The organism is Actinomycetospora sp. NBC_00405, assembly GCF_036044095.1.
GTDB classification, from domain to species: domain Bacteria; phylum Actinomycetota; class Actinomycetes; order Mycobacteriales; family Pseudonocardiaceae; genus Actinomycetospora; species Actinomycetospora callitridis.
In genome coordinates this window covers 4,540,147-4,986,459 of the sequence record NZ_CP107938.1, presented here as the reverse complement: position 1 = coordinate 4,986,459, position 446,313 = coordinate 4,540,147, and the positions used below count along the sequence as shown (strand labels likewise).

Annotated in this window: 465 protein-coding genes, 8 tRNA genes, 10 pseudogenes and 1 riboswitch (1 of these 484 only partly in view); of the genes and pseudogenes, 180 read left to right on the top strand and 303 right to left on the bottom strand. The window is 72.1% G+C overall.

Annotated elements, in window-relative coordinates; translation table 11 throughout:
- The 6 genes in view from eccD to OG774_RS24720 are tightly spaced (at most 45 nt apart) and all read left to right on the top strand, a layout consistent with a single transcriptional unit that may run on beyond the window.
- Positions 1-60, top strand: the final stretch of a protein-coding gene (eccD, locus tag OG774_RS24745) for a type VII secretion integral membrane protein EccD (RefSeq protein ID WP_328304979.1). Its footprint begins 879 nt before the window's first position; the window shows 60 of its 939 coding nt (coding positions 880-939); the start codon falls outside the window, past its left edge; the stop codon is at positions 58-60.
- Positions 57-1,394: a type VII secretion-associated serine protease mycosin gene (mycP, locus tag OG774_RS24740; protein WP_328304978.1), complete on the top strand. Its 1,338-nt coding sequence runs from the start codon at positions 57-59 to the stop codon at positions 1,392-1,394. The genes eccD and mycP (OG774_RS24740) overlap by 4 nt, the downstream gene beginning before the upstream one ends.
- Entirely contained in the window at positions 1,391-2,617 is a 1,227-nt protein-coding gene (gene eccE / locus OG774_RS24735) for a type VII secretion protein EccE (protein WP_328304977.1), read from the top strand. Before mycP (OG774_RS24740) ends, eccE begins: the two co-directional genes overlap by 4 nt.
- Positions 2,614-3,354 carry a hypothetical protein gene (locus OG774_RS24730; RefSeq protein WP_442873909.1) on the top strand — a complete coding sequence of 247 codons (741 nt, stop codon included), beginning with the start codon at positions 2,614-2,616 and terminating at the stop codon, positions 3,352-3,354. The genes eccE and OG774_RS24730 overlap by 4 nt, the downstream gene beginning before the upstream one ends.
- Positions 3,355-3,371: 17 nt before the next feature.
- A complete protein-coding gene (locus OG774_RS24725; RefSeq protein WP_328304976.1) occupies positions 3,372-3,686 on the top strand; it encodes a Rieske (2Fe-2S) protein in 315 nt (104 codons plus the stop codon).
- A gap of 45 nt (positions 3,687-3,731) precedes the next feature.
- Positions 3,732-4,109, top strand: a complete 378-nt coding sequence (locus OG774_RS24720) for a VOC family protein (RefSeq protein WP_328304975.1) — start codon at positions 3,732-3,734, stop codon at positions 4,107-4,109.
- A 63-nt stretch (positions 4,110-4,172) separates the two neighbouring features.
- Here the strand turns inward: OG774_RS24720 and truA are convergent, their stop codons facing one another.
- From truA to OG774_RS24430, 58 genes and pseudogenes are all read right to left on the bottom strand, one after another.
- Entirely contained in the window at positions 4,173-4,985 is an 813-nt protein-coding gene (gene truA, locus OG774_RS24715; protein ID WP_328304974.1) for a tRNA pseudouridine(38-40) synthase TruA, read from the bottom strand.
- Between the two features lie 397 nt (positions 4,986-5,382).
- Positions 5,383-5,767: pseudogene (gene rplQ / locus OG774_RS29905) on the bottom strand (50S ribosomal protein L17); the annotation flags it as partial.
- Between the two features lie 89 nt (positions 5,768-5,856).
- Positions 5,857-6,930, bottom strand: a complete 1,074-nt coding sequence (locus tag OG774_RS24705) for a DNA-directed RNA polymerase subunit alpha (RefSeq protein ID WP_274194343.1) — start codon at positions 6,928-6,930, stop codon at positions 5,857-5,859.
- Between the two features lie 102 nt (positions 6,931-7,032).
- Positions 7,033-7,638, bottom strand: coding sequence for a 30S ribosomal protein S4 (rpsD, locus tag OG774_RS24700; RefSeq protein WP_274190744.1), 606 nt, complete (start codon positions 7,636-7,638; stop codon positions 7,033-7,035).
- Positions 7,639-7,657: 19 nt separating this feature from the next.
- The gene (gene rpsK, locus OG774_RS24695; protein WP_116708483.1) at positions 7,658-8,068 is read right to left on the bottom strand and encodes a 30S ribosomal protein S11; all 411 of its coding nucleotides are present in this window, start codon (positions 8,066-8,068) and stop codon (positions 7,658-7,660) included.
- A 32-nt stretch (positions 8,069-8,100) separates the two neighbouring features.
- Positions 8,101-8,481: a 30S ribosomal protein S13 gene (gene rpsM / locus OG774_RS24690; RefSeq protein WP_274190745.1), complete on the bottom strand. Its 381-nt coding sequence runs from the start codon at positions 8,479-8,481 to the stop codon at positions 8,101-8,103.
- Between the two features lie 183 nt (positions 8,482-8,664).
- Entirely contained in the window at positions 8,665-8,778 is a 114-nt protein-coding gene (gene rpmJ / locus OG774_RS24685; protein WP_018330934.1) for a 50S ribosomal protein L36, read from the bottom strand.
- Positions 8,779-8,800: 22 nt separating this feature from the next.
- Positions 8,801-9,022 carry a translation initiation factor IF-1 gene (infA, locus tag OG774_RS24680; protein ID WP_030532868.1) on the bottom strand — a complete coding sequence of 74 codons (222 nt, stop codon included), beginning with the start codon at positions 9,020-9,022 and terminating at the stop codon, positions 8,801-8,803.
- Positions 9,023-9,237: 215 nt separating this feature from the next.
- Complete coding sequence (locus OG774_RS24675) at positions 9,238-9,681, bottom strand: DUF1707 SHOCT-like domain-containing protein (protein WP_328304971.1); 444 nt, start codon at positions 9,679-9,681, stop codon at positions 9,238-9,240.
- A gap of 64 nt (positions 9,682-9,745) precedes the next feature.
- The gene (map, locus tag OG774_RS24670) at positions 9,746-10,507 is read right to left on the bottom strand and encodes a type I methionyl aminopeptidase (protein ID WP_328311140.1); all 762 of its coding nucleotides are present in this window, start codon (positions 10,505-10,507) and stop codon (positions 9,746-9,748) included.
- A gap of 88 nt (positions 10,508-10,595) precedes the next feature.
- Positions 10,596-11,153, bottom strand: coding sequence for an adenylate kinase (locus tag OG774_RS24665; protein ID WP_328304970.1), 558 nt, complete (start codon positions 11,151-11,153; stop codon positions 10,596-10,598).
- A gap of 60 nt (positions 11,154-11,213) precedes the next feature.
- Positions 11,214-12,533, bottom strand: a complete 1,320-nt coding sequence (gene secY / locus OG774_RS24660) for a preprotein translocase subunit SecY (RefSeq protein WP_328304969.1) — start codon at positions 12,531-12,533, stop codon at positions 11,214-11,216.
- A 212-nt stretch (positions 12,534-12,745) separates the two neighbouring features.
- Complete coding sequence (rplO, locus tag OG774_RS24655) at positions 12,746-13,204, bottom strand: 50S ribosomal protein L15 (protein WP_274190758.1); 459 nt, start codon at positions 13,202-13,204, stop codon at positions 12,746-12,748.
- Positions 13,197-13,388 carry a 50S ribosomal protein L30 gene (gene rpmD / locus OG774_RS24650; protein ID WP_274190759.1) on the bottom strand — a complete coding sequence of 64 codons (192 nt, stop codon included), beginning with the start codon at positions 13,386-13,388 and terminating at the stop codon, positions 13,197-13,199. The genes rplO and rpmD overlap by 8 nt, the downstream gene beginning before the upstream one ends.
- Positions 13,388-14,023 (bottom strand): 30S ribosomal protein S5, encoded by a 636-nt coding sequence (gene rpsE / locus OG774_RS24645; protein WP_274190760.1) that lies wholly within the window; start codon positions 14,021-14,023, stop codon positions 13,388-13,390. The genes rpmD and rpsE overlap by 1 nt, the downstream gene beginning before the upstream one ends.
- A 40-nt stretch (positions 14,024-14,063) precedes the next feature.
- Entirely contained in the window at positions 14,064-14,492 is a 429-nt protein-coding gene (gene rplR / locus OG774_RS24640; RefSeq protein WP_328304968.1) for a 50S ribosomal protein L18, read from the bottom strand.
- Complete coding sequence (gene rplF, locus OG774_RS24635; RefSeq protein WP_274190762.1) at positions 14,492-15,028, bottom strand: 50S ribosomal protein L6; 537 nt, start codon at positions 15,026-15,028, stop codon at positions 14,492-14,494. The genes rplR and rplF overlap by 1 nt, the downstream gene beginning before the upstream one ends.
- A 25-nt stretch (positions 15,029-15,053) precedes the next feature.
- Positions 15,054-15,452, bottom strand: a complete 399-nt coding sequence (gene rpsH / locus OG774_RS24630) for a 30S ribosomal protein S8 (protein WP_274194350.1) — start codon at positions 15,450-15,452, stop codon at positions 15,054-15,056.
- Positions 15,449-15,712 (bottom strand): hypothetical protein, encoded by a 264-nt coding sequence (locus OG774_RS24625; protein ID WP_328304967.1) that lies wholly within the window; start codon positions 15,710-15,712, stop codon positions 15,449-15,451. The genes rpsH and OG774_RS24625 overlap by 4 nt, the downstream gene beginning before the upstream one ends.
- A complete protein-coding gene (locus OG774_RS24620) occupies positions 15,709-15,894 on the bottom strand; it encodes a type Z 30S ribosomal protein S14 (protein ID WP_133829609.1) in 186 nt (61 codons plus the stop codon). Before OG774_RS24620 ends, OG774_RS24625 begins: the two co-directional genes overlap by 4 nt.
- A 2-nt stretch (positions 15,895-15,896) precedes the next feature.
- Entirely contained in the window at positions 15,897-16,469 is a 573-nt protein-coding gene (gene rplE, locus OG774_RS24615; protein ID WP_274194352.1) for a 50S ribosomal protein L5, read from the bottom strand.
- A complete protein-coding gene (rplX, locus tag OG774_RS24610; protein ID WP_274190766.1) occupies positions 16,466-16,789 on the bottom strand; it encodes a 50S ribosomal protein L24 in 324 nt (107 codons plus the stop codon). The genes rplE and rplX overlap by 4 nt, the downstream gene beginning before the upstream one ends.
- A 3-nt stretch (positions 16,790-16,792) precedes the next feature.
- On the bottom strand, positions 16,793-17,161 hold the full coding sequence (gene rplN / locus OG774_RS24605; protein WP_133829612.1) for a 50S ribosomal protein L14: 369 nt from the start codon (positions 17,159-17,161) through the stop codon (positions 16,793-16,795).
- A 43-nt stretch (positions 17,162-17,204) separates the two neighbouring features.
- Positions 17,205-17,507: a 30S ribosomal protein S17 gene (gene rpsQ, locus OG774_RS24600; RefSeq protein ID WP_433039087.1), complete on the bottom strand. Its 303-nt coding sequence runs from the start codon at positions 17,505-17,507 to the stop codon at positions 17,205-17,207.
- A gap of 86 nt (positions 17,508-17,593) precedes the next feature.
- Positions 17,594-17,830, bottom strand: coding sequence for a 50S ribosomal protein L29 (rpmC, locus tag OG774_RS24595; RefSeq protein ID WP_274190767.1), 237 nt, complete (start codon positions 17,828-17,830; stop codon positions 17,594-17,596).
- Positions 17,830-18,246 (bottom strand): 50S ribosomal protein L16, encoded by a 417-nt coding sequence (gene rplP, locus OG774_RS24590; protein ID WP_274190768.1) that lies wholly within the window; start codon positions 18,244-18,246, stop codon positions 17,830-17,832. Before rplP ends, rpmC begins: the two co-directional genes overlap by 1 nt.
- A 3-nt stretch (positions 18,247-18,249) precedes the next feature.
- Positions 18,250-19,122 carry a 30S ribosomal protein S3 gene (gene rpsC / locus OG774_RS24585; protein WP_274190769.1) on the bottom strand — a complete coding sequence of 291 codons (873 nt, stop codon included), beginning with the start codon at positions 19,120-19,122 and terminating at the stop codon, positions 18,250-18,252.
- On the bottom strand, positions 19,122-19,532 hold the full coding sequence (gene rplV, locus OG774_RS24580) for a 50S ribosomal protein L22 (RefSeq protein WP_328304966.1): 411 nt from the start codon (positions 19,530-19,532) through the stop codon (positions 19,122-19,124). Before rplV ends, rpsC begins: the two co-directional genes overlap by 1 nt.
- 61 nt (positions 19,533-19,593) lie before the next feature.
- Positions 19,594-19,875, bottom strand: a complete 282-nt coding sequence (rpsS, locus tag OG774_RS24575) for a 30S ribosomal protein S19 (RefSeq protein ID WP_116708465.1) — start codon at positions 19,873-19,875, stop codon at positions 19,594-19,596.
- A gap of 23 nt (positions 19,876-19,898) precedes the next feature.
- The gene (rplB, locus tag OG774_RS24570) at positions 19,899-20,741 is read right to left on the bottom strand and encodes a 50S ribosomal protein L2 (RefSeq protein WP_274190771.1); all 843 of its coding nucleotides are present in this window, start codon (positions 20,739-20,741) and stop codon (positions 19,899-19,901) included.
- A 2-nt stretch (positions 20,742-20,743) separates the two neighbouring features.
- Positions 20,744-21,049: a 50S ribosomal protein L23 gene (rplW, locus tag OG774_RS24565; RefSeq protein ID WP_274194354.1), complete on the bottom strand. Its 306-nt coding sequence runs from the start codon at positions 21,047-21,049 to the stop codon at positions 20,744-20,746.
- Entirely contained in the window at positions 21,046-21,711 is a 666-nt protein-coding gene (gene rplD / locus OG774_RS24560; RefSeq protein ID WP_328311138.1) for a 50S ribosomal protein L4, read from the bottom strand. The genes rplW and rplD overlap by 4 nt, the downstream gene beginning before the upstream one ends.
- A 218-nt stretch (positions 21,712-21,929) precedes the next feature.
- Entirely contained in the window at positions 21,930-22,634 is a 705-nt protein-coding gene (rplC, locus tag OG774_RS24555) for a 50S ribosomal protein L3 (protein ID WP_328304965.1), read from the bottom strand.
- Positions 22,635-22,642: 8 nt separating this feature from the next.
- Positions 22,643-22,948, bottom strand: coding sequence for a 30S ribosomal protein S10 (gene rpsJ, locus OG774_RS24550; protein ID WP_116708461.1), 306 nt, complete (start codon positions 22,946-22,948; stop codon positions 22,643-22,645).
- A gap of 442 nt (positions 22,949-23,390) precedes the next feature.
- Positions 23,391-24,584 carry an elongation factor Tu gene (gene tuf / locus OG774_RS24545; protein WP_274194356.1) on the bottom strand — a complete coding sequence of 398 codons (1,194 nt, stop codon included), beginning with the start codon at positions 24,582-24,584 and terminating at the stop codon, positions 23,391-23,393.
- 188 nt (positions 24,585-24,772) lie between these two features.
- Positions 24,773-26,875, bottom strand: a complete 2,103-nt coding sequence (fusA, locus tag OG774_RS24540; RefSeq protein ID WP_328304964.1) for an elongation factor G — start codon at positions 26,873-26,875, stop codon at positions 24,773-24,775.
- A gap of 99 nt (positions 26,876-26,974) precedes the next feature.
- Positions 26,975-27,445 carry a 30S ribosomal protein S7 gene (gene rpsG, locus OG774_RS24535; RefSeq protein WP_274190775.1) on the bottom strand — a complete coding sequence of 157 codons (471 nt, stop codon included), beginning with the start codon at positions 27,443-27,445 and terminating at the stop codon, positions 26,975-26,977.
- Position 27,446: 1 nt separating this feature from the next.
- Complete coding sequence (rpsL, locus tag OG774_RS24530) at positions 27,447-27,821, bottom strand: 30S ribosomal protein S12 (RefSeq protein WP_116708457.1); 375 nt, start codon at positions 27,819-27,821, stop codon at positions 27,447-27,449.
- A gap of 502 nt (positions 27,822-28,323) precedes the next feature.
- Positions 28,324-32,235 (bottom strand): DNA-directed RNA polymerase subunit beta', encoded by a 3,912-nt coding sequence (locus OG774_RS24525; protein WP_328304963.1) that lies wholly within the window; start codon positions 32,233-32,235, stop codon positions 28,324-28,326.
- A gap of 84 nt (positions 32,236-32,319) precedes the next feature.
- On the bottom strand, positions 32,320-35,799 hold the full coding sequence (gene rpoB, locus OG774_RS24520) for a DNA-directed RNA polymerase subunit beta (protein WP_328304962.1): 3,480 nt from the start codon (positions 35,797-35,799) through the stop codon (positions 32,320-32,322).
- A 425-nt stretch (positions 35,800-36,224) separates the two neighbouring features.
- Positions 36,225-37,457, bottom strand: coding sequence for a hypothetical protein (locus OG774_RS24515; protein ID WP_328304961.1), 1,233 nt, complete (start codon positions 37,455-37,457; stop codon positions 36,225-36,227).
- A 31-nt stretch (positions 37,458-37,488) separates the two neighbouring features.
- Positions 37,489-37,962, bottom strand: a complete 474-nt coding sequence (locus OG774_RS24510) for a hypothetical protein (protein WP_328304960.1) — start codon at positions 37,960-37,962, stop codon at positions 37,489-37,491.
- A 165-nt stretch (positions 37,963-38,127) separates the two neighbouring features.
- A complete protein-coding gene (locus tag OG774_RS24505) occupies positions 38,128-39,417 on the bottom strand; it encodes an MCE family protein (RefSeq protein WP_328304959.1) in 1,290 nt (429 codons plus the stop codon).
- Positions 39,414-40,553, bottom strand: coding sequence for an MCE family protein (locus tag OG774_RS24500; protein WP_328304958.1), 1,140 nt, complete (start codon positions 40,551-40,553; stop codon positions 39,414-39,416). The genes OG774_RS24505 and OG774_RS24500 overlap by 4 nt, the downstream gene beginning before the upstream one ends.
- A gap of 53 nt (positions 40,554-40,606) precedes the next feature.
- A complete protein-coding gene (locus OG774_RS24495) occupies positions 40,607-42,016 on the bottom strand; it encodes an MCE family protein (RefSeq protein ID WP_328304957.1) in 1,410 nt (469 codons plus the stop codon).
- Between the two features lie 383 nt (positions 42,017-42,399).
- A pseudogene (locus tag OG774_RS24490) lies at positions 42,400-43,335 on the bottom strand (MCE family protein); the annotation flags it as partial.
- Positions 43,336-43,337: 2 nt separating this feature from the next.
- Positions 43,338-44,426, bottom strand: a complete 1,089-nt coding sequence (locus OG774_RS24485) for an MCE family protein (protein ID WP_328304955.1) — start codon at positions 44,424-44,426, stop codon at positions 43,338-43,340.
- Complete coding sequence (locus OG774_RS24480) at positions 44,423-45,880, bottom strand: MCE family protein (RefSeq protein ID WP_328304954.1); 1,458 nt, start codon at positions 45,878-45,880, stop codon at positions 44,423-44,425. Before OG774_RS24480 ends, OG774_RS24485 begins: the two co-directional genes overlap by 4 nt.
- Positions 45,877-46,713, bottom strand: a complete 837-nt coding sequence (locus tag OG774_RS24475; protein WP_274194366.1) for an MlaE family ABC transporter permease — start codon at positions 46,711-46,713, stop codon at positions 45,877-45,879. Before OG774_RS24475 ends, OG774_RS24480 begins: the two co-directional genes overlap by 4 nt.
- A 42-nt stretch (positions 46,714-46,755) precedes the next feature.
- Complete coding sequence (locus tag OG774_RS24470; protein ID WP_328304953.1) at positions 46,756-47,550, bottom strand: MlaE family ABC transporter permease; 795 nt, start codon at positions 47,548-47,550, stop codon at positions 46,756-46,758.
- Between the two features lie 950 nt (positions 47,551-48,500).
- A pseudogene (locus OG774_RS24465) lies at positions 48,501-49,499 on the bottom strand (ABC transporter ATP-binding protein); the annotation flags it as partial.
- A 381-nt stretch (positions 49,500-49,880) separates the two neighbouring features.
- The gene (rplL, locus tag OG774_RS24460) at positions 49,881-50,270 is read right to left on the bottom strand and encodes a 50S ribosomal protein L7/L12 (RefSeq protein ID WP_328304952.1); all 390 of its coding nucleotides are present in this window, start codon (positions 50,268-50,270) and stop codon (positions 49,881-49,883) included.
- Between the two features lie 47 nt (positions 50,271-50,317).
- Entirely contained in the window at positions 50,318-50,956 is a 639-nt protein-coding gene (gene rplJ, locus OG774_RS24455; RefSeq protein ID WP_328304951.1) for a 50S ribosomal protein L10, read from the bottom strand.
- A 290-nt stretch (positions 50,957-51,246) separates the two neighbouring features.
- Positions 51,247-51,957, bottom strand: a complete 711-nt coding sequence (rplA, locus tag OG774_RS24450; RefSeq protein WP_274190788.1) for a 50S ribosomal protein L1 — start codon at positions 51,955-51,957, stop codon at positions 51,247-51,249.
- A gap of 88 nt (positions 51,958-52,045) precedes the next feature.
- A complete protein-coding gene (gene rplK / locus OG774_RS24445; protein WP_274194369.1) occupies positions 52,046-52,480 on the bottom strand; it encodes a 50S ribosomal protein L11 in 435 nt (144 codons plus the stop codon).
- Positions 52,481-52,514: 34 nt separating this feature from the next.
- Positions 52,515-53,555 (bottom strand): transcription termination/antitermination protein NusG, encoded by a 1,041-nt coding sequence (gene nusG, locus OG774_RS24440; protein WP_328304950.1) that lies wholly within the window; start codon positions 53,553-53,555, stop codon positions 52,515-52,517.
- Between the two features lie 66 nt (positions 53,556-53,621).
- Positions 53,622-54,005, bottom strand: coding sequence for a preprotein translocase subunit SecE (secE, locus tag OG774_RS24435; protein ID WP_274194371.1), 384 nt, complete (start codon positions 54,003-54,005; stop codon positions 53,622-53,624).
- Positions 54,006-54,068: 63 nt separating this feature from the next.
- Positions 54,069-54,141, bottom strand: a tRNA-Trp gene (locus tag OG774_RS24430).
- Positions 54,142-54,332: 191 nt separating this feature from the next.
- Between OG774_RS24430 and OG774_RS24425 the strand changes: the two genes are divergently transcribed.
- A complete protein-coding gene (locus OG774_RS24425; protein ID WP_274194372.1) occupies positions 54,333-55,568 on the top strand; it encodes a pyridoxal phosphate-dependent aminotransferase in 1,236 nt (411 codons plus the stop codon).
- A gap of 58 nt (positions 55,569-55,626) precedes the next feature.
- On the top strand, positions 55,627-56,508 hold the full coding sequence (locus OG774_RS24420) for an SGNH/GDSL hydrolase family protein (RefSeq protein WP_328304949.1): 882 nt from the start codon (positions 55,627-55,629) through the stop codon (positions 56,506-56,508).
- A gap of 160 nt (positions 56,509-56,668) precedes the next feature.
- Here OG774_RS24420 and OG774_RS24415 read toward each other — a convergent pair whose 3' ends face one another.
- The 6 genes from OG774_RS24415 to OG774_RS24390 all read right to left on the bottom strand — a co-directional run bounded on the left by OG774_RS24415 (position 56,669) and on the right by OG774_RS24390 (position 59,540).
- Positions 56,669-57,088, bottom strand: coding sequence for a MaoC/PaaZ C-terminal domain-containing protein (locus OG774_RS24415; protein WP_328304948.1), 420 nt, complete (start codon positions 57,086-57,088; stop codon positions 56,669-56,671).
- Positions 57,085-57,543, bottom strand: coding sequence for an FAS1-like dehydratase domain-containing protein (locus tag OG774_RS24410; protein ID WP_328304947.1), 459 nt, complete (start codon positions 57,541-57,543; stop codon positions 57,085-57,087). Before OG774_RS24410 ends, OG774_RS24415 begins: the two co-directional genes overlap by 4 nt.
- 12 nt (positions 57,544-57,555) lie before the next feature.
- A complete protein-coding gene (gene rpmG, locus OG774_RS24405) occupies positions 57,556-57,720 on the bottom strand; it encodes a 50S ribosomal protein L33 (protein WP_274190796.1) in 165 nt (54 codons plus the stop codon).
- A 57-nt stretch (positions 57,721-57,777) separates the two neighbouring features.
- A tRNA-Met gene (locus OG774_RS24400) sits at positions 57,778-57,850 on the bottom strand.
- A 62-nt stretch (positions 57,851-57,912) separates the two neighbouring features.
- A tRNA-Thr gene (locus OG774_RS24395) sits at positions 57,913-57,985 on the bottom strand.
- Between the two features lie 37 nt (positions 57,986-58,022).
- Entirely contained in the window at positions 58,023-59,540 is a 1,518-nt protein-coding gene (locus OG774_RS24390) for a putative bifunctional diguanylate cyclase/phosphodiesterase (RefSeq protein WP_328304946.1), read from the bottom strand.
- A gap of 344 nt (positions 59,541-59,884) precedes the next feature.
- Between OG774_RS24390 and OG774_RS24385 the strand changes: the two genes are divergently transcribed.
- A complete protein-coding gene (locus OG774_RS24385; protein WP_328304945.1) occupies positions 59,885-61,213 on the top strand; it encodes a competence/damage-inducible protein A in 1,329 nt (442 codons plus the stop codon).
- A 66-nt stretch (positions 61,214-61,279) separates the two neighbouring features.
- Here OG774_RS24385 and OG774_RS24380 read toward each other — a convergent pair whose 3' ends face one another.
- From OG774_RS24380 to OG774_RS24345, 8 genes are read right to left on the bottom strand one after another with little or no spacing between them, the layout of a single operon-like run.
- Positions 61,280-62,089 (bottom strand): alpha/beta hydrolase, encoded by an 810-nt coding sequence (locus tag OG774_RS24380; protein ID WP_328304944.1) that lies wholly within the window; start codon positions 62,087-62,089, stop codon positions 61,280-61,282.
- Entirely contained in the window at positions 62,086-62,907 is an 822-nt protein-coding gene (locus tag OG774_RS24375; protein ID WP_328304943.1) for an alpha/beta fold hydrolase, read from the bottom strand. Before OG774_RS24375 ends, OG774_RS24380 begins: the two co-directional genes overlap by 4 nt.
- Positions 62,904-64,349: a wax ester/triacylglycerol synthase domain-containing protein gene (locus OG774_RS24370; protein ID WP_328304942.1), complete on the bottom strand. Its 1,446-nt coding sequence runs from the start codon at positions 64,347-64,349 to the stop codon at positions 62,904-62,906. Before OG774_RS24370 ends, OG774_RS24375 begins: the two co-directional genes overlap by 4 nt.
- Positions 64,346-65,752: a 1-acylglycerol-3-phosphate O-acyltransferase gene (locus OG774_RS24365; protein ID WP_328304941.1), complete on the bottom strand. Its 1,407-nt coding sequence runs from the start codon at positions 65,750-65,752 to the stop codon at positions 64,346-64,348. Before OG774_RS24365 ends, OG774_RS24370 begins: the two co-directional genes overlap by 4 nt.
- Complete coding sequence (locus tag OG774_RS24360; RefSeq protein ID WP_328304940.1) at positions 65,733-67,997, bottom strand: glycerol-3-phosphate 1-O-acyltransferase; 2,265 nt, start codon at positions 67,995-67,997, stop codon at positions 65,733-65,735. The genes OG774_RS24365 and OG774_RS24360 overlap by 20 nt, the downstream gene beginning before the upstream one ends.
- A 45-nt stretch (positions 67,998-68,042) precedes the next feature.
- Positions 68,043-69,326, bottom strand: a complete 1,284-nt coding sequence (locus OG774_RS24355) for a cytochrome P450 (protein ID WP_328304939.1) — start codon at positions 69,324-69,326, stop codon at positions 68,043-68,045.
- Positions 69,323-70,591: an NAD(P)/FAD-dependent oxidoreductase gene (locus OG774_RS24350; RefSeq protein WP_328304938.1), complete on the bottom strand. Its 1,269-nt coding sequence runs from the start codon at positions 70,589-70,591 to the stop codon at positions 69,323-69,325. The genes OG774_RS24355 and OG774_RS24350 overlap by 4 nt, the downstream gene beginning before the upstream one ends.
- A 3-nt stretch (positions 70,592-70,594) precedes the next feature.
- Positions 70,595-70,786 (bottom strand): ferredoxin, encoded by a 192-nt coding sequence (locus OG774_RS24345; RefSeq protein ID WP_328304937.1) that lies wholly within the window; start codon positions 70,784-70,786, stop codon positions 70,595-70,597.
- Positions 70,787-71,024: 238 nt separating this feature from the next.
- On the opposite strand from OG774_RS24345, the gene OG774_RS24340 reads away from it, so the two are divergent.
- Positions 71,025-71,873, top strand: coding sequence for a crotonase/enoyl-CoA hydratase family protein (locus tag OG774_RS24340; protein WP_328304936.1), 849 nt, complete (start codon positions 71,025-71,027; stop codon positions 71,871-71,873).
- 61 nt (positions 71,874-71,934) lie between these two features.
- Here the strand turns inward: OG774_RS24340 and OG774_RS24335 are convergent, their stop codons facing one another.
- Positions 71,935-72,546 (bottom strand): TetR/AcrR family transcriptional regulator, encoded by a 612-nt coding sequence (locus OG774_RS24335; protein WP_328304935.1) that lies wholly within the window; start codon positions 72,544-72,546, stop codon positions 71,935-71,937.
- Positions 72,547-72,655: 109 nt separating this feature from the next.
- On the opposite strand from OG774_RS24335, the gene OG774_RS24330 reads away from it, so the two are divergent.
- Complete coding sequence (locus OG774_RS24330) at positions 72,656-74,215, top strand: acyl-CoA synthetase (protein WP_328311136.1); 1,560 nt, start codon at positions 72,656-72,658, stop codon at positions 74,213-74,215.
- Here OG774_RS24330 and OG774_RS24325 read toward each other — a convergent pair.
- A complete protein-coding gene (locus tag OG774_RS24325; protein WP_328304934.1) occupies positions 74,212-74,376 on the bottom strand; it encodes a hypothetical protein in 165 nt (54 codons plus the stop codon). The two genes, OG774_RS24330 and OG774_RS24325, sit on opposite strands and share 4 nt — an antisense overlap.
- Before the next feature lie 173 nt (positions 74,377-74,549).
- Here OG774_RS24325 and OG774_RS24320 point away from each other — a divergent pair, with 173 nt between their 5' ends.
- A complete protein-coding gene (locus OG774_RS24320; RefSeq protein ID WP_328304933.1) occupies positions 74,550-75,395 on the top strand; it encodes an alpha/beta hydrolase in 846 nt (281 codons plus the stop codon).
- A 106-nt stretch (positions 75,396-75,501) separates the two neighbouring features.
- On the opposite strand, the gene OG774_RS24315 is transcribed toward OG774_RS24320, so the two are convergent.
- Positions 75,502-75,894: a hypothetical protein gene (locus OG774_RS24315; RefSeq protein ID WP_328304932.1), complete on the bottom strand. Its 393-nt coding sequence runs from the start codon at positions 75,892-75,894 to the stop codon at positions 75,502-75,504.
- Between the two features lie 156 nt (positions 75,895-76,050).
- Between OG774_RS24315 and OG774_RS24310 the strand changes: the two genes are divergently transcribed.
- Positions 76,051-76,629, top strand: a complete 579-nt coding sequence (locus OG774_RS24310) for a CGNR zinc finger domain-containing protein (RefSeq protein ID WP_328304931.1) — start codon at positions 76,051-76,053, stop codon at positions 76,627-76,629.
- Positions 76,630-76,940: 311 nt separating this feature from the next.
- Here OG774_RS24310 and OG774_RS24305 read toward each other — a convergent pair whose 3' ends face one another.
- Entirely contained in the window at positions 76,941-77,546 is a 606-nt protein-coding gene (locus OG774_RS24305; RefSeq protein WP_328304930.1) for a hypothetical protein, read from the bottom strand.
- Positions 77,547-77,790: 244 nt separating this feature from the next.
- On the opposite strand from OG774_RS24305, the gene OG774_RS24300 reads away from it, so the two are divergent.
- Positions 77,791-78,231 (top strand): hypothetical protein, encoded by a 441-nt coding sequence (locus OG774_RS24300; protein WP_274194394.1) that lies wholly within the window; start codon positions 77,791-77,793, stop codon positions 78,229-78,231.
- Between the two features lie 209 nt (positions 78,232-78,440).
- On the opposite strand, the gene OG774_RS24295 is transcribed toward OG774_RS24300, so the two are convergent.
- Both OG774_RS24295 and OG774_RS24290 read right to left on the bottom strand, forming a co-directional pair.
- Positions 78,441-79,085, bottom strand: coding sequence for a class I SAM-dependent methyltransferase (locus OG774_RS24295; protein WP_328304929.1), 645 nt, complete (start codon positions 79,083-79,085; stop codon positions 78,441-78,443).
- 216 nt (positions 79,086-79,301) lie between these two features.
- On the bottom strand, positions 79,302-80,840 hold the full coding sequence (locus tag OG774_RS24290; RefSeq protein ID WP_328304928.1) for a long-chain-fatty-acid--CoA ligase: 1,539 nt from the start codon (positions 80,838-80,840) through the stop codon (positions 79,302-79,304).
- 219 nt (positions 80,841-81,059) lie between these two features.
- Between OG774_RS24290 and OG774_RS24285 the strand changes: the two genes are divergently transcribed.
- Both OG774_RS24285 and OG774_RS24280 read left to right on the top strand, forming a co-directional pair.
- Positions 81,060-82,202 carry an acyl-CoA dehydrogenase family protein gene (locus OG774_RS24285; protein WP_328304927.1) on the top strand — a complete coding sequence of 381 codons (1,143 nt, stop codon included), beginning with the start codon at positions 81,060-81,062 and terminating at the stop codon, positions 82,200-82,202.
- A 5-nt stretch (positions 82,203-82,207) separates the two neighbouring features.
- Entirely contained in the window at positions 82,208-83,248 is a 1,041-nt protein-coding gene (locus OG774_RS24280) for an LLM class F420-dependent oxidoreductase (protein WP_328311134.1), read from the top strand.
- A 6-nt stretch (positions 83,249-83,254) separates the two neighbouring features.
- Here OG774_RS24280 and OG774_RS24275 read toward each other — a convergent pair whose 3' ends face one another.
- The 4 genes from OG774_RS24275 to OG774_RS24260 all read right to left on the bottom strand — a co-directional run bounded on the left by OG774_RS24275 (position 83,255) and on the right by OG774_RS24260 (position 87,040).
- On the bottom strand, positions 83,255-83,902 hold the full coding sequence (locus tag OG774_RS24275; RefSeq protein ID WP_274194415.1) for a TetR/AcrR family transcriptional regulator: 648 nt from the start codon (positions 83,900-83,902) through the stop codon (positions 83,255-83,257).
- Between the two features lie 68 nt (positions 83,903-83,970).
- Complete coding sequence (locus OG774_RS24270; RefSeq protein WP_328304926.1) at positions 83,971-84,579, bottom strand: TetR/AcrR family transcriptional regulator; 609 nt, start codon at positions 84,577-84,579, stop codon at positions 83,971-83,973.
- Complete coding sequence (locus OG774_RS24265; protein ID WP_328304925.1) at positions 84,576-85,283, bottom strand: acetoacetate decarboxylase family protein; 708 nt, start codon at positions 85,281-85,283, stop codon at positions 84,576-84,578. Before OG774_RS24265 ends, OG774_RS24270 begins: the two co-directional genes overlap by 4 nt.
- Positions 85,280-87,040, bottom strand: a complete 1,761-nt coding sequence (locus tag OG774_RS24260; protein WP_328304924.1) for a GMC family oxidoreductase — start codon at positions 87,038-87,040, stop codon at positions 85,280-85,282. The genes OG774_RS24265 and OG774_RS24260 overlap by 4 nt, the downstream gene beginning before the upstream one ends.
- A gap of 161 nt (positions 87,041-87,201) precedes the next feature.
- On the opposite strand from OG774_RS24260, the gene OG774_RS24255 reads away from it, so the two are divergent.
- The 5 genes from OG774_RS24255 to OG774_RS24235 all read left to right on the top strand — a co-directional run bounded on the left by OG774_RS24255 (position 87,202) and on the right by OG774_RS24235 (position 93,864).
- Entirely contained in the window at positions 87,202-88,410 is a 1,209-nt protein-coding gene (locus tag OG774_RS24255; RefSeq protein ID WP_328304923.1) for an acetyl-CoA C-acetyltransferase, read from the top strand.
- 60 nt (positions 88,411-88,470) lie between these two features.
- Positions 88,471-90,627 (top strand): 3-hydroxyacyl-CoA dehydrogenase NAD-binding domain-containing protein, encoded by a 2,157-nt coding sequence (locus OG774_RS24250; protein ID WP_328311132.1) that lies wholly within the window; start codon positions 88,471-88,473, stop codon positions 90,625-90,627.
- Positions 90,628-90,872: 245 nt separating this feature from the next.
- Positions 90,873-92,024, top strand: a complete 1,152-nt coding sequence (locus OG774_RS24245; RefSeq protein WP_328304922.1) for a CaiB/BaiF CoA transferase family protein — start codon at positions 90,873-90,875, stop codon at positions 92,022-92,024.
- Positions 92,025-92,108: 84 nt separating this feature from the next.
- On the top strand, positions 92,109-93,482 hold the full coding sequence (locus OG774_RS24240) for an alpha/beta fold hydrolase (protein WP_328304921.1): 1,374 nt from the start codon (positions 92,109-92,111) through the stop codon (positions 93,480-93,482).
- Positions 93,483-93,522: 40 nt separating this feature from the next.
- The gene (locus tag OG774_RS24235) at positions 93,523-93,864 is read left to right on the top strand and encodes a hypothetical protein (protein ID WP_328304920.1); all 342 of its coding nucleotides are present in this window, start codon (positions 93,523-93,525) and stop codon (positions 93,862-93,864) included.
- Positions 93,865-93,871: 7 nt separating this feature from the next.
- Here the strand turns inward: OG774_RS24235 and OG774_RS24230 are convergent, their stop codons facing one another.
- A complete protein-coding gene (locus tag OG774_RS24230; RefSeq protein ID WP_328304919.1) occupies positions 93,872-94,048 on the bottom strand; it encodes a hypothetical protein in 177 nt (58 codons plus the stop codon).
- A 283-nt stretch (positions 94,049-94,331) separates the two neighbouring features.
- Here OG774_RS24230 and OG774_RS24225 point away from each other — a divergent pair, with 283 nt between their 5' ends.
- Positions 94,332-95,327 carry an aldo/keto reductase family protein gene (locus OG774_RS24225; protein ID WP_328304918.1) on the top strand — a complete coding sequence of 332 codons (996 nt, stop codon included), beginning with the start codon at positions 94,332-94,334 and terminating at the stop codon, positions 95,325-95,327.
- A gap of 63 nt (positions 95,328-95,390) precedes the next feature.
- Here the strand turns inward: OG774_RS24225 and OG774_RS24220 are convergent, their stop codons facing one another.
- Positions 95,391-96,164 carry an SDR family NAD(P)-dependent oxidoreductase gene (locus OG774_RS24220; protein WP_328304917.1) on the bottom strand — a complete coding sequence of 258 codons (774 nt, stop codon included), beginning with the start codon at positions 96,162-96,164 and terminating at the stop codon, positions 95,391-95,393.
- Between the two features lie 98 nt (positions 96,165-96,262).
- Between OG774_RS24220 and OG774_RS24215 the strand changes: the two genes are divergently transcribed.
- The 4 genes from OG774_RS24215 to OG774_RS24200 all read left to right on the top strand — a co-directional run bounded on the left by OG774_RS24215 (position 96,263) and on the right by OG774_RS24200 (position 98,845).
- Positions 96,263-96,568 carry a P-II family nitrogen regulator gene (locus OG774_RS24215; RefSeq protein WP_328304916.1) on the top strand — a complete coding sequence of 102 codons (306 nt, stop codon included), beginning with the start codon at positions 96,263-96,265 and terminating at the stop codon, positions 96,566-96,568.
- A 150-nt stretch (positions 96,569-96,718) separates the two neighbouring features.
- Complete coding sequence (locus tag OG774_RS24210) at positions 96,719-97,693, top strand: sensor histidine kinase (protein ID WP_328304915.1); 975 nt, start codon at positions 96,719-96,721, stop codon at positions 97,691-97,693.
- A gap of 30 nt (positions 97,694-97,723) precedes the next feature.
- Positions 97,724-98,359, top strand: a complete 636-nt coding sequence (locus OG774_RS24205; RefSeq protein ID WP_328304914.1) for a maleylpyruvate isomerase family mycothiol-dependent enzyme — start codon at positions 97,724-97,726, stop codon at positions 98,357-98,359.
- Between the two features lie 81 nt (positions 98,360-98,440).
- Positions 98,441-98,845, top strand: coding sequence for a VOC family protein (locus OG774_RS24200; RefSeq protein ID WP_328304913.1), 405 nt, complete (start codon positions 98,441-98,443; stop codon positions 98,843-98,845).
- A 22-nt stretch (positions 98,846-98,867) separates the two neighbouring features.
- Here OG774_RS24200 and OG774_RS24195 read toward each other — a convergent pair whose 3' ends face one another.
- The 4 genes from OG774_RS24195 to OG774_RS24180 form a co-directional block, all read right to left on the bottom strand.
- Positions 98,868-100,394, bottom strand: coding sequence for a transposase (locus tag OG774_RS24195; RefSeq protein WP_328303196.1), 1,527 nt, complete (start codon positions 100,392-100,394; stop codon positions 98,868-98,870).
- A gap of 183 nt (positions 100,395-100,577) precedes the next feature.
- Positions 100,578-101,435: an IS3 family transposase gene (locus tag OG774_RS24190; RefSeq protein ID WP_328311130.1), complete on the bottom strand. Its 858-nt coding sequence runs from the start codon at positions 101,433-101,435 to the stop codon at positions 100,578-100,580.
- A 41-nt stretch (positions 101,436-101,476) separates the two neighbouring features.
- Entirely contained in the window at positions 101,477-101,788 is a 312-nt protein-coding gene (locus tag OG774_RS24185) for a transposase (RefSeq protein WP_328304912.1), read from the bottom strand.
- 450 nt (positions 101,789-102,238) lie between these two features.
- Positions 102,239-102,319 (bottom strand) — tRNA-Tyr (locus OG774_RS24180).
- 112 nt (positions 102,320-102,431) lie between these two features.
- Here OG774_RS24180 and OG774_RS24175 point away from each other — a divergent pair.
- Positions 102,432-102,923 carry a YajQ family cyclic di-GMP-binding protein gene (locus OG774_RS24175; RefSeq protein ID WP_274194432.1) on the top strand — a complete coding sequence of 164 codons (492 nt, stop codon included), beginning with the start codon at positions 102,432-102,434 and terminating at the stop codon, positions 102,921-102,923.
- 16 nt (positions 102,924-102,939) lie between these two features.
- On the opposite strand, the gene OG774_RS24170 is transcribed toward OG774_RS24175, so the two are convergent.
- The gene (locus tag OG774_RS24170; protein ID WP_328304911.1) at positions 102,940-103,671 is read right to left on the bottom strand and encodes an excalibur calcium-binding domain-containing protein; all 732 of its coding nucleotides are present in this window, start codon (positions 103,669-103,671) and stop codon (positions 102,940-102,942) included.
- Positions 103,672-103,867: 196 nt separating this feature from the next.
- Between OG774_RS24170 and OG774_RS24165 the strand changes: the two genes are divergently transcribed.
- Complete coding sequence (locus OG774_RS24165) at positions 103,868-105,211, top strand: NAD(P)/FAD-dependent oxidoreductase (protein WP_328304910.1); 1,344 nt, start codon at positions 103,868-103,870, stop codon at positions 105,209-105,211.
- Here the strand turns inward: OG774_RS24165 and OG774_RS24160 are convergent.
- From OG774_RS24160 to OG774_RS24140, 5 genes are all read right to left on the bottom strand, one after another.
- Positions 105,160-105,633: a Clp protease N-terminal domain-containing protein gene (locus OG774_RS24160; protein ID WP_328304909.1), complete on the bottom strand. Its 474-nt coding sequence runs from the start codon at positions 105,631-105,633 to the stop codon at positions 105,160-105,162. The genes OG774_RS24165 and OG774_RS24160 overlap by 52 nt on opposite strands.
- A 67-nt stretch (positions 105,634-105,700) precedes the next feature.
- The gene (locus OG774_RS24155) at positions 105,701-106,156 is read right to left on the bottom strand and encodes a GNAT family N-acetyltransferase (RefSeq protein WP_328304908.1); all 456 of its coding nucleotides are present in this window, start codon (positions 106,154-106,156) and stop codon (positions 105,701-105,703) included.
- The gene (locus tag OG774_RS24150; protein WP_328304907.1) at positions 106,149-106,532 is read right to left on the bottom strand and encodes a VOC family protein; all 384 of its coding nucleotides are present in this window, start codon (positions 106,530-106,532) and stop codon (positions 106,149-106,151) included. The genes OG774_RS24155 and OG774_RS24150 overlap by 8 nt, the downstream gene beginning before the upstream one ends.
- Before the next feature lie 239 nt (positions 106,533-106,771).
- Complete coding sequence (gene htpX / locus OG774_RS24145; protein ID WP_328304906.1) at positions 106,772-107,599, bottom strand: zinc metalloprotease HtpX; 828 nt, start codon at positions 107,597-107,599, stop codon at positions 106,772-106,774.
- Between the two features lie 68 nt (positions 107,600-107,667).
- A complete protein-coding gene (locus OG774_RS24140; protein WP_328304905.1) occupies positions 107,668-108,234 on the bottom strand; it encodes a PaaI family thioesterase in 567 nt (188 codons plus the stop codon).
- Between the two features lie 70 nt (positions 108,235-108,304).
- Between OG774_RS24140 and OG774_RS24135 the strand changes: the two genes are divergently transcribed.
- The 4 genes from OG774_RS24135 to rarD all read left to right on the top strand — a co-directional run bounded on the left by OG774_RS24135 (position 108,305) and on the right by rarD (position 113,255).
- Positions 108,305-109,111 (top strand): enoyl-CoA hydratase-related protein, encoded by an 807-nt coding sequence (locus OG774_RS24135; protein WP_328304904.1) that lies wholly within the window; start codon positions 108,305-108,307, stop codon positions 109,109-109,111.
- 167 nt (positions 109,112-109,278) lie between these two features.
- Positions 109,279-111,165: a 2-oxoacid:acceptor oxidoreductase subunit alpha gene (locus OG774_RS24130; protein WP_328304903.1), complete on the top strand. Its 1,887-nt coding sequence runs from the start codon at positions 109,279-109,281 to the stop codon at positions 111,163-111,165.
- 35 nt (positions 111,166-111,200) lie between these two features.
- Positions 111,201-112,280: a 2-oxoacid:ferredoxin oxidoreductase subunit beta gene (locus OG774_RS24125; protein WP_328304902.1), complete on the top strand. Its 1,080-nt coding sequence runs from the start codon at positions 111,201-111,203 to the stop codon at positions 112,278-112,280.
- A 57-nt stretch (positions 112,281-112,337) separates the two neighbouring features.
- Entirely contained in the window at positions 112,338-113,255 is a 918-nt protein-coding gene (rarD, locus tag OG774_RS24120; protein ID WP_328304901.1) for an EamA family transporter RarD, read from the top strand.
- Positions 113,256-113,303: 48 nt separating this feature from the next.
- Here the strand turns inward: rarD and OG774_RS24115 are convergent, their stop codons facing one another.
- The 27 genes from OG774_RS24115 to OG774_RS23985 all read right to left on the bottom strand — a co-directional run bounded on the left by OG774_RS24115 (position 113,304) and on the right by OG774_RS23985 (position 144,367).
- Complete coding sequence (locus OG774_RS24115) at positions 113,304-114,314, bottom strand: polyprenyl synthetase family protein (protein WP_378014982.1); 1,011 nt, start codon at positions 114,312-114,314, stop codon at positions 113,304-113,306.
- 3 nt (positions 114,315-114,317) lie between these two features.
- Positions 114,318-115,952, bottom strand: a complete 1,635-nt coding sequence (gene nuoN / locus OG774_RS24110; RefSeq protein WP_328304900.1) for an NADH-quinone oxidoreductase subunit NuoN — start codon at positions 115,950-115,952, stop codon at positions 114,318-114,320.
- The gene (locus OG774_RS24105; protein ID WP_328304899.1) at positions 115,949-117,580 is read right to left on the bottom strand and encodes an NADH-quinone oxidoreductase subunit M; all 1,632 of its coding nucleotides are present in this window, start codon (positions 117,578-117,580) and stop codon (positions 115,949-115,951) included. Before OG774_RS24105 ends, nuoN begins: the two co-directional genes overlap by 4 nt.
- A complete protein-coding gene (nuoL, locus tag OG774_RS24100) occupies positions 117,577-119,583 on the bottom strand; it encodes an NADH-quinone oxidoreductase subunit L (RefSeq protein WP_442873908.1) in 2,007 nt (668 codons plus the stop codon). Before nuoL ends, OG774_RS24105 begins: the two co-directional genes overlap by 4 nt.
- Positions 119,584-119,597: 14 nt before the next feature.
- Positions 119,598-119,897 (bottom strand): NADH-quinone oxidoreductase subunit NuoK, encoded by a 300-nt coding sequence (gene nuoK, locus OG774_RS24095; RefSeq protein WP_328304898.1) that lies wholly within the window; start codon positions 119,895-119,897, stop codon positions 119,598-119,600.
- Positions 119,894-120,766: an NADH-quinone oxidoreductase subunit J gene (locus OG774_RS24090; RefSeq protein ID WP_328311124.1), complete on the bottom strand. Its 873-nt coding sequence runs from the start codon at positions 120,764-120,766 to the stop codon at positions 119,894-119,896. The genes nuoK and OG774_RS24090 overlap by 4 nt, the downstream gene beginning before the upstream one ends.
- Positions 120,767-120,810: 44 nt before the next feature.
- The gene (gene nuoI, locus OG774_RS24085) at positions 120,811-121,380 is read right to left on the bottom strand and encodes an NADH-quinone oxidoreductase subunit NuoI (RefSeq protein WP_274194447.1); all 570 of its coding nucleotides are present in this window, start codon (positions 121,378-121,380) and stop codon (positions 120,811-120,813) included.
- Positions 121,380-122,693: an NADH-quinone oxidoreductase subunit NuoH gene (nuoH, locus tag OG774_RS24080; RefSeq protein ID WP_328304897.1), complete on the bottom strand. Its 1,314-nt coding sequence runs from the start codon at positions 122,691-122,693 to the stop codon at positions 121,380-121,382. The genes nuoI and nuoH overlap by 1 nt, the downstream gene beginning before the upstream one ends.
- Positions 122,690-125,260, bottom strand: a complete 2,571-nt coding sequence (locus tag OG774_RS24075; protein WP_328304896.1) for an NADH-quinone oxidoreductase subunit G — start codon at positions 125,258-125,260, stop codon at positions 122,690-122,692. Before OG774_RS24075 ends, nuoH begins: the two co-directional genes overlap by 4 nt.
- Positions 125,257-126,612 (bottom strand): NADH-quinone oxidoreductase subunit NuoF, encoded by a 1,356-nt coding sequence (gene nuoF / locus OG774_RS24070; RefSeq protein ID WP_328304895.1) that lies wholly within the window; start codon positions 126,610-126,612, stop codon positions 125,257-125,259. The genes OG774_RS24075 and nuoF overlap by 4 nt, the downstream gene beginning before the upstream one ends.
- On the bottom strand, positions 126,609-127,418 hold the full coding sequence (gene nuoE / locus OG774_RS24065; RefSeq protein ID WP_328304894.1) for an NADH-quinone oxidoreductase subunit NuoE: 810 nt from the start codon (positions 127,416-127,418) through the stop codon (positions 126,609-126,611). Before nuoE ends, nuoF begins: the two co-directional genes overlap by 4 nt.
- A complete protein-coding gene (locus tag OG774_RS24060; RefSeq protein WP_328304892.1) occupies positions 127,415-128,734 on the bottom strand; it encodes an NADH-quinone oxidoreductase subunit D in 1,320 nt (439 codons plus the stop codon). The genes nuoE and OG774_RS24060 overlap by 4 nt, the downstream gene beginning before the upstream one ends.
- Entirely contained in the window at positions 128,731-129,366 is a 636-nt protein-coding gene (locus OG774_RS24055; protein ID WP_442874012.1) for an NADH-quinone oxidoreductase subunit C, read from the bottom strand. The genes OG774_RS24060 and OG774_RS24055 overlap by 4 nt, the downstream gene beginning before the upstream one ends.
- A gap of 160 nt (positions 129,367-129,526) precedes the next feature.
- Positions 129,527-130,120: a NuoB/complex I 20 kDa subunit family protein gene (locus OG774_RS24050; RefSeq protein ID WP_274190876.1), complete on the bottom strand. Its 594-nt coding sequence runs from the start codon at positions 130,118-130,120 to the stop codon at positions 129,527-129,529.
- A gap of 4 nt (positions 130,121-130,124) precedes the next feature.
- A complete protein-coding gene (locus tag OG774_RS24045; RefSeq protein ID WP_328304890.1) occupies positions 130,125-130,490 on the bottom strand; it encodes an NADH-quinone oxidoreductase subunit A in 366 nt (121 codons plus the stop codon).
- Positions 130,491-130,654: 164 nt separating this feature from the next.
- The gene (locus OG774_RS24040) at positions 130,655-132,007 is read right to left on the bottom strand and encodes a geranylgeranyl reductase family protein (RefSeq protein WP_328304888.1); all 1,353 of its coding nucleotides are present in this window, start codon (positions 132,005-132,007) and stop codon (positions 130,655-130,657) included.
- Between the two features lie 205 nt (positions 132,008-132,212).
- The gene (locus OG774_RS24035; protein WP_328304887.1) at positions 132,213-132,944 is read right to left on the bottom strand and encodes a demethylmenaquinone methyltransferase; all 732 of its coding nucleotides are present in this window, start codon (positions 132,942-132,944) and stop codon (positions 132,213-132,215) included.
- Positions 132,941-133,537 (bottom strand): DUF3592 domain-containing protein, encoded by a 597-nt coding sequence (locus OG774_RS24030; protein WP_328304885.1) that lies wholly within the window; start codon positions 133,535-133,537, stop codon positions 132,941-132,943. Before OG774_RS24030 ends, OG774_RS24035 begins: the two co-directional genes overlap by 4 nt.
- A complete protein-coding gene (mnhG, locus tag OG774_RS24025) occupies positions 133,534-134,004 on the bottom strand; it encodes a monovalent cation/H(+) antiporter subunit G (RefSeq protein WP_328304884.1) in 471 nt (156 codons plus the stop codon). The genes OG774_RS24030 and mnhG overlap by 4 nt, the downstream gene beginning before the upstream one ends.
- On the bottom strand, positions 134,001-134,285 hold the full coding sequence (locus OG774_RS24020; RefSeq protein WP_328304883.1) for a monovalent cation/H+ antiporter complex subunit F: 285 nt from the start codon (positions 134,283-134,285) through the stop codon (positions 134,001-134,003). The genes mnhG and OG774_RS24020 overlap by 4 nt, the downstream gene beginning before the upstream one ends.
- Positions 134,282-134,884 carry a Na+/H+ antiporter subunit E gene (locus OG774_RS24015; RefSeq protein WP_328304882.1) on the bottom strand — a complete coding sequence of 201 codons (603 nt, stop codon included), beginning with the start codon at positions 134,882-134,884 and terminating at the stop codon, positions 134,282-134,284. Before OG774_RS24015 ends, OG774_RS24020 begins: the two co-directional genes overlap by 4 nt.
- Positions 134,881-136,692, bottom strand: coding sequence for a Na+/H+ antiporter subunit D (locus OG774_RS24010; RefSeq protein ID WP_328304881.1), 1,812 nt, complete (start codon positions 136,690-136,692; stop codon positions 134,881-134,883). The genes OG774_RS24015 and OG774_RS24010 overlap by 4 nt, the downstream gene beginning before the upstream one ends.
- Positions 136,689-137,183: a Na(+)/H(+) antiporter subunit C gene (locus tag OG774_RS24005; protein ID WP_328304880.1), complete on the bottom strand. Its 495-nt coding sequence runs from the start codon at positions 137,181-137,183 to the stop codon at positions 136,689-136,691. The genes OG774_RS24010 and OG774_RS24005 overlap by 4 nt, the downstream gene beginning before the upstream one ends.
- A complete protein-coding gene (locus OG774_RS24000) occupies positions 137,180-140,044 on the bottom strand; it encodes a Na+/H+ antiporter subunit A (protein WP_328304879.1) in 2,865 nt (954 codons plus the stop codon). The genes OG774_RS24005 and OG774_RS24000 overlap by 4 nt, the downstream gene beginning before the upstream one ends.
- A gap of 118 nt (positions 140,045-140,162) precedes the next feature.
- The gene (gene menD, locus OG774_RS23995; protein WP_328304878.1) at positions 140,163-141,905 is read right to left on the bottom strand and encodes a 2-succinyl-5-enolpyruvyl-6-hydroxy-3-cyclohexene-1-carboxylic-acid synthase; all 1,743 of its coding nucleotides are present in this window, start codon (positions 141,903-141,905) and stop codon (positions 140,163-140,165) included.
- A 186-nt stretch (positions 141,906-142,091) separates the two neighbouring features.
- Entirely contained in the window at positions 142,092-144,047 is a 1,956-nt protein-coding gene (locus OG774_RS23990; RefSeq protein ID WP_328304877.1) for a DUF6596 domain-containing protein, read from the bottom strand.
- Positions 144,044-144,367, bottom strand: coding sequence for a YciI family protein (locus OG774_RS23985; protein WP_328304876.1), 324 nt, complete (start codon positions 144,365-144,367; stop codon positions 144,044-144,046). The genes OG774_RS23990 and OG774_RS23985 overlap by 4 nt, the downstream gene beginning before the upstream one ends.
- Before the next feature lie 162 nt (positions 144,368-144,529).
- Here OG774_RS23985 and OG774_RS23980 point away from each other — a divergent pair, with 162 nt between their 5' ends.
- The 3 genes from OG774_RS23980 to OG774_RS23970 all read left to right on the top strand — a co-directional run bounded on the left by OG774_RS23980 (position 144,530) and on the right by OG774_RS23970 (position 147,648).
- Positions 144,530-145,198: a DUF998 domain-containing protein gene (locus OG774_RS23980; protein WP_328304875.1), complete on the top strand. Its 669-nt coding sequence runs from the start codon at positions 144,530-144,532 to the stop codon at positions 145,196-145,198.
- A gap of 305 nt (positions 145,199-145,503) precedes the next feature.
- Entirely contained in the window at positions 145,504-146,751 is a 1,248-nt protein-coding gene (locus OG774_RS23975; protein WP_328304874.1) for a hypothetical protein, read from the top strand.
- Positions 146,752-146,775: 24 nt separating this feature from the next.
- On the top strand, positions 146,776-147,648 hold the full coding sequence (locus OG774_RS23970; protein WP_328304873.1) for a 1,4-dihydroxy-2-naphthoate polyprenyltransferase: 873 nt from the start codon (positions 146,776-146,778) through the stop codon (positions 147,646-147,648).
- Positions 147,649-147,680: 32 nt separating this feature from the next.
- Here the strand turns inward: OG774_RS23970 and OG774_RS23965 are convergent, their stop codons facing one another.
- Complete coding sequence (locus tag OG774_RS23965; RefSeq protein WP_328304872.1) at positions 147,681-148,037, bottom strand: DUF4229 domain-containing protein; 357 nt, start codon at positions 148,035-148,037, stop codon at positions 147,681-147,683.
- A 205-nt stretch (positions 148,038-148,242) separates the two neighbouring features.
- Between OG774_RS23965 and OG774_RS23960 the strand changes: the two genes are divergently transcribed.
- Both OG774_RS23960 and OG774_RS23955 read left to right on the top strand, forming a co-directional pair.
- The gene (locus OG774_RS23960) at positions 148,243-148,446 is read left to right on the top strand and encodes a BldC family transcriptional regulator (RefSeq protein WP_274190891.1); all 204 of its coding nucleotides are present in this window, start codon (positions 148,243-148,245) and stop codon (positions 148,444-148,446) included.
- 251 nt (positions 148,447-148,697) lie between these two features.
- Positions 148,698-148,958 (top strand): hypothetical protein, encoded by a 261-nt coding sequence (locus tag OG774_RS23955; protein ID WP_328304871.1) that lies wholly within the window; start codon positions 148,698-148,700, stop codon positions 148,956-148,958.
- A gap of 67 nt (positions 148,959-149,025) precedes the next feature.
- On the opposite strand, the gene OG774_RS23950 is transcribed toward OG774_RS23955, so the two are convergent.
- The 4 genes from OG774_RS23950 to OG774_RS23935 form a co-directional block, all read right to left on the bottom strand.
- Positions 149,026-150,357 (bottom strand): MinD/ParA family ATP-binding protein, encoded by a 1,332-nt coding sequence (locus tag OG774_RS23950; RefSeq protein ID WP_328304870.1) that lies wholly within the window; start codon positions 150,355-150,357, stop codon positions 149,026-149,028.
- A 107-nt stretch (positions 150,358-150,464) separates the two neighbouring features.
- On the bottom strand, positions 150,465-151,457 hold the full coding sequence (gene ccsB, locus OG774_RS23945) for a c-type cytochrome biogenesis protein CcsB (RefSeq protein ID WP_328304869.1): 993 nt from the start codon (positions 151,455-151,457) through the stop codon (positions 150,465-150,467).
- The gene (resB, locus tag OG774_RS23940; RefSeq protein WP_328304868.1) at positions 151,447-153,186 is read right to left on the bottom strand and encodes a cytochrome c biogenesis protein ResB; all 1,740 of its coding nucleotides are present in this window, start codon (positions 153,184-153,186) and stop codon (positions 151,447-151,449) included. The genes ccsB and resB overlap by 11 nt, the downstream gene beginning before the upstream one ends.
- Before the next feature lie 23 nt (positions 153,187-153,209).
- Entirely contained in the window at positions 153,210-154,049 is an 840-nt protein-coding gene (locus OG774_RS23935) for a cytochrome c biogenesis CcdA family protein (protein ID WP_328304867.1), read from the bottom strand.
- A 349-nt stretch (positions 154,050-154,398) separates the two neighbouring features.
- Here OG774_RS23935 and OG774_RS23930 point away from each other — a divergent pair, with 349 nt between their 5' ends.
- On the top strand, positions 154,399-154,587 hold the full coding sequence (locus OG774_RS23930) for a hypothetical protein (RefSeq protein ID WP_274194474.1): 189 nt from the start codon (positions 154,399-154,401) through the stop codon (positions 154,585-154,587).
- Between the two features lie 38 nt (positions 154,588-154,625).
- On the opposite strand, the gene OG774_RS23925 is transcribed toward OG774_RS23930, so the two are convergent.
- The 16 genes from OG774_RS23925 to OG774_RS23850 form a co-directional block, all read right to left on the bottom strand.
- Positions 154,626-154,928 carry a zinc-ribbon domain-containing protein gene (locus tag OG774_RS23925; RefSeq protein WP_328304866.1) on the bottom strand — a complete coding sequence of 101 codons (303 nt, stop codon included), beginning with the start codon at positions 154,926-154,928 and terminating at the stop codon, positions 154,626-154,628.
- A gap of 26 nt (positions 154,929-154,954) precedes the next feature.
- Entirely contained in the window at positions 154,955-155,530 is a 576-nt protein-coding gene (locus OG774_RS23920) for a TlpA family protein disulfide reductase (protein ID WP_328304865.1), read from the bottom strand.
- Positions 155,531-156,157 carry a histidine phosphatase family protein gene (locus OG774_RS23915; RefSeq protein WP_328311122.1) on the bottom strand — a complete coding sequence of 209 codons (627 nt, stop codon included), beginning with the start codon at positions 156,155-156,157 and terminating at the stop codon, positions 155,531-155,533.
- A gap of 5 nt (positions 156,158-156,162) precedes the next feature.
- Positions 156,163-157,479 (bottom strand): glutamate-1-semialdehyde 2,1-aminomutase, encoded by a 1,317-nt coding sequence (gene hemL, locus OG774_RS23910; RefSeq protein ID WP_328311119.1) that lies wholly within the window; start codon positions 157,477-157,479, stop codon positions 156,163-156,165.
- Between the two features lie 61 nt (positions 157,480-157,540).
- The gene (locus OG774_RS23905; protein WP_328304864.1) at positions 157,541-157,888 is read right to left on the bottom strand and encodes a hypothetical protein; all 348 of its coding nucleotides are present in this window, start codon (positions 157,886-157,888) and stop codon (positions 157,541-157,543) included.
- On the bottom strand, positions 157,885-158,265 hold the full coding sequence (locus OG774_RS23900) for a hypothetical protein (RefSeq protein WP_328304863.1): 381 nt from the start codon (positions 158,263-158,265) through the stop codon (positions 157,885-157,887). Before OG774_RS23900 ends, OG774_RS23905 begins: the two co-directional genes overlap by 4 nt.
- Positions 158,262-158,735, bottom strand: a complete 474-nt coding sequence (locus OG774_RS23895) for a hypothetical protein (protein ID WP_328304862.1) — start codon at positions 158,733-158,735, stop codon at positions 158,262-158,264. The genes OG774_RS23900 and OG774_RS23895 overlap by 4 nt, the downstream gene beginning before the upstream one ends.
- Positions 158,732-159,169 (bottom strand): hypothetical protein, encoded by a 438-nt coding sequence (locus OG774_RS23890; protein WP_328304860.1) that lies wholly within the window; start codon positions 159,167-159,169, stop codon positions 158,732-158,734. The genes OG774_RS23895 and OG774_RS23890 overlap by 4 nt, the downstream gene beginning before the upstream one ends.
- A 2-nt stretch (positions 159,170-159,171) precedes the next feature.
- A complete protein-coding gene (hemB, locus tag OG774_RS23885) occupies positions 159,172-160,146 on the bottom strand; it encodes a porphobilinogen synthase (protein WP_328304859.1) in 975 nt (324 codons plus the stop codon).
- A 77-nt stretch (positions 160,147-160,223) separates the two neighbouring features.
- Positions 160,224-161,864, bottom strand: a complete 1,641-nt coding sequence (locus OG774_RS23880) for a uroporphyrinogen-III synthase (RefSeq protein ID WP_328304858.1) — start codon at positions 161,862-161,864, stop codon at positions 160,224-160,226.
- Between the two features lie 23 nt (positions 161,865-161,887).
- The gene (gene hemC / locus OG774_RS23875; protein WP_328304857.1) at positions 161,888-162,898 is read right to left on the bottom strand and encodes a hydroxymethylbilane synthase; all 1,011 of its coding nucleotides are present in this window, start codon (positions 162,896-162,898) and stop codon (positions 161,888-161,890) included.
- Positions 162,895-164,292: a glutamyl-tRNA reductase gene (locus tag OG774_RS23870; RefSeq protein ID WP_328304856.1), complete on the bottom strand. Its 1,398-nt coding sequence runs from the start codon at positions 164,290-164,292 to the stop codon at positions 162,895-162,897. Before OG774_RS23870 ends, hemC begins: the two co-directional genes overlap by 4 nt.
- Entirely contained in the window at positions 164,289-165,083 is a 795-nt protein-coding gene (locus OG774_RS23865) for a redox-sensing transcriptional repressor Rex (protein WP_442873907.1), read from the bottom strand. The genes OG774_RS23870 and OG774_RS23865 overlap by 4 nt, the downstream gene beginning before the upstream one ends.
- A gap of 318 nt (positions 165,084-165,401) precedes the next feature.
- The gene (locus OG774_RS23860) at positions 165,402-166,067 is read right to left on the bottom strand and encodes a hypothetical protein (RefSeq protein WP_328304855.1); all 666 of its coding nucleotides are present in this window, start codon (positions 166,065-166,067) and stop codon (positions 165,402-165,404) included.
- Entirely contained in the window at positions 166,064-166,651 is a 588-nt protein-coding gene (locus OG774_RS23855; protein WP_328304854.1) for a hypothetical protein, read from the bottom strand. The genes OG774_RS23860 and OG774_RS23855 overlap by 4 nt, the downstream gene beginning before the upstream one ends.
- Entirely contained in the window at positions 166,648-166,896 is a 249-nt protein-coding gene (locus OG774_RS23850) for a glutaredoxin family protein (RefSeq protein WP_328311115.1), read from the bottom strand. Before OG774_RS23850 ends, OG774_RS23855 begins: the two co-directional genes overlap by 4 nt.
- Positions 166,897-167,909: 1,013 nt before the next feature.
- On the opposite strand from OG774_RS23850, the gene OG774_RS23845 reads away from it, so the two are divergent.
- The 3 genes from OG774_RS23845 (at position 167,910) to OG774_RS23835 (ending at position 171,161) form a co-directional block, all read left to right on the top strand.
- Complete coding sequence (locus OG774_RS23845) at positions 167,910-168,506, top strand: sigma-70 family RNA polymerase sigma factor (protein WP_442874011.1); 597 nt, start codon at positions 167,910-167,912, stop codon at positions 168,504-168,506.
- 124 nt (positions 168,507-168,630) lie between these two features.
- Positions 168,631-169,959 (top strand): DUF5667 domain-containing protein, encoded by a 1,329-nt coding sequence (locus tag OG774_RS23840; protein ID WP_328304853.1) that lies wholly within the window; start codon positions 168,631-168,633, stop codon positions 169,957-169,959.
- Positions 169,960-170,105: 146 nt separating this feature from the next.
- Positions 170,106-171,161 (top strand): HAD family hydrolase, encoded by a 1,056-nt coding sequence (locus OG774_RS23835; protein ID WP_328304852.1) that lies wholly within the window; start codon positions 170,106-170,108, stop codon positions 171,159-171,161.
- Between the two features lie 25 nt (positions 171,162-171,186).
- Here the strand turns inward: OG774_RS23835 and OG774_RS23830 are convergent, their stop codons facing one another.
- The 11 genes from OG774_RS23830 to OG774_RS23780 form a co-directional block, all read right to left on the bottom strand.
- Positions 171,187-172,251 (bottom strand): lysophospholipid acyltransferase family protein, encoded by a 1,065-nt coding sequence (locus tag OG774_RS23830; protein ID WP_328304851.1) that lies wholly within the window; start codon positions 172,249-172,251, stop codon positions 171,187-171,189.
- Between the two features lie 47 nt (positions 172,252-172,298).
- Positions 172,299-173,351, bottom strand: a complete 1,053-nt coding sequence (locus OG774_RS23825) for an NAD-dependent epimerase/dehydratase family protein (RefSeq protein ID WP_274190914.1) — start codon at positions 173,349-173,351, stop codon at positions 172,299-172,301.
- Positions 173,352-173,411: 60 nt separating this feature from the next.
- On the bottom strand, positions 173,412-173,513 hold the full coding sequence (locus OG774_RS23820; protein WP_010241351.1) for a 30S ribosomal protein bS22: 102 nt from the start codon (positions 173,511-173,513) through the stop codon (positions 173,412-173,414).
- Positions 173,514-173,622: 109 nt separating this feature from the next.
- On the bottom strand, positions 173,623-173,856 hold the full coding sequence (locus OG774_RS23815) for a helix-turn-helix domain-containing protein (protein WP_274190915.1): 234 nt from the start codon (positions 173,854-173,856) through the stop codon (positions 173,623-173,625).
- 225 nt (positions 173,857-174,081) lie between these two features.
- On the bottom strand, positions 174,082-174,924 hold the full coding sequence (gene proC / locus OG774_RS23810; protein ID WP_328304850.1) for a pyrroline-5-carboxylate reductase: 843 nt from the start codon (positions 174,922-174,924) through the stop codon (positions 174,082-174,084).
- A gap of 20 nt (positions 174,925-174,944) precedes the next feature.
- Positions 174,945-175,697, bottom strand: a complete 753-nt coding sequence (locus tag OG774_RS23805) for a sugar phosphate isomerase/epimerase family protein (protein WP_328311113.1) — start codon at positions 175,695-175,697, stop codon at positions 174,945-174,947.
- Between the two features lie 75 nt (positions 175,698-175,772).
- A complete protein-coding gene (locus OG774_RS23800) occupies positions 175,773-177,344 on the bottom strand; it encodes a hypothetical protein (protein WP_328304849.1) in 1,572 nt (523 codons plus the stop codon).
- 5 nt (positions 177,345-177,349) lie between these two features.
- Positions 177,350-178,342 carry a Ppx/GppA phosphatase family protein gene (locus OG774_RS23795; protein WP_328304848.1) on the bottom strand — a complete coding sequence of 331 codons (993 nt, stop codon included), beginning with the start codon at positions 178,340-178,342 and terminating at the stop codon, positions 177,350-177,352.
- A gap of 38 nt (positions 178,343-178,380) precedes the next feature.
- Positions 178,381-179,094, bottom strand: a complete 714-nt coding sequence (locus OG774_RS23790) for a response regulator transcription factor (protein ID WP_328304847.1) — start codon at positions 179,092-179,094, stop codon at positions 178,381-178,383.
- Positions 179,091-180,347, bottom strand: a complete 1,257-nt coding sequence (locus tag OG774_RS23785) for a sensor histidine kinase (RefSeq protein ID WP_328304846.1) — start codon at positions 180,345-180,347, stop codon at positions 179,091-179,093. The genes OG774_RS23790 and OG774_RS23785 overlap by 4 nt, the downstream gene beginning before the upstream one ends.
- A 203-nt stretch (positions 180,348-180,550) precedes the next feature.
- Positions 180,551-181,321 carry a phosphoglyceromutase gene (locus OG774_RS23780; protein ID WP_328304845.1) on the bottom strand — a complete coding sequence of 257 codons (771 nt, stop codon included), beginning with the start codon at positions 181,319-181,321 and terminating at the stop codon, positions 180,551-180,553.
- Between the two features lie 194 nt (positions 181,322-181,515).
- On the opposite strand from OG774_RS23780, the gene OG774_RS23775 reads away from it, so the two are divergent.
- The 7 genes from OG774_RS23775 (at position 181,516) to OG774_RS23745 (ending at position 186,945) form a co-directional block, all read left to right on the top strand.
- The gene (locus OG774_RS23775) at positions 181,516-181,917 is read left to right on the top strand and encodes a hypothetical protein (RefSeq protein WP_328304844.1); all 402 of its coding nucleotides are present in this window, start codon (positions 181,516-181,518) and stop codon (positions 181,915-181,917) included.
- Positions 181,918-181,924: 7 nt separating this feature from the next.
- Positions 181,925-183,229, top strand: coding sequence for a cupin domain-containing protein (locus tag OG774_RS23770; protein WP_328304843.1), 1,305 nt, complete (start codon positions 181,925-181,927; stop codon positions 183,227-183,229).
- A 57-nt stretch (positions 183,230-183,286) separates the two neighbouring features.
- Positions 183,287-184,258 carry a sucrase ferredoxin gene (locus OG774_RS23765; protein WP_328304842.1) on the top strand — a complete coding sequence of 324 codons (972 nt, stop codon included), beginning with the start codon at positions 183,287-183,289 and terminating at the stop codon, positions 184,256-184,258.
- A 94-nt stretch (positions 184,259-184,352) separates the two neighbouring features.
- Complete coding sequence (locus tag OG774_RS23760; RefSeq protein ID WP_274194498.1) at positions 184,353-184,622, top strand: GlsB/YeaQ/YmgE family stress response membrane protein; 270 nt, start codon at positions 184,353-184,355, stop codon at positions 184,620-184,622.
- Positions 184,623-184,696: 74 nt separating this feature from the next.
- A complete protein-coding gene (locus tag OG774_RS23755) occupies positions 184,697-185,134 on the top strand; it encodes an OsmC family protein (RefSeq protein WP_328304841.1) in 438 nt (145 codons plus the stop codon).
- A 107-nt stretch (positions 185,135-185,241) separates the two neighbouring features.
- Positions 185,242-185,430, top strand: coding sequence for a hypothetical protein (locus tag OG774_RS23750; protein ID WP_274194500.1), 189 nt, complete (start codon positions 185,242-185,244; stop codon positions 185,428-185,430).
- A 12-nt stretch (positions 185,431-185,442) separates the two neighbouring features.
- Complete coding sequence (locus OG774_RS23745; RefSeq protein WP_328304840.1) at positions 185,443-186,945, top strand: hypothetical protein; 1,503 nt, start codon at positions 185,443-185,445, stop codon at positions 186,943-186,945.
- Here OG774_RS23745 and OG774_RS23740 read toward each other — a convergent pair.
- The gene (locus tag OG774_RS23740; protein ID WP_328304839.1) at positions 186,915-187,358 is read right to left on the bottom strand and encodes a trypco2 family protein; all 444 of its coding nucleotides are present in this window, start codon (positions 187,356-187,358) and stop codon (positions 186,915-186,917) included. The two genes, OG774_RS23745 and OG774_RS23740, sit on opposite strands and share 31 nt — an antisense overlap.
- Before the next feature lie 82 nt (positions 187,359-187,440).
- Between OG774_RS23740 and OG774_RS23735 the strand changes: the two genes are divergently transcribed.
- Entirely contained in the window at positions 187,441-188,115 is a 675-nt protein-coding gene (locus OG774_RS23735; protein ID WP_328304838.1) for a DUF899 domain-containing protein, read from the top strand.
- 98 nt (positions 188,116-188,213) lie between these two features.
- Here OG774_RS23735 and OG774_RS23730 read toward each other — a convergent pair whose 3' ends face one another.
- Positions 188,214-188,582 (bottom strand): hypothetical protein, encoded by a 369-nt coding sequence (locus tag OG774_RS23730; RefSeq protein WP_328304837.1) that lies wholly within the window; start codon positions 188,580-188,582, stop codon positions 188,214-188,216.
- A 110-nt stretch (positions 188,583-188,692) separates the two neighbouring features.
- Here OG774_RS23730 and OG774_RS23725 point away from each other — a divergent pair, with 110 nt between their 5' ends.
- Positions 188,693-189,532: a methyltransferase domain-containing protein gene (locus tag OG774_RS23725; protein ID WP_328304836.1), complete on the top strand. Its 840-nt coding sequence runs from the start codon at positions 188,693-188,695 to the stop codon at positions 189,530-189,532.
- On the opposite strand, the gene OG774_RS23720 is transcribed toward OG774_RS23725, so the two are convergent.
- From OG774_RS23720 to OG774_RS23705, 4 genes are all read right to left on the bottom strand, one after another.
- A complete protein-coding gene (locus OG774_RS23720) occupies positions 189,510-190,085 on the bottom strand; it encodes a 2'-5' RNA ligase family protein (protein WP_328304835.1) in 576 nt (191 codons plus the stop codon). The two genes, OG774_RS23725 and OG774_RS23720, sit on opposite strands and share 23 nt — an antisense overlap.
- A 45-nt stretch (positions 190,086-190,130) precedes the next feature.
- Positions 190,131-190,622: a hypothetical protein gene (locus OG774_RS23715; RefSeq protein WP_328304834.1), complete on the bottom strand. Its 492-nt coding sequence runs from the start codon at positions 190,620-190,622 to the stop codon at positions 190,131-190,133.
- A 134-nt stretch (positions 190,623-190,756) separates the two neighbouring features.
- Positions 190,757-191,500, bottom strand: a complete 744-nt coding sequence (locus OG774_RS23710; protein ID WP_328304833.1) for a GAF and ANTAR domain-containing protein — start codon at positions 191,498-191,500, stop codon at positions 190,757-190,759.
- Between the two features lie 796 nt (positions 191,501-192,296).
- Complete coding sequence (locus tag OG774_RS23705; RefSeq protein WP_328304832.1) at positions 192,297-192,590, bottom strand: hypothetical protein; 294 nt, start codon at positions 192,588-192,590, stop codon at positions 192,297-192,299.
- Between the two features lie 600 nt (positions 192,591-193,190).
- Between OG774_RS23705 and OG774_RS23700 the strand changes: the two genes are divergently transcribed.
- Positions 193,191-193,439, top strand: a complete 249-nt coding sequence (locus OG774_RS23700) for a hypothetical protein (protein ID WP_328304831.1) — start codon at positions 193,191-193,193, stop codon at positions 193,437-193,439.
- Between the two features lie 386 nt (positions 193,440-193,825).
- Here the strand turns inward: OG774_RS23700 and OG774_RS23695 are convergent, their stop codons facing one another.
- The gene (locus OG774_RS23695; RefSeq protein ID WP_328304830.1) at positions 193,826-194,548 is read right to left on the bottom strand and encodes an ANTAR domain-containing protein; all 723 of its coding nucleotides are present in this window, start codon (positions 194,546-194,548) and stop codon (positions 193,826-193,828) included.
- A 252-nt stretch (positions 194,549-194,800) separates the two neighbouring features.
- Entirely contained in the window at positions 194,801-195,283 is a 483-nt protein-coding gene (locus OG774_RS23690; protein WP_328304829.1) for an ANTAR domain-containing protein, read from the bottom strand.
- A gap of 616 nt (positions 195,284-195,899) precedes the next feature.
- Between OG774_RS23690 and OG774_RS23685 the strand changes: the two genes are divergently transcribed.
- The 4 genes and pseudogenes from OG774_RS23685 (at position 195,900) to OG774_RS23680 (ending at position 196,999) form a co-directional block, all read left to right on the top strand.
- Entirely contained in the window at positions 195,900-196,103 is a 204-nt protein-coding gene (locus tag OG774_RS23685; RefSeq protein ID WP_328304828.1) for a transposase, read from the top strand.
- A pseudogene (locus OG774_RS29900) lies at positions 196,100-196,387 on the top strand (IS3 family transposase); the annotation flags it as partial. The gene OG774_RS23685 and the pseudogene OG774_RS29900, both read left to right, overlap by 4 nt.
- Positions 196,380-196,757: pseudogene (locus OG774_RS29895) on the top strand (DDE-type integrase/transposase/recombinase); the annotation flags it as partial. The pseudogenes OG774_RS29900 and OG774_RS29895, both read left to right, overlap by 8 nt.
- On the top strand, positions 196,706-196,999 hold the full coding sequence (locus tag OG774_RS23680) for an IS3 family transposase (protein ID WP_328311111.1): 294 nt from the start codon (positions 196,706-196,708) through the stop codon (positions 196,997-196,999). The pseudogene OG774_RS29895 and the gene OG774_RS23680, both read left to right, overlap by 52 nt.
- A gap of 72 nt (positions 197,000-197,071) precedes the next feature.
- Here OG774_RS23680 and OG774_RS23675 read toward each other — a convergent pair whose 3' ends face one another.
- Positions 197,072-197,806, bottom strand: a complete 735-nt coding sequence (locus OG774_RS23675) for a hypothetical protein (RefSeq protein ID WP_328304827.1) — start codon at positions 197,804-197,806, stop codon at positions 197,072-197,074.
- A 476-nt stretch (positions 197,807-198,282) separates the two neighbouring features.
- Here OG774_RS23675 and OG774_RS23670 point away from each other — a divergent pair, with 476 nt between their 5' ends.
- On the top strand, positions 198,283-198,729 hold the full coding sequence (locus OG774_RS23670) for a hypothetical protein (RefSeq protein WP_328304826.1): 447 nt from the start codon (positions 198,283-198,285) through the stop codon (positions 198,727-198,729).
- A gap of 62 nt (positions 198,730-198,791) precedes the next feature.
- Complete coding sequence (locus OG774_RS23665) at positions 198,792-199,040, top strand: hypothetical protein (protein ID WP_328304825.1); 249 nt, start codon at positions 198,792-198,794, stop codon at positions 199,038-199,040.
- A gap of 115 nt (positions 199,041-199,155) precedes the next feature.
- Here OG774_RS23665 and OG774_RS23660 read toward each other — a convergent pair whose 3' ends face one another.
- From OG774_RS23660 to mshA, 3 genes are all read right to left on the bottom strand, one after another.
- The gene (locus OG774_RS23660) at positions 199,156-200,745 is read right to left on the bottom strand and encodes an AMP-binding protein (protein WP_328304824.1); all 1,590 of its coding nucleotides are present in this window, start codon (positions 200,743-200,745) and stop codon (positions 199,156-199,158) included.
- Positions 200,746-201,082: 337 nt separating this feature from the next.
- A complete protein-coding gene (locus OG774_RS23655; protein WP_328304823.1) occupies positions 201,083-201,586 on the bottom strand; it encodes a YbjN domain-containing protein in 504 nt (167 codons plus the stop codon).
- Positions 201,583-202,875, bottom strand: a complete 1,293-nt coding sequence (gene mshA / locus OG774_RS23650) for a D-inositol-3-phosphate glycosyltransferase (RefSeq protein WP_328304822.1) — start codon at positions 202,873-202,875, stop codon at positions 201,583-201,585. The genes OG774_RS23655 and mshA overlap by 4 nt, the downstream gene beginning before the upstream one ends.
- A 138-nt stretch (positions 202,876-203,013) precedes the next feature.
- Here mshA and OG774_RS23645 point away from each other — a divergent pair, with 138 nt between their 5' ends.
- Positions 203,014-203,790 carry an SDR family NAD(P)-dependent oxidoreductase gene (locus tag OG774_RS23645; RefSeq protein WP_328304821.1) on the top strand — a complete coding sequence of 259 codons (777 nt, stop codon included), beginning with the start codon at positions 203,014-203,016 and terminating at the stop codon, positions 203,788-203,790.
- Here the strand turns inward: OG774_RS23645 and OG774_RS23640 are convergent.
- The 3 genes from OG774_RS23640 to OG774_RS23630 all read right to left on the bottom strand — a co-directional run bounded on the left by OG774_RS23640 (position 203,787) and on the right by OG774_RS23630 (position 207,449).
- Entirely contained in the window at positions 203,787-204,947 is a 1,161-nt protein-coding gene (locus OG774_RS23640) for a L,D-transpeptidase (RefSeq protein WP_328304820.1), read from the bottom strand. The genes OG774_RS23645 and OG774_RS23640 overlap by 4 nt on opposite strands.
- A gap of 74 nt (positions 204,948-205,021) precedes the next feature.
- On the bottom strand, positions 205,022-206,209 hold the full coding sequence (locus tag OG774_RS23635; RefSeq protein ID WP_328304819.1) for a L,D-transpeptidase: 1,188 nt from the start codon (positions 206,207-206,209) through the stop codon (positions 205,022-205,024).
- 115 nt (positions 206,210-206,324) lie between these two features.
- Positions 206,325-207,449: a UDP-N-acetylmuramate dehydrogenase gene (locus OG774_RS23630; RefSeq protein WP_328304818.1), complete on the bottom strand. Its 1,125-nt coding sequence runs from the start codon at positions 207,447-207,449 to the stop codon at positions 206,325-206,327.
- A 25-nt stretch (positions 207,450-207,474) separates the two neighbouring features.
- Here OG774_RS23630 and OG774_RS23625 point away from each other — a divergent pair, with 25 nt between their 5' ends.
- Together OG774_RS23625 and purU are read left to right on the top strand one after the other, a co-directional pair.
- Complete coding sequence (locus tag OG774_RS23625) at positions 207,475-207,975, top strand: DUF2505 domain-containing protein (RefSeq protein ID WP_328304817.1); 501 nt, start codon at positions 207,475-207,477, stop codon at positions 207,973-207,975.
- A 2-nt stretch (positions 207,976-207,977) separates the two neighbouring features.
- Positions 207,978-208,877, top strand: coding sequence for a formyltetrahydrofolate deformylase (gene purU, locus OG774_RS23620; RefSeq protein WP_328304816.1), 900 nt, complete (start codon positions 207,978-207,980; stop codon positions 208,875-208,877).
- Here the strand turns inward: purU and OG774_RS23615 are convergent.
- The 6 genes from OG774_RS23615 to OG774_RS23590 all read right to left on the bottom strand — a co-directional run bounded on the left by OG774_RS23615 (position 208,874) and on the right by OG774_RS23590 (position 213,371).
- A complete protein-coding gene (locus OG774_RS23615) occupies positions 208,874-209,743 on the bottom strand; it encodes a pirin family protein (protein ID WP_328304815.1) in 870 nt (289 codons plus the stop codon). The two genes, purU and OG774_RS23615, sit on opposite strands and share 4 nt — an antisense overlap.
- A 78-nt stretch (positions 209,744-209,821) precedes the next feature.
- Entirely contained in the window at positions 209,822-210,382 is a 561-nt protein-coding gene (locus OG774_RS23610) for a YbaK/EbsC family protein (protein WP_328304814.1), read from the bottom strand.
- Positions 210,379-210,678, bottom strand: a complete 300-nt coding sequence (locus OG774_RS23605; protein WP_274190949.1) for a DUF2516 family protein — start codon at positions 210,676-210,678, stop codon at positions 210,379-210,381. Before OG774_RS23605 ends, OG774_RS23610 begins: the two co-directional genes overlap by 4 nt.
- A gap of 130 nt (positions 210,679-210,808) precedes the next feature.
- Entirely contained in the window at positions 210,809-211,531 is a 723-nt protein-coding gene (locus OG774_RS23600; RefSeq protein ID WP_328304813.1) for a hypothetical protein, read from the bottom strand.
- Between the two features lie 51 nt (positions 211,532-211,582).
- Positions 211,583-212,047, bottom strand: a complete 465-nt coding sequence (locus OG774_RS23595; protein WP_328304812.1) for a helix-turn-helix domain-containing protein — start codon at positions 212,045-212,047, stop codon at positions 211,583-211,585.
- Between the two features lie 115 nt (positions 212,048-212,162).
- A complete protein-coding gene (locus OG774_RS23590; RefSeq protein WP_328311109.1) occupies positions 212,163-213,371 on the bottom strand; it encodes a DUF445 domain-containing protein in 1,209 nt (402 codons plus the stop codon).
- 748 nt (positions 213,372-214,119) lie between these two features.
- On the opposite strand from OG774_RS23590, the gene OG774_RS23585 reads away from it, so the two are divergent.
- Together OG774_RS23585 and OG774_RS23580 are read left to right on the top strand one after the other, a co-directional pair.
- Positions 214,120-214,704: a TetR/AcrR family transcriptional regulator gene (locus OG774_RS23585; protein ID WP_328304811.1), complete on the top strand. Its 585-nt coding sequence runs from the start codon at positions 214,120-214,122 to the stop codon at positions 214,702-214,704.
- Positions 214,701-215,879: an FAD-dependent monooxygenase gene (locus OG774_RS23580; RefSeq protein WP_328304810.1), complete on the top strand. Its 1,179-nt coding sequence runs from the start codon at positions 214,701-214,703 to the stop codon at positions 215,877-215,879. The genes OG774_RS23585 and OG774_RS23580 overlap by 4 nt, the downstream gene beginning before the upstream one ends.
- A gap of 8 nt (positions 215,880-215,887) precedes the next feature.
- Here OG774_RS23580 and OG774_RS23575 read toward each other — a convergent pair whose 3' ends face one another.
- Genes OG774_RS23575 through OG774_RS23560 form a run of 4 tightly spaced genes read right to left on the bottom strand, consistent with a single transcriptional unit; the run spans position 215,888 to position 220,653 of the window.
- Positions 215,888-217,411, bottom strand: coding sequence for an ATP-binding protein (locus tag OG774_RS23575; protein WP_328304809.1), 1,524 nt, complete (start codon positions 217,409-217,411; stop codon positions 215,888-215,890).
- Positions 217,408-219,075 (bottom strand): FAD-dependent oxidoreductase, encoded by a 1,668-nt coding sequence (locus OG774_RS23570; RefSeq protein ID WP_328304808.1) that lies wholly within the window; start codon positions 219,073-219,075, stop codon positions 217,408-217,410. Before OG774_RS23570 ends, OG774_RS23575 begins: the two co-directional genes overlap by 4 nt.
- Before the next feature lie 58 nt (positions 219,076-219,133).
- On the bottom strand, positions 219,134-220,054 hold the full coding sequence (locus tag OG774_RS23565; RefSeq protein WP_328304807.1) for a hypothetical protein: 921 nt from the start codon (positions 220,052-220,054) through the stop codon (positions 219,134-219,136).
- Positions 220,051-220,653 (bottom strand): hypothetical protein, encoded by a 603-nt coding sequence (locus OG774_RS23560; RefSeq protein WP_328304806.1) that lies wholly within the window; start codon positions 220,651-220,653, stop codon positions 220,051-220,053. The genes OG774_RS23565 and OG774_RS23560 overlap by 4 nt, the downstream gene beginning before the upstream one ends.
- Before the next feature lie 169 nt (positions 220,654-220,822).
- Between OG774_RS23560 and mycP (OG774_RS23555) the strand changes: the two genes are divergently transcribed.
- Both mycP (OG774_RS23555) and OG774_RS23550 read left to right on the top strand, forming a co-directional pair.
- A complete protein-coding gene (mycP, locus tag OG774_RS23555; protein WP_328304805.1) occupies positions 220,823-222,259 on the top strand; it encodes a type VII secretion-associated serine protease mycosin in 1,437 nt (478 codons plus the stop codon).
- A gap of 69 nt (positions 222,260-222,328) precedes the next feature.
- Positions 222,329-223,186, top strand: coding sequence for a nitrilase-related carbon-nitrogen hydrolase (locus OG774_RS23550; RefSeq protein WP_274194539.1), 858 nt, complete (start codon positions 222,329-222,331; stop codon positions 223,184-223,186).
- A gap of 7 nt (positions 223,187-223,193) precedes the next feature.
- Here the strand turns inward: OG774_RS23550 and OG774_RS23545 are convergent, their stop codons facing one another.
- Entirely contained in the window at positions 223,194-223,952 is a 759-nt protein-coding gene (locus tag OG774_RS23545) for a GIDE domain-containing protein (RefSeq protein WP_328304804.1), read from the bottom strand.
- Between the two features lie 125 nt (positions 223,953-224,077).
- Entirely contained in the window at positions 224,078-224,917 is an 840-nt protein-coding gene (locus tag OG774_RS23540; protein ID WP_328304803.1) for a PhzF family phenazine biosynthesis protein, read from the bottom strand.
- Between the two features lie 371 nt (positions 224,918-225,288).
- Between OG774_RS23540 and OG774_RS23535 the strand changes: the two genes are divergently transcribed.
- Together OG774_RS23535 and OG774_RS23530 are read left to right on the top strand one after the other, a co-directional pair.
- Entirely contained in the window at positions 225,289-226,062 is a 774-nt protein-coding gene (locus OG774_RS23535) for a coniferyl-alcohol dehydrogenase (protein ID WP_328304802.1), read from the top strand.
- Positions 226,063-226,155: 93 nt separating this feature from the next.
- A complete protein-coding gene (locus tag OG774_RS23530; protein WP_328304801.1) occupies positions 226,156-226,971 on the top strand; it encodes a serine protease in 816 nt (271 codons plus the stop codon).
- Positions 226,972-226,974: 3 nt separating this feature from the next.
- Here OG774_RS23530 and OG774_RS23525 read toward each other — a convergent pair whose 3' ends face one another.
- Positions 226,975-227,181 carry a hypothetical protein gene (locus OG774_RS23525; protein ID WP_328304800.1) on the bottom strand — a complete coding sequence of 69 codons (207 nt, stop codon included), beginning with the start codon at positions 227,179-227,181 and terminating at the stop codon, positions 226,975-226,977.
- A 194-nt stretch (positions 227,182-227,375) separates the two neighbouring features.
- Here OG774_RS23525 and OG774_RS23520 point away from each other — a divergent pair, with 194 nt between their 5' ends.
- The gene (locus OG774_RS23520; protein WP_328304799.1) at positions 227,376-227,774 is read left to right on the top strand and encodes a nuclear transport factor 2 family protein; all 399 of its coding nucleotides are present in this window, start codon (positions 227,376-227,378) and stop codon (positions 227,772-227,774) included.
- Between the two features lie 138 nt (positions 227,775-227,912).
- Here OG774_RS23520 and OG774_RS23515 read toward each other — a convergent pair whose 3' ends face one another.
- The gene (locus OG774_RS23515; RefSeq protein ID WP_328304798.1) at positions 227,913-228,233 is read right to left on the bottom strand and encodes a hypothetical protein; all 321 of its coding nucleotides are present in this window, start codon (positions 228,231-228,233) and stop codon (positions 227,913-227,915) included.
- A gap of 1,076 nt (positions 228,234-229,309) precedes the next feature.
- Between OG774_RS23515 and OG774_RS23510 the strand changes: the two genes are divergently transcribed.
- The 4 genes from OG774_RS23510 to OG774_RS23495 all read left to right on the top strand — a co-directional run bounded on the left by OG774_RS23510 (position 229,310) and on the right by OG774_RS23495 (position 236,615).
- Positions 229,310-230,443: a rolling circle replication-associated protein gene (locus OG774_RS23510; protein ID WP_328304797.1), complete on the top strand. Its 1,134-nt coding sequence runs from the start codon at positions 229,310-229,312 to the stop codon at positions 230,441-230,443.
- Positions 230,444-230,470: 27 nt separating this feature from the next.
- On the top strand, positions 230,471-232,720 hold the full coding sequence (locus tag OG774_RS23505; protein ID WP_328304796.1) for an Lsr2 family DNA-binding protein: 2,250 nt from the start codon (positions 230,471-230,473) through the stop codon (positions 232,718-232,720).
- Between the two features lie 257 nt (positions 232,721-232,977).
- Complete coding sequence (locus OG774_RS23500) at positions 232,978-233,391, top strand: hypothetical protein (RefSeq protein ID WP_328304795.1); 414 nt, start codon at positions 232,978-232,980, stop codon at positions 233,389-233,391.
- Positions 233,392-233,525: 134 nt separating this feature from the next.
- On the top strand, positions 233,526-236,615 hold the full coding sequence (locus OG774_RS23495; RefSeq protein WP_328304794.1) for a hypothetical protein: 3,090 nt from the start codon (positions 233,526-233,528) through the stop codon (positions 236,613-236,615).
- Here OG774_RS23495 and OG774_RS23490 read toward each other — a convergent pair.
- On the bottom strand, positions 236,564-237,022 hold the full coding sequence (locus OG774_RS23490; RefSeq protein WP_328304793.1) for an NUDIX hydrolase: 459 nt from the start codon (positions 237,020-237,022) through the stop codon (positions 236,564-236,566). The two genes, OG774_RS23495 and OG774_RS23490, sit on opposite strands and share 52 nt — an antisense overlap.
- A gap of 75 nt (positions 237,023-237,097) precedes the next feature.
- Here OG774_RS23490 and OG774_RS23485 point away from each other — a divergent pair, with 75 nt between their 5' ends.
- The 8 genes from OG774_RS23485 to OG774_RS23450 all read left to right on the top strand — a co-directional run bounded on the left by OG774_RS23485 (position 237,098) and on the right by OG774_RS23450 (position 242,001).
- Positions 237,098-237,874, top strand: coding sequence for a GntR family transcriptional regulator (locus OG774_RS23485; RefSeq protein ID WP_328304792.1), 777 nt, complete (start codon positions 237,098-237,100; stop codon positions 237,872-237,874).
- 106 nt (positions 237,875-237,980) lie between these two features.
- Entirely contained in the window at positions 237,981-238,397 is a 417-nt protein-coding gene (locus OG774_RS23480; RefSeq protein ID WP_328304791.1) for a hypothetical protein, read from the top strand.
- Positions 238,394-238,753: a WhiB family transcriptional regulator gene (locus OG774_RS23475; RefSeq protein WP_328304790.1), complete on the top strand. Its 360-nt coding sequence runs from the start codon at positions 238,394-238,396 to the stop codon at positions 238,751-238,753. Before OG774_RS23480 ends, OG774_RS23475 begins: the two co-directional genes overlap by 4 nt.
- Positions 238,750-240,015 (top strand): hypothetical protein, encoded by a 1,266-nt coding sequence (locus OG774_RS23470; protein ID WP_328304789.1) that lies wholly within the window; start codon positions 238,750-238,752, stop codon positions 240,013-240,015. Before OG774_RS23475 ends, OG774_RS23470 begins: the two co-directional genes overlap by 4 nt.
- Positions 240,012-240,242 carry a hypothetical protein gene (locus OG774_RS23465; protein WP_328304788.1) on the top strand — a complete coding sequence of 77 codons (231 nt, stop codon included), beginning with the start codon at positions 240,012-240,014 and terminating at the stop codon, positions 240,240-240,242. The genes OG774_RS23470 and OG774_RS23465 overlap by 4 nt, the downstream gene beginning before the upstream one ends.
- Entirely contained in the window at positions 240,239-240,583 is a 345-nt protein-coding gene (locus OG774_RS23460; RefSeq protein ID WP_328304786.1) for a hypothetical protein, read from the top strand. Before OG774_RS23465 ends, OG774_RS23460 begins: the two co-directional genes overlap by 4 nt.
- 3 nt (positions 240,584-240,586) lie before the next feature.
- Complete coding sequence (locus OG774_RS23455; RefSeq protein ID WP_116708278.1) at positions 240,587-240,772, top strand: helix-turn-helix domain-containing protein; 186 nt, start codon at positions 240,587-240,589, stop codon at positions 240,770-240,772.
- Positions 240,772-242,001, top strand: a complete 1,230-nt coding sequence (locus OG774_RS23450) for a tyrosine-type recombinase/integrase (RefSeq protein WP_328304785.1) — start codon at positions 240,772-240,774, stop codon at positions 241,999-242,001. The genes OG774_RS23455 and OG774_RS23450 overlap by 1 nt, the downstream gene beginning before the upstream one ends.
- Positions 242,002-242,080: 79 nt before the next feature.
- Here OG774_RS23450 and OG774_RS23445 read toward each other — a convergent pair.
- The 9 genes from OG774_RS23445 to OG774_RS23405 form a co-directional block, all read right to left on the bottom strand.
- Positions 242,081-242,154: transfer RNA gene (locus OG774_RS23445), tRNA-Phe, on the bottom strand.
- A gap of 31 nt (positions 242,155-242,185) precedes the next feature.
- A tRNA-Asp gene (locus OG774_RS23440) sits at positions 242,186-242,259 on the bottom strand.
- A 20-nt stretch (positions 242,260-242,279) separates the two neighbouring features.
- Positions 242,280-242,352: transfer RNA gene (locus OG774_RS23435), tRNA-Glu, on the bottom strand.
- A gap of 74 nt (positions 242,353-242,426) precedes the next feature.
- Complete coding sequence (locus OG774_RS23430) at positions 242,427-243,167, bottom strand: TetR/AcrR family transcriptional regulator (protein ID WP_328304784.1); 741 nt, start codon at positions 243,165-243,167, stop codon at positions 242,427-242,429.
- Positions 243,168-243,246: 79 nt separating this feature from the next.
- Complete coding sequence (locus OG774_RS23425; protein WP_274190983.1) at positions 243,247-243,417, bottom strand: hypothetical protein; 171 nt, start codon at positions 243,415-243,417, stop codon at positions 243,247-243,249.
- Between the two features lie 355 nt (positions 243,418-243,772).
- On the bottom strand, positions 243,773-245,017 hold the full coding sequence (locus OG774_RS23420) for a serine hydrolase domain-containing protein (RefSeq protein WP_328304783.1): 1,245 nt from the start codon (positions 245,015-245,017) through the stop codon (positions 243,773-243,775).
- A 4-nt stretch (positions 245,018-245,021) separates the two neighbouring features.
- Positions 245,022-245,912, bottom strand: coding sequence for an alpha/beta fold hydrolase (locus OG774_RS23415; protein WP_328304782.1), 891 nt, complete (start codon positions 245,910-245,912; stop codon positions 245,022-245,024).
- Between the two features lie 26 nt (positions 245,913-245,938).
- Positions 245,939-247,204, bottom strand: a complete 1,266-nt coding sequence (locus OG774_RS23410) for an FAD-dependent monooxygenase (RefSeq protein WP_328304781.1) — start codon at positions 247,202-247,204, stop codon at positions 245,939-245,941.
- A 112-nt stretch (positions 247,205-247,316) separates the two neighbouring features.
- Entirely contained in the window at positions 247,317-248,123 is an 807-nt protein-coding gene (locus OG774_RS23405) for a phosphatase PAP2 family protein (protein WP_328304780.1), read from the bottom strand.
- A 102-nt stretch (positions 248,124-248,225) separates the two neighbouring features.
- On the opposite strand from OG774_RS23405, the gene OG774_RS23400 reads away from it, so the two are divergent.
- Positions 248,226-249,086 carry a hypothetical protein gene (locus tag OG774_RS23400; protein ID WP_328304779.1) on the top strand — a complete coding sequence of 287 codons (861 nt, stop codon included), beginning with the start codon at positions 248,226-248,228 and terminating at the stop codon, positions 249,084-249,086.
- A gap of 54 nt (positions 249,087-249,140) precedes the next feature.
- Here the strand turns inward: OG774_RS23400 and OG774_RS23395 are convergent, their stop codons facing one another.
- Positions 249,141-249,314: a CsbD family protein gene (locus OG774_RS23395; protein ID WP_328304778.1), complete on the bottom strand. Its 174-nt coding sequence runs from the start codon at positions 249,312-249,314 to the stop codon at positions 249,141-249,143.
- A 69-nt stretch (positions 249,315-249,383) separates the two neighbouring features.
- A complete protein-coding gene (locus OG774_RS23390) occupies positions 249,384-251,147 on the bottom strand; it encodes an MFS transporter (protein WP_328304777.1) in 1,764 nt (587 codons plus the stop codon).
- Between the two features lie 59 nt (positions 251,148-251,206).
- On the opposite strand from OG774_RS23390, the gene OG774_RS23385 reads away from it, so the two are divergent.
- Entirely contained in the window at positions 251,207-251,581 is a 375-nt protein-coding gene (locus OG774_RS23385; protein ID WP_328304776.1) for a VOC family protein, read from the top strand.
- A 32-nt stretch (positions 251,582-251,613) separates the two neighbouring features.
- Here OG774_RS23385 and OG774_RS23380 read toward each other — a convergent pair whose 3' ends face one another.
- The 3 genes from OG774_RS23380 to OG774_RS23370 form a co-directional block, all read right to left on the bottom strand.
- The gene (locus tag OG774_RS23380; RefSeq protein WP_328304775.1) at positions 251,614-252,519 is read right to left on the bottom strand and encodes an LLM class F420-dependent oxidoreductase; all 906 of its coding nucleotides are present in this window, start codon (positions 252,517-252,519) and stop codon (positions 251,614-251,616) included.
- Between the two features lie 14 nt (positions 252,520-252,533).
- Entirely contained in the window at positions 252,534-253,589 is a 1,056-nt protein-coding gene (locus OG774_RS23375) for an IS110 family transposase (protein ID WP_328303693.1), read from the bottom strand.
- 238 nt (positions 253,590-253,827) lie between these two features.
- The gene (locus OG774_RS23370; protein WP_328304774.1) at positions 253,828-254,466 is read right to left on the bottom strand and encodes a MerR family transcriptional regulator; all 639 of its coding nucleotides are present in this window, start codon (positions 254,464-254,466) and stop codon (positions 253,828-253,830) included.
- A 47-nt stretch (positions 254,467-254,513) separates the two neighbouring features.
- On the opposite strand from OG774_RS23370, the gene OG774_RS23365 reads away from it, so the two are divergent.
- The gene (locus OG774_RS23365) at positions 254,514-255,488 is read left to right on the top strand and encodes a hypothetical protein (protein ID WP_328304773.1); all 975 of its coding nucleotides are present in this window, start codon (positions 254,514-254,516) and stop codon (positions 255,486-255,488) included.
- Positions 255,485-255,844 carry a DUF2834 domain-containing protein gene (locus OG774_RS23360; RefSeq protein ID WP_328304772.1) on the top strand — a complete coding sequence of 120 codons (360 nt, stop codon included), beginning with the start codon at positions 255,485-255,487 and terminating at the stop codon, positions 255,842-255,844. The genes OG774_RS23365 and OG774_RS23360 overlap by 4 nt, the downstream gene beginning before the upstream one ends.
- Before the next feature lie 52 nt (positions 255,845-255,896).
- Here OG774_RS23360 and OG774_RS23355 read toward each other — a convergent pair whose 3' ends face one another.
- From OG774_RS23355 to OG774_RS23345, 3 genes are all read right to left on the bottom strand, one after another.
- Complete coding sequence (locus OG774_RS23355; protein WP_328304771.1) at positions 255,897-257,045, bottom strand: acyl-CoA dehydrogenase family protein; 1,149 nt, start codon at positions 257,043-257,045, stop codon at positions 255,897-255,899.
- A complete protein-coding gene (locus OG774_RS23350; RefSeq protein WP_328304770.1) occupies positions 257,042-259,015 on the bottom strand; it encodes an acetyl/propionyl/methylcrotonyl-CoA carboxylase subunit alpha in 1,974 nt (657 codons plus the stop codon). Before OG774_RS23350 ends, OG774_RS23355 begins: the two co-directional genes overlap by 4 nt.
- Before the next feature lie 77 nt (positions 259,016-259,092).
- On the bottom strand, positions 259,093-260,637 hold the full coding sequence (locus OG774_RS23345; RefSeq protein WP_328311107.1) for a carboxyl transferase domain-containing protein: 1,545 nt from the start codon (positions 260,635-260,637) through the stop codon (positions 259,093-259,095).
- Positions 260,638-260,762: 125 nt separating this feature from the next.
- Between OG774_RS23345 and OG774_RS23340 the strand changes: the two genes are divergently transcribed.
- The gene (locus tag OG774_RS23340; protein WP_328304769.1) at positions 260,763-261,329 is read left to right on the top strand and encodes an SACE_7040 family transcriptional regulator; all 567 of its coding nucleotides are present in this window, start codon (positions 260,763-260,765) and stop codon (positions 261,327-261,329) included.
- Between the two features lie 60 nt (positions 261,330-261,389).
- The gene (locus tag OG774_RS23335; RefSeq protein ID WP_328304768.1) at positions 261,390-261,779 is read left to right on the top strand and encodes a YbjQ family protein; all 390 of its coding nucleotides are present in this window, start codon (positions 261,390-261,392) and stop codon (positions 261,777-261,779) included.
- 16 nt (positions 261,780-261,795) lie between these two features.
- Here OG774_RS23335 and OG774_RS23330 read toward each other — a convergent pair whose 3' ends face one another.
- The 5 genes from OG774_RS23330 to OG774_RS23310 form a co-directional block, all read right to left on the bottom strand.
- Positions 261,796-262,269 carry a hypothetical protein gene (locus OG774_RS23330; protein WP_328304767.1) on the bottom strand — a complete coding sequence of 158 codons (474 nt, stop codon included), beginning with the start codon at positions 262,267-262,269 and terminating at the stop codon, positions 261,796-261,798.
- Positions 262,270-262,366: 97 nt separating this feature from the next.
- On the bottom strand, positions 262,367-264,367 hold the full coding sequence (locus OG774_RS23325) for a S9 family peptidase (protein ID WP_328304766.1): 2,001 nt from the start codon (positions 264,365-264,367) through the stop codon (positions 262,367-262,369).
- An 84-nt stretch (positions 264,368-264,451) separates the two neighbouring features.
- The gene (locus tag OG774_RS23320; RefSeq protein ID WP_328304765.1) at positions 264,452-265,996 is read right to left on the bottom strand and encodes an acyl--CoA ligase family protein; all 1,545 of its coding nucleotides are present in this window, start codon (positions 265,994-265,996) and stop codon (positions 264,452-264,454) included.
- A gap of 9 nt (positions 265,997-266,005) precedes the next feature.
- On the bottom strand, positions 266,006-267,361 hold the full coding sequence (gene gdhA, locus OG774_RS23315) for an NADP-specific glutamate dehydrogenase (RefSeq protein WP_328304764.1): 1,356 nt from the start codon (positions 267,359-267,361) through the stop codon (positions 266,006-266,008).
- Positions 267,362-267,418: 57 nt separating this feature from the next.
- A complete protein-coding gene (locus OG774_RS23310) occupies positions 267,419-268,258 on the bottom strand; it encodes an Fpg/Nei family DNA glycosylase (RefSeq protein ID WP_328304763.1) in 840 nt (279 codons plus the stop codon).
- A gap of 80 nt (positions 268,259-268,338) precedes the next feature.
- Here OG774_RS23310 and OG774_RS23305 point away from each other — a divergent pair, with 80 nt between their 5' ends.
- Positions 268,339-268,770: a nucleoside deaminase gene (locus OG774_RS23305; protein WP_328311105.1), complete on the top strand. Its 432-nt coding sequence runs from the start codon at positions 268,339-268,341 to the stop codon at positions 268,768-268,770.
- A gap of 24 nt (positions 268,771-268,794) precedes the next feature.
- Here the strand turns inward: OG774_RS23305 and OG774_RS23300 are convergent, their stop codons facing one another.
- Complete coding sequence (locus OG774_RS23300; protein ID WP_328304762.1) at positions 268,795-269,475, bottom strand: TetR/AcrR family transcriptional regulator; 681 nt, start codon at positions 269,473-269,475, stop codon at positions 268,795-268,797.
- Between the two features lie 81 nt (positions 269,476-269,556).
- Here OG774_RS23300 and OG774_RS23295 point away from each other — a divergent pair, with 81 nt between their 5' ends.
- From OG774_RS23295 to OG774_RS23245, 11 genes are all read left to right on the top strand, one after another.
- Positions 269,557-271,077: an acyl-CoA synthetase gene (locus tag OG774_RS23295; protein ID WP_328304761.1), complete on the top strand. Its 1,521-nt coding sequence runs from the start codon at positions 269,557-269,559 to the stop codon at positions 271,075-271,077.
- Positions 271,074-272,300: an acyl-CoA dehydrogenase family protein gene (locus tag OG774_RS23290; RefSeq protein ID WP_328304760.1), complete on the top strand. Its 1,227-nt coding sequence runs from the start codon at positions 271,074-271,076 to the stop codon at positions 272,298-272,300. Before OG774_RS23295 ends, OG774_RS23290 begins: the two co-directional genes overlap by 4 nt.
- The gene (locus tag OG774_RS23285; RefSeq protein ID WP_328304759.1) at positions 272,297-273,118 is read left to right on the top strand and encodes a TIGR03084 family metal-binding protein; all 822 of its coding nucleotides are present in this window, start codon (positions 272,297-272,299) and stop codon (positions 273,116-273,118) included. Before OG774_RS23290 ends, OG774_RS23285 begins: the two co-directional genes overlap by 4 nt.
- Positions 273,115-274,740, top strand: coding sequence for an acyl-CoA carboxylase subunit beta (locus OG774_RS23280; protein WP_328304758.1), 1,626 nt, complete (start codon positions 273,115-273,117; stop codon positions 274,738-274,740). The genes OG774_RS23285 and OG774_RS23280 overlap by 4 nt, the downstream gene beginning before the upstream one ends.
- An 82-nt stretch (positions 274,741-274,822) precedes the next feature.
- A complete protein-coding gene (locus tag OG774_RS23275) occupies positions 274,823-276,844 on the top strand; it encodes an ATP-binding protein (protein WP_328304757.1) in 2,022 nt (673 codons plus the stop codon).
- Positions 276,841-278,577, top strand: a complete 1,737-nt coding sequence (locus OG774_RS23270; protein ID WP_328304756.1) for an acyclic terpene utilization AtuA family protein — start codon at positions 276,841-276,843, stop codon at positions 278,575-278,577. The genes OG774_RS23275 and OG774_RS23270 overlap by 4 nt, the downstream gene beginning before the upstream one ends.
- Entirely contained in the window at positions 278,574-279,605 is a 1,032-nt protein-coding gene (locus tag OG774_RS23265; protein WP_328304755.1) for a TIGR03617 family F420-dependent LLM class oxidoreductase, read from the top strand. Before OG774_RS23270 ends, OG774_RS23265 begins: the two co-directional genes overlap by 4 nt.
- Positions 279,602-281,170, top strand: a complete 1,569-nt coding sequence (locus OG774_RS23260) for a class I adenylate-forming enzyme family protein (protein WP_328304754.1) — start codon at positions 279,602-279,604, stop codon at positions 281,168-281,170. The genes OG774_RS23265 and OG774_RS23260 overlap by 4 nt, the downstream gene beginning before the upstream one ends.
- 1 nt (position 281,171) lies before the next feature.
- Positions 281,172-282,329, top strand: coding sequence for an acyl-CoA dehydrogenase family protein (locus OG774_RS23255; protein ID WP_328304753.1), 1,158 nt, complete (start codon positions 281,172-281,174; stop codon positions 282,327-282,329).
- 49 nt (positions 282,330-282,378) lie between these two features.
- On the top strand, positions 282,379-282,861 hold the full coding sequence (locus tag OG774_RS23250; protein WP_328304752.1) for a GNAT family N-acetyltransferase: 483 nt from the start codon (positions 282,379-282,381) through the stop codon (positions 282,859-282,861).
- Positions 282,862-282,882: 21 nt separating this feature from the next.
- Positions 282,883-283,284, top strand: a complete 402-nt coding sequence (locus tag OG774_RS23245) for a hypothetical protein (protein ID WP_328304751.1) — start codon at positions 282,883-282,885, stop codon at positions 283,282-283,284.
- Between the two features lie 6 nt (positions 283,285-283,290).
- On the opposite strand, the gene OG774_RS23240 is transcribed toward OG774_RS23245, so the two are convergent.
- Positions 283,291-283,524 carry a hypothetical protein gene (locus OG774_RS23240; protein ID WP_328304750.1) on the bottom strand — a complete coding sequence of 78 codons (234 nt, stop codon included), beginning with the start codon at positions 283,522-283,524 and terminating at the stop codon, positions 283,291-283,293.
- 173 nt (positions 283,525-283,697) lie between these two features.
- Between OG774_RS23240 and OG774_RS23235 the strand changes: the two genes are divergently transcribed.
- Genes OG774_RS23235 through OG774_RS23225 form a run of 3 tightly spaced genes read left to right on the top strand, consistent with a single transcriptional unit; the run spans position 283,698 to position 286,188 of the window.
- Positions 283,698-284,336, top strand: coding sequence for a hypothetical protein (locus tag OG774_RS23235; protein WP_328304749.1), 639 nt, complete (start codon positions 283,698-283,700; stop codon positions 284,334-284,336).
- A 38-nt stretch (positions 284,337-284,374) separates the two neighbouring features.
- A complete protein-coding gene (locus OG774_RS23230; protein ID WP_328304748.1) occupies positions 284,375-285,688 on the top strand; it encodes an O-acetylhomoserine aminocarboxypropyltransferase/cysteine synthase family protein in 1,314 nt (437 codons plus the stop codon).
- Entirely contained in the window at positions 285,685-286,188 is a 504-nt protein-coding gene (locus OG774_RS23225; RefSeq protein WP_328304747.1) for a CoA-binding protein, read from the top strand. The genes OG774_RS23230 and OG774_RS23225 overlap by 4 nt, the downstream gene beginning before the upstream one ends.
- On the opposite strand, the gene OG774_RS23220 is transcribed toward OG774_RS23225, so the two are convergent.
- The 9 genes from OG774_RS23220 to OG774_RS23180 form a co-directional block, all read right to left on the bottom strand.
- Positions 286,189-286,590, bottom strand: a complete 402-nt coding sequence (locus tag OG774_RS23220) for a hypothetical protein (RefSeq protein WP_328304746.1) — start codon at positions 286,588-286,590, stop codon at positions 286,189-286,191.
- Between the two features lie 57 nt (positions 286,591-286,647).
- On the bottom strand, positions 286,648-288,249 hold the full coding sequence (locus OG774_RS23215) for an Hsp70 family protein (RefSeq protein ID WP_328304745.1): 1,602 nt from the start codon (positions 288,247-288,249) through the stop codon (positions 286,648-286,650).
- Positions 288,246-288,632: a hypothetical protein gene (locus OG774_RS23210; protein WP_328304744.1), complete on the bottom strand. Its 387-nt coding sequence runs from the start codon at positions 288,630-288,632 to the stop codon at positions 288,246-288,248. The genes OG774_RS23215 and OG774_RS23210 overlap by 4 nt, the downstream gene beginning before the upstream one ends.
- Entirely contained in the window at positions 288,629-290,479 is a 1,851-nt protein-coding gene (locus OG774_RS23205) for a dynamin family protein (RefSeq protein WP_328304743.1), read from the bottom strand. Before OG774_RS23205 ends, OG774_RS23210 begins: the two co-directional genes overlap by 4 nt.
- On the bottom strand, positions 290,476-290,802 hold the full coding sequence (grpE, locus tag OG774_RS23200; RefSeq protein ID WP_274194587.1) for a nucleotide exchange factor GrpE: 327 nt from the start codon (positions 290,800-290,802) through the stop codon (positions 290,476-290,478). The genes OG774_RS23205 and grpE overlap by 4 nt, the downstream gene beginning before the upstream one ends.
- A gap of 29 nt (positions 290,803-290,831) precedes the next feature.
- Complete coding sequence (locus OG774_RS23195; RefSeq protein ID WP_328304742.1) at positions 290,832-291,173, bottom strand: hypothetical protein; 342 nt, start codon at positions 291,171-291,173, stop codon at positions 290,832-290,834.
- Between the two features lie 106 nt (positions 291,174-291,279).
- The gene (locus OG774_RS23190) at positions 291,280-292,086 is read right to left on the bottom strand and encodes a serine/threonine-protein kinase (RefSeq protein WP_328304741.1); all 807 of its coding nucleotides are present in this window, start codon (positions 292,084-292,086) and stop codon (positions 291,280-291,282) included.
- Between the two features lie 26 nt (positions 292,087-292,112).
- Complete coding sequence (locus tag OG774_RS23185; protein ID WP_328304740.1) at positions 292,113-293,618, bottom strand: dynamin family protein; 1,506 nt, start codon at positions 293,616-293,618, stop codon at positions 292,113-292,115.
- Between the two features lie 10 nt (positions 293,619-293,628).
- A complete protein-coding gene (locus OG774_RS23180; protein WP_328304739.1) occupies positions 293,629-294,189 on the bottom strand; it encodes an RNA polymerase sigma factor in 561 nt (186 codons plus the stop codon).
- A 226-nt stretch (positions 294,190-294,415) separates the two neighbouring features.
- On the opposite strand from OG774_RS23180, the gene hrpA reads away from it, so the two are divergent.
- Positions 294,416-298,432, top strand: a complete 4,017-nt coding sequence (gene hrpA, locus OG774_RS23175) for an ATP-dependent RNA helicase HrpA (RefSeq protein WP_328304738.1) — start codon at positions 294,416-294,418, stop codon at positions 298,430-298,432.
- A gap of 32 nt (positions 298,433-298,464) precedes the next feature.
- Here hrpA and OG774_RS23170 read toward each other — a convergent pair whose 3' ends face one another.
- A complete protein-coding gene (locus OG774_RS23170; protein WP_328304737.1) occupies positions 298,465-298,770 on the bottom strand; it encodes a DUF3040 domain-containing protein in 306 nt (101 codons plus the stop codon).
- A gap of 92 nt (positions 298,771-298,862) precedes the next feature.
- Here OG774_RS23170 and glsA (OG774_RS23165) point away from each other — a divergent pair, with 92 nt between their 5' ends.
- The 3 genes from glsA (OG774_RS23165) to OG774_RS23155 are packed head-to-tail and all read left to right on the top strand — an operon-like array spanning position 298,863 to position 301,106.
- Positions 298,863-299,873, top strand: a complete 1,011-nt coding sequence (glsA, locus tag OG774_RS23165) for a glutaminase A (protein WP_328304736.1) — start codon at positions 298,863-298,865, stop codon at positions 299,871-299,873.
- Between the two features lie 35 nt (positions 299,874-299,908).
- Positions 299,909-300,913: a glutaminase A gene (gene glsA, locus OG774_RS23160; protein WP_328304734.1), complete on the top strand. Its 1,005-nt coding sequence runs from the start codon at positions 299,909-299,911 to the stop codon at positions 300,911-300,913.
- A 7-nt stretch (positions 300,914-300,920) separates the two neighbouring features.
- Complete coding sequence (locus OG774_RS23155; protein WP_328304732.1) at positions 300,921-301,106, top strand: DUF1707 SHOCT-like domain-containing protein; 186 nt, start codon at positions 300,921-300,923, stop codon at positions 301,104-301,106.
- Here OG774_RS23155 and OG774_RS23150 read toward each other — a convergent pair.
- On the bottom strand, positions 301,075-301,980 hold the full coding sequence (locus OG774_RS23150; RefSeq protein WP_328304730.1) for a slipin family protein: 906 nt from the start codon (positions 301,978-301,980) through the stop codon (positions 301,075-301,077). The two genes, OG774_RS23155 and OG774_RS23150, sit on opposite strands and share 32 nt — an antisense overlap.
- A 108-nt stretch (positions 301,981-302,088) precedes the next feature.
- Entirely contained in the window at positions 302,089-302,268 is a 180-nt protein-coding gene (locus OG774_RS23145) for a PspC domain-containing protein (RefSeq protein WP_328304729.1), read from the bottom strand.
- A gap of 209 nt (positions 302,269-302,477) precedes the next feature.
- Between OG774_RS23145 and OG774_RS23140 the strand changes: the two genes are divergently transcribed.
- A complete protein-coding gene (locus tag OG774_RS23140; RefSeq protein WP_328304727.1) occupies positions 302,478-303,377 on the top strand; it encodes an IclR family transcriptional regulator in 900 nt (299 codons plus the stop codon).
- On the opposite strand, the gene OG774_RS23135 is transcribed toward OG774_RS23140, so the two are convergent.
- The 14 genes from OG774_RS23135 to OG774_RS23070 form a co-directional block, all read right to left on the bottom strand.
- A complete protein-coding gene (locus tag OG774_RS23135; protein WP_328304725.1) occupies positions 303,358-305,208 on the bottom strand; it encodes a sigma-54-dependent Fis family transcriptional regulator in 1,851 nt (616 codons plus the stop codon). The genes OG774_RS23140 and OG774_RS23135 overlap by 20 nt on opposite strands.
- A 158-nt stretch (positions 305,209-305,366) precedes the next feature.
- Positions 305,367-305,897, bottom strand: coding sequence for a bifunctional nuclease family protein (locus tag OG774_RS23130; protein WP_328311104.1), 531 nt, complete (start codon positions 305,895-305,897; stop codon positions 305,367-305,369).
- Positions 305,898-305,908: 11 nt separating this feature from the next.
- The gene (locus OG774_RS23125) at positions 305,909-306,166 is read right to left on the bottom strand and encodes a hypothetical protein (RefSeq protein ID WP_274194601.1); all 258 of its coding nucleotides are present in this window, start codon (positions 306,164-306,166) and stop codon (positions 305,909-305,911) included.
- A complete protein-coding gene (locus tag OG774_RS23120; RefSeq protein WP_328304723.1) occupies positions 306,163-306,768 on the bottom strand; it encodes a hypothetical protein in 606 nt (201 codons plus the stop codon). Before OG774_RS23120 ends, OG774_RS23125 begins: the two co-directional genes overlap by 4 nt.
- Positions 306,765-307,358 (bottom strand): hypothetical protein, encoded by a 594-nt coding sequence (locus OG774_RS23115; RefSeq protein WP_328304721.1) that lies wholly within the window; start codon positions 307,356-307,358, stop codon positions 306,765-306,767. Before OG774_RS23115 ends, OG774_RS23120 begins: the two co-directional genes overlap by 4 nt.
- Before the next feature lie 34 nt (positions 307,359-307,392).
- Complete coding sequence (locus OG774_RS23110) at positions 307,393-308,106, bottom strand: metal-sulfur cluster assembly factor (RefSeq protein WP_328304719.1); 714 nt, start codon at positions 308,104-308,106, stop codon at positions 307,393-307,395.
- Positions 308,103-309,170 (bottom strand): amidohydrolase family protein, encoded by a 1,068-nt coding sequence (locus OG774_RS23105; protein WP_328304717.1) that lies wholly within the window; start codon positions 309,168-309,170, stop codon positions 308,103-308,105. Before OG774_RS23105 ends, OG774_RS23110 begins: the two co-directional genes overlap by 4 nt.
- Before the next feature lie 19 nt (positions 309,171-309,189).
- Positions 309,190-310,218: an NAD(P)-dependent alcohol dehydrogenase gene (locus tag OG774_RS23100; protein ID WP_274194606.1), complete on the bottom strand. Its 1,029-nt coding sequence runs from the start codon at positions 310,216-310,218 to the stop codon at positions 309,190-309,192.
- Between the two features lie 29 nt (positions 310,219-310,247).
- Positions 310,248-311,936 carry a chaperonin GroEL gene (gene groL, locus OG774_RS23095; RefSeq protein ID WP_328304715.1) on the bottom strand — a complete coding sequence of 563 codons (1,689 nt, stop codon included), beginning with the start codon at positions 311,934-311,936 and terminating at the stop codon, positions 310,248-310,250.
- Positions 311,937-312,055: 119 nt separating this feature from the next.
- Positions 312,056-312,379, bottom strand: coding sequence for an MmoB/DmpM family protein (locus tag OG774_RS23090; RefSeq protein WP_328311103.1), 324 nt, complete (start codon positions 312,377-312,379; stop codon positions 312,056-312,058).
- Positions 312,380-312,435: 56 nt separating this feature from the next.
- Entirely contained in the window at positions 312,436-313,626 is a 1,191-nt protein-coding gene (locus OG774_RS23085; protein WP_328304713.1) for a toluene hydroxylase, read from the bottom strand.
- Positions 313,623-314,681 carry an NADH:ubiquinone reductase (Na(+)-transporting) subunit F gene (locus OG774_RS23080; protein WP_328304711.1) on the bottom strand — a complete coding sequence of 353 codons (1,059 nt, stop codon included), beginning with the start codon at positions 314,679-314,681 and terminating at the stop codon, positions 313,623-313,625. Before OG774_RS23080 ends, OG774_RS23085 begins: the two co-directional genes overlap by 4 nt.
- A 164-nt stretch (positions 314,682-314,845) precedes the next feature.
- A complete protein-coding gene (locus tag OG774_RS23075; protein WP_274194610.1) occupies positions 314,846-316,498 on the bottom strand; it encodes a methane monooxygenase in 1,653 nt (550 codons plus the stop codon).
- A gap of 131 nt (positions 316,499-316,629) precedes the next feature.
- Positions 316,630-317,505: an IclR family transcriptional regulator gene (locus OG774_RS23070; RefSeq protein WP_328304706.1), complete on the bottom strand. Its 876-nt coding sequence runs from the start codon at positions 317,503-317,505 to the stop codon at positions 316,630-316,632.
- A gap of 360 nt (positions 317,506-317,865) precedes the next feature.
- Here OG774_RS23070 and OG774_RS23065 point away from each other — a divergent pair, with 360 nt between their 5' ends.
- Genes OG774_RS23065 through OG774_RS23050 form a run of 4 tightly spaced genes read left to right on the top strand, consistent with a single transcriptional unit; the run spans position 317,866 to position 321,036 of the window.
- Positions 317,866-318,405 (top strand): DUF2505 domain-containing protein, encoded by a 540-nt coding sequence (locus OG774_RS23065; protein ID WP_328304704.1) that lies wholly within the window; start codon positions 317,866-317,868, stop codon positions 318,403-318,405.
- The gene (locus tag OG774_RS23060; protein ID WP_328304702.1) at positions 318,405-319,322 is read left to right on the top strand and encodes a nuclease-related domain-containing protein; all 918 of its coding nucleotides are present in this window, start codon (positions 318,405-318,407) and stop codon (positions 319,320-319,322) included. The genes OG774_RS23065 and OG774_RS23060 overlap by 1 nt, the downstream gene beginning before the upstream one ends.
- Positions 319,319-320,506, top strand: coding sequence for an MFS transporter (locus OG774_RS23055; protein WP_328304700.1), 1,188 nt, complete (start codon positions 319,319-319,321; stop codon positions 320,504-320,506). The genes OG774_RS23060 and OG774_RS23055 overlap by 4 nt, the downstream gene beginning before the upstream one ends.
- Positions 320,503-321,036 (top strand): GIY-YIG nuclease family protein, encoded by a 534-nt coding sequence (locus tag OG774_RS23050; protein ID WP_328304698.1) that lies wholly within the window; start codon positions 320,503-320,505, stop codon positions 321,034-321,036. The genes OG774_RS23055 and OG774_RS23050 overlap by 4 nt, the downstream gene beginning before the upstream one ends.
- A 39-nt stretch (positions 321,037-321,075) precedes the next feature.
- Here OG774_RS23050 and OG774_RS23045 read toward each other — a convergent pair whose 3' ends face one another.
- Both OG774_RS23045 and OG774_RS23040 read right to left on the bottom strand, forming a co-directional pair.
- Positions 321,076-321,399, bottom strand: a complete 324-nt coding sequence (locus OG774_RS23045) for a TraR/DksA family transcriptional regulator (RefSeq protein WP_328304696.1) — start codon at positions 321,397-321,399, stop codon at positions 321,076-321,078.
- Positions 321,396-322,304 carry a diacylglycerol/lipid kinase family protein gene (locus OG774_RS23040; RefSeq protein WP_328304694.1) on the bottom strand — a complete coding sequence of 303 codons (909 nt, stop codon included), beginning with the start codon at positions 322,302-322,304 and terminating at the stop codon, positions 321,396-321,398. Before OG774_RS23040 ends, OG774_RS23045 begins: the two co-directional genes overlap by 4 nt.
- A gap of 77 nt (positions 322,305-322,381) precedes the next feature.
- Between OG774_RS23040 and OG774_RS23035 the strand changes: the two genes are divergently transcribed.
- Positions 322,382-323,092, top strand: coding sequence for a DsbA family protein (locus OG774_RS23035; protein WP_328304692.1), 711 nt, complete (start codon positions 322,382-322,384; stop codon positions 323,090-323,092).
- A 1-nt stretch (position 323,093) separates the two neighbouring features.
- Positions 323,094-323,909 (top strand): cytochrome c biogenesis CcdA family protein, encoded by an 816-nt coding sequence (locus OG774_RS23030; RefSeq protein ID WP_328304690.1) that lies wholly within the window; start codon positions 323,094-323,096, stop codon positions 323,907-323,909.
- A gap of 21 nt (positions 323,910-323,930) precedes the next feature.
- Here the strand turns inward: OG774_RS23030 and OG774_RS23025 are convergent, their stop codons facing one another.
- From OG774_RS23025 to OG774_RS23015, 3 genes are read right to left on the bottom strand one after another with little or no spacing between them, the layout of a single operon-like run.
- A complete protein-coding gene (locus OG774_RS23025) occupies positions 323,931-324,590 on the bottom strand; it encodes an HAD family hydrolase (protein WP_328304688.1) in 660 nt (219 codons plus the stop codon).
- Positions 324,591-324,596: 6 nt separating this feature from the next.
- Positions 324,597-325,064 (bottom strand): CinA family protein, encoded by a 468-nt coding sequence (locus tag OG774_RS23020; RefSeq protein ID WP_328304686.1) that lies wholly within the window; start codon positions 325,062-325,064, stop codon positions 324,597-324,599.
- A 39-nt stretch (positions 325,065-325,103) separates the two neighbouring features.
- Entirely contained in the window at positions 325,104-327,470 is a 2,367-nt protein-coding gene (locus tag OG774_RS23015; protein ID WP_328304684.1) for a heavy metal translocating P-type ATPase, read from the bottom strand.
- 264 nt (positions 327,471-327,734) lie between these two features.
- Here OG774_RS23015 and OG774_RS23010 point away from each other — a divergent pair, with 264 nt between their 5' ends.
- Positions 327,735-327,944 carry a CsbD family protein gene (locus OG774_RS23010; protein WP_328304682.1) on the top strand — a complete coding sequence of 70 codons (210 nt, stop codon included), beginning with the start codon at positions 327,735-327,737 and terminating at the stop codon, positions 327,942-327,944.
- A gap of 152 nt (positions 327,945-328,096) precedes the next feature.
- Entirely contained in the window at positions 328,097-328,360 is a 264-nt protein-coding gene (locus tag OG774_RS23005) for a hypothetical protein (protein WP_328304680.1), read from the top strand.
- Between the two features lie 21 nt (positions 328,361-328,381).
- Here the strand turns inward: OG774_RS23005 and OG774_RS23000 are convergent, their stop codons facing one another.
- Both OG774_RS23000 and OG774_RS22995 read right to left on the bottom strand, forming a co-directional pair.
- Entirely contained in the window at positions 328,382-328,696 is a 315-nt protein-coding gene (locus OG774_RS23000; protein ID WP_328304678.1) for a DMT family transporter, read from the bottom strand.
- A 14-nt stretch (positions 328,697-328,710) separates the two neighbouring features.
- Positions 328,711-328,783, bottom strand: a riboswitch (guanidine-III (ykkC-III) riboswitch).
- A 69-nt stretch (positions 328,784-328,852) separates the two neighbouring features.
- Positions 328,853-329,245, bottom strand: coding sequence for a VOC family protein (locus OG774_RS22995; RefSeq protein WP_328304676.1), 393 nt, complete (start codon positions 329,243-329,245; stop codon positions 328,853-328,855).
- Between the two features lie 180 nt (positions 329,246-329,425).
- On the opposite strand from OG774_RS22995, the gene OG774_RS22990 reads away from it, so the two are divergent.
- On the top strand, positions 329,426-330,070 hold the full coding sequence (locus OG774_RS22990; RefSeq protein WP_328304674.1) for a thermonuclease family protein: 645 nt from the start codon (positions 329,426-329,428) through the stop codon (positions 330,068-330,070).
- A 133-nt stretch (positions 330,071-330,203) separates the two neighbouring features.
- On the opposite strand, the gene OG774_RS22985 is transcribed toward OG774_RS22990, so the two are convergent.
- The 4 genes from OG774_RS22985 to OG774_RS22970 form a co-directional block, all read right to left on the bottom strand.
- Entirely contained in the window at positions 330,204-331,130 is a 927-nt protein-coding gene (locus OG774_RS22985) for a DUF5996 family protein (protein WP_328304672.1), read from the bottom strand.
- 37 nt (positions 331,131-331,167) lie between these two features.
- Entirely contained in the window at positions 331,168-332,388 is a 1,221-nt protein-coding gene (locus OG774_RS22980) for an NAD(P)/FAD-dependent oxidoreductase (protein ID WP_328304670.1), read from the bottom strand.
- Positions 332,389-332,405: 17 nt separating this feature from the next.
- The gene (locus tag OG774_RS22975) at positions 332,406-333,338 is read right to left on the bottom strand and encodes an acyl-ACP desaturase (RefSeq protein WP_328304668.1); all 933 of its coding nucleotides are present in this window, start codon (positions 333,336-333,338) and stop codon (positions 332,406-332,408) included.
- A gap of 91 nt (positions 333,339-333,429) precedes the next feature.
- Positions 333,430-334,107, bottom strand: a complete 678-nt coding sequence (locus OG774_RS22970; RefSeq protein ID WP_442873906.1) for a TioE family transcriptional regulator — start codon at positions 334,105-334,107, stop codon at positions 333,430-333,432.
- Positions 334,108-334,204: 97 nt separating this feature from the next.
- Here OG774_RS22970 and OG774_RS22965 point away from each other — a divergent pair, with 97 nt between their 5' ends.
- Complete coding sequence (locus tag OG774_RS22965) at positions 334,205-335,386, top strand: erythromycin esterase family protein (protein WP_328304664.1); 1,182 nt, start codon at positions 334,205-334,207, stop codon at positions 335,384-335,386.
- 21 nt (positions 335,387-335,407) lie between these two features.
- Here OG774_RS22965 and OG774_RS22960 read toward each other — a convergent pair whose 3' ends face one another.
- The 3 genes from OG774_RS22960 to OG774_RS22950 all read right to left on the bottom strand — a co-directional run bounded on the left by OG774_RS22960 (position 335,408) and on the right by OG774_RS22950 (position 338,360).
- Positions 335,408-336,664 carry a serine hydrolase domain-containing protein gene (locus tag OG774_RS22960; RefSeq protein WP_328304662.1) on the bottom strand — a complete coding sequence of 419 codons (1,257 nt, stop codon included), beginning with the start codon at positions 336,662-336,664 and terminating at the stop codon, positions 335,408-335,410.
- A gap of 166 nt (positions 336,665-336,830) precedes the next feature.
- Positions 336,831-337,565 carry a spermidine synthase gene (locus tag OG774_RS22955; protein ID WP_328304660.1) on the bottom strand — a complete coding sequence of 245 codons (735 nt, stop codon included), beginning with the start codon at positions 337,563-337,565 and terminating at the stop codon, positions 336,831-336,833.
- Positions 337,566-337,646: 81 nt separating this feature from the next.
- The gene (locus OG774_RS22950) at positions 337,647-338,360 is read right to left on the bottom strand and encodes a GAF and ANTAR domain-containing protein (RefSeq protein WP_328304658.1); all 714 of its coding nucleotides are present in this window, start codon (positions 338,358-338,360) and stop codon (positions 337,647-337,649) included.
- A gap of 148 nt (positions 338,361-338,508) precedes the next feature.
- Between OG774_RS22950 and OG774_RS22945 the strand changes: the two genes are divergently transcribed.
- The 3 genes from OG774_RS22945 (at position 338,509) to OG774_RS22935 (ending at position 340,455) form a co-directional block, all read left to right on the top strand.
- Positions 338,509-339,093 carry an NADPH-dependent FMN reductase gene (locus OG774_RS22945; RefSeq protein WP_328304656.1) on the top strand — a complete coding sequence of 195 codons (585 nt, stop codon included), beginning with the start codon at positions 338,509-338,511 and terminating at the stop codon, positions 339,091-339,093.
- Positions 339,094-339,225: 132 nt separating this feature from the next.
- On the top strand, positions 339,226-339,636 hold the full coding sequence (locus tag OG774_RS22940; protein ID WP_328304654.1) for an SRPBCC family protein: 411 nt from the start codon (positions 339,226-339,228) through the stop codon (positions 339,634-339,636).
- 54 nt (positions 339,637-339,690) lie between these two features.
- Positions 339,691-340,455: an alpha/beta fold hydrolase gene (locus OG774_RS22935; protein ID WP_328304652.1), complete on the top strand. Its 765-nt coding sequence runs from the start codon at positions 339,691-339,693 to the stop codon at positions 340,453-340,455.
- Positions 340,456-340,559: 104 nt separating this feature from the next.
- Here the strand turns inward: OG774_RS22935 and OG774_RS22930 are convergent, their stop codons facing one another.
- Positions 340,560-340,724 carry a DUF1059 domain-containing protein gene (locus OG774_RS22930; RefSeq protein ID WP_328304650.1) on the bottom strand — a complete coding sequence of 55 codons (165 nt, stop codon included), beginning with the start codon at positions 340,722-340,724 and terminating at the stop codon, positions 340,560-340,562.
- A gap of 62 nt (positions 340,725-340,786) precedes the next feature.
- On the opposite strand from OG774_RS22930, the gene OG774_RS22925 reads away from it, so the two are divergent.
- The 4 genes from OG774_RS22925 to OG774_RS22910 all read left to right on the top strand — a co-directional run bounded on the left by OG774_RS22925 (position 340,787) and on the right by OG774_RS22910 (position 344,498).
- Positions 340,787-341,539 (top strand): AfsR/SARP family transcriptional regulator, encoded by a 753-nt coding sequence (locus tag OG774_RS22925; protein ID WP_328304648.1) that lies wholly within the window; start codon positions 340,787-340,789, stop codon positions 341,537-341,539.
- Between the two features lie 101 nt (positions 341,540-341,640).
- Complete coding sequence (locus OG774_RS22920; RefSeq protein ID WP_328304647.1) at positions 341,641-342,705, top strand: class I SAM-dependent methyltransferase; 1,065 nt, start codon at positions 341,641-341,643, stop codon at positions 342,703-342,705.
- Complete coding sequence (locus tag OG774_RS22915) at positions 342,702-343,475, top strand: SDR family NAD(P)-dependent oxidoreductase (protein ID WP_328304645.1); 774 nt, start codon at positions 342,702-342,704, stop codon at positions 343,473-343,475. Before OG774_RS22920 ends, OG774_RS22915 begins: the two co-directional genes overlap by 4 nt.
- A gap of 174 nt (positions 343,476-343,649) precedes the next feature.
- Positions 343,650-344,498, top strand: a complete 849-nt coding sequence (locus OG774_RS22910) for a DUF427 domain-containing protein (protein ID WP_328304643.1) — start codon at positions 343,650-343,652, stop codon at positions 344,496-344,498.
- A 218-nt stretch (positions 344,499-344,716) separates the two neighbouring features.
- Here the strand turns inward: OG774_RS22910 and OG774_RS22905 are convergent, their stop codons facing one another.
- Positions 344,717-345,238 carry an alpha/beta fold hydrolase gene (locus OG774_RS22905; protein ID WP_328311102.1) on the bottom strand — a complete coding sequence of 174 codons (522 nt, stop codon included), beginning with the start codon at positions 345,236-345,238 and terminating at the stop codon, positions 344,717-344,719.
- A gap of 241 nt (positions 345,239-345,479) precedes the next feature.
- Here OG774_RS22905 and OG774_RS22900 point away from each other — a divergent pair, with 241 nt between their 5' ends.
- The 4 genes from OG774_RS22900 to OG774_RS22885 all read left to right on the top strand — a co-directional run bounded on the left by OG774_RS22900 (position 345,480) and on the right by OG774_RS22885 (position 348,526).
- Positions 345,480-345,962, top strand: coding sequence for a hypothetical protein (locus tag OG774_RS22900; RefSeq protein ID WP_328304641.1), 483 nt, complete (start codon positions 345,480-345,482; stop codon positions 345,960-345,962).
- Positions 345,963-345,982: 20 nt separating this feature from the next.
- Positions 345,983-346,297, top strand: a complete 315-nt coding sequence (locus OG774_RS22895; RefSeq protein ID WP_328304639.1) for an ArsR/SmtB family transcription factor — start codon at positions 345,983-345,985, stop codon at positions 346,295-346,297.
- Positions 346,298-346,413: 116 nt separating this feature from the next.
- Positions 346,414-347,883, top strand: a complete 1,470-nt coding sequence (locus tag OG774_RS22890; protein ID WP_328304637.1) for an MFS transporter — start codon at positions 346,414-346,416, stop codon at positions 347,881-347,883.
- 46 nt (positions 347,884-347,929) lie between these two features.
- Positions 347,930-348,526, top strand: coding sequence for a DUF899 family protein (locus OG774_RS22885; protein ID WP_328304635.1), 597 nt, complete (start codon positions 347,930-347,932; stop codon positions 348,524-348,526).
- Here the strand turns inward: OG774_RS22885 and OG774_RS22880 are convergent.
- Positions 348,427-349,332 carry a LysR family transcriptional regulator gene (locus OG774_RS22880; RefSeq protein WP_328304633.1) on the bottom strand — a complete coding sequence of 302 codons (906 nt, stop codon included), beginning with the start codon at positions 349,330-349,332 and terminating at the stop codon, positions 348,427-348,429. The two genes, OG774_RS22885 and OG774_RS22880, sit on opposite strands and share 100 nt — an antisense overlap.
- A 64-nt stretch (positions 349,333-349,396) precedes the next feature.
- Between OG774_RS22880 and OG774_RS22875 the strand changes: the two genes are divergently transcribed.
- Together OG774_RS22875 and OG774_RS22870 are read left to right on the top strand one after the other, a co-directional pair.
- Positions 349,397-350,209, top strand: coding sequence for an anthrone oxygenase family protein (locus tag OG774_RS22875; RefSeq protein WP_328304631.1), 813 nt, complete (start codon positions 349,397-349,399; stop codon positions 350,207-350,209).
- A gap of 397 nt (positions 350,210-350,606) precedes the next feature.
- The gene (locus tag OG774_RS22870; protein ID WP_328304629.1) at positions 350,607-351,422 is read left to right on the top strand and encodes a hypothetical protein; all 816 of its coding nucleotides are present in this window, start codon (positions 350,607-350,609) and stop codon (positions 351,420-351,422) included.
- 278 nt (positions 351,423-351,700) lie between these two features.
- On the opposite strand, the gene OG774_RS22865 is transcribed toward OG774_RS22870, so the two are convergent.
- A complete protein-coding gene (locus OG774_RS22865) occupies positions 351,701-352,558 on the bottom strand; it encodes a helix-turn-helix domain-containing protein (protein WP_328304627.1) in 858 nt (285 codons plus the stop codon).
- On the bottom strand, positions 352,555-354,003 hold the full coding sequence (locus OG774_RS22860) for an FAD-dependent oxidoreductase (RefSeq protein WP_328304625.1): 1,449 nt from the start codon (positions 354,001-354,003) through the stop codon (positions 352,555-352,557). The genes OG774_RS22865 and OG774_RS22860 overlap by 4 nt, the downstream gene beginning before the upstream one ends.
- Before the next feature lie 225 nt (positions 354,004-354,228).
- Here OG774_RS22860 and OG774_RS22855 point away from each other — a divergent pair, with 225 nt between their 5' ends.
- The 4 genes from OG774_RS22855 (at position 354,229) to OG774_RS22840 (ending at position 356,605) form a co-directional block, all read left to right on the top strand.
- A complete protein-coding gene (locus OG774_RS22855) occupies positions 354,229-354,612 on the top strand; it encodes a hypothetical protein (RefSeq protein ID WP_328304623.1) in 384 nt (127 codons plus the stop codon).
- Between the two features lie 2 nt (positions 354,613-354,614).
- Entirely contained in the window at positions 354,615-355,322 is a 708-nt protein-coding gene (locus tag OG774_RS22850) for a class I SAM-dependent methyltransferase (protein ID WP_328304621.1), read from the top strand.
- Positions 355,323-355,427: 105 nt separating this feature from the next.
- Positions 355,428-355,982, top strand: a complete 555-nt coding sequence (locus OG774_RS22845; RefSeq protein WP_328304619.1) for a hypothetical protein — start codon at positions 355,428-355,430, stop codon at positions 355,980-355,982.
- Positions 355,983-356,026: 44 nt separating this feature from the next.
- Entirely contained in the window at positions 356,027-356,605 is a 579-nt protein-coding gene (locus tag OG774_RS22840; protein WP_328304617.1) for a hypothetical protein, read from the top strand.
- Between the two features lie 304 nt (positions 356,606-356,909).
- Here the strand turns inward: OG774_RS22840 and OG774_RS22835 are convergent, their stop codons facing one another.
- Positions 356,910-357,833, bottom strand: a complete 924-nt coding sequence (locus OG774_RS22835; protein ID WP_328304615.1) for a MarR family transcriptional regulator — start codon at positions 357,831-357,833, stop codon at positions 356,910-356,912.
- A gap of 271 nt (positions 357,834-358,104) precedes the next feature.
- On the opposite strand from OG774_RS22835, the gene OG774_RS22830 reads away from it, so the two are divergent.
- From OG774_RS22830 to OG774_RS22805, 6 genes are read left to right on the top strand one after another with little or no spacing between them, the layout of a single operon-like run.
- Positions 358,105-359,037, top strand: coding sequence for an NADP-dependent oxidoreductase (locus OG774_RS22830; protein WP_328304613.1), 933 nt, complete (start codon positions 358,105-358,107; stop codon positions 359,035-359,037).
- Positions 359,030-359,503, top strand: coding sequence for a pyridoxamine 5'-phosphate oxidase family protein (locus tag OG774_RS22825; RefSeq protein ID WP_328304611.1), 474 nt, complete (start codon positions 359,030-359,032; stop codon positions 359,501-359,503). Before OG774_RS22830 ends, OG774_RS22825 begins: the two co-directional genes overlap by 8 nt.
- Positions 359,500-360,354 carry a DMT family transporter gene (locus OG774_RS22820; protein ID WP_328304609.1) on the top strand — a complete coding sequence of 285 codons (855 nt, stop codon included), beginning with the start codon at positions 359,500-359,502 and terminating at the stop codon, positions 360,352-360,354. The genes OG774_RS22825 and OG774_RS22820 overlap by 4 nt, the downstream gene beginning before the upstream one ends.
- Before the next feature lie 5 nt (positions 360,355-360,359).
- Positions 360,360-360,914, top strand: a complete 555-nt coding sequence (locus tag OG774_RS22815; protein ID WP_328304607.1) for a DUF3995 domain-containing protein — start codon at positions 360,360-360,362, stop codon at positions 360,912-360,914.
- Positions 360,905-362,371, top strand: coding sequence for a serine hydrolase domain-containing protein (locus OG774_RS22810; RefSeq protein WP_328304605.1), 1,467 nt, complete (start codon positions 360,905-360,907; stop codon positions 362,369-362,371). The genes OG774_RS22815 and OG774_RS22810 overlap by 10 nt, the downstream gene beginning before the upstream one ends.
- Entirely contained in the window at positions 362,362-362,604 is a 243-nt protein-coding gene (locus OG774_RS22805) for a hypothetical protein (protein ID WP_328304603.1), read from the top strand. Before OG774_RS22810 ends, OG774_RS22805 begins: the two co-directional genes overlap by 10 nt.
- A 135-nt stretch (positions 362,605-362,739) precedes the next feature.
- Here OG774_RS22805 and OG774_RS22800 read toward each other — a convergent pair whose 3' ends face one another.
- Positions 362,740-363,183 (bottom strand): DUF6069 family protein, encoded by a 444-nt coding sequence (locus tag OG774_RS22800; RefSeq protein WP_328304601.1) that lies wholly within the window; start codon positions 363,181-363,183, stop codon positions 362,740-362,742.
- Positions 363,184-363,913: 730 nt separating this feature from the next.
- Here OG774_RS22800 and OG774_RS22795 point away from each other — a divergent pair.
- From OG774_RS22795 to OG774_RS22775, 5 genes are all read left to right on the top strand, one after another.
- On the top strand, positions 363,914-364,549 hold the full coding sequence (locus tag OG774_RS22795; protein ID WP_328304599.1) for a TetR/AcrR family transcriptional regulator: 636 nt from the start codon (positions 363,914-363,916) through the stop codon (positions 364,547-364,549).
- On the top strand, positions 364,546-365,061 hold the full coding sequence (locus tag OG774_RS22790; RefSeq protein WP_328304597.1) for a DUF6463 family protein: 516 nt from the start codon (positions 364,546-364,548) through the stop codon (positions 365,059-365,061). Before OG774_RS22795 ends, OG774_RS22790 begins: the two co-directional genes overlap by 4 nt.
- Positions 365,062-365,180: 119 nt before the next feature.
- The gene (locus OG774_RS22785; protein ID WP_328304595.1) at positions 365,181-365,420 is read left to right on the top strand and encodes a hypothetical protein; all 240 of its coding nucleotides are present in this window, start codon (positions 365,181-365,183) and stop codon (positions 365,418-365,420) included.
- Positions 365,366-365,857 (top strand): VOC family protein, encoded by a 492-nt coding sequence (locus OG774_RS22780; protein WP_328304593.1) that lies wholly within the window; start codon positions 365,366-365,368, stop codon positions 365,855-365,857. The genes OG774_RS22785 and OG774_RS22780 overlap by 55 nt, the downstream gene beginning before the upstream one ends.
- A gap of 426 nt (positions 365,858-366,283) precedes the next feature.
- Positions 366,284-367,159 carry an alpha/beta fold hydrolase gene (locus OG774_RS22775; RefSeq protein WP_328304591.1) on the top strand — a complete coding sequence of 292 codons (876 nt, stop codon included), beginning with the start codon at positions 366,284-366,286 and terminating at the stop codon, positions 367,157-367,159.
- 966 nt (positions 367,160-368,125) lie between these two features.
- Here OG774_RS22775 and OG774_RS22770 read toward each other — a convergent pair.
- Positions 368,126-368,347 carry a hypothetical protein gene (locus tag OG774_RS22770; RefSeq protein WP_328304589.1) on the bottom strand — a complete coding sequence of 74 codons (222 nt, stop codon included), beginning with the start codon at positions 368,345-368,347 and terminating at the stop codon, positions 368,126-368,128.
- A 306-nt stretch (positions 368,348-368,653) separates the two neighbouring features.
- Between OG774_RS22770 and OG774_RS22765 the strand changes: the two genes are divergently transcribed.
- The gene (locus OG774_RS22765) at positions 368,654-369,343 is read left to right on the top strand and encodes a haloacid dehalogenase type II (RefSeq protein ID WP_328304587.1); all 690 of its coding nucleotides are present in this window, start codon (positions 368,654-368,656) and stop codon (positions 369,341-369,343) included.
- Between the two features lie 547 nt (positions 369,344-369,890).
- Here OG774_RS22765 and OG774_RS22760 read toward each other — a convergent pair.
- The 3 genes from OG774_RS22760 to OG774_RS22750 all read right to left on the bottom strand — a co-directional run bounded on the left by OG774_RS22760 (position 369,891) and on the right by OG774_RS22750 (position 371,977).
- Complete coding sequence (locus OG774_RS22760; RefSeq protein WP_328304585.1) at positions 369,891-370,301, bottom strand: VOC family protein; 411 nt, start codon at positions 370,299-370,301, stop codon at positions 369,891-369,893.
- A 244-nt stretch (positions 370,302-370,545) separates the two neighbouring features.
- Positions 370,546-371,178 (bottom strand): dihydrofolate reductase family protein, encoded by a 633-nt coding sequence (locus tag OG774_RS22755; RefSeq protein ID WP_328304583.1) that lies wholly within the window; start codon positions 371,176-371,178, stop codon positions 370,546-370,548.
- Between the two features lie 256 nt (positions 371,179-371,434).
- Positions 371,435-371,977 carry a hypothetical protein gene (locus OG774_RS22750; RefSeq protein WP_328304581.1) on the bottom strand — a complete coding sequence of 181 codons (543 nt, stop codon included), beginning with the start codon at positions 371,975-371,977 and terminating at the stop codon, positions 371,435-371,437.
- Here OG774_RS22750 and OG774_RS22745 point away from each other — a divergent pair.
- The 3 genes from OG774_RS22745 (at position 371,951) to OG774_RS22735 (ending at position 375,582) form a co-directional block, all read left to right on the top strand.
- Positions 371,951-372,280 carry a hypothetical protein gene (locus tag OG774_RS22745; protein WP_328304579.1) on the top strand — a complete coding sequence of 110 codons (330 nt, stop codon included), beginning with the start codon at positions 371,951-371,953 and terminating at the stop codon, positions 372,278-372,280. The two genes, OG774_RS22750 and OG774_RS22745, sit on opposite strands and share 27 nt — an antisense overlap.
- A gap of 1,227 nt (positions 372,281-373,507) precedes the next feature.
- Positions 373,508-374,134 carry a TetR/AcrR family transcriptional regulator gene (locus OG774_RS22740; RefSeq protein ID WP_328304577.1) on the top strand — a complete coding sequence of 209 codons (627 nt, stop codon included), beginning with the start codon at positions 373,508-373,510 and terminating at the stop codon, positions 374,132-374,134.
- On the top strand, positions 374,131-375,582 hold the full coding sequence (locus tag OG774_RS22735) for a hypothetical protein (RefSeq protein WP_328304575.1): 1,452 nt from the start codon (positions 374,131-374,133) through the stop codon (positions 375,580-375,582). Before OG774_RS22740 ends, OG774_RS22735 begins: the two co-directional genes overlap by 4 nt.
- A 205-nt stretch (positions 375,583-375,787) precedes the next feature.
- Here the strand turns inward: OG774_RS22735 and OG774_RS22730 are convergent, their stop codons facing one another.
- Entirely contained in the window at positions 375,788-376,639 is an 852-nt protein-coding gene (locus tag OG774_RS22730; protein WP_328304573.1) for a class I SAM-dependent methyltransferase, read from the bottom strand.
- Between the two features lie 480 nt (positions 376,640-377,119).
- On the opposite strand from OG774_RS22730, the gene OG774_RS22725 reads away from it, so the two are divergent.
- Positions 377,120-377,941, top strand: coding sequence for an AraC family transcriptional regulator (locus OG774_RS22725; protein ID WP_328311100.1), 822 nt, complete (start codon positions 377,120-377,122; stop codon positions 377,939-377,941).
- Positions 377,942-378,006: 65 nt separating this feature from the next.
- Positions 378,007-378,588: a dihydrofolate reductase family protein gene (locus OG774_RS22720; protein WP_328304571.1), complete on the top strand. Its 582-nt coding sequence runs from the start codon at positions 378,007-378,009 to the stop codon at positions 378,586-378,588.
- Positions 378,589-379,032: 444 nt separating this feature from the next.
- Here OG774_RS22720 and OG774_RS22715 read toward each other — a convergent pair whose 3' ends face one another.
- From OG774_RS22715 to OG774_RS22705, 3 genes are all read right to left on the bottom strand, one after another.
- Positions 379,033-379,428, bottom strand: a complete 396-nt coding sequence (locus OG774_RS22715; RefSeq protein WP_328304569.1) for a hypothetical protein — start codon at positions 379,426-379,428, stop codon at positions 379,033-379,035.
- A gap of 8 nt (positions 379,429-379,436) precedes the next feature.
- Positions 379,437-380,024, bottom strand: coding sequence for a dihydrofolate reductase family protein (locus OG774_RS22710; RefSeq protein WP_328304567.1), 588 nt, complete (start codon positions 380,022-380,024; stop codon positions 379,437-379,439).
- Between the two features lie 62 nt (positions 380,025-380,086).
- Positions 380,087-380,611 (bottom strand): pyridoxamine 5'-phosphate oxidase family protein, encoded by a 525-nt coding sequence (locus tag OG774_RS22705; protein WP_328304565.1) that lies wholly within the window; start codon positions 380,609-380,611, stop codon positions 380,087-380,089.
- Between the two features lie 78 nt (positions 380,612-380,689).
- Between OG774_RS22705 and OG774_RS22700 the strand changes: the two genes are divergently transcribed.
- The 6 genes from OG774_RS22700 to OG774_RS22675 all read left to right on the top strand — a co-directional run bounded on the left by OG774_RS22700 (position 380,690) and on the right by OG774_RS22675 (position 386,365).
- The gene (locus tag OG774_RS22700) at positions 380,690-381,376 is read left to right on the top strand and encodes a winged helix-turn-helix transcriptional regulator (protein WP_328304563.1); all 687 of its coding nucleotides are present in this window, start codon (positions 380,690-380,692) and stop codon (positions 381,374-381,376) included.
- A 283-nt stretch (positions 381,377-381,659) separates the two neighbouring features.
- Positions 381,660-382,457: a DUF3152 domain-containing protein gene (locus tag OG774_RS22695; RefSeq protein ID WP_328304561.1), complete on the top strand. Its 798-nt coding sequence runs from the start codon at positions 381,660-381,662 to the stop codon at positions 382,455-382,457.
- Positions 382,458-382,885: 428 nt separating this feature from the next.
- Entirely contained in the window at positions 382,886-383,428 is a 543-nt protein-coding gene (locus OG774_RS22690) for a GIY-YIG nuclease family protein (protein ID WP_328304559.1), read from the top strand.
- A gap of 804 nt (positions 383,429-384,232) precedes the next feature.
- Positions 384,233-384,670, top strand: a complete 438-nt coding sequence (locus OG774_RS22685; RefSeq protein ID WP_328304557.1) for a YybH family protein — start codon at positions 384,233-384,235, stop codon at positions 384,668-384,670.
- A 1,039-nt stretch (positions 384,671-385,709) separates the two neighbouring features.
- Positions 385,710-386,132 (top strand): hypothetical protein, encoded by a 423-nt coding sequence (locus OG774_RS22680; protein WP_328304555.1) that lies wholly within the window; start codon positions 385,710-385,712, stop codon positions 386,130-386,132.
- Positions 386,129-386,365, top strand: coding sequence for a hypothetical protein (locus OG774_RS22675; protein WP_328304553.1), 237 nt, complete (start codon positions 386,129-386,131; stop codon positions 386,363-386,365). The genes OG774_RS22680 and OG774_RS22675 overlap by 4 nt, the downstream gene beginning before the upstream one ends.
- Positions 386,366-386,411: 46 nt before the next feature.
- Here OG774_RS22675 and OG774_RS22670 read toward each other — a convergent pair whose 3' ends face one another.
- The 3 genes from OG774_RS22670 to OG774_RS22660 all read right to left on the bottom strand — a co-directional run bounded on the left by OG774_RS22670 (position 386,412) and on the right by OG774_RS22660 (position 388,181).
- The gene (locus OG774_RS22670; RefSeq protein WP_442873905.1) at positions 386,412-386,861 is read right to left on the bottom strand and encodes a phage terminase small subunit; all 450 of its coding nucleotides are present in this window, start codon (positions 386,859-386,861) and stop codon (positions 386,412-386,414) included.
- A 551-nt stretch (positions 386,862-387,412) separates the two neighbouring features.
- Positions 387,413-387,889: a hypothetical protein gene (locus tag OG774_RS22665; RefSeq protein WP_328304549.1), complete on the bottom strand. Its 477-nt coding sequence runs from the start codon at positions 387,887-387,889 to the stop codon at positions 387,413-387,415.
- Positions 387,890-387,959: 70 nt separating this feature from the next.
- Positions 387,960-388,181 (bottom strand): hypothetical protein, encoded by a 222-nt coding sequence (locus OG774_RS22660; protein WP_328304547.1) that lies wholly within the window; start codon positions 388,179-388,181, stop codon positions 387,960-387,962.
- A 185-nt stretch (positions 388,182-388,366) separates the two neighbouring features.
- On the opposite strand from OG774_RS22660, the pseudogene OG774_RS22655 reads away from it, so the two are divergent.
- Positions 388,367-388,720, top strand: a pseudogene (locus OG774_RS22655) (histone-like nucleoid-structuring protein Lsr2); the annotation flags it as partial.
- A 105-nt stretch (positions 388,721-388,825) separates the two neighbouring features.
- Positions 388,826-388,987 carry an Lsr2 family DNA-binding protein gene (locus OG774_RS29890; RefSeq protein ID WP_442874010.1) on the top strand — a complete coding sequence of 54 codons (162 nt, stop codon included), beginning with the start codon at positions 388,826-388,828 and terminating at the stop codon, positions 388,985-388,987.
- A gap of 378 nt (positions 388,988-389,365) precedes the next feature.
- On the opposite strand, the gene OG774_RS22650 is transcribed toward OG774_RS29890, so the two are convergent.
- The 6 genes from OG774_RS22650 to OG774_RS22625 form a co-directional block, all read right to left on the bottom strand.
- Positions 389,366-389,554 (bottom strand): hypothetical protein, encoded by a 189-nt coding sequence (locus OG774_RS22650; protein ID WP_328304545.1) that lies wholly within the window; start codon positions 389,552-389,554, stop codon positions 389,366-389,368.
- Between the two features lie 380 nt (positions 389,555-389,934).
- Entirely contained in the window at positions 389,935-390,714 is a 780-nt protein-coding gene (locus OG774_RS22645; RefSeq protein ID WP_328304543.1) for a hypothetical protein, read from the bottom strand.
- A gap of 494 nt (positions 390,715-391,208) precedes the next feature.
- Positions 391,209-391,544, bottom strand: coding sequence for a hypothetical protein (locus OG774_RS22640; protein ID WP_328304541.1), 336 nt, complete (start codon positions 391,542-391,544; stop codon positions 391,209-391,211).
- A gap of 956 nt (positions 391,545-392,500) precedes the next feature.
- Entirely contained in the window at positions 392,501-392,716 is a 216-nt protein-coding gene (locus tag OG774_RS22635) for a YncE family protein (RefSeq protein ID WP_328304539.1), read from the bottom strand.
- A 150-nt stretch (positions 392,717-392,866) separates the two neighbouring features.
- On the bottom strand, positions 392,867-393,151 hold the full coding sequence (locus OG774_RS22630) for a hypothetical protein (protein WP_328304537.1): 285 nt from the start codon (positions 393,149-393,151) through the stop codon (positions 392,867-392,869).
- Between the two features lie 70 nt (positions 393,152-393,221).
- Entirely contained in the window at positions 393,222-393,839 is a 618-nt protein-coding gene (locus OG774_RS22625) for an RNA polymerase sigma factor (RefSeq protein WP_328304535.1), read from the bottom strand.
- Positions 393,840-394,292: 453 nt separating this feature from the next.
- On the opposite strand from OG774_RS22625, the gene OG774_RS22620 reads away from it, so the two are divergent.
- On the top strand, positions 394,293-394,622 hold the full coding sequence (locus OG774_RS22620; RefSeq protein ID WP_328304533.1) for a hypothetical protein: 330 nt from the start codon (positions 394,293-394,295) through the stop codon (positions 394,620-394,622).
- Positions 394,623-394,778: 156 nt separating this feature from the next.
- Here OG774_RS22620 and OG774_RS22615 read toward each other — a convergent pair whose 3' ends face one another.
- On the bottom strand, positions 394,779-394,913 hold the full coding sequence (locus OG774_RS22615) for a hypothetical protein (RefSeq protein ID WP_328304530.1): 135 nt from the start codon (positions 394,911-394,913) through the stop codon (positions 394,779-394,781).
- Between the two features lie 1,383 nt (positions 394,914-396,296).
- Entirely contained in the window at positions 396,297-396,638 is a 342-nt protein-coding gene (locus OG774_RS22610; RefSeq protein ID WP_328304528.1) for a hypothetical protein, read from the bottom strand.
- Positions 396,639-396,853: 215 nt separating this feature from the next.
- Here OG774_RS22610 and OG774_RS22605 point away from each other — a divergent pair, with 215 nt between their 5' ends.
- On the top strand, positions 396,854-397,651 hold the full coding sequence (locus OG774_RS22605) for a hypothetical protein (protein WP_328304526.1): 798 nt from the start codon (positions 396,854-396,856) through the stop codon (positions 397,649-397,651).
- Between the two features lie 1,075 nt (positions 397,652-398,726).
- Here the strand turns inward: OG774_RS22605 and OG774_RS22600 are convergent.
- Positions 398,727-399,188, bottom strand: coding sequence for a LysM peptidoglycan-binding domain-containing protein (locus tag OG774_RS22600; RefSeq protein WP_328304523.1), 462 nt, complete (start codon positions 399,186-399,188; stop codon positions 398,727-398,729).
- A 496-nt stretch (positions 399,189-399,684) separates the two neighbouring features.
- On the opposite strand from OG774_RS22600, the gene OG774_RS22595 reads away from it, so the two are divergent.
- The 9 genes and pseudogenes from OG774_RS22595 (at position 399,685) to OG774_RS22565 (ending at position 405,301) form a co-directional block, all read left to right on the top strand.
- The gene (locus OG774_RS22595) at positions 399,685-400,668 is read left to right on the top strand and encodes a heme-binding protein (RefSeq protein WP_328304521.1); all 984 of its coding nucleotides are present in this window, start codon (positions 399,685-399,687) and stop codon (positions 400,666-400,668) included.
- A gap of 34 nt (positions 400,669-400,702) precedes the next feature.
- Positions 400,703-401,677, top strand: coding sequence for a ferritin-like domain-containing protein (locus OG774_RS22590; RefSeq protein ID WP_328304519.1), 975 nt, complete (start codon positions 400,703-400,705; stop codon positions 401,675-401,677).
- 3 nt (positions 401,678-401,680) lie between these two features.
- Positions 401,681-402,352: a DUF1353 domain-containing protein gene (locus OG774_RS29885; protein WP_442873904.1), complete on the top strand. Its 672-nt coding sequence runs from the start codon at positions 401,681-401,683 to the stop codon at positions 402,350-402,352.
- Between the two features lie 246 nt (positions 402,353-402,598).
- Complete coding sequence (locus OG774_RS22585) at positions 402,599-403,399, top strand: leishmanolysin-related zinc metalloendopeptidase (RefSeq protein WP_328304517.1); 801 nt, start codon at positions 402,599-402,601, stop codon at positions 403,397-403,399.
- Between the two features lie 37 nt (positions 403,400-403,436).
- A complete protein-coding gene (locus OG774_RS22580) occupies positions 403,437-404,294 on the top strand; it encodes a pYEATS domain-containing protein (protein ID WP_328304515.1) in 858 nt (285 codons plus the stop codon).
- A gap of 133 nt (positions 404,295-404,427) precedes the next feature.
- A pseudogene (locus OG774_RS22575) lies at positions 404,428-404,685 on the top strand (DUF7379 domain-containing protein); the annotation flags it as partial.
- Positions 404,667-404,906, top strand: a pseudogene (locus tag OG774_RS29880) (DUF7379 domain-containing protein); the annotation flags it as partial. The pseudogenes OG774_RS22575 and OG774_RS29880, both read left to right, overlap by 19 nt.
- Before the next feature lie 38 nt (positions 404,907-404,944).
- Positions 404,945-405,103 carry a hypothetical protein gene (locus OG774_RS22570; RefSeq protein WP_328304511.1) on the top strand — a complete coding sequence of 53 codons (159 nt, stop codon included), beginning with the start codon at positions 404,945-404,947 and terminating at the stop codon, positions 405,101-405,103.
- Between the two features lie 15 nt (positions 405,104-405,118).
- The gene (locus OG774_RS22565) at positions 405,119-405,301 is read left to right on the top strand and encodes a hypothetical protein (protein ID WP_328304509.1); all 183 of its coding nucleotides are present in this window, start codon (positions 405,119-405,121) and stop codon (positions 405,299-405,301) included.
- A 116-nt stretch (positions 405,302-405,417) separates the two neighbouring features.
- On the opposite strand, the gene OG774_RS22560 is transcribed toward OG774_RS22565, so the two are convergent.
- From OG774_RS22560 to OG774_RS22550, 3 genes are all read right to left on the bottom strand, one after another.
- The gene (locus OG774_RS22560) at positions 405,418-406,179 is read right to left on the bottom strand and encodes a hypothetical protein (RefSeq protein ID WP_328304507.1); all 762 of its coding nucleotides are present in this window, start codon (positions 406,177-406,179) and stop codon (positions 405,418-405,420) included.
- Positions 406,180-406,436: 257 nt separating this feature from the next.
- Positions 406,437-407,309 carry an IS3 family transposase gene (locus OG774_RS22555; RefSeq protein WP_328311098.1) on the bottom strand — a complete coding sequence of 291 codons (873 nt, stop codon included), beginning with the start codon at positions 407,307-407,309 and terminating at the stop codon, positions 406,437-406,439.
- 8 nt (positions 407,310-407,317) lie between these two features.
- Positions 407,318-407,608 (bottom strand): transposase, encoded by a 291-nt coding sequence (locus tag OG774_RS22550; protein ID WP_328304505.1) that lies wholly within the window; start codon positions 407,606-407,608, stop codon positions 407,318-407,320.
- A gap of 977 nt (positions 407,609-408,585) precedes the next feature.
- Here OG774_RS22550 and OG774_RS22545 point away from each other — a divergent pair.
- A complete protein-coding gene (locus tag OG774_RS22545) occupies positions 408,586-409,269 on the top strand; it encodes a hypothetical protein (RefSeq protein WP_328304501.1) in 684 nt (227 codons plus the stop codon).
- 2,302 nt (positions 409,270-411,571) lie between these two features.
- On the opposite strand, the gene istB is transcribed toward OG774_RS22545, so the two are convergent.
- From istB to OG774_RS22520, 6 genes and pseudogenes are all read right to left on the bottom strand, one after another.
- Complete coding sequence (gene istB / locus OG774_RS22540; protein ID WP_328304499.1) at positions 411,572-412,375, bottom strand: IS21-like element helper ATPase IstB; 804 nt, start codon at positions 412,373-412,375, stop codon at positions 411,572-411,574.
- Positions 412,375-413,650 (bottom strand): annotated as a pseudogene (gene istA / locus OG774_RS22535) (IS21 family transposase). The gene istB and the pseudogene istA overlap by 1 nt, the downstream one beginning before the upstream one ends.
- Before the next feature lie 330 nt (positions 413,651-413,980).
- The gene (locus OG774_RS29875; protein WP_442873903.1) at positions 413,981-414,280 is read right to left on the bottom strand and encodes an ATP dependent DNA ligase; all 300 of its coding nucleotides are present in this window, start codon (positions 414,278-414,280) and stop codon (positions 413,981-413,983) included.
- Complete coding sequence (locus OG774_RS22530; RefSeq protein ID WP_328304497.1) at positions 414,171-414,947, bottom strand: ATP-dependent DNA ligase; 777 nt, start codon at positions 414,945-414,947, stop codon at positions 414,171-414,173. Before OG774_RS22530 ends, OG774_RS29875 begins: the two co-directional genes overlap by 110 nt.
- A gap of 164 nt (positions 414,948-415,111) precedes the next feature.
- Positions 415,112-415,536 (bottom strand): annotated as a pseudogene (locus tag OG774_RS22525) (transposase); the annotation flags it as partial.
- 317 nt (positions 415,537-415,853) lie between these two features.
- Positions 415,854-417,044, bottom strand: a complete 1,191-nt coding sequence (locus OG774_RS22520) for a hypothetical protein (protein ID WP_328304495.1) — start codon at positions 417,042-417,044, stop codon at positions 415,854-415,856.
- 1,706 nt (positions 417,045-418,750) lie between these two features.
- On the opposite strand from OG774_RS22520, the gene OG774_RS22515 reads away from it, so the two are divergent.
- Positions 418,751-419,644, top strand: coding sequence for a hypothetical protein (locus OG774_RS22515; RefSeq protein WP_328304493.1), 894 nt, complete (start codon positions 418,751-418,753; stop codon positions 419,642-419,644).
- A 169-nt stretch (positions 419,645-419,813) separates the two neighbouring features.
- Here OG774_RS22515 and OG774_RS22510 read toward each other — a convergent pair whose 3' ends face one another.
- Positions 419,814-420,461 carry a hypothetical protein gene (locus OG774_RS22510; RefSeq protein WP_328304491.1) on the bottom strand — a complete coding sequence of 216 codons (648 nt, stop codon included), beginning with the start codon at positions 420,459-420,461 and terminating at the stop codon, positions 419,814-419,816.
- Between the two features lie 433 nt (positions 420,462-420,894).
- On the opposite strand from OG774_RS22510, the gene OG774_RS22505 reads away from it, so the two are divergent.
- The 3 genes from OG774_RS22505 (at position 420,895) to OG774_RS22495 (ending at position 424,082) form a co-directional block, all read left to right on the top strand.
- Positions 420,895-421,287, top strand: a complete 393-nt coding sequence (locus OG774_RS22505; protein ID WP_328304489.1) for a hypothetical protein — start codon at positions 420,895-420,897, stop codon at positions 421,285-421,287.
- A 242-nt stretch (positions 421,288-421,529) separates the two neighbouring features.
- On the top strand, positions 421,530-422,525 hold the full coding sequence (locus OG774_RS22500) for a PIN domain-containing protein (protein WP_328304487.1): 996 nt from the start codon (positions 421,530-421,532) through the stop codon (positions 422,523-422,525).
- Positions 422,526-423,623: 1,098 nt separating this feature from the next.
- On the top strand, positions 423,624-424,082 hold the full coding sequence (locus OG774_RS22495; protein WP_328304485.1) for a GAF domain-containing protein: 459 nt from the start codon (positions 423,624-423,626) through the stop codon (positions 424,080-424,082).
- A 612-nt stretch (positions 424,083-424,694) separates the two neighbouring features.
- Here OG774_RS22495 and OG774_RS22490 read toward each other — a convergent pair.
- Entirely contained in the window at positions 424,695-425,168 is a 474-nt protein-coding gene (locus OG774_RS22490; RefSeq protein ID WP_328311096.1) for an RNA polymerase sigma factor, read from the bottom strand.
- Positions 425,169-425,182: 14 nt separating this feature from the next.
- Positions 425,183-425,605 carry an acyl-CoA dehydrogenase family protein gene (locus OG774_RS22485; protein WP_328304483.1) on the bottom strand — a complete coding sequence of 141 codons (423 nt, stop codon included), beginning with the start codon at positions 425,603-425,605 and terminating at the stop codon, positions 425,183-425,185.
- Between the two features lie 261 nt (positions 425,606-425,866).
- Here OG774_RS22485 and OG774_RS22480 point away from each other — a divergent pair, with 261 nt between their 5' ends.
- From OG774_RS22480 to OG774_RS22465, 4 genes are all read left to right on the top strand, one after another.
- Positions 425,867-426,220, top strand: a complete 354-nt coding sequence (locus OG774_RS22480) for a zinc-binding dehydrogenase (RefSeq protein ID WP_328304481.1) — start codon at positions 425,867-425,869, stop codon at positions 426,218-426,220.
- Between the two features lie 33 nt (positions 426,221-426,253).
- The gene (locus OG774_RS22475; protein WP_328304479.1) at positions 426,254-426,382 is read left to right on the top strand and encodes a hypothetical protein; all 129 of its coding nucleotides are present in this window, start codon (positions 426,254-426,256) and stop codon (positions 426,380-426,382) included.
- A 33-nt stretch (positions 426,383-426,415) separates the two neighbouring features.
- Positions 426,416-426,592 (top strand): dodecin family protein, encoded by a 177-nt coding sequence (locus OG774_RS22470; RefSeq protein WP_328304477.1) that lies wholly within the window; start codon positions 426,416-426,418, stop codon positions 426,590-426,592.
- Between the two features lie 389 nt (positions 426,593-426,981).
- Positions 426,982-427,167: a hypothetical protein gene (locus OG774_RS22465; RefSeq protein WP_328304475.1), complete on the top strand. Its 186-nt coding sequence runs from the start codon at positions 426,982-426,984 to the stop codon at positions 427,165-427,167.
- A 9-nt stretch (positions 427,168-427,176) separates the two neighbouring features.
- Here OG774_RS22465 and mobF read toward each other — a convergent pair whose 3' ends face one another.
- The 12 genes from mobF to OG774_RS22405 form a co-directional block, all read right to left on the bottom strand.
- Positions 427,177-431,604 (bottom strand): MobF family relaxase, encoded by a 4,428-nt coding sequence (mobF, locus tag OG774_RS22460; protein WP_328304473.1) that lies wholly within the window; start codon positions 431,602-431,604, stop codon positions 427,177-427,179.
- Between the two features lie 277 nt (positions 431,605-431,881).
- Positions 431,882-432,721 (bottom strand): hypothetical protein, encoded by an 840-nt coding sequence (locus tag OG774_RS22455; RefSeq protein ID WP_328304471.1) that lies wholly within the window; start codon positions 432,719-432,721, stop codon positions 431,882-431,884.
- Entirely contained in the window at positions 432,714-433,130 is a 417-nt protein-coding gene (locus OG774_RS22450) for a hypothetical protein (protein ID WP_328304469.1), read from the bottom strand. Before OG774_RS22450 ends, OG774_RS22455 begins: the two co-directional genes overlap by 8 nt.
- Complete coding sequence (locus tag OG774_RS22445; RefSeq protein ID WP_328304467.1) at positions 433,127-433,846, bottom strand: hypothetical protein; 720 nt, start codon at positions 433,844-433,846, stop codon at positions 433,127-433,129. Before OG774_RS22445 ends, OG774_RS22450 begins: the two co-directional genes overlap by 4 nt.
- Entirely contained in the window at positions 433,843-434,877 is a 1,035-nt protein-coding gene (locus OG774_RS22440; RefSeq protein WP_328304465.1) for a hypothetical protein, read from the bottom strand. Before OG774_RS22440 ends, OG774_RS22445 begins: the two co-directional genes overlap by 4 nt.
- 73 nt (positions 434,878-434,950) lie before the next feature.
- Positions 434,951-436,465: a type IV secretory system conjugative DNA transfer family protein gene (locus tag OG774_RS22435; RefSeq protein WP_328304463.1), complete on the bottom strand. Its 1,515-nt coding sequence runs from the start codon at positions 436,463-436,465 to the stop codon at positions 434,951-434,953.
- 359 nt (positions 436,466-436,824) lie between these two features.
- On the bottom strand, positions 436,825-437,205 hold the full coding sequence (locus OG774_RS22430; RefSeq protein WP_328304461.1) for a hypothetical protein: 381 nt from the start codon (positions 437,203-437,205) through the stop codon (positions 436,825-436,827).
- Positions 437,198-437,719, bottom strand: coding sequence for a hypothetical protein (locus OG774_RS22425; RefSeq protein WP_328304459.1), 522 nt, complete (start codon positions 437,717-437,719; stop codon positions 437,198-437,200). Before OG774_RS22425 ends, OG774_RS22430 begins: the two co-directional genes overlap by 8 nt.
- Before the next feature lie 11 nt (positions 437,720-437,730).
- Positions 437,731-438,129 carry a WhiB family transcriptional regulator gene (locus OG774_RS22420; protein WP_328304457.1) on the bottom strand — a complete coding sequence of 133 codons (399 nt, stop codon included), beginning with the start codon at positions 438,127-438,129 and terminating at the stop codon, positions 437,731-437,733.
- Positions 438,122-438,556: a single-stranded DNA-binding protein gene (ssb, locus tag OG774_RS22415; protein ID WP_328304455.1), complete on the bottom strand. Its 435-nt coding sequence runs from the start codon at positions 438,554-438,556 to the stop codon at positions 438,122-438,124. The genes OG774_RS22420 and ssb overlap by 8 nt, the downstream gene beginning before the upstream one ends.
- A gap of 301 nt (positions 438,557-438,857) precedes the next feature.
- On the bottom strand, positions 438,858-439,085 hold the full coding sequence (locus tag OG774_RS22410) for a hypothetical protein (protein WP_328304453.1): 228 nt from the start codon (positions 439,083-439,085) through the stop codon (positions 438,858-438,860).
- Positions 439,082-439,285, bottom strand: a complete 204-nt coding sequence (locus OG774_RS22405; RefSeq protein ID WP_328304451.1) for a helix-turn-helix domain-containing protein — start codon at positions 439,283-439,285, stop codon at positions 439,082-439,084. Before OG774_RS22405 ends, OG774_RS22410 begins: the two co-directional genes overlap by 4 nt.
- A gap of 197 nt (positions 439,286-439,482) precedes the next feature.
- On the opposite strand from OG774_RS22405, the gene OG774_RS22400 reads away from it, so the two are divergent.
- A complete protein-coding gene (locus OG774_RS22400) occupies positions 439,483-440,226 on the top strand; it encodes an XRE family transcriptional regulator (protein ID WP_328304449.1) in 744 nt (247 codons plus the stop codon).
- 4 nt (positions 440,227-440,230) lie between these two features.
- On the top strand, positions 440,231-440,701 hold the full coding sequence (locus OG774_RS22395; protein WP_328304447.1) for an NUDIX hydrolase: 471 nt from the start codon (positions 440,231-440,233) through the stop codon (positions 440,699-440,701).
- Here the strand turns inward: OG774_RS22395 and OG774_RS22390 are convergent.
- Positions 440,692-441,255 carry an HD domain-containing protein gene (locus OG774_RS22390; protein ID WP_328304445.1) on the bottom strand — a complete coding sequence of 188 codons (564 nt, stop codon included), beginning with the start codon at positions 441,253-441,255 and terminating at the stop codon, positions 440,692-440,694. The two genes, OG774_RS22395 and OG774_RS22390, sit on opposite strands and share 10 nt — an antisense overlap.
- Before the next feature lie 194 nt (positions 441,256-441,449).
- A complete protein-coding gene (locus tag OG774_RS22385) occupies positions 441,450-441,752 on the bottom strand; it encodes a hypothetical protein (protein ID WP_328304443.1) in 303 nt (100 codons plus the stop codon).
- Between the two features lie 118 nt (positions 441,753-441,870).
- Between OG774_RS22385 and OG774_RS22380 the strand changes: the two genes are divergently transcribed.
- Positions 441,871-442,719 carry a protein rep gene (locus OG774_RS22380; RefSeq protein ID WP_442873902.1) on the top strand — a complete coding sequence of 283 codons (849 nt, stop codon included), beginning with the start codon at positions 441,871-441,873 and terminating at the stop codon, positions 442,717-442,719.
- Between the two features lie 1,280 nt (positions 442,720-443,999).
- Here the strand turns inward: OG774_RS22380 and OG774_RS22375 are convergent.
- The 3 genes from OG774_RS22375 to OG774_RS22365 form a co-directional block, all read right to left on the bottom strand.
- Entirely contained in the window at positions 444,000-444,254 is a 255-nt protein-coding gene (locus tag OG774_RS22375; protein WP_328304439.1) for a hypothetical protein, read from the bottom strand.
- 231 nt (positions 444,255-444,485) lie between these two features.
- Positions 444,486-445,736 (bottom strand): tyrosine-type recombinase/integrase, encoded by a 1,251-nt coding sequence (locus OG774_RS22370; RefSeq protein WP_328304437.1) that lies wholly within the window; start codon positions 445,734-445,736, stop codon positions 444,486-444,488.
- 341 nt (positions 445,737-446,077) lie between these two features.
- A tRNA-Lys gene (locus OG774_RS22365) sits at positions 446,078-446,153 on the bottom strand.
- Positions 446,154-446,313 lie beyond the last annotated feature (160 nt).

Genomic DNA, 446,313 nt, shown 5'->3' with positions numbered 1-446,313 from the left:
GCCGTGCTGCCCGTGGCGCTGGCCGTCATGGACCTCTACACCGCGATGCGGCTCCTGTGACGCGCACGCTCGCCGGCGCCGTCGTGCTCACCGCGCTCACGGTGCTGTTGAGCGCCGCGCCCGCCGGGGCGACCGATCCCGTCGGCGCGACCTCGAGCGCCCCGGCGCCCCCCGCGCCGGACCGCGCAGCGCTCGACGCCCTCGACGCCGCTCCGGACGGCGTGCCCGGCGCACGCCGCGACGCCCCCTGCCCCCCGCCGACCCCGCCGTCGGGCACCGGGTTCGGCGACCTCCCGCCGGGCCCCGACCCCGCGGACGCCTGGGTGGACGGTCGGGGCGAGGGCCAGCTGGTCGCCGTCGTCGACACCGGCGTCGCCGCCCACCCCCGGCTCGCGGGCCGCGTCGTCGACGGCGGCGACTTCGTGGTCGGCGCCTCCGGTCTCGACGACTGCGACGGGCACGGCACCGCGGTGGCGGGGGTGATCGCCGCGAGCCCCGCTCCCGACGACCTGGTGGTGGGCCGTGCGCCCGCCGCCCGCGTGCTCGCCGTCCGGCAGACCAGCGCGTTCTTCGGTGTCGACGGCCGCGCCGGGGTCGGCGACGTCACCAGCCTCGCCCGGGCCGTCCGGCACGCCGCGGACACCCCGGGCGTCGGGGTGCTCACCCTCGCCCTGACGGCCTGCCGCACGCCCGCCCAGGTCGCCGACCCGTCCGATGCGCCCGCCCTCGGGGCCCTGCGCGCGGCCGTCCGCGACGCGGTCGACCGCGGTGTCGTCGTGGTCGCGGCCGCGGGCAACACCGGCCCGGCCTGCGCCCCGAACACCGGCGGCCCGGTGCGCAGCGTCCCCGTGCCCGCGTGGTTCGGCGACGACGTGCTCGCCGTGGGCGCGGTCGACGACGCCGGCGCCCCCGACCCGTCGTCGCTGGCCGGCCCCTGGGTCGACCTCGCCGCTCCCGGGCGCGAGCCGTCCTCGCTCGCGGCGCGCGGCCCCGGCCTCACCACCACCCTCGGCGCGCCCGACGGCTCCTCGGGGCCCCTGGTCGGCACGAGCTTCGCCGCCGCGCGGGTCGCCGCGGCCGCCGCGCTGCTGCGTCAACGCGCCCCCGAGACCCCCGCCCGCGAGATCGCCGCCGCGCTCGTGCGCTCGGCGACCCCGCCGCCCGGACTGACCCCCGGTGTCCGCGACGACGCGGTCGGCTACGGGGTGCTCGACGCCGCGGCCGCGGTCCGCGGCGGCCCGCCCCGCACGGGGCCCGAGGTGCGGCCCGAGCCGCCGGCGCCCCCGACGGAGGGGCCCGCGACCGGGTGGGTCACCGCCGCTGTCGGTGCCGTCGCCGCCGTCCTCGCGGTGGGCGCCGTCGCGGTCCGCCGCCGGCGGGGTGGTGCGCGGTGAGCCTCGTCGTCACCCCGTCCCGCCCCGCGCCGCCGGTCTCGCGCCGACCGTCGGGGCCCTCGCTCGGGCCCGTCCCGCTCGCCGGCGTGGTCGTCGTCGAGGTCGGGCTCGCCCTCGCGGTGGCGCTCGTCGCCCTCGACCGCGGGCTGCTGCCGCTCGCCGGGGTCGTCCTGTCCGCCGCGCTCCTCGTCGGGCTGCTGCGGGTTCGCGGGCGCTGGCTCGTCGTGTGGATCGGGCTGGCGCTGCGCTACCGCCTCCGGGCGCGCGAGCGCGAGTCCGAGCCGCTCGATCCCGACGCCGACCCGCGGCTGCGGACGCTGCGCCTGCTCACCGGCGACCTCACCGTCGCGCGCACCCGCGACCACGACGGCCGCGAGGTGGGGATGCTCGGGCACGGCGGCGGCTGGAGTGCCGTGCTCGCGCTCGACCCGACCTCCCCGGACGGTGCGCCCGGCCTCGTCGCGGGCGACGCCTCGTCGGGCACCGCGACGTTCCCGCTGGCGGCGCTCGCCGGGTGCCTGGCCGACCGGGGCGTCGTGCTCGACGCCGTGAGCGCGCTCTGGCACTGCCGCCCGGTCGCCGAGGACACCCCCGCGGCCGCCGCGTACCGCGAGGTCCTCGGCGCCCTGCCGCCGCTCGCGCGCCGCGACGCGTGGCTCGTCGTGCGCCTCGACCCGGCGCGTTGCCCCGACGCGGTCGCCGAGCGCGGCGGCGGGGTCGCGGGGGCGCACCGGGCCGTGGTCGGGGCGCTCGCGCGGATCGGGCGGGTGCTCGCCGAGCACGGCACCGCGGTCCGCCCGCTCGGGGTCGACGAGGTCCTGGAGGCCGGCCTCGAGGTCTCCGACACCGCGGGCGAGCCGGAGCGTCTCCGGGAGCACTGGCGCGCGGTGGTCGTCGGCGAGGTCGGGCACGCGGCGCACGCCGTGACGCGCTGGCCGGACGTCCCGGAGCGCCTCTCCGCCCTCACGGCCACGGCCGCGCGCACCTGCACGCTCGCCCTGACCCTCGAGCCCGATCCGCGGGCCGACCGGGACGGGGACGCGCCTGCGACCGTCGGGCTGCGCGGCACCGTGCGCCTCACCGCCGACACCCCGGACGCGCTCGAGGAGGCCGGCCGCGAGCTGGTCGCCCGCGGGCACGCCCTCGGGATGACCCTCGACCCGCTCGACGGCCAGCACGCCGCCGGGCTCGCCGCGACGCTCCCGCTCGGGGTGGCGCCGTGACGACGCCGGGCGCCGCGGGCCGCGTCGCCCCCACCCGCGCCGACCCGGAGCTCGCGCCGACGTTCTCGGTCCCGCCGGAGATGCTCGACGCCCTCGGGCCGCCCGTACGCCCGGCGGGAGTCGTCCTCGGCGCCGACCCGGACGGCGAGCCGGTCGCGGTCACCCTCGTGCGCCCCGCTCCCACCCGCGTCGTCCTCCTCGGCGGGCTCTACCTCGCCCGCCAGGTGACGCTGCGCGCGGTCGGCACCGGCACGCGCGGCGTGGTCGTCACCGGGCGGCCGCCGGTGTGGGACGCGGTTCGGCGCGCAGGGGACGTGTCCGACGCCCTCGACGCCGACGACCCCGCCGCGCCCGTCCGCGTCGTGCGCGAGCCCCCGGCCGACCTCGCCGCGGGAGGCGAGCCCCTGCTCGTCGTCTACGACCGGGGCGCCACGGCACGCGGCCCCGCTCCCGCGCGACGTCCGCGGCAGACGACGCTCGTCGTCCTGCCCTCGCTCGTGCCCGCCGTGTCCGACCTGGCCGACGACGCCGACCTCGTCCTCATCCAGCGCCTACCCCCGCACGAGGCCGAGCTCGCCGGGCGGCTGTGGCGACTCACGCCCGCGATGACCGAGACCCTGCGGACCCTCCCCGACCACGGCATCGTGGTGCTCGGGCGCAACCTCTGGCGTCGGGTCGACCTCGTCACCGGCGCCCGCGAGACCGCGATCCTGGGCCCGGTGCGCCGGGGTGACTAGCCCGGCGAGGAGACACGATGGACGACACGTTCACCCCGGTCCTGGCCGTCGCGGACCTGCCCGAGGGCACGATGACCGCGGTCATGGTCGGCGGCCGGCGGGTACTGCTGGTCCGCGTCGGCGGCGGGGTCCGCGCATACGACAACCGCTGCCCGCACCGGGCCTGGCCGCTCGAGCGCGGGACGCTCGCCGACGGCGTCCTCACCTGCGCGAACCACCGCTACACCTTCGACGTGGCCACCGGCCGCGGGATCGATCCCGGCGACTGCCACCTGGTCGCGCTGCCCTGCCGTGTCGACGGCGGGACCGTCGAGGTGGCGACCGGGGGCTGACCGGGGCTTGACCTCGACCACCGTCGAGGTCGGACGCTTGAGGGCATGCCCATCGAGCTGAACCACACCATCGTCGAGACCCGGGACCAGGACGCCGGTGCGGCCTGGCTCGCCGAGGTCCTCGGCGTGCCCGCACCCACCCGTTTCGGGCCGTTCACGGTCGTCGAGGTCGCCCACGGCACGAGCCTGGACTTCATGGACGTCGACGACCCGCACCCCCAGCACTACGCCTTCCTCGTCCCCGACGACGAGTTCGCGGTCATCGCCGCCCGCCTGCGGGACCGGGGCGTGCCCACCTACGCCGATCCCGGCCACCGGCGGTCGGGGTACAACACCAACGACGGCGGCCAGGGCGCCTACTTCGACTCCCCCGAGGGTCACAACCTCGAGATCCTCACCCGGCCCTACGGCAGCGGAGGCTGATCCGCCGGATCGAGTGCGTGGCGTGACGGACGCTCAACGTCAGCGACGTGCCGCCGCTGACGTTCAGATCTCGTCACGACGCCGCCGCGTCCGTGCGGCGCGTTCCGCGAGGTCCGCGGCGTCCGGGTAGTCGACCCGGGTCAGCCGCAGCCCCCGCGCGGCGACGACGGTGACCTCGCTCGACCGCGCCCGCGCCGCGAGCAGCGCCGCGGGCCACTCGACGGGCCGCCGGCCCTCGCCCACGGCCAGCAGCGCGCCGACGACGGACCGGACCATCGAGTGGCAGAACGCGTCGGCGCTGAGCCGGGCGACGAGGACGTCGGGCTCGCCGGGCTCCGCGTCCCAGCGCAGGTGCTGCAGCTCGCGCACGGTGGTCGCGCCGGCGCGGGGACGGCAGTAGGCCGCGAAGTCGTGCTCGCCGAGCATGGCGGCGCCGGCCGCGTTCATCGCGTCGACGTCGAGGGGCCGCGGCCAGCGCAGCGTGTCGCGCGCGCGCAGTGGCTCGGGGCCCCACGGCGCGGTGCTGACGCGGTAGGCGTAGTGGCGGCGCATCGCGGAGAACCGCGCGTCGAACCCCTCCGGAGCGGGCGTCACCGCGTGCACCCGGACGTCCGGCGGCAGCATCCGCGCCAGCCGGCCGATCAGCCCGGGGTGCGGCTCGATCTCCGCGGGCAGGTCGACGTGGCAGACCTGCGCGTCGGCGTGCACGCCGGCGTCGGTGCGCCCGGCGACGGTCAGCGCCACCGGCACCCGCCAGACCGTGGCGAGGGTGTCCTCGAGGACGCCCTGCACCGTGCGCAGCCCGGGCTGCCGGGCCCAGCCCGAGAAGTCGGTGCCGTCGTAGGCCAGGTCCAGGCGGTGACGACGTACAGACACCGCGAGCCCGCCCCCGGGATCGGGAGCGGGCTCGCGGGTGGTGCTGTCGGTCAGGACTTGTCGTCCGTCGCGCCGTCCGTGGTCGCCGACGAGTCGGCGTCCTCGGACGTGTCGAGGCCGGCGCCGGCCGCGGAGTTGTCGGTCATGCCCTCCGGGACCTCGTCGTCGGTGACATCGTCGTCGGTGACATCGCCGTCGGTGGTGGCCGACGAGTCGGCGTCCTCCGTGACGGTGTCCTCCGTGACGGTGTCGGCCGCGTCGGTCGGCTCGGTCGGCTCCGGCGAGGCGTCGCTCTCGGCCGCCGCGATGGTGGCCGCCGTGGCGGCGGCACCGGTCGCGGTGTCACCGACCTCGGCGCCCGGGCCCGACGGGGACGTCGGCGGAGCCGCCACGCGGGTGGCCTGGGAGGCCTCCGCGCTGGCCGTGCGCTCGTTCACCAGCTCAATGACCGCCATCTGCGCGTTGTCACCCTTGCGCGGCAGCGTCTTCACGATGCGCGTGTAGCCACCGGGCCGGTCCGCGAAGAACGGGCCGATCTCGGCGAGCAGGCGGTGCACGACGTCCTTGTCCCGGATCTGCTCCTGGATGAGACGCCGGTTGTGCAGGTCGCCCTTCTTGGCCTTGGTGATCAGCCGCTCCGCGTACGGGCGCAGCCGGTCGGCCTTGGCACGCGTGGTGTGGATGCGGCCGTGGGTGAAGAGCGACGTGGCCAGGTTGGCCAGCATCAGCTTCTGGTGGTCGGGGGAACCCCCGAGCCGCGGGCCCTTGCTGGGCTGGGGCATGTCGAATGCTCCTGTCTCGTGACGCCTTTCCTCCCCGGCCCGCGTACGGACCGGGGAGGGGGCAGCACGTCAGAGGTTACTGGGGGGTGCTAGAGCTGCTCGGTCTCGGCGTAGTCCTGGCCGTCGTCCTCCGAGGCCCCGTAGCCGCCGAAGCCGCCGTCGGAGCCGTAGGACTCGAAGCCCTCCGAGGGGTAGTCCGCCGCGGCGGCGGACGGGTCGAACCCGGGCGGGCTGTCCTTGAGCGCGAGGCCCAGCCCGGCCAGCTTCATCTTGACCTCGTCGATGGACTTCGCACCGAAGTTGCGGATGTCCAGCAGGTCGGCCTCCGAGCGGCCGACGAGCTCGCCGACCGTGTGGATGCCCTCCCGCTTGAGGCAGTTGTAGGACCGGACCGTGAGGTCGAGGTCCTCGATGGGCATCGCGAACGCGGCGATCGAGTCGGCCTCGGCCGGCGAGGGCCCGATCTCGATGCCCTCGGCGTCGACGTTGAGCTCACGGGCCAGCCCGAAGAGCTCGACGAGGGTGCGCCCGGCGGACGCGATCGCGTCGCGAGGCGTCATCGACGGCTTGGTCTCGACGTCGAGGATCAGCTTGTCGAAGTCGGTGCGCTGCTCGACGCGGGTCGCCTCGACCTTGTAGCTGACCTTGAGCACCGGCGAGTAGATCGAGTCGACCGGGATACGGCCGATCTCGGCGCCGGACGCCTTGTTCTGCGCGGCCGGGACGTACCCGCGACCACGCTCGACGACGAGCTCGACCTCGAGGCGGCCCTGGTCGTTCAGGGTCGCGATGTGGAGGTCGGGGTTGTGCACGGTCACGCCGGCCGGCGGGACGATGTCGCCCGCCGTCACGGTGCCGGGGCCCTGCTTGCGCAGGTACATCGTGGCCGGCTCGTCCTCCTCGGAGCTCACGACCAGCTCCTTGAGGTTCAGGATGATGTCGGTGACGTCCTCCTTCACCCCCGGGACGGTGGTGAACTCGTGGAGGACACCGTCGACACGGATGCTGGTCACGGCCGCGCCCGGGATGGACGACAGCAGGGTGCGACGCAGCGAGTTGCCGAGGGTGTAGCCGAAGCCCGGCTCCAGCGGCTCGATGACGAACCGGGAACGGGTGTCGTCGATGGCGTCCTCGGACAGTGCGGGACGCTGAGAGATCAGCACGTGCGAAACCTTTCCGATGCGGCGTCCGCTATTTGACGCCGAACGTGAGACCCGGCCCGGGCACGATCGCCCGGGCCGGGGGTCTTGCGTACTTCCGTGGGCTTACTTCGAGTAGAACTCGACGATCAGCTGCTCCGAGACCGGCGTGTCGATCTGCGTCCGCTCCGGGAGGGAGTGGACGAAGATGCGCAGCGAGTCCGGAACGACCTGGAGCCAGCCCGGGACGGGCCGCTCGCCGAAGTTCTCCTTCGCCACCACGAGGGGCAGCATGTTCCGGGACTTGTCCCGGATGTCGATGATGTCGTACTGCGTCACCCGGTAGCTGGGGACGTCGACCTTCTGGCCGTTGACCAGGAAGTGGCCGTGGCCCACGAGCTGACGGGCCTGACGACGGGTCTGCGCGATCCCGGCGCGGTAGACCACCGAGTCGAGACGCGACTCGAGGAGCTTGAGGAACTCGTCGCCGGTCTTGCCCTCGCGGCGGTTCGCCTCCTCGTAGTACTTGCGCATCTGCTTCTCGAGCAGGCCGTAGGTGAAGCGGGCCTTCTGCTTCTCCTGCAGCTGCAGCAGGTACTCGGACTCCTTGATGCGGATCCGGCCGTGCTGACCCGGGGGGTACGGGCGGCGCTCGAAGGACTTGTCGCCGCCGATCAGGTCGACCTTCAGGCGGCGGGACTTGCGGGTGGCTGGTCCTGTGTAGCGAGCCATCGTGTGTCTCCTCTCCGCCCTAGACCCGGCGACGCTTCGGCGGGCGGCAACCGTTGTGCGGCTGCGGGGTGACGTCGGAAATCGTGCCGACCTCGAGGCCGGCCGCCTGCAGCGACCGGATCGCGGTCTCGCGGCCCGAGCCCGGGCCCTTCACGAAGACGTCGACCTTCTTCATCCCGTGCTCCGCGGCCTTGCGGGCGCAGTTCTCGGCGGCCATCTGCGCGGCGAACGGCGTCGACTTGCGCGAGCCCTTGAAGCCCACGTGGCCGGCCGAGGCCCAGCTGATGACGTTGCCGGTCGGGTCGGTGATGGAGACGATCGTGTTGTTGAACGTGCTCTTGATGTGCGCGTGCCCGTGGGAGACGTTCTTCTTCTCCCGACGACGGACCTTCTTGGCCCCGGCCGCGCCCTGGCGAGTCCTGGGTGGCATCTAGCTCTTCTCCTGATCGAGGGGGGCCTGCATCACTTGCGTGCGGCCTTCTTCTTGCCGGCAACCGTCTTCTTGGGGCCCTTGCGCGAGCGGGCGTTGGTCTTGGTCCGCTGCCCGTGCACCGGCAGGTTGCGGCGGTGCCGCAGCCCCTGGTAGCTGCCGATCTCGACCTTGCGCCGGATGTCCGCCTGGACCTCGCGGCGCAGGTCACCCTCGACCCGGAAGTGGTTCTCGATGTACGCACGCAGTGTCGCGGCATCGGAGTCCGACAGGTCCTTCGACCGCAGGTCGGGGTCGATGCCGGTCTCGGTGAGGATCTCCTTGGAACGGCTACGGCCGATCCCGAAGATGTAGGTCAGCGCGATCTCCATCCGCTTCTCGCGGGGGAGATCGACGCCGGCGAGTCGTGCCATGTGGCGACGTGCTCCTCGTGTCGTCCGGGAGGTCTGGCTCCCCGCCCGTCCCGGACCTCACGGGTCCGGGCCCCGGCCTCCCGAGCCGGGGGTGTTCCGCCGGGGCATCGATCTCTCGAGCCGACGTAGGTGCGGGGAGGAATGGGATGCGGCCGCGTGTGGCCGCGAGTGCCCGGTACTGCGTCAGCCCTGGCGCTGCTTGTGGCGCAGGTTGTCGCAGATGACCATGACCCGCCCGTGACGGCGGACCACCTGGCACTTCGCGCAGATGCGCTTGACGCTCGGCTGGACCTTCACGTCCTCTTCCTCGCTGTGTGGATCACTTGTAGCGGTAGACGATCCGGCCGCGCGACAGGTCGTAGGGCGACAGCTCCACCACGACCTTGTCCTCGGGGAGGATCCGGATGTAGTGCTGACGCATCTTGCCGCTGATGTGCGCCAGGACCTTGTGCCCGTTCTCGAGCTCCACCCGGAACATCGCGTTGGGCAGGGGTTCGATGACCCGGCCCTCGACCTCGATGGCGCCGTCCTTCTTCGCCATGTCCTCCGCATTCTTCTCGACGTACGCTGCCGTCCCCGGCTCGGTGCCACCGCGTCGCGACGACACGTCCACAAGGGACGGGGAGCGCGCTCGACACCGGTACCGACACACGAGCGCGCGTGGACCGGCACGACACGCGCACCAGCTGTCAAGTGTACGCGTGGCGTGTCGAGAGCCTCGCCACCGGGGCCCTCGACCAGCAGGTGCGGGCCACGTCAGCGGCGGATCGGCATCCCGGCGCACCCACCGGGGAACGGGAGGCCCGCCCGGCCGGCGACGGCACCGATCGCGAGGGCGACCCCCCACGGTCCGGCGACCCAGATCCACCACGGTGCCACGACCCCGCCGGTGCCGACCGAGACGGCGACCCAGATCACGAGGTTGATCACCGAGACCACCGCCCAGACCGCCACCGCGGCCCGGATCGGGGACGGCGCCCCCGGACGGACCGCGCCTCCCGACCGCACCGGCGCCTCGGCCGGCAGATCCGCGGTCAGCGGCAGGAGATCGGACCCCACCACCGCGCCGTGCGCCGCGCGCACCCGCTCGTCGTACTCGGCGAGCGTCAGCCGCCCCTCGGCGTGCGCCTCCCCCAGCCGCGCCGCCACGCGCTCGCGGTCCGCGTCCGCCACCCGCAGTTCCCCGGCCACCACGACCACCCCGTCTCCTCGACCCTGCGACCGAGGATAACAGCGAGCGGATAGTTCCGCTATCCGCAGTGAGTCACGCGGGCGCGGTCAGGATGCGGGGCCCGTCGTCGGTGACGGCCACCGAGTGCTCCCAGTGCACGGCCCGGCTGCCGTCCGAGGTGACGACGGTCCAGCCGTCGGCGAGCTCGTCGGTCTCGTCGGTGCCGCCGGTGAGCATCGGCTCGATGGCCAGCACCATCCCGCTGCGCAGGCGCATGCCCGTGCCGGCCCGTCCGAGGTTCGGCACGAACGGGTCCATGTGCATGGAGGTCCCGATGCCGTGCCCGCCGTAGTCGGCGACGATCCCGTACTCGCGCCCGTCCGCGGCCGCGCGACGGCGGGCCTCGTCCTCGACGGCGTGCGAGACGTCGCCGAGCCGGCCGCCCGGCACGAGGCGCTCGATGCCCGCGTACATGGCCGCCCGGCAGGCCGCCGACAGCGACTCGTCCGCGGGGCGCGCAGTGCCCACGGCGACCGTCACCGCGGCGTCCCCGTGCCAGCCCTCGAGGATCGCGCCGCAGTCGATCGAGATCAGGTCACCGTCGGCGAGCACCGTCGTGGGCGACGGGATGCCGTGCACGACCTGCTCGTTGACCGAGGCGCAGATCGACGCCGGGAACCCCTGGTACCCGAGGAACGAGGGCTCCGCGCCGGCCTCCCGGATCGTGGCGTGCGCGATCGCGTCGAGGTCCGCGGTGCTGGTCCCGGGCCGGACCTCGTCGGTGACGGCGGCGAGGGCGGCCGCGACCACGAGGCCGGCCGCGCGCATCGCTTCGATCTGGCCCGGGGTCTTCATCTCCACGAAGCGTCCCCGCACGCGGTCGGCGATCCCGCCGACCCCCGAGGAGACGACCTCCGTGATCGGCCGACGCGTGTTGCCCAAGTCAGTCGTCGGGCTCGTCGGCGAGCGCGTCCATGGCCCGGTCGGTGATCTCCTCGACCGACCCGACGGCGTCGACCCGGACGGCGATGTCGTTGTAGTGCGCGATGAGGGGCTCGGTCTCCGAGCGGTAGACCTCCTGGCGGTGCCGGATGGTCTCCTCGGTGTCGTCCGAGCGGCCGCGGGCCGTGAGGCGCTTGACCAGCTCCTCGTCCTCGACCTCGAACACGAGCACGGCGTCCAGGCGCTGACCGAGGTCGTCGAGCACGGTCTCGAGCTCCTGCGCCTGGGCGGTGTTGCGCGGGAACCCGTCGAGCAGGAAGCCCTCGGCCGCGTCGGGCTGGGCGAGACGGTCCTTGACCATCCTGACCGTGACCTCGTCCGGCACCAGGTCGCCCGCGTCGACGTAGCGCTGGGCCTCCTTGCCGAGCTCGGTCTCGTTCTTCATGTTCTCGCGGAAGATGTCACCGGTGGAGATGTGCGGCGCGTCGAGACGCTCGGCCAGCCGCGCGGCCTGCGTTCCCTTGCCCGCTCCCGGCGGCCCCACCAGAACGATCCTCACGACAACACTCCCTCGCCCGACATCCGTGTGGTCCGTGTACCGCGCCGACCGGCTACCCGGTCAGCGCAGGAAGCCCTCGTAGTTGCGCTGCATCAGCTGGCTCTCGATCTGCTTCACCGTGTCCAGCCCGACGCCCACCATGATCAGAACAGCCGTGCCCCCGAAGGGGAAGTTCTGGTTCTGTCCCTCACCGGTCAGGCCCAGGAAGAAGTTCGGCAGGACGGCGATGATGCCCAGGTAGAGCGCCCCCGGCAAGGTGATCCGGGACAGCACGTAGCTGAGGTACTCGGCCGTGGGACGGCCGGGCCTGATGCCGGGGATGAAGCCCCCGAACTTCTTCATCTCATCGGCGCGTTCCTCGGTGTTGAACGTGATCGCGACGTAGAAGTACGTGAAGAAGATGATCAACGCGAAGTACAGCAGGATGTGCAGCCAGTTGGACTGGTTGGCCAGGTAGGTCTGGACGAAGCGCGAGAAGCCGGAGTCCTGGTTGCCCGTGATCCGTGACAGCAGGTCGGGCAGGTAGAGCAGGGACGACCCGAAGATCACGGGGATGACGCCGGCCTGGTTGACCTTCAGCGGCAGGTAGGTCGAGGTGCCGCCGTACATGCGGCGTCCGACCATCCGCTTGGCGTACTGCACGGGGATGCGCCGCTGGCCCTGCTCGACGAACACGACGCTCGCGATGATGACCAGTCCGAACGCGCACACGACGGCGAAGGCGACGCCACCGGAGGTCGCGAGGATGTTGCCGCCCTCGGCGGGGATGCGGGCCGCGATCGAGCAGAAGATCAGCAGCGACATGCCGTTGCCGACGCCGCGCTCGGTGACCAGCTCGCCGAACCACATGATGACCGCGGTGCCGGCCGTCATGACGATGACGATGACCGCGAGGTCGAAGACGTCGGCGCCCGGCAGGATCGGGAACTGGCTCGGGTCGCAGTCCTGGAAGAGCTGACCGCGGTCGGCCAGGGCGACGATGCCCGTCGACTGCAGGACGGCCAGGGCGATCGTCAGGTAGCGCGTGTACTGCGTGAGCTTGCCCTGACCGCTCTGCCCCTCCTTCTTCAGCTGCTCGAAGCGGGGGATCACGACGGTCAGCAGCTGCACGATGATGCTGGCCGTGATGTAGGGCATGATGCCCAGGGCGAAGATCGACAGCTGCAGGAGCGCGCCGCCGGAGAACAGGTTGATCAGCGAGTACACGCTCGCCGCGTCGCTGCCCTGGACCTGCCGCAGACACTCCTGCACGTTCGAGTACGAGACGCCGGGTGCCGGGAGCGTGGCTCCCAGTCGGTAGACCGCGACGATCCCGAGCGTGAACAGGATCTTCTTGCGCAGGTCCGGTGTGGTCAGAGCTGACCGCACGGCGCCGAGCACTCGGACCTCCAGATGTCGTTCGGCCGCACCGCGGAACTCCACACCCGCGCGGGCCGGGGGTCACCACACGCACCGCGTCATGGGCGGTGCGCAGGGCCGCGCCGGGTCGGAAGGCGACCCGGCGCGAGACTACACGGCGACGCAGGACCGGCCCCGGCCCGCTCCTGCACAGGAGCGGACCGGGGCCGGTGCGTGCGTCACGAGGGGTACTGCTACTCGACGACGGTGGCGCTGCCGCCGGCGGCGGTCAGCTTCTCGCTCGCCGAGCCCGAGAACGAGTGCGCGGTGACGCGCAGCGTCACCGACCCGACCTCGCCGGTGCCGAGCACCTTGATCGGACGGCCGGCGCGCACGGCGCCCGCCTCGACGAGCTCGGCCGGGCCGACCTCGCCGCCGTCCGGGAACAGCCGGGCGAGGTCGCCGACGTTGACGACCTGCGCGACGACCTTGTTGCGGTTGCGGAAGCCCTTGAGCTTCGGCAGACGCATCTGCAGCGGCATCTGGCCGCCCTCGAAGCCCGCGGGGACGTTCTTCCGCGCGCCGGTGCCCTTGGTACCGCGACCGGCGGTCTTGCCCTTCGAGGCCTCGCCGCGACCCACACGGGTCTTCGCGGTCTTCGCACCCGGGGCCGGGCGCAGGTGGTGCAGCTTGATCGGGGACGACTCAGCCATCGCTCCCCACCTCCTCGACCGTCACCAGGTGACGAACGGTGTTGATCAGGCCACGGTTCTGGGGCGTGTCCGGGCGCACGACGGTGGCACCGATGCGCCGGAGTCCCAGGGTCCGCAGCGTCTCGCGCTGGTTGCGCTTGCCCCCGATCTGCGACCGGGTCTGGGTGACCTTGAGGTCGGCCATCACGACGCTCCCTGCGCGGCGCGGGCACGCAGCATGCGCGCCGGCGCCACGTCCTCGATCGGCAGGCCACGACGGGCGGCGACGGCCTCGGGGACCTGCAGGCCCTTCAGCGCCGCCACGGTGGCGTGCACGATGTTGATCGCGTTCTGGCTGCCGAGCGACTTCGACAGGATGTCGGCGATGCCCGCGCACTCCAGCACGGCGCGCACCGGGCCACCGGCGATGACGCCGGTGCCGGGGCTCGCCGGGCGCAGGAGGACGACGCCCGCGGCGTCCTCGCCCTGGATCGGGTGCGTGATGGTGCCGCCGACGCGCGGGACGCGGAAGAAGTTCTTCTTCGCCTCCTCGACGCCCTTCGCGATCGCGGCGGGCACCTCCTTGGCCTTGCCGTAGCCGACGCCGACCATGCCGTCGCCGTCACCGACGACCACCAGGGCGGTGAAGCTGAAGCGACGACCACCCTTGACGACCTTGGCCACGCGGTTGATGGCGACGACGCGCTCGAGGTGCGGCGTGCGGTCCTGCTGGCGGTCGCGGCCGCCCTGCTGGCGGTCGCGACCGGCGCTGCCGCCCTGACGCTCGCCGCCCTGTGCGCCCGAGCCCGCGGGCCCGTCGCGCCGTGTGCGTCCCGGCATCAGGCGTTCCTTCCAATCGTGTTCGTCCTGGGAGTCCGCATCAGAACTGCAGACCCCCCTCGCGGGCCGCATCCGCGAGCTGCGCGATGCGACCGTGGTAGCGGCGACCGCCGCGGTCGAAGACGACCGCGTCGATGCCCTGGGCCTGGGCCCGCGAGGCGACGAGCTCCCCGACCTTCGCGGCCTGGGCCTTCTTGTCGCCCTCCAGCCCGCGCACGTCCGCCTCCAGCGTGGAGGCGTGGGCGAGGGTGTGGCCGGCGATGTCGTCGACCACCTGCGCCGTGATGTGCCGGGTCGAGCGGGTGACGACCAGGCGGGGACGCGTCGGCGTGCCGGCGATCTTCTTGCGCAGCCGGACGTGGCGACGGGCACGACCCGTGCGGCGCGTCTCCGAGACGTTCTTGCCCAGGTGACCCGAGGCCTTGTTCTTGGGCGCTGTCGTCGTGGTGCTCTCGGTGTTGGTAGCCATCACTTGCCCGTCTTCCCGACCTTGCGGCGAATCTGCTCGCCGGCGTACCGGACGCCCTTGCCCTTGTACGGGTCGGGACGGCGCAGCCAGCGGATGTTGGCGGCCACCTGGCCGACCAGCTGCTTGTCGATGCCCTGCACGGAGAACCGCGTGGGGCTCTCGACCGCGAACGTGATGCCCTCGGGCGGGTCGATCCGCACCGGGTGGCTGAACCCGAGCGCGAACACCAGGGTCGAGCCCTGGAGCTGCACGCGGTAGCCGACGCCGTGGATCTCGAGCTTGCGCTCGTAGCCCTGGCTCACGCCCTGCACGAGGTTGTTGAGCAGCGAGCGCGACAGGCCGTGCAGTGCACGGTTGTCCCGCTCGTCGTCGGGGCGGGCCACCGAGATGACACCGTCGTCGACCGAGACCCGGATGGGCTCGTCGACGGTGTGGCTCAGCGTGCCCTTCGGTCCCTTGACGGTGACCTGCTGGCCCTCCACCGCGACGTCCACGCCGGACGGCACGGTGATCGGGGCCTTGCCGATACGTGACATGGTTGGTCCCTCTCCTTCCGAGCCGTTACCAGACGAAGGCGAGGACTTCCCCGCCCATCCGTCGCTGGTAGGCCTGCCGGTCGGTCAGCAGACCGGAGGACGTCGAGATGATGGCGACGCCGAGACCGCCGAGCACCCGGGGGAGTTCGTTGGACTTGGCGTAGATGCGCAGACCCGGCTTCGAGATGCGCTTGATGCCGGCGATGCTGCGCTCGCGGTTCGGGCCGTACTTGAGGTCGACCACGAGGGACTTGCCCACGGTGGCGTCCTCGGTGCGGTACCCGGCGATGTAGCCCTGGTCCAGGAGGACCTGCGCGACATGGGTCTTGAGCTTGCTGTGCGGCATGGTCGCGCTCTCGTGGAACGCCGAGTTGGCGTTCCGGATGCGCGTCAGCATGTCCGCGATCGGGTCGGTCATCGTCATGACCAGGTCACCTTCCTCGCCGTGGTTCCCCGGGTCGGGCGCACGGAGGCCGTGCGCGCGCTCCCGATGACGGGCCTGCGGCGTGTGGAGCTCTTCTGAGCGGTGGTTCGGGGATGCGCCGTCGGCGAGGCGACGCCGACGAGCATGTGCTCGCGGTGCGCCACGCGCTGGATCAGACGCAGGAGCGCGGGGTCGATCGCGCCCTCGCTCGGGGCCTCGGGGACCTCGGCGGCGTTCGCGGAGGTGTTCGCCGGGCTCACCAGGACGCCTTGCTGACGCCCGGGAGCTCGCCCCGGTGCGCCATCTCGCGCAGGCACACGCGGCAGAGCCCGAACTTCCGCAGCACGGCACGGGCGCGCCCGCAGCGGTTGCACCGGGTGTAGCCGCGGACCTTGAACTTCGGGGTCTTGGCGGCCTTGTTGACCAGAGCCTTCTTCGCCATTCTCAGTTCTCCCTGAACGGGAAGCCGAGCTGACGGAGCAGCGCCCGGCCCTCCTCGTCGGTGGTCGCGGAGGTGACCACGGTGATGTCCATCCCCCGCGGCCGGTCGATCGAGTCCTGGTCGATCTCGTGGAACATCGTCTGGTCCGACAGACCGAACGTGTAGTTGCCGGAGCCGTCGAACTGCTTCGGCGAGAGACCGCGGAAGTCACGGATGCGCGGCAGGCCGATGGTCAGCAGCCGGTCCAGGAACTCCCACATCCGCGCGCCGCGCAGGGTCGCGCGGGCGCCGATCGGCATGCCCTCGCGCAGCTTGAACTGCGCGATCGACTTGCGGGCCTTGCGGATCTCCGGCTTCTGGCCGGCGATGAGGGTGAGGTCGCGGACCGCGCCCTCCATCAGCTTGGAGTCCCGTGCGGCCTCGCCGACGCCCATGTTCACGACGACCTTGACGACGCCCGGGATCAGCATCGGGTTCGCGTACCCGAACTGCTCCGAGAGCGCGTTCTTGATCTCGTCGTGGTAGCGCTGCTGCAGCCGCGGACGGGTCGTCTCGGGAGCTTCGGTGGTGGTCACGAGAGGTCCTTCCCGCTACGGCGCGCGATGCGCACGCGCTTCTGCTCGCCCTCGCCACCCTCGCGGCTGCCGACGCGGGTCGGCTTGCCGTCGGGGTCGACGACCATCACGTTGGAGACGTGGATGGGCGCCTCCTGGGTGACGATCCCGCCGCTCTGGGCGCCGCGCTGGTTGGCGGACTGGGCCGTGTGCTTCTTGACGCGGCCGACACCCTCGACGAGGACCTTGTCGCGGTCGGGGAAGGCCTTGATGACCTTGCCCTTGGCGCCCTTGTCCTTGCCGGCGATGACGACGACCGTGTCGCCCTTCTTGACCTTCATCTGCTACAGCACCTCCGGCGCGAGCGAGATGATCCGCATGAACCTCTTGTCGCGCAGCTCGCGGCCCACGGGGCCGAAGATGCGGGTCCCGCGGGGCTCACGGTCGTTCTTGATGAGCACGGCTGCGTTCTCGTCGAACTTGATGTACGAGCCGTCCGGGCGGCGCTTCTCCTTGCGGGTGCGCACGATGACGGCCTTGACGACCTCGCCGCGCTTGACACCGGCGGCCGGGATGGCTTCCTTCACGGTCGCCACGATGACGTCGCCGATGCCCGCGTAGCGGCGGGACGAGCCCCCGAGAACGCGGATGCACAGAATCTCCCGTGCACCCGTGTTGTCGGCGACACGCAGCCGCGACTCCTGCTGGATCACTTCTTCTCCTGACCTGCCCGCACGAGCGGACGGTTTCCAAGGATCACTTGGCCTTTTCGAGAATCTCGACGAGACGCCAGCGCTTGGTGGCCGACAGCGGCCGGGTCTCCATGAGGAGTACGCGGTCGCCGGGGCCGGCGGTGTTGTTCTCGTCGTGCGCCTTGACCTTCTTCGTGCGCCGGATGACCTTCGAGTAGCGCGGGTGCTTCACCCGGTCCTCGAGGCTGACGACGATGGTCTTGGCCATCTTGTCCGAGACGACGAGACCCTCACGCACCTTGCGCAGGCCACGGTCGTCGTTGCGGGCCTCGGCCGGGGTCTGCTGGGCCTTGTCGGCCTGCTTCACCTCGGCGCGGACCTGCTCCTGCTCGTCACGCTCGGGGGCGGTGGCGCCCGAGCTTGCCGGAGTGGTGGTCTCAGCGGTGCTCTCGCTCATGCCGCTCCCTCCTCGTCGGGGGCGACCGACAGGCCGAGCTCGCGCTCGCGCATCACCGTGTAGATGCGCGCGATGTCGTGGCGCACGGTCCGCAGTCGACGGTTGTTGTCCAGCTGCCCGGTCGCCATCTGGAAGCGCAGGTTGAACAGCTCGGCCTTCGCCTCACGGGCGCGGGCGACGAGCTCCTCGGCGTTGAGCTCCCGGAGCTCGCTCGCGGGGGTTCCGGCGGCCATCAGAAACTCTCCTCACGGCTCACGATGCGGCAGCGCATCGGCAGCTTGTGCTGCGCGCGACGCAGCGCCTCGCGGGCCGTGGCCTCGTTCGGGTAGCTCATCTCGAACATGACCCGGCCCGGCTTCACGTTCGCCACCCACTTCTCGGGCGAGCCCTTACCGGAACCCATGCGGGTCTCGGCCGGCTTCTTGGTCAGCGGCCGGTCCGGGAAGATGTTGATCCACACCTTGCCGCCACGGCGGATGTGCCGCGTGATGGCGATACGGGCGGACTCGATCTGCCGGTTGGTGACGTAGGCGTGCTCCAAGGCCTGGATGCCGTAGTCGCCGAAGGACATCTGGGTGCCGCCCTTGGCGGCGCCCGTCCGGTCCGGCCGGTGCTGCTTGCGGTACTTGACCTTGCGGGGGATCAGCATGACTCAGGACTCCGTCTGCGTGGTCGCCTCGGGGGCGGCGCCGGCGGGGGCCCCGCCCGTGGTCGCACCCGCGCCTGCCTGCTCGGCAGCCGCGGCGCGCCCGGCCTCGGTGCTCGTCCCGGTCGTGCCCGACGAGCCGGAACGACGCCCGCGAGGACGGTCGTTCGAGCCGCCGCCACGGCCACGGCCGCCACGCGGGTCACGCGTCGCGGCATCGAGCGCGGCCTGGCGCTCGGACTCGCGCTTGCCGCCGACCACGTCGCCCTTGTAGATCCAGACCTTCACGCCGATGCGGCCGAAGTTGGTCCGGGCCTCGAACAGGCCGTAGTCGATCTCCGCGCGCAGCGTGTGCAGCGGCACGCGCCCCTCGCGGTAGAACTCGGAGCGCGACATCTCGGCGCCACCGAGCCGGCCGGAGCACTGCACCCGGATGCCCTTCACGCCGGGGCTGCGCATGGCCGACTGCATGGCCTTGCGCATCGCGCGGCGGAACGACACACGGTTGGACAGCTGCTCGGCGACGCCCTGCGCGACGAGCTGCGCGTCGGCCTCGGCGCCCTTGACCTCGAGGATGTTCAGCTGGACCTGCTTGCCGGTCAGCTTCTCGAGGTTGCCGCGCAGGCGGTCCGCCTCGGCGCCGCGGCGCCCGATGACGATGCCCGGACGCGCGGTGTGGATGTCGACGCGGACGCGGTCACGCGTGCGCTCGATCTCGACCTTGGAGATGCCGGCCCGCTCCATGCCCTTGGAGAGCATGCGGCGGATCTTGACGTCCTCGGCCACGTAGTCGGCGTACTGCTTGTCGGCGTACCAGCGCGACTTCCAGTCGGTGGTGATACCGAGACGGAAGCCGTGCGGGTTGATCTTCTGGCCCATCAGCGGCCACTCCTCTTCGCGCGCGAACGGCCGCCCTTCGCCGCGGCCACCTCGGTGACCTCGACGTAGATGTGGCTGGTCCGCTTCCGGATGCGGTACGCCCGGCCCTGCGCGCGGGGCTGGAACCGCTTCATGGTCGGACCCTCGTCGACGGTGATCGTGGAGATCACCAGGTTCGCGCGGTCCAGATCGACGTTGTTCTCGGCGTTGGCCACCGCGCTCGCGACGACCTTGGCCACCGGCTGGGCGGCCTTGAGCTCGGCGAACTGCAGCACCGAGGCGGCCTCGCCCACGGGCATGCCGCGCACCAGGTCCACCACGCGACGGACCTTCATCGGCGACATGCGCACGTAGCGCGCCCGCGCCACGGCCCCGCGCGGGGCCGTGTCGGTGTCGGCTGGTGCAGACATCTCTGACGTTCCTTCCTGATTCCGGGCCATGAGGGTCCCGCGCGCTGTATCCCGGCGTCGACTAGCGACGGCGGGAGCGGCGGTCCTCCTTGACGTGCCCGCGGAACGTGCGGGTCGGGGCGAACTCGCCGAGCTTGTGCCCGACCATGGACTCCGAGACGAACACGGGGACGTGCTTGCGCCCGTCGTGCACGGCCAGCGTGTGGCCGATCATGTCCGGGATGATCGTCGATCGGCGCGACCAGGTCCGGATGACCGTCTTGCGGTTGGCCTCGTTGAGCGCGTCCACCTTCTTGAGCAGGTGGTCGTCGACGAACGGGCCCTTCTTGAGACTGCGTGGCATCGCTTCGCTCCCTCCTGCTCTCGTCAGCGCTTCTTCTTGCCCTTGCCGGTGCGGCGGCGACGCACGATCATGCGGTCGCTCTCCTTCCGGCCTCGGGTACGGCCCTCGGGCGTGCCGGCGGGGTTGACCGGGTGGCGACCACCGGAGGTCTTGCCCTCACCACCGCCGTGCGGGTGGTCGACCGGGTTCATGGCCACACCGCGCACCGACGGGCGCTTGCCGCGCCAGCGGTTGCGGCCCGCCTTGCCCCAGTTGATGTTCGAGTGCTCGGCGTTGCCGACCTCGCCGATGCTGGCGCGGCACCGCACGTCCACGTTGCGGATCTCGCCCGAGGGCATCCGCAGCTGGGCGTGGGGGCCGTCCTTGGCCACCAGCTGCACCTTCGAGCCGGCCGAGCGCGCGATCTTGGCGCCGCCACCGGGGCGGAGCTCGATCGCGTGGATCGTCGTACCGGTCGGGATGTTGCGCAGCGGGAGGTTGTTGCCCGGCTTGATGTCGGCCTTGGGGCCGGCCTCCACCGTGTCGCCCTGGTGCAGCCGCTCCGGGGCGATGATGTAGCGCTTCTCGCCGTCCGCGTAGTGCAGCAGCGCGATGCGCGAGGTGCGGTTCGGGTCGTACTCGATGTGAGCGACCTTGGCCGGCACGCCGTCCTTGTCGTGGCGACGGAAGTCGATGAGCCGGTAGGCCCGCTTGTGGCCACCGCCCTGGTGCCGGGTGGTGATGCGCCCGGTGACGTTGCGGCCGCCCTTGTTGTGCAGCGGGCGGATCAGCGACTTCTCGGGGTGGTCGCGCGTGATCTCGGCGAAGTCCGAGACGCTCGCGCCGCGCCGCCCCGCGGTCGTCGGCTTGTACCTGCGGATTCCCATGGTCAGCTCCCTGCCCCGGGCGCGCCGAACACGTCGATCGTCCGGCTGTCGGGCGTCACCGTCACGACCGCGCGCTTGGTGTCCTTGCGCTTGCCGAAGCCGCGGCGGGAGCGCTTGCGCTTCCCCTCACGGTTCAGCGTGTTCACGCTGGCCACCTGCACGTCGAAGATCTGCTGAACGGCGACCTTGATCTGCGTCTTGTTCGCGTCCGGGCGCACCAGGAACGTGTACTGGCGCTCCTCGAGCAGGCCGTAGCTCTTCTCGGAGATGACCGGCGCGATGATCACGTCTCGCGGGTCGGCGATCACTTGTCGGCCTCCTTGTCGGCGGGCGGGTCGGTGACCGTGCGCGAGGCGATGAAGGCCTCGAGCGCCGCGGACGTGAAGACCACGTCGTCGGCGCGCAGGACGTCGTAGGTGTTGAGCTGGTCCGGCGTGATCATGTGGACCGCCGGGAGGTTGGCCACGCTGCGGCGGCCGGCCTCGTCCTCGCGGGCGACGACGGCGAGCACGTTGCGGAGCTCCGCGCCCGACGTCACCACGCCCGAGAGCGCCGTGCGGGCGCCCTTGGTGGACGGGGCGGTGCCCTCGATCAGCGCCGAGAAGACGTGGATGCGCTCGTGACGGGCGCGGTCCGACAGTGCACCGCGCAGCGCGGCCGCCTTCATCTTCTTGGGGGTCCGCTGGTCGTAGTCGCGCGGCGTCGGCCCGTGGACCACGCCGCCGCCGGTGAACTGCGGTGCGCGCACCGAGCCCTGACGGGCGCGGCCGGTGCCCTTCTGGCGGTACGGCTTCTTGCCGCCGCCGCGGACCTCGCCGCGCGTCTTGGTGTCGTGCGTGCCCTGGCGGGCCGCCGCGAGCTGCGCGGTGACGACCTGGTGCATCAGCGCGGTGCTGGCCGGGGCGTCGAACAGCACGCCCGGGAGCTCCACGGAGCCGTCGGTGCCGCCGGCCGGGGTGTTCACCGGCACGGAGCGCGTCTCGCCGGAGGCCGTGGCGTGCTGGTCCCGCCGGGCGAGACGACGCGCCTCGCCCGCGGTGTAGCCGCGGCGACGGGTCGAGTGACCGTGCGTCGACCGGAGCGTGGCGGTGGCCGCAGCCGTCGCCGAGCCGGTGCCGGCGGTGGTCTGCTCACCGCTGTCGGGGCCCTCGGTGTCGGCGACGCCGGGGGTCTGTCCGTCCGGGGTGCTCACTGCTCACCGCCCTTCGCGGGGTCGACCTTGGCGGCCGACGTGACGAGGACCAGGCCGCCGCGCGGGCCGGGGACGGCGCCGCGGATCAGCAGCAGGCCCGCGTCGGCGTCCACGCCGTGCACGGTCAGGTTCTGCGTGGTGGTCTTCTCGTTGCCCATCCGGCCGGCCATGCGCGTGCCCTTGAAGACACGTGCCGGGGTGGCGCAGCCACCGATGGAGCCGGGCGAACGGTGCTTGCGCTGCGTGCCGTGGCTGGCCCCGAGGCCGCCGAAGCCGTGGCGCTTCATGACACCCGCCGTGCCCTTGCCCTTGCTGGTGCCCGAGACGTCGACGACGGCACCGGCGGCGAACGTCTCCGCGGTGACCTCCTGGCCGACCTCGTACTCGCTCGCGTCGCTGGTGCGCAGCTCGGCGAGGTGGCGCCGCGGGGTCACACCGGCCTTGGAGAAGTGGCCGGTCTCCGGCTTGTTCACCTTGCGCGGGTCGATGGCGCCGAAGGCGATCTGCACGGCGTTGTAGCCGTCCACCGAGGGGGTGCGCACCTGCGTCACGACGCAGGGGCCGGCTTTCACCACGGTCACCGGGACGATGCGGTTCGAGTCGTCGAACACCTGGGTCATACCGACCTTGGTGCCGAGGACGCCGCTCATCTTCCGCTCGGGGCGCGCCGGCGCTGCATTGACTGCATTCGCTGTCGTCATTGCCGACCTCACTGGATGTTCACGTCGACGCTCGCCGGCAGGTCGATGCGCATGAGCGCGTCCACCGTCTTCGGCGTGGGGTCCACGATGTCGATCAGTCGCTTGTGGGTGCGCATCTCGAAGTGCTCGCGCGAGTCCTTGTACTTGTGCGGCGAGCGGATGACGCAGTAGATGTTCTTCTCGGTGGGCAGCGGCACGGGCCCGACCACGGAGGCGCCGGTGCGCGTCACGGTCTCGACGATCTTGCGAGCCGACGCGTCGATCGCTTCGTGGTCGTAGGCCTTGAGCCGGATGCGGATCTTCTGTCCCGCCATGGTGGCTTTGCCGTTCCTCTTCTCGTCCCGCCAGGGTGTGACCCCTGGTGGCTGGCCAGGTTCTCGAGACGCCCCGGTGCTCATGCCTCCGGCCCGGACACCCCCCGAGCGAGACCGTCTCCGGTCCACGCGGTCGGGTGTGTCGAGTCGGTCGACAGGCTCCGCCGTGTGCACTCCGCACACCGCGGCCCCGTGGACCCCGCGCTGTTCAACGTGTGTCCGTCCCGCTCCTCGACACGAGGGGCGGCACGGTGGACCCCCGGCACGATGGCCGGGCGATCCGGGCCCACGATGTGGCTCTCGGACCCCCGCTCACAGCGGGGCGGTCGGCTCGATACCGACTGAGCCGACCGCCCCGTGCGAGCTAGGTGTCCAGTGTCGCACGGCCGTTCGGGCCGAGCCCCACCGGGGTCGGAGAAGGGGTCGAGCCCCTTCCCCTGTCCTACTTGCTGATCTTCGTGACCTGACCGGCGCCGACCGTCCGGCCACCCTCACGGATGGCGAACTGGAGGCCCTCCTCCATGGCGATCGGCTGGATCAGCTGGACGGACATCTCGGTGTTGTCACCGGGCATGACCATCTCCGTGCCCTCCGGCAGCGTCACCACGCCGGTGACGTCGGTGGTCCGGAAGTAGAACTGGGGGCGGTAGTTGTTGAAGAACGGCGTGTGCCGCCCGCCCTCGTCCTTGCCCAGGATGTAGACCTGGCCCTCGAACTCCGTGTGCGGCGTGATCGAACCGGGCTTGCCGATGACCATGCCGCGCTCGACGTCCTCGCGCTTGATGCCGCGCAGGAGCAGACCGACGTTGTCGCCGGCGCGCCCCTCGTCGAGGAGCTTGCGGAACATCTCGATGCCCGTGGTGGTGGTCTTCGTCGACTTCGCACGGATGCCGATGATCTCCACCTCCTCGTTCACCTTGACGATGCCGCGCTCGACGCGGCCGGTGACGACGGTGCCGCGACCCGTGATCGTGAAGACGTCCTCGACGGGCATGAGGAACGGCTTGTCGGTGTCACGCTCCGGCGACGGGATGGCGTCGTCGACGGCGTCCATGAGCGACATGATCGCGTCGCCCCACTCGGCGTCGCCCTCGAGCGCCTTGAGCGCCGAGACGCGGACCACGGGCAGGTCGTCGCCGGGGAAGTCCTGCGACGAGAGGAGCTCGCGGACCTCCATCTCGACGAGCTCCATGATCTCCTCGTCGTCGACCATGTCCGCCTTGTTCAGCGCCACCACGATGTAGGGGACGCCGACCTGGCGCGCGAGCAGCACGTGCTCGCGGGTCTGCGGCATGGGGCCGTCGGTGGCGGCCACCACGAGGATGGCGCCGTCCATCTGGGCGGCCCCGGTGATCATGTTCTTGACGTAGTCGGCGTGCCCGGGGCAGTCGACGTGCGCGTAGTGGCGCTTCTCGGTCTGGTACTCGACGTGCGCAATCGAGATCGTGATGCCGCGCTGCCGCTCCTCGGGCGCCTTGTCGATCATGTCGAAGGCCGACGCCTGGTTGAGCTGCGGGAACTTGTCGTGCAGCACCTTGGTGATCGCCGCGGTGAGCGTCGTCTTCCCGTGGTCGATGTGACCGATCGTGCCGATGTTGACGTGCGGCTTGGTCCGCTCGAACTTGGCTTTCGCCACTGCTCTCGTCCTCCTGGACTGTGTTCTCCTGGCTCGTCCCTCGTTACGGGACGGGCCGGGTGGTGCTCGTCGGTGGGTCCTGCCGTGTCTCGGAGGACCGAGAGGGCCGACACGAGGCTAGCGAAAGCCCTGTGACGTCCCGCGACGTGGTCCGTGACCCGGGCTCTCACCCGGGTCGCGGACCCGCGTCACTCGCCGGTCGCCTTCGCGATGATCTCCTTGGCCACGTTGGCCGGGACCTCCGCGTAGGAGTCGAACTGCATGGAGTAGTTCGCCCGGCCCTGGGTCCGCGACCGCAGGTCGCCGACGTAGCCGAACATCTCCGACAGCGGGACGATCGCGCGTACGACGCGGCCGCCGGCCCGCTCCTCCATGGCCTGGATGTGGCCACGGCGGGAGTTGAGGTCGCCGATGACGTCACCCATGTAGTCCTCGGGGGTGTTCACCTCGACGGCCATCACCGGCTCGAGCAGCGCGGGGTCGGCCTTGCGGGCCGCCTCCTTGAGCGCCATCGATCCGGCGACCTTGAACGCCATCTCCGACGAGTCGACCTCGTGGTACTGACCGTCGAGCAGCGTCAGCTTGAGCCCGACCATCGGGTAGCCGGCCACGATGCCGTACTGCATCGCGTCCTGGGCGCCCTCGTCCACCGACGGGATGTACTCCCGCGGGACGCGACCACCGGTCACCTTGTTGTCGAACTCGTAGAGCGGACCGTCGGCCGTCTTCTCGAGCGGCTCGAGCTTGATGATGACGCGGGCGAACTGCCCCGAACCACCGGTCTGCTTCTTGTGCGTGTACTCGTACTTGTCGACCGTCTTGCGGATGGTCTCGCGGTAGGCCACCTGCGGCTTACCGATGTTCGCCTCGACCTTGTAGTCGGACTTCATCCGGTTGACCAGGACCTCGAGGTGGAGCTCGCCCATCCCCGAGATGATCGTCTGGCCGGTCTCCTCGTCGAGGTTGACCCGGAAGGTCGGGTCCTCGTCGGCGAGACGCTGGATGGCCGTCGACAGCTTCTCCTGGTCGGCCTTGGACTTCGGCTCGACCGCGACGGAGATGACCGGCTCCGGGAAGGTCATCGACTCGAGGATCACCGGGTTCTGCGGGTCGCAGAGGGTGTCGCCCGTGGTCGTGTCCTTCAGTCCCACCACCGCGTAGATGTGACCCGCGGTGGCGTTGTCGACCGGGTTCTCCTTGTTGGAGTGCATCTGCAGGAACTTGCCGATGCGCTCCTTCCGGTCCTTGGTCGAGTTGATGACCTGCGTGCCCTGGGAGGCCTTGCCCGAGTAGACCCGGACGTAGGTCAGCTTCCCGTAGAACGGGTGCGCGGCGATCTTGAAGGCCAGAGCCGCGAACGGCTCGTCGGTGTTGGGGCTGCGCTGGATCGGCGTCTCGCCGTCGAGCAGCGTGCCCTCGACCGGCGGGACGTCGGTCGGCGCCGGCAGGTAGGCGATGACGGCGTCGAGCATGGGCTGCACGCCCTTGTTCTTGAACGCCGAGCCACAGATGACCGGGTAGGCCTCGCCGGTGACCGTCACGGCGCGGATGCCGTGCTCGATCTCCTCGACGGTGAGCTCCTCGCCGGCGAAGTAGCGCTCCATGAGCGCGTCGTCCTTCTCGGCGACGGCCTCGAGCAGCGCCTCGCGGTAGGAGGCGACCTGCTCGGCCATCTCGGCCGGGATCTCCTCGACCGCGTAGTCCTCGCCCTTGGACACGTCACCGCGCCAGGTCAGCGCGCGCATGCGCACCAGGTCGACGACGCCGTAGAACTCCGACTCCGACCCCATCGGCAGCTGCAGGACCAGCGGCTTGGCGCCGAGGCGGTCCTTGATCGTCTGCACGGTGAAGTAGAAGTCCGCGCCGAGCTTGTCCATCTTGTTGACGAAGCAGATGCGCGGGACGTTGTAGGTGTCGGCCTGGCGCCATACCGTCTCCGACTGCGGCTCCACGCCCTCCTTGCCGTCGAAGACGGCGACGGCGCCGTCCAGGACGCGCAGGGAGCGCTCGACCTCGACCGTGAAGTCGACGTGACCCGGCGTGTCGATGATGTTGATCTGGTGGTCTTTCCAGAAGCAGGTCGTCGCGGCGGACGTGATCGTGATGCCGCGCTTCTGCTCCTCCTCCATCCAGTCCATCGTGGCCGCGCCGTCGTGGACCTCACCGATCTTGTAGTTGATGCCGGTGTAGAACAGGACGCGCTCGGTCGTGGTGGTCTTGCCCGCGTCGATGTGGGCCATGATCCCGATGTTGCGGACCTTGCCCAGGTCGGTCAGCACGTCGCGTGCCACGAGATTCCTCTTCCGTCGGGTCGTCGCCGCGGGTCCCGCGGCGGGTGTTCTCGGACCGGTCGGGGACCGGGGTGGTTCGCACCCCGGCGCCCCGCGCGATCACCAGCGGTAGTGCGCGAACGCCTTGTTCGACTCCGCCATCTTGTGGGTGTCCTCGCGGCGCTTCACGGCCGCGCCGAGGCCGTTCGAGGCGTCGAGCAGCTCGTTGCAGAGCCGGTCGATCATCGTCTTCTCGCGACGGGCGCGGGAGTACGTGATCAGCCAGCGCAGGCCGAGCGTGGTCGAGCGGCCGGCCCGGACCTCGATCGGCACCTGGTAGGTCGCGCCACCGACACGGCGGCTGCGGACCTCGAGGGCCGGCTTCACGTTGTCCAGCGCGCGCTTGAGCGTGACCACCGGGTCGGCGCCGTTGCGCTCCCGGCAGCCCTCCATGGCGCCGTAGACGATGCGCTCGGCGAGCGAGCGCTTCCCGTCGACGAGCACCTTGTTGACGAGCTGCGTCACGAGGGGCGACCCGTAGACGGGGTCGGCGACCAGCGGACGCTTCGGTGCGGGTCCCTTACGCGGCATGTCAGCTCTTGTCCTTCTTCGTCCCGTAGCGGCTGCGGGCCTGCTTGCGGTTCTTGACCGCCTGCGTGTCCAGGGCGCCGCGAATGATCTTGTACCGGACGCCGGGGAGATCCTTCACCCGGCCACCACGCACGAGCACGATCGAGTGCTCCTGCAGGTTGTGGCCCTCACCCGGGATGTAGGCGGTGACCTCGATGCCGTTCGAGAGCCGGACGCGCGCGACCTTGCGCAGCGCGGAGTTCGGCTTCTTCGGCGTGGTGGTGTAGACGCGGGTGCAGACGCCGCGGCGCTGCGGGCTCCCCTTCAGGGCCGCGGTCTTGGTCTTCTCGACCTTGTCCTCGCGGCCCCGGCGGACCAACTGCTGGATGGTGGGCATCGAGTGCGCTGACTTCCGTTCCTCTGGACTGTCTGATCGGGCTCGTACGTCCGCACCCGGGGTACCGGCTCTGACGGCCGGCCGGGGAGAGGGGCGCCGTGGCTCCCCGCTCGGGAACCGGCGCACCGCACACCCTCGGCACGCGGAACGACCCGACCACGTCGGGCTCTGTGTTCCAGGGTACGCGCCTCCCGCACGGCAGCACGCAGCGGGTCGGATCAGGGCCCGGACCGCCTGCCGGCGGTCTCCGGGAATGCCACCGGCGTCCTGAGCTCCGGGGCCCCTCGAGTGTCCTCGGTGGGCGCCTCACGGCCCACCATGCCGCCGCAGGACGACGACCGGACTCCCACAGCATCCCCCACCGCCGGAGCGGCGTGCAACCCGACCCCCTGTGACGCGCTGCGTGGCACGCCCCGACGGACGAACGGAGGGCGCCCCCGCTGGTGCGGGGACGCCCTCCGGTGTCGTGCGGTACTACGCCTGCGGGATCAGCGGAGCTCGATCACCTGAACTGGCCGAAGTCGTAGTCGTCGAGCGGCACGGCGGCGCCGCTGCCCGAGCCGAACACGTCGGGGGCGTAGTACCCGTCGTCGTAGCTCGGCAGGGCGTAGGCGGCCGCTCGGGCCTCCTCGGTCGGCTGGACCTGGATGTTCCGGTACCGGTTGATGCCGGTGCCGGCCGGGATCAGCTTTCCGATGATCACGTTCTCCTTCAGCCCGACCAGGCTGTCGGACTTCCCCTCGATGGCCGCGTTCGTGAGGATGCGCGTCGTCTCCTGGAAGGAGGCGGCGGACAGCCACGACTCGGTGGCCAGCGAGGCCTTCGTGATGCCCATGAGCACCGGGCGGGCCGCCGCCGGGTCGCCGCCCTCGGAGACCACCTTGCGGTTGGCCGCCTCGAACTCGGCGCGGTCGACGACACCACCGGGCAGGAACTCGGTGGCGCCCGAGTCGATGATCGTCACCCGGCGCAGCATCTGCCGGACGATGACCTCGATGTGCTTGTCGTGGATCGACACACCCTGCGACCGGTACACCTTCTGCACCTGGTCGACGAGGTGCAGCTGCACCTCGCGGGGGCCCATCACGCGCAGCACCTCGTGCGGGTCGGCCGTGCCCTCGAGCAGCTGCTGACCGACGCCCACGTGGTCGCCGTCCTGCAGCGGACGCTCGGAGCCGTCGACCGGCACCGTGGCGAGCCGCATGCGCTTGGACAGCTTGTCGTAGACGACCTCCTCGCTCCCGTCGTCCGGGATGAGGGTGATCTTCCAGAACTTGTCGCCGTCCTCGAGCTGGATGCGGCCGTCGACGTCGGCGATCGGCGCCTTGCCCTTCGGGACGCGGGCCTCGAAGAGCTCCTGCACACGCGGCAGACCCGTGGTGATGTCCTCACCCGCGACGCCACCGGTGTGGAAGGTGCGCATCGTCAGCTGCGTGCCGGGCTCACCGATGGACTGGGCGGCGACGATGCCGACCGCCTCGCCCACGTCGACGAGCTTGCCGGTGGCCAGCGAGCGGCCGTAGCAGCGGGCGCAGACACCCTGGGCCGAGTCGCAGGTCAGGACGCTGCGGACACGGACCTTGCCGACGCCCGAGCCCAGGAGGGCGTCGATCGCCTGCTGGCCGATGTCGGCACCGCGGTCGAGCAGCACGTTGCCGTCGGCGTCGGTGACGGCCGAGGCCGCGGTCCGGGTGTAGACGCTGGTGTCGACGTGGATGTCGCGCACCAGGGTCCCGTCCGGGCCCTCCTCGCCGATCGGCATCGGGATGCCGCGCTCGGTGCCGCAGTCGACCTCGCGGACGATGACGTCCTGCGAGACGTCGACCAGGCGCCGGGTCAGGTAGCCCGAGTCGGCGGTCCGCAGGGCGGTGTCGGCCAGACCCTTGCGGGTGCCGTGCGTCGAGATGAAGTACTCGACGACCGAGAAGCCCTCACGGAAGTTCGACTTGATCGGGCGCGGGATGAACTCGCCCTTGGGGTTCGCGACCAGACCCTTCATGCCCGCCAGCTGGCGGACCTGGGTCATGTTGCCGGCCGCGCCCGAGGCGACGATCCGGGAGATGGAGTTGTCGGCGGGGAAGTTGTCCTCCATCGCCTTCGCCACCTCCTCGGTGGCCTGACCCCAGATGCGCACCATCTCGTCGTTGCGCTCCTGGTAGGAGAGCGCACCGCGCTGGTAGCGCTTGTTGACCTGCTCCGCACGGAGCTCGTACTCGTCGAGGATCTCCTGCTTGCGAGGGGGCACGACGACGTCGTCGATGGCGATGGTGACGCCCGAGCGCGTGGCCCAGTGGAAGCCGGCGTCCTTGAGCCGGTCCAGGGTCATCGCGACCTCGGTCATCGAGTACCGCTCGGCGAGGTCGTTGATGATCGCCGCCTGCTTCTTCTTCGGCAGCTGCTCGTTGACGAAGGGGTAGTCCTCCGGCAGCAGCTCGTTGAAGAGCACCCGGCCGAGCGTCGTGTCGGCCAGCCACGGGCGACCGGGCTCGTAGGAGCCGTTCGTCATCCCCGGACCGGGCACGACCGAGCCCACGAGGCGAATCTTGATCGGCGCCTGGAGGTCGAGCGACCCCAGGTCGAACGCCATGATCGCCTCGGCCACCGACGAGTACGCCCGGCCCTCGCCGGCCGTGCCCTCGCGGCGCTGGGTGAGGTAGTACAGGCCGGTCACCATGTCGAGGCGCGGCATGGCCAGCGGCTTGCCGGACGCCGGCGACAGGATGTTGTTCGCCGACAGCATGAGGATGCGGGCCTCGGCCTGCGCCTCGGCGGACAGCGGCAGGTGGACCGCCATCTGGTCACCGTCGAAGTCGGCGTTGAACGCCTCGCAGACCAGCGGGTGCAGCTGGATCGCCTTGCCCTCGACCAGCTGCGGCTCGAAGGCCTGGATGCCGAGGCGGTGCAGCGTGGGCGCCCGGTTCAGCATCACCGGGTGCTCGTTGATGACCTCCTCGAGCACGTCCCAGACCTGGCCGCGCTGACGCTCGACCATGCGCTTCGCGGACTTGATGTTCTGCGCGTGGTTGAGGTCGACCAGCCGCTTCATGACGAACGGCTTGAACAGCTCGAGCGCCATCTGCTTGGGCAGGCCGCACTGGTGCAGCTTGAGCTGCGGGCCGACGACGATGACCGAACGGCCCGAGTAGTCGACGCGCTTGCCGAGCAGGTTCTGACGGAACCGGCCCTGCTTGCCCTTGAGCAGGTCGGACAGCGACTTGAGCGGGCGGTTGCCCGGCCCGGTCACCGGCCGGCCACGGCGGCCGTTGTCGAACAGCGCGTCGACGGCCTCCTGCAGCATCCGCTTCTCGTTGTTGACGATGATCTCGGGCGCGCCGAGGTCGATCAGTCGCTTGAGGCGGTTGTTGCGGTTGATGACCCGGCGGTACAGGTCGTTGAGGTCCGACGTCGCGAAGCGGCCACCGTCGAGCTGCACCATCGGGCGCAGGTCCGGCGGGATGACCGGGACGCAGTCAAGCACCATGCCGCCGGGACGGTTCCCGGTGGCCTGGAACGCCGCGACGACCTTGAGCCGCTTGAGCGCGCGCAGCTTGCGCTGGCCCTTGCCCGAGCGGATGGTCTCGCGGAGGTTGTCGGCCTCGGCGTCGATGTCGAAGGTCTCCAGGAGCTTCTGGATCGCCTCGGCACCCATGGCGCCGGTGAAGTAGTCCGCGTAGCGGTCGTAGAGCTCGCGGTAGAGCGTCTCGTCCGAGATCAGCTGGGCCCGGTCGAGCTTGACGAACGTGGTCCAGACCTCGTCGAGGCGGTCGATCTCGCGCTGCGCACGGTCGCGCAGCTGGCGCATCTCGCGCTCGCCGCCCTCCTTGACCTTGCGCCGCACGTCGGACTTCGCGCCCTCGGCCTCGAGCTCGGCGATGTCGCTCTCGAGCTTCTGCGCGCGGGCCTCGAGGTCGTTGTCGCGCTGGGTCTCGAGGCGCTTGCGCTCCCCGGAGATCTCGTTCTCCAGCGTCGACTGGTCCGCGTGACGCTGGTCCTTGTTGACGTCCGTGATCACGTACGCCGCGAAGTAGATGATCTTCTCGAGGTCCTTGGGCGCCAGGTCGAGCAGGTAGCCCAGGCGCGATGGGACGCCCTTGAAGTACCAGATGTGCGTGACCGGCGCGGCCAGCTCGATGTGGCCCATGCGCTCACGGCGCACCTTGGCCCGGGTCACCTCGACGCCGCAGCGCTCACAGATGATGCCCTTGAAGCGGACGCGCTTGTACTTGCCGCAGTAGCACTCCCAGTCCCGGGTCGGACCGAAGATCTTCTCGCAGAAGAGTCCGTCCTTCTCGGGCTTGAGCGTGCGGTAATTGATGGTCTCGGGCTTCTTGACCTCGCCGAAGGACCACTGGCGGATGTCGTCGGCGGTGGCCAGACCGATCCGCAGCTCGTCGAAGAAGTTGACGTCGAGCAAAGGTTCTCCCCTGGATGGGTGAGCGGTGTATCGAAGGTCCGCGGGCCGGCCCCGGTATGGGGGCCGGGGCCGGCCGGCGAGGAACTAGTTCACGACGTCGTCGACGGACGGCGACTCGTTGCGCGAGAGGTTGATGCCCAGGTTCGCCGCGGCACGCTCGAGGTCCTCGTCGTCGCCGTCGCGCATCTCGATGGCTGCGCCGTCCGAGGACAGCACCTCCACGTTGAGGCACAGCGACTGGAGCTCCTTGAGCAGCACCTTGAAGGACTCGGGGATGCCCGGCTCGGGGATGTTCTCGCCCTTGACGATGGCCTCGTAGACCTTCACGCGGCCGAGCACGTCGTCGGACTTGATGGTGAGCAGCTCCTGCAGCGTGTATGCCGCGCCGTAGGCCTGCATCGCCCAGCACTCCATCTCACCGAAGCGCTGGCCACCGAACTGGGCCTTACCGCCGAGCGGCTGCTGAGTGATCATCGAGTACGGGCCCGTGGAGCGGGCGTGGATCTTGTCGTCCACCAGGTGCAGCAGCTTGAGGATGTACATGTAGCCCACCGCGATCGCGTGCGGGTAGGGCTCACCGGTACGTCCGTCGAAGATCTGCGCCTTGCCGTCCGGGCCGACCAGCCGCACGCCGTCGCGATTCGGCAGCGTCGACTGGAGCAGCCCGGAGATCTCGTTCTGCCGCGCACCGTCGAACACCGGGGTGGCGGTGTTCGTGTCGGGCTCGACCCGACGCATGTCGTCGGGCATGTCGACGGCCCACTGCTCGGTGTTGTCCGGGTCGACCTCCCAGCCGCTCTTGGCGATCCACCCGAGGTGGGTCTCCAGGACCTGGCCGATGTTCATGCGTCGCGGCACACCGTGGGTGTTGAGGACGATGTCGACCGGCGTCCCGTCGGCGAGGAACGGCATGTCCTCGACCGGCAGGATCTTGCCGATGACGCCCTTGTTGCCGTGGCGGCCGGCGAGCTTGTCACCCTCGGAGATCTTGCGCTTCTGGGCCACGTAGACGCGGACCAGCTCGTTGACCCCGGGCGGCAGCTCGTCGTCGTCGTCGCGGGAGAACACCCGGATGCCGATGACCTTGCCGGTCTCGCCGTGCGGGACCTTGAGCGAGGTGTCGCGCACCTCGCGCGCCTTCTCGCCGAAGATCGCGCGGAGCAGGCGCTCCTCGGGGGTCAGCTCGGTCTCGCCCTTGGGCGTCACCTTGCCGACGAGGATGTCGCCGTCGGCCACCTCGGCACCGATCCGGATGATGCCGCGCTCGTCGAGGTCCGCGAGGACCTCCTCGGAGACGTTCGGGATGTCCCGCGTGATCTCCTCGGCGCCGAGCTTGGTGTCCCGGGCGTCGATCTCGTGCTCCTCGATGTGGATCGAGGTCAGGACGTCGTCCTGCACGAGACGCTGCGACAGGATGATCGCGTCCTCGTAGTTGTGGCCCTCCCACGGCATGATCGCCACGAGCAGGTTCTTCCCGAGGGCCATCTCGCCGTCCTCGGTGCACGGCCCGTCGGCGAGGACCTGGCGGGCCTCGACGCGGTCGCCCTCGGAGACGATCGGCTTCTGGTTGATGCAGGTGCCCTGGTTGGACCGCGTGAACTTGTGGAGACGGTGCGTCGTGCGCTGTCCCTCGTCGTCCATGATCGTGATGTAGTCGGCGCTGAGCTCCTCGACCACACCGCCCCGGTCCGTCGCGATGACGTCGCCGGCGTCGACCGCGGCGCGCAGCTCCATCCCGGTGCCGACCAGCGGCGACTCGGAACGCAGCAGCGGCACCGACTGACGCTGCATGTTCGCGCCCATGAGCGCGCGGTTGGCGTCGTCGTGCTCGAGGAACGGGATCATGGCCGTCGCGACCGACACCATCTGGCGCGGCGAGACGTCCATGTAGTCCACGCGCGTCGGCGCGATGAGGTCGACGTCGCCGCCCTTGCGGCGGACGAGGACGCGCTCCTCGGAGAAGTGGCCGTCCTCGTCGAGCGGCGCGTTGGCCTGCGCGACGACGAAGCGGTCCTCCTCGTCGGCGGTGAGGTAGTCGATCTGGCCGATGACCACGCCGTCGACGACCTTGCGGTAGGGCGTCTCGATGAAGCCGAACGGGTTGACCCGCGCGAAGCTCGACAGCGACCCGATCAGGCCGATGTTCGGGCCTTCCGGCGTCTCGATCGGGCACATGCGGCCGTAGTGCGACGGGTGGACGTCGCGGACCTCCATGCCGGCGCGCTCACGCGACAGACCACCCGGACCCAGCGCCGAGAGCCGGCGCTTGTGGGTCAGGCCCGCGAGCGGGTTGGTCTGGTCCATGAACTGCGAGAGCTGCGAGGTGCCGAAGAACTCCTTGATCGCGGCCACGACGGGCCGGATGTTGATCAGGGTCTGCGGCGTGATCGCCTCGACGTCCTGCGTCGTCATGCGCTCGCGCACGACGCGCTCCATGCGGGAGAGGCCCACCCGGATCTGGTTCTGGATGAGCTCGCCGACGGTGCGCAGGCGACGGTTGCCGAAGTGGTCGATGTCGTCGGTCTCGACCGGGATGGAGCCGGTCTCGGCCTCGACCTCGGTCTCCCCCGCGTGCAGGCGCACGAGGTAGGAGATCGTGTTGATGATGTCGTCCTCGGTGAGCGTGCCGACCGAGGGATCGACCGCCGAGCCCAGCTTCTTGTTGACCTTGTAGCGGCCGACCTTCGCGAGGTCGTAGCGCTTGTCCTTGAAGAAGAGGTTCTCCAGCAGCGTCTGGGCCGACTCGCGCGTGGGCGGCTCGCCCGGACGCAGCTTGCGGTAGATGTCGAGCAGGGCTTCGTCCTGCCCGGCCGTGGAGTCCTTCTCGAGGGTGGCCAGCAGCGTCTCGGAGAAGTGGAACTTCTCCTGGATCTGCTCGGTGGTCCAGCCCAGCGCCTTCAGCAGGACGGTGACGGGCTGGCGGCGCTTGCGGTCGATGCGGACACCGACGGTGTCGCGCTTGTCGACGTCGAACTCCAGCCAGGCACCGCGGCTGGGGATGATCTTGACGCTGAAGACGTCCTTGTCGGTGGCCTTGTCGACCGAGCGGTCGAAGTACACCCCGGGCGAGCGCACGAGCTGCGACACGACGACGCGCTCGGTGCCGTTGATGATGAAGGTGCCCTTGTCGGTCATCACGGGGAAGTCGCCCATGAAGACCGTCTGGCTCTTGATCTCACCGGTGGTGTTGTTCGTGAACTCGGCGGTGACGAAGAGCGGGGCCGAGTACGTCATGTCCTTGTCCTTGCACTCCTCGACGGAGGCCTTGACCTCGTCGAAGCGCGGGTCGGAGAAGGACAGCGACATGGAGCCGGAGAAGTCCTCGATGGGAGAGATCTCGGAGAGGACCTCCTCCAGGCCGCCTGCGGGGAGCTCCTCACCCGCCTCCACGCGACGCTCGAACCACTCCTCGCTGCCGACCAGCCACTCGAACGACTGGGTCTGCAGGGCGAGCAGGTCGGGAACCTCGAGAGGCTGGTCCAGCTTGGCGAAGGAGACCCGGGTGGGTGCCCCGGGGAACGACGCGTGGTGGTTCGAGACCTTGGTGGCGCGGGTAACTGCCAAGATGCGTCCTTCCGGAACAACGCTGTCTGAACGCTGTCAGTAGCTTCACCGGCCGGTACGCAGCGCAGCGATCCGGACGGCGTGGACGCGGCCCGGGCGTCGGCACACGAGGGGGCGGACAGACGTAGGGCAGCGCGATCCGACAGTCTAGCCATGCATGATGGCACCTGTCGAACGACCCCCCCTCGTGACGCGCCGGGAGGGATGTCCGCCTGGGGCGGGATCGACCTCCGGGGTCTGACGCGGGGGTGCCGCGCTGCGAACAGAGTGACCGCCCGTGCCGCCGGAGTCAAGTGGGGCGCGCCCGGTGTCGCCCGGGCGGATCGACGATCCCCGTGCAGGTCAGGCCCTACACGGACCCGATCGGGCCCGGACACGACGATGCCGGGTGGACCATCGGTCCACCCGGCAGGTCGCGGGGGTGATCAGCGGTTCGCGGTCAGGGGGGTCAACTCGGCGAGCTTCCAGCGACCGTCGACGCGCTCCATCTCGAGGCGCAGGAGCCCCGGCGCGTTGGTCGACTGACCGGTCGTCGTGCGCTGCGCCGAGAACTGCGTCAGCGCCATGACCGTCGCCCGGTCGTCCCGCATCGAGACGACGCCGATGTTCTGGACGGTCGCGGTCTGCCGCAGCTGTTGCTGCTGCGCAGGGGTCCGGATCGTCTGGTCGAACACCGACAGGTAGCGGTCGGTGAACTGACCCGTCGACATCGTGCGGGCGGCCTCCACGGAGTCGTCGAGGCGCGTGAAGTCGTACGAGAAGATCTTTTCGATCGACTCGCGGCTCTGCCCGACCAGCTCGGCGGTGCCCCCGACGTCGACGACGGCCTGGTTGCTCACCGGCCCGCTGGTCCAGGCCTGCCGGCCCTGCCAGAACGCGAGGCCCGCGAGCACCAGGCAGACGACGATGACGGCGACGAGGGTCATCGGGAGGGCCTTCGAGGCGCCGAAGCGGGTCAGCGTGGCGCGCTGCCGCTCGGAGCGACGCGGGGCCCCGTCCGTCTCCGGCTCGCGGCCCCGCTCCCGGGTGGGCCTCGCCGCCCGCGTCGGGGACGCGACGGTGTCCTCGTCCTGCCGGCCCGGGCGCGCCGTGGTGGGGGCGTCGGCGCGCGGCGTCATCCGCGTGGTCCGACGGCCCTTCGGGCGCGGCGTCGTCACCGTGGTCGCCGCGACGCCCTCCGCGACCGGCTCGGCCTCGGTGGTGGCGTCCTCGGTGATCTCCTCGGTGGTCTCCTCGGTGGCGGTCTCGGCGGACGTCGTGGCGGCGGGGAGGGCCGTCGTCTCCTCGGCCGCGGTGTCGTCGTCGGGGGTCTCGACGGGGGCGGGCTCGCTCGTCGCCACGTCGTCGTCCGTCACCGGCGTCCCGGTGGCGGTGGCGGTGGCGGTGGCGATGTCGTCGGTGCCCGCGGGCGCCGTCGGCTCGACCGGCGCGTCCTCGAGGCGGTCGGCGGGGACCGTCGTCGGGGTCGTCACCGGCGCGGTGGACGCCGCACGAGCGGTGTCCTCGTCGGCGACGGGAGACGCGTCGAGCGGCCCGTCGTCGAGCTGCGGGTCGGTGAGGTCGGGGCTCGCGGCCCCGGCGTGCGCGTGCTGGCGCAGGCCGGCGACCTTGGGTCGACGGGCGGTGGAGCCGGGCTTGGTGCGGGAGCGGGGTGGCACGGTCACTCCCCCTTTCTGGTGTCGGCCGCGGCTACTGCTGTCCGGTCGAGGGCGTCGCCTTGGCGGCCTTCCAGCCGTCCGGCGTACGGATCATCTCGACGAGGAACAGCTGCTGCTTGGACTGGGGCTGCGCCGTGGCGCTGCGGGCGTTGACGTCGATCGCCACGATCGCCGAGGCGGTGGCCCGCTCGGGGTCGAAGGCGGTCAGGGCCGCGGAGACCGGGGTCGCGACGACCTCGGCCTGCGACTGGCGCAGGTTCTCGGCGAACCGCTGCCGCACCTGCTGGTACTGGCCGAGCATCGGCTCGGCAAGCGACGACTGCGCGGCCTCGAGGTCCGCATCGAGGGTCGAGGGCCGCACAGTGTTGATGTTGACGACGATCTGCTCGGCGGCGTCGATCGCCTCGTCGCGCGTGGCGGCCGAGGTCGCCCCGTCGCTCTGGGTTCCGGACCACCAGTAGATGCCGCTCCCGACGGCGGCCGCCAGGGCCAGGACCGTCAGCACGGCGAGGATGGTGATGGTGCGCCGCCGGCGCCGGTCGGGGGACCCGGCGGTGTCGGTGGCCTCGTCGGTCTCGCTGGCCTTGTCGGCCGTCGTCGCGGACGTGGCGCTCAGCTCCTCAGGTTGTCCGTCGGGTCGGGGAGTCCCGGCGGGATGGTGCTCCGCGGGTCAGTCGCCCAGGCCCGGGATGATGATCGGCGGGGCGCCGCGCTGACTGCCTTCGAGGACACCGCCCGCCGGCAACGAGGCCAGCGTCGTCGTGTCCTGCGTCGCATTCTCCGACGCGCCGGATCCACCGGCGTCGGCGGGGCTACCGGGGTTCGACGAGTTGAAGGGCGCCGGCCCCACGTTCTGACTGCCGCGGACGTTCACCGGCGGGGCCTCGTTGCAGCGCACGCTGGTGTCCATCGGGATGAAGTCCTTTTCGTCCGCGCGCCGCCAGCCCGCGTCCGGCTGCAGATAGCCGTTGCGGCAGTAGGGCGGGTCGGCGATGTTGACGACGAGACCGAAATGCACCTGACCGTCGGGCGGTGACGTCCCGTTGGGGCGGAGCACCGACGGCGCCGCTGCCGAGAGCGCGGGGTAGGTCACCAAGACCTGCTCGACGCCCGCAAGTCGCGGTTCAATGATGCGCGTGATCGTCAGCAGGTTGGCGATCGTGCGGCTGAGGTCCGGCCCCACGTCGCGGATGAGGCCCTCGAGCTGCTGGGCGGCCGGCGGGGCCGCGGTGACGAGCCGGCGCAGGTTGGGGTCGTCGGCCTTGAGCTGCGCGGTGAACAGCTGCAGGTCGCGGCTGAACGACGTGATCTGCGGCCCGAGCTGGCTCTGGGTCGTCAGCACGATCCGCCCGTCGCGCAGAAGCTGGCGCGTCTGCGGCAGGTTGGCGATCGCGTCGGGGATCAGTGCGTTGCTCGAGTCGAGCAGGCGCTGCAGGTCCGGACCGGCCCGGTCGAACGCGTTGAAGAGCTCGTCGACGGTCGTCCGCAGCTCGGGCAGCGGGACCGACGTCGCGAGGGCGTTGACGTCGGCGAGCAGCTGATCGACCGGCACCGGGGTCCGCGTCTGCGAGACCGGGATGACCGAGTCCTCGTCGAGGTAGGGGCCGCGGTCGTTCGGCGGCTGGAGGTCGACGTACTGCTCGCCGACCGCGGACCGGTTGGCGATCACCGCCATCGACGACGTGGGGACGGGCGGGGCTTCCTGCTCGATCTCGAGATCGACCTCGAGGCCCTGCGGGGTCACCCGCATGTCCCCGACCTTGCCGATCTCGACGCCGCGGTAGCTGACCGAGGCGTCGGGGAAGATGCCGCCGGAGTCGGCCAGCTGGACCTTGGCCGTGTACGGGCCCAGGCCGATCAACGAGTCGGCGCCGACGTAGCGCAGGCCGACGTAGCCGATGCCGATGATCGAGATGACGGCGAACAGCGCCACCAGCCGCAGCGTCTTGGTGCCGATCATCCGCCGTTACCTCCGCTGAGACCGGGCAGTGCGGGCGTCAGCCCCGGGGTCCGGGAGCTGCCGCCACCGGAGGCGTCCGCGTCCGCTGTGGCGTCCGCTCCTCCAAGCGGCGTCGTCCCGGGGGACTGCAACATCTTGAAGATGGTGTCGACGCCCGGAACCGCGGGGCTGTTGAGAATGTTGGTGAGGATCGCCTGGAGGTCCAGTTCGAGTCGCACGTTGATGTTCGCGAAATCGCCCTTGATGACATCGAGCGATCTGTCGGCGAACGGAATGGTCAGCAGGATCTGAAGAGAGCCCGGCAGGGCGTCCCCCGCCTCGACGAGGTTGCGCAAGATCGGCTGCAGGGCCCGCAGATCCGCCACCGTGTTGGCCTGGCTCCGCCGGATCACGTCGGTCCCGACGTCGGAGAGCCGGTTCAAGGACTGCAGCGTCCCGACGAGCAGGCCCCGCTGCTGGTTGAGCACGTCGAGGCCCGGGCCCAGGTTGTCGATGACGTTGGCGATCCGCGCCCGCTGGTCGACCAGCGTGCGACTGAGTCGCTCCAGCGAGTCGATCGCCCGCACGATGTCGGCCTTCTGCCGGTCGAGCGTGCCCACGAACTGGTCGAGGTTCTGCAGCAGCGACCGCAGCTGGGCCTCGTTGCCCGTCGTCGCCGCGTTGAGCTCGCGGGCGATCGTCTGAACCTTCTCGACCCCGCCGCCGTTGAGCAGCAGCGACAGCGCGCCGAGCACCTCCTCGACCTGCGCACCGACGTCGGTGCGGTCGGCCGGGATCACCGTGCCGGCCGCGAGGCGGCCCTGCGGCGGGTCGGTGGGCGATGGCATCAGCTCGACGAACTTCTCGCCGAGGAGGCTGGTCTGGCGCAGCCGGGCCGTGGAGTTGGCCGGCAGGACGACCGCGCCGTTGACCTCGACGACGACCTGGGCGGTCCAACCGTCGGGGGCGAGCGAGATCTCCCGGACGACACCCACCGGGACGTCGTTGACGCGGACGCTGTTGTTCGGCACGAGGTCGACGACGTTGGTGAACTGTGCCGTGACCGCGTAGGGCTCGGGGCCGAGAGCAGCGCCGCCGGGTAGTGGCAGGTCCTGGAGGGACTGCAACCCGCAGCCCGTGAGCGCGAAGAGCGCCACCACCAGGAGAGTGGCGACCCGGGTGCGTCGCCTCGGGACCCTTCTCGGCGCACTCACTGGCCACCTCCGAGGTTCTCGAAGCCGAGGATGCCGCTGCCGGGCTCGCTCGGTGCGGCGCCCGCGCCGGTGCCGTCGGTGTTGGCACCATCGCTGGGACTGGCGCCCCCGCCTGCGCCGGCCTCGGTGCTGCCGCCCGCCGCGCCAGTTCCCGGAAGGATGCCCTCGGGCAGAGCGGTGACGGGTACGAGGGCGTTAAGGGTCGGCTGGCCGTTCAGCAGGTTGAGGAGGTTCTGGACCGGAGCGACCGAGAGCCCGAGCGGTGTGGTGCCACCGGTCCCATTGCCGAGGATCGCCCCGCAGACCACCGAAGCCCGAGCCAGTTGTGTCAGCTCCGCGCTCGGCAGCGACTGCTGAAGGACGAGAGGCAGCCCCGGCTGGTTCGCGAGCAGGTTGCAGATAAGCGCGCGCGGGTCGAGCCCGTCGCCGATGAGCTCCGGAGCCAGCACCGGGCGCACGTCGAGCGTGCCCGAGCTGGCGTTGTACGAGTTCGTCAGGTTGCCCAGCGCCGCCGGAGCGACGTTCGCGAACTCGGTGAGCGCGGCACGCTGGCGCACGAGGATGTCGGTGATGTTCGCGAGCTTCCGGACGTCGGTCCGCAGGATGTCGCGGTTGTCCCGGATGAAGCGGGCCACGTCGTCCAGGGCCGGCGGCAGCGTCGCGAGCACTGTAGAGAGGTTGCCGCGCTCCGAGGCGAGGAACGCCGAGATGTCCGCGAGCTGGTTGTTCAGGTCCCTGACCGCGCCGTCGTTACGGGCGAGCATGTTGGTGAACTGGCCGAGGTTGTCGACCGTCGCGAACAGGTTGTCGCGATTGTCGGCCAGGGTGCCGACGGCGCCGCCGAGCTCGGTGATCGTGCTCTTGAGCAGCTCGCCGTTGCCGCCGAGGGCCCCCGAGGACGATCGCAGGAGCTCGTTGAGCGCCCCAGTCCGGTTCGCGCCGTTCGGGCCGAGGGACCGGGCGATGGTGTCGAGGCTCTGGTAGACGCGGTCGAGCTCGACGGGCGTGCCCGTCTTCTCGAGCGGGATGACCGCGCCGTCGGCCAGCTGCGGGCCGCCCTCGTAGGTCGGGCCGAGCTGGATGTACCGGTCGCTGACCAGGGTCGGCGCGACGATGACGGCCTGCGGGTTCGCCATCACCGGGGCGTCGTTGTCGACCTTGAGAGTCACCCGCACGACGTCGCCCTGCGGAACGATGTCGTCGACCGAGCCGACCGGGATGCCCTGGATCGTCACCTCGTTCTGGGTGTACAGACCGACGGTGTTGGCGAAGTACGCGGTGACGGTGCGCTGGCTGCCGCGTTGCAGCGCGTACCAGAGCCCGGCCGTCGCCAGCAGCGCCAGCACCAGCGCCACGGCGAGCGTCCGGGCGGCGCTCTCGAGGAACGTCGCGACGCGGTTCGACATCAGTTGCCTCCACCTTCGCCGCCGGCATCCTCGCCGGTTGTCGCGCCCGCGCCGGGGAGCAGGCCGCCCCCGGCAGCGGCGGGCGCGAGCGCGGAGGTCAGCGCGTTCACGTCGGGCATCCCGTTCGGGAAGAGGATGGCGATCTGCTGTGGGGTCAGGGCGCCCGCTCCACCGCCGAGGAGGGTCTGGAGCTGGGTGAGCTGCGCCGGGCTCAGTGCTGCCAGGACGCCGGGGAGCGCATCCGCGCTCGGGATCATCGGTAGTCCGAGCTGGGCGAGCGCAGCCTCAAGGATCTGCCTGAGAACTGCCGGGTCAAGCCCGCCGAGCAGGCCCCCCGGGTCGAGACTCGAGCCCGGGTCGCAGACTTGGTCGCCCGGTGGGTCGAGGTTGCAGATGTAGGCGTCGAACCAGCGACCGTTACCGACGACGTTGCCGAAGACCCGGATGAACGGGGCCAGCAGGCGCACCCCGTTCTCGAGGTTCGCGGAGTTCTCCTCGAGCGTGGAGAGCACGCCGTCGAGCTGCTCGAGGGTCGGCCGCAGCGTCGCCTCGTTGTCGGCCACCAGGCCGCGCAGCTGGGCGGCTAGCGCGATCGTGCCGTTGAGCAGGTTGTCGATCGCGGCCTTGCGGGCCCGCAGCTCGGAGAGCAGCAGGTTGCCGTCGTTGATCAACCGCTCGACCTCGGCGTCACGGTCGGCGAGCACCTGCGTCGTGGTGCGGGTGTTGGCGAGCAGACGGGCCAGCTCCTGGTCCCGCGACGAAATTGTGCGCGAGAGCCGGCTCAGGCCGTCGAGCGCGCCGCGGACAGGCCCGGCCGCGCCGTCGAGCGTCTCGGAGAGGACCCCGAGGCTCTGCGCGAGCTGGTCGGTGTCGAGGTCCTCGACGGTAGTCGAGAGCTGCGAGAACGCCTGGATGACGTCGAACGGCGCCCGGGTGCGCTCCCGGGGAATGGATGCGTCCGGGTCGAGCGGCGCCTCACCTGCGGGCTCGAGGTTGATGTACTTCTGCCCGAGCACCGTCTTGATCTCAATCGACGCCGAGGTGCGGTCGCCGACCCAGGCGTCCGGAGCCTTGAACGAGATGACGACGTCCTTGCCGTCCAGCTCGAGGTCGGTGACCGTCCCGATCCGGATGCCCGCGATGCGGACGTCGTCGTCGGGCTGCACACCGGCCGACTCGCTGAAGCGCGCCGAGTACGTCGGGCCCTGCCCGATGAGGGGAAGGTCGCGGATGTTCAGGGATGCCGCCGTGAGCAGCAGCAGGATGGCGAGGCTGGCCGCGCCGATCGGCAGGGGGTTCCGCTTGCGGAACGGCTTCATCCTCAGCATCGCTCCGCCGTATCTGGAAGTTCGAGCGAGAACGCGCCCGGCTTGAGGGGGCCAGGCCCATCAGGGTCAGGAAGGATTGGTCCGAGGATCGGGAACACTTCAGGCAGCGTCCGACCGCCGAAAGTCACGTTCCCGCCGAGCCCGCAGAGGTAGAAGTTGAACCAGGAGCCATAGCTGCCGGCTCGCCCGAAGTTGTTGGCCTTCTGCGGTGTGTTGCGCAGGAAGGTCTCCACGAGACCTCGGTTGTCGTTGAGGTTCGCCGAGAGCCGGCCGAGCTGGACGATGTCGTCGGCCAGCGGTGGGCGTGCCTCCTCGAGGAGGCCGGCCGTCGCGGTGGTCAGGTCGGCGATCGGCTGCAGGGTCTCCCCGATCCGCACGCGGTCGGCGGCGAGGCCGCTGACCAGCTGCTGGAGCGAGACGATCAGCCCGGACAGCCGCTCGTCACGGGCGTTGACCGTGTCGAGGACGGTGTTCAGATTCGTGATCAGCGAGCCGATCACGGCGTCGCGGTCCGCGATCGTCGACGTCAGCGATGCCGTGCGCGCCAGGAGGGAGTTGACGGTCCCGCCCTCGCCCTGGAGCACCTGGATGATCTCGAACGACAGCTGGTTGATGTCGGCCGGGTTCAGCGCCTGGAACAGCGGCTTGAAGCCGTTGAACACCACCGTGAGGTTCAGCGGCGGTCGGGTCTGGTTCACCGGGATGGTCGCGCCGGGCCGCAGCATCGCGTTCATCGGCCCGTTGCCCCGGGCGACCTCGAGGTACCGCTGACCGACGAGGTTCTGGTACTTGATCGAGAAGATCGATCCGGCCGGCAACTTGCGGGTCTCGTCGACCTTGAACGAGACCTCGGCGGTATCGCGGTCGACCAGCTGCACGTCGGTCACCTGACCGACCCGGACCCCGGCGATGCGCACGTCGCTGCCCGCGATGAGGCCCGACGCGTCGGTGAAGCGCGCCTTGTAGTCCTCGGTGCTGCCGAAGTATGAGTTCTGGACCGCCGTGAGCAGCACGGCCACCGACAGCACCGTGACGACGGTGAAGATCGCCAGCTTGATCAGCGGCGCTGCGAGCCCCCTCACCGGAACTCCGCCTGGGCTCCGCGCAGCGTCGCCGCGCTGAGGTACGGGGCGAAGGAGGGCACCTGCGACGGGCTCACGCCCATCTGCATCGCCGTCACCTCGGTCACCAGCCGGCGCTCCTCGGGTGAGTTGGGGGTGTTGGGCAGTCCGATGTTGGCGCCGTCAACGCGCCCCGGGGCCGACTGCCCCTCGGTCCGGCCGCCACCACGAGCCGTCACCGGCGAGTCGTCACCGGTCTGCGACTCCTCGTCGATCTCGCCGCCCTCGCCGCCGGCGTAGGCGTCCTCCGTGCTGCGAGACGGGTCCGGCGGGATCGACCCGTCTCGGATGGGACCGCCCGGCGGGAACTGGGGCGCCTGACCCTCGATCTGGTAGCAGCGCGGGCCACGGGTGTCGAGGTAGCGCGGCTCCTCGCCGGGCACGTACTTGCCGTTGTCGATGACGATCTCGGCGGCGATCTGGATGCCCGTGTCGGGCTTCAAGACGTCGTTGATCATGGGTGTGAGGTCCGTGAGCTGCTGGAACAGGCACGGGAACTCCGAGCTGTACCGCGCCAGGAGCTCGAGGATCGGCCGCGACGTGGCGGCGAGCTCGATGATGTTCTCCCGGTTGGCCCGCAGGAACTCGGTGGTCACGTCCGAAGCCGACGTCACCGACCGGAACGTCGACTCGAACGCCGCGCGCTCCTCGACCAGCGTGCGGCTCGTGGTGACGAGGTTGTCGAGCGCGAGGATCAGGTCCGGCGCGGCCTGGTTGTAGATGTCCGCCGTCGGTGCCAGCGCCCGCAGGTTCGCCTGGAGGTCGGGCAGCGACGGGTTGAGGCCCTCGACGTACTGGTTGAGCAGCACCAGCGTGTCGCCGAGCTGCTCGCCGCGGCCCGACAGGGCCTGCGAGACCGCGCCCAGGGTGTCCGAGAGCTTCTCCGGCTGGACCGCGGTGAGCACCGGGAGCAGGTTGTTGAGCACCTGCTCGGTCTCCGTCGCGTTCGACGACCGGTCCTGCGCGATGGTGTCGCCCTCCTGCAGCGGGCGGGGGCTCGCATCCGGCGGGATCGACAGCGACACGTAGCGCTCACCGAACAGCGTCTTGGGGATGAGCATCGCCGTCGTGTTGCTCGGGATGGTCGGCAGGAAGTCGGGGCTCATCGCCATCTCGATGACCGCACCCGAACCGTCACTGTCGATCGAGGTGATCTCGCCGACGATGACGCCGCGGACCTTCACGTCGCCCTGTTTGGAGAGCTGGTTGCCCACCGTCGCCGTGCGCAGGTAGACGGTCTCGGTCGGCTTGAACACCTTGTTGAAGTTCGCCAGGCACACCCCGACGATCAGCAGCATCACCAGGATGAGCGCGACGCCCATCGACCGGCGTCGGAGCGGGCTGAGCGGGGGCCGCTTGTCCTTGAGCTGCGGACCCTGGTCGTCGCGCTCCGTGTCCTGCGTCGGCGCGCTCATCCGGCGATCCTGATCGAGGTCGTCGTGCCCCAGATGGCCAGGGTCAGCAGGTTGTCGAGGACCGAGAAGATGACGATCGAGTTCCGCACCGCGTTGCCCACCGCGACGCCCACGCCGGCCGGCCCGCCGCTGGCGTTGTAGCCGTAGAAGCAGTGCACGAGGATGATCACCAGGGCGAAGACCAGCACCTTGCCGAAGGAGTACATGACGTCCTGCGGCGGCAGGAACAGGTTGAAGTAGTGGTCGTACGTGCCCGGCGACTGCGTGTAGAAGTTCGTGACCAGCAGGCGCGCCGCGAGATATGAGGCCACCAGGCCGATGACGTAGAGCGGGATGACGGCGATGAAGCCGGCGACCACGCGGGTGGTGACGAGGAACGGCAACGACGGCACCGCCATGACCTCGAGGGCGTCGATCTCCTCCGAGACCCGCTGCGCGCCGAGCTGGGCGGTGAAGCCGGCGCCGACCGTGGCGGAGAGCGCCAGCGCGGAGACCAGCGGGGCGACCTCGCGGGTGTTGAAGTACGCGGTGACGAAGCCGGAGAACGCCGAGGTGCCGATCTGGTTCAGCGCCGAATAGCTCTGCAGACCGACCACCGAGCCGGTGAAGAAGGTCAGCGTGGCGACGATGACGACGGTGCCGCCGATGAGGGCGAGCGCGCCCGACCCGAAGGCCACCTCGGTCAGGAGCCGCAGGACCTCGCGTTGGTAGCGAGTCACCGACTTGGGGATCCAGCCGATGGTGCGCGCGTAGAAGGATGCCTGGTCGCCGAGGGTGTCGAGGACACCGAGCGGCGCGCTGGCGGCACGACGTGCGCGTGAAGTGATCGTCATCGATTCCTGGCCTGGGGAGCGGCGGTCAGAACGTCGAGCTGGTCAGAACTTGGTCGGGGGAACGAGGTTGAGATACACGGCCGTCACGATCACGTTGATCGCGAACAGGAGGATGAACGTGATGACGACGGCCTGGTTGACCGCGTCGCCCACGCCCTTCGGGCCGCCGGCGGGGTTGAGGCCGCGGAACGCGGCGACGATCCCGGCGGCCAGCCCGAACAGGGCCGCCTTGATGAAGCCGACCAGGAGGTCGCTCGGCTTCGACAGGGCGGAGAAGCCCTGCACGTAGGCGCCCGGGGTGACGCCCTGCAGGACCACGTTGAAGTAGTAGCCGCCGGCGACGCCGACGATCGACACCAGGCCGAACAGCAGCGCCGACACAAGGATCGAGGCGAGCACCCGGGGCACCACCAGGCGCTGGATGGGGTTGATGCCCAGCACCTCCATCGCGTCGATCTCCTCGCGGATGGTGCGGGCGCCGAGGTCGGCGCAGATCGCCGACCCGCCGGCCCCGGCCACGAGGAGCGCGCAGATGACCGGTGCCGCCTGCTGGATGACCGCCAGCGTGCTCGCCGCTCCGGAGAACGACTGCGCACCGAACTGCCGGATCAGCGACCCCAGCTGCAGCGAGATGACCGAACCGAACGAGATCGAGACCAGTGCCGCGGGGAGGATGCAGACCCGCGAGATGAACCAGCACTGCTCGACGAACTCCTTCGTCTGGAACGGCCGCTGGAAGATGCCGACCAGGATGTCCAGACCGAGGGCGAAGAGCTTGCCGGTGGCCGTGAGCGCGCCGGCGCCGGGGAAGTTTCCGGTCGCGAGACGGTTGCTCACGAGCCGCTCCGGCGGAACATGCGACGCAGGCCGCCGAGCTTGCTGTCGTCGTCCTCGCGGCCGCGCGGCACGTCACCGGACGACTCGCCGCCCGGCGGGGCCTGCTGCGGGGACCCCGGCCCGCCCTCGGCGGGCGGGTCGTTCGTCGTCTCCCCGCGGGGATCGGGGGCGGCGTCCTGGCCGGCGTTCGGCTGGGCCCAGCCCGAGCGCTCGGTCTCACGACCGCTGCGGGCGCCCTGCTGGCCCTGGCTCTGCTGCTGGCCCTGGCCCTGCTGGCGGCCGTCCTCGCGCGCCGGACGGGCCGCCATCGGGACCAGGCCGGCGACACCCTGGTCGCCGCCCTGATCGGCCGGGGCACCGGCCTCCTCGCCACGCCAGTGGTGGCGTCCGGTGGTCTCGGCGTCGTCGGACCGGGCCGCGGCGGCACCCGCGGCGCCCGCCGCTCCCGCGGTGGCGACCTGCTCGGTCTGCTGGCCCTGGTCCTGGCCGCCCTGGTCCTGCCCGGAGCCGTCCCGGACGGCCTGGATCTGCTCGGTCGGCGGGTCGTCGCCCCGGTCCTGGTCGGAGTCCTGCTGGTCCGAGGGCTGCTCGGTCGTTTGCTGGTCCGAGGAGCCGGCGCCGCTCTCGTCGGACTGCTCGTCGCCCTCCTTCGTGTGCTCCCCCGCCTGGGGCAGCACGACGGTGCCGCCGGCGTCCTCGTCGGCGGGGACACCCACGAGGGGCTCATCGGACTCCGGCGGCGCGGGCGGTGCCTTGCGGGCCTCGGCGTCCGCGTCGGGGTCGCCGCTGCCGGCCTGGTCGCCCTCGCCCTCGCCCTCGCCGGCCGGGGAGTCCTCGACCATCGAGTTGTCCTCGGCCTCGCCCATGGCCTGGTAGCCGAACGGGTCGGCGTCCTCGGGCGGGTTGTTCCGGGTGATCTCGATGAGCTCGGTGCGGTCCTGGTCCCGGGAGATGCCGTAGCGCTCCTGGTCCTCCTCGGTGAGCTGCTCGAGGATCGCCGTCTGCGCCTTGGGCGGCAGGGTGTGCAGGACCTGCATGACGCGGTCCTTGCGCCGCTGCACCGCCTTGCGCTCGGGCACGCCCTCGCTGACCTCGAGCTGCGGGTCGATGAAGGACTCCTCGGACTCCGCCGCGCCGCCCTTCTTCTTCAGCTCCTCCATCTCGGCCTCCATCTGGGCCGAGTCCTTCTCCTCGGACATACCGATCGGGCCGATGCGCCGACCCTGGAGGAACTGCTGGACCACGGGCTCCTCGGAGGTCAGGAGCACCTCGCGCGGGCCGAACATCACCAGGTTCTTGCGGAACAGCATCCCGATGTTGTCCGGCAGCGAGCGCGCCGTCCCGAGGTGGTGGGTGACGATGAGGATCGTCGCATCGAGCTGGGCGTTGAGGTCGACGATCAGCTGGTTGAGGTACGCCGTGCGCACCGGGTCCAGACCGGAGTCCGGCTCGTCGACCAGAATGATCTCGGGGTCGAGCACCAGCGCGCGGGCCAGACCGGCGCGCTTCTTCATGCCGCCGGAGATCTCGCCGGGGAGCTTGTCCTCCGCGCCGCCGAGCCCGACCAGGTCGAGCTTCTCCATGACGATGTCGGAGATTTCCTTCTCGCCCTTCTTCGTGTGCTCACGAAGGGGGAAGGCGATGTTGTCGAAGATGTTCATGGAACCGAACAGCGCGCCGTCCTGGAACAGCACCCCGAACAATTTCCGGATCTCGTAGAGCTTCGACTCCGAGCACCGCACCAGGTCGGTGTCGTGGATGAAGATCGAGCCCTTCTCGGGCTTCAACAGTCCGATGATCGACTTCAGGAGCACCGACTTACCCGTACCCGACGGGCCGAGCAGGACACTGACCTCACCGGCCGGCAGCGTCAACGTGACGTCGGACCAGATGTTGGAGCTGCCGAAGGACTTCGAGAGGTTCTTGATCCCGACCTCGACGCCCGCCATTGGAGTCCTCCCGCTGTCGTCGTCGTGTCGACCTGATGCGCACCCGCCATGTCACCGACGTCATGTGGTCGCCACCCCACGAGAGGGGCGTCACGTCTCCAACGACGGGGTTCTGCCGGAGGTTACTCACGCGCAAAGTTGGGCAGACGCCGGGGCGTGATCGACCGGACACGACGGTTCCTTGCGCCGCACGGGTGGCGACGAGCGGTCCGCCTCACGCGATCGGTGGACTGATCGCTGCCGCCCGACGCATCTGCGTGTGCCACACCACTCGCTCCGGGGACGCCCGGACGTGGGCTTGACGGACCCGGAGACGACAACGGGGCGGGGACCGACCGGTCCCCGCCCCGTACGTTCCGTGCAGCGCTCGTGCGCGCCCGATCAGGTCAGGCTGATCTTGGCGCCGGCCTCCTCGAGCTTGGCCTTGGCCGCGTCGGCGGCCTCCTTGTTGACGCCCTCGAGGATCGGCTTCGGGGCGCTCTCGACGAGCTCCTTGGCCTCCTTGAGGCCCAGGCCCGAGACGACCTCGCGGACGACCTTGATGACCTGGATCTTCTTGTCGCCAGCGCCCTCGAGGACGACGTTGAACTCGTCCTTCTCCTCCTCGGCCGGGGCGGCGGCACCGCCGGCGGCCGGGGCGGCCGCCGCGGCGACCGGCGCCGCCGCGGTGACCTCGAAGACCTCCTCGAACTTCTTCACGAACTCGGAGAGCTCGATCAGGGTCATGTCCTTGAAGGCGTCGAGCAGCTCGTCGGTGGACATCTTCGCCATGGTGGCTCCTAAAGAATGATCAGTGATGGGGACGGGACCGGCCGTACTCAGGCGTCAGCGGTCTCGGTGTTCTCGGCGGGGGCCTCGGTGGCGGCCTCGGCGTCGGCGGACTCGACCGCCGCGACGGCCTCCTCGGTGCTCGAGGCGCCCTCTGCGGCCCGCTTGTCCTGCAGGGCCTGCGCGAGACGCGCGACCTGCGAGGCCGGGGCGCTGAACAGCTGGGCGGCCTTCGTGAGGTTGCCCTTCATGGCGCCGGCCAGCTTGCCCAGCAGCACCTCGCGGGACTCGAGGTCCGCGAGCTGCGTGACCTCGACGGCGGAGAGCGCGCGGCCCTCCATGTAGCCGCCCTTGACGACCAGGGCCTTGTTGTCGCGCTGGAAGTCGCGGAGCGCCTTGGCGGCGTCCACGGGCTCCCCGCTGACGAACGCGATGGCCGTCGGGCCGATGAGCAGGTCGTCGAGACCCTCGACCCCGGCGTCGGCGGCAGCCCGCTTGACCAGGGTGTTCTTAGCGACCGTGTAGGTGACGTCCGAGCCCAGCGAACGCCGCAGCTGCGAGAGCTGCTTCATCGACAGGCCGCGGTACTCGGTGACGACCATCGCCGACGCGTCGCGGAACTCCGCGGCGATCTCGGCGACCGCGGCCACCTTGTCGGCGTTCGGAGGCCTCTCGGTCTCTGTAGCCATGCGCGCCTCCTCTCTGCGTACTCGGGCGACCGCGGTGTGCGGGGCCCGGAACGACGAACGCCCCGTGCGCAGGCGCACGGGGCGTGGAGGTGACGCACGGGCGGGGCCCGGCGGACTCGCTGCCCTCGTCCTCCTGCGCGGGACGCCCCTCGTGGGGCCTTCGTCCGCTCGGACCTCCGAAGAGGGGCCGGGCGGAGACCAGCGGTCTCGGGTGGATCGGGGTTCGATCTGGTGTGGAGTCTACGCGGCCACCCGGGGCACCCCGCGCAGCAGGGTGCCCCGGGAGCTGCTCAGGCCTCGGCGGTGAGCAGGTTGCGCGTGCGGTTCGGGTCGACCGGGATGCCCGGGCCCATCGTCGTGGTGACGGTGATCTTCTTGACGTAGCGGCCCTTCGCGGCCGACGGCTTCACGCGCAGGATCTCGTCGAGCGCGGCGCCGTAGTTCTCGACGAGCTTCTCGACGTCGAAGCTCGCCTTGCCGATGATCAGGTGCAGGTTGGCCTGCTTGTCGACGCGGAAGTTCACCTTGCCGCCCTTGATGTCCCCGACGGCGCGGGCGACGTCCGGGGTGACCGTGCCGGTCTTCGGGTTCGGCATGAGCCCGCGGGGGCCGAGGATGCGGGCCACACGGCCGACCTTGGCCATCTGGTCGGGCGCGGCGACGGCGGCGTCGAAGTCGAGCCAGCCGCCCTGGATGCGCTCGATGAGGTCGTCCGACCCCACGACGTCGGCGCCGGCCGACTCGGCCTCGCGCGCCTTGTCGCCGGTGGCGAACACGATGACGCGGGCGGTCTTGCCGGTGCCGTGCGGCAGGTTGACGGTGCCGCGGACCATCTGGTCGGCCTTGCGCGGGTCGACACCCAGGCGCATGGCGACCTCGACGGTCGCGTCCATCGACGTCGGCGACGTCTCCCGGGCGAGCTCGATGCCCTCGAGCGGGGCGTAGAGCTTGTCGAAGTCCACCTTCTCGGCGGCGTTCTGATAGGCCTTGCTGCGCTTCATGTCTGTCCTTGTCCTGATGGATCAGTGGTGGTCAGGGCTGCGCCGCCCTCCCACGTGTCGCCGACCGGGTCGGCGCGGGTCACACTGCTCAGTCTGCGACGGTCAGACCCATCGACCGGGCGGTGCCGGCGATGATCTTCGACGCCTGGTCGAGGTCGTTCGCGTTGAGGTCGGCCATCTTGGTCTGGGCGATCTCGCGGACCTGGTCCGCAGTGACCGACCCGACCTTCTTGCTGTGCGGCGTCGCGGAGCCGGACTTCACGCCGGCCGCGGCGAGCAGCAGCTTGGCCGCCGGCGGGGTCTTGAGCTCGAAGGTGAAGGACCGGTCCTCGTAGACCGAGATCTCCACCGGCACGACCTGACCACGCTGCGCCTCGGTGGCGGCGTTGTAGGCCTTGCAGAACTCCATGATGTTCACGCCGTGCTGACCCAGGGCCGGGCCGACGGGCGGGGCCGGCGTGGCCGCGCCGGCGTTGATCTGCAGCTTGACGACTGCGGAGAGTCGCCTCTTCTTCGGGGGCATCGGATTCCTCTACTGCGTTGTGCTGGGTGGTGCCTTAAATCTTGGAGACCTGGTTGAACCCGAGCTCGACCGGGGTCTCGCGGCCGAAGATCGAGACGAGCACCTTCAGCTTCTGGGCGTCGACGTTGACCTCGGAGATGCTGGCGGGCAGCGTCGCGAACGGGCCGTCCATGACGGTGACCGACTCGCCGACCTCGAAGTCGACCTCGACGGCGGGCTTGGTGCCAAAGGACTCGGTGCCCGACTTGTCGGCACCCTTGGCCTTCTTCGGCGTCTCCTGCCGCGGCAGGAGGAACTTGACGACCTCGTCGAGGGTCAGCGGCGACGGACGGGAGGTGGCCCCGACGAAGCCGGTGACGCCCGGCGTGTTGCGGACGGCGCTCCACGAGGCGTCGTTGAGGTCCATCCGCACGAGGATGTAGCCCGGCAGCACCTTGCGCTGGACCTGCTTGCGCTGCCCGTTCTTGATCTCGGTGACCTCCTCGGTGGGCACCTCGACCTGGAAGATGAACTCCTCGACGTCCAGCGTCTGCACGCGGGTCTCGAGGTTGGCCTTCACCTTGTTCTCGTAGCCCGCGTAGGAGTGCACGACGTACCAGTCGCCGGGGGCCAGACGCAGCGAGTCCTTGAGGGCCTGCGCCGGGTCGACCTCCTCCTCCTCGACCTCGGCGGCGGGCTCCTCGACCGGCGCCTCGTCGACGGCGATGTCGTCCTCGGTGTCGCCGCGCGCGGCGACGTCGCCGGTGCCCGCGGACTCCTCGGGGAGGTCGGAGTCGTCCTCGTCGGTCGGTCCGCCGAGCGCCGCCCGCGCGGCCTGCAGCTCGGCCTCGGCGTCGACCTCGTCCTCGGCGTTCTCGTCGTCGGCGTCCTCGGCGGCCTCGCGGGCCTCCTGGCCGGCGCGGGCCACCGCGGCGTCGTCGAGCGTCGCCGGGTTCTCCTCGGTGCTGAGGTCCCCGTACGTCCCACTGCCCTCACGCACCATGACGCCGCGCGTGCGGGCTTCGGCGACGAGCTCGGGCTCGCCGCCGTCGGGGGTGGTGGTCTCGGAGTCTGCGCCGGATCCTGCGGAGGTCACTTCTCGTCTCACTTCCTTTGCACGACGGGCACCGCGGAGGTGCCCGGCCGGCCGCTCGCGGAACGGTCAGCCGAAGAGGGCGAACACGGCCTTGGCGAACACCCAGTCGAGGGCCGCCACCAGAGACACCATGAACGCCACGAACACGAGGACGACGAACGTGTAGACCACGATCTGCCGTCGGGTCGGCCAGTGGACCTTGCGGAGCTCGGCCACGACCTCGCGCAGGAACCGGCGCAGGCGCGTGATGAGCGAGCCCTCCGGCTCGGCCTGCGCCCGGTCGCGCGTGGGGGTGGTCGTGCCCTTGCCGCCGGGACGCCTCGACGTGCCGGTGTCCGCGGCGTCCCCGGCTCCGTCGCCGGAGGCCCGCCGTCGACGGCCGGCGGCGGTGACCGGACGCGCCTCGTCGTCGTCGCTCGCGCGCCGACGTCGGCTGCTGTCCTCGCTCACGGGGCCGTCCTCACCGTCCTCGTCCACCGTCCCGCCGGCCGGCGGGCCCGTTGTCGTGTAGTGCAGGGGCGACAGGACTTGAACCTGCAACCTGCGGTTTTGGAGACCGCTGCTCTGCCAATTGAGCTACGCCCCTGTGGCGGACCCGGAGGCCCGCCCGGATGATCCGAGGTCGTTCCCGGCACGCCGACGGACGCGCGAGGACGACGGACGAACCGTCCCGACCATCGATGGTACGCAACGACCCGCGGGAGCAGCGCCCCGACCCCTGGCCACGGCGGGACCTGGCCGGGAACGCCGTCGCTGCTGTCTGTCAATATCTGTGACATGGCATCGGTGACCTCGCTCCAGTCCACAGCGACCGACCGCCGGATCTCGGCCCGTGTGGGCGGGATCGCGGAGTCGGCCACGCTGGCCGTGGACGCGAAGGCGAAGGCCCTCAAGGCGGCCGGCCGGCCGGTCATCGGCTTCGGCGCCGGCGAGCCCGACTTCCCCACCCCGCAGCCGGTGGTGGACGCGGCGATCGCCGCGTGCTCCGACCCGAAGAACCACCGCTACTCCCCCGCCGCCGGGCTCCCCGAGCTGCGCGACGCGATCGCGACGAAGACCGCCCGCGACTCGGGCTGGCAGGTCGAGGCGCGGCAGGTGCTCGTCACCAACGGCGGCAAGCAGGCCGTGTTCGAGGCCTTCGCGACGTTGATCGACCCGGGCGACGAGGTCCTGCTGCCCGCGCCGTACTGGACGACCTACCCCGAGGCCGTGCGCATGGCCGGCGGCGAGCCGGTCGTCCTGGGCACCGACGAGTCCACCGACTTCCTGCCGACCGTCGAGGCCCTCGAGGCCGCGCGCACGCCGAACACCAAGGCGTTGCTGTGGTGCTCGCCGTCGAACCCCACGGGTGCGGTCGCGCCGCGCGCGCTCGTCGAGGCCGTCGGGCGCTGGGCCGCCGAGCACGGCGTCTGGGTGATCGCCGACGAGATCTACGAGCACCTGACCTACGACGGCGCCGAGCACGTGTCGATGCCCGTGGCGGTGCCCGAGATCGCCGACCGCTGCGTCGTGCTCAATGGCGTCGCCAAGACCTACGCCATGACCGGGTGGCGCGTCGGCTGGATGATCGGGCCCGCCGACGTGGTCGCGGCCGGCGTGAACATGCAGTCGCACCTGACCTCGAACGTCTGCAACGTCGCCCAGCGCGCGGCGCTCGCCGCCGTGTCCGGCCCGCTCGACGCGGTCGCCGAGATGCGCGAGGCGTTCGACCGCCGCCGCCGGCTGATCGTCGAGCTGCTCTCGGGCATCGACGGCATCACCTGCCCGACCCCCCAGGGCGCGTTCTACGCCTACCCGTCGGTGGCGGGCCTGCTCGGCCGCGAGCTGCGCGGCGAGCGCCCGCAGACCAGCGTCGACCTCGCCGCGCTCATCCTCGAGCACGCGGAGGTGGCCGTGGTGCCGGGTGAGGCGTTCGGGACGCCCGGCTACTTCCGGCTCTCCTACGCCCTCGGGGACGAGGACCTGCGCGTCGGCGTCACCCGGATGGCCGACCTGTTGGCCGAGGCACGCTGAGACCCGCGATCATCCGCCGCGACGGTCCCGCCGGGACCCCGGACACGAGGGAGCCCCGGTGCGTCGTCCGGTCGTCCTGCGCCTGCTCGTCGCCCTCGGCATCGGCCTCCTCGGAGTCGCCGTCGCGCCCGTGGCGATGGGCGCCCCGACGACCGCCGGGCAGGCCTACGTCGCGCTCGGTGACTCCTACACGGCCTCGCCGCTGACCGGTCCGATCGCGGGGCCCCCGCCCGGCTGCCTGCGCTCGGCGAACGACTACCCGCACCTCGTCGCCGAGCGCTCCGGCGCCCAGCTGACCGACGTGAGCTGCAGCGGCGCGCAGACCCGCGACCTCGCCGCCCCGCAGCAGACCTCGGGCGGGGTGAACCCGCCGCAGTACGACGCGCTCGGGCCCGGCACCCAGCTCGTCACGGTCGGGATCGGCGGCAACGACATCGGCTTCGGCGAGATCGTCCAGAGCTGCGTGAGCCCGACGCCGTTCGGCACCCCGTGCCGCGACCGCTGGACCGCCGGCGGCACCGACCAGCTCGAGCAGCGGATCGACACGCTCGCCGGGCGCCTCGACGACGTCCTCGACGAGGTCGGCTCCCGCGCCCCGGACGCCCGCGTGCTGCTCGTCGGCTACCCCTCGGTGCTGCCCGCCCAGGGCCCCGGCTGCTACCCGGTCGTGCCCTACACCGCGGGCGACGTGGAGTACCTGCGCGGCGTGCTCGGCCACCTCAACGACACGATCGCCGAGGCCGCCGCCGAGGGCGACGCGACCTACGTCGACACCTTCACCCCGACCGTCGGCCACGACGTCTGCACGCTGCCCGGGACGCGCTGGATCGAGGGCCTCGTGCCCACCGCCCCCGCGCTGCCGGTGCACCCCAACGCCCTGGGCTCCGAGGCCCTCGCCCGCGCGGTCCTTGCCACCCTGGGCGTGCCGGCCGCGGCCTGAGCTCGCCCCCACTCGCAGCGAACGTGCTGTTCGCTGCTTCTATGCGCCGGCCTCCGCGTTCGCTCGCGCCGCCGCGATGATCGGCCTGCCGCGAACGGGGCCTTCGCGCGCATAGAAGCAGCGAGATACCCGTTCGCTGCGGTGGAGGTGCGGGCGCGGGTCAGGCCGTGCGGACGGTGGCGACGGCCTTGCCGAGGACGCCCTTGCCCTCGTGGGTGGCCGTCACGGTGACCGTGCGGCTGCCGTCGTCGGCGGTGTCGCCGGCCTTGCCGCCGAACTCGACGGTGGCGCCGGTGTCGTCGTCGGGAACGACCACCGGGCGGGTGAAGCGGGTGGAGAACGACACGACGGCCGTGGGGTCCTCGGCGAGGTCGGTGACGTAGCGCGCGGCGAGGGCCATCGTGAACATGCCGTGGGCGATCACGCCCGGCAGACCCACCTCGAGCGCCACGCGCTCGTTCCAATGGATCGGGTTCTGGTCGCCGGACGCGGCGGCGTAGCGCACGAGGTCGGCGCGGGTGATCGTCACCGTGCGCGCCGGGAGGGCGTCGCCGGACGCCAGGTCGGACAGGGCGCTCACGCGTCACCACCGTCGGGCTCCGCGCGGCCGACGAGGGTGGCCCGGGTCGTCGCCACGGTATCGCCGTCGGCGTCGGTGACGTCGCAGCGGAAGGTGATGACGTCGTTGCCCGCGAGCTCGCGGATCTCGTCGACCGACACGACGCTGCTCACGACGTCGCCGGCGTGGACCGGGCGCCGCACCTCGAAGCCCTGGTCGCGGTGGATGACACGCGTGAAGTCCAGGCCGAGGGCGGGGTCGTCGACGACGCGCCGGGTCGCGGGCCAGGAGAAGACCACCGGGAACGTCGTCGGCGCGACCACGTCGGGGTGGCCCGCGGACCGGGCGGCGTCACGGTCGTGGTGCACCGGGTCGTCGGCACCGACGGCCACCGCGAACTCCCGGATCTTCTCCAGCGAGACCTCGTAGGTCTCCGCGGGCCAGGAGCGACCCACGAACGACTCGTCGAGCGGCACGAGGCGTGCGCGTCAGCGGGTCTCGCGGTGGCCGCGGTGCGTCCCGCAGTTCGGGCAGAACTTCTTGATCGTCAGGCGATCGGGGTCGTTCCGCCGGTTCTTGCGGGTGATGTAGTTGCGGTTCTTGCACTCCTCGCAGGCCAGCGTGATCTTCGGTCGAACGTCGGTGGTGGCCATGGAGGTTCCTCTCGTCACGGTGTGGCAGCGGCCGCGGGCGAACCCGTGGCGCCTGGGTAGCGGTGGCCGGACTTGAACCGGCGACACAACGATTATGAGCCGTTTGCTCTACCGACTGAGCTACACCGCCGCGATGAGCACCCGTCTCATGACGAAGCCGGCGGAAGCCCCTCCGCCGGCCTGCTCACCGAGAGCCCCTTTACGGAATCGAACCGTAGACCTTCTCCTTACCATGGAGACGCTCTGCCGACTGAGCTAAAGGGGCCTGCCCCGGAGGGCACGACACAGCTTACCCCCCGCGGTCACGCGATCAGAGTGCGGGGTCCCGGGGCCGCGCCGGGCTCATCGGGGTGCGCCTCGAGGGATTCCAGCCAGCTGTCGAAGCACCGTGCGGGCAGCGGACGGGACACCAGGTAGCCCTGCGCGACGTCACAGCCCATCTCCGCGAGGGTGGCGCGCACCGCGGCCTGCTCGACGCCCTCGGCGACGACGGTGAGGCCCAGGGTGTGGCCCATCTCGACGATCGCGCGGACGACGGCGACGTCGCCGTACTCGGTGCCCATGCCCAGCACGAAGCTCTTGTCGATCTTGACCTGGTCGACGGGGAGCCGGCGCAGGTGGGCCAGCGACGACTGCCCGGTACCGAAGTCGTCGACGGCGAGGTGGCAGCCCAGCGCGTGCAGGCGGCGCATCACCGGGAGCGCGATCTCACGCTCCGAGGAGACCCCCGACTCGGTGAGCTCGAGGGTGAGCAGCTCGGCCGGAACGCGGTGGGCCGCGAGCAACATGGCGACCTCCTCGGGGAAGCCCGGCGTCCCGAGGTTGCCGACCGAGACGTTCACCGCCACGGACAGCCGCATCCCGCGGTCGAGCCACCGGCGGGCCGCGGCGAGGGACTCGTCGAGCACGAACGTCGTGAGCTCGGCGATCTGGCCGGTGGCCTCGAGGACGGGGACGAACTCGTCGGGCAGCAGCAGGCCCAGCTCCGGGTGGTCCCAGCGCGCGAGCGCCTCGACCCCGACCACCGTCCGCTCGCCGAGCGAGACGACGGGCTGGAAGTCCACCCGCACGTCCCGGCGCTCGACGGCCGCGGAGAAGCCCCGGATGAGGCGCAGGCGGCGAGCGGCCCGCTCCCCCATGCTCGGCTCGTAGCAGCGCACCGCCTCGACCCCGTCGCGGGTCGCGGCGAGCGCGACGTCCGCCCGGCGCAGCAGGGCCGCGGTGCGCGCGGGGCCCGCCGGGACGTCGGCGAGCCAGGGGCCGTCGGCGGCGACGCCGACCACCACCGGCGGCTCGAACCGCACGCCCTCGACGACGTAGGGCGCGAGGAGGCGATCGCGCAGCTCCTCGCCCGCCCGGTGCGCGTCGTGGCCGTCGACACCCGGGAGGTGGACCGCGAACGTGTCGCCCTCGAGGCGGGCGGCGACGAGCTCCCGTCCCGTGAGGCTGGGCAGCCGCACGTCGACGAGACGCTCGGTGGCGAGGCGGACGAAGACCTCGCCGCGGGCGTGCCCGAGGGTGTCGTTGACCTGGTCGAGCAGGCTGAGGTCGACCAGCGCGACCGCGCCCCCCGCTCCCGTGACCGCGTGCAGGAAGCCCTCACGGTTCCGCAGGCCGGTCAGGCGGTCGTGGTGGGCGTCGCGACGGAGGCGCTCGGCGAGCGCGGCGGCCTCGACGTCGTGGCGGTGGCGCCGGACCCTCTGGACCAGCAGCCCGACGACGGCGGCGGCGAGCATGAGGAGGAGCAGGGCGGCGACGATCAGGACCCACAGCGCGGGAGCCGGCGAGGCGACGGCCGACGCGACACGAGCCGGGGTCACGTCACCACACCCTTTCCGGTCGCGCCGCGACGACGAGCGCCTGCGGCGGAGGGACGACGAGCCGCCTGCGGCGGAGGGTCGCCGGGGTAGCGCACCACATCGTCGTCTCGTTCACCCTACGCAACAAATCGTGGCCAACCGACGGACGGGGGATTCACTCCTCCGGCCCATCGTGCACCTCATGTGACCCTCAACGATGACCGACCGACACAGGTGCGCCCGCACGTCCGACACGTCCGTGTCCGTGGGAAGCGGGCGGTGGCCGTCCATCCGGCTTCGCTGCGCCCCCGACCGCGAGCTCTGGTGGGATGACCGGGGGACGACCGATCGGACAGGGGTGCGGCGTGACCGACGACGGGCAAGGGGCGCGCAAGGGCGTGCGGGCCGGGATCGTGGCGACGGGCAGCGAGCTGCTGACCGGGCGCATCACCGATCGCAACGGCCCCTGGGTGGCCGAACGGCTGGGCGAGCTCGGGGTCGAGGTGTCCCACCTGCTGCTCGTCGGCGACCGCGCCGAGGACATGGCCGCCGCGCTGCGCTTCCTCGCCGGCGACGGCGTCGACCTCGTGGTCACGACCGGGGGCCTCGGGCCGACCGCCGACGACCTCACCGGCGAGGTGGTCGCGGCCGAGACCGGGCGTCCGCTCGAGCTCGACGAGCACATGGAGAAGGTGGTCGGCGACATCATCGCGAAGTTCGCCGACCGGCTTCGCTGGGACGCCGACGCCCTCGCCGCCGCCAACCGCAAGCAGGCGATGGTGCCGCGCGGGGCGACGCCGATCCGCCCGGCGGGCACCGCGCCGGGCCTCGCCGTCCCGCCCGACGCCGAGCGCGGCGGACCGACGGTGCTGGTGCTGCCGGGTCCGCCGCGCGAGGTCCGCGCGATGTGGGACGACGCGCTGGCGACCGACCCGGTCCGCGAGGTCCTCGCCCGCACCGAGCCCTACGCCGAGACCCACCTGCGGCTCTTCGGGGTGCCCGAGTCCGAGATCGCCGCGACCCTGCGCGACGTCGGCGAGCAGACCGACCTGGAGCCGCTGGAGATCACGACCTGCCTGCGCGACTTCACGCTCGAGGTCGACCTGCGCCACGCACCCGGCTCCACCGCGGGGGCCTCGGCCCGCGACGCCGTGATCGCCGAGATCGACCGGCGGCACGGGCGCACCGTCTTCTCCCGCACCGGGCAGTCCATCGACGAGCTGCTGTTCGACCTGCTCGACGGGCAGGTCGTGGCCACCGCCGAGTCGTGCACCGGCGGCCTGCTCGCGGGACGTCTCACCGCGCCGGCGGGGGCGTCGGCGCACGTCGCGGGCGGCATCGTGTCGTACTCGAACGACGCGAAGGCCGACCTGCTCGGCGTGCCCCGCGAGCTGATCGAGACCCACGGCGCGGTGTCACCGCAGGTCGCCGAGGCCATGGCCGACGGCGCGCTCGCCCGCTTCGGCGCGACGGTGTCCGTCGCGATCACCGGCGTGGCCGGCCCCGGCGGCGGCACCGAGGCCAAGCCCGTCGGCTACGTCTGCTTCTGTGTGCGCACCGCCGACGGCCGGACCCTGGCGCGCGACCCGGTGCTGCCCGGCGAGCGCGGGGACATCCGCGAGCGCTCGGTCGTGCTCGCCATGCACCTGATCCGCCGCGTCCTCACCGGCGTCGGAGAGCCCGCGCCGGTCTGACCCGAACGCGAGTGATCGACGGAAGAATACGGACACTCAATGTCAGCGACGGCACGCCGCTGACATCTACGCCACGCGAGCCACGAACGCCGAGACGTCGTCGAGGAACTCGTCGCGGTTGGTCTCGTTGAGGACCTCGTGCCGGGCGCCGGGCTCGATACGGGTGGTGACGTCGCTGCCGGCGAGCTTCTCCATCACCGGCCGGGTGGAGTCCAGCGGGACGAGCTGGTCGTCCTCGCCGTGGATCCACAGCACGGGCAGCTCCGCGAAGCCGGGGCCGGCGGCGATCGCCTCGACGGCCGCGACGAACGCCTCGAGCGTCGGGCGCTTGAACGGCCCGTGCCACACCAGCTCGTCGGACTCGTAGTCCGCGCCGACGGCGAGGTCGCGGGAGAGCACCGCGGGGTCGATCGGGACGTCGGGGATCTCGTCGTACTCGAGCAGCCCGAAGATGCCCGGGCTGCCCCCGACCACGGGCCCGGTGAGCACCAGGCCCGCGAGCACGTCGGGGTAGCGCTGGGCGTAGCGCGCGGCGACGAGGCCGCCCATGGAGTGCCCGAGCAGCACGATCGGTAGGTCGGGGTGCTCGTTGCGGGCGGTGCGACGGACCTGGTCGAGGTCCTCGACGACGTCCTCGACGTCGGCGACGAGCACGCGCTCGCCCTCGGAGCGGCCGTGGCCGAGGTGGTCGGGCGCGTAGACCACGGCCCCGTCGCCGGCGAGGCGGTCGAGCACGTGGGCGTAGCGCCCGGAGTGCTCGCCGTAGCCGTGCGCGACCAGCACCACGCGGCGCGGCGCGCCCTCGGGGTCGCGACGGCGGACGACGACACGGCCGTGCGTGCCGCCGAGCTCGAGGTCGGTCTCGGTCCCGATCATGCAGAGGTCTCCTCGCGAACGCTGGGGTGGGCAGTGGTGACACCGAGGACGGTGCGCACCACCAGGTCGGGGTCGTCCCACATCGGCACGTGGCCGACACGGGGCAGGCGGACGAACTCGGCGCCTGGCAGGCGCGCCCGCAGCGTCTCGCCGTGACGCCGCCAGGGGATCAGGCGGTCGCGCCCGCACCACGCGACGCGCACCGGGCACGGCAGCTCCTCGAACGACGCGAGCCCGCCGTGCGCGGCGGCGCCGTCGAGCAGCTCGTGCAGGATCACGCAGCCGCCGAGGTCGTCGATCAGGTCGGGCACGTCGGCGGTCGGGACGCGGTCGCCGCGCTCGAGCACCCGGCCGAGCAGCAGCCGCCGCACCCGGGGCCGCGCCGCCAGCACGCGCACCGCGGGCGAGCCGCCCAGCGCCGAGCCGAGGCGGAACGACCACACCAGCCGGCGCAGGTCGAGCCGAGTGCGCCAGCCCCCGGCCGGCGACAGCGCGACCACGGTGCGGGCACGCCCGCGCCGGGCGAGCTCGAGGGCCACCCAGCCGCCCAGCGAGTTGCCGACGAGGTGCGCGGTCGGCATGCCGGCGGCGTCCATCAGGGACTCGACGTCGTCGACGATCCCCTCGACGCCGACCGGCTCGCCCTCGGGCCACGGCGCCCCACCGCGGTGCCCGATCATCGTCGGCACCAGCACGTCGTGGTGCTCCTCGAGGCCGGAGAGCACCGGGCGCCACGCCCGCCACGACATGCTCGCGCCGTGCAGCAGCACCATCGGCTCGCCGCGCCCACCCCGGTACGGGCCCTCGGGCGCGCTCACGTGCGCCCCAGGGCGAGCACCTCGTCGAACCCGTCCGCGAGGTCCTGCTCGAAGCCGGGCAGGTCGGTGATCGACGCGGCGTCGAGGTTGGCGGCCACGCAGCACGTCGGCCCGTGGGTCAGCATCGCGATCATCGCCGCGCAGCCGGGCAGGGGCGCGAACGGGTAACTGCGCACGATCCGCGCGCCGGCGAGGTAGATGTCGCCCTGCAGTCCCGGGATGTTGCTGGCCTGCAGGTCGTTGGCGCCGGTCGCCGCGCCCGCGCCGAGGCCGGTGATCACCGAGCCCGGCAGCCGCGCGAGCCACGGCGTCACGACCTCGACGCTCTCCAGCGCCGGCTCGGCGAGCGCGGCCTTCATGCGCCGCCGGACGTCGACGATCCGGGCGGCCGGGTCGACGATGCCGACCGGGGCCGAGAGCCGGGCGGGCGCGAAGTGGTTGCCGCCGGCCTCGTGCTCCTCGCGGCGCACCGACACCGGCAGCGTCACCGGCATCAGCCGCTCCGGGGGCAGCGGGTCGCCCTGGCGCGCCGAGTAGCGGCGGAACGCCCCGAGCAGCGACGCGAGATAGGAGTCGTTGATCGAGCCACCGGCCGCCTTGCCCGCCGCGCGCAGGTCGGCGAACGGCACGTCGAGGGTGCGGAAGCGCCAGGACGGGCTGCGGTGCGCGAGCACCGGCAGCGGCGGGGCCGGCGGCGGCGAGAGCACCCGCCGCGCCGAGACGACGTAGCCGAGGGCGTCCCGCACGGCACGGTCGGGACGGACCAGCGACGCCGCCATCCCGAGCAGCCCGCGCGCCGCCCCGCCGACCAGCCCGAGGTCGCTGCGGACCTGGCGCGCGAGCTCCTCGGACAGGGTCGGGGTCTCGCCCGTCGGCGCGGGCGGCTGGGGCTTGTCGGTGGTGGGCTCCCGGGTGCGCGAGTGCAGCCCGGCCAGGAGCTGCGCGAGGCCCATGCCGTCGGAGAGGACGTGGCTGAGCTTGAACAGCAGCGCGGCGCCGCCGTCGGGCAGCCCGCCGACCAGCGTGGCCTCCCACAGCGGGCGCGACGGGTCGAGCGGGGTCATGGCGGCCTGCTCGGCGAACGTGAACAGGCCGTCGGTACCCGCGCCCTCGGGCAGCCGGAGGCGGCGCAGGTGGTAGTGCAGGTCGAAGTCGGGGTCGAGCGCCCAGTGCGGTGTCCCGGCGCCGAGGAACGGCGTGACGATCCGTTCCCGGAACCGGGGGACCACGCGGGAGGCCCACTCGGTGGCGGCCACGAAACGGTCCCAGTCGGGCTCGCGGTCGAGGGTCTCGACGATGACGACGGTCGAGCGCATGCGGGGGTCGACCTCGACGCGCCACATGAGCGCCTCGAAGCCGGTCATCTGCTCCGACCGGGACCAGAGGAGGCTCCCGTCGGCGCTGCGGGGCGGGGTGGGGTCGGTCTTTCCCGACGGGCTCACGGCGTGCCTTCCAGCGTCGCGACGAACCGTGCCCGCACGTCGGCGACGTGGTCGTTCATGGTCGCCACGCTCCACTGCGAGGTGTCGACCGGCGGCAGGACGTCGACGTGCACGGTGCCACCCCGCAGGGTCTGGTGCCCGCGCCACATCACCTCGCCGGCGTCGTGGATGACGATCGGCACCATCGGCACGCCCGCCTGCATCGCGATGTGGAAGGCGCCCTTCTTGAACGGCCCGAGCCGCGGGGTCGGCGAGCGGGTGCCCTCGGGTGCGATCGCCAGCGACCAGCCCTCGTCGCGCATCTTGCGCACCGCGGGCTCGAGGGCCTCCTTCGACTGCCGGGCGTTGCCGCGCTCGACGAAGGCGACGCCGGCCAGGCTGAACATCTGGCCCCACAGCGGGATGGAGGCGGCCTCCGCCTTGGCCACGCCGGTGAAGCCCCCGCGCAGCAGCTTCATGAGCAGGGCGACGTCCAGCTTCGACTGGTGGTTGAAGACGAAGACGCACGGCCGCGCCGACCACAGGTGCTCCGCGCCCCGCACGTCGACGTCGATGCCGGCCAGCGCGAGCCCGAGGTCGCCGGTGACCGACGAGGCCAGGTCGACCATGTGCCGCCGCGACCGGCGCGCGAGGCCGACCGCCGCGCCCGCGGACGCGCCACCGAGCAGGGCGCCGTAGAACCCGGCCGTGCGCAGGACGTCGCCGGGCGTGGCGAGCGTGCCGCCCCGCTCCGCGACGGTGAGCACCGGCCGGTCGCCGCACGTCGTCGCCCGCGGTGTGACCACCAGGGGCCGCTCGCCCGCGTCCAGCAGCGCCGACGAGCACGGGCCGGCGTAGACGAACGTCGGCCTCTGCCCCTCGAGGGCCGCGGCCAGGGCGGCGGCCTTCGAGCTCCCGTCGTCGTCGATCAGCACCGGCCCGGCGACCTCCCCGCTCAGCGTGCCGTCGCGGACGTCGACCTCGGTGGTCACGAGCCCGTCGGCGCCGAGGTCCTCGGCCAGGGGCGCGAGCACCGGCCGGGGCGCGTGCCCGGTGACCACCACGCGGTGCCCGGCACGACGGTGCTCGGCCACGAGCGACCACATCTCCGGGCGCAGCGCCGCCCCGAGCTCGTCGCGGTGCAGCACCCGCGCCCGCCGGGCGACCGTGTCCTCGTCCTGCCCGGCCCAGCCCGCGACGAGACGGCGCACGGCGGCCTCGTCGTCGCCCGCCCCCGCGACCAGCGCGATGTCGGCGGGCAGCGCGCGCCAGGACGTGCGCCCGGAGCGAAGGGCCTCGCCGGCGTGCGCGGCGACCGCGGAGGCGTCCAGCAGCGCGGTCTCGTCGACGACGGCGACGCTGCCCGATGGCGCGGCCCGGACCGAGGCGCGCCGGGCGTCGAGCTCAGCGCTGGGCAGGGGCATCGAGGACCTCCGACCGGAGTGCGTGCTCGCGTTCCGCGACACGGCGCAGCTGGTCGCGGACGCCGGCGACCTCGTCGCGCCAGGCCGCCCGCGCCGCCGGTGTCGCGTCCGCTCCCAGCAGTGCCCGGTTCTCCGCCGCGCGCAACGCGGTGGAGAAGAGCTCGCGGGACACGACGTCGGCGCCGTGCAGGCGTTGCTGGCGCCACCACTGCTGCCCCAGGCCCGTGCAGGCGTCGAGGAAGGGCCCGCGGTCCTCCAGGGCTCCGTCCTGCTCGGCGAGCACCGTCGCCACCACCCACTGCGACTCGACGAACGGCAGCAGCGTGCGGGGCGCGACGAGCAGCTCCGCGCGGCCCAGCATCTCCGCCGCACCGCCCGGCGTGCCGAGGACGTCCTTCCGGTCGGGGGCGAGGCGGTCGAGCTCGGCGAGAAGCTCGTCGCGGTACTCCCGCTTGCGGGAGAAGAAGAAGTCGAACTTCAGCAGGTCGCGCAGCTCGAGGGCCGTCCCCCAGCACGCCTCGAGGGCCTCGTCCTGGGGGAGATCGGCGTCGACGATCGTCAGCAGCGCCATCTCCAGCACGGCCCGCGTGAGCAGGTGGTGCAGCACCCCGTTGCGGTAGAACGCGGCGACGTGGTGACGGTCGGAGTCGATCGACCACACGGCTTGCGGTCCCCCGTCGAAGCGCTCGGCCACGCCCACCGAGACGAGGCGCTCGAGGGTGTCCTCCAGGGCTTCGTCGGACCCGAGGTCGCCGATCGCCGGCACGCGCTCGAGCAGCCGGCGCACCGGCTCCACGACCGCGCGGACCTGCTCGAACGTCAGGGCCCGCCCACCGGCGCCGAGCAGCGCGAAGGTGACCACCGACGTCGGCGTGACGGGCGTGGCCCGGTTGATGCCGACGGCGATCCGGAACGCGACCTTCTCGAGCTGCGAGCGCCCCTCGCCGGCCTCGTCGAGGGCCGCCAGCAGCGGGAGCGGCTCGCCGAAGCGGACCCGGGCCGAGCCGATGCGCCGCTGCTGGTCGCGCATGTAGCCGGCGAGCCAGCCCAGGCCCTCGGCCTTCTTGCCGGCCCCGCCCTGCTCCGCGGCCAGCGCGCCGACCTCGTGGAGCTGGTCGTAGTGCAGCGACACGGGCACCAGCAGCGGGTCCCGGCCGGGCGAGTCCGGCTCGAGCTGGGCCGCCGCGTCGACGAGGTAGCGCAGCAGCCCGTACTTCGGCGGGCGCAGCTTCCCGGTCCGCGTGCGGCCGCCCTCGATGTACCACTCGAGGTTGAAGCGCTTGTCCAGCAGATGTCCGAGGTACTCGCGCACCGCGAACTTGTAGATCGCGTCGTCGCCGAAGCTGCGGCGGATGAACACGATCCCGGCCCGGCGACCGAGCGTGCCGAGCGGCCAGAAGGCGAGGTTGTCGCCGCCGAGGACGTGGTTGCGCGGGAAGTCGTGCGCGTGGAGCACCTCGGCCAGCACGAGCGGGTCGGCGTAGCTGCGGTGCGAGGGCAGGAAGATCAGCGGACGCCGCCGGCCCCGCTCCCGCAGGCGCTCCAGGCTGGCGGTGTCGACGTCGACGTCCCACGCCTTGCGGTGCAGCGGGCTCATCACCGACCGGAAGGCCTCGATCGCCGGCGGGCTCTGCACCGCGGCCATCTCCTCCAGGCAGTCCGACGTCTTCGCCAGCACCTCCTCGGGCGTCAGGCCGAGCTCGCCGGCCAGGTCGGCGGCCCGGCGGGCGACCGCCGTCGACGCGACGATCTGCTCGGCCATCAGCCGGGGCACCTTGTAGCGGTCGCCGGTCAGCCGTCGTTCCGCGCGGTCGCAGGCCAGGGTCGCGCGGCGGCGGACGAAGGCGACGAAGCCCGAGCCGTCGGGCGAGCCCACCTCCTGGTCGCCCTCGCGCCGCAGGTCCGACAGCGTCGCCGCGTCACCGGCGACCACGCGCGCGCGGTCGGCCGACCAGCCCCGCAGCCGGGCGCGCGCGTGGCGCACGCCCCGGCGCCGCGGGCTCAGCGAGAACAGGTCCGAGAGCGACGGCTCGTCCGAGGAGGCGCGCTCGTCGGGCGGCCAGACCACGCGCACCGGCACGACGGTGGTGTCGGGCGCCGCGGCGTCGAGGGCGCCGGCGAGCTCGCGGGCGCCGTCCGGGACCACCTGGGCCCGGCGGTCGCCGTACGTCGACTCCGTCCACTGCCGCACCAGCTCACGCTCGGTCCGGGACTTCGCCCCCGAGAGCACCAGCGTCCGCACCACTCTGTGCTCCTGCCTCCACGCGCCCCCCGCGAGGGGACGCGAGCGTCAGCCCCGGATCGAGCAGGGCATGGTCTTCACCGCGTGCACGAAGTTGCTGCGCAGGGTCTCGGGCTCGCCGACCGTCAGGTCCGGGACCCGGGCCAGGAGCTGCGAGAAGATCTGCCGCAACTGCGTGCGCGCGAGCATGTTGCCCATGCAGAAGTGTGGTCCGCCACCCCCGAAACCGACGTGGGGGTTGGGGTCGCGGGAGAGATCGAAGCGCAGCGGGTCGGTGAAGACCTCGGCGTCCCGGTTGCCCGACTCGTAGAACATGACGACCTTGTCGCCCTCGGCGATCGGGGTGCCGCGCAGCTCGGTGTCCTGCGTCGCGGTGCGCCGGAACGTCACCACCGGGCTGGCGTGCCGGATGAACTCCTCCACCGCCGTCCTCGCCCGGCCCTCGTGGTCCTCGGCGAGCCACGCGCGCTGGTCCGGGTGCTCGGTCAGCCGGCGCATGGAGTGGGCGATCGTGTTGCGCGTGGTGTCGTTGCCGGCCACCGAGAGCAGCACGAAGAAGGCGCCGATCTCGTTGTCGGTGAGGCTCTCGCCATCCACCTCCGCCTGCACGAGGTTGGTCATCAGGTCCTCCTGCGGGGCCCGACGGCGGGCCTCGGCCAGCTCGAGCGCCGGTCCGAGCAGGGCCATGAGCGCCTGGCCCGCCGCCTGCAGCGGGTCCTCGAGGCCCAGGTTCTGGAGCACGTCCGGGTCGTTGATGGCGACGAGGAGGTCGGCCGCCTCGGCCAGCGACTCCTGGTACTCCTCGGGCGCGCCCATGAGGTCGTAGATCGTGCCCATCGGCAGTCGCTTCGCGACCAGCGACACGAAGTCGCCGTCGCCGTGGTCGAGCAGCTCGTCGACGATCGACCGGGCCCGTCCCGCGATCCTGTCCTCGAGGCGGCGGACCTGTTTCGGCGTGAACGCGGCGCTCACGATCTTGCGGAGCTTCGTGTGCCTCGGCGCGTCCATGGCGAGGAACGACTGGCTCGCCTCGAGGAGCTCCGCCGGCGCGTCCTGGAACTGCGTGCCCTGCCCGGAGCAGAAGAGCTTCGGGTTCCTGCTGACGTAGCCGATGTCCTCGTGGCGCACGACGGCCCAGAACCCCGGGTCGTCCTCGCCGGGCATGAGCATGCCCTCCGGGGGGCGGTGCCAGGAGATCGGACGCTGCGACCGGAGCTCGGCGAACGACGCGTCGCGCTCTGCCATCGGCCGGCCCCAGAACTCCAGGGACGACAGGTCGACCGGGTCGAGGTCCGGCCCGGGAGTCGTGGCCGTGCTCGTGGTGGTCGTCATGCGTTCGCCCCGTCCTGTGCCGTCTTCTCGGCCGCCTTCACCGCGGCCTGCTCGCGCCGCTCGGCGGCGAGGGCGAGCGCGGCGTCCCAGCCCTCGCGCTTGCCGATGAGGCGGCGGTACTTCATGACCTCGGCGCGCATGTCGACCGCGAGGGCGCCGACGATCCGGCCGTTCGCCCGGTAGAGCGCGGTGAACGGTCCGCCGTCGGCGTCGTCGCCCGCGACGACCTCGACGTGGTCGCCCGCCGCGACGCCGACGAACTGCACCCGGCTCGCGTACCAGTCCGACCAGAAGTACGGGACGGTCTCGTAGATCTTGGCGTTCTCCGGGTCCACGGCGTTGCGCGCGGCGTAGCGCCCCTGCTCGGCGGCGGAGGTCCAGTGCTCCAGGCGCATCGGGCCGTCGAGGACGTCGTCGAACAGCGCGTTCGGCCAGCGGGCGACGTCGCCCGCGACGTAGACGCCCGGCGCGGCGGCGAGGCGGGCGTCGGCCACCACCCCGTTGTCGAGGGTGAGGCCGGAGCCCTCGAGCCAGCCGGTGGTCGGCTGCGCGCCGATGCCGACGACGAGCAGGTCGGTGTCCAGCTCGGTGCCGTCGCCCAGGCGCACGGCGCGGACCCGGCCGTCGTCGTGGAGCACCTCGTCGACGGCCACCCCGGCGCGCACCTCGGTGCCGTGACGCTCGTGCAGGCGGGTCAGCGCGCGGCCCATCCGCTCGCCGATCGCGCGCACGAGCGGGGTGTCCATCGCCTCGAGGATCGTCACCTCGAGGTCCAGCGAGCGGGCGACCGCGGCCACCTCGGAGCCGATGAAGCCCGCCCCGACGACGGTCACCTTCCGGTTGCCGTCCCGCAGCGCCCCGCGCAACCCGATGGCGTCGTCGAGGGTGCGGACGACATGGACGCCCGCGAGCCCCTCGGTGCCGGGCAGGGTGCGCGCGTGCGCTCCCGTCGCGATCACCAGGCCGTCGTAGGGGATCGCGCGGTCCCCGACGGCCACGGTGCGCGCCGAGGTGTCCAGCGCCGACGCCGGCGTGCCGAGCACGAGCTCGACGTCGAGGTCGTCGGCGAAGGTCGCGTGCTCCCGGTAGCGCGGGTCGGGGCACTCCTCGGCGGCGAGGTACTCCTTGGACAGCGGCGGGCGGTCGTAGGGCAGGTGCTCCTCGGCCCCGACCAGGGTCACCGTCCCGTCGAACCCGTCACCGCGGACGGCCTCCACGGCGCGCAGGCCGGCGAGGGACGCCCCGACGACCACCAGGTGCGTCACCGCTCAGGACTCGAGCGAGAGCGCCTCGGTCGGGCAGGCGGCGACGGCCTCGCGGACCTCGTCCTCCTGCCCGTCGGGCACCTCCTCGGCGTGCAGGATGAGCGAGCCGTCGTCGTCCACCTCGAACACGTCGGGCGCCAGGGACTCGCACATCCCCATGCCGGTGCACTTGTCCCAGTCGACTCTGATCTTCATTGGGGTGGCCCTCCCCCGGGTCGGCGTCCTCGGGCGACGGAGCTCTCGGCGAGCCCGCACCCGGCGCACCATAACGTGCGTGATGCTATGGCGCGAGACCTGCGTCACCGACTGATCACTCCACGTCAGCACCGGCGAGACCGTCGGCGTCGTGCCAGCCTCGTGTCAGCCTGGGGGCCACGCTGGCGTTGGACGTCAGGAAAGCCCCCACCTGGACCCCGGCGAGAGGAACACGCACGTGAGCACGCTCGACCTGGACGCGCCGGCCACCCCGACCGCACTGTCGGTGACCCACGACGGCGGCGTCGCAACGGTACGCCTCGAGCGCCCCGAGGCCGCGAACGCGCTCGACCGCACGCTGTGGCGCGAGCTGCGCGACACCTTCACCGCGCTCGACGCCGACCCGGGCGTGCGGGTCGTCGTCCTCGCCGGCGCCGGGAAGCACTTCTGCGCAGGCATCGACCTCTCGATGCTCGGCGAGATCCAGGGCATGGCCCCCGACGGCGCCGACCCCGGCCGCGCGCGCGAGGCGCTGCGCCGGCTGATCCTCGACCTCCAGGACGTCCTGACCACCGTCGAACGCTGCCGGGTGCCCGTTCTCGCCGCGATCCAGGGCGTGTGCGTCGGGGCCGGCCTCGACCTCGCCGTCGCCTGCGACCTGCGCTACGCCACCCCGCGCACGAAGTTCTCGCTCAAGGAGGTCGACATGGGCCTCGCGGCCGACGTCGGCGTCCTGCAGCGCCTGCCCCGCATCGTCGGCGAGGGCCGGGCACGCGAGATGGCCTACACCTGCCGCGACGTCCGCGGCCCCGAGGCCGAGACGATGGGCCTGGTCAACGCGTGCGTCGAGGCCGACGACCCCGAGGCCCTCGTCGCCCACGTCCAGGAGATCGCCCGGGGCCTCGCCGCGAAGTCCCCGCTCGCGATGCGCGGCACCAAGCACGCGATCACCTACGCCCGCGACCACTCCGTGGCCGACGGCCTCGACCAGATCGCGACGTGGAACGCCTCGGCGCTGATCTCCGAGGACCTCACCGAGGCCGTCACCGCCTTCAGCCAGGGACGCGCGCCGCGCTACGCCGACTGATGCACCTGCGGTGCCAGCCCTGCGTCCACGCTTGCACTGGATGCCAGGAAATCCGCGTCGATCACCGGTCCTCGTGCGCCGCCGCCCGCCAGGGGGCGACGGGCGTGGCCGGGGTGACGGCGGGGTCCCAGGCGTCGTCCGCGTGCGCCCGCACGAGGAGCTCGAACTCGTCGAGCAGCGAGGACAGCTCGACCGGGGTGACACCTGCGATCTGCTGGTGCCCCGCGAGCACCGCCACCCCGAGGGAGGCGAGCCGCTCGCGGAGCGCGTCGTCGGCGATCACCGACGCGAGCACGTCGCCGAGCGCGCGCACCCGGCCACGATCGACCGCCCGCTGCGCGGCGTCCACGGTGGCGTCGACCGTCGCCCAGGCCCGGATCGCGGTCTCGGCCTCGTGGGGCACGGTGAGCGCCAGGTACTTCATCCGCGTGACTCGCTCGAGGGCGTCGTCGGAGGCGTTCACCAGCTCGACGAGACGGGCGGTCTCCTCGCGCTCCCAGTGCTCGAGCAGCGCGGCGACGAAGCCCTCCCAGCTGCCGAAGTGGTGGTAGAAGGATCCGCTGGTGACGCCGAGTGCGGCGCACAGCCGCCCGATGCGCAGCCCGTTGCGGCCCTCGCGGGCGAGCCGGCGCAGGGCCTCCTCGAAGTAGGCCTGCGGGGTGGCGGTCGGCATGGCTCCCTGTCCCCCCACCTCGACGCGAACGCTCGGTTCCCCTCCGAGCACACCGTAATCTACTCTACGGCCCGCCGACCCCGGTCTCGTGATCGCTGAGGAGACGACGATGTATCCCGGCACCTTCGCCGCCACCCATCCCGACCGCCCCGCGGTGATCATGGCCGAGACCGGCGAGGGGCTGACCTACCGCGAGCTCGAAGACGGCTCGGTGCGCCTGGCGCGCACGCTGCTCGACCACGGACTGCAGCGCGGCGACGTCGTCGCCCTGCTCAGCGACAACCACCCGCGGGTGTTCGAGGTCTACTGGGCCGCGCAGCGCGCCGGCCTGCTCGTCACCGCCGTCAACCACCACCTCTCCCCCGACGAGGCCGCGTACATCGTCGACGACTGCGGCGCCCGCGCCCTCGTGGTGTCGGCGGCGAAGGACGAGCTCGCCCGGGCGATCGTCGACGCGACCCCGGGCGTGACGCTGCGCCTCGCCTTCGGCGGCACGGTCACCGGGCACCGGGACTACGACGAGGTCGTCGGCCCGCAGAGCCCCGAACCGCTCGCCGACCAGCCCCGCGGCGGTGACATGCTCTACAGCTCGGGCACCACCGGGCGCCCGAAGGGGATCAAGCCCAACCTCGTCGAGCGCCAGATCGACGAGCCCGGCGACCTCTACATCGCGGTGTTCAAGCCGATGTACGGCTTCGACGAGGACACCGTCTACCTCTCACCGGCGCCGGTGTACCACGCGGCGCCGCTGCGCTTCGGTGCCACGATCCAGTCGACCGGCGGCACCGTCGTGATGATGCACCGCTTCGACCCGGAGCAGGCCCTCGCCGCCATCGAGCGCTACCGGGTCACCCACAGCCAGTGGGTGCCGACGATGTTCGTGCGGATGCTCAAGCTGCCCGCCGAGACGAAGCAGCGCTACGACGTCTCGAGCCTCCGCGTGGCGATCCACGCCGCGGCGCCGTGCCCCGTCGAGGTCAAGCAGGCCATGCTCGACTGGTGGGGCCCGGTGCTCTACGAGTACTACAGCTCGTCCGAGGCCAACGGGATCACGTTCATCGACCCGCAGCAGTGGCTCGAACGGCCCGGCTCGGTCGGGGTGGCGGGCCTGGGCACGATCCACGTCTGCGACGACGGTGACGACAGGGGCCGCGAGCTCGCCCCGAACGAGGTCGGCACCGTCTACTTCGAGCGCGACCGCGTCCCCTTCGCGTATCACAACGACCCGGACAAGACGCGGGGCGCGCAGCACCCCGAGCACGAGACGTGGACGACCACCGGCGACCTGGGCTACGTCGACGAGGCCGGCTTCCTCTTCCTCACCGACCGCAAGAGCTTCATGATCATCTCAGGCGGCGTGAACATCTACCCGCAGGAGATCGAGGACGTCCTGACGCTGCACGACGCGGTCTACGACGTCGCGGTGATCGGGGTGCCGGACGACGAGATGGGCGAGTCGGTGTTCGCCGTCGTCCAGCCCGCGCCCGGCACCGAGCCCACCGAGGCGCTCGCCGAGGAGCTCCTCGAGCACGTGCGCGGCCGCATCGCGCGCTACAAGACGCCCCGGCGCCTGGTGTTCACCGACGACCTGCCGCGCACCCCGACGGGCAAGCTCGTGAAGCACCGCCTGCGCGAGCGGTACGCGGCCGGCGAGTTCGCCTCGGCCTAGAAGAGCGAGCGGAAGAACGTCGCGATCGACGACAGCGCGTCGCCGATGATCGCCAGGATCGACTGGACGACGTCGGCGGCGCCGGTCGGGTTCGTGATCACAAAGAAGAGCACGACGGCCACGGCGACGATCCCCAGGAACCGCTTCAACCCGCTGGACATGCGTTCCCGATGCTCCCGTCGTGCCGGTCGCTCCGCGCTCGGGGTGGGTGCGGTGCGGTGCGCACCGACCGTAACGCCATCTCCCCGCTGGGGTGGGTTCCTTCGACACAGTGGCGTGGGCGTGTCTCGGCCGAGATCGACGCTGACGGCGCGAGCGCGGGACGATCACTGCCGTGGACTCCTTCACGCGCGACGGCCTGCGCTTCGACGTCACCGAGCACGGCCCGCCCGACGGCACCCCGGTGCTGCTGCTCCACGGCTTCCCGCAGACCGCGGCGAGCTGGGAGCCCGTCGCCCGCCGTCTCGCCGACGCCGGCTACCGCGTGCTCGCCCCCGACCAACGCGGATACTCGCCGGGCGCCCGGCCCGCGCGGCGCCGCGCCTACCGCGTCGAGGAGCTGGCCGCCGACGCCGTCGCCCTCGTCGACGCAGCGGGCGGCGGGCCGGTGCACGTCGTCGGGCACGACTGGGGAGCGATCGTGGCCTGGGCGCTCGCCGCACTGCACCCCGAGCGGGTGCGCACCGTGACCGGGGTGTCCGTGCCGCATCCCGCCGCGTTCCTGCGGGCGATGCGGTCGAGCCGGCAGGTCGCGCTGTCCTGGTACACGTACCTCTTCCAGCTCCCCGGGCTGCCGGAGCGGTTCCTGAGCCGCCCGGGAGCCTTCGTCCGGGCGATGCGGCGGACCGGGCAGACCCCGGAGCGGGCCCGGCGGGACGAGGCCGCGCTCGCGTCCCGGGGCGGTCTCCGCGCGGCGGTGGCCGGGGGCGTCAACTGGTACCGGGCGACGCCGCTCTGGGAGCACCCCGGTCTGCCCATCCCCGTCGAGGCCCCGGCGCTGATGGTGTGGAGCGACGGCGACACCGCGGTCTCACGGGCGGCCGTCGAGGGCAACGCCGCGTGGATGCGGGGGCCCTACCGCTTCGAGGTGTTCTCCGGGGTCAGCCACTGGATCCCGGACGAGGCCCCGGACCGGCTCGCGGATCTCGTGCTGGAGCACGTCGCCGAGCGCTGGGATTAGGGGGTTCCGGGAGCGCGGGGGGATGCGCTCCCGGAACCATGGTCGGCCGAGGGGGGCGCGGCCGACTGCTCCATGCTACGGCCGGTGTGCCGTTCGCAGGGGTGCGTTATGCCACCCTCGGTGAACGGCCCTTCAGTCGACGGTCGAGCCGGCCGTCCCCGCGGTGTCCGAGGGCGATGTCCCGGGGAGGCGTGGGGTCATCGCCGAGGAGGAAAGGGCGATCGGATCTCCCGTGTCGCAGCAGGGAGTTCCGGTGCGCCACGATCGCGGTCGCCAGCGCATGGGCGTGGGACTCGGCGTCGGGGGCGTCCTCACCCGAGACCCGCTCCACCGCGCGGCCGAGCACCTCGGCCAGGCGGGCGAGCTCGTCGAGCACGTCCGCGGACCAGGTGAAGTGGTCCGTACCGTCCGGTCGCAGCGTGCGCCCGTGGTCGTCGAGGTGCCGGAGCGCCTCGGTGGCCTGCCGGGCGAGCGCGACGCCTGCGTTCTCAACCGTCACGACGCTGCTGTACCCGGACCCCGGCGGGACGACGCGCTCCGGGGCAGACGAGGTATCGCGGTGCCCCGGACGGACGCCCTCCGTCGACCGACGGTCGCCCGACGCTCAGGGGTATAGCCTCGCTTCACCGATTACGAGATGCGGAGGAGGTGCAGGGTGCGGGTCGACCTCGACGACTACGTGAGCGGCGCGACCCTGGCGACGGAGCTGGTCAACACCGCCCCCGGCGTCTGGCACGGCGAGGACCAGCTCGACGGAGTCCCCGCACTCGTCCGGTTCCTCGCCGAGCACGGCGTCGCCCCGGACCACGAGCCGACGGTCGACGACCTCGAGGCGGTGCGGGCGCTGCGCGCGCCCGTGCGCGAGGCGATCGAGGCGGGCGAGCGCCCGGACGGCGAGCCCGACGTGGCGGCACTCGCCGGGGCGCTGGTCGCCCGGGCCGGCGGACCGCCGTCGCTTGCACGCGACGACGGCGGGCGCTGGCGGTGGACGGTCGCGCCCCGACGGGACGCCACACTCGCCGAGCGGCTCGCACTCCTGGCCGGGGTCGGCCTGCTCGGCGTGGTGCGGGTCCTGGACACCGACCGCTTCCGCGACTGCGCGTCGCCGACCTGCTCAGGGGTCTTCGTCGACACCAGCCGTGCCGGTCGACGGCGCTACTGCATGCCCGATCTCTGCGGGAACCGCGCCCACGTGGCCGCGCATCGCGAGCGGCGCAGAGCAGCCGAGACGTAGAGCAGCGGAGGAGGAGAGGGCCGGTCTCGCTCCTGATCGGCTCCCCAGCGGACAGGAGCGAGACCGGCCTTCGGAAACGGTCACGCGGCGAATCCCCCGAAGAAATCGCCGTGACCCGTTGGAGAGGGAGTGTCCTGGCGGCCACCGTGGGAAACCGACCTCGTTCCGATAAATCGGTTCAGCGATCGCGTTCGTGCCGCCGCGTTTCGCGGTGCGGCCGGTGTGCAACGCGAGGCGGCCAGCTCGCCGGATCGGACCGGAGGACGCCGCTCCCGGGACGCGGAGCGCGACCCCCTCGTGGTGCGCCCCGGTCACGGCTCCAGCGCCGGTCCACCGAGGCGTCGCCGCAGCTCGACCTCCTCGAGCGCCTCGGTCGGCCGCCTCGAGTGCCCCGCCGCGCTCCCACCGAAGAGCAGGTGCGCGAGGTGTCCGACGAACGTGTCCGCCAGGATCAGGTCGCCGGGCCCGAAGCCGTCGGCGGTGCGCCCGTAGAGGTTCAGTGCCGCGCCGATGCCCGCCACAGCGGGGAGCTGCAGCGCCAGGACGGCCGAGAAGCCGACCTCGACCGCGGAGGACGCGAACTGCGGCCACCGCCCCCGGTCGCGACCGGCGAGGTCCTGGGCCACGACGACCGACCTCTCCGGCGGCGGCCCGTGGAGTGCGCTCAGGCACGGCCCCTCATCGTGGCGGTGCTGCAGCGCGTCGAGGTCGGCCGCCGTCCCCGAGGTCGAGCCGTGAGCACCGCCGGCCCCGGGTGACTCGACGGAGATGCCGCCGGCGTCGGCACCGGGGACCAGGTCGACCGCACTGCGCACCATCTGGTTCACGGCCGCGGCCACTTCGTAGAGGGCGGGCCGGCGGCTCACGGCGCGCAGTGCGTCCTGGAGCGCGGATCCGATCAGCTCGTCGTCCGGCATGGGGTTCGGCCTTCCGTTTCCGGCCGGGCTGCGCCCGCTGCATGGCGGACGGCGACGGCGTGCGGGCGTGTCGACGCTGCAGTTCGCGGTCGGACGGCCCGTGGTTCGACCGTAACGATCACACAGTACGTAACGGAGCAGGGACCGGAACGCTCTGGGCCGTCCGTGCCGCAGGGCTTGGCGAGCACGTGACGTGGCGCCACACTCCGCCTGCCACCACGCACGTGTCGGCCCTGGGGGGATCGTGAACACGAAGATCGAGACGGCGGGACGGGTCCTGGCCGGACTCCTCGGGTTCGTCCTCCTCGCGACCGGCGCCGTGGCGACCTTCATCGCCGGCACCAACAGCATCGGGCTGGGCTTCATGCTCGCCGCGGGGGCGATACTGACGATCCTCGCCGCCACGGGAGTCCTGCCCCAGAAGTTCAGCATCTCCAAGGACAGCATCGACATCGCCTACAAGCAGGGCGCCGAAGAGGGCTCGAAGAACACGAAGGACGCCACCAAGGACGCCCTGACGAAGGCCACGGCGGCGGATTCCGATCTCGCCTCGGAGCTGGCGAAGCTGGACGACCCGCAGTCGATCGGCAAGGTCCTCACGAGCCACCTGAACCACGCGATCGACGCCGACGTGCCCGAGCCCGCCGAGACCGCGAGCATGCTGGCCGGGCGGCGTCTCGTCTAGCCGATCTGCCGGCCTTCGGCGTTCTCCCAGTAGGGCTTGCGGAGGTCCTTCTTGAGTACCTGACCGCTGCTGTCAAGAAGGTGCTCGGACCTGCGACGACGGCGGTTCCTGGCCGGGCCCACGGTCCATCTGTTCCGTCGTGGTTCCGCGTTCCGCGCCGGACCGCTCCCGCCGATCCCCTGTCAGCCCCAACTAATCGCTACGCCCCTTCAGGGCAATCGCAGAGCGGAGAGGATCGCCTGGGGCGCCTCGCCGCCCGGGTCGAGGATGGTCTGCGCCTGGACCTCAAAGCCGCCGTCGCCGAGCAAGGTCGCGACCTGGTCGGGCTGACGCCGGTAGACGCGGACGTTCATCGGGTGCCCGCCGTACCCCTCGGTCTTCAACCAAGAGCCCTCGCCGGCGTGGAAGAGCAGTTGCAATCGTCCGCCGGGCCGTACCGCGTCGTGGAAGCGGGAAAAGACCGCGGGCACCGCTTCATCGGGGACGTGGATCAAGGACTGCCACGCGAGCACGCCAGCAAGCGCCCCGTCGGCAAGCTGCATGTCGGTCATCGAGCTGACCTCAAACCGCAGCGAGGGGTGGTACTTCCGAGCGATGTCGATCATGCGTGGCGAGAGATCGATGCCGAGGACGTCAAGACCAAGAGCATCGAGACGCGCCGCAACATCGCCCGGCCCGCATCCAACGTCGGCGACCAGGCCACCACCGCACGCCTTGACCTGATCTGCGAACAAGGAGAGGGCCGACTTCAGGTAGGCGTGCCCGTCCAACGCTCCGCGCACAAGCTCGGCGTAGCTCGCGGCGACCGTGTCGTACGACGATCTGGTGTCGGCCAACCAGTCCTCGTTGTGCACGGTCCGCACCGTAATGCCGGTACCGACCTTCACCCCGGTCGCAACACTGGCGCTCCCGGTCCCTGCCAGACGAGCGCGCTCGGGGTCTCTCCCTCGGCGGCGCGGGCTCTGCCATGCCGGGCCGCTCGTGCGGGTGCAAGCGCCCCGTTCCTCGATGGCCGGCGCATGCGTGCCGTGGTGGCGCTTGCGGCTGTGCGGGCGGTCTGGCAGCCGGCCTCAGCCGATGTGGCGCCCCTCGGCGTTCTCCCAGTAAGGCTTGCGGAGGTCCTTCTTGAGGATCTTCCCGGACGCGTTGCGCGGCAGGGCGTCGATGACGTCGACCGAGCGCGGCCGCTTGAACCCGGCCATGCGCTCCTTGCACCACTCCAGCAGCGCGTCGCCGTCGATCGTCGAGCCCTCCCGGGGGACGACGACGGCCTTGACCGTCTCGCCCCACCGCTCGTCCGGGACGCCGATGACGGCGACGTCGGCGATGTCGGGGTGGCCGGAGAGGACGTTCTCGACCTCGATGGGGTACACGTTCTCCGCCCCGGTCACGATCATGTCCTTGATCCGGTCGGTGAGGAACAGGAAGCCCTCGTCGTCGAGGTAGCCGGCGTCGCCGGTGTGGAACCAGCCGTCCGACAGCGCTGTCGCGGTCTCCTCCGGGCGAGCCCAGTAGCCGGGTGTCACCTGCGAGGAGCGGATCCAGACCTCGCCCACCTCGCCCGCGGGCAGGTCCTCGCCGGTGGCCGGGTCGACGGTCTTGAGCTCGACCCAGGGGTACGCCTTGCCCGCCGAGCGCATGAGGTGGGCGCGCGGGCCGTCCGGGTCGTGGTCCTCGGGGTCGAGCTGCGTGATCGCGCCGGTGGTCTCGGTCGAGCCGTAGACCTGGAACAGCGGCGCCTTGAAGGTGGTCAGGACGCGGTTCAGCACGGTGCTCGTGATCGGCGAGGCCCCGTAGGCGATGGCGCGCAGCTTCGACCAGTCGCGGTCGGCGGCGCCGGGCACCCCCACCAGGAACTGCAGCACCGCGGGCACGAGGAAGGCGTTGGTGACGCCCTCGTCGGCCATCGTGGCGAGCAGCTGGTCGGGGACGATGTCGGCGACGAGGACCACGCGCGCCCCGAAGGACATGCACACCAGCGCAAAGCCCGAGCCGCCGATGTGGAACAGCGGCATCGCGACCAGGCCGACCGACTCGGTGTCGAAGCCCCAGTGGTCGCCGACCGAGAGCAGCGCCGCGAACTGGGTGTGGGTCAGCACGACGCCCTTGGGCAGGCCGGTGGTGCCCGAGGTGTAGAGCTGCAGGACGCAGTCGTCGTCCTGCGCGTCGTCGGGCGGGTCGAGCACCTCGTCGGAGGCGGTGAGCCAGCCCTCGTAGTCGTCGTCGACGACGAGGACGCGACGCACCGCGTCGATCGACCCCACCCGCTCGCGCAGGTCGGCGACGTCGGGGCCCAGCACCACGAGCGGGGCCGCGGAGTCCTCGATGATCGCGATCAGCTCGTCGTGGGTGAGCCGGTTGTTCAGCGGCGCGGTCCCCGCGCGCACGCGGGGCGCGCCGAAGAGCAGGTCGAAGAACTCGGGGCGGTTCTTGCCCAGCCACACCACGCGGGCCCCGGCGCCGAGCCCGTCGGCCGCCATCGCGCGCGCCGCCAGGCCGGCGCGGCGGTCCAGCTCGGCGTAGGTCGTGTTCTGACCGTCGAACGTCAGCGCCACCAGGTCCGTGGCGCTCGCGTGCCGGCGCACGACATCGGTCAGGCGAAACGACACAGGAGACCTCCACGCGGGACCGGGCCGGGGAACGGGACAGAGGGGACGGCGGTGACGCCGACCACAGGCAGGCGCGACCGTAACCGGTCATACGGAAGCGCGGAAGAGTCAGGCTTGACTGTTACCGGGCGGTGCAGCCACGCTGAGGTCCACCAGCACGGACGCGGGCCCGCTGGACCCACAGGGGCGCCCGCACGTCCCCAGAGGAGGGGCCACCCGGTGGAGCGAACGATCTTCTCCGACGAGCACACCGACTTCCGGCAGATGGTCCGGGACTTCCTGGAGAAGGAGGCCGTCCCGCACCACCCGGAGTGGGAGAAGCAGGGGCACGTCAGCCGGGACATCTGGCTGGCCGCCGGGAAGACCGGCCTGCTCGCCATGGACATCCCCGAGTCCTACGGCGGCGGCGGCACGTCCGACCTGCGGTTCCAGTGGATCGTCACCGAGGAGGTCGCCCGTGCGGGCACGAGTGGGCTCGGCTTCACGCTGCACAACGACGTCATCGCGCCGTACCTGAACGAGCTGACGAACGACGAGCAGAAGCAGCGCTGGCTGCCGCGCTTCTGTACCGGCGAGATGATCACCGCCATCGCGATGACCGAGCCCGGCACCGGCTCGGACCTGCAGGGCATCCAGACCCGCGCCGTCCGCGAGGGCGACGAGTGGGTCATCAACGGTCAGAAGACGTTCATCACCAACGGCATCATGAGCGACCTGGTGATCGTCGTCTGCAAGACCGACCCGGACGCCGGCGCCCACGGCTTCAGCCTCATCGTCGTCGAGCGCGACACCCCCGGCTTCGAGCGTGGCCGCAATCTCGAGAAGATCGGCATGTCCGCCCAGGACACCGCGGAGCTGTCGTTCACCGACGTCCGCGTCCCCGCCGGGAACCTCCTCGGCGAGGAGGGCAAGGGCTTCATCTACCTGATGCAGAACCTGCCCCGCGAGCGGCTCTCGATCGCCGTCGGCTCGATCGCCGGGGCGGAGAAGGTCCTCGAGGAGACCATCAAGTACGTCAAGGAGCGCACCGCGTTCGGCAAGCCGCTCGCGAAGCTCCAGTCGGTCCGCTTCTCGGCGGCCGAGATGGCCACCAAGCTCGCCGTCACCCGCGCCTTCGTCGACCGCTGCATCACCGAGCTGGACGAGGGCAAGCTCGGGCCCGCGGACGCGTCGATGGCGAAGTACTGGGCGAGCGAGACGGCCAAGGAGGTCATCGACAGCTGCCTGCAGCTGCACGGTGGCTACGGCTACATGAAGGAGTACCCGGTCGCGAAGGCGTACCTCGACACCCGCGTCCAGACGATCTACGGCGGTACGACGGAGATCATGAAGGAGATCATCGGACGGGTGGTGCTCGGATGAGCGCGATCAAGGTCGGCATGGGGATCGCGTACGCCCAGGGCGGCTTCCGCGAGACCGTCGAGAAGGTCGTCGAGCTCGAGGACGTCGGGCTCGACGCGGTGAGCGTCGCCGAGCTGTACAGCTTCGACGCCGTGAGCCAGCTCGGCTACATCGCCGCCCGCACGTCGCGGATGCACATCGAGTCCGGCATCGTCCAGATCTACACGCGGACCCCGTCGCTGACGGCGATGACCGCGGCCGGCCTCGACTACGTCTCCGACGGTCGGTTCGTGCTCGGCATGGGCGCCTCGGGGCCGCAGGTCATCGAGGGCTTCCACGGCGTGACGTACGACGCGCCGGTCGGGCGGACGCGCGAGATCATCGAGATCTGCCGGCAGGTGTGGCGCCGCGAGAAGGTCGAGTACTCGGGCAAGCACTACACGGTGCCGTTGCCCCCGGAGCAGGGCACGGGGCTGGGCAAGCCGCTGAAGCTCATCAACCATCCGGTGCGGGCGCAGATCCCGGTGATGCTCGCGGCGATCGGGCCGAAGAACGTCGAGCTGGCCGCCGAGCTCGCCGAGGTCTGGGAGCCCATCTGGTTCCACCCGGGCCGGGCGCACGATGTGTGGGGCTCCTCGTTGGAGGCCGGCAAGGCCCGTCGCGACCCGTCACTAGGCGAGCTGCAGACCTCGGTCAACGTCCCGTTCGCCGTCGGGCCGGGCGCGGGGAAGCTGCGCGAGCACGTGCGTCCCCAGCTCGCGCTCTACGTCGGCGGGATGGGCGCGAAGGGCAAGAACTTCTACAACGACCTCGCCGCGCGCTACGGCTTCGCCGACGAGGCGGCCGAGATCCAGGACCTCTACCTCTCCGGCCGCAAGGACGAGGCGGCCGAGAAGGTGCCCGAGGAGCTCGTGCACGCGGTCTCGCTGATCGGCAGCGAGGACGAGGTGGCCGAGCAGGTGCGCGAGTTCGCCGCCGCCGGGGTCACGCAGCTCAACATCCAGCCGCTCGACCCGGACCACGAGACCGTGAAGTCGTCGCTGGAGACCCTGAAGTCCCTGCTGTAGGAGCGCTCAGGCGCCGGACCCGCCCTCGGGCAGCAGGAGCATGCGCGCGAGCTGCTTCCACTGCTCGAGGTGCGGGTCGGTCTGCGGGTCGCGCGGGTCGAACCCGTACGTCAGGGCGACGCCGCGCATCGCGGTCAGCAGCGTCTCGCGCACGAGCGCCGCGCGCGCCGGGTCGGCGTAGTCCTCGAAGAAGACGTCGACGGTCTGGCGGATCGCGGCGCCCAGACGCCGCTCGGCCGGGAGCAGAGCCTCGGCCAGCGCGGGGTCGGTGCGTGCGGCGGTCCACAGCTCGACCGAGGCCCAGAAGTAGGCCTGCTGGTAGGTCCACCACATGACCTCGACGGCGCGGTCGAGGCGGGGACCGGGGTCGACGTCGGCGTCCGGCAGGTCCGCGCGGGCGAGGCCGTCGGCGGCGAACCGGCTGGTCGCGAGGTGCTGCGCCGCGGCGACGAGCAGGTTCTCCTTGGACGGGAAGTGGTGCAGCAGCCGCCCCCGGGAGACCCCGGCGCGGTTCTGGATGGTGAGCGTCGTCGTGCCCGCGTAGCCCGACTCGACGAGACAGGACACGGCCGCGTCGAGGATCCGCGTGCGGCTGTCGGAGGTCCGCTGCTCGCGGGAGCGCCGCTCCGGCTCGGCGGTCGATCGGCTGCTCATCCTCTCACCCCTCCCCGTCCCTGGTGCCGTCGGTGGATGACGATCGTGCATGCCCCCGACGGGAACGGTCAAACCTGACTGTCCGAGCGGCCGGGGGGCACGCCGGGCCGCAGGACCGCGAGCAGGCCGTCGACGAGGAGGGCCCGCGTGCCGGCGCGGTCGAGCGTCCCGCGCACCAGCCACTCCCGGGAGGCCGAGCGCACCAGGCCGAAGAACGACCGCACGCGGGCCCGGTACGGGTCGTCGGGCGCGTCGGGGGCCAGGGCCGCGAGGACGCGGTCGGCGGCGATCTCGTCGGCCTCGGCCAGGATCGCGTCGACGTCGATGTCCCCGGCCGCCCCGGTGCCGACCGAGAGCCACAGGCCGCGGTGACGCTCGACGGCGTCGAGGAACCAGTCGACGGCGGCGCCGGCCCGCACGTCGACCGTGCCCGGCGGCAGCTCGGAGACCGCGACCTCCGGGATCGTCGTCAGCCGGCGCACGACCTCGAGGTAGAGCGCGCGCTTCGTGCCGAAGTAGTGGTTGATCAGGCCGCGCGCGACCCCGGCCTCGCCGGCCAGGTCGGTGGTCGACACCGCCGCGTACGGGTGCTCGGTGAACAGCCGCAGCGCACCGGCGACGATCTCCTCGCGCCGCGCGTCGGGGTCCAGCCGCCGGCCGCGCAGGGGTGTGCTCATCGGGCGGGGTCGACGTGGGGGCTTTCCTGATGGTGAACGTCAGCGTGGCCCCCAGGCTGAGACACCCGCGCGCGATCGGCCGGCGTCATCCCGAACAGCATCGCGAAGTCGTGCAGCGTCGCCGACGCGACGGGACGGCGCCCGGCGAGGAAGGCCAGTGGTCCGTCGGGGGCGAACGACCACTGCGCGGAGAGGAGCCCGAGGCCCGCGCGGCTGGACACCGGGCTCTCGCAGCGTCGGCCGTGCAGGTCCTGGGCCAGTGTGAACCCGACGCGCGGGCGTCCCGGGAGGCGACGGCCGTGGCGCAGGACCGCGGACGCCGCCGGACGGTCCGCGCCCTCGAGGGTCATCTCCGGCATGCCCTCGGCGACGCCGGTGAACCGCGCGAGGTCCTTCGGGATGCCCCACAGCTCCCGCCCGCCGTCGCGGGAGGCGGGGCTGTCGACCCAGATGGCGACGATGTGCGGGCGCACGCGGGCCCCGACGCGTCCGGCCACCGCGACCAGCAGCTCCCGATAGCTCATGGCGCCGCCCGGGGCGTAGTCGACCCACGCGGCCCCGACGGGCGTCCGGCCGCCGAGCACCAGGGGGCGCCAGTCGTCGGGCCAGGAGGCGGTCGGCAGGTCCTCGGCGGGAACGAGGAAGGTCGACAGGTCCATCCGGCCGACCAGCGTCCAGGGCTCCGGTGGGTAGGCGGTGGTCACGTCGGCACTCCGAGGGTCGGGGTCGGGAGGTCGGTGGTGGTCCGCAGCGCGCCCGGGGCGTCCGCGGGCACGGCGGGGTGGCGCGGGGCGACGGGCGCGACGCGGCGGTAGGGCTCGCCGGGAGCGGGTCGCGGGTCGGGCTCGCCGCGGTTGGGCCAGAGCGACATCGCGCGCTCGGCGAGCGCGGTGATCGTCAGCGACGGGTTCACCCCGAGGTTCGCCGGCACCGTCGAGCCGTCGACGACGTGGACGCCGGGGTGGCCGTGCAGGCGGTGGTACGGGTCGACGACGCCCGTCGCCGGCGTCTCGGAGATCACCGCGCCGCCGAGGAAGTGCCCGGTCACCGGGACGTTGACCAGCGTCGAGCTCGCGCCGACGGGGAAGCCGCCGATCCGGCGGGCGACGCGCCGGGCGACGTCGTGGCCCGACGGGATCCACGCGGGGTTCGGCGTCCCGGCGCCCGGGCGGGAGGTGAGGCCCCGGAACAGGCGCCGCGGCCGCAGCGTCAGCGAGTTGTCCAGCGACTGCATCACCAGCAGCACGATCGACTGCTCCGCCCAGCGCCGCGGGCGGTGCAGGGCCCGCAGGGTCCGGCGCGAGCGCAGCGCCTCGCCCGCGATCCGGCGCCACGACGGGCCGCGCGCACCGAGCGTGAGGTCGTCCGCCGCCGTCGCGCCGTCGACGAGCACCGCCGAGAGCAGCGCCAGCAGGTTCGACCCGCGCCCGTAGCGCACCGGCTCGACGTGGGTGTGCGGGTCGGGGTGGATCGACGAGGTGATCGAGACCCCGCGCGTGAAGTCGACGTCGTCGCGCGGGGCGCGCGCGGCGAGGATGGCCTCGGAGTTCGTGCGGGAGAGCTCGCCGAGCCGCGGGGAGACGCGCGGCAGGTCGCCCCGGCGCCGCATCCGGTGCAGCAGCCGCTGACTGCCCAGCGCCGACGCCGCGACGACGACCTGGTCGGCGCGCAGCGTGCGCCGCCCGCCGGGACGCCCGGTGTGCCGCGCGTCGACCTCGTAGCCGGCGGCACCGGACAGGTCGCCGCCGCGCGGGCGGACGCGCGTCACCGTCGTCAGGGGGTGCACCCGGACGCCCGCCGCCTCGGCGAGGTGCAGGTAGTTCTTGACCAGCGTGTTCTTCGCGTCGTGCCGGCACCCGGTCATGCACTCGCCGCAGTGCAGGCACGCGTGTCGCGCGGGCCCCGCGCCGCCGAAGTACGGGTCGGGGACCTCCTCGCCGGGTTTCTCTCCCGCCCTCCCGGCGCCGAAGAAGACCCCGACGTCGGCGTGGCCGAAGGTGTGGCCGACGCCCATCTCCTCGGCGACGTCGCGCATCACCTCGTCCGACGGCGAGACCCGCGGGTACGTGGTGGCGCCGAGCATCCGCGTGGCCTGGTCGTAGGGCAGGTCGAGCTCGTCGGCCCAGTCGGTGATGTCGCGCCACTGCGGGTCGTCGTAGAAGGCGCGCCCGGGCCGGTAGAGCGTGTTCGCGTAGACCAGCGAGCCGCCGCCCACGCCGGCCCCCGAGAGCACGAGGACGTCGCGCAGGGGGTTCACCCGGAAGATCCCGAAGCAGCGGGCCCACGGGGCCCACAGGTAGTCACGGAACTGCCAGGAGGTCGCGGGGAAGTCGCCGTCGGCGAAGCGGCGGCCCGCCTCGAGCACCCCGACCCGGTACCCCTTCTCGGCCAGGCGCAGGGCGCTCACCGCGCCGCCGAAGCCCGAGCCGACCACCAGGACGTCGTAGTCGGGAGCCACCATGACCCCACCCTCGCGAGCCGTTGGCAGCGTGTCAACGAGACCCCGACAACGCTACCGACCAGTAGCGGGAGGTCGGCGGCACGTTGACACGAGAGCAAAACAGTCCATCATGACTGTTGAGAGCAGTCGGCTCACCACGCGCGCGAAGGGACACCCCACCCGTGACCGAGGCATTCATCTACGACGCGCTCCGCACCCCTCGCGGCCGGGGCAAGGCCAGTGGTTCGCTGCACGCGACCAAGCCCGTCTCGCTGGTCGTCGGACTCATCGACGAGCTGCGCAAGCGGAACCCGGAGCTCGACCCCGACAAGCTCGAGGACGTCGTCCTCGGCTGCGTGTCGCCGATCGGCGACCAGGGCGGCGACATCGCCAAGACCGCGGCCATCGCCGCGGGCCTGCCCGACCACGTCGGCGGCGTCCAGCTCAACCGCTTCTGCGCCTCCGGGCTCGAGGCCGTCAACCAGGCCGGCCAGCGCGTGCGCTCCGGCTTCGAGGACCTGATCGTCGCCGGCGGCGTCGAGTCGATGTCCCGTGTGCCCATGGCCTCCGACGGCGGCGCCTGGGCGATGGACCCGGAGACGAACCTCAAGACCTCGTTCGTCCCCCAGGGCATCGGCGCGGACCTCATCGCGACCCTCGAGGGCTTCGGCCGCGAGGACGTCGACGCCTACGCGCTCGAGTCGCAGACCCGGGCGGCGAAGGCCTGGGCCGACGGCGCCTTCGACCGCTCGATCGTCCCGGTGGTCGACCGCAACGGCCTGACCGTGCTCGACCGCGACGAGCACATGCGCGAGACGACGATGGAGGGCCTGTCCGGCCTCAAGCCGTCGTTCGCCGGCATCGGCGACATGGGCGGCTTCGACGCGGTGGCGCTGCAGAAGTACCACTGGGTCGAGGCCATCAACCACGTGCACCACGGCGGCAACAGCTCCGGGATCGTCGACGGCGCCGCGCTGGTGCTGCTCGGTTCCGAGGAGGCCGGCACGCAGAACGGCCTCACCCCGCGCGCCCGCATCGTCGGCACGGCCGTCTCCGGCGCCGACCCGACGATCATGCTCACCGGCCCGACGCCCGCGTGCGAGAAGGTGCTGGCCAAGGCCGGCATGACGGTCGACGACATCGACCTCCTCGAGATCAACGAGGCGTTCGCCGCCGTGCCCATGAAACTCATGAAGGACCTGGGCTTCCCGCACGAGCGCACCAACGTCGTCGGCGGCGCGATCGCGATGGGGCACCCGTTGGGCGCCACCGGCGCGATGCTCGTCGGGACCATGGTCGACGAGCTCGAGCGCCGCGACCTGCGCCGCGCCCTGGTGACGCTGTGCATCGGCGGCGGCATGGGCGTCGCCACCATCATCGAGCGCGTCTGAGCCACCCCCGGAACGTCACCGACCAGCGAACGAGGAGTCAGTAGCGCAGTGTCCGAGAACATGTTCCGGTGGGAGGCCGACGGGGACGGCATCGTCACGCTGACGATGGACGACCCGACCGCCTCGGCGAACACGATGAGCGCCAAGTGGGGCGAGGACTTCGCCGCCACGCTCGACCGTCTCGAGGCCGAGAAGGACTCGATCACGGGCGTCGTCCTGACCTCCGCGAAGAAGACCTTCTTCGCCGGCGGCAACCTCGACGACCTCGTGAAGTACACGAAGGCCGACGCGCAGAAGGTCTTCGACCAGTCGCAGTCGATCAAGGGCCTGCTGCGGCGCCTGGAGACGCTGGGCAAGCCCGTCGTCTCGGCGATCAACGGCGCGGCGCTGGGCGGCGGTCTCGAGATCGCCCTGGCGACGCACCACCGCATCGCCCTCGACGCGAAGGGCTCGAAGATCGGGCTCCCCGAGGTCACGCTGGGCCTGCTGCCCGGCGGTGGCGGCGTCGTGCGCGTCGTGCGCCTGCTCGGCCTGGCCGACGGCCTCATGAACGTGCTGCTGCAGGGCCAGCAGCGCAACCCGAGGGCCGCGCTCGAGGCCGGGCTGGTGCACGAGGTCGTCGACACCCCCGAGGAGATGATCTCCCGGGCGAAGCAGTGGGTGAAGGACAACCCCGAGGCGATCCAGCCCTGGGACCAGAAGAAGTACAAGATTCCCGGCGGCACGCCGTCGACGCCGTCGTTCGCAGCGAACCTGCCCGCGTTCCCGTCGAACCTGCGCAAGCAGCTCAAGAACGCCCCGATGCCGGCGCCGTACAACATCATGTGCGCTGCGGTCGAGGGCTCGCAGGTCGACATCGACAACGCCGGTCAGATCGAGTCGCGCTACTTCGCCGACCTCGCCTGCGGGCAGGTGTCGACGAACATGACGCGCGCCTTCTTCTTCGACCTGCAGGCCATCAACAAGGGCGCCTCGCGCCCCGACGGCTACGAGAAGCACAACGCCCGCAAGGTCGTCGTGCTCGGCGCCGGGATGATGGGCGCGGGCATCGCGTACTCGTGCGCGATGTCGGGCCTCGAGGTCGTCCTCAAGGACGTCTCGCAGGAGAACGCCGACAAGGGCAAGGCGTACTCGCAGAAGATCCTGGACAAGGCCGTCTCGCGCGGCAAGCAGACCCAGGAGAAGGCCGACGAGGTGCTCGCGCGCATCACGCCGACCGCGGACGCCGCCGACGCCTCGGGCGCCGACCTCGTGATCGAGGCCGTGTTCGAGAGCCCCGACCTCAAGAAGCAGGTCTTCGCCGAGGTCATGCCGTACCTGGCGCCCGACGCGGTGCTGGGCTCGAACACCTCGACGCTGCCGATCACCGACCTCGCGACCGGCGTCGACCGGCCCGAGGACTTCATCGGCCTGCACTTCTTCTCGCCGGTCGACAAGATGCCGCTCCTGGAGATCATCCGCGGCGAGAGGACGAGCGACGCGACGCTGGCCAAGGCCGTCGACATCGCGCTGCAGATCAAGAAGACGCCGATCGTCGTCTCCGACAGCCGCGGGTTCTTCACCAGCCGCGTCATCGGCACGTTCATCAACGAGGCCGTGGCCATGCTCGGCGAGGGCGCCGCGCCGTCGTCGATCGAGCAGGCGGGCTCGCAGGCCGGTTACCCGGCCCCGCCGCTGCAGCTGATGGACGAGCTCACCCTCACGCTGCCGCAGCACATCCGCCAGGAGACCCGCAAGGGTGTCGAGGCGGCCGGCGGCACCTGGGTGGCGCACCCCTCCGAGGCGATCATCGACCGGATGGTCGAGCTCGGCCGCAAGGGGCGCTCCTCGGGCGCCGGGTTCTACGAGTACGACGAGTCGGGCAAGCGCACGCGCCTCTGGCCGGGCCTGGTCGACGAGTTCGGCGCGGCCACGGGCGACCTGCCGTTCGAGGACATGCAGGAGCGCATGCTCTTCGCCGAGGCCCTCGAGACCGTGAAGTGCTTCGACGAGGGTGTCCTGCACACCATCGCCGACGCCAACATCGGCTCGATCATGGGCATCGGCTACCCGGCCTGGACCGGCGGCGTGGCGCAGTACATCGACGGCTACCCGGGCGGCCTGCCCGGCTTCGTCGAGCGCGCCCGCATCCTGGCCAAGGCCTACGGCGACCGCTTCGCGCCGCCGGCCTCGCTGGTCGAGAAGGCGGAGAAGGGCCAGTCGCTGCGCGGGGAGTGACGCTCGGCTGGTCGTGAGGTTTCACGCGAAGGGCACCTTCGGACGCATAGAGCGTCGGGAGGTGCCCTTCGCTCATTCCGGGGTCGCCGGCCCCGATCGGGCGAGGGGCTCCCATCGCCGCTCTATCCGGGTGACGGTGCCCTTCGCGCGGAACCGCAGTTCCGCGCTCGGCGCCCATACCGTCAGTCCTGACTGTCTCGTAGGCTCAGCCCCGCCACGACCGCGGCGAGAGGAGATCAGGCCCCATGGGTGTGCTGGACGGCGTCAAGGTCATCGAGGTGGCCGGGATCGGACCGGGGCCGTTCGCGGCGATGATGCTCGCCGACATGGGCGCCGACGTCCTGCGCGTCGACCGGCCGGCCGGGGGACGCGGGCTCTCGATCGGCAACGCGAGCAAGGACGTGCTGGCGCGCGGGCGCCGCTCGGTGGCGCTGGACCTCAAGTCTCCCGAGGGCCTGGAGGTCCTGCTCGACCTCGTCGAGGGTGCCGACGTGCTGCTCGAGGGCTACCGACCGGGCGTCGCCGAGCGCCTCGGCTTCGGCCCGGACGAGTGCCACGCCCGCAACGAGCGTCTCGTCTACGGCCGGATGACCGGCTGGGGCCAGGACGGGCCGAACGCCGCGCGGGCGGGGCACGACCTGACCTACCTGTCGACGGCCGGCGTCGTCGCGCACATGGAGGGTCCCGACGGCGCCCCGGCGATCCCGATCAACCTCGTCGGCGACTTCGGCGGCGGCGGGATGCTGCTCGTCGTCGGCGTGCTCGGGGCGCTGGTGGAGCGCGCGACGTCGGGGCGCGGACAGGTCGTCGACGCCGCAATCGTCGACGGCGCGGCGCTGCAGATGGCGATGCTCTACGGCATGCGGGCGGGCGGGATGTGGCCCAACCCGCGCGGCCAGAACCTCCTCGACGGCGGCGCGCCGTTCTACGAGCACTACCGCTGCAGCGACGGCGGCTGGGTCGCCGTCGGGGCCATCGAGCCGCAGTTCTACGCCGAGCTGATGACGCACCTCGGGCTCGAGGGCGAGGACATCGCGAGCAACCAGTGGGACATGGCCCGCTGGCCGGAGTTCCACGGGCGGCTCGCGGAGGTGTTCGGCACCCGCACCCGCGACGAGTGGGCCGCCGACCTCGAGCCGACCGACGCCGTCGTCGCCGCCGTGCTCGACATCGACGAGGCGCAGGAGCATCCCCACAACCAGGCCCGCGGGCTGTTCATCGACGCGTTCGGCGTCCGCCAGCCCGCGCCCGCGCCGCGCTTCGACCGCACGCCCAGCGCCACGCCGTCCGCGCCCGCGGCACCGGGGCAGCACTCCGCCGAGGCCCTGGCCGACTGGGGCATCGCTCCGGACCGTGTCGCGAAACTGCAGGAGGCCGGAGTCGTCCACCAGGCCTAGGGTCTGACCTTCGGCCGTGTGCGTGCGTGTCCGCGCTCCGACACGGGTAAGCGCGCACGAGCGCGGAACGCAGAGGAGGGGCCCGTGATCCTGACCCCGGCCGGGGCGTGGCGTGCCCTCGACAACGTGCGCGCCCGTGTGCTCGAGGGGCCGCTCGCGGACCTGCGTCGCATGCCCCGCTCGGCGTTCGACACCGGTCCGGGCGACCCGGGCGCCGGCGGCGTGGGCCGGGCACTCGGCCTCGCGCGCTCCGGATCGGTGAGCACCTACCGCTACGCCGTGCACCCCACCGCGCGGCTGCGGGGCTCCCCGATCCTGCTGGTGTCCCCGCTCGGCGCGTGCGGCGTCGCCTTCGACCTGCGGCGCGGCAACAGCCTGGTCGAGCACCTCGTCGGCGAGGGCCGATCCGTGCACCAGGTCGACGACGAGGACCTCGTCGGGTACGGCGGCGCGATCTCCCCGGGTCCGGCCGACCTCGAGCGGTGGGTCGACGAGATCCTCCCGCACGTCGTGCACACGGTCAGCCGCCACCACGACGGCGCCCCGGTGCACCTGGTCGGCTGGTCGATCGGCGGCCTGCACAGCGTGCTCAGCGCTGCCGGGCACCCCGACCTCCCGCTGGCCTCGGTCACGGCGATCGCGACGCCGTTCGCGCTGGACGAGGTGCCGGCCGTGGTCCGGGCGCAGCCGTTGGCGGTGGCCGCCGGCGGGCCGGTCCTGGCGACGCTGCAGACGCTCCTGGCGATCATGCCGCTGCCCCGGTTGATCAGCGCCCTGGGCCTCGGCTCGCTCGACGAGCTCCTGACCGCGCCGCTGACGATGATCGCGCGGCTCGACGACCGCGACTTCCTCGCGCAGCTCGAGGCGGTCGACGACCTCCGGGCGATCATCGGCGAGCAGGCCCGCTACGTCGGCAGCTACTTCCGCGCGATGCTCGACCCGGCCGACCTCGCCATCGGCCGCGTCCCCGTCGGGCACCGGGTGATCGACCTCGCGGACCTGCAGCGGCCCACGCTGCTCGTCGCCGGGGAGAACGACCGCGTCGTCCCGCCCCGCGCCGTCCGCACCGGCGCGCGCCGTCTCACGGGCGCGCCGACGCGTCTGACGACGGCGCCCGGCGGGCACCTGGGCGTCCTCGCCGGGCGGGCGGCCAAGCACACGACGTGGGCCCGGCTGTGCGCGTTCCTGGACCACCACGACGCCCCGGCCGTCGTCGAGGGTGGCAGCCCCGGGAGCCGACGTGTGCTGCGCCCCGCCCGGTCCGCGCCGCGGCGTGCCGTGGAGCCCATCCGCCCGTCGGTGACCGAGCTCCCGCCGCCGGTGGACGAGGCCGACGTGGCCGGCGACGAGGACCGCGACGACGCGCCCGCGGCCAAGCCGGCGGCCGCCCGGCCGGCACGCAGGTCGTCGCGGCTGCCCGCCCCCAAGCGGGCCTCGCGCTCCACCCGGCGGCGCTAGAGAAAGGCCTGCTGGCGTGGGCGTCGTCTACTGTGACGACGTGGTCTCGTTGCGTGATGCCCGGCGCGATCGGGGGTGGTCGCAGACGACGGCCGTCGCCCGGCTACGGGAGCTCGCGGAGCAGGGCGAGGTCGACGTGGCCAGCGCCGCCAGCCTCAAGACGCAGCTCTCGCGCTGGGAGAACGGCACCGTCCCGGACGAGCCCTACCGGACGCTGCTCGCGGAGCTCTACGAGCGCGAGCTCGGCGAGCTGGGCATCGACGTGACACCCCACTGGGAACGCACCCACGAGATCCCCGACCTGCTCACCGAGATCCGCGACGAGCTGCGCACCCTGAACGAGCTGCTGCGCGAGCGCCGCGACGAGCCGACGGCGCACTAGGGCCGGTTCAGACCTCCGGCGAGCGGCCCGCGAGCTGCAGGCGGGGCGCGTCCGGCGACTCGGAGGTGCGCGCCAGCACGACCCCCAGTGCCGCCACCGAGACCGTGCCGACGGCGGCGACCGCCTCGGCCGTCAGATCGAGGACGTCGGCCAGAGGGCGCAGCGGCGCCAGCAACATGTTCACGTAACCCCTACGGAGTGCGGACGGTGCAGGACCCGAGGAGGTCCACACGACGGTCCGCAGCGGCTCTGCCGGGGACTCTTCGGGACCACCCTCGCGAGTTCGTGGTCCCATCGTGCCAGTCGTTCGGGACGGCGGAACCCGCTGTCGCGGCAATTCACACGTCGGTCATATCGAACTGCGTCGATCGGTCGATCTGGTGCGCCCATCGGACCTGAACTTCCGACCACTGGGAGTGTCGATCTCCGCACGCGCCGTGCCGACGACTCGGGCCTACGGTGACGGGGTGCGCCTTCGCCAGCTCGGTACGAGCGACCTGCAGGTCTCGGAGATCTCCCTCGGTTCGTGGCTGACCTACTCCGGAGGTGTCGAGGCGGACGCGACCGCCGCGTGCACCCGCGCCGCGTTCGACGCCGGCATCACGTTCTTCGACACCGCCAACGTCTACGGGCGCGGCGCCGCCGAGGAGGCCTGGGGCCGGATCCTCGCCGACTACCGGCGCGAGGACTACGTGCTCGCCACCAAGGTCTACTTCCCGATGTCCGACACCGACCGCGGGCTCTCCCCCGCCCAGGTCGCGAAGCAGATCGACGCCTCGCTCACGCGGCTGCGCACCGATCACGTCGACCTCTACCAGTGCCACCGCTTCGACGCGCAGACGCCGATCGAGGACACGATGGAGGCGCTGGCCGAGGTCGTCCGCGCCGGCAAGGCCCGGTACCTGGGCTTCAGCGAGTGGACCCCGGACCAGATCCGCGCGGGCCTCGAGGCGTGCCCGGACGACGTGACGCTGGTGTCCTCGCAGCCCCAGTACTCGATGCTCTGGCGCGCGCCGGAGGCCGAGGTGTTTGGGGTGACCGCGGAGCACGGCATCTCCAACATCGTCTGGTCGCCGATCGCGGAGGGCGTGCTCACCGGCAAGTACCGCCCGGGCGAGCCGGTGCCCGTCGACTCGCGGGCCGCCAGCGACGAGATGAACGGATTCATCAAGCAGAAACTCACCGACCGGACGCTCGAGGCCGTGCAGCGCCTCGTGCCGATCGCCGAGGGCGCCGGGCTCTCGATGCCGGAGATGGCGCTGGCCTGGGTCCTGCGCCGGCCCGAGCTGGCGTCGGCGATCGTCGGGGCGTCGCGTCCCGAGCAGGTGCACGCCAACGCCGCCGCGGCCGGGATCGAGCTCAGCGCCGACACCCTCACCGCCATCGACGACGCCCTCGGCGACGTCCCCGTCACCGGCCAGCGGCTCGCCCCCGGCGCCTCGGCGGAGATCACGAGGCGCTGACGCGCACGTGAGGGGTTTGGGTCGCCCTGGCGACCCGGATCCCTCACGTGGGGCGAAGCCCCCTCACCGCGGCAGGCGTCGCCAGGCCCACCGCGGCAGCAGGCGCAGGGCCGTGAACAGCACGCGCAGGGAGCCCGGCACCCAGACGACGTCGCGACCGCTGGTCAGGGCGTCGGCGGTCGCGTCGGCCACCTGGCCCGGGGTGGACGACAGCGGCGCGGGGTCGATCCCGCTGTCGGCCGTCATCCGCCCGATCACGAAGCCGGGGCGCACGAGCGTGAGGTGCACCCCGCTGCCGTACAGGGCGTCCGCGAGGCCCGAGGCGAAGCCGTCGAGCCCGGCCTTCGCGGAGCCGTAGACGTAGTTGGCGCGCCGCACCCGCACGCCGGCCACAGACGAGAACACGACGATCTCGCCGCGTCCCCGGGCGCGCATGCGCGCGGCGACCTCGGTGAGCACCGCGACCTGCGCGGTGTAGTCGGTGTGCACGACGGCCGCGGCGTGCGCGGCGTCCCGCTCGGCGCGGGCCTGGTCGCCGAGCACGCCGAAGGCCAGCACCACGGTGTCGGGCAGCCCGTGCTCCGCCTCGACGGCGTCGAGCACCGCGGCCTGTGCGCCGAGGTCGTCGGCGTCGAACTCCACGGACGCGACCTCGGCGCCGGCGCTGCGCACCGCGGCGGTCTCGGCGGCCAGGTCGTCCGCGCGCCGCGCGGCGAGCACGACGGTGCCGGCGCGGCCGGAGGCGGCGAGGCGGCAGGCGAGCGCGACCCCGATCTCGCTGCGGCCACCGAGGACGAGCACGACCGGCGCGGGTGACTCAGCGGTCCGATCAGCCATCGCGGCAGCCTAGGCAGCACACCCTCGCCCTGCGGCGCCCGGCCCCGTAGCGTCCGCGAGGACGAGGGAGGGCAGACGCGGTGAGGATGTTGCACGCGATGGTCCCCCCGCACGCCCTCGACGACGTGCGGCGCGCCCTCGAGCGTCACGCCGTGCTCGGGATGACCATCTCCGAGGTGCGCGGCCCCAACTCGGGCGGCCGGCGGGCGCTCCACCGGGGACAGGTCGTCGTCGACGAGTTCGCGCCCTGCCTGCGCATCGAGACGATCCTGCACGACGAGATCGTCGAGCGGGTGCTCGGCGAGGTCGCGGGCGCGGTGCACCCGGACGGCCGTCTGTGGGTCGTCCCGGTGGACCTCGTCACCCGCGTCCGGACCGGCGAGCGCGGCGCCGACGCGGTGTAGCGGGTGTAGCGCGCTATGACCCAGCGCGCCCAACGGACGCGACCGTCCGTCGCATCGGTCGGCCCACTGGGCGGTATCGGGTGTCGTCGGCGTGCGCCCAGCGGCCAGGATCGGCCCACTGATGGACGCCGCCATGGAGCGGGTGCGAGGGTGACTGTGTCGGAGATCCGCGGGCGACATCGCCGCGACGTCGCGTCCCTCGAGCACGCGGCTCTCTTCTACGACGGCGACGAGCAGTTCGTGCGGGGCGTGGTCGGTCACGTCCGCGCCGGCCTCGAGGTCGACGACGCGGTCGTCGTGGCCCTGCCCGACGCCCACCTGTCCCTCGTCCACGATGCGCTGGGCGACGACGCGCAGGCCGTGGTCCTCCAGGACGTGCGACGCCTGGGCCTCAACCCGGCGCGCCTGGTCCCCGCGCTGCAGAAGTTCGTCGACGACCGTCCGGGGCGTCGTGTCCGCGCGGTCGGCGAGGCGCTGTGGCCCGACCGTCCCGCCGACGAGCGCGCCGCCTACCTGCAGCACGACGCGCTGACCAACCTCGCGTTCGCCGACCGTCCGGTCTCCGTGCTCTGCCCGTACGACACGCGCCTCCTCGACGCGGACGGCCTCACCGACGTCCGCGCCGCGCACCCGCTCGTCCTCGAGGACGGGACGCCCGTGGCCAACGCGGGCTTCGGCGACCCCCTGGTGCTCGCCGAGGCCGCCCTCGGCCTGCTGCCCGACGGGCCCGAGGAGAGCGAGACCCTGGTGTTCCGGCCGCCGCACGGCCCACGCGCCGTCCGCCGGGCCGTCGCCGAGCACGCCGCCGACGCGGGGATGACGCCCGACCGCGTCACCGACTTCTGCCTGGCGGTGCACGAGGTCGCCCTCAACACGGTGGTGCACACCAACGGTCCGGGCATCCTCTCGCTCTGGCACACCGACGACCGGATGGTCGCCGAGATCCAGGACTCGGGGTACGTCGACGACCCGCTCGTCGGGCGTCACCCACCCGGCCCGTCGGACGGCCGCGGCTACGGGCTGTACCTCACCCATCACCTCTGCGACCTCGTCCGGCTGCACAGCACGCCCGACGGCGGGACGACGGTCAGGATGACGATGTACCTCGACGGGCCGCACCGCTAGCGTTCGCTCCCCCGATCCCTGGAGCGCGCCGTGGACCGTGCCCACCTGCAGACCGCCGTCGAGGCCGAGCGTCGTGCGCTGGCCGACGTCCTCGACACCCTGACCCCCGAGGAGTGGCGCTCGCCGTCGCTCTGCGCGGGATGGACCGTCCAGGACGTCGTCGCGCACCTGACGCTCACCTCGCGGCTCACGCGCTTCCAGGCGGTCAAGGCCATGGTGGCCGCGCGGGGCGACATCAACCGGATGATCGACAGGTCGGCCCGCGCGCGGGCCGCGGAGTACTCGCCCGGCGAGCTCGCCGCCCAGTACCGGGAGACGATCTCCTCGGCGCAGCGCCCGCTGGGCACCCAGCCCGCGGACCCGCTCGTGGACGTCATGGTCCACGGCCAGGACATCACGCGGCCGCTCGGGCGCACCCTGGCGATGCCGCCCGAGCACGCGGCCCTCGCCCTCCACCACGTGTGCGCGTCGTCGTTCTACGGCGCCAAGAAGCGGCTCGAGGGCCTGCGCCTCGTCCCCACCGACATCGACGCGTCGTTCGGGGACGGCGACCGCGAGGTGCACGGCCCGGCCGGTGAGCTGCTCCTGGTGGCGACGGGCCGCTCCGCCGGGCTGGCGGCCCTCTCCGGCCCCGGGGTGGAGGACGTCGCGGCGCGCGTCGGCTGACCCTCACGCGGGTCCGACGTCGGTAGCGGACCGGACATGTCCGCTCCTCCTGGTCTCCTGCTCCGGACCCGAGGAGGCGCCATGTTGTCCCAGTTCCCGCTCAACCCGGTCCTGCCCGCCCAGGACGGCGAGCGTGCCCGTGCCTTCTACCGGGACGTCCTGGGCCTGACGCTCGTGTCGGGGCCGCACGACGACCCGATGATGTTCACCGCGGCCGAGGGCACACGCGTCCTCGTCACCGAGATCCCGGACCGGGCACCGTCCGACCACGCCGTCGTCGCGTTCCTCGTCGAGGGTCTCGACGAGATCGTCGACGAGCTCCTGCGCCGGGGTGTCACCTTCCACGACCCCGGCGCCGAGCGCGGGTCCTTCGCCGGGCAGGCCGGCCGCGCGGAGGGCGTGATCACGGACTACGGGCCGGTGCGCAGCACGTGGTTCCACGACTCCGAGGGCAACGTCCTGGCGCTCAACGAGATCGTCGACTGATTCCCTATCGGGGATCGGGGTGTCAAGGAGCCTTGCGCGTGGTGGTGGGCCGGCGTGAGGATCCGTGGTGGGGAAGGTCGCCTCGTTTGTCGACGCCGCGTGCGTTTGACCGTTCATGTCCTGCGAGGACTTGCTGAGGGGCCTTCCCCGCCTTCGTCTTGGGGGGCTGGTGCTTGCGGCTGCGGCGGCGGGCGCGGACCTCGGTGGAGACGGTCCACCGCTCGGCGATGATGGTCTTGGCCCGCTCGGGGTTCACCGGGGTGCCGTCGGTGTCGCAGACGACGTAGGGCATCCGGCGGCGCATGACCGTCCAAGCCCGTTCGGCCAGGGCAGCGGCGACCACACAGAGCGCTTTGGTGTGTTCGGCGCCGCGCTCGACGACCTGGGTGTAGTAGATCCTTGCCAGCTGGGGGTCCTGCTTGCGGGCGTGGTCGGCGGCGCGGACCAGGGTGGTGCGCAGCAGCGCCGGGCCGGCCTTGCTCATGGGCTGGCCCTTGCGGTCGGTCTCGCCGGTCTCCGAGGCCCGCGGGGCGAGCCCGGTGAAGGACTTGAAGTGACGGGCCGACGGGAAGCGATCGGCCCGTCCCATGATCGCGGCCAGGGCCGGGCCACCGACGGCGGCCAGGCCGGGCAGGCTGCGGGCCAGCTGGCCGGGATCGGCCCACCGATAGGCCTCCTCGCGCGCCTGGGCGTGACCGGCGAGCTCGGCCTGGGTCGCGCGTAGCAGTCGCACCTCGCTGGCGACCTCGGCGGCCAGATCGGTGAACGGCATGGCCGGGTAGGCCCGGTAGAGCTCGACCGCCTCGGTCGCCGCCGCCCGCCAGGCCGCAGCCCGCTCGGCGCCCTGATGGCCGTGCGAGGCCTTCACGATCACGGCGGTGAGCCGGGCCGGCCCGGCCCGCAGCAACACGCGGGGATCGGCGAAGCGCTCGAGCACGGCCAGATCGGCGACGCCGAGATCGCCGGTCAGCGCAGTGGCCGGCATCAGCTGGCGGGCCAGGTCCTTGATCCGCACCTTGTGCTCGGTGGCGGCCCGGGTCAACCGATCTGTGGCCCGCACCCGCCGGTCCAGCGCTGCGGCCTCGACCCCGGGCAACTCCACCGGCGCCAGCCCCTGTAAGGCGACCAGCGGCAGCCGGGCCAGGGTGTCGGCATCGATGCCGTTGCTCTTGGCGTGCCGGGACAGGAACCGCCGCAGGTCCGCGGCCTTGGCGCTCGAGACCCGGTAGACGGTGTGGCCGCGGCCGGTGAAGAACACCGCCACCGGTAACCACGCCGGTCCGGTCGGCTCGATCACCACCTCCAACCGCGTTCCCGCCTCGGCCCCGGCCAGCGCCGCGGACTCGACCCGAGCGAATTCCTCGACCGTCGGCGCACAACGACGCCGACACACCTGCTGACCCTCGCCGTCGAGCACCCGCACCGTGTGCGCGCTCGCGATCCCCAGATCGATCCCGACCAGCCGTCGACCCACGCTGCCCCACTCCTTCGTCGTCGCTGACATCAGCTCCGACCAGGCCCGGATCGGGCGGCGTGTCTGCTCGGCCACGGTCCCCAAAGGCGGCGTGCGCGTCCTGACGACGGCTCCCACTCATGTGCTGCAACCAGGCCCGACCTCGACCGGCATCGGCCTACTTCCCTCATCCGGGACACCGTGGCCAGGCCAGCGGTGGCAATCAGCCGAACAAGGCCCGAACGGCCCTGAGGTTCCCCCGGTAGCCCGGAGTGCTTCCTACCTGGCCGGGACGGGCTCGGGGTGAGCCCGGCTGGTGTGCCGGGTGTGCTCGTACTCGTCCGGCGAGCGCCAGCCCAGGCGGGCCTGGATGCGCTCGCGGTTGTACCAGCCGTCCACGTAGGCGAACAGGGCGTTCTCGGCCTCTTCCCGGGTCCTCCAGGTTCTGCGGTACACGAGCTCGGTCTTGAGGGTGGAGAAGAAGTTCTCCATCAGCGCGTTGTCGTAGGAATCGCCGACCGACCCCATCGACGCGAGAATCCCGTGATCTTCTAGCCGAGCCGAGAATCGGAATGACGTGTAGTTCGAGCCGCGGTCGGAATGATGCCTAAGCTGGCCGTCGCGCACCTCGCGGGACCAGACCGCGTATTCGAGAGCGCCGAGGACGAGTTCGGTGTCGCACCGGTCGGAGGTCTTCCACCCGACGATGCGGTTGGAGAACACGTCGCGGACCGCAGCGAGCCAGAACACGCCCTCGGCGCAGGGGATGCGGGTCGCGTCGGCGACCCAGAGCCGGTCCGGGGCCGAGGCGGTGAAGTCCCGATCGACCAGGTCGGGCGCCGGGGCGGCCCGCGGGTCCTGGCGGGTTGAAGGCTTCCGCCAGCGCTTGCGCAGGTAGGCGCCCTGCAGCCCCGCGCTACGCATCAGCCGCTCGACCCGCTTGCGCGAGACCTGCCGGCCGCGGCGGCGCAGAGTGGCGTGCACCCGCGGGGCGCCGTAGGTCTGGCCCGACCGGTCGTGCACCTCGCGGATCTCGGCGAGGACCTCGACATCCTCGCGACGGCGCGGTGAGGGGTCACGGTCCTGGGCGAGCCAGCCATAGAAGGTCGAGGGCGCCACCCCGAGCTGAGACAGAATCGGCTCGACGCCGAAGTCATCTTTTCGGGCGGCGACGAACGCTATGACCGTTTCCTTGTCGGGTCGATCTCCTGGGCGAAAAAAGCGCTCGCCGCCTTGAGGATTTCGTTGGCTCGGCGCAGCTCGGCGACTTCCTTGCGCAGGCGGCGCAGCTCCTCGGCCTCGGCGGTCGTGGGGCGGTCGTCGCGCTCGCCGTTGTCGGCCTCGGCCTGGCGCACCCAGTTGCGCAGCGCCTCGTGGTGCACCCCCAGCTGCTCACCGAGCTGGCGGAAGGTCGGTCGCGGGGTGGACGACCGGTAGAGCCGCACAGCCCGCTCGCGCAGCTCGTCGGGGTACTTCTTCGGTGCTGCCATCGGAGACTCCCTTCACGGCCCACGGCCATGATCGTCGGTCTCCGGGCTACCGGGGGAACCTCACCCTCAGATCGCCCGCCCTCAGAGGCACCTCATCGCCACCCACCGGACCAGCCGGGATGCGCATGCAACCCTGCAAGCCCGAGCTGATCAACGCCCGGAGCGCTTTACATGAGGTCTCTTGCCCCGCGGAGAGGCTGAGCGCGTGACAGGTCGACTCATGGGGTTCCTCGGGATGTCCGACCTCGACGCCGGGCAGAGGTTCTACGAGTGACGTCCTCGGACTCCGCAGGGCGAGCGCCCGTTCACCCTGGGCGGCGTCTGGACGGCGCTGGGCGGCGCGAAGATCGCGTGGTCCCGGGACCCGGACGGCAACAACCTCTCGCCGGCCGAGCTCACGGCATGGGGATGGAGAAAGCCCCTGACCGTTCGTGCTGGTCAGGGGCTCGGTGGCGGGTGAAGGATTCGAACCTTCGAAGCTTTCGCGACGGATTTACAGTCCGCTCCCATTGGCCGCTCGGGCAACCCGCCAGGGTGTGCCACCCCGCAGGATGACGTCGGCAAGAATACAGATGCCGGCTCGCCGTCGATGCAGGCGGCCCCCCGGTGCGCACGCCCGGCCGACACGTCAGGGAGGACGACGATGGCCAACCCCTCGTTCGACGTCGTGAGCAAGGTCGACCGCCAGGAGGTCGACAACGCGCTCAACCAGGCGAGCAAGGAGCTCTCACAGCGGTTCGACTTCCGCGGCACCGGTGCCGACGTCTCCTGGGCCGGCGAGGAGGCGATCACCGTCAGCGCCGAGACCGAGGAGCGCTGCAACGCGGCGATCGACGTCTTCAAGGAGAAGCTGATCAAGCGCGGCATCTCGCTGAAGGCCTTCGACATCGGTGAGCCCGGGCTCTCGGGCAAGGCCTACAAGGTCACCGGAACCCTGGTGCAGGGCATAAGCAAGGACAAGGGCAAGGAGATCTCGAAGGCCATCCGCGACGAGGGCCCCAAGGGCATCCAGGCCCAGATGCAGGACGACCAGCTCCGGGTGACGGGCAAGAAGAAGGACGACCTCCAGGCCGTCATCTCCCTGCTCAAGGAGCGCGACTTCGAGATCGCGCTGCAGTTCACCAACTACCGCTGACGCCCGCGCCGGGCCGTCACGCCCGACGGTGGCGACCGCCGGCCAGGGCGTGGCGGGCACCGACCGCACCGGCGACGGCCGCGGAGCCGAGCAGGCCGTAGGTCAGGAGATCCGGGACGCCCGCGGGGGCGCTGCCGTCGCCGGCCTCCACGCCGCCGACGGGGTAGGCCGGCGTGCTGTCGTGGTCGTCGGAGGCGCTGTCGTCCTCGGTCACCGCCGCGGGCACGGTCTCCACCTCGTCCGCGTAGCCGAACGACTCGCAGGCGATGCCGTCGTCGTCGGCGTCGAGCCGCTCGGGGTCGCTGGGGTCGTCGTCCAGGACGGCCTGGGCCTCGGTCTGCGAGTCGAAGTCGGCGCAGTCGCGGTCGCGGGTGCTGGTCGAGCTCTCGTGGGACGTCTCCTCGGCGCTCCGGGTGTGTCCGGTCGAGGAGTGGCGCGTGGACGGGGCCGGCTCGACCGGCGCGTCGTCGTCCTCCAGGGAAACATCGGTGATCGCCTCACGAGAGGGCAGGCTCTCGCACGCCCGCCCGTCGTCATCCTTCCCGTCCAGCTTGTTCGGGTCGGTGGTGTCCTCGTCGTACACCGCCTGCGCGTCCTCCTGGTACCGGAAGTCGTCGCAGTTCTTCACGTCCGCTCCGGCCGCGAGCGCCGCGCCCGCACCGGGGCCGACGGCCGCCAGCAGCGTCAGCCCGCCGAGGGCGGCGACGTGGAAGCGACGGGACCGGCGAGCGGCGCGGTGAGCAGGCACGATGATTCCCCCGAGTGATGATATGGCTGAGTGATGTGGCTCGAGTGCGACCGCACTCACTGCCACTGTCGCCGGGGGCCTCGAGGACGTTAGGGGATTTCCCGGGAACCACTCGTCAGGGTCGTTGCGGGCCGTCGCAGGCAACCGACACGACTCCCGCACGTCGGGCGGTGGCGGCGTGGAGAGGGAGGACGGGATGGGCGAACGCGTGGTCGTCGTCGGTGGGGGCTTCGCCGGCGCGAGCGTGGCGCGGCGGCTGGAGAAGGTCGCGCCGGCCGCCGACATCCGCCTCGTCTGCCCCGACGACTACATGCTCTACCTCCCGCTGCTGCCCCAGGTGGCGGCCGGCGTGCTGCCGCCACGGGCCGCGGTGGTGTCGCTGTCGCGGCGGCTGAGGCGCGCGATGTTGCTGCCCGGACGGGCGACGGGCGTCGACCTCGACGCGCGCCGGGTGCTCGTCCACAGCATCACCGGCCGCGACCACGTGCTCGCCTACGACCGGCTCGTGCTCGCGCCGGGCAGCGTCACGAAGGTCATGGCGATCCCGGGGCTGCGGGAGTACGGGCGGGGGTGCAAGACCCTGGCCGAGGCCACGTTCCTGCGCGACCACGTCCTGACCCAGCTCGAGGTCGCCAACGCCTCCACCGACCCCGACGAGCGCGCGCGGCGCTGCCGCTTCGTCGTCGTGGGCGGGGGCTACGCCGGGGTCGAGACCGCGGCGAACATGCAGCTGATGACCACCGCCCTCGCACGGCGGTTCCCCCGGCTCGACCCGTCGCTCATGCAGTGGCATGTCGTGCAGCACCACGACGGGCTCCTGCCCGGCATGGGCAACCGTCTCGGCGACGACACCCGTCGGGTGCTCGAGGCGCGCGGGGTCCACGTCGATCTCGTCACGAGCCTGACCGCCGCCGACGACGAGTGCGTGACGCTCTCCGACGGACGCCGTCTCGCCACCTCGACCCTCATCTGGACCGCCGGCGTCGCGCCCAGCCCGCTCGTGGGGCACCTCGACGCCGCGATCGAGCACGGCCGGCTGGTCGTCGGGGCCGACCTCGCGGTGCCCGGGCGCCCGGAGGTGTTCGCGCTCGGCGACGCCGCGGCCGTCCCCGACCTCGCCACCGGCGGCGGCGCGACCTGCCCGCCCACCGCGCAGCACGCCACCCGGCAGGCACCGGTGGCCGCCGACAACGTCGCGGCGAGCCTCGCCGGACGACCGACCCGCGACTACCGTCACCGCGACCTCGGGCTCGTCGTCGACCTCGGCGGCAGCGACGCCGTCGCCAAGCCCCTGGGGTTCGACCTCGCCGGCCTGCCGGCCGCGGCGGTGACCAGCGCGTACCACCTCTGGGCGCTCCGGTCGCCCGCCGCCGTCGCCCGTGTCGCCACGAGCTGGGCGCTGCGGGCGGTGGAGGGTCAGAACCCCGTGCGGCTCGGCTTCCTCACCGGCCGCAGCGGGCGCCTCGGGGAGTTCGAGCACACCGACGACTACCTCGACGCGGCCCAGGTGCGTGCCGCGATCGCCGCCGTCCCGGGCTGAGCCAGGTCGCTCCGGGCGCCCGCGACGAGGGGCTCGACGTCGAGGCCCAGCGCGCGCAGGAGCCGCGGCGCGTCCTCGGCGTCGTCCGCGAGGACACCGAGCAGGAGGTGCCGCACGTCCACCGCCGGCTCGGCGGCCTCGTCGGCCAGCCGGAGCGCCGTGGCGAGGGCGAACACGGCACCGGGGCGCCACGGCCGGTTCCCGGGATCGCGGTAGCCGACGCCGGAGGCCGCCAGCCACGCACGGGCCCGGTCGAGGTCGAGGCCGTCGAGCAGTCCGCCGCCGTGGTCGCGCTCGTCGCGCGCGAGGGCGAGCAGGAGGTGCGCGGTGCCGAGACGGGTGTCGCCGCAGCGGGCCGCCTCCTGCTCGGCACGGACGAAGACGCGGGTGGCCCGGGCGGTCTGGCGTGAGCTGAGGTCCATGGACCCACCGTGGCGGCGGCGTCGGCGGTGCGCCTCGGGGTCGGCCCCCGATCGACGTCGGGGTTCCTCACCACTCCTTGGCGTAGTAGTAGCTCGGTTCCGTCGCCCCGGGTTCGATGGAGTCGTAGCCGTGGGCGGCGTAGAAGCGCCGGGCGTCGGTGTCCTCGCCGTCGACGTTGACCTCGACGATCCGGCCGCCGCGGTCCGCGGCGAGCGCCTCGACGGCCTCGATCAGCGCGTGCCCGATCCGCCGGCCGCGGAGGTCGGGGCGCACGTAGAGCTCGTCGAGCAGGGCCACCGGCGCGTCGAACCAGACGTTGGGCCGGAACGACACGACGGCGAACCCGTCGGGCGGGTCGCCGTGGAGCAGGGCGACGAGGTCGTCGCCCGCCAGGAGCGTCCGCAGCCGCCCGGCCAGGACGTCGGCGCCGGGAGTCGGGGTGTCGAACTCCGTGTTGAAGTCGTGGAGCAGCGCCCCGACCGTCGCGGCGTCGGCGACCCCGGCCCGCCGGACGTCAGCCACCGGAGCCGTAGCGACGCGTGATGACCTCGAGGTGGTGGCCCGCGGGGTCGTCGAAGTAGAGGCCGCGGCCGCCGTCGTTCGTGTTGAACTGCCCGGGCCAGCGCTGGTGCGGGTCGGCCCAGTAGGTGATGCCGCGGTGCTCCAGCCGGGCGTGGATCACGTCGAAGTCGTCCTCGCCGACGCGGAACGCGACGTGCTGGCCGGGGAAGTCGATCGGCGGGGCGGCGTAGTCGATCGTGAACGTCTCGTCGACGTCGACGGCGAGGAACGGGCCCGCCTCGTAGGGATCGGGCAGCCCGAGGATGTCGGCGAGGAACTGGGCGGACTCGCGGGCGTCGTGCGCGGCGAGCGCGAGGTGGTCGATACGAACAGCCATGGGGTGTGGACTCCAGGGCTCCGGCGCCTCCATCCGCCGGTCTGACACCGGCCCGGACGCGACGCTGACGACGATCTCAGCGCTGATCCCTGCGACGCGTCAAGAGCCCGGCGAGCGGGTGGAGTTGCTGACGTTGACCGTCAGCGTGGCCCCCAGGCTGACACGCCCCGCGTGTCGTCCCGGCGACGATGTGGAGATCCTGGCGTTCAGTGCCAGCGAGGCCGCAGGGTCTGCACGGCTCAGGGGCGGGCCAACGCCTCGAGGCGGGCGATGCGGTCGTCGAGGGGCGGGTGGGTGGAGAACATCCGCGAGAGGCCCTCGCCCGGGCGGAACGGGTTGGCGATCATCAGGTGCGACTGGCTGACCAGCTGCGGGTCCGGCGGCAGCGGGGCGACGGCGGTGCCGTACTGCAGTTTGCGCAGCGCCGAGGCCAGGGCCAGCGGGTCGTGGGTGAGCGACGCGCCGCTGGCGTCGGCCTGGTACTCGCGAGACCGGCTGATCGACATCTGCACGATCGCCGCCGCGAAGGGCCCGATGATCGCGACGGCCAGCGTCGCGAGGAGGTTGCGGTTGCCGCCGAAGAGCTGGGCGGCGAGCACGAGGTAGGTCACGACGCTCGACAGCGCGCCCGCCACCGACGAGATGAGGATGTCGCGGTTGTAGACGTGCGAGAGCTCGTGCCCGAGGACACCGCGCAACTCGCGCTCGTCGAGCAGCGTGAGGATGCCGGTGGTCGCGCACACCGCCGCGTGGCGAGGGCTGCGCCCGGTGGCGAACGCGTTGGGCGCCTCGGTGGGGCTCACGTAGAGGCGGGGCATCGGCTGGTGCGCGTCCGTCGCGAGCTCGCGCACGATGCGGTACATCGCGGGCTGCTCGGCCTCGCTCACCGGCCGCGCGTGCATCGCGCGCAGCGCCAGCCGGTCGGAGAAGAAGTACGAGTAGCCGTTGACGCCCAGGGCGACGACGAGCGCGACCAGGAGGCCCGTGCGCCCGAACAACGAGCCGATGACCAGCACGATCGCACTGAGCACGCCCAGCAGCAGCGCGGTCTTCAGTCCGTTGCGCACCCTGCTCCTCCTCGCCCGTGTTCCACTCGGGACAACGTCGCGGCGAGGACCCCCGTTCCCGCGCGCGCTCACCGCGCGGCGCGTGCCGCCTCGATCACCTCGCGGCTCGCGCCGAGGGCCTCGAGGTCCTCGGGGCGGCTGTGGCGCAGGAAGTGCTCGGCGCCGACCTTCACGAACAGCGCCCGCGCCGTGCCGGCCACCTCGCCGTCCAGCTCTCCCAGGTACGCGACGCCCGAGGTGTAGACCTTGCGCCCCGCGACCGCGTCGACCCGGCTGCGCAGCCACAGCGTCGTCCCGACCGGCACCGGGCGGCGGAAGTCGGTCTCCATCCGCGCCGTGACGGCGGCGCGCGTGACCTGCGTGTGCGCCGTGCCGAGGGCATCGTCGAACGCGGTCATCAGCAGGCCGCCGTGCAGCAGCCCCGGCCCGCCCTGGTGCTCGTCGAGGACGTCGAAGCGGCTGCGCACCGACACGCCGTCGTCCTCGACCCACGACGCGATCCGCAGGCTGCCCGGCACGTCCGCGCATCCGCGGCACCTGGAGTGGTGCTCACGGGTGCGCTCGCCGGGAGCGGGCGCCTTGGGGCGCCGCTGGGGCGCCTCGGCGTCCGCGGGCGGTTCGATGGAGATCGGCACGCGCCGCACGTTACCGACGCGGACGACTCCGGGGCCGCGAGCCGCGTCACGCAGGAGCATGCTGGCCGTCATGGCCGATCCGGATGTCCGCATCGAGCGCCTCGACGGCGCAGGTGGCAAGACAGCGCTCCTCACCGTGTCCGACCCGAAGCGCCGCAACGCCATGACGGGCGCGCTCTCCGAGCGGCTCGTCGCCGTACTCGAGGAGGTCGGGGCCGACGAGCGGGTCGGCGCCGTGGTGATCACCGGGGACGACGACCCCAAGCCCGCCTTCTGCGCCGGCGGCGACCTCGACGAGCTGGCCGCGGCCGGCGAGGCGGGCCCCGACGCGCTGCAGCACATCTACGCCGGCTTCCTCGCGCTCGCGGAGTGCCCGCTGCCGACGTTCGCGGCCGTCGACGGGCCCGCGGTCGGCGCCGGACTGAACCTCGCCCTCGCCGCCGACGTGCGCATCGCGGGCGAGACCGCCCGCTTCGAGCCCGGCTTCCTGCGCCTCGGCGTGCACCCCGGTGGCGGCATGACGTGGATGGCGCAGCGGATCGTCGGGCCGCAGGTGACGACGGCGATGCTGCTCGGCGGCGAGGGCCTCGACGCCGCGCGGGCCGCCGAGCTCGGCCTGGTGCTGCGCGTGGCGACCGGCGAGGGCAGCGACGGGCGCTCGGCGGCCGTCACCGACGCCCTGCGCATGGCCGCGACCGCGGCGGCGGCGCCCCGCGAGCTCGTCGTCGCCACGAAGGCGAGCATCCGTGCGACGCGACAGCTGGACCGGCACCGCGACGCCGTCGCCGTCGAGGTGGGGCCGCAGCTGGAGTCGCTGCGCTCGGACGGCTTCCGCGAGGGCCTCGCCCGGGTGCGGCAGGCGACCGGCAAGAGATGACCCGTGCCACCAGGGCGAACAGCCCTGGTGCGTGACGTGCCTGTTTCGGTCCAGCGTGTGACCCACGACCAGCCGCCGGTGATCGCACCGAAGGTGAGGTTAGCCTGGGTGGTCCGCTCTTCTTCAGAGGACGAATCGATGAGGACGCGAAGGGACGCGATCGCTCGATGAGCACTGACACCGACGTCGGGCCGGCCGGGCGGGAGGTGCGCCAGACCCATCGGGTCGTCATCCGCTTCGCGGGCGACTCCGGTGACGGCATGCAGCTCACCGGCGACCGGTTCACCTCGGAGGCCGCGGCGTTCGGGAACGACCTGGCGACGCTGCCCAACTTCCCCGCCGAGATCCGGGCCCCTGCCGGCACGCTGCCCGGGGTGTCGAGCTTCCAGCTCCACTTCGCCGACTACGACATCCTCACCCCCGGCGACCGCCCCGACGTGCTCGTGGCGATGAACCCGGCGGCGCTCAAGGCGAACATCGAGGACCTGCCGCACGGCGGGATGCTCATCGTCAACACCGACGAGTTCACCAAGCGCAACCTCGCGAAGGTCGGCTACGAGTCGAACCCCCTCGAGGACGACTCGCTGGAGCCCTACACCACGCACGAGGTCGCGATGGCGACGCTGACGCGCGGTGCGCTCGAGCCGACCGGCATGAGCAAGAAGGACGCCGAGCGTGCGAAGAACATGTTCGCGCTCGGGCTGCTGTCCTGGATGTACCACCGCGGCACGGACGCCACCGAGCAGTTCCTGCGCGAGAAGTTCGCCAAGAAGCCCGACCTCGCCGAGGCCAACATCCTCGCGTTCCGGGCCGGCTGGAACTACGGCGAGACCACCGAGAGCTTCGCGGTCACCTTCGAGGTCGCCCCGGCGCGCCTCGCGGAGGGCACCTACCGCCAGATCACCGGGAACCTCGCGCTGGCCTACGGCGTCGTCGCCGCCGGTCTGCAGGCGAAGCTGCCGGTGTTCCTGGGCACCTACCCGATCACGCCGGCCTCCGACGTCCTGCACGAGCTCTCCAAGCACAAGGGCATGGGCGTCACGACGTTCCAGGCCGAGGACGAGATCGCCGGCATCGGCGCCGCGCTCGGCGCGTCGTTCGGCGGCTCGCTGGGCGTCACGTCGACGTCCGGGCCGGGCGTGGCGCTCAAGTCCGAGACGATCGGCCTGGCGGTGGCGCTCGAGCTGCCGCTGCTGATCCTCGACGTGCAGCGCGGCGGCCCGTCGACCGGTCTGCCCACGAAGACCGAGCAGGCCGACCTGCTGCAGGCCATGTACGGGCGCAACGGCGAGGCCCCGGTGCCGATCATCGCGCCGCAGTCCCCCGCGGACTGCTTCGACGCCGCCCTCGACGCGGTGCGGATGGCGCTGACCTACCGCACGCCGGTCTTCCTGCTCTCCGACGGCTCGATCGCCAACGGCTCCGAGCCGTGGCGCGTGCCCGACGTCGAGTCGTTGCCCGACCTGTCGACCACGTTCGCCACCGAGCCCAACGCGCCCGACGGGTCCGGAGAGTTCTGGCCCTACCTGCGCGACCCCGACACCCTCGCCCGCCCCTGGGCGATCCCGGGCACCGCGGGGCTCGAGCACCGCATCGGCGGCCTGGAGAAGGCCGACGGGCGGGGCACGATCTCCTACGACCCGGACAACCACGACCGCATGGTCCGGCTGCGCCAGGCGAAGATCGACGGCATCCCGGTGCCGGACCTCACCGTCCACGACCCCGACGGCGACGCCGAGGTCCTGGTCATCGGCTGGGGCTCGTCGTACGGCCCGATCGGCGCGGCCTGCCGCCGCGTGCGGGCCGCGGGCATGTCGGTGGCCCAGGCGCACCTGCGCCACCTCAACCCCATGCCCCGCAACCTCGGCGACGTGCTGCGCTCGTACCGCCGTGTCGTGGTGCCGGAGATGAACCTCGGCCAGCTCTCGATGCTGCTGCGCGCGAAGTTCCTCGTGGACGCGCACTCGTACACGAAGGTCGCCGGCCTGCCGTTCCAGGCCGAGGAGCTCGCCGGTGTGCTCACCGACGCCGTGAAGGGAGACCTGCCCGCATGACCGGCCCAGGAACTTCTCTGGCACAGGATCTGCCGATGCCGCTCGGTGGTCTGGACCTCGTCCCGACCACCGACGACACCCAGAAGGCCAAGGACTACACCTCCGACCAGGAGGTGCGCTGGTGCCCGGGCTGCGGCGACTACGCCGTGCTCGCCTCGGTGCGCGGCTTCCTGCCCGAGCTCGGGCTCAAGCGCGAGAACATCGTGTTCGTCTCGGGTATTGGCTGCTCGTCGCGCTTCCCGTACTACCTCGACACCTACGGCATGCACTCGATCCACGGGCGCGCGCCGACGATCGCGACGGGCCTGGCCGTCACGCGCCCGGACCTCTCGGTCTGGGTCGTCACGGGCGACGGCGACGCGCTGTCGATCGGGGGCAACCACCTGATCCACGCGCTGCGCCGCAACATGAACATCACGATCCTGCTGTTCAACAACAGGATCTACGGGCTGACCAAGGGCCAGTACTCGCCGACCTCCGAGGTCGGCAAGGTCACCAAGTCCACGCCGATGGGCTCGGTCGACGCGCCGTTCAACCCGGTGTCGCTGGCGCTCGGCGCCGAGGCGACGTTCGTCGGGCGGGCGCTGGACTCCGACCGCAAGGGCCTCACCGAGGTGCTGCGCCAGGCCGCCGCCCACCGCGGCGCGTCGCTGGTCGAGATCTTCCAGGACTGCCCGATCTTCAACGACGGCTCGTTCGACGTCCTGCGCAAGGGCGACGACGTGGCCGAGCGGCTGATCAAGCTGGTCGACGGCGAGCCGATCCTCTTCGGCAACGACGGCGAGTACGGCGTGGTCCGGTCCGACACCGGCGGGCTCGAGGTGGCGAAGGTCGGCGGACCTGACGGGGTCGGCGAGGACGCGGTCGTGATCCACCGCGCCGGCGAGGAGGACCCGACGCAGTCCTTCGCGCTCTCGCGGCTCTCCGACCAGGACCTCACGCACACCGTCACCGGCATCTTCCGCAAGGTCGACCGCCCGACCTACGACGACGGCGCCCGCGCCCAGGTCGAGGCCGCGACGGAGCAGGCCGAGCAGCGGGGCGACAACCTCGAGGCCCTCCTGCGCGGCAAGGACACCTGGGCGGTCATGCCGGAGCCCGAGAACGAGCAGTAGCTTGGCTTCGCCTCGTGGGTGCTCGTCCGTGCCACGGCCCGGACGAGCACCCACAGGATGACGCCCCCGGTGAGCCGCTCGGCCACCGACGAGCCCGAGACGGACACCGCGGCCGGCGCAGGACGCGGCTATGCCGCCGCGGTCGGCGCGTACGTGCTGTGGGGCCTCTCGCCCGCCTTCTGGCCGCTGCTCGCGCCGGCCGACGCGGTGGAGTCCGTCGCCCACCGCGTGGCGTGGACGTTCCTCGGCATGCTCCTGGTGATCACCGTCGCCCGGCGCTGGGTGGACCTGCGCGGGCTGTCCTGGCGCACCTGGGCCCTGATCACCGCGGGCTCGGTGCTGATCGCCGTCAACTGGGGCACCTACATCTGGTCGACGACGCACGGCCACGTCGTCGACGCCGCCCTGGGCTACTACGGCACGCCGTTGGTGTCGGTCCTGCTCGCGGTCGTCGTGCTGCGCGAGCGGCTGCGCCCCGTGCAGTGGCTCGCCATCGGGCTCGCCACGGCGGCCGTCGTGGTCCTGACCGTCGGCACCGGCCAGCTGCCGTGGATCACCCTGACACTCGCTGTCAGCTTCGGGCTGTACGGGCTGGTCAAGAAGCGGGTCCCGCTCGAGCCGATCCCGGGGCTGACCGCCGAGGGCTTCCTGCTCGGCCCGCTCGCGATCGTCTTCCTCGTCGGGCTCCAGATCACCGGCGCCGGCACGTTCACCGGGTTCGGCGCGGGCCACGCGCTGCTGCTCGTCGCCGCCGGGCCGGTCACGGCGATCCCGCTGCTGCTCTTCGCCGCCGGTGCCCGCCGCCTGCCCCTGGCCACCCTGGGCGTGCTGCAGTACATCAACCCGACCCTGCAGTTCCTGTGGGGCGTGGTCGTCGCCGGCGAGCCCATGCCGGTATCGCGGTGGGTCGGCGTCGGCCTCGTCTGGGCCGCCCTGGCCCTCTTCACCGCCGATGCGCTCCGCGCACGTGAGTGACATGGGTCGTCAGGACGACCCATATCACTCACGTGGGCCGGAGGCCCATCAGCCGGTGCGGGCGACGGTGTAGTCGAGGAGCGCGGCGAGGGCGCGGCGGGCGGGGCCGTCCGGGAGGGCGGCGAGCTCGGCGCGGGCGGCGTCGGCGCGGGCGTCGAGGGCCGCGCGGGCCTCGTGCAGCCCCGCCGAGCCGCGCAGCAGCTCCAGGGCCTCGTCCACCTCGTCGTCGGCCAGCTCCCGGCTCCCGACGCCCAGGGCCCGCAGGCGCGCCACCTCGGGACCGTCCCCGGCCAGCGTGTAGAGCACCGGCAGCGTCGCGACGCCCTCGCGCAGGTCGGTGCCCGGGGTCTTGCCCGAGTCCCCGGACGGCGAGGCGATGTCGATGATGTCGTCGGAGACCTGGAAGACCGTCCCGATGATCTCCCCGAAGCGCCGCATGGCCGTGACGTGCTCGTCCGGGGCGCCCGCGAACATCGCCCCGAAGCGGCCCGAGGTGGCGATCAGCGAGCCGGTCTTCTCGGCCACGACCGCCAGGTAGTGCTCGACGGCGTCCTCGCCCTCGCGGGGCCCGCGGGTCTCGCGCATCTGGCCGGTGACGAGCTCGGCGAACGTCTCGGCGATGATCCGCACGGCGTCCGGCCCGAGCTGGGAGACCAGCCGCGAGGCGTGGGCGAACAGGTAGTCGCCGGTGAGGATCGCGACGGTGTTGTCCCACCGGGCGTTGGCGCTCTCGGCGCCGCGGCGCATCGTGGCCTCGTCCATGACGTCGTCGTGGTAGAGCGTCGCCAGGTGCACGAGCTCCACCGACGTCGCGGCCACCACGACGTCCTCGGAGGTGCCGCCGGCCAGCTGGGCGGCGAGCAGCGTCAGCAGGGGCCGGAAGCGCTTGCCGCCGGCCTCGATGAGGTGCAGTGACGTGTCGGTGACGAAGCGGTAGTCGCTGTGCACCTCGCGGCGCAGCAGCTCCTCGACCCGGTCGAGGCCGTCGCTGGTCGCGGCCGCGAGATCGGGATCCCCGATCGGCAGGCCGGCGACCTGGGTGAGTTGGGGGCCGGTCACGCGTCAGCCCAGGAAGGACAGGCCGTCGGCCCATCCGAGGACGGCGGTCGGCACGATGCCGAGCAGGAGGGTCACCACGACCCCCAGTGTGATCGCCACCGTCGTGAACGGGCCAGGCACGCTGACGGTCGGGCCGTCGGCGGCCGGCTCGGAGAAGTACATCAGCACGATCAGCCGCAGGTAGAAGAACGCGGCCACCGCGCTGACCACCAGGGCCACGATGACCAGCGGCGCCATGCCGTCGGCGAGGGCCGCGGCGAACACCGCGAACTTGGCCGTGAAGCCACTGGTCAGCGGGATCCCGGCCAGGGCCAGCATGAGGAAGGTCACCGACGCGGCGACCACCGGCGCGCGCTTCCCGAGGCCCGCCCACGCCGACAGGTGCGTCGCCTCGCCGTCGGGGCCGCGCACCAGCGACACCAGCCCGAACAGGGCGACGGTCGTGAAGCCGTAGGCGAGCAGGTAGAACAGCGTCGCCGAGAGGCCCTGCGGGGTGATCGCCATGGCGCCCAGCAGCAGGAAGCCGGCGTGCGCCACCGACGAGTAGGCGATCATGCGCTTGACGTCGGTCTGGGTCAGCCCGAGCACCGCGCCGATCACCATCGAGGCGATCGCGACGACCCACAGCACCCCGCGCCACTCCCACACCGTGGAGCCGAACGCGACGGTGAACACCCGCAGGATCGCGCCGAACGCGGCGACCTTCGTGCAGGCGGCCATGAACGCGGTCACCGAGGTCGGCGCGCCCTGGTAGACGTCGGGCGTCCACGTGTGGAACGGGCCCACCGAGGCCTTGAAGAGCAGCCCGACCACCAGCAGGGCGAGCCCGCCGAACAGCAGCGAATCGGGGCGCAGCGAGCCCGCGGCGGCCAGCGAGATGTCGGAGAGCTTCACCGAGTCCGCGTAGCCGTAGAGCAGCGCGAGCCCGTAGAGGAAGAACGCGGACGAGAACGCGCCGAGCAGGAAGTACTTGACCGCCGACTCCTGGCTCATCAGCCGCCGGCGCCGCGCCAGCCCGCAGAGCAGGTAGAGCGGCAGGCTCAGCACCTCGAGCGCGACGAACATCGTCAGCAGGTCGTCGGCGGCGCAGAAGACGAGCATGCCGCCGAGCGCGAAGAGCACGAGGGCGTAGATCTCGCTCTGGCTCTCGACGGGGGCCTGCGCACGACCCGGCCCACGACCCGACCGCCCGGTGCGACCGCCGCCGCCCGAGGACCGCGCCGACGACGACCCGCCCGCGCGGGCGCCGACGGCGACCCGCTGCTCGGCGGCCTCGGCCTCCCCGAGCGCCACCGGGTCGGCGAGGAACGCCCCGCCGGGCTCCACGGAGCGGTCGGCGAGCAGCAGCACACTGGGCACCGCGAGGGCCAGCAGCGTGCCCCAGAGGAACAGCGCGGGCCCGTCGACGGCCAGCGCGCCGGCGAGCGTCGACACCGGCGCCGCGCCGGACGTCGCGCGCACGATCACGGCGACGAGCGCCGCGGCCACCACGGTGAGCGTCAGGCCGAGCTGGGCGCGCCCACGCACCCGCAGCGGCAGCAGCGCCTCGAGCAGCACCGACACGCACGCGCCGCCGAGCACGATCAGCACCGGCGCGAGCGCGCCGTAGTCGACCGACGGGAAGGCCTGCCCGGTCATCGCGCCACTCCGTTCGGGGTCACCGGGTCGGCGACGCCGACCTCGGCCATGGTCGCCGACACCGCCGGCTCGAGGACCTCGAGGACCGGACCGGGGAAGAAGCCGAGCACGAGGATCAGGGCGACGAGCGGGGTCAGCACCGCGACCTCGCCGCGGGTCAGGTCTCCGAAGCGCGCGGTGAGGTTGCGCGCCGAGGGGTCGTCGGCGTCCCCATCGGGAGACGAGGAAGCCATGACCGCCGCGGAGGCGGCCCCGGGACCGTCACCGACGACCGCCGAGCCCCGCAGCGGCCCCGTCATCACGCGCTGGAACACCCAGAGCATGTAGAGCGCGGCGAAGACGATGCCGACGGTCGCGATCACGCTGAACACGGGCTCGCGGGGGAACGCCCCCAGCAGGACCAGGAACTCGCTGATGAACGAGTTGGTCCCGGGCAGGGCGATGGTGGAGAGGCCGGCGATGAGGAACATGCCCGCCAGCAGCGGGGCGATCCGTCCGACCCCGCCGTACTCGGTCATCGACGCCGTGCCGCCGCGACGGATCAGCAGGCCGACGACCAGGAACAGCATCGCGGTCGAGATGCCGTGGTTGACCATGTAGAGCGCCGAGCCCGCGATCGACTGCGACGAGAACGCGAAGATGCCGAGCGCGATGAAGCCGAAGTGCGCGATCGAGGTGTAGGCCACGAACCGCTTCATGTCGGTCTGCACCGCGGCGAGCAGCGAGCCGTAGACGACGCCGATGACGGCGAGCGTCAGCAGCAGCGGGGCGAGCTCGCGGGACGCCGCCGGGAACAGCGGCAGGTTGTAGCGCAGGAACCCGAAGGTGCCGACCTTGTCCAGCAGGCCGAGCAGGATCACGCCGCCCGCGATCGGGGCCTCGGCACCGGCGTCGGGCAGCCACGTGTGGAACGGCACCAGGGGCGCCTTGATCGCGAACGCGGCGAAGAACCCGAGGAACAGCGGGATCTGGGTGGAGAGCGGGAGCTGCGCGGCCATCCCCTGCAGGGCGGCCCAGTCGAACGTCCCCTGGCCCAGGCGGGTGTCGCTCGCGACGAACAGCCCGATGACCGAGGCGAGCATGATCAGCCCACCGAGGAACGAGTAGAGGAAGAACTTCACCGCGGCGTACTGGCGGCGCGGCCCGCCGAAGCGCCCGATGAGGAAGTACATCGGGATGAGCATCGCCTCGAACAGCACGTAGAACAGGAAGACGTCGGTCGCGGCGAACACGCCGACCAGGACCCCCTGCGTGGAGAGCATCAGCGCGGTGAAGCCCGCGCCGGTGCGGCCCGCGGGCAGCTTCTCGGACCACGCGAACCACAGCACGATCGGCACCAGCACCGCGAGCAGCGCGATCATCGTCAGCGCGATGCCGTCGAGACCGAGCGCGAAGCGCGTGCCGAACGCCGGGATCCACTCCGCCGACAGCTCGGCCTGGAAGCGCGGCGTGCCGGGCCCGGTGCGGAACCCGGCCCACAGCACGATCACGAGCACCAGCGAGACCACCGAGAGCGCCAGACCGAGGATCTTCGCGGCGCGGTCGAGGTCCTCCCGGCGGGCCATCGCGCCGACGACGGCGGCGCCGACCAGCGGCAGGAGCAGCAGGACCAGCAGGACGGCGCTCATCCGGGGAACCCGCCGACGGTGAGCAGGGCCGCGACGAGCACGACGGAGCCTCCCAGGATGGTCAGGGCGTAGGTACGGACGAAGCCGGTCTGACTGCGCCGGAGCCGGCCGGACGTGCCGCCCAGCAGGGCGGCGGTGCCGTTGACGGCGCCGTCGACGCCGCGGTTGTCGACGTAGACCAGCGCGCGGGAGAGCCAGATGCCCGGGCGGGCGATGAGCTTCTCGTTGACCGCGTTGGCGTAGAGGTCCGCGCGCGCGGCCCGCACCGGCAGGCTCACCCGCTCCGGGCGCTCCACCGGCACCGGGTGGCGGCCCACGACCAGGTAGGCGACGCCGGCGCCGACGAGCATCAGTGCCGTGGCGAGGTACGGGATCAGGCCGACGTAGAACACGGCCGGGACGTCGTACGGCTCGATCGTGGGGCCGATCGAAGCCTCCAGGTAGTGGGCCAGGCGCTCCCCGCCGACGAGGAACGCGCCGGCGCCGGCCGAGCCGATCGCGAGCAGCACCATCGGCGCCGTCATCGAGGCCACCGACTCGTGGGGGTGGTAGTGCTCGGGCGGGTCCTCGAGGTCCGAGGCGTCGACGCGCCGCGGGTGCAGGTCCCGCCAGCGCTCCTCGCCGAAGAACGTCATGAGCATCAGTCGGGTCATGTAGAACGCCGTCAGCCCCGCCGCGAGCAGGGCCGCGACACCGAGGATCCAGCCGGCCACGGGGCCCGCGGTCAGGGCGGCCTCGATGATGAGGTCCTTCGTGTAGAAGCCCGACAGGAACGGGAAGCCGATCAGGGCCAGGTAGCCGAGGGTGAACGTCCAGAACGTCACCGGCATGTGGCGCCGGAGGCCGCCGTACCGGCGCATGTCGGTCTCGTCGGCCATCCCGTGCATCACCGAGCCGGCCCCGAGGAACAGGCCCGCCTTGAAGAAGCCGTGGGTGAGCAGGTGGGCCAGCGCCGCCGCGTAGCCGACCGGGCCGAGCCCGACCGCCAGCATCATGTAGCCGATCTGGCTCACCGTGGAGTAGGCGAGGACCTTCTTGATGTCGTCGTAGGCGCAGCCGATGATCGCGCCGATCACCAGCGTGATGGCGCCGACGATCGTCACGACGAGCTGGCCGACCGGCGCGAGGTCGTAGAGCGGGTTCGACCGTGCGATGAGGTACACGCCGGCGGTGACCATCGTCGCCGCGTGGATGAGGGCCGAGACCGGGGTCGGGCCCTCCATGGCGTCGGGCAGCCAGGCCTGCAGGGGGAACTGGCCGGACTTGCCGCACGCGCCGAGCAGCAGGAGCAGGGTGATCGCGATCAGCGCACCCGGCGAGATCTCCCCGGCCCGGGCGAACACGTCGGCGTACTGGGTGGTGCCCAGCTCCAGGAACAGGATGAAGATCGCCAGCGCCAGGCCGACGTCCCCGACCCGGTTCATGAGGAACGCCTTCTTCGCGGCGCTGCCCGCCGACCGGCGTCCCGTGTAGAAGCCGATGAGCAGGTAGGACGCGAGACCGACGCCCTCCCAGCCCAGGTAGAGCGTCACGAACCCGTTGCCGAGGACCAGCACGAGCATCGCCGCGACGAACAGGTTGAGCTGCGCGAAGAACTTCCGCCGGTTCGGGTCGTGGTCCATGTAGCCCACGGAGTAGATGTGGATCAACGACCCGACACCCGTGATGAGCAGCGCGAACGTCAGCGACAGCGGATCGATGCGCAGGCCGAACTCGACGTTCAGGGCCCCGACCGCGATCCAGTCGTAGATCGGCAGGTCACGGACCCGCTCCTCCGCGGGCAGCGCCAGCGACCCGACGAAGAGCACCACGGCGAACAGGAACGACAGCACGACGGTGGCGACGCCGAGCAGGTGGCCCCACTTGTCGGTGCGCTTCCCGCCGATGAACAGCACCAGGGCGCCCAGCGCGGGCAGGGCGACCAGCACCCAGGCCGCCGAGGCCGCGCCGCCCTCGACCGGGACGACCGGCGGCAACGGGACGGCCGTCGTCAGGCTCGACACGACTCGTGTCCCCCTCAGTACTTCAGCAGGTTGGCGTCGTCGACCGAGGTCGTCCGGCGCGTACGGAAGATCGCCATGATGATCGAGAGCCCGACGACGACCTCCGCCGCGGCCACGACCATGACGAAGAAGGCCATGATCTGGCCGTCGAGCGACCCGTTGATGCGCGAGAACGTGACGAGCGTCAGGTTCACGGCGTTGAGCATGAGCTCGATGCACATGAAGACGACGATCGCGTTGCGGCGCACGAGCACGCCGACCGCACCGATCGCGAACAGCAGCGCGGAGAGCAGCAGGTAGATCGTGGGGCTCATCGGGCCCCTCCCTCGTGGGTGCCCTCGTGCAGGCGGTCGTGGGTGCTCCCGGCGCCCGCCTCCGCGCCGTCGCCGTCACCGCCGCGCAGGGACCGGGCGGAGACGTCGGTCGCCGGGCCGGTGTCGCTGCGGACGTCGGCGATGTCGGCGTCGAGACGCTCGCGCCGCGTCGACTCGATGATCTTCGAGAGCGAGGCCGGGGCGACCGAGCCGTCGGGGAGCAGCGCCGGGGTGGCCACGGAGTCGGCGGTCGCGAAGACGCCGGGGCCGGAGCGCGACCCGTACTTCTCCAGCGGACCCCGCAGGCGCTCGACGACCCGCTCGCGCTGGCTCGCCTGCTTGCGACGGGCCTGGCCGGCGAACGTGTAGACCATTGCGCCGACCGCCGCCGTGATGAGCAGCGCCGAGGTCAGCTCGAAGGGCAGCAGGTAGTCGCGGAAGATGCTCGTCCCGAGCGCCTGCACGTTGCCGCGGGCCTCGGGGCCGTAGCCGGGGCCGAGCCCCACCGGGCCGATGGTCGTCAGCGTCTCGGCGACGGCGGCGACGGTCAGGCCGCCGAGGCCGATGCCGAGAACGGCCGCCGCGAGCCGCTGCCCGCGCAGCACCTCGACGACGGAGTCGGACGCGTCGCGCCCGACCATCATCAGCACGAACACGAACAGCATCATGATCGCGCCGGTGTAGACGATGATCTGGGTGAAGCCCAGGAACGGCGCCTGCTGGACCATGTAGAGGATCCCGAGCGACAGCATGGTCATCACCAGCCAGAGCGCCGAGTGCACGGCGTTCCGCGAGAAGATCATGCCGAGCCCGCCGGCCAGGGCCACCGGGCCGAGGATCCAGAACGCCACCGACTCGCCGGTGGTCATCTCCCCGCCGCCCGTCATCGGGGCGGCGCTCGCGAGGATCGCGCTCACCGCGACGCCTCGGGGGTCATCTGGATCTCCTCGCGCACCGCGTCCTGGACGTCCGGGCGGCGGGCCATCTCGGGACCCTGGACGTAGTAGTCCTGCTCGTTCTCGCCGAGGCGCATGGGGTGCGGCGGCTGCTCCATGCCCGGCAGCAGCGGGGCGAGCAGGCGGTCCTTGTCGTAGATCAGGTCCTGGCGGTCGTCGTCCGCGAGCTCGTACTCGTTCGTCATCGTCAGCGAGCGTGTCGGGCAGGCCTCGATGCACAGGCCGCAGCCGATGCACCGGAGGTAGTTGATCTGGTAGATCGACCCGTAGCGCTCACCCGGCGAGTAGCGCTCCTCGTCGGTGTTGTCGCCGCCCTCGACGTAGATCGCGTCGGCCGGGCAGGCCCAGGCGCACAGCTCGCAGCCGACGCACTTCTCGAGGCCGTCCGGGTGCCGGTTGAGCTGGTGCCGCCCGTGGTAGCGCGGGGCGGTCACCTTCTTCACCCGCGGGTAGTCCTCGGTGACGACCTTGCGGAACATCGTCGAGAAGGTCACGCCGAATCCGGCGATCCCGTCGAACATGCCCATCAGCGGTCTCCCTCCTTCGCGCCGGCGGTCACGGTCTCGGCCTCCCGGTCGTCCCCGCGCGCGGCCGTCACCGCGCGGCGGCGCCGCTTCGGTGTCGGCGGCACGGCGAGGTCCAGGGGTGGCACGGGGTAGTCGGCGACGACCGGGGGCTCGGGGTCGTCGTCGGGCGGGGTCTGGTCGGGCAGCAGCAGGGCCGCACCGACGAGCAGCACCAGCGCGACGCCGCCGACGATGAGGATCTGGCCGGTGGTCAGCTCGGCCCGCAGCACGCGCAGCGTGGCGACGAGCATCAGCCAGACCAGGCTGATCGGGATCAGCAGCTTCCAGCCCAGCGCCATGAACTGGTCGTAGCGCTGGCGGGGCAGCGTGCCCCGCAGCCAGACGTAGACGAACAGGAACGCCAGCGTCTTGCCCAGGAACCAGACGATCGGCAGCCAGCCCTCGTTCGCGGCGGGCCACAGCGACAGCGGCCACGGCGCCTGCCAGCCGCCGAGGAACAGCGTCGTGGCCACCGCGGAGAGGGTGACCATGTTGACGTACTCGGCGAGGAAGAAGAGAGCGAACTTCAGCGACGAGTACTCGGTGTGGAAGCCGCCGACCAGCTCGGACTCGGCCTCGGGGAGGTCGAACGGCGCGCGGTTCGTCTCGCCGACCATCGAGACCGCGAAGATCACGAAGCTGACCGGCAGCAGCCAGATGTACCAGCCGGTGGATTGCGCGGCGACGATGTCGGCGGTGGACAGCGAGCCCGCGTACAGCACGACCGCGATGATCGACAGGCCGAGCGCGAGCTCGTAGGAGATCACCTGGGCGGCGCTGCGCAGGCTGCCGAGCAGCGGGTACGGCGAGCCGGACGCCCAGCCGGCGAGCACGATGCCGTAGACGCCGATCGACGAGCAGGCCAGCACCACCAGGATGCCGACGGGCAGGTCGGTCAGCTGCAGCGCGGTGCGCTCGCCGAAGATCGAGACCTCGGGGCCGATCGGGATGACCGCCCAGGCGGCGAAGGCCGGGATCACCGAGAGCACCGGGGCGATGAAGAAGACCGCCTTGTCCGCGAGGACCGGGCGGATGTCCTCCTTGAACGCCAGCTTCAGCCCGTCGGCCAGCGACTGGAGCAGGCCGAACGGGCCGTTCCAGTTCGGGCCGGGACGCTGCTGCATGCGGCCCACGACGCGGCGCTCGAACCAGATCATGAACAGCGTGATCACCATGAGCATCGCGAAGACCACGACGACCTTGATCAGCGTCAGCCAGAACGGGTCGTCCGCGAGCAGGGTCTGGGTGTACCCCGGCGGAGGAACAGGGTTCACGCCGAACTCCCGTCAGTGGTGGTGCCGCCGATGAGGCGGGCGGGCCCGCCGTGGGTGAGGCCGAGGCCCGCCAGCGTGACGACCCCACCGTCGGCCTGCGGCACCCGCGCGGGCGCCCAGACGACGTCGTCGGGGAGGTCGGCGAGCTCGACGGGCAGGTGCAGCGACCCGCGCGGGCCCTCGAGCCCGGCCACCGCGTCCTCGACCAGCCCGAGCCGTCGGGCCGTGACCGTCGAGATGCGGATCTTCGGCGGGCGGGCCGTCCCGGCGAGCTCCGGCTCGTCGATCAGCAGCGCGCCGCCGTCGAGGAGCTGGCGCCAGGACGCCAGCCGCAGGCTCCCGTCGGTGCCGTCGACGTCACCCGACCCCTCCGGGCCGCGTACCGGTCCGATCTCCGTCGGCCGACCGGCACCGAGGCGCCCGAGCTCCGCGGCGGCGACCTCCGGGGTCTGCGTGAACAGGTCGACGTCCATCTCGACGGCGAGGGTGTCGAGCACGCGGCAGTCCGGCAGCGTGATCGCGGCCGTGCCGCCGACGCGGCCGGAGGAGCCGCCCGACGGGTCGATCGTGGTGGCGAAGCGGCGGTCGCGACCCTCCCAGTTGCGGAAGGTCCCCGACTTGTTGACCACCGGGGCCACCGGGAGGACCACGTCGGCGTACTGCGTCACCTCGGACGCGACCTGCTCGAGGCTCACGACGACGTCGGCCTCGCGCAGCGCCGCACGGGCGAGCACCGGGTCCGGGAGGTCGGTCAGCTCGACGCCGCCGACCACGAGCCCGGCGAGCTCGCCGGAGGCGGCGGCCCGCAGGATGGCGGCGCCGTCGCGACCCGGCGTCGCGGGCAGGGCCGCCTCGTCGGCGAGACCCCAGCTCGACGCCAGCTGGGCGCGGGCGACGTCGTCGACGGGGCGTCCGCCGGGCAGCAGGGTCGGCAGCGCGCCGGCGTCGACCGCGCCGCGCTCGCCGGCCCGCCGCGGCACCCAGGCCACGCGGGCCCCGGTGCGACCGACGAGGTCGGACACGGCGGCGTAGAGACCCGGCACCTCCGCGGCGCGCTCCCCCACCAGCACGACCGCACCCGGCGTCGCGAGCGCGGCGGCCACGTCGTCGGGCAGCGTGGCCAGCGCCTCCGGCTCGCGGCCGGGGGCGGTGCGGACCAGGCGGCCGCCGGTCTTCACGACGGCCGGGCTCGACCACTGGCCGAGGTGGTGCACCGCCGTGCCCGTGCGGGCGGCCTTGCGCAGCCGCAGGAAGACGACGGGCGCCTCCTCCTCGACCTCGAGGGCCACGGTGAGCACGGCCGGCGCCGACTCGAGGTCGGCGTAGGTCACCCCGAGCCCGGTGCCGGCGACGTGCGCGGCGAGGAAGTCGAGCTCCTCGCCGGAGTGCGCGCGGGCGCGGGCGTCGATGTCGTTGGTCTGCAGCGCGACGCGGGCGAACTTCGCGTAGGCGTAGGCGTCCTCGATCGTCAGGCGACCGCCGGGCAGCACGCCGACGCCGCGCTTGGGCTCGCCGGGCTCGCCGTCCGCGTCGAGCGGAGCGGGCCCCGTGCCGTCGCGCGCGGCGAGCAGGGATGCCGCGGCCCGCTCGAGGGCGTCGGTCCACGACGTCTCGTGCAGCTCGCCGTCGTCGCCACGCACCAGCGGGCGCGTGATCCGGGTGGCCGACTGCGCGTAGCGGAACGCGAAGCGGGTCTTGTCGTCGATCCACTCCTCGTTGACGTCCGGGTCCTCGCCGGCGAGCACGCGGGTGACCGCGCCGCGGCGCCAGTCGCGGCGGACCGACGCGCCCGAGGAGTCGTGCTCGGAGACGCCGGGCGTCGAGACCAGGTCGAACGGGCGCGAGCGGAAGCGGTAGGACGCCGAGGTGAGGGCGCCGACCGGGCAGATCTGGATGGTGTTGCCGGAGAAGTAGGACTGGAAGTCCTCGCCCTCGCCGAAGGCGGTCTCCTCGGTGCCGATCTGCTGGTGCGCGCCGCGCTCGAGCAGCTCGATGAACTGGTCGCCGGCGATCTGGCGCGAGAACCGCGTGCAGCGCTGGCAGAGCACGCAGCGCTCGCGGTCGAGCAGCACCTCGTCGGAGATCGGCAGCGGCTTGGCGAACGTCCGCTTCTCCTCGACGAAGCGGGAGTCCGCGCGCCCCGAGGACATCGCCTGGTTCTGCAGGGGGCACTCGCCGCCCTTGTCGCAGATCGGGCAGTCCAGCGGGTGGTTGATGAGCAGCAGCTCCATGACGCCCTGCTGCGCCTTGTCGGCCACCGCGGACGTCATCTGGGTGTTGACGACCATGTCCTGGGCCACGGTCATCGTGCAGCTGGCCTGCGGCTTGGGCATCTTGCGCCCGCCCATCTCCACCTCGACCAGGCACTGGCGGCAGGCGCCTGCCGGGTCGAGCAGGGGGTGGTCGCAGAAGCGCGGGACGACGATCCCGAGTCGCTCGCAGGTGCGGATCAACAGCTCGCCCTGCGGGGCGTCGACCACGCGGTCGTCGATGGTGAGCCGGACGTGCCCGTGCGGGACCGGGGGGAGGTCGTCCTGCTCGGAGGGCTTCTCAGGGGCCTGGGTCATGCACTGGCTCCGCTCAGCTCGGCGATGCGCTCGACCTCACCCTCGGGGGGCTCCGCCCCCCGAGCACCCCCCGACTGCGAGGAGCACAGGTCGACGAACTCCTGCCGGAAGTACTTGATACCGCTGGTGATCGGCGAGACCGCGCCGTCGCCGAGGGCGCAGAACGAGCGCCCGAGGATGTTGTCGCAGACGTCGAGCAGCGTGTCGATGTCGGCCTCGGTGCCCTCGCCGTCGACCATCCGACGCAGGATGCCGGCGAGCCAGTAGCAGCCCTCCCGGCACGGCGTGCACTTGCCGCAGGACTCGTGCTCGTAGAACTCGGTCCACTTCATGACCGCCCACGGGACCGACACGGTCTCGTTGAAGATCATGAGCGCGGTGGTGCCGAGCATCGACCCGGCCTCGGTGGCGCCCTCGAAGTCCAGCGGGACGTCGAGGTGCTCATCGGTGAGCAGCGGTGTCGACGACCCGCCCGGCGTCCAGAACTTCAGCGGGATGCCGTCCTTCATGCCGCCGGCGAGGTCGAGGAGCTCGCGCAGCGTCGTGCCCAGCGGCGCCTCGTACTGCCCGGGCCGCTCGACGTGGCCGGACAGCGAGTAGATCTTCGGACCGGGCGAGCGCTCGCGGCCCATCGTCCGGAACCAGTCCTTGCCGCCGTTGACGATCGACGGGACGGTCGCGATCGTCTCGACGTTGTTGACGACGGTCGGCGCGGCGTAGAGGCCCGCGGTCGCCGGGAACGGCGGCTTGAGCCGCGGCTGCCCGCGACGGCCCTCGAGCGAGTCGAGCAGCGCCGTCTCCTCGCCGCAGATGTACGCCCCGGCGCCGGCGTGCACGACGATGTCGAGGTCGAAGCCGGTGCCGTGGATGTCCTTGCCGAGGTGGCCGGCGTCGTAGGCCTCGCGCACGGCGGCGTGCAGGCGCCGCAGGACGTGGACGACCTCGCCACGCACGTAGATCGCGCAGAAGTGCGCGCGGATCGCCCAGCTCGTGATGATGCAGCCCTCGATGAGCGAGTGCGGGTCCGCCATCATCAGCGGGACGTCCTTGCAGGTGCCCGGCTCGCCCTCGTCGGCGTTGATGACGAGATACTTCGGCTTCGCCGCCGGGCCGGTGGGCGTCTCGCCCGGCTTGGCCTGCGGGATGAAGCTCCACTTCATGCCCGTCGGGAACCCGGCGCCGCCGCGTCCGCGCAGGCCGGAGTCCTTGACGAGCGCGACGAGGTCGTCGGGCGGGGTCGCCAGCGCGGTGCGCAGCGCCTCGTAGCCGCCGAGCTCGGTGTAGTGGCGCAGCGTCCAGGACTCGGGGCCGAGCCAGTGCTTGGTCAGGACCGGGGTGAGCGGGTCGGTCATGCGGAGCCTCCCTCGTCCGGCACGGGTGGCGCGGTCCAGCCGCGCTCCTCGGCGAGCCGGGCGCCGCGCAGGCTCTCCTCGGCCGCCGACGGACCGGCGACGGCGGCGAGACCGCCGACGGCCGGGTCGTCGAAGAACCCGGCGAGCAGCAGCTCCACCGAGCGGAAGTCGTTGAGCGGGGCGCCGCGGGTCGGGTGCGGCTTCTCGCCCCGCTGCAGCGCCTCGATGATCTCGACGGCCGACTCGACCGTCTGCTTGTCGAAGAACTCGTAGTCGACGGTGAGCACCGGGGCGAGGTCGCAGGCCGCCAGACACTCGGCGTGCTCGATCGTCGCGGCGCCGTCGGCGCTGGTCTGCTCGTGGCCCAGTGGCCGACCCGGTCCGCCCAGGCGCTCGCGCACCGCGGCGTAGATGTCGTCGCCGCCCAGGGCCGCGCAGAGCGTGTTCGTGCAGACGCTCACGAGGTGGCGACCGACGGGCTCGCGCTTGTACATCGTGTAGAAGGTCGCGACCGCGGAGACCTCGGCGGTCGTGATCTCCAGGACCTCCGCGCAGAACGCGATCCCGGCGCGGGAGACGTGGCCCTCGACGTGCTGGACGAGGTGCAGCAGCGGCAGCAGGGCCGACCGCGGCTGCGGGTAGCGGGCGACGATCGCCGTGGCCCGGTCGCGCACCCCGTCGAACACGGTGGTGTCGACCGAGGCCCGCTCGGCGTGCTGCGCAGTGGTGCCGCCGGCCTCGTCGATCGCGTGCTCGGGCTCGACGGGCGGGGCCGCCGGCGCCTCAGGTCCGAGAGCGCGGCTCATCGGTCACAACCCCCCATCACGGGATCCAGCGAGGCCAGCGCGGCGATGACGTCCGAGACCATCCCGCCCTCCGACATCGCGGGTGCGGCCTGCAGGTTCACGAAGCTGGGGTCGCGCAGGTGCACGCGCAGCGGACGCGTGCCGCCGTCGGAGACCAGGTGCGCGCCGAGCTCGCCCCGGGGCGACTCGATCGGCACGTAGGCCTGGCCCGGCGGCACCTTGAAGCCCTCCGTGACCAGCTTGAAGTGGTGGATCAGCGACTCCATCGACTGGCCCATGATCTTGCGGACGTGGTCGAGGGAGTTGCCCATGCCGTCGGCGCCGATCGACAGCTTGGCGGGCCACGCGATCTTGGCGTCCTCGACCATCACCGGGCCCGGCTCGAGCCGGTCGAGGGCCTGCTCGATGATCCGCAGCGACTGGTTCATCTCCTCGACCCGCAGCACGTAGCGGGCGAAGCTGTCGGCGGCGGTGTCGGTGGGGACCTCGAAGTCGTAGTGCTCGTACCCGAGGTACGGCTCGACCTCGCGGAGGTCCCAGGCCAGCCCCGCGGAGCGCAGGATCGGGCCGGTGACGCCGAGCGCGAGGCAGCCGTCGAGGGGCAGGTAGCCGACGCCCTCGAGGCGCTGGCGCCAGATGCGGTTGCCGGTGAGCAGCTTGTGGAAGCCGGGCAGCCGCTCGCGCATGACCTTGATGAACGACCGGATGCGCTCCTCGTGGCCCTCGGGCAGGTCCTGCACGACCCCGCCGGGGCGGATGAACGCGTGGTTCATGCGCAGGCCGGTGAGGAACTCGAGCAGGTGCAGGACCTCCTCGCGCTCCCGGAAGCCGTTGGTCATGCCGGTGAGCGCGCCGAGCTCCATGCCGCCGGTGGCGAGCGCGACGAGGTGCGAGCCGATCCGGTTGATCTCCATGAGGAGCACGCGGATCGTCGCGGCGCGGTCGGGCACGTCGATGCCCAGCAGCCGCTCGGTGGAGAGGCAGTAGGCGGTCTCGTTGAACAGCGGCGCGAGGTAGTCCGCACGCGTCACGAAGGTGACGCCCTGGGTCCAGGTGCGGTACTCGCAGTTCTTCTCGATGCCGGTGTGCAGGTACCCGATGACCAGGCGCGCGTCGGTGACGATCTCGCCCTGCAGCTCCAGCACGAGCCGCAGCACGCCGTGCGTCGACGGGTGCTGCGGACCCATGTTGATGACGATGCGCTCGTCGCCGGCGGTCTGGTCGATCATCTCGTCCCAGTCGCCACCGGTGACCGTGTAGACGGTGCCCTCGGTGGTCTCGCGGGACGAGGCGGCGTACGGGTCGGTGGTCGTCATGTATAGGCCCTCCGCTGGTCGGGCGGCGGGATCTCCGCGTCGTGGTACTCCACGGGGATGCCGCCGAGCGGGTAGCTCTTGAGCTGCGGGTGACCGTTCCAGTCGTCCGGCATGAGGATCCGGGTCAGGCTCGGGTGGCCGTCGAAGACGATGCCGAACATGTCCCAGGTCTCGCGCTCGTGCCAGTCGGCGGTCGGGAACACCTCGACGAGCGACGGGCAGTGCGCGTCGTCGAGCTCGAGGGCGATCTCGAGGCGCAGCCGGCGGCGGTAGGTCATCGACAGCAGCTGGGCGACGACGTGCAGCTGCTGCGGCACGCCCTCGCCGTAGTCGACCCCGGAGATGCCGGAGCAGAACTCGAAGCGCAGCGCCGGGTCGTCGCGCAGCGTGCGGGCCAGCCGCACGAGGTGCTCGCGGTCGACGTACCAGGTCATCTCGCCGCGGTCGACGGTCACCTGGTGCACGCAGGTGTCGAAGTCGGCGCCGCCGTCGTCGGCCAGGGCCGCGGCCGCCTCGTCGGCGACCTCGTCGAACCAGCCGCCGTAGGGCCGCTCGGCCGGGGCCGGCGCGTAGGCGGGCAGGCGGAGCCCGCCGAAGCCCGACGTGTCGCCGGAGCCGGCGATGCCGAACATGCCCTCGCGGGCCCGGCCCGCGACGGCGCCGGACACGTCGCGGCGGGCGATCTCCTGGGGGCCGAACGCGGCGGCACCCGCGGAGGAGGCGTTGGACGCGCCGGACGGGCCGCTCGCGCCGCCGGCACCGGTGCCCGGGGTCACGGGCCCGTCCTTCTCGTCACCAGACATGCTCCTCCTTCACCTCCCCGTGCTTGTCCCGCTTGGCGTACTTCACCGACGACGGCAGCAGCTCGAGCTTCTCGCCCTGCGCCTTGCGCTCGGCGGCGAGCTCGGCCCGGACCGGTCCGAGCGGCTCGGCCTGGATCTTCTGGTGGAGCTTGAGGATCGCGTCGATGAGCATCTCCGGCCGCGGCGGGCAGCCCGGCAGGTACATGTCGACGGGCACGACGTGGTCGACGCCCTGGACGACCGCGTAGTTGTTGAACATCCCGCCCGACGACGCGCAGACGCCCATGGCGAGCACCCAGCGGGGCTCGGCCATCTGGTCGTAGATCTGGCGCAGGACCGGGGCCATCTTGTTGGTGACGCGGCCCGCGACGATCATCAGGTCGGCTTGGCGGGGGCTCGGGCGGAACACCTCCATGCCGAAGCGGCCGAGGTCGTAGCGCGGGGCGCCCGAGGTCATCATCTCGATCGCGCAGCAGGCCAGCCCGAAGGTGGCGGGCCACAGCGATGCCTTGCGGGTCCAGTTGACCAGGCTCTCGACGCTGGCCAGCACGATCCCGTTCGGGAGCTTCTCTTCCAGTCCCATGCTTCTAGCTCCAGTCCAGCCCGCCGCGACGCCACACGTAGGCGTAGGCGAAGGCGACGGTGGCGACGAACAGCACGATCTCGACGAGACCGAACAACCCGAGCGCGTCGATGTTCACCGCGAACGGGTAGAGGAAGACCATCTCGATGTCGAAGAGGATGAAGAGCATCGCGGTGAGGTAGTAGGCCACCGGGATGCGGCCGCCGCCGGCGACCGGCTGCGGCGACGGCTCGATGCCGCACTCGTAGGCGTCGAGCTTCGCGCGGTTGTAGCGACGCGGTCCGATGAAGGGCGCGGCCGTGACCGAGAACAGCCCGAACCCGGCGGCGAGCACGAACATGACGATCAGCGGGACGTAGAGGTCCAGCATCGTCGCTCCTTCCTCCCCGTGCTGCGCGTCGGGAGTTCCGTGGTGGTGCGGCCCACGCGCGGGCCGTGCAGTGGATCACGGTCGGCGGGCGGGACCGACCCTAATGAGCCCGAGCGGGCCAGACGCCGATGAGGGCGACCTAACCCGGGTGAGCGATCCGCGGCTCAGGCCGCGACGGAGCCCTCCTTCCGGGTGCTCGGCGACCCCGGCGGCGCGTCCCCGAGTGGCGGCACCATCCGCAGGACGAGGTCGAGCGCGCGGTCCCCCGCGTCGCCGTCCCGTCCGTCGGTGAGGCCGGTGAAGAGCCGCAGCGCGGCCTCCATGAGACGTCGCCTCGGCATCCCGAGGCGCAGGGCGTGGTGCATGAACCGCGGCCGGCCGAGCGCGCTCGCCGCCCGGTTGCCGACGCGGTACCAGCTGCCGAGCTCGTGGCGGACCGCCGCCGGGTACGCGGCCAGCGCGCGCTCCCGTCCGGGGCCCTCCGGCCGGGCGCTCGCCTGCACGACGCACTCGGCGGCGATGGCCGCGGACTGCAGCGCATAGGCGATGCCCTCGCCGCTGAACGGGTTGACCATCCCGCCGGCGTCGCCGACGAGCACCAGCCCGTCGCGGTAGAGCGGGGTGCGGCTCATGCCCATCGGCAGCGCGGCGCCGCCGATCGCGCCGGTGGCGGTCTCCTCGCGCAGACCCCACTCGGCGGGCAGGCCCTCGACCCAGTGCCGGAGCAGGGCGCGGTAGTCGCGCTTGTCGTTCTTCCGCGTGGCGAGGACGCCGAGGCCGACGTTCGCCGTGCCGTCGCCCATCCCGAACACCCAGCCGTAGCCGCCGTGCAGGTCGGGTCCGACGCCCGGGCCGTCGTGCAGGCCGAGGTGCGTCTCGAGGTAGTCGTCGTCGTGGCGCGGGCTCGTGTAGTAGCGACGGACCGCGACGCCGAGCGGGCGGTCGTCGCGCTTGCCGATGCCGAGGCTCAGCGCGGTGCGCGCGCCGACGCCGTCGCAGGCGACGACCAGCGGCGCGCGGTAGGAGACCGGCTCGCGCTCCGGGCCGCGACGGGCGTCGACGCCGGTGACGCGGCCGGTGCGCTCGTCGACCGTCGCACCGGAGACCGAGACGCCCTCCTCGACGCGGGCCCCGGCGGCGCGGGCGTGGTCGGCGAGCATCTGGTCGAAATCGCGCCGGGGGCGCACGAGGCCGTAGGCGGGGAAGGTGGCGAGCTCGGGCCAGTCGAGCTGGATGCTCGTGCCGCCGCCGATGACCCGCAGGCCGCGCTGGTGACGCCAGCCCGCCTCCTCGCGGGTGTCGACGCCGAGGTCGACGAGCTGCTTCACCCCGCGCGGGGTCACCCCGTCGCCGCAGACCTTCTCGCGGGGGAACGTCGCCTTCTCCAGGACGAGCACGTCGAGCCCGGCGCGCGCCAGGTACGTCGCGACCGTGGTGCCTGCGGGACCGGCACCCACGACGACGACATCGGCGTCGGCGTCGGGGCTGCGGCGCGCTCCGGTGGTGGCGGCGGACACGGCACGGGCTCCTTGTGAATCCGTTCACTAGCTCGGTACGGGGGAGTCTAGGGACCGTGTGGCGTGATCGCCCGCCGAGGGTGGTTTCGGATGCGCGGGCGCGGGTCAGGGCGAGGCGCGCGAACGACGAAGCGGCTTTTCTGGCCCGATCGGCGTGCTGTGCTTGGGTGCAAGCGAGGACGCAGGGCTTGCACCGGAGGTGCGGTCAGGCGGGCTTGGTCGCCGTGTGCAGGGCGACGATGCCGCCGGAGAGGTTGCGCCAGGCCACCGAGCGCCAGCCGGCGGCGCCGATGCGGGCGGCGAGGGCGGGCTGGTCGGGCCAGGCGCGGATCGACTCGGCGAGGTAGACGTACGCGTCGGGGTTCGAGCTCACCGCCCGGGCGACGCGGGGCAGGCCCGCCATCAGGTAGTCGGTGTAGACGCGGCGGAACGGCGCGAAGGTGGGCCGGGAGAACTCGCAGACCACGAGCGTGCCGCCGGGGCGGGTGACGCGGGCGAACTCCGCGAGCGCGGCGTCGACGTCGACGGTGTTGCGCAGGCCGAAGGAGATGACCACCGCGTCGACCGACGCGTCGGGCAGCGGGAGGTGCAGGGCGTCGGCGGCCACGAACGGCACCGGGCTGCGGCCGAGCTTGCCCACGAGCCGCGAGCGGCCGGTGCGCAGCATCCCCAGCGAGAAGTCGGTGGCCAGGCAGGTGGCCCCGGTGCGGGCGAGCTCGACGGTGGAGACCCCGGTGCCCGCGGCGACGTCGAGCACCGTGTCCCCCGGCCCGACCGCGAGGCAGGCGCGGGTGGCGCGGCGCCAGCGGACGTCCTGGGCGAACGAGAGCACGGTGTTGGTGAGGTCGTAGCGCGCGGCGACGCCGTCGAACATCCGGGCCACGGCGCCCGGGTCGCGGTCGAGCTCCGCACGGGTGCCGCCCGGTCGCGGGGTCATCGGTGCCCCGCCCCCGCCATCTCGGGCTCGCCGTCCTCGCGCTCGCCGTCTCCCCGGTCCTCGTCGCGGACCGTCCACGCCTCGCGCGCGGCGACCGCCTCCTCCCGGCGCCGCCGGGCCCGGCCGAGCGCCCAGGCGCCGGGGGCGACGACGGCCCAGAGCACGAGCAGCCCGAGCGCGACGGGCACGAGGCCCTCGGTCCACGTGCGTCCGGCGACGCGCACGAGCTCGGGGTCCGTGCGGTCGTACTCGACGCGCACGAGCTGGCCCGGCTCGAGGCCGCGGGGGTAGAACACGCCCTTCTCGGGGGTGAGCACCGCGCCCTCGCCGGTGGTGAAGCGGACGTAGACGTGCGGCCCGGAGCCGCCCTCGAGCACCTCGCCGACGGCCCGGCCGATCGAGGCGTCGATGTGCGCGTCGTTGCGCGCGGCCGCGACGAGCACCAGGCCGAGCAGGACGCTGACGACCAGCCCCGCGGCGACGACGATCTCCGGAGCCTTGCGGGCGGCGGGGCGCAGCAGCGCGACCGCGGCCTCGGCCGGCGGACGCGCCTTCGCGACGGCCCGCCGCGCCAGCTCGCGCAGCCCTGTCATTCGTCCGAGTCTAGGGAGGCCCCGTCGGAGCCCGCCCCGCCCCTGCGAGGGCTGCGCCCGACGGCCTCCCCGTTGCGGTGGGGCGAGCTGTCCTCCTGGTCGTCGGGGCCCGGGTCGGCCTCGTCCGGGCGGTCGGCGAGCTCGTCGACGTACAGCAGATCGCGGCGCAGGCCGCCCTCACCGCGGTGGGCCAGGCGACCGACGACGTGCGCGGTGACCGGGGCGGTCACGAGCTGGAACGCCCCGACGAGCACGAGCATCCAGACGTCCGGGCTGGTGCGCAGGTACACCGCGCCGCCGAGCACGATGAGCAGCAGGCCCACCACCTGCGGCTTCGTGGCCGCGTGCATGCGGCTGAGCACGTCGGGCAGCGACAGCAGGCCGATCGAGGCGACGAACGTCAACAGGACGCCGAGCACGATCGCCACCGCGCCGATCGTGTCCAGCACGAGCTCCCAGGTGCTCATCGCCCGGTCCCCCGTCGTACGAAGCGCGCCACGGTGGTCGAGCCGAGGAAGCCGACCAGGCTGATCGCGACCACCACGGGCACGAGCGACGAGTCCCCGGTCAGCGCCGCGTACGCCACGAGCCCGCAGAGGAACTCCGCGACGAGGACGTCGAGCGCGACGAGGCGGTCGAGACCCGTCGGTCCCCGCAGCAGCCGCACGACGACGAGGACCGCGGAGAGCCCGAGCAGCACGAGGCAGACGACGAGGACGGCGTCGAGCAGGGCGGGCAGGGTGCTCATCGGCTCTCCTCGTCGACGTCGGGACCCACCGGGACGGTCGGCGCGGCCGGTCGGCCGAGGGCCGCCACGATGTCGTGCTCCAGCCGGGCGACCTGCTCGCGGAAGTCCGCGACGGCCCGGGCGTCGTCGGCACCGAGGACGTGGGCGAAGATCGTCCGCTCCTCGGGCCGGGCCTCGATGACCACGCTGCCGGGCACGAGCGTGAGCGTCTCGGTGACCATCGCCATCACGAACTCCGACGACGACTCGAGCCGGACCGCGACCACCGAGCTGCGGATCGGCGGGCCGGTGACGGCCTGCAGCGACTGCCGGGCCACCTGCAGGCTCGACACGACGAGGTCGCCGACGAAGCGCGCGACCGCGGCGAGCGCCGTCCCCGGCCGGATCCAGCCCCCGCCGGGTGCGGCCGGCAGCGGGAAGAAGAAGAGCACGAGGAGCCCGACGGCCAGGCCGCCGAGCACGTTGGCCCACGAGAAGGTCCCCCACAGCAGGACCCAGACGATCATGAGCCAGACGACCGGGACGGCGCGGCGCAGGAGCCCACCGGTGTCGGGCGGGGTGCGGTGCCCCTCGCCTGCGTCCCGATGCTCCCGGCTCATCGTGCGACCCGGTCGTCGACGGTCTGGGCGAACACGGCCTGGATGTAGGGCGCGCGGGAGACGAGGTCCTCGGAGGCCTGGTCGGCCACCGCGTACAACGGGCCGGCCGCGACGGTCAGCGAGAGGCCCAGCACGACGAGCGCGGCGGTCGCCGCGGTCATCACCCGCGGCAGGCTCGACGACACGGTGTCGCCGGGAGCGCCGAGGAACCGGCCGGACAGCGCGGGAGCGCCGTCGGTCGGGGCCAGGCGCGCCACCGGCCAGTCGACCTCGGCTCCGGAGTTCGCCTCGGCGTGCGCGATCGTGCGGGCCGTGCCGGGGCGCACCTGCGTGAGCACCCCGCTGCGCGGCGTCGGGGCCCCGGGCAGCCCCCCGGTGGTCCGCTCGCGGTCGTCCGACAGGTCCTCGTCGGCCTCGTCGCCCTCCTCGTCCTCGTCCTGGTCGGGCTCCTCGGAGACCGGGATCTGGTCGGCGGGGCGCCAGAAGGCGAGCACCCACACCTTGGTGACGGCGTAGAGCGTCAGCAGGCTCGTGAGCACCGAGACCACCACGAGCGTCCAGGCCAGCGCGGAGCCGTCGACGACACCGGCCTGCACCAGCCCGAGCTTGCCGACGAAGCCGGACAGCGGCGGGATGCCGCCCAGGTTCACCGCGGGGACGAACCAGAGCAGGGCGAGCAGCGGGGACGCCTTCGCCAGCCCGCCGAGACGTGTCACCGACGTCGAGCCGCCGACGCCCTCGATGAGGCCGACCACGCAGAACAGCGTGGCCTGCACGGTGATGTGGTGGACGACGTAGAACACGGCGCCGGCCACGCCGAGCGGGGTCGCGAGCGCGATCCCGAAGATCATGTAGCCGATGTGGCTGACGAGGGTGAACGACAGGACCCGCTTGATGTCGGCCTGCGCGATCGCGCCGAGCGCCCCGACGAGCATGGTCATCCCCGCCGCGACGAGCAGGACGGTCTGCGTGACCTCGGAGTCCGGGAACAGCAGCGTCTCGGTCCGGATGATCGAGTACACGCCGACCTTGGTGAGCAGGCCTGCGAACACCGCGGTGACCGGGGCGGCCGCGGTCGGGTAGCTGTCGGGCAGCCACGCCGAGAGCGGGAACACGGCGGCCTTGATGCCGAACGCCGTGAGCAGCACGAGGTGGATCGCCAGCGCCGTGCCCGGCGGCACCTGCTCCATGCGCGTCGAGATCTGGGCGAGGTTCAGCGTGCCCACCGCGGCGTAGACCAGCGCGATGCCGACGAGGAAGACCAGCGACGACACCACGTTGACGACGACGTAGATGATGCCGGCCCGTACCCGCGACCGGCTGCCGCCGAGCGTCAGCAGCACGTAGCTCGCCATCAGCAGGACCTCGAACCCCACGTAGAGGTTGAACAGGTCCCCCGAGAGGAAGGCGTTCGCGACGCCCGCGGCGAGCACCAGGTAGGTCGGGTGGAAGATCGTGATCGGGGTGGCCTCGTCGCGGTCGTACACGCCCTGCCCGATGGCGTAGACGAGCACGGCGAGCGTCACCGACATCGACGTCAGCAGCATCAGCGCCGACAGCGGGTCGACGACCAGCGTGATGCCCAGGGGCACCGGCCACGAGCCGACCGTGACGACGACCGGGCCCGACTGCACGGCCGCCACCAGCAGCAGCGCGGCGATGACGACCACGACGGCGAGCACGGCGACGCTGATCGCGCGCTGCAGCATCGGGCGCCGCGAGAGCACGAGCGTCAGACCGGCCCCGAGCAGCGGCAGCAGCACGGGCAGCGGGATCAGCGTCGCGAGCAGGGAGGAGCCCGGGTTCATCGCACGTCCTCCCCGGTGGCGCCGGCCGCCGCGCGGACCGGGTCGGGGCCCGTCTCGGTGTCCTCCGGGTCGGTGTCGGCGACGTTCTCGCAGCCCGTGGTGTCCAGCTCCTCCTCGTCCTCCTGCTCCCCGCGCGCCAGGCGGCGGCGCACGGAGCGGTCCTCGACGTCCTCGGTGAGGTCGTCCTCGCGGTCGAGGGTCCAGGCGCGGTGGATGAGGGCGAGCAGGAACGCCGACACCCCGAGCGTGATGACGATGGCCGTGAGCACGAGCGCCTGGACCAGGGCGTCGCTCATCGTCTCCTCCGGCGCGCGGCCGACCAGCGGCGCCGCGCCCGTGGGACCCCCGGCCACGATGACGAGCACGTTGGTGGCGTTGCCGAGCACCAGGACACCCAGCAGCACCCGGGTCAGGCTGCGCTCGAGGAGCAGGTAGACCCCGGCGGTGTAGAGCACGCCGACGAGCGCGAGCAGGACGATCGGCGAGCTCACGAGGGGACCTCCTCGCGGGCCGACATCCGGCCCACCGCGACGGAACGCCGGCGGTCGAGCTCGGCGCCGAGGCTGCGCAGGATGTCGAGCACGAGCCCGATGACGATCAGGTAGACGCCCACGTCGAAGATCAGCGAGGTCACGAACTTGACGTGGCCGAGCACCGGGAGGTCGCCCTCGAGCACGGCGGTCTGCAGGACCTCGCCGCCGAGCAGCAGCGCGCCCAGCCCGGTACCGCCGGCGAGCAGCAGCCCGAGCCCGAGCAGCACACCGGCCTCGACGGGGACGGCCTCGCCGAGCTCGTAGCGACCGCCCGCGACGTAGCGCACGACGAGCGCGAGACCGGCGACCAGCCCGCCCGCGAACCCGCCGCCGGGGGCGTTGTGGCCGGCGAACAGGAAGTACAGCGAGACCACCATCATCGTCGGGAAGACCAGGCGGGTGATCACCTCGAGCAGCAGGACGCGGTCACCGTCGCCGCGCCGGGCCGCCCGCAGCCAGCCACCGGCCCCCGTCGACGGGGTGACCACGGGCTGCGGCTCCGAGCGCGGCGGCGCCCCGGAGCGGCGGTGCAGGAAGACCAGGCTGGCGACGCCGGTGGCCGCGGCGACGATCACCGAGAGCTCGCCCATGGTGTCCCAGGCGCGGATGTCGACCAGGGTCACGTTGACGACGTTCGCGCCCGCACCGAAGTCGTAGGCCTGCGCGGGGTAGGCCGCCGACACCGGCGGGGCCCGCCGCGCGGCGAGCGCCACCGCCCCGAGCCCCGTCATGAGCAGCCCGACCGGCACGGCGACGAGCAGGCGCCGGACGCGTTGGCGGGACGTGTGCCGATCGGCGATGTCGCGCGGGAGCGTGCGCAGCACGAGCACGATCACCACGAGCGTCGCCGTCTCCACCAGGGCCTGGGTGAGCGCGACGTCGGGCGCCCCGGCCAGGGCGAAGATCAGCGCGATCGAGTAGCCGAGCCCGCCGACCACGAGCACCGCGCCGAGGCGGCGGCGCACGCGGGTGGCGACGATCGCGCACGCGGCGCCGATCACGGCGGCGAGCACCTGGAACGGCGAGTCCGCGAGACGGTCGACGCGGACCTCGCCGAGGTCGGCCGACAGCAGCAGCGCGAGCCCCGGCCCGAGCACGAGCACCGCGAAGACCGTGTTGAGGACCCAGGACAGCGAGCCGCGCTGGGTCATCACCGTGACGCGCAGCGAGGTGTTCTCCAGGGCGTGGATCACGCCGCGCCACGCGATCTCGGCGCGCATCCCGGCCAGCGGGTGGCGCGCTGTCAGGCGGGCGCTCACCGACGGGAGGCCCACGACGAACCCGAGGGCGACGGCGAGCACCGAGAGCCCGAGCGCGAGGCCGAGCGAGGGGATCACGGCGAGCTCGAGCAGGGTCGGGTACGTGACCGGCAGGGTGTCCGCGTAGCCCTCGAGCAGCGGCGCGAGGCCCGCGACGCCGAGCCCCGCGACCAGGCCCCCGATCCCGAGCACGGCCGGCGACGCGACGAACAGCGGACCCGGCGCCTGCCAGGTCACCGCGTCGACCCCCGGCTTGCGCCAGAACGCCCCCCACACGAACCGCATGCTGTAGCCGACGGTGAGCACCGAGCCGAGCACGACGAGCGCGAGCAACGGCACGGCCGCGGAGCCGTAGGCCTTGTGGAGGAACGCCTCGAACGACGCCTCCTTGGTGACGAAGCCGAGCAGCGGCGGCAGCCCGGCCATCGAGGACGCGGCGAGCATGCCGGCCGTCGCCAGCACCGGGGCGCGCCGCCCGAGCCCGGAGAGCTCGCGCAGGTCACGGGTGCCGGCGCGGCGGTCGATCACGCCGACGACGAGGAACAGGCAGGCCTTGAACAGGGCGTGGCCGACCACCAGCCCGAGAGCGGCGAGCGCGCCGTCCCGGGTGCCGGCCCCGGCGAGCAGCAGCATGAACCCGAGCTGGGACACCGTGCCGTAGGCGAGGACGAGCTTGAGGTCGTGCTGGCGCAGCGCCTGCACGCCGCCGAGCAGCATCGTGACGATCGCCAGCGTCGCGATCAGCGGGCGCCACGGCTCGACGTCGGCGAACCCGGGCGCGAGGCGCAGCACGAGGTAGACGCCGGCCTTCACCATCGCCGCGGCGTGCAGGTAGGCGCTGACCGGCGTCGGCGCGGCCATCGCCGACGGCAGCCAGAAGTGGAACGGCACCAGCGCGGACTTGGTGGTCGCCCCGACCAGCACGCAGACGACCCCGGCGGTGACGGCCGCGGGGGTCGCGGCGGGGCCCGTGAAGTAGGTCACGAGCTCCGAGAGCCGGGTGGTGCCCGCCGCGGCGGACAGCACGACCAGGCCGACGAGCATCGTCAGGCCGCCCGCCGCGGTGACGACGAGCGCCTGCACCGCCGCCGCACGGCTCGCCCGCTTGTGCGAGTCGTGGCCGACGAGCAGGAAGGAGAAGACGGTCGTCAGCTCCCAGCACACGTAGAGCACGAAGACGTCGTCGGACCAGACGAGCGCGAGCATCGCGCCGGCGAAGGCGGTGAGCACCCCGGCGAACCGCCCGAGCCCGCGCGCGCCCTCCGCGAAGTAGCGCGTGCAGTACAGGAGCACGAGGGCCCCGATGCCGGTGACCAGCAACGAGAAGGTGGCGGACAGCGCGTCGAGGCGCATCGCGATGTCGATGTCGAGGGCGGGGATCCACGGGATCTCCTGGGTGGGCGCGGCGCCCGCGAGCACGGCGGGCAGCTGCGCCAGGATCCAGACGAAGGCCGCGGCGGGGACCAGGGTCAGCACCGCGAACGCGCGTCGACCGAGCAGCCGGACCAGGCCCGGTGCGGCCAGCGCCGCCACCGCGTGCGCCCCCACCAGCACCAGCACGCCTGCTGCACTCCCAACTGCCGTCCCGACCCGTGGCGGGGCGCATCATTCCGGATCCCCCGTGGTGGTCGCGTGCGGTGACGACGAGGTCACTTCCGCGAGGTCGCGGCGAGGGCGGTCAGTCGTCGGCGAGCGCCGCCCGCACCGCCGCGACGGTCTGCTCCCCGGTCGCCCGCCGTTGCGACCGGTCGATCGCCACCTCGACCACCCGCGTCCCGGGTCGTCCGGTGGGGGCGAGCGCCCCGGTCGGACCCCCGAGCTCGGCCGGGACCGCGTGGCGGTGCGGCACGCGGTGCGCGGCGCAGAGCGCGGCGAGGTCCGTGCCGTGCGGGGCCCCGAAGACGCGCTCGAACGCGGCCGCGAAGCGGGGGGCGCCCTGCTCGAGGGTGGCGAAGATCCCGCCGCCGTCGTCGTTCGCGACCACGACGACGAGCTCCCCGCGCGGCTCCTCCGGCCCGACGAGCAGGCCGTTCGTGTCGTGCAGGAACGTCAGGTCGCCGAGCAGCGCGTAGGTCGGCCCGGGGTGCGCGAGCGCGACGCCCGCGGCCAGCGAGACCGCCCCGTCGATGCCGGACACGCCCCGGGCCGACAGGACGGTGACGTCGGCGCGCGGGGTGGCCGCGAGCGCCACGTCCCGGATCGGCGCGGACGCGCCCACCACCAGGCACGCCCCGGACGGGAGCGCCGCCACGGTGGCCGCGGCCAGGGCCGGCCCGCTGCCCTCGACGACGGCGGAGTCGAGCACCTCGAGGGCCCGGTCGTCAGCCTCGGCCCAGGCGCGCGCGAAGTCCGCGTCGGGCTTCCAGTCGTCCGGGGGCGGGAGCGCGCCGACCGCTGTCACCGATCCCGCGACGTCGGTCCAGCCCGGGCGCGGGCGCCCACCGGTCGGGGCCACCGAGGGGACCGCCACGACGGTGACGCACGGGTCGGCGAGCAGGCGCGACACGGCGCGGTGCAGCGTCGGGCGGCCGAGGACGACGACCTGCTCGGGGCGCAGGTCCTCGCGCGTCCCGTCCAGCGCCGCGGGCAGCGCCCAGGTGCCGGCGGGCAGCGCGCGCCCGCCCGCGGGATCCGACCACAGCGGCGACGTCGGCTCGGCGAGCACCGGCACGCCGTCGGGCAGGCGCGTCCCGGCGGGCACGACCTCCCCGCCGTGACCGGCGACGACGAGCGTCCGCGCGCCGGCGCGCAGCGCCAGGGGCGCGAGCGTGGAGGCGGGCGGCGCCGCGACGATCCCCGTCCAGGGAGCGCCCTCGGGCCGGCCTTCGAGCGCGGGGTCGGAGCTGGTCCGCGGGTCGACGGCGCCCTGCGGGTCGAGCAGCGGCTCGCGCAGCGGGACGTTGAGCTGGACGGGACCGGGGTCGCCGCCGGTCGTACCCGCCGCCCGGTCGAGCGCCCGGGCCACGACCGCCCGCCACGAGCGCGCCGCACCGGGGCGGTCCTCGGCCAGCGGCATCACCACCGAGGCGCGGACCGCCTCGCCGTACATCCCGACCTGGTCGATCGTCTGGTTGGCGCCGCTGCCGACGAGCTCGACAGGCCGGTCGGCGCTGACCACCAGCAGGCCCACCCCGCTGCGCGAGGCCTCGAGCACGGCGGGGTGCAGGTTGGCCACCGCGGTGCCCGACGTCACGACCACCGGCACGATGCGCCCCGACACCGACCCGAGCCCCACCGCGAGGAACCCGGCGCCCCGCTCGTCGATGCGGACGTGCAGCCGGAGGCGGCCGTCGCGGTCGGCGGCGTAGAGGGCGACGAGCAGCGGCGCGTTCCGCGACCCGGGGCACGCGACGGCGTCGGTGACCCCCGCCCGGACCCATTCGTCCACGACGACGTGGGCCTGCGCCGTCGAGGGAATCACCGAACCCACGGTAATGACGCGGAGGCCGTCGCACCCGATGGGCAGGGGGTGATCCCGGCCCCTGATCAGGTCCGGGAGCGCGCGGCGAGGCGAAGGGACCACCGCGGACCGTGTCCTGAGGACACGGTCCGCCTGCTCGACTCCTCGATGCACCAAGCGAGGAGGGCACCGCCCGCCCGGCGGAGATCAGCGCCGCGGACGCAGCAGGCGCAGCGTCGCGTCCCGTCCGGTCGCCCGGGTGAACAGGTACTCGGCCCGCTCGTAGGACAGCCGCGTGCGACCCGTGTCCGGGCACCGGTCCGCCGTGGCGGGGGTGCGGGCGGGCCCCGGGCGGCGGTCGGCGAGGAACACCGGGCCGCGGGTGCGCCCCTCGAGCAGGACGTCGAGCAGGCGCGCGGTGCGGGCGCGCCAGGTGACGGCGCCGGCGCACCGGTCGTCCCGGTCCAGCTCGTCGACGTCGAGGGCGAGCACGGCGCGGACCGGCGCCCCGGACTCGTGCAGCAGCGACCACAGCGCGCGCTCGCGGACGGGCACCGCGGGGTCGTCGCACAGCGCCGCGACCCGCGTGGGGTCCAGCGGTGGGGCCGGCACGCGGTCGGGGTCGCGGCGCTCCAGGCCCTCGGCGAGATCGGGGCGGTCGAGCCAGGCGGCGAACGAGCGGACCGCGGCGCGGTGCCGGTTCCACGTCGCGGCGGCCGCCCCGCCCCAGGTGGTCACGAGCACGCGGCTGACCTCGTCGCCGGTGACGGCGTCGAGCGGGGTGGTGCCGCCGAGCCCGCGCGCCAGCCGGCGCAGGGTCTGGCCGTAGGCCCGGCGCGCGGGGGGCTCGAGACCGTCGAGGAACGCGGCGGCGCGGTCGTCGACGGTCGGCGCCGTGGTCGTCCCGCCCGGATCCGCGGCCCGGGCGTCGAGGTAGGCGCGCTCGGCGTCGTTGCGGGTCAGCGCGGCCGCGCGGGCGTACTCCCGGCGCGCCTCGTCGTGGCGGCCCAGGCGGCCCAGCAGATCGGCGCGGACGCCCGGCAGCAGGTGGTAGTCGCGCAGGCGGGGGTCGTCGCGCAGGGCGTCGGCGAGTGCCAGCCCGGCCTCCGGTCCCCGCGCGCGGGCGACGGCGACGGCCCGGTTGAGCGCGACCACCGGCGTGGGCAGGAGCGCGGCGAGCCGGTCGTAGAGCGCGGCGATCGCCGTCCAGTCGGTGTCCTCGGGGCGCCGGGCCTGCGCGTGACAGACGGCGACCGCGGCCTGCAGGACGTAGATCCCGGGAGTCCCGCCGAGGTCGCGCGCCCGCAGCATCGACGTGAAGCCGCGCCGCACGTGCACCGGGTCCCAGCGCCCGCGGTCCTGCTCGTGCAGCGGGATCGGCTCGCCCCCGGGGCCGGTGCGCGCCGCCGACCGCGAGGCCTGCAGCTCCATGAGCGCCACCAGGCCGTGCACCTCGGGCTCGGACGGCGCGAGCGCGGCGAGCCGGTGCCCGAGACGCAGGGCCTGCCCGCAGAGGTCCGTGCGCACCAGGGCCTGCCCCGAAGTGGCCGCGTAGCCCTCGTTGAACACGAGGTAGACCACCTCGAGCACCGACGACAGCCGCGCGGCGAGCTCGTCGCGCCCGGGCATCGCGAACTCGGCCCCGGCCTCGGCGAGCGTCCGCTTCGCGTCGGCGATCCGCCGGCTGATCGTGGCGTCGTCGACGAGGAAGGCGCGGGCGATCTCGGCGACGTCCAGGCCGCCGAGCAGGCGCAGGGTCAGCGCGAGGCGTCCCTCGGTGCGCAGCACGGGGTGGCACGACAGGAACATCAGGCGCAGGACGTCGGTCTCGTCGTCACCCGTGTCACCGCCCGCACCGGCGCTCTCGCCGTCGGACTCGTCCGCGTGGGCGATCTCGGCGTGGGCACGCTCGGCGCGGCCCTCGCGACGCAGGTGGTCGACGGCGCGCCGCTTGGCGACGGCGGTGAGCCAGGCGCCCGGGTTGGCGGGGACGCCCTCGTCCGGCCACTGTTCCAGCGCCGCGACGAGGGCGTCCTGCGCGAGCTCCTCGGCCAGGCCGACGTCGTGCACCATCCGCGTGAGGGCGGCGACGATCTTGGCGGACTCGAGCTTCCAGACCGCGTCCACCCGGGCGTGCAGTCCGCCCATACGCGCGGGGGTCACGGACCCATGACCCGGTGCAGGACGCTGTCGCCGTCACCGACGATCCGCCGGAAGCGCCGCGAGACCTCGAGCGCCTCCTCGTGGGAGGAGACCTCGACCAGGGCGAAGCCCAGGATCTCCTCCTTCGCCTCGACGAAGGGCCCGTCGGTCACGGTGATCTCGTCGCCGACCGACGTGACCTTCACGCCGCCGGGCTCGAGGCCGCCGGTGGCGATGAGGATGCCGGCGGCGGTCATCTCCTCGATGAACGCGCCCATCTCGGCGAACAGGGCCTCGTCGGCCTGCCGGCTGTTCTGGCCGGTGGTCATCAGGTAGCGCATCGGGTTCTCCTCGATCTCGGTGGTTCTCGGTGGTGCGGGGTGCTGACGGCTCCACGTCGTCCGGGCCGATGCGACAGGGAACGGCGACGATCCCTGTCGTATCAGTTCGGACGACGTGGTGGCGAGAGTCCGATCCGGCAGGTCCCCAGAGAGGCACCCGAGATGACCACGACCGCTGTCGCCCCCGCCGTCACCACCACCGGCGCCGCCGACGTCCGCACCCGCCGGCAGCTCGCCGCGCTGGCCGTCGGCTTCCCGCTCTGGGCCGCGGTGTCGGTCGCCCAGGCCGCCACCCGCGCGGGGTTCGACATCCTGCGCCACCCGCTGAGCCTGCTGTCCACCGGCGACCTCGGGTGGCTGCAGATCACCAACTTCGTCGTCGCCGGCGTCCTGGCCGTCGTCGGGGCCCTCGGGCTCCGCACCGCCCTGCACGGCACCCCGGGCGGCGTCCGGGCGCCCCGGCTCGTGGCCGCCGCGGGGATCGGACTGGTCGCGGCCGGGTTCCTCGTCATGGACCCGGGAGCGAACTTCCCCGTCGGCACGCCCGACGACCTGCCGATCGTCTCCTGGCACGCGGTCGGCCACATGGTCGCCGGCACCGTCAGCTTCACGTCGCTCATCGCCGCCTGCTTCGTCCTGGCCCGCCACCTCACCCGCGCCGGACGCCGGCGCCTCGCGATCGCCTGCCGCGTCGCGGGCCTCTCCCTGGCGCTCGGCTGGGGCTGGGCGATGGGCGGCGGCGCCGCCGGCACCCTGACCCTCGCGGTCGGTGCCATCGCCGCGATGCTCGCCGTCGCCGGGGTCGCCGCCCTGGTGCGCCGTGAGGTCTGATCACCCGCGGACGACCGACCCCTCCGGTGCACGGTGTGCCGGAGGGGTTCGGCGCGTGATCACCCACAGGAGCCCCTCGGTCCCCGTGCGTCTGCACCACGCACGCGCCGACGTCGTGGAGGCGCGCCGTACGGGTGGTGAAGCACTCGACCGGATGACAACCCATCGAGCGGATCTCCGCCGAACCGGACACCGCGGCCCGTGAGCTCGCCGTTCACTGCACCGTGCGCACCGATACGACTCGACTCCAGCCCTCCGCGGAGCGGGTCGTCCGGGCGCGGCGGACGCGACGGACAGGCTTCGTCGTGGCCACCGGCGTCCTGACGACCGCCCTGTCCCTCGCGACCCTCGCTCCGGTGGCGAGCGCCGATCCGGGCGTTCCGCCGCCGACCCGCCCGCACACGCAGGCCGCGCCGGACGACGAGGGCCCGCAGCGCTGGGCGCCCCCGCTGGCCGGGACGTCGACCGGTGTCGCGATCACCGACGGCACCGCCCGCCTGAGCACCATGCGCGACGGCACCGAGACCGGCCCGGCCGCGCTGCGCGGCGCCGAGCGCCAGGGCCTGCTCGACCTCGGCGCCCACCAGTTCGCGACCCCGGTCAACCGGATCGACGCGCCGGTCACCGGCGACGTCCCGCCCGGGTCCCAGGTGGCGGTCGACGTGCGCGGGCAGGACGCCGACGGGCAGTGGAGCGAGTGGCTGCCCGCCGAGCCGGGCTCCCCCGCGGTGCTCCCCGAGCCCACGCGCACCGTGGCCGTGCGGCTCGCGATGCTCGCCCCGACCGGCTCGGCCGGACCGGTGGTGCGCAGTCTCGAGGTCCTCGCCGACGAGGTGCCCACCGGGCCGCGCACGATCGCCCCGCGGGCCAGCTACCGGGTCTTCGCCACCCGCGAGGGCCTCGTCGGCGGCATCACCGCCAACGGGCACCGGATCAGGCCGAACGACCAGTTCGCCGCGCTGCCCTCGCGCCGGGCGCTCTCCCCGAACGGGCGCGGCGACTACAGCGTGCGCGTCTGCGCCGCGGGCGGGCGCTGCGCGACCGTGCCGGTGTGGGACGTCGGGCCCTGGAACACCAAGGACGACTACTGGAACCCGTCGAACCAGCGCCAGCAGTGGAAGGACCTGCCGCAGGGCCGCCCGCAGGCCCAGGCCGCGTTCGAGAACAAGTACAACGGCGGACGCGACGGCTTCGGCCGCCAGGTGAAGAACCCCGCGGGCATCGACCTCGCCGACGGCACCTTCTGGGGCCTCGGCCTGCGCGACAACGCGTTCGTCACCGTCGACTACCTCTGGACCGCGAAGTCCGCGGCGCTGGGACGGGCGGTCACCGCCGGCGCCGGTCCGGTCGTGGAACGCGCGACGCCGGACGCCGCGGCGCCCGACGGCGGAGTGGTCGGCGACGGCGCCCAGGTCGAGGTGCAGTGCCAGGTCGCGGGCACCTCCGTCACCGGCACCCAGGGCACCAGCAACCTCTGGCTGCGCACCCGGCCGGAGCGCTACGTCCCGGCCGCGTGGATCCAGGGCGCGCCGCCGGTACCGCCCTGCACCTAGCGCACGTCGGTAAAGTCGCCGGGCGTGGCGACCGTCGGCGAATGGGTGGAGGGCGCGCGTCCCCGCACGCTGCCCACGGCGATCGCCCCGGTGCTCGCGGGCTCCGGGGCGGCCGCGGGGGTCGCCGGGTTCGACCCGGTGGCCGCCGTGCTCGCGCTGATCGTCTCGGTGTCCTTCGTGATCGGCGTGAACTTCGCCAACGACTACTCCGACGGCGTGCGGGGCACCGACGACGACCGCGTCGGCCCGCTGCGTCTCGTGGGCTCCGGGGTGGCGCAGCCGTACGTGGTCAAGCGCACCGCGATGCTCTGCCTGGGCCTCGGCGCGTTCGCCGGCGTCGTGCTGTCGCTCTACAGCGGGCACTGGTGGCTGATCGTCGTCGGCGCGGTGTGCCTGCTCGGCGCCTGGTTCTACACCGGGGGCTCGCGCCCGTACGGCTACCGCGGACTGGGCGAGCTCGCGGTGTTCGTCTTCTTCGGGCCGGTCGCGGTGCTCGGCACCGAGTACGTGCAGACGGGCCGCGCCAGCGGCCTCGGGATCGGCGCCTCGGTGGGCGTCGGTCTGCTCGCCTGCGCGGTCCTCGTCGCCAACAACCTGCGCGACATCGACTCCGACGTCGAGACCGGCAAGCGCACCCTCGCCGTGGTGCTCGGCGACCGCGACACCCGCGTGCTCTACGCCGCGCTCGTCGTGGTCCCGCTCGGCATGACGCTCGTGCTCAGCCTGCGGGCCTGGGGCGCGCTGGCCGGCCTCCTGGCGCTGGCGCTGCTCGTGCCCGGGCTGCGGCGCGTGCTCGCCGGGTCGACCGGCCGGGACCTGATCCCCGTGCTGCGCGACACCGCGCTCGGGCTGCTGGTGTGGTCCGCCGCGACGGCCCTGGGCCTGGCCTTGACCTAGGCCTTGACCCAGGCCTTGACCCAGGCGCTGACCTAGGACTCCTCCCCGGAGACGTCCCCCCGGAGCTCGGCCCGCAGCTGCTCGCGACGGGCCCGGCGCGACGCCGTCGCCGCGTCGACCTCGGCGGCGAGCCGGGCCCGCAGCCCGCGGAACAGGAACAGCGACAGCGGCAGGGCCACGACGATGGCGATCAGCAGCGACACGAGCAGCGGCAGGCCGACGAGCACGAGCACGCCCGCGATCACCGCGACGACGAGCAGGCGTGCGCCGACGTAGAGAGCGACCGCGAGCGCGACGCCACCGGGCGTGCCGGTGGCGCCGGAGGGGCTGTCGGCGGTGTCGTCCCGGACACCCTCGGCGGGCCCGGGAGCGGGATTCGGCGAGGTCACGGCACCAGGGTAGGCGCGCGACGAGGCCTCCGCGCCCGCAGCCTGCGGGCGCCGGAGTCGTCCGTTTCGCCCTTTGTGCTCTCTTTACCTGGATACAAGCGTTCGAGTACGTACGGGGTCCGGTGTCACGATTCGCCGCGTTGTGTCCGCTCCCGTCATTCGGCGGTCGGGCGGGCACCCGTGGCGACAGGGAAGGTGGAGTGACATGACCATCACTCACGAGGCCGGCGAGCGACTGATGACCCCCGGCGAGGTCGCGGCGATGTTCCGCGTCGACCCGAAGACCGTCACGCGCTGGGCGTCCGCGGGCCGCATCGGCTCCATCCGCACCCCGGGTGGCCACCGCCGCTTCCGCGAGTCCGAGGTCCGCACCCTGCTCGACGGCCTGACCAGCGAGGCGCACCGCTAGCCGACCCGGCACGACCGGCGGCCGGACGGCCGCCGGTCGGCGGCGCCGCGACGGCGTCGGTGGGGATCCGCTCCGTCCGACCTCAGGAGGCGCCCCGTGACACGGCTCCCGCTCGTCCCGGGCACCCGACCGTCACCCGACGTCCACCTCGCGCACGTCACGCGGACTTCCGGTCCGACCGGTAACGTGGTGGACGCCCGGTCCGTGGAGCATCCGCGGCCGGTGACGTCGAAGATGCTGGAGGCGTCCGAGTGATCCCGTTCCTCGTGGCCGTGCTTGTCCTGGTCGTCGTGGGGACGTTGCTGTGGAAGGTGATGGCCGCCCAGGCGGCCCAGGCCGGACACGACGGCGGTCCTGGCGGCATGGTCGAGGACGCGCCGACCGGCCCCACCCGCCAGGCCTCTCCGCGTCGCCCGCAGCGCCCGGTCGCGCCGGACGACGACCCGGAGTTCCTGCGCTCGCTCGACGAGCGGATCCAGCGCCCGGAGCGCGAGGACCCGCCCTCCACCTAGAACACGACCTCCCACGAGGGGCGCCCCGGTCCGCGGGGCGCCCCTCGTGGCGTGTGTGGGGGTCCCTCTATCGGGGGATCATCGGGCGCCGCACCCGTGACCCGGCCCGGCCGAAGTCGTCGGCGACGGTGGCCGCGAGCTCGAGCAGCGCCGCGCGGGTGCGCGCGGCGAGCTTGTCCAGCTCGATCTCGGCGCCCTCCTCGAGGTGCGGGTCGAACGGCAGCCGCACGACGGCCCGGCAGCGGGCGGCGAAGTGGTCCGAGACGCGGTCGAGGTCGACGTTGCCCGACGACCGCCGCACGTAGTTGATGACGGCCACCGACCGGGACACCAGGTCGCGGTAGCCGTGCGCGTCGAGCCAGTCGAGGGTGGCCGACGCGCTGCGCGCCCCGTCGATCGACGCTGACGAGACGATCAGCAGCGAGTCCGCGACGTCGAGGACACCCTTCATCGCCGAGTGCATGAGTCCGGTGCCGCAGTCGGTGAGCACCACGTTGTAGAAGTGCTCGAGCAGCGTCACCGTGCGCCGGTAGTCGACCTCGCTGAACGCCTCGGAGACCGCCGGGTCCTGCTCGCTGGCGAGGACCTCCAGGCGGGACGGACCCTGCGAGGTGTAGGCGCGGACGTCGGAGTAGCGCCGCACACGGTCGGCGTCGCGCAGCAGGTGGCGCACGGTCGCCGTGGTCTCGAGCGGGATCTTCTGGCTCAGCGTGCCGCGGTCCGGGTTCGCGTCCACGGCGATCACGCGGTCGCCGCGCAGGGACGCGAACGTCGACCCGAGCGTCGTCGTCATCGTGGTCTTGCCGACGCCGCCCTTGAGGCTCAGCATCGCGATCTTGTAGCAGCCGTGGAGCGGCTGGTTGACGCGCGCGATCAGCTCCCGACGCGCGGCGTCCCCGGCGCTCTCCCCCGGGTTGACCAGGCCGCCGCTGCCGACGAACAGCGCGCGCCGCCAGCCCGTCTGCGGCGGGCGCTTGCTGGGCCGCAGGAGCTGCGCCGACGACAGGTCGTAGCTCGCGGGACCGTTCGGCTCCTGCGGGGCGTGGGCGCCGCGGCCCGGCGTCGTGAAGCGGCCGGAGAGCGGTGTGCGCCCACCCGGCACGGGGCCGGCGAGCGGGGCTGCGGCGCTGCTGGGGGGCGCGGCACCAGCGCGCGCGTCGACGGCCGCGTGGCGGGGCTGGGCGGCGTCACCGCGGGCGGCCTCGGCCGTGTCGACCCGACGCGTCGTCTCCGGGGAGTCCGCCGGGGCGGCCGGGGTGCCGTTCGTGGACGCGGTCTCGGACGATCCGCTCGGCGTCTCGTCGGAGGAGGTCGGCGCCGAGGTCGGGGCTGGGGTCGGCGCCGGCGGCGAGGACGACGGAGGTGTCGCAGGCGACTCGTCGTCGTCCGTGGCTTCCATCTGGCGGCCCCTCCCTCGTCGCGTGGCGCGCCAGACCGTATCCCGTCGTGGAGATCCGAACGACCGGAACGCAGTCGATGGTCGACTCCGCTCCGCTGCGTCTCCGGTCAGCCGACCCCGGCGTACGAGTGCAGGCCCGTGACCACGAGGTTGACGAAGAACAGGTTGAACACCATCACCGCGAAGCCGACCACGTTGATCACCGCGGCGCGGCGGCCGCGCCAGCCGGCGGTGGACCGCGCGTGCAGGTAGCAGGCGTAGACGACCCAGGCGACGAGCGCGGTGGTCTCCTTGGGGTCCCAGCCCCAGTAGCGGCCCCAGGCGGCCTCGGCCCAGATCGCCCCGGTGATCACCGCGAACGTCCAGATCGGGAAGGCCAGCGCCGTGGCACGGTAGGCGACGCGGTCGAGCACGTCGGCGCCCGGAAGCCGCGCGGCCCACGCCAGGCGGGTCGGGGTGTTCTCGTGCGCGGCCCGCAGGAGGTACAGGACGCTGCTGACGCCGGCCAGCAGCAGGATGCCCGAGGCGATGACGGCGGCGGAGACGTGGATCGCGAGCCAGTACGAGCGCAGGGCGGGCACCACGGGCGCGGTCTGCGTGTAGAGCACCGTGCCGGCCAGGAACATCAGGATGATCACGGGCAGCAGCACGAAGACACCGAGGCGGCGCAGCTCGGGGCGGCGACGGAGCACGACCAGCCAGGCCCCCACCGCGACCAGGCAGATCGCGGCGGTGAACTCGTACATGTTGCCCCAGGGGACCCGCTGAGCGGCGAACCCGCGGACCACGAGCATCGCCAGGTGCAGGGCGAACCCGAGGACGGTGAGCGAGACCCCCATGCGCCCGAACCGTTCGGCGCGGGAACGGGGCGGCGCGGTGCCGGCGGGGGTGCTCCCGGGGGCGTCGGTCACGTCGGCGGTCCTCGTCGTGCCACCGCCCACGGCCGCGCCGACGGGCTCCCGCGCGGACTCCTCGGCCCGCGCCGGACGCCGCAGGAGCGCGTGCTCGACGGCGTGCAGGATCATCGCCAGCACGTAGACGCCGAGCGCGGACTCGAACAGCAGGTCGCCGAACTGGCCGAGCTGCGCGTCAACGACCATCGGGGTCCTCCCGGTCCTCTCCGTCGGCGTCCACCGACGGTTCCTGCGTCGCGTCGGGCGGCACGGACTCCTCGGGGACGGCCGGGTCGGGCATGGCGTGGTCGGGTTCCGCCTCGCCCCGCGCGCCCAGCTCGGCCGCGAGCCGCCCGAACTCCTCGCCGTAGCCCGCGCGGTCCGTGCGTGCCAGCCCGCCGAGCGTCACCACCGTACGACCACCTGTCGTAGGCGGCAGTGCGGGGGCCGCGCGCACCCAGAAGCGCCGGCGACGCACCGTCAGCGACAGCGTCAGGCCCCCGAGCAGCGCGATCGCCGTGATCAGCACCGCCGTCTGCCCCGGGTCGTGCGACACCTGCAGCGACACCCAGTTCTCGACGCCGTCGAAGCGGATGCGGGTGCCGTCGTCGAGGGTGATCTCGCCGCCGGGCTTGATGTTCTCCCGCGCCACGCGCACCAGCCGGCCCTGGTCGACCATGCCCTGGTCCACCGAGAAGATCGACTGCGCGCGGCCGGAGTCGAGCCCCAGGTCGCCGCGCAGCACGTCGACGGCGACCTCGGGGTTGTTCAGCGCCGGGAACACCGACGTCACGAGCCCGCCGCCGGACGAGGTCGGGGCGAACAAGCCGGTGATCGCGAGCTGGGAGCGCCGGCGCTGCGCCTCGTCGGTGACCCCCGGCGGGTCGATCTTCGTCGCGCCCTCGGACAGCAGCGTCGCCTGGTCGACCGGACGCCACTGCACCAGGCCGACGCGCTGCTGGCCGTCGGGGAAGGTCACCGTGAACCGGGGCGCGTAGCCGTGCCCGAGCAGGTAGACGCGCTCGCCGTCGACGCGCAGCGGGTCGTTCACCGCGAGGTCGTCGGGCACCCAGGCGTCGGCGCCGCTCTGCACGGCCTCGCCGTCCTGGTAGCGGATCGCGGCGTCGAACGAGTCGGGTTGCCCGTCGGGTCGGAACGTCGCGCGGAAGCCGTCGACGGTCAGGCAGAACGGATCCAGCCCGGTGCCGTCGACCTGCAGGCCGGGACGGAACGAGTCGTAGGCGTAGATTCCGGAGTTGCAGAACTCGCTGCCGTCGGCCATGACGATGACCTGGCCCTCGTAGCCCAGGATCTTGCCGATCGCGATGCCGCCGAGCAGGGCGACGAGGCTGAGGTGGAACACCAGGTTGCCGACCTCGCGCAGCGAGCCCTTCTCCGCCGAGATCGTGCGCACGCCGCCCGGCTCGGAGCGCACCACGGTGCGCCAGCCGCGCAGCCGCCGGCGGGCCGCCTCCACGACGGCGTCCGGGTCGTCGTCGGAGGTGCTCTGCGCGTGGTGGGGCAGGCGGGCGAGGTTGCGCGGCACGGCGACCGGCTCGACGCGCAGGCTCCGCGCGTGCTCGATCGACCGCGGGACCAGGCAGCCGATGAGCGAGATGAACAGCAGCAGGTAGACCGCCGAGAACCACGGCGTGGCGAAGACGTCGAAGAACCCGAGGTCGTCGAGCACCGGGCCGAGCGTCGGGTGCTGGGCGAGGTAGTCCTCGACGGCGTTCGGGCTCGGGGTGCGTTGGGGCAGCACGGCCCCGGGCAGCGCGGCCACCGCGAGCAGGAACAGCAGGATCAGCGCGGTGCGCATGCTGGTCAGGCCGCGCCAGGTGTTGCGGGCCAGCGCGAGCGCGCGCTGGGCGCGGCTCGGACCGGACGGCGGCGGGCCGGCGTCCCCGGCGGGTGCCTTCGGCAGCGTGGTGGTCATCGCGTGGTGGTCATCGGGGAGGCCTACAGGGGAGTGGAGAAGCCGGCGATGGGACCGCGCAGCAGGGCGATGATCTCGGCCCAGAGGCCGGTGGCGAGCAGCAGGCCCACGACGATCATGCCGACACCACCGACGACCTGGATGCGCCGGCTGTGGTTCCGCAGCCACGCCTGCGCCCGCACCGCGCGCCCGGCGCCGAGGGCGATGAGCACGAACGGCACGCCGAGGCCGACGCAGTAGGCGAGCAGCAGCACGACGCCCCGGACGCCGGCGCTGCCCGCGTCGGTGCCGCTGGCCAGGGCGACCACCCCGGCGAGCGTCGGCCCGAGGCACGGCGTCCAGCCCAGGCCGAACGTCGCGCCGAGCAGGGGCGCGCCGACGAGCCCGAGCTGCGGCACCCGGTGCGGGCGGGTGTCGCGCTGCAGCGCCGGGACCAGGCCGAGGAAGACCAGGCCCATCGCGACGGTGACGACGCCGCCGATCCGCTGCAGGAGCGCCTCGTTGGCCAGCAGCGCGTCGGCCAGCCAGACGATCGACCCGAGGCCGACGACGAAGACGACGGTGAAGCCGAGCACGAACAGGCACGCCGCCCCGGCGACCCGCCAGCGGCGCAGCCGGCGCGGGGTCGCGGTGGCCACCGGGAGCTCGCCGGTGACCGCGGCGCGGCGCTCGGCGTCCTGGGCCTTCACCTCGTCCTCGGTCACCGCCGGCGCGTCGGCGCCGACCAGACCGGCGAGGTAGGCGAGGTAGCCCGGCACCAGCGGCACGACGCACGGCGACGCGAAGCTGACCGCGCCGGCCGCCACGGAAAGCAGCACGGCGAGCAGGACGGGGCCGGAGGTGGCCACCTCGGTCAGGTTCATGGCGACTCCAGGGTAGGACGCCCCGGTCGCACGCGCGTGAGCACGGGGACCGATCTCCGACGATGTGTCGTAGATCGTGCCGCCGGAGCGCTCGTCCGAGCGTGATGCTTCGGGAACCGAAGCGTCCGTGGTAATTCGGTGGCGCACCCGGCGGGGTCGCTCCTACCGTTCCCGCCGTGGACATCCACTCCTGAGACGCCGGGACCGCTCCGGTCCCGCGCCCACCCTGCTGCCCCTCCCGCCGCCCGGTCGCGGTGCTCTGCACCCCGGGCGTGATCAGGCAGCCCTCACGGCTGCCTGATCTCCCGGCGCCGGCGGCGTCCCGCCCGCACACTCCCAGGAGGTCTCCATGCGAAGCACCGTCCCGACATCCCCGGCCGAGACGCCCCCGGCCAACCGCGCCGAGCGACGGGCCGCCGCCCGCGGCCGGCAGGCCGGCGGGGGCACCACCCGCACGGCGCCGCGGGCCACCGGTCCGCGCGAGCACACCAAGCCCGCGCACGCCCGCGCGGATTTCGCCGCCCGCCGCAGCGGGTGAGACCCCGCGGCTGACGACCGGGCCGGAGGGTCCGGTCGTCAGCCGTGGGCGCCGGGGTACTGCTGCTGGGGGTACTGCTGTGGGGGGTACGGGGGCGTCGCACCCGCGGGCGGCAGCTGTGCGAGCTGCTCGGCCTGGGCCTTGTCGACGGTCATCGCGAAGCCGCAGGCGGTGCACTGCGTGCTGTACCGCACGCGGACGGGGAAGAGCGGGATGAAGAAGAGCGTGAACTTCGTGACCAGCTTCAGCACGGCGTTCGCCGCCGACCGGTGACAGTTGACGCAGGTCAGCAGCACCATCGCGAGCTGCTGCACCGTGCGGCGCGTCCCAAAGATGATCACAGCGGCTCCTCGGCCTGGGTACAGCGTCAGCTGGCGGGGGCGGGCTCGGCGGCGATGCGGTCGACCACGGGCTGCAGGTCCGAGGCCAGGACGGCGGTGAGGAACACCGCGGCCACGCGGTGGGAGCGGTCGAGCACGATCGTCGACGGCACCGCGTTGCGCGGGTAGCCGCGCAGCACGAGCAGGGAGCGACCCGGCGGGTCGAAGATCGACGGGTAGACGACGCCGCGGTCGCGGACGAAGTCGGCGGCGGCGTCGCGCTGGTCGCGGACGTCGATCCCGAGGAACTGCACCCCGCGCGGCGCGGACGCCTCGGCGACCTGGTCGAGGGCGGGTGCCTCGGCGCGGCAGGGCCCGCACCACGATCCCCACACGTTGAGCACCACGACCTGGCCGCGAAAGGCGTCGGTGGACAGCTCCCGCCCGGGCTCGAGCAGGCTCTCGCCCCCGAGGGCGGGCAGGACGCCCCGGGTCTCGGGCGGGTCGTAGGTGACGGTCGTGCGCCCGCCGGTGCCGCCGAACACGAACGCCCCGTCCGACGGCGACGACGAGCACCCGGCGAGCACGAGCAGGCCCGCGAGCACGAGCAGCAGGGCACGCACTCAGGCGCCCGTCGCCGTCGGGTCCGAGACGCCGCCGGGCTCGGCGTAGGCGATGTCGACGAGGCTCTCGTCGTCGAAGACGAAGCTGGTCACCGACCCCAGCGAGCACTGGCGGTGCGTCGGGTTGTGCCACAGGCGCTCGCCGGACAGGAAGCGGCGCAGGGTCCAGATGGGCAGCTGGTGCGACACGCAGACCGCCTCGTGCCCCGCCGCGAGCGCCCGCGCGCGGTGTGCGGCGCCGAGCATCCGGTGCGCGATCTCGAGGTACGGCTCGCCCCACGACGGCGTGAACGGGTTGCGCAGCAACGGCCAGTACTCCGGCCTGCGCAGCGCGCCGTCGCCGACCCCGACGTGCAGGCCCTCGAAGGCGTTGCCGGCCTCGATCAGCCGGTCCTCGGTGATCGGCTCCAGGCCGAGCTGCTCGGCGAGGGGCACCGCCGTCTCCTGCGCCCGCTGCATCGGGGAGACGAGCAGCGCGGTGACGTCGGCGCCGGCCAGGTGCTCGGCGGCCCGGTGCGCGTGCTCGCGGCCGGCGTGCGAGAGCCCGTAGCCGGGCAGGCGGCCGTAGAGGATGCCCTCGGGGTTGTGGACCTCGCCGTGGCGGACCAGGTGGACCGTGGTGCGCAAGGGGCTCACGGCGCCGTCGCCGCGGCCGCCGCCCGCGCCGCGCCGGGCAGCGCGTCGGCGATCACCGAGAACGCGTCGTCGTCGAGCGCGGCGGAGATGAAGCACGCCTCGAAGACGCTCGGCGGCCAGTACACCCCGGCGTCGAGCAGGGCGTGGAAGAACGGCGGGAAGCGCCAGGTCTCGGCGGCCTTCATGTCGTCGTAGTTGCGCCCCACCTCGTCGGCGAAGCGGACCGACACCAGCGAGCCCGCCCGCTGCATGGTGTGCACGACCCCGGCCGCGGAGAGCGCGTCGGTGACCAGGCCGTGCAGGCGGTCGGCGTTCGCGTCCAGCGCCGTGTAGACCTCGGGCGTCGCGTGGCGCAGCGTCGTGAGCCCGGCCGCGACCGCGACGGGGTTCCCGGCCAGCGTCCCGGCCTGGTACACGGGGCCGGCGGGCGCGAGGTGGCCCATGACGTCCGCGCGGCCGCCGAACGCGGCGGCGGGCAGGCCGCCGGACATGACCTTGCCGAAGCAGTAGAGGTCGCCGGCGACCCCCTCGAGGCCGTACCAACCGGACGCCGAGACCCGGAAGCCGGTCATCACCTCGTCGATCACCAGCAGCGCCCCGTGCGCCTGGCAGAGGCGCTTGAGCCCGGCGTTGAAGCCGTCGTCGGGGGCGACCGCGCCCATGTTGCCCGCGGCCGCCTCGGTGATCACGCACGCGATCTCGGGCCCGCGCTCGGCGAACACGGCGGCGACGACGTCGAGGTCGTTGTAGGGCAGGACGACGGTGTCGGTCGCCTGGGCGCCGGTGACGCCCGGCGACGAGGGGAGCCCGAACGTCGCGACGCCCGAGCCCGCCTCGGCGAGCAGCGCGTCGACGTGACCGTGGTAGCAGCCGGCGAACTTGACCACCACGCTGCGCCCGGTGAACCCGCGGGCCAGCCGCACCGCGCTCATCGTCGCCTCGGTGCCGGAGTTGACCAGGCGCACCTGCTCGACGGGCTCGACGCGCCGCACGAGCTCCTCGGCGAGGTCGACCTCGCCGATCGTCGGCGTCCCGAACGAGAGCCCGGCGGACGCGGCCTCGCGCACCGCCTCGACCACGGCGGGGTGCGCGTGCCCGAGGATCATCGGGCCCCAGGAGCTGACCAGGTCGACGTAGCGGTGGCCGTCGGCGTCGGTGAGCCAGGGCCCGGAGCCGGCCACCATGAAGCGGGGGGTGCCGCCGACCGACCGGAACGCGCGGACCGGGGAGTTCACCCCTCCCGGCACCACCTGCTCGGCGCGCGCGAAGAGGTCCGCGCTGCGCCCGACGTCGGACGTCCCGGGGCTCGTCATCGCTGTGCGGGTCACGGCACCCAGTCTCCCAGCCGCCGCGACCTGGGGCCCGCCAGGCCCGTCAGGCCGGGAGCGACTCCAGCGGCGGGGGCGCGAGCGCGGTGACCGCGCGGTCGACCGCCTCGCACGACGGGCCGGCGACCTCGATCGAGTAGGCGACCGCGTCCCAGCCCACGAAGGTCCGGCACGGACCGCCGTCCTCGGTCTGCACCAGGGGGCCGAGGCGTCCTCCGCCCGGCGCGTTCCAGGCCGCCGCGCCGCCCGGCTGTGCGCCGCGCGCGTTGGCCTCGGTGCTCACGTCGCCCGCGGTGTTCCACCGCGTGTAGCTCACCGTGGTGCCCTCGGGCCCGGCGCAGCCGCGCCGCCCCGGACGGGAGGACACGACGCAGATCACCCCGGAGGCGATCACGAACGGCGATCGGATCCCGGGGAGGTCGTGGCGTGGTCGGCGTCGTCCGCCTCGGCCGGGTGAGCGGGGACCTCGTCCGGGACGGGAGCGTCGACGGGCGTCGGTGCGGCCGGTGCCGCCGGTGCCGCCGGTGCCGTCGTGTCGGCGGGCGCGCGGGCGGCCCGGAGCGCGGGGACCGCGACGAGCGCGGTGAGCACCGCCGCGACCCCGGCGGCCGTGCCCGCGAGCAGGAGGCCGCCGACGAGGTGTAGCTGGCGGATCGGGGTGACCAGCAGGCCGCCGGTGGTCTCGCGGACGTCCACCCCGGCGACGAGCAGCACGACCGCCGCGACGGCGAGCACCACCGTCGCCACGGCGAGCAGGACGGCGCGCCTCACGACGAGGCCCGCGCGCGCAGCAGGTCGCCGATCGCCTGCCGGAGCGCGTCGCCGTCGCGGGCCCAGGCCACCGCCCGGGTGCCGTCGCTCAGGCGCAGGACGACGGGCGTCAGCCGGCGGGGCACCACGGGCCCGTCGCCGAGGACCCGCAGGCCGTGGTGGTCCTCGTCGGCGGGGCGCAGCGACGTCACCTGCGACATCGGCAGCCGGGTGCTGCCCTGGACCAGCGTCGACGGGGTGAGCTCGACCCGCAGGAAGCGCCGCCTGCTGCGGACGAGCACGAGCGTGTAGAGGAACACGAGCAGGCCGACGCCGAGCCACAGCGCGAACGACGGGCCGCCGGGGGCGAGGCTCTCGAGCCCGATCCCGGCCGCCGCGAGCACCGGGCCGAACAGCAGCACCCAGGGCCGCGACCCGGTCTCGGCGTAGAGGACCGGTTCGTCGGTCGCGGTGGCGTCCCCGGCGGTCACCGGAACCGGCCGAACCACGCGCGGGCCGCGGGCAGGTGGAGCAGCACCGCCCCGGCGACGAACGCGACGAACCACGCCCCGCCCACCCCGAGGAACGTGACCTGCACGAGGCCGACCGCGGCGAGGACCACGCCGACGGCGGTGAGGACGGTGCGCGCGCGCCGGGAACCGCGCCCGGCCCGGCGGGCCGCGACGATCGTGCCGACGCCGCCCGCCGCGAGCACCCCCATGGCGGCGACCACGGCGGCCGGGCCGGTGCCGGCGTCGGCCGTGCCGAACGCGAGGCCCAGGCCGAACAGCAGGGCCGTGCCGATCATCAGCGCACCGAGCACGATCCACAGCACGACGGCGGCGGTGACCAGCCCGGGGCGTCCGGGCTCCTCCTCGGGCGGGGTGAGGTCCCGCTCCGCGTCGGACCGCGCGTGGTCGGTCACCGTCACCCGTCCAGCCAGGCGGTGGCCTCGGTGGCCCAGTACGTCAGGACGATGTCGGCGCCGGCGCGGCGGATGCCGGTGACCGTCTCGACGATCGTGCGCTCGCGGTCGAGCCAGCCGCGCTCGACCGCGGCCGAGATCATCGCGTACTCCCCCGAGACCTGGTACGCGGCGACCGGGACGTCTGAGGAGTCCGCGACCCGGCGCAGGACGTCGAGGTAGGCCATGGCCGGCTTGACCATCACCATGTCGGCGCCCTCGTCGAGGTCGAGCGCCGCCTCGCGCGCCGCCTCGCGGGCGTTGGCCGGGTCCTGCTGGTAGGTGCGGCGGTCGCCCTGGAGCTGCGAGTCGACGGCCTCACGGAACGGGCCGTAGAACGCGCTGGCGTACTTCGCGGAGTAGGCGAGGATCGCGGTGTCGCGGTGGCCCGCCTCGTCGAGCGCGGACCGGATGACGCCGACCTGGCCGTCCATCATCCCGCTCGGCGCGACGACGTGGGCGCCGGCGTCGGCCTGCGCGACGGCCATCTGCCCGTAGATCGGCAGGGTGGCGTCGTTGTCCACCCGGCCCTCGTCGTCGAGCACGCCGCAGTGGCCGTGGTCGGTGAACTCGTCGAGGCAGGTGTCGGCCATGACCGGCATCGCGTCGCCGACCTCGGCCCGCACGTCGCGCAGGGCGACGTTGAGGATGCCCTCGGGGTCGGTGCCGCCGGACCCGACCGCGTCGCGCCGGGCCGGGACGCCGAACAGCATGATCCCGCCGAGACCGGCCGCCGCCGCCTCGGCGGCCGCCTTGCGCAGCGAGTCACGGGTGTGCTGGACGACCCCGGGCATCGACGTGATCGGGCGCGGGGCGTCGAGACCCTCGGCGACGAACACCGGCAGCACGAGGTGCCGTGGGCGCACGTCGGTCTCGGCGACGAGCCGGCGCATCCCGGGGGTGGCCCGGAGACGGCGGGGACGATCTGTGGGGAACATGCGGTTCGTCCTTCGGACCTGTGGGCGGCCGTCCGTGGCCTCGCACGGACGGCCACCCACGAGCGCGGAGCGCCAAGCTAGCGCTTGCGGGCCTTGGTCTTGCGGGGCGGGGGCAGGGCGCCCTCCGCCCGCAGCTTGTTGGCGTGCGACGCCAGCGCCTCGACCAGGGACGGCACGTCCGCGGTGTCGGGCTTCACGTCGACGCGCAGCCCGAACTCGACCGCGGTCTCCGCGGTCTTCGGGCCGATGCAGGCGACGATCGTGCGGGCGTGCGGCTTGCCGGCGATGCCGACGAGGTTCCGCACCGTCGACGACGAGGTGAAGCACACCGCGTCGAAGCCACCCGTCTTGATCGCCTCGCGGACCGGCGCGGGCGGCGGCGCCGCCCGGACGGTGCGGTACGCGGTGATGTCGTCGATCTCCCAGCCGCGCTGCTGCAGGCCCTCGGCCAGGGTCTCGGTGGCGATGTCGGCCCGCGGGAGCAGGACGCGGTCCACCGGGTCGAGGACGTCGTCGTGCGGCGGGAACACGTCGAGCAGGCCCTCGGAGGACTGCTCGGTCTCGTCGCCAGGCACCAGCTCGGGGTGCACGCCGAACGAGCGCACGACGTCCGCCGTCGCCTCGCCGACGCAGGCGATCCGGACGCCGGAGAACGCGCGGGCGTCGAGCCCGAACTCGCCGAACTTCTCCCACACGGCGCGCACCGCGTTGGCCGAGGTGAACACGACCCACTGGTAGCGCCCGTCGACCAGGCCCTTGACCGCGCGCTCCATCTGCGCCGGGCTCCGCGGGGGCTCCACCGCGATGGTGGGCACCTCCTCGGGCACCGCGCCGTGCACGCGCAGGCGGTCGCTCATCGCGCCCGCCTGGTCCTTGGTGCGCGGCACGAGCACGCGCCAGCCGTAGAGGGCGCGCGACTCCCACCAGGAGAGGGTGGCGCGGTCGGTGACGGCGTCGCCGAGGGTGACGACGAGCGGGCCCTCGAGCTCGGCGCCGTCGGCGGCGAGCTTGTCGAGGCTCGTCTCGACGGTGCGCTGCCGGGAGCCGGTGCCGCCCGCGGTGACGAGGGCGGGGGTGCCGGGCTTCCAGCCGTTCTCGACGAGGCGGGCCGACGCGCCGGCGAGCTCGGCCGCGGTGGCCTGCAGGACCAGCGGGCCGGGGGCCACGGCGAGGGCGGCGTAGTCGATGGCCTCGCCTGCGGTGATGTCCACCGAGGTGTGGGCCGGGCCGAGGGCGACGCCCGCGTAGGTGGGCACCGCGGTGTCGGCGGGCATGCCCGGGACGACGTCGAACGGCACGCCGGCCGCCGCGACGGCGCGGACCTCGCTGACGATGTCGGGGCGCACCAGCGGGTCGCCGACGACCAGCCGCACGACCGAGGCGCCGCTGCGGGCCTCGCCGACGACGGTCTCCGCCAGCGTGGCGGGGTCGGCGGGCGCGGGTCCGCTCGTGGCGGCGGGATCGTCGGCCGCGAAACCGGGCGCGACCACGGCGTCGGTGGCCGGTCCGCCGGCCGCCGGGTCGTCGGCGTGCCCGACCGGGCGGACCGTCGTCGTCGAGGGCAGCAGCCCGAGGACGTCCGCGGGCACGCCGCGGTCGGCCACGACGAGTGTGGCCGCGGCGAGGGCGTCGCGGGCGCGCACGGTCAGAAGACCCGGGTCTCCGGGTCCACTGCCGACGAAGGCGACCCGGCCGGCGGTCGTCGAGGGTGCTGTCATGTCTTCCGATCCCATCGTGGTGTTCAGGAGGCGGGCGAGGGCCCCGAGGGCCCCGTCGGCTCCGCCCCGTCGGCGAGCAGTTCCTCGGCCAGTGCGCGGCCGATCTGCTCGGCGTCCTCGGTCTCTCCGGTCGCGGACCCGCGCACGAGTGCGCCGTCCGCCGTGGTGGCCACCGCACGCAGCGACAGCCGTTCGACGACCCTTTGACCACCGCTGCCGTCGTCGTCGAGGTCCTCGACGACCTCGGCGAGCGCCCCGATCGGGGCGCTGCAGGGTGAACCCAGCGCCCCGAGCACGGCGCGCTCGGCGGCCACGGCGACCGCGACGCCCTCGTCGTGCAGGGTGGTGCGCAGCAGGTGCTCGAGCGCCGCGTCCTCCGATCGGCACTCGCAGGCCAGCGCGCCCTGGGCGGGCGCGGGCAGCACCTGGAGGGGGTCGAGCACCTCGGTGACCTCGCCGACCCGCCCGAGGCGGGCCAGTCCGGCGCGGGCGAGCACGACCCCGTCGAGCTCGCCCCGGGTCACCTTGGCGATCCGGGTGTCGACGTTGCCCCGGATCGGCACGAGCTCGAGGCCGAGCCCGAGCGCGCGGATCTGGGCGACCCGCCGCGGCGAGCCGGTGCCGATCACCGCGCCGGGCGGCAGCTCCCCGAGCACCATCCCGTCGCGGGCGATGAGGGCGTCGCGCGGGTCCTCGCGCGCCGGGACGGCGGCGAGCGTCAGCCCCGGCACCCCGGCGGTCGGCAGGTCCTTGTACGAGTGCACGGCGACGTCGATCTCGCCGGCGAGCAGGGCGTCGCGCAGCGCGGTGACGAAGACGCCGACGCCGTCCATCGCGATCGGTGTGCCCGCCGCCTGGCTGCGGTCGCCGTCGGTGGAGATCGTGACGACCTCGACCGTGGCGCCGGCGTCGGTGAGCGCCGAGGCGATGATGTCGGTCTGGGTGCGCGCGAGCTGGCTCGCGCGCGTGCCGATCCGGATCGTGCGGGCGTCGGCGCCGGTCATGGGCGGCGCGTCCGTGGCGTCGGCGCTCATCGCCGCCCTCCGGGACCCCGGGTGTCGACGGCCAGCGCCTGGTCGACCTCGTCGCCGGGCTCGACGCTCGCGGTGTAGGTGCTCGATTCGGTGGCGGCCAGCACCGCGGGCGTCTGCGGGTCGAGCTCGAACAGCTCGCGCAGCGCCTCGGCGTAGGTGTCGCCGCCCGGGGACTGCGCGAGGCGCTTCACCTGCACCGTCGGGGTGTGGAGCAGCTTGTCGACCACGCGGCGCACGGTCTGGGCGACCTCGGAGCGGGAGCGCTCGTCGAGGTCGGGCATGCGGCCGTCGAGGCGCAGGAGCTCGGCGTCGACGACCTCCGCGGCGCGCCGGCGCAGGGCGGTGACCGTCGGGGTGACCTCGGCGGTGCGCTGCGCGGCGAAGTAGGCCCGCACCTCCTCGGCGACGACCGTGCGCGCCTCCTCGACGGCGATCCCGGCGCTCGCCGAGCGCAGCCGCTCGCCGAGGGCGGCCAGGTCGACGACGGTGACGCCCTCGATCTCGGCGACGCGCGGGTCGACGTCGCGGGGCAGGCCCAGGTCGCAGACGACCAGCGGGGCGGCACCCGTGTCGCGGCCCGCCAGCCCGCGGCGCACGTCGTCCTCGCCGACCACGGTGCCGACGGCGCCGGTGCAGGCGACGACAAGGTCCGCGGCCGCGATCTCGGCGGCCAGCGCGCCGAGGCCGACGGCGCGGGCGGTGGCCCCCTCGGTGCGCAGAGCCACGGCGAGGCGCTCGGCGTTGGCCTCCGAGCGGTTGGCCAGCACGAGGTCGTCGACACCGCCGCGGCGCAGGTGCGCGGCCGTCAGGGCACCCATCGACCCGGCGCCGACCACGAGCGCGCGACGCCCGGCCAGCCCGCCCAGGGCGGCCTCGGCGTCGGTGAGGGCCTCGGAGACCACCGAGGCGCCCGCCGCGTCGATCCCGGTCTCGGCGTGGGCGCGCTTGCCGACCCGCAGCGCCTGCTGCGCCAGCTCGTGCAGCACCCGGCCCGCCGAGCCGAGCTCGCGGGCGTCGGCGTAGGAGGCGCGGAGCTGGCCGAGGATCTGCGCCTCGCCCACGACCATCGAGTCGAGGCCCGCGGCCACCGAGAACAGGTGCTCCACCGCGGAGCCGGCGTAGTGCACATAGAGGTGGTCGGTGAGGTCGGAGACCTCGGCGTGCGCGTGGCGGGCCAGCACGTTCGAGACCTCGGTGAGGCCGCCGTGGAAGGTCTCCACCACCGCGTAGATCTCCACGCGGTTGCAGGTGGAGACCAGCATCGCCTCGGTGACGTGCTCGCCGGTGAGGAGCTCGTCGAGGACCTTGCGGGTGTCCTCGGGGGAGACGGCGACGCGCTCGAGCACCGGCACCTCGGCGGTGCGGTGCGAGACGCCGACCAGGAGCAGGCTCATCGGGAGAACACCTCTCGCGGGGTCGGTCGCGACGGGGCGGCGGGACCGGCCGCGGACACGGTGCCGTGCCGGCGCGCCACGTGGAACGACAGGACCTGCATCTCCACCGCCAGGTCGACCTTGCGCACCTCGACCCCGGCCGGCACCGAGAGCACGGTGGGCGCGAAGTTGAGGATGCTGCGCACGCCCGCGGACACGAGGTGGTCGCAGACGCGCTGCGCGGCCTCCGCCGGCGTGGCCACCACGCCGATGGTGACCCCGCGCGTGGCGCACACCGCGTCGATCGCGTCGGCGTGCTGCACCTCGACACCGTCGATGACGGTGCCGACGAGCGCCGGGTCGACGTCGAAGAGGGCCGCGACCGGGAAGCCGCGCTGGGCGAACCCGCCGTAGCCGGCGAGCGCGTGCCCGAGGTTGCCGACCCCGACGAGTGCCACGGCGTGCGGGCTGTCCAGCCCGAGCGTCGCCTCGACCTCGGCGGTGAGGCGGGAGACGTCGTACCCGACGCCCCGGACACCGGAGGAGCCGATGAGGGAGAGGTCCTTGCGGAGCTTCGCGGAGTTCACCCCGGCCGCCGCGGCGAGCTCCTCGCTGGACACGGTGCCGCGGCCGTCGGCGAGCAGGGAGGTGAGGACGCGCAGGTAGACGGCCAGGCGGGCCACCGTCGCCTCGGGCACCGGGCGGGTCGCGGACTCCTCGCCAGCGCCGGCGGCGTGTGCGAGGTCCACCCCGGGCGGTCGGCTCGAGGGCACCGCGCGCCGAGCGGGCCGGGTGCCGCGGTCGACCGTCACTTCCGGGCGCCTCCTGTCATGCCTGCATCACCACGCCGTCGCGGGGTTCCCGCACCCGCGGCCGTGCACCACGCGGACGTCCCTGGATCGGTTCCAGAACAACGCTAGCGCTCGTGAACGCACGCACAAAATCGCCGCGGGACCTCCGGCCGTGGGCTCGACCACCCTCCGCACCGGTGCGGACCCGCGCCGTGTCGTGACGACCGGCGGAGGTCTCCAGTCTGCCAGTCGGCGCGCCGCGACGCGCTGTCCACACCGTCCCGGAGCAGCGCGGGGCGGTACTCGGCCGTCCCCGTGCGCCGTCCGGCCCCGTTCGGGTCAGACCGTCAGGGCGTCCGGGCCGAGCGCTCCGGCGGTGGGGTCCGTGGGTGCGGTGGGCGGCCGTCCGAGCAGGAAGTCCGCCGTCGCGCCGTGCATCGCGGAGACGGGCGCGACGCCCGCCGCGAGGGCGACCGTCGACGTCTCGGTGGCCCGGCCGGCGATCGCGGTGATGGTGGCGGTGACGGTCGCGGTGACGTCCGCGGCGAGTCCCAGCAGGTCGACGGGGGCGACGGCGGCCACGAGACGACCGCGCAGCACGGGCTCGACGGTGAGGGGGTAGCCGTCGACCGGGGGCCGCCCGGCGTTGGTCAGCAGCCGGTTCCACGCCTCGGCGTGCGCCACGTGCTGGGCCGCCGCCCCGGACAGGAAGGCCGTCACCACCCCCGGGACGGACCCGTACCGACCCTGGCCCGCGCCGGTCCCGGCCTGGCCGAGGAGGTCGCCTACGAGGCCGGAGAGCGCGGCCGCGACGGCCATGAGAGCCGCGTCACCCTCGTACACGGGGGCCGGCGTGGTGGTCGTGGTGGTCGGCGGCGGCGGCGTGCCCGCCGGGGCGGGGGACCCGGGCGGCGCGGTGTTCGAGCAGGCGGCCAGTGCGGCCGCGCCGGAGAGCGCGCCGAGCCCGAGCAGGAAGCGGCGCCGCGTCGTCCCGGACCCGGTCATCCCAGGGCCCCCTCGGTGGCCGGCGACGCCTTCTCCGTGGGGAAGAGGACGTCGGGGAAGCCGACGGTGCCCGCCCCGGGCGGCAGCGCGACCAGGTCCGGGGGCACGGCGACCAGGTCGGCGCGTCCCGTGGAGAGCAGCGCGCCCAGCGTCAGCAGCAGCGCCTTGCGTCGGGCGGAGGCCGTCGCGTGCCCCAGGACCGTGCCGCGCACGTCGGGGGACGAGAGGTCGACGACGTCGGCGACGAGGGTCTGGGCGAGGACGTCCTCGAGGGTCAGCAGGAGACCGACGACGTCCCCGGGACCGCGCACGGTCGGCAGGGCCTGTTCCACCACCGCGGCGTACTTCGCGTTCGGCGAGGTCTGCACCCGTCCCCCGGCGGTGCGGGTGGCCCGGGCGAGGTCGGTGCGGGCGCGGTCCAGCTCCTGCACCGCGGTGGCCAGGAGGGCGCGGACCGGGGCGAGCGCGGTGCCGCCGCCGGCGTAGGGCAGCCGCTGCAGCCGTGTGTAGGTGTCGGAGGTGAGCTCCACCAGCGACGAGGCGGTCTGCAGGACCGGCACGTCCGCGGGCGTCGGTGCCGTCACGGCACGTCCCCGCCCGTGAGGGCACGGACCAGGTCGTCCGGCTCGATCCGCCACGACCCGATCTCGACGCCGTCGACGAGCGTGACGGGGATGCGGTCGCCGTACTCGGCGCGCCACTCGGGGTCGGTGTCCGCGGCGTCGACGTCGACGACGACGTGCTCCTCACCGACCCGCGCGCCGATCTCCCGCACCACGCCCTCCATCCGGTCGCAGGTCCGGCAGTCCGCCCGCACGAGCACGACGATGCGGGGCGTCTCCACGGCCAGGTCCACGTCCGGGGAGGCGCCCGACCCGTCCGGGCGACCGCCCGCCGCACCGCCCACCGACACGGTCGCCCGCTCGTCGGACCGTTCGTCCGCCACCGGCTCGTCGCCTCCCTCCGGGGCCGCGTCCCTGCCCCGCCCGGCGGCAGTCTCCCACGGTGCCGTGACCTCCACGCGGAGCCCCACGACGACTCCGAACGGCCGCTCGTCGCACCGTTGCTGCAGGTCGGAGAGGGTCACCCCTCCCGTGGGCGCGCCGGTGTCAGGGGCCGTCGCGCCGCACGTATGCTCCCGCGACGAGGCCTCCTCACCGGGGGATCCGGTCGGGAATCGTCGATCGAGGGAGAGGGCATGTCCGACGCTGCCGGTCGTCACGACCGGGCGCGCGCGCACGCTCTCGGGGCCCCCGGCCTCCCGTCCCCGCCCGGAGCAACGTGAGGCGCGCGGCACCCGATCCCGCCGACGAGCCCGGCGCCGGCCGTCCCCCGGCACGGGGTGACGCCCGGCGCGGCACCGGCGCGCGCGGGGCCACCGGGACCGACACCCCGCCCGAGCCCGTGATCGACACCCGCACCAACGGGAACGCCAACGGCCACACGAACGGCCACACCAACGGCCACGGCGGGCACCACGGCCACGGCACCCCGACGGCGGCACCGGCGGCACCGCCGACGGCTCCGTTCTACCCCGCGCAGCGCCGGCGGGAGGACACCTGGCCCCCGCCGGCGGGCGACGGGGCCCCGGCCCCCCGGACCGGTTCCGGCCCCCTCCCGGGCCCGCCGCCTCCCCCGATCGCGCACCCGCCGACCGCGCCCCCGCCGACGGGGCACGCGCAGACCGGGCACCCGCCGACCGGGCACCCGCCGACCGGGCCCGCGCCGATCGCCGACCCGGGCGAGCCGACCACCGGCCTCCCGGTCGCCGACCCCGGCGTCGCCGTGCCGGCCGTGCCGGCGGACGGGCCGCCCCCGCTCGCGGAGGACGGCTCGGAGACCGTGGACGCCGACGAGCTCCCCGACGACCTCCCCGAGGAGGGCGCCTCGGCGGAGGGCTGGGCGCTCGTGCGGGCCGCGCAGGACGGCGACACCGACGCCTTCGGTCAGCTCTTCGACCGCTACCACGACACGGTCTTCCGGTTCGTGCTCTACCGCCTGGGCGACCGGCCCGCGGCCGAGGACCTCACCCAGGAGACGTTCGTCCGGGCCTACCGCCGGATCACCTCGGTCAGCTACCAGGGCCGCGACATCGGTGCGTGGTTCGTCACCATCGCCCGCAACCTGGTCCTCGACCACGTGAAGTCCAGCCGCTACCGGCTCGAGTCCGCGACCGCCGAGGTCGCCGACGTCGCGCCCGGCAGCCTGCGCCCCGGTCCCGAGACCGAGGTGATCGCGGGCGCCACCCACGCCGAGCTGCTGAAATGCGTCGCCAAGCTGGGCGACGACCAGCAGGAGTGCATCGCGCTGCGCTTCCTCCAGGGCCTCTCCGTGGCCGAGACCGCGGACATCATGGGCCGCAACGAGGGGGCCGTGAAGGCGCTGCAGCACCGTGCGGTGCGCCGCCTCGCTCAACTGTTGCCCGAGGGTCTGCGGTGAGTCACAACGATGTAGTTCGAACCGCACACCGCAAAGACGTAACCGGTCGCCCGTCCGGTCGTTTTGCCCATCGACGAGCACGGCGCGCACGCAACGTGACGCGCGGACGATGAGGACGGGCGGAATGTCGAGCGGGTACGACGGGGACGACGAGCTGTTCGCTCGCGTCTGGGCGCAGCGGGACGCGGCGGAGCGTCCGGCGCCCCCCGATCCCCGTCGGGAGCGCCCCCAGGAGCGGCCCCAGGAGCGGGTCGACCCCGAGCTCGCCCGCGTCCTCGACGTCGCCTCCGCCCTGCGCACCGCCGGTCGCGCGGCGCAGGGTCCCGACCCGGACGCCTCGGCGCGCATGCGCGCCGCCGTGATGGCCGAGATCGGCGGCGGGACCGCCGACGGCGCGACCCGCGAGCGCACCCGCGTGCTGCGCTCCACGGACCCCGGTCCGGCCGGTGGTCGGGGGGCCGGCCGGGCCGGTGCCACCACGCGGCGGGAGACCCGCGAGAGCCGGGGCGGGACGCGTCCCGCGGACCGGCGCCCCGCCGCCCGCGCGACGTCCCGGCGCTCCGGTGCCCGCCTGCTGTCGTCCTTCGTCACCGGCGCGTGCGCCGTGCTGCTGCTCGGCGCCCTGACGGTGCTCCTGAGCCGCGGCGCGCTGCCCGGCGAGATGCTCTACAGCATCAAGCGGGCGTCGGAGAGCGCCGAGATCGGCCTCACCAGCGGCCAGGAGGCCAAGGGCCTCAAGCACCTCGACTTCGCCTCGACCCGCCTCGAGGAGGTCTCGGACCTCATCGAGCGCCAGGCCGCCACGGCGGCGGGCGCGGGTCCGGTCGCCGCCGGCATCGGCCCCGACGAGGCCGCCCTCGTGCTGGACAACCTGCGGGCGTTCGACGAGCAGGCCCGCACCGGGTCGCGTCTGATCCTGCCGCTCGCCGCCCAGCCCACCGGCCCGTCGCCCGCCGAGCTGGGCGAGTGGGCCCGGTCCCAGTCGGCCCGTCTCGACACGCTGAGCCCCTCGCTGGACGGCGACGGGCGCACCGCCGCCGCCGGGTCGCAGCAGATGCTGCAGCGCCTCGACCAGCGCGCCACCGCGTTCGGCGGGTCCGAGCGCTGCTCGACCGGTGACGCGGCCGACGACCTGGGCCCGCTGCCGACCGGCGACTGCGGCGCCGGCTCAGCGTCGGACGACACGCAGACCACCACGACCGCGATCCCGGAGTCCACGACCACGAGCACGACGTCGAGCACCACGACGTCCAGCACGTCCTCCACGACGTCGTCGCGCAGCGAGACGTCCAGCCGCGAGGACGACCCGGACGACTCCGGCTCCTCGTCGGGCTCCCGTGAGCAGCGGACCTCGACCCCGGACCCCGTCCAGGTCCCCCTGCCCGTGCCGCTGCTGCCGCAGGTCGACGTGCCGCCGCTGCTGCCGGGTCTGCCCGGCCTCAGCCTGGGCTGACCGGCCGCCCCCGGCGCGACCGGTGTGCTGTCAGCGATCCCGTCTAGGGTGGACGAGCACCGCCGAGGACGCTCCCGTCCCACCCCGGCGGCGCGGTCCCGGGACGGCTACGACACGGGCGGCTACGACACGGGGAGGACCCGGCGGTGGGACGACGGCGCGAGCGCCGGATACAGGCGGAGCGTGACGCGGCGCGACGTGCCGGGGAGGCCTCCGCCGAGGCCGCGGTGCGGGACGCCGCCCTCGGCACGCCCACCGCGTCGGAGCTCCTCGAGGCGGTGCCGGACAGCGCAGGCCCCACCACGGACGCCGTCGGCGGGGTCGACGGCGCCCCCGACGGCGAGCTCTCGGGCGGGGGTCCGGCGGCCGCGGCCGCGTCGGCCGACGCCCCGGACATCCACCAGGTCCCGCCGTCGACGCGCGTCCCGCCCGACCTCACGGCCGCGGCGTTCTTCGACGTCGACAACACCATGATGATGGGCGCGTCGATCTTCCACTTCGCCCGTGGCCTGGCCGCCCGGAACTTCTTCTCCGGCGCGGACATGCGCGGGTTCGTCTGGCAGCAGCTGAAGTTCCGGCTCGGCGGCGAGGGCTCGCCCGAGGACGTCCGCGCCCACCGCGAGCAGGCCCTGTCCTTCGTCGCCGGTCAGCCCGTCGCCGAGCTCGTCGAGCTCGGTGAGGAGATCTACGACGAGCTGATGGCCGACCGCATCTGGGAGGGCACCCGCGCCCTCGCCCAGATGCACCTCGACGCCGGCCAGCGGGTCTGGCTCGTCACCGCCACGCCCCTGGAGCTGGCGCGCATCATCGCGCGCCGCCTGGGCCTCACCGGCGCCCTGGGCACGGTCGCCGAGAGCGAGGACGGCGTCTTCACCGGCCGCCTCGTGGGCGAGCTGCTGCACGGCCCGGCCAAGGCGCACGCGGTGCGCGCCCTCGCGGCGCGCGAGGGGCTCGACCTGCGGCGCTGCGCGGCCTACTCCGACTCGGTCAACGACGCCCCCATGCTGTCCGTGGTGGGCACCGCGGTGGCCGTCAACCCGGACTCCGACCTGCGCCAGATGGCCCGGCGGCGGGGCTGGGAGATCCGCGACTTCCGGTCCGGGCGCAAGGTCGCCCGCATCGGCGTGCCCTCGGTGCTCGGCGCGGGCGCGGTGGCCGGCGCGGTGGTCGCCGGCGCGGCCTACCGCCGCCGCGTCAGCTGACCCGGCCCGCCCAGCCCCGGTCCACTCAGCCCAGGAACGCGTTCCGCCGGCCCGCGAGCAGGCGGTAGAGCGTCTGCTGGATGTTCTCCCGCACCTGGTCGGTCAGGTTGAACACCAGCATCGGGTCGTCGGCCGCGCTCGGGTCGTAGGAGTCCGTGGGGATCGGCTCGCCGAACTCGATGTACCACTTCGACGGCAGCGGCACGAGGCCCAGCGGGCCCAGCAGCGGCCAGGTCGGCGTGATCGGGAAGTAGGGGACGCCGAGCAGACGCGCGATCGGGCCGAGGTCGGCGATCTTCGGGTAGATCTCCTCGGCCCCGACGATCGAGCAGGGGATGATCGGGACGCCGGTGCGCAGCGCGGCCGAGACGAAGCCGCCGCGCCCGAAGCGCTGCAGCTTGTACCGGTCGGCGAAGTCCTTGCCGATGCCCTTGAACCCCTCGGGCCACACGCCGACGAGCTCGCCGGCCGACAGCAGGGCCTCGGCGTCGGCGTTGCAGGCGAGCGTGTGCCCGGCCTTGCGCGCCGCGGCGCCGACACCCGGGAGGCCGAAGACGAGGTCGGCGGCCAGCATGCGCAGGTAGCGCGGCACGGGCAGGTCGTCGTGCGTCGCGACCGTCGTCATGAGCGCGTCGAGGGGCAACGTGCCCGAGTGGTTGGCCACGAGCAGCGCGCCGCCGGAGGTCGGCACGTTCTCGGTGCCGATGGTCTCCACGCGGAACCACTTGTCGTAGAGCGGGCGCAGCAGCGGCATGACCACGTTCTCGGTCAGGTCGCGGTCGAACCCGAAGTCGTCGACCGCGTAGCGGCCCGTCAGCCGGCGCTGCAGGAACTCGCCGACCTCGGCCACCCGCGCCTCGAGCTCCGTCGGTCCCGACGGGGCCGGCAGCGCGGCCAGCTCGCCGCCGGTGGCGGGCTCGACGGCGTCCACGGCCTCCTCGGTGCGCCCGACGTCGCCGTCCACCCCGCGGGCTGCCGCCGTGCGCTCGGTGAGGGATCCGATCCCCGGTCGGCTCGCCCGCCGCGGCGCGGGACGGGGTCGCGGACGACCTCCGTCCTGGCGCAACGGGATGACCCGGGCCTCGGGCATGACGTCTCCTCGCGGACGCTCGTGATCGGACAGGGTGTGGTGAGGGGTCACGAGCCCGTGGGCAGGGCGCGCGCGACGGCGACCGCCGCGTCCTGGGCCTGCCCGAGCCTCGACGGATCGATCCACGGGCGCAGCCCGCGCCCGGCCACGAAGTCGTCGAACGCCTGCACCGTCGTCCAGCGTGGCGTGAACCCGAACTCCGTGCGCAGCTTCGTGGTGTCCACCACGCGACCGAAGTTCAGCAGGCGCATCTGCTCGGGCGAGAAGTCGACCAGCCGGGCGCGCCGGGTGAACCGCCCGACCAGCGGCACGGCGGGCTGCGGGATCGGCAGCGGGAACCGGCCCGCGCGCCGGATCGCCTGGGAGAGCATGAGCACCCCGGCGCCACCGACGTTGAACACCCCGGGCAGGTCCTGCGCCGCGGCGCGCTCGAGCACCGCGACCGCGTCCTCCTCGTGCAGCAGCTGCACCCGGGCGTCGTAACCCAGCACGACCGGGACCACCGGCAGCGAGAAGTACCGGACGAACGACGTGTCGATCCGCGGGCCGATGAGGTTGACGAACCGCAGCGTCGTCACCGGGATGTCCGGCCGGCGGCGCGAGAAGCTGCGGACGTAGCCCTCGATCTCGACCGCGTCCTTCGCGTAGCCCCCCGGCGGGATCGCCTTCGGCTCGGTGGTCTCGGTGAACGTCGCCGGGTCACGCTTGCTCGCGCCGTAGACCGCGCTGGTCGACTTCACCACCAGCCGCCGCACCGTGTCGGAGCGCTGGCAGGCCGCGAGCAGCTGCATCGTCCCGATGACGTTCATCTCCATCATCATCGAGCGCCCCCCGGACTGACCGGGATTGCCCGACAGGGACGCGTGGACGACGGTGTCGACCTTCGCGGTGGAGATGACCTTGCCGATCAGCGGGTTCCGGATGTCGACGCGCACGAACTCCGCGCGGCCCATCCGTCGCCGCATCTCCCGCGACGGCGGCGTGGTGTCCACGCCGAGGACGCGCTCGATCGACGGGTCGGCCGCCAGACGCGCCGCCAGGTGGCCGCCGAGGAAGCGGCTCACCCCGGTGACGAGGACGACGGACGGCGCCTCGGGCATCAGCTGGGCATCTCCTGGGATCGTGCGGCCGGCGCCGGGCCCCTCGCGGGCCGGACGGGCCTACTTGCCGAGCTTGCGACGCTGCACGCGGGTCTTGCGGAGCAGCTTACGGTGCTTCTTCTTCGACATCCGCTTGCGACGCTTCTTGATGACCGAACCCAATGGAGTACCTCTCGTGAGCAGGACGCGACCGACGGGTCGCGGACACACCACCGTACCGGCCGCCGCCGTGGCGGCCGGTGGGTGGAGGGCCGATGGGTGGAGCGCAGCGTCAGCCGGCGTCGAAGTACGAGCCCCGCAGGTACTCGTGGACCGCGTCCTCCGGCACACGGAAGCTGCGGCCCACGCGGACCGCGGGCAGCTCTCCGTTGTGCACCAGCCGGTACACGGTCATCTTCGACACCCTCATCGCCGCCGCCACCTCGGCGACGGTCAGGAACTGCACCCTCGCCAGGTTGTCGCCGTCGGTCCGTCGCGGGCCGGGGCCCGCGTTGTTCTGGGGCATGGGTCACACGCCTTCCCGTGGCACCGGCCGTGCCGCCGGGCTTCCCCTCCCGGCGGTTCGACACGCCGTGCCGTGCGGGTGAGAGTAGCGGGACGCGTGTGACGTCTGGTTCGTGACCACCCGACCGTGCGGCAGCCGCGCACCGAGGCGCGTCAAGCGTCCACGCCGACACGCCGGAGAACGATCCCGTCACGACGAACGGACCCCGGGCACCGCCCGGCGCGCTCAGCCGTCCTGGCGCCCGAGGGCCACGGAACGGTCGCGAGCAGCTGCGACGGCGCGGGCGAGGGCGGTGCGCAGGCCCTCGGCCTCGAGCGTGCCGAGCGCGGCCGCGGTGGTGCCGCCCGGCGAGGTGACGGCCTCGCGCAGCAGTCCCGGATGCGGCGCGACACCCTCGCGACCGTCGCTGCCCGGCGTCGTCAGCAGACCCCCGGCGCCCTCGACGGTGGCGGTGACGAGCTCGGTGGCCGTCGCACGCGGCATGCCGAGGGCCACCCCGGCGTCGATCATCGCCTCGGCGAGCAGGAAGACGTAGGCGGGCCCGGAGCCCGACAGCGCCGTCGCGAGGTCCTGCTGGGACTCGGGCACGCGGACCGTGCGGCCCACGGCCGCGAGGAGGCGCTCGGTGAGCGCGAGCTCGGCCTCCCCCGCGGCCGCGCCCGGCGAGAGCACGCACATGGCCCGCCCGACGAGCATCGGGGTGTTCGGCATGACCCGCACCACGGCGGTGTCCGCCGGCAGCCGTGCCTCCAGGCTCGCCGTCGGGATGCCCGCGGCGAGGGACACCACGGTCGGCCGGGCGTCGCTCCGGTCCGCGAGCACGTCGTGCACCTGGTCCAGCGCGGCCGGGACGTCGCCGGGCTTCACGGCCACCACCAGCACGTCGGCGCGCCGCGCGGCCTCCGCGGCGTCGACCGCGCCGATCCCGTACCGCTCGCCGAGCTCCGCGGCGCGCGCCGCCACCGCCTCGACGACCAGCAGCTCACCGGGGGCGCGGCCCGCAGCCACCAGCCCGCCCAGCAGCGCCTCGCCGATCTTCCCGCCACCCAGGACCGCGACCGTCTCCACGGCCCGATCCTCCCGCGACCTCAGACGCGCGAGCGCGGCAGGTCGGTGCCCAGGTGCAGCCGTGCGAAGAGCAGCGACTCGGCCAGCATGTCGAGGCGCTCGTTGCGCGAGCGGGCGCGCCGGGTGCTGATCTCGACGACGACCGTGCCGTCGAACCCCGAGGAGCCGAGCCGGCGGCACACCTCGGCGCACGGCTGGGAGCCGCGCCCGGGCACGAGGTGCTCGTCGCGCTCGACGCCCGTGCCGTCCGCGAGGTGCAGGTGCACCAGCCGCTCCCCCATGCGGTCGAGGAGGGCGAGCGCCTCGTCCCCGGCGGTCGCCGTGTGCGAGAGGTCGAGCGTGTAGTTGCGCGCGCCGGGCTTCGTCGGGTCGTGCCCGGGCGTGTAGCTCGACCACCGCAGCGGGCCGCGCCGCAGCGGGAACATGTTCTCCATCGCGATGCGCACGCCGTGGGCGCGCTCGAGCTCGTCGATCTGCCGGGGCAGGCCCAGCGCGTAGCGGCGCTGCCAGCGGAAGGGCGGGTGCAGCACCACCGTCGGTGCCCCGAGGCTCGCGGCGAGCACGGCGCTGCGGCGCAGGCGCTCGGCCGGGTCCGGCGTCCAGACCCGCTGGGTGATCGCGAGGCAGGGGGCGTGCACCGCGAGCACGGGCATGCCGGTGCGCTCGGAGACCCGGGACACCGCGGCGAGCCGCTGGCTGTCGGGGTCGGTCCACACCATGAGCTCGACGCCGTCGTAGCCGAGCTCGGCGGCGACCTCGAAGGCCGAGTCCATGGGCTCCGGGAACACCGAGGCGGTCGACAGCGCGACCGGCGGGCCCCCGCGGGGGGAGGGGTGGGACGCCACGGATCAGCGGCTCAACAGCACGATCGCGGCCGGCGACACGGTCACCACGAGTCCCACGACGACGGCGAGCACCGTGGTCTGCAGGTCGTCGGAACGTCGCAGGGCCCGCACGCCGAACACCAGCCCGGTGGTCGCCGCGGCGGCGAGCACGAGCGCGACGACCGGCTGCTCCTGCCACAGGTAGGAGAAGACCGTCCAGAGAACGGCGCCGAGCAGTGCGCCGAGCACGAGCTGGACGATCATCACCGCCCAGTCCTTGACCGAGCTGGGGCGCTCCTCGGGCTCGTCGTCGTACTCGTCGTCCAGCTCGTCCCCGTCGTCGAGACGGGTGCGCTGCGGAGCACGGCCGAGCCCGGCGGGGGCGTCGTCCGGCTCGTCGTCGAACCGGTCGTCGAAGCGGTCCTCGAACCGGTCGTCGTACCCGTCCTGCTCGTCGTCCTCGTCGTCGAGGTCGGGACGCGCCATCGGCGAGGCCGCCGTCGCCGGTCCGCCGCGGTCCTCCGCGGGGCCGGCGCCGCGCTGCGGGGGCGCGCCCGGAGGCTGGGCGAGGGGCGAGGCCGCCGTCGCGGGGCCGCCGTCGCCGACCCGGGCGGCCGGGACCCCGCCCGGTCCCGCCGGCACGCCCCGCGTGGGCTGGGCCGCCGTGGGCTGGGCCGCCGTGGCCTGGGCCGCCGTGGGCTGGGCCGCCGTGGGCTGGGCCGCCGTGGCCTGGGCCGCCGTCGGTTGGGCCGCCGTGGGCTGGCCGCTCGGGGGCTGGCTCGTCATCGGCGGGCCGGCCGACGGGCCCGCGAAGGCCTGGGTGCCGGTGGCCGGCGGGGCAGGACGGCCCGGGGGCGGGCCGGGCGGGGGTCCCGGCGGGGGCCCCGGCGGAGGACCGGGTGGCCCGGCCGCCCACGGGTCGCGCCGGGGCTGCAGATACGCGCCGGGGCCGGGGCCGCGGGGGTCGTGGCCGGGAGCGGGGGCGCGGCCCCCGTCGTCGTACCCGCCGAGCTCGTGGCCGCCGGAGTCGTAGCGCCCGCCGTCGTACTGGCCGGTGTCGTACTGGCCGGTCCGGTACTGGCCGGTGTCGTACTGGCCGGTGTCGTACTGGCCCGTGTCGTACTGGCCGGTCCGGTACTGGCCCGTGTCGTACTGGCCGGTCCGGTACTGGCCCGTGTCGTACTGGCCCGTCCGCTGCGGGCCGCTGTCGTACTGCCCGCCGTCGTACTGCCCGCCGTCGTACTGCCCGTTGCCGTACTGACCGTCGTCGTACCGGCCGTTGTCGTACCGGCCCGCGCCGTACTGGCCGTCGTCCTGCCCGGTCGGGTGCCCGGCGGACTGGTACCCGCCGGTGTCGTAGCCGCCCGGCTCGTAGCCCCCCGTGTCGTAGCCGCCCGAGTAACCACCCGAGTAGCCGCCCCGGTCGTACCCACCGGAGTAGCCGCCGGGCGCCTCCGGGGCGGGGCCCGCGGCACCGCCGTCCTCGGGCTCGTTCGTACGGCGACGCCGGGGCTGCTGGGACTCCGCGCTGTACGCGGCCAGGAGCTCGGCCACGCTGCGCTGGGTGCCCGGACGGGGCCCGTCGTCCCTGTTCACCCGACCTACCGTGCCTCGTGGAGGGTCGGTCGTCCAGTCGCGAGGGGCCCGCCGACCGACAGCACCCCACCGCCCGGCTGCACCTGGTCGAGACGCCCCAGGATGATCCCCTCGCGGAGTGCCCAGGGGCACACCTCGACCTCTTCGAGGCCCAGCGCGGTCATGGCCTCGTGGGCCACGATCGCGCCGGCGACGAGCTGGTGCGAACGGCTGGCGCTCACGCCCTCGAGCTCGGCGAGGTCCGCGGAGCTCATCCGCGAGATGAACGCCACGACCTGGCGCAGGCCCGCCGCGGACAGCCGCCGGCGTACCCGGGGCCCGGCGCTGCGCGGGGCCGCGCCGGTGAGGCGGGCGAGCGAGCGGAAGGTCTTGGAGGTGACGACCGCACGGTCCGGCGTGCCCTCGCCGAGCAGCGTGGTGGCGGCCGGGGCGAGCACCTCGTGGGCGTACTCGGTGATCGACTTGAGCTCGCGGCGCTGCGGGGGGTCCGTCGTGAACCAGTCACGGGTGAGCCGGCCCGCGCCCAGCGGCACCGAGATCGCGTGCACCGGGGCCTCGTCGCGCCCCACCGCCATCTCCAGCGAGCCGCCGCCGATGTCGAGCACCAGGAGGTGGCCCGCCGACCAGCCCAGCCAGCGGCGCACGGCGAGGAACGTCAGCGACGCCTCGTCGGGCCCGGAGAGCACGTGCAGGTCGACCCCGGCCTCGATGCGGACCCGCTCCAGCACGGCGTTCGAGTTCGACGCGTCGCGCACCGCGGACGTCGCGAACGCCAGCAGGTCCTCGCAGCCCAGCTCGATCGCCTGACGGCGGGCGTCGGCGACGGAGGCGACCAGCGCGTCCGCGCCCTCGTCCCCGAGCCGCCCGTCGCGGACGTGCTCGGCCAGCCGCAGCGCGGTCTTGGTGGAGTGGGTCGGCGTCGGGTGCCCGCCTCGTTGGGCATCGACCACCAGGAGATGGACGGTGTTCGAGCCGACGTCGAGCACACCGAGTCGCACGGCGGCGAGTCTAGCGGGGGCCCGAACAGCCGCGATCGTCAGGCGTCGAGCTTGTAGCCCAGTCCTCGCACGGTCATGAGGTGCCGCGGCGCGGCGGGCTCCGGCTCGAGCTTCGCGCGCAGGCGCTTGACGTGCACGTCGAGGGTCTTGGTGTCGCCCACGTAGTCGGCGCCCCAGACGCGGTCGATGAGCTGGGCGCGCGTGAGCACCCGGCCGACGTTGCGCATGAGGTACTCGAGCAGGTCGAACTCCTTGAGCGGCAGCGGCACCTCGGTGCTCCCGCCGGGGCCGTCGACGGTGACCACGTGGCGGTCGACGTCCATCCGGATCGGGCCGGCCTCGAGGATCTGGCGCTCGGAGCCGCCGGGCACGGCGCCCTCGGCGTCGGCGTCCTGGCCGCGGCGCAGGACGGCCCGGACACGGGCGATCAGCTCGCGCGCCGAGTAGGGCTTGGTGACGTAGTCGTCGGCGCCGAGCTCCAGGCCCACCACCTTGTCGATCTCGGCGTCGCGCGCGGTCACCATGATCACCGGGACCGAGGAGCGCTGGCGCAGCGCCTTGCACACGTCGGTGCCGCTCATGCCCGGGAGCATGAGGTCGAGCAGGACGATGTCGGCGCCGTGGCGCTCGAAGTCGTCGAGCGCGGCGGCCCCCGTGCCGGCCACCGAGGTCTCGAAGCCCTCCTTGCGCAGGAGGTAGGCGAGCGGGTCGGCGAACGACTCCTCGTCCTCGACGATGAGCACGCGGGTCATGGCGAACCTCCGGGCAGGGACGGGGCCGGGTCCGGTCCGGATCCCGCCGGTGTGAGGGCGAGGTCGGCGTCGAGGCCGTCCGTCACCGTGTCGGCGTCCTCCGCGGTGGCGGCGGGCACCCGGAGCGTGAACGTGGAGCCCACGCCGGTCTGGCTCCAGAGCCGGACCTCGCCGCCGTGGTTGGCGGCGACGTGCTTGACGATCGCGAGGCCCAGCCCGGTGCCGCCGGTCGCGCGGGAGCGGGCGGGGTCGACGCGGAAGAAGCGCTCGAACACGCGCTGCTGGTGCTCGGGCGCGATCCCGATGCCGCGGTCGGTCACCGAGATCTCGATGCGGTCACCCTGGCGACGCCTGCGCACCGAGACCGGCGTGCCCTCCGGCGAGTAGGCGACGGCGTTCTCCAGCAGGTTCGCGAGCGCGGTGACGAGCAGCGTGCGGTCGCCGGCGACCTCGAGCCCGCTCGGCGCGTCGAGCAGGAAGCGCCCGCGCGGGTCGGCGGCCCCGTCGTCGCCACCTGCGGCGCTGGCCGCCTCGGCCGGCACCCGCACGCGGCGCAGGGCCTCGGTGAGCACCTCGTCGACGTCGACGCGCACCAGCTCGGGCAGCCGGTCGGCGCCCTGCAGCCGCGAGAGCGAGATGAGCTCGGTGACGAGCGCCCCGAGGCGGTGGGACTCGTTGAGGATGCGGGTGGCGAAGTGGGCGACCTCGTCGGGGTCGTCGGCGTCGAGCACCGCCTCGGCCAGCACCGCGAGCGCCCCGACCGGCGTCTTGAGCTCGTGGCCGACGTTGGCCACGAAGTCGCGGCGCACCGCCTCCAGGCGCACTGCCGCCGAGGTGTCGGTGGCGTCGACGACGACGAAGCCGTCCCCGAGCGACCGGACCTGGGCGACGATCGTCTGCGGCGTCGAGCCCGGCGGGAACGACCGGGGTGAGAGGTCGACCTCGCAGGGCTCCGCGCCCGCGGCGACACGCGCGGCCGCGGCAGCCAGCCGCGGGTCCGGGCGCGCGTCGACGACGGCCCCGAGGGCCTCGGCGCGCTCGTTGGAGAGCACGACGTCGCCGAAGCGGTTGACGACGGCGATGCCGGACTGCGAGCGGCGGACCAGACGGGCGAGGAGCTCGGCCACCGTCGGCCCCCGCGAGCGCTCCCGGCCGGCCTCGGTCTTCCGACGCACGGCGGCGGCCCCGGCGACGGCTCCGAGCGCCGCGGCGAGGAGGGCCACGACGACGGTCACCAGCACGGGGACGGCCACGTTTCCCGATGGTAGGGCCGTTCGGGGCCTCCGCGTGCGTCCCGCGTGAGCTGTCCGACGTTCGAGCGAGCCAGGGTTGGCCTGCAGTTCAGGCGTTGTTCACCCACCCTCGGGGGGCTCCGCCCCCCGAGTACCCCCCGAAAGCCCCCAAACCCTCGGGGGGCTCCGCCCCCCGAGTACCCCCCGAAAGCCCCACCCGGGCGTCAGCGGCCCTGGTTCGCCACCGCGGCGATCGCGTCCTTCGCGGCGTCCGGGTCGAGATAGGTGCCGCCCGGGTTGGTGGGCGTGAGGTCCCCGTCGGCCGCCTCGGCGAGGTCGTAGCGCAGCGGGATGCCGGTGGGGATGTTCAGCCCGGCGATGGTCTCGTCGTCCACGCCGTCGAGGTGCTTGACCACCGCGCGCAGCGAGTTGCCGTGCGCGGCGACGAGCACGGTGTGGCCGGCGCGCAGGTCCGGGACGACGGCCTCGGTCCAGTAGGGCAGCAGCCGCTCGAGGACGTCCTTGAGGCACTCGGTGCGCGGCATCGCATCGCCGAGGTCGGCGTAGCGCGGGTCGCCGGTCTGCGCGTACGGGTCGTCGGGGTCGATCGGTGGCGGCGGGGTGTCGTACGAGCGGCGCCAGATCTGGAACTGCTCCTCGCCGTACTCCTCCATCGTCTGCTTCTTGTCCTTGCCCTGGAGAGCGCCGTAGTGCCGCTCGTTCAGCCGCCAGTCGCGGCGGACCGGGATCCAGCCGCGGTCGGCGACGTCGAGCGCGAGGTTCGCGGTGTTGATGGCGCGACGCAGCAGCGACGTGTGCAGGACGTCGGGCAGCAGGCCCGCGTCCGCGAGCAGTTCGCCACCCCGGCGCGCCTCCTGCTCGCCCTTCGACGAGAGCGCGACGTCCACCCAGCCGGTGAACAGGTTCTTCTCGTTCCAGTCGCTCTGGCCGTGACGCAGCAGCACCAGCGTGCCGACGGTTCCCTCCGAGGTCATGACCTGGGAGCCTGCCAGCGGCCCGTCGGGGACACCACGCCGCCGGGTGGTCCCGCGCGTGAGATCACCTCTCGACGGGTACCGCTGGCGGCATCGGCGGCAGGATGCGCCGAACCCTCCGACCCGGTGGCGGCGGGCCGCACACCACGCGGAGCCGCCCGGGTCACCGAACGACTCGACCTCAGGAGTGCGACGTGAACGACGATGACATGACCACCAGCGGGCACGGCCCGGCCGACGGTGGCGCGGCCGGCAACGGCGGCGACGGCGGGGCGGACGGCGGCGCCGACGGCGGTGCGGGTCACGGCCCGGCCGACGGTGGCGCGGCCGGTCGCGGTGCCGACGGCGGCGCGGACGGCGGTGCCGACGGTGGCGCCGACGGTGGCGCCGACGGCAGCGCCCACGGCCCGTCCGACGGCGGCGCGTTCGGCAACTCCGCCGACGGCGGTGCCGACGGGGCCGCGGGTCACGGCCCCTCCGACGGTGGCGCCCGCGGCGGCGGCTCCGACGGTGGCGCGGACGGTGGCGCCCACGGGCCGGCCGACGGTGGCGCCCGCGGCGGCGGCTCCGACGGCGGTGCCGACGGCGGGGCCTGAGTCACCGATGACCACCACGCCCGATCCCTCGTCGGATCGCGGCCATGACGCCGACGCCGGGCGGTCCCACGACCGCCCGGCGCTGCGGCGGCTCGTGGCCGGCGACCTCGACGACTTCGCCGGCGCGGCCTGGGGGCGCGAGGCCCGGCTCTCGCGCGCCGCGGACCTCGCGAAGCACGCCGACGGCGAGCAGCCCGAGGCGTTCGGCGACCTGTTCGACCTGGGCGCCGTCGACGAGCTGCTGTCGCGACGCGGGCTGCGGACCCCGTTCCTGCGGATCGCCAAGCAGGGCACCGTGGTCGACTCGCGCCACTTCACCGGCGAGGGCGGCGTCGGCGCCGAGGTCTCCGACCAGGTGCAGGACGACCGTGTCGCCGCCCTGTTCGCCGACGGGCACACCGTCGTGCTGCAGGGCGTGCACCGGACGTGGGCGCCCGTGGCGGACCTCGTCACCGAGCTCGCGGCCGAGCTCGGGCACCCCGCGCAGACCAACGCCTACATCACGCCCGCGTCGTCGCAGGGCTTCTCCGCCCACTACGACGTGCACGACGTCTTCGTCCTCCAGATCGCGGGCACGAAGCGCTGGCACGTGCACGCCCCCGTGCACGCGGACCCGCTGCGCTCCCAGCCCTGGAACGACCGCGCCGGCGCCGTCGCCGCCCGCGCCACCGAGGACCCGCTGATCGACGAGGTCCTCGAGCCCGGCGACGTGCTCTACCTCCCGCGCGGCTACCTGCACTCGGCCACCGCCCAGGGCGAGGTCAGCGCGCACCTGACCATCGGCGTCCACGTGCTCACCCGCTGGGCCGTGGTGGACGCGCTGGTCAACGCCCTCACCGACGACCCGACGCTGCGCGGCTCGCTGCCGCTCGGCATCGACGCCGCCGACCCCGAGGCGCTCGCCCCGCACGTCGAGGCCGTCGCCGCCCGCCTCGCCGAGACGCTCGCCGCGCCGGACCCCGCACGCGCCGAGCACGTCGCGCGGCGGCTGCGCCGGCGCGCGTGGACGGGCAACCGCCCCGAGGCCGTCGCCCCGCTGGCCCAGGCCGCCGCGTCGACCTCGGCCGACGCGTCGACCGCCGTCCGCTGCCGCCGGGGCCTGCACCACCGGCTGCGCACCGGCGACGACGGCGCCGTCCTGCTCGAGCTCGCCGACCGCACCGTGACGCTGCCCGCGGGCACGCGCGCGGCCTGCGAGCGCCTGCTCGACGGACACCCCGTCACCGCCGGCGAGCTGCCCGGTGTCGACCCGGACGACGGCGCCGTGGTCGTCCGTCGACTGCTGCGCGAGGGCGTGCTGCGCCCGGCGTGACACACGCCCGGCATCCACCGGGTGTCCACCGCGGCCCAGGCCGGGTATGACGGGGAGATGACCTCACCGGACTCCGATGCGTCGACCGGCTTCCGGTGCTCGGAGGCGGCCCGCGACCGCGGCGACCCCTTCGTCGCGACCGCGCCGCCCGCGCGGTGCTGGCTGCTCGTGGAGCACCCGGGGCCGTGGGGGCGCGACGCGCTCGGCGACGCCGGCTTCCCCGACGACGTCCTCGACGCGATCGACGCGTTCTGTCGTGTCCGCGGGGCGCGGTTCCAGCTCATCCGCCGCTCCCGCAGCCGCGGGGAGCCGATGGCCGACCGCGGGCGCTTCGCGCTCGTCGACACCACGCCGGGTGCGGAGACGGTGCGCTGGGGCCGGGTTTCCTCGCCGCTCGAGCTGCCCGCCGCGCTGGCCGACGTCGACGCCGTGACCGTCGAGTTGCCCGAGCCCGTCTACCTCGTCTGCGCCCACGGACGCCACGACGCGTGCTGCGCGATGCGGGGCCGCCCGGTGGCCGCCGAGCTCGCCGCGACGTACCCGGACCGCACCTGGGAGACCACGCACACCGGCGGCGACCGGTTCGCCGCCAACGTCGTCCTGCTCCCCCACGGCCTCGTCCTGGGCCGGGTGCCCGCCACCGAGGCGGTGGCCGTCGTCGAGCGCTACGCCGCGGGCGAGGTCGACACCGTCTGGGTGCGCGGACGCTCCGGCTTCTCCCCGCCCGCCCAGGCCGCCCAGCACCACGCGCGGCTGGCGTTCGGTGAGTCCCGCGTGGACGCCCTGCGCGTGCTCGGCACCGAGACGCGGGAGCAGGGCGTCGTCGAGGTGACGCTCGACGGCGGGCCCGGACGCGGTCCGGTGACGGTGGTCGTGCGCGAGCGCTGGGTCGCCTCGCCCACGCCGCTCACGTGCTCGGCCGGGCGCGCCTCGTCGATGCGTGTCTTCGATCTCGTCGAGATGACCCCCGGCTCCGGGTCGTCCGGGGGCTCCGAGGCCAGGGCGCTGGGGGCCGTGGCCGGGGGATGAACCTCCCCGGAACGGGCGTGGGGACTGGTTCAGGAGGAGGATCCAGGGGAACGTGGCGGCGGAACGTCACGAATCCCGGAACGGAGCAGGACCCATGATCCTCACCATCCTCGGCTGGATCGTCTTCGGACTGATCGTCGGCTTCATCGCCCGCGCCCTGGTCCCCGGCAAGGACAACATCGGCATCCTCATGACGATCGGCCTGGGCATCCTCGGCTCGGTCGTCGGCGGCCTGGTCTTCTCGCTGTTCAGTGGCCGGTTCGAGCTGACCAACCCGGTGGGCTGGATCGGGTCGGTCATCTTCGCGATCATCCTGCTGGTGATCTACAACCGGGTGACCGGGCGCAAGCGCGTCGGCCGCTAGGCCACCTGGCTCGGCCCGGCGTCCGCCGGGCCGGGCCGACCGACACGCACCCCTCCGATCCCCGGGAGACGACGATGCCGAGCCGCGACGCGACCACCCACTGGGAGGGCGGCCTCCAGGACGGCACCGGTCAGGTGAGCCTGGACTCCTCCAACGCCGGCCAGTTCAACGTCTCGTTCCCCACCCGTGCCGAGGACCCCAACGGGCAGACCAGCCCGGAGGAGCTGATCGCCGCCGCGCACTCCTCGTGCCTGGCGATGAACCTGTCCGGCGTGCTCGGCGGCGAGGGCCTCACGGCGAACTCGATCGACGTGAGCTCCGAGGTCACCCTGTCGCCGGCCCAGGGCGGTGGCTTCGAGATCAGCGGGATCGCAGTGACGCTGCGCGCCGACGTCGACGGACTCGACGAGGCGAAGTTCCGCGAGCTGGCCGAGACCGCCGAGAAGACCTGCCCGGTCTCCAAGGCCCTCGCCGGCACCACCATCACCCTCGACGCGGCGCTGGGGCGCTGAGACCGGGCTGTCGGGGGCCGCGTCTACCGTGACGCCGTGTCCGATCCCGGCCCATCGCTGACGTCCCCCGGTATCGTGGGTGCCGACGGCGAGAACCGGAGGCTCCCATGGCCGACGCACCAGCCCGCCCCGCGCGGCAACGCATCGTCGAGCCCGGCGAGCCGGCGGGCGATCTCGCCACGCGCCTGCACCTCGACGACCCCGCGCTCCAGCGCCGCTACCGCGCCGATCTCGACCGCGTCCGCGACGCCGAGCTCCGTGCCGAGATCGACACCGAGGGCGTCCGCCTGCACTAGCCTGGCGCGCCGATGACCTGGCCTTTTCTCGCCTGGTCGCCGGACGACTCCGCGGGCTCGGTCTACGACGTCACCGTGCCCGGCACCTGGGACGAGCTCGTCGAGTTCTACGCCGGCGGCGCCGGAAGCCGCCCGCTCGAGCGCATCGTGGAGATCGCCCGGGGCCACGGGGTGCGCAGCGTCGTCGTCGAGCAGCGCTACCTCGATCCGGACTGGCGCAGCGAGCACGGCGCGTTCCACGGCCGCCTGTTCCGCCGCCACCCCTCGGTGTGCCACCGCTGGCACCTGTTCACCGACGACGTCCCCGCCGACCTCTCGGTGCTGCGGCCGGAGGCCTACCGCGGCTACGTCGTCCTGCGCCCCCTCCCGTCCACCCCGGTCGGGCGGACCATGATCGCACCGCCCGTCGGCCTCGAGGGGGCGATCCGCTGCGAGGCCACCGAGCGCGTCTCGCTGTTCGGCACCCCGCTCTGGATCACGGCGATGCCCTTCCTCAGCCAGGACGCGGAGTACCTGCGCTGCGCGCACGCGACGCTCTGGATGGTGCTGCGGCACGCCCACCTCGCCCACGGCCTGCCGCGCCGGCTCACGGCGGAGGTGCACGACGCCGCGCTCGGCGGGGTGATCGTCGGCCGCCAGGTGCCCAGCGAGGGCCTGTCGGTGCACCAGATGCTCTCGGGCGCCACCAGCCTCGGCCTGTCCCCCGGGCTCATGCACCTGCCCGCCACGCCCGAGGAGGACGCCGCGGCCGACGCCGTCGCGGAGCCCGCCGACGTCGTCCCCGGGGGCCGCGCCGACCCGCAGGCCGGGCGGCTCTCGCTGCGCGCGGTGCTGTGCCGGTACGTCAACAGCCAGCTCCCGCCGCTGGTCATCTCGTCGAGCCACGCCTGGGTGGTGGTCGCGTACCGGCGCGGCCCCGGCGACGACCGTCGGGTGACGCTGTGGCGTCACGACGACGCGCGCGGTCCGTACCTCGAGGTCGACGACCCGTTCGCCGAGCCCGAGGACGCCCATCGCCCCTGGCAGACCGCGATCCTGCCGCTGCTGCCCGCGATCTACGTGACGGCGGAGCGCGCCGAGGCGGCCGGGCGTCTGTGGTTCGCGGGCTATCTCCGCGGCGCCGAGGACGACGAGCCCGTGGCCCGCGCCGCCGCGGCGGGCGAGCTGACGTTCCGCACCTTCGTCGTGCGCAGCGACGAGTACCTCGAGGGCCTGTGGGCGCGCGGCGTCGACCCGGCGCTGGCCGACCTCTACCGGCTCGCGGCCCTGCCCGAGCACCTCTGGGTGGTCGAGGCCGTCGACCGCGCCGCCCGCCGCGAGGGCCGTCCCGACGTCGTCGGCGAGGCCCTGGTGGACGCGACGGCGTCGACCCACCACGAGCCGCTCCAGGAGGGCCTCGTCGCCCTGCACGGTGGCCGGCTGGCGCACCGCATCGGGCCCGACCACGGCACCCGCCGCGAGCTGCTGCTCACCGACCCGGGCCACTACCGCACGGGACGTCCCGGGCGGCGCTGATCCTGGCCACGCGGATCCGACTCGTCGTCCTCCGGGAGCGTGCCCGCGATGGCGGGGCCGACGACGCTGATCGAGGCGTCGCCGCCCGACTCCTCCTCGGCCTCGCCCTCGTCGGCCACCGGGCCGAGCGTGAGCCGGATGCGATGGGTGTCGGTGCGCTCCCGCTCGCCCCCGCCGGACACCTCCCCCGAGAGCACGAACCACTTGGCCGCGACCGAGCCCTGCGCGTCCCGTCGGCGTCGCACCTCGACCGCGAGCTCGATCTCGACCTCCCGCACCCCGAGCCCGTAGCCCTCGTCCCGGCGCCCCCGCGCGGCGACCAGGTCGCGCCGCAACGCCAGCAGCACCTCGTCGAGACCCAGCCCCTCGTCGAGACCCAGCCCCTCGTCCGTCCCGTCCCCCTGCTCTTCCACGCCGCCGACCGTAGCGAGGCACCCCGACATCGGTCCGCACCCTCGCTTGACAGGACCGTGCGGTATGGATTTAGGATCGCTTATGGACCTCACCGCGCGCCCCGTCGTCACGTCCGCCGAGTGGCGGAAGGCCCGCGAGGAGATGCTCGTGCGCGAGAAGGAGGCCACCCGCGCGCAGGACGCGCTGGCCGCCGCCCGGCGCCGGATGCCGATGGAGGCGCTCGGGAAGGACTACGTCCTCGACGGCGTCGACGGGCCCGTGCGGCTCGTCGACGTGTTCGAGGGGCGCCGCCAGCTCATCGCCTACAAGTTCATGTGGACCGACCCCGAGAGCCCCTGCGAGGGCTGCTCGATGTTCGTCGACCAGTTCGGCCACACCGCCCACCTCAACGCCCGCGACGTGACGCGCGTGGTGATCAGCTCCGGCCCGCTCGCCGAGACGTTGCCCTACCGCGAGCGGATGGGCTGGACCGTGCCGTTCTACTCGGCGGCCAGCAGCGAGCTCTTCGACGACCTCGGCCACGACAGCTCGTTCGCGCTCGACGTCTTCCTGCGCGACGGCGACGACGTCTACCGGACGTACACGATCGACGGCCGGGGCGCCGAGAAGCTGGGCAGCGTCTGGTCGTTCCTGGACATCACGCCGTTCGGGCGCCAGGAGGCGTGGGAGGACTCCCCGGCCGGGACGCCGCAGGGCGACCCGTACGTCTGGTGGCGCCGCCACGACGAGTACGACACCGTCGCGGGAAGCCACTGAGGAATGCCTCTGTAGAAGCGTCAGCGGCGTGCCCCTATCGGCGTCCTCCATGAGATGCAGACACCCAGTGTCCGTATCGCTCCGTCGATCACCGGGGATCAGTCGCCGTCGACCACCGGCAGCGGCGCGGTGTCGACGCGCGGCTCCTCGTCGGTCCCGGACCGGAAGAACGCGAGGAACGCGACGGCCACCGCGGCGAACACCAGACCGACCGCGAGGTAGACCAGCGCCGAGACCACGGTCGGGTCCCCGGCGACGGCGTACGTGAGCCCCGCCTCCGCCGACCACGCCAGGACGAACTGCCGCGCGCGCCGCGCCCCGTCCCGCACCGCGACCAGCAGCGCGACCTGGGCCACGACGAGGGCCACGACGAGCAGCAGCGACCCGCCGGCCAGCAGCATCGTCGCCGCGACGCCCGCGCCGAGCGCGCACGCCGCGATGGTCGCGAGCACGGCGTGGGTCGGCACGGCCCTCACGGTACGGCGACGGACGGCGCGGGCCGGTTCCGCTCCCGCCGTGGATGGGCGACGATCATCTCCCGCCGAGCAAGCACCGGCACCGAGCACCCGGAGGCACCGTGGCCGCCCAGCAGACGCCCGCGTCCGGGACCCCGGCCATCTCCCTGCACGACTTCACCGACATCGACCACTCCCCGGAGCCCACCTACGTCGCCGCGCTCGAGGCCTTCGACCGGCTGCCGTTGCTCCGGGAGCTCAAGGCGCTGGCCATCGAGCGCACCGCGATCGGGCCGGGCCGCCGGGTGCTCGACGTCGGCTGCGGGTTCGGGCTCGAGACGCTTCGGCTGGCGCCGCTCGTTCAGCCCGGCGGGGCCGTCTCCGGGATCGACCTCTCCGCCGAGTTCATCGCCGAGGCCGTCCGCCGGGCCGAGGCCCAGGGCCTGCACGTCGACCTCGCGACGGGCGACGCCCAGCACCTGCCCTTCCCCGACGACGCCTTCGACGTCACCCGGATCGAACGGGTCCTCATCTACCTCGACGACCCGGACCGCGCGCTCGCCGAGATGGTCCGGGTGACCCGTCCCGGCGGCCGGATCGCGATCATCGCGCCGGACTTCGACACGAACACCGTCAACGTGCCGGACGCCGCGCTGGTCCGCGCGGTGCTCGCGCACGAGGCCGACACGTCCGTCGTCAACCCCCGCCTGGTGCGTGACCTGCGCGGGAAGCTCGAGGACCTGGGTCTCGAGGACGTCGAGCTCGCCAGCCGCATGGTCGTCTTCTCACCCGACCTCGGCGCGCAGTACTTCGGCGGTCTCGGCCCGGCCGCCGCACGGGACGGCGTGATCGACGTCGACGCCGGGCAGCGCTGGACGTCGACCGTCGCCGAGCTCCACCGCACCGGGCGCCTCTTCGGCGCGATCGGCTACTACCTCGTCACCGCGTCCGTGCCGGGGTGACGGACGCGTCGCCCAGCAGCGGCGCCTCGGCCACGACGTGCCAGGACCCGACGTCGAACGACCCGGCGAGCAGGTGGACGCGATCGACCTCGGCCGTGATCGGGAGGCTGGACGCGAGCTGCTCCGCGGCGGCACGCAGCGCCGCGAGCGAGGAGTGGCGGCGGTACCCGACGGTCAGGTGCGGCACCGGCTCGTGCTCGCCCCCGTACGGCGGGTGGTCCGGGAAGGCGCGGGCGGTGCGCTCGGTGAGCTCCGCGAACGGCTCCGGCGGGTCCGGCGCGAGCCACACGTAGTCGTCGCCGAACCAGCCGACGGCGTCGAGGCGGAACGAGAACGGTGCGACGTCCCGCACCGCGCGGCGCAGCGTCGCCACCGTCCGGTCGTCGACGGCACGGGCGGGCACGAACGGGAAGAGGACGGTGACGTGCGCGGGCACGCCCTGGGGTGCCGACGGGTCCAGCTCGGCGCGCAGCGCCCCGACGGCGGGTTCGGCGGCGGGGACGAGGACGAGCACCGCGGTGTACGTCGCCCGCGCATCGACCTGGACGCTCATCGTCCGGATCCTGCCGCAGGGCCGACCCCGCGCGGTCCGACCGGCTCAGCGCCGGTCCTCGTCGTCGTGTGGCCCCTCGGCGGCGCGACGGAGCCGTTGCGCCTCCCGTCGTTCGGCCTCAGCCCTGCGGCGCGTGGCCCGGACGTCCTCGCCCGGCGTCGTGGCGCCGGCCTCGCGCGCGTGCGCCTCACGGGTGTCGGCGAGGCGGTCGTAGGTGGCGGCGAGGGCCTCGGCGGCGTCGGCGAGGCACAGGTAGGTCTTGCGGGTCGTCTCGACGGCGTTCCTGGCCCGTTCCACGAGGTCGGGGCACTCCGGGGGGAGCCGGGTCACGACGCACAGATCACGATCGATGGCCACGTCCCCGTCGCAGACCTGGCGGGCCACGTCGTGCACCGAGAGTCCGGTGGCGGCGGCGTGCGCCCGCAAGCCCCGGTGGGCCTCGAGGAGGTCCACGACGAGCGCCTCGGCCAGGACGGCCCGGGCGCGCAGCACCCGGACGTCGCGCCAATCCCGCGGGTTCAGGTCCCTGTCGGCCATCAGCTCTCATCGGCCCGGCTCTCGCGCCTTCGCGAGAGCGTCAGACGGTGGCGACTGGGCCTGTGCCTCCGCCGACGAGTGTGGCCCGGCTCACCCGGTCGGTCCAGCCCACCCGCGGGCGCCCTGGCCTCGTGTCATCGGCGTATCTCCCTCGCCTCGGGGCGGGAGCCGGACGTGTCGGCGTTGTCGAGGAGCCACTGCGCGACGGCGGTGAGCTTCATGTTGGTGTCCTGGGAGGACGTGACCAGCATCTGGAAGGCGCCCTCGTCGTCGACCTTGAAGCGCTCGCGCAGCAGACCCTTGGCCTGGCCGATGAGGTCGCGGCTGTCCACGGCGCGCTGCAGGTGGACGGCGGTGTTCGCGCCGTAGAGCAGCATCGCGGCCTGGATGCCGAACAGTCCGGCCAGCGTCTGTGCTTCCTCGTCGAAGGCGTCGGGTTCGGCCGAGTAGAGGTTCAGCGCGGCCCAGACGCCGCCGTCGACCGAGAGCTGGGTCGACATCAGGGCCCGGTAGCCGGCTTCGGCGGCGTTGGGGGCGAACCGTGGCCAGCGGTCGGCGTCGGCCCCTGCGAGGTCCTGGGCGACGACGGTGCCGGTCTCGGGTGGGTCCTCGATCGCGGTGATGCACGGGCCCTCGTTGAGCTCGCTCTGCTTCTCGTCGAGCTTGCGGATGCTCTCGCTGGTGGGATGGCGGGTCTCGATGCGCCCGTGCTCGGTGATCGAGATACTGCCCGCGTCCAACCCCGGGACGGTCACGACGGCCGAGGCGACGACCTGCTCCAGGGTCTGCTCGAGGTCGCGGACGCTGCGGCGCCGGGCCAGGCCCCGGGCCGCGGTGCGCAGGGCGACGACGAGGTCCTCGGGATGCCGGGCGTCCATGAGTGTGCTCCCCCGTGACATGGAAAGTCGGTGGGCACGAGGCGCGAATGATCGAGCGCGCCGATCGGCAGGGCCGACGCGACATGCGCGGCGATCTGCCCTGTCGACCGGCCGGCGGAGTCGGGGATGCACATGAAGAACGGGGACCGAGGGAACGCTGTCGAGCAGACACCCGTGTCCGGGTCACGGCCGTGCAGTCGACCACGGGTCACCGTACAGCCATCGCGCACCCCGAGGTCCTGTTCGGTCGGCGCGCGGGCCGGAGGGGGCCGGCCGACTAGGGGTGGTCGGTACCGGTGATGTGGTCGATGAGCTGCTCGGCGACGGCGACAGGGTCCTTGGCGGTGTCGTCCAGGTGGGGCCCCAGGAGGTCCTCGGCGTCGGCGAGCGCCAGGTCACCGGCTGACGAGGCTCACAGCGAGCTGCATGCGCCGTGCTCTCGACGCCGACGGCGACACGTCACCGGGGAAGCACATGAAGGTCGGAGCTGCCCAGGCCCCGCGAACTACTGCGCGGACCCCGCGTCTCGACGGGCGGCGGAGGTGGCCGACCGCCACCGACCATGACACCCGCCAGACAGATCGTGGCGGGCCGGGCGTGACGTCTGCCGGATTCGCTGGTGAGCCAGCGTGCGGCGTCGGTGAGCTTCGGAGCGTTCGTGCCGAGACGAGCGCTCCGCGTCCGGTCGACGCCCGTCAGTTCGAGCGCCGTGCACCCCACTGTCCACTATGCGCACGGGCTTGCCGCCCGGCGGGGGATGGTCGGCCACCGGGAGCGACGCTCGCCGGCCGACCGGTCACGAGGCGGCGTGGTGGCCGTCGAGGCTCGTCATCCGGCGCGCCATGGAGGCGGTCGAGGTGACGCCCTGGACCACGGCCAGGAGATTGTGGCTGGCCGCGGTGGTCGGGATGGCCTCGAGACCGGTGGCACGCACGAGTGCGGCGAGGGCCTCGAGGTTCTTGGCCAGATCCACGATCAGCTCGCTCTTGTCGCCGCCACCGTGACCGAGCGAGCGGCGTTCGGTGGCGTGCCTGAGTGCGGCGGTCGCTTCGCGTAATGCACAGATGGCGTTCTCGACGTCGTCGGCCACGGCGGGACTCCATGTGTCGGCGGGTGGGGCAATACCTGTACCTGGACCCCGCCGATGTGGAGGCCGTCGGTGCCAGTATGCCTGCGCCCGGCCCGAGGCCCTGTCGTCCGGTGCGGATGACCCGTGGTGGGAATGGAGGATTCCTCGGAGGGCCGACGTCGATTCATCGGGTCAGCCGGTCACCACACATCCGCGCAGAATGCGCTGGACGCCGATTCGGATGGCGAGGTGCCGCGTCGGCCCGTATGGTTCAGCGCGACAGCACGGTTGACATCCAGCCGGCGAAGAGACGGACATTCGTGTCCGTACCCGCCCGACGGAGCCCGTGCGCCGGCCGATCGGCCATTCAGCATCGGGACCGCTTGGACCGATCCTCGTCCGAGGTGAAGTGTCGATGAAGAGAACAATGTCGAGCTGCGCAAACGATGTACCGCTCCTTGCGCAGCGCAACATCGAGCGATGGCGCACACCCCCGGCGACCTCCCTGGTGAGTGACGCCGGACGCGCGTTGGCGATGGTGGCGTGGCAGCTGCTGAAGTGGGCGGACCGGCGAGCCAACGGCCAGGTCCGACGAGGACGACCCGGGCGCGGTGATCGCTGATGGCGACCTCGCTGGCGGCCCACGACGGGCGCCTGCTGCGCTACGTCCTCGAGGACCTGCGCTACCCGGTTCGCTGGTGGGAGATCATGGCGATGGCCGACCTGTACGGCCTCGCGGCCGCGAACCCGGCCGAACTCGCCCGACTCCCCCGACAGCTGTACGGGAGCATCGAGGCCGTGCTGGGCGCTCTGCCGGGAGCGGAGCGCCGCGGAGACCTCACCTCCGCGAGAGCAGGTCAGAGGCCCTAGGCGGAGGCCTGCTCCCGAGCGCGGAGGTCCGTGCGCAGGACCTCGGACGACCTTGGCTCGCGGCGCTCCTACCTGCGGAAGCAGCATCTCGCGGGCTCACGACCTCGATCCTGTTCCGTGGTGGTTCCGTACTCCGCGCACTACCGCCGCCGGATACCCCCGCACGGTGCCGGTCAGCGCCGCACCGAAGGCCCGCTCAGAAAACAGATGTCAGATCGGGTAGGTCGGTGTCGACCCAGGCCACGCGTGCGGGGGACGCAACGAGGGCCTGGGCCGACCCGCACGGCTACCTTGGTGAACCGAGTTCCGGTTCACTGCGTGACCCGGTCGACTCAGTCTGCCCGCGCGTTCGCCATCTCGAAACCGTCGGACTCGCGCTGCAGGTCTCACTCGGGGGCGACGATGCTGCGCCGACCTCGCTCGTTGGCCAGCCAGTGGGCGACGTCGTGGAGCTTCATGTTGGTGTCCTGGGACGAGCTGACCAGCATCTGGAAGGCGGCGTCGTCGGTGATGTCGAAGCGCTCCATCAGGATGCCCTTGGCCTGGCCGATCACGTCGCGGGTCTGCAGGGCTTGGTTGAGGCCGGCGGCGCGGTCGGAGCCGTAGAGCAGGGTGGCGGCCTGCAGCCCGAACAGGCCGGCGGTCAGGCAGGCGTGGTCGTCGAAGACATTGGGGCTGTCCGAGTAGAAGTTGAGCGACGAGCGCCAGCGACGGGTGACCGACAACGAGATCGACAGCACCGATCGGACACCGAGCTCCACGGCGCGCGGCGCGAACAGCGGCCAGCGATCTCCGTCCGGTCCCTCGAGGTCGTGGGCCACGAAGATGCCGCTCGGTGGCGGCTCGTCGGCTGCGCTGACGCACGGCCCCTCGTGAAGGTCGGCCTGGAGGTCGTCGACGCGGCGGCTTCGGTCGTCGGAGGAGTGACTCGTGCGTACCTTGCCGGCTGCGGTGCGGGTGATGCCCCCGCCGACGGCAGAGGGAACGGTCTCGACGGCGGCCTCGACAATGCGGCTGAGCATCTCGTCCTGGTCATACGTCGCGCCGTGCTCGATCAATCGTTCGACAGCACGTCGCATGGCGGTGACCAGCTCGTCGTTGTTGCTCATAGACATCTCGTGATGTCACCCTCCGCAGTCGTCGCAGCGCCCCGACCGACGGCGCGCTGAAGTCTGGGGCGAGCTACGGGCCCGCGGCTACGTTACGTGTACGCCGGTTGCGATCACCACCGTAGGCTGAGCCCCTTACGGGGCAAACGAGATAACACCGGGTTGGCCGGGCCGTCGCGCTCGGTGCCGGGCAGGAAGCCCGCGGTCCCTGGCGGCGGACACTGTCGGATCTACTCACGACCGGTCGCAGTCTCAGCGTGTCTCGGGGGGCGGTTCAGCGGCTCGACGGAGCCGTTGCGCGTCTCGTCGTTCGGCGTCGGCCCTCCGGCGGGTGATCCGGGCTCGCTCGTGGGGGTCGGTGCAGCCGGCGTTGCGGGCGTCCGTCTCGCGCCTGTCGGCGATGCGGTCGTAGGTGTGGGCGAGGGCCTCAGCCGTGTCAGCAAGACGCAGAAGGGTCTTCCGAGCCAGCTCGAGAGCGTTCTCCGACCGCGCCAGGAGTTCGGCCTGGTTGGCGCGGTCTCGGGCCACGACACACAGCTCGCGATCGATGGCCAGGTCCCGGTCACAGACCTGCCGGGCCACGTCGTGCAGTGGGGTTCCGGTCGCGTCGGCGTAAGCCCGCAAACCTTGGTCGGCCTCGTCGAGGTCCACCACGAGCACCTCGGCCAGGACACCCTGGGCCCGCAGCACCTGGATGTCGCGCCAGTCGCGCGGGTTCAGCTCGTGGTCAGCCATGGGACCTCGTCAGCCCGGGCTCTCGACCCACACGAGAGCGATCTACGGCAGGGACCGGGCCGACGCTCTCGCCCGCGAGTGTGGTCCGGGTCCCTTCGTTGGTCCAGCCGTCGCAGCGGAGTTCGTCCGGGTCGCAACTCCAACGTCACTAACGCCCGGATCGGCTTCGGGGTCTCTCCCTCGGCGGCGCGGTCTCTGACCTGCCGGGCCGTTCGCGCGGGTGCAAGCGCCCTGACGGTCAACGACCGATGCATGTGCTGCCTGGTGGCGCTTGCGGCTGTGCGGGCGGTCTGGCAGCCCTCGGGCGCGTCGACGTGGGTGAGGCCCCGCCCACCACCACTCCCCCGTCGTCGAGCTCGTTGCTGGTGGGGGCTCTCCTGAGGTCGGTGTCCTGGTCCAGGGCGGAGCGCCTGGCCGCCGGAGGCTCGTCCTGCTCGCGGTCGCCGTGAGGTTCCCCAGCTAGCTCGGAGACCGACGATCATGGCTGTAGGCCGTGAAGGGAGTCTCCGATGGCAGCGCCGAAGAAGTACCCCGACGAGCTGCGCGAGCGGGCGGTGCGGCTCTACCGCACGAGCAACCCGCGGCCCACGTTCCGCCAGCTCGGTGACAGCTGGGAGTGCATCACGAGGCGCTGCGCAACTGGGTGCGCCAGGCCGAGGCCGACGCCGGTGAGCGCGACGATCGTCCGACCAGCGCCGAGACCGAGGAGCTGCGCCGGCTGCGCAAGGAAGTCGCGGAGCTACGCCGGGCCAACGAGATCCTGAAGGCGGCGAGCGCTTTCCTCGCCCAGGAAATCGACCCGACAAGGAGGAAGTCATAGCGTTCGTCGAAGCTCGCCACGACGACTTTGGGATCGAGCCGATTCTGCGCCAGCTCGGGATCCCGCCCTCGACGTACTACGGGTGGCTGGCCCAGGACCGCGACCCGTCGTCGCTCCGCCGTGACGACGCCGAGGTCCTCGCCGAGATCCGCGAGGTGCACGACCGGTCGGGCCAGACCTACGGCGTCCCGCGGGTGCACGCCACTCTGCGCCGCCGCGGCCGGCAGGTCTCGCGCAAGCGGGTCGAGCGGCTGATGCGTAGCGCGGGGCTGCAGGGTGCCCACCTGCGCAAGCGCTGGCGGACGCCCTCCACCCGCCAGGACCCGCGGGCCGCCCCGGCGCCCGACCTGGTCGATCGGGACTTCACCGCCTCGGCCCCGGACCGGCTCTGGGTCGCCGACGCGACCCGCATCCCCTGCCGAGGGCGTGTTCTGGCTCGCTGCGGTCCGCGACGTGTTCTCCAACCGCATCGTCGGGTGGAAGACCTCCGACCGGTGCGACACCGAACTCGTCCTCGGCGCTCTCGAATACGCGGTCTGGTCCCGCGAGGTGCGCGACGGCCAGCTTAGGCATCATTCCGACCGCGGCTCGAACTACACGTCATTCCGATTCTCGGCTCGGCTAGAAGATCACGGGATTCTCGCGTCGATGGGGTCGGTCGGCGATTCCTACGACAACGCGCTGATGGAGAACTTCTTCTCCACCTCAAGACCGAGCTCGTGTACCGCAGAATCTGCAGGACCCGGGAAGAGGCCGAGAACGCCCTGTTCGCCTACGTGGACGGCTGGTACAACCGCGAGCGCATCCAGGCCCGCCTGGGCTGGCGCTCGCCGGACGAGTACGAGCACACCTGGCACACCAGCCGGGCTCACCCCGAGCCCGTCCCGGCCAGGTAGGAAGCACTCCGGGCTACCGGGGGAACCTCAGCTGCCGAACCGCGGGCGCGCTGCCGGTCGATCGTTGGATGGCTACGCCTTGTAGTTCATTTGGCGTGGCCCGGTCTTGTCGTAGACGTTGAAGAACTCGTCGCTCATGATGGTGGCGACCCCGCCTTCTGGCGTCTCGATCAAGTCCTGCTCCAGGGGCGTCACCCGGAACTGCCAGTCGGCCGGCAGGCTCGTGAAGTAGCTCGCCCCGTTGGCGACGAAGTCGTCGTAGGTGAACTTCGGCTCGAGTCCCAGCTGGAATCCCTTCATGACCCAGGTGTTGCCGCCGGCGTCGTCCAGGAGCATGACCGTGGTGCCCTTGTTCCAGCCCACGCGGCTGTCGCGTGCGATGGTCATCGGTTCGTAGGCCGTGACGTCTGCGACGGCGCCCACCTTCTTCATGTCGAGCTGGCCGACCCAGGGGGCCTTGATGCCGTTGAAGTCGCGCTCCTTGCCCCGGTGCACCTCGGTCCAGTCAGGTGTCCAGATCTTCGGTCCGTTCAACGATGCACCGAGCAGGCCGTAGTCCGCCTTGAGCTGGTCGAAGTCGATGCCTTCGACGAGGGCATGCGGGGCAGCATCCCTGGACGCTGGAATGCCCTCTTCACTGAACATGGGGTTGTAACAGGCTGCCACCACCTTGCCGGTCCCCGCCTCGCGTCCGGCGAGGAAGATCTCGATGTAGCGGGTCCCGTGCATGCCGTCGACGCGCCAGAACTCGGCGCCCTCACCGTCGTGCAGCACAGCAGGTTCATCCAACGCTTGGTTGTTCGTCATTCGTGGACCCTTTGCCTTCAGCGTTTACCGGACGAGGTCACCGTCACCGGTCTGACGCAACGGCGCACCACCCGACGAGGATGATTGCGAGTGAGCTGCTAAGCCCCTTCTCAGGGCATGTCCGGTAAGGCTGAGTCGCTCGGAGGCAGTCGGGGCAGACTGCAGCCACAAGTCCTGCCCACAGCTGCCCCGCACGGCCGCAGCCACGGCGGCCGCACGCCCATGCAGCTCCTTGCCGACGCCGTCGATACCTACGAGGCGACCGCGATGGCGCGACCTCCGGCGCATCGCGAGCACCCACCTGCTGCCGCCTCCGCGCCGCGACGAGCCGCTGACCGCCGAGGACCGTGCGATCGCCTCGTGGCTCCGACGCGCCTCCCGTCCTCGGAGCACTCATCCAGGACCTCAACACGAGAGCGGACGGCCGACCCACCACCTCGTCGACCGCCAACAAGCGCCGCGCTGTGCTCCACCGGGTGGCCGGCTACGCGGTGGACACCGGCGTCATGGCCGCCTACCCCGTCACGGCCGGCGCACCGGTACGGCGTCGCCAGCTTCTCGCGGCGCTCACCTACGTACCCGGGCGCCGCCGGAGCGATCGCGAGCGTGGCTGGCGGCTGCGGGCGTTCTTTGCCTGCCTGTACTACGCCGGCCTACGTCCCGGCGAGGCCCAGCAGCTCCGCGACACCGACGCGAAGCTCCCCGCCGCCGGCTGGGGCGAGCTGGTCCTCTCCGGGTCGCTGACCGGCGTCTCGGGCGAGCACTACAACGACGGCCTGCGTACCCCCGACGCCCGACCGCTCAAGCGCCGCCGTCGCGAGGCCGTCCGTCGTGTGCCTGCCCCGCCGGCGCTCGTGGCGATCCTGCGCGAGCACCTCCACCACTACGGCGCCGCACCCGACGGCCGCTGTTCCCGGCACTGACCGGCGGACGGGTCCGCGAGTCGGTCTACACGCGCATCTGGAAGGAGGCCCGCGAGATCGGCTTGACGCCCGCGCAGGCGGCCTCGCCGCTGGCGGCCCGCCCGTACGACCTCCGCCACGCGGCGCTCACATCCTGGCTCAACGCCGGGGCGCCGCCCACGGAGGTCGCCGAGCGGGCCGGCCACTCGGTCAAGGTCCTGCTGTCGGTCTACGCCGCGTGCCTCGACGGCGAGCGCGAAGCCTACAACGGCCCGCATCCAAGATCTACTCGACGGAGAGGCTTGATCGACTATTCAAGATCCGTTCCGTGACTGTTCCGTGGAAACCCGGACACAACGCCGTACCGCTGCGGAGCCTCACAGAGACTTCACATCGGTCATCCGGCGTTCGTGCAGGTCAGAGACCCGAAGCAGCGGGTCGGGGGCCCTACGCGGAGGCCTGCTCGCGAGCGCGGAGGTCCTTGCGCAGGATCTTCCCCGACGCCGACTTCGGGATCTGGTCGATGAACTCCACGACCCGCACCTTCTTGTGCGGGGCGATGCGCTCGGCCACGAAGCCCATGACGTCGTCGCCGGAGAGCTGCGCGCCCTGCTGGAGGACGACGAACGCCTTGGGGATCTCCTCTCCCTCGGCGTCCTTGACCCCGATGACCGCGGCGTCGGCGATCCCGTCGTTGGTCAGCAGCAGCGCCTCGAGCTCGGCCGGCGGCACCTGGTAGCCCTTGTACTTGATCAGTTCCTTGACGCGGTCGACGATGTGGAAGACGCCCTCGTCGGTGACCGTGGCGACGTCGCCGGTGTGCAGGAAGCCGTCGGCGTCCAGGGTCTCCGCGGTGGCCTCGGGGTTGTTGAGGTACTCGCGCATCACGTTGGGACCGCGGACCCACAGCTCGCCGCGCGAACCCTCCTCGCCGGTCTCGGGGTCGACGAGCTTGCACTCGATGTTCGGCAGCGCGACGCCGATCGAGTTGAGGTCCATGTCGGGACGGTCCTGCGGCATGGCGTGGCTGACCGGGCTGAGCTCGGTCATCCCGTAGCCCTGCAGCACGGTGCAGTTCAGCCGCTTCCCGACGGCGTGCCCGAGCTCGGCGTCGAGCGCGGCGGCGCCGGAGAACACGATGTCGACGCAGTCGATGTCGTACTGGTCGACCATCGGGTGCTTGGCCAGCGCGACGGCGATCGGCGGCGCGATGTAGACGCGGTCGACGCGGAACTCGGAAATGATCCGCAGGAACTCCGCGAGATCGAACTTGGGCATCGTCACGACGGTCGCCCGGACGTAGATGCCGTGGTTCATCATCACGGTCATGCCGTAGATGTGGAAGAACGGCAGCACCGCGAGGATCTTCGAGTCGGCGTCGGTGCTCGCGTTGAGCGCCTGGAACTGGATGAGGTTCGCCACGAGGTTGCGGTGGGTGAGCACCACACCCTTCGCGCGCCCGGTGGTCCCCGAGGAGTAGGGCAGCGCGGCGACGTCGTCGCCGGTCACCCGCACCTGCGGGCGCTCGGCCGTGGTCGACAGCAGGTCGGCGAGCCCGTTCTCGGGCCGCGGGGTGCCGGCGTCGTCCCGGGTGCCGTCGATGAGGACGGTCTCCGTGACGACGACGCCGTCCTGCTCCGTCGCGGCGCGGGCCCGGTCGAGGAACGCGCTGATGGTGACCAGCATCTTCGCGCCGGAGTCGCGCAGCTGGAAGGCGAGCTCGTCGGGGGTGTAGAGCGAGTTGATCGTCGTCACCGCGACGCCCGCGGCGAGGGCGCCGTGGAAGACGACCGGGTAGTAGGCGTTGTTGGGCGCGAACAGGGCGATCACGTCGCCGCGGCCGAGGCCCCGCTCGCCGAGGGCGGCCGCGAAGCGGTCGATCGCTCCGGCGAGCTCGCCGAACGTCGTCTGCGCCCCGGACGATCCGTCGATGACCGCCACGCGGGCGGCGTCGGCATCGCTCAGGTCGCCGAAGAGGAACTCCGGCAGTCCCACGTCCGGGATGTCGACGTCGGCGTACGGGCTGCGGACGACCATGCGGGAACTCCTCGCTGAGCGCGGGACGGCAATGCGTCGGTAAACCTACCTGTCGGTACGGCCGATCGTCTGCCCTCTCGCATGGTCTCTCTGTGACCGGGCGCGGGGTTGACGGCCCGGACGGTCACCCGTTCGGCCGTATGACGGCGTCTTGCCCCCCGTCTTGCGTGGTGGGACAGTGAGCGCGAGAAGCCGATTCGACCCCACGGTTCGGCCGAGGCGTGGCTCACGTGTGCCCGTTCGCCTGTGCGAGCGCCCTGGACGCCCGCCGCCGGCGTCGGATGCCCCCCGTCCCACGCCGGCGGCGTGGCCCGGTGGCCCCGGTGGCCCCGGTGGCTCAGTCGCGGCCCTCCACCAGGTGCGCGAAGGCCGAGAGGTTCGCCAGCGACTCCCCCCGCGACTCCCGCCACGCCCACTCGCGGCGGATCGACGTGGCGAAGCCGAGCTCGAGCAGGGTGTTGAAGTCGCCGTCGGCGGCCTCCAGCACCTGCCCGAGAATGCGGTCGATCTCCTCGTCGACCACGGCGTGGCGCGCCACGCGCCCGACGAGGTGGATGTCGCCCGCCCGGTCGATCGTGTAGTGCACCCCGTAGAGCCGGGCGTTGCGCTGCAGGAGGAAGCGGTAGACCTCCTCGAGGTTCTCGTCCACGTGCCGGCACACGAACGCCTCGACCAGCAACGCGTGGGGCGTGAGCACCAGCCAGCAGTGCGTGGCGAGCTTCTTCGTGCCCGGCAGCGTCACGAAGAACCGTCCCGGACCCGGCCGGGTATAGGTCAGCTCGCGCTCGTCGAGGGCGTCGACGAGCACCTTCTCCAGCTCGTCCGTGGAAGGGGAGCTCACACCGCCATCCCTCGGGTCCGGTCGCGGTCCTTCGCCCGCGAGGCCTCGGCGTACGTCGCGAGCAGCGCGTCGGCCGTGCGGTCCCACGAGAACATCGCCGCGTGCTCGACGGCGCCGGCGGAGAACCGCTGACGCCCGGCCCGGTCGAGGCCGACGCGCTCGAGGGCGTCGGCCCAGTGCCCGGGATCGTGGCCGTCGACCAGCAGCCCCGAGCGTTCGTGGGCGACCGCGGTGGGCAGCCCGCCGACGGCGGCGGCCACCACCGGGGTGCCGCAGGCCTGCGCCTCGAGGGCGACGAGACCGAAGGACTCCGAGTAGCTGGGCACCGCGACGACGTCGGCGGCGCGGTAGACCTGCGCGAGCTCCTCGCCGCGGCGGGGCGGCAGGAAACGCACGACGTCGGCGATCCCCAGCTCCCGGGCGAGCGCCACCAGCGACTCCGGCTCGGCGAGCCCGGTGCCCGAGGGACCGCCGACGACGAGGACGACGAGCCGCTCGCGCAGCTCCGGGCGGCGCGCGAGCATCGTCGCGGCGGCGCGCAGCAGGACGTCGGGCGCCTTGAGCGGCTGGATCCGCCCCACGAACGCCATCGCCGTGTCCTCGGGCCGGATCCCCAGGGCGGCGCGGGCGGCGTCGCGGTCGGGCGCGGGGGTGAAGGTGCGCAGGTCGACGCCCGGCGCGATGGTGCGGACGCGGGCGGGGTCGGCACCGTAGGCGGCGACGAGGTCGTCCGCCTCGGCCTGCGTGGACGTCACGAGGCGGTCGGCCTCGGCCACCACCTGCTCCTCGCCGACCACCCGCGACAGCGGCTCGGGCCGGTCGCCGTCGGCGAGCGACGCGTTCTTGACCTTGGCCAGGGTGTGCGCGGTGTGCACCAGCGGCACGCCCCAGCGGTCCCGCAGGAGCCACCCGACCTGCCCGGAGAGCCAGTAGTGGCTGTGCACCACGTCGTACCAGCCCGGCTCGTGGCGGGCCTCGTCCCGCAGCACCCCGGCGGTGAACGCGCACAGCTGGCTGGGCAGGTCCTCCTTGCCGAGGCCGCCGTACGGCCCGGCGATGACGTGCCGGACCAGCACCCCGGGCGCCAGCTCGGCCACCGGCGGCAGGTCGGACGACGTCGCCCGCGTGAAGATCTCGACCTCCACGCCGCGCTGGGCCATCCGCCGGGCCGTCTCCACGACGTAGACGTTCATGCCGCCTGCGTCCCCGGTGCCGGGCTGGGCGAGCGGTGAGGTGTGCAGCGAGATGACCGCGACCCGGCGGGGCCGCCCCGGATGCGGACGAACCACCCGGCCCGGGGGACGGGAACGGGTCGCCGGAGATGCCGTCGCCGTCGTCGCCGCCGGGGTCACCCCGCCAGCTTAGGTGTGCCGGGCCCTCGCGGGCTCGCCGAGGACCACGTGACGAACAGACCTAGGGTGCGGGGCATGAGCACGCCGACACCGGGAACCGACCGTCCCCTCGCCGTCGTCACCGGCGCCAGCTCGGGCATCGGGGCCGCCACCGCCCGCGCCCTCGCCGCCGACGGCTGGCACCCCGTCCTCGGCGCGCGCCGCGTGGAGCGCCTCACCGAGGTCGCCGACGAGGTCGGCGGCACCGCCCTGCCCCTCGACGTCACCGACGCGGACTCGGTGGCCGCGTTCGTCGCCGGCGTGAGCGACCTCGTCACCCCGCGGAGCCCGCTGCGCGGCCTGGTGAACAACGCCGGCGGCGCCAAGGGCACCGAGAAGGTGATCGAGGCCGACGAGGAGAAGTGGCGCTGGATGTGGGAGTCCAACGTCCTCGGGACCCTGCGCGTCACCAAGGGCCTGCTGCCGCTGCTGATCGACTCGGGCGACGGCCACGTCGTCACCATCACCTCGATCGCCGGCCTCGAGGTCTACGACGGTGGCTCCGGCTACACCGCCGCCAAGCACGCCGAGGGCGCCATGCACCGCACCCTGCGCGGCGAGCTGCTCGGGGAGCCCGTGCGTGTCACCGAGATCGCGCCCGGCGCGGTCGAGACCGAGTTCGCGCTCGTGCGGTTCGCGGGCGACGAGGATCGTGCGGCCAAGGTCTACGAGGGCATCACGCCGCTGGTCGCCGAGGACGTCGCCGAGGTCGTGGCGTTCGCCATGAGCCGGCCGTCGCACGTCAACCTCGACACCATCGTCCTCAAGCCCCGCGACCAGGCCACCGGGATGCGCTTCCACCGCACCACCTAGAGCGCGGACATCGCTTGCCACTCCGCCCACGAGATGGCCCAGTCGTAGATGTCGCCGTCGCTCGGCGAGTAGTTCACCCCGGAGTTGGTGACCTCCACCGGGTCGCCGTACTGGGCGGTGTCGTAGTACGCCCGGGCATCGGCCTCGGAGAGGTTGATGCAGCCGTGGGTGACGTTGCTGGAGCCCTGCGCGCCGGTGGACGCCGGGTTGGCGTGGATGAACTCGCCGTTGTTGCTGATGCGCACCGCCCAGCGCTCGACGAGGTCGTAGCCGTACTGCTCGCTGACCATCCGCTTGTTGGTGAACTTCTCGGTGACGACGTGGATGCCCGAGCGCGTGGTGCGGTTCGGGTCGGAGTCCGTCCCGTAGCTGGCGGGGACGTCCATCACCTGCCGGCCGTCGCGGATGACGACCATGCGGAAGCTGTTGACGTCGGCCTGCACGACCTGCGAACGGCCGATCCGGAACGACGTCGTGAGGTCCTCACGGCCCCAGGCGCCGCCGCCGAACGGCGTGCCGAGCAGGTTCGCGCGGACGTCGACCTGCGTGCCGGGCCGCCAGTACTCCTTGGGACGCCAGTGCACCCGCGACCCGCCGTCCTGGTCGGGCAGCCAGGCCCAGGAGCCCTCGGTGGGCACCGACGTGCGCACCTGCAGCGCCCGCTCCACCGCCGCCTTGTCCTCCACCGGGGCCGCGAACTGGATCGTGATCGGCGCGGCGACCCCCACCTCGCGGTCGTCCCCGATGTTCAGCGTCGCCCGGACGGTCTGCCCGGGCGCGACCGTGGTGAACGAGCCGGTGACCGGCGAGCTGCTCCCGCCGGGCCCGGTGGCCGTGCCGCCCCAGGTGTAGGTGGCGCCGTAGGCCAGCGGGCCGGACGGCGTCCAGCGCTTCCGGTCGGGCGAGAGCGTGCCGGCCACGGCACCGCCCGGCGAGGCGGTGAGCGTGACGTCGGTGAACGAGCCCTCCGTGGTGGCCGCGACCGTGGCCCGTGGCGCGACGTCGGCGGCGTTCGCGGCCGGCTCGACCGCCACGCCGACCGGCGGCGGCGCCTCGGTGGACGCGACGGGCCCGCCGGACGTCGGCGCCCCCGAGCCGCAGGCCGTCAGCACCACCAGCAGCAGCCCGCTGAGCACCGTGACGAGCGCGCGACCCATACGTCCCCCGAACCTCTCGGCAGTGCGTCGCCACCATCGTGGCACCGCACCCCGACGGCCCGCCGGGTCGAGGATCAGCTCAGCGCCGACATCCCGCGCCAGGTGTCCCAGTCCAGGGCCCAGTCGTAGATGTCCCCGTCGGCGGCCGAGAGCTGGACCGGGGAGTTCGTGACCTCGACGGGATCGCCGTAGATGGCGGTGTCGTAGTACGCCCGCGCGTCGGCGGTGGAGAGGTTGACGCAGCCGTGGGTGACGTTGCTCAACCCCTGGGCCCCGGCCGACGCCGGGTTGGCGTGGATGAACTCGCCGTTGTTGCTCATGCGCACGGCCCAGTGCTCGACGAGGTCGTAGCCGTACTGCGCGCTGGTCATCCGCTTGTTGTCGAACTTCTCGGTGACGACGTGGGTCCCGCTGCGCGTGATGCGGTTGGGGTCGCTGCCCAGCCCGTAGCTCGCGGGCACGTCCATGACCTGCTGGCCGTCCCGGATCACGACCATCCGGTGGCTCGTGACGTCGGCCCGCACGATCTGCGAGCGCCCGACGGTGAGGTGGTTGGTGAGGTCCTCGCGCCCGTAGGCCCCGTCGCCCAGGTCCACGCCGTACAGGTCCGCCGCGACGTCGACGACGGTGCCGGGCTTCCAGTACTCCTTCGGCCGCCAGTGCACCCGCGAGCCCAGCGCGTCGTCGGGCAACCAGGCCCAGGAGCCCTCGGTGGGCACCGACGTGCGCACCTGCAGGGCCCGCTCCGCGGCGGCCTTGTCGGTGACCGGGCCGTCGAACTGGATGGCGATCGGCGCCGCCACGCCGACGGTGGCGTCGTCGGGCTGCGCGAACTGTGCGCGCACGACCCGCTCCGGGCTCACCGTGGTGAAGCCACCGGCGACCGGCGTGGTGGCCCCGTCCGCGCCCACCGCGACACCGGACCAGGTGTAGGGCTTGCCGTAGCCGAGTGCCACGGTCGTGGCCCAGCGGTGGCCGTCCGGGGTCACGGCCCCGGCGACGGGGCGGCCGTCCGCGCCGGTCAGCGCGACGTCGCGCAGGGCGGCGTCCGGCGCCGTCACGCTGATCTCGCCGCCCGGGTCGACGTCGGCGCGCCCCGGCACGGCCGTCGTCGTCACGGTCGGGGGCTGCGTCGCGTCACTCCCCGCCGACCGGGGCGTCGCGCCCGCAGCCGCACATCCCGCGACGACTCCCGCGACGGCGACGAGCGCCACCACCACGGCCAGCACACCCTGCACGCGTTCCCGCACCCCGAGGGCCACCTCTCCTGATCGATCCCGAACGCATGACGCGAACGGCCCTGGAGCGGTTGTCAGGCCACGGGCACACTCACACCGGTGGCCCAGTGATCGTGAGAGGGGTCTCGCCGCGATCCGGTCAGAGGGCGCAGGAGACGAGCACGGGCTCGGGTTCGAGCACGAGGCCGAAGGCCTCGTCGACCCGGTCGCGCACGTCGCGGGCGAGCGCCAGCAGGTCGTCGGTGGTCCCGCCGCCGCGGTGGGTCAGGGCGAGCGTGTGCTTGGTGGAGACCCGCGCCGGGGCGTGCTCGCCCGGGTGGCCGCGCGGGACGCCCGCGCGCTCGATGAGGGCGGCCGCGGAGAGCTTGACCAGCCCGCCGGGCTGCGGCCACGCCGTGACCGGGACCTGGCCCGCCGCCTCGGTGCGGGCGGCGACGCGGGCCGCGGAGGCCTCGTCGACCACCGGGTTGGTGAAGAACGAGCCCGCGCTGCGGCTGTCGGGGTCCGCGGGGTCGATGACCATGCCCTTCCCGCGGCGCAACCCGAGCACGGCGGCGCGCGCGTCGGCGACGGGCACGCGGGTGCCGGGCTCGACGCCGAGGGCGCGGGCGAGCTCGGCGTAGCGGACCGGGGCCGACAGGCCGTCGGTGGTGAGCCGGAAGCGCACGCCCAGGACGATCTCGCCGTCGACGTTGCGGTCGCCCTTGAGGCGGCTGGTGCGGTAGCCGAGACCGAGGTCGGCGGCCGCGACCGTGCCACGGCGGCCGGTGCGGCGCGCGTAGAGGTCGACGTCGACGAGGAGGTCGCCGACCTCGACGCCGTAGGCGCCGACGTTCTGCACCGGCGTCGCCCCGGTGCGTCCGGGGATCCCCGAGAGGCACTCGAGCCCACCGAACCCGTCGGCCACCGTGTCGGCGACCAGCGCGTCCCAGTCGTGGCCGGCCTCGACGTGCAGGACGACGGTGTCGGCGTCGCGGCGCACGACCTCGTGGCCCTCGGTGTCGATGAGCAGCGCGGTGCCGGCGAACCCGGCGTCGCCGATGACGAGGTTGGAGCCCCCGCCGACGAGCAGCAGCGGCTCGCCCGCCCCGTCGGCGGCGCGGGCCCGCTCGACCACCTCGTCGGCCGTCGTCGCCCGGACCAGACGCCGGGCCGGGCCGCCGAGACCGAGTGTCGTGTGGGGCGCGAGGAGCGTCGCGGCGTCGGTGTCGACGGGGCCGTCGCCCGCCGCGGGCGTCGTCTGAGCGGTCGGACCGGGTGCCACGGCCTCCGACGGTAACCTCCCGCCCGTGTCGACCCGCATCGCCCACCGCGCCACCTGGGACGTCCCCGCCGAGGAGGTGTACGCGGAGCTCGTCGACGGCGACCACCTCCGGGCACGCCTCGAGGAGCTCGGCGGCAAGGACCCCGCTCTCGTCGAGCACTCCGTCGACGCCTCGGGCGCCCGGCTGGAGCTGCGCCACTCGGTACCCGTGGAGTTCCTGCCGACGGCGGTCCGCCGCTTCACCGGCGACGACCTGGTCCTCGACCGCGTCGAGACCTGGCGCGTGCGCACCGACGGCGGCTACGACGGCACGTTCGAGGTCACGGTCCGCGGCCTACCCGGGACGATGACCGGCACGCAGGAGCTCACCGACTCCGGCGGCGGCGCGGTCACCGAGATCCAGGGCGAGGCCACGGTGTCGGTGCCGATGGTCGGCGGGCGCATCGAGAAGGTCGTCGTCGAGCAGGTCGGCGCGCTGCTCGACGCCGAGGACGCCTTCACCCGCCGGCGGCTGGAGAAGCGCTGACCATGGCGACCCATCGCCTCGTCATCACCCTGAGCTGCCCGGACCGCACCGGCATCGTCGCCACGATCACCGGGCGGCTCGCGGCGCTCGGCGCGTCGATCACCGAGGCCGCGTACCACGCCGACACCGCGGCGGGCTGGTTCGTCACGCGACAGGTCGTGGACGCCGCCTCGGTGCCCGGCGGGGCGGACGTGCTGCGCGTGGTGATGGGCCAGGTGGCCGCGGGCCTCGAGGTGCCCGGCGGCGACCCGGTGCGCTGGCAGGTGCGCGACGCCGCCGAGCCGCCGCGGGTGGTGCTGCTGGTCAGCAAGGAGTCGCACTGCCTGCACGACCTGCTCGGCCGGGTCTGGGGCGGTGAGCTCGAGATGGACGTGCGCGCGGTCGTGGGCAACCACGAGGTGCTGCGCCCACTCGCCGAGGCCCACGGCGTGCCCTTCCACCACGTGCCGTTCCCCTCGCGCGCCGAGGACGACGAGGCGCGCTCCGGACGCGACGCCGCGTTCGCGGAGGTCGCCGCCCTCGTCGACGAGCACGACCCGGCGGCGATCGTGCTGGCGCGGTTCATGCAGGTGCTGACGCCCGAGCTCTGCGACCGGTGGGCCGGGCGGGCCATCAACATCCACCACAGCTTCCTGCCCTCGTTCGCCGGTGCCCGCCCGTACCACCAGGCCCACGCCCGCGGGGTGAAGCTCGTCGGCGCGACGTGCCACTACGTCACCGCGGACCTCGACGCCGGCCCGATCATCGAGCAGGACGTCAGCCGCGTGGACCACGCCGACACCGCCGAGGACATGGTCCGCCGCGGCCGCGACGTCGAGAAGCTGGTGCTGGCCCGCGGGCTGCGGGCCCACCTCGAGGACCGCGTGCAGGTGCACGCGGGCCGGACGGTCGTCTTCCGCTAGACCCGCTCGGCGGGGATCGCGCCCAGCCGGCCGGCGTGGAAGTCGACCATCGCCTCCCGGACCTCCTGCTGGGTGTTCATGACGAACGGCCCGCCCCAGGCCACCGGCTCGCGGATCGGGCGGCCGCCGAGCAGCACGATCTCGAGCTTGGGGTGCCGGCCCTCCTGCCCGGGATCCGCGGCGACCCGCAGCGACTCGCCGGGGCCGAAGACGACGAGCTGACCGGTGCGCACCGGCCGCCGCTCGGCGCCCACCGTGCCGTCGCCGGACAGGACGTAGAGCAGCGCGTTCTGCTCGGGGTCCCAGGGCAGGTGCAGCGCCGCGCCGGGCTCGAGCGAGGCGTGCGCCATCGTCATCGGCGTGTAGGTCGAACCGGGCCCCTCGTGCCCGCCGATCTCGCCGGCGATGACCCGGACGAGCGTCCCGGCGTCGGCGGAGGTCAGCAGCGCGGCCTGCCCGGAGCGGAGGTCCTGGTAGCGGGGCTGCACCCACTTCTGCGCCTGCGGGAGGTTCACCCACAGCTGCAGGCCGTGGAAGAGGCCGCCCGACGCCACGAGCGCCTCCGGCGGGCGCTCGATGTGCAGCACCCCGCCGCCCGCGGTCATCCACTGCGTGTCGCCGTTGGTGATCGAGCCGCCGCCGCCGTGGTTGTCGGCGTGCTCGAACGTGCCGTCGATGATGTAGGTGACGGTCTCGAAGCCCCGGTGCGGGTGCCACGCCGTGCCCTTGGGCTCGCCGGGCGCGTACTCGACCTCGCCCATCTGGTCCATGTGGATGAAGGGGTCGAGCAGCGCGAGGTCGACGCCGGCGAACGCGCGGCGCACCGGGAAGCCCTCGCCCTCGTAGCCCTGCGGCGCGGTGGTCACCGTGCGGACGCCCCGCTCGGTGACGCCGACGCGGGGCGCCGCGGGCTCGGGGACGACCGATTCCCACCGGGACCCGCGTCAGCGGCCGAGGCCCTCGAGGGCCTCGGCCCCGGACAACGCACCCAGCGAGGCACCGGGGACGAGGAGCTTGCTCTCGCGCCGGCCGCTGCCCACCACCACCGCGGGCGTGGCGAGCACCGCGGGGTCGACGAGCACGGGCCACGACGCCGGCACGCCGAACGGGGTGATGCCGCCGTGGGCCATGCCGGTGAGCTCCACCGCCTCGTCCATCGGCGCGAACGACGCCTTGCGGACGTCGAGCCGCTTGCGGACGACGGTGTTGACGTCGGCGCGCGTGGTGGCCAGCACGACGCAGGCGGCGAAGCGACGCTCGCCGGAGCGCGAGCCGGCGACGACGACGCAGTTGGCCGACGCCTCCAGCGGCGAGCCGTAGGCCTCGCAGAACGCCGCGGTGTCGGCGAGCGTGGGGTCGATCGCCGCGACCAGGCAGTCGGCGGCGACGTCGGTCGGCAGCGCGCGCAGGGCGTCGACGACGGGCCCGGCCAGCAGGTCGGTCCGCTCGAGGGCGGGCACCGGCTCCAGCGACCCGGCGATGGCCAGGGCGGCCGGCGACGTCACCAGCGCGGGCCCTGCTGGATCTCGATGACCCGCGGGCGCACGTCGACGATGTAGATGAGCACGGCGATGATGCCGACGAGCCAGAGGAAGCTGTAGGGGCCGCTGGTGGAGATCGCGAGGATCGCCAGGCCGACGCCGGTGATCGCGCACCAGACGGGCTTGGTCAGCTTGTCCGCGGCCGTGAACGCGTCGGAGCGCTGCATCAGGGCGTGCACGAAGGCGTACAGGCCCACCGGGATCCCCAGGAGCCACAGCACCAGCAGCACGTAGCCATCGAGGTTGTAGAGCACCGACACGCCACCACGATACGTGCCCCGTGCAGCGGGGCGACAGGCGCGCGGTCCTCCCCCGGACACACGACGACCCCGGGACGGCGGAGCGTCCCGGGGTCGTGTCGAGCAGAGCGTCACCGCACGGTGGCGGGACTCAGCTCTTGGGGGCCCGCTTGGCGCCGCCCGCGGTGGCCGCGGACTTCGGCGCGTTCTTCGGGCCCTGCTTCTTCGGCGCGGTGCGCGCGGCGGTCTTGCGCGTGGTGCTGCGCGTCTCGGACGCCACCTCGTCACCGGCCTCCTTGATCTCCTCGGAGAGCTCGGAGCCGGCCTCGGCGACGACCTCGGCGGCCTGCGCGCTGAAGCGCTGCGTGGTGCGGGCGGCGCGCTCGCCGACCGAACGGGTCTGCTTGGTGACCCCGGCGAGAGCGCTCTCACCGCGGACGCGGACACCCTCGACGGCGTGCTCGAGGCGGTCCTCGATCTCGCTCGAGACCTGGTCGACCGTGTTGAGCGCCTGCTTGACCTGCGGCTGCGACGTGATGTCGCGGTACGCGGACTCGCCGCGCTTGATGAGGTCGGTGTAGACGCTGCGGACGGCGGCCAGGTAGCTGTCGACCAGGCGGCGGAAGTCCTCCGCGGTCAGCTTGGTGCGCAGCTCCTGGACCTCGGCCGGGAGGTCCTCGACGCGGGCCTGCACCTCGGTGGCGCCGGACTGCACGCGCTCGGCGGCCTCACGGGCGGCGGCGACGGCCACGTCGCCGAGGCCCAGCACGGCCAGCGCGGGCTGGCGCAGCGGGTCGATGGCGTCCGAGACGGCCTTGCTGGCCTGGTCGCGGACCTCGCGGACGTCGAACTTGGTGGGGAAGGTGACAGCCATGGTCGTCCTCTCTCCTGGATACGTGTGGGACGTGCGCGCCTGAGCGGTAGGTCAGGACGTGCGCGGGGCCGGTGCCTCGACTGCCGGGGCGGCAGCGTCGATGGCGGCCACGGCGAGCGCGGCGTCGTCGGTCCCGGTCGCGGTGCTGGTCTCGGCAGCGTTGCCGCGACGGAACGATTCGTAGATGTCGGTGAGCACCTGTTTCTGGCGCTCGGTCAGCTCCGTGTCCGACGCGAGGGCGTCGAGCACCGGGGAGTGCTCCCGGGGCTCGAGAATCCCTGCCCGGACGTACAGCGCCTCGGCGGAGATCCGCAGGCCGGTCGCGATCTGACCCAGGATCTCGGCGGACGGCTTGCGCAGCCCACGCTCGATCTGGCTCAGGTAGGGGTTGCTGATCCCCGCGACCTTCGCGAGCTGACGGAGGCTGACCTCCGCGCCCTCGCGCTGCCGGCGGATGTAGGCACCGATGTCCTCGACGGCCTGGCCGATCTTCTCGACCCCGTCCGTCCCGGACACCGATGACCACCTCCTCCGAACTCGCTGACACCCACGCTAACACGAGTGCTAGCTGACGCAAGCACTGTGCTTGCGCAGGTCGCGTGGGCTGCCACACACACTTCCGGGGGACGACTCAGACGAGCAGCTCGCCCACGGTGTAGATCACCAGGCCCGCGAGGGCGCCGACGAGGGTGCCGTTGATGCGGATGAACTGGAGGTCACGGCCCACCTGGAGCTCGATCTTGCGCGAGGTCTCGGGGCCGTCCCAGCGGGCGACGGTGTCGGAGATCAGGGTGGAGATCTCGCTCGAGTAGCGGCCGACGACGTAGCCGGCGGCGTCGACGATCCAGCCGTCGATCTTGCCGCGGAGCTCGGGATCGGTGTCGAGGCGCTCGCCGAAGCGGGCGACGCCGTCGGTCACCTTCAGCCGCAGCTGGGACGACGGGTCCTCGGCGGCGTCGAGCAGCATCGCCTTGCCGGTGGCCCACGCGCGCGAGATGAGGGCCTGGACCTCGGGGTGCTCGAGGAGCTGGCGCTTGATGTCCTCGACCCGCGCGTTGGTGTCCGGGTCGTCCTGCAGGTCGGCGGCGAAGGAGACGAGGAAGCGGTCGACGGCCTTGCGCATCGGGTGGTCGGCGTCGGACTTCACCGCCCAGGCGAACGACAGCGCCTCGGCGTAGAGCCGGTCCCCGATCAGCCCGTCGACGAAGCGCGGCGACCAGCTCGGCGCCTGCTTGCTGACCAACGCCATCACGGTGTCGTGGTTGTCGCGCACCCAGTCGTAGGCGCGGTCGCAGATCAGGTCGACGACGCGGCGGTGCGCCCCGTCGTCGAGCACCCCGGCCAGCAGCCGGCCCATCGGCGGCCCCCAGGGCTGGGCGACGACGCGCCGGGTGACGGCCTGGTCGACGACGGCCTGGATCTCGTCGTCGCGCAGCACGGTCACCGCGCCGCGGACGACGGTGGCGAGCTCGCCGGTCACGCGCGAGGCGTTGCCGGGCGTCGTGAGCCAGCCGCCGAGCCGCGCGGAGATCTGGGCGGCGCGCAGCTTCTCCGCGACGACCTTGGGGGCCAGGAAGTTCTCGCCGACGAAGCCCGAGAGGCTGGCGCCGAGCTGGTCCTTCTTGCGCGGGATGAGCGCCGTGTGCGGGATCTTGATGCCCAGCGGGTGACGGAAGAGCGCGGTGACCGCGAACCAGTCGGCGAGCCCGCCGACCATCCCGGCCTCGGCCGCGGCGCGTACATAGCCCGTGAACGCAGGCCCGCCGTTGCGCTCCCAGGCCAGGAAGACGATCCAGATGATCGCGGCACCGAAGAGGAACGACAGCGCCACGACCTTCATGCGGCGCAGGCGGGCCCGCTTCTCCGGGTCGTCGACGAAATCCGGGATCAGGCCGCCCTCCCCGCCGGACGCGCGGCGGGGCGGCGGGAGCGCGACGGCGTCGCCCCCACCGGTGACGGGCGGGCCGACGGGTTCGGTCGGCGGGTCGGCCTCCACGTCGCCACGTGTGCTGGCGCCGTCCGGGCCGTGGGCGGTCTGCACGTCTCCAGTGTCCCACCGGCGCCGTGCGGGGCCCGTCGAGCACAGGGACCTCGCGTTCGGTCCAGTGACGCGTCGAGGAGACGTGCGTCACGGCCGATCCGTCCCCCGGTCCGGTGAACCGGAGGACCACCCGGCGCGAATCGCGCACTGGGCGGCGAGAGTGCGTATCGCTCGGGCGACTTCGGTCGTTGGATAGATGCCGTTGTCGCCGTTGTTCGCGCCGAAGTCGTCGCACGGTCTCCACGGCCGCCGTCGTCCCACCGTGAACAGGGTCGTCGACGCGTCTTCCGACCACCCCGCGCCGTCCCTCGGGACGACCCGGACCCCCGTGCGACCGACCGCGCCCGGCCGCACGGGGTCTCGCGTCCCCCGGTCGCCGTGCTGCCCCACGGTGACCGGGGGGCGCCCCCCTTCCGGCCTCCGGCCCCGCGCGCCCCTGCCCGTGTCCCAGCACGGAGGAGCAGGCACACCCCGACGCACACCCGCCCGACGACGCGCCCACCCACCGAATTGGGCAATCGTCCAAGTCAGTGGTACTCCTCGGGGGGTGCACAGCGAACGCGGCCGGACCACCCGTGGTGCGGTGCTCGACGCCGCCGCCGACCTGATCGGCGAGCTGGGCTGGGGCCGGGTCAGCACGAGGGCGGTCGCGGAGCGGGCGGGCGTGCTGCCCGGCCTGGTGCACTACCACTTCGCCTCCCAGCAGGAACTGCTCGCCGAGGCCGCCACCGGCCGCGTCGCGGTGTGGGCCGACGAGGGCCTCGCCGCGCTGGAGGCCACGTCCGATCTGCGCGCGGGCCTCACGCTCCTGCTGGAGTCGGTGGCGCACCTCGACCCCACCGAACCGCTGCACCTCCTCGCCTCCGAGACCTACCTCGCGGCCTCGCGCGACCCCGCGCTCGCCGGTGCCCTCCGTCGGGTCGTGGCGGAGTTCCGGACGGGCCTCACCGGGTGGCTGGTCTCGCGGGGCGTGCCGAGCGGCACCGCCGGGGAGTCGGCCGCCCTGCTCACCGCGGTCCTCGACGGGATCGCGCTGCACCGCGCCCTCGACCCTCAGCTGCCCCTGGACCGCGGCGTCGACGCGTTGCTCCGGATGCTCACGACGACGGAGGCACCACCGTGCACGCAGTGATCAGTGGAGCGGGCATCTCGGGGCTCGCCACGGCGACGGGGCTGGCCGGTCTGGGCTGGCAGGTCACGATGGTCGAGGCCGCACCCGGACCCCGGCGAGGCGGCTACATGATCGACTTCTTCGGCCCGGGCTGGGCCGCCGCCGAGCGCCTCGGGGTGATGCCCGCCCTGCGCCGCCGCGGCCGGATCTACACCGCGGCGCGCTACGTCGACCGGGACGGGCACACGACCGGCCGGCTCCCCCTGGCGAGTCTCGCCGGCGTGACCGGCGGCCGCTACTTCTCCGTCCTGCGCCCGGAGATCGAGGAGGCCCTGCGGGAGTCGCTCCCGCCGACGGTCGAGGTGCGCTACGGACGCACCGTGACGGCGGTCGAGCAGCGCGCGGCGCCCCGCAGCCCGGCCGGGGTCACGCTGGACGACGGGAGCACCCTCACCGGCGACCTCGTCGTCGCCGCGGACGGCCTGCACTCGGGCGTGCGACGGCTCGTGGTCGGCGACGAGGCGGATCTGCTGCGCCCGCTGGGGTTCCAGACCGCGGCGTTCACCTGCTCCCATCCGGAGCTGGCGGCCCGGTTGGGTGACGAGGTGCTCCTGACCGACGTGGTCGGCGGGCAGGTGGGCCTGTTCGCGCTCGACCTCGACGGCCGCGAGCAGCGCCCCGAGCCCGACCGGGGCATGGTGTCCGTCTTCGTGATCCGCCGAGGCGGCAGCCGGCTCCCCGACGACCCCCGGCGCGCGGTCGTCGACGAACTGGGCCGGCACGGGGCGTGGGCGGCGGCGGTGGCCGACCGCGTACCCGCCGCGCCCTACCTCGACGTCGTGGCGCAGTCGATCGTGCCGCGCTGGGTCCACGGCCGGGTGCTGCTGGCGGGCGACGCCGCGCACGCGGTCTCGCTGCTGGCCGGGCAGGGCGCGTCGCTGGCGATCGCGGGGGCGATGGCGCTGGTCGACCAGGTCGCCGCGCACGAGGACCTGGACGCCGCGCTGGCGGAGCACGAGCGGACGTGGCGTGCCGTCGTCGAGCCCGTGCAGGCCTCGGGGCGCCGTGCCGCCGGCACGTTCGTCCCGCGCCACCGCCGGGACCTCTGGCTACGGCGGATCGTCCTGAGGGCGGCCCGTCTGCCCGTGGTGAGCCGCCGCCTGGCGTCCGGGCTCACCGGCGCCGCCACCCACTGACCTGGTGCTCAGGCGTCCTCGAGCGCGTCGCCCGGCGTCGTCTCGCGGGCCGGACCGTCGATCGGCAGACAGACCTCGAACGTCGTCCCGCCCGGACCGGTGTGGACGCGGATGTCGCCGTGGTGCTTCTTCACGACGATGCGCCAGGAGATGTCCAGGCCCAGCCCTGTGCCCTCGCCGACGTCCTTGGTGGTGAAGAACGGCTCGAAGATGCGCGGGCGCACGTCCTCGGGGATGCCCGGTCCGGTGTCGGAGATCTCGACGACGGCGTTGCGGCCGTCGCGGCGCGTGCGGATCGTCAACGTCCCCGATCCATCACCGGTCGACCTCATGGCGCCGACGGCGTTGTCGATGATGTTGGTCCACACCTGGTTGAGCTCGGCCGCGTACGCCGGGATCTTCGGCAGGTCGGGGTCGAGCTCCTTGACCAGCTGGAGGCCCTCGAGCTTGCGGCTCATCATCATCAGCGTCGACTTGAGCAGCACCCGCAGGTCGACCTCGTCGAACGGCGCGCGGTCGAGCTGGGAGTACTGGCGCGCGGCCCCCACGAGGTTGGCGATGCGCCCGGTGGCGTCGGTGATCTCGCCCATCAGCGTCTCGGTCTCGACGGCGTAGGCGATCCAGCGGACCGCGGCCTCGATCGACCCCTCGGGCACCGCGCGCTCGACCTTGTCGAGCCACTCGGCGTCCAGTCCGCCCGCGACCAGGACCGGCGCGAGGTCCCAGGCGCCGGCGACGCCGCGCTGGTCGAGCCAGTCGCCGAGCTCGTCCTCGGCGTCCGAGGCCTCCATCACCGAGAGGTCCGGGGCGGTCTCGGCCCGGCTGACGGCGTCCTCCTGCAGGTCGACGAGCTGGGCGATCGTCCCGCCGTCGAGCTTGCCGCACGCCAGCATCCCGAGCTTGTGCCGCATGCCGGCGACCCGGCTGCGCAGCGACTCGGTGGCGCGCTGGGCCGCGGCCGCGGGGTTGTTGAGCTCGTGGGTGAGGCCGGCGGACAGCGAGCCGAGGGCGAGCAGCCGCTCGCGCTCGCTGGTGATCGTCGACGTGCGGCGCATGCCGACGACGAGGCCCTCGAGCAGGTGGATCGGCAGCGGGAACCACTCGCGCAGCGCCGCGGCCCACTCGGTGGCGGGCAGCGCGAGGAACGTCGCGTCCTGCGTCGCCCGCAGCGAGTGCATGTAGGTCTGCTCGGCGTTCGGGATGTAGGCCTGGGTCGAGCCGCCGTAGGTGCCGCGCTGGCTCGTGCGCGTGGTCTCGACCTCGTCGCCGCGCACCGTCTGCAGCATCGCCATCTCGCCGGAGAGCAGCACCCAGAAGCAGGCGGCGGGATCGCCCTCGCGGCAGACGGTCTCGCCGGCGGAGGCCGTGACGACGTCCCCGTGGTGCGCGAGCCAGTCGAGCTGGGCGTCGTCGAGCTTCTCGAACAGGAAGAGCTCCCGCAGCTCGTCGCGGGTGAGCTTCTCGGGGATCTGCTCGGTCCCACCCGCGGAGCCCGCGGAGCCCGCGGAGCGGGCTTCGGAAAGCTCAGTCATCGGTTCTCCAACCATCGGTGCACCAGACTCACGGCCATCGCGCCCTCACCGACCGCGGACGCGACGCGCTTGACCGACTCGGCCCGGACGTCGCCGACGGCGAAGACCCCGGGCACGGACGTCTCAAGGTGGAACGGATCCCGCTCCATTTCCCATCCCGCGGGACGCCGGCCGTTCGGGCCCCCGGGCAGGTCGGGCCCCGTGAGGACGAAACCGCGTCCGTCGCGGGCCACGACGCCGTCCAGCCAGTCGGTACGCGGGGCGGCGCCGATGAAGACGAACAGCCAGGAGGCCTCGACCGTCTCCTCGGCGCCGGAGTTCCTGTCACGCAACGTCAGCTTCTCGAGGTGCTCGGTGCCGGCCGCGCCGACCACCTCGGTGCAGGTGCGGACCTCGATCAGGGGGTTCGCCTCGATCTGCGCGATCAGGTAGTGCGACATGGACGCCGTGAGCGAGGGACCGCGCACGAGCATGATCACCCGGCTCGCGTGCCGGGAGAAGTTCATCGCCGCCTGGCCCGCCGAGTTCGCGCCGCCGACGATGTAGACGTCCTGGGCGGCGCACGAGGCGGCCTCGGTGGCGGCGGCGCCGTAGAACACGCCCTGCCCCGTGTGCTCCTCGAGCCCCGGACAGTCGAGCATCCGGTACGAGACGCCGGTGGCCAGGACGACGGAGTGCGCGGTGATCTCCGAACCGTCGTCGAACGTGATCACGCGGGCCCGTCCGCGCGGCTCCAGCGAGGTGACGGTGCGGGTGGTGAGCACCTCGGTGCCGAACTTCTCGGCCTGCAGGCGCGCCCGCGTCGTCAGCTGGTCGCCCGAGACGCCGTTCGGGAAGCCGAGGTAGTTCTCGATACGGCTCGAGGTGCCGGCCTGCCCGCCCGTCGCCCGCGACTCGACGAGCACCGTGCGCAGCCCCTCGGAGCCGCCGTACACGCTCGCGCCGAGGCCGCCCGGGCCGCCGCCCACCACGACGAGGTCGTAGACCGCCTCGGACGCGGTGGTGGCGAGGCCCGCGGACTCGACGACCTGGGCGTCGGTCGGCTGGATCAGCGCCGTCCCGTCCTCGGTGATGACGACGGGCAGCTGGTCGGGATCCGCGCCGGCCGCCTCGAGCAGGCGGGCGCCCTCGGGCTCGTCGGCGCGCAGGAAGTCGTAGGAGAGCTGGTTGCGGGCGACGAGGTCGCGCAGCTCGTAGGAGCGCGACGACCAGCGGTGCCCGACGATGCGCACGGGGGCCGACGGCCGGTCCGGGGTGTCGCGCCACGCCGCGAGCAGGCTGTCGACCACCGGGTAGAGCTTCTCCTCCGGCGGGTCCCACGGCTTGAGCAGGTAGTGGTCGAGGTCGACGACGTTGATCGCGGTGATCGCCGCCTCGGTGTCCGCGTAGGCGGTGAGGAGCACGCGTCGCGCCCGCGGGAACAGATCCATGGCCTGCTCGAGGAACTCGACGCCCGACATCCGCGGCATGCGCTGGTCGGCGAGGATCACCGCGACCTGCTCACCCCGCAGCGCGATCTCCTTGAGGGCGTCGAGCGCCGAGGGGCCGGACTCGGCGCGCACGATGCGGTGGTGCTCGCCGTACTCACGTCGTAGGTCGCGGGCGACGGCGCGGGAGACCCCGGGGTCGTCGTCCACGGTCAGGATCACCGGGCGGGCTGGCACGTCTCCGAGCGTAGGCCCTCGACGGCCCTTCTCGATCGATCGAGAAGGTCACTCCGGCCTAGTCGCTGCTGCTGCTCGACCCTCCGGAGTCGCCCGAGCCCGAGGAGTCACCGGAGCTCCCGGTGTCCCACCACGTCGGGTCCCCGCCGTCGTCCCCGCTGCCCCGCGTCAGCGGTGCGTCCCGCGCCGCGCGGATCTTCGCGTCGAGCTCCGCGCACACCCACACGACGAACGCCGCCGCGGCGGGCGAGAGGCGCTCGGGCACGCGGGCCTGCGGGTGGACGCGGCCCCGACGGCACGGGCCGAGGCGCACCAGCCAGGCCTCCCCCTCGTCGTCGACGAGGGTGCGCCGCGGCACGGGATGGGTGCCGCGGACCTCGAGGTCCAGGCGGCGGCCCTCGACCGCGATCTCCCAGCGACGCTGCCCGGCCGGGCCGAAGCGGCGCGCGACGAACACCGGCCCGCTCGCGCCGCTCGCGGTCATCTGTCCCGTGCGGGCCCGCAGGCGCAGGCGGCGCTCGCCGTCGTCGAGGAAGGCGGACGGGCCGCCGCGGTCCTGGCGGTCGTTGACCGTCACCGCGCCCGGGACGTGGTCGACGTCGACGACGTAGCGCACGGTGTCGCCGGGCCGGCCTGCGTCCTGCGGCCCCGGGCGGCGGACGCGCACCGGCTGGCCCGTCCCGTAGGTCCGGACGTCGTCGCGCGCGCGCCGGCGGATCGCCGAGACGAGCTGGTGGACCAGGCCCCACACGAGGATCGGGACGAGGACGATCACCGCGGTGAGGACGTTGACCGCGCCGTCGTCGGCGATCCCCGGCTCGGGCGAGGGGTCGAGGGTCACCGCGATCGCGGCCGCGACGCCGGCGAGCAGCAGCGCGCCCGCCCACCAGAGGTAGCGGTGGTGCCCCAGGCGTCGCGGCGACCAGCGGGGCGCGGGGCCGCCGTGGGCCGGGCGGACCGGGTCGAGGGTGGCGGTCACGGGATCCTCTCCTGCTCCTCATGGCCCGTCCACGTGTCGGCGACGGGCTCCGGTGCCGTGGCACCGACGTCGCGGCCGTAGCTGCGGACGCGTTCCTGGTGGTTCTCGAGCTCACAGAACAGCCACAGGCAGAACGCCACGGCGTCCGGCGGCCCGTGGGCGGCGCGCTCGACGACCCGTGCGGCGTCCGGGACGTGGTCGACCTCGACGTGCAGGAGGACGTCCTCCGCCGGGCGGAGCCAGGAGGGGGCGTCGGGGTCCGGCGGGGGCGCGGCGCCCCGGACGGCCTGCCCGGTGCCGTAGACCCGGACGTCGTCGGAGACCCGGCGGCGGAGGGCGCCGACGAGCTCGGCGCCCGTCATCCACACCAGGACCGGTGCGAGGAGGCCCACCGCGACCACGACGGTCAGGGCGCCGGCGTCGGTGATGCCCCCCTCCGGCGCGTCGGTGGACCCGACGGCGATCACGACGGCGAGGGCTGCGAGCAGCACGGAGCCGGCCCACCACAGGTAGCGGTGGTGGCCCAGACGTGCCGGGGACCACCGCGCGGCAGGGCCGCCGCCGGCCGGCCCGGGCTCGTGCGTCGTCGTCGCGGTCATCGTCCTCCTTCCTCGCCGGCCAGCCTGCTGGCTACACAGAGAGACGACAAGCTCGAACAGTAGGACGAACGGGTGAACGAATCCAGTAGATCACCGGCGGGAGCCACGGTGGGTACTGCTTCCGCCGAACAGCCCCGGCGATCCGACCGGGCGCCCTACCATCCGCGGCGTGGGGGAGATCGCCCGTCGAGTGGCGCGCGGGACGGCGGCGCTCGTCGCGGTGGCCTTCGTCGCGGCCGCCCTCGTGGCGCTCGGCCCGGCCGTCGTCCCGGCCGGTGCCGCCTCCGTGCTCCCCGTCGACGCGCCGGTCCCACCGCCTCCCGACGCGCGGGCGCTCGCCGCCCTCGATCCGGAGCCCCACCCGTTGCCCGGCGTGCGGTCCCGCGTCCCGTGCGTGCGCTCGGCCGGCGGCGGCGTCATCCCCGGCGCCCCCTGGAGCCAGCAGCGTCTGCGGTTCACCGACGCGTGGCGTTTCACCCGCGGCGCGGGCCAGACGGTCGCGGTGATCGACACGGGCGTCAGCCCGCACCCGCGGCTCGCGGGACGCCTCGTCGACGGCGGCGACTTCGTGGGCCGCGACGGCGGGCTGCTCGACTGCGACGGTCACGGCACCCTCGTCGCCGGCATCGTCGCAGCGGCTCCCGACCCGGCCACGGGCTTCGTCGGCGTCGCCCCGGACGCCCGCGTCCTCTCGATCCGCCAGTCGAGCCTGACGGTGAGCACGACGAACCCGGACGGCACCACCGGCACGGGCGGCGGGAACGTCGACACCCTCGCCGAGGCGATCGTGCGCGCGACCCGCCTCGGCGCCACCGTCATCAACGTCTCCGAGGCGGCGTGCGTGCCCGCGGCCTCGGCGGGGCCTGCGCTCGCGCCCCTGCGCACCGCGGTGCGGGCCGCCGTGGACGCCGACGTCGTCGTCGTGGCCGCGGCCGGCAACGCGGGGTCGGGAGCGTGCACCCAGGGCGGCGACGGGCAGGGCGGTGACGGGCAGGGCGGCCAGGTGGTCGCGCCGGCGTGGTTCGGCGACGACGTGCTCTCGGTCGGCTACACGCGCCGCGACGGCCTGCCGTCGCCGCTGAGCCTGCGCGGCCCGTGGGTGTCGCTCTCCGCGCCCGGCTCGGAGATCGTCTCGCTCGACCCGGCCGGCCCCGGGGTGGTCGACACCGTCGCCCCGATCGGCGCCGAGCGCAGCGTGCCGATCGAGGGCACGAGCTTCGCGGCGCCGTACGTCAGCGGTGTGGTCGCGCTGGTCCGCGCCCGTTATCCGGGCCTCGACGCCCGCCAGGTGATGGCGCGCGTCACCGCGTCGGTCGACCGTCCCGGCGGCGCGCCCGCGTCCGGCGGCGCCCACGACGACGCGGTGGGCGCGGGCACCGTCGACCCCGTCGCGGCGGTCGCCGACGTCCGTCCGGACGAGTTCACCGGCGACGGTCCGGCGTCGGTCTCGCCCGCAGGGGCGGGCCGGGTCGACCTGAGCGACGGCCGCGATGCACACTCCGGATCGCGCACGGTGGCGCTGGCCGGGTCTGCAGCCGCAATGGCGCTGCTGGGCGGAACCGGTCTGATCGTCCTCGTCGCTCGACGGGCACGCCGGTCGCGCTGAGGCGACCGGGGGCCCGGGTGGAGTCCCCGTCCCCCACGCCGCGTGCGGCGACGATCCCGAGGAGCCCGCGTGCGCATCACGCTCGCCCAGACCGACGCCACGCTCGGGGACGTCGACGGCAACATCAAGCGCACCGAGCGCGTGGTCGCCGAGGCCGCCGACGCCGGCTCGGACCTCGTGGTGTTCCCCGAGCTCGCGCTCTCGGGCTACCAGGTGGGCGACGTCCCGCACGACCTCTCGATGGCCCCGGACGACCCGCGGCTGCTGCGGATCTCCCAGCGCGCCGGCGGCGCCGGGGTGCTCGTCGGGTTCCCCGAGGCCGGCGGCCACGGCCTGCACACCTACAACAGCGCGGGCTACTACGAGGACGGCCGGCTCGTCCACACCCACCGCAAGCTCTACCTGCCGACCTACTCGACGTTCGAGGAGCGCAAGCACTTCCTGCCCGGGCAGCACTCGCGGGCGTACGGCGTGAAGGGCGGGCGGCACCGGGCGGCCACGCTCATCTGCAACGACGCCTGGCAGCCCCAGGTCGCCTTCCTGTCCACCCAGGACGGCGCGCACATCCTGCTCGTCCCGGCCAACTCGGCGCAGTCGATGTCGCCCGAGCGCTACGACTCCAAGGAGTACTGGCGCAACATCACCACGTTCTACGGCCGCATCTACCAGCTGTTCGTGGTGTTCGTGAACCGCGTCGGTGTCGAGGGCGGCCTGACGTTCTGGGGCGGCAGCCACATCGTCGACCCCTGGGGCGAGGTCGTCGGCGAGTGCGGCGAGGGCGCCGAGGCCGAGGAGACCTGCACGGTCGACATCGACCTCGCCGACGTGCGCAGGCGTCGCCGCGACATCCCGCTCGTGCGCGAGGCCCGCCTGGGCCTGCTGCGCCGCGAGATCGACCGTCTCCTCGACGAGGGCGGGGACCTGTGAGCTCCGCTCACAGCAGCCCGACGACCACGAGCACGATCCCGAGGACGGCGACCGCCGAGCCGCCCCACGCCCACCAGCGCTGAGCGCCGGCGGCGGAGGCCTTGAGCTCCTCCTCGGAGCGCGTGGACACGATGAAGGGCTCCGAGGACGACTCCGGCTTGCCGATCACCAGCGGGCCGATGCGGTCGTGGACCTCGCCCAGGATGTAGAGCTGCTGGCCCGGGCGGATGACCCACTCCGTGTAGGTCATGCCGAGGGACTGGCTGCCGCCGTGGAAGAAGCCGCCGCCACTCGGACCCTGGCCGCCGGGGACGAAGTTCTCGTGGACCTTCTCGGGGCGGTCGGGGGCGGCGCCGTTCGGGTCGACGCCGATGATCCCGGAGTCGTCGACCAGCGCGTAGCCCTGGCGCGAGGTGTCGTCGAGGACGGTGTCGTTCTGCTCCCGGCGCCGCCAGTCGCCATCGGAGTCGCGGTACTGCTCGCTGTACTTGTGGACCACCGTCTGGCGGAACCACACGCACTCGACGCCGCTCTGGGGCGCGCGCAGCGGGCCGTCGGGGTGCGGGTGGGCCGCGCCGACCACCTCACAGACCTTGCGGAAGCCCCGGACCGTCCCGAGGTCGGCCAGCGTGCGCCGGTGCTCCTCGAGCTCCGCGATCGGCTGGGTCTCGGCCGCGATCATCGCGTGCCGACGTGCGCGGGTGCGCTGCGCCATCAGGAAGCCCGCCACCCCGAGGGCGACGAGGACGAGGCCGACGATCCACACGGTTGCCACTCCCGCTGTCCCGGTCGGCGACGCTCGCCGACACCGCTCACAGAGAGTGACACACGGCAGGGGGTGACGCCAGTGAGAGACCTCTGAGGGGCGAGGCGCCTACCGTCGGTGAGGAGTCAGATCTTCGTCGCCTCGGCGAGCAGCTCGCCACGGCTGACGGTGACCGCGTCGCCGCGCAGGTGGACGCGCTCGCCCGCGAGCTCGACCCCGACCTCGCCGCCGCGCGGGGAGAGCTGGGCGCCGACCAGGCGGTCCCGCCCGAGCCGCGACGACCAGTACGGCGCGAGGCAGCAGTGCGCCGAGCCCGTCACCGGGTCCTCGTCGATCCCCACGGCGGGGGCGAAGAACCGGGAGACGAAGTCGGGCGCGCCCGGCGTCGGGTCCTCCTCGGCGCGGGCGGTGACGATGACGCCCCGCCCGCTGGCCGCCCGCAGCACCGAGAGGTCCGGCTCGAGGTCGCGCACCTCCGCCGCCGAGGGGATCTCGACGAGCACGTCGTAGCGGCAGCGGGCGATCTCGACGATCGCGGCGCCCAGCGCGTCGGCGAACTCGTCGGCCAGGTGACTGTCCGGCAGCGCGGAGATCGGCTCGTCCACGGGGAAGTCGAGCTGGATGCCGCCGCCCGGCAGCGCCTCGGCCCGCAGCACGCCGGACGCGGTGCGGAACGCGATCGGCGACTCGGCGAGGCCCTGCTCGAACAGGACGTGCGCGCTCGCCAGCGTCGCGTGGCCGCAGATCTCCACCTCGACGGTCGGGGTGAACCAGCGCAGGCCCACCTCGCCCGTCGTCGCCAGGGTCGAGAGGTCGACGAACGCCGTCTCGGACACGTTCACCTCGGCGGCCACCGCCTGCATCCACGCGGCGTCGTCGGCGTCGGTGAGACACACGCCGGCCGGGTTGCCGGTGAAGGGCGAGGACGTGAAGGCGTCGACGAGGAGGAGCTGCACGGCCTCCATGGTGCCGTGTGCGACGCCGCTCGGGCAGTCGGATCGCTCGGCGCCCGGTGACACTGCTCCCCGGCCGGGCCGGCCCGGGGCGTGGGCCGCCCCACCACGCCCCGGACTCGGGTTCCGGCGGGGACGCCGGGGGGTCAGGGCTGCGCTCCGACCTCGAGGTGCTGCGACATCGCGCGCTCCGATCCCGTGACCGTCACTTGCGTACCGACCGTCACATCCCACCCGCCCGAAGCCAAGGAACTGCACCCCGACGGCCGAAGATCGACACCAGGAGCGACGGGTGGATCACGGCGTGCCGCAGCCGGTGGGGCAGGAGGTCGAGCGGGGACTGCCCCGACGGGGTGACGCGGACACGCCGCTACCGTGCCGTCATGAGCACGGTCTTCCTCGTCACCGGCGCCTCCTCGGGGGTGGGACGCGCGCTCGCCCAGTTCCTGGGGCGCCACGGGGTGTCCGTCGTCGGGCTCGACCGCCGCGATCCCCCCGACCGCGAGGTCTCGCACATCCCCTGCGACCTCGCGGACCCGTCGTCGATCGACACCGCCGTCGACCGCCTCGACGGCCAGGTCGACGCGCTCGCCAACGTGGCCGGCGTCCCCGGAACGGCCCCGGTCGAGACCGTGCTGTCGGTGAACTTCCTCGGCATGCGCCACCTCACCGAGCGCCTGGTGGGACGCATCCGTCGCGGCGGCTCGGTGGTCAACGTGTCGTCGTCCGAGGGGCGTCACTGGGTGGCACACCTCGCGGAGCTGCGCCCCCTGCTCGCCACCCCCACGTTCTCGGAGGGCCTGCGCTGGTGCCGGGAGCAGCGTCCCGACCGGCCGATCTACGAGGTCTCGAAGGAGGCCGTCCTCGCCTACACGACGGCCTCGTCGACGCTGACCTGGGCGGACGGCGTGCGGATGAACGCCGTCGCCCCCGGCACCGTGCGGACGCCGTCGCTGCCCGAGGTCGAGCGCTCCACCGACCCGCGGCGTCTCGCGCGCCAGCGCACCGCGGCGGGCCGGGACGCGGAGGCGGCGGAGATCGCGTCGGTGGTCGCGTTCCTGATGTCGAACGAGAGCCGCTGGGTCAACGGCCAGACGCTCGCCGCCGACGGCGGGGTCTCCGCGGCGACCACCTGGGCGGCGCTGCAGTCGCGCTGAGCCCTTCTCCGCCGGCCGCCCGTTCGTGCGTCACCCGGTCGTGGGTGACGGCGTTGGTCCTCGTGGACGCGACGGACGCCCCGGGGAGACCACATGCCTGCACGACGCTCGGCCCGCCGCACCCTGGCCGCCCTGGTGACGGGTGCCGCCGTGGCGGCGGGAGCCTGGCTCGCCGTCGTGCCCGCGGACGCCGCTCCGGGTGACGAGCCGGTGCCCACCGCCCCGGGCGTCCAGCCGGGCGTGCAGACCCGCACCGACGGCGGGCAGTGCACCTCGAACTTCGTCTTCACCGACGGCGACGACACCTACCTCGGACAGGCCGCGCACTGCTCCGGCACCGGGGGCGCGGACCAGGTCGACGGCTGCACCGCGGGCTCGCTGCCCCTCGGCACGCCCGTGGAGATCGCCGGCGCGAGCCGCCCGGGCACCCTCGCCTACAACTCCTGGCTCGCGATGCAGGAGGCCGGCGAGACCGACCCGGACGCCTGCGCCTACAACGACTTCGCCCTCGTGCGCCTCGACCCCGCCGACGCGGCGACCGTCACCGCCACCGTGCCGGTCTTCGGCGGCCCGACCGGCGTCGACGCCGACGGCGCGCGGCCCGGCGAGCTCGTGCGCAGCTACGGCAACTCCGAGCTGCGCGGCGGCGTCACGCTGCTGAGCCCGAAGATCGGCACCCTCGTCGCCACCCGGGGCGGCGGCTGGAGCCACGACGTCCTCACCGCCACCCCGGGCATCCCCGGCGACTCGGGCAGCGCCTTCCTCTCGGCCGACGGCACCGCCCTGGGCGTGCTCTCCACGCTGCAGTTCGCGCCGGTGCCCGCGAGCAACGGCGTGAGCGACCTCGCGCGGATGCTCGACTACGCCCGCGACCACGGCGCCGGCGGCGTCCGGCTGGTCACGGGCTGACCGTCAGCCGCTGAGAACCTTGCGGCGCCGCCCGGCGCCGTTGCGCGCGGCCGGGTCCGGCGGCGCCGGGTACGCGGACGCCCGCCGGCGCGCCTCGGCGGCCAGACGCTCCGACCGCGTCGTCCACCGTGTCGCCACCAGGTACATCGGCAGGCCGATCACCATCACCGAGATGACCAGGAACGCCCCGACCGCCACGATCCACTCCACGCCGGCCCCCCTTCGACTCCACTGCCGGTTTCGGGGACCGTCGCTCGATCGGGTGACGGCGTTACGCACTCGCTGTCCGGTCGCGGCGAGCGCCCGAGCTCCTCGCCGTCCGGCGCCGGACACGGGACGAGCGGTCGGCGGGCGCCCGTCGACGGGTCGTTGACGACCCGGGCGGCGCCCGCGACGCTGCCGCCGTGGCGCACCCCAACGAGGTCTTCGTCCGCGAGCTCTACGCGGCGATGGACCGGGGCGACGGCCGCGCGCTCGCGAAGGCGCTCCGGCCGGACACCCGCTGGGTCATCGCCGGCGGAGGGGCGCTCGCCGGGACCCACGTCGGCCCCGACGCGATCTTCACGTTCTGGCGCCGGATGGCCGAGCAGACCGGCGGCGGGCTGCGCCTGGCGGTGCGCGACGTCCTGGCCGACGACGTCCGCGCGGTCGCCCTGGTCGACGTCACGGGCGTGCGCGGCGACCGGACGTTCACGTCGTCCCAGGTGGTCGTCTTCGAGATCGACGGGCGTCAGGTGCGCGAGGCCCGGTTCATCCACGAGGACCAGGCGGCCTACGACGCGTTCATGGCTTCCGGCGGGTGAGAGGGAGGCGGCTGCGCGGAGCGGCTCGGTGCCGGTTGCCCATGGTCAGGCAGCCCAGGTGGTCGATCTCGATCTCTCTCGTGACCGCACGGGCTGGCTGACCTCTCGAGGGGGCCGGCTCGCGCTGGCGTCCTCGAGTCAGGACCGCCGGCCGCGACCGCCAGGACCAGCTCCGTCGGACGTATCCCGACGACGGCGCAGCTCGGCCGCGTCGGAGAAGCGGTCGAGCGGGTCGCCGTCGCCGGTCCGGGCGTCGAGGCGGGCGGTCGCGACGAGGCGCTCCTGGTCGAGCTGACGCCGCCGTCCGGGGTTGAACCAGTCGTCCATCTCGGCGAGGCGCTCAACCACCACCCGGCCGGCTCCGCGACCTCGGCGGACACGCAGGATCGCCGCCAGGAAGAGCACCACCAGGACGCCGAACATGCCGCAGACGACGCTCGCGGTCAGGACGGTGTCCACCGGTCCAGTCTGCTCCCGTCACCTGCGATGCGGCATCGGTGCGGTGGTTGGTGCAGAAGCCACCGAAATGAAGAAGCCCACCAGGCGTTTCCGCTGGTGGGCAGGGTGGCCAGGGGCGGGGTCGAACCGCCGACCTATCGCTTTTCAGGTGCCCGGAACACGCCACAACTCGTCTAGGTGAGTCTCCTGAGCAGGGCGAACGACAGAAGCAGACGAGGCCGGACACTCCCGGGTCTCGTCCCGCTGGTGCAGGACTGGTGCAGTGCACCCACGCCACGCGGATCGGCCTCGGGGTCTCTCCCTCGGCGGCGCGGGGTCGCCCCGGACAGGTCGATCGTGCCGGGGCAAGGGCCACCTCGTCCACACCGCCAGCCTGCTCGCTGATCCTGGCCCTTGCGGCGGTGCGAGCGGGCTGTCAGACCCCGGAAGAGCCGACGAGGGCGAGACCCCGTCCCGACCACCACCGCACTCCCGACCTTCCGATCACCGGGGCTACCTCTCCTGAGGTCGGTGTCCTGGTCCAGGGCGGAGCGCCTGGTCGCCGAAGGCTCGCGCTCTCCCGCCCGCTGATCCCGTACGCCGCCGTCTCGACGCTCTGACTGCCAGGGCCGCGAGACGGCCCTTCTGACGCGCCCACCGCAGAACCCCTCTGGGTCCTGTGGCGATGCCGCGCGTCCGCATCCGGTCACACGCGCCGCGAGACGGCCTCCCCGAGAGGCCTCGCCGTGTCCCACTCCCCCACCTCGAGCACCCGGACCCGCTCGTTTTCGTCGCCGTCGGTTCGGTCGTCGCGGCGGTTGCTGCCTGCTCTGCCTGATCCATGGCGCTCGTACACCCCTGCGCCCGCCTCTTCGCTGTCGTCGTGGGCGGCCGGGGCAGGAGTGGCCGGCACGCCGCAGCGGGTCGAAGACAGGAGCGACCGGCGTAAGCCGGTCGCGGCGGACCCGGCCGCCGCCCCGGCGCCAGCCGAGGGCCGGCCGTCTGGGCTTGTTCTATGTGCCATATCGGGCCGCGGGCCCAGCGATACCGCAGACACCGAACCTGACGGCCTCGACGAGACGTCGGTCCCGGACTCGGTGGCGGGGCTGTGGGCCCCGGCGTTCCCCTCCCCCGAGCTCGTCGACGCGGCGGCCGCGATGCTCCCCGCGATCCGCGAGGAGCCCGGGACGCTCGCTGAGGGACCGCGGTGGGAGCTGACCGTCGGACCCGGCGTGTTCGCGGTCGCCTGCCGGGACTGGGCACGCCGCGAGCGCACCGTCGAGCGGGCCCGGGCCGCGCACGTGAAGGACGTCGACGCCGCGGTGGCCGCGCACATCGCCACCGGCGAGTGGCCTGAACCGCCGACGCCACGGACGGCGATCACCTCGTGGTCGCGGAAGTCGCGGGCGAACATGGTGCGCCGGCTCTGCGAGCTGGACTACACCCCGCTCTACGCCTCGGGCCGGCTCCCGGCGATGGTGACGCTGACCTACCCCGGCGACTGGCTGACCGTCGTCCCGACCGGCCAGGTGCTCAAGCGGCACCTCAAGGCGCTGCGGAAGCGTTACGCCCGCGCGTGGGGTGAGGAGTGGGCGTGCGTGTGGAAGCTGGAGTTCCAGCGCCGCGGGGCCCCGCACGTGCACATGCTCTGCACCCCGCCCCACCGTCGCGCTCTAACCACGGGCGAGACCTTCGCGGTGTGGTTGTCGGCGGCGTGGGCTGACGTCGTCGACCACCCCGACCCCGAGCAGCGCCGCCGCCACGAACGCGCTGGCACCGCCCTGGACTACGCCGACGGCCTGCGCGCCACCGACCCGCGCCGGGTCGCGGCCTACTTCACCAAGCACGGCCTCATGACCTCGAAGGAATACCAGCACCACGTCCCACCGGAGTGGACCGACGCCGGAACCGGGCCGGGCCGCTTCTGGGGCGTCTGGACCCTCCAGCGGGCCGTCCGCACCGTCCACGTCTCCCCCGAGGACGGCATCCGCGCCGGCCGCATCGCCCGCCGTTGGGCCAAGGCCCAGCGACGCACGCAGCAGACCTGGAAGCCCCGCGTCGACCAGGCCACCGGCCGCGTCCGCTATCGCCGCACACGATCCCGCGCTCGCTTGATGACCAACGGCAACCGCGGCTGGATCGCAGTCAACTCCGGGCCAAGCTTCTGCTCGCGCCTCGCTGCGGCAACATGGAACACAATCCTGCAAAATGTCAGAACTTCGTTGACGTAGGTCCTACCCACATGCTGGGCTAGGAAGGTGGTCAAGGTGGATGCGGGCGCAGACGCTCACAAGCCGTTGCCGTGGCGTCTCCGTGCCGGAGCCATGCCTTGGCTGCCCGGGTCAGCCGAGGAATGCCTGCCGCGGCTAAGGCAGGTCATAGATCTTGTAGATGCCCAGCATGACCTCGATGAGGCCTTCACTTGGGCCGTAGGCCTTGGCCAGACGACACTCCGTGCAGCGCTGCGCGGCCTTGGCAGGTCCGGACTCTTTACGCGCTCGTCGCAGTCAGGCCCACTCGAGCTCACCTCCGTAGCGCGCGCCTGGCGCGAAGGAGATGACGACACGCTTCTTATCCGCATCTTCCATGCGAACGTGAAGTTCGTTGGCGAGCTCCTCGCTTGCTTTTCAGAGCGAATGACTCACGACGACATCCGTCAGGCAGCCAAGAAACAATACGGGATCGACTGGAAGACTCTAGACCAAGTACGGCGTCGAACAAATTGGTTCCGGGCTGTTGGTGCAATGGAACTGTGGTCCAGTAATGAGCTTGTACTTCTTGAGCCCTCTGACAGTTTACTGTCTATCCTTGAGATCGAACCGCCTCTCGACTTGGCGTCGAATAACGATTCCGGCGCCGTGACCCTTGGGCCCTCCGCTGGCCCGCATATCCGCCAGCTCCTAGAGGAGCTGGACGAATCTGCGCTCACGGCTCGTAGCAGAGCCGTGAGTTACATACCCGGAGGGGACACTGTAAGTGTTCTGCACCAGCTAGTCTCGACCATGGAGACGAAGGTCTCGCGCGAAGCGTTCGAGGAGATTTGCAGCCGGGAGTTCTCGATCGCTGAATCTTCTGCGCGGACGGCGCTGAGCACGCTGCGGGCAGCCGGACTCGTTGAGCAAGTGGGTCCGAACCATTTCTGTGCCACGGATATCGCCCAGGAGTGGTTAGAAACCGAAGACCCGATCGACCTCGTCCGCATCTTCCACGCAAACTTTGTCTTCGTCGGGGAGATTCTGGAGGTACTAGAGACCACCTCGCGAAACTCGGGGGAAATTAGACGGCACATCGCTCAAAGCTACGATCTTCCGATGATCTCCCAAGAGGAAGTCGCTCGACGGCTTCGTTTGCTCAAGTCAGCTGGGCTCGTGGAAGAGTTGTCGAATCAAGTTCGGCTGACGCCTGCGGGCCGCGCATTGGGTGACAGCCTGCCGATGCTGAAGCCATCGAGTGCAGGATCAGAACCAGGTGTCCAGGCTCGTATCGACCAGGATCAAGACGAGCCCAAGAGCGGGACCTCGGCGCGGTCCACTGAGGCTCGAGCGCTGTCGCGCGAACTACAAGAAGCATCTCTTGATTCGGCCAACTACGTCAGGTTTGAGAAAGCAGTCGAGCGAGCGATGCAGTTTCTCGGGTTCACCGCCAGACATATCGGTGGTCCGAGCAATACTGACGTCCTCGTCGATTGCTGGCTCGCGCCGGGCACCACTCGTCGAGTAGCCATCGACGCAAAATCGACCTCGTCGGGGGTGCTCGACGACCTCAAGTTCCCCGCCCTCGAGGAACATCGAAAGCGGCACGGAGCAGATCAGACTGCCGTAATAGCGTCCTCCTTCGACGCGAGACTAGCGGGCTGGGCCGACGATCAGAATGTACTGTTCATCGAGGTCGCGACGCTAGCAAGGTGGGTGATGCGGCACAGCGTAGTAGCGTTCAAGCCTGCTGATGCCGCTCGGCTTCTACAGCGTGACGGTGAAGACGAACTCGAGGCCGCCTGGACAACAGTTGCACATCAATATGACGTCTTGCGCGAGGTAGCGCATCTCCTCTGGAGCTCCGCGAACAACAGCGGACACGTGGCCAAGAGCGGCGGGAGCTTTACACCCCGCGAAGTATGGCTTCTGATGATGAGTACCAGGCCGGAGGTGGAGGAAGCGGAGATCACCGAAGCGCTCCATCTTCTGGCATCGCCACTAATCGGCGCCGTTTCCAAGAAGGGCAACGGGAGCTTCTCCGCGGCGAGATCGCCCGACAATGTCTCGGCGAGACTTGCGTTCGCTGCTGCGGCCGTGCTTAGCGAGACAGCGACTACGATAGACGAGCCGGCTGCTCCCCCCAGCTCTCGGTCAATACGACACGACCGGAAGTCGAGCAGCCCTCGTATCCAGGAGCGGGCAGTTGATCCTCGCGACGTTCGCGCTTGGGCGAAAAGCCAGGGACTCGGTGCTAGCGAACGGGGGCGCCTGCCTAAGGGACTTGTCGAGCGCTACCTAGAATCTCAACGATGAAGGCGAGCGTCGAGTGGACGTACTTAGGAGCGCGAATCGCTTGCGATGACTGAGCGCGGCGTAACGGTACCAAAAAGCGGCGGCCCGACGGAGGCTTTAAGAGAGGTCGACGCCGCGGCATCCGCGCAGATCGCCACCAGCGAGCGGCTGAGCCACCTACGCCGCGGAGGGCGATCACGTCGTAGTCGCTGAAGAGCCGCGCGAATATTTGCGCCGCGGTTCTGCAAGCTGGACTTACACCCAGGCTCTCAAGAGCGTTGCAGTACCGGGCGTCTTCGCCGGTGGCCTGCCGGGACTGGGCGCGTCGGGAGCGCATCGAGGAGCGGGCGCGCGTCGCGCATGTGAAGGACGTCGACGCCGCGGTGGCCGCCCACATCGCCACCGGCGAGTGGCCCGAGCCCCCGACGCCCCGGACGGCGATCACGTCCTGGTCGCGCAAGAGCAGGGCGAGCATGGTGCGCCGGCTCAACGAGCTGGACTACACCGCGCTCTACGCCTCGGGCCGGCTGCCGACGATGGTCACCCTGACCTACCCCAGCGACTGGCTCACCGTCGTCCCCACCGGCTCGATGCTCAAGCGGGACGCACCCACCAGACCTGGAAACCCCGCGTCAGCCAGGCCACCGGCCGCGTGCACTACCGCCGTACCCGCTCCCGCGTCCGACCCATGACCAACGGCAACCGGGGCTGGGTCGCAACAAACCACGGTCCGTTCCTGGCAACAGACATCTCTCAGTGGATGCTCGACCTGAGGACAAAGCCGTCGTGATCCCAAGTTTCTGGGCCTTCCGCTAAGATCACGAAGGTGTCGAGCGACCAGAGTCATAGCTCGAAGGCGCGCGTGGCAGGGCTTTTGCGCTTCGGCCTCGCCGAGATGGCAGAGCGGAACGCCCATCACGAGTTCGAGCACTTGTGCCGTGAAGTGGCGGCCGCCCGCATTGCGAGCAACATCCTGCCAGCCACGGGTCCAGTCGCACGAGGCGGCGACCAGGGCCGTGACTTTGAGACGTTCGTATCATACTTGGCCTCCGAGCCGTTCCCCGTCAGCGCCTTTGCTGCGCGCGCTAGCGATGAGACCATCGTCTTCACATGCACGCTGCAAGAAAGCGACTTACCCGGGAAAATCATTCGCGACCTTAGAAAGATCGCAGAACAAGGGTCGCCGGTCGACCGCGTATATTCATTTTTCGCTCAACCCATGGCTGTTTCGCAGCGGCACGCGGTCGCCAAGCGAGCAATGACGGAGATCGGCCTCCAACTGGAGATTGTAGATCAGCACGCGCTTGCAGACTTCTTAAGCGATAGCGACCTTGTGTGGGTAGTCGGCGAGTACCTGCATCTTCCGGTAGACATTGGGGAGCTCGTAACGAAGCCCCCCGAGGACGAACGACCCGCTTGGTACGTGGAGAAGCGGGACGAGTGGCGACAGCGCTACCGGGATGGCAACGAGGCTGCCACGATTGCCGAGCTTCTTGACATTCGAGCGGGTCTAGATTTCGCTCTCTTCAATGATAAGGGTCGAGAAGACATCGACGCGTGGGCTCAGATGTTGGCCCCGCTGAAGAGCAGCCCGAACGCTCGGACTCGCCAGCTCGCCCTCTACTCGACTGCAGTCTCGCGCTACCGTGGAGCGAGCGCAGCAGATGGCGACAGCGCCACTCGAGAATTCTTCGCAAGGCTTCGAGACCTCAATGACCCGGCCATTATGGACGAAGCAAGCACGCTCCTCTCTTACTTGGCGCCAGCTAACGGTCTCGGGTTGAGCGTAATACCACTAGAAGAGCAGACCGCGTGGCGGGACCAGCTACTTGACCATCTAGAGACGCTGATCACCCAAAGCCCCGGGCCGAATGTAAGAGCTTCGTTGATAGCTTGTGCCGCAGAACTCTGTGTGAAACCCGACATTTCTGTGTTGCAACCTGAGACGGAGACGGAGTCTCCCGCCGAAGAAATTGTTGCGCCCCCTGCTCGCTTGTTGCGCGACGACGATGTCGATTCCGAAGCACTCGAAGGGTTGACACTATATCGTCCGGAGCGGGGGATGGCACTGTACGAGCAGCTCGTGCAGCTCCTGCCCGACGCACCCTTGTTCCCTGTAAGGAGCGCACTAGACCAATTTGATTTCATGTCGCCGCTACTAGTGCAGTTCGATTCGTTCGCGTCGATCCGAGATGGGCTAGATGACGCGTTCGCGGCTCAGGCAGGAGAGCAAGCCATTGCCGCCCGGGCCCGAGATCGCGGCATGCGGCTGCTCCAGGCAGACCGCAACCTCGAGGCGCTAAGGGAGATGCATACGGCTAAGCGCAAGTGGTGGAGTGGGGACACGAAAGAAGGTACGCTACTGGCCTGCTTAGTGATCTCACGAATCTATTATCGACTGCGTCTTGCCTGGGCCTCCAAGATGTATGCACTAGCCGCGGGCCTGATGGCTGTGAACTCGACCGACGGCCGGCTGTCGTATCTGTTCCCGCGCGGCCTTTTCCTGGCAAGCATTGCCGATGGCGTCGGCGGTCATTGGTATTCGATGCTTGACACGCTAGAAGACGCCTTACACGCTCACGCAGAATACTCGAGCGATCCGTGGAACGCCGCCCTTCACGAAGAGATGGCGGACGCCTGCAGTTTGTGTGCCACGGCCTATAGATTCTCCAACTCCACTGAGCTGCAACCGCTTCGCCAGTACATCGAGAGCCTCGCTGCAGTTTCTGTGTTTGTTCGTGGTCTCGACGATGAGCGAGCTGTCGAGCATGAACGTGTCGAGTCGACTGCCGAGCAGTTCGTTGTGGACACAGTCAACGAATTTTCCTCAGCAATAGTCTCCGATGCAGGCGCGACATGCACGGCCTACTGGTCGGCCCTTGGCTTTGCGTGGCAGGTAAGCTGGAGTAACGATCAAGAGAGCAGTTGCCTCGGCGAGCGATTTGTCGTTATCGCACAGATCGTACAAGCCGAGATGGCGCACTTCGACTTTCTTCCACTTCTCACAAGCATTCGCATATCTGTTGGCCACACGGATGGTGGCGAATCAACGTGCGAACTTGAAGACACGTCGGGCCACGCCACTGGCGACTGGAAGATCACACTGTCCAAGTATGTTCCGAGCGATAACGCTATCAGGACCGGAAACTCCGAAGAGTTGACTGCGGAGATAATTGCCTGTCTTTTCACGATCTTGATCAGATCATCCGCGCGCAAGTACTCCGACGTGGAGGCCGCGCTGAGAGTGTCATTGATGGAGACTGACCTCATCACGAAGACCATCGCCGGTCGCCCTATCGACGAGCTGATAGAGAAGCCACAGGAGTTCTTTGAGGCCCGGTCGTCTATGCCGGAGATGTTGGTAGTTGGACCCGGAACGCGAGGGAATTCTCAGCTAGCTGGCTTCTCCGGCGCTGGCCCAGGCTACGACAAGGCCCGCTCCATGGAGGCTATCGCTCAACGGTACTCCAACGTTCGACGAAACTTGCCAACCACGCTCGCGAGAGTTCTAGCGGATCGAGAAGTGAAGGCGGACTTTCGAAGACTTCGGGACGAAGGATGGCTTGACTGGCAGCTTCTGAGTGTCGTCTCCAACGTCGTCTTGAACTACCGTTCTCGTGCAGACGTACACCGTCCGGAGATGCGAGAGGAGATTGAGCGACGTTCTCGCCGGCCAGAGTCACCCGACGACGAGGAAGTACCGCTTGAGCGGTTCTCATACGAACAGATGAAAATGCACGCAGAGGTGATGTCGGTCGTCATCTTCCGAGGTTGGGGTCTCGAAGTTAAACTCAGCCACCCTCCGAAGGGCGCCGTCACACGGGTACTAGAAGAGCGCTATCGGTATCTCGACGACGATGTGGATCACGAGGAGATCGATCTGTCGGATCCTGATTCGAGCGACAAGAGCGAGTAGCCGTCGTGCGCACGGACCGCTACATTCAACTCGAAGGCGTCAGCAACGCGGACGAAGTACGCCTCCGCCATTCGGACTCTGAGCTCATCCAGGCAAAGCCATTGCACCGTCGCGCTCTCATCAGTGGGCCGAGCATGTCCAGACTGATATCGGCATCGGAAGACGAGCGAGATTATTCCACGGGCCATATTCTTATAGACGCCCGATAGCGAAAGAGCTCGAACAACAACACCGGTTTCCTCGAAAACCTCGCGCTGGACTCCCTCTTCAGGCGTCTCGTCGAGTTCAAGCACGCCCCCCGGCGGTTCCCAATGCCCGTTGTCGCGGCGCTGAACGACAAGGACGCGGTCTTGGTCGTCGACGACGATGCCGGCGACGCTGACCGAGTGCTTGGGCGTGTCCGCCACTGTCGCCTCCTGACGTTCGTCACCGTTCGGTAGCGTTTGGCACCGATCGTAGAGGTCCAGTCGTCTGGAGGAGTCGTGCAGCTCGGTGTCATCGACCGTGCGGACGACCGGCCGCCTTACCGGCAGATCGCCGACCACCTCCGTGCCGCGATCGACCGCGGCGACCTCGTGGCCGGCGACAAGCTGCCCAGCGAGGCGGTACTCATCGAGCACTACGGCGTGGCCCGTATGACGGTGCGCCAGGCCGTTCAGGAGCTGCGCAACGAAGGGCGCGTGGTCGCGGAGCACGGGCGCGGCACCTTCGTCCGCCAGCCGGTCCAGGTGCGCCGGCTCGCCTCCGAGCGCTTCGCGCGACGCCACCGGGAAGCCGGGCTCGCAGCCTTCAGCGTCGAGGCCCAGAAGACCGGCTTCACGCCGAACGTCGACCAGCTGGAAATCGCGACAGGGCCGGCCACGCCCGAGATTCGTGATCGGCTGCGCCTAGCTGACGGCGAGGAGGTTGTGAGCCGGTCCCGGCGTTACCTCGCCGACGAGCAGCCGGTCGAGACCGCTGTCTCCTACCTGCCCGCATCGGTCGCCGTCGGCTCGCGCATCGTTGAGGCCGACACCGGCCCCGGCGGCATCTACGCGCGGCTAGAGGACATGGGCTTCGAGTTGGACCACTTCACCGAAGAGGTCTCCGCGCGCATGCCCAGCGCCGAGGAACGGCGCCGGCTCCAGCTCACCGTCGGCGTGCCCGTCGTCGTCCTCGTACGCACCGCCTACGACACGACTGGCCGGCCGCTGGAGGTCTGCGACACCCTCAAGGCCGCGCCGGCCTACGTGTTGGAGTACGAGGTCCCGGCGCGCTGACCTGCGCGGACAACAGCTCCGTAACGTCTCGCCCTACTCCTCTAGACGTCTATCTCTCTGCTGCTAGTGTCATCTCGTCTAGAGGAGTACGAGCGAGGAGGAGCACGTGATCCAGAACTTCGCCATCGACCAGGCCGCGACCTTCGAGTCGCTGCTGTTCCTGTCGTGCGAGCCCAAGATCGCGTTCGGGGACTCGTTCCGGCAGGAGACCACCAAGGACGGCCTGCCCAAGTGGGAGGCCCAGCTCGTCGCCCGCTTCCGCCAGTTTGGCCGGGCCACCAACGAGATCATCAAGGTCGGCCTGGTCGCCGAGCGCCCGCCCGCCGAGGACCTCGCGCCGGCCACTCCGGTGGAGCTCGTCGGCTTCGAGATCGGCGTCATGGACAAGAAGGACCGCAACGGCAACGTCACCGGCGCGCAGGTCTGGTATCGCTCCCAGGAGGTCCGGCCGATCGCCTCGACGGCCCCGCGTCCCCGGCGCGGTGAGACGGCGCCGGCGCAGTCCGAGGCGGCGGCGTCATGAGCTGGCAGACCGCCGCGGCGTGCCGCGACGCCGACCCGGAGCTGTTCTTCCCGCCGTCGGAGGACGACGCCAGCACGATCGTCGCTCGCCACCGGATCGCCGTCGCCCCGATCTGCGGGGCCTGTCCCGTCGCCACCGAGTGCCTGCGCTGGGCGCTCGACAGCGGTCAGGACCACGGCCTGTGGGCAGCGACCACGCCCACCGACCGGCGTGCCATCCGCCGCGCCCGGATGGCCGGCGTCCCCGACCCGGTCGCCGACGCCGAGCCCATGTGCTCGGGCTGCGCGCTGCTGTTCCCCGTGCCCGCCGTGGACGGCCAGCTCTGTGCCGCCTGTACCGAAAGGACCATCCGATGACCGCCCTCGAGCACACGCGCCGCCTCGAGCACCGCTCCGGGCGCACCCGCGGGCCCGGCGCCCACCGCCCTGGGCTGTTCGCCCGGCTCCGCGCCGAGCGCGCTCGCCGCGACTACGAAGCCTCCGTCCTGGTGTTCGCCGCCTCGCTCAAGTCGACGTTCCGCGAGGCCTGTACCGGCATCGCCCTGTGCCAGTACGTCCACGTTGCGGCCGGCGTCACCATCCGCACCCCACGGGTCGGGGAGGTCCGTCTCGGCCCGCCCACCTCGTTCACTTTCGAGCTGATGGCCGGCCAGGAGCCCGGCGACTTCACCAAGGGCGAGAACGGCGCCCGCCTCGCACACACCCTCGGCGCCCACGCGCTGCGGGTCGAACCGCTCGCCGGGCGCTGGGTACGGCTGCACCTGCTCGACGCCGACCCGCTGCGCGACGGCTTCGGCCTCCCGCCGGTCACCGTGGCGTCCGGCGCTGAGTCGGTGATCCTCGGGCGCACCGAGGACGCCACCACCCTCGGGCACGCCCTCACCGACCCTGCCCACCTCGCGGTGCAGGGCATGAACGGGTCCGGGAAGTCGGTGTTCACCTACGGGTTGCTCGCCCAGCTCGCCGCCGCTCCTGACGTCCTCGTCAGCGGCTCGGACATCACCGGACTGCTGCTCGGCCGTGCCTGGGACGACACCGCTCATCGTCCCCACCAGGTCATTGGCACCGGCGACATCGCCGCCCACGCCGTCCTCCTGGAGGACCTCGTCGCCGAGATGGACCGCCGGCTGGCCACCATCCCGCCGCGCCGCGACAAGATCGAGCCGACCTCGGCCACGCCGACGATCCTCGTCGTGCTGGAGGAGTTCCCCGGCCTCCTACGAGCCGCTGACGGGCTCCCGAAGCCCAAGCGCGGCGAGGGCATCCCGGTCGGCGACCGCATCCGTAGCGCCGTGCTGAGGCTGCTCTCTGAGGGCCGCAAGGCCACGTTCCGGGTGCTGATGCTGGCCCAGCGCTTCGAGGCCACCGCCGTCGGCGGCGGCTACGCCCGCGACCAGTTCGCCCTGCGGCTCAGCTTCAGGGTGCCGGCCGACTCGCTGGAGATGCTCCACGGCACCAACGCCCGCGCGCTCGGGCAGGCGCACGCCAACGCCGCGCCCGGCGTCGCGTACCTGTCAGGCCTTGGCAGGGACTGCGAGCGCATCCGCGTTCCGTACCTCGGCGACTACGGCGAGTACTGCGACCGCGTCGCCGCGCAAGGACGGCGGGCCCACCGATGAACCTCATCGCGATCGTCATCATCGCCGGCCTGGTGACGGCGCTCCTGGTCAAGAGCCGCAAGGCCGCGCCCGCGCTCGTCTCCGGGGTCGTGACCCTCGTGCTGCTCTTCGCCGCCTTCCCGACCCTCGGACCGGCCGTCTCGTCCTCTGCCGGCGAATTCGCCCACCAGCTCGGCGCCGCCACCGACCGCGCCGCCGACGTCTCGCCGGGGGAGGTGCAGCGATGACCAACCTCGTCGCCCGCAAGCTCGAGCGCGCCGCCGAGGCGGTCCGTAGCGCCAACCACGCGACCGTGCGCGGCGTGCTCGACGGTCCCGAGGCCTGCGCCGCCGTCGGCAACCTCGCCGAGCTCGTCCGCCGGCTCCCGCAGGTCCTCGACTTCCTCGCCCGGTCGCTGCGCCGCGCCGACCCCACCGAGCACCGCGACGACCGCGGCGCCGACCCCACCGGCGCCCTCTGCCACGCGCACGGCCACCTCAGCGACGCCCGCGCCCTGGTCGACGACCTCGCCCACCAGCTCGACCACGCCCACCTCGGCCACCTCGGCCGCCGGCTCCCGGAGGACTGACCCATGGACGCGCTGCTGTTCACGGCCGAGGAAGCGGCCGAGCTGCTCAAGATCAGCCGGTGCAAGGTCTACGACCTGCTCCGCAACCACGACCTCCGCTCGGTGAAGATCGGCGGCTCCCGCCGCATCCCCCGTGCATCGCTCGAGGAGTACGTCGCGCGGCTCGTCGACGCCCAGGCGGTCGTGTGATGGCCGGCGAGCGCAAGAAGGGCCGGAAGGTCAACGGCGAGGGCAGCATCTTCCAGCGCTCCAGCGATGGCCTGTGGGTCGCCTCGGCGTACGTCTACACCGCGTCGGGCCGCCTTGAGCGCAAGCGCAAGTACGCCCGCAGCTTCGACGACGCTCGCGCCGAGCTCGTCCGGCTGCAGTCGAACAACGATCAGGGCATCCCGATACCGGACAAGTCGATGTCGGTCGCCGAGTACCTGGAGCATTGGCTCGCGATCGTCAAGGTCGAGCGCCGGCTCACGACGTACCACGGGTACGAGTCGGTGGTCCGGCTGCACATCGTCCCGAGCCTCGGCACGAAGCGCCTCGACCGGCTCACCGGTGCCGATGTCCGCCACTTCATCAGCACGGTCCGCGCGAAGTGCTTGTGCTGCACCAACGGCCGTCACGCGAGACGGAAGCCGAAGCAGCCGGCGTGCTGCCGCCCCGGCCTGCGGTGCTGCGAGCGCCGGCCCACGGCCCGTCAAGTCCAGTACGTCCACGCCGTGCTCCGGAACGCGCTGAGCAACGCCGAGCGCGAGGAGCTGGTCATGCGCAACGTCGCCAAGCTCGTGAAGGTCTCGACACCGAAGTACAAGGTCGGCAAGGGGCTCACCGTGGCCCAGGCCAAGAGCCTGCTCGACGCGGCGAAGGGGACGCGCTGGTACGCGCTCTACGTCACCGCCGCCACGCTCGGGCTACGTCACGGCGAGCTGCTGGGCCTGCGCTGGCAGGACATCGACTTCGAGCGCGCCACGCTCACCGTCGCGCAGACGGTCGCGAGAGCGGCCGGTGAGCTCTACGTCGGGCCGGCCAAGTCGGACGCCTCGGAGGCGACGATCCCGCTGCCCAAGGTCACCCGCCGCGTCCTGGAGGAGCACCGTCGGCGTCAGGACAAGGACCGCGCCACGGCCGGCCGGTGGGAGGACCACGACCTCGTCTTTCCCTCGACGATCGGTAAGCCGCTGGAGCCGCGGAACCTCAACCGTCACTTCGACGGGCTGCGCGTCACCGCCGGGCTGCCCGACGTCCGGCTCCACGATCTGCGTCACACCGTGGTCAGCCTGTTGCTCGACCTCGGGACGCCGCCGCACGTGGTCCAGGCCATCGCCCGCCACGCGCACGTCGACATCACGATGGCGATCTACGCCCACACCAACCTCGACGCCATGCGTCAGGCGCTCGACGCCATCGAGTGGAAGGACCTGTGATGACCCGTTGGTGCAGGGATTGGTGCAGACGGCCCCGAAAGCACAACGCCCACCGAGCGTTTCCGCTGGTGGGCAGGGGTGGCCAGGGGCGGGGTCGAACCGCCGACCTATCGCTTTTCAGGCGATCGCTCGTACCGACTGAGCTACCTGGCCGAGAGGTCGAGGAAGAACCTCGACCGTGGAGCGACCCAGACGGGACTCGAACCCGCGACCTTCGCCGTGACAGGGCGACGCGCTAACCAACTGCGCCACTGGGCCTTGATCGTGCTGACCTACCGTACCCCCAACGGGATTCGAACCCGCGTTGCCGCCTTGAAAGGGCGGAGTCCTAGGCCGCTGAACGATGGGGGCGCGACCCTCTGGCTGAGGACCCTACCCGCCAACGGCGTACCCGTTGGGAGCGGACCAAGCATAGGTGACGGAGCTCAGGACTCCGGCACCCACCCCCTTCCGTCTCCCCGTCCGGCCAGGAGATGCGGACCGAGCACCGCCCCCATGCCGCCCTCGGCGCGCCAGCCCTCCAGCCAGCCGGGGTCGGCGGTGCAGCTCAGGAGCAGCTCCCAGTTCTCGCACACCCGCTGGGCGAGGTCGGCGAGCCGAGTGATGCCGAGGGAGACGACGAAGGCGCCCGCGGACACGTCGACCACCGTGCGCGCGAAGGAGGCGGGGTCGACCCCGGGCCGCAGGAGCCCCGCCTCGCCGGCACGGGCGAAGAGGTCGAGGAAGACCTCCTCCCAGAACCGGAAGGGCCATCCGGGGCGGTGGGGGCCGGCGAAGCCCTGGGAGCACAGCCGCTGCCCGGCGCGCAGCGTGGTGCCGGCGACGGCGTCCTGGACCTCGCGGGCCACCTGGGCCGCCGTCCGGAGCGGGTCGAGGCCGCGTGCCGCGGCGTGGTCGACGATCTCGCGGCACACCACCTCCATCTCGTCGACCACGGCGAGCGCGATGCTCTCCTTGGAGACGAAGTGGAAGTACAGGGCGCCCTTGGTGACCTTGCTGCGCTCGAGGATCCGCGAGAGCGACGCCTCGTGGTACGACGCGTCGGCGAACTCCTCGGCGGCCGCGGCGAGGATCGCGCTCCGCGTCGCCAGCGCCCGCGCCTGGCGCGGCACGACCCCGCGCGTCCCGGCGGGATCGCGCGATGCGGCCTCGGCATGGTCGGACATCGGCGGTCACGCTAGCGCGGGAGCGACCCGGGAAGGGGCCGCCCACGCGCAAATCCGTCCTGGCTCGGACGAATTGGCCTCAGCGACGGACCGGAGGCGGGTCGCCCCCCTCGCCGATGAGTCCGAGCATGTCGAGCAGTTCGCGGCAGTCCTCGGAGTCGAGGGAGTTGCGCGCCACGGCGATCCGGGCGCGGTGCACCTGGTCGTCGCTCACCCCGTAGACGTCGGCCGCCGTGCGCTGCGCCGGCACCGTGGGCTCGTCCGGCGCGGTGCGCTCGGGATGTGGTCCGTTCGGTCGTCGGCGAGGTCCTGATGTCGCATTCATGCTGGCTCCCGGTGGCCGCCTGGTCCCGACCCGCTGTCACAGCTCACGCGGCGGGATCACCCGTCACGACGACGGCACTGGTCACTGGCTGTGCCCGATGCCGTCCCTCGTCCGAGTCGCGACGACGCTACCCAGCCGCCCGCACGGACGCAGCCCCCTTCCCGAGTGACGATCGGAAAGATTTCCGTGCACCCGCTTCGTCCCGATCCGATCACGCAGCGCAACGATCGGGGCCGGCGCGGTGGCCGCGCACCCGGCCGTGCGCCTCGGGCGGACGCGCTCAGTCGATCAGCGCCTGGTAGACGAGCCCGCGCAGCTGCGTGCGGATGGGGTGCGCGCTCGAGGGCAGCAACTGGGTGAAGAACATCGCCGAGATGCGCTCGAGGGGATCGACCCAGAACGCGGTGCTCGCCGCCCCGCCCCACGCCATCTCGCCGGGGCTGGCGGGCGTGCGGTAGCGGACGGGGTCGGTCACCACCGAGAACCCGAGGCCGAACCCGACCCCGTCGAACGGCATCTCGGCGAACAGGGGCCGCCCGACCTGCTCGAGGTCGAGGCCGCCGGGCAGGTGGTTGCGGCCCATGTAGTCGACGGTGCGGCTGCCGAGCAGGCGGACGCCGTCGACCTCCCCGCGACCCAGCAGCATCCGCGTGAACCGGTGGTAGTCCCCGGCCGTCGAGACGAGCCCGCCCCCGCCGCCGAGCCACGTGGGCTCGAGGGCCTCGCGGGCCATCGCCCCCATCCCGGCCGTCTCGGCGAGCAGGGCACGGCCCGTCGACGGGTTCTGGAGGTACAGGGCGGCGAGACGGTCGGGGTCGTCGACGACGAAGCCGGTGGCGTCCATGCCCAGCGGCCCGAGGACGTTCTCCTGGAGGAACGTGTCGAGCGGCTGACCCGCCACGACCTCGATCAGCCGGCCGAGGACGTCGGTGGCGTGGCTGTAGTTCCACTCCGTGCCCGGCTGGAACACCAGCGGCAGCTTCGCCCACGCCTCGACGCAGCCGGCGAGGTCGAGGCCCGCGGGCGCGGACCACTCGAATCCGGCGGCGCGGTAGAGCTCGTCGACGGGGTGGGCGTGGTGGAAGCCGTAGGTCAGCCCGGCGGTGTGGGTCAGCAGGTGCCACACGCGGATGGGCTCGGTGGCCGCCTCGAGCAGCGGCTTGCCGGACGAGCCCTTGACGTACACCCGCGGCTCGGCGAACTCGGGCAGCCAGCGGCTGATCGGGTCGGTCAGCTCGAAGAGCCCGCGCTCCCAGAGCATCATCGCCGCCACCGAGGTGATCGGCTTCGTCATCGAGTAGAGGCGCCAGCGGGTGTCGTCGGTGACCGGCAGCCCGGCCTCCGCGTCGCGGTGGCCGGCGCTCGACGAGTGCACGACCTTCCCGTCGCGGGCCACCACCGCGTGCCAGCCCGCGAGACGTCCGTCGTCGACGTAGCGGGTGAAGTGCTCCTCGATGCGGTTCAGGCGTGCCGGGTCGAAGCCCAGCTCCTCGGGATCGGCCTCGATCTTCAGGGGGCTGCTCACGTCCTCATCCTGCCTGCGCGAGGAAGCCCCGCAACTCCTCGAGGACCTCCGCGGGCCGCTCCTCGGGCACGAAGTGCCCGCAGCGCTCGATCGCCCGCCCGCGCACGTCGTCGGCGTACTCGCGCCACATGTCGAGCAGCGGCAGCGTCGTGCCCATGACCCCGTCGGCGCCCCACAGCGCGAGCAGCGGCTGGGTGACGCGCCGGCCCGCGGCGTGGTCCTCCTCGTCGTGCGCGGCGTCGACGGGGTGGGCGCGGTAGTCGTCGAAGCCGCAGCGCAGCGCCCCGGGCTGCGAGAACGCGCGGACGTACTCCGCGATCGCCGACGGCTCGAGGCCCTCGCGCGCATAGGTCCACTTCTCGAGGAAGTAGCGCAGATAGCCCTCGACGTCGGCGCCGGCCAACCGCTCGGGCAGGTCGGGCTGCAGGTGGAAGAGCCAGTGCCAGTACTTCGCGCCCAGGTCGCCGTCCATGCGCTGCCACGTGGCGCGGCTCGGGGCGATGTCGAGGACGGCGAGGCGCGTGACCTGCTCGGGCCGGTCGAGCGCCCAGCGGTGTGCGATCCGCCCGCCGCGGTCGTGCCCGACGACGGCGACCCGCTCGTGGCCGAGGTGCTCGACGAGCGAGGAGATGTCGCGCGCCATCGTGCGCTTGTCGAAGCCGCCCGTGGGCTTGTCGCTGGCCCCGTAGCCGCGCAGGTCGGGGACGATCACGGTGTGGTCGGCGGCCAGCGGACCGGCGACGTGGCGCCAGCAGTGGCCGGTCTGCGGCCAGCCGTGCAGCAGCACGACGGGCGGGCCGCTGCCCCCGACGCGGTGGTGCAGGCGCACCCCGTCGAGGGCGACGGTGTCGGCGGTGAGGACGTCGTCGGTGGAGCTCTCGGTGGGGGTGCTCACGCCGCCGCATCCTCCCGTGCCGGGCGTCACCCGGCCATGGGACCGGCGGGGCCGGGGGAATCCCGGGGCGGCCCCGCCACGCCGGGACGCTCCGGGCCCGCCCAGCGGCCGTCGGCCGGCCCCGGGCGACCGGCAGGCCCGCCCGTGACCGGACCCCACGCGCCGGCGTCGACGACGGCCGCCGTGGCGTCGATGGCGTCGCTGCGCCAGAGCCGGTCGCGCATGCGGCGCACCAGGCCCTCGGCGTGGCAGAGGGCGGCGAAGTCGTGCGCCCGGACGGCCGTGGCCGCGCGCGGGTCCGCCCGCACGTGGGCGTACTCGTCGAGGGCCGGCACGATCCGCCCGTCCGCGTGGTCGAAGGCGCGCCCGAGCGCCGCCGCGTCGAGGAGATCGACCGCGACGGCCTGCGCCGTGTGCGGCAGCATCGGCTGGGCCGCGGCGCCGACGACGGTCATCCGGTGGCGCGCGTCCCGCTGCAGCGGCACGTGGTGGCGCAGCACGCGTGGCGGGCGGGTCCCGACGGCCTCGCCTGCCGCCGCGCGGACGTCCGGCGCCGTGGCCGCCATGAGCCGACCGACGACGGCGGCGACGCCGTCGCGGTGCATCTCGTCGAGGGCGTCGACGCGCACCGTCACCGACACCGTTCCCCCGCCGCCCGGGACCTCGGCGTGCGTGACGTGCAGCGACGGGGAGGACCACAGCCGCAGGACGCCGTCGGGCGGCGCCGGCGCGGGCGCGCGGTGCAGCAGGTAGGGCGCGGAGACGGCGTGACCGCCGCCCAGGTGCCCCCGCAGCCGGCTGCCGGGGCCGTCGGCGCCCACCACGGCCTCGGCGCGGTAGGTCCCGCCGGTGTCGTCGGTGACGAGCGCGGCGTCGCCGAGGTCCTCCACCGCGGCCACGGCGCGGCCGTACTCGACGGTGACCATCTCGTCGGCTGCGCAGGCCGCGACGAGCAGGGCGCGGAGCACGGCGTGCGGGACGAGGACGTAGGGGCGGCCGAACCGCGTGCGGACGGCGCCACCGAGATCGACGACACGCAGCAGCGCGCCGGTCCCGGCGTCGGCGTGCGTGAGCCGGACCGGCTCCCAGGCCCGGGCGCAGACGGCGTCGGCGAGGCCGAGGACGGCCAGCTCCCGCAGCGCGTGCGGGGGCAGGACGGCGACGTCCTGGTCGCCGTCCTGGGGCGGGTCGCGCTCGAGGACGTGCACGGGGAAGCCCTGGTGGGCGAGGAAGAGCGCCGTGACGAGGCCGGAGACGCGTGCGCCCAGCACGAGCAGCGGTACGGCAACCACAGCTCACCTCGTTCACCCGAGCGGACGAGACAAGCGTAGGCAGAGCATCTCGGACGGAGCAATCGGGCGCCGGTTGGTGATCAGTGGGGCCGATCGGCACCCCGTCCGGGGGTCAATCCTTCGGGGAATCCGTCACGGGGTCGCGGAGCCACGGGTCCGGGGCCGGGCTGTCGCCCAGGCGGTCCCGGGCGTCGAGCACGCGGGCCAGGGTCACGCAGGTCGTGGCCAGCGCCGCCCCGAGGAGCCAGCCGGCGGTCACGTCGGTGGTCCAGTGGACGCCGAGGTAGACGCGGCTGGCGCCGACCAGCAGCGCGCCGAGGACCGCGAGCTCGACCGCCACCGTGCGCACGAGGGCGGCGTGCCGCGTCCCGACGGTCAGGGCGATCACCGCGGCCGCCGTGAGCCCCAGCCCGAGGGCGCTCATCAGGGCGTGACCCGACGGCAGGGACGCCGTCGTCTCCGGGGCGAGGCGCAGGAACTCGGGCGGACGCGGACGCTCGACCGCGAGCTTGACCAGCCGGATCGTCACGGATCCCGCGACGACGCCCAGCACCCAGATCAGCGCCGTGCGCCGGTGACCGCGCCCGAAGAGCACCACGGCCGAGAGGACGGCGAGCCCGCCGGTGCCGACGGTGCCGCCGACCAGCGAGACGCCCTCGGCGGCGGCGGTCAGCCCGGTGGTGCGGTTCTCGACGACCCAGCCCAGCACCGGCGAGTCCGCCGCGGCCAGGGCCTCGTCGGTGGCGACCAGGGCGAACGGGACACCCGCGAGGGCGACCAGGACACCGACGATCGCGGTGTCCCGCACCGCGCCGGGGACGGCGGCCAGGGCCCCGCCCGCGAGGCGGTCCGCGAGCGCCGCCAGCACGATGAGCAGTCCGAGGACCACCAGCGACACGGCGGTGGCGTCGAGAGCCACGGATGCTCCTCCTCCAGGTCGGGCACCGATCCGGTCGACGAACGAGCGGACGCGCCGGTCCGGCGCCGGTATGGGGCGATCATCCCAAGGCAGACTGGGTGTGTGCTCCTCCTGGGCCTGCTCTTCGCGCTCGCCTCGGCAGGAGCCAACGCGGGTGCGGCGCTGCTGGAGGCGAGCGCCACCCGTCGGGCGACCCGGGCCGCGACGGTGGTGCTGCACCCGATGTACCTCGGCGGGCTCGCCCTCGACATCGGCGGTTGGGTGCTCACGGTGCTCGCCCTGCGCTACATGCCGATCGTCGCCGTGCAGGCGATCGTCGCCGGTCAGGTCGGCATCACGGTGATCGCGTCGCACTGGGTGTTCGACACCCCGCTGCGGCGCCTCGACCTCGCGGCGGCGGGGGCGAACGTCCTCGGCCTCGCGCTGCTGGTGGCCAGCGCGAGCGTCGACGACGAGCGCGTCCGGCCCACGACGGCCGGGATCGTCGCGCTCGTGATCGTCTTCCTGGTCCTGCTGGGGGTGTCGGTACCGATCGCCATCCGCAGCCGCCGCGCGATGCTCGTGTCGTTCCTCGCCGGGCTCGCGTTCGGTGGGACCGCCGTGGCGGTCCGGATGATCGACCTCGACGGGTCCCTCGGCGAGATGGCCCGCCAGGCGGTGGCCGACCCGGTGATCTGGACCCTGCTCGGCTTCGCGCTCTTGGGGCTCGCGCTCTACACGGTGGCCCTGGGTCGGGGGTCGGTCGGCCCGGTGGTGGCGGTGCTCGCGGTGACCGAGACGCTGGCGCCGGGCCTGCTCGGCCTCGTGGCGCTGGGGGATTCCGTGCGGCCGGGCTGGACGCCGGCCTTCGTGCTGGGACTGGTGCTCGCGCTCGGTGGAGTCGTGGTGCTGGCGCGCTCGCCGGCGCAGGCGTCCCTGTCGGGCGACGACGGCGCTGCGCCGCCGCCCCTCAAGCGCCTGTGAGGAACCGTCGGCGGGGCGGCCCGGTGCGGGCCGCCCCGCCGACGGTGTTCGGCGTCAGTCGCGGAAGGCGTCCTTGACCTTCTCGCCCGCGTTCTTGAGGCTGCCGGCGGTCTGGTCCTTCTTGCCCTCGGCCTCGAGGCGCTCGTTGCCGACCGCCTTGCCGAGACCCTCCTTGACCTTGCCCTTGAGTTCCTGGGCCTTGTTGTCGACCTTGTCTTCCTGCGCCATGAGAGCCTCCTCACCACGCGCCGCCTCCGGCGCGCTGGACGGACGGGTGAGTACCCCCGGACGGACGCCTCAATCCGCCGTCGACGACCGGCTGCCCAGCGCGACATCGCGGACGACCTCGCCGGACGCCGGGACGGCGACCCAGCCCACCTCGGGCGGGTGGCCGTCGGCCCGGGCGACGAGCTGGAACGTGCCCGCCTCGTGCGGCTCGAGGTGGAAGGTCCCGTCCTCGTCCACCGCGGCGACGGCCACCTCGTGGCCGTCGGCCCCCACGAGCGTCACCGTCGCACTCCCGAGCCCGTCCCCCTGCCGGTCGGTGACCCGGCCCCGCAGGGTCGATGCGTCCACCGCGACGGGGTGGTGCGGGACGGGGGTGTGGGCGGGCGCCTCCTCCGCCGTCGACCCCTCGGCGGCGGCGGCGCGCCGACGACGGCGGTCGAGGGCGAGGTCGGCGAGCCCGAGCAGCAGGGCGAGGACGACGAACGCGACGGCGCCGATCAGGCCCTGGCTGATGGCCAGCGACCAGTCGCCGCCCGTCGCGGTGAGCTGGCCGAAGAACACCGCCCCCACCGCGGAGATGCCGACCGCCGAGCCGATGCGCTGCCCGGTCTGCAGGACGCCGGCCGCCGTGCCGCCCTCCCGCGGGGGCACCTCCTCGAGCGCGAGGGTCTGGTTCGGCGCGATGACGAAGCCGCTGCCGATGCCGGCGAGCAGGAGCGGCCCGGCGATCGCCCAGCCGACCTGCTGGGGATCGAGCCGCAGGACCACGTCGACGGCGACCAGCCCGACGGCGACCGCGAGGAGCCCGAGGACGACCAGCGACTTGCCGAGCCGCGACACCAGGCGGCCGCCGATCGCCGACGTCACGGCGGAGCCCAGCGCGAACGGCGTCAGGGCGAGTCCCGCCTCGAGCGGGGTGTAGCCGCGGCCGTTCTGCAGGAACAGGGTGACGACGAAGAAGATCGCGGTGAAGCCGGCGAAGTAGAGCAGTCCCAGCGAGGTGCCCAACGCGTAGCTCCGGGTGCGCAGCAGGCCGAAGTTCACCAGCGGGTGCCCGTGCGTGCGGCGGGCCCGGCGCTCCCAGGCGACGAAGGCCAGCAGCAGGACGAGGGCGACTCCCAGCAGCCACCACGGCGCGTTCGCCGGGTCCTGCTCGGAGAGCACGACCGGGGTCATGAGCGCCACGACCGCGCCGCCGAGCAGGACGGCCCCGACGAGGTCGAGTGGCCGCCGGTCCGTCGCCGTGGGCGCGTCCCTCGGGAGCAGGCGGACGCCGAGGACCAGGGCCGCGACGCCGATCGGGACGTTGACGTAGAACACCCAGCGCCAGCCGTCGGCCTCGCCGCCCCACTGCAGCAGCAGGCCGCCGAGCAGCGGGCCGATCGCGGTGGAGATGCCGATCGCGGCGCCGAAGAGCCCGAACGCCCGGCCGCGCTCGCGGCCGGTGAACAGCTGCTGGATGAAGCCGATGACCTGCGGGTTGAGCATCCCGCCGGCCGCGCCCTGGAGCAGCCGGGCGGCGACGAGCGTCTCCGCGTTCGGCGCGATCCCGGCCGCGGCGCTCGTGAGCGTGAACAGCGCGAGCGCGAGCAGGAACATCTTCTTGCGCCCGCGGTCGTCGCCCAGGCGTCCCGAGGCGACGAGCACCAGTCCGAACGTCAGGGCGTAGCCCGAGACGACCCAGGACAGCTCGGCCGACGACGCGCCGACCCCCCGCTGCATCGCGGGCAGGGCGACGTTGACGATGCTGACGTCGAGCAGCGTCATGAACCCGGCGATCAGGCACACCGCCAGGGCGCGCCAGCGCCTCGGGTCGGGCTCGGCAGAACTCACCTTGCTGAGGTTCCCGCCGGTCACCGGGCCAATCGTGACACGAGACGGAGGGAACGCCCGTGGAGATCCTCTCGAGCCGCATCCTCGTGCGTCCGCGCGACTGGGAGCTCTCCCGGACGTTCTACGCCGAGACCCTCGGCCTCGCCGTGGCCCGCGAGTTCCCCGGCGGCGTGGTGTTCTTCCTGGGCACCGGCTACCTGGAGCTCTCCAAGGCGGGAGCGGTCGCGGTCGGGGACGACGCGCTGTGGCTGCAGGTCCGCTCGCTGCCCGACGCCGTCGCCGAGCTCCGGGACAGGGGCGTGACGATCACGCGCGAGCCGGTGCGCGAGCCGTGGGGGCTCGACGAGTGCTGGCTCGCCGACCCCGACGGCCGCGCGATCGTCCTCGTCGAGATCCCGCCCGGCCACCCGATCCGGACCGACCTCCGTACGTGAGCGAAGTTCACGGCCATAGCCGTGAACTTCGCTCACAGACCCAGGGCGGCCGCCAGCTCGCGCAGGGCCGGGCGGGGGTCGGCTGTGACGCCCCCACCCGCCCCGTCGCCCAACGCCTGGACCAGCACGTGGTCCGCACCGGCGTCGAGGTGCGCCGTCACCGACGCCGCCACGGTCTCGAGGTCGCCCATCCCCACCAGGGCCCGCGCGAGGCGGTCGGAGCCGCCGCGGACCAGGTCGGACTCCTCGAAGCCCTGGCGCAGCCAGGAGTTCCGGTAGTTCGGCAGGCCCGAGTACACCTCGAGGTGCGCGTGGGCGCGGCGCATCGCGTCCTCGGCGTCGTCGCCCACGGCGACGGCCTGCTCGGTGACGACCCACTTGTCCGGCCCCAGGGCCTCGCGGGTCACGCGGCTCTGCTCGGGGAGGACGAGGTAGGGGTGCACGCCGTCGGTCTCGGCGCCCGCGAGCTCGATCATCTTCGGGCCGAGGGCGGCGACGAGACGGGCGGGACGGCCCACCCCGGGCTCGATCTGCTCGGGGACCGCGGCCATCCGCGCGAGGTAGTCGCGCATCGTGGCCAGCGGCTTCTCGTACGTGCCGCCGCGGCCGCGCTCGACCAGCGGCGCGTGGCTCACCCCGAGCCCGAGGACGAAGCGCCCCGGGTGCAGCGCGGTGAGCGTGCGCGCGCCGGACTCGGCGGCGATCGGGTCGCGGGCGTGGATGTTGGCGATGCCGGTGCCGACGACGAGGCGCTCGGTGGCGGCCAGGAACGCGCCCGCCTGGGTCAGCGTCTCCTTGCCGTAGGCCTCGCCGTAGAACAGCGAGCCGTAGCCCATCGCCTCGATGTCGCGGGCTACCTGCTGCGCGTCCGGCATCGACCAGGAGTCGCTGGTCCACCAGACGCCGATGCGGGACGGGAAGTCGATCTGTGCGGCCACGCGTTGCTCCTATGTCAAGCCGCCGTGGGCTGCGAGGCAGGCACGGTGGTCGTCGGGGGTTGGAGGAGGTTGAACACGACGCGGGCCAGGCGTCGTTTGAGGGCTCGTAGGGCTTCCATGGTGGTGTCGCCTCGGGCGCGTCGCCGCTGGTAGTAGGCCTGCCCGAGACTGTTGGGCAGACGGGTCTGGGTGACTGCGATGCGGTGCAGAGCGACGTTGAGTTGCCGGTTGCCGCCGCGGGCGAGGCGGTGGCGGTCGGTGCGCCCCGAGGACGCCGGGATGGGGGCGGCGCCAGCGTGCATCGCGAAGCAGGCCTCGGAGCGGAACCGTCCCGGCCGGGCGGTCTCCCCAACGATCTTCGCCGCGGTCAGCGCCCCGCACCCGGGCAGCTCGAGCAGCCGGGGCGCGGCCTGCCGGGTCAACGTGGTGATCTCACGTTCGAGGGCCCGGATCCGCAGGGTGCGCTCACGGATGTCGGCGAGCAGCTCACCGGCCAGCCGGGCCACCATCCCGCTGTGCTGCTCGGCCACCCGCGCCGCGAGCGCGTCGAGCAGACCGATCTCGCCCAGGCGCCGCGCGGGCGGGTCGATCCCGGGGTCGAGCTCGTGCAGGTGCCAGCGCAGCCGGTTCTGCATCCGGGTGCGCTCGGCGACGAGGTCCTCGCGGTGATCGACCAGCAGCTTGAGCTCTCGCGAGCTCTGGTCGTGCTCGGCGACGGGCAGGTCGGGCTCACGCAGCGCGGCCCGCGCGATCGCCAGCGCGTCGATCGGGTCGGACTTGCCCCGCGTGCGCGCCGAGGACCGGGCGCCGGCCATCAGCTTCGGCGGCACCCGCACCACCTGCTCCCCGGCGCCGAGCAGGGCCCGCTCCAGGCGGGTGGAGACGTGCCGGCAGTCCTCGACCGCCCAGGTCCGCTCGCCCGCCGCGTGCCGGGCGGCCCAGCCGACCAGAGCGCGGTGACCGGTATCGGTGGCCGACACCGTGCGCTTGGCCAACTCGCGCCCCAGCTCGTCGGCCACCACCGCGGTATGGGTGTCCTTGTGGACATCGACCCCGACCGTGAGCACCATCGAGAGGTCTCCTCTCTTGAGCCGTGAGGGACACAGCTGGGCCGGCCGGCGGACACACCTCAGTGGGGGCGCAGCCACGCTCCTATCAAGTCACGCCGGCCGGTCCCAGCCACGGATGATCGGCACAACGCATGCTCGCCAGCCTCTAGGGCGGCACCGACGCTAAGAGCCAGATCACCAGCAGCCAGGTTCCCAACCACCGCAACAGCGGCGAGCTGACCCTGACACTGACCGGACGCTAGCGCTCCTCGCCGGGGCCCACCCGCCGGGCCGACGCCGACTCCTCGGCCATCCCGCGCAGCGCGGCGATGAGCGCGCCCCCGAGGACGATGCCGACGACGACCCGCTCGACCGAGCCCTCCCGCTCGTCGCGGTCGACCACCGCCGCGACCTCCCGGTCGCCGACGGCCTCCATCGCCTCGGCGTAGACGTCGAGCAGCCCGACGACCTGGTCGCCTCCGAGCCGGTCGAGGGTCGCGATGACGTCGACCGCCGCGCGCCGGCCCGCGTTGTTCTCGGTCACCCGCCACCCGCGGCGGGCGACGAGGTCCGCGACGACCTTCTCCGCCCGCACCGAGGCGTCGTCCTCGACGGGCTGCACACGCGCCATCACCGCGTCCTGCGCGGTCCCGAGCGCGTGGTGCAGGTCGACCTGCTCGTCGTCGACCGTGGCGAGCACGTCCCGGGCGCCCGCGACCGTGAGCCCGCCGACGTCGAGCAGCGCGCGCACCAGGCGCAGGCGGCGCAGGTGCTCCTCGTCGTAGTACGCCTGGTTCGGGCTCGTGAGCTCGCCGGGCGGCAGCAGGCCCTCGCGCAGGTAGTACTTGATCGACGCGACGCTCACGCCCGACCGGCGGCTCAGTTCCGCGACCCGCATCCCGCTCCCCTCTGGACGTCCGACTCAGATAGTTCTACTCTCCGTTCATGGACAGTGCCACTATCCGATCACTCGCCCGGGAGTCACGCTCCCTGGCCGTGTTCACCGTCGCCATGGCCGTGCTCGCCGCGGTGTGCCTGGCCGGGCTCGCGCTCGACCCGCGCCTCCTCGGCGGCCAGCCGATCTGGGCCAAGCCCCTGAAGTTCTCGGTCAGCTTCGTCCTGTACGGCGCGACGCTGGTGTGGATGATCTCGCTGGTCACCTCGCCGGCGGCAGGCCGGTGGGCCCGCCGCGCCGGAGCCGTCGTCGCCGCCGCCGGCACGATCGAGATGATCGCCATCGTCGGGCAGGTGGTCCGCGGGCGCGCCAGCCACTTCAACGTCGCCACGGCGTTCGACACGGCCGTCTGGGCGGTCATGGGGACGACGATCGTCGTGCTCTGGGTCGCCACCGCCGGGCTCGGCGTCCTGCTGCTGCGCGAACGGACGCTGCCCGTCGACATCGCCCGGGCGGTGCGGCTCGGCCTCGTCGTCACCCTGCTCGGGATGGCCACGGCGTTCTTGATGACGAGCCCGACGGGCGCCCAGATCGCCGCCGCGAGCACCACGGGATCGATGCCGACGGCCGGGGCGCACGCGGTCGGGGTGCCCGACGGCGGCGCGGCCCTGCCGCTGGTCGGCTGGAGCACCACCGGCGGCGACCTGCGGATCGGCCACTTCATCGGCCTGCACGCCCTGCAGGGCCTGCCGTTGCTCGCGTTCGCGCTGCTCGCCCTCGCACCGCGCGTGCCGGTGCTGCGCGACGTGGCGGTCCGGGCGCGGCTGGTCGGCATCGCCGGCGGGTTCTGGGCCGGGCTGACGCTGCTCCTGGTCTGGCAGGCCCTGCGCGGCCAATCGATCGTCGCCCCGGACGGCCCGACCATCGCCGTCGGCGCGGCGCTGGTCGTCATCACGGCCCTGGCCACCGCCGCCGTCCTGCGCCCCCACACCACCCCGACACCCGTCCTGGAGACCCAGCGATGAGCACACCGACCACCGTCGCCCCCGCCCGCACCGGCCACCCCGCCCTCGTCGCGGTCTACCTCGTCCTGTCGCTCGTCGGCCTCGTCGGGACGTGGTGGTTCAACCTGAACTTCTTCGCCACGGGCGGCACCGACTACCTCGGGGGCTGGTTCGCCAACGCCGCGAGCTCCTCGGCGGCCGTCGACATCATCGTCATGGCCGTCGCGGCCTGCATCGTGATGGTCGTCGAGGGCCGCCGGCTCGGCTTCCGTCCGCTGGGCCTGGTGCTGCTCGTGGTGCTCAGCTTCGTGATCGCCGTGGCGTTCACGTTCCCGCTGTTCCTGGCCCTGCGGGAGATGCGCCTCCGGCGCACGTGAGTGATCTGGGTCGTCTGGACGACCCGGATCACTCACGTGGGCCGGAGGCCCCTCACAGGCCGAGGTGACGGGCGATGAGGATCTTCTGGACCTCGCTCGTGCCCTCGCCGATCTCCAGGATCTTCGAGTCGCGGTAGTGCCGGGCCACGGGGTACTCGTTCATGAAGCCGTAGCCGCCGAAGATCTGGGTGGCGTCGCGGGCGTTGTCCATCGCCGCGTTGGAGCTCACGAGCTTCGCGATCGCGGCCTCCTTCTTGAACGACATCCCGGCGGACATCTTCGCGGCGGCGTCATGCCAGGCGAGGCGGGCGCACACGGTGCGCGACTCCATCTCGGCGATCTTGAACTGGATGCCCTGGTAGGTCCCGATCGCGGCGCCGAAGGCCTCCCGCTCGCGGGCGTACCGCAGCGACTCGTCGACACAGCCCTGGGCGGCACCGGTGGACAGCGCGGCGATCGCCACGCGGCCCTCGTCGAGGATCGACAGGAACTGCGCGTAGCCCCGGCCCCGGGTGCCGACCAGGTTCTCCTCGGGCACGCGGCAGTCGTCGAAGACGAGCTCGTGGGTGTCGGAGGCGTTCCAGCCGACCTTCGAGTACGACGGCGCGACGGTGAAGCCGTCGGTCCCCGACGGGACGAGGATCGCCGAGATCTCCTTCTTCCCGTCCTCGCCGCGGTCGGTGACGGCGGTGACCGTCACCAGCGAGGTGATGTCGGTGCCCGAGTTGGTGATGAACGCCTTGGTCCCGTTGATCACCCACTCCCCGCCGTCGAGCTTCGCGGTGGTGCGGGTGGCCCCGGCGTCCGAGCCGCCTCCGGCCTCGGTGAGGCCGAACCCGCCGAGGGTCCGGCCGGCCGCGAGGTCGGGCAGCCAGCGCTGCTTCTGCTCGTCGGAGCCGAACCGCAGCAGCGGCATGATCCCCAGCGACACCCCGGCCTCGAGCGTGATGGCGACCGACTGGTCGACCCGGCCGAGCTCCTCGAGCGCGACGCACAGCGCGACGTAGTCGCCGCCCATGCCGCCGTACTCCTCGCCGACGGGCAGACCGAACAGGCCCATCTCGCCCATCTTCGCGACCAGCGCGTACGGGAACTTCTCCTTGATGTAGAAGTCGCCGATGACCGGCGCGACCTCCTTCTGGGCGAAGTCCTCGACGGTCGCGCGGAGGGCCTCGTGCTCCTCGGACAACTGCATGATCATTCTCCTGATTCGGGCACGACGGTGACGAGCGGCGCGTCCAGGGCGACCGCTGCGCCGGCCTTCGCGGCCAGGTCCTTGACCACCCCGTCGACCGGGGCGGAGATCACGTGCTCCATCTTCATGGCCTCGACGACGACGAGGCGCTGACCGGTGGTGACGTGGTCGCCCTCGGCGACCTCGACGGCGGTCACGGTGCCGGGCATCGGCGCGGTCAGCGGACCGTCCTGTCCCCCGGCGGCGGTGCGGGCCGCCCGCAGGCGTTCCTGCTCGCGCAGGGCCCAGGCGTCGCCGTCGCGCGCGAGCCAGCGCACCCCGCCGGCGACCGCGCTGCGGTAGCCGCGGGTGGCACCGTCGAGGGTGACGACGAGGGTGGGGCCCGCGTGGTGGGCGGAGACCTTGCGAGGTGCGCCCTCCGCGCCGATCGTCACGCTCGCGTCCTGCGGCGGGCCCGCCACGGCGACGTCGACGGGGTCGCCGCTCGCCCCCGCGGCGGGGACGAGACGCCACCGCGCCGGCGAGGGGTCGGCGCCGAGGCGCCACCCGCCCAGGCGGTCGAACGGGGCGTCGCCGGCGGGCAGGTCGAGCAGGCCGGCGAGCGCCGCGGCGGCGAGGACGTCGTCGGGGATGTCGTCGGCGGGCGGGTCGAGGCGCGCGATGAGCCCGGTGTCGAGGCGACCGGCGCGGACGTCCTCGTCGTTCAGGAGCGTGCGCAGCCAGGCGAGGTTGGTGCGCACCCCGAGCACGGTGGTGGCGGCGAGCGCGGCGTCGAGGCGGTCGAGGGCGGCGGCGCGGTCCGGGCCGCTGGCGATGATCTTGGCGAGCATCGGGTCGTAGCGGGACCCGACCTCGGTGCCGATCTCCACCCCGGCGTCGACACGGGTGTGGGGTGGCCACACCAGGTCCAGGACCGTGCCCCCGGTGGGCAGGAACCCGCGGGCGGGGTCCTCGGCGTAGAGGCGGACCTCGACGGCGTGCCCCTCGATCACCACGTCGCCCTGTTCGTAGCCCAGGGGCTCGCCGGCGGCGACGCGCAGCTGCTCGGCGACGAGGTCGAGCCGCGCCCCGCGGATCCGCACGACCTCCTCGGTGACGGGGTGCTCGACCTGCAGGCGGGTGTTCATCTCGAGGAAGAAGAACTCGCTCGCGTCGGAGTTCGTCACGAACTCGACGGTGCCGGCGCCGACGTAGCCGCAGGCGCGCGCGGCCTCGACGGCGGCTTCGCCCATCGCGAGGCGCTGTCGCGCGTCGAGCACCGCCGACGGGGCCTCCTCGACCACCTTCTGGTGGCGGCGCTGCAGGGAGCACTCGCGCTCGCCGAGGTGTACGACGCTGCCGTGCCGGTCGGCCAGCACCTGGATCTCGACGTGGCGGGGGTCGGTGACGTAGCGCTCGACGAGCAGCGTGTCGTCGCCGAAGGAGCTCCTGGCCTCGCGTCGCGCCGCGGCGATGGCGCTCTCGAGCTCGTCGTCGCGCTCGACGACGTGCATGCCCTTGCCGCCCCCGCCCGCGCTGGGCTTGAGCAGCACCGGGAAGCCGACCTCGCGGGCCGCGGCCGCGACGGCGGCGTCGTCGAGCCCGGTGCCGTCGGACCCGGGCACCAGCGGCACGCCCGCGGGGCCGACGGTGGCCTTCGCGCGGATCTTGTCGCCCATCGCCTCGATGGCCTCGGGCGGCGGGCCGATCCACGTCATCCCGGCCTCGCCGACCTGGCGGGCGAAGCCGGCGTTCTCGGCGAGGAAGCCGTAGCCGGGGTGCACGGCGTCGGCACCGACCGCCGCGCCGGCCGCGAGGATCGCCGCGCCGTCGAGGTAGTCGGGCACGCGGACCGCGACGTCGGCGGCGCCCACGTGCGGCGCCCCCGCGTCGGGGTCGGTGTAGACGGCCACCGCGCGAAGGCCCCGGGCGCGCAGGGTCCGCGTGATCCGCACGGCGATCTCGCCGCGGTTGGCGATCAGCACGCTGGTGAACACGGTGGCCTCGGTTTCGCGAAGATCGACGGAAGATTGCGGACACTGGGTGTCAGCGGCGCCACGCCGCTGACATCGACTCACATCCGGAACACGCCGAAGTGCGGCGCGTCGAGGGGGGCGTTGGCGCACGCCGAGAGGGCGAGGCCCAGGACCGTGCGGGTCTCGGCGGGGTCGATGACGCCGTCGTCCCAGAGCCGGGCGGTCGAGTAGTACGGGTGGCCCTGGTGCTCGTACTGCTCGCGCACGCCCTCGGCGTCGGACGACCCGACGGTGCCGAGGACCGTGGCCGCCTGCTCGGCGCCCATGACGCTGATCCGCGCGTTGGGCCACATCCACAGGAAGCGCGGCGAGTACGCCCGCCCGCTCATCGCGTAGTTGCCGGCGCCGTACGAGCCACCGATGACGACGGTGAGCTTGGGGACGCGCGTGGTGGCGACGGCGGTGACCATCTTGGCGCCGTCCTTGGCGATGCCGCCCGCCTCGTACTCGCGCCCGACCATGAAGCCGGTGATGTTCTGCAGGAAGACCAGCGGGATCGCGCGCTGGTCGCACAGCTCCACGAAGTGCGCACCCTTGAGCGCCGATTCCCGGAACAGCACGCCGTTGTTGGCGACGATCCCGACCGGGTGCCCGTGCAGCCGCGCGAACCCCGTCACGAGCGTCGTCCCGTACTCCGGCTTGAACTCGGTGAACGCGCTGCCGTCCACGAGGCGCGTGATCACCTCGTGCACGTCGTAGGCGGTGCGTCCGTCGACCGGGACGACGTCGTAGAGCTCGCTCGGGTCGTGCGCGGGCTCGACGGTGGGGCGCCGCTCCCACGGAGGCGCCACGCGCGGGCCCAGGGTGTCGACGATGTCGCGCACCATCGACAGCGCGTGCGCGTCGTCCTCGGCGAGGTGGTCGACGACGCCGGAGGTGCGCGCGTGCAGGTCGCCGCCGCCGAGCTCCTCGGCGGTGACCTCCTCGCCCGTCGCCGCCTTCACCAGCGGCGGGCCGCCCAGGAAGATCGTGCCCTGGTTGCGGACGATCACGGCCTCGTCGCTCATCGCCGGGACGTAGGCCCCGCCGGCGGTGCACGAGCCGAGCACGGCGGCGATCTGCGGGATGCCGAGCCCGGACATCGTCGCCTGGTTGTAGAAGATGCGGCCGAAGTGCTCGCGGTCGGGGAACACCTCGTCCTGCTGCGGCAGGAACGCCCCGCCCGAGTCGACGAGGTAGATGCACGGCAGGCGGTTGTGCAGCGCCACCTCCTGCGCGCGCAGGTGCTTCTTCACCGTCATCGGGTAGTAGGTGCCGCCCTTGACCGTGGCGTCGTTGGCGACGACGACGCACTCGCGTCCCGCGATCCGCCCGACGCCGGTGATGATCCCCGCGCCCGGTGCCGCGTCGCCGTACATCCCGGTGGCCGCCAGCGGGGAGAGCTCGAGGAACGGGCTCGACGGGTCCAGCAGGGCGTCGACCCGCTCGCGGGGCAGCAGCTTGCCCCGCTCGACGTGCCGGACGCGGCTGCGCTCGGGGCCGCCGAGACGCGCGACGGCCAGCCGCTCGCGCAGGTCGGCGACGAGGGCGTGGTGCCCGCCCTGTGCGCGGTCCTCGTGGCCATCGCCACGGATTCCGCTCACGTGGTCGGTGCTCGGCGCAGCCACGGGCGACCTCCTCGTCGACGTCGACGTGCGGACCGCACGTTAACGCTCGCTCACGTTAGTGACCGTTCACGTCCCCTGGCAAGAGGCCGTAGGGTGCGAGCGTGCCCGTCACGACGTCACGCCGCGAGCAGATCCTCGTCGAGGCCGCCCGGCTCTTCGCCCGCCACGGGTTCCACGGCGTCTCCATCGACGGGATCGGCGCGGCGGTCGGCGTCAGCGGACCGGCGCTCTACCGGCACTTCCCGTCGAAGGAGGGCCTGCTCGCGGAGATGCTGGTGGGCATCAGCGAGCACCTGCTCGCCGGCGGCCGGGAACGCGCGGCCGAGACCACCGACCCCGTCGAGCTGCTCGAGGCGCTCATCGCGTTCCACACCGACTTCGCGCTGCACCAGCCCGAGCTCATCACCGTCCAGGACCGCGACCTCGCGAACCTCCCCGACGCCGCCCGGCGCCGGGTGCGCGGGCTGCAGCGCGCCTACGTCGAGGTCTGGGTGGACGCGCTGCGCCGGGCCGGGTTCGCCGCGACCGAGGAGGCCGCGCGGGTCCGGGCCCACGCCGCGTTCGGCCTGATGAACTCCACGCCGCGCAGCGCCGGGCACACGCGCCCGGACGTCGCCGCCCCGCTGCTCGTCGCCATGGTGCGCGCCGCCCTGCACGCGCTCACTTGACGGACGACCGCCCGGCGGACGGCACACCACACGTCCGGTCGCGTCGCTACGCTCCGCCACATGAACCAGCCGCAGCAGACGGGCCAGCCGCAGGGTCAGTTCCAGGGTCAGCGGTACCCGATCCTGCTCTCGACGATGAACGACCTCCCGGGCTACGAGGTCACGCGCGTGTTCGGCGAGGTCTTCGGGCTCACCGTCCGCAGCCGGAACATGTTCTCGACCATGGGCGCCGGCTTCAAGGCGATGGCCGGCGGCGAGCTCAAGGGCCTGTCGAAGCTGCTGTCGGACTCCCGCCACGAGGCCCTCGGGCGGCTCGCGGAGGAGGCGCAGGCCCACGGCGCGAACGCCGTGCTCGCCCTGCGCTTCGACTGCAACGAGATCGCCCAGACCGCCAGCGAGATCGCCGCCTACGGCACGGCCGTCTACGTCGTGCCGCACACCCAGCGCTGAGTCACCCAGCGCCGGGTCACCGGCGCCCGCGGGCCGTCTGCGCGTCCAGGCTGCGGGCGAGGTCCTCCTCGGTCTGGACCAGCCGGTTGCGCCGCAGCGTGGCCTCCTCCAGGCGCGAGCGCACCGCGATGCGCCGCGACAGGAGCTCGCGCACGTAGTCGTACCGCTCGGCCTCGGTGGCCTCGTGGATCTGGGCGGTCAGCTTGGCGTCGAAGCGCTCGAAGACGCCGACCTGCTGGTCGGCTGCACGCCGGTCCCGGCCCGCCCGCTCGTACTGCGCGGGCGTCACCGAGCCGTGCGGCGACGGTGCGGGCCGGGGTACCTGCGCCGGCGGCATCTGACGGGTCGGCTGGGCGACGGGCGCCGGGGCGCCGGGGGGCGGGTCGTAGGGGCGGGGCGCCCCCACGCCGGTGTAGGCGGGCGGCGCGGTGTCGGCCTCCCGCTCGTCGTGATCGCGGCCGAAGAGCCGACGCAGTCGTGAGGTCGCCATGGCACACCCTCCTCACCCGGAGTGACGTCTTCACTGTGCACCCGACGCGCCCGTCGACGGAAGTGGACACCACCCGCGTCCGCCGGACGGACCGGACTCAGTCGAGGTTCTCGATCGGCACCGGGTCGATGCGCTCCCCGGGCGGCAGCGTGAAGCCGAACAGCCGCGCGTAGAAGGCGAGCTCGGCGTCGAGCGCGCGGCAGATGTTCCGGGCCTGACGGAAGCCGTGCTGCTCGCCGGCGAAGAGCAGGTATGCGACGGGCACGCCCCCGCGGCGCAACGCCTCGACGATCATCTCCGACTGGTTGGGCGGGACGATCGCGTCCTCGTCGCCCTGCAGCACGATCAGCGGGGTCGTGAACCGCTCGACGTGCGTGATCGGCGAGCGCTCCACGTAGACCTCGCGCGCCTCCGGGTACGGGCCGATCAGGCCGTCGAGGTAGCGCGACTCGAACTTGTGCGTCTCGAGGGCGAGGGCCTCGAGGTCGGCCACCCCGAAGTGGTCGGCGCCCGCGGCGAACGGGGTGTCGTCGCGGGCCAGCGCGGCGAGCGTCGTGAAGCCGCCCGCGGACCCACCGCGGATGGCGAGACGCTTCGGATCGACCCGGCGGGCGTCGGCGAGTGCGCTCGCCGCGGCGAGGCAGTCGGCGACGTCGACGACGCCCCAGGCGCCCCGGAGCTGCTCCCGGTACGCGCGGCCGTATCCGCTGGAGCCGCCGTAGTCCACGTCGACGACCCCGAAGCCCCGGCTCGTCCAGTACTGGACCCCGAGGTTGAGCACCGGCGCCGCCGACCCGGTCGGCCCGCCGTGCAGGACGACGAGCAGCGGCGGGAGCTCGCCGTCGGGGCCGGTGTGGGCCGTGGCCGGCGGGTAGTAGAGCGCGTGGGCGTCCCGCGGGGCGCCGGCCGCGTCGGTCGAGGTGAACGTCATCGGCTCGGGCACCGAGATCGTCGCGGGGTCGAGCCCGAGGTGGCGCGGGGCCCGCAGCGTCTCCACGGTCCCGTCGACCCCGATGCGGTGGACCCCCGGCTCGGAGGTCGGCGACCCGGCGACACAGACGACGGTCCCGAACCCGTCGGCGCGCACCGACCGGATCGTCGTGAACGGGGTGCGCAGCTCCGTCACCGTGCCGTCGAGCGCCCGGACGGCGAGGGCGTCGAACCCGTGGGAGGACCGCGCGACGACCACCCGGCGGTCCGGCAACGTCGCGTGGCGCGCCCCGGCGAGCTGCCAGGCGGGCAGCCCGATCTCGGCGTCCATGACGACGAGCGGGGTCACCCCCTCGTCGGGGTGCCAGCGGTAGAGGTTCCACCACCCGTCCTCCTCCCCCGTCGCTGCGCTCGCCCTGGCGCGGTCGGAGAGGAAGTGCAGCGCGCTGTCGGCGTGCTCCCCTCCTGCCTGCCACACCGGCTCCCCGACCGACTCGCCGGGCCCGCCCGCGACGACCGTCTCGGTGCCGGTCACGAGGTCGCGCACGGTGAGCACCGTGTCGTCCCACGGCATCGACGGGTGGTCCCAGGAGACCCAGGCGAGCCGGCGGGCGTCCGGGGACAGGCGCGGGGCGGCGACGAAGTCCGGGCCGGTGACCAGCACCTCGGGCTCGCTCGGCGCCCGCGCGTCGAGACGGACGATCTCGTTGACCACCTCGGTGGCCGGGGCGCCCTCGCGCGGGTGGTGCTCGCGCACGCAGACGAGCCACGTGCCGTCGGGCGCGACGTCGCCGTCGGCGAAGCGGTCGCCCCGCGGGACCGTCGGCTCCGGGGTCAGGACGACGGGGTCAGCGTCCGGTGCGTAGCGGCGCAGGCGCTGGTCGGCCCAGTCGACGGCGAAGACGGTGTCCTCGTGCAGCCACCACGCCCCGCCGCCGTACTCGTGGACCCCGGTGCGGGCGTTGGCGTCCTCGGGCAGCAGGTCGGTCACCCTGCCGTCGGCGTCACGGCGCACCAGCTGGACCCGGCCGCCCTCGCCGGCGCGCCCCTCGCCCCACACGACGCCGCCGCGCCCGTCGGGGCGCACGCCGTCGAGCCGCACCCCCGCGGTGACGACGAGCTCCGAGGTGATCGGTGTCGGCCAGGATCCGTAGGGCAGCGGGGTCACGCCGTCACGGTAGGCGCCGTGATCGACGGAAGAACACGGACACTGGGTGTCAGCGACGGTCCGCCGCTGACCCTGAGACCGCCCTCAGCCGCGGTCGCGCAGCACGTTCTTCTGGATCTTCCCCGTCGACGTCTTGGGCAGCTCGCCGAAGACGATGCGCTTCGGTGCCTTGAACCGCGCCAGCTGGGTGCGGACGAGCTCGACCAGCTCGTCGGCCTCGACCTCGGCGGACACGGTCACGTACGCGACGGGCACCTCGCCCCACCGCTCGTCCGGAACGCCGACGACCGCCGACTCGACGACGGAGGGGTGGCTGTCCAGCACGCGCTCGACCTCGACCGACGCGATGTTCTCGCCGCCCGAGATGATCACGTCCTTGCTGCGGTCGCGGATCTCGACGTAGCCGTCGGGGTGGACGACGCCGAGGTCCCCGGTGCGGAACCAGCCGTCCGCGTTCACCTCCGCGGTTGCCTCGGGGTCGCGGTAGTACCCGAGCATCACGTCGTTGCCGCGCAGCACGAGCTCGCCCATCGTCTCGCCGTCCGACGGGACCTCGGCGCCCGTCTGCTCGTCGAGCACCCGCAGGCGCTGCGCGACGACGTTGCCGACGCCCTGGCGCGCCTTGAGCCGCGACTGCTCGTCGGCGTCGAGGTCGTCCCACTCGGGGTGCCAGTCGTTCACGGCGGCCGGACCGTAGGTCTCGGTGAGCCCGTAGAGGTGGGTGATCGACATGCCCAGCTCGTTCATGCGCGCGAGCAGCGTCGGCGTCGGTGGGGCGCCGCCCGTCGCGACGGTGACGCGCTCCGGCGCCGGCCCGTCCTTCGCCGCCTCGGCGTGGGCGATCATCGTCAGCACGGTCGGCGCCGCGCAGTAGTGCGTGACGCCCTCGCTGCGGATCAGGCGCCAGATCTCCTCGGCGTCGATCACGCGCAGGCACACGTGCAGCCCGCCCGCGGCGGTCACTGCCCAGGGGAAGCACCAGCCGTCGCAGTGGAACATCGGCAGGGTCCACAGGTAGCGCGACGCCGGCTCCAGCCGCAGGTGGAACGCCATGGCCAGCGCCTGCAGGTTCGCGCCGCGGTGGTGGTACATGACGCCCTTGGGACGTCCCGTCGTGCCCGACGTGTAGTTGATCGCGAGCAGGCCGCGCTCGTCGGTGACCGGCACGACGCGCTGCGGCGAGTCGGCGACGAGCGACTCGTAGCGCTCGCCCTCCTCGACCAGCTCGACGCCCGTGCGCTCGGCCACGGCCCGGGCCTGCTCGACGAGCTCGCGGGTCGCGATCAGCAGCCGGGCGCCCGAGTGCTCGACGATGTGGACGATCTCGTCGACCGAGAGCCGGGTGTTGAGCGGCACGAGGACGGCGCCCGCGTAGGGCACACCGTGGTGGCACTCGAGCATCACGTGGCTGTTGGTGGCCAGCGCGGCCACGCGGTCCCCGGGCTCGATGCCCAGCTCGTGCAGGGCACCGGCCAGCCGCCGGGACCGCGCACCGAACTCGGCGTAGGTGAAGCGCTGCTCGCCGTCGACGATCGCGGGGCGCGCGGCGAAGGCGTGCTCGGCGCGGTCGAGGAACGCCGTCGGGGTCAGCTCGGTGAAGCTGAACGGGGCGGGCGTGACGTGTTCCATGGCGTCGGTCTACACCACCCCGAGGCTCGTCATCGCCTCCGCGACCCGCAGGAAGCCGGCGGCGTTCGCGCCGTTCTCCAGGTCCCCGGGATCGCCGTGATAGCGCTCGGCGGCCTCGCGGACCCGGTCGTAGGCGTCGCTCATGATCGTGGAGAGGCGCGCGTCGACGTCCTCGGCGCTCCACCGCTCACGGCCGGCGGCCTGCTGCATCTCGAGCGCCGACACCGCGACGCCGCCGGCGTTGGCGGCCTTGCCGGGACCGAAGCCGACCCCGCCCTCGCGCAGGATCTCGCGCGCCTCCGGGGTCACCGGGCCGTTGGCGCCCTCGGCGACGACCCAGCACCCGTGGTCGACGAGCGCACGCGCCTCGTCGGGGCCGATCTCGTTCTGCGTCGCGCAGGGCAGCGCGACGTCGCACTCCTGCGTGAACGGCGAGCCGTCCGAAGCCGTCGCCCCCGAGCGCTTCTCGGCGTAGTCGGCGACCGAGCCGCCCTGGCCCTTGATCTCGCGCAGGAGGTCCACGTCCACGCCGTCGGGCTCCGAGATCGACCCGCGCGAGTCCGAGCAGCCGACGACCGTCCCACCCGAGTCGATCACCTTCGCCATCGCGAAGAGCGCGACGTTCCCGCTGCCGGAGACGACGACGCGGGCGCCGTCGAGGTCGCGGCCCTGGTCGTCGAGCATCCGGCGGGTGAAGTAGACGGCGCCGTAACCGGTCGCCTCGGGCCGCAGCGCGGAGCCGCCGAGCACCGCGGGCTTGCCGGTGAACGCGCCGGGCTCGTGGTAGCCGATGAGGCGCTGGTACTGCCCGTAGATCCAGCCGATCTCGCGGGAGCCGACGCCCATGTCACCGGCGGGGACGTCCACGGCGGCGCCGACGTGGCTGGCCAGCTCGGTGGCGAACGACTGGCAGAACCGCATGAGCTCGCCCGTCGACAGCGCCTTCGGGTCGACGTCCGCGCCGCCCTTGCCGCCGCCGATGTCCTGGCCGGTCAGGGCGTTCTTGAACACCTGCTCGAAGCCGAGGAACTTGACGACGTCGAGGTCCACCGACGGCGCGAACCGCAGGCCGCCCTTGTACGGGCCGAGCGCGGAGTTGAACTGGACCCGGAACCCGCGGTTGACCCGCACCCGTCCGCTGTCGTCGACCCAGGGGACCCGGAAGACGATGACCCGCTCGGGCTCGCAGAGCCGCCCGACGACGTCGGTGTACTCCGGGTGCTCGACGAGCACCGGCCCGATGCTGCGGAGCACCCCACGGACGTCGGAGTGGAAGAACTCCTGGTGGGGGTCGCGGCGCAGGACGTCCCGCCAGACCTCCCGCAGCACCGCGTTCTCGGGTTCCTCGTCGCGTGCGCGCGCCATCGCCGTGCCTCCGAAACGTCGTTGTTCCGGTCGGCTGGTACCCGTGCGTGATCGGTCTCAGTCCGCCTGCTCGGCCGAGCACCACCACGTCGTCCGACCACCGACGACGCCGCGCTCCATCGGCGCACCGCACCGGGGGCACGTCGCGTCCTTCTTCCGGTGGGGGATGACCTCGCCCGTGTGGACCCCGCCCTGGGCGATCGCGGCGCGGGTGGCCCTGCGCAGGACGCGTCGGAGGTCGTCGAGCTCGTCGGCGGAGAGCTCGCCCGCCGGGCGCGACGGGCGGAGCTCGGCCTGCCAGAGCGTCTCGTCGGCCAGCAGGTTGCCGACCCCGGCGAGCACCGACTGGTCGAGCAGCTTCGCCTTGATCGCGACGATCCCCTTGCCGACGCGGGCCCGGAACTCGTCGCGGGTGATCTCGGCGGCGTCCGGGCCGAGGGCCTCGACGGCGGGTTCGAGGTGCACGCGACCGAGGCGTCGCTTGTCGAAGAGCCGCAGCGCTCCGCCGTCGTCGAAGGTGATCGTGACGCGGTCCCACTCGGGCTTGTCCGGTCGCTCACCGGGCTTCTTCGGCATCCCGCCGACGTGCGGGTCGCCGCCGGCGTAGAGGCTGCTGGCGTCGCCCGTCGGGCCGGTGACGAAGATCCGGCCACCCATGCCGAGGTGGATGCCGAGGTGGGGGCCCTCGTCCCCGTCGGCGGTGACGGTGTCGCACCACATCGTCTTGCCCCGACGGTGCGCGGCGACGAGCCGGCCGCCCTTCAGCGCCTGGTCGATCTCGCCGGGGTGGTGTGGGCGGCACACGTACTCGTCGGTGTCGTCGACACCCGAGATGGTGCGGTCGAGGGCCTTCTCGACGACCTGACGCGCGTTCTCGACCTCGGGCAGCTCGGGCACGGCTCCAGCATGCCCCGCCGATCGGCCCTTCATCCCCGCGTCGCTGCTGGCACCGTGGACCCGTGATCGAACCTTCCGCCATGCTCGCCGTCGCGCTCGAGGAGGCCCGGACCGGTGCGGCCGAGGGGGGCGTGCCGGTCGGCGCCGCCCTCTTCGGGCCCGACGGCGAGCTGCTCGGCCGCGGCCACAACCGCCGTGTCCAGGACGGTGACCCCGCCACCCACGGCGAGACCGCCGCCTTCCGGGCCGCCGGGCGCCGCCCGGACTACCGCGGCACGACGATGGTCACGACGCTCTCGCCCTGCTGGTTCTGCGCCGGGCTGATCCGCCAGTTCCGCATCCCGCGCCTGGTGGTCGGCGAGGCCGAGAACTTCGGCGGCCAGCACTCCTGGCTGGCGGACTACGGCGTCGACGTGACCGTCCTCGACGACCCGGCCTGCGCGGCCCTCATGCAGCGCTTCGCCGTCGAGCACCCGGAGGCGTGGCTCGAGGACATCGGCGGACCGGAGTAGGTCCCGACGGCCTCGCCGGCGCGTTCAGTCCACGGCCACGTCCCGCGCGCACACCGCCGCCGGACCGTCCGGGTCCGCGGCCTCCGCGACGGCCGGCTCCGGCACGCCGAGCCCACGCAGCAGCGTCCGGCAGAACTCCGCGGCGACGGCCCCGGGCGCGAGGCGGCCCTGCGGGTCGAACCAGGTCCACATCCAGTGCAGCGAGCCGAACATCTGCAGGCTGCGCAGCCGGGCATCCCCGGGGACGAACACCCCGGCCGCCTCGCCGTCGCGCAGGACGCCGACGACGAGGTCGCGGTAGGCGTCGCGCTGGGCGCGGGCGGTCTCCATCCCGGGCTCGTCGGTGAGGCGGACGACCTCGCGCTGGAACGCGATGGTCGTCGCCGGGTCGTCGGTCTGGTAGCGCACGCCGGCGTGGACGAACGCGGCGAGCCGGAGCTCCGGACGGTCGAGCCGGGCGAGGAAGGCGCGCGCCTCGTCGAGCGCGCGGCGCATGTAGCGCTCCTGGACCTCGGCGAGCATGCGGTCCTTGGTGCCGAAGTGGTGGACGATCGTGCCCTTCGACAGGCCCAGCTCCGACGCGACGTCGCCGAAGTTCGCGCGGTCGTACCCGCGCTCCGCGACGTGGCGGGTGAAGGTCACGAGGATCTCGTCGCGCCGCCCACCCCGCGCGCGACCCGGGGCCACCGTCACCGGCTCCGTCATGACGCCCCCTTGTGAACTGACCGCACGTACGGGCAGAGTAGCCCAGGTCACGTCGGCGTGGGGTGTCCGAGGAGGACGGCGATGGACGGTGGGATCGCCGACTGGATCGCGAGGCGTGCGCAACGCCGGCCGGGCGCGGTGGCGCTCGTGGACGTCGCCAGCGGCGCCCGCCTGACCTACGCCGATCTCGACCGCCGTGTCGGGGCCCGCGCCGCGGCGCTCGCCGCGCTCGGGATCGAGGCGGGCGCGCGCGTGGCCCTGCTGGGCGAGAACTCCGCCGCCTACCTGGAGTGGCTCTTCGGCGCGGCCCGCCTGGGGGCGATCGCGGTGCCGATCAACCACCGCCTGTCCCCGGACGAGGTCGCCCACGTCCTCACCGACTCGGGCGCGGTGGTGCTGGTGCGCTCGACGGCGTTCACGGGCCTCGCCGGGGACGCGCTCGCGGTGGCCGGCAGCGTCCCGGTGGTCGAGCTCGGCGAGCAGCCTGGCGACCAGGTCGTCGAGGCGCATCCGGTCGCGGGCGACGACCCCTGCGTGATCATGTACACCTCGGGCACCACCGGCGTCCCCAAGGGCGCGGTGCTCACGCACGACAACATGCTGTGGAACGCGATCAACATGGCCGTCGCCGGCCCCGGCATCGGCGGCACGGACATCACGGTCGCGGCCGCCCCGCTGTTCCACATCGGCGCGCTCGGGCTCTCCGCGCTCCCCCTGCTCTACGCGGGCGGGACGGTGGTCGTCGTGCCGTCGTTCGACCCGGCGGCCTTCGTCGACCTCCTGGCGCGCGAGGGCGTCACCACCCAGTTCCTCGTCCCGGCGATGTGGGCGGCGCTGACGCGTCTGCCGTCGCTGCCCCCGCTGCCCGCGCTGCGCTGGGCGATCTCGGGCGGGGCGCCGTGCCCCGTGACCGTCATCGAGCACTTCACCGGGCGCGGGTGGACGTTCACCGAGGGCTTCGGGATGACCGAGCTCTCCCCCGCCGCGCTCTTCCTCGACGCCGACGACGTGCTCACCCACGCCGGCTCGGTCGGGCGGCCGTTCATGCACGTGGACGCGCGGTTGGTGTCGGAGACCGGCGAGGACGTCGCCGTGGGCGAGGTCGGCGAGCTGGTCCTGCGCGGGCCGACCGTCTTCGCCGGGTACTGGAACCGGCCCGAGGCGACGGCGGAGGCGCTGCGCAATTATCCAGGAGAGCACGCCGATAGGGGCTGGTTCCGCTCCGGCGACCTCGGCGTGCGCGACGCCGAGGGCTTCGTGACGCTGGTCGACCGCAAGAAGGACATGATCATCACGGGCGGCGAGAACGTCTATCCCGTCGAGGTCGAGCAGGTGCTCCACCGCCACCCGGGCATCGCCGACGTCGCCGTCGTCGGCGTCGGTGACCCGCAGTGGGGCGAGGCGGTGCTGGCCGTCGTCGTCGCGTCCGGGGAGATCGACACGGCCGAGGTGATCACCTACGCCCGCGAGCGCATCGCGCACTTCAAGGCACCGCGGCGCGTCGAGATCGTCGACGAGCTGCCCCGCAACGCCACGGGCAAGCTGCTCAAGCGCGTGCTGCGCGAGCAGTTCGCGGGCCAGGCCTCGGCGGTGGCGCGGTGAGCGCGTCCGCCGTGTCGCGCGAAGGGCACCATCAGCCGGATAGAGCGCGCGAGGGTGCCCTTCGGCCGGAACCGGTCTCCGCGCACGACGCCTGGGCGACCCCCGAGCGGCGGGCGCTGCGCGAACTCGTCGCCGACTTCACGACCCGCGAGATCCTCCCGGACCTCGAGCGCTGGGAGGACGAGGGCGCGCTGCCGCGGGCGCTGCACGAGCGCGCCGGGGACCTCGGGCTGCTCGAGCTCGGCTTCCCGGAGACCGCCGGCGGGGTCGGCGACCACCTCGACGCCTGCCTGGTCGCCGAGCAGCTGATCCTCTCCGGCGGGTCGAGCGGGGTCTGCGCGGGCCTGTTCACCCACGGCATCGGGGTCCCGCACATCGCGGCGGCGGGCGACGAGGAGCAGATTGCGCACTTCGTGCGCCCCGTCCTGGCCGGCCGGGCGATCGCGAGCCTCGGGATCACCGAGCCCGAGGCAGGCTCCGACGTCGCGGCGATCACGACCCGCGCCGAGCGCGACGGCGACGACTACGTGGTGACCGGCGCCAAGACCTTCATCACCTCGGGGACGCGGGCGGACGTCGTCACCACGGCCGTGCGCACCGGCGGCCCCGGGCACCGCGGGATCTCGCTGCTGGTGATCGAGACCGACCGGCCCGGGGTGTCGCGCTCACGGCTGCGGAAGATGGGCTGGCACTGCAGCGACACCGCCGAGCTGCGCTTCGACGGCGTGCGGGTGCCGGCGACGAACCTCGTCGGCGCCGAGGGCACCGGCTTCCGCCAGATCATGGTCAACTTCGCCGCCGAGCGGCTGTCGATGGCCGTGCAGGCCTACGCCACCGCGCAGCGCTGCGTGGACCTGACGATCGCCTGGGTCCGTGCCCGCCAGACCTTCGGGTCGCCGCTGGCGCAACGCCAGGTCGTGCGCCACCAGGTCGCCGAGATGGCGCGCGAGACGGCCGTGGCGCGCACGTACGTCCGGGACGTCATGGCTCGCTGGCAGGCCGGGCAGGACGTCGTCACCGATCTGGCGATGGCCAAGAACACCGCGGTCGCGGCGTGCGACGCCGTCGTCGACCGCGCGGTCCAGCTGCACGGAGGGATGGGCTACATGCACGGCGTGGAGGTCGAGCGCCACTACCGGGACGCGCGGATCCTCGGCATCGGCGGCGGCACGACCGAGATCATGAACGAGGTCGTGGCGGGCCGGTTGGGACTGGACGCGTGAGCGGGCCCTCGGTCGAGGACCTGCTCGCCGACCTCGACGACGAGCGCGCGGCGGTGATGGCGCTGGTGCGGGGGCTCCCGCCGGCGTCGTGGACGCTGCCCACCCGCGCCGAGCCCTGGACCGTGCGCGACCAGATCGCCCACCTCGGCTGGTTCGACGCGGCGTTCGCCCGCGCGATCTCGACGCCCGCGGAGTTCGAGGCCGAGCGCGACGCGATCACCGACCTCGAGGGCTTCGTCGACGCCGCGAACGCCGCGGTGCCCGAGGCCGGCCCCGCAGCGCTGGCGTGGTGGCAGGACGCGGCCCGGGCGTTCGACGCCGCGGCGCGCGCGTGCGACCCGTCGACCCGGCTGCCCTGGTACGGGCCGCCGATGTCGCTCCGGTCGGCGATCACCAGCCGGATCATGGAGACCTGGGCGCACGGCAGCGACGTCGCCGACGCCCTGGGGTCCCGACTCCCGCCCACCGACCGCCTGCGCCACGTCGCCGACATCGCGGTCCGCGCGCGGGCGCAGGGGTACCGGGTGCGGGGTCTCGAGGTCCCCGCGACGCCGGTGCGCGTCGAACTGGCTGGGCCGTCGGGCGAGGTGTGGGGATGGGGCGAGCCCCACGTGAGTGATTTGGGTCGTCGGGACGACCCAAATCACTCACGTGGCGAAGCCATCACCGGGGACGCCGAGGAGTTCTGCCTCGTGCTGATCCGTCGCCGCCACGTCGACGACACCGGCCTCGTGGTCACCGGGGACGTCGCGCGGGAGTGGATGGAGATCGGCCAGGCGTTCGCCGGGACGCCGGGGAAGGATCCGGTGCGGGCATGAGCGCTCCCGAGATCTCGCCGAGCGCCGTGCTCGGGTCGCGCCTCGACCCGTCGTCGCCGGAGTTCGCCGCTGACCGCGAGGCGATGCTCGCCGCTCTCGCGGGCGTCGACGAGGTGGCCGCGACGGTGCTCGCCGCGGGGGGCGCGAAGTACGTCGACCGCCACCACGAGCGCGGCCGGCTCACGGCGCGCGAGCGCGTCGACCTGCTCCTGGACCCCGACGCCGCGTTCCTCGAGATCGGCGCGCTCGCCGGCGCGCACGAACCCGACCTGACCACCCCGGGCGCCGGGCTCGTCGTCGGGATCGGGGCGGTCAGCGGCGTCGAGTGCCTGGTCGTCGCCAACGAGCCGACGGTGAAGGGCGGCTCGATCACACCGATCGGGGTCACCAAGCAGCTGCGCGGCCTCGAGATCGCCGAGCGCAACCGGCTGCCGGTGGTAGCTCTCGTCGAGTCCGGCGGCGCCGACCTCCCGCGCCAGGCCGACCTGTTCGTGCCCGGCGGGCGCACGTTCCGCGAGATGACACGGCTGTCGGCGCAGGGCATCCCGACGATCGCGCTGGTCTTCGGCTCGTCGACCGCCGGCGGCGCGTACATGCCGGGGATGAGCGAGTACACGGTGTTCGTCCGGGGCCAGGCGACGGTGTACCTGGGCGGTCCGCCGCTGGTGAAGATGGCGATCAACGAGGACGTCGACGACGAGACCCTCGGGGGCGCGGAGATGCACGCCCGCGAGTCGGGGCTCGCCGACCACCTCGCCGCCGACGAGCGCGATGCCCTGCGGATCGGGCGCCGGATCGTCGCCGACCTGGGCTGGCGTCGCGGCGGCCCCGGCCGGTCGCTGCCCGCCGACCCGCCGCGATACCCGGCCGAGGAACTGCTGGCCTGCGCGGCGTCGGACGCGAAGCGGTCGGTCGAGGTGCGCGACGTGCTGGCCCGTGTCCTCGACGGCTCCCGCTTCGACGAGCACAAACCGCTCTACGGCACGACGCTCGTCTGCGGCTGGGGATCGATCGGCGGCTTCCCGGTCGGCGTGCTCGCGAACAACGGGATCCTGTTCTCCGAGGAGTCGCAGAAGGGCGCGCAGTTCGTCCAGCTCGCGAACGCGCGGTCGATCCCGTTGCTGTTCGTCCAGAACATCACCGGGTTCATGGTCGGGTCGGCCTACGAGCGCGGCGGGATCATCAAGGACGGCGCGAAGCTGATCAACGCGGTGTCGAACTCCGAGGTCCCGCATCTGACGCTCATGGTCGGCGCGTCCTACGGCGCGGGGAACTACGGCATGTCCGGGCGCGCCTACGACCCGCGCTTCGTCTTCACCTGGCCCAACCACCGGATCGCGGTCATGGGCGGCACGCAGCTCGCCGGGGTCATGTCGATGGTGCAGCGCAGGTCGGCGGAACGGGCCGGGCGTCCCTACGACGAGGACACCGACCGCGCCACACGCAAGGCGATCGAGGACGGTGTCGAGGCGCAGTCCAACGCGGTCTACGCGTCCGGGCGGATGTGGGACGACGGGGTCATCGACCCGCGCGACACCCGCACGGTCCTGGGCCTCGCCCTCTCGGCCGTCCACTCGGCCCCCATCGCCGGCGCGACCCGCTTCGCGCCGTTCCGGATGTGAGCGGGGTGTCGGCTCGCTTGTGCAAGCCCTGCGTCCTCGCTTGCACTCAACGCCAGGAAATCCACATCCTCGAGGTGCGCCGGTGATCAGCACGCTGCTCGTCGCCAACCGCGGAGAGATCGCGCGCCGGGTGATCAGGGGTGCCCGGACGTTCGGTATCCGCACGGTCGCGATCTACTCCGAGCCCGACGCCGACGCCCCGCACGTCGCTGAGGCCGACCGCGCCGTCGCGCTGCGGGGCTCGACGGCGACGGAGACCTATCTCGACGTCGCGCAGGTCCTCGCCGCGGCGCGAGTGACGGGCGCCGACGCCGTGCACCCGGGTTACGGCTTCCTGTCGGAGAACGCCTCGTTCGCCCGCGCGTGCGCCGACGCCGGGCTGACGTGGGTGGGTCCGGACCCGGCGTCGATCGAGGCGATGGGCGTCAAGCACACCGCCAAGGCCCTGGCGCGCGAGGCCGGCGTGCCGACGCTGCCGGATGCGCTGCTGGACTCGGACGATCCCGACGACTGGGCGCGCGCCGCCGAGGGCGTCGGGTTCCCGCTTCTGGTCAAGGCCTCGGCGGGCGGTGGCGGCAGCGGGATGCGCGAGGTGCGGTCGTCCGACGCGCTCGTCGACGCCGTCCGCTCCGCCCGCGCCGAGGCCGCGCGCAGCTTCGGCGACGACACGGTGTTCCTCGAGCGCCTGCTGGACGCGCCCCGACACATCGAGATCCAGGTCGTCGGCGACGTGGACGGCCACGTCGTCCACCTCGGCGAGCGTGAGTGCTCGATCCAGCGGCGGCACCAGAAGGTCGTCGAGGAGGCGCCGTCCCCCGCCGTGGCGCCGGAGCTGCGCGAGCGGATGGGCAGCACGGCCGTCGCGCTCGCGGAGAAGCTCGGCTACGTGGGCGTCGGGACCGTCGAGTTCCTCGTCGACGATGCGGAAGACGGTTCCGAGGTCGGGGGGTTCTCGGGGGGCGGAGCCCCCCGAGGGTGCTACTTCTTCCTCGAGATGAACACCCGGCTGCAGGTGGAGCACCCGGTCACCGAGGAGGTCTACGGCGTCGATCTGGTCGCGCTCCAGCTCGCCGTCGCCGACGGGGAGCCGCTGCCCTTCACCCAGGACGACGTGCGGCCCCGGGGACACGCGGTCGAGGTGCGGCTGTACGCCGGGGACCCCGCCCAGGACGACCGCCCCGCGCCCGGCACCCTGCACCGCTACGTACACGATCAGACCCTCCGCTGGGAGGACGCGCTCGGCGCCAGCGGCGAGATCAGCGCCTTCTACGACCCGATGATCGCCAAGGTCATCGCCCACGCTCCCACCCGGGCCGCGGCCGCGCGACGGCTCGCCGCCGGTCTCGCGCAGGCGGAGATCCACGGGCCGCCGACCAACCGCGACCTGCTCGTCGCCGTCCTGCGCGACGCCGATTTCCTCGGCGGCGCCACGCGCACCGACTTCCTCGACCGCCACCCGCACCTGCGCACCCCGGCGCCCGCGACCCCGCCCGTGGTGCACCTCGCCGCCGCCGTGGCCTGCACCAGCGCGGCGCGCCGAGAGCACGATCCCCGCGCCCACCTCGCCCCGCCCGGCTGGCGCGCCCTGCGCGGCGCGCCCCGTCCGACCGTGCACTGGGCCGGGCCGGACGGCGAGGTCGCGGTGAGGTGCACGATCGGCCCGGACGCGATCGCGCTGGACGTCGACGGCGTCGAGCACACCCTCGGCCTCCGGGACCTCGCCCCGGGGTCGGTCCGCCTCACCCACGACGGCGTCGAGTACCGCTGCCGCGTCGCCCAGCACGGCGGCCCGACCGGGGTGACCGCCTACGTCGACGACACCGAGGGCCACGGCGCCTGGCGAGAGCTGCCGCGCCTGCCCGCCCCCGACGCCGCGGCGGGCGGGGCGGGGCCGGTCAGCGAGGTGCCGGGCACGGTCGTCGAGGTCCTCGTCCGCGAGGGCGAGCAGGTCGTCGCCGGCCAGAAGCTCGTCGTCCTCGAGGCCATGAAGATGGAGCACCCCGCGCTCGCCGCCGCCGACGGGATCGTCGAGACCGTGCACGTCGCGGTGGGCCAGTACGTCGAGGCGCACGCCACGCTCGTCACGCTGGGAGCGTCCGGATGATCGCGATCGCCAACGTCTCCGGCTTCTACGGCGACCGGCTCGCCGCGGCCCGCGAGATCGTCGACGCCCACGTGGAAGGCCGCGTCCACGTCGACGTCCTCACCGGCGACTGGCTGGCCGAGCTGACGATGGGGCTGCTCGCCAAGCAGCGCGAGCGCGGCGCCGGGGGCTGGGCGACGACGTTCGTGCGTCAGATGCGCGACGTGCTCGCCGACTGCCTCGACGCCGGCATCCTCGTCGTCGCCAACGCCGGCGGGCTCGACCCGGCCGGGTGCGCCGCGGAGATCGCCGCGATCGACGGGCGCGCGAGGGTCGCCTGGGTGGGCGGGGACGACGTCACCGAGCAGGTCCGCGCCCTGCCGCCCGCGCGCACGGCGCACCTCGACACCGGCGAGCCGCTGCCGGACACGCCGGTCGTCGCCAACGCCTACCTCGGGTGCCGCGGGATCGTGGCCGCGCTCGAGGCCGGCGCGAACGTCGTCGTCACGGGCCGGGTGACCGACGCGGCCGTCGTCGTCGGCCCCGCCGCGTGGCACCACGGGTGGGGTGTCGACGACCTCGACGCCCTCGCCGGCGCCGTCGCCGCCGGGCACGTCATCGAGTGCGGCGCCCAGGCCACCGGCGGCAACTTCTCCTTCGCCGCCGAGCTCGACGGCACCGAGCACGTGGGGCTTCCGGTCGCCGAGATCGAGGCCGACGGGTCCGCGGTGATCACCAAGGCCGCCGGGACGGGCGGCGCCGTGACCGTCGAGACCGTCACCGCCCAGCTGCTCTACGAGGTCGACGGACCGCGCTACCTGACCCCGGACGTCGTCACCCGCCTCGACACGATCACCCTGACGCAGGAGGCCCCCGACCGCGTCCGCCTCACCGGCACCCGCGGCGAACCGCCGCCCGACACCGTCAAGGTCGGCGCCGTCGTGCCCGCCGGGTGGCACAACGAGATGACGTTCGTGCTCACCGGCCTCGACGTCGAGGCGAAGGCCGAGCACGCGCTCGCCGCGCTGTGGGCCGGGGTGCCGGGGGGTCGCAAGGCCTACGACCGCGTCGAGACCCGTCTGCTGCGCGCCGACCGGCCCGACCCCGCCCGCATGACCGAGGCGGTCTCCCTGCTCACCGTGGCCGTCGCGGGGTCCAAGGAGGCCGTCGGACGGCTCTCCCGGGCGGCCGTCGAGACCGCGCTCGCGGGCTACCCCGGCTTCTTCGCCACCGCCCCGCCCGGCCCCGGCAGCGCCGCGAGCGTGTTCTGGCCGATCCTCCTGCCCGCCGCCGACCTGCCCCAGCTCGTGGGCCTCGGCGACCGGACGTGGACGGTGCTTCCGCCGGCGGTCGAGGCGAGCGAACGGGGAGTTCCGGCGCCTAGAAGCAGCGAACAGCGCGTTCGCTCCGACAGCCCGACCGCGCGCGCCCCGCTCGGGCGGCTCGTCGGGGCGCGGTCGGGCGACAAGGGCGGCAACGCGACGCTCGGGCTGTGGGCGCGGGAGGACGCGGCGTACGCGTGGCTGCGCGCCCGGTGGGACGACGAGCGCGTCGCCGACCTGCTCGGCGAGGACGCCGCGGGGTGCGCGTTGCGGTTGTGGGAGTTCCCGCTGCTCCGGGCGGTCGGCGTCACCGTCGTCGGCTTCCTCGGGCGCGGGGTGGCCGACAACCTGGCCCTCGACGCACAGGCCAAGGGGCTCGGCGAGTTCGTCCGGGCCCGCCACGTGGACATCCCTGAGGAGCTGCTGCGATGAAGGTCGACGCCACCGTGGTCACCGGCGGGCTGGGCGACTTCGCCGACGACGCCGTCACCGCGGAGAAGGCCGGGTACGACGCCGTCTGGGCCTCCGAGACCCAGCACGACCCCGCCGTCATGATCACCCTGGCCGCCACCCGCACCGAGGCGGTCACCCTCGGCACCGCGATCACCGTGGCCTTCGCCCGGACCCCGATGACGACGGCGATGACCGCCAACGACCTGCACCTCGTCACCGGCGGGCGGTACGCGCTGGGGCTCGGGACACAGATCAAGCCGCACGTCACCAAGCGGTTCTCGATGCCCTGGTCGGAGCCCGCACGCCGGATGCACGAGTACATCCGCGCCGTCCGCGCGATCTGGGACGCCTGGGCCACCGGCGAGCGACTGGACTTCCGCGGCGACTTCTACACGCACACGCTCATGACGCCGTTCTTCTCGCCCGGGCCCAACGCGTTCGGCAACCCGCCGATCCACCTCGCCGGCGTCGGCCCGCGGATGACGGCGGTGGCGGGCGAGGTCGCCGACGGCTTCATGGCGCACGCGTTCTCCACCGAGCGCTACCTGCACGAGGTGACGCTGCCGGCGCTGCACCAGGGTTTCGAGACGGCGGGGCGCGACGGCAGCGGCTTCGAGTTCTCCGCGACCGCGCTCATCGCCACCGGCAACACCGAGGAGGAGTTCGAGGAGTCGATCCGCGACGTCCGCCGCCAGGTCGCCTTCTACGGCTCGACCCCGGCGTACCACCCGGTGCTCGAGCTGCACGGCTGGGGCGACCTCGCGCGCGAGCTCAACACGCTGTCGAAGAGGGCGGCCCGAGATCCTGCTCAGTGGGAGGCGATGGGCGAGGCGGTGGACGACGAGGTCCTGCACACCATCGCGATCGTCGCCGAGCCCGACGAGGTGGGGCCCGCCCTGGAGCGACGCTTCGGCGGCGTCGCCCAGCGGATCCCGCTCTACGCGCCGCGCGGCTCGCAGACCGATCGCTGGGGCCCGGCCCTGGCGCACCTGCAGGCGCTCCCGTGAGCCTCCCCGGCCTCCTGCGCACCGCCGCCCGGGAGCGCCCGGACGCGGTGTTCCTCCGCGAGGCGGAGTCGATGGGCCGGCCCCGCTCCGCGTCGCGGCCGCCCGGGACGATCACCCTGCGCGAGCTCGACGAGCACGCCGACCGGCTCGCCGCCGGGCTCGCGGCGCGCGGCGTCGGTCCCGGCGACCGGGTCGCGGTCGCGCTGCCGAACGGCGCGGCGTGGATCGGCCTGCTGTTCGCGACGACCCGCCTCGGCGCCGTGCTCGTCACCCTCAACGTCCGCTACCGGGGCAGCGAGCTCGAGCACATGCTCGCCGACTCCGGCGCCCGCGTCGTGGTCACCGTGCCCGAGGCCGGCGGGACCGACCTCGTCGCCCTCTACGCCGAGCTCGAGCCGGCGCTACCCGACCTCGAGCACGTCGTGGTCGACGTCGACGAGCTGTTCGGGGACCGGCCGAGAGAGACCCCCGGTGACGACGCCGAACCCGGCGACCCCGCCGTCATCCTCTACACCTCCGGCACCACCGGGACACCGAAGGGCGCGGTGCTCACCCACGGCAGCCTGCTCGCGTCGGCGCGCGCCGAGGTGGAGCACCTCGGTCTCGGACCGGACGACCGGTTCCTCGCCACGATGCCGTTCACGCACGTCGGCGGCCTGACGTGCACGCTGCTCTCGGCCCTCGTCGCCGGCAGCGAGGTCGTGCTCACGCCGGGGTTCTCGCCCGCGGGCGCGCTGCGGGACGTCGTCGAGCACGCGGTGACGGTCTTCGCCGGGGTGCCGACGATGTGGACGCTCCTGCTGCGCGAGCTCGGCCCGGACGCCACGCTCCCGTCGCTGCGCTACGCCGTGGCCGGCGGCTCCAACGTCGAGCCCGCCCTGTGCACAGCGATCACCACGGCCGCGCCGCACGCCCGCGTCGTCAACCTCTACGGGCTCTCCGAGACCTCCGGTGCCGCGGTGATGTCGGCGCTCGACGACGACGCCGACACCGTCGCGAGCACCCTCGGCGTGCCACTGGCCGGGATCGAGGCCCGCATCGTCGACCCGGTCGAGGGGACCGACGCCCCGGGAGACGGGGCGGAGGGCGAGCTGTGGCTGCGCGGCGCGCCCGTCGCCGCCGGCTACTGGCACCGCGACGAGCCGACGACGTTCCGACCATCGGACGAGCACGCCGAGAGGGGCTGGCTGGCGACCGGCGACGTCGTGGCCCGTGTCGGCGGCGACCACCTGGCGCTGCGCGGGCGGCTCAAGGAGATGTTCATCAGCGGCGGCTACAACGTCTATCCCGTCGAGGTCGAGAACGTCCTCGGCGCCCACCCGGGCGTCGCGATGGTGGCCGGCGTCGGGGCGCCGGACGACACCCACGGCGAGGTCGGGCACTTCTTCGTCGTCCGCACCCCCGGCAGCGACGTCACCTCCGACGAGCTCGTCGCCCTCGCCGCGGACCGGCTGGCGAACTACAAGGTCCCGCGGGTCGTCGAGTTCGTCGACGACCTGCCGCTCACCCCCGCCGGGAAGATCCAGAAGGCTGTCCTGCGGCAGCGTGTCCAGAAGGGGACCTGAGATGGTCGCGTTCACCGAGGAGCACCAGGCGTTCCGCAAGACGGTGCGGACGTTCGTCGAGCGGGAGATCGACCCGTACGTCGACGGGTGGGAGCGCGACGGGCGGATGCCGACCCACGAGCTGTTCGCGAAGCTCGGCGACCTCGGCTTCCTGGGCCTCGAGTACGACCCCGCGTACGGCGGCGGGGGCGCCGACCACCTGTTCGCGGTGGTGCTCGCCGAGGAGATCGGGCGCTGCGACGCCGCCGGCGTCGGGATGGCGATCGCCGTGCAGACCGACATGGCGACCCCGTCGCTGCACCGCTTCGGCACCGAGGAGCTCAAGCAGCGCTACCTCGTCCCGGCGATCCGCGGCGAGATGGTCAGCGCGATCGCGGTGACCGAGCCCGACGCCGGCTCCGACGTCGCCGGCCTGAAGACCCGCGCGGTCCGCAGCCGGAATGATCATGGGGCGGACCAGTGGGTGATCCACGGGTCGAAGCTCTACATCACCAACGGCGTCGAGGCCGACTGGCTCTGCCTGCTCGCCAGGACGTCCGACGAGGGCGGCGCGCGCGGCATCAGCCAGATCGTCGTCCCGACATCCACGCCCGGCGTGAGCGTGTCCCGCAAGCTCGACAAGCTCGGCAACCGCTGCTCGGACACCGCGGAGCTGGCGTTCGACGGGGCCGAGGTCCCGGTCGACCACACCATCGGCGAGGTCGGGCGCGGCTTCCAGCAGCAGATGTCGCAGTTCCAGAACGAGCGGATGGTCGCCTGCTACGGACGGGTGGGCGCCTGCGAGCGGGCGCTCGACCGCACCGCCGCCTACCTGCGTCAGCGCGAGGCCTTCGGCGGGCCGCTGATCAGGAACCAGTACCTGAGCTACCAGCTCGCCGAGCTCTACGCGCGTCTGGACATGTGCCGGCACTACAACTACGCCTGCGCCGAGGCGTACATGCGCGGCGAGGACACCTCGCGCTTCGCGACGATCGCCAAGCTCGCGATCGGCCGGCTCTGCGAGGACGTCGCCCGCACCTGCCTGCAGTACCACGGGGGCCTGGGCTACATGGAGGAGACGTGGACCGCGCGCTTCCTGCGCGACATGCGGATCACGTCGATCGGCGGCGGCGCCGACGAGGTCATGCTCCAGGTCATCGCGAAGATGCACGGCATGTGAGACCCCTCCGTGAGTGAAATTCCCGGCTATAGCCGAGAACATCACTCACATGGGGATCGAGGTCGTGCCGCTGAGCGCGGAGCAGGCGGTGACGCTGCTGACGGAGCCGGAGGAGTTCGCCGGGCGCTTCGGGCTCACGCTCGTCGACGGCTTCCTCGCCTTCCCCGAGGCGCTCGAACCCACCGTCGAGGCGCTCGAGGGCGGGGTCGCGCCCGCATGGTTCGCGCACCTGATCGTCGAGGGCACGCAGGTCGTGGGCCTCGGCGGCTACACGGGTCCGCCGGTGGACGGCGTCATCGAGATCGGCTACTCCGTCGCGCCCTCCTGCCAGGGCCGGGGGATCGCGACCGCCGCCGTCGGCCGGTGGCTCGCCCGCGCCGCGCGGGCCGGGGTGCGGCGGGTCGTCGCCCACACCCTGCCCGCGGAGAACGCCTCGAGTGCGGTGCTGCGCCGCAACGGCTTCGTCCGCGACGGCATCACCGTCGACCCGGACGAGGGCACCGTGTGGCGCTGGGCCTGGCATCCGGCCTGATCCCCACTACGGTGGCCGACCGTGACCCCGCCCACCCCCGTGCAGCGCTCCTTCCAACTGTGGATCGCCGCGGTCGTCGTCGGCGTCGTCGGCAGCGCCCTCTCGCTCGCGACCGCCACGACGGCACCGAGCCCGCTGGCCGCGACCGGCAGCGTCGTCGGCGTCGTCATCGGCCTGCTCTTCCTCGGCGTCGTCGTCTACCTCGCCCTGCGGCTGCGGGCGGGCGACCACTGGGCCCGCCTGGCCCTGACGATCCTGGGCGGCATCTCCGCGGTCTTCACCGTGCTCGGCGTGCTGCTCACCGCGGGCCTCGGGGTCAGCATCGGCGCCGTGTCGACGATCGTCAGCCTCGTCCAGGCCGCCCTCATCGTCGCCGCGATCCTCTTCGCCTTCCAGGGCCCGGCCAACGCCTACTTCCGCTGACGGCCGTCAGACGTGGTCGACCGTCGACGCGCCCTGCGACGCGGAGGCGCAGTGCGCGCAGCAGAAGAAGCGGCCGTCGACCTGGTGGCCGTGACCGAGGATCATGACGCCGCAGTGCTCGCAGCGCGGGGCCATCGTGTGGATCGCGCACTCGAAGCTGTCGAAGGTGTGCGAGGCACCCTGCGCGCGCACCTCGAAGGCCATCTCGTAGTCGTTCCCGCAGGTCTCGCAGACGGCCATGACGGTCCTCCTCGCGTCGTGCGGTGGCGCGGGCGCGCCGACCGAGGCCGACGGATGCCCGACGAGGGGGGCCGACAACCCCGGGGGGACGTGAGTACTCCGGCCCGTCGGCGCGGGGGAATGAGTAACCGGCTCCTCTGTCCGGGCCATCGACGTCGACCTACGTTCGGGCGATGGGCGCGCCGGGGGGACCGTTCGATCCGTCGGACGACGGGCCGCCGTCCGGCCCGCCGGGCTCCGGATCACGCGGACCTCACGACGCTTACGGGCGGCCCCCGTCGGAGTTCGGCTCGGAGTTCGGGAAGGAGTTCCCCGAGGAGTTCGCCCCGCGGCCCCGCCGGCGACGGGGTGGCGCACCGGAGCCCGGACCCCTGCCCGGTGGACAACCCGGTCCGCGCGCGCTCCCCCGCGGTGAGGGCCCGTTCGGGCTGCTCCCGCCGGGCCTCGGCGGCGGTGCGCCGGTGGGCGCCTCCTACCCCGCCCGCCGGGCGTTCCGGCTCTCGGTCGCGACGATCGCGGCGGACGCCGTCCGACGGCTCGTCACGACGACCGGCGGCGGCGAGCTCGTCGTGACCCTCCTCATCGTGCTGGTCGGGGGCTTCGTCGCCCTGCACTTCCGCGGCGGGGCGGCATGGGCGCAGCTCGCCCTCACCGTCCTCGCCGGGCTCGTGATGCTCTCGACCGTGATCGCGCTGCCCGGAACCGTCGCGCTCCTGGCCCCCTCGCCGGCGTCCGGGCTGGTCGCCCTCGTGGCCGGCGCGGTGGTCGTCGTCTGCGGCGTCGGGACGCTGAAGAACGCGTGGAGCACCTGAGCCCGACCCTCGCGGCTCCGCTGCGGTAGAACGGCGGGGTGGCCACCGACCGTCCCTGGGGATTCCGCACGCGAGCGGTGCACGCGGGCGCCGTGCCCGACGCCGCGACCGGCGCCCGCGCCGTGCCCATCTACCAGTCCACGAGCTTCGTCTTCGACGACACCGCCGACGCCGCGAACCTGTTCGCGCTGCAGAAGTACGGCAACATCTACAGCCGCATCGCCAACCCGACGGTCGCGGTGCTCGAGGAGCGCCTGGCCAGCCTCGAGGGCGCACTCGGCGCGGTGGCCACCAGCTCGGGCCAGGCCGCGGAGTTCCTGACGTTCGCGACGCTCGCGGGCGCCGGCGACCACATCGTCGCCGCCGCCGCGCTCTACGGCGGCACGGTCACCCAGCTCGACGTGACGCTGCGCCGCTTCGGCGTCGACACGACGTTCGTGCCCGGCGACGACCCCGACGCGTTCCGTGCGGCGATCACCGACCGCACCCGCTGCGTGTTCGCGGAGATCGTCGCGAACCCCTCGGGCGAGGTCACCGACGTCGCCGCCCTGGCCGAGGTCGCCCACGAGCGCGGCCTGCCGCTGATCATCGACGCGACGATGGCCACGCCGTACCTGTGCCGGCCCATGGAGCACGGAGCCGACATCGTCATCCACTCGGCGACGAAGTTCCTCGGCGGCCACGGCACGACCCTCGGCGGGGTGATCCTCGAGTCGGGGCGCTTCGACTGGGGCAACGGCCACTTCCCGCAGATGACCGACCCGATCCCGTCCTACGGCGGGCTGACGTGGTGGGGCAACTTCCAGGAGTACGGCTTCCTGACCAAGATCCGTTCCGAGCAGCTGCGCGACGTCGGCGCCACCCTGAGCGCGCACTCGGCCTTCCTCCTGCTTCAGGGCATCGAGACGCTGCCCCAGCGCATGGACTGCCACGTCGCCAACGCGCAGCGGGTCGCGGAGTGGCTGGAGGCCGACGAGCGGGTGGCGTGGGTGAGCTACGCCGGTCTGCCGGGCCACCCCCACCACGAGCGGGCGAAGCACTACCTCCCGCAGGGCCCGGGCGCGGTGTTCAGCTTCGGGGTCCGCGGCGCCGACGAGGACGCCGCGCGGGCCGCGGGACGGCGGTTCATCGAGTCGGTGCAGCTCTGCAGCCACCTCGCCAACATCGGCGACGCCCGCACGCTCGTGCTGCACCCGGCGTCGACCACCCACCAGCAGCTGACCGCCGACCAGCTGCGTGAGGGCGGCGTCCGGCCCGACCTCATCCGCATCAGCGTCGGGATCGAGGACGCCGACGACATCCTCTGGGACCTCGACCAGGCCCTGACCGAGGCGACGAAGGAGGGCGCATGAGCACCTGGACCCCGCCGTCCGCGCAGGAGCGCCAGGCGATCCTGCGCCGGACCCGGAGCGTCGCGATGGTCGGGGCCTCGCCGAACCCGGCGCGCGCCTCGAACTTCGTCGCGACCTACCTGCTCGGCTCCACCGGCTACGACGTCTACTTCGTCAACCCGAACGCCAGCGAGATCCTGGGCCGGCCGGTGTACCCGTCGCTGGACGCGCTGCCGGTGACGCCCGACCTCGTCGACGTCTTCCGCCGGCCCGAGGACCTGCCCGACGTCCTCGACGCGACCATCGCCGCGACTCGTCCCGTCGCTTCGCTCGCCCGGGAAGGGGCCTCGACCTTCTGGACGCAGTTCGGGCTCTACGACGAGGAGCTGGCCGAGCGCGGCGTCGAGGCCGGGCTGACCGTCGTCATGGACCGCTGCCTCAAGGTCGAGCACGCCCGCTTCCACGGCGGGCTGCACCTCGCCGGCTTCGACACCGGGGTGATCAGCGCCCGCAAGCGCTGATCAGCGCCGGGTGGGGGCCGGGCCGCCCGTGAACGACCAGGCGGCGACGACCACGGCGCCGACGGCCAGGACCATCGCGCCGGGGACGTGCACGGAGATCGGCCCGTTGCTGCCGAGGTAGGCCTGCACGAAGGTCAGCGCGAACACCACCAGGGCGAGCACCGCGGGCCACAGCGCCGCACCGCCGCGCCACACCAGCACCGCGACGATCATGGTGAGCCCGGACAGGACGTGCAGCACGATGGCGCCGGTGGCGTGGGTGTCCGCCGACTGGGACCCCTCCACCAGCGGGCCGGCGGTGACGAACTGCCACAGCAGCGCCAGGACCGTGAGCGACGCGACGACGCGCAGCGCGGTGAGCAGGGCGGGCGTCGTGGCACGGCCCGTCGCGGTGTGGGACATGCGGTCCTCCGTGGTGGTGGGGGTGCGCCTACTCGACCACGTGGGGCCCGCTCGCGCTCACCACGCGGCGAGACGCTCCGCGACACCGTCCAGCCGGGTGAGGCACTGACCCAGCGCGGCGAGCTCGCCGCGTCCCTCGCGCAGGACCTGCAGCGCGATCTCGGGCGGCAGACCGGGGAACGGGCTGAAGCGCGTGCCGATCGCGACGCCCACGCCGTCGAGGGCGACGAGGAGCGTCCGACGCGCGGCGGCCGCGGTCCGGCCCGCCCGGACGGTCGGGGCGGACGCGCCGACGAGGTCGGCCACCCCCGCGGCCTCGGCGATCGCCGCGATCTCGCGGGCGATCTCGCGCGCGGCGTCGTCGTCGGGGGGCGGTACCGGCAGGGTCGCGTGCCGGCCGCCCTCGGTGGACGAGCTCGCCGGGCGGGGGACCCTCGCGGTGGCCTCGACCGGCGCGGGCGGGACGGGGAAGCCCGACGGGGTCAGCGGCGGGGTCGGTGCCGCGGGGGGCTGGGCCGGGAACTGGCCGGGTCGCTGCCGGCGGTGCGCCAGGAGCCGGACGTGCATCGTCGCGCTCACCGACCCCGGGACCGTGGCGAGCGCCCCCAGCGCGACGACGGCCTTGGGGTCGTCGCGCATGCCGGGGACGTGCCCGAGCAGCTCGGCCAGCAGCGCGCTGATCCGCGGGGTCCGGCTCGTGCTGCCGGTGAGGTAGACGTCGACGAGAGCGTCCGGCGTGGTGCCGGCCCGCGCGATCGTGTCGGTCAGCTCCTCGACGCTGCGGGCGAGCAGGGGCTCGACGGCGCGCTCGTACTCGCGGCGCGTCACGCGGATCTCGTCGTCGTGGCCCGGCACCCACAGGTTGACCGCGGGCAGCCGCGAGAGCGCCTCCTTGGCCTGGGTGACGTCGCGGCGCAGCAGCGTGCGGTGCCGCTCGGCGACCCGGCCGGTGGCCTCCCACAGCTCGTTCCAGGCGTCGGGGTCGAGCGCCTCGGCGTGCTCGGCGAGGATCTCCATGAACGCCGCGTCGAGGTCCTCGCCGCCCAGCGCGACGTCCCCGCCCGGCGAGCCGGCCAGCTCGAAGCCGTCGCGGCGGCGGCGCAGGACGGCGGTGTCGAAGGTGCCACCTCCGAAGTCGTAGACGCCGATCATCCCGCCGTCGGGCACCGGGTCGCCGCTGCGGACGTAGTGGTGCGCGGCCGCCACGGGCTCCGCGACGAGGTCGGGCTCGCCGAGACCGGCGCGCTCCGCGGCCTCGGTGAGCCGGCGCAGCTCCGGGCCGCCCGCCTGCCAGCGGGCCGGGTGCGTGAGCAGCACGCGCCCGGGCCGCCGGCCGGAGAACCGGCGCGTCGCCTCGCCCGCGACCCGCGCCAGGACGGCCGCGACGAGGTCGACGGTGGCGATCGTGCGCCCGCCGAGCAGCACCTGCTCGGAGGCGACCAGCGCCCGCTTGGGCACGCGCTCGGTGCGCTCCGGGGCCATCACGGCCTCGTTGACCGCGTCGCGGCCGACCAGGATCGTGCCGTCCTCGTCGACGCACACCAGCGACGGGACGTACTTCGAGCCGTCGATCTCGAGGACCTCGGTGCGCCCGTCGGCGAGCGTCGCGGTGGTGGTGAACGAGGTCCCGAAGTCGATCGCGAGGTCCCAGCCGTTCACACCCAGCCGCCGTCCCAGCCGCCGTCGTCGTGCGGCGCGGGGTCGTGGACCGCCGGGTCGTCCCCGGGATCGGCGATGTCGGGAGCGGGGTGCTCGTCCACCACCTCGTCGGCGGGGTCGTCGGCCGGGCCCTCGGGGGACCCGGTCGCGGCGTCGACCTCCCCGTCCCCGTCCCCGGGCACGTCCCCCACCACGACGGCGAGCATGTGCTCCCAGACGGAGTCGGGCAGCTCGGCATCGTCGACGGCGAGCGACGCGGTCAGCAGGCTGTGGTCGTCGGACGAGAGCACGGTGTCCGGGTCGGTGTCGGGGTAGCGCGACATGTCCAGCCACGGGCCCTGACCCCCGGCGTCCTGCTGACCCCCCTCCTGCGACACGGTCACGACGACTCCTCTCGGTCGGCGGGCAGCCGCGTCGCGAGCTGCTCGGCGGTCTCCCTCAGTGCGTTGCGGCGGCGCAGGCGGGCCTCGACCTCGGCCTTGCGGCGGGCCACGGCGCTCTTCTCGCTCGCCAGGTTCTTCTCGTGCTCGGCGAGGCTCACGGTGAGCCGTTCCTTCTCCGCGGTCAGCGCCTCGGTGATCTGGCGCCCCAGCACCTCGCGGGCCCCGGCCACCGCCTGCGAGACCACCGGCGGGATCTCGTTGTTCAGCCGGGTGGCGACCTCGCCGAGGTAGCGGCGCGCGTCCTCGCGGCTACGGGCGCCGCGCTCCTTGCTCCAGCGCCGCCAGCTGAAGAAGCCGACGGCTCCGACCCCGGCCAGGATGCCGATCGGCGGCGCGACCACGAGGGCCACGAGGTGCCCGAGGCCCATGCCGAGGCCCGCCGCCATGATCCCCTGCTCGGCGAAGCTCGTGCTGCCCCCGCCGCGGGCGGCCTCGGGCAGCTGGGCGAGGCGCTCGGGGGCGTCCGGCACCACCCCGGTGACGTCGAGCTCGACGCCCTCGAGGTCGGCGAGCAGGGCCTGCCCGAGCGCGGTGAGCTCGCGGCGCAGCAGCGTGTCGAGCTCGATCCACAGCGCCTGGGCGCGCGGCGGCAGGTCGGTGCCGACCTCGTCGAAGATCTTGTTGTTGCCGACGGCGATGCGGTCGCCGACCTCCTTGCGCAGGTCCTCGAGGCGCCGGTTGAGCTCGGTGCGCATCCGCTGCTCGAGGCGGGCCGAGCGCTCCCCGAGCGTCTGGCGCCACGTCGCGTTCTGCCCCTGCAGCGCCGTGAGCGCCGCCTTCTCGCGCTTCACCAGCTCGGCGAACTCCGGGCTCGGCGAGAGCGAGAGCGCCCGCCGCACCTGCAGGGCGGACAGGCGCTTCACCGTCGCCGACGCCTGGTGCAGCAGGTTCGCGAGCCGCAGGCCGTCGGCACCCTCGGCGAGGCCGGCGAGGTGCGCCGAGAGCGGGTCGATCCCGCTCGCGGCCCGCTCCTCGGCCGCCTCCTCGAGCTCGCCGTCGACCTCGGCGGCGAGGGCGTCGACGACGGCACGGTTCGAGACCCCGAACCAGGGGGCGTCGGCGTAGCGGGGCGCGTGGTGGGCGATGAGCTCGATGTCCCGGGCGCGCACCGCCTCCCAGGACGGGAACTGGTCGATCTTGGTGATGGCGAAGACGACGGTGGCGATGCGCTCGGTGGCGCGCTCGAGGAAGGCGAGCTCGGAGGCGGTGATCTCGCTCGAACCGTCGAGCACGAACACCAGCGCGTCGGCGCGGTTCAGCGTCGCGAGGGTCAGTGCGGCGTGACCGGCGACGAGCCCGCCGACCCCGGGGGTGTCGATGAGCTCGAGGCCGCCCTCGAGCAGCGGGGCGGGCACGCGGACCTGGACCTGGCTGACGTCCTCGTGCTCCGGGGCGCGGGCGCCGGGGTCGAGCGCGGCGTACTCGGCGATCGCGTCGAGCCCCACCTCGCGGCCCTCGGGGCCGCCGCCGAGCACGACGGTCGCGCCGTCCGGGCCGTGGCTGACGACGATGTGCACGCAGGTGGCGACGTCGGCGTCGACGGGCAGCAGGCCCGGGCGCCCGATCAGCGCGTTGATGAGCGAGCTCTTGCCGCGCTTCTTCTCCCCGACGACGACCACCGCGGCGTTCCCGGCCTGCATGCGGGCGACGTCGGCGTCGAGCGCCTCGGCGGCGCTGGCCTCGTCGTCCTCGACCGCGGTCGCGCGGACGTCGGCCACCAGCGCGAGGACCTCGTCGGTCAGCGGGTGGCGGCCCCGCGTCGTCGTCGCGGGTGGCTGGATGGTCATCGGTGGTCTCCGGAGCTGGTCTCCCAGGCGTACACCACGACCTCCGGGCGGCGCAGGACGCTGCCGTGGTCGAGGTAGCCGGTGCGTGCGGTGCTCGCGACCGTGCGGTCGCGGGCCGGGTCGGTGGTGGGTTCACGGCCGACGGCGTCGTGGTGGGCCCCGTCGAAGGGCGCGCCGTCGGGTTCGAGCGGGGTGACCCCCACGTCGGCGAGACCGCGGTGCAGCCGGTCCCGGAGCCCGGGTCCGGCGGAGCGCAGCCGGTCGGCGAGGTCGAGGCAGAGCAGGACAAGCGCCGCGCGTTCGTCGTCGAGGGACACCGTCATGGCTGTCGAGGCCGTCGTCTCCGGGCGGCTCAGAAGCCGGCGGGGTCGTGGGCGGTGGTGTCGGCGGTGCCGTCGCGGTCGGTGTCGACCGCCGCGGTGTCGAGGTCGCCGTCGCCGTCGGTGTCCACGACCATCGTGTCGTAGTAGCCGTCGCCGTCGGTGTCCACGACGCCGGTCTCGAACGTCCCGTTGTGGTCGGTGTCGGTGACCGTCGTGTCGAGGACGCCGTCGCCGTCGGTGTCGCTCGAGACCGCGTCGACGTTGCCCGCGGCGTCGGTCTCGTAGGTGCCGATCATGGTGCCGGAGGCGTCGTACACGCCGCCGTCGGCGCTGAAGTACATGTCGCCGGAGGCCCCGGTCGTCCCGCTCATCTGTCCGCCCTCGCCCTGTGGCCCGCCGCCGTGGCGGACCGCTCGTGCCTGTGACGGTGCGGGCCCACCCGGATGTTCCGGCGGCGGCCGACTTTCTCCGGGCTCCCTACGCGAGCGCGGACCGGGCCGCGGCGGCGAGCGTGCCGACGGTGGCCGTGCGCTCGGCCGGCGTCTTGGCCAGCGCGCCCGCGATGACCGCGTCGAACCCGGACGGGACGCCCGGGCGCTGCTCCGACGGCCGCGGGATCGGGCTCTCCAGGTGCCCCCGCATCCGCTCGGGCAGGCTTCGGCCGGGGTAGGGCCGGGCGCCGGTGAGGCAGGTGAAGAGCACGCAGCCCAGGGCGTAGACGTCCTCGCGGTGGTCGGTGGCGCCGCCGCGGAAGCGCTCGGGCGCCGTGTGGTCCAGCGAGAGCCCGTTGCGCGACACGAGACCGAAGTCGCCGACGCGGGCCTCGGCCGCGGAGGCGTCGGTGAACAGCACGTTCGACGGCTTGACGTTGCGGTGCACGAGCCCGCGGGCGTGGGCGGCGGCCAGCGCGGCCGCGACCTGCTCGACGACGGCCACCGCCCGCTCCGGGGTGAGGACCTCCTCGCGGGCCAGCACCGCGCCCAGGTCGGGACCGGCGAGCAGGGGCGTCGCGACGAAGAGGCGTCCGCCCGCCTCGCCGTGGTCGAGCACCGGCAGGACGTGGGGCTCGCGCAGCGTCCGGACCGTGCCGCAGGCCCGGTCGAAGCGGGCGCGGAACTCCCGCTCGGCGGTGTCGGGCGCGAGGAGCTTGAGGGCGACCACGCGGTCGCGGGCGGTGTCGTGCGCGCGCACCACCTCGCCGGAACGGCCCCGGTGGACGACCTCGGACAGCACGTAGGGCCCGAGGGCGGACCGCGGAGGGCCGGCACGCGGCGTCACGCCCACGACGACCTCCTCCCGCGACCCGGCGATCACCGGCTCTCCGATCGAGCCTGCCAGGTCGGGGCCTGCGATGGTCCGGCGAACAGGATGTGCTCGCACATCTCGCGGGCGGTGCGGACGTGGCGCTGCAGCACCCGCGACGGGCGGGCCTCGAGCGCGCGCCACGCCGGGATCTGGGCGGTGGCCGCGGCGACCACGGCCTCGCGGTCGGCGCCGGGGTCGAGCCCGAGGCGCCGGGCGTCGTCGCTGCCGGTGGCGAGGTCGCGCAGGCGGGCGACGTGCTCGTCGGCGAGGCGCATCCGCCCGGCCTCGAGGTCGACCAGCGCAGCGGCCAGGTCCACCTGGCGCAGGGCGGGCTCGAGGCGCAGTCGGTCGAGCTCGGACTGGAGGGAGAGCAGCGAGCGGCGGTCGACCTCGTCGACGGCGTCCCACCCGAGGTGCTCGAGGGCCGCGATGCCCGCGCTCGCGCGCAGTCGATCGGCGCCCGCGACGAACACGGTGTCGATGCGCTCGAGCACCGTCTCGATCCCCGAGCGCCGCGCGAACCCCTCGAGCAGCGCCGCCGTCGCGCGCCGGCCCTCGTCGAGCAGCTCGAGGCCGACCCGGAGGCCGTGCAGGCCGAGCAGTTCGAGGAGCCGCTCGCGGTCCCCGACGTCCACCGGGGCGTCGTCCCAGCCGCGGAAGCGCTGCACCGTGCGCAGCGCGCGGGTGGTCCGCCCGCGGTCGCCGTCGGCGAGGGCGCGCAGGAGCCGGGCGTCGGCCTCGCCGAAGTCCGGCCCGCGGGCGGTCTCGGCGAGCAGCCCGGCCACGGGGACGACGTCGGAGAGCACGGCACGGAGCTCGCGGGCGTAGCGCTGCGCCACCCGGTGGGCGGTCGGCCAGGGGTCGTCCTCGCCGGACAGGGTGTCGATGCGGCTGAGGACGCCGATCATGTTCGCCGCGCCGAGACGCAGGCCGCCGGTCCAGCCGCGCACCGCGTCGATCGCCTCGACGTCGCGCTCGCCGGGATGCGGCATGAGGTAGACGACGGCGTCGGCGTCGCCGAGGGCGCCCAGCGAGTCCGGGTCGAGCCGGCTCAGCGAGTCGGTGCCCGGGGTGTCGACGATCGTGTGGCGGCCCAGCGCGTCGTTGGGCGTCTCGACGGTGAGGTGGGCGATCCCGGGGACGTCGGAGCCCGCCCCGGCGACCGTCGCGCCGACGCCGCCCCCCGGCGCGAGCGGCAGCAGCCGGTCGGTGCCGTCGCGGTGGTGCACGCGCAGGCGCGCCTGGTGGGAGTGCCGGAACCACGTGACGAGCCGCGTCGTCTCGGTGGCGCCGGTGGCCGCGAGCCGCTCCTGGAGCAGGGCGTTGACCAGCGTCGACTTGCCCGCGTTCATCCGGCCGCCGACGGCCACGCGGATGCTCGGCTCCCCGAGGCGCGCCACGAGCCCGTCGAGACGCTCGCGCAGCTCCGGGGTGCGCAGCTGGTCGCGGGTGCGGGTGCAGACCGCGATGAGGCGGGAGGTGACCGGGCCGACCGGCCCTGACTCGGTCATGCCGTCCTCGTCATGCGGTCCGGGCGGCAGGACGGTCGGTGAGCAGCTCGACGAGGGCCTGGCGGCCACGGGACAGCTGGGACTTGACGGTGTCGATCGGGATCTCGCGCAGCTCCGCGATCTCGGCGTAGGTGAGGTCGCACAGCTCCCGGAGCACCACGACCGCACGGTACTGCGGAGGCAGCTCGGCCAGGGCGCGGTCGACGTCCATCCGGGCGACGACGGCGCCGTCGGCGCCCCGGTGCGGCGTCGGCTCGGGCATCGACGCGGCCTCGGTCGGCTCGGGGGTGCGCTTGCGCCGGCGGACCTCGTCGATCGCGGCGTTCGTGGCCACCCGGTAGAGCCAGGTGCCGACGGCGGAGCGGCCGTCGAACTCGCCGAGGCGCTTCCAGGCCAGGAGCATCGTCTCCTGGAGCGCCTCCTGGGCGTCCTGGTCGTGGCAGGTGACGCGCCGGCAGACCGCGTAGAGCCGGGGCCGGTGACGGGTCATGAGCTCGGCGAACGCGGCCTGGTCGCCGCCCGCGGCGAGCACCACCAGCTCGGTGTCCGCCCGCCCGTCCGACACGCTCACCGACCCCTCCCGCTCTGGTCACCGACGGTGACCACGACGTCGTGTCACCGCCCCAGACGTTACTGTCCGTTGACCACACCTGCCATCGCGATCACTCGAACAGCCTAGTATCCGCTTCGTTGCGTCACCAGACGGGTCGGGAACACCGGCGTGGCCCCGCGCGCTGACAATGGGGACAGGGCCGTCTCGTGCCCGCATCCCCACCGCCCGCAGGAGGAGTGCCGCCGTGCCCGCCGCGACCGACAGGCAGACCGACGTCGGCGGCGACCTCGCCGCGCGCGTCGCCGCCCTCGGCACCGCGGACGCCCACCGGCTGCGGCGCCGCCTGGAGGGCGCCGGCCGGATCGACGACGAAGCACGCCGCGAGAACACGCTGGCGACCATCGGCCGCGACGTCGCCGCCGCCGAGGCGCGCCTCGAGCGCCGCCGGGCGTCGGTGCCCGCCGTCGCGTACCCCGACGAGCTCCCGATCAGCGGGCGCGTCGACGACATCCGCGCGGCCCTCGAGACCCACCAGGTGGTCGTCGTGGCCGGCGAGACCGGCTCCGGCAAGACCACGCAGCTGCCGAAGATGGCGCTCGAGCTGGGCCGGGGCGTGCTCGGCACGATCGGCCACACCCAGCCCCGGCGGATCGCGGCGCGCACCGTGGCCGAACGCGTCGCCGAGGAGCTCGGCACCACCGGCACCGACACCGTCGGCTACCAGGTCCGCTTCACCAGCCGCGCGAGCGAGGACACGCTCGTCAAGCTCATGACCGACGGCATCCTGCTCGCCGAGATCCAGCAGGACCGGATGCTGCGCCGGTACGACACACTGATCATCGACGAGGCCCACGAGCGCAGCCTCAACATCGACTTCCTGCTCGGCTACCTCGCCCAGCTGCTCCCGCGCCGCCCGGACCTCAAGGTCATCATCACCTCGGCGACGATCGACCCGGAGCGGTTCTCGCGCCACTTCGGCGACGCGCCGATCATCGAGGTCTCCGGGCGCACCTATCCCGTCGAGGTGCGGTACCGGCCCCTGGTGGACGACGAGGGTGATCAGCGCGACCAGGTCGACGGCATCGTCGAGGCCGTCGACGAGCTCCGCCGCGAGGGGCCGTCCGGGGACGTGCTCGTCTTCCTCTCCGGCGAGCGGGAGATCCGCGACGCGGCCGATGCCCTCCGCGAGCACGCAGCCCAGGCCCACATCGAGGACCTCGACGTCCTCCCCCTCTACGCGCGCCTGTCCTCCGCCGAGCAGCACCGCGTCTTCGAGCCGTCGTCGGGTGGCCGACGACGGGTCGTGCTCGCGACGAACGTCGCCGAGACGTCGCTGACCGTCCCGGGCATCCGCTACGTCGTCGACCCCGGCCTCGCGCGCATCTCGCGGTACTCGCGGCGCACCAAGGTGCAACGGCTGCCGATCGAGCCGATCTCGCAGGCGTCCGCCACCCAGCGGGCCGGGCGCTGCGGGCGCGTCGCCGACGGCATCTGCATCCGGCTCTACGCCGAGGACGACTTCGACGCGCGCGCAGAGTTCACCGACCCGGAGATCCAGCGCACGAACCTCGCGTCGGTGATCCTGCAGATGGCCGGCGCGAAGCTCGGGCCGGTCGAGGAGTTCCCGTTCGTCGACCCGCCCGAGCGGCTGGCGGTGCGCGACGGCGTGCGGCTGCTGACCGAGCTGGGGGCGCTGGCCGGGGCGACGGGGAAGGATGGACTCGGGGACCCGACGCGGCTGTCGGAGATCGGCCGCCGGCTGGCGCGCCTGCCCGTCGACCCCCGCATCGGGCGCATGGTGCTCGAGGCCGACAAGCTGGGCTGCCTGCACGAGGTCACCGTCATCGCGGCCGGCCTCTCCGCCCAGGACCCGCGAGAGCGACCGGCCGACAAGACCGACGAGGCCGACGCCGCGCACGCCCGGTTCACCGACCCGCGCTCGGACTTCCTGTCCTGGGTGCACCTGTGGGAGCACGTGCGCTCGGGGCGCCGCGAGCTCTCGTCGAACCAGTTCCGCAAGCGCTGCGGGGCCGAGTTCCTCAACTTCCTGCGCATCCGCGAGTGGCAGGACCTCGCGGCGCAGATCCGCCAGCTCGGCGACGAGCTGGGGCTCACCCGCAACGAGCCGGGTGCCGAGCTGACCAAGGACGTCGCGGACCGCGTCCACCAGGCCCTGCTCACCGGCCTGCTCTCCCAGATCGGCCTGGCGCAGGAGCCGCCGAAGGACCCGAAGACCGGGAAGCCGCGGCGCCGGGCGCTCATCGAGTACGAGGGCTCCCGCGGCGCCCGGTTCGCGATCTGGCCGGGCTCGACCGTGGCGAAGCGACCCCCGACGATGGTCATGGCCGCCGAGCTGGTGGAGACCTCCCGGCTGTGGGCGCGCACGGTCGCGGGCGTGGACCCGGCGTGGGTCGAGGCCGCGGCGGGCGAGCTCGTCACCCGCACGTACTCCGAGCCGCGCTGGTCGAAGCGGCGCGGCAGCGCGGTCGCCACCGAGCGCGTCTCGCTGTTCGGCGTCCCGCTCGCCATGGACCGCACCGTCGACTACGGACGCATCGACCCCGAGGTGGCCCGCGAGCTCTTCGTGCGCCACGCCCTGGTCGAGGGCGACTGGAACACCCGGCACACGTTCGTCACGCGCAACCGCGAGCGCCTCGAGCAGGTCGCCGAGATGGAGCGCCGCGCCCGCCGTGAGCTGGTGGTCGACGACGACACGATCTACGCGTTCTACGACGCGCGCGTGCCCGCCGACGTCGTCTCGGTGCGGCACTTCGACCGCTGGTGGCAGAAGGCCGCCCGCCGTGAGCCGCACCTGCTCGACCTCGACGAGGCGACGCTGCTCGCCGGCGAGGCCCCCAGCACCGAGCAGTACCCGGACACCTGGAACGCGGGTGGGCTGACCCTGCCGTTGTCCTACGCGTTCGAGCCCGGCGCCGAGACCGACGGTGTCACGGTCAGCGTGCCGCTCGCGGTGCTCGGGCAGGTCCGCGCCGAGGACCTCGCGTGGCAGGTCCCGGGGCTGCGCGACGAGATGCTCACCTCGCTGGTGCGCTCGCTGCCCAAGAACCTGCGCCGCTCGCTGGTGCCGGCGCCGGACACCGCCCGCGCGCTCGCGGCCCGGCTGGCCCACGACGGCCGGCCCGCCGCCGACGAGCCCCTGCTGCCGGCCCTGTCCGACGCGGTCCGCCGGCTGTCGGGCCTCACCATCCCCACCGACGCGTGGAACGTGGCCGGCCTCCCGTCGCACCTGCGGCTGACGTTCCGGGTGGTCGGCGACGACGGCGCGACGATCGACGAGGGCCCGGACCTGGGCGCCCTGCGCCGCCGGCACGCCGCCCAGACCCGCGCCGCCGTCGCCGCGGTCGCCGACGGGGTCGAGCGCCGCGGGGTCACCTCGTTCGGCGAGATCGGGACGCTGCCCCGCACCCGCGAGCAGCAGCGCCCCGGCGGCACGGTGACCGCGCACCTCGCCCTGGTCGACCGCGGGGACGCGGTGGACGTGCGGGTGTTCGATTCCGCGCTCGAGGCGCGCGACGCGATGCGCGCCGGCACCCGGCGACTGCTGCGCCTCGCGCTGTCCTCACCGGCGAAGTCGCTGGTGCGCTCGCTCGACAACACGGCGGTGCTGCGGCTGCGGGGCGCGATGGCCACCGGCGGCTACAGGGACGTCGCGGCCCTGGCCGAGGACTGTGTGGACGCCGCGATCGACGCCCTCGTCGCCACGGGCGGCGGGCCGGCGTGGGACCCCGAGGCGTTCGAGGCCCTGCGCGCCCACGTCGCCGCCCGGCTGCCGGCCGCGGCCGCCGAGGTGCTCTCGCGGGCGGAGTCCGTGCTCGGCGAGGCCGGGCCGGTGGAGCTGGCGATCGACCAGCTCGGCGCCCGGTCGGTCGGGCACGCCCTCGACGACGTGCGCGAGCAGCTGCGCACCCTGGTGGGCGACCGCTTCGTCGCGCGCACGCCGGTGGCGCGCCTGCCCGACGTCGTGCGCTACCTGCGGGCCGCGCGCCGGCGCCTCGAGAAGCTCCCGACCGCCCCCCGACGGGACGCCGAGGCCACCGAGGAGATCCACCGCGCCGAGTCGGCCTACCGCGCGCAGCGGACCCGGGCCGCCGCCGAGCCGCGCACCTTCGACCGCGACGCCTACGACGCGATCGGTTGGATGCTCCAGGAGCTGCGGGTGAGCCTGTTCGCCCAGGACGTGGGCACCGCGGGCCCCGTCTCCGAGCAGCGCATCACGAAGGCGCTGGCCAAGCTCACGTGAGCGATGTTCCCGGTGATGGCCGGGAACTTCGCTCACATGGGGGGTCGGTCGCCCTGGCCCAATGCCCAGGCGATGAGGGCCACGGGCACGACGACGATCACGAGCGTCGCGACGCCCGCCAGCACCCAGGGGCCGGGCACGAGCAGCAGGGCGACGCCGATCACCGCGAGCGCCGCGGCCACCAGCCACGGCACGCGGCCCCCGCGACGACGAGGCCGCGCGCCCAGGCGCTCGGCGAAGGCGGGATCGGCGGCCGACTCGTGCGCGGCGAGCTGCGCCAGGGCCTGCCGCTCGCGGTCGGTGAGCGGGCCGGGACGGGGCTCGGGCAGGCGTTCCATGGCGGGACCTCGGTGCGGGACGACGTCGGTGTCGAACGCCACTGAGCATGCCCCGGATCCCCCCGCAGCGCACCCACCGGACGGGAGGGAGGATGCCGATCGTGGTGAGCGATGCCGAGGAGGCCCTGGTCCAGGAGCAGCTGGAGCAGCTGCACGATCACCACTCCGAGGCGCACGAGGACGACATCGTCTCGATCGCCCTCCCCGCCGCCGACGGCGAGGAGGACATCTTCGGGCTGGCCGGGACGGCGGTCGACGGCACGCAGTGGACCGTCGGGGACTGCGAGCACCGGTTCCCGCTGCAGTCGATCTCGAAGATCGTGACCTACGCGCTCGCGCTCGAGGACAACGGCCGCGAGGCGACCCTGCGCCACGTCGGCGTCGAGCCGTCGGGCGACCCGTTCAACTCCATCACCTTCGACGACGAGCACCAGCGCCCGCACAACCCGATGATCAACGCGGGGGCGCTCGTCGCGGCCTACCTCGTCGCGGGCGATTCGCCCCAGGAGAAGGTCGCGCGGATCCTGGAGCGACTGCGGGTGTTCACCGGCGTCCCGGACCTCGTGGTGGACGGCGACCTGCTCGCCGACCAGCTCGTCTCCGCCGACCGCAACCTCGCGATCAGCTACCTCATGCGCTCGCTGGGCATGATCTCCGGCGGCATCGAGGACAACCTCTCGGTGTACCTGTCGATGTGCTCGGTGCGGGTCACCACCAGCGAGCTCTCGGCCCTCGGCGCGACGCTGGCGAACGGCGGGGTCAACCCGCTCACCGGCGAGCGCGCGCTCGACACCCGCCACGTCCGCGACGTCGTCAGCGTGATGATGACCTGCGGGATGTACGACGCCACCGGCGAGTGGGCCACCGACGTCGGTATCCCGGCGAAGAGCGGCGTGTCGGGCGGGATCGTCGCGGTGATGCCGGGGCGCCTGGGCCTCGCGACGTACTCGCCCGGCCTCGACGAGCACGGCAACTCCGTGCGCGGCCAGGCCGTGTTCCGCGAGCTCTCCGAGCGCTACGGGCTGCACATGTTCTCGTCGCCCGACCAGACCCGCTTCGGGCGCCTGCGCCGCACCGGAGGGCCGCGCCTGACCCGGGTCTGACCCGCGTGTGGCGCACGGCGGGCACAATGCCGCTCGTGGTCGCCGTAGGAGAACGGGAACTCGTCCGACAGCAGCTCGACGAGCTCCACGAGAAGTACCGCCTGACCGGCCAGGACGAGGTGGTCAGCTTCTACCCGCCCGAGGCGGAGGCCGACCGCCACCTCTTCGGGCTCGCCGGCACCAACATCGACGGGACGCAGTGGCAGGCGGGCGACTGCTCCGTGCCGTTCCCGCTGCACTCGGTGTCGAAGGTCTTCACCTACGGGCTCGCCCTGGAGGACAACGGCACGGAGGAGACCCTGCGCCACGTCGGCGTCGAGCCCTCCGGCGACCCGTTCAACTCGATCACCTTCGACGAGGTCCACCACCGGCCCCACAACCCGATGATCAACGCGGGGGCGCTCGTCGCGGCGAGCCTCGTGGCGGGCAAGGACGTCGACGAGAAGGTCGACCGCATCCTGGAGCGCTACCGCGTCTACGCGGGGAACCCCGAGCTCGCCGTCGACCAGCGGATCCTGCGGCAGCAGCTGCGCAGCAACGACCGCAACCTGGGGCTCTGCTACATCATGCGCTCGCTCGGCATGATCGACGGCGACATCGACGAGGTCGTGGAGACCTACCTGTCGGCCTGCTCCATCACGGTGACCGCCGCCGACCTCAGCGTCATGGGCGCCACGCTCGCCAAGGGCGGGATCAACCCGTTCAACGGCGAGCGCGCGGTCGCCCGCGAGCACGTCCGGAGCATCGTCAGCGTGATGATGAGCTGCGGGATGTACGACGCGGCGGGCCAGTGGGCCAACGAGGTCGGCATCCCGGCCAAGAGCGGCGTCTCGGGCGACATCGTCTGCGTCCTGCCCCGCTACTTCGGGTTCGGCGTCTACTCGCCGGGCCTCGACGAGCACGGCAACTCGGTGCGCGGGGTGAACCTCTGCCGCGAGCTGTCCGCGACCTTCGGTCTCCACGTCTTCGCCGACCCGGCCGACTCGCGGTTCGGCCGGGTCGCGCAGCCCACGGAGGCGAGCGTCCCGATCGAGGGATGATGGGGACGTGCAGAGGGACGTGCGGGCCTCGGACGCGGAACGCGAGCTCACCGTCGAGCGGCTGCAGCGGGCCGTGGGCAACGGACGGTTGAGCGTCGAGGAGTTCGACGACCGTGCCGCCCGGGCCTACGCCGCGCGCACCCGCGGTGAGCTCGCGGACCTCACCCGCGACCTGCCGGGGAACCTGTGGTGAGCGGCTCCGCGACGGCGTCGATCGCCCGCTGCACGGCCGCGGTGTCGTTCGCGGCCTGACCCGGCTCGTCCGCCGGACCCGCCGTGGCCGCCCCGGCCGCCGACGCGGCCGCGGGGGCGCCCGTCGTGTGCTCGAAGAACCGCAGCAGCTCCACCGGCAGCGGCATGACCAGCGTCGAGTTCTTGTCCGACGCCACGTCCGTGACGGTCTGCAGCAGCCGCAGCTGCAGGGCACCCGGTGCGGCGCTCATGCGCTCGGAGGCCTGGGTGAGCTTCTCCGACGCCTCCAGCTCGCCCTCGGCGGAGATGACGCGGGCGCGCCGGTCGCGCTCGGCCTCGGCCTGCCGCGACATCGAGCGGCGCATGCCCTCGGGCAGCGCGATGTCCTTGATCTCCACGCGGTCGATGCTCACGCCCCAGTCCTCGGTGGGCGCGTCGATGACCGCCTTGAGCTCACCGTTGATGGCGTCGCGGTCCGTGAGCAACGTGTCGAGGTCCGCGCGCCCGATGACCGAGCGCATCGAGGTCTGGGCGACCTGCGAGGTGGCCCGCAGGTAGTCGTCGACGTTCACAACGGCGCGGACCGGATCGCTGACCCGGAAGTACACGACGGCGTCGACGCCGATCGTCACGTTGTCCCGGGTGATCGCGTTCTGCGACGGCACGTCGAGCACCGTCGTCTGGACCGGCACCTTCCGCATCCGGTCGGCGAACGGGACGATCACCCGCAGGCCCGGTCCGCGCACGGTGGGCAGGAGTCGCCCGAACCGCAGGACGACGCCTCGTTGGTACTGCTGGACCGCCTGCACGGCCGAGCCACCGGTGACGAGCACCAGGAGCGCGACCACGACGAGGACGACCAGGAGCGCATCCATGTCCGACTCCTCTCGGCGCCGGGACCGACGGATTCGGCCCCGTCCGTGTCGTCCCATCCTGTGGGCGGACGCTGAGAGTCGGCTGGCAGCGGACTGAACCCCTCCTGATCACCGCTTCGGCATGATCACCCAGAGCGCGATGTAGATGATGAACTGCGGGCCCGGCAGCAGGCAGGACAGCACGAACAGCAGCCGCACGACCCCGGCGGACATGCCGAACCGCTCCGCGAGCCCGGCGCACACCCCCGCGATCACCGTGCCGTGCTGCGGTCTGGTCAGCGTGGCCATGACGTCTCCGTTCCTCGTGCGGCGGGACCGTCCCCACCGTCACCTCCGACTCTCCTCCAACGTCCGGGTGCCCGCTCCGGTGCCCGACCCCCGGGTTCGTCGGGGTGCCGTGGCGACGCCCAGGGGGGGGTCCCGCGCCCCCCACCCGGTCGGGCGCCGTCCCACATTGAGACAGGTGTCACCCCTCCGGCGGTCCTAGATTCAGGCACGTGGACGACGACGGTGTGTCGACGGGCGGCGGCTCGCGGTCTCTGAAGACCGCGGCCACGGTCCTGCGTGCACTGCGTCTGCTCGGCGACCACCCCGCGGGCCTGTGCGCCGCGGAGCTGGCCGAGCGCCTGGGCAAGAGCGCCTCGACGGCGCGATACATGATCAACACCTTGTGCGAGGCCGGCTACGCCGAGCGCGACCGCTCCGGTCGCGTACGGCTCACCGAGGCCCCGCCCTGGGGCCGGTGGGGTGCCTCCCCGAGTCCCGTGCCCGGCGATCCCGACCCGGGTGCCGTGCTCGCGGAGGCGACCACCGAGCTCTACCGGCGCACGCGACAGAGGTCCTACCTCGTGCGCCGCACCGGCACCCTGGTGGCCACGGTGACCGACTCCCGTGGCCATCAGGGCCTGGCCAAGCTGCCCGGCCTGGGCACGCACGTCCCGCCGCACCACGCCCACGCGCTCGCGATGACCAAGGTGCTGCTGGCCACCTCGCCGGCGTACCGCGAGGCCATCGCGGCCGAGCAGCTGACCGACCTCACGTACGCCACGATCACCGACCAGGCCGAGCTCGGTGCCGAGCTCGAGCGGGTGTGCCGCGACGGGATCGCGCTCGACCGCGAGGAGTACGCCGAGGGCCTCGCGACGATCGCCGCCCCCGTCGTCTCGCCCTCCGGTGCCGCCACCGTGGCCCTGGGCCTGTCGTGCTCCGCGCGACGGCTCGCCACCGACCACGACGAGCTCGTCGACGCCGTGCACGAGGTGGCGCGGTGGGCGAGCGAGCAGTGGGCCGGCGAGGGGACACCCCCCGCGGCGCTGGGCGGCAGGCCGGACGGGTCCGTGGCGGCCGAGGACGTCGCCGACGACGAGGACCGCCTGGTCAGCGGCCCACGTCGGTGATCCCGAAGGCCCGCAGCCGGCGGTAGAGCGTCGCGCGGCCGATCCCGAGGACGGCCGCCGCCTGCGAACGGTTGCCGTTCGCCTCCACCAGCGCGGACACGATGAGGTCGCGCTCCGCGGCCTCGAGCGGGGTCAGACGACGCCGGGTGCCCGAGACCGCGAACTCCCCGGGGAGGTCGGCGGGGGTGATGTCACCGGCGGGACGCGCGGCGAGGGCGCGGCGCAGGACGTCGGCGAGCTGGGTGACGTTGCCCGGCCAGCGGGCCCCCGCGAGCAGGGCGGCCGCCTCCGGGGTGCAGCCGGCACGCCGCGCGGGGGCGAGCCGGGCCAGCAGCGCGGTGGCGAGCAGCGGGACGTCCTCGGGCCGGCGGCGCAACGGGTCGACGAGCACCGAGGTGGCGAACCCGGCCAGCACCTCGCCGATCTGGCCGTGCTCGGGGGTCCGCTCGGCGGTCACGAGCCCGACGACCCACCAGGTGGGCGGGACCTCCTCGAGCAGCGCGGTGAGCGCGCCGGCCCCGGCGGCGTCGAGCGCCTCCGCGTGGCGGATCGCGACGGTGGCCGCGCTGCGGCTGCCCTGGGGCGAGGCGGACGCCTCGGAGGCGTACCCGGCCAGGACGACCGCCGCCTCGGGGTCGGACCCGTCGACGGTGATCCAGCGGGCCGTCGGGCGCATCTCGCCGTGCACGGCCCGGACCGCCGCCGCCTTGCCGGTGCCCGGCTCGCCCAGCACCACCGTGCTGCGCGCCGCGGACGCCGCGGTACGCAGCGCCCTCGCCGCGGTCCGCCAGGCCCGGGAGTCGCCGGCGAGCCCGGCGAGCGGCCGGTCGAGGCCGGGTCCGGGGTTGGGCAGCGCGCTGCTGCGCGCCGGGGCGGGCGGCGCCGGCAGCACCCGGTGCAGGGGTTCCTCGCGGCCGGCGAGGCGCAGGTTGCTGCGGCTCGGCACCACCTCGATGACCACCCCGACGGGGCGCCCGGTGGGCACCGGCGTGATCATCAGGCGGGCGGGACCGTCGGCGAGCAGCACCCGTTCCTGCCACGGCCGCGCCCCGGTGCCGACGTCGATCGCCCGCATCGTCACCTGGTCCTGGTCGCCCGCAGGCAGGGCCCGCGCGGCCCGGTTGGCCATGACGATGTCCTCGGTGACCGCGAGCACCGGGCCCCGGGCGCGCGCACACGTCGCGCGGAACGCCGCCATGACCCGGCGCACCCCGGCCCCGCCGCGCTCGCGCAGGACGTCCTCGATGTCGGTGGCCGCCTGGTGGGCGAGGAAGCGCATGAGGTCGTTCGCCTCGGCGCGCAGGCACGTGACGTCGAGGATCCCCGCCAGCGCGCCGTCGGGGCCGCGCACGGGCGCCCCGGCGCACGCGAAGGCCTGCAGCCGCTCGCTGAAGTGCTCCGCGCCGACCACGAGGGCCGGGGTCGCGCCCTCCAGGGACGTGCCCACCCCGTTGGTGCCGGCGAACTCCTCGGCGTAGCTGAAGCCCGGGGCCAGGGAGATCTCGTCGAGGCGGCGCTGGAGCTCGCCCTCGCCGACGCGCCGCTCGAGCACCCGGCCGTCGGCGTCGGTGAGCACCACGGCGACCGACATCCCCGACAGGCGCTCGGCCAGGTCGTCGAGGACCGGGCGGGCGCAGTGGGTGAGGCTGCCGTCGAAGTCGAGGTCGGGCTCGTAGGGCAGGGCCAGCTGGGTGGCGTCGACGCCGGCGTTCCGCGACCGCTCCCAGGAGTCGACGATCTCGGGCCGGACGACGCCGCGGGCGTTCACGGAGCCGCGGTCGACGAAGTACTCACGCGCGCGGTCGAGGGCGCTCCGGGAGCGTCCGTTCATCGGCCACCTCGCCATCCGACACCACTCGATCGACCCGACACCGTGAGTGATGCGCAACACGGCATCGTACGGCGCGAACGGGCTCCGCAGGGGGTTTCGGGGTGTCTCGGATCGAGACGATGTCGCAGGTCAGATCGGTTCATCCCGGACGGGCCGGGTCAACCGGGGTCACGACCCTCGGCATCCGGCGCGCCGGGCGGCCGCCCGAAGTCCTGGGCGGTCGCCTCCTCGAGGAACGCGCGCATCCGTTCGACCTCCTCGGCCGCCTCGCGCGCCGGCTCGGGACGGTCACCGCCGAGCGCCGAGAAGGACTGGCCGACGGCGTCGAGCACGGCGTCGGCGACCTCGATGCGCAGGGCCTCGCGGACGGCCACGGCGAGCACGTCGCTGGGACGCGCGGGCAGGCCCGTCCCGTCGTCGAGCACCAGCTGGGCGTGGAAGCGGTCGTCGACGAGGTCGGTGATCTCGGCGTGATCGAGACGCCGGCCGAGGAGCCCGGCGAGGTCGGCGATCAGATCCTGGGTGAGCCTGCCGTCGTCGTCGGTGACCGCCGAGCGGGGCCCCCGGTCGATGACCTCGGCCTGCGGGCCGCGCACCGACACGACCAGGCACCGGTCGGCCTCGTCCTCGACGAGCAGCGCCAGCGGCTCGCGGGTCATGCGGTGGACCGCGAGCCGCGCCAGGCGCATGGCGACCACGGTCAGTCCCGCCCGGACGGGGGCGAGTCGTCCACCGGGTCGAACGCCGCCCGCACCGCGGCGAGGTCCGCCCGGACGCGGGCGGCGTCCTGGCCCTCGCCCCACGACGGGTCCCCGGGGGTGATCCCGAGGGTCGCCAGCAGCTCGGCCGCGGCCGCCGACGGGTCGCCCGCCTCCCCGAGCACCGGGTGCAGGCCCTCGTCGGCGAGGTGGCGGAAGACCAGGTTGACGACGGTCCAGGGGTTGTACTTCTCGATCATTCCTCGCTCCCGGGGGTCTCGGTGAGCTCGACCTCGTCCAGGGTCTCGAGCTCGGCGGGGCTCAGGCTGCGGGTGCCCTCGAGCACCGTCGCCTGGTGTTCGGCGATGCGACCGTCGACCAGCTGGCTGAGCCGGTAGGCGATCGCGCCGGTCTGGTGCACCGACACCGTGTCGGGCAGGGCCTGGCGGGTGGAGGTGATGGCGACGCCCTGGGGCGTGCCGTCGGACACGGCCACCCCCACCTCGAAGGTCTCGCGCGGGTTGGTCGCCGGGTCGGCGTAGTGCTTCTTGAGCTGCCGGAGCATCTGGTGCCAGGCCAGCACCTCGCCCTCGAGCTCGAGGCCCTCGACGTCGGCCTCGACGAGGCCCATCCCGCGCCCACCCGGGGCGAAGCACCGCGAGTAGGACAGCAGCGCGGTGGTCCACAGCGACTCGACGACGGTGGCGTCGGGCTCCGGGACGCTGAGCTGCTGCACGAGGCGCTCGCAGCACAGCAGCGTCGTCTGCAGGTCGTCGAAGATCGCGGCGAGGTCGGCGAGCGCCGCGGCCGCCGGGGAAGCGATGCGCCGGACGGTGCGCGGGGTCTCGCTGGGGGCGGTCATGCGGCGGTCTCCAAGCGAGCGGGGGATGGGGTCGGGACGGGACGGCCCTCGTCGAGCACCTCGTCGAGGGCGGCGTCGAGCAGGGCGACGAGCACGATGTCGCGTTCGGGCGACGACGGCGGGCCGGAGACCGCGACCACGTGGTGCAGCGCCGCGACCAGCTCGTCGAGCGCGGCGAGGCTGCGGGCGGCCCGCACCCATCGCGGGAGGCGGTGCACCAGCGCCCGGGGCACCACGGCGCTCCGGACCCGCTGGTGGCGACGGGCACGGGCGAGGCGCCGCGTCGCGACGCGCTCGCCGGGACGCCGGATGAGCACGGTCTCCGCGGCGACGCCGACCAGGCGCCAGGTCAGCGCCGGGTCGTCGCTGTCGGCGAGGACGAGGGCCTCGGCCCGACGCAGCAGCGCGGTCCGTCCCTTCGGCGAGCAGTGGTCGTCGACCTGGGTGGCCAGCGCCGCGACGGCGGGGTGCGTGCAGCGCGGCCACGCCCGGAACGCCTCGCCCGCGAGCATCGAGACGTGCTCCGTGAGGCAACGGCCGGCACCGGGGTCGTCGTGGCCGGGGTCGAGTGGCACCGGGTCAGACGGCATGGCGGAAGCCTCTCCTCTCGGCGGGACCCTGTGGTCAGAGTCCGTAGCGGGCAGCGAGCTGACCGCGGCAGATGCTGGTGTTCGCGTCGACGCCGACCTGGTAGCTGCGCGCCTTGCGCAGGTGCAGCGGGAGGTCGTCGACCCCCACCGCGCGGCCCACGGCGTCGACCACCAGGGGTGCGTCGTCCCCGGCCGGAATGCCGAGCTCGCGGCGGCGGGCCCGCAGCCGGGGCAGGTCGTCGCTCGGCGGGGCGTCCCCGAGCGTCATCGTGACGAGCTCCTCCGGCGTCGTCCCCGCCCGCACGAGCGGACGGACGACGAGGTCGGTGCCGGCCAGCATCGCCCGCTCGGTGAACGAACGACGCAGGTCGTGCAGCTCGTCGACGGCCTCCCCCACGGCCGAGCCGGCCATCGACGACACGAAGCCGGCCCGCGCCGCCACGCCCGAATTGATGGCCTCGGAGGCGAAGTGGTCGAGCAGCTCGACGTCGACGTCGGTCAGACCCGGCACCTGGGACACGGCGTCCCACGCGTCGGCGACCATGAGGAATGCGAAGTTCGGGGCGCAGAAGTAGGTGGGCAGGCGCAGGCGCACGTGCGCGACCCCGTCGTCGGACACCGAGGCCGACGCCACGAAGTCCAGGCTGACGACGTCGGTGTCGAGCTCGGGATCCCGCACCGTGCGCAGCGCCTCCCACACCCCGTCCACCGCGGAGGCGGTGGACGGGGTGTCGGAGGTGACGGTCATGCCTGGGCCACCGACCGGTCCTCGACCAGCTCGGCGTCGTCGGGCGACGCCGGGGCCGAGCTCTCCGGGGAGATCTGGCACTCCGCCGGGACCTCGATGCCGTAGAGCTTGGCCGCGTTCAGACCGAGGATCTTCTTCTTGCCGTCGACACCCAGGCGCGGGTAGTCGGCGAACTCCTCACTCTCGGGCATCGTCCAGTCGACGAGGCCCTCGACCTGCCACTTCGGCTCCCAGATGTTGTAGTCCGAGCCGAAGGTCATCTTGTCCTCGCCGACCCAGAACAGCAGCTCGCCCATGACCTTGGCGAAGAACCGCGGCCGGGCGTGCATGAGGCCACCGACGACGACGGACAGGCCCGCGTAGACGTTGGGCTCCTGCGTCGCCATGAAGCAGAAGTCCTCGATGCGCGGCAGGCCCACGTGCTCGACGATGAAGTTCAGGCCCTGGAAGTCGGTGGCCGCGTGGTCGACGTCCGAGACGTCGAACGCGTCCTTGTCCAGAGGCCAGATCGTCGGGCCCTTGTGCACGTGGACGTTCTTGATGCCCAGCTCCTGCGCGCGCTCCAGGAACCGGTAGGCCTCGGGGTCGGTCAGCTTGAAGCCGCGGGAGTCGCCGTTCCACTCCGCGGTGTAGAGCTTCGCGCCGATGGCGCCGTACTTGCGCACGTTCTCCTCGAACTCGCGCATGCCGGCGTCGCCGTCACGCGGGTCGAAGCGCGTGTTGACGATGAACTTGCCCGGGTACTTCTCGGCGAGGTAGCCGTTCTGCTCGGTGGTGTTGAAGCCCTTCTTGTACCACTCGCGCAGGTAGGTCGACTGGAAGATGGCCACGTCGACGTGGCCCTCCTCGAACTCCTCGCGCATCAGCTGCTCTTCGGAGACCTTCTGGAACTCCTCGATCGGCTGGTGCGTCTCCGCCGGGCCGAGGCCCTGGTAGGCGTGGAAGCACTCGATCCAGCCCTTGGCGTACTGCTCGGCGCCCTCGACCCAGTTCTCCGGCGACGCGTCCCAGAAGTGCATGTGGCTGTCGACGATGAAGTACTTCTCGCCGTCCTTCTCGTACATGTGGTGGTGTCCTTCCTGACTACGGGACCAGGATCGCCCGGCCGCGGACCTTCCCCGCGTCCAGGTCGTGCAGAGCGTCCAGCGCCGAGTCGAGCGAGTACTGCACGGTGTGCAGCGTGACCTTTCCGGCCTGGGCCAGGACCATCAGTTCGGTGAGGTCGTTGTACGTCCCGACGATGTTGCCGATCACGTTCTTCTCGCCCGCGACGAAATCGAGCGTCGGGGCCTGGAACTGTCCCCCGTACCCGAGGACGAACTGGTAGCCCGCCGGCCCGGTCATCTGCCAGGCCTCGAGCTCGACGCCCTGTTCGGCGACGAAGTCGAAGACGACGGTGGCGCCGCCGCCGGTGAGCTCCTGCACCTCGCCGACCTGGTTGCCGTCGGCCACGACCGTCTCGTCGGCGCCGATCTGGGAGGCGAGCTTCAGGGCGTCCGGGTTCTTGTCCACCACGATGATCTTCGTCGCGGTGAGCGCGGCGAGCGCCTGGACGGCGATGTGGCCGAGGCCGCCGGCCCCGATCACGACGGCCGTGGTGCCCGGGTAGAGCAGCGGCACGGCCTTGCGCACCGCGTGGTACGCGGTGATCCCGGCGTCGGCCAGCGCGGCCACGTCGGCCGGGTTGGTGTCCGGGTTCAGCTTCACGCAGGCCCGGGCGGTGGTGCGCAGGTACTCGGCCATGCCGCCGTCGTTGTTCGACAGGCCCGGGAAGAACGCGTCCCCGGTGCACTGCATGTCCCGGCCCGCCCGGCAGGCCAGGCACAGCCCGCAGGACGGCTGCGGGTGGAGGATGACCGTGTCGCCGACCTTGACGTTGGTGACGGCGTCACCGACCTCGTGCACCCACCCGGCGTTCTCGTGGCCGATCACGTAGGGCAGCGACGGGTTCTGGATCGCCTCCCAGTCCCCGTTCACGATGTGCAGGTCGGTGCGGCAGACGCCCGCGCCGCCGATCTTCACGATGACGTCGAGCGGCCCCTGGAGCTTGGGCTCCGGGATGTCGTCGATCGACGGGTCCTTCTTGTACTCGTGCACCCGCACGGCCTTCACGACTGTCTCCTCTCGGCAGTGATAACGAGTCAGCCCATCGACGGGCCGAGGCCCAGCGACTGCGGGGTGCTGGAGTCCGGCGGCGGCTGGGGCAGGCCCTCGTCGAGCTGGCCGAACTCTGTCATGAGTGACTTGTTCCAGGGGGTCTGTTCCTCGGCCACCAGGGAGTTCGTGGTGAGGATGAGACCGGCGACCGAGGCGCCGTTCTGCAGCGCCGACCGCACGACCCGCAGCGGGTCGATGATGCCGAGCTCGAGCATGTTGCCGAAGCGGCCCTCGAGGGCGTCGAAGCCCTCGTCGACGCCCAGGTCGCGGGCCTGCTTGACGACGTCGGAGCCCTCGTAGCCGGCGTTCGTGGCGATGAGGTTGGCCGGCTCGGAGAGCGCGGCGCGCACGATCTCGGCGCCGATGCGGCCGTCGCCGGTGAGCCCGTCGAGGTTGTCCAGCGCCCCCTCGGCGTGCAGCAGTGCCGCGCCGCCGCCGGCCACGATGCCCTCGGCCATCGCGGCGCGCGTGGCCTGCAGGGAGTCGTCGACGCGGTGGCGGACCTCCTTGAGCTCCGCGTTCGTCGGGGCACCGACCTGCAGGATCGCGGCCTTGCCGGAGAGCCGCGCGATGCGCTCGGAGAACCAGTCCTCGTCGGTGCCGATCGTCGTGCGGTCCATCTCGGCACGGAGCTGGGACAGGCGCACCTCGCGGGCCGCGGGGTCGCCGCCGCCACCGATGATCGCCGTCTGGTCGCTCGTCGCGCGGACCTGCCGCGCCCGGCCGAGGTGCTCCACGCCCATCTGCTCGATGGAGAACGCCGAGGCCCGGGAGAACACCTGGCCGCCGCAGAGCGCGGCCATGTCCTCGAGGAGGTGCACGCGCTTCTCACCGAAGCCCGGGGCCTGGATGGCGGTGGTCTTGAGGTGCCCGTTCACGTGGTTGTGCACGAGCATCTGGAGCGCGGAGCCGTCGACCTTCTCCGCGATGATCACGAGCGGGGCGGGGTTCCGCATGATCCGCTCGAGCATCGGCATGAGTGTGCGGACGTCGGAGATCTTCTCGGCGGAGAACAGGATGTAGGGATCGTCGAGCACCGCGAGCATCGAGCCCGGGTCGGTGACCAGGTACGGCGAGACGTAGCCGTTCTCGAACTCGAAGTCCTCGACGAAGTTCACGTTCAGGCCGATCATCGGCCCGTCGTCGACGGTGATGACGCCGTCGTCGCCGACGGTGTGCAGGGTCTCCGCCACCACGCGGCCGATCGCGTCGTCGTCGTTGGCCGAGATCGCGGCCACCCGGGACAGCGCCTCGACGTCGTTCACCGGGTGCGCGACCGAGGCCAGGTGCGCGACCACGCGCGCCACCGCGGCGTCGATCCCGCGCTTCACCAGCACCGGGTTGCCGCCCTGGCCGATGGCCTTGAGGCCCTCGCGGACGATCGCCTGGGCGAGCACGGTCGAGGTCGTGGTGCCGTCACCGACCACGTCGTTCGTCTTGACGGCGGCTTCCTTGAGCACCTGGGCGCCCATGTTCTCGAACTGGTCGCGCAGGTAGATCTCCCGCGCGATCGTCACACCGTCGTTCGTGACCTCCGGCGTGCCGGTGATCTTCTCGAGGATGACGTTGCGCCCCTTGGGTCCCAGCGTGGATTTGACCGCCTCGGCGAGCTGGTCCACTCCAGCCTGGAGAGCCCTGCGCGCGTCGGCGCCGAATCGCAGTTCCTTGGCCATGTCCTCACTTCTCCGGTGCTCAGGGGCGCGAACGGGGAGTCATCGGTGCTGCGGTGGAACGGCCACCGGGCCGTCGCCGCCCGCCCCGTGCGAGCGTGCGACGACCCGGGGCCGCGGTGCTACTTCTGGTTCACCACCGGGGGCAACATGTCGCCGATGAACTCGGCCGCCTCCTCGAGATTCCCGAACATGATCGTCCGGTCATCCATGTGGATCATCTTCCCGTAGTGGGTCGACATGTTCTCCTCGAACTCGGCGGCGTTGTAGAAGTCGGGGTCCTCCCCGAGCGCCTCCGAGATGTCGGCGTACACGAAGTCCATGCGACCGACGCAGTCGACCCGGATCATCGACGGCAGTTCCTTGACCGTCACGTTCTCCTGACGGTCCATCACCTCCGCCACCACGACGCCGACCTGGTTGTTCATCAGGGTCACGCCGGCCATGCCGGACTCGGTGTTGTCCTGCTTGAACGGGCTCTCGGCCGTCTTGAAGCTCTTCGTCACTGGTTCAGCTCCTTCGGGGTCTCGAGACCGAGATCGGTGAGGATCCCGGAGAATCGGTTCTTGGCCCGGTCGAGGCTGTCCTCGAATCGCGGAGGCTTCGCGTCGGGCTGCGACCACAGCGGCTGCATCGTGCGGGCCGCATCGATCGCCAGCGGCACCCAGTGCGCCAGCCAGCTGTTGAAGAGCTCCTTGTTGTGGTCCGCGAACTCGCGGTCCTGGGTCAGCGGGGCGAACGCGGCCACGGTCCAGCGCAGGTCGCGCTGGGCGTAGTCGTACTCGCCGGAACCCACCACGGTCGGCGTCACGTAGTCGCCGTTGCCGGCCGCCGACTGCATGACCAGGCCGGACCGGAAGAGCTCGCCGAGCAGCGGCTCGAACACGATGTTGGTGGCGAAGATCATCTCGCCCCAGTCGTTGTCCACCGCCGTCAGCGCCTCGACGACCCTGCGGACGCCCTGCCACTCCGGGTCGGAGTTCCACGCCTCGATGTGCGCGGCCCCGTCGAAGCCCTCGATCTCCTCGGTGAGGGTGAGGTTGTAGAGCGCGAGGTCCTGGGCGAAGCGAATCTTGTGCTCGCTGTTCACCGCCATGACCGTGTTGTGCATGTTCGTCGGCCCGCTGCGGTTGCAGGCGGCGAAGACGTAGAGGCCGAGGATGTGCTCGATGTGCATCCAGGCGCCGACGTTGCGCTCGACGAAGCGCACCCAGTTCGGGGTCCACTGCTGGAACGCCTTCGCCTGGCGCGCGTTCTCGACGTTCTGGGTCACCTGCCGGACAACGTTGGCGTTGTACCGGTACATCGTGAGTTCCCACTCCTCGTTGGGATCACGGAACTCGTGCCAGCCGTGGGCCGGCCAGTCGGCCACGTGGCGCCCGCCGGAGCCGGGACCGCGCTCGGGCTCGGGGTTGTCGACGCCCCACGCCTTGAGCTTCGTCCAGGTCAGCGGGTAGCCGGCGGATCCGTCGGCGAAGCCGTAGATCCAGCCCTGGGAGAGGTAGTGCCGCGGGTCCGGCTGGACCTCGACGGTGACGTCCTCGTAGTGGGTCTGCTTGCGCTTCGCCGGCTTGAAGTAGTTGTAGCGCCGGGCCGAGGGCCCCGAGTCGGGGAACTCCTTGGCGCCCGCTTCCGCGTCGGTGAAGACGGGCTTCGGAACGCTCCGCTCCGGACGTTCTTCGGTGCTGGTCATGAGGTGCCCTCGTCCTCCGGCTCTCCAGTGGTGGTGAACTTGTCGTAGAAGATGTTCCGGGTGTCCATGCCGCGCTGCGTCAGAAGTGCGATCGCCGCGTCGACCATCGGCGGCGGTCCGCACACATAGGCGTCCATGCCTTCGAGGTTCGGTTCGCCGTCCCGCACCACCTCCGTGATCAGGCCCGTCGCCCCGTCCCAGTCGTCACCTTCGTGGTGGGACAGGGCAGGGACGTACTTGAATCCCGGAATCTTCTCCTCGAGGGCACGCAGTTCGTCCTCGAAGCACAGGTCGCCCTTCGTGCGGGCGCCGTAGTAGAGGCGTGCCTTGCGGTCGCCGTCCTTCTCCGCGAGGGCACGCAGGAGGCCCAGCATGGGAGCCATGCCGGCGCCGCCGCCGATGAAGACGATGTCCGACGTCCGGTTCTCGCGGAGGGTGCACGTACCGAACGGCGCCTCGACCTCGAGGCGGTCGCCGATCGACACCTTGTGCTCCAGGAACTGCGAGAACGCCCCGTCGGGGTAGATCTTGATGACGAACTCGAACACGCCTTCGCGGTTCGGGAGGTTCGCCATCGAGAACGACCGGACCTCGCCGGTGTCGGGGACGGTCAGGTCCATGTACTGACCGGGGAAGAACTTGATGTCCTCGCCGGCGATCTGCTTGACCACCAGGTGGCGCATGTCGTGGGTGACGGCGTCGTTCGCCAGCACCTCGACGGTGCCCTTCCGCAGCGGCAGGCCCGACCGGATGATCTCCTCGTCGTAGTTGAGGAGCTCGATCACGAGGTCGTTGTAGGCGTGGGCGCGGCAGAGGAGCGTCTGGCCCTCTTCGCGCTCCATGTCGGGCAGGGCGAAGGTGGAGTACTTGTCGAGGTCGATGTCGTCGATGTCGCCCTCGAGGACGAAGGACTTGCAGGCGGCGCACTGGCCTTCCTTGCAGCCGTGCATCAGCTGGAGGCCTTGCTCGGACGCGGCGCGCAGGATCGTCTGGTCCTCGTCGACCTCGATCTCGATGCCCACCGGCTCGAAACGCACCAGGTGCTTGTCACCCATCGATGGCTTCTCCGTTCGGGAGTCAGATGCCGAATATCCGGACGAAAACGGTCGGTTTGCGGCCGGACGAGGGCGTGCGGGATCGAGGGAGGGCCGGGTTTCCCCGGCCCTCCCTGTCACCTCACCGTGCTACTGCGTCGTGCCCACGCGTCGAACCACTGGCGTCAGCTCGTCGCGTCGGCCGGACGGCCGGCAGGACCCTGACGGTTGTAGTCCGCCACGAACGCCTCGCGGTCGGCATCGCTCATCTCGTTGAGGATGACGTTCGGGCTCGCGACCGGCCCCATCCGACGAAGGTGGTCCGTGGTCCACATCTTCTTCGGGTCGAGGTCCAGGTGCGGCTGCGCCGTGAGGGTCTTGCCGTCGTCGCGGACGAAGCCCATGTCCTCGACGACGTCGGCCCAGTTCCAGCCGTGGTAGAGCGTCTCCCACTCGCGGTGACCCACGAGCTTGCCCATGTTCGGGGTCTCGCGACCCTGGTACGTGGGCCGGAAGGCCTCGGCGTCGGTCCAGCGGCAGGCCTCGTGGCAGTACGTGCGCCACTGGCCGTCCACCTTGTCGACGACCATGTCCTCGCGCACCAGACACGGGACCATGCAGGTCCAGCAGCGGTGCGGGTACACGTAGTCGACGTCCTCGGCGACGATCGGGTGGTGCCCGTTCGGCCGCGACAGGCGGTTGTAGTTCTCCCACCACTTGCCGTACTTGTCGTACCAACCCGGGTACTTGTACTCGAACCACTCGAAGTCGTCGTCGGTCATGCCGTCGATGCGCCAGTAGTTCGCGAGCCACCCGGTGGCGAAGAACTGGGCCACCTCGTGCACGTAGCCCTTGTTCCAGATCTGGTTCCACGACTCCTCGATGAGGTCGTGGGGGATCACCAGGCCGTACTTCTCGAGCGGAAGCAGGTAGGCCCGGTAGTAGTCGTCGTAGATCCAGCGACGCCACATCTCCGCGTAGGACTCACGGTCCTTGCGGCGGTCCTTCGTGCCGTACTCGATGAACGTGCCGATGGCGGCGTCCACCACGCGGTGGTTGTTCCACCACGCGTAGCGCAGGTCGCGCTCGAGCAGCTGGCGGTTGTCCTCGTCCGACAGCGCCATGAGGAGCGTGGCGTAGCCGTTGGAGATGTGCCGCGACTCGTCCGACTGCACCGAGTGGAACACCGTCGGCAGCAGGTAGTCACCGTTCGCCGCCGCCTCGGCCGGCATGGCCACGAACAGGGTGTTCGTGAAGGCCGTCTCGGCGACGATCGTCAGGTAGATGCTGGCCGCGGTGATCGCGTCACCGGTGATGAACCCCTCGGCGAACTGACGGCCGATGGTGCCGCAGTAGTCCGAGTGGAAGTTCCGGAGGGTGTTGTTGAAGCCCGCCGGGTCGATGTAGTTGTTCATGTACAGGCGCTTGAGGTTCTGCTGGATCGTGCTGTGCCGAACCTCGTCGATCATCTGGATCGCCTGGCCGTTGTGCAGCTCCGGGTTCGGAACCGCCTGGAACAGCATCGGCATCGACCGTGCGGCCGAGATCTCCGGCAGTGGGATGATCGAGAGGAACAGCTTCTGCCACTCCAGCCAACGCTCCTGGACCTGGCGGAACATGTTCCCGCGGATCGCACCGTCGGACGCGCCGTAGACGCGGTTGTCCTTCTCCTCCTGCATGGGGAAGTAGGACCGGAGGACCTGCTTGAGCGGGTCCTTCTTGGCCGCCTTACGGAACGTGTAGTCCGTCCCGTACTTCATGTACGGCTCGTGGTACTGCGGCTCCCAGGAAAGTTCCTGGATCTTCTGGTGAGCCTTCGCCAAACTCTGACGGCTCATCTCTTCTCCTTGTGGAGTTCCAGCTCGGCCTACGGGGTTCCGCAGCCGTGGTCCGTGGTGGTGGCCGGCGCCCCCTGGTGAGGGACGGCGGCACGGCCGGCGTCGTGTCCGGTCGCGCGTGCGAGAGGGGTTCAGTGCCCCCCGGGGACGGGATCGGCAGGCCGAGGTGGCGGGAGGTCGGTGTCGGCCTCGAGCCAGGATCGGGTGGCGGTGGTGGCGACGTCGCGGACCGCGCCGGTGAGCTCGTCACCGTGGGTCTCGAAGCGGCGTGCCGGGGTGGAGATGGCGATGCTCGCGGCGACCCGGCCCTCGGGATCGAAGATCGGGGCGCCGATGCAGCAGAAGCCCTCGGCGTACTCCTCGCGGTCCACCGCGTAGCCGCGCCGGCGGACCCTGGCGAGCTCCAGCTCGATGGCCGGGGTGCTCGTGATCGTGGTGCCCGTGAAGGAGGTGAGGTCCCGCTGCTCCCGCAGACGCTCGGTGCGGGCACCGGAGGAGGCGACGAGGGCCTTCGTCACGGCGAGCGCGTGGGCCGACGCGAGCGGGATGCGCTCGGTGAGGTGCGGGATGCGGGCGAGGCCCTGGTGGCCGCGGGCGTCGACGATCACCGTCGCGTCGTCGTCCTCCCAGCGGGCCAGGTAGGTGCGCTGCCGGGTGCGCCAGTAGAGCTCGGTGACCGCGTCGGAGAGCCGCTCGGGCAGCTCGTAGCGCGCCAGGTCGTCGCGGGGAGCGGGGTCGCCCCACGCCTCGCCCCACGGCGGGGACTCGTGGAGGCGGACGGTGCCGGCCTGCTTGTCCCGCACCGCGTAGCCCTCCTGGCAGAGGGTGTTGAGCAGGTACCGCGCCGTCGCGGTGCTCTTGCCGAGCTGCGCGGCCAGGGCCTCCGGCGTGATCCCCTCGGGCGACGCACCGAGGATCCGGAGGGCGGACAGCGCCTCGGCGGCGGTCTTGAGGGAGCGGCCCCCACCGACGCCACGGGCCGAGTGGGCGGAGCGCGGTTCCGTCATCGTTGCTCCTCCCGTCGTCGGTGGACCTTGCTCCGACCGGCCGCTCGCTCGCCGTCCTGAGATGGCCACTGAACGCGGTCGCGGACCTTGTGGTCAACATCACGGTTACCGCGTGCAGCATCTGCAATCACCGCTGACCGCACGGGGTGCGCCGTTGCTCGCCGACCGCTCCGTGGACCGCCTGCGACGGCCGCGCGACAGGCGGTGCGGCGACCGACGGACTGCCGGGGGCATCCGGGGGAACGGTGCTGTGGCCGGCCCGCGCGTGACGGTGCTCGGTGGACGCCGGGGCCGCCCGGTCGGGGGCCGTCCGCGCCGTGTCCGGGAACGGACGGCCGCCGACGATTAGGGTCGATCCACGTGAGCACCCGGCTGGCGCTGAGCCGCGACTACCCGCACGGCGTGCCCGCCTTCGCGTCCGCGCTCGCCGAGCCCGACTTCCACCGCGTCAAGCTCGACGTCGACGGTTCCGGGCGCATCGAGGTGGTCGCGTTCGAGCGCCGTGACGCCGACGCCCGCGACGGGGAGGGGGCGCGGCGCGTGCGGGTCGTCCTGCGCCAGCCCGTGCCGCCCGGCCAGGTCCCGGCGGTGCTCGAGCAGATGCTCTCGGGGATTCTGGTGATCGAGCGCACCGAGGAGTGGACGCTCACGCCACGGCGCTGCGACGGCCGGGCGCACGTCGCGGTCCCGGGCACGCCGATCAGCGCGGCGGGCACGATGGCCGTCGTCCCGCAGGGCGCCGACGGCACCCGGCTCTCGATCGACCTCGACATCACCGCGGCCGTCCCGCTGCTCGGCGGCGGCATCGAGCGCGCCGTCGTGGCGGGCATCCGCGGGCTCACCGGCAGCGAGCACGACCGGATCTCGCGCTGGCTCGTGCGCGCCGAGCAGGCCGGCTGATGCCGGCCCGCCGCCGTCGCCGGCTCGGGGCCGACCGGCTGTACGTGACCTCGGCCGACGGCCTGCCGCTCGGGCACCTCGACCTGTTCAGCCGCGTCGCCCACGACGTCCCCGCCGGGTACCGGGAGACCTTCGTCAAGGAGGCCAACGCCTGGCTCTGGCAGAACAACATGCCGCCGATGGGCAGCCCGAGCGAGGTGGCCCCCGAGCCCCCGCCCGCGCTCGGCGCCGGCGTCGAGCCGCCGGAGGGCGGCTGGGACCCGGGCGTCGACGACCTCGCCCTGCGCCGGCCCGGGCACGGGCTGCTCGACGAGGCCGCCCAGGCGCGGGCCACGCGCGGACCGGACGCCGACCGTCCGCTGCGCCTGCGGGCCGACGGCCAGCACGCCGTGGCCGAGGCGTTGGGCAAGCTGACCCGTCCGCCGGCCCTGCGGCGCGGGCGCGGCGCCCGCTGGCGGATCCTCCACCGGGTGCCGATGGCGTTCGCCGAGGGCCCCGAGGGCAAGGTCGTCCTCGACCACGTCGTCGTCGGGCCGCCCGGCCTGTTCGTCATCGAGGTCGTCAACATCCCCGGCGGCCGGGTGGTCGTGGAGGACAACAAGCTCGACCTCGCCGGCACCTCGATGGATCTGGAGCGGCACCGCCGCATCGGGGCGGAGGCCGCCGACCGGGTGTCGGTCGCGCTCGCCCGCGCCGCGGGGGCCGCCGAGACCCTCGACCCGCCCGCGGTGCACCCCGTCATCGCCGTCGTCGGCGCGATCCTCGCCGGCGACGGGCGCCACCGTCGCCGTCACCGTCACCCGCGTCGGGCAGCTGCCGCGCCTGCTCACGGCGTTCGGGGATCCGCTGTCCGACCTGGCGGTCGCGCAGACCTACGAGGTGGCCCGCCGGTCGGTGACGTGGAGCCCGTGACATGACCTCGGTGACCACGTCCCTGCGCCGCGCGCGGGTCGCGGTGATCGGGATGTTCGTCGTCAACGGCGCGACGTACAACAGCATCGTCCCGCGGCTGCCGAACATCCGCGACGACCTGGGCCTGTCGAACGCCGCGCTGGGCACGGCGATCGCCGCCTTCCCCGCCGCGGCGCTCCTGTTCGGGGTGCTCGCGGGCCCGCTGATCGCGCGGGTGGGCAGCGGCCGCGCGGGCGCCGGGGTGGGCCTGGCGGGCGCGGTCCTGCTGCCCGCGGTGGCGCTCGCGCCGTCGTGGCTCGCGCTCGCTGCGGCCCTGTTCGTGCTCGGCCTGACCGACGCGTGGGCGGACGCCGCGATGAACGCGCACGGGCTGCGGGTCCAGACCGGCTACGGGCGCTCGATCGTCAACGGCCTGCACGCGGTGTGGAGCATGGCCGCGGTCGGCGCCGGCCTGCTCGGCGCGGCGGCCGCCGGGCTCGGGGTCCCGCTGCTCGTGCACCTCGGGGTCGTGGCGGTCGTACTGGTCGGGGTGTCGGTGCTCGCCTGGCGGTGGGCACTGCCCGGGCCGGAGCCGGAGGCCGAGCACGAGGACGGGGCCGCCCGTCAGGGCCCGTGGCGCGCCGCCGTCGTCGCCGCCGGACCCCTGCTCGCGCTGGCCGCCCTGCTCATCGCCTCGGGCGGCATCGAGGACTCGGCGGCGTCGTGGGGCGCGATCTACGTCCGCGACGACCTCGGCGGCGGCCCGTTCGTCGCCGGCCTGCCGTTCGTGGCGTTCCAGATCGCCATGACCCTCGGGCGCCTCGCGGGCGACCGCGTCGTCGACCGCTTCGGCGGGGTGGCCGTGGCGCGCGCGGGCGCGGCACTGGCCGCGGTGGCGATGTCGACGGCCCTGCTGATCGCACACCCCGTCGCCGCCGTCGTCGGCTACGCCGTCACCGGGCTCGGCGTGGCGACGCTCTTCCCGCTCGGGTTCGCGGCGGCGGGCCGTATCCCCGGGGTGCGGCCCGGCGACGGGATCGCGGTGGTCGGGTGGCTCGCGCGCCTGGGCTTCCTGACGTTCCCGCCGCTGATCGGGCTCGTCGCCGACCGCGTCTCGGTGGGCGCGGGGCTCGTGCTGGTGCCGATCGCCGCGGTGGCCGCGATGCTGCTGGCCGGCGCGCTGCGGCCGGCGCGCACACTGCGGACGTGACCGTCACCGACGCCGTCGCCGCCCTGTCGGCCCCGCTCGCTCCCCTCGACGAGACCGTCGCCTCGCTGGGCCGGGACCCGGGGCTCGTGGCGTGGTGGGCCACCGGCGCACCGGTGTCGGGCCCCGCCCACCCCGTCGACGACGGCTGGGTGCTGCTCGAGGTCGGCGACGCGACGATGCTGCGCAACCGCGTGACCCGCCAGGACCTCTACCGGACCGGCGTCTCGACGCTGCGCCGGACGCTCGCCGGGCTGCTGCTCGACGACCTCGGGCTCGCGCCCACCTGGGCCGCCGAGGTGATCCTGCCGCGCGCCGACGAGGATCGGCTGACGGAGTGGATGCGCGCGCACCTGCGCCTCACGGTGACGGTGCGCGAGGACCGCAAGCTGCTGCTCGGGCCGGTGCGCGACGCGATGGCCCCGGGGTTGCGCGACGACCGCGAGCCCGCCCGGTCCGCGCTGGCCCGCTTCGACGCGGCCGCCGGCGAGCGCCCCGTCCGCGACCCGTCGGTCCCGTTCCGCCGCCCCTGACCCGTGAGCGAAGTTCCCGGCCATGGCCGGGAACTTCGCTCACGTACAGGTGACGCACGTGCGCGCGGCGGTGCGGGCCTCGAGGCGCTCGGGGGCGATGGGGCGTCCACACCGCTCGCACACTCCGTAGGTCCCGGCGGCCTCCCGCGCCCGGGCCGCGGCGAGCTCGTCGAGGTCGCGGCGCGCCCCCGCGAGCAGCGCGGCCGCCTGCGCCCGCTCGTAGGCGATCGTCTGGCCCTCGGGGTCGTGCTCGTCGTCCCCGGAGCTCGCCGACGCGGTCTCGACGATGCCGGCGAGCTGGGCCGTCAGCGCCGCGATGCGCGCCCGCGCCTCGGTCTCGGCCTCGTCGAGCGGACCGGTCATACGACCGTCGCCAGGGCTCCCGGCGCGATCGTCACGGTGACCCCGCGGTCGGCGGGGAGGTCGAGCACCTCGCCGTCGATCTGCACCGGCATCGGCTTGAGGGTGGTGAACGCGAACCGGTCGGTGTGGGGCTGGGGCCCCAGTCCGCGCACGGCCGCCCGCACGGCGAAGGCCAGCAGACGCAGCCGCGACCGGTGCGGCAGCGTGATCACCTCGAACTGCCCGTCGGCCGGGTCGCCGTCGGAGAGCGTCGCGTACTTCGCCATCTCGGGGATGTTGGCGAGGATGAGGCTGTCGAAGCGCCGCGGCCCCTCCCCCTCGACGTCGACCGCGAAGGGCTTGAAGCGGGAGAACGCCCGGAGCGTGGTGATCACTTCGCGGATCGACCCCTTGCCCCCGCGCTCGATCTCGAGCGCGACGGTGGGCGTGATCCCGAGGCCGAAGTAGGAGTGCGCCCAGCGCGGCCCCTCCTCGCCGGCGATCTCGATGCGCATCAGGTCGAGCCGACGCACGTCGCCCCCGGCGATGGCCTCCACCAGCGGGCGCTCGCGCGTGGCGCGGCGGTGGTCGTTGGCGTTGCCGGCCGCGTGCACGGCGGTGACGGCCGCGGAGGTGGTGCCGTCGCCCGCGGCCATGACGCCCTCGACGACCTCGTGGTAGCCGCCGTCGCCGCTGACCGACACCACGAGCACGCGGCCCACGCGGGCCTCCTGCTCGGCGATGACCCGCGCGTGCCCCGCGTACTCGGTGGGGACGGCGACCACCTCGAGGTGCGGCGCGGCATCCGCCAGCTCGGACCTCGCGCGCACCGCGCGCTGCGGGCCGTCGCCCGTGCTCTCCGGGTTGTAGACGAGCACCACCCGCTCGTAGGCGGGCACCGGGGACGGTTCGGACGGCAGGGCCACACGCCGAGGATACGGCGCGGACACCGACGGACGGCGCAGCGCGCGCGGCCGCGTGCCCATCATGGGACGGTCGGACGATGAGCACCGGCCCCGGCACGCGCCGCCGCGCCGTGATCGGCGGCGTCATCGCCCTCGTCGTGCTCGCCGTGCTGGGCGTGCCGCTGCTGCTCGGGACGGGGACGCCCCAGCCGACGTCCCGGCCCGGCGAGGTCACCCGCGACCCGCAGGCGCAGGCCCGTCTCGACGTCCCGCGCCGGGAGGCCGGCGACCCGCTCGCGCTCGGCCGCCCGGACGCCCCGGTCGTCATGGCCGAGTGGGGCGACTTCCAGTGCCCCTTCTGCCGGCTCTTCGCGACGACGACCGAGCCCGAGCTGATCCGCCGGTACGTCGACGCCGGCCTGGTGCGCATCGAGTGGCACGACTTCGCCTACCTCGGCCCCGAGTCGGTGCTCGCCGCCCGCGCGGCGCGGGCGGCGGCCCGCCAGGACCGCTTCTGGGACTTCCACGCCGCGCTCTACCGCGACCAGCCGGCGGAGAACCGGGGCGGGTTCACCGAGGCCTCGCTCGCCGCGACGGCCGCGGGACTGGGGCTCGACGTCGACCGCTTCCGCCGCGACGCCGCCGACCCGGCGATCGCCGACGCCGTCACCGCCGACCAGGAGCTGGGCACGCGGCTCGGTGTGGGCGGCGTGCCGAGCTTCGTCGTCGGCGACCGGCTGGTCTTCGGCGCGCAGCCGCTGCCGACGTTCACCGCCGCTCTCGACGACGCGCTGGCCCGGTCCCGCTGACGTGCTCGACATCGGCTACCTCGCCGCCTTCGCGGGCGGGGTGCTCGCGCTGCTCAGCCCGTGCAGCGCGCTGCTGCTGCCCTCGTTCCTCGCCTACGCCGTCGCCGGACGCACCGAGCTCCTCGCGCGCACCGGCGTGTTCACCCTCGGGCTGCTCGTCGTGCTCGTGCCGCTCGGCGCGGGCTCGTCGGCGCTGACGGGGCTGCTGACCGGGCACCGCGCGACGGTCGTGCTCGTCGCCGGGCTCGTGGTCATCGCGCTCGGCGTCGCCCAGATCCTCGGCGGCGGGTGGGCGTTCGCCCCCGCGGCGCGCGCCCAGCAGGGCCTCGCCCGCCGCGGGACCTGGCTGGCGACGGCCGGGCTCGGCGCGGTCTACGGGCTGGCCGGCTTCTGCTCCGGGCCCATCCTCGGCGCGGTGCTCACGGTCGCCGCGGCGAGCGGGCAGCCCCTGCGCGGCGCGGCCCTGCTCGCGGTCTACGCGGTGGGGATGACCGTGCCCGCGTTCGTCCTCGCCGCGCTCTGGGTGCGCTTCGACCTCGGACGACGCCGCTGGCTGCGCGGTCGCGAGTTCCGGGTCGGCCCGCTGCGGCTGCACACCACGTCGACGATCTCGGGGCTGCTGTTCGTCGGGATCGGCGTGCTCTTCCTGGTCGCCGACGGCACGGCCGGGCTGGTCGGTGCCGATCCCGCGACGTCCGCCCGCGCGGAGGACGCCGTCGCCGGCCTCGGCGCCCGGGTGCCCGACGGGCTGCTGCTCGTCGTCCTGGCGCTGGTGGTGGTCGCAGTGACCGTCTGGCGTGTGCGCCGGGCGCGGTAGATCAGGGCATCCATCGGTAGGTCAGCGCATCGCCAGCACGTGCTCGACCGCCTCGGGCAGCGTCGCGACGGCCGGGGCGACCGTGCGCAGGTCGGCCACGTGGTGGGTGGAGTGCTCGGCGACGAGCACGCAGGCGCTGCCGACCGCGGCGGTCGCCGCGGCGTCGTCGAGGGTGTCGCCGACCAGCACCACGCGGGCCGGGTCGAGGCCGAGCGCGTCGAGGTGGGTGGCCAGGGCCTCGGCCTTGCTGCGGCCGTCGTGGTGGTGGTCGCCGTCGACGCGGGCGAACCAGTCGTGCAGGCCGCGCCGTCCGAGCGTCGCGTGGAGCTCGTCGTGGGCGAGCATGCTCAGCACCGACTGGCCGAGCCCGGCGTCCGCGAACCGCTCGAGTGCCTCGGTCGCGCCCGTGGCCAGCGGCAGGCCCGGCTCGACGCCCAGGTAGTGCGACCCGAAGGCGACGTTGGCCCGCGCCCACTCCGCGTCGTCCACGGGACGTCCGACGAGGTCGGTGTAGAAGTCCCGCAGCGGCCGTCGGAACGTCGACCGGTACTGCTCCAGGTCGAGGTCCGGCTCGACGCCCATCACCGCCAGGCTCGCCGCCGTGGCGTCGACGACGGCGTGCACGTCGGCGAGCAACGTGCCGTTCCAGTCCCAGATGACGTGCTCGACCACGTCACCCATGATCCGTCACTCGCCGAGGTGATCCAGCAGCGCCTGCAGGGAGCGCTCGCGGGTGCACCGCAGGACCTCCTGCGGATCGTCGGTCCCGAACTGCTCGACCCATGCCTGGGTCTCACCCCGGTCGTCGACCGCGAACCAGACGGTGCCCGGGGGCTGGTCGTCCTGGGGCTCGGGCCCGCCCGCGCCGCTGACCGCGAGCGTCAGGTCGGCGCCGAGCATCCCCGCGGCCTTCTCGGCCATCGTCCGCACCGCGGGCTCCGACACCACCGGGCCGTCGGGCACGCCCAGTGCCCCGTGCTTGGTGGTGCGGTCGTACGCCACGACGCCGCCGCGGAACCACTCGCTCGAGCCCGGCGACGCGGCGAGGTCACTGCACACCAGTCCACCGGTCAACGACTCGACGACCGCCAAACGACGTCCGTCCCGCGATGCCGCCTTCGACACCGACTCCGCCAGCTCCTCCGGATCCGCCATGCACGGGGCCTTGCCGATCTCCCGCGGACGGAAACGCCGTCAGGGTGTGAAGCGCCGCAGCCGCAGGCTGTTGCCGACGACGAAGACGCTCGACAGCGCCATCGTCACGCCGGCGATCATCGGGTTCAGCAGCCCGGCGACGGCCAGCGGGAGCGCCGCGACGTTGTAGGCGAAGGCCCAGAACAGGTTGCCGCGGATCGTGGAGAGCGTGCGGCGGGCCAGGCGCAGGGCGACGGGCACGGCGCGCAGGTCGTCGCGGACGAGGGTGACGTCGCCGGCCTCGATGGCCATGGCGGTGCCGGTCCCCATGGCCACGCCGAGGTCGGCCTGCGCGAGGGCCGCGGCGTCGTTGACGCCGTCGCCGACCATCGCGACGGTCGCGCCGCCCTCCTGGAGGCGGCGGACCTCGTCGGCCTTCTCGGTGGGCAGGACCTCGGCGACGACGTCGGCGGCGTCGATGCCCACCTCGGCGGCGACGGCGCGGGCCGCGGCGGGGTTGTCGCCGGTGAGAAGCACGGGACGCAGACCGCTCGCCCGCATCTGGGCGACGGCTTCCTTCGAGCCCTCGCGCACCCCGTCGGCGACCGCGAGCACCGCGCGGGCCCGCAGGACGCCGTTCTCGTCGTCCCAGGCAACCAGCACCGTCGTCGCCCCGTGGTCGGCGGCGTCGTCGAACGCGCACTGCAGGTCGGCGGGGACGTCGACGCCGCGCTCGACGAACAGGCGGTGGCGCCCGGCGAGCACCCGCACGCCGTCGACGGTCCCGACGACGCCGAGCCCGTCGAGCGGCGCGACGTCGGCGACCTCGGCGGTCGTGGACCCGACCTCGTCCCGGGCCGCCGCCGCGATCGCCCGGGCCACCGGGTGCTCGAGGCGCGCCTCGAGGGCACCGGCGCGGGCGAGCACCTCGTCGCGGCGGACGCCGTCCGTCGTGCGCAGCGTCTGCAGGGTCATCCGGCCCGTGGTCACGGTGCCCGTCTTGTCCAGCACGATCGTGTCGACCCGTCGCGTCGACTCGAGGACCTCGGGCCCCCGCAGCAGGATGCCGAGCTGGGCACCGCGGCCGGTGGCGACGGCGAGGGCGGTCGGCGTGGCGAGGCCGAGTGCGCAGGGGCAGGCCACGACGAGCACGGCCATCCCGGCCGCGACCGCGAAGCCCCAGCCGGCGCCCGAGGCGCCCCAGAAGAGCAGGGTGTTGATCGCGACCAGGATCACGACCGGCACGAACCACGCGGAGATGCGGTCGGCGAGCCGCTGGATCGCGGTCTTGCCGGCCTGCGCCTCCTCGACGCGTCGCGCCATCCGGGCCCACTGCGTGTCCCCCGCGGCGCGGGTGGTCTCGACGACGAGGCGCGCGGTCTCGTTGCGCGTGCCGGCGAGGACCTCGGTGCCGGGCTCGACGTCGACGGGCGCGGACTCGCCGGTCATGGCGCCGGCGTCGACGGTCGACCGTCCCTCCACCACGCGACCGTCCAGCGGGAAGGGCTCGCCGGCGGCCACCGCGATGCGGTCACCTGGCTGCACGCCGTCGACCGGCACCGGCAGTTCACGGTCACCGACGACCACCCGGGCCTCGGTGGCGGGCGGCGCCATGAGCGACGACGACACCCCGAGCGCACGGCGTCGTCCGCGGAGCTCGATCCAGCGTCCCAGCAGCGCCGCGGTGGTGATGGCGGCCGCGGCCTCCAGGTAGACCGTCCGCGAGCCGTCGAACTGGTCGGGCCGCGGGATGAGGTAGAGGGCGTGGCGCATGCCCCCCAGCCCGGCGCCGCCGAAGAAGAGGGTCCACAGCGACCAGCCGAACGCGGCGAGCGTGCCCACCGAGACGAGCGTGTCCATCGTCGCCGAGAGGTGGCGCAGGTGGCGCAACGCCGCCCGGTGGAACCGGTAGCCGCCCCAGATCACAACGGGCGCGGTGAGCACCAGGCAGAACCACTGCCAGTACCGGAACTGCCAGTCGGGGTTCATCGCGACCGCCATCACCGGCAGCGTCAGCGCGAGGCAGACGAGGGCACGGTGGCGCAGCTCGGAGAGCTCGGGGTCCGGCGCGTCCTCGGCCCCGGGTACTGCGGCGGTCGACGTCGTGGTGGGGCGCGCCGCGCTCTCGGGAGCGGTCCGCGGCGCGGGGACACCACCGCCGGCGCGTACCAGCGGCGGCGCCGCCGTCGCACCGAACCCGAGGGTCCGGACGGCCGCGACGAGCTCGTCGGTGTCCTGCTCCGGGGGGTGGGTGACGCGGGCGCGGCCCGTGGCGTAGTTGACGCTGGCCTCGACGCCCGGCAAGCGTCCGAGCTTGCGCTGGATGCGTGCGGCGCACGTCCCGCAGGTCATGCCGGTGACGGCGAGCTCGGTCGTCACCGTCTCCGCGCTCGCCGCTGTCGTGCTGTCCGCGACATCGGTCGCCACGCCGCCACCTCCTGCTCGTCGCCGGGGATCGACGGCGCGACGTTAGGGGGCGGTCACGCCGCGGCCGCCGGAGCTGAGAGCGCCTGAGGACCCGTCCGCCGACCGCCGATTCGGAAGGGACGAGCGGTCGCTCCCGACGCCCGCTCGGCGGCTGAGATACACCCGATCGGATCAACCGCTGTCTCAGCCGCTCCGTGTGTGCGGCGAGGTGATGAGCGGGTAGGTCCGTCGACGACCGTGCACCGTTCATCCAGGAGGCACCGCATGGCCGAGGACACGTCCGCCGAGGACCTCAAGGGCCGCGCCAAGGAAGCCGTCGGCGCCGTCACGGGCCAGGACGACTGGGCCCGCGAGGGCAAGGAGCAGCAGAAGAAGGCCGACGCCGAGGACACCGCTCGGGAGAAGGAGGCGGAGGCGCAGAAGGCCCGCGCCGAGGCCGACAAGAAGGACGCCGACCAGAAGAAGCACCAGTAGCTCCCCACACACTCCGCACGGCCCCGGACCGGCCACCGGTGGGTCCGGGGCCGTCATGTGTCAGGCCGTGACCGGCGCCGGACGCACTGCGTAACGAACTTCGCCTTCCGATCGATCACCATCCGTCACACAGGGTTGGCGAGGGAGCAGCGATGATGGTGCCCGTGGTGCTGGGGGTCGTGGCGATGGGTCTCGCCCTCGCCTGGGAGCTGCGGTTCGTCGCGCTCTGGCTCCTCGTGCGGGCCGTCGACGCGGTCGAGGGCGCCGACGGCACGGGCCGCCGGCAGTACCGCGACTTCCGCCGCGTCGTCACCGAGCAGGGTCTCGCCGGCGTCGACCTCGCCTGGCTGGCGAGCGGCGACGACGACCGTTCCGACGTCGCCGACCGCGCGGACTGGCAGCTGCGCAGCGCCTGAGCGCGTCCACTGACGCGTGCGTCAGTGGACGAGCTTGAGCCCGACCACGCTGCCGACGATCGCCACCAGGAAGACGATCTTCAGCGCGGAGATCGACTCATCGCCCGTGGCCATGGCGTAGGCGACGGTGAGCACGGCGCCGATCCCGACCCACACCGCGTACGACGTCCCCACCGGCAGGCTGCGCATCGCGTAGGCCAGGCCGACCATGCTGAGCAGGATCGCCACACCGAACGTGATCGACGGTCCGAGCCGGGAGAAGGCCTCCGACCTGCCCAGCGCCGTGGCCCACACGGCCTCGAGCACACCGGAGACGACGAGAACGATCCATGCCACGACGAGCCTCGCTGCGGTCGCCGTCTTGTCGCGGTCTGGGTACGGCGCCCCTCGTCCAGGTCGCTCCCGATGATCGGGGAACGCCTTCCGAGGATCGCAACGGGTGCGTGAGCTCGGCAAGGTGGACGACGGTGCGTTGCGTCTCCACGGTGCGGCTCAGACGACCGCGGCCATCCAGAGGTGGCCGTCGGGGTCGGTGAACGTGCTCTGGTACCCCCACCCCGGGTCGCCCGGCTCGACCTTCACCGCGGTGCCGGCCGACCGCACGCGCTCGGTGACGGCGTCGACCTCGGCAGGCGTGGCCACGCCGAGGGCGAGGAGGCACTCGCTCACACCGTCCGGGGCCACCTCGTGGTCCGCGCTGACGAAGCCGAAGCCGTCGCGGGGAATGAGCATGAGCGTCACGTCGGGGCCGAGGGCGAACTGGAGCGGCTCGGGCAGGCCGTCGTCCGCGATCTCGCTGCCGACGGTCTCGAGGTCGAGCACCCGGCGGTAGAAGTCGTGGGCGACCCGGCGGTCCTGCACCGGCAGCGCGACGGTGAACGGCATTCCCGCAGCCTCCCACCGATCTGCCCGATCCCACGAGCGGGTGACGACGTAACAATTCCGACCCACCGGACGAGAACACCGTCGACGGACCGGCCGGAAACGCCCGCGACAACGCGGAAGCGGCCGCCGCAGTTCCGTCACATCCACGCTCGTGCGTTCTGTCGTCGGGGGGACATTCCGGTGTCGAAGAAGGGCTGGGCCATCGGCGTCGTCGCGTTCCTCGCGATCGTCGGCTCGTGCAGCGACGAGGAGACGACCTCGACGACGGCGCCGGCCCCTGTCGCGGCGCCTGCCAGCTCGTCCCCGTACGTCGCACCCGTGGCGGCGCCGACCACGTCGGCCGCGCCCGCGGGGGTCGCCGTGACACGGGTGATCGACGGGGACACCTTCGAGATCGCCGGCGGACAGCGGGTGCGCGTCCTCGGGATCGACTCGTGCGAGATCGGCACCTACGGCGGCACCCAGGCGAAGCAGTCCGCCGAGATCGCGCTCGACGGGGAGTCCGTGGTCCTCGAGCAGGAGCCCGGCGTCGACCGCGACCGCTACGGCCGCCTTCTGCGCTACGTCTCGACCGGCTACGGCAGCGACTTCGGCGAGTCCATGGTCGTCCAGACCCACACCGGCGCCGCCCGGGGCGACAGCGACGCCTCCGACGCGCGGCTCGCCGACCTCCGCGAGCGGGACTACGGCGGTCGCGACTGCTCGCAGCCGGACGACACGCCCCGCACCACCGAGTACGACGTCGACGTGGATGTCGACGACGACGTCAACCTCCCCGACGGAGCCCTCACCGGCGGCTACTGCGCCCGCAAGTGGTGGTGCTGACCCGAGCCAGGCTGGGTCACGCCGACGAGTGACGGCTCGCACGCGGGCTCAACCGCGGCGGGCGCCACCGGGGACGCCACGAGCGCGACGGTCGGCGTCGCGGACCCCGGGCCGCGCCCCGAGCTCCGGTGGGCTACATCCCCGCCGACGAGTGCGACTCGGTCCGCTCGAGGGCGTCGCGGTCCCACTGCGCGTTGTCGGCGGCGGCCTCGTAGGTGCTCTGCAGGAACTCGAGCAGGTACCGGTCCGGATCCGCCGCCCGGCGGACGACCTCGTAAGGCAGCAGGAACTGCTGGGCGGCATCGACCCAGGCCGCCTCGGCCGGGGCGACCGGGTGCTCGCGGAACCCGGGCGGCTCCGGGTACGCGTAGGCGTAGAAGGCGCCCTCCTCGCCGTAGCCCGGCCAGAAGCCGGCGCTGCTGAGCTCGTGCGAGTAGCCCTCGACCATGACCCAGTCCGCGCAGTTCGGGGCGCCGCCGGGGTGCGGCGGTGCGGTGCGGCCCGAGAACCGCGTGCACGCCATGTCCAGCCCGCCCCAGAAGAAGTGGACCGGGCTGACCTTGCCGATGAAGCGCGACCGGAACTCGGTGAGCACCCGCTGGGCGTTGACGAGCTGGCCCCAGAACGCCCGCCCGTGCGCCGGCTCGTAGGTGGTGTGCTCGTGGTCGGACTCGAACGGGATCGCCCGCACCACCTCGGTGGGCGTGGTGCGGATCGTGACGTCCACGCCCAGCTCGCCCAGCGCGGCCATGGTCTCGGCGTAGAAGTCGGCGACGGGCCGGCTCGTGAGCGGCACGAAGCGCTGCCCGCCGGTGCTCGTCCGCAGGTCCAGCCGGTGCTCGACGAAGTCGAACTCCATATCGAAGGCGCCGTGGGCGTACGGCATCGACGACGTCGTCAGGCCGCGCGCCGAGACGTAGAGCGGGACCTGCCACCAGTGGTTGACCATCGGCTCCGAGACCATCCGGATCTTCCCGACGATCTGGGTCCACATGTGCAGCGTGTCGCGGGTGTCCGCCCAGTCGGCGACCCGGAGGGCCGGCCACAGCTCCGTACTCATTCCTCCATTCATAGCCGGACGAGCACGCCGCCGTCGATCACAGGTCGGACAGCGGGACCCCGGGGTCGGCGAGCCGGGCGGTGTCGAGCGTCGTGCCGGACCGGATGAGCCGCTCGATGTCGTCGGTGACGTCCCAGATGTTGACGTTCATGCCCGCGAGCAGCCGCCCTTCGCGCAGCCAGAACGCGATGAACTCGCGGCCGGCGAGGTCGCCGCGGACGACCACCTCGACGTCCTCGTCGCCCACGTCGACGTGGCCGGTGTACTCCATGCCGAGGTCGTACTGGTCGGTGAAGAAGTAGGGCAGCCGGTCCCAGCCCGCGGCGTTCTCGTCGATCATCGCCGCCGCCGCGACCGGCCCGCTGTTCTGGGCGGTCGCCCAGTGCTCGACGCGGATCTGTCGACCGAGGGCCGGGTGGTGGATGCTCGCGATGTCCCCTGCGGCGTAGATGTGGGGATCGCTGCTGCGCAGGTGCTCGTCGACCCGGACGCCGTCGTCCACCTGCAGACCCGCACTCTCGGCGAGCCCGGTGTTCGGGGCCGCGCCGATGCCGACGACGACCGCGTCCGCCTCGACGAGCGAGCCGTCGCCCAGGCGGACGCCCACGACGGCGCCGTCCTTGCCCACGATCTCGGTGACCTGCACGCCGGTACGCAGGTCGACGCCGGGCTCGCGGTGCAGGCCGGCGAACACCTCGGCGATCTCCGGGCCCAGCACGCCCAGCAGGGGCGCGTCGGCGGCCTCGAGCACCGCCACCTCCACGTCGGCGATCCGCGCCGCCGCGGTCACCTCGAGGCCGATCCAGCCCCCGCCGATCACGGCGATCCGCCCCGCCCGCCGAAGTAGGATCTTGAGGCCGTCGCTGTCGTCGAGGTAGCGGAGGTAGTGCACGCCCTCCAGCTCGGCGCCCGGCACCCGCAGGTGCCGTGGCGACGACCCGGTCGCGAGCAGCAGGGCGTCGTAGCCCACGCGGGCGCCGTCGTCGAGGACGACCTCGGAGGCGTCGCGGTCGATCGCGGTGACGGTCGCGCCGAGGCGCAGGTCGACGTCGTGGTCCCGGTACCAGTCGGCCGGGTGCACGAAGACCTCGTCGCGCTCCGACGATCCCTGGAGGTACTCCTTCGAGAGCGGGGGGCGCTCGTAGGGCCGGTGCTGCTCGGCGCCGATCAGCACCACCGGGCCCTCGTACCCGCCCTCGCGGAGGGCCTCCGCGGCCCGGGCACCGGCCAGGCCGGCCCCGACGATCACGTACGTCATGTGGCTCCTCCTGTTCGTCAGCCCGACTTGGCGGCGTGGCGCTCCCGCGTCCTCGCCCGCTGCTCCTCGAACCGCGTGGCCTGGGCGTCGATCCTGGCGAGGAACGCGGAGAGCTCCGTCCGGGCCTTCTCGCCCTCGGCGTCGAGATCCTCGAGCTCGAACACCTTCCAGTGGCGCAGCAGGGGCCAGACCACCTCGTCGTGGTGCACGCGCAGGTCGTAGATGCCGGCCTGGGCGATCTGCACGGCCTTGCGGGTGAAGCCCGGGATGATCGCCCCCGGCATCGCGAAGTGGACCACCTCGTCGGTGATCGCGCGCATGGTGGCGTTCGGCGCGAAGTCGAGGGCCGCCTTCGTCAGGTTCCGGTAGAAGACCATGTGCAGGTTCTCGTCGGTGGACACCCGCGTCAGCAGCTTCTCCGCGATGGGGTCCCCGGCGAACTTGCCGGTGTTGCGGTGCGAGACACGCGTCGCGAGCTCCTGGAAGGAGACGTAGGCGAGCACGTTGAGGATCGGCTTCTCCGCGGAGTCGTAGCCGGTCTGCATCACCTGCATCCGCGCCTGCTCGAGCTCGTCCGGGTCGACGCCGCGGGTCACGAGGAGGTAGTCGCGGATGCAGAAGGCGTGACGGCCCTCCTCGGCGGTCCACCGGTGCACCCAGGTCCCCCAGGCGCCGTCGCGGCCGAACGCCCGCTCGATCTCGCGGTGGTAGCTGGGCAGGTTGTCCTCGGTGAGGAGGTTGACCTCGAGCGCCGTCCGCGCGATCGGCGACAACGCCGACTGCTCGGGGTTCCAGGCCTCTCCCCCGAGGTCGGCGAAGTCACGGCCGAGGCTCCAGGGCACGTACTCGTGCGGCATCCAGTCCTTCGCCATCTCGAGGTGCCGGTCGAGGTTCTCGGTGACGGCGGGCTCGAGATCGAGGAGCAGGCGCGTGCTGTCCGTGGTGGTCATGGTGTCCACTCTCAGCCGCGGTGTCGTCGGCCACTCTGTGCGTGCGCACGGCTCCCGCAGACTACCGGGCCGGGCGACCCTCAGATGATCATCAGCGCTCGCGCTCGCGGAGATAGGCCTCCAGCTCGGCGGCCCCGCTCAGCATCGCCCGGCCCCGGGCGGCGAGCCGTGCGTGCCAGTCGCCCAGGGCGGCCTCCAGCGGCTCGAGCCCGCCGGCCGCCCGGACCTGCGCGATCAGCGGAGCGATCTGCTCCAGCAGGTAGCCGCCCCGGCGGAGCTGGTGGGCCATCCGGACGTCCCGGACGTCGGCGTCGTCGTAGACGCGGTAGCCGGTCCGCGGATCACGGCGCGGGACGACGAGCCCGGCCCGCTCCCACGTGCGCAGCGTGGCGGGTCGCAGCCCGATCTTGTGCGCCAGCGGCCCGATGAAGATGCCGCCGGGCTCGGGCGCCGCGACGGGCCCCAGGTCGCGCAGGGCCCGCTCGACGGCCCGGAGGGTGCGGCGGTCGTCGAGGAGCTGGGCGTGGCCCTCGTCGACCAGGCGGAAGGCCTCCTCGGTCGCTCCCTCGTTGACCGCCCGCATGATCGACGTCGCCGCCCGGTGGCCGTTCCCGGGAACGAGGGCGAGGAACGCGCGCAGGGCCGCCGCGTGCACCGGGGTGTAGACCCGGTAACCGTGCGCCGTGCGGGCGGCGGGCGGGAGGCTGCCGGCGTCCTCGTAGTTCCGGACGGCCTGGGTGGACAGGCCGTGCCGACGCGCAAGGTCCACCGGCCGGAGCTTCCCGGTGCTTTGAGGGTTTCGCTCCACTGTCCTCCCAAAAGCGCGTCGAAGTTTCCATGGACGGTTCAACGATAGCGTTGAGGAGGTGACTGCTGACATCACCGACATCGCCCGACCCGTCGACGCCCGGGCCGTCATGGGGCTGCTCCCCGGTCGGCCGCGAGTACTCGCCCTGGGCGAACCGACCCACGGCGAGGACGCGCTCCTCGACCTGCGCAACGCGCTGTTCCGCCAGCTCGTCGAGCAGGAGGGCTACCGGACCCTCGCGATCGAGAGCGACTGCCTGAAGGGCCTGCTCGTGGACGACCACGTCACCTCGGGGGCGGGCAGCCTCGACGACGTCATGGAGCACGGGTTCAGCCACGGCTTCGGCGCGTCCGCGGCGAACCGGGAGCTCGTCCGCTGGATGCGGGCCCACAACGACGGGCGGCCCGCCTCCGAGCGGCTCCGTTTCGCCGGGGTCGACGGGCCGCTGGAGATCAGCGGGGCGGCGAGCCCCCGGCAGGCCCTCACGCCCCTTCACGGCTACCTCGCCGCGCACGGGGACGAGGGCCTGCTCCCGTGTCCTCCGGCGACGCTGGACGACCTGCTCGGCACCGACGACCGGTGGACGAACCCCGCCGTGATGTGGGAGCCGGCCGAGTCCGTCGGACGGTCCGCCGAGGCCCGGGAACTGCGGCTGATCGCCGACGATCTCGTGTCGTTGCTCGACGAGCAGACGCCGCACCTGCTCGCGGCGACCTCCCGGGACGAGTGGGAGCGGGCACGCCTCCACGCCCGCACCGCCGTGGGTCTGCTGCGCTACCACCACGGCATGGCCGACACCTCGCCGAGCCGGATGCCGCGGCTGCTGGGCGTGCGGGACCAGATGATGGCCGACAACGTCCTCGCCGCCGCCGAGCGGGGCCCGACGCTGGTCTTCGCCCACAACGCCCACCTGCAGCGGGAGAAGAGCTCGATGCGGATGGGTGACCTGCCCGTCGCGTGGTGGAGCGCCGGCGCGCTCGTGGGGGCCCGCCTCGGCGAGGACTACGCGTTCCTGGCCACGGCGCTCGGCACGATCCGGCACCAGGGCGTCGACGACCCGCCGCCGGACACCCTCGAGGGGCGGCTGTCCGCGCTACCGGAGAGCCCCGTCCTCGTCGACCCGCGACAGCTGCCGACCGGCGCCACGCCCCGTGTCTCGCCCTGGTTCGGCTACGCCCCGCTGGACCCGGCGCACCTGGGCTCGATGGACGGGGTCGTGTTCTTCCGGGACGTCGGCTGACGGCGGTCAGCCCGCCGAGCATCACCCCGGTGGCAGCTCGTAGACCTGGTCGGCCACCTTCGTCAGCAACACGTTCGCCGTCTGCCGGCCGTCGAGCCCCACCGTCAGGTTGCTCCAGATCACGATCGTCACCTGGTTGACCGGGTCGTGGCCGGCGAAGCCGTTGTAGCCCGGCATCTCGCCGAAGTGGAAGTAGAGGGGGACGTTCGGCGCGAGGATCTGCCGCTCGATGCCCAGCCCGTACTGCGTCGCGCCCGGCTGCGCCGGATCGGCGGGCTGCGGGCTGTCCAGCCACTGCCGCTGGAGGTCGGCGCCGAACACCCGGCCGCCGACCAGCGCCCGCATCCAGGTCGCGAGGTCGTCGGCGGTCGAGATGGCTCCGCCGGCCGCCGTGGCGTAGGACGAGTTCTGGTGGGTGTAGTCGACGGGCGCCAGGGTGCCTGCCCGGGCCGCGGCCACCATCTCGGGCGGGTAGGGCGTCTCCACGAGGGCGTACTCGGAGCCGCCGTACATGTAGCCACGGGAGAAGGGTTCGGGGATCGAGGTGTCCGTGGTCGCCGGGAGGCTGGTCTGGGCCAGGCCCTGCGGGGCGTACAGGCGGTCCTGGAACGCCTGGTCCAGCGGCCTGCCGTCGACCCTCTCGATGATGAGGCCGAGGAGGGCGTAGTTGGTGTTGCTGTAGTCGTAGTCGGCGCCGGGCGGGAACAACGGGGGGTACCGGAAGGCGATGTCCAGCACCTCCTGAGGCGTCCAGATCTTCGCCGGGTCGGCGTCGAGGGTGTCCGCGAAGCCGGGGTCGTTCGTGTAGCCGTACAGGCCGCTGCGCATCGTCAGCAGCTGGGCGACGGTGATGTTCTCGCCGTTCGGCACCCCCGGGACGTACGCCGACACGGGATCGGTGAGCCGCAGCTTCCCCTCCTGCGCCAGCAGCAGCGTCACCGCGGAGGTCATCGTCTTGGTGATCGAGGCGATGCGGACGTGGGTGCCGCCCGTGGGCGCCACCTGCGCACCCCGCTGCGTCGTCCCGGCGGCGGCCGTGAACTCACCCTGCGGGGTGCGGACCTCCACCACCGCGCCGGGGATCATCAGCTCTGCGGCGGTCGCCTCGACCATGGACGTGAGGGCGGCGGGATCGATCGTCTTCACCACGCCCGACCCGGTCGACGGCGTCGCCGCGGCTGCCGCGGTGGGTGCCGCCGCTCCGTTCGCCGAGCAGCCGGCGAGCACCAGGACCAGGCAGGCCGCCAGCCCGAGGACACGACCTCGCAGGGGAGGCACGGGCCGAGCGTCAGCGCGCATGTCCTGCTCCCGCCCTGGGCACCGACATCGTCGTCGGATGCGACGAGGTTGGCGCAAGATCCGGCATGGTCACCAGCCGCTGACCGGCCGAGCCACCGCACGTAGGGGCGTCGCGACGCAGAGACAGTTGTCGGGAGCCTGCTCGTCAGGGCCGAGCGGCGACGCCGGCCGTATTCGCGACGTAGACCGTGTGGGCCGCCTCGCGGTCCTGCAGCGGGTTGGGGAAGCGGACGACGTGCGCCTCGGCGGTCGCGAAGGCGTCGGCCAGCAGCGCGGTGAACTCGTCGTCGGGCGGGTCGTTGGACCAGAGCGCGAACACCCCGCCGGGCCGCAGACGCGCGGCCACGCGGGCCAACCCGTCCGGGCCGTAGAACTCGGCGTGGGCGGGATCGAGGACGTGCCTCGGCGAGTGGTCGATGTCCACCACGATCGCGTGGAAGAGACGGTCGGGAGCGGACACGTCGAACCCCGACGGGGACCGGAGCATCCCGAAGAAGTCGCCGTGCACCAGCGTGCACCGCTCGTCGGAGATCAACGACGCGGCGGCGGGCACCAGGTCCCGCCGGTGCCACTCGATCACCTCGGCGAGCGCGTCGACGACGACCAGGCGGCCGACCCTCGGGTCCGCGAGCACCGTCTGCGCCGTGTAGCCCAGCCCGAGTCCACCCACGACCACGTCGAGGTCGGTCCCCGACACCTCCGCCAGGGCGAGACGCGCCATCTCCACCTCGGCGACGGTGAACATGCTCGACATCAGGAAATCGTCGCCGAGCTTGACCTCGAAGATGTCGACGTCGGACGCGGGGAGCCGCCGCCGACGCAGCACGAGCTCACCCATCGACGTCGTCCGCCAGTCGAGCTCCTCGAAGCGAGCGCTCATCGACACCCACCCCGACTCGGTCCGGCTGGTCCGGACACCGCCCGCACCGTAGCCGTGCGCTCCTCGGTCTCGCCCTCGCTCTCAGCCGAGGTCGAGCGAGCGGTCGAGTACGGCCCGGGCGACGTCCGTCAGCGGCCGCTGCCGGCTGCGGGCATGACCGCGGAGCCGGGTGAAGGCCGTGCCCAGGTCGAGAGCGTGGCGCGCGGCGAGGAAGCCCTTGGCCTGCTCGATGACCACCCGGCTCGTCAGTGCCTGCTCCAGCTGCTGGTTGACGGTCTCGACGTTCACCTGGGCCCGGCGGTGCAGGATGCCGATCGCCGCGGCCGTGCCCAGGAAGTGGGCGATCCGCTGGTCGGCGGCCGGTACGGGCCCGGGCTCGCGACGGAACAGGTTGAGGCCACCGACGACCTCGGCGTGCAGCGCCACCGGCTCGGCGTGGGCGGCGCGGTAGCCCTCCGCCCGAGCCTGGCGGACGAAGGCGGGCCAACGATCCACGTCGTCGTCCAGATCGGCGGAATGCACCGTTCCGCTCGCGCGTACGGCGTCGAGGCAGGGGCCTTCCTTGACCAGGATCTGCAGGTTCTCGAGGTTCTCGCTGCCGCCGTGGGTGGCGGCGACGGGGACCAGCCGGCCCTGCTCGTCGACCAGCAGCACCCCGGCCGCGTCGACGTCGAGCAGTTCGACGCACGCCGTCGTGAGCGTGTACAGCAGGTCGGCGACGTCGAACCCGTCGCTCAAGGTGTCGGTGAGGGCCACGACGACCTCGGCGACGAGCTCGTCCCTCGGGGAGCTCATGGGAGCAAGTATGACCCGGGCGGGCGGACGCGGGACGTCCAGCACCGCTCTCGTGGCCCGGGACGGCCGGCGTGCCCCGTGGCGGTCCTCCGTGGATCATCACGGTCGACCCCGATCCGAGGACCACCGAGAGGACCGGTGAGGCACGATGAAGCTGTTGGCGGTCTCGGGCAGCCCCTCGTCACCCTCGAAGACGGTGCTGGCGCTGTCGGTCGCGCTCGCGCGGGGCGCCGAGCACGACGACGTGCACACCGACCTGCTGGATCTGCGCGAGCAGGAACTGGTGTTCAGCGACGGGCGCGACCCGGCCGACTACACCGGGGCCAGCCGGAGGGCGATCGACGACGTGGTCGCCGCCGACGCGCTCCTCGTCGGCACCCCGATGTACCGCGGCGGGTACACCGGTCGGCTGAAGAACCTGTTCGACCTGCTCCCGAACGACGCGCTGGCCGGCAAGCCGGTGGGCCTGGTGGCCACCGGCGGCACCGATCACCACTTCCTGGCGCTCGAGCACGAGCTCAAGCCGCTCGTCGGCTTCTTCCGGGCCTGGGCCGTCCCCGGAGCCGTGTACGCCAACAACACGCACTTCTCGGCGGGCGAGCTCGTCGACCGGGACGTCCGGAACCGGCTGCACGACCTCGCGGACACCGTCGTGACCTTCGCTCGGCACATGCCCACCCTCGCGGGCGCCGCCGCGCCGGACATCCCCCGCAAGTCCGCCGCGGAGGCCTGACAGGCGGCGAGCGCCTCGCCACCGGCCGTCGTCCCGGACGTCGAGACGGTCGCTGCACCGACGGCACCGTGTCGGAGCGAGAAAACGTGCGCGTTCACCGGTGAGCTGCGCGTCGACGGGATACCCGCGGCCATGGCCGACTTCCAGGGCACCACCACCGTCGACGCTGCCGACGACGTCCTCTTCGCCTTCCTCTCCGACGTGCACAACCTCCCGAAGTACTTCGCGCGCATGACCTCGGCCGAGCCCGGCGAGGGCAACGAGGTGCACACCACCGCCGCACTCCCCGACGGATCGCAGGTCGAGGGGAAGGCGTGGTTCGAGGTCACCGACGACTCCCGCCACATCGCGTGGGGCGCCGAGGGCGAGAGCGGGTACCACGGCTACCTCGACGTCCGGGCGGTCGGCGACGACCGCAGCGAGGTCGAGGTACACATCCACTCCGAGCGCGTCCCGTCCGGCGACGAGTCCGTCCAGGGTGGCGTCGACGAGACGCTCGCCGCCATCAAGCAGCTCGTCGAGCGCACGAACGCCCTCGAGTAGCGTGCCGCTCCCCCGCGTGGCCGCGCCCGTGCGACCGGAGCAGGATGCGGCGCCATGACGGTGGCACTGGTGCACGGCAATCCGGAGAGCGCGGCGATCTGGGACCCGCTCGTCGCCGAGCTGGCCCGCGCGGGCGTCGACGACGTCGTCCGGCTCTCCCCGCCCGGTTTCGGCGTACCGCTGCCGGCCGGCTTCCCCGCGACCGTCACTGCCTACCGGGACTGGCTGATCAGCGAGCTCGAGCGCTTCGACCGGCCCGTCGACCTCCTGGGCCACGACTGGGGCGGCGGCCACCTCGGGACCGCGCTGATGCACCGCCCGGAACTGGTGCGCAGCTGGGCCAGCGACGCCCTGAGCCTCTTCGAGCCGGACTACGTGTGGCACGACCTCGCCCAGACCTGGCAGACGCCCGGCGACGGCGAGGCCAGCCTCGACGAGATGTTCGCCGGGACCCCCGCAGAGCGGGCCGAGCGGCTGCAGGCCTTCGGCATCGGCCGGCCCGAGGCCCTGCAGATCGCCGGCGTGCAGGGGGACGAGATGAAGCAGGCGATCCTCGCGCTCTACCGTTCCGCCGCCCAACCGGCGATGGCCGAGCTCGGGAAGGGCCTGCCGACCCTGGCGAGTCGCCCGGGACTCGCGCTCGTCGCCACCGCGGACCCCTTCGGTGGCGACGAGGAGCTCCGTCGACGAGCTGCGGAGCGCGCAGGCGCCGAGGTCGCGGTGCTCGACGGCCTGGGCCACTGGTGGATGGCCGAGGACCCGGCCCGTGGCGCGCGCGTCCTCACCGCCTTCTGGCGCGCGCGGGCGTGGAGCCCGTAGGCCACGGCGGCCCGGCCGGGTTCGGCCGGCAGGACGGCGAGGACCGACCTCCACCCCTCTGAGGTTCCGCGGGTCACGGGTCCTCGAGCACTGTTTCTCCACACTCAGTCGGGCACGAGTTCGATCCAGTTGCGCACCTCGTCGGCGGACTCGTCGTCGGCCAGCTCGGGGTGCTCGGCCGCCACGTGGGTCAGGATCAGGGAGATCACCTCGTCGTCGGTCTGCCCGCGGGCGGTGTAACCGCACTCGCAGCGCACCTGGCGGGTCATGGGCCTCCTTCGACAGCGCACGTATCGTCGTCGGGTCTAGCGTCAGCTGCCGAGGTGAGCAAGTGCCCTACTTTCCTGGCGGCACACGGGTTCAGCTCTGCGGGTCCTTCGCCATCGAGCTGCCCGGCCGAGACACCGGGTCGTCCCGGCTGAGCCGCCAGGCGCGTCTGCTCTTCGCCTACCTCGTCCTGTGTCGTCCCCAGCCGGTCCCCCGCGAGGTGTTGATCGACGCGCTCTGGGGCGACGATCCACCCCCGTCGGCCGACCGAGCGCTGACGGTCGTGATCTCGAAACTGCGCGCCGCCATCGGCGCCGACATCGTGCAGGGTCGTGGGGAACTGTCCGCGGTGCTGCCCGACCCGGCCGCGGTCGACGTCGAGCGCGCCCTGGGAGCGCTGCACACCGCCGAGTCCGCCGTCGCGTCCGGCAGCTGGCGGCGTGCCTGGTTCGCCTCCTTGACCGCGCTCTTCGTCACCCGACGGACACTGCTGCCCGGCGCCACGAGCCTGTGGGTGGAGAGCCGGCGTCGCCAGCTCGCAGACGCCGGCGTCCGCGCCCTCGAGTGCTACACCACCGCCTGCGTGCATCTCGGTGGTGGGGAGCTGGCGGCCGCCGAACGTGCCGCGCGCGACCTCGTGGCCGCGACGCCGCTGCGCGAGACCGGGCACCTGCTGTTGATGCAGTCGCTGGCTGCACGCGGGAACGTGGCCGAGGCGCTCAGCTCCTACGAGCAGCTCCGTCGCATGCTCCGCGATGAGCTCGGCACCCTGCCCAGCCCGACGGTGCAGGACTACTACCTCGAGTTGCTGGGCTGACCGCGCCGGGCCACTCGGCACCGACAACCTTTCGACAACGCTCGACCAACGTCGGTGGCGACTCTGGGTGCGACCAGCTCAGCAGCGACCGGAGGGCCGACATGACCACGACATCCACCGTCAGGCACAGCCTGGACGACCTGCTCACGCAGTTCATCAACGATCTCGGAGCGACCGCCGCCGCCGGGAACATCGTGCTCGGCGACCGTCTCGGTCTCTACCGCGGCCTGGACGAGGCGGGGCCGCTGACGTCGGCCGAGTTGGCGACCTACGCCGGCTCGTCCGAGCGGTATGTCCGCGAGTGGCTGCGCGGCCAGGCAGCCGGTGGTCTGGTCTCCTATGAGCCGGAGACCGACCAGTTCTGGCTGACCGAGCCGCAGGCGCTCGCTCTCGCCGACCCGAACGGGCTGCAGCTGGCCGGTGCCTTCCAACTCGCCCTGGCCTGTTTCGCCGATCTCCCGGCCATCGAGGACGCCTTCCGCACCGGCAAGGGCTTCGCCTGGGGCGAGCACCACCCCGACGTCTTCACCGGTTGCGAGCGGTTCTACCGACCGGGATACGTGGCGAACCTGGTGGGTGAGTGGATCCCGGCCATCACCGGCCTCGATGACCGACTCACCGCCGGGGTGACCGTGGCCGACCTCGGATGCGGGCTCGGGTCCTCGACACGGATTCTTGCCCAGACCTATCCGGCGTCGAAGATCGTGGGCTTCGACAACCATCCTGGGTCGATCGAGCTCGCACGCCGGATGACGCTCGAGGCCGGGCTGGCGGACCGGTGCACCTACCAGGTGGCGCCGGCCCAGGATCTTCCCGGCGACGGTTACGGACTGGTCACCACGTTCGACTGCCTGCACGACATGGGCGATCCACTCGGCGCGGCCCGCCGTGTCAGGGACGCGCTCGCACCCGAGGGCGTCTGGATGATCGTCGAGCCGTTCGCCGGAACCTCGGTGGCCGACAACCTCACTCCGGTCGGGCGGATCTACTACTCGCTCTCCAGCTTCCTGTGCGTGCCACATGCTCTTTCCGAAGGCGCGCCGGACGCGTGGGGCAACCAGGCCGGAGAGGAGCCCGTCGCCGACCTCGTCGAGCAGGCCGGCTTCGGCGGCTTCCAGCGTGTGGCCGAGACACCGTTCAACATCGTGTACGAGGCACGGCCGTGAGCGACACCGACAGCGGCACCGACACCGGCCCGCGCCTCGACGGGCGCGTCGCGCTCGTCACCGGCTCTTCCTCGGGGCTGGGAGCGCGGATGGTGGGCACGCTGAACGCCGCGGGCGCCGAGGTCGTGCTCACCGGTCGCAACGCCGACCGATTGGGTCGACGAGCGGCGTGCATGAGCGAGTCGCCACTCGTCGTGCCCGGCGACCTGCGCGACGCGGCGTTCCGCGCCTCGCTGATCGAGGCCGTCCGTGACCACCACGGCCACCTCGACGTGCTGGTCAACGCCGCCGGCACCTGCGACAACGGACCGCTGGAGGAGCAATCGCTCACCGACGTCGCCGACATCATCGCCATCGATCTGCTCGCCGCCATCGATCTGTGCCGGTTGGCCGCCCCCCTGCTGCTGGACCGGCCCGACGCATCGGTGATCAACATCGCCTCGATCTTCGGTCAGATCAGCTCCGGCGGCGGCATGGCCGGCTATCACGCCGCGAAAGGCGGACTCATCAGCTTCACCCGCCACCTCGCGGAGCAGTGGAGCCGGCGCGGTGTGCGCGTCAACGCGCTGGCGCCGGGCTTCTTCCCCACGCCACTGACCGGCGAGCTCTCCGATCCCGGGCTGCGGGATCGGATCTGCCGACGAACCCTGCTGCGACGTGCGCCCGACATCGCCGAGATCGACGGCCCGCTGCTGTTCCTGGCCTCGAGTGCCTCGAGTTACGTCACCGGCCAGGTGCTCACCGTCGACGGCGGCTGGACGGCGAACTGACGAGCGTCGCCTGCCCGCCCCATGACACGGAGAATCGTCTGTCACGCGTGGAATGAGGCGGTACCTACGGCGCGGGGTCCGGCGCTACGTCCGGGGAACCATCGAAGAGGTCACTCATCGTGCGCGGGCCCCGAAGGTGTTGATGGGCGGGCTCGACGCGAGCAGCATCCCCCTATGGCGACACGCCTCGCTCGGTTCGAGTTCGGGCTCTCCGAGCTGCGCTACATCCCGACCGCGAAGCACGTGCGAGCCACGGTCGACGGGAAGACCGTCGTCGACTCCCGACGGGCGGTCCTGCTCTGGGAACCGCAACGCGTCGCTGCGCAATACGCCGTGCCGGCGGCCGACGTCGCCGCCGACCTCGTCCCGGGCCGCCCCGGCGACGGTGACACCCGCGGCGGGCCGGTACGGATGGGAGACCGGGGGACCGAGGTACTCACCCCGGAAGCCGGCTTCGGTCACCACACCGCTCGGGGCGAGGTCCTCACCGTGCGGACCTCGGACCAGGAACGGGTAGGGGCGGCGTTCCGGCTCGCGGACCCCGATCTCGCCGACCATGTGGTCCTCGACTGGGACGCTTTCGACGAGTGGTTCGAGGAGGCGCAACCCGTCATCGGCCATCCGCACGATCCGCTGGCCCGCATCGACGTCCTGCGCAGCGACCGTCACGTCCGCGTCGAACGCGACGGGACGATCCTCGCGGAGAGCTCGCGGCCGAGGCTGCTCTTCGAGACCGGCCTGCCGGTCCGGTTCTACCTGCCCCCCGAGGACGTGCGGCTCGACCTGCTCAGCCCGAGCGACACCCGGACGACGTGCGCCTACAAGGGCATCGCGTCCTACTGGGCCGCGTCCGACACCACCGCCACCGACACTGCCGGCATCCCGACCGACGTCGCCTGGACCTATTCCGACCCGTTGCCCGACGCCGCCCCGGTCACCCACATGATCTGCTTCTTCGACGAGCGCGTCGACATCGTGGTCGACGGCGAGCGGCGCGACCGACCGCTCACCCCCTGGAGCTGAGGCCGGCGCACTCCCGTCGGCGTGAGCCCCACGGGGGCGGCGAGAACGAACCGGCGCTGCATAGGCAGCTACGGCAGCTTGGAGGATGACGACTCCTCGTCTCGGGCCTGTGCCTCCACCCGACATCGACACCGTCAGGACGGGCAGCCCCCGCCCGAGGCTCGACCGAGCATCTGGTTCGCACGCCCCGCGCCCTTCCTCCGATGGCGTTTCGCTGATCAGCAACCGGGACCGAGAAAGCGCCTGATTTCGGCGTTGAACGTCTCGGGCGCCTCGAGGTTGACGTAGTGACCCACCCCGGGCAGCACGACGAGCTCCGAAGCCGGGATGCCGGCGTGCAGCGCCTCCGCAACGAAGCGAGGAGCGCGAACGTCGAACTCACCACAGAGCAGAAGCGTCGGAACGACGATGGTCGACAACACCGCCGTCAGGTCGGCCTCGGCGAACGCGGTCAACATCGCCAGCAGCCCGGCCGGCCTGACATCCGACATCATCGAACGAACGCCGTCGAGCACATCGGTCGGCATCGTGCGGGCGAAGAACCCGGGCAGGTAGCTGTCGATCCATTCCTCCGGAGGCCGCTCGCACTCGGTCTGCACCCGCCGCAATCGAGCCTCGACCTCTTCGGGAGCAAGGGAACCTCTCCAGCCGGCGTAGGCCCCTGCGGCGATGAGCGACCGGACGAGTTCCGGGTGGCGCTGGTACACCGCCACCGCGAGGCCGCCGCCGAAGGACCACAGTCCGACGACGTGGGTGGCGTTGTTCGGTGCGACGCCGCGTCATGTCGAGGCCGTCCGGCTCGGGTGCGGCCGCCCCGAGCCCTCAGCTCTCCGAACTCCCTCAGGTCGCCGCCCCGGGAAGACCTGCGCTCCGCCTCGAGCCTCGCCGTAACGTCGCCCAGGCCTACTGCAATCTATCGGTTGCACTACGCTCCTCGATGTGCAATCGTTTGATTGCACCCACTCAACGAGGAGCATCGCCATGAACGACGCCACGTACACCCAAGCGGAGCTGGCCGAACTGGACAGCATCGCCCGCGAGATCGACATCGACGCGCCCGCCGAGCGCGTCTGGGACTTGATCGCGCGGCCGGGCTGGTTCATCAACGACGGCAAGGTCGAGGCCGAGCCCGACCTGCGCTACGAGGACGACGTCGCGGTCGTCACGGATCCGACGGGCGAGTTCCGGTTCCGGACGGTGCAGCTGGACAAGCCGCGCTACGCAGCCTTCCGCTGGCTCGGCACTCCGTTCCGGGACGTGTCCGAGGGCACGCTCGTCGAGCTCTGGGTCCAGGAGCGTGCGGGGGGCGGTGTGACGCTGCGGGTCCTGGAGAGCGGGTTCTCCACCCTGTCCGAGGACCCCGCCGTGTGGCTGAAGGAGCGGGAAGGCAACGACCAGGGCTGGACGCAGGAACTCGCCGCGGCGAAGACGTTCGTCGAGTCCTGCGCGGGCGGCGGGTCGTGAACGCGGAGGACCTCCCGACGATGTGCGCCGCCCTCGGTGACCCGACCCGCTGGGACGTCCTCACCCAGCTCGGGGAGGGAGCGAAGTCGGCGTCTGCGCTGGCCCGAGAGCTCCCGGTGAGCCGGCAGGCGATCGGCAAGCACCTGGAGGTGCTGCGCGAGGTCGGCCTGGTCGAGTCCGAGCAGCGCGGCCGCGAGGTCGTCTACCTCGCCGTCGGCGCCCGGCTCAACGCGCTGGCCCGGGAACTCGACCGGATCGGCCGGTCCTGGGAGACCCGGCTGCTGCGGATCAAGGAGCTGGCCGAGCGTCCCGACGACCGGCCGCCTCGCTCCTGAGCTCCAGCCATCACGGAGACCGACCGCGGCCGAGCCCGTGCGCTGCGCCGCGGTCGGTCCCGCACGCCCGAAAAGCCTCCACCCACATCCCGACCACCAGAAGGCAGGCAACAGCCATGCCCACCCGGACCCCCGAGCCGACGCGCAACGATCGGCCCCCCACCCACTCGACACGAGAGCACGAGACCCTCACGCCCGCCGGGCGCGCTCCCGCGAGACCGGTCCGGCGGCGGCTCGTGCTGGCCCTGGCCTGCGCCACGATGGCGATGGCAGGGCTCGACATCGCCATCGTCAACGTGGCGCTCCCGTCGATCCAGCGCGACCTCGGCGTCGGGCACAGCACCCTGCAGTGGGTCGTCGTCGCCTACGGGCTGCTGCTCGGCGGGTTCCTCCTGCTCGGCGGCCGACTCGCCGACCACCTGGGCCGACGGCGCATCTTCCTGGCCGGGCTCACCGTCTTCACCGCCGCCTCGTTCCTGGCCGGTGCCGCGCAGGATGCCGGCCTGCTGATCGCAGCCCGTGGCGTCCAGGGCTTCGGTGCCGCGCTCGTCGTGCCGTCGGCCTTGTCCCTGCTGGCGGTCACCTTTCACGAGGGGCCCGAGCGGAACCGGGCCATCGGGCTCTTCGGGGCCGTCGGCGGCCTGGCCGGCACCTTCGGGGTCGTCCTGGGCGGGCTGCTGGCGTCGGGGCCCGGCTGGCGCTGGTCGTTCTTCATCAACGTGCCGATCGGCGTGGTGCTGGTCGCGATCGCCCTGGTGTTCCTGGCCCCGGACGGACGCAGCGGCCGCGCCGGTCGACTCGACGTCGCCGGGGCGGCCACGGTGACCGGGGGGCTGCTGCTGTCGGTCTACGCGTTGCACCACACCGTCGAGCACGGCTGGTTCTCCGGCTCGGCGCTGGCGTTGTTCGTCGCTGCCGCAGCACTGTTGGCGGTGTTCGTGCGGATCGAGGCACGGTCGACTGCCCCGCTGGTGCCGACCGCGCTGCTCAGGAACCGCTCGCTCGTGGCCGCGAACCTCACGGCGTTCTTCGGGTTCTGCGCGCTGCTGTCGTTCATCTTCGTCGGGTCCCTGCTGATGCAGCAGGTGCTGGCCTACTCACCGGCACAGGCCGGCGTGGCGTGGCTGGCCACGACGGCCACCACCTTCGTGGCGGCCATGGCAGGCGGCCGGCTGGTGGCCCGGCTCGGCGTGCGGCGGCTGCTGCTCATCGGCCTGTCGCTCGTCGCCGTCGGGTCGCTCTGGATGGCGAGGATGCCGGACGACGCCGGTTACCTCACCGACCTGCTGCCCGCGTTCCTTCTCGCCGGCGTCGGCTTCGGGTTCTGTGAGCCGGCGCTGCAGCTCGGCGCGCTGTCCGGGGTCGCGCCGTCGGAGGCGGGACTGGCGTCCGGACTGGAGGAGACCATGCGCGAGATCGGTGGCGCCGCCGGCGTCGCCGCGGTGTCGACCGTGCTGGTCGCCGGTTCCGGGCTCGACGGCTTCCACGCCGCCTTCGCGTTCATCGCCCTCCTCGCGGTCCTCGGCGTCCTCATCGCCGCCGTCGGGTTCGTGCGAGCCGGGCGTCCAGCAGTGGTCGTCCGCTGACCGGTGCTCCGAAGTCGCACGAGACAGCACACGGGAGGACACAGTCATGAACGACGACACCCGCGGGAGCGCGCGCACCGAGACTGTGGGCCCGACCGGTCTCACCGCACCGGCGGACGACGCGGCGGATGCGCCCGGTCGGCCCTCGGTCGTCGACCGGGCCACCTTCACGACCGCAATGGACGGGCTGCGGGCCCGGGAGAAGGCCCACACCCGGGAAGGCGACGCGATCGCCGCAGCGCGACGCCGCCTACCCGCGGTGGAGGTGGACGCGAGCCTGCCGCTCGTCGATCCCGACGGGCCCCTGACCCTGCTCGACGCGTTCGAGGGGCGCAGGCAGCTCATCGCGTACTACTTCTGTGGCAGACCGGGCACCCGGCGGCGGAGCAGTGCGAGGGCTGCACCTTCTACACCGGGCAGGTCCGCGAGCTCTCCCAGGTGCACTCCCGCGACGCCACGTTCGCCGTCCTCTGCCAGGGGCCGTACGAGCCGAGGCCCGTTGACCGTTCCTGCCGCGCGGCGGAGGCGGCTCCGATCGCAGGGTCACGCCGTGTGCGCTCGAGCCAGGGCGACGGCGACCCGATCGAAGGCGCGGATGGTGGTGGTCTCGGCGGCCGAGCACCAGAGGAACCGCCGTTGGTAGGGCGGGGCGTCGTGGATGGGCACGTAAGCGACATCGGGACGGGCGTAGTAGCTCGTGAACTGGGCCGACACCGGATAGCTACCGACGCCCGCGCCGACGAGCGCCAACATCTCCTGCGAGGTCTCGAAGGTCGGGCCCCGTTCCACGGGCCGGCCGTCAGGGGTGCGCTGGGGGATGAGCGTCTGGTCCCAGTAGTCGGAGATCGCCGGCGGAGTGCGCAGGATCGTCGTGCGAGCGACGTCGGAGAAGGACACCGAGGATCGCCGGGCGAACCGGTGGCGAGCCGACACGGCCAGGAGCTGGTCCTCCTCGAGCAGCACGCTCCCGGCGGTGAGCTCCACCTGACGCGCACCGCGGGGCGGCACGGTCGCGAGCACCATGTCGATCTCGTGGGCGCGGAGGGGACCGAGGCCACCGCCGAACTGGTTCTCGACCAGCGCGACCGCGCAATCGGGGTACTCGGCACGGAACGCCCGAGCCACCTCGAGGACGAAGCGGCCGGAGGCGGCGCCGATGAAGCCGACCCTCAACGTCTCGCTGGTGCCGTGGCCGGCCGCCACCGCCGCGTCGACCGCGGCCCTGATCTGCTGGTAGGCGGGCCCGAGCTCGTCGCGAAGGCCGCGTCCGAGGGGGGTCAGCCCGACGCGGCGGCTGGTGCGCTCGAACAGCGGCGCGCCGACACGCCGTTCGAGCTTCTTGATCGTCTGGCTCACCCGCGCGGTCGACACGTGCAGCCGTGCCGCAGCCCGGCCGAAGTGCAGCTCGTCGGCCAGCGTCAGGAAGATCTCGATCTCGCGCTGCTCCACGGTGGCACGACCGCCCCTCCGGAGTTCGTGAAGCCTCGCTCAACGATCGTTGCGGAGTGCGCCGTTGTTCGCCACCCCGCCCGGGCAGATCGTGGCACGGCCGGACCACCCGTCGACCGGAGAACGACATGACGCCCTCGCCGAGGCGACCGTCACGATCGCCGGCGTCACCGGCCGCGACATCACCCACAGACGCGTCCCGCCCGAGGCCTTCGCCGGCGGTGCGCGAGCCACCGCAGCCACCAGCGCCGGGAATTCCAGCAACCAGACCACCACGGAGACCTCGATGAGCCGACGATCGCGACCGCTCGTTGTCCTGCTGCCCGCCACAGTCACGACGGGTCTGGTGGCCGGCTGGTTCGGCGATTGGGCCGGCGCGATCATGCCGGGCCTGCGCGAGACCGACGACCGCACCTTCGTCGCCGCTCTCCAGGCCCTCGACCGGGCCATCCTGAGCCCGCTGTTCATGCTGACCTTCATGGGCGCGCTCGTGCTCACCGGCCTCGCCGCGCTGCTCTACCGGCGCGCGGGGGACCGCGCACCCCTGCTGTGGGTCACCCTGGCGTTCGGCCTCTACGTGGTCGTGGTCGTCATCACCATGGCGATCCACGAGCCGCTCAACCAGATCCTCCGCTACGCCGGCGACCCGGACGCGATCGCCGACGTGGGCGCCGTACGCAACGCCTTCGATGAGGCCCAGTGGGCCGCCTGGCACAACGTGCGGACCGTCGCCACCACCGTCGCCTTCGGATGCCTCGCCTGGGCCCTCGTCCTGCACGGACGCGCCACCGCTCACCGCGAGGACCCCCGCCTGGCCTCACCGGCCTCCGGTCCCCCTCGGGGCGAGTCGCTGAGCAAGGATGCGAGCGGGACCTGACAGCTCGACACCCCGCGGTATGCTCAGCAGCTGGCGGGTCCGGTCGTCTGATCCGCGAGTTTCGCTGTCATGTCGGCATGACCCCGACCGAGTTCCTGGTCCGAGCCTCCGGGAACCGCGCGATGACGTGGTGAAATCCGTTCAAGAATCCCGGGCGGTGAACTCCTAACCTAGGGCTACGTCTATGAGCTGACGGAGACACCCTCACGACCTGGGCCGGGGAGAAGGGCTCATCGGCCTGTTCGGCGGCCGCTCTGACACCGCCGACCGCACCCTGCAGGGTTCGTGGGTCTGGCCCGGCGGCAGCTGCGAGGCGACGATGGCCGCCTCGTCTGGTCACGGAGTGCATCGAGTTCCAGCGGATGACCCGCGGGGGTGCGGTCGGGAGGCGGTCGTCGTGGGGAAGTCGTGGGTGCCGCGGCCCTGGTCTCGTCTCGGGCGGAGCGCCGTCGAGGCGGCCCTGATGCTCGACGAGGTCGTCACGACCCTCGGCCGCTGCGAGCTCGACCCGAGTACCCGCCTGCACACGGGCCATCGTCTCGCGGCGACAGTGCCGATCGAGCAGATCGTGGGCAGCGTGGCCCGCCACGGCGACTTCGACCGCGACTTCACCCCACGGCGCCGCGAGCTGCGCGAGCGCCGGGACCACCTCGCCACCCTGGGCCCGGCCGTGACCGCGACGGCGGTGGCACTGGTGCGGGTCGGGGAGCTGTACTTCGTCGAGGACGGGCACCACCGGGTGTCCCTGGCCCGCGCGCGCGGGCAACTCGCCCTCGACGCCTCGGTGCGGAGCATCTGCACGGTTGCCTGGGCCTGCGCCTGCCTGACCCGGGGCGATCTCGCCGACAAGGCCGCCGAGCGCGACTTCCTCGCCGAGGTTCCCCTCCCCGACCCGGCGCTGCGCCAGCTGTGGCTCGACGATCCCGCTGGCTACGGCCGCCTCGCCGACGCTGCTCGCGCCTGGTCCGACCACGCCGGGCACACGTGCCCCGACCCCGACTGCGTCATGGACACCGCTGCGGCCGCGGCATGGTGGGACCTGGAGGTCTTGCCCCTCGCGCGCGTTCTCGCTGACCTCGCCCGCGGACGCGACACCGATACCACCGGCGAGCCCAGCCCCGCCGATCGCTACCTGAGCACCCTGTCTGCCCCCGCTTCCGAACCCCGGCCGAACCGGGATCCTGGACCGGCCGAGGCCGGGGATCACACCTGAGGGTCACGGGCAGGGCCGACATGGAGGGTGCTGCTTCGTCTGCGCGGGAGCCGAAGCGTCCGTTGAGCGTCGACCGGATCACCGACGAGGCTGCTGCCATCGCTGAGATCATTCCCCACGCTGGGTCGAGTACCTCTCCCGGCGTCCGCGCGCTACGACCCTGCCTGCCGCGGAATCAGGGCGTCCAACGCGGTCGGCGCGCCTCACTTCGTCGCGACGGGGAAAGTACTCGGCCGGTTCGGCGCCTAGCGGCAAGGTGTGCTGGGTTCGTTCCCCGATCAGGGTCTGGTGCTCTCGGGCCGCGAGCTGTCTCGGTGGCGGGCGATTCTTGAGGCGTAGTCGGTCGGTCTGATGCCGGTCAGGGTGTGGAAGTCGCGGACGAAGTGGGCCTGGTCGGCGTAGCCGGTCTCGGAGGCGATCTGCTCCCAGCGCGGTGCCCCGGGCTGGTCGAGGCGCCGGCGGACCGCGTCGAGACGCACTAGGCGAGCCGCGGTCTTGGGGCGCAGACCGACCTGCTCGGTGAAGCGGTGGATGAGGTGCTTGTGGCTCCATCCCACCTCGCGGGCCAGCGCGCCGATGGGCACCGACCCACCGGTTTCCACGAGCCGCTGGTAGGCGTAGCGGACCTCGGCCCTCGGTCGGCGACCGCGCTCGCAACGCCGCAGCAGGAGCTCGTCGACCAGCGCCCACCGCTCGGGCCATCCGGCGGCGCCACGGAGCCGTTCGGCCAGCCCGGACGCGGCCGGCCCGATGAGGTCGGCGAGATCGATGGTGCCTGCCCCCAGCTGGTCCATCGGCAGGTCGAGCACGGTGTAGGCGCCGAGGGGCTCGAGCGAGACCTCGACGTACGAGGGAGCGCACGCCCCGTCGACCACGACGTGCTCGGCGTGTGGGCCCATGACGAACGTCGGGGTGCGGTGCGGCGAGTCCGCCAGCTTGACCACCAGGTTGACGGTGGTGGAGGCCGGGACGACGAGGTGGCGGGGAGTGCTCGGCGCGGAGATCCCGAGGTGGTCACGCGCAAGCACCGGGCGCAGCGCCGGGTGCGGCCGGGCGTGCACGCGCGGCCAGCGCGCCTGCTCGGGCTCGGCCGGTGTCTCGAGGGCGTCAGGCGACGCGAGGGGGTCGGGGGTCAACTCTCACCTCTCCGTCCGGCGCCTCCCACGCGCACCAGGTCCCCGGCGAGCGCGGCTTCGAGTCGCGCCCGGCTCGGCTGGGGCGCCTGCGGCACCTCGTCCGCCGACACGTCGCGCACCCTCGCGACGAGCTCGGGGTCGCCATAGACGTCCTCGGGGGTGCCGACCATGCCCATGATGCGGCACACGGCGCGAAAGGCCAGGGGGTCGCGCTGGGCGGCGGCCCGCAGTTCGGGGAACGTCAACGTGGCGGTCGGGGCGGGCACGGGGGGTGGCGGGGCCTCGTGGACGGTGTGGCGCAGCATCGCCAGGCGCGCCGCGTCGGCCCGGGCCTGGTCGAGGTAGAAGGGGACGACGTGCTCCTCGACGGCACGGTCCATCGCGACGGCCTGCGCCGCGGGGTCCTCGCTGCTCGCGACGGCGTCGGCGAGGTCGGCGACGGTGCGCAGGGTCATGCTGAGCCCGCGTCCAAAGGTCGGGTTGGTGGTGCAGACGGCGTCGCCGATCGCGATCAGCCCGGTCGCCACCGGCCGGTCGCCGACGGCGAGACGACGCAGGGTGTTGTGCAGCCCGCCCATGACGGCGACGTCGGTGGTCGGCGCGAGGACGTCGAGCCACGGCCGCAGGAACGGCACGGTCCGCAGCACCGCGTCGAAGACCGCCGGGTCGCGGGCACCACGGAAACGGTGGTCGGAGACGAGTGGGGCGACGGCCAGTTGCATGGTGGCGTTGTCGCCGGCCCAGATGCCGGCGGTGAACTCGTCGAACCCCGCGACGACGCGTGTGGTGACCGGGCCGGGCAGCTCCCGGCCGCGCACCCGGTACTGGCGGCCGTAGTACGCGAGGCCGCACGGGGCGACGGCCTGCGGGCGCGGGCGCGCGCCGATCGCGGTGATCCACCGCTCGAGCGGGACGCGGCGACCCCCGGCGACGACGACCAGATCGCCGGCCAGCGCGCCGTGGTCGGTGAACACCCCGCCGACGTGGGGCGGGTCGCCGGGGCCCGCGCGCAGGCCGGTCACCGCGACGCCGTGGCGCAGGTCGACCCGAGGTTCGGAGGCGGCGGCGCGGCCGAGCACCCAATCCAGCGTCGACCGGCGGGTCATCAACGGCCGGAGCCGGTCGTCGCCCGGGCGCGGCGACCGGTCCTGCAGTGTCGGCGGCATCTGGCTCTCCAGCGACGCATCCTGCGCGCCGGCTCTCCCGAGAGCCTCGGCCACGTCGGGCAGCCGCTCGCGTAGGACCTCCCGGAACGTCGTGAGCAGGACGTGCGGCTGCACGATCTGAGGCGCCGTCGCCCGGTGCGCACGGGCGGCTGCGGTCTCGACGTCGACCGCGGGCTGCAGGTGGTCGCGCTCCAGCACCGTGATGTCGTGCCCGTCGCGGGCGAGCACCATCGCCGCGCACAGCCCGGCGGCGCTCGCGCCGACCACGATGATCCGCATGGCCGGGCACGCTAGGACGGGCGACCGACCGCCGTCTTGAACGGACTTCACCGCCAGGTCCAGTGGGGTCAAGCGAGGCCAGACCGTTACGCGACGCTCTCTCGTCGCGACGCGGGTGCATTCCTTTCAAGACCTCGGCTGTCCGCCTTCGTAACGTCGACCCGGCCGCGGTGGCCCGGGGCCCCCGATCACCGGACCGGGAGGGCCGTCGGAGAGGGATCGATCATGTGGAAGAAGCTCTCGTCCGCCGCCCGCACCCACGTGGCGAGCCTGGTCGTGGCGTGTGGGGGGTTCCTGGTGCTGCTCGTCGCCGGGGTTCCGGAGTTGCAGCCGTTCCCGCCAGGTGTCCCAGTACTGCTCGTGGCGGCCCTCGCGGTGCTCGTGTTCCCAGGGCGGCGCTGGGTCCCGCTGATCGGGGTGGCCCTGTGCCTGGTCATCGCCTTCGGCGCCTTCGTCATCTACGAGGGCACGCTGATCCGGCTGGCCGACCCGGGCGCGGCCACGCTGTTCCTCGGGACGGTCCTGCAGATGGGCGGGGTGATCGCGGCGATCGTGGCCGGGGCGGTGGCCGCGCTCGCGCCGCACCGCAGCCGGTCCCAGCGGGTCTGATCGTGCCCGGATCTCCGCGTCGAGCGCTCCGCGCCGACTACGACCGCGACCCGGTACGCTTCGCGGCCAACCAGGCGGCCACCGCCGAGTTCTCCCTCGTCGGCGACGTCCACGGCCCCGTCGCCCGTCGGCTTGCGGCGACGGGCACCGCCACCGTCCTCGATCTCGGCGGCGGCACCGGGACGCTCGCTCGCGCGCTCGCCGCCGAGGGGCTCGCGACGGTCGTGGTGGACGCCGCCGCGCACGTCGCCTGGTCCCCTCGGCCGGCGGTGCGCGCCGACCTGCGCGCGCTGCCGTTCCGCGACGCGTCGTTCGCGGCCGCAGCGTGCTTGTGGGTGCTCTACCACCTCGAGGAGCCCCGCACGGCCCTGCGCGAGGCGGCTCGCGTGCTCGCGCCCGGCGGGCGGTTCGTCGCCTGCACCTCGGCGCGCGACAACGACCCCGAGCTGGCGTCGGTGCTCCCCGGCTGGGGCGTCCCGGGCACGTTCGACGCCGAGGACGCCGCCGACCTCGTCGCCGCCGAGTTCGACGTGGTCGAGGTCGAGCGCTGGGACGCGCCGCTGATCCACCTGCCCGACCCCGGCGCGCTCACGCTCTTCCTGCGCGGGCGGGGGCTGTCCGCGACTGAGGCGCGCCATGCGGCCGCGCGGCTCGTGGCCCCTATGGACGTCACGAAACGGGGATGCCTGGTCTGGGCACGGCGGCCCTGACCACCTACGTCCGCGCGGTGCACCTGCTCGTCCTCGTTGCAGCGTGTGCGGGGGTCGCCGGCGGACGGACGACACGATTGAGCGCGTGCCACGGAGGCTCCTCCCATGTCCATCACGTCACCGGCCCGGGCCGCGAGCGCACGTCCCCGGTCGGCAGCGGGCGCCCGGCGGGTACTCCTGCTGCTGCACCTGGCCATGGGCCTCGGGTGGCTGGGGGTGACCTCGGCGTTCGTCGTCCTCACCGTCTGGCTCCTCGACGTCCGCGACCCGGCCACCGTCCGCACCGGTTACCTGGTGCACGAGCTCCTCGTCGTGTGGGTCGCGCGCCCCGCCGCGATCGGTGTCGCGGCCACCGGAATGTTGCTCGCGCTGACGGCCGGTCGCCGCCGCGCTCCCCGCTGGTGGCTGTGGTGGGTGCCGGCGAAGCTGGCGTTGGTCGTCGCCACCGTGGTGGTGACGGTCAGCGTCTCGCCCGCCGCGCTGCGATTCGCCGTCGGCCACGCCGATACCGTCGGCAGCCCCGCCTACACCGACATCCAGCACGCACTGGTGCTGGTGGCGATCTACCACGTCGCCATGATCACCGCTGCGGCCCTGCTGGCGATCTCCCGGCCGGGCACCCGCTTCCGCAGCGCCCGCCGATCGGCGGTGGCGCCGTGAGCACCGCTCCGGCTCGTCCGACCGGTCGCCCGTTTCAACTTGGGGTGCACACCCGCCGCGCGGTCCTCATCACCCACATCGCCTCCGCCGGCGCGTGGCTGGGCGTCGACGTCGCCATGGCCGTCCTCATCGTCACGGCGATGACCGCCGACGAGCCCGGCACCCTCGCGTTCAGCCTCCAGGCCCTCGACGTGGTGTCGATCTGGCCGCTGCTGGCCTGCGGGCTCCTCTGCCTGCTGTCCGGGGTCGTCCTCGGTGTGGGCAGCAAGTGGGGCCTACTGCGGTACTGGTGGGTGGCGGCCAAGCTCGTGCTCAACCTCGTCCTGACCGGGCTGGTCCTCGTCTCGTTGCGCGCCGAGGTCGTCGAGCAGGCCGCCCTCGCTCGCCGCTCCGCCGCCGGCGAGGTGGTGACGTACGACCTGAGCAACCTCATCTACCCGCCGACGGTCTCCCCCACCCTGCTCCTGGTCGCGATCGCCCTCTCCGTGATCAAGCCGTGGGGACGCATCCGAGACCGAGCGCGACGATCTCGGCCCCGCCCGTGGCGTCAAGCCTCCGCCGACCCCGATCCAGAGTTGCGGGGGCTCGCCGGGCAGCAGACGCCTCGATCGGCGCAAGCCTGAGCAAGGAGCCGTGCTCTCGCGGCGAGCCGTGGTGGAAGCGGCTCATCTCCCGCGGGTCGCTCCGGCTGGGTCATCGGTGGTCGCAAGCGATCGCCCAAGGGCGCCCACGAGTGCCGGTTCGTCATCGGGTCGCCCACCCAGGCCGAGGTCGACGACCGGTTGCGTCGAGCCCACGAGCTCGGCCGGCGCGACAGGCACGCTCCACCGCCTTCATGGCGTGCTCCGTCCGGAGCCGGGCTCGTGTCCTCGATGACGCGTTCGCACGCCACCAGGTCCTCCAGAGGGCCACGCTCGGATCGAGCCCTCACGCGGGCTCGACCTGGTCGCGGCCCGAGGGATCAACGGCGTGGTCTCGCGTGCTCGGGAGAGGCGCGTGGGCAAGTGTCTCGCGCATCTGGGCGACCGCGCGGTGTAGCACGGCGAGGGGGCGCAGCCACAACGTCGCTTCCGCGACGAGACCGTTCGCGTCGCTCCGCCACATCAGGATGCCCTCCGCCGTGTCCCCGTCCACTCGTCCTGTGAACTGAGAAGCGGAGCGCGCAGGGTCGGCGAATTCGTGGATCACACGGATGTCCCTCACGACACCCGCGATGGCGGTCAGCAGATGCGCGACGTCGTCGCGTCCGGTGTAGGCGGCGACCGGGCTGTGGAACACCGCGTCCTCCGCGAGCAGCGACGCCACAGCACTCGGGCTGTGGGCCGCGAGCAGCGCCCGGAGGGGGGCACCCGGGACTACCTCGCGTTCGGGTCGCCGATCACCAGGTGGGTCGGTGTCTTGGCGTAGGTGGTTCAGGACGGCCTCGGTCGCGTCGCCGAAGACGTCGATCTCGTGGGGGGTCAGCCGGTCGATGAAGTGGTGGCGGACCGAGTCGAGGTGGTGGGGCGCGGCCTTCTCGATGACGTCCTGCCCGTGCTCGGTCAGCGCCACCACGGTTGCTCGCGAGTTGGTGGGGTGCTTCTCTCGGCGCACCAGGTCGCGGCGCTGCATGCGGTCGAGGTGGTGGGCGGTGCGGCTCGTCGACCAGAGCATGCGGTCGGCCAGGTCGACGAGGCGCACCCGGCCCCCCGTGGCCTCGGACAGGACCACGAGCACCGTGTAGTCGGGCTCGGACAGCCCGGCGTCGCGGGCCAGGTCGCGGGAGATTTGCAGGTCCAGCAGTGCGCGCATCTTCATGTAGCCGCGCCACGCCCTGGCTTCACGATCGCTGAGCCACCGATCTCCACTCATGGCGCCAGCCTATGAGTTGACGTGTCAGCTCAGCAAGTCTACCGTCACGCTGACATGTCAGCTCGAACGACACCGAGTGGCCGTCCTGCCGCGTGAAAGGGGTTCCGATGCCGACCCTCAACGTGATCGTCGCGAGTACTCGCCCAGGCAGGGTCGGGCCGGCCGTGACCGGCTGGTTCATCGCCCCGGAGCCCACGCGGCTGAGAGAGGCGCCGGCCGGCCTGCGCTCCTCGGCCTCCGCCGCGGCAACATCGCCGCGCGGGGTCCGCTCATGAGGGCCGCGGTGTTCGACCGATACGGACCGCCCGAGGTGTTGCAGGTGGTGGACCTCCCCGCGCCGGCACCGAGGCCGGACCAGGTGCGGGTGCGGGTGCGGTCCGCCGGGGTACAGCCGTTCGACACCTACGTGCGGCAAGGGTTGCCGGGGTTCTCCGCCCAGGCATTTCCTCAACAACTGGGCCAGGAATTCTCCGGCGTCGTGGACCAGGTCGGTGGTGCCGTCACCGGATGGGTCGACGGCGACGAGGTGCTCGGCTGGGCACACATGACCTCCCACGCCGAGTACGTCCTGACCGGCGCGAACGCGCTCGTGCCCAAGCCGCGCGACGTGACCTGGGACGAAGCCGGCGCCCTGTCGTCGTCGGGTCAGACCGCCTGCACGGCGCTGCGCGCACTGCACGTCGGGTCGGGGCAGACCGTGCTCATCCACGCCGCCGCCGGCGGGGTGGGCACGATAGCCGTGCAACTGGCCAGGGCGTGGGGCGCGCGGGTGATCGGTACGGCCAGCGCGACCAACCACGCCTACCTGGCCGGTCTCGGCGCGATCCCGGTGGCATACGGCCCCGGGCTCACCGATCGGGTTCGGGCCGTCGCGCCGGGCGGTGTCGACGCCGCGCTGGACGCGGCCGGTGGACAGGCGTTGCGCGACTCGCTCGGTCTCGTCCAGGACAGGAGCAGGATCGCCACCCTGGTCGATCACGACCAGGCAGACCGCCTCGGTGTGCGCGGGGTGCGGGCACGGCTGTGCGCAGAGCAGCTCGACGAGCTCACCGCACTGCACCGGGCCGGCGTGTTGCGCATCCTGATACGCGAGAGCTTCCCGCTCGAGCGAATCGCGGACGCCCACCGAGCGATCGAAACACGGCACGGCCGCGGAAAAATCGTCCTCCGGATCGCGAACCAGGGGCAGGGAAAGCATGCCTGACGAACCCGCGCCACAGAACACCGCGCCCCGCAGGCTCGGAAAAGGCGAGCGCGAAGAGTTTCTCGCCGAGCCTCATATCGGTGTGCTCAGCGTGGTCAGCGAGGACGAGCGTCCACCGTCCACCCTGCCGACCTGGTATGCGTACGAGCCGGGCAGGAGCATCCTGGTCATCGCCCGCCAGGGAAAGCGGAAGTCCAGACTCATCAGGCGGGCGGGCAAGGTGTCGTTCTCGGTTCAGCGCCCCCAAATCCCTGACAAGTACGTCACCGTCGAGGGAACGGTGACCAGGCAGGACGTAGCGACCCGGGACGATCTCCTGAGTATCGGCCGCCGCTATCTTCCCGCAGATTCCGTCGACTCGTGGGCCGACTGGGAACTGCGCGGCGGGAACGGCAGCGGCGACCCGGAGTGCATCGAGATTCGAGCGGACCGGTGGCTGACCTCCGACTTCGGTGGCCCGCCGTGACGCTCGCCGCCATCCTCGCCCTCGGCGCCAGCCTGGGCTGGGGAATCTCCGACTTCCTCGGCGGCCGCAAGAGCAGCGCGCTCACTCTGTTACCGGTTCTGGTGGTGTCCCAGCTCGCGTCGCTGGTGCTGCTGGCCGGTGGCGTGATGCTCATCGGCGGGGCTGTGCCTCCGGGCGGTTCCGTCCTGGCCGCGGCGCTGGCCGGCCTGGGCGAGGTGGTGGGCGTCGCCGCCCTGTACCGCGGCCTGGCCGTCGGCGTGACCAGCGTGGTCGCGCCCGCCGCCGCCGTCGCGCCGGCCCTACCGCTCGTCGTAGGGCTGGCGCTCGGGGACGCGCCGACACCGATCCGCGGCGCCGGGCTGGTGGTCGTCGTCCTCGGCGTGGTGCTCACCGCCTACCAGCGCACCTCGGCAGCGATCGACCGACGCCGGGGCCTCGTCAGCCTCACCTACGGGCTGGTCTCCGCCGGCGGGTTCGGCACGTTCTTCGTGGCGATGGACGCGGCCAGCGACGGCGGCGTCCCGTGGGCATTGCTCGTCGCCCGGCTCACCGCGGTCACCGGCGTCCTCCTGGTGGCAGTCACAGCCCGCGCCCGGATGCGGGTCGCCCGCGGGCACCTGCCCGCGCTGGCGCTGATCGGGATCCTCATCGTCGCGGCCGACGCCCTCTACGCCACGGCGTCCACCGTGGGTGAGCTGAGCGTGGTGGCCGTGCTCAGCGCGTTCCACCCGGTGGTGACGATCGCGCTGGCGTGGATCTACCTGCGCGAGAGGGTCAGCCCGATCGGTCAGGCCGGGATCGCGCTGACCGTGTGCGGGGTCATCGCGATCACCGCGACCTCGAGCACGTGAGCCCGGTGGCTTGCGACGAGGTGATGGCGACGGGCGGCTGCCTGGGGACGACGAGGCCGACGGCGGTCGCCGGGTCGACAGCGTGGGCGGGCTACCTAGCTGCCGCGGTCGGCTCGGCGTTCGCCGCTGTGAGCCTGTATTGGGCTGCCGGGGGCACTGCCGGGCTGTGCACCATCGGAGGCCCCGTCGAAGATCTCACTCGAGCCCGCGACCCGCAGTTCATCGCACTGCTGTGGGCCACCGCCGTCGCGAAGATCATCGGTGCCGTACTCGGCCTCGCCCTGGTTCGGCCCTGGGGACAGCGGGTTCCCCGGCGCACCCTGTTCGCGGGCGCCGAGGCGGCCGCGGTGCTGTTGACCCTCTACGGCGCCGTACAGACCGGCGCGGTGGCGCTCGCCGCCACCGGGTTCCTCGACGTCGAACCGATCGACCCGACCGTGCTGCGGTGGCGGATGTTCCTCTGGGAGCCGTGGTTCCTGGTCTGGGGCTTGTTGCTGGGTATCGCGGTGCGGCAGCGCCGCCGCCGTCCCATTATCGAGAGGACTCCCCGATGCAGCTGATCGCCGTCGCCGCCGGCGTCCTGACGGTGCTGCTCGGTTTCGCCGGCCCGGTGGGCGCGGCACCAGCCCCGCCGGCACCGGACCCGGCCGTGATCGACCGCTATCTGGCCGAGGCACTCGCCGCGACCCGCCTACCCGGAATGGCGGTCGCGATCACCCACGGTTCCCGAGTCGTCCATCTGGCCGGCATCGGCACGGACGGGCGAGGCGGGCGCGTGACGCCGCGTAGCCAGTTCCGGCTCGCGTCCCTGAGCAAATCGTTCACCGCGACCGCTGTCCTGCAGCTCGTGACCGCCGGGCGCATCGACCTCGACGCCCCCGTACGCCGCTACCTGCCCCGTTTCGCCCTCGCCGACCCGGGCGTCTCCGCCCGCCTCACCGTGCGCCACCTGCTGAACCAGACCGGCGGGATCGCCGACGCCGGATTCCCCGCCGTGACCGCCGACGAGCACGACCTCACCCGGCGAGTGGCGAGCCTGCGCACCGCCGAGCCGGTGAGCCCGCCCGGTGTCGAGTTCCACTACTCGGACCTGAACTACCAGGTACTCGCCCGGTTGATCGAGGTCGTGACCGGGAGGCCGTGGGCGCAAGACCTCGACGAGGAGGTGTTCGCCCCACTCGGGATGACGAGCACCTTCGCAACGACCACCGCGGCGCAGGCCGGGCGGGTCGCACCCGACCTCGCCCAGGGCCACGTTCTGGTGTTCGGCCAACCCGCGGCCCGCCCGGAGCTCGACGGTCTGGTCGCCGGATCGACCGGGGTGATCTCGACCGCCGAGGACATGGCGCGCTGGCTGATCGCGCAGTCGCCCGACGGCGGTCGGGTTCTGCCCCCCTCCGTCGGCGCACTCCGACACCACCCACCACCAGGGGTGGTGGGCGGGTACGCGATGGGCTGGCAGGTCGTCACCCCGGCGCACGACCCGCGACGCATCGAGCACACGGGGGTGCTCTCGACCTTCTCGGCGGTCCAGGTGCTGCTGCCCGACAGCGGCTACGGATTCGCCCTGCTCTACAACGGACACAGTCAGCTGGCCGACACCGCGGGCGTCACGGCCGGGCTCGCCGCGCTGCTCAGCGGGGACGGCGAACCCGACCCCCCGCGCAGCACCACACTCGTCTCGGCGGTGATCGGCGGGGTGTGCGTCCTCGTGCTGCTGGTGCGGGTGCGCTCGCTCACCCGCATCCGGTCCTGGCGCCGGCGTCGGGCGGGCCGGCCGTGGTGGACGGCCGCACCCGGCATCGTGTGGCTGATCCTCCCGGTCGTGATCCTCGCCGGGCTGGTGGAGCTCGTCCGGGTCGCTGCGGCAGGCCGGGTGTTCACCTTCTGGCAACTGTGCCTGGCGATGCCCGACGTGGCCGTCCTGCTCGCCGTCGCAGGGGTCACCGGCTCCACGCTCGCCGTCGCGCGCATCGCTGCCCTCGTCCGGGCGACCGAGGCGCACGCATGGCGGTGACGAGCATCCTGTGCACCCCTCGGAGCGGCGCTGACGCGCAGGCGAGCGTCTCCGAAGCGCAGCGGCGGGAGTTCCTCGAGGTGGGCGTGGCCTACGTGGGCTTCGCGGTCGACCACCGCCCGCACTTCGAGGTGATGCACCGCCCTGACCTTCACGCCGAGGACCCGACGGTGCGGGCCGCGCGAAAGCGCGCCAGCGAGCCGCTCTACCCGGGGGGCCGGCGTGGCCCTTGACGGCTGGCGCCGGGCACAGGGACCTCGAGACGTCCCGGCCGTCACGCGGCAGTCCACCGGCACCGGGGAGCGCGCCAACGGGTTCAGCTCGTTGGTGGCGCGCCTGCGCTCCCACACGCTTCGGTAACCATCGGGTTACGTGGTTCGGGCCCACAGGAGCGCGGGAACGAGCACAACGACGGCGAGATGGACGAAGAACAGTGACACCTGGGTCGCAGGCGTGGCGTCCACGAGGAAGATCGGAATCATCGACACGATGACCACCACGGCCGCCGTACCCACCCAGATCCCGACCGCGTGACGGGTGAATCGCTCAAGCAGGGCCAGGACCGCCCAGCCGAGCCCGGCGACCACGAGAGTGACCACAGCCGTGGTGGTGACGTCGATGGTCACCGAACCGGCCGGATCGCGCAGGACGTAGTCAGCTCCGGCGAGCCGACCGATAGCCCACACGGCGGCGGTGACGGCGACGGTGGCGCCGACACCGGCGAGACGTCGGAGATACCGCGGTCCTCCCGGGCCGGGCGGAACGGACTGGACGGGCTGAACGGTCTCGAGGTCATTCATGTCGTTCGTCATGACCGAAGCGTCCGACCTCGAGTCGAGACGAGGTCAAGGCCTCGGCCAGAACCCAATCCACCCAAGCCCATCGCCGGCTTGCTGCCCACCCGGACGCGGAGTCCGCGCGGAACCGACCTCGTAGCCTCAGGCCACGATCAGCGTTCGGTAGCCCAGGACGAGCGCCCCGCCATCGAGGTACGCGCTTCGGTGGGCTCGTGGCACCCACGTCGGGTAGTGGCGCAGCAGCCGGTCTGACCTCGTCGTCTTCCGACACACCGGGTTCTCGCCGACAGGCGAGCCTGCCGGGTGCTCGAGCGGCATCTGCGCTGCTCAGCGGCGTGCAGCGTCCACGACCCGCACCACGACGCCGATTCTCGACCCAGAGTTCGAGGTTCTCGATCATCGGGGTACCGACGAAGTCGCTGATCGAAGACTTGTGGGCCCCGTGGGACTCGAACCCACAACCACCGCATCAAGAGATTCCCGTGCTCCGCCCTCACACAGCCTCAACCAGCAACTCTGGTTGCAGCGCAAGCCTCCTGAACCGACGAACCCTCCCTCAGGGTCACGTGACCAGACTGCCAGCTCCGGACTCCACTGAACGCGGGGCGGAGCAATGTCCAGACCTGGCCCGCTCGTCAGTCTTCCGCCGTGACGAGGCGTCTTCCGTGTGATGAGCCTCGTTGAGGCTTGCCGTCCCAGCCCGCCGCAAGTAACATACAAACATGTTCGTATCTATGATCGTCGGATGACCGCGTTGGACCGCCGGCCGCGGACGCAGGCCGACCGTCGTGCTCGCACCCGCGACGCGTTGCTCGAGGCCGCCGCGAGGGGAATCTCCACCCACGGGTACAGCGCCCTCGGGCTCGAGCAGGTGGCCAATGAGGCCGGGTACTCGCGCGGCGCGCTCTATCATCAGTTCGCCGGCAAGGAGGAGCTGGCGCTCGCGGTGGTGCGGTGGATCGACGAAACCTGGGCCGCAGAGGTCGCCCAACCGTCTCTCGCCGAGGCCACCCCGACCGACACGCTGCTGACGATCGCCCGCCAGCACGCGATCTACTGCCGCCGCGACGTGGCGAGGGTCATGAACGTGCTTCACGTGGAGTTCGGCGGCCGCGAGCATCCCGTCGGGCGCGCGGTCGAGGAGATCGTCGAGCGGCTCCTGGTGTGGTGCACGGACCTGATCGTCGCCGGCCGCGCGGACGGGTCGCTGCCCGCAGGCCCGCCCCCACGCGAGACCGCCGACGTGTTCCTCAGCGTCGTCGAGGCCGTGGGCGTAACGGTCGCCGGTCGAACACCGCACGACGTCGAGCTGATGGAGCGCGCGGTTCGCGGAGTGCTTGGACTACCACCCACGACATCAGGCGATCAGGAGGAGTCATGACCCTTGCCCACACCCCTCCCAGCAAGAGTCCGCTGACCACGGCCGCCGGTTGGATCGCCGTCGCGTTCGGCACCGTGCACGTGGTGGTCGCCCCGCTGGATACCTCGGCGACCTGGAAAGAGGTCTGGGCCGCGGGCTGGTGGAACACATTCACCCTCGACCCGCCGACCACGTTCGGCCAGGCCGAACTCTCGTCGGTGTTCTGGACCACGCTCGGCAGCTTCGGGGTGCCGATCCTGGCCCTTGGGTGCCACATCCTCTGGTCGGCCCACCGGCACCAGCGCGTGCCGGGCCGGCTGGGATGGCTCGTCCTGTTGTGGGGTGTGGCCTTCGTGACCGCCCTGCCAGCCTCCCCGGGCTGGACGATCCCGGTCATCGGTGCCCTCGTCATCGCCGGAGACCGCCCGCGTCGTCCCGGCCGGCCCGTCGTGCCGACGACGCCAGCCCGGGAGGACCGGGGACGTCTCGATGTCGCCGACGTCCCGAGGCAGGGAGTGTCCCGTGGGCGGTGAGGAGCAGGTACAGCGCGACCGCAGCAGGCCGACGCCTGTCCGCGGAGAATCGACGACCCCTGATGCCCGACCGTTGACCATCGCCCCGCCGCCCGTGCCTCCTCCTCGGCACTGCACGGGTGCCACGCGGAGTCCTCACCTGCCCCGTCCTGTCCATCAGCGGCGGCGCCGACCGCAACGTCTCAGCCCGCATCTCGCGCTCCATCGCCCGCCGCTACGCCGCCGAGCACCACATCCACCCCGACCGCGGGCACTGGATGATCGCCGACTCGGTTGCCAAAGAGATCGTCCCATCGGTGATCGAGTGGCTGCACCGGACCGCAGTCGCGTCCACCACCCACAACCACACGAAAGTCTGACCATCATGGCGCTCTCGAGCTTCTACCCCGTCATCTGCTCGGACCGCCTCGCGCAGACCCGCGACTTCTATCTCGAGCGTCTCGACTTCGAGGTGACCTTCGACGCGAGCTGGTATGTGAGCCTCCGTCGGCGCGCCAGTCCATTCGAGCTCGCGATCGTCGACGCCGAGCACTCGATCCCGGAAGGCTTCCGCTCAAGCGTCGCCGGTCTCATCCTCAACTTCGAGGTCGACGACGTCGACGCGGAGTACCGCCGCCTGATCACCGACGGCGGACTCGGACCCCGAATCGAGCTGCGCAGCGAGGACTTCGGGCAGCGGCACTTCATCGTCAGCGACCCGGCAGGCGTGCTGATCGACGTGATCACCGAGATCCCGCCCAACGCCGAGTTCGCAGGGCAGTTCACCACCGCGCCCCCTACCGACGCGCGGCAGTGACGCCCGCCGCCTCGGGAGCAGCACTTCGTGGGGCCGCACTCTGCCGCGACCACCTGCCGCGCCAGCTGCTCGCCCTTTCAGAGAAGGCCCCCGCGACCGAAACCCTCTGCTCGCCCGTCCACATCGAGCACGCACGCCTGAACTGACGTGATCGGCCCTACCCCCGTGTGTGGACGTCGAGCGGGATGGCCCTAAGCGCCACGCACGAGAAGCGGACGGTCAGGCGTTGCGCACCATCACCGACACGCCGTCGCAGAACGTGGGTCGCCGAGCTGTGCGAGATCACAGGCGAACCGAGGGCCCACCCTTGCACGTCGGCCCACCGCGGCACTCGGGCGGACCGCCACCCGCGGACCTCCCCCGTAGCAACTTCAACGGCAAGTCACACACGAGCAACCGCTGCGCACGACCCGTCGGGGAGAAGACATGACGATCACAACATCGACCGTGGAGGTCGATGGAGGCCGGCTCGACGTCGAATCGTGGGGAGACCCGGGCGATCCGACCGTCCTCCTGCTGGCCGGCACCTCCTGCACGAGGGACTGGTGGCCCCCGTCGTTCTGTCACTCGCTCATGGCGAGAAAGGCGCTCGTCATTCGGTTCGACCAGCGCGACACCGGCTCGAGCACGCATTGGCCGGTCGGCGCACCGGCATACGGGCTGCCCGACCTCGTCGATGACGCGATCGCGGTCCTCGACGCACTCGGTATCTCCGACGCACACCTCGTCGGCTTCTCCCAGGGCGGTTGGGTGGCGCAGAACCTCGGGGTGCACCACCCCGACCGAGTAGCCTCCCTCACTCTCGTCGCGACCCGCCCGATCGCGCACGGCCCGGCAGATCCGGACCTACCCGAGGTCACCGGCGGGCTCCTCGCGGCCTGGGACGCGCTCACTGAACCGAACTGGGACGACCCCGCCGCCATCGTCGATTACCTGGTGGAGGGCGAGCGAGTCCTCGCCGGCGACCGTTTCGACGAGTCTGCCGTGCGGTCCGTCTGCGCGGCCGCCGTCGCGCGGTCACGGGAACCCCGAGAGCTCCGATCCATCGACAACCACACGATCATGAACACCGGCCCGCGCTGGCGCGAGGCGTTGGGTCGGATCGTCGCCCCGACCACGGTGCTGCACGGTGCGCTCGATCCACTCTTCCCGCCCCCCAACGGCGAGTCGCTCGCCCAAGAGATCACCGGAGCGGAGTTCCGGCTCCTGCCCGGAGTCGGTCACGAGTTGCCCGAGCGTGCCTGGCTCGCGGTGATTGACGCCATCGCCGATCACTTCGTCGGCGAGTCCGGACCTGCGTGAACCGAAGGCCGACCTCGTACGGCTGGAGCACCGAGCAGCCGCCGGTCGGCGGCTAACGCGGCCGGCGGCGTCGAGTCCGAGCTCGTCGAGGCGGCCCTCTTCGAGCGTGCGCACGAACGGCTCCTAGAACCGACCGATGACCTCGTCGTCATCATGCTTCCTCTCGGTCTCTCGGTCGCACCGAAGCAGTCGGCCTGACCGTCGCGGGTCGAGCTCGCAAGGCTCTGCTTGCGGCCCAGATGACGTCGCAGGTGAGGCTCCCTCGGCAGCTCGGCGCGCTTGTTGCCTGGCTGGTCCGGGCCCGGGCTGCGCTCCGCGGTAGACAGGACTACCGGGGCTGATCACCACGAGCCGCGCAGCTGAGCACAAGCCGATTCCCGGACCTGCTCATCGAGTGGGCCCCGTGGGACTCGAACCCACAACCGACGGATCAAGAGATTCCCGTTCCCTGCCTCACACAGCGACTCTGTTCGCAGAGCCGGCCTCACGGGACTACTCCACGCGCAACAGTTGTCACCGTTGTTCTCCACGATCTGCTCCACGACAAGATCGCCAACGCCCCGTCACCACTCTGGCCGCCGCCGAATGCGGGCGGTGGTTGCCAGCCAGCAGCGGCCTTTCACCGTAGGTCGACCGCTTCGCGGTCCGAGAGGCTCTGCAGGGCGTGCAGCACCAGCGCCGGGGCCACCACGCGCCGTCGTGGGATGAGACCCCGTCTCGCCCATCACCACTCACCCGTCACCGTCTTCGTGACTCGTGGGGACTCTCCTGAGGCCGGTGGCCGTGTCCAGGGCGAAGCGCCTGGCCGCCGTCGCGTCTCCTGCTGCTGCCGGTCGCCACCGTGGTCTCAGGCAAGTCTGTCGGTACCAGCGACGGGCGGATCATCACGGCAGCGAACAACGTGCACCGCTTCGACCGCGGAGCGACGAACCGCGCAGCTCGATCATCCGACAACTGCGCGAACCATCAGCTCAGGCCGTTGCGGGCTCGGACGATCCATGCTGCGGAGCGGTAGTAGACGCCGCGATGCGGAACGTGGTGGGCGACGAGGTCGTCGTGGAGAAGGTGCAGTGCTCGGGCCCGGGTGCCGGCATCGAGGTCGGCGAGCAGCCCGGCGTGCTGGCCGGACTGGAAGGCCACGGCCTGTCGGGAGACGCCGGCGGCGCGGCCGACCTCCGCGAGAGCCACGGGCGCGACGCCGGAACTCCGGCGGGCGAGGTGCAGGCACGAACGACATCCTCCCCGGCGGACCGGGTCCGCCTCAGGCGACGTGTCCGGTCTCAGGGGCCAACCTCACAGTCGGTTTCGCAGTCATCCAGTCGATCATGCGTCGCGGTGCGCGCCCTCGACGCAACGTCGATTTGTCCCGCAGCATCTACTCCGGTGAGACCGGAATCCTTTGCTCGCGAGGCTGGTTCCGCTGTCGATGACGATCACCAAACCGGCCGGTGGCCATACATGCGGCCGCCCGGACGTGGCGAGGAGAACCGCCCGATGCCTACTCCCGCGATCGACGTCGTCGTGTTCGACGTTCTCGGCACCCTCGTCGACGAACCTGCCGGGATCCGCGCTGCTGTCCAGTGCGCGGCCCCTCACTGCGACGAGGGCTCGGTGAAGAAATTGCTCGCCCGGTGGCAGGCCCACGTCGAGAACGAGCAGCAGCGCATCCTCAGAGGCGACCGTCCGTTCGAGCCGAGCGAGGTCCTCGACGGCGAAGCCGCCCAGCTCGTCGCAGACAGCGTCGGCATCACCGACCCCGGCGTGGTCGCGACACTCGCTGCCGCAGGACAGCGCCTCCCACCCTGGCCGGACTCTCAGACCGGGCTGGCCCGCCTGGCCGAGCGATTCCCCCTCATCGGGCTGTCCAACGCCAGCCGCACGGCGCTGCTCGGGCTCAACGCACACGCCGGGTTGCGCTGGCACCAGGCCCTGTCCGCCGAATCCGCCGAGACGTACAAGCCCGCCGCCGCGGTCTACGGCCTCGCCCTCCAGGTCGCCGCCCGCCCACCTGAGCGCCTGCTGATGGTCGCCGCACACGCCTGGGACCTGCGCGGCGCACAGGCCCTCGGCATGCGCACCGCCTACATCGCCCGCCCAGTCGGCGAACCACCGGCGCCCGGCGACCAGTTCGACCTGCACGCCCAAGACCTCGACGATCTGGCCGATCAGTTGGACAAGACCTGATCGTTCACCCTCAAACCACCAGCCGAGGAGTTCGTCCTGCGCTGACCCGCCGAGCATCTCGCGCTGGACGACGCGCTGCACAACGCGCGTGCCGCGCTCGACCACGGCGTGTACGGGCTCGTCGCGCCCGGCCGCCGGTGCTTCCCCAGTGCGACGACCCGGGCCGATCCCGACAGCGGCGCCGGCTCGGCCGGTGCCGCCTCGTGGATGACACTGTCCCAGCGCCGAGGTCATCGGTCGGCTGGCCGGAGAGACCAGCTGCATCACTCTGGTCCGGGCCGTTATCGGCCGCGGCTCCCGTGGCGCCCGCCGGTCCAGCATGACCCCCGCCGGACTGCGGCTCCTTCAGGACCTGCGCCGCAGCCTGCCCGAACCCCACCCCGCTGTGGAACACCGAACCGGCAGGCGCCGACGCGCCGACGCGATCGGGGACGTCGCCCAGACTCACCCCGAACGAGAGGATCTGTACATCTGGGGCTCTACCCGCGCGCGCGACGCGATCAGAACCTCAACCTCGCGCGCCCTGGATCCCTGCCCTTCTTGATTCTCACTTGAACTGCAGGATGGATAGGGAGTTCCCGCCCGGGTCGACGATCCATGCAGCGTACGCGTGCCCGACGTCCGCGACTCCGTCCTCTGTCTTGATCCGGACGATGTCGTCACCATCTGCCGCCCTGTTCCAGGACATGTCGTATTCGAGGATCTCGACACCGCGTGACCGCAGCTGTTCCACCTCCGCCCGCACATCCTCCACGCGCCACGTGGCCTGGTCCTGTTCATCGGCGGTCCCGGTCGTGCTCGCCCCGATCGCCAGACGGCATTCGTTACCGCTCCTGAACCACACGGCGTAGTCGGTCTCGAAGACGATCTCGAGTCCGAGCTTGTTGGCGTAGAAGTCCCTCGACGCTTCGAGGTCAGTCGCCAGAAGGAGTACATCCATTGGATGGTCGCCGAGCATCCTCGTCTCCGCTCGTAGAAGCTATCGGGGGTCAGACCTGGCCGACGATCACGGCAGCCAGCGGTGAGGTGAGTCCGGGCCGCGAGCAAGCAGGTTCTCCCGAATACAGCCCGAGAGCTTCCCACCAGAAAGATCCTCCGCTCAGCGCCCGATCAAGCCTTGCACGCCGAGCGGCGCTGTGAACCAGGCGTGTCGTTCCGGCGGCTGCGGCGGGGATCGAGGGGCAGCCATCTTCCGAAGCGGTTCAGGTAGAGCTTCGGGTGAAGGTCACGTGAGTGACACCGCTCGGTGAAGAGGTGGCCTCGACCTGGTAGCCCTTCTCGAGGCCCTCCAGTCCGTCCCAGAGGCGTACGCCACGGCCGAGGAGGATCGGAACGACCGCGGTGTGCATGTGGTCGACGAGCCCGGCGGCGAGGAACTCGCGGACGGTGGTGGGTCCTCCGCCGATGCGTATGTCCTTGCCGTCCGCGTGTGCGCGGGCAGTCTCGAGCGCCTCGGCGGGCGAGGCGTCGAGGAAGTGGTACGTCGTGCCGCCCTCCATCTCGATCGGCGGGCGCGTGTGATGGGTCAGGACGAAGACCGGGGTGTGGAACGGCGGGTTGGGGCCCCATGCACCCTTCCACTCCGCGTCCTCGTGCCATCCGGGGTGACCGAACTTCCCGGCACCCATGATCTCGGCGCCGATCCCCGGGTCGTGCCGGTGGACGAAGGCGTCGTCGACGCCGCCGCTACCGCCGGGCTGCCACCACCCGGTGGCGAACATCCACCGGTGCAGCCTGTCCTCGGCGTGACCGAAATGTGCTTCGGCGCTCTGACCCTCACCGGTGCCGTAGCCGTCGAGGGAGACTGCGAAGTTGTGGACGCGGACGTGTGTCATCGTTGCTGCTCCTTCTTGATCGGAGGTTTGTCGCTGCTCCGAGCGCCTTCGGTCTTGTGGCCGCGGCAGGCCCTCGGGTCGGCGCGGAATTGTCGCCCGATGATGCGGACGGATATTGTTGTTGTCGGCGCCATCCCTACGTCGCGGGCATCGGAAGCGTCGGCTGCGAGGATCCCCGCGATCACCTGCTGTCGATGTGCGTCAAGCCGAGGAGGCGAACCCGGTTCGACTCCACTCCCGAGGGCGTGGTCGTCATTCAGGCGCTGGCCGCTGCCGGCATGGGCGTCAGCGAGTCCCAGCCGGAGACGAACCAGCGAACGGTGCCAGTCGCGGGGTCGTAGGACCGGCGGCGCAAGGTGCCGATGTTGCCCCCGTAGACGTGAATCCCGATCGTGGTTTCGTCCCCGACAGCGGCGACGGAATGCACGTCGTCGTCGGTGGCGCAGCACACGGTGACCTGTCCGGCTCGCCACACCTGTTCACCGGCCGGGGTGAGTGGTCGGTCGAGCTCGTCGGCAGCGGGCTTGACGTAGCGGTACTCGTGCTCGGCGCCCGAGTAGATACCAGCGACTCCCCAGGTCTCGTGCGAGTGCACCGGGGCACGTTGACCGACGCTCCACACGACAACTGCGAGTGACCAACTGTCGTCGGGAGCGACGTAGAGGCGATAGTTCAGATGATGCTCTCTTGACGGCGTAGTGAGTTCCGAAGGCAGCCGGTAGCCGCTGTCCAGCAGGTTCGACAAGCCCTCGGCGACCCGCCAGGTGATCTCGTGCTCATCGTCGGTGCCGACGACCACGAGTTCTACGTCGTCGATGAACTCCTGCAGGAGGTCGAATCTTCTGGCTCCCCCGGCTACGGGGTTTCGGTCGGACATACTGGCGACCCTCCAGGTGTTGAGGTCATTCCTACGCTCACAGCTTCGATCTACGGATTCTCGTGGGCGGCCGACCTCTCATGCGAGCCGGTCGGTAGCCAAGCCGCCGATCTGACCGGAGGACACCAAGAGAACCCGGTGGCCGTGATCGCCGATCAGGACCGCACGCGGTGCATCAGGTGGGCGACTGAGCTCGCCGCCCCGCAACTCTCCCCGGTCCGGTGAGGACGGACACGTACCCCGTCGGCCGACATGGTGATGTTCCAGACGACGCTGTCGGTGGGGCGTGGCCATGACTGATGCTCCTCGAGAATCGAACGGGCGCCCTCCGGGGCCTGCCCGCCGCGCGGGGACGCGACTGCCGGGCCCTTAGTGTCCGCCGGACACAGTTTCCGAGCCGATACTGTGTCTAGCGGACACAGTTGTCAAGGGGTGCCGCGAGGGGTCGGCATCGATGACGACCAGGGTCGACAGGACGAGGGGCCGACTTCGTCGTGGCGCTACGAGCGGTCGGCGAACCGGCACAGCCCCGGAGCCGAAGCGCTCGTTGAGCGTCGACCGGATCACCGACGAGGCTGCGGCCATCGCTGAGTTCGGCGATATCGACGCGGGACGTGTAGCGGGTGGCCGAACGCCAAGACGTCACGAAGAGATTCCTGGACGTGGCTGGATGATCCCGCCGGTCGGTGGGACGTTGCTCATCACCGCCGGCTCCTTGGGTGTCGAGCGCCTGGTCATCGAGCAGTGGCGCGGCCGGCGGCCGGCGGGATGCGAACCCCGATGCCGATCTCCGCCCGTCGCTTCGAGCAGATTCAGTCCGGACCAGAGGGGCGCCGCGAGCAGCAGGCATGACGGGTGGGCTGCGCGGGTCGCTACTTCGTGGCTCCAAGGTGCCCTCCCGCGCCGATGGTTCGAGCCCGCCTCTCGCTGATCGGGCGAGAAGCGATTCTCTGCCTTCTTCCGGGGCGGTGATGCCGCGCGCATACGACCTGGCAGAAATCCTGTGGATCGTGTCCGACGGAGCTCGGCAGCGTCTCGGCCGCGGCCGCCGTCGGATGTCCCCGCGAGGGGCATCGAGACGGCCGAGTAGGCCGACGGCTGCGTGGTCACCTCGAGTGGGCGTGGCCTACGTGGGCTTCGCGGTCGCCCACCGCGCGCGCTTCGAGGTGATGCACCGCCCTGACCTCTACCACGCCGAAGATCCCCACGGTGCGGGCCGCGCGAGAGCGCTCAGCGAGCCGCTCCACCACGGGGTCGGCGTGGCCCCTGGGCGGACGGGCCGCACCCGACGCCCACCTGGCCCATATCGCGTGGTCGCTGGTGCACAGCTTGCGAGCAGCAGGAGCTCACCGGAGCAGATTGCCCGGGCGCTGGGATCAGCCGCAGCAGCATCTAGCTACGGTCTCGTAGCTTCTATTACATAGCTACGTTGTAGTAGCTATGTTGCGTTCCATGGCAGCTGCCGGTCGACCGGAGAAGGGCCGACGCACGCTCGCCGCGCTCCGCGACGCCTGCCGGACCGCGGTGATCGCCGAGATCGCCGAGACCGGCCTCGGCCGTCTCACCGTCGACGGCGTGGCCCGGCGGGCCGGGGTCGCGAAGACCTCGATCTACCGGCACTGGCCCTCCGTGGAGGACCTGCTGCTCGACGCGCTCGCTCAGACTCATCCGGTCGAGGAGCCCTCGCTCGAGGGCGGGAACCTCCGAGCGGACCTGCTGCGCTCGCTCGAGCAGCTGGTGACCTGGCTCGGCGGGCCCACCTCACCCGCGGTCGCGGCGATCCTGGGGGAGCGCCAGCGCAGGCCGGAGCTCGTCGAAGCGCTGTACAGCCGGGTCTTCGACGCCCACGGCGGGACCTTCACCCGCACGGTCATCGAGCACTACGCGAGGGGCGGCGAGATCGACGCCCACCTGGCCACTCCCGTCGTCGTCGACATCGGCGAGGCGCTGGTGATCAAGCACCAGATCGACACCGGGGGGCTGCCGGGCGTGGAGGCCCTGGAGGAGATCGTCGACCAGGCCATCCTGCCCGCCCTCGGATTTCCCCCACCAGGACCATCCCAAGGAGACACGCGGTGACCATCGAGCCCACACCTCCGCCCGTATCCGTCGAAGTCAGCTGGACCACGGCGGTGGGCACCTCCCGCACGACGCTCACCACCCACATGTGGACTGCCCCGCCGATGCGCCGCGACTCCCCGATCCATGACGCGGCGTTCGACGCGCTCCGCGCTCTGGAGGCCGATCTCGTCCGCTTCCTGCCCTGGTACTCCCACCCGCGCGTCGCCGTCGCGGAGCTCACCCCGCCGACGGACACGGACACCTCCTGGGACTTCACGCTGCTCGACCCGTTCGTCGAGGACTTCATGGCCGCCACTGCGGGACGCCCGGTGGTGGCGAACTTCGCCACGATCCCGAGCTGGATGTTCGTCACGCCGGAGCCTGTGCCCGTCCCGGACGACGCCACCGAGACCCAGTGGAACTACGAGCAGGGGACCGAGCTGCGCGATCCGAGTTGCGCAGAGGTCGCCGACTACTTCCACCGCCTCGCGAGCTGGTATATCGCCGGCGGCTTCACCGATGAGCACGGGTGCCGGCACGAGTCCGGTCACCACTACCGCTTCGCCTACTGGGAGATCCTCTGCGAGCCCGACATCGGTCACCGCATCCCTCCCGAGACCTACACGAAGATCTACGACGCGGTCGTCGAACGCCTCCGGCCACTCGACCCGGAGATGAAGTTCGTCGGGCTGTCGCTGAGCCACGTCCACCACGAGCCCGAGTACTTCTGGACCTTCCTCGACCCCGCCGAGCATGCCAACGGCATCCCGCTCGACGCCGTCTCCTACCACTTCTACGGGTCGGCGGAGATCGCCAACCCGTTCTCCGAGCACGGCAACGCCGCGTACGCGCACTGGCGCGACATCTTCTTCAGCCAGGCGGAGGGGTTCCTTGACCAGGTCCGCTTCATCGACTCGATCCGCCGCCGGCTCGCGCCCGGCACGGCGACGTTCATCAACGAGCTGGGCACCTTCCCGCCCGACATCATGAACCCGGCACCTGAGATCCCCGAGGAGTACTGGGCGCTCAGCGCCGCGGTCCAGTCCTACATCTGGTCACGGCTGGTGGAGCTGGGCGTCGACCTGGTCGGCATCGCCGAGTTCATGGACTACCCGGGAATGATCCCCGGGACGTCGCTGCTCGACTGGGAGACCGGCGCGCCCAACGCCCGCTACCGGGCGCTGGCGCTGCTGCTGCGTCACTTCGGACCCGGCGACACGCTCGTCGCGACCACGACCGGCTTCCCCGGGTTCCCCGACGTCCGCGTCCACGCCCAGGGATACGTCGCCCCGGACGGCACGCGCACGCTCCTACTGGTGAACAAGACAGCCCACCCGGTGACTATCGCCCTGGACCACGAGACAGGTCCAGGCCACCTCGAGCAGATCGGCGCGACGAGCAGCGCGGACGACGACTCGGGCCCCGCCACGCTCGCCCCCTTCGCCACGGCAGCCATGTCGTTCTGACGATCTGGGCGCGGGTTGCGTGCGGGCTTGAGCGGACTGGCTCTGCGCTGCGCCGTGCGCCGCTACGCCGTCCCCGTCGTTGATGTTCGTGGCCGACCTCGGCGCCCTCTACGTGTACCCCAACGGCAGCAGATTCTGGAGCACGGCCACGGTCGTCTTCCTCGCCACCTGCCTCGTCATCACCGGGTGGCGACTGCGCGAACCATCAGTTCAGACCGTTGCGGGCTCGGACGATCCATGCTGCGGAGCGGTAGCAGACGCCGCGATGCGGAACGTGGTGGGCGACGAGGTCGTCGTGGAGAAGGTGCAGTGCTCGGGCCCGGGTGCCGGCATCGAGGTCGGCGAGCAGCCCGGCGTGCTGGCCGGACTGGAAGGCCAGTGCGTCGTCCGGGTCGGCGCCGAGGGTGATCGGGCTCTCCACGCTCACGAGTTCAACGTCCGCGAAGCCGACGTGCTCGAGAAGAGCGTGGACCCGCTCGGGATCGGCGAGCGAGAGCGGGCCAGGCCCCTGCGCCGACGGGAGCGGGGTCTCGCGACCTGGGGTGAGCGCGTCGAGGACCCTGTGCATGAACTCGTTTCGGCCGAAGGACTGCCAGACGAGCAGGACCAGCCGTCCACCGGGTCGGAGCGCGCTGCGGACGTTCGTGAACGCAGCGCGGGGGTCGCTGAAGAACATCGACCCGAGATGGCTGATGGCGATGTCGACGCTGGCCGGGGTGAACGGATGGACCTGAGCGTCGGCCTGGGTGAAGGTGACGTTGCCGATCTGCTCGTCGGCGGCGCGTCGGCGGGCGACCTCGAGCAGGCGTGCGGAGAGGTCCACGCCGTAGGCGTGTCCCCGGTGGGCGCGCCGCGCGGCGTCGCGGGTGCTCTGTCCGGCACCGCAGCCGATGTCGAGCACCTGGTCGTCCGGTTCGACGGCAGCGGCGTGCTCGAGTGTTTCGCGGTAGGCGGGGGCGCCGCGGTCGAAGCGGTCGGCGTTGTCCGCCCAGAACGCACCCATCGGCCCGTTCCAGGCCTGCCACTGCGCGGCGTTCGGGGCGTCGTCGGCGGTCACGTCACACCTTCCGCAGTTACGCAACAAGCCTCGTGTGGAGCATCATCCTGCGGCACCACCGCGCAGGGGAACCGGCAGCGTCTCGGCCGCGGCCGCCGTCGGATGTCCCCACGAGGGTCTGGCCGAGTACCGCACCATCACCGGTCGAGTCCGCCAGCCCGCGCAGCTCCAGCGGGTCACCGTGGGCCACGGCCGGCTCCACTGGTCCTCGGCGAGCTCGACGAGGCCGCGCCGACCTCGAGGACGCCCTACCCACGAGACGCCGCGCCTCGTGCGCCTGGTTGGCGGTGGTTCCGGTGGCGGCGCCGCTCTGGTCCCAGCTCGTGCCATTGACGCGCGCGGCGTAGACGGCCTGCCACTACTGTCAGCCGGCGAGCTGCGCCACGAGCTGGACAGCGCGGCTGGACCATCCCGGCGCGCGATGCCCGGCGGGGCGTCGGCGATGTCGGCGATGCTGTGAGCGTGGAGTACGTGTCCAGAGTGCCGCGACCGCCGCTGGACGGGCTGATAGACGACCTCTACTACCTGGAGGGTGCGCCGCCGTACGCCCGGTTGACGCTGCCGCCGATGCCATCGGCGGTGCTCATCGTCAACCTCGGGGCGCCGTTCCGCATCCGCGCCGGCACCGACATCGAGACGGCCGAGTACGCCGACGGCTGCGTGGTCACCACGCCTACCCGCGCGCTGGAGTTCGGCTACCCACTCCGGACCCGGTCCGTCGGCGTGCACTTCAAGCCGTGGGGGCTGGCGCCGTTCCTGCCGATGCCCGCGGCCGAGCTGTGTGACCGGCCGGTGACGGTAGAGCAGGTTTGGTTCCGGCCCGCCGTTGCTGAGCTGCGAGACCGGCTGGCCATGGCGGACGGACCGCACAAGATGCTGACGCTGCTCGAGGAGGAGCTAGTGCGACGGCTGTGCGAGACCGCCGGCCTGGGGCTGGTCCGCCATACGAGCAGCGTCATCGCGGCGACCAGCGGGGGGGTGGCGATCGGCGACCTGAGCGTGGCAGCCGGTGTCAGCAGCACTCATATGGCACGGCGGTTCAAGGAGCTCATCGGTGTCACGCCGAAGCGGCTGGCCCGCACCTACCGCTTCGCCGCCGCCGTGTTCGCGATCAACCCCGCCGGACCGATCGACTGGGGCTACCTCGCCAGTGGCGCAGGCTACTTCGACCAGGCCCACTTCGGCCACGAGTTCCGCGCGTTCACCGGGCTCACACCGACCCGGTACGTCGAAGTTCGGCGGCGGTTCCTGCGCGAACATCCCGGCCACGCGCTGGACAGCTGGCCGCTGCCGGCCGATTGATTTCTTACAAGAGCGACAGCTCACGACACGCTAACTTGGGGCGCCCCTGAGCAGAGGAGAGCCTCGTGGGCACGGTGGTCTTGTACAACTCGGTGTCGGTGGACGGCTTCGTCGCCGACGAGCACGACCAGCCCGGGCCGCTGTTCGACTGGTTGGTCAGCGGTGACGTTCCGTTGGACGAGAGCGGCGAGATAAGGGTGTCGCAGACGTCCTACGACTACACCCGGCCGTACTGGGACCAGATCGGGGCGACAGTCGTCGGCCGCCACGTCTTCGACATCACCAACGGCTGGGACGGGAAGCCCCCGGGCGGGATCGACCATGTGGTCGTCGTGACGCACCGGCCGGAGCCCGAAGGCTGGGACCCCGAGGCGCCGTTCCACTTCGTCGACGGCGTCGAGGCCGCCGTGGCCAAGGCGCAGGAGCTTGCGGGTGACCGCATCGTGGAGGTCGCCGCCGGCGACGTCGGTGGCCAGGTGCTCGCCGCGGGCCTGATCGACGAGGTGCGCATGGACGTCGTCCCCGTCGTGTTCGGGTCCGGCAAGCGCTACTTCGGGTCGGTCCACGCGCAGCACCTGTTGGAGGATCCAGACGTGGTGACTCAAGGCAACCGGGTGCTTCACCTGCGCTATCGAGTGCGCCGTTGACCGATCTGAGCGGATACGCGACGAAGTCCACCGCGAACGGTGCCACAAGATCGGGCCTCCGGCTCCGTGCGCATCGCTGCCCTGGTCGGACAGCCGACGCCGATCCGCCCCGCAGACCTCACCTACGTCCTGTGGCTGTCGTTGATCGTCGAGATTCGGTTCGACGAGGTTCAACGATGGGATGGTGCTCGGCGAGTTGCGCAGGCACCCCGCGCTGCGGGCATTCGCGCTCCGATTTCGGACCGGCACTCCGCTGCCCGGTGTCGCGAGTGACCCGCCCCGCTCCGGGGAAGGCCGGCGGTAGAGAACGACGGTCGAACGGCGCTCCCGCGGCGGGCGAGTATGCCCGTGGTGTCGAGGCAGGCGGCTGGACTGGCGCGGGTGATGCACCGTGGGCGGCGATGACTGGTGGGCCCCGCGGGACTCGAACCCACAACCAACGGATTAAGAGAGCGCGGCTCCGTGGCAACTGCGCTGGTTGTGCCTTTTCACGCTGACCCACACGACGGCGAAGTTGCCTGCACTGCCCACAGGCGCGTCCGACTCGCAGTCAGATTCGCAGTCACCTAGTTGATCATACGGCGGCGACAGGCCCTCCTGTAGCCAGCCCCACAGGAACGGCCTGTAAGCCGGAGCGCGTTCACTGGCGAGGCGACCAGCGTCGCCGAGGCTCTCCCTGGCCTTGACCTGGCTGCTGAACCTCTTGGTGTCTCTGGTCGACCACGACCCGCGGTCCGACGGCGTGCCGGGATCGAGCAGGGCCCGGACGTCGACCTCGCGGTCATCGCCGCGAACAAGCACCACCGGGCCTCGACGGCCGATCGCGTTGACCTCGGCCATGGCGGGATTCAGGTGGTGGCAGGGTTCCGGCCGGCCGGCCGGTACTTCATCAGGACGACCCCGGAGGTGAACGACTCGGCGGAGGCCAGCTCCATTCGTTCCGGCGGTCCGCCGTCCTCGAACAACGCCTTGCCATTTCGCAGGAACACGGGGTGCACCAGAAGATGGAACTCGTCGATGAGCCCGAGCTCAGCGAGGGGCCGGATCACCGCCAGACTGCCGTAGACCACGATGTCCCGCCCGTGACCGCGCTTGAGTTCGGTGACCTCGTCCGGGTCGATGCGTGCGAGTCTGCGGGTGTTCTGCCACGCTGCGACCTTCCCCGAAGCGGAAACGACGACTTTCTCCATGACGTCGACCCGCCGGGCGTACGCGCGCATCTCGTCGGTCTCGTGGGGGTCCTTCGCGGCTCGGGGCCAGTGGCTGGCGAAGTCGGCGTGTGTGATCCGCCCCAGCAAGAGGCTGCCGGACTCCTCCACCAGTTCCCGCTCGTACTTCTGCACTTGGTCGTCGATCAGCAACCAGTCCATCTCGTCGCGCGGACCGGCGACGAATCCGTCGAGCGTTGTCCACATCGACACAATGATCTTGCACATCTGCCAGCCTCCATCGTGGTGTTGACCTTGGCGGCGCACCGTGTCGGGCCCCGCGGTGCCGGCTACTGGCCGGCACTGAGAGCCGCGAGGACGGGTGCGGGCGTCAGGCCCGGGAACCGCTCCTGGAAGTTCAGGACACCGACCCAGGCCGGACGCAGACCGATCCGGACCATCCGCAGACCGGGCTTGTCGATAGCCGCCACGTAGGCGTCGCCCGCTTTCTCGCCGAGTCCCGCGCGCTGCATGGTGGCGTACTCGGGCAGGACGCCCTCGACCTCGGTCAGAGTGACCTTCCCGCGCAGCATCAGCACCTGCGGCGGACCGTCGGCCGTGTCGATGGTGATCGCCACATCGGGTCGCGCGCGCAGGTCGCGGACCTTGTAGGTGCCGGTGAACGCGGCGACGACCACCTCGTCGCCGTTCCACAGGAAGTTCACCGGAATCAGCCGCGGCGTGCCGTCCTTGCCGGTATAGGCCAACCGTGCCAGCAGCGTCGCGTCGTTCAGCAGACGCTGCGCCGTGGGGGTGCCCAGCAGTCGCACATCGCCCTGCGGCATGCCCGCCGCCTGGGTGTCAGAGAAGCTCATGGACCTGAACGTAGGGGAGGAACTCCTAGAAAACAAGTAGTACTACTACTTCTATAGCTGTGTTGTAGCATCGAGGTCATGAGCAGCATGCGCAGCTATGGAGACCCGTGCGGGGTGGCTCGCGGCCTGGACGTCATCGGCGAACGCTGGGCCTTGCTGGTCGTACGCGACCTGCTGCTGGGACCCAAACGCTTCAACGACCTGCACGCTGGCCTCCCAGGCGTCAGCCCCAACGTGCTCGCCCAGCGGCTCCGCGAACTGGCAGAGCACGGCGTCGTACAACGCCGCGACCTGCCACCCCCGGCCCGCGTCCGCCTCTACGAACTGACCGATCGAGGCCGCGCCCTGGAACCGCTCCTCCTGCACCTCGGCCGCTGGGGCAGCCAGGCCCCCACCACCCCCGACGGTTCCCTCGGCATCGACTCCATCCTGCTCAGCATCAAGGCCGCCTTCGACCCGGCGCGCACCGCTGAGCAGGGCAGCGTCTACGAGCTGCACATCGACTCCGACACCTACTGCATCGAGATCACCGACGACTCGCTCAACATCAGCCGCGAAACCGCCCACCAGCCCCCCGAGGCCACCCTCACCACCGACCTCGACACCCTCCGCGCCATCTGCGAACACCAGATCACGCTGGCCGCGGCACTGGACGCGGGCTCACTGCACCTCGACGGCGTCGAACACGCCAAACAACGCCTCACAGGCCTTCTCCTGGCCCCGTTCACCCCGTCCCCCCACCCGACCGACGCGCCCCGCCCTTGAGTCGCCCGGTCTGCACCACCGCGAGAGAGGGTCGGTCGGCGGCGGTGGCCGCGTACGGGGCTCGGGCACCGGAGGCAGACAGCAGGTCAAGGCGCTTGGCCCTGTCGAGGCGGAAAGGCCCGGCGACGTTGGCGAAGTGCGGGTGCATGCGACGACGAGGTGCAATGGCCGCTGACGCTCGAGAATCGACACCATGGCCGCGGCGCTACTAGGTCCGCCGGGGCCGGCGAGAGAGTGTCTCGGCGTCACCGGGTGACTGACGTTCGTCATCACTGTCCCCGCGGTGAGGTCGGCGCCCGACGGCCGTTGCTGCCATCCTTCGTGCGTGCGGGTACCGCCACGCCTTCGCGCTGTCGCCTCGACGCCGATCGGCTGGGCTGTCGTCCTGGCCGTCGGGGCCGCCGCCCTGGCAGCGGCCCTCTCCCTCGCGGGTGGTGTCGACCGGCCGCCGCCCGAGACGGGACGGTCGACCGTCGCGGCGCCACCAGCCCCGCGCGAGAACTCTCCGGCGCCGGGCCCCGATCCGGCCGACCGCCTCGCGGGTCTCCTCGACCGCCGCGTCCCGGAGGTGGGGACCGGGGAGCTCGTCCCTGTCCCGGGAAACGAGCCCGCTCCCGGGCCGGGACGGGTCCGCGCCGTGCGAGTGGAGATCGAGCGCGGCGTACCCGTCGACGGGGAGGCGTTCGCGGACTTCGTCATGACGACGTTGAACGATCCACGTGGCTGGGGTCGCGACGGAGCGATGAGCTTCGCCCGCTCCTCGGACGAGGCGCCGCTGCAGGTCGTCCTGGCCACCCCGGAGACCGGCGAACGGCTGTGCCGGCCCCTCAAGACCTCCGGCAAGCTCTCCTGCCGGGACGGGTCCCGAGCGGTGATCAGTCTCTTCCGGTGGACCTACGGCACCCCGGACTACGCGAACGACCTCACGTCCTACCGCCGTTATGTGATCAACCACGAAGTCGGGCACTGGCTCGGCAACGGCCACCTCTCGTGCCCCGCCCCGGACGCACCCGCGCCCGTGATGCAGCAGCAGACGTTCGGTCTCGACGGGTGCGCCCGAAACCCCTGGCCCTACCCCTGACTCTTAGCCTCACAGCTCTCAGCACCCGGACCCAGACCAGTACGTCTTGACGCCGCCGACGACGTAGCCAGCGGTGATCGGCGTGGAGGGGCAGAAGTCGCCGAGCTCGCAACCGGCCCGCAGGTCCGGACCGGACTACGACCCGGCGGACGTAGTCCGATCTACCGTGCCATCTCGTGGTCCGCTGAGTCCCTTCTTGTTGCGCGCTTCTGCTTCAAGGACGGACGCCGCCGGCGCCGGGGGTGAAGCCGCTCGCTCTCCGCGACCGACGACGCGACACGTTGCCCGGCGACCGCCGCCCGCCGCTGTCACGTCGACGTGCTCCGCCCGCGCAGCAGGTCTGGCCGGCGCGAGCTTGCTCCGGGGCCGCGGGCAGCCGACTGAGAGCGGGTTCTGTTGCCGGGGGTGAGCCCTGGGAGGGTCTGCCCGTGCCCGCACCCACCTCTGCCGACGTCCTCGCCGGTCTGACCGGGACGTCGCCGCGCATCCTCGACCCCTCGCCAGATGTCCCTGCAGAGCCCGGGCTGTACGCGTGGTGGGCAGCGAGGGACGTCCTGCCCGCCATGCCCGGCCCGGATTACCCCACCGGCGGGGTACGACTGCTCTACGTCGGAAAGGCGACCCGGCTCCGAGACCGAATCCTCAGGAACCACCTCGCGCCGGCCACGGCGCAGTCCACGCTCCGGCGCTCCCTGGCCGGGCTCCTGATGGACGAGGCCGGCTGGTCAACGCGCCGCGTCGGCCGACAGCGACCGAAGGTGGCGCTCACGGCATCATCGGAACGCGAGCTGACGACATGGATGCGACGCCACCTCTCCCTGACCTGGTCCATCGCCGTCGACCCCGCCTCCGTGGAGGACGCCGTCGTCGCCCGTCTCCTCCCGCCGCTGAACCTGAACTTCACCCCGGACAGCTGCCACCGTCGGGCGGTCGCCGGAGCGCGCGACCGGTTCAAGCTTTCCGCTCCGTAGCCTGCGGGGAATCTCGTCCGGGTCGGGAGCCCGCTCGACACCGCGTGCGCGTAGACGACGTCTGGGCGGTTGTGGCATGCGCTTCCCCTCGAGCGACCAGCACCGACTACGACCGTGAAGTGATTCCGCCCGACGGGTGCGGCCAGATCCTGGATCAGCACACGCAGTGGGCCCCGTGGGACTCGAACCCACAACCAACGGATTAAAAGATTCCCGTTGCCTGCCTCACACAGCCTCTACCAGCAACTCCGTTAACGGCGCGAGCCTCGCTGACCTACTCCACGCACGCCCAGTTGACACCGCTGTTCTCCACGACCTGCTCCACGCGAAGATCGTCCTGGACTCCGTCATGTTGCTGACGAGTCGATCGACTTCCGCAATCGGAGCGCTGGTCGCCACAGTTGCTGGTCGCCGTCCTCACCGTGGTCACGGCCGGGCGGCGGTCTGCGTTCGGCCTCTAGCTGTGTTGACCGGACAGGTTTGGTCTCCGCTGAGCGCACGGCGGTCGCGTGTCCCGCCGGCGAGGAGCGATTCCCGGCGCTCGCCGACCGGGACAGGGGCGCTACCGCGCGGTGCCACCCACGACGGCCCGTCTGGGCCGACTTGACTATGCGACGTAGCCCTCACAATGAGGGCGGGGGCCCGGAGCCCCTCTCAGTGGCACCCATTGCCGCTACCAGGGTGGCCGACTCGTCAGCCTTCGCAGCCCCGACGGCTATAGACACAGTAGATTCCTCACGGCAGGCTTGCTGGCTAGGTAGGCCAAGAAACAACGGAAACTGAGGTATCCCTGGGAGGTGTGAAGTGGCTGAGGACGAGACTCGCGACCTGATTAGCAAGATCGATCAAGCGATAAATCAATTTGTTAACGGAGACGCTGAGCCCTATAAGGCGTGCTGGCTCCGAGAGGCGCAGGTGAGCATTTTCGGGGGGCGAGGCGCTCACGAAGTGGGGTGGGAGCAGGTCAGTGCCCGCTTGGAATGGGCCGCGTCCGGGTTCAAGAGCGGCTGGACAGTGCAGGAAGTGATCGCAAGTGACTTCGGGCCTGATTTCGGCTACACCGTCAGCCTGGAGCGGGGCGAGCAAACTATAGTCGGACGCGCCGAGCCGTCGCCGAGCGTCTTGCGAGTCACGCACATCTTCCGTCGAGGCGGCGGTGGCTGGGGAATCGTCCATCGGCACGCTGATCCGGTCATCGAGAAGACCTCACCCGCAGCTGTCCTCCTCCCTGGCGAGGGCTAGTCCACTCAGATGACTAACCATCCTCATATGGTGATATCCGAACGCCATCACCTCGCGAGGAGCTACAGGGCAGACCGAGGGCGCCTCGGCTCGCGCGCGAGCACATCGCCTTCGGCAGCGGACATACAAGCCGGTTATCGGTCATGTGCCCGGCGCCGAAGTGTGCACGCGCGTTGATCCTAAGCAGGTCGTGAACTCGAATCAACCTGTGGGCTAGGCGACGCAGTGCTCCCTTGAGCCTGACCGTGCCACCCACACGCCGCCGAACTCTGGCTAGTCAGTGTTGATCGACGAGCAGGCCCGAGGTCAGCCCCAAACACGTGCTCGGCCGGGAAGGCCGTTGCAAGAGTCAGGAGCTCTTCCTCTCTTTCGGCCGTCGCAACCGCAGAGCACGCCTTCGGATGAGCTCGACTAAGCAGACGCGGCGGCGCTACTACCTGTATCGTCAATCACCAGTCGAACACGTGTTGACCAACGAGGAGGAGCGCGTCAGTGCGCCTTATTCTCGACACCAACGACTGGTCAGAGGTCGGTCGGCGGGATTCGCGGGAGAGCATTGAACGCTTGGCGTCCTCTCGTCGATGGTCGGTGGGACCTGTATTGGGCCGCATCTGGAGGTATGATTTCCCGAGAAGCCGCCCACGAAATCGCGGCCAGCTGAACGAACTCCTGAGGCGTGCAAAGAACGGTGATCTGGGATGATCGAGGATCCTGAATCTGAAGACGCACTGGCAGACTACGTGTGGACCTCGGGGAACTATACAACGGGCAGCGGGCCGAAGCGGCGACGTGCCGCCCCACGGCCTCAAGCTGCAGTTAAAGGACGCCGCGCGGCTCAGTCGGCACAAAGCGAAAGCGTTGAACATTTCCGACGACCCCGAATCTCGCCAGATCTCGCACCTCAAGACCACCCTGTAAGAGACCTCGCTCGCGAGCTAGTCCGCGCCGAATTCGAGGGTGAGTTCTCTCCCGACGTCGCCAAGGAACTCGCGAGACAGATAGCTCAGCTTCTCGAACGCGCGAGGAACGGAGCTCTGTCATGACGAGGAAACCCGAGTCCGAGGACACCCTTAACGACTACATCTGGACATCAGGCAATTACCTGATCGACACCTCCGCGGTCGACACCGACCACAACGGCTCCTTCGAATCCGCCGTCGTCGACACCAACGCTGACGGCTACGGCGAGGTCGTCCTGGGCGACACCGACAACGACGGCGACTTCGACACCTCCGCGGTCGAAACCAACGCCGACGGCATCTTCGGGCTGGACGATGGCCGCGTCGACGACAGCGACTTCGAGCCTGCTGAGACAGCCGCCATCATCAGTCCGCTCGAGCGGGTCGCTCTTGAACTCCTCCGCGCCGCGCACTGGGTGACCGTTACTCCGGATATTGCCGAGGGGCTCGCTGCGCGCGTGGGCGCACTTCTGGACCGAGCCAAGCGCGGGGAGCGGTCGTGACCGAACCCGGGGAGGAAGACTGGGAGGCGTACATCTGGGTTGATAGCAACTACAGGCCGAATCCCGGCATTCGTCGACGCGACAACCCAGACGAATTGCAGAGTATCGTCGAGGTTCTGTCCCAGATCCAGAGAGACCCGAACCTCGACTGGGTGGCGCGTAGAGCACTCTCCCGGGATATCGCGTCCGCGATCTACAAGCATAGAGCCACGCTAAGGAAAGGTGACGACTAGGAAACGCTGCGGGATAGATGGGCCCCTCCTGTAGACGGGCTAAGCGTCACTCCGCGATGCGGAGGTTGCGACGGTGGTCGCTGACCTCGGTGACGGTGGCGGGCCCTTTGGCCTTGTCGGCGTCGGGCTTCTCGACCTTCATCTTCAGCCGCATGCGGTCCTCGGGGGTGGCGCCGAACTTGGCGACCCGGAGGCGCAGCTCGGCGGCGTACTCCCACTTGCCCTTGCTCCACATGGTGTGGTGCATCAGGGCCGTGTCGATCAGGAACTCCCACCCGAGGTCGAGCTCGTCGGCGAGCATGGGGTGACGCCGGAGCGCGTCCCAAAGCGCGATGGTGCGCGGGTGCCACACCTGGCCGTCGGGCAGAACGCCATCGGGCAGCTCGAGCCCGTGGGGCTCGTCTTCATCCACGACGGTCGTCATCTCAGCGTCTCGGCGGGCGGTGTCCCCCGCACGGGACCTCTGTGCTGCAGGAGCAGGTCCCCGACCAGGCATAGGGCACCTCCGAATCCGATCTCTGAGACTCGCGCACACTCCGAGCCGTAGCTACGTCCCGGCGTTCCAATGCCCGGGAGGAGGAGGTCTCTCCCACCCCTCACCACTGCACTCGCGACCGTCCGGTCCGCGTCGTGCGGGTGGAGTGGACGTTCACTCACAACAGAACTTCTTGCGTTGCTGCGTGCGCGTTCGTGTTCTTGTGCTTGCTGCTGCTTGCACAGTTCTTCTTGCCGGCCCTTGACCACAGTCACAGGCCGTGCCCTGCTCTCCTCACCGGAGGAGGCCAGGGTGGTCGGGGGTCGGGCGAGGGCGAGACCAGCGAGCCTTGTTGCCCTGCTGCGCTGTCTTGGCCTTGTGGTGGTGGCCGCAGAGGGATTGGAGATTGGCGATCCGGTGATCGTTCGGGTCGTCGACGTGGTCCACGTCGGTGGCCTTCTCCGGACACCGGGTCCCTGCCTCCACCCCGGACTGCAACACCTGCACGCAGCGGAAGCCGTCGATGTTCAGCCGGGCGCGGGCGCAGGAAGGGCCAGTTGCTGGGGAGGGTGTCACGTCGCGAGGGGTTGGCGTGGGCCGCAGACGTTGTCGAGGGTTCCCTCGGGAGGAGTCTGGATCGAGGCGGGCCAGCTGCGGATCGGGAACCAGCCCGACGACGGCGGCGCCCGGTGCGGCCGGTCCAGTGACTCGTTCAGGCGCTCGGCCAGCTCGCGCCACCGCAGCCGGCGCCACCCTGGCGGGGGTGGATCGGGGAACGGCGTGGACCCGTAGACCACGACGCCGACATCGAGGCGGCCCCCGACCTGGTCGGGGTTGTCCTCGCGCCACTGCTGGTCGGCGTCGCGTGGATCGGTGGCGGCAGGGTCTTCCCACATGCCGTGCAGGACCCACGTCTCGGCCGGCCACCCTGCCGGGAAGTACCCCATCCCGTGGTCGGGGTCGGCCTCGTGCAGCCAGTCCACCTCGGCGACATCGACCTGGTTCAACGCGCCGAGGCGCTCACCGAGCGGCCCGTAGACGGTGCTCATGACGCGCCTGCGCCTGGCCGGTGTCGGGGTGGCAGCACGCGACGTCGCCGCTGCGGACCGGCCGCCGCGGCTAGGCACGGACCGTCGTCGCGGATGGTCGTCCCGAGTCACCCCGGTCGACGATGTCGCGGGGTACGGGTGCGTCGGGATCGCGGTCGACACCAAACCACGCCGCTCGCATCACCTGGCCCCAGTCCAGGGCGCCGGGCGGGTCGATCGCGTCGTCGACCGCAACGTGCAGAGCCTTGAATCCGTCGTCCTCATCGGGCTCGCCGGCCTTCTCGTTCATCATGCCCGGCACCTTCCCTGACCACGAAGATCGACGTACGTCGTTTCCGACAACTCGCATGCCAGCACGAGACGTACGCCCGCAACAGACGCCTGGCGGCACGGCGAGGGGCGCCGCTCCGGTGCGCCCTCACCTCCAGGTCCGATCTATCCTTCGGGTGAACGATCATCAAGCAGGGGAGCACGTGCGTGGCACAGCGGAAGACGGTGTTGTTGGTCGATGACCTCGACGGCTCGGATGCCGACGAGAGCCTCGAGTTCGGCCTCGATGGCGTCAGCTACGAGATCGACCTCACCGACGCCCACGCCAGCGCTCTGCGCGACGCTCTCACTCCCTTCATCACCCACGCCCGACGCACCGGACGTGGCCGCGGTCCGGCGGCCCCGGTTCGCCGCCGGGCCACCTCGACACCGACGTCGTCGTCGACCTCTCCCGGCGGACGGGAGCAGAACCAGGCCATCCGTGATTGGGCCGCCCGCCACGGGCACCCGCTCGCGTCGCGCGGGCGCATCCCGGCCGCCGTCAGCGACGCGTTTCACCGCGACGACCCCGCTGCCCTCCCCGGCGGCACCTCCAGCAGCACGACCACCCCCGCTGCCACCTCGCCCACGGGCGAGGAGCCGAGCCCAGGTCCCTCAGCGGCCACCATCGACTCGTCAGTCTCGCCTCCAGGCCCGGACGGGCTGACCAGCGAGGAGCGCGAACGTATCCGAGCTTGGGCCAACGAGGAGGGCATCGAGGTCAAGGCCCGGGGCCGTCTCAGCAAAGACCTGATCGGCAACTACCGATCTGTGCACGCTCGTCGCTAGCTGCCATTGCGGCTAGAGAGACCGGCTGCGGATTAAGAGATCGCCGCACTCCGGCTACTAGGACCTCTACCAGCAACAACAATCTCGGAGCCAGGCACTCCAACCGCACCACGGGCAGTCAGTCTCCGCCGTTTCGCACCACGACCCGCACCACGGGCCCCGGACAGCTCGAGGCACCAACGTTGACGCCGTGCCGGCGACTCAGGATCTGACGGGTCCTGGTTGGATTGTTCTAGCCAGTTGCGATCAGTGGCGGATTCGGCCCTGAGCTGGGCGGACGCTGGTGGCGCCGTTCCGACCGTCACCGGCTCTGGCGGCCTTTCCCCCATCGTTCCGTGGGGGAAAAGTGTGGGAATAATCTTGCCTGTCAGGCCATGATCAGCGGGCGGTACCCGAGGACGGAGGCCGCGCCGGCGAGGTACGCGCGTCGGTGCGCTCGCGGGACCCACTTCTCAACCGGATGCACGGTGAGCATGCCGCCGCGACGATCTGCCAGCGGTCCTCCTCGGCGAGCGCCATCGCGGCGTCCTGCTCGCCCTGGGCTTGGGCCTGCGCCTCCTCTGTCATGTCCGGCACGGTGCCCGAGCTCGTCGACGTCGTCCAGACGCCACGTCCGGTGTGTGGTCTCCCCGTCGGCCAGGTTCCCCGGGTCCTGGGGTACTACGCCCTCGTGGTGGCCGGAGGGGAGACCTGCCCTACCCCCCTCTCCGGAGGTCGCCTGGGGTGCGGGGGCGGCGAGCGCCCCCCGCAGGTTTTCATGCGGTGGCGGCGCCTCCAGTCCGACTCGAACGCTTCGGTACCGCAACCTTACTCAGAACGATACTGCGCCTTCCCGCACCATCAACTGAATATCTCTCGCCAAGCTGAGGTTGAGATGGCAATCGAGCGCCGATTCAACGAATCGAGCAGCTGCGTTTGCGGATGGCGCCTTACCATTATCGAAGTCCTCACAGGGTGCGTGCGCGAAGGACGCTTGCTCTGGGCACGAGGAACTCCGCTTCGTTCCCCTGCGAGGAGGGGAGCATCCTGCGACCCAGCCACATCAGTGTTGCATAGATCCGCGTGGGGGCCTGCACTTGCACTGGAGCAGTGACAGCGAGACGGGAAACGTCGTGCTGCTCGTTGCCACCTATACCGAGGAACTCTACATCGGTTGTCCAGTAAGTCGCGTCGGCGTTCGTTGCGGTGAGCGCCATGGTCATCCTGTATTTGCCGGGCGGTAGACAGTCTCGCTTCGACTCGACCGCTCGCGGAATAAGGCCGAGTTCCAACTTCCCCTCGGACTTGGCCGTGTCGTGGTAAACAAACAGGAACCGCCTACCCACGTTGGGCGCGATGTCTACGGTCGTCGACTGATAGTTGTCTAGTTCAGCAACCGCGAACGGGCGCTGTGGCGGCCTTGGCCGTAAGGCGGGGGTGTCCAGTAGCGATTCGACGCCCATCAGCTCTAAGCTCACCCCGAGGGCGCGGTCCTGACCAGGCTTATTCTCTACGCGTAGGTGAATGTCGTAGTTCCAGGTGGGGTCTTGGAAGAGTGTCGTGTCTCTCGTGGGATCGTAAGCTAGGCGCAACTCGGGTCTGCGCCTAGCAGCACGAACCTCATCACGAAAGTTTATAGCGATGTACACCAGAAGCGCCGAGGTGGCTGCACTGACCGCTGTTCCGATAGCCTGAACGACATCCGTCCAATCTGGACCAGGCGACATGATCTCCCCCTGCTCAATCACCCAACTACGCGAAGATCATGCTAGCGCGCTCCGCGGGTGGGTCCGGCCGCATGCTCACGACTGTCGAGAGCTTCCCGCGTCACCGGGGTGCGCACTACAATACGACCGTACCCACTTTCGCCGACGTCCGGGCGGTTCGCACCGGTGGCGTCGGTGAGCTCTCTGCGCTCAGAGGTCGGTCGATCGATAGAACACCACGATCTCCCTTTCCCACAAGTCTCCATCTGCCAAGACCGGGATGGTGTTGTGGTACTCGCGCGTTGATTCGTTAAGCGCCTGTCCACGCATCTCTGAGATAGTCTTGGGAGTCGCCGAAGGCCGCGGCAAGCTGGGAGACGTTTCACGCAATACACCGAGGGAGTCACGGACCCAAAACACGTTTGAAGCGTCCATGAACGTGATTCGATAGTACGGCCACGGTGGCCGCGACGGATGGTTTCCCCACGTGTACCCGTACTGCTCGGAGAGCTTCACACTCTTCTCGTACTTCGAACTCAACGTCCCGAGGCGTCTAACGTGCACGACGTTCCCATCAAAATCTCGAAGAAGGTGAAGTAGCACGGGACACCGGAGCGGTTCTCCACCTTGTACTTGAATGTCGCCGTCCGGCTATCAGCTCTGTCCAACTTCACAGTGATCAAGCTCGCCTGTTTACGCCGGTCTTGAACCCGGGCGAGCTCCAAGGTCTGCTCTTCCAGCTCCCTCTGTTCCTTTTGGAGCTTGCCTTGCCTTGCCAGGTAGACCAGCGTGATCGAAGTTAGGGCGACCGCGAGTGCGGTGGAGATAGCTTCGAGCCAGTCAGGAAAGCTCGGACCCTCACCATCACTCACAATTATCTCTATGCTAGGAACCGATGTCGGCACCGCAAGTAGTGTTTGCAGAACAGTCACTGACGCTTAATCGATGGAAGGCGCCGAGATGTTACCGGAGCGGTGCGAGTTGTCAGCGCAAATTGCCGGGCACCACCGCGCGGGCGGGGTCGGGGTTGCCGTTCTCGTCGAGGACGCCGGTGTCGGGACTGCAGTATCCGGTCGACAGCTTGTGCTCATACGGTCCGCACCCGTCGCCCTGCGAGGTCCGGCTCGAACGCTCCCTAGAAGTTCCGCTGTCCTCCCCGTCAGTGTCGGTCGTCTCGGTCCCGGAGTCCGCCGATCCAGACCGGGTGTCGCGACCGGAGGGACGGGCGCTGCGAGTACTGCTCGACGGGCGCGTGCGGGAGATGGCCTCGGCTGTCTGGGAAGGCGCAGCAGGCTGGGTCGCAGTTGCACTGTGCGGGGCCGGGGTGGCCGCAGGAACGGCGACCTCGTGAGCCGAGGCAGAGAGGCTCGTCGGCTGCGGCGTCAACGTCACCGCGACCACGCCGCCGATGAGGCTAGACACGGCGGCCACAGCAACGAGAGCGCCGACGAGCATCCACCGCCGCCCCCTCGGTGCAACGTTGGTCCGCGGGACGGCCGTGGCGGCCGCCGGCGCGTTGGCAGGGCTGGGCCCGAAGCTCGCGATCTGAAGCGGCGCGGTCGGCGGTTCCTCCACCAAGACTGCGGCATGCCTGGCCATGTGCGCCCCCCGACGTCGATCGAATCAACCGCTCCGTCGCGCCGACCCCAGCGTCCGTTTCGCCGAACCCCCAACGTCACCCGACCGAGCTACCTCTCCTCAGCGCCTCCCTCGACTTCAGCGAAGAGCCCGAGCATCGCGGGGCCACCTCGTCAGCGGCCCTCATGCTTCCTGTGCGGGGTTGGCTGTAAAGCCGCATTAGTCATGGTGCGGTCACAGCGCCGGGAGATCACTCCCCGATGCGAGACCGCAGGCGCGGCGGGGTCTGGGTCATGAACGCCCTTCCGGTCGTCGCGGCTGACAGCGAGAGCGCGACCGAGTGCGGGTTCTTCGGCATCGGTATCTGCGTGACCGGGGCGCCGGCGACGACGTCGATGACGGACACTGCGGAGGCGTTGTGGTGGGGCACGTAGATCCGGGTGCCGTCGCGGGAGATCGCGCACACGAACAGCCAGGTCTGGCCGTGCTTGCGGTCGGTGGGCTGGCTCGACCTTGCCTCCAGGAAAGGCGACCGGTGGGGGGGCGGTCGCAGCGCTCGATGAGCAGGACTCCCTGTGGGCCGATCACCACGGCCAGGGCAACGGCCACTGACGCATCACGACGAGATCTGACGGTCATGAAGCGCCGCCAGGGTGCGGTCGATGCTCGCGAGCACGTCCGACGGAGTGGGCAAGGCGGGGTCTTGGTCGGCGGTGAGTAGCGCCCAGGATGCGTGATGAGCGGCCTCGTCGAACCCGCCGAGCAGGTGCAGTGCGGCCTCAGCGCGTCGGTCGCCGTCGAGGGCACGAGCGAACAGTCGGCTGATCGCGTCTCGAGGGGTGCCCCCCGGGTCGCCGGCCTCCCGGTTGTCGGTCCCGCAGGAGCTCACGTGGATGGTCATGCTGGTCTGACGCAGCCGGCCGGTTCGCCGTTCCCACCGTCGCGGAGCAGGTGGGAACGGCGACCCACCCTCACAGGTAGGCCCGGGCCTCGAGACGATCCTGCATCGCGAGGTAGGCCAGGATTGTCGTACGGGCGCGGTGCGCCCGTGACTTGACGGTGCCGACGGCGACCCCGAGCAGCTCCGCGGCTTCCTCGTGGGTGAGCCCGTCGAGGTGGAGCACTTCGAGCACCAGTCGCTGGTCCCGTGGGAGCAGCGCGAGCAGGTCGGGCAGCACCACCGCGGCGTGCTCCCGGTCGATGACCGCCAGCGCAGGGTCGCTGGGGTCGGTGCGCTCGGGCTGGTCGTGGGTCCGGTACAGCTCCCCGAACGGGGTCGACCGGTTGGCGCGACGGCGGCGAGCTGCGGTGATGGCCTCGTTGACGGTGATGCGGTGCAGCCAGGTCGACACCTTCGCCTGCCCGGAGAAGGTCGCCGCGCTCTGCAGCACGCGCATCCACACCTCCTGCACCACGGCCTCGGGGTCCGGCTCGACCCACGCCAGGTTGCGCACGAGGCTCAGCAGCACCCGCTGGTACCGGTGCACCAACGTTGCGAGTGCGTCGGTGGCCCCGTTGACGTAGGCGGCCAAGAGGTCTGCGTCAGCGCGGCGATCGGTACGCGGGTCGTGGTGGCGCTGGGTGGTCATGGTGGCCTCCGACCTGGGCAGGGCGGGGCTGGTGGGCCCCGGGGCGGTGGGCGGAGGCGCTTGCTGCCTCCACCGCCCGAAGGGCGCCGAGCGAGCCGTCGAGGCTCGCGGTCAAGGGCCAGCCGCAGGCTGGTCGCGCAGCGACGCGTAGCGCAGCGCAGCGCCCTTGACCGGGAGGAACGGCCCGATCAAGCTCCCGGGGCCCGTCAGCACCGGCCGCCGCGCAGCGGCGTCAATCTCGCGCCGGAGGCGCCCTGGCCGCCCGGCCCTGAGGAACCCCACGGCGGCTGCGCTTACCTGATCGACCGGCGGGCCCAGCTCGCTGCGGTCATCAAGGCCGCCGGTGGGCAGCAGGTGACGACGCGCCCTTGTCGTCCGGGCGTGCCACGCTCAGGTCGTCGCCGCGCTTCCCCCGCGGAAGGACGCCCGTCTCGTCCGGTCCTGGAGGTACGCGTGGTTCAGCCCGCCGAGCTCCGGCGCCGCGAGCAACGACGGCTCGAGGCCGAGCAGATGATCGAAGCCGCTGCGGTGGTGCGCGAACGCGGACCCGGCGGGTTCGCCGGTCTGGACCGAGAGTCGGCCGACGCGGTCGGGGCGCTGCTCGAGACGCTCGCGGAGGACTGGCGCGAGCGCCCGACCTCACCGCGGGTGTGGGAGCACGCGGTCCGCGCCGCGCAGCGCATGGTGCACGATCCGATCCGCGAGCCGGCGCCCCAGTTCCCCGGCCCGCTGCCAGCTGGCTACCGTAGCCCCCGGCGGGACAAGACCGACTTTCCGCTGTAGGCCCATCGCGACCGCTCTTCAGTGGCGTCCGTGCTCGGTCTCGCTGGGCCGCGGCGAGGACCGGGGGTCCCGTTCAGGGAGAGGCCTACGTCCACCGCTGGCACCGGCCGCCGACCCTCAGCGAAACTCCCGCGGTGGTCGAGAAGGTCGCGGTCGCTACGCCGCGGCGACGATCTCGGAGGTATGGCCGGGGAGGGCCGCGGGGTCGCCGTTGCCCCGTAGGCGCACATATGTGGTGGCGTGCCGCCATCGTCCCTGTTCGTAGGCGGTGTCGGTCTCGACCTCGACCACCAGTTCGAGCTGCAGTCGCGGTGGGAGAGTGACGTCAGGTGGGGTGCGCGTGAACGGCGAGACGGTCCTCGATGCGGCGACGCCAGCGCCAACTCCAGCACGGATCAGAAGTAAACCCAGGTCCGGTCAGTCGCGCTGCGCGTGGGGTGAAGACCGGCACCGCATCTAGCGTGGCCCGCATCTCCGCGGCCAGCGTCCGCGCCCGCCACGGCGACCCCGTCCTGGCTCTCGGCCAGTGGTCTCCGGACACGGCGGGGGCGGTTCAAGTTGAGTTGTGGGACGCACCTCCGGCTCAGACGGTGGGGTTACAAAGTCATTCTGAGACCATTTGACGCAGACACGAGGGCCAAATGTGCTACGAGGCTTGAGATTGCTCGTCTTTCGGAGTGAACTCGCGCACTTATCGCTCTGAGTAGTGGACAATAGGGCAAGGCGATAGAGACTGGCAGCGCGGCTCTGTGCGTGCGGGGGGCTTGGCATGGCCGGGTTGGCTGACGGTGAGCACGAAACTACAGACGGCGCCGTCTGGCGCCGTCGCCTCAATCTGGCCCTCCTGGCGATGAGACGCCGTTGGGCTGCGATTCTCGCGGGGCTGATCGTTATCACGCTTCTAGCCTTCAACCTATTCGCGGCTGCGGAGCCGAGACTCAACAACGACAATGGCAGTATGTCGGGCGGCGGGCCGAACGCGACTCTGTTGGGAGAGCCGCTTGATGGACCTTCAGGGCGTGAGCGCAGCGGCGGAAGTAGTCCCGGTCAGGGCAGCGGCTCCGGCGCCGGCGATGAGAGCGGCTTGGGCGCCAGCGGTGAGAGCGGCTCCGGCGCCCCGAGCGGCGCCCCCGACTCCGGCGGCCACAGCCGTTCCGGCGGCGTCCACGCCGTCGGTACCGAGAGCAGTGAGGGCAGGTCAGGGTTTTGGGAGTGGCTCGGGAGCCTCTTTGATGTCGGCGCACCTGACATTGTTGTCGGATCTCCGGCAAGCCGGTCTCCTTCGCCAGCCCCCGGCTTGCCCCTCGAGAATCTCCCCGATTTCATTGATCTTGTCGGCACAATGTCGCTTGCGCAGCTACGCGACTACCTGCTGAACGAGCGTGGAGACATCAAAGTGTCGGGGACGGACCCCGAGGTGCTAGCTGGGTGCGCGGTGCACTCCTCCGATGAACCCAATCTCAATCCAGCGAGGCGGGCGGAACTTGCGCAACGACGAAATGATTGCGTGGAAGCGGTCATAGCGCTTTTTCGAGCGGTGGAATCCGACCCTGACTTTCACACCTGCAAAGTGGTGATCAACGAAGGTGGGTGGGACGCGGAACGTCTCCTGAGGCATCCGTGCTACACCTTCGCTCTCGACCCTAGGAAGGACACGCCCGAGGACCAAAAATGTCACCCGGCGCGTGCCCTGGCTGCGCCATGCACTCGACCCGGCGAGCCCGCGGCGATCGCGCTCGAATTCCTACCCGCGGAACCTGAGGCCACGACGACCACGACGACCACCACCACACCCCCGACCACCACCACACCCCCGACCACCACCACACCCCCGACCACCACCACACCCCCGACCACCACCACACCCCCGACCACCACCACACCCCCGACCACCACCACACCCCCGACCACCACCACACCCCCGACCACCACCACACCCCCGACCACCACCACGCAGTCATCTAGTGCCACTCCGACCACGTCCGCAGGAAGCGGACGGTCAGCGACCACGACCACGACCCCGACCACCACGACGACGAACTAGCTAGCCCGTGGATCGCCCGCTTCCTCCTCCGCGTCGTCGCCGACGACCTCGAAGGTCCAATTGGCCGCGTCCTCCCTCGGCCCCCTCCGAGCTTGAGCCCCCACCGCCTACGACAGGTAGCGCATTGCCGCTTGCCGCACGATTGATCGGTGAGGTCGTAGCGCCCACCACTCTAGTAACCGCACTGATGTTCTACTTCGGTTGGTTGCATGCGTATTGGTTCTGCATCTATTTCGGCGTAAATTCAACGTCGCTTGGATTTACTACCCAGGACTACTTGATGCGAAGCGTCGACGCCTTCGTCGTCCCGTTAACCGTCGCGGTCGGACTCAGCCTGATTGTCATCGCAGCAGACCGGCGACTACTTCAAAGTGATCGCGCCGGTGGCCAATGGTCGCTCCGGGTGGCTGAAGGACTTGCCACCGTTGTTGGACTCGTGCTCCTGGTTATAGGCATGGCGTATGTCGTCGGGGCTTCCCTCATCCCCGGAGACGTGATCCCGGCGCTGAGCCTCGCCATTGGCGCGTTGTCACTGCCTTACGCAGCTACTCTTCGGCGGCGGCGCGTCGGGTCTGGAGCGCCCGCGGCGACAGCTGCACTCGCGGTGTGGGTAGCGACTTTCGTCCTGGTGGGAGTAGGGCTTTTCCTTGCCATCGGCGATTACTCCGCGCGAGTGGGAACCGGACGCGCACAGGCAACGGTAACGAAGTTGGCGGGGTCGCCGAGCGTAATTCTCTTCAGCACTCGGGGGCTCGCCCTGACCTACACAGGAGCGCAGGAGACCGTCTGCCCTGGAATCGAGGGGACATACCGCTACCGCTACGACGGGCTGAAGTTGATCCTCCAATCCGGCAACACATACATGCTCATCCCTGAGCGGTGGTCGCCAGCAAACGGACAAGCGATCCTGTTGCCCCGTCAAGACGGCGTGCGCCTCGATTACTCCGCACCAGGATCCGCCGTTCCCCCTCCAGCTTGTCACTGAGCGCGCCAGATCACAAAGTATGCTGAAGGCGCTCTTTGCCACACGCCTGCGCGAAGCCCGGGACGCCGCACAGCCTCCACTGAACCCGGTGTGCTTCACTCATCCAGCACCCGCACAAACCACTGGCTCGACCTCACGCAGTTGGACCCGCAGCCGGCTCGTGTGCGCCCCGACAGCATTCCGCGCGCGGCTGAGCCTCGACGAGCGCCCCGTTCCGGCCGACGCCGACCGAGAGGGACGATCGAGCGCGTTCCTCCCGCTCCCCTCGTCTGACGCCCTTCAGCGTCGAGCACGAGCACGAAAGAGACGGCAACCGGTCGAGAGCGCCCATCCCCGCAGAGGAAGCGCGACGGGCCCGGACCAAATGGTCCGGAAAGTAGCGCTCCTCGACGCGCTGTCGAGGACCTCGACTTCGAGATGTTGGACAACCCTGGGCTCGACGGCGTCGACGCCAGCGTGCACGGCCGCCAGCTCGGCATGGAAGCCTTCGGCCCCGCCAACTGGTTCATCCCGTACGACAACGTCGAGCATCTCACCGGAACACGCTGGCCGAACACGAGACTTGGAATGAACTTCCGACACTTGCCGTGCAGCTTCTCGGGCCCACGGGGGTTCGGCCGGGCCGATGACGCCGACCCCGCACGTCAGGATTGCGTCGAGCAGCGGCTCGACGAGCGCGGAGTCGTGGGTGTTGATCGCCGAGGACAGCGAGTGCAGCGGAAGACGTTGTGGTCGACGAGCAGCTGGTACTCAAGAGACTATGTTCAGCGGGCGGCCTCACCCGCAGGCTTGCCTCTTGAGCCGGCACGTCAAGGTGGGACTGGCCCGCCTAGCGCAGAACTGAGCTGGAGGGATTGTTCGCAGATGCTCCTGGCGAATTCCTGCCCAGAAGTCAGCCGAGCAGAAAGTGCCCTTGAGTTGACGGACAGCCAGCAAGAACCGCCTGCAACTGAGATGATCTCGAAGTACTGAAAGACGCGTTGGCCAGCTCTATGCTGGTCTTCCACGGCCGCCGGCCGAGCAGCTCGACGTGCATCCGTGACCAGTACGCCGTGCCAGGCAACCCACATGCTGATCAGATTTCGTGGACGCTCAGATGAAAGGGCCTATCTGCGGCATTCCCCGCATCGTCGAAGGTTCTGACTTGAATGATTCTGCCCGAGTTCCCTAGGAGCTGAGTCGTTACAAGACCTGGGGTAACCGCAGAAACGTCGCCGGACCCGATAGATGCGTGCCAGGCCCAGCCGCTAATGACTTGAGTAGTAAAGGTGACGTTGTAGACTCCCGCATTTCCCCGGTCACAGGAGACGCCACCAGACCCGCGGAAGATGACTCCCATCTCGTTGGCAACAACGTGCAAGCTCATGTCGGTTGACCCCTGCAACTCCCCTCCGGGAATATTTAGTACATCGCCTGGATTAATGCGGTCGCGATTAGTGACTTGAGGATTGAGCGCGCCGAGCTCGTCGGGCGTGACACCAAACTTGCGCGCGATCGCATTGAAAGTATCGCCTCGTTGCACGATGTACGTTGCCATCGCGACCTCCCCTCGGGTTGTTCACCACACGAACTAGGAAAACGCGAACTCGGTCCCATGCCAATCGGCCAATGCGGTGAAACGTCGTCTTCTACGTCAACGGCGCTTGAAGATTCCACCCTGCGCGACACTCTGGACGGGTACGTACTTCTACGTAGTGCATTCACTACTTTGGCGGTGGCACCAGTGCTGAACACGCCGCAATAGGTGCATCCGCCGTGTCGACCGACCGTCCGATGCCGGTACGGTCCCGCCTAGTTCGCCGGGAAACTCCTGGCTGGCAGCCTGCTGCGCCGCCGCCTGTCACCACATCTCACTCCCAGCGCTCAACAGGTCGCGGATAGTGAATAGCTTGCCGTGTGTCGTCCTCTACAACCGGATTCACCGGATTGGCCGCTAGCCACCGGATGCGGCTCGGTCGATTCTCGAAAACATAACCTGCGATCGGACTGTGAAGCGCCACCGCGGGTCCACCACTCCTGGGGGGTAGCCGGACATGCCTGAAGACGCGCGCCTCGAACGATTCCGCACACATGAACGAGTCTTCGCATTAGCCGAACCTGGGGACGCCGATCTTGGGCCCCTAGGTGATCTTCCGGGCAAGTGGAAGTCGAACGACAGAGGATGGAACATGATCGCTCTGCCGTTCGCCAAGAGCGCGACAAACCCAATCGGGTACCGGCTCCTGCTCAATCAGTATAAAGAGATCCTGAACTTCTCGCTCGTGGATAAAGCAGTACCTAATCGAGGCGTCGATACTCCCGCTGCAGCCGTACAGACTGATCAACGTGTAGTGACTCTGGACTACGAACAGCTCATCAAGCAGATAGCCGTCGCGGACCGCCCGCAGAGCACAGTAGCTGGCTCGATCGACCCTCCGGCGCCTATCCACCATGAGCCGGGACTTTTCCTCAACATGGCGAACCTGACCGACGGCGGACCCGACGTCGCCCGGCTTGCGACAATTCCTCACGGTAACTCGGCCCTGGCCCTCGGAACCAGCTCTACGATCGCCGGAGGACCGACCATCCCCCGCGTCAACGGTCTGCCTCTGGGGGTTGGACAGAACGTCGACACCAACCCCTACCTCGAGCCTTACAAGTTCTTCCGAGACAATCCTTTCGAAGGACTCTTCGACCCGACGTCTCCGCACGCCCTGCTCGAGCAAGCCAACGTGGGCCTCGACATAACATCCACAACAGTGCTCGACTTGTCGACCGAAACCGAGACCGAGACCGGCGGGATATCCAACATCCCATTTATCGTGAAGCAGGCCGATGCGGTCTCCATGAAGTCGACATTCTGGATTCAACAGCTCGCGGACGGCTCGAAACGCATGCAGTACCTTCAGGTCGTCATGCTGGACTTCTTTCCTCGCTTCGACGGACTCCCTGGCCTCATCGGCTGGCCGCACGTCAGCATCAATACGCTCGACAAAATCTCCGACCAGCCCGACTTCAATCCAGATCCTGACTTCTGAGTCGTATTCAACGTGGAGGTCCACCATGCCTCGAGTGCTAGACCTCGTCCGTGTCTCACCGGCCGATCAGGATCTTGACTGGCTGAAGACTGCCTTACAGGCCGCGGTCGAGCTAGAACTCGCCACCATTCCGCCGTATCTCTGTGCCATGTGGTCTGTCAAAGAAAATGCCGATCCCGTGCGCTCAATGATTCGAGACATTGCGATCGAAGAGATGGCCCATATGGCTACGGCGTGCAACTTGCCTACCGCCATCGGCGGAACACCAGCCATCAATACCATCGACGCGGTCCCGAAGTATCCGGGGCCCCTTCCGGGGGAGGTACATCCGGGTCTAGTAGTTCCGCTGGCCGGCCTCAGTAGGGACCTCATATGGAACGTCTTCATGGAGATCGAGCTTCCGTTCAGCGGACCAGTCCTATTCGCCGAAGGGATGGCCTTCCCCACCATCGGTGCCTTCTACGAGACCATCGCCCGCGCCTACGAACAACTACCCCCCGACGCGATTACCGGCGAAAGGCAGATCGAGGTGGGGGCCGGAACCGGCGCCGCATTTACTATTGCAGACCGGCTCGACGCGAAGCAAGCTATTAGCCGCATCAAGGAGCAGGGCGAAGGCAGCTCGAACTCGCCACTCGGCGACCCCGATACCAACCCTCTCACCGACGACCTAGCCCATTACTACCAGGTCGCAGAGATCTTCTACGGACGCCGCCTCGTGGCCGTCGACGGGCTCTTCGAGTTCGTCGGCGACGTGATCCCGTTTCCGGATGTCCTCCCCATGGCCGAAGTGCCTCCGGCGGGATACCCGGAATCCGCCGACTTCGACCAAGCCTACAAGAGCATTCTCGACAAGCTTCAGAGTGCGTGGGAGAACGGAGACCAAAGTGCAATGAACATAAGCGTCAGTGACATGTTCGCCCTCGAGTCTGAAGCTGTCGCGCTGATGGAAACACCGCTACCCGGTGGCGGCGGTACCTTCGGCCCTGACTTCAAGCTACCTAGCTGAGGGATGGGGATGACCCAACCGGGGGAGGTAGACGCGACCACCACGGGGACGGTGCGGCGCATCCCGGACCCACCGGCGCGTGATGCGCGGCGCCGTACGCGTACGGGCTTCTCTGGCCCAGTCGTCCTCGAACAAGTCGGTGACGTCGATTGGGACCTTCGCGAAGACCTCAGATACACCTCTCTCGCAGGGCGCGAGTACCTGGTCCCCGCTCGATCCGGCACCGACGGCGCCTCAGTTCCTCGTGTCTTCAGCTGGCTGATTCCACGTTCTGGCCGGTATCTGCCAGCCGCTGTCATGCACGACTACGCCTACAGGCGACGCGTCCCCAACGGTGATTTTGAGTATCGGGAGGCCGACCAGGTCCTCCTCGAAGGCATGCGCCGGCTAGGGGTTCCCTTCGTGCAACGGTGGACGATCTTTAGTGCGGTACGGTGGTCCTGCCTCGCGCGCGGTTACCGCGGCTGGCGTGGCTGGTGGCGCGACGCCGCACAGATCCTACTGACCACACTCTTTGTTTTACCCGTGGTAACCGTTCCAGCCCTTGGCGTCGGCGTCAGTTTGCTTACGGTCCTATTTTTCGAAATCGCTAGTTGGCCAATCCTCAAGATCGCTACGCAAATGAGCGGAAGCGAGAAGTTCGTGAACCCGCCGACCGTGAGTCCTTCTACATGAGCATTGTGAGCGCACCCGGCGCTGTGCCCGACGGCATCACCATCACCTGTGCTTGGCCGCTTTAACCCCTGTGCCTCCGGGTCGCCCTGTGACTTCATAACCGTCTCCGACGCCGACCAACACCACGGAAGAGGGCGTCGTTCGCAGAGAGCCTAGAATTAGCGAATAGAAGATCTTTGTCCAGTCGACCTCAGGCTTGGCCTGGGCTCTCCTAAGGCAGCGCCGTTCACCGACATGGGGGCCTTCATGACCGACATCTCCGGCAGCTTCGACATCGAGGTCGAGTTCGTTGGCGGTCTTTCACCGGAACAGGAGCGTGCGTTCGATGCAGCAGCGGCCCGATGGTCGCGAATTATCGTTGCAGACCTCCCGAGCTTCACGGTGCAGGGACGAACCATCGACGATTGCTCTATCACCGCTCAAGGTTCCGTCATCGACGGTCCGTCGGGCATTCTTGGCGAGGCAGGCCCGCGGATGTGGCGCGACGACACGCTGCTCCCAGCGCTGGGCGTCATGCGTTTTGACACCGCCGATCTTATTCGCATGGAGGGCGACGGAAGTCTTGAGAATGTCGTCTTTCACGAGATGGGTCACGTACTCGGGTTAGGCACGCTGTGGCAGGAGATGGGACTTCTCCAAGATGCGGGGTCGATAAACCCCACATTCGTCGGGCGAGCGGCGATGCGTGAGTTCGGAAAGCTCATCGGTGCTGACGGACCACGTCCGGTACCTGTGGAGAACAAAGGTGGTCCCGGTACGCGGGATGGACACTGGCGTGAGACCGTCTTCGGCAACGAGCTTATGACCGGTATCCTCGACGCCTCAGAGAATCCGGTGAGCCGCCTCACAATCGCGGCTATGCAGGACATGGGTTATACGGTCAGTTTTGGTAACGCCGACGAATTCACGTTACCCACCGCGCTGGATCTCGCCCTAATGGGTGTGGGTGCCACCCAGCACCCGCAGGGATGCATGATGGCTGGTAGCGGCCGACGCGGTACGGGTCCGCAGGTGCGGCCGGTGGCTGTGGAAGGCGGAGCCCGATGAGGCTCGGTCCAGTGTCCGACAGCGAATGTGGCGCGTAATGGACATCGAGGAGAAACATGAGCTGGCTCTTCTGACTCGGCGAGAGCGTTCGGCAGCCGGCCTATTATCGGCCATCCTTTTCGGGACGGCGATACTGCTAACAGCCGTGCCGCCCATCAAGAACGTAGCGTTAGCGAATTGCTCCCGGGCGACTGATGGTTGTATCGTGGGCGTCGATAGCGACCTCACGACCCTCGCGATAACTCTTGCAGGCATCGGAGCAGCCTTAGCCTTGATTGCTGTTCTGGGGCTACGTTTCAGTCGCATCAAAGGGCCAGGTGTCGAGCTCGAGAGTTGGAATGGACAGACGGGCGACCTACCAAAGACCGCGCCCCCTCAGACCAGCGATTCGAATCCCAGCGAGAGAGAGGACCTATCGCACCTCGAAGACCTATCCCGTCTCGAGATCGCACCCCTGCATATCGAGGAGCAACGGGTCGGCCAAGAAGGAGTAGCACCAGTCGCCGTTACCCGGCTGAATACTCCTCTACGCGATATCGAACCAGCCTATCTGCGAGACTATCAATCATGCCGCCGAGCGAGCCAGCATGGCTTCTTCCTCGCACACATCCTCGGACCACCGGCAAGGCGCGAACAGCGCTATGCGGTAGCCATTAAGCTGATCCGTCATCGAAGCGCGAGCGGCGATGAGGTTCGGGCCGCGTCCTTCTACCTGGGCCGCGCTTGGGGCCACCACGTATTCCCTGGCGAGAGAGGGGGCGACGGCAATTTTGGTATCGTGACGGAAGCCTACGGACCGTTCCTTGTCCTCTGCGAGGTTGAGTTCTCGGACGACTCTCGGATACTTCTTGATCACTACTGCGACTTCGAGAGCGGTGTGCTCGTGGACCGCTGATCTTCAGGCAGGACCGCGGTCGACCCCCAACTGAACGGCAGCCGGCGCGCCGAGGGCCGGACGCTGCTGTTCCTGCACGGCATCTTCAGCACCAGCGCCAGCGCGTTCGGCGGGCTGTTCGACACCAAGCCGGCCCGACGACGCCGAGTTGTGGGCGCACCTGGAGAGGGCCTACGACGGGCGCATCATCGCCTTCGACCACCCGACCGCCTCGGTCCCGCCCGAACAGAACGCCAAAGCCCTCCTCCGGCTGATTCCCGACGACGTGCACCTCGAGCTCGACATCGTCTGCCACAGCCGCGGCGGACTCGTCGCCCGCATCCTCGACGGCCAGCTCCCCCTACCGGCCAGCGGCAGCTGCTCGATCGCGGCATGCTCGACGTCCTGCTGAGCCCGGCCCGATGGCTCTTTGGCGGGAATCGATCACACGCCACGGTCACCGTGCGCAAGATCGTGTTCGTGGGCACACCAAACAGGGGCACCAACATCGTCGAGGAAGAGAACTGGAACACCTTCATCGACAGCTTGACCACCCTACTCGACGTATTGCCGCCGGGACGGTGGAACGCCACCACCCCGGTGTTCGAGGGCGTCCTCGAACTGGTCAAGGCCTTGGCCGCTCAGCCGACAACCCCTCGGGCCCACGCGCTATGGACCCCGACAGCGACCTCCACGCCGGCCTCGACCACCTCGCCGGCAACGCCCCGCTGTACTACGCCATCGGGGCGAACTACGAACCCGACCCTGAAAGCCACCGCCTCGTCCGGAACGCGGTCGACGACCTCATTGACCCGATCTTCCACCAGTAGCCTAACGACATCGCCGTGCCCACCGCCGGCGTCGGCGACCCCGCGGCAGTCCGCTCCGTCAACCACCGGCCGACCAGGATCACCGGCTTCCCCGTCCCTGCCGACCGTCGCCTTGTGTTCGATCCCGGCGAGGTTTGGCACCTCAGCTACTTCCAGCAGCCCGAGACCCGCGCGTGGCTGCAGCGCTGGCTCACCTGAACCGGCCAGAGGTGCTCCTCGGACGCGCCAGCACGCCGCAGGCACCTCGATTCTGAGGCTGTCATGCCGTCTACATGGAGGCCGGTTATCAGCCATGCGGCTCCCGAGGACTGCTGTCAGGGATGGTGGTGGCGGACGGTCTCGAGTTCGGGGTCGCCCTCCAGAGCGGCGGTGAGCTCGGGTGGCCCGGCGAGGCGGGTGCTCCACAGGTCGTAGTCGGTGGTGATCAGCCAGGACCGGTCGGCGGGCCAGACGTTGGTGGGCGTCCAACCGCACTGGTGGGCTGCGTCGAGGATCGCGTGCAGCGGCCCGGTGAGGACGCTGGGCTGCATTCGGATGGGGCTGGTGAGCAGGTTGTAGTAGGCGAAACAGGGCGTCGTGGGCCCGCCGGTGGTGTGTTCAGCGACCAGGTCGATCAGGCGTGGGCCGCAGACGTTGTCGAGGGTTCCCTCGGGAGGAGTCTGGATCGAGGCGGGCCAGCTGCGGATCGGGAACCAGCCCGACGACGGCGGCGCCCGGTGCGGCCGGTCCAGTGACTCGTTCAGGCGCTCGGCCAGCTCGCGCCACCGCAGCCGGCGCCACCCTGGCGGGGGTGGATCGGGGAACGGCGTGGACCCGTAGACCACGACGCCGACATCGAGGCGGCCCCCGACCTGGTCGGGGTTGTCCTCGCGCCACTGCTGGTCGGCGTCGCGTGGATCGGTGGCGGCAGGGTCTTCCCACATGCCGTGCAGGACCCACGTCTCGGCCGGCCACCCTGCCGGGAAGTACCCCATCCCGTGGTCGGGGTCGGCCTCGTGCAGCCAGTCCACCTCGGCGACATCGACCTGGTTCAACGCGCCGAGGCGCTCACCGAGCGGCCCGTAGACGGTGCTCATGACGCGCCTGCGCCTGGCCGGTGTCGGGGTGGCAGCACGCGACGTCGCCGCTGCGGACCGGCCGCCGCGGCTAGGCACGGACCGTCGTCGCGGATGGTCGTCCCGAGTCACCCCGGTCGACGATGTCGCGGGGTACGGGTGCGTCGGGATCGCGGTCGACACCAAACCACGCCGCTCGCATCACCTGGCCCCAGTCCAGGGCGCCGGGCGGGTCGATCTGAGGTTGCCCCCTGGCACCGGACACCGACGGTGTGGGGTCAGTGATCTTGATCGGGGTCGGTGTGGTGGGCTTCGTACTCCAGTGGGCTGAGCATTCCGATACTGGAATGGCGCCGTTTGGGGTTGTACCAGCACTCTATCCATTCGAATATAGCGTTGGCAAGTTGGGCGCGTGTCTTCCAGGTCCGTGAGTCGAGTAGCTCGAGTTGCATGGTGCCCCAGAAGGACTCCATCATCGAGTTGTCGTAGCAGTCACCGATCGAGCCCATCGATCCGAGTAGTCCGGCGGCTTGCAGGCGTTGCCCGAACGCCCACGAGGTGAATTGCGAGCCGTGGTCGGAATGCATGATCGTGGAGCCGTTGTCGGGACGCCGGCGTGTGATGGCCATGCCGAGGGCGTCGGTGACCAGTGCGGTGCGCATGTTGTCATCGATGGACCAGCCGATGATTCTTCGCGAGTAGGCATCGAGGACCGCCGCGCAGTACAGCTTGCCTTCTTCGGTGCCGTGTTCGGTGATGTCGGTGAGCCACAGCTGATCCGGTGCCTCAACGCTGAAGCGCCGCTCGACCAGGTCGGAGTAGGGGTCAGCGGCGGGGTCGCGGACGGTGCAGTCGTGGCGTCGGCGCCGGTAGAGGCCCTGGATGCCGGCCTCGCGCATCAGCCGGGCGACCCGCTTGTGGTTGACCGCCAGGCCGAGCCCGAGGGTCAGCTCGGCGTGCACGCGCGGCCAGCCGTAGGTGCCGCGGGACTCCTCGTGGATCTTTTCGATGTGCTTGAGCAGCAACTCGTTCTCCTGCGCGCGGACAGACTTCGCCCCCGCGAGCCATTCGTAGTAGCCCTGACGACGAACATCGAGCACCCGACAGGTCACCGCGACGTCGAAACCGTCGTCGGCGAGTTCACGGACCAGCGGGAAGACTACTTTGGGAGGACGTTCTCCCGCGCGAAATACGCCGCAGCACGCTTGAGAATCTCGTTCTCGACCTCGAGGCGCTTGGACTTCTTGCGCAGCTCGGCGAGCTCGACGCGCTCGTTGCTGGTCAACCGATCGGTGTGGTTGCCGTCATCGGCGTCGGCCTGGGCCATCCAATTCCGCAGACACGACTCAGAGATTCCGAGGTCCTTAGCGATCGCGGCGACCGGCTGCTCGCCCAGACGAGCCAGCTCGACGGCGCGACGCCGGAACTCCGGCGGGTGAGGTGCGGGCACGAACGACATCCTCTCTGGCGGACCGGGTCCACCTCAGATGACGTGTCCGGTGCCAGGGGCCAACCTCAATCGCGTCGTCGACCGCAACGTGCAGAGCCTTGAATCCGTCGTCCTCATCGGGCTCGCCGGCCTTCTCGTTCATCATGCCCGGCACCTTCCCTGACCACGAAGATCGACGTACGTCGTTTCCGACAACTCGCATGCCAGCACGAGACGTACGCCCGCAACAGACGCCTGGCGGCACGGCGAGGGGCGCCGCTCCGGTGCGCCCTCACCTCCAGGTCCGCCGCGACCGAGTCGACACCTCCCGAGTGGTCACCCTGCGATTCCACGGCCGCCTGCACCACATCGGCATCGGACGAGCCCACGCCCGATCCCACGTCCTACTCCTCGTCCACGACCGCCACATCCGCGTCGTCAACGCCACCACCGGCGACCTCATCCGCGAACTGGCCCTCGACCCCAGCCGCGACTACCAGCCACGCCACCACCAACCAGACCCAGAAACGCACAAATCCCGAACCCGTGAGGGTTCAGGGCTACGCGGATGTCCTGAGACACCACAGCGTGGACACGAAGGAAATCGAACCCTCAACCCCCGCCCTGAAAAGATGGACGACCGCGTTCACCAGGGCCTCCAACAGCGACAACGTTCGCGCGGGATGTCACTGGATGCTCCTCGACCTCGTTGTTGGCTGTAGTTTCGTGTCACGCGACGTGTCATGGCGGCGCTCGCGATTCGTTCCGGCTGATCCGTCGAAGCCGCGCCGTAGACGCCCGGTCCAGGTCTGCGCTCTATCCTGGGGATCTCAGCTCCAGGCGGAACTCGCGCATCCCGTGCCACAGGTCCGTCGCAGCGCGGAGCACTCGTGGCGCCCGGCGCCGCTCGTCGACGCGTTCGGCGGAGTTCGCACCCTTCGTCCGGGTCGTACGATCCGGGGTGTTCCGTACGTTCCCGCCGCGGACGGGGGCCCAGGTTGAGCCGCAGGCCGTCAGCCGACGACCAGTTCGCCTTATGGCAGCTCGCCGAGCTGCAGGAGCGCCTGGCGCCCCTGGAACGCGACGCCGGCGATGTCGACCCGCTTGCGGCGCGTGCGGTGCTCGAGCAGTCGGCGGCGGTGCTGAAACGGGCGGGCGAGTACGAGGAGTCGGACAGCCTCCGCCAGCTCGGCGAACGGACAGGCAAGGTCAACGTCGAGGGCGCACCGGCGCACGGCCGTGAACAGAACCTCGCGCACGGGATCGGCGAGGCGGCGTTGAGCATCGGGATCAGCGCGATCATCGGTGCCGGTATAGCGGGCCCGTATGTCGCGATGGCGCTGCAGGCACCTGTGGCCGAGAAGGTCGTCGAGGCCTCGATCAGCTCGGCGGCTGGTGCGCTCGTCGGCGAGACGGTCGCCGCGGCTCGGGCTCGACGTGAGCGGGAACGCAACGCCAAGGTCGACAAGCTGACCGAGCGGGTCGGGGAACTCGAACGGGTCGTCGCCAAGCGACAGGAGGCGGACCGGGGCGACACGCAGGTGGTCTACTTCGGCCGTCCCGCAGGGGCCCCGAGAGTGCCCGCGTCAGAGCAGCCACCAATAGGTCCGGGCCAGGGTGGTGGCCAAGTGCCGCAGCAAAAGCCCGTGGACATCCGCGACGCACCGGGGTATAGCCGCTAGCGGAGCGCGAGCCGCCCGGGGGGCGTGTCTACCCGCGGAGCCAGGCCGGCGGTCGGGGTTCTCCGCCAGGACGCCGACGACGGCGTCCCCCGAGCGCCAGGACGAGGATCAGGACCAGGACCAGGACCAGGACCAGGACCAGCGAGCACCGGTCGGGGAACGACCGGTCACACAGGACGTGACAGTGCTGGGGTTATCGGATTGGCGGGCCTAGCAGCCGGGTCGCCCGAAGCGCCGTAGTCCCATCGTCCGAGGCTGTCGCGGCGGCCGCGCACCGGTCGACGCAACCTCCCCACGCAAGCAAGAGGGCCACAACCGTAACACTCCGACCCGACAGGCGATTGTTCTTGCGCACAGCCGACCCCCACTTGATTTCCCAGCGAGGTGCTACTTGAACGAACCGCGGGAGACGCCCGAGCCCACAGCGCACCCAGCACCCGACGAGAGCGCCACACCCGAAGCGGGGCCGGCCACGCGGGGAGTGGTCACCGAGACGCCCCCTCCGCCCGGTCCCGTAGGACCACCGGCGCTTCATATCGTTCTCAAGGGGGCGGCGAAAGCCCTCCAACGGGTGCGGGACCAACTGCTCGATGCTGGCACTAACCCTGCCCTGACGCTCGCTAGTGAGACACCACGTCTAACGAAGTCGGAAATGGAGGAGCGAGAGTTAGAAAACGAAGAGCGTAGACGTCAACGCCTCGACATACAGTTGCTTGAGGAGCAGATCGACGACCTCGCTGGCCAGGTAACAGCTCTGGCGCAACGTCTGAGGCCGTCCAGAAGTGGAAGTCGGCCATGACACCACCGCCGCCGGGGTCGAAAGGCCCGGAATCCGGCGAGTCACCTCCGAAAGGCACGAGCTCGGAACTCCAGTCCGCAAAGGATCAAGAGACTCGGTTCAATGAGGCCGTCGAGAAGATTCGAGGCCGTGCGGACGCTGCCGCCAAAGGACTACTAGGGTTCGCCGCGCTCGCTTTCGGAGCCCTCGGCATCACCAAGGCAACCGATCTGACGCCACAGTATTGGACTCCAGAAACGGCCTGGTCCGTGGCGGCTGTCGTGGGCGGATTCATTCTAGTTTCGATCGCCCTAGGCGGATTCTCGGCCGCGTTATGGAAGGCCACGAAGCCCGTATTCACGTCCTCCAATTTAGAGGAAACTCAACAAGAACTTGGCCCTCACGAGAAGAAGCTTGTTCGCAGGGCCTACCTCAATATGGCCCGACTCAATGGCGCCCCTTCGCTACTAGCGTACGAAGCTAGGAGCTGGCGACTCCAGCGCATTGCCGCGAGAGCGGACGACACTAGGAAACCTCAGCTACAGCTGCAGGCTGACATAATCCGAGCCGAGGTCAGGGCCACCCAGGCCAGGGTGGCCGCTCTCGTCGTTAGGGAACGCGCCTCGCGTGCCGTGCGAGGAAGAGGCACCGTCGGCCTCGCGGTTCTCTTCATCGTCGGTCTAGTCGTACTCGCTGGTGGTTCAGGCTTCCTTACTAGCGCGCGCAACGATGCTCAGATCGCAACCGCGAGAGCGTGTGCGGAGGCGCGGAGCGCGATCACGAAGACTGACCGAGATACGGCACTCCCCGAACGCTGTGGAGCAGAGAGGGCGCGGACGCCTTCAGCTCCAAGCGCCGAAGAGGCGGCGATAGAACATAATCGTCGCGCCCTCACCATCATGCTCGCCGGCCTGTATGAGACCTGCCTCAACGATCGGGCTCAGCCGAACGCCGTATGCGCTGCCCGCCTCGACGACCTGAACCGCGTAGCGCGACCTTCCAACTAAGCTCTTAATCGGCGCTCCGCCCGGATCGGTGCCTCAGCCGGGCACATCGTCGCAGCAAACTTCGTCCTGGTGTCATTGAAGCCGGTTGTCGAACTGCGTAAGGCTGTTTCAACGCACTGCGCGCTCTAACCACAGCTCAAGATCAGACCGGCGGTATGCACCTGATAAGGCGGAAGGGCTCGGGTGCAGCAGTTGCCTCTACTCACGCGCCCAGACTCGCAGGACATACTCGCCGTTCCCGGCGATGTGCTTCCCGGGGTGCCGTGGCGGCCGACTGCACCACCACACGCCGGGGCCGATGGCACCACAGCTCCACTCGCCGCGATCGATTGTGTCAGGGTCCCCCTCCTGGACCTCGGCAAGTGGGTCGGGCTCCTCCCCCGTGAAGCGCGTCATCGGCAAGAGCTCTCGAAGCGGAAGATCATTGGGCGTACGGGCGTTCGTGTTGTCAACGGCGGCTGAACCTGGACCCCCTGGCGACGGTCGAAAGTGGACCCCCCTCGGTGGTTGTTGATGTTCAGTCGTCGGTCTTGCCGGCGGCGGGGACACGGCCGAGGTCGCGGTCCTTGAGCCGGTAGCTGTCGCCCTTGAGGGACACGACCTCGGCGTGGTGCACGAGCCGGTCGATCATGGCCGCGGCGACGACGTCGTCGCCGAAGACCTCGCCCCAGCGGCCGAAGGGCTTGTTGCTGGTGACGATCAGCGAGGCTTGTTCGTAGCGGGAGGAGACGAGCTGGAAGAACAGGTTGGCGGCCTCGGCTTCGAACGGGATGTAGCCGACCTCGTCGATAATCAGCAGCGGCACACGGCCCAGCTTGACCAGTTCCTGTTGGAGTCGTCCGGCGTGGTGGGCTTCGGCGAGGCGGGCGACCCACTCGGCGGCGGTGGCGAACAGGGTGCGGTGCCCGCCCTGGCAGGCCCGGACGCCGAGCCCGATCGCGAGGTGGGTCTTGCCGGTGCCCGGCGGACCGAGGAACACCACGTTGTCCTTGTTCGCGATGAAGTCCAGCGTCCCGAGGTGGGCCAGGGTCTCGCGCTTGAGCGAGCGCTGGTGCTCGACGTCGAAGTCCTCCAACGACTTTCGGGCCGGGAAGCGGGCGGCGCGGACGCGGCCCTCGCCGCCGTGGGCTTCGCGGGCGGCGACCTCGCGTTGCAGGCAGGCGGCCAGGAACTCCTCGTGGGTCCAGGACTCGGTCCGGGCGCGCTCGGCGAGCCGTTCGACCGCTGCGGCCAGCGACGGCGCCTTGAGTGCCCGCGTCAGGAACGCCAGCTCCGCGGTGATGTTGCGGCTGTTCTGGCCGGTGGTGTTCTTCGTGGCCATCAGACCGCCTCCCCGATCACGTCGCTGCCGGGCATGTCGCTGTCGAGGCCGAAGAGGCGGTCGTAGTCGGCCAGGTCGCGGTAGGCGACCTCGTCGTGCGCTGGCGGGGCTGGCCGCTCGCGGTGCGCCTGGCGCAGCGCGGCGGCCGCGTCGGCGTGATCCGGGTCGGTGATCGTCTGGTGCCGCGCCCAGCACCGCCGGTGGCAGGCGACGTGGGCGCCGGCCTGACCATCAGCGAGCCGGGCGGTGACGTGCTCGAGGTCGGCGCTGATCACGACCCGGCGCCCGACCGCGGTGGGGTGCACCGAGTAGTCGTTTGCCGTCGAGACGGACGTAGTGATCTCGGGGTAGGCGCAGGCTCGTGGTCCATCCCGAGGTCGCGGCGGCCGGCGCGAGCGGGGGCAGCGCGAGCATCGCGGCCCGATCAGCGCGCCAGCGGTCGACCGGGCGAGCGCCCAGGCGGCGGTGGTGGCGCTGGTTGGCCCGCGCCAGCCAGACCCCGAGCTGGCCGTTGAAGTCGCCCGGGGAGGCGAACGCGCGCCCGGGCAGGAACGAGGTCTCCAGGTACTTGTTGGCCCGCTCGACCAGGCCCTTGGCCTCGGGGTCGCCCGGGCGGCACTGGATCACCTTGATTCCGAGCGCGCCGCGGAACCCGCTCATCGCCTCGGTCAGCTGCGGGCGCCCAGCTCGCCACGAGCCGATAGCGGACTCGTTGTCCCACACCAGCGCCCGCGGCACCGCGCCCCATCCGCTCAGCAGGGCCCAGTGCCCGGCCAGCAGGTCCGGGCCCTGCCGCGAGGGCAGCATCCGCGCGGTCATGATCCGTGAGTAGCCCGCCACCATCACCAGCACCGGCGGCGACCCCGCCTGGCCGGCGCCCAACGGCACCTCGGCGGGCGGGAACCACAGGTCGCACTGAGCGAGCTCGCCGGGCCGGTACTCGGTGCGCGACGAGGGGTCCGGCGGGGTGAACAGCGGCCGCACCTCCCGGACTCGGTCCTTGAGCACCGTCAACGACCGCGTCCAGCCAATCCGCTCGGCAATCACCGTCGCCGGCATCGTCGGCCAGGACGCCAGCAGGTCCCGGATCTGCGGCTCGACCTCGTCGACGATCGAGCCCTTCGCCGGGCGTTGGTACCTCGGTGGCGCGTCCGCGGCCAACGCCCGGCGCACCGTGTTCCGTCCAACCCCGAGCTGCCGGGCGATCGCCTTGATCGGCATCCCCTCCGCCCGGTGCAGGCGCCGGATCTCCGCCCAGTCCTCCACCTTCAGCACCCCTCCCTAACGGCAAGGGGGGTCCAAGTTCACCCGCCGTCAGGGGGTCAGGGTTCAGCCGTCGTCAGCACGTGTTCCGCGTTCGTCGGGCATGACGGCACCATGCCACGAGTCCGGAGAGGGCCCACGAGCTGCCGACGCGCGGCGCTAACTGGTGCTCACGGCGAGATCAAGGGCCGGTAGCCGAGAACGGAGGCAGCGCCGTCGAGGTAGGCCCGGCGGTGGGCGCGGGGCACCCCAAAGTCTCCGGACATGCCGGGGCGGTTGAGTCGACGCCCGACTCGGGGTCCCGAGGGTGCTGCGCGGTCTGGTTGATGTCACGACCGCCGGTCAGCCGCTTCTCGGCGAGATCAGCTCGGCTGGGTCGCGGTCGGGTCGCAGGCCGCGCCAGGACGGGTGACGCAGGTGCCCGTCGTCGGTCCAGCTGCGGAACCGGACCTCGCCGACGTGGCGGGGTGCGCACCACCGTGCGCGGGCTTGGTCGAGGACGGGCCCGGTGAAGGGGCTCGACGTGCGCGCGTCACCGGCCAGGAGGTCGCGGAGACGGTTGCGGGCGGCGTCGGTGAAGCCGGTACCGACGTGGCCTATGTAGCGCAGCTGTCCGTCGGGCTGGGGGTGGCCGAGCAGCATGCGCCGAGGCTGCCGTGGTGGCGTCCGCGGCCCGGTGGCCAGCCGCCGATGACCGATTCGCTGGTGTGCCAGATCGGGGTCTTGATCCACGCCGTCGAGCGGCCGGGCCGATACGGCGCGTCGCGGCGTTGGCGACCACGCCTTCCATGCCGTGTGCCTCGGCGAGGGTGAGCGCTTGGGCGGGGTCGACGCCGTCGAGCCGCGGTGACACGACCAGCCGCGGGCGATCGTCGAGCCCGAGGTCCTCGAGCAGCCGGCGTCGCTCGGCCCACGGCCGGTCGGTGACCGGTTCACCGTTGAAGCAGAGGACATCGAAGGCCACATAGGTCGCCGGCACCTCGGCGCGCAGCGCCGTCGACGGCCGGGCCACGCCCATGCGCAGCTGCAGCCGGTCGAAGCTCGGGCGCGCCGGCGCCCCAATAGCGGGTACCGAGAGGGCCACCACCTCGCCGTCGAGCACCGCCCGCCGCGTCCCGAGACGCTCGGCGAGCGCGGCGGCGAACTCGGGGTAGGACCCGGTGACGCGAGCGTCGGCTCGCGGCGCACCCGCTGCTCGGGGACCCGCCCGGCCCTCGAGATAGGCGCGGACGGTCTTGCGGTCATGGCCCAGATGCCGGGCGATCGCCGAGATCGTCCAGCCCTGCTCGCGCAACGCGTGCGCTTCCACATCTGCCCCCGGACAGCATCCGGGCCTCCCGCTGCTCCGCCGGTGACCACTCACCCGCGAGCCCAGCGGTAGGCCCTCGCCCGGCTCCGACACCACGCCGAGACCGCCGTACAACCTGGGGAAGTTGATCTGGCAGGAGTGGGAAGCTTCAGCTAGCGCCATCAGAGCTCCCGGTCGAGCAGGGTCCGCCCGGCGGAGGTGCTGTAGGCCAGGAACACCCCGATCTGGGCGTTCTCGATCCGCCCGGCGGTGCCGGTGTACTGGCGCTGCACCTCGGCGGACTGGTGCACTTGTTGAGGAACCCGATGTCGTCGACCACCAAGACCCCGTCGGGGTCGCCGAGGCGATCGACCACCCAGCCGCGCAGGTCGTCGCGCAGCAGGTCGGGGTCTCAGTCCGCGCCGGTGAGCAGCCACTGCACCGAGTTCGGCGACGCTGCCCCGGTCGCCTCGGAGATCGTCCAGCCATTCTTGCGTTCCAGCCCCGACATCAAGCCCTGGGCATAACCCGCAGCCCGGCTCCTGGGCTCGCTACGCCGGAACCGCGGCGCCAGCAGCTCCTCAACCTGCGAGAACCCGTCAGCCCACACCTCGACCTCGGCCACACCGACATCGTCGCCCACCGCCTGGACAAGATCTCATCGGACCGTCCCGACCAAGCCGACACACCCAACAAGCCACCTACACTCAGGCTGTAGTACTAGTGCTGCGGAGCGGTGTCGCTCTGAGCGGGTGGAGGTCACCCAGGCGCACATCGCCAGCATTCCGCCCGGCAACGTCCGCGTACCCGACTGCGACATCATCGCGATGTGGCAGCCAGCCATCACCGTGATCGAACTCATGTTCGATGTTAGCGGAAGCCGGAGTTGCCCTGACGCCATCGCGGGTCGCCGCACGACCTTGCCCGTCACCCGCCGATCGCGACCGCCTCCGCTCCGTACCAGGTCTCGGTCAGCGTTCCCGTGTCGTTGTGGGTGCCGCTGCAGTGGGCCTCGACCGCGTACTGCCCGGTCGAGGCGTCGGCTGGCACCTCGATCGTCACCTCCCAGTGCGGCCAGGCGTCGTTGCCCTGGTAGTTCCCGTCGATGCGCGTCGACGGGCCCCCGAAGTCACGGATCTGCCGCAGGCGCACGTTGGCCGTGCCGTCCGACATCGGGCACGGATCGACCGAGCGGACCGTCACCCGGCCACCCGGCCCGGCCGAGGGCGAGGCCGTCATCGCGAGCGACGGTCCGACGATCCGCAGCGGCGCGTCGCGGTAGCGCTGCGTCGTGCCTTCGTTGCAGGCGGCCCGCACGACGTAGTTCCCGGTGGAGAGATCCACCCCACCGGGGCGGTTCTGGTAGGGGATCGTGAGCCAGAAGTGCCGGATCGCCTCGCCAGGGGCGGCAACCCCGACTCCCTCGGCCAGCCGGGTCATACCGCCGGCGGCGTAGAGCCCGACCTCCGAGGTCGGGGCTCCACCCCACGGGGTCGGGCACGGCGTCCTGAGCTCGACGTCGATGCGCGTGCCGGCACGGACCGACGTCTGCGAGAGCACGGGCTCGGCAACGACCGGGACGCCGGGCGCTGACGCCGTGCCCCGGCAGGGCCCGGTGAACATCGCCGCGATGATCGCCACGAGAGCCACCTTTGGTCCGAACTGCCCCCCGTTGCCCGCCTGGGCCTCGAGGTGTTCGAAGCACGGGTCGTCGACCATCTCCCGCAGCAGCTTCATGGCGGCCGCCTTGCTGATCTCCTCGATCCCTGCGTCCACCAGGCACTGCAGGGCCGCGGTGCGCTTGCCAGTGATTAGCTGCGGCAGGCACAGCTTCTCCTTGAGGTCGGAGGCGAGCTTGGTGAACGTCGAGAACAGCGAGAGCGTGCGCACCTGTGCGGTGCGCTCGCCGCGATCACCTTCGGGCAGCCACAGCTCGTCGATCTCGTGGACGATGAAGTCCTCGGGACCAGCGACCGGCAGCCCCACTTTCACCTCGCCCGTCCACGGGCCGTCGATGTGGATGTCGTAGACGTCCGCGTCAATCCGGGTGATCCGCGCCGTCGTGGCGCGCTCGACGGTTCCGGGCGGGACTTCCAGGAAGGCTCCGCCGACAGCCACGCGGCCACCCGCGTCGGGGGTCACCCGGGCGGCGGCGACGGGAGACGTGCCACCGCCCGGCGGGACCGCGCCGACGCCGTTACCCGGCCCGCCAGGATGAGGGCCCGGGAGTCCCGCCGAGGCTCCCGCGCCGGGGTCGCCAGCCCCGCCCGCTGTGCCGCTCGGGCCCCGGGCAGGACCGCTGTCGTGCGCTCCGCCGCCGCCTGAGCCGGCACCCTCCCGACCCGTGGACGCGGAGGGCGCAGGATCAGCGGCACCGTCGGGGGCGACGGCACCTCGTGACGATCCGGAGTGACCCGGAGCATCGCCGCCGGAGGGAGCTGAGTCGGAGCTCGCACCCTCGGAGCCGTCGGGGCCGACTGCTCCGGCGCCCGCTCGCGCCGCCTCGACGCGCCCGCGAGCGTCGGGGGGCGGCAGCGGCGCGGGATCCGGTGGCAGCAGTGACTCCGAGGCGCCGACCTGCCCGGGCGACGGCCCACGGCCCCCCGGGACACCACACGCCGCGACCAAGATCGAGAACGCCGTCGCGAGCGCCGTAAGCAACCATGCCATCCGACGCCAGCGGCTCCGGAGGTCCACGCCGTTTCCCCGTGCACCATGACGTCCTGATGCACGCCCTTCGACCGACACGTCGCCCCCCAAGGTCCCTGGTATCGGCTTGATCTCGGTCAGGTCACCGAGATCGTTACGAACACCTGCTCGGGGCAGGGAGCGCCTCCCACCCGCCGACCCACCGGTACGGCGCGCTCCGGCGCGACCCGACCGGGACGATCCCGGTGCCACCGATCTGCCACGGCCCCGGAGGACAGCCCCGTGACCGAGCTGACCGCCCCGCCGCGCACCCCCGATCTCCTGCGCGGCGCGGTCAAGCTGGACTCGAGCGCAGCACCGACCCGCGCTTCAGCGCGGAGTGCGCCCGCGACCTCGGGCCCGACGCGACCCGCACCGAGCAGGGCTCCTCGAGGCCACCGACCTCCGCGGGGACGCCGCCATCGCCGACCTGCACGCTGCGCTGGGTGACCCCGCGCCGATCACCGGCTACGTCAGCGCCACCTACGGCCTCGGAACTCCTCACACCGCGCGCCGCTGCCGGCCACCACCATCGCCAAGGAACTCGACCACCGGCACGCCTGGCGACACCACGACGTCGAGGGGCGCGGAGGCGCGTCGAGCGCGCTGTGGCACTCGGAGCGCCGGAACGGGTGGGGCCTGCTCTACGTTGCGCTCTAGCTGGCCGACCCCGACGACCAGGCCGCAGCTCGGCGACTTCTTTGCGCAGCCGGGCGCAGCTCCTCTGACGCGGCACTGGTCGGACGGTCGTCACGCTCGCCGGCGTCGGCCTCGGCCTCGGCCTGGCGCACCCAGTTGCGCAGCGCCTCGTGATGGACCCCCCAACTGCTCTCCGAGCTGGCGGAAGGTCGGGCGCGGGGTGGACGACCGGTAGAGCCGCACCGCCCGCCCGCGCAGCTCGTCGGGGTACTTCTTCGCTGCTGCCATCGGAGACTCCCTTCACGGCCTACGGCCATGATCGTCGGTCTCCGGGCTACCGGGGGAAGCTCACTACACCTAGTGCCCCTGGGCTCGCAACCGACCGGCCTCCTGTCTCTCGCCCGTCGCCTCGAGTCCGGGAGGCACCGGTTTCGACCTCGTCGACGATGGTCGGGCGAGTAGCGGGGCTGTCGGACCCTCAGGCGACACTGAAGGTCATGACCTACCGTGCGACCGCCCTGCGGATGTTGATTTCCTGTCCTGGCGACGTCGAGGACTCGGACCTGGCCGCCGTGCGTCGGGCGATCACTCGGTGGAACGTGCTGCTCGGCGAGGAGTTCGAGCACGTGGTCGTACCGGTGAGTTGGTCCGAGCACGCTGCATCTGAGTTCGGTGAGCCTCCGCAGGACATCCTCAACCGCCAGCTCGTCGATGTCGTCGACATGGGCCTGGCGATCTTCTGGGGCCGCCTCGGCACCCCGACCGGCACGGCCGAGTCGGGAACCGCGGAGGAGATCATGCACCTGCACGCGGCCGGTAAGCCGGTGAGCGTGTTGCGCTGTGTCAAGCCTGTCCCTCCCCGAGGTGACCACGAGGAGCGGGCCCGGCTCGACAAGTACCTAAACGAACAAGTGCGGCCCAAGGCACTCCTGGTCGAGTACGAGGACTCGGGAGCCCTGGAGCGCCAGGTCGACACGATCTTGAACCGCCTTGTGCGGCGTCACGAGAAGGATTGGGAACCCGCGACGCCTTCGGGCGGTCGACGAGGGCGCTCCCACATCATCCCGAGCATCGACTCTCAGCACGTCACCGAATACAGCTCAAAGGGCCAGCCGAAGTCAAAGACGAAGAAGCGGCTGGTGTTCACCAACGAGGGCGGGTCCGAGGCCCGAGATATCACGTGGCGCCTGGAGCCGGCACCGGGTGGAGACCCCTCCGGGCTCCCGTACGTGGGCGGCGATGAGGACCAGACCATCCCTGTTCTGGCGGCCGGAGCGTCCACGGGCTACCCGCTGTTGGGCCACATGGGGACGGCGAGCCAGGTCGTCTGCCACGTGGATTGGCTGGACGACGGCAACGAACGCCACAACGAAACCACGCTGCGGCCTTGACTCGGCTTTCTGACCTGCAAGTCGGCTAGAGCACCGGTCTTGTCGGTCGGCTTCGCCCCGTCACTGCCACCGGCCCCGGCGATCAGCTCCACCCCGACGGTGCCACGCGTCCCGTTGCGGCCCGGCTCGCCACACGTGTCTTCAGTGGCGGCTCGTACTTGCTTACGGGTCAGGAGCTCTGGGCGCGGACCTCGCTCGCTCGTTCGAGGTCGTGTAGCTCCCGCGACAGGGTCGGCGAGAGATAGGCGATCAGCGCCTCGGATCGTGCAGGGCACTCGTTCAAGTTCGGGCAGACCAACGAGATCAGTACGCGGAGCGAAGTAATGATGTCGGCAAGGGGTGTTCGCGAAAAGGCGACACGGATGCCCAGGGCGGCCCCTGCCCCCAGTCCATTAGCAACAACCGGGCGGAAACCGACCTTCTGCAGCGCGGAGACGGTTGGCTTCTCAGCTGCGCTTGCCCACGTAGCGGGGTTAATCGACGTGATCGTCTCTTTCAGCTGAATGCAGAGCCAATGGCCTTTCTTCTGCGACCGTTGACCGGCCGCAGTCTCGATAAGCTGCGCGGCGAGTCGATCGTAGAAGCGCTCTGGGGTGAATATATACTCCACAGCGTAGGCGTTGGCCCGCGAGACGCGATCAGCACGCTCCTTTGCCAGCTTCTTGTTGGTTGCCTGCGCCTCGCGCTGTTGTTGCGCGCGCTTCTCCTTCTCCGTGCTCCTCGGCTGCGAAAGGATTGATCGGCGGGCACGTATTCCATGCGTTGCGCGCTGGACGTAAGCCCAAGCGATGCGGCTGCCCGCCAGCTCGTTATGCACCGTCCAGCGAAGGGAGGACGCGGCCGCATGGGTGGCTCTTCTGCGTCTCGCCTGGGCCATTTGCCTACAGGCGATATCCGCGCTCGATCCAACCCAGTGAAAGCTAACGCGACACGACCTCGGGATTGTGCAGATTCTCTTGCGCCGCGCCACGAAGAGCTAACGTTAATTGGAGCTCGTATCGGACAGGTCGCGTTCGCGTCACGGTCAGGCAGGGCTCGACCGGTCGGGCCGCTCACCGACAGAGTCCCTGGACGTGGGACAACACACCCCTCGTCGATCCACCGATGAGCAGTCGGCAGAGGACAGCCCCGTTCGTCGCCGGGCCATCCAAAGTCGGAAGTTCCGGTCGATCGTCCCGGCCGTACCGGCGCGAGACGTCGAGCGACCCGTCGATCGCCTCGCGACGTAAGTAGGTCTGCCTGGACCGGTCGTGGACGTGGCGGATCTCGTCGAGGAGTTCGGCTGCGTCGCGGCGGCAGATTCGCAAGCCGGCCGCGTCGACCTCATCGGACGCTCGATCGACGCCCTGCTGCACGCTGATCCGTTACGACAGGTGGGCACCTACCTACGGACGGCACGAACAACTTCGGTCCGCACTCTCGCCGCCAAGGCCATGGTCGCGATCGAACTACTGAAGCTGCGAGGAGCCACCGCGTGGCCTATCGAAACCTTAGGCCATCCTCTCCCGCTCTATGCCCGGAAGGTGCTCCCGCTGACATTGAAGCCGGCAGACCTCACCCATGCCGCCCCGCCCGAGCAGGTGCTCGAGCCGGTACGGGCCGAAGCTCTCCCCCACCCGGTCAACTTCTCACGATCACCCTGATCCCGGGCCCGATCTCGGACTCCTTACCAGATCGTCGCCGCCGCGCATTCGCCCCGTGGTCCGCGAGAGGCCTCGACAGTGCTGCCAGAGGGCGAGCGAGGCTTGTAGGTGAAGGAGACGGTCTAGAGCTCCGGGGCGGCGTCGACCGATCGCACGATCTCGGTGGGGCCGACGAGCCGGGTGCCACTGGAGGAGATCGAGACCGTCGTGAGCGATGCGACGGTCCTCTAGGGTCGCTCGCTGTGCTGTCCGTGCTGGTCGATACGTCCACCTGGCTCGACCTCGCCGGCAGTCGGGAGGGCCAACTTCTCTTGGTGCCGCTGCGCCAGTTCGAGCGTTGGGGCGAGCTGCGCCTACTCGTGCCGGCGCTTGTCATGGATGAGTTCGACCGGAACAGGCCGCACGCTGAGGAGCGGGTTACCAAGAGCATCACCGACAGGGTCAAGATCCTGGGCCGAGACCTTGATGACATCGGGATAGAGCGCTCCCAGGAGTGGGTGGGGATGACCCAGCGCGTCCAGATGGTCAGCGGCACCACACTGAAGAACTTCCGGGAGACTCGGGAGTTGCTAGAGCGAGGCTATCGGCTCGACCCAAGCGCTGAGGAGCAACAGCGGGTCGTGCGGCGGGCGCTCGACAAGCGCGCGCCGTTCCACCTGGCCAAGAACAGCGTTGCTGATGCGCTGCTGATGGAGCTGTACCGGACGGCCACGGAACACGGCGAGGCGGGCGACTCATTCGTCTTCGTCACGTCCAACCACAAGGACTTCTCGGCGACCGGCGGTGACCAGCGCCAGCCCCACCCGGACCTGGCCGAGCTGTTCGACGGCACCCGCTCTCGTTACTGCCTTGGAGTCGACGGCTTGCGTGAGCTCATGGCCAACGAGTTCGGCGAAGCATTCGCCGAGGAGGTCGCAGAGGTCGAGTTCTTGCAGTCGGACGACGAGTCTCGGACCTACGGCGAGATAGTGGCGGCGGCCGAGGAGTATTTCGACAAAGTCTGGTACATCAGGCACCTGATTCACTTGGAGCAGGAGGAGCGGGGCGAGATCGAGCCTATGAACACCGAGATTCGAGCTGGCGCCGAGGCCGCCGCTCAGCGCGTCGTCGAGCGCTACGGCCCGGAGAACGTCGGGCCCTGGGACGACTGGCACTGGGGCTTTGTAAACGGCCAGCTAGCCACGCTGCGCTGGGTGCTCGGGACTGCCTGGGACGACGAGGGACTTCTCGACACCTAGGACGTGTTTCCGAGGTAGGTCGGAGCCAGAGCAGGATGGCTCGTAGGACAACACGCCCTGCGAAGAGCAGGGCGTGTTGTCTCCGGGCCGCCAGCCGGTGAGGCGACTCGAGATGAGCCGGCTCATGCCCTCAGCGCGGAGACCTGTGGAACCTCTCGAAGACCTGAGGTTCTGGCGACAAGCCCCGGTCTCACTTCCTGGCACCGCTAGCCCGACGACGACAAAACCCGGAGACCTGCAGCGGCCCACTCACCAGCCTGCGGTGACCTAACTGGACGAAAAAACAGTCACAACAGTAAGAACGAGACTCACCGAAGCACCGAGAAGAGCCAATGCAAGCCAAATTCGCAGTAAGTGGTCTACTTTCAAGGCGCGCTTGCTATAGGACTGCAACATGACTTGCTGGATCACAAAGGCTCGAGCCTCATCGGCCCTCTGACTCTCTGACTCATTCACATAGGTCTTCGGATCCTCGAGGATCCGATCAACGTCCCAGTGGCGTCCCGTGCTGGCGCTCGAAGTTCCACTAGTCACTGCATCCCCCAAGAAGCGAGCCAGGTGCCCGACATGCTCGAGATCTACCATGGAGGCACGACAGTAGGAGAACCAGGCCCTTCACTCTTCCGAAGCTAGCAGCTCACAGAGCGTGCTGCGTCACGATAGTGACACAGACGGCGAGTCCTCCAGGCGGGCTACGAGACCCGGCCGTGTGACGCAAGTAGCGCTCGGTAAGCTCGATCCACTATGGCTGTACCCGGGGGGGCCTGGCTGGAGCGTTGGTGGAGCGGCCCAAGCAGAGCTGAGACACCAGCGAAGCGGTGGTGGGCGGGGTCGCTGACCTCCAGCCTGCTCACTGTCGGAGCTTGGGCCTCTCAGGTTGTGCTGGGCGAGGAGGTCCCCCCGGAAGTCCGTTCGCCTCTGTTCGCCTTCGGCTGCTTCTGCGCGGCTCTAGCTTTCCTCCTCCCAGTCCGCCAGGCGGCAGGTGCCCGCGCCAGGGAGACCCGCACCACCGAGGTCGCTGCTCGTGCCGTCCAACGCAACCGCAAGGCTCTCAACAAGGGTTTCGCGCCAGTTGCTCGACTAGTCGCGGACATCAACGTGGCGACCAACGGTGGCGCTCGGCGCGAGAAGCAAGCGCGGCTGAGTCAACTCGCAGTCGACCTTGCGGCAAGGACGATCGGTAGCGAGGAGACGCGGGTCAGCTTCTTCAAGTACGTCCCTGGGCCCCCCGAGAGCTTCGAGTTTCAAGTTCACGCAGGTCGTACAGAGGAGCCTCGAGGCAACTTCACTGAGAGCAGTGAGCGAGGTCGTGAGGTGCTACGCCTTGCGCGTGACCGAGAGACTCGCTTCGTCCCCGACACAGAGAAGGAGCATGTGGCGGGTTGGGACCCGACCAACGCCGGATACAGCACCTTCATCTGCACCCCGGTCGTCGCCGACGACAAGATCGTTGGTCTCCTGACGGTTGATGACCCCGTAGTCGGCGCCCTAACCACCGACGACAAGCTGGAGGCCGAGGTGTTTGCACACCTGCTCGCGTCCGGCCTGGGCCGCTGATTAGATGACCGTTAAGCGCCGCCGTCGGACCCACCCCTGCGGCACTGCGGCAGCTCGCCCACGCTGTTGGCCGCAGGTCGGTTTCCCGCACTCCAAGGACCATCGCCGCCTCAAGCGAGGTCACCGTCGAACCCACAAGTCGCGATTGGACGCTCGCTAGGACGATCTTGAAGGGTCGTGAGAGCCGGACATGTCCTTATCTGATGGCGTCGCGTCCGTCACGGCACCGCGGCCTGGGCGCGTCCGCTCGCGCGTTAAGACTGGGCTGACGGTCGCGGAGCGTCGCTACAACGCGGTCCACGCTCGCTAGCAAGTCGCACGTTGCAGGTTGTGCAAAGGACCGGTCAGCGCGGAGTAGCGCCCAAGAAGCGTGCTGAGCGGTGTCGTCGAAGCTGCCCAACAGGTGCAGGGCGGCTTCAGCGCGCCGGTCGCCGTCCAGCGCGGAGGCGAACAACCGGCTGATCGCGCCTCGGAAGGCGCTGCCGAAGGTCTCGACCTTGAGGTCGGCGATCGGGAGCGAGCTGGTGTCACGAGTCGTCATGATGGTCTGACGCAGCTCGAGTGCTCGCCGTTCCCACCCGTCGCGGGACGGGTCGGAACGGCGAGCCGCTGTCACTGATCCGAGGGGTCCGCGAAACGGCCCTGCACCGCGTGATCGGTCAGGATGGTCATGCGGGCCCGGTGCGCACGGGACTTCACCGTGCCGACGGCCACACCGAGCAGCTCCGCGGCCTCCTCGTTGGTGAGCCCGTCGAGGTGGAGTACTTCTAGTACTACGCGCTGGTCGCGGGGCAGGAGGGCGAGGAGCTCGGGCAGGACGGCGAGGGCCTGCTCGCGGTCGTCGACGGCCAGCGAAGGATCGCCCGTGTCGGTCCGGTCGGGCTGGTCGTGCGACTTGTAGATCTCCCCGATGGGTGTGAACGGCCGTGCCTTGCGGCGGCGGGCAGCGTTGAGAGCCTCGTTGACGGTGATGCGGTGTAGCCAGGTCGACACCTTCGCCTGCCCCGAGTACGTCCCGGCGTGCTTGAGCACCTTGAGCCACACCTCCTGCACGACGGCCTCCGGGTCCGGCTCGTACCAGGCCAGACGACGGACAAGGGTCAGCAGGACCCGCTAGTAGCGGTGCACCAGGACCGCGAGCGAGTCCATGTCTCCGGCGACGTAGTCGGCGAGCAGCTCGGCGTCGGAGCGCGAGTCCGGGGTGGCGCTACCGGGAGCTGGTCGACGCCGGCGACCTGGACGGCGCGTTCGAGTTCGCGCTGATCAGCTTCGTTCGCGTGCCACCGGAGGCCGTGCCCGAGATCCGCCGCACGCCGGCAGTACTCCTTGGTGAGCGCGGAGTGGGCGTCCGAACCGCGTCCGGCGTCGAGGAGCTGGGCGTTCCGCACCGCCATGCCGAGCGACGCGGTGACGTTGCCGAGCATCTGGACGAGCAGCTCCTGCATGAGCTGGAATCCAGCGATCGGGCGGCCGAACTGCTCGCGCTGCTGCGCGTAGGACAGTGCCAGCTCGTACGCCGCCATCTGCACCCCGACTGTCCCCCATGCCGCGTTGGCGCGCGTCCGCTGCAGGACTCCGCCGGCGTCGGAGAACGTGCCCCGCCCACCCGACAGCCGGTGTGACTCCGGCACACGGACGCCGTCGCCCGGCGCCGGCGAAGTCAAGGTGCAGGTGGGCTACAACGGCATCTGCGGCACCGCGACCGCCTGCTCCAGGGCCACGACCGTGGTGCCCTCGAGCGGGAGCCCGCCGCTCACGAGGCGTCGCAGCGGTAGACGGGCTCGATGGCGACGCGATCGCCCTCGGCGAGGTGGTTCGGCCTGCGCGGTCAGGGCATCGAGGACGTTCTCGTCGTCGAGCCCTCGCCGGTCCGTCGCGAGTCGATCGAGCGACTTGGCGCGATCACCCTCGACCCCACCAGCGTCGACATCCCCGCCGCCGTCGCAGAACACACGAACGGTCGGATGGCCGACGCCGCCTACGACGCCGCCGGTGTCGCACCGGCCGTCGAGGCCGCGCTGGCCTCCATCGGCCCCACCCGCACGATGGTCAGCGTCGCGATCTACGAGAAGCCTCTCGAGACCACGTTGCTGCACCTCGTCATGGGCGAGAAGCGCATCCAGGGCACGCTCTGCTAGACCGCCGACGACTACCGCGCCGTCATCGACCTCATGGCCCAGGGCCATTACGACACCACCGGCTGGGTCGAGCAGATCGCCCTCACCGACGTCGTGACCGAAGGATTCGACGCGCTGCACGCCGGTCAGAAGCTGAAGGTGCTCGTCGACCCGACGCGCTGAAACTCAACTCCCTACGAGAGCTGAAGGACATCCGTGGCAGACAACGTGTACTCGAAGACCGAGATCGTCGGGACCTCCGCCCAGGGCGTCGACGACGCCATCCGCGGAGCGATCAAGCGCGCATCGGCATCACTCCGCGAGATCGACTGGTTCGAGGTGTCCGAGATTCGGGGCACGTCGAGAACGGCGAGGTGGGGCACGCTCAGGTGACGCTCAAGGTGGGCTTCGCCCTCGAGGACACCAAGCCCTGAGGTCCGCCGGCTCCACGCGAAGGCGGGGAGCCTGGGCATGTCCCCGCGAGAGATGGTGCGCTGGCGTCCGAGGCCCTTCACGTTGTCGGCGTGCGGTGTCAACGTGTGGGCGTGGACGTCACCGAGGCGGACCTGGCCGCCATCCCGGCGCGGAACGTCCGTGTACCTCGAGCTGATTTCGTGGCTGTCTGGAGGTCAGCCTCAAGCCGGGCACATCACGACACTGCTCGCGGTGGCCTGGGCTGGTACGCCGCGGGTGTCGCCGCAACGTGCCGGTGGCTGGCCACTGCTCCGTCTCGGCTCGCGAACGGCCTCGCCGACTCCACCCCGGCGCCGGCGACACGGCGGGTGAGCCTCGCGTACGAGGAGTTGATCGAGGCGGAGTTCCTCGCTGCCGAGCGGCTCGAGGAGACGCGCCCGCACCTCGTGCGGTCCCGCCCCGGGTGGTGCGAGGGCATTCGGGCCACGTTGCGTTGGGCCTGGCGCCGCGAGGGGCCTCCGCCACTCGCCGCCGAGATTCCGCTCGAGCGCTGACGACACGTCTCAGGCATCGACCTCGTCGAGATCGTCCGCCTGGGACTCCTCTTGGACGTCTTCGGGCTCGCTTGCGTCGGCTGTCTCCGAGGGCGCGTCGTGGGTTTGCCACTGGGCGAGCTGCTCGGCTCGGTGTTCTTCCTCGTTGCGTGCGTCGGCCTCCTCGCGGGCACGGATCTCGGCGAGGGCGCGGTTGGCCTTCTCGACTGCCGAGGAGGTCTCATCGGCGGTGGGCACACGCACGTGGTCCTCGGCGACGGGTTCAGGCTCCGCAGCTGCCTCCTCGCGGATGTCGGGCCCGGCAGGCTCGAGGTCGATCCCTTCGGGTTCGTCGTCGGCCGCTTCGTCCGCCGGTTGGTGATCGTGGAGGTCGGCGGGTCGGTCGGTGATGTCGTCGTCGGTGACGTCGCGGTGGGTCTCGTCCTCCGACACGGCTGCTCGGTGCGCGGCGAGCCACTCCTCGGCCGTGGTCCGTGCCTCCGGTTCGTCGTCGGCATGGCGGGCGGCGAGCTCGGCCTTGGCGCGTTCGGCGGCGGAGCGGGTACCGGCCGTGTGTGCGAGCCAGCGGGAGCGGGCGTCGTCCAGCTCGGTCAGTTCGGCGGCCCTTGCTTCGAGGGTCGCGGCGAGGCTGGAGGTCTGCTCCGCCTCGGAGCCGAGCCGGACGTGCTCGTCGGGGTCAGTGGCGGCGTCGGCCTCCGCCCGGCGGAGCTGAGCGTCCTGCTGGGCTCGGGTCGCGGTTTGGTGGGTGCCGGCAAGCTCGTTGGCGACGTAGCGGGGTGCCCAGGCGGATTCGCGATCGTGGGCGCGAACCCGGACGCGGAGCTGGCCGTCGGAGAGCTCGAGCTCTTCGCGGTCGATCTCGGGGCGGCCGAGGGCTCGCCAGGCCGAGCGGTAGGCGGCGTAGGCCTCGACCTTGCCGGGGCCGGGGGCCGGGCCCAGGGCGTCCTCGTCGTCGGTATGGCCGCTGAGGTCGCGCCAGGCGGCGACGGCGGTGGCCCGGTTCTGCCATTGCTCGCGTTCGTCGAGCGCTTCGGGCACTGGTCCCAGCGCCTTGGTGAGCCATGCAGGTGGTTCCGCGGCGAGCTGGTCGCCGAGTTCGGCGCTGCTCCGGTCGGCGGCGTCAGCGAGGGAGGCGAGGTAGCGGTCCCAGTCGGCGCGGCCTGTGGCCGGGGTCCAGTCGGTCCAGCTCCGCCCTACGGGGTCGTAGGTGTGGGCGTCGCGTACGCGACCGTGGATCACGTTGGTGAGGTTGCGGGCGCCCTCGAGCGGCCGGTCGGTGACCGCCTCGCGCAGCACCGCCTCGGGGTCGTGGCCGGCGATCTCGGCACGGCGCAGGACGCGGGTGAGAGACGCCGCGCCGTCTTCGGCGGCGAGCCGGGCACGGTCGTGGCCGGTGATCGTGCCGTCGGCGGCGAGCCGGTCGAGCCAGCGTCCGGTGCGTTCGGTGGCGGCGAGGTGGGCGGCATCGGCGAAGAGCTCGCCCGCGGTGCGGGTGCTGCCGGTGTCGGTGGCGGACTCGGTCGCGGTGGCGAGGGCTGACGCCGAGTCGGTGTGGTCGTCGCGCGTCAGGATCCCGGCCATGACGGCGACGGGATGACGGTGCAGGGAGTGGTCGGTGGTTCGGCCGTCGGCGGGGTCGGCGGGTGCGGTGGTGGTGGCGACGTGGGCGGTGTTGGCCAGGCGGCCGCGGGTGAGCCCGACGTAGCTGGCGGCGCGGCCCGTGCTGGGGCCGGCGACGAGGTGGCTGGTGTCGACGGTGAGGCCCTGGGTCGAGTGGACGGTCCCGGCGTAGGCGAGGGAGAGGTCGCTGGCCGCGTAGTCGGGGGGCAGGACCATGCGGTCGCCGAGGACCTCGGCGCCTTCGGGGTCGCGGCCGTGTACGGGGGCGACGGTCAGCGATCCGTCGTCGCCGATAGCGGTCACGCGGTAGCTCTCGCGGTTGATCGGTCCGCGGCGGTTGATGTGGTCCCCGTCCCGGTGCCCGGTGAGCTCCCAGCCGTTGCGGCGGGCGGCGACGAGGTCGCCGACGCCGGCGTGGTTGCCGTCGCGGCCGAGCGCGACGCCGTGCTCGGCGACGTGGCCGAGGCGGACGAGCTCGGCGCGGAGCGCGGCGGAGAGTCGGTCGGCCTGCTCGTTGGTGTCGACCACGAGCACCGAGCGGTGCCCGGCGAGGGTGTCGGCGAGCCAGCCGCGGCGGGCGGAAGCCTCGGCGTCGTCGAGGGTGCCGACGTCCAGGAGGCGCCCGTGGCGGTGGTAGTCGCGCAGCACGCCCTCGTCGCCGTCGCGCAGGCGCAGCGACGCGGGGCCTTCCCATCCCTCTCGGAAGCGGCGGGTCTCGGTGAGCTCGTAGCGCGCACCGGTCTGGGCGAGCAGGTCCATTCCGCCGCCGGCTCCGACGGCGGCGAGCTGGCGGTGATCACCAACCAGCAGCAGCTTCGCCCCGGCCGCATCGACGTGCTCGTGGATCGCGGCCAGCGCGGCGGTGTCGGTCATGGCGGACTCGTCGACCACCACGAGGTCTCCCGACCTCAGCCGCCACGATGACGGGTCGTCAACCTCTGCGCCCTGCGCGAGGCGGTCCTGAGTCTTGAGCCAGCGCTCGACGTTGCGGGCGTCGAGGCCTTCGTCGGTGAGGACCTGGGTGGCGATCTGGCTGGTGGCCAGCCCGAACACTCGTCCGGCCGCAGCGCCGCGCAGGTCGGGGTCGGACCAGGCCCTGGCGATGTTGCCGACGACGAAGCTCTTGCCGGTGCCGGCCGGGCCGACGAGGGTCTCGATCCGCGCTCCCGAGGTGAGGACACCGCGGACGGCGGCCGCCTGGTCGGCTCCGAGCTCGAGCCCGAAGCCGCTGAGCTGGGCCAAGAATCGGTCGGCGATCGAGCTCGGGGTCGCGGCGGCGTCGCCACGGCGGGCGGCCGCGGCGAGGGCGCGTTCGGTGTGGACGTGCTCGGGGGTGGCGTAGAGCTTGGCGCCGGGCGCGTCGTAGGCCGAGCGTCCGTTGGCCAGGCGCAGCTCGTCGGGCAGTGCGTCGTCGCCGGGGCGGGCGGCGTCGAGTGGGGTGGCGAGGTCGAGGCCTTCGTCGGTGAGCCAGTCCAGCAGGCCGGCCACGTCTCGACCGTCGGTCAGCCCGAGGGTGTCGGGCAGGGCGTCGTTGATCGCGCGGGTGAGATCGGCGCGGGTCCAGGCGGCCTTGCGGGTCTGCACGTCGGCCAGCGCGGTCTCCAGGACCTCCCTCGGCGACCACACTCCCGGCACCGGTCGGTCCTGCTCGCGGGCCTCGAGCACATCGTCGGCGACCGCGCGCAACCCGCCGGCGACCTCGCCACGCAGCTGGGCGTCGACACGATCGAGGAACTCGGTGCGGGTCTCACCGTCGTGGGACTTGGCCTGGCGGGTGGCCATCGTGGCCTGCCGCGAGAGCCGGTCGCGCTCGAGTCCGTTGGCCTCGCGGTCGTGGTGGGCTTCGAACTCGGCGATGAGCTCGGCGGCCTTCTCGGTGACCGCGCGGCGTCGCGAGGAGAACAGGTCGGTGACCGTGTCGTCGATGCCGATGACCTCGCGGGCCTTGCCGTCGGGTCGCATGGCGAGACGGAGCCCCAGCGCATGGGCGAGGTGCTCTTCGGTGGTGCGCTCGCCGACCGCGGCCGCCGCGGGCCGGAACTTGTGGATCGCCCGCGAGTCCAGGGTGCGCCACTCGTCGTCCTCGTCGCCGGGCGCGCGGTTGAGGATCGGGTTGTGGATGTGGAGCTGCGGGTCGTGGTCGCGGCTGTCGTGCTGGAAGAACGACGCCACCACCCACCCGTGCGCGTCGACCCACCGACCCGCGGCGCCACCGTGGTGACCGACCCGGGCATAGCCGGCCTTATCCTGCAGGTAGGCGAGCGCCGCGTTGTTGCCCGCCCAGATCGCGTCCTCCACGGCCTGGCGGTACTCGCCCCACGCCGCGGCGGCGTCTTCGTCGCCGACCGTGCGGGCCTTGACCTCCTCGGCCTCGAACGCGGTGTGCAGCACGGTGACGCTCTTCTGAACGCTGAACGTGGCATCGAGGAAGGCGACGTTGTGCCGGGCCTGCTTGCCGGCTTCGACCTGGAGTTCAGCGCGGCGTTCAGCCGAGGCGTCGGGCTCGCGTTCAAGCGCGGCGGCGTACAACTCATCCTCGGTCGCGTACCGGCGGCCGGTGTGGCCGAGGGTCGGGACCTCGTCCCACCGGCCCGGGTCGGCGAACCCTTCGTGGCGTGGATCGAGGAAACGCTCGTAGACACCACGCATGTCCTGAGCGTCAACGAGCCCGCTCAGCCCGAGCTTCTCGGCTCCTCGTCCCCACCACCGCCCCGGCGGCTCGCCGTCGGTGACCGCGCCGGTGTAGTAGGACTCGCGGCCGGTCGCGACCTCGTGGAGCAGGTAGTCCGGCGAGTAGCCAGACGCGATGCTCAGCATCCGGACGACCCAGCGAAGATCGACAGCGGCGGCTGAGCGACGACGGCGGAGCGGGTCGGTCCTTCGGGCAGGCCGGAGGCCGGCCCGGACCCTCGGATCGTGATGCCTAGGTGTGCGTCTTCTGATCTTTCCCTTGATCTTTTCGTGTCGGTGTCTTGTTGGTCGTGTCTGGTCGTCTGTTCGGCGTAGTGATCGGTGTCGGGAAGTGGTCCTGGTTCTTGGTCTTTCTCTTGGTTCTGGTTCTTGCTCGTGGTCGTGGTGATCGGCCGGTGGGTGATCATGGTTGAGCCTCGTTGCTGGGGTCGTGATCGGTGGTGTTGATCAGGTGCAGGGGCAGCGGTTGCTCGCGCAGCGCTTTGAGCGCGGCGGCGGCGGTGCCGCGGGAGACCTCGGCGCCGGTCTCGAGCTCGCTGACGGTCGGCCAGGCCCCGTGGCGCTGGGCGTGACGCACCGCGGCCGCCTCAGCGCGGTCCCGGGCCGGTGACGGCGCCGCCCGCGGTGGCGAAGCCTCTGACGCGGCGTCGCCGCCGGCCTCCGGGCCGGATCTTTCACTGAGTCCGTCACGGGTCGGCTGAACACCGTCGGGCAGGGCCTGAGGCTGAACATTGGACGGGCTGAACAGCGTGCTCTGAACGCTCGTGTGCTGAACGGAGCTTGGATCGAACAGCCCGTGCTGGTGAACCGTCCTGGGCTGGACCAGGTCGTCGGTGGCGAGCAGGTAGAGCAGATGCGCGACCACGGCGGCGGCGATGGCGGGCCAGGCGCCGACCCCGAACCTCAGCGCGGGGGCGACCTCGACGGCGGGGCCGCCGGCGAGGTAGGCGGCCTGGGCGAGCCCCGACAAGCCGGCGGCGGTGACCACGACGGTCCAGGCGTAGCGCGCGGCCGGGCCGGTCAAGCGGGCGGTGGCGGCGTAGGCCACCAGGGCGAGACCGTCGGTGATCAACGGGTAGAGCCAGGCGATCCCCGCCGGTACCCGCGCGGCGAGGGTGACCTCGTAGAGACCATGGGCGGTGGCCGCAGCCGCGCCGAGAGCGACCGCGAGCCCGGGCAGCCAGATCGCGGCCCGCACCGCCCGCCCCGGCGGCGGGTTCTTGCCGGGGGCGCGGTCAGTCATCGACGTCGCCGCCCACGTCGCTACTGGTTGCGCCGCGAGCGTGGGGCCGGTCGAGTTGCCCGCGGCTCATGCCGGCGCCCAGGTCGCCGTAGCCGCTCTCGTGCCCGTGCTGAAGGCGCTGCCGCGCGCGACTGACCGCGAGCCGTGCTGCGGTCTGCGGGTCGCCGTCCGCAGACGATTCGCCCCGTGCTGAGCTGCGCCGGCTCGGGCGGGTGCGTGCGGCGCGGCGTTCGAGGTCGGCCACGGTTTCGCGGAGGTCCTCGAGGGTGCCGCAGAAGCAGCCGTAGTTCGGCCACAGCTCACCGAGCCGCTTGATGAGGGCGTCGTGGTCGGCCCACTCGGCCTTTTCCCGCGCCCGCTGCTCGGCGCGCGAAGGCTTCCCGTCGGCCGGCGGTCCTGCGGGGCTCACCGGTGCGCCCCGTTGTTGCCGTTGGTTCCCAGGCCGGGCCCGGTCAGCCAGTCATCGCCGCGGTCGGGGCGGCGGGCGGGTTCGGGGCCGGGGTCGTCACGCGCCTCGGCCCACCACGCCGCGATATCGGCGGTGGCGTCGAGGGAGGGGACCGGGGTGGCGCCGCCGGGTTGGTCGTGCCAGCCGGGTCGGGACTGGTGCCGTTCCCGGCTGCACGACCCTGCCGACGTCTTCACGCGGCGGATGACGCCGGGGCGTTGGCGGTCGTGCCAGTCCCCGGCGAGCTGCACCGAGGCCCCGCGGCCCTCGTAGGCGGCGCGCCAGGCATGCATCAGCCACAGCAGTTCCTCGACCACGTCGGGGTGCCACAGCCAGCACTCCGGCAGCACCGCGGCCCCGTCGGGGTAGCGTAGGAACACCGCGCGCAGCCAGCCGGTGAGGTCCTCGAGCAGCCCGGCCGTGGCTTCGGCGTCGGCGGGGGCTGTGAGCCAGGACGGCGCGACCGTCGGCCCGGGACGGGCCGGGGTCGCAGCGACGGCGTCGGCGAGCTGGGCGACGGTGCGGGCCAGGTCGTCGACCCGGGTCGGGGTCCCGACCAGAGCCTCCAGGCCGCGGCGTAGCCCGTCGACTTCCCGCGCCAACCCGGCCAGCGCTTGCACCCGCGCGAACTCGCCGTCTTCGCCGCTGCCGGGTTGCTGGGGTGGGCGGCGGGTCACGGGCCCCACCCCGCCCGGCCCTCGCCGTCATCGGGTGTCTCGCCGCGACCATCGAGGCCATGTCCGGCGGCGTCGTCGTCGTGCCAGCGGGCCAGCTGCTCGCGCCGCAGGTCTTCCTCCATGTTGGGGGGTGCGTCGTCTCGGGTCGCGAGCTCGGCGCGGAGGTCCTCGAGGCGGCGTCGCAGCCGCTCGGGGTCGTCGGGGTGGGTGGTGTCGGTGGCCTTGGCCGGGTCGCACGTGCCCGCTGCCCACGCGCCGGTCGAGGCCCACCGGCGGCCTTGGGTGTCGGTGAAGGGACCGTCGTGCGTGCTGCCGCCGCTCTGGGCGGCGTCGTCGGCGAGGTGATCGCGCAGGACGCGATCCTCGTGGTGCCAGTCGTTCTGAGGCTGTGTCGTGTCGTCGCTGTAGTCGCCCTGGCCGGGTTCGCGGTGCGGCGGGTCGTCGAGGGCGTCGGGGTCGGTGGGTAGGGGGGCGAGCTGGTCGAGGGCGAGCAGACGGCGGTACTCGGCCCACGCCTGCGGGTCGGGGTCGTGGGCGCGGTCGGAGAGCACGGCGCGCTCGGCAGCGTCGTCGAGGGTGTCCTCGAGCTCGGTGTTCGCCCGGGGCGTCCAGCCGGTGGCCGGGAAGTGCTCGTGGACGTAAGCGGTGCGGGCGGCGGCCTCGGCGTTGCTGGCCGGTTCGCGGTAGTCAGGGTCGCCCCATTCGGCATCCGGCCGGTACGGCGACTCGGAGTGCAGCCCGGTGTCGGCCCCGTCCAGTTCGGCTCCGAGCTGGCTCGAGCGGATCGAGTCGGTCAGGGCGTGCTGCTCGGTGGGGCTCAGGGAGCGGACGCCGCCCGGCGCGGTCGGGTCGTACACCGCGAACCTGTCGCGGTCGGTGATCTCGCGGAGCCGGGCGAGGTCGAGCCCCTCGTCGCGTCCATGCAGGGCCTCCGAAGGATCGGCGCCGTGGTCGCCGGCTGCGTCGTCGGTCCTGCGATCCACGTTGCTGACGGGGCTGTGGTCGGGGTGGTGATCGGCGGGAGTGGTCATCGCGGGGGCCTCCTCCAAGCAGTCGGAGCGGGTCGGAGCGGTCGGGTCGAAGCAAGTGGCTGTGGCGTCGTGGTCACGGCTGCTGCCTGCTGTCCTCAGTGAGCGGGCCGGGGCTCGGGGGCTTCTCGCCGAGGACCGGCTCGACGACGGGGTCGATGTCGATGACCAGCGGCGCGCCGGGGCTCGGTCGGGGCGGCCAGGTCGGCGCCTCGGCGGGGCGTGGGCTGGTGAAGCGACACCGAAGGCGCCTCAGCAGGGCGGGGAGACCGACATCTACCCAGGCGCGGGTCCGGCGCCACCGGCCTCGCCAGCCGATGGTCGCCGGGAGGCCGCGCTGGGCGCGGACATCGGAGCGGGTCCAGGCCATCCGGGCGCGGCCGATGACCGGGGCGATCCCGCGGCGGTAGACCACGACCTTCCCGGCGGGCAGGTTCGCGATCTGCGCCGGAGCGAGCACCGGCACCTTGCGCACCGTCTTGGACGCGACCCGGCCGCGCATGTCGGTGGTGGTGATCCGCTCGTCGCGCTCCCCGGCCAGGGTCGACCAGAACTGCAGGTCGGCCTGGTCGCGCGTGCCGCCGAACAACAGCACCGAGCCGGTGTTGTTCAGGATCGTCGCGGTCTTGTGCTCCCCGTAGCGGGCCAACAGCTGGGCGCGGGACTGGAACGGCGCGATGATCGTGACCCCGCGCCCACCCATGTCCGCGGTCCAGTTCTCCAACGGGACAGGGCTGATCAGGGCCGCCTCATCCAGCGCCAGCAGCAGCGGCGGGTCGAGCCGCCCCGACGGCTTCGTGGTGGCAATGCGGCGGGCTTCACGGGCAATGTGCCCGGTCAGCGCGCACACCAGGGGACCGGTGTCGGCTTCCTCGGCGCCGAGCAGGAACACCGTCGCCTTCGACGCCAGCAAGGCTTCGACGTCGAAGGGCTGGTCGGTCGCCGTAGCGGAAGCGGCAGCGTCGGGATGGTTGAGCCACCCCAGCGCCGGCATGATCGAGTTGGTGATCGAGGTACGGGTGCGGTCATTGGTGGTGACGAACTGCTCGGCCGCCTTGTCGAAGGTCTCCACCTGACTGCGCCGCAGCAGCGCGGGCACCTCCCGGGCGGCGCGGTCGTTGTCGGCGACCCACCCGAGCACGTCGCGCATCGACCCGCCGCCGAGCGCGGCGGCGTGCAACAGGGCGGCCAGGACGCGGCGGGCTTGGGCGTCCCAGCGCTCCGCGTCCCCGTGAGTGGCGCGCGAGGTCGCTGCGACCATGTCGGTGGCGCGTTCCGTGGCCGTGACCGGGTCGGTGCAGCCGGTCAGCGGGTCGAAGCTGATCGTCGACCGCAGGCCGCCGAGCCCGACCGGGTTGAACACGAACACCGACCCGTGGCTCTTCTGCCGGATCGGGGCGCACAGCTCGAGCAGGTCGGTGCGGGTCGAGGTGACGACCGCGGCACCGGGGGCGTCGAGGACGCGGCCGGCGAGCCAGCCGGTCTTGCCGGTGCGGGGGCCGCCGAAGACGAGAGTGACGTCCTCGATCGAGGACCAGACCCTCTGCACCCCCACCCGGCACAGCTCCACCCCCACCGCCCTGGTCGGCATCCCCAGCCGCTCCCGACGGGTGAGGGCGGCGAGGGAGGGGCGGACTGTGCACGCCCGACGGCGGGTCGCGACCGTTCCTGCGTGCCGGGCCAAGTCCAAGCTCGAGGCGACCCCGGCACGGCGCCGGGACCGCGCCGACCACCGGAGCACAGTGGCACGCGACCGTGACCAGCGGTGCCAGCCCAGCAGCAGCACCACCGCGCCTGCAACGACCCACACGGGCCAGGGCAGAGCCTGCACCAGAGTCGTCGCCGGCAAGCTCGTGAACACCCCGCACACCAGCGCCTGACGGAGCGCACCGCGTATCACCAACAGCGCGGTCAACCCGAGCATCAGCACCAGGATCAGCAGCGTCGAGATCATGACGGCCTCCCGCCCTCGCCGGGCCGCAGGTCCGCAGGCACGGCTGAGCCGGCGGGGTCGGCGGGGTCGGCGGGGTCGGCGAGCCAGTAGCCGCCGCCAGGACGGGCGAGCTGGAACCGCGTCCCCTCCCCGGTCATGCGCTTCGCCCACGCCTGGGCGGCCTCGTCGGTCATCGCCTCGTCGGTGCGCCCCACCAGAGCTGCGTCAACGAACAGGGCCCACGTGATCGGCCCACCGCATGGCGAATCCCCGCACACGACACCGAGGACCGAGGCCGCGACATCCGCGCGGACCAGCTCGACCCCCAGCAGCAGCGGCCACGTCGTCCGCGCCGGCGCACCGATGCGCGCACTCGGCGTCGGCCTACGACTAGGCATCGGTGTCTCCTTCCACGTCGTGGCGCCACACATCGAGTGCCGCCGCGCGGCGGGCGCAGTCGTCGAGATGGCCCGTCTCGCGGTCGTCTGGATGCGAGGCGTAGGGGCCGCTGTCGCGCACGCGGCCACGGCAGGTCGTGCACGTCCACACCGCAGAGGCCAGCTGGCTACCGACCGCAGGAGGCGGAGGTCGGTGCTCCATGAGCCACTCCCACGCCGCCTCACCGCGGGTGCTCCTGCCGGGCTCGGCAGGGAGGTCGAGGGCCTGGCCGACGGCGTCCCAGCTTCGGCCGCCGCCACGGGCTCGCAGCGCCCAGTCCCGCAGCGCAGCGGTCGCCATGTCGGACACGAGTCGTCCCGCCCGGACTCCGGTCAGCGGATCGTCCAGCGCGGGGCGGGATAAACCATGGAAGCCCTCGATCGGCTCCTGGTGTTCGACCGCGGCGAACGCGATGACGGCCACGTGGCGCACGAGCTCGCGGGTCCGCCACGCCGCCTGCTCGCGTCGACTCATGTCGAGGGCACTCATCGGCGACCAGCCCCCTGAGCCACCGAGTGATCTGAGGGCTGCCGGGAGGCCCATCGCGCGATGGTGCGGACACTCACCCCGTACTCAGCCGCGATCTCCGTGTGGGAAGACCCAGCCTCGAGGAGGCGCAGCCACCGCGGCTTTCGCTCCCCCGGGCGTTCGCGCTGCGCCCGAGCTCGGCGACGCTCGTGCTCGGTCAGCCCGCCGGCGATTCCGTGTGGAAGACGCTCGAGCGCCTCGGCCAGGCACTGCTCGCGCACGGGGCAGCGCCTGCAGACCGCCTTCGCCGCCGCGATCTGGTGACGCACCAGCGGCTCGTCCGATGGCTCCGGGAAGAACAGCTCCGGGTCCACACCCCGGCACGCCGCTCGGACCTGCCAGTTCGTGTCACTCATGGCCGCCCACCAGCTCTTCCGCCGAGGCCTCGGCGCTCTCGGGGTCGCCAGCGCGGCCGGCAGGCGCGCTCGTGCGCTGAGGTCGGGCCGTGGCGTAGCGCAGCGACACCCCGAGGTCGTCGACCTCGAGCTCGATCACCTGCCGGCGCTGGCCCTCGGCGGTCTCGAAGGACCGCTGGCGCAGCCGGCCGGCCACCACGACCCGGTCGCCCTTGTCGAGCGACTCAGCAGCGTGGTCCGCAAGCGGGCCCCATGCGACACAGCGCAGGAACAGGGCATCGCCATCGGTCCACGTGCCCTGCTGGCGGTCGAAACGCCGGGGTGTGGAAGCGACCGTGAACCCTGCTCGCCCTGCCCCGCTCGGCAGGTACCGCAGCTCCGGCGCATCGGTCAGGTTGCCGACGATCGTCAGCGTCGTCTCTTTCATGTCGTTCTCCTCAGAAGTGATCAGCTGCGTCGGTCGCACAGCTGGGTGCGGTGGGTCCCGCCGGTTGCGGGTGGAGGCGTCCTGGCTGCCTTCACCCCGCGTGCGGGGGCCGCGGGGCGTCGAGGTCTCCGGGGTCAAGGGCCGGACTCGTCCGGCCGCGCAGCGGCGCCGCAGGCGCCCTTGAGGCGGGAGGAACGGCTCGTTCACGCTCGGCGGGACCTACCTATTCGGCGTCGCCGGCGGCGGCTCCGCCTTGGTTCCGCGGCCGCGCGGCCTTGAGCGCCTTCGGTCGCGGCAGCCTTTAGCCGTCGGTGGTCGTCTCCGAGGCGCCCGTCAAGGCCGGCGTCGTGGCCTGATCCACGGCCGACATCAACCCGCCGATCACTCCGGGCAGGCCCTGACCGGCCGGTGTGCCGATGAACAGCACAAGAGCAACGAGCGCGAACACCACGGCACCAGCGGCGGACCTAGTCTTCGCGCAGATGAACGCGCCCAGTATTGCGAAGAGAATCAGCAGCCCGACGCTCATGACCGCTCTCCACGGAACATGCCAAGTAGCGGAGAGTCGCCGCCCGATCGCTCGGCGGTCGCTTCCGCGACGAGTCCTTCGATCACCGCAGCAGGGATCAGCAGGCGACCACGGATGCGGATCGCCCGCAGCTCGCCGGAGTTGATCGCGCGATAGACCGTCATGCGCGACATCTTGAACATTGCGGCGACCTCGGCCACGTCGTAGAACGTCGGCGCTGTCGCAGTCCTTTCATTGAGTGTCACGGTGTCCTCCGAAGCTCTTCCGTGCTCGCCGATTGGCGGCGAGGCAACGCAAGAGTGCGGAAAAGCAGGGGACGCCTACACCATCAGGCGGGACAACTAGGGACGTCTTCGCTAGAATGAAGTCGTCCCTAGGCAAGGCGCGGAGGTTCGAGATGGCCAACGAACGTCTCCGTGACGCCCTGACGCACGCCGGGCACTCGACCTCCACGGCAGCCGACCAGGTCGGGGTCGACGCGAAGACCGTCGAACGGTGGCTCACCCAAGATCGGGTTCCGTACCCCCGGCATCGAGGTGTCCTGGCTGCCCTGGTGGGGCGAAGCGAGTCGTACCTGTGGCCAGCCGCCGTGCCCGCTCAGCGACAGAAGAACGCTGCGACCTCGGAGATCGTCGAGACGTTCCCGCACCGCAGCGACGTGCCTGCCCGCCTGTGGGAGGACCTGCTGCAACGGGCGTCAGCACGGATCGACGTGCTCGTGCACGCCGGGCAGTTCCTCCATGAGCGGCCCGGCTTCATCGCCACCTTGAAGGCCAAGGCCGAGGCCGGTGTCGCGGTGCGGATCGCCTTCGGCGCGCCGGAGAGCGAGGCCACCGAGCGCCGGAGCGCGGAGGAGAAGCTCGGCCTCGGGGTGCTGGGAGCACGCATCCGGTACGGCCTCGTCAGCTACCGACCACTCCTCCGCACCGACGGCGTCGAATTCCGCTTCCACGAGACCACGCTGTACAACTCGATCTTCCGGTTCGACGATGAGATGATCGTCAATATGCACGTCTTCGGGGTTCCCGGTCCGCATGCACCCGCAATGCATCTCCGGAAACTGGCGGCCGGCGACGTGTTCGACACCTACGAGGGCAGCTTTGTAGACGTGTGGGAACAGTCGAAGCCGGCCGAGTGGTAGTGGCGTGGCCAGAACCGATCACTTCAACGACCCGGACGCTCCTCGAGCGAACAGCATCGTCATCGCAGTCAGCGCTTTCGTCCTCGACGACGACGACCAGCTGCTGATGATCCGCCGAACCGACAACGGCTACTACGCGCTACCCGGCGGCCGCCACGAGCTCGGCGAGACGATGACAAAAACAGTCGTTCGCGAAACCGAGGAAGAGACCGGGATTACCGTCGACGTGACCAGTCTCGTCGGCATCTACTCCAATCCCGACCACGTCATGGCCTACGACGACGGCGAGGTCCGCCAGGAGTTCTCTATTTGCTTCCGCGCCCGGCCGGTTGCTGGCGCGCCCCGGACGAGCGACGAGTCGAGCGAAGTCGTGTGGGTGCCCCGCGCGGAGCTCGATGGCATCGACGTCCACCCCTCGATCCGGCTTCGGATCGACCACGGCTTCAGGACCGATGCCCCGCCGTACTACACCTGATCCGCGAGCCCGACCGACATCAGCCACTCCCTTGAGCGGCGCACAGCAGCGCGGCGCTCGTCCATGCCAGCGTCGAGCGCCCGAGTGACGTAGTGGTGTGGGCCGTAGCGCTCTCTCACCTCAGCCATGCGGTCCTCGAAGTCGAGGTCCGTTCCGTCCGGGCCGGTGGTCATGTCGCAATACCAGAGAAGGTCGCGGGTCAGCGTTCGCTCGTCCTCGAACTCAGCGAGCTCGCCGGCAACGCCGAACTCCTGGGCCTCCGCCCATGCTGCCGAGTGGAAGGCGACGAGGTCTACGACGCGCTTTGGTGCGACGACCTCGCGGAGATACCGGGCCCCGTCGAGGGGATGGAAACCGGTGCTCGCGAGGTCGGGTGAGTACCCGACGTCGTGCAGCCACGCCGTCGCCTCGAGGAGCTCACCGTCCTCCCCGAGCTCCTGGCCGATCACCCGCGCCTTACTGGCTACGGCGAGTACGTGCGCCCAGCGTCGCGGGAGGGCCACCGCGAGTAGTCGCCTTGCTTGATCTTCAGCACGCGGCGGCTCGAACGGCATTCCGGACAGCCTAGACCGCAGCAGCCGGCCCGCGATCTCGTCCGTCAGTGGGCGCAGGAGATTGACGAGAAGTTCGCGACCGACGACTTCAGGTTCTGGCGGTCGAGGGCGCGTTCGTGGAGCCGGCCCCGCGCACGCCCAAGGAGATCGTCGAGCGGATGCGCGCGAACGGGCTCGAGGACCCCGAGGGCTAGCTACGAGTCGTGTGGACGCTCGGGTCGGCCCCGTCGGGCTGATTGACCATGCATCGCCGGGTCGCTGAGTCTGCCTTCCTTCCGAAACGTCACCTCGTTGGTGTCCAGGTGGCGCCACTCCTGCAGGTAGTAGTCGTTCTCGCGATCGACCACCTCGACCCGGCGCTCCATGCGCTGCCGGTCGCCGTTCCATTTGATCTCGCTGTACTGCTCGCGGTGGGGCTTGACCTCGCCCGGCTGGCCGTGGCGCGCCTTGCCCCTGAGTCCCTCGTCGATGCGCAGCTCGTCGGTCACTTCGATCACGCGGTCTCGGCTGCCACAGGATGTGCAGCTGGCCTGATCTTGGGCTAGGTCGGCGCCGCAGGCTGCGCATTTGTGGCAGGCCATCAGTCCACCTCCGAGATGCGGCGGTCCCGCGCCCGTGCCGGGAACCCCGTCCTGCGCACGGCCCGGACGCAGCGGCTACGCCGGAGTCGCCACCTGCGGCAGCGTGTGGGTATGCCCGTGCTGTTCCGGGAAGATTGCTTCACGCCGGGCCTCAGAACTCGCCGCCGTGATGGCCGCGGTCGAAGCCGTCGGCGGCGTCATGGACTTCACGACCTTCACGGTCCGCCACCACCGCGGGCACCGTCTCCGCGACGTGCGGGACGCCGTCTCGGCCGCCTCGCGCGCAGTGACCGGCGGCGAGGAGTGGATGCGCGACAAGGTCGGCATGCTCGACTGGGCGCGCGTCGTCGAGATCACCCACACCCGCCGATCGGGCTGGCACTGCCACGTCCACGCACTCACGGCCTGGTCGTCGGCGGTGACCGAACGCGACTCGGCCTGGGTCCCGATTCGAGCCTGGCGCCGCTGGGACCGCGCACTGCGCCGGCATAACTTCGACTCGACCCCGGTCCGCGGAGTCGACATCCGGCGCGTGGTCGGCGGGGACGAGGGCCTCGGCGCGTACTTCGCGAAGGCGTCGCTCGAGCTGACCTCGACGTTCACGAAGGACTCCCGCGCTGGCCGGTCCCCGTGCGCCCTGCTCCGCGACGCGACCGAGACCTACGAGGTCAGGGACGTAGAGCTGTGGCGTGAGTACGAGGCTGCGAGCCATGGCCGCAAGCAGCTTACGTGGAGCCTCGGCCGGATGGACCTGCGCCGGTTCGCCGGTCTCAGCCGCGAGCAGTCTGATGAGGAGATCGCGGCCGAAGACCGGCGGGGACGACGCCCTCTTCCTCGTCGGCGAGACCTGGACGATGATCAGCCGAAGGCGGTTACAGGCTGAGCTCCTCGCCGGCACCGACCAGGGCGGCATATCCGCCGCGACTGCGTGGCTCGACGAGCGCCGCTTGTCGTGGCAATGGTGTCGACCACCGGGGCGTGATCCTGGGCGGCGCCGGGAGGTCCCGCCACGGTGCGGGATGAGGCGCGAGCCGTACTAGGAGACCGATGACCGAGGTCGTGGTGGAGCTGCGCGCGTTGCTCGACGAGGACGACGAGACCCGGCAGCCCTGGTGGTAGGGCTAGTAGGGCCTTGGCGGGTCGAGCTCCGGGCCGGAGCACAGCACGCCGGACCTCGCCGAGCTCGTCGTTGGCACCGCCGAACCTGGACAGGTCGTCCGCTGGGTCATCTGCGACGACCGCGCCACCGACGAGGTCGGCGTCGAGTCGGTGTCTGAGGCCGTCGCGCGGACCGGCGTGACCTTGCCGCAGGTCGGCGGACGGCCTCGAGCCCCGTTCGAAGTCGAGCGGGACGGAGAGGATCGCGGGGCCACAGTCGTGATCTAGTTCAACGTGGCCACCGCGACCCTGGGCGCTTCTACCCTGCTGGGCGAAGCTCTCGCTCGCTAGGCGGGCGAGCCCACGGAGGGGTGCGCAAGGAAGCCCGAGGCTGCGCAACCCCAGGCGTCAATCACGACCTCACCGCGAGGGCGACGCTACGCTCCGGCTAGTCGTATTCAGGCGGCCTCCGATAAGAAGAACCAATGATGGATTTCCCACAGCTTATCGACTTTGTGGTAAAAGCCGCCGTCTCCTGCTCGGGGCAGGAGTCATAAGCCGCACCTTCTCCATGCAGTGGCGGATCGGATTCACGATCCACTCCGCTGGCCCGGACTGCCCAATACCGTCTGTGGTTGCAGACCCCTCCGTGTATGAGTGACCACGCGACCCGTCGGCCACAAGGGAGCACCCGAGGCTGGCGGCAACCCGCCGTCAGGCCGCGCTCCGTGGGCCACCGGAGCACGTCGGGAAAGTCTGCGATGGAGAAGAGAAAGAGAGGGAGGGTGGCCAGAGTCGTGATCTGGTTCAACGTGGCCGCCGCAGCCCTGGGTGCTTCGACTGCACTGCTCCAGCTTGTCGAAGTTCTCGCCCGCTAGACGGACGAGCGTAGGGAAGGGACCAGGGAGGAGCTGCGCAACTCCTCCGGCCATCTAGTCCCTTCCCTACGCGAGTTCGGTGATCGTGGATGCGCTGGCTTAGCGGTCACGTTTCTGATCTTCCGTCGTGCCCTCGACGACGCGCATGCGGCCGGACCGCGAGGTGGTCACTGAGTACCGCCCTGGATCACGCGCAGCCCGGCTCGCCGCTGCTCCTGCCGGTGTCGGCGCAGTCCCTCACATGCTCGATGAGACCGGTCGCGAGCTCGGAGGGCGCCTTGTCGCGGTTGATGTAGATCGTTGTCAGCGCGGGGTCGCGGACGTCAATCTTGTATCGGTGCTGCGGCTCCACCCGGGCGGTCCTGATGTCCAGAGGGCCGGCGGCTGCGAGCTGGACCAGCAGCGCTAGGTCTGGGCGGTGCACGTCGGGGATGATGCTCATACGTCGGACCTCCAGCGTCCGTTGCGGCCCCGGAGCCGGCGTTGCACCGCCGGCCGGAGCCGCTCTGTGTCCTGCATCGATCGGCGCGCTGGGTCCTCGTGCCTACCGATCTCATCCTTCACGTTCGTAGGCATCAAGGCCGTAATCGTGAAGTAGGTCGGGTGGACTGGGCCCGGTTACGAGAGACACGGTCACGGGGCTATAGCGCGTATCGATGATCGCGCGAAGCGATCACGGCAGGACTCTGGCTCCGCGTCCGGTCACGACCTGGACGTACGCCCAGCTCTCCAGCAACTTCATCGCTCGCTGGACAGTCGACACCGACACCGCTTGCTTCTCGGCGAGCGAGACCAACGACGGCAACAGCTCGCCAATTGGCCAGGCGCCGGCCTCGATCTCCTCGGCCAGAGCGTGCGCCACGACTTCGTACGGATGCACCGCGTCGAGTGCCGGACGAGCGCGCGATGTCGGCGCCGGGCGGGACGGCATCCGTGAGAACAACGTCGAGGAAGCGCGCTGGTCAGACTCCGAGACCCACGCGGTGTACACGCGGAGGGTCGTAGTGCCCCCACCTGCGTGACCGAGCCTCCCCGCCACGGTGCGGACATCAACGCCCGCGGAGATGAGCTCGGTCGCCGAGTAGTGACGCAGCTTGTGGATCGTCGTCTTGATGCCGAGACGCGTGGCGAGCTTCGTGTACCGCTGGGAGACCGAATCCGGCAGGAGGTGGGTCGAGCCGTCAGGGTCCCGCGAGAAGACGAACGCGTCGTCGGTCAGCGAGGCATCCACGGCGCGAGCCCGCTCCTCGCACAGTGCCCGGTGAGCGCGGAAGAGAGCGACGGACTCGTCGTCGAGAGCGAGACGACGGTGCTGGTGGGACTTCGTGTCCTTCTCCCACCGCTGTGTTCCTCGCTGGCCGATGCTCCGCGCCAACATCAGGGTGCCCCGCACGAGGTCAACGTCGCGCCACCGGAGACTGCAGAGCTCCCCGCGTCGCAGGCCCGTCACCATGACCAGCCACACCAGCAAGCCCCAGTCCGGGTCCTTCCACGCCTCGTTGAGAATGCGGGCAGCTTCCTCGGGCGAAGGGGGCGTGGGGTTCGGCTTCGGGGCAGCCGGAGGTTCTGCCGACTCGATTGGGCTCGCGGGTATCCAGCGCCAGCGGACGGCGCGTTTCAAGGCGCCGCTCAAGATGAAGTGGATCTGACGGACGGTCGCTGGCGCCAGCGGGCGGCAGACGTGGTCACGGCAACGCTCATCGCAGGTGTGTTCGCGAGACGTCCGGTGGTCGAGGCGAGGGCGCCGATCGCAGTGAGCCCGGCACCGCCGGAGCTCTGCGTAGAACGAGTCGAACACGTCTCCGTCGAGGGCTCCGACCTTCAGGCCGCCGATGAGCGGGCGGACGTGCCTGTCTGCGTAGCCGACGTATGTGGAGACCGTGCTCGCATCGCGGTCGATGACCTCGAAGTACTTGTCGAGCATCTGGTTGACGGTCGCGGACGTCCGGGGACTCCGGCGCTCGTCGAGCTGAGTTCCGAGGCGACGCGCAGCCTTCTCTGCTTCACGGGCGGCCCTGGGGCCGGGAGGGATGACCTCACGCAGGTACATCCGACTGCCGGTGACGGGGTCCCAGCCGGCGAAGAGGGAGACCCGCAGGGATCCGCTCGGCAACGTCTCGACCGTGCCCCGCTGTGCGCCTCGACGGCCTCGCTCAGGAGCCACGACGAGGAGCGTACAGCTCGATCTGCTCCACGATCTGCTCCACGACGGGCCCTAGAGTCACTGCGCGGGCCGCGGGAGCTCCTGTTCCTGCTGGTCAGACGTGGTGGGCCCCGTGGGACTCGAACCCACAACCAACGGATTAAAAGTCCGTAGCTCTGCCCATTGAGCTAGAGGCCCGGGCCGCGGTGCGGCCGCGGGGGAAGCGTAACCGCGGCGCTGCCCCGACTTGGGGTCGATGGCCGAGGCCACCGTATCGCTGGGCCGTTCAGCGCAATTGTTGCTCCACTCGGCGACGCCACAGCGACCGAGGAGTCGTGGCCGGCACCACCCACCCGGG

Excerpts from the sequence above, each read along its gene's own strand:
- OG774_RS24725 (WP_328304976.1), top strand. The coding sequence starts at position 3,372 with ATGGACGACACGTTCACCCCGGTCCTGGCCGTCGCGGACCTGCCCGAG.
- OG774_RS24720 (WP_328304975.1), top strand. The coding sequence starts at position 3,732 with ATGCCCATCGAGCTGAACCACACCATCGTCGAGACCCGGGACCAGGAC.
- rpsD (WP_274190744.1), bottom strand. The coding sequence starts at position 7,638 with ATGGCTCGCTACACAGGACCAGCCACCCGCAAGTCCCGCCGCCTGAAG.
- rpsK (WP_116708483.1), bottom strand. The coding sequence starts at position 8,068 with ATGCCACCCAGGACTCGCCAGGGCGCGGCCGGGGCCAAGAAGGTCCGT.
- rpsM (WP_274190745.1), bottom strand. The coding sequence starts at position 8,481 with ATGGCACGACTCGCCGGCGTCGATCTCCCCCGCGAGAAGCGGATGGAG.
- infA (WP_030532868.1), bottom strand. The coding sequence starts at position 9,022 with ATGGCGAAGAAGGACGGCGCCATCGAGGTCGAGGGCCGGGTCATCGAA.
- map (WP_328311140.1), bottom strand. The coding sequence starts at position 10,507 with ATGAAGACCCCGGGCCAGATCGAAGCGATGCGCGCGGCCGGCCTCGTG.
- rplO (WP_274190758.1), bottom strand. The coding sequence starts at position 13,204 with ATGGCTGAGTCGTCCCCGATCAAGCTGCACCACCTGCGCCCGGCCCCG.
- rpmD (WP_274190759.1), bottom strand. The coding sequence starts at position 13,388 with ATGGCCGACCTCAAGGTCACCCAGACCCGGTCGCAGATCGGGGGCAAG.
- rpsE (WP_274190760.1), bottom strand. The coding sequence starts at position 14,023 with ATGCCGGGACGCACACGGCGCGACGGGCCCGCGGGCTCGGGCGCACAG.
- rplR (WP_328304968.1), bottom strand. The coding sequence starts at position 14,492 with ATGGCTACCAACACCGAGAGCACCACGACGACAGCGCCCAAGAACAAG.
- rplF (WP_274190762.1), bottom strand. The coding sequence starts at position 15,028 with ATGTCACGTATCGGCAAGGCCCCGATCACCGTGCCGTCCGGCGTGGAC.
- rpsH (WP_274194350.1), bottom strand. The coding sequence starts at position 15,452 with ATGACGATGACCGACCCGATCGCGGACATGCTGACGCGCATCCGGAAC.
- OG774_RS24620 (WP_133829609.1), bottom strand. The coding sequence starts at position 15,894 with ATGGCGAAGAAGGCTCTGGTCAACAAGGCCGCCAAGACCCCGAAGTTC.
- rplX (WP_274190766.1), bottom strand. The coding sequence starts at position 16,789 with ATGAAGGTCAAGAAGGGCGACACGGTCGTCGTCATCGCCGGCAAGGAC.
- rpmC (WP_274190767.1), bottom strand. The coding sequence starts at position 17,830 with ATGGCCGCCGGAACCCCCGCGAGCGAGCTCCGGGAGCTCAACGCCGAG.
- rplP (WP_274190768.1), bottom strand. The coding sequence starts at position 18,246 with ATGCTGATCCCCCGCAAGGTCAAGTACCGCAAGCAGCACCGGCCGGAC.
- rpsC (WP_274190769.1), bottom strand. The coding sequence starts at position 19,122 with ATGGGCCAGAAGATCAACCCGCACGGCTTCCGTCTCGGTATCACCACC.
- rplV (WP_328304966.1), bottom strand. The coding sequence starts at position 19,532 with ATGTCTGCACCAGCCGACACCGACACGGCCCCGCGCGGGGCCGTGGCG.
- rpsS (WP_116708465.1), bottom strand. The coding sequence starts at position 19,875 with ATGCCACGCAGTCTCAAGAAGGGCCCGTTCGTCGACGACCACCTGCTC.
- rplB (WP_274190771.1), bottom strand. The coding sequence starts at position 20,741 with ATGGGAATCCGCAGGTACAAGCCGACGACCGCGGGGCGGCGCGGCGCG.
- rplC (WP_328304965.1), bottom strand. The coding sequence starts at position 22,634 with ATGACGACAGCGAATGCAGTCAATGCAGCGCCGGCGCGCCCCGAGCGG.
- rpsJ (WP_116708461.1), bottom strand. The coding sequence starts at position 22,948 with ATGGCGGGACAGAAGATCCGCATCCGGCTCAAGGCCTACGACCACGAA.
- rpsG (WP_274190775.1), bottom strand. The coding sequence starts at position 27,445 with ATGCCGCGTAAGGGACCCGCACCGAAGCGTCCGCTGGTCGCCGACCCC.
- rpsL (WP_116708457.1), bottom strand. The coding sequence starts at position 27,821 with ATGCCCACCATCCAGCAGTTGGTCCGCCGGGGCCGCGAGGACAAGGTC.
- OG774_RS24505 (WP_328304959.1), bottom strand. The coding sequence starts at position 39,417 with ATGATCGGCACCAAGACGCTGCGGCTGGTGGCGCTGTTCGCCGTCATC.
- OG774_RS24495 (WP_328304957.1), bottom strand. The coding sequence starts at position 42,016 with ATGTCGAACCGCGTCGCGACGTTCCTCGAGAGCGCCGCCCGGACGCTC.
- OG774_RS24480 (WP_328304954.1), bottom strand. The coding sequence starts at position 45,880 with ATGAGCGCGCCGACGCAGGACACGGAGCGCGACGACCAGGGTCCGCAG.
- OG774_RS24475 (WP_274194366.1), bottom strand. The coding sequence starts at position 46,713 with ATGACGATCACTTCACGCGCACGTCGTGCCGCCAGCGCGCCGCTCGGT.
- rplL (WP_328304952.1), bottom strand. The coding sequence starts at position 50,270 with ATGGCGAAGATGTCCACCGACGAGCTGCTCGACGCCTTCAAGGACATG.
- rplJ (WP_328304951.1), bottom strand. The coding sequence starts at position 50,956 with ATGGCTACAGAGACCGAGAGGCCTCCGAACGCCGACAAGGTGGCCGCG.
- rplA (WP_274190788.1), bottom strand. The coding sequence starts at position 51,957 with ATGAAGCGCAGCAAGGCCTATCAGAACGCCGCCGAGAAGGTGGACTTC.
- rplK (WP_274194369.1), bottom strand. The coding sequence starts at position 52,480 with ATGCCCCCGAAGAAGAGGCGACTCTCCGCAGTCGTCAAGCTGCAGATC.
- OG774_RS24425 (WP_274194372.1), top strand. The coding sequence starts at position 54,333 with ATGGCATCGGTGACCTCGCTCCAGTCCACAGCGACCGACCGCCGGATC.
- rpmG (WP_274190796.1), bottom strand. The coding sequence starts at position 57,720 with ATGGCCACCACCGACGTTCGACCGAAGATCACGCTGGCCTGCGAGGAG.
- OG774_RS24380 (WP_328304944.1), bottom strand. The coding sequence starts at position 62,089 with ATGATCGGGACCGAGACCGACCTCGAGCTCGGCGGCACGCACGGCCGT.
- OG774_RS24365 (WP_328304941.1), bottom strand. The coding sequence starts at position 65,752 with ATGCCCCTGCCCAGCGCTGAGCTCGACGCCCGGCGCGCCTCGGTCCGG.
- OG774_RS24355 (WP_328304939.1), bottom strand. The coding sequence starts at position 69,326 with ATGACGACCACCACGAGCACGGCCACGACTCCCGGGCCGGACCTCGAC.
- OG774_RS24345 (WP_328304937.1), bottom strand. The coding sequence starts at position 70,786 with ATGAAGATCAGAGTCGACTGGGACAAGTGCACCGGCATGGGGATGTGC.
- OG774_RS24335 (WP_328304935.1), bottom strand. The coding sequence starts at position 72,546 with ATGCCGACCGCCACCCCGCAGGCCTACTTCGAGGAGGCCCTGCGCCGG.
- OG774_RS24330 (WP_328311136.1), top strand. The coding sequence starts at position 72,656 with ATGTATCCCGGCACCTTCGCCGCCACCCATCCCGACCGCCCCGCGGTG.
- OG774_RS24325 (WP_328304934.1), bottom strand. The coding sequence starts at position 74,376 with ATGTCCAGCGGGTTGAAGCGGTTCCTGGGGATCGTCGCCGTGGCCGTC.
- OG774_RS24305 (WP_328304930.1), bottom strand. The coding sequence starts at position 77,546 with ATGCCGGACGACGAGCTGATCGGATCCGCGCTCCAGGACGCACTGCGC.
- OG774_RS24275 (WP_274194415.1), bottom strand. The coding sequence starts at position 83,902 with ATGAGCAGCCGATCGACCGCCGAGCCGGAGCGGCGCTCCCGCGAGCAG.
- OG774_RS24270 (WP_328304926.1), bottom strand. The coding sequence starts at position 84,579 with ATGAGCACACCCCTGCGCGGCCGGCGGCTGGACCCCGACGCGCGGCGC.
- OG774_RS24260 (WP_328304924.1), bottom strand. The coding sequence starts at position 87,040 with ATGGTGGCTCCCGACTACGACGTCCTGGTGGTCGGCTCGGGCTTCGGC.
- OG774_RS24250 (WP_328311132.1), top strand. The coding sequence starts at position 88,471 with ATGTTCCGGTGGGAGGCCGACGGGGACGGCATCGTCACGCTGACGATG.
- OG774_RS24245 (WP_328304922.1), top strand. The coding sequence starts at position 90,873 with ATGGGTGTGCTGGACGGCGTCAAGGTCATCGAGGTGGCCGGGATCGGA.
- OG774_RS24220 (WP_328304917.1), bottom strand. The coding sequence starts at position 96,164 with ATGGCTGATCGGACCGCTGAGTCACCCGCGCCGGTCGTGCTCGTCCTC.
- OG774_RS24215 (WP_328304916.1), top strand. The coding sequence starts at position 96,263 with ATGGTCCCCCCGCACGCCCTCGACGACGTGCGGCGCGCCCTCGAGCGT.
- OG774_RS24200 (WP_328304913.1), top strand. The coding sequence starts at position 98,441 with ATGTTGTCCCAGTTCCCGCTCAACCCGGTCCTGCCCGCCCAGGACGGC.
- OG774_RS24185 (WP_328304912.1), bottom strand. The coding sequence starts at position 101,788 with ATGGCAGCACCGAAGAAGTACCCCGACGAGCTGCGCGAGCGGGCTGTG.
- OG774_RS24175 (WP_274194432.1), top strand. The coding sequence starts at position 102,432 with ATGGCCAACCCCTCGTTCGACGTCGTGAGCAAGGTCGACCGCCAGGAG.
- OG774_RS24165 (WP_328304910.1), top strand. The coding sequence starts at position 103,868 with ATGGGCGAACGCGTGGTCGTCGTCGGTGGGGGCTTCGCCGGCGCGAGC.
- OG774_RS24160 (WP_328304909.1), bottom strand. The coding sequence starts at position 105,633 with ATGGACCTCAGCTCACGCCAGACCGCCCGGGCCACCCGCGTCTTCGTC.
- OG774_RS24150 (WP_328304907.1), bottom strand. The coding sequence starts at position 106,532 with ATGGCTGTTCGTATCGACCACCTCGCGCTCGCCGCGCACGACGCCCGC.
- OG774_RS24135 (WP_328304904.1), top strand. The coding sequence starts at position 108,305 with ATGGCCGATCCGGATGTCCGCATCGAGCGCCTCGACGGCGCAGGTGGC.
- OG774_RS24130 (WP_328304903.1), top strand. The coding sequence starts at position 109,279 with ATGAGCACTGACACCGACGTCGGGCCGGCCGGGCGGGAGGTGCGCCAG.
- OG774_RS24125 (WP_328304902.1), top strand. The coding sequence starts at position 111,201 with ATGCCGCTCGGTGGTCTGGACCTCGTCCCGACCACCGACGACACCCAG.
- rarD (WP_328304901.1), top strand. The coding sequence starts at position 112,338 with ATGACGCCCCCGGTGAGCCGCTCGGCCACCGACGAGCCCGAGACGGAC.
- nuoN (WP_328304900.1), bottom strand. The coding sequence starts at position 115,952 with ATGACCGGGCAGGCCTTCCCGTCGGTCGACTACGGCGCGCTCGCGCCG.
- OG774_RS24105 (WP_328304899.1), bottom strand. The coding sequence starts at position 117,580 with ATGAGCGCCGTCCTGCTGGTCCTGCTGCTCCTGCCGCTGGTCGGCGCC.
- nuoK (WP_328304898.1), bottom strand. The coding sequence starts at position 119,897 with ATGAGCCCCACGATCTACCTGCTGCTCTCCGCGCTGCTGTTCGCGATC.
- OG774_RS24090 (WP_328311124.1), bottom strand. The coding sequence starts at position 120,766 with ATGACCACCGGCGAGTCGGTGGCGTTCTGGATCCTCGGCCCGGTGGCC.
- nuoI (WP_274194447.1), bottom strand. The coding sequence starts at position 121,380 with ATGGGCATGTTCGACGGGATCGCCGGATTCGGCGTGACCTTCTCGACG.
- OG774_RS24075 (WP_328304896.1), bottom strand. The coding sequence starts at position 125,260 with ATGACCCAGGCCCCTGAGAAGCCCTCCGAGCAGGACGACCTCCCCCCG.
- nuoF (WP_328304895.1), bottom strand. The coding sequence starts at position 126,612 with ATGACCGACCCGCTCACCCCGGTCCTGACCAAGCACTGGCTCGGCCCC.
- nuoE (WP_328304894.1), bottom strand. The coding sequence starts at position 127,418 with ATGAGCCGCGCTCTCGGACCTGAGGCGCCGGCGGCCCCGCCCGTCGAG.
- OG774_RS24060 (WP_328304892.1), bottom strand. The coding sequence starts at position 128,734 with ATGACGACCACCGACCCGTACGCCGCCTCGTCCCGCGAGACCACCGAG.
- OG774_RS24055 (WP_442874012.1), bottom strand. The coding sequence starts at position 129,366 with ATGTTCGGCATCGCCGGCTCCGGCGACACGTCGGGCTTCGGCGGGCTC.
- OG774_RS24050 (WP_274190876.1), bottom strand. The coding sequence starts at position 130,120 with ATGGGACTGGAAGAGAAGCTCCCGAACGGGATCGTGCTGGCCAGCGTC.
- OG774_RS24045 (WP_328304890.1), bottom strand. The coding sequence starts at position 130,490 with ATGCTGGACCTCTACGTCCCGCTGATCGTCATGTTCGTGCTCGCCGCC.
- OG774_RS24035 (WP_328304887.1), bottom strand. The coding sequence starts at position 132,944 with ATGACCCCGCGACCGGGCGGCACCCGTGCGGAGCTCGACCGCGACCCG.
- OG774_RS24030 (WP_328304885.1), bottom strand. The coding sequence starts at position 133,537 with ATGACAGGGCTGCGCGAGCTGGCGCGGCGGGCCGTCGCGAAGGCGCGT.
- mnhG (WP_328304884.1), bottom strand. The coding sequence starts at position 134,004 with ATGAGCACCTGGGAGCTCGTGCTGGACACGATCGGCGCGGTGGCGATC.
- OG774_RS24020 (WP_328304883.1), bottom strand. The coding sequence starts at position 134,285 with ATGAGCACCCTGCCCGCCCTGCTCGACGCCGTCCTCGTCGTCTGCCTC.
- OG774_RS24015 (WP_328304882.1), bottom strand. The coding sequence starts at position 134,884 with ATGAGCCGGGAGCATCGGGACGCAGGCGAGGGGCACCGCACCCCGCCC.
- OG774_RS24010 (WP_328304881.1), bottom strand. The coding sequence starts at position 136,692 with ATGAACCCGGGCTCCTCCCTGCTCGCGACGCTGATCCCGCTGCCCGTG.
- OG774_RS23985 (WP_328304876.1), bottom strand. The coding sequence starts at position 144,367 with ATGCGCTACCTGATGACCACCGGCCAGAACAGCCGGCAGGCCGACGAG.
- OG774_RS23980 (WP_328304875.1), top strand. The coding sequence starts at position 144,530 with ATGACCACGACCGCTGTCGCCCCCGCCGTCACCACCACCGGCGCCGCC.
- OG774_RS23960 (WP_274190891.1), top strand. The coding sequence starts at position 148,243 with ATGACCATCACTCACGAGGCCGGCGAGCGACTGATGACCCCCGGCGAG.
- OG774_RS23950 (WP_328304870.1), bottom strand. The coding sequence starts at position 150,357 with ATGGAAGCCACGGACGACGACGAGTCGCCTGCGACACCTCCGTCGTCC.
- ccsB (WP_328304869.1), bottom strand. The coding sequence starts at position 151,457 with ATGGTCGTTGACGCGCAGCTCGGCCAGTTCGGCGACCTGCTGTTCGAG.
- resB (WP_328304868.1), bottom strand. The coding sequence starts at position 153,186 with ATGACCACCACGCTGCCGAAGGCACCCGCCGGGGACGCCGGCCCGCCG.
- OG774_RS23935 (WP_328304867.1), bottom strand. The coding sequence starts at position 154,049 with ATGAACCTGACCGAGGTGGCCACCTCCGGCCCCGTCCTGCTCGCCGTG.
- OG774_RS23930 (WP_274194474.1), top strand. The coding sequence starts at position 154,399 with ATGCGAAGCACCGTCCCGACATCCCCGGCCGAGACGCCCCCGGCCAAC.
- hemL (WP_328311119.1), bottom strand. The coding sequence starts at position 157,479 with ATGACGAGCCCCGGGACGTCCGACGTCGGGCGCAGCGCGGACCTCTTC.
- hemB (WP_328304859.1), bottom strand. The coding sequence starts at position 160,146 with ATGTTCCCCACAGATCGTCCCCGCCGTCTCCGGGCCACCCCCGGGATG.
- OG774_RS23880 (WP_328304858.1), bottom strand. The coding sequence starts at position 161,864 with ATGACAGCACCCTCGACGACCGCCGGCCGGGTCGCCTTCGTCGGCAGT.
- hemC (WP_328304857.1), bottom strand. The coding sequence starts at position 162,898 with ATGAGCGCCGACGCCACGGACGCGCCGCCCATGACCGGCGCCGACGCC.
- OG774_RS23870 (WP_328304856.1), bottom strand. The coding sequence starts at position 164,292 with ATGAGCCTGCTCCTGGTCGGCGTCTCGCACCGCACCGCCGAGGTGCCG.
- OG774_RS23860 (WP_328304855.1), bottom strand. The coding sequence starts at position 166,067 with ATGACCGGGTCCGGGACGACGCGGCGCCGCTTCCTGCTCGGGCTCGGC.
- OG774_RS23840 (WP_328304853.1), top strand. The coding sequence starts at position 168,631 with ATGTCGAGCGGGTACGACGGGGACGACGAGCTGTTCGCTCGCGTCTGG.
- OG774_RS23830 (WP_328304851.1), bottom strand. The coding sequence starts at position 172,251 with ATGCCCGAGGCCCGGGTCATCCCGTTGCGCCAGGACGGAGGTCGTCCG.
- OG774_RS23825 (WP_274190914.1), bottom strand. The coding sequence starts at position 173,351 with ATGCCCGAGGCGCCGTCCGTCGTCCTCGTCACCGGGGTGAGCCGCTTC.
- OG774_RS23815 (WP_274190915.1), bottom strand. The coding sequence starts at position 173,856 with ATGCCCCAGAACAACGCGGGCCCCGGCCCGCGACGGACCGACGGCGAC.
- OG774_RS23805 (WP_328311113.1), bottom strand. The coding sequence starts at position 175,697 with ATGGACTCGGCCTTCGAGGTCGCCGCCGAGCTCGGCTACGACGGCGTC.
- OG774_RS23790 (WP_328304847.1), bottom strand. The coding sequence starts at position 179,094 with ATGACCCGCGTGCTCATCGTCGAGGACGAGGAGTCGTTCGCCGACCCG.
- OG774_RS23780 (WP_328304845.1), bottom strand. The coding sequence starts at position 181,321 with ATGACCTCGGAGGGAACCGTCGGCACGCTGGTGCTGCTGCGTCACGGC.
- OG774_RS23770 (WP_328304843.1), top strand. The coding sequence starts at position 181,925 with ATGACCACCACGCCCGATCCCTCGTCGGATCGCGGCCATGACGCCGAC.
- OG774_RS23765 (WP_328304842.1), top strand. The coding sequence starts at position 183,287 with ATGACCTCACCGGACTCCGATGCGTCGACCGGCTTCCGGTGCTCGGAG.
- OG774_RS23760 (WP_274194498.1), top strand. The coding sequence starts at position 184,353 with ATGATCCTCACCATCCTCGGCTGGATCGTCTTCGGACTGATCGTCGGC.
- OG774_RS23755 (WP_328304841.1), top strand. The coding sequence starts at position 184,697 with ATGCCGAGCCGCGACGCGACCACCCACTGGGAGGGCGGCCTCCAGGAC.
- OG774_RS23750 (WP_274194500.1), top strand. The coding sequence starts at position 185,242 with ATGGCCGACGCACCAGCCCGCCCCGCGCGGCAACGCATCGTCGAGCCC.
- OG774_RS23745 (WP_328304840.1), top strand. The coding sequence starts at position 185,443 with ATGACCTGGCCTTTTCTCGCCTGGTCGCCGGACGACTCCGCGGGCTCG.
- OG774_RS23735 (WP_328304838.1), top strand. The coding sequence starts at position 187,441 with ATGGACCTCACCGCGCGCCCCGTCGTCACGTCCGCCGAGTGGCGGAAG.
- OG774_RS23720 (WP_328304835.1), bottom strand. The coding sequence starts at position 190,085 with ATGAGCGTCCAGGTCGATGCGCGGGCGACGTACACCGCGGTGCTCGTC.
- OG774_RS23715 (WP_328304834.1), bottom strand. The coding sequence starts at position 190,622 with ATGGCCGACAGGGACCTGAACCCGCGGGATTGGCGCGACGTCCGGGTG.
- OG774_RS23710 (WP_328304833.1), bottom strand. The coding sequence starts at position 191,500 with ATGGACGCCCGGCATCCCGAGGACCTCGTCGTCGCCCTGCGCACCGCG.
- OG774_RS23700 (WP_328304831.1), top strand. The coding sequence starts at position 193,191 with ATGGCGACCTCGCTGGCGGCCCACGACGGGCGCCTGCTGCGCTACGTC.
- OG774_RS23695 (WP_328304830.1), bottom strand. The coding sequence starts at position 194,548 with ATGAGCAACAACGACGAGCTGGTCACCGCCATGCGACGTGCTGTCGAA.
- OG774_RS23690 (WP_328304829.1), bottom strand. The coding sequence starts at position 195,283 with ATGGCTGACCACGAGCTGAACCCGCGCGACTGGCGCGACATCCAGGTG.
- OG774_RS23675 (WP_328304827.1), bottom strand. The coding sequence starts at position 197,806 with ATGACGAACAACCAAGCGTTGGATGAACCTGCTGTGCTGCACGACGGT.
- OG774_RS23660 (WP_328304824.1), bottom strand. The coding sequence starts at position 200,745 with ATGGTCGTCCGCAGCCCGTACGCCGACGTCGACATCCCGGACGTGGGA.
- OG774_RS23645 (WP_328304821.1), top strand. The coding sequence starts at position 203,014 with ATGAGCACGCCGACACCGGGAACCGACCGTCCCCTCGCCGTCGTCACC.
- OG774_RS23640 (WP_328304820.1), bottom strand. The coding sequence starts at position 204,947 with ATGGGTCGCGCGCTCGTCACGGTGCTCAGCGGGCTGCTGCTGGTGGTG.
- purU (WP_328304816.1), top strand. The coding sequence starts at position 207,978 with ATGGCGACCCATCGCCTCGTCATCACCCTGAGCTGCCCGGACCGCACC.
- OG774_RS23600 (WP_328304813.1), bottom strand. The coding sequence starts at position 211,531 with ATGGCTGTCACCTTCCCCACCAAGTTCGACGTCCGCGAGGTCCGCGAC.
- OG774_RS23590 (WP_328311109.1), bottom strand. The coding sequence starts at position 213,371 with ATGAAGGTCGTGGCGCTGTCGTTCCTCTTCGGTGCCGCGATCATCTGG.
- OG774_RS23575 (WP_328304809.1), bottom strand. The coding sequence starts at position 217,411 with ATGACTGAGCTTTCCGAAGCCCGCTCCGCGGGCTCCGCGGGCTCCGCG.
- OG774_RS23560 (WP_328304806.1), bottom strand. The coding sequence starts at position 220,653 with ATGACCGCGACGACGACGCACGAGCCCGGGCCGGCCGGCGGCGGCCCT.
- OG774_RS23540 (WP_328304803.1), bottom strand. The coding sequence starts at position 224,917 with ATGGAGGCCGTGCAGCTCCTCCTCGTCGACGCCTTCACGTCCTCGCCC.
- OG774_RS23535 (WP_328304802.1), top strand. The coding sequence starts at position 225,289 with ATGAGCACGGTCTTCCTCGTCACCGGCGCCTCCTCGGGGGTGGGACGC.
- OG774_RS23530 (WP_328304801.1), top strand. The coding sequence starts at position 226,156 with ATGCCTGCACGACGCTCGGCCCGCCGCACCCTGGCCGCCCTGGTGACG.
- OG774_RS23475 (WP_328304790.1), top strand. The coding sequence starts at position 238,394 with ATGAGCTGGCAGACCGCCGCGGCGTGCCGCGACGCCGACCCGGAGCTG.
- OG774_RS23470 (WP_328304789.1), top strand. The coding sequence starts at position 238,750 with ATGACCGCCCTCGAGCACACGCGCCGCCTCGAGCACCGCTCCGGGCGC.
- OG774_RS23465 (WP_328304788.1), top strand. The coding sequence starts at position 240,012 with ATGAACCTCATCGCGATCGTCATCATCGCCGGCCTGGTGACGGCGCTC.
- OG774_RS23460 (WP_328304786.1), top strand. The coding sequence starts at position 240,239 with ATGACCAACCTCGTCGCCCGCAAGCTCGAGCGCGCCGCCGAGGCGGTC.
- OG774_RS23455 (WP_116708278.1), top strand. The coding sequence starts at position 240,587 with ATGGACGCGCTGCTGTTCACGGCCGAGGAAGCGGCCGAGCTGCTCAAG.
- OG774_RS23450 (WP_328304785.1), top strand. The coding sequence starts at position 240,772 with ATGGCCGGCGAGCGCAAGAAGGGCCGGAAGGTCAACGGCGAGGGCAGC.
- OG774_RS23430 (WP_328304784.1), bottom strand. The coding sequence starts at position 243,167 with ATGTCCGACCATGCCGAGGCCGCATCGCGCGATCCCGCCGGGACGCGC.
- OG774_RS23395 (WP_328304778.1), bottom strand. The coding sequence starts at position 249,314 with ATGGCGCAGGAAGACAAGGTCGACAACAAGGCCCAGGAACTCAAGGGC.
- OG774_RS23375 (WP_328303693.1), bottom strand. The coding sequence starts at position 253,589 with ATGGTGCTCACGGTCGGGGTCGATGTCCACAAGGACACCCATACCGCG.
- OG774_RS23370 (WP_328304774.1), bottom strand. The coding sequence starts at position 254,466 with ATGCGGGTCGCGGAACTGAGCCGCCGGTCGGGCGTGAGCGTCGCGTCG.
- OG774_RS23365 (WP_328304773.1), top strand. The coding sequence starts at position 254,514 with ATGGACAGTGCCACTATCCGATCACTCGCCCGGGAGTCACGCTCCCTG.
- OG774_RS23360 (WP_328304772.1), top strand. The coding sequence starts at position 255,485 with ATGAGCACACCGACCACCGTCGCCCCCGCCCGCACCGGCCACCCCGCC.
- OG774_RS23355 (WP_328304771.1), bottom strand. The coding sequence starts at position 257,045 with ATGATCATGCAGTTGTCCGAGGAGCACGAGGCCCTCCGCGCGACCGTC.
- OG774_RS23335 (WP_328304768.1), top strand. The coding sequence starts at position 261,390 with ATGAACCAGCCGCAGCAGACGGGCCAGCCGCAGGGTCAGTTCCAGGGT.
- OG774_RS23330 (WP_328304767.1), bottom strand. The coding sequence starts at position 262,269 with ATGGCGACCTCACGACTGCGTCGGCTCTTCGGCCGCGATCACGACGAG.
- OG774_RS23320 (WP_328304765.1), bottom strand. The coding sequence starts at position 265,996 with ATGGAACACGTCACGCCCGCCCCGTTCAGCTTCACCGAGCTGACCCCG.
- gdhA (WP_328304764.1), bottom strand. The coding sequence starts at position 267,361 with ATGGCGCGCGCACGCGACGAGGAACCCGAGAACGCGGTGCTGCGGGAG.
- OG774_RS23305 (WP_328311105.1), top strand. The coding sequence starts at position 268,339 with ATGCTCGCCGTCGCGCTCGAGGAGGCCCGGACCGGTGCGGCCGAGGGG.
- OG774_RS23300 (WP_328304762.1), bottom strand. The coding sequence starts at position 269,475 with ATGACGGAGCCGGTGACGGTGGCCCCGGGTCGCGCGCGGGGTGGGCGG.
- OG774_RS23295 (WP_328304761.1), top strand. The coding sequence starts at position 269,557 with ATGGACGGTGGGATCGCCGACTGGATCGCGAGGCGTGCGCAACGCCGG.
- OG774_RS23280 (WP_328304758.1), top strand. The coding sequence starts at position 273,115 with ATGAGCGCTCCCGAGATCTCGCCGAGCGCCGTGCTCGGGTCGCGCCTC.
- OG774_RS23270 (WP_328304756.1), top strand. The coding sequence starts at position 276,841 with ATGATCGCGATCGCCAACGTCTCCGGCTTCTACGGCGACCGGCTCGCC.
- OG774_RS23265 (WP_328304755.1), top strand. The coding sequence starts at position 278,574 with ATGAAGGTCGACGCCACCGTGGTCACCGGCGGGCTGGGCGACTTCGCC.
- OG774_RS23255 (WP_328304753.1), top strand. The coding sequence starts at position 281,172 with ATGGTCGCGTTCACCGAGGAGCACCAGGCGTTCCGCAAGACGGTGCGG.
- OG774_RS23250 (WP_328304752.1), top strand. The coding sequence starts at position 282,379 with ATGGGGATCGAGGTCGTGCCGCTGAGCGCGGAGCAGGCGGTGACGCTG.
- OG774_RS23240 (WP_328304750.1), bottom strand. The coding sequence starts at position 283,524 with ATGGCCGTCTGCGAGACCTGCGGGAACGACTACGAGATGGCCTTCGAG.
- OG774_RS23235 (WP_328304749.1), top strand. The coding sequence starts at position 283,698 with ATGGGCGCGCCGGGGGGACCGTTCGATCCGTCGGACGACGGGCCGCCG.
- OG774_RS23225 (WP_328304747.1), top strand. The coding sequence starts at position 285,685 with ATGAGCACCTGGACCCCGCCGTCCGCGCAGGAGCGCCAGGCGATCCTG.
- OG774_RS23220 (WP_328304746.1), bottom strand. The coding sequence starts at position 286,590 with ATGTCCCACACCGCGACGGGCCGTGCCACGACGCCCGCCCTGCTCACC.
- OG774_RS23205 (WP_328304743.1), bottom strand. The coding sequence starts at position 290,479 with ATGACCATCCAGCCACCCGCGACGACGACGCGGGGCCGCCACCCGCTG.
- grpE (WP_274194587.1), bottom strand. The coding sequence starts at position 290,802 with ATGACGGTGTCCCTCGACGACGAACGCGCGGCGCTTGTCCTGCTCTGC.
- OG774_RS23195 (WP_328304742.1), bottom strand. The coding sequence starts at position 291,173 with ATGAGCGGGACGACCGGGGCCTCCGGCGACATGTACTTCAGCGCCGAC.
- OG774_RS23185 (WP_328304740.1), bottom strand. The coding sequence starts at position 293,618 with ATGACCGAGTCAGGGCCGGTCGGCCCGGTCACCTCCCGCCTCATCGCG.
- OG774_RS23170 (WP_328304737.1), bottom strand. The coding sequence starts at position 298,770 with ATGGAACGCCTGCCCGAGCCCCGTCCCGGCCCGCTCACCGACCGCGAG.
- glsA (WP_328304736.1), top strand. The coding sequence starts at position 298,863 with ATGCCGATCGTGGTGAGCGATGCCGAGGAGGCCCTGGTCCAGGAGCAG.
- OG774_RS23150 (WP_328304730.1), bottom strand. The coding sequence starts at position 301,980 with ATGGATGCGCTCCTGGTCGTCCTCGTCGTGGTCGCGCTCCTGGTGCTC.
- OG774_RS23145 (WP_328304729.1), bottom strand. The coding sequence starts at position 302,268 with ATGGCCACGCTGACCAGACCGCAGCACGGCACGGTGATCGCGGGGGTG.
- OG774_RS23135 (WP_328304725.1), bottom strand. The coding sequence starts at position 305,208 with ATGAACGGACGCTCCCGGAGCGCCCTCGACCGCGCGCGTGAGTACTTC.
- OG774_RS23130 (WP_328311104.1), bottom strand. The coding sequence starts at position 305,897 with ATGCGCCTGGCGCGGCTCGCGGTCCACCGCATGACCCGCGAGCCGCTG.
- OG774_RS23125 (WP_274194601.1), bottom strand. The coding sequence starts at position 306,166 with ATGATCGAGAAGTACAACCCCTGGACCGTCGTCAACCTGGTCTTCCGC.
- OG774_RS23120 (WP_328304723.1), bottom strand. The coding sequence starts at position 306,768 with ATGACCGCCCCCAGCGAGACCCCGCGCACCGTCCGGCGCATCGCTTCC.
- OG774_RS23115 (WP_328304721.1), bottom strand. The coding sequence starts at position 307,358 with ATGCCGTCTGACCCGGTGCCACTCGACCCCGGCCACGACGACCCCGGT.
- OG774_RS23110 (WP_328304719.1), bottom strand. The coding sequence starts at position 308,106 with ATGACCGTCACCTCCGACACCCCGTCCACCGCCTCCGCGGTGGACGGG.
- OG774_RS23105 (WP_328304717.1), bottom strand. The coding sequence starts at position 309,170 with ATGTACGAGAAGGACGGCGAGAAGTACTTCATCGTCGACAGCCACATG.
- groL (WP_328304715.1), bottom strand. The coding sequence starts at position 311,936 with ATGGCCAAGGAACTGCGATTCGGCGCCGACGCGCGCAGGGCTCTCCAG.
- OG774_RS23090 (WP_328311103.1), bottom strand. The coding sequence starts at position 312,379 with ATGGCCGGCGTGACCCTGATGAACAACCAGGTCGGCGTCGTGGTGGCG.
- OG774_RS23085 (WP_328304713.1), bottom strand. The coding sequence starts at position 313,626 with ATGACCAGCACCGAAGAACGTCCGGAGCGGAGCGTTCCGAAGCCCGTC.
- OG774_RS23080 (WP_328304711.1), bottom strand. The coding sequence starts at position 314,681 with ATGGGTGACAAGCACCTGGTGCGTTTCGAGCCGGTGGGCATCGAGATC.
- OG774_RS23075 (WP_274194610.1), bottom strand. The coding sequence starts at position 316,498 with ATGAGCCGTCAGAGTTTGGCGAAGGCTCACCAGAAGATCCAGGAACTT.
- OG774_RS23070 (WP_328304706.1), bottom strand. The coding sequence starts at position 317,505 with ATGACGGAACCGCGCTCCGCCCACTCGGCCCGTGGCGTCGGTGGGGGC.
- OG774_RS23060 (WP_328304702.1), top strand. The coding sequence starts at position 318,405 with ATGCCGGCCCGCCGCCGTCGCCGGCTCGGGGCCGACCGGCTGTACGTG.
- OG774_RS23055 (WP_328304700.1), top strand. The coding sequence starts at position 319,319 with ATGACCTCGGTGACCACGTCCCTGCGCCGCGCGCGGGTCGCGGTGATC.
- OG774_RS23045 (WP_328304696.1), bottom strand. The coding sequence starts at position 321,399 with ATGACCGGTCCGCTCGACGAGGCCGAGACCGAGGCGCGGGCGCGCATC.
- OG774_RS23035 (WP_328304692.1), top strand. The coding sequence starts at position 322,382 with ATGAGCACCGGCCCCGGCACGCGCCGCCGCGCCGTGATCGGCGGCGTC.
- OG774_RS23025 (WP_328304688.1), bottom strand. The coding sequence starts at position 324,590 with ATGGGTGACGTGGTCGAGCACGTCATCTGGGACTGGAACGGCACGTTG.
- OG774_RS23020 (WP_328304686.1), bottom strand. The coding sequence starts at position 325,064 with ATGGCGGATCCGGAGGAGCTGGCGGAGTCGGTGTCGAAGGCGGCATCG.
- OG774_RS23010 (WP_328304682.1), top strand. The coding sequence starts at position 327,735 with ATGGCCGAGGACACGTCCGCCGAGGACCTCAAGGGCCGCGCCAAGGAA.
- OG774_RS23005 (WP_328304680.1), top strand. The coding sequence starts at position 328,097 with ATGATGGTGCCCGTGGTGCTGGGGGTCGTGGCGATGGGTCTCGCCCTC.
- OG774_RS22995 (WP_328304676.1), bottom strand. The coding sequence starts at position 329,245 with ATGCCGTTCACCGTCGCGCTGCCGGTGCAGGACCGCCGGGTCGCCCAC.
- OG774_RS22985 (WP_328304672.1), bottom strand. The coding sequence starts at position 331,130 with ATGAGTACGGAGCTGTGGCCGGCCCTCCGGGTCGCCGACTGGGCGGAC.
- OG774_RS22980 (WP_328304670.1), bottom strand. The coding sequence starts at position 332,388 with ATGACGTACGTGATCGTCGGGGCCGGCCTGGCCGGTGCCCGGGCCGCG.
- OG774_RS22975 (WP_328304668.1), bottom strand. The coding sequence starts at position 333,338 with ATGACCACCACGGACAGCACGCGCCTGCTCCTCGATCTCGAGCCCGCC.
- OG774_RS22955 (WP_328304660.1), bottom strand. The coding sequence starts at position 337,565 with ATGAGCGCTCGCTTCGAGGAGCTCGACTGGCGGACGACGTCGATGGGT.
- OG774_RS22950 (WP_328304658.1), bottom strand. The coding sequence starts at position 338,360 with ATGAGCTCCCCGAGGGACGAGCTCGTCGCCGAGGTCGTCGTGGCCCTC.
- OG774_RS22945 (WP_328304656.1), top strand. The coding sequence starts at position 338,509 with ATGAAGCTGTTGGCGGTCTCGGGCAGCCCCTCGTCACCCTCGAAGACG.
- OG774_RS22940 (WP_328304654.1), top strand. The coding sequence starts at position 339,226 with ATGGCCGACTTCCAGGGCACCACCACCGTCGACGCTGCCGACGACGTC.
- OG774_RS22935 (WP_328304652.1), top strand. The coding sequence starts at position 339,691 with ATGACGGTGGCACTGGTGCACGGCAATCCGGAGAGCGCGGCGATCTGG.
- OG774_RS22930 (WP_328304650.1), bottom strand. The coding sequence starts at position 340,724 with ATGACCCGCCAGGTGCGCTGCGAGTGCGGTTACACCGCCCGCGGGCAG.
- OG774_RS22920 (WP_328304647.1), top strand. The coding sequence starts at position 341,641 with ATGACCACGACATCCACCGTCAGGCACAGCCTGGACGACCTGCTCACG.
- OG774_RS22910 (WP_328304643.1), top strand. The coding sequence starts at position 343,650 with ATGGCGACACGCCTCGCTCGGTTCGAGTTCGGGCTCTCCGAGCTGCGC.
- OG774_RS22900 (WP_328304641.1), top strand. The coding sequence starts at position 345,480 with ATGAACGACGCCACGTACACCCAAGCGGAGCTGGCCGAACTGGACAGC.
- OG774_RS22895 (WP_328304639.1), top strand. The coding sequence starts at position 345,983 with ATGTGCGCCGCCCTCGGTGACCCGACCCGCTGGGACGTCCTCACCCAG.
- OG774_RS22890 (WP_328304637.1), top strand. The coding sequence starts at position 346,414 with ATGCCCACCCGGACCCCCGAGCCGACGCGCAACGATCGGCCCCCCACC.
- OG774_RS22885 (WP_328304635.1), top strand. The coding sequence starts at position 347,930 with ATGAACGACGACACCCGCGGGAGCGCGCGCACCGAGACTGTGGGCCCG.
- OG774_RS22860 (WP_328304625.1), bottom strand. The coding sequence starts at position 354,003 with ATGCGGATCATCGTGGTCGGCGCGAGCGCCGCCGGGCTGTGCGCGGCG.
- OG774_RS22855 (WP_328304623.1), top strand. The coding sequence starts at position 354,229 with ATGTGGAAGAAGCTCTCGTCCGCCGCCCGCACCCACGTGGCGAGCCTG.
- OG774_RS22845 (WP_328304619.1), top strand. The coding sequence starts at position 355,428 with ATGTCCATCACGTCACCGGCCCGGGCCGCGAGCGCACGTCCCCGGTCG.
- OG774_RS22835 (WP_328304615.1), bottom strand. The coding sequence starts at position 357,833 with ATGAGTGGAGATCGGTGGCTCAGCGATCGTGAAGCCAGGGCGTGGCGC.
- OG774_RS22830 (WP_328304613.1), top strand. The coding sequence starts at position 358,105 with ATGAGGGCCGCGGTGTTCGACCGATACGGACCGCCCGAGGTGTTGCAG.
- OG774_RS22825 (WP_328304611.1), top strand. The coding sequence starts at position 359,030 with ATGCCTGACGAACCCGCGCCACAGAACACCGCGCCCCGCAGGCTCGGA.
- OG774_RS22810 (WP_328304605.1), top strand. The coding sequence starts at position 360,905 with ATGCAGCTGATCGCCGTCGCCGCCGGCGTCCTGACGGTGCTGCTCGGT.
- OG774_RS22805 (WP_328304603.1), top strand. The coding sequence starts at position 362,362 with ATGGCGGTGACGAGCATCCTGTGCACCCCTCGGAGCGGCGCTGACGCG.
- OG774_RS22800 (WP_328304601.1), bottom strand. The coding sequence starts at position 363,183 with ATGACGAACGACATGAATGACCTCGAGACCGTTCAGCCCGTCCAGTCC.
- OG774_RS22795 (WP_328304599.1), top strand. The coding sequence starts at position 363,914 with ATGACCGCGTTGGACCGCCGGCCGCGGACGCAGGCCGACCGTCGTGCT.
- OG774_RS22790 (WP_328304597.1), top strand. The coding sequence starts at position 364,546 with ATGACCCTTGCCCACACCCCTCCCAGCAAGAGTCCGCTGACCACGGCC.
- OG774_RS22775 (WP_328304591.1), top strand. The coding sequence starts at position 366,284 with ATGACGATCACAACATCGACCGTGGAGGTCGATGGAGGCCGGCTCGAC.
- OG774_RS22765 (WP_328304587.1), top strand. The coding sequence starts at position 368,654 with ATGCCTACTCCCGCGATCGACGTCGTCGTGTTCGACGTTCTCGGCACC.
- OG774_RS22760 (WP_328304585.1), bottom strand. The coding sequence starts at position 370,301 with ATGCTCGGCGACCATCCAATGGATGTACTCCTTCTGGCGACTGACCTC.
- OG774_RS22755 (WP_328304583.1), bottom strand. The coding sequence starts at position 371,178 with ATGACACACGTCCGCGTCCACAACTTCGCAGTCTCCCTCGACGGCTAC.
- OG774_RS22740 (WP_328304577.1), top strand. The coding sequence starts at position 373,508 with ATGGCAGCTGCCGGTCGACCGGAGAAGGGCCGACGCACGCTCGCCGCG.
- OG774_RS22715 (WP_328304569.1), bottom strand. The coding sequence starts at position 379,428 with ATGGCCGAGGTCAACGCGATCGGCCGTCGAGGCCCGGTGGTGCTTGTT.
- OG774_RS22710 (WP_328304567.1), bottom strand. The coding sequence starts at position 380,024 with ATGTGCAAGATCATTGTGTCGATGTGGACAACGCTCGACGGATTCGTC.
- OG774_RS22705 (WP_328304565.1), bottom strand. The coding sequence starts at position 380,611 with ATGAGCTTCTCTGACACCCAGGCGGCGGGCATGCCGCAGGGCGATGTG.
- OG774_RS22700 (WP_328304563.1), top strand. The coding sequence starts at position 380,690 with ATGAGCAGCATGCGCAGCTATGGAGACCCGTGCGGGGTGGCTCGCGGC.
- OG774_RS22680 (WP_328304555.1), top strand. The coding sequence starts at position 385,710 with ATGACGAGGAAACCCGAGTCCGAGGACACCCTTAACGACTACATCTGG.
- OG774_RS22670 (WP_442873905.1), bottom strand. The coding sequence starts at position 386,861 with ATGCCTGGTCGGGGACCTGCTCCTGCAGCACAGAGGTCCCGTGCGGGG.
- OG774_RS22665 (WP_328304549.1), bottom strand. The coding sequence starts at position 387,889 with ATGAGCACCGTCTACGGGCCGCTCGGTGAGCGCCTCGGCGCGTTGAAC.
- OG774_RS22660 (WP_328304547.1), bottom strand. The coding sequence starts at position 388,181 with ATGATGAACGAGAAGGCCGGCGAGCCCGATGAGGACGACGGATTCAAG.
- OG774_RS22650 (WP_328304545.1), bottom strand. The coding sequence starts at position 389,554 with ATGACAGAGGAGGCGCAGGCCCAAGCCCAGGGCGAGCAGGACGCCGCG.
- OG774_RS22630 (WP_328304537.1), bottom strand. The coding sequence starts at position 393,151 with ATGACCATCCACGTGAGCTCCTGCGGGACCGACAACCGGGAGGCCGGC.
- OG774_RS22625 (WP_328304535.1), bottom strand. The coding sequence starts at position 393,839 with ATGACCACCCAGCGCCACCACGACCCGCGTACCGATCGCCGCGCTGAC.
- OG774_RS22605 (WP_328304526.1), top strand. The coding sequence starts at position 396,854 with ATGTTCTACTTCGGTTGGTTGCATGCGTATTGGTTCTGCATCTATTTC.
- OG774_RS22600 (WP_328304523.1), bottom strand. The coding sequence starts at position 399,188 with ATGGCAACGTACATCGTGCAACGAGGCGATACTTTCAATGCGATCGCG.
- OG774_RS22595 (WP_328304521.1), top strand. The coding sequence starts at position 399,685 with ATGCCTGAAGACGCGCGCCTCGAACGATTCCGCACACATGAACGAGTC.
- OG774_RS29885 (WP_442873904.1), top strand. The coding sequence starts at position 401,681 with ATGGGGATGACCCAACCGGGGGAGGTAGACGCGACCACCACGGGGACG.
- OG774_RS22585 (WP_328304517.1), top strand. The coding sequence starts at position 402,599 with ATGACCGACATCTCCGGCAGCTTCGACATCGAGGTCGAGTTCGTTGGC.
- OG774_RS22580 (WP_328304515.1), top strand. The coding sequence starts at position 403,437 with ATGGACATCGAGGAGAAACATGAGCTGGCTCTTCTGACTCGGCGAGAG.
- OG774_RS22570 (WP_328304511.1), top strand. The coding sequence starts at position 404,945 with ATGGACCCCGACAGCGACCTCCACGCCGGCCTCGACCACCTCGCCGGC.
- OG774_RS22560 (WP_328304507.1), bottom strand. The coding sequence starts at position 406,179 with ATGAGCACCGTCTACGGGCCGCTCGGTGAGCGCCTCGGCGCGTTGAAC.
- istB (WP_328304499.1), bottom strand. The coding sequence starts at position 412,375 with ATGGCCACGAAGAACACCACCGGCCAGAACAGCCGCAACATCACCGCG.
- OG774_RS29875 (WP_442873903.1), bottom strand. The coding sequence starts at position 414,280 with ATGCTGCTCGGCCACCCCCAGCCCGACGGACAGCTGCGCTACATAGGC.
- OG774_RS22515 (WP_328304493.1), top strand. The coding sequence starts at position 418,751 with ATGACCTACCGTGCGACCGCCCTGCGGATGTTGATTTCCTGTCCTGGC.
- OG774_RS22485 (WP_328304483.1), bottom strand. The coding sequence starts at position 425,605 with ATGGCGGCGTACGAGCTGGCACTGTCCTACGCGCAGCAGCGCGAGCAG.
- OG774_RS22480 (WP_328304481.1), top strand. The coding sequence starts at position 425,867 with ATGGCGACGCGATCGCCCTCGGCGAGGTGGTTCGGCCTGCGCGGTCAG.
- OG774_RS22475 (WP_328304479.1), top strand. The coding sequence starts at position 426,254 with ATGGCCCAGGGCCATTACGACACCACCGGCTGGGTCGAGCAGATCGCC.
- mobF (WP_328304473.1), bottom strand. The coding sequence starts at position 431,604 with ATGCTGAGCATCGCGTCTGGCTACTCGCCGGACTACCTGCTCCACGAG.
- OG774_RS22455 (WP_328304471.1), bottom strand. The coding sequence starts at position 432,721 with ATGACTGACCGCGCCCCCGGCAAGAACCCGCCGCCGGGGCGGGCGGTG.
- OG774_RS22440 (WP_328304465.1), bottom strand. The coding sequence starts at position 434,877 with ATGACCACTCCCGCCGATCACCACCCCGACCACAGCCCCGTCAGCAAC.
- OG774_RS22435 (WP_328304463.1), bottom strand. The coding sequence starts at position 436,465 with ATGCCGACCAGGGCGGTGGGGGTGGAGCTGTGCCGGGTGGGGGTGCAG.
- OG774_RS22430 (WP_328304461.1), bottom strand. The coding sequence starts at position 437,205 with ATGCCTAGTCGTAGGCCGACGCCGAGTGCGCGCATCGGTGCGCCGGCG.
- OG774_RS22425 (WP_328304459.1), bottom strand. The coding sequence starts at position 437,719 with ATGAGTCGACGCGAGCAGGCGGCGTGGCGGACCCGCGAGCTCGTGCGC.
- OG774_RS22420 (WP_328304457.1), bottom strand. The coding sequence starts at position 438,129 with ATGAGTGACACGAACTGGCAGGTCCGAGCGGCGTGCCGGGGTGTGGAC.
- ssb (WP_328304455.1), bottom strand. The coding sequence starts at position 438,556 with ATGAAAGAGACGACGCTGACGATCGTCGGCAACCTGACCGATGCGCCG.
- OG774_RS22410 (WP_328304453.1), bottom strand. The coding sequence starts at position 439,085 with ATGAGCGTCGGGCTGCTGATTCTCTTCGCAATACTGGGCGCGTTCATC.
- OG774_RS22400 (WP_328304449.1), top strand. The coding sequence starts at position 439,483 with ATGGCCAACGAACGTCTCCGTGACGCCCTGACGCACGCCGGGCACTCG.
- OG774_RS22390 (WP_328304445.1), bottom strand. The coding sequence starts at position 441,255 with ATGCCGTTCGAGCCGCCGCGTGCTGAAGATCAAGCAAGGCGACTACTC.
- OG774_RS22375 (WP_328304439.1), bottom strand. The coding sequence starts at position 444,254 with ATGAGCATCATCCCCGACGTGCACCGCCCAGACCTAGCGCTGCTGGTC.
- OG774_RS22370 (WP_328304437.1), bottom strand. The coding sequence starts at position 445,736 with ATGCTCGACAAGTACTTCGAGGTCATCGACCGCGATGCGAGCACGGTC.